Raw genomic sequence first — 454,174 nt, 5'->3', positions numbered from 1 at the left:
CGCCAAAGTCGAGGGCTTCGAACTCGAAACCACCGGGCAGATCATGCCCAACTGGAACATCGCGGCCAGCTACACGCACTTCACCGCCAAGGCCGCCGACGGCAAGCCCATCAACACCAGCCATCCGCGTAGCCTGTTCAAGCTCTACACCACCTATCGCCTGCCCGGCGACCTGAACCGGCTGACGGTCGGCGGCGGCGTGGACTGGCAAAGCCGCATGTACCAGTCCGCCGCCAGCCCGCGCGGCAACGTGGAAGTGGAACAAGGCAGCTACATGCTGGCGAACCTGATGGCGCGCTACGAGTTCAGCAAACAGGTCTCGGCCACTCTCAACGTCAACAACCTGTTCGACAAGAAGTATTACGACCAGATCGGCTTCTTCAGCCAGGGCTGGTGGGGCGCGCCCCGCAACGTGATGCTGACGCTCAGGGCCCAATATTGATCGGAGAAACTGCCGGCACGATGCGTCTTAGTCTTCCTCGTTTCAAGCATGCAATTCTGCGGGCCGGGGCAGCCTGCCTGGCCGCGCTCGCCCTGGCGGCCTGCGACCGCGCCGCCGACGCGCCGGCCGCGCCAACGCCGCCGGTCGCCCAGGCCGATGGTTTTCCGGTCACGATAGACGGCGCCCTGGGACGGGCCGTCATCGCGGCGCCGCCCAAGCGCGTGGTCACGCTGGGCCTGGGCGCCGACGATCTGGCGCTGTCGCTGGGTGTGGTGCCGGTGGGCGTGGGCCGCGCCGACTGGGGCGGCGACGCCGACCACTACTGGCCCTGGGTGCGCGCCGCGATCGAGGCCCGCGGCGCACCGCTGCCGCAGGCCATCGCCATGTTTCCGGAGCTGGACGTCGAAGCCATCGTCGCGCTGCGGCCGGACGTCGTGCTGGCGCCTTTTTCCGGGGTCAGCGCCGAAGCGTATGCACAGCTGTCGCGGCTGGTGCCGGTGGTGGCCTATCCGGAGCAGCCATTCCTGACTCCGGTGGATACCCAGATCGACCTGATCGCCGCCGCGCTGGGCCGGCGCGAACAGGCTGCGGTGCTCAAGGCGCAGATCGGCGGCACACTGGCGCAGGCCGCACAAGACCACCCCGTGCTGGCCGGCAAGACCTTCGCCTATGTGCGGGCCGACCTGGGTTCGGGCAATTTCGCGGCCTATGTGGCGGGGGATCCGCGCGTGGACACGATTGCCGCCATGGGCCTGAAACTGGCGCCGTCCATGCAGGGCCTGCACGCCAGCGCCGGCCATTTCGCCCACTACCTGGGTTTCGAGCATGCCGATGCGCTGGGCGACGTCGACGTGCTCGTGTCCTGGTTCTATACCCCCCAGGAACGCGATCGGACCGCGGCGCTGCCGCTGTACGCCTCCATCCCCGCCGTGAGGCGCGGCGCCTACGTGGCGCTGAGCGACCCGGCGCTGATCATGGCCTCGTCCTCGGGCACGCCGCTGGCCGTGGCCTGGATGCTGGGCAGGCTGGCGCCGGCCTTGGCCGCGGCAGCCGAGCGGGCCGAAGCCGGACCCGGCGCCCAGCATGAATAAGCCGTCCCGTGCCGCCGGCCTGGGCGCGGCCTGTCTGCTGCTCGCCGCCGCCATCCTGGGCAGCCTCTGGCTCGGTTCACGCAACCTGTCGCCCGGCTCGGTCTGGCAAGCCCTGTTCCGGCCCGATGACAGTTACGCCGCCCTGGTGGTCGCCTCGCGCGTGCCGCGCACCTTGCTGGCCGTGCTGACCGGGGCGGCGCTGGCCGTGGCCGGCGCGCTGATCCAGGCCCTGACCCGCAATCCGCTGGCAGAGCCCGGGCTGTTGGGCGTCAACGCCGGCGCCGCCGCCTCCATCGTGACTGCCGCCCTCGCGCTCGGCGGCCTGCCGGCGCATCCGTTCTGGGCGGCCCTGCCCGGCGCACTGGCCGCGGCAGTGGCCGTATACCTGATCGGCGCGGGCGGCCGGGGCCTGCAGCCGGTGCGTTTGATCCTGGCCGGCGCGGCGGTCAACGCGGTGCTGTTCGCCTACGTGCAGGCCGTGGCCCTGCTGCGCGAGGACATTTTCGACGCCTATCGATTCTGGGCCGTGGGCTCGCTGGCGGGACGCTCCATGGCCGAAGCGGCCCGCGCCGCCCCCTACATCGGCGCCGGCCTGCTGCTGGCGCTGGCGCTGGCCCGGCCCCTGAACGTCCTGGCGCTGGGGCAGGCGCTTGCCCGGGCGCTCGGCGTGCGTGCCGGGTGGTACCGCGCGCTGGGCCTGCTCGGCGTGGCCGTCCTGGCCGCCGCCGCCACCGCTGCCGCGGGTCCCATCGCCTTCGTCGGCCTGGCCGTTCCGCATATCGCCCGCCGTATCGGCGGTCCCGACCTGCGCTGGCAACTCGTCTACTGCCTGCTGCTGGGCCCCATCCTGATGCTCGCGGCCGACGTCCTGGCGCGCCTGCTGCGCGCGCCGGCAGAGTTGCTGACCGGCGTGGTGGCCGCGTTCCTCGGCGCGCCGTTCCTGCTGGCGGCCTTGCACCGCCAGCCCGGGAGCCGCCCATGAGCGGCCAGCGGCGCACGTTGCGCGTGGGCACCTGGCTGTCGCTGCCCTACTCGCCACGCGCGCTGGCCTACGCCTTGTTGCTGACGGCGCTGGCCGTTGCGTCGATTGCCGGCGCCCTGTTGGCGGGAGAGCAAGGACCCGCCTGGTCCCGGATGGGGCGCATCCTGGCGGGCGGCGGCACGGCGGTCGAGCACTGGCTGGTCTATACCGTCAGGCTTCCCCGCGCCGTGGCCGCGCTTGGCGCCGGCGCCGCGCTGGCCCTGTCGGGCGCACTGTTCCAAAGCATTACCCGCAACCCGCTGGGCAGCCCCGACATCATCGGCCTCACCGCGGGCGCCTCCGCAGGCGCGGTGGCGGTGACGATGGTCTGGCCGGGGGCGATGCCGCTAGCCTGGGGCGCCGCGGGCGGCGCGCTGCTGGCGACGGCGGGCGTCTGGTTCGGATCCGGCGCCGGGTTCTCCGCGCCCCATCGCATGGTGGTCGCCGGCATTGCGGTGGCCGCCATCGCCTTCGCCTTCGTGCAATACGGCCTTTCCAACCTGCGCCGCGAACAGGCGCATCTGGCCGCAACCTGGCTCAACGGCAATCTGGCCGGCAAAACCTGGAACGATGTCGCTCTGATCGGCGCCGCCTGCGCGGTGTTGCTGCCCTTGGCGCTCGGCCTGGGCGCGCGCCTTCGGCTGCTGGAAATGGGCGACGATGTGGCGCACGCCTTGGGCATCGCACCCGGACCCAGCCGGCTGGCGGCGACGCTGCTGGCCGTGCTGGCCACCGCCGCGGCCGTCAGCGTGGCCGGTCCCATCGCCTTCATCGCGCTGGCGGCCCCGCAGATCGCGCGCCGCTGCGTCCCGGCTAGCGGCCCGCAACCGCTGTTGGCCGCATTGACCGGCGCCGTGCTGTTGGCGGGTGCCGATCTGCTGTCGCGTTCCGCTGGGGCCAACGGCTTGCCGGTAGGCGTTCTTACCGCCGGGATCGGCGGCCTCTATCTCGCATTTCTGCTGCTGCTCGAATGGCACAAGGTCTCGACGTGACTTCCGCAATGCCCACGCCCGTCCTCCAGCTCCGGGACGTCAGCCTGTCCTACGGCGCCCGCCGCGTGCTGGACGGCTTGACGCTGGACATTGCGCCGGCCTCGTTCACCGTGATCCTGGGCCCCAACGGCTGCGGCAAATCCACGCTCTTGCGCGTGTTGGGCGGCGCCCTGCGTCCCGGCCATGGCCATGCCCTGCTCGACGGCGCCGACCTCGCCAGCTTGCGCCGAAAAGCGGTGGCGCGCCGCCTGGCCTACTTGCCGCAGAACCCGGTTGCGCCCGAGATGGTCACCGTGCGCGACCTGGTCGCCCGCGGCCGCTATCCGCATCAGTCCCTGTTGCGGCAATGGTCGACGGCGGACGCCAGCGCCGTCGACGCCGCCCTGGCGGCGACCGATCTGGACGGCCTTGCGGCAGAGCCTGTGCACACGCTTTCCGGCGGCCAGCGCCAACGCGTCTGGCTGGCGTTGGTGCTAGCCCAGGAAGCCGACATCATGCTGCTAGACGAACCCACCACGTTCCTCGACATCCGCCATCAGCTGGACCTGCTGGAGCTGTGCGGCCGGCTGCACCGCACCGGGCGCACCTTGGTGGTGGTGCTGCACGACCTCAACCTGGCCTTGCGCTACGCCGAAAGGATCGTGATGATGCGCGATGGGCGCATCGCGGCGCACGGCGATGCCGCTTCGGTCGTGACCGAGGACATGATGCGCCTAGTCTACGATCTGGATTGCCGCGTCATGCCAGACCCCGAGACTGGCAGCCCCATGGTCGTACCCCGGCGCGCGCGCTAGCTTTTCAGGAGTGTCAATGGAAGTTTCCTTGAGTGGAAAAATGGGCGGCCCCGAGGCCGGCGTGGCCTGGCTCGCGGGAATCGTCCTGCTGCGACCCAGGCTGAAGTCCGCGCTGGCCGACCTGGAGGTCACCGGCCTGCAGACCATCGACATCGAGTTGTGGATCGGCGGCAGCATCACCGACTACGGACCAGAAGGCTTTTCCTCCACCGCCAGGTACTACGCGAAAAAGGAGTCCTTGTTGCTTGCCATCTCCGTACCCAAGACGGTGGCGGCGGCCTCCCCGCAAGAGCGGCCGGAACATACCGTGGAGGACTGGCTGGCCGACGGCTTCCGTTCCGCCCAGCTCCCGCGCAGCGCCCAGAAGCTGCCCTTTGCGCTCATCGCAGAGACGGTCTGCTCTTCCCTGGGCACCTCCCGGCAATGACAAGCACCGCTGAGAAATGAAAAAGCCCGCCTGAGCGGGCCTTGTCCTGCAACGCAGACGCCTCAGAGCATATGCGCCAGGAACTCGCGGCTGCGCGCCTCTTGCGGGGCGCGGAAGAAATCCGCCGAAGGCGCTTCCTCGATGATGCGGCCTTCGTCCATGAAGATGACCCGGTGCGCGACTTCGCGCGCAAAGCCCATTTCATGAGTGACGACCAGCATGGTCATGCGTTCGTCGGCCAGCTGCTTCATGGTGCGCAGCACTTCGCCGGTCAGTTCCGGGTCCAGCGCCGAGGTGGGCTCGTCGAACAACATGATGTCCGGCTCCATGGCCAGCGCGCGGGCGATCGCCACGCGCTGCTTCTGGCCGCCGGACAGGCGCGTCGGATAGTTGTCGCGCTTGTTCAGCAGGCCGACCTTGCGCAGCAGCTCTTCCGCCTTGGGAACGATCTGGGCGCGGCTCATCCCCTTGACGGTGATGGGCGCCTCGATGATGTTCTGCAGCACGGTCATGTGCGGGAACAGGTTGAACGACTGGAACACCATGCCCATCTTGCGGCAGATACGGCGCACGTCGGCGTCGCTGGCGTACTGGCTGCGTGCGCCCGGCACGGCGCGGGCCATGGCCTCGCCTTCGACCTCGATGCTGCCCTCGTCTATGGTTTCCAGGTGGTTCAGGCAGCGCAGGAAGGTGCTCTTGCCGGAACCGGACGGCCCGATCACGGCGACCACCTCGCCCTGGCCCAGGCTGAGCGATACCCGGTCCAGCACGCGGTTGGAGCCGAAGGATTTGATGATCTCGCGGGCCTCGATCATGACGGGACGCGCGGACGGAGAATTACTGGTCATATTTGGCATAGCGCTTTTCCATGTGCTGGAAGAACCACGTCAGGATCAGCGTCATGATGAGATAGAAGGCGGCGGCAACCAGGAACGGCGTGGTCGTGAAGTCGCGCTGCACGATGCCGCGCGCGGTGCGCAGGATGTCGTTGAGCGCCAGCACGTAGATGAGAGAGGTGTCCTTGACCAGCGTGATGGTCTCGTTGCTCATGGGCGGCAGCACCCGCTGCACCATCTGCGGCAGCACGATGCGGCGCAGGGTCTGCAGATAGGTCATGCCCAGGACCTTGCTGCCCTCGTACTGGCCGCGGTCCACCGACTGGATGCCGGCGCGGAAGATCTCGGCGAAATAGGCCGCGTAGTTCAGCGCGAAGGCCACCACGGCGGCGGGAAAGTCCGGCAGACGGATGCCGATCACAGGCACGAACGGCAGCGCGAAGTAGATGAACAGCATCTGCAGCATCAGCGGCGTGCCGCGCATGAGCCAGATGTAACCGTTGACCAGGCTGCTGGCCAGCCGCCATTTGGAAATCCGCACCAGCGCCAGCACCAGGCCCAGCGGGACGGCCAGCGCCAGCGTGATGAAAAACAGCGTCAAGGTGACTTTCGCGCCTTGCGCCAGTGGCCCCAATAGGGAGAGTACGTAGTCCATGCTTGGGTTCGCGCCGTCAGCGTCCGCGGACGCCAGGGCAAGATCGTTTCATGAGTAAGCCCGCCTGGCGCATGGCGCCGCGGCGGGCTGCGAAATACAGGCCGGGACGCCCGGGCCCAATGGCCGCGGACGCCGCCCGCCCCTTACTTGATGATGTTGGCGCCGAACCACTGGGTGGCGATGCGGCCGGCGGTGCCGTCCTGCTTCATCGAGTCCAGGGTCTTGTCCAGCTTGCCCAGCAGCTCGGTGTCGTCCTTGCGCACGCCGACGCCGTAGTCTTCGGTGCCGAAGTTCTCGTCCAGGACGCGGTATTCGCCGGCGCGCTTGCTGATCAGGTAGCGGCCCACCACTTCGTCCACCACGATGGCGTCCAGGCGGCCGGCGGCCAGGTCCATCAGCGCGGTGACGTTGTCGCCGAACTTCTTGACTTCCTTGATCTGGGCGGCGACCGGGTCCTTGGCGATGGCGTCGGTGGCGCTGCTGCCGTCCTGGGCGCCCACGACCTTGCCTGCCAGGTCAGCCTTGAGCTTCACGGGCGAGGCGTTGCCGACGATGATGATCTGGTGGTTGGCCATGTAGGGCGCGGTGAAGCTGATGTTCTTCTTGCGCTCTTCGGTGATGGTCAGGCCGTTCCACAGCACGTCGACGCGCTTGCCGTTGAGTTCGGCTTCCTTGGCGCTCCAGTCGATGGGCTTGAACTCCACTTCCAGGCCCAGGCGCTTGCTGGCTTCCTTGGCCATGTCGATGTCAAAACCGACGATCTGGTTGTTCGAATCGCGGAAACCCATCGGCGGGAAGTTGTCATCCAGGCCAACCACGACCTTCTTGGCGGCGGCAGGCGCCTGCGCGCTGGCGGCGGGCGCATTGTCGCTGGGACCGCAAGCGGTCAGCAGCGCGGTTGCGGAAGCGAGGAGTACAGCTGTCAGTTTTTTCATCGTTATGGATGCGCCGGGCGCAAGAATGAAGAATGCCGGAATGGCCAGTCAAAAAGCCGCGAGCCGGTATTTTAGCCTCCCCCGCGACCGCGGGCGCGGACCCGGGCTGGCGTGCGCTATTGCGCCGGGTGGAAACGCTCCAGCAGGCGCAGGAACAGTTCCACGGCGCGCGAGCCCGGGCGCGACACCTCGGTGATTGCGCAGAGGGTGTTTTCGTAGGTGGGTCCGCCCGGCAGGCGGGTCAGGGCGTGGCGGCGCGAGACCGAATCTGCGTAGTGGGCGGGCAGCAGGCCCACGCAGTGACCGGACGACACCAGCATGGCGATGGCCTCCAGCCCGGTGGCCTCCGGCCCGCGGGCAAAGCCGTAAACGCCCAGCGCGTCGTGCACGAATGGGTGCGAACGGTAGACCAGCGGCAGGTCGCGGGCCTGGCGCACGCTGCCGCGCGCCACGAAGATCTGGTGGCGCTCGATGAACAGCCGCTGATAGTTGAAGCCGCTTTCCCGCCGGTACATGCCGCGGATGGCGACCTGCACCCGCCGCTCGCGCAGCGCCTGGTCCAGCTCGTTGAAGGTCATGACGGTGAGTTCGACCTTGACGTCGGGCGCCTCGACGCGCATGGCCGCCAGGGCTTCCGGGATATGGCAGTCGGCGTCGGTGATGACGTGCTCGACCATGCCGATGGACAGGGTGCCCGACAGCACGCCGCGCACCGCGTCGATTTCGGGACGGATCCGCTCCAGCGATTTCAGGGCATCGCGGGCCAGCTCCAGGGCGACCTTGCCAGCTTGCGTGAGTTCAAAGCCCGAGGGGCCGCGGTCGCACAGCCGCACGCCCAGGGTTTCCTCGACCTCGCGCACGTGCCGGCTGATGGACGCCTTGGACATATGCAGCTGTTTTTCCGCCGCCGCGAAGCCGTTGGCCTGGGCCACGGCGCAGAAGATCCGCAGGGAACGCAGGTCGCGTTCGGTGAACTCGGGACGGGACAAGGCGGCGGCTCTGAAAAGGTATCGGTTTTCGAAACCATACCACTAAAAAAATCATTTTTCACAACCCAACCCGGCAGATACAGTGGGTCCAGCACTGGCGTCCAGGGGCGCAGACCCCGGCACATTCCGCAAGGGATATCCGCCGGCCCAGTGCCGGAACCATGACGACATACAAGGGAAAAATCATGCAGAACCTGTCCAGAAGGCGTTTTGTCGCGACTACGCTCGCAGCCGGGGCCGCGCTGGCCCTGCCCTCGCTGTCCTACGCCGAGGGCGGATCGCTGGCCGACATCAAGAAGCGCGGCAAGCTGACCGTGGGCACAGAAGCCGCCTACGAACCGTTCGAATTCGTCGAGAACGGCAAGGTCGTGGGCTATGGGCACGACGTGCTCCAGCTGATGGCGGCCAAGCTCGGCGTGCAGCTGGAACAGATGAACCTGCCGTTCCAGGGTCTGTTGCCGGGCCTGATGTCGCGCAAGTTCGATTTTGTCGCGACCAGCGTGGGCATCACCCCCGAACGCGCCCGCCGCTTCGCCTTCACCCAGCCCGTGGGCGTGGTGCGTTCGGTGCTGATGGTGCGGGTGGACGATGCGTCCATCAAGCAGGGCATGGATATCGCCGGCAAGATCATCGGGACCCAGATGGGCTCGTCTTCCCAGCCGGTGGCCGAAGAATTCGAAAAGCGGCTGAAGGAAAAGAACGGCAAGGGCTATGCCGACACCAAGCTGTTCCAGGCCTACCCGGACGTCTCCAACGCCTTGGCCAACAAGACCGTGGACGTGGCGCTGATGCCCTCGAACATCGCGGCCGTGCAGATGCGCAAGCAGCCGGGAGCGTTCCGCATCGCCGGCGAGATCGGCCAGGCCAAGCTGCTGGCATGGGTCGCCAACCCCAAGGACCTGGAGATCCGCCAGTTCATCAACGACACCTTCGACGAACTGCGCGCCAGCAACCAACTGCTGGAGCTGCAGAAGAAGTGGTTCGGCGCCCCCATGGACACGCCGCGCGCCAACTACCTGCCTGACGGCGCGATCTAGGCGGACCTCCCATGCTGGATTGGTTGAATCAGAACGGCGCCCTGGCGCCGTTCCTGCACGGCGTCGTCTCGGGCACGGCGATCACCCTGGCGGCATCGGTGGCGGCGTTCGCCATCGGCATCTGCCTGGGGGTCGCGCTGCTGCTGGCGCGCCTGTCCCCCTACGCGCCCTTGCGCGGGCTGGTCATGTTCTGGGTCAGCGCCATACGCGGCACGCCCGCGCTCATCCATATGCTGATCGCCTACTACGTGGTGCCGCCCCTGCTGGGCATCTCCGTGTCGCCGCTGGCGGCCGGGATCGGCGCGCTGGCCTGTAACACCAGCGCCTACATCGTCGAGATCCTGCGCGGGGCGCTGGGCACGCTGTCGCCCGGCCAGGTGGCGGCCGCGCGCGCGCTGGGCATGCGCAGCCGGCAGATCTGGCGCCACGTGCTGCTGCCGCAGGTGTTCTACCGCGCCATCCCGCCCCTGACCAGCGAACTCACCATACTGCTGAAGGCCTCGTCGCTGATGTCCATCATCGCCGTTCCGGAGCTGGCCACCGTGGCGCGCAACGCCACGCTGCAAAGCGACCTGCCGCTGCAGGTGTTCACCGTGACGGCCGCGGTGTACTTCATCATTCTTTTCTGCCTGTCGGCCGCCTCGCGCCTGTGCGAGCGCCGCGTGTCCAGGATGCTGCCCAATGCCCATTGATCTCTCCATCGTCGGGCAGTCCGTCCCGGTCCTGCTCAAGGGCCTGCGGATCACCGCCCTGGTCAGTCTCATCGGAATTCCGCTGGGCATCCTGATCGGCACGATCGCGGCCTATGCCGCGCAGTCGCGCAGCCTGCTGCGGCCAGTGGCCCTGGCCTACGTCGAACTGGTGCGCAACATCCCGTACCTGATCCTCGTGTACCTGTCGTTCTTCGGCCTGCCCAAGCTGGGGGTGCCGGCCTCGGCGATGTCGGTCGCCATCGGCTGCACCGCCTTCTACACCGGCGGCTACTTCTGCGAGGTGCTGCGCGCCGCGTTGAAGAGCGTGCCGCGCGGCCAGACCAGCGCCGCCCTGTCGCTGGGCATGACCTACTGGCAGACGCAGCGCCACATCGTCGTGCCCCAGCTGTTCGGCTTTCTCATCCCGCCCACCACCAGCCTGGTCATCATGATGTTCAAGGACTCGGCGATCTTCTCGGTGATGAGCCTGCCGGAAATGACTTACCAGAGCAATCTGCTCACGGCCAACACCTTCGCCTACCTGGAAGTGCTGGGCACCACCGCCCTCATCTACTGGGTGTGCAGCGTGCTGATGGCCGGCACGGGCCGCCGCCTGGAAACCCTGGTCCGCCGCAAGACGCGCCAGGCCTGATCCTCCCACCATCAAGGAAACGAGAACATGAGCACCTATACGGTCCCTCCCCGCACCGGCCACCCCACCCTGCTGTACTCCACGCTGGCGCTGGACCTGGAAAATCTGCAGGCCGATGTCGCCGTGCTGGGCATGCCCTACGGCTCGCCCTATTCGGCCGCGGACTTCAGCAACGACCAGACCAATGCGCCCACGGCGATCCGCCAGGCGACCGACCGCGTGGTGCGCCGCCCCGGCCACTACGATTTCGACATCGACGGGCCGCTGCTGCAAGGCCGCGACGACATCCGCTTCGTGGATTGCGGCGACATCATCCCCGACCTGTCCAAGCCCCGCGGCGAACACTATGAACGCGCCGAGGCCGCGGTGCGGCGCATCGCCGCCGCGGGCGCCGTGCCCATCGTGCTGGGCGGCGACCACGGCATCACCACGCCCGTCCTGCGCGGCCTGGACCAGCAGGGTCCGATCACGCTGGTGCACATCGACGCCCACCTGGACTGGCGCGACGACGTCAACGGCGTGCGCGACGGGTTGTCCAGCCCTATCCGGCGCGCCTCCGAAATGGCGCACGTGGACCGCATCATCCAGATCGGCCTGCGCGCCCAGGGCAGCGGCCGCCCCGAAGAGCTGGAAGCGGCGCGCGCCTATGGCGCCGAACTGGTCACCGCGTACGAACTGCATGACATCGGCATGGACGCGGTGCTCGAGCGCATTCCGGACGGCGGCAATTACTACCTGACCATCGACGCCGACGGCATGGATCCCGCCACCATGCCGGCGGTCGCCGGCCCGGCCCCGGGCGGCGTCACCTTCGTCCAGGCCCGCAAGCTGATCCACGGCCTGGTGCGCAAGGGCCGCGTGGTGGGCATGGACATCGTCGAAATCCAGCCCGAAAAGGACCTGAACCAGATTTCCTGCATCACGGCCGGCCGGCTGATCCTCAATCTCATCGGCGCGTCCATCCGCGCAGGGCATTACGACAAATGAACGCGCCCGCCCCCATCATCGAAATCCGCGGCGTGGACAAGTTCTACGGCAGCCACCAGGTGCTCAAGCAATGCTCGACGCGCGTGAACCGGGGCGAGATCGTGGTGGTCTGCGGGCCGTCCGGCTCCGGCAAATCCACCCTCATCAAGACCGTCAACGCGCTCGAACCGATCCAGGCAGGCGACATCCTGATCGACGGCGCCTCGGTGACGGGCGCCACCGACCTGCCCAAGCTGCGCACCAAGGTCGGCATGGTGTTCCAGCACTTCGAGCTGTTTCCGCACCTGGACATCATGCGCAACCTGACCCTGGCGCAGCAGATCGTGCTGGGGCGGGATATCGGCTCGGCCCGCGCCAAGGCCGGCGCGCTGCTGGAACGCGTGGGCCTGTCCGCCCATGCCGGCAAGCATCCGGGCCAGCTGTCCGGCGGCCAGCAGCAGCGCGTAGCCATCGCCCGCGCGCTCTCGATGGATCCGATGGCCATGCTGTTTGACGAACCGACCTCCGCGCTGGACCCCGAGATGGTCAATGAAGTGCTGGACGTGATGGTGGAGCTGGCCGAGGAAGGCATGACCATGATGGTCGTCACCCATGAGATGGGCTTTGCGCGCCGCGTAGCCAATCGCGTGGTCTTCATGGAAGACGGCGCCATCATCGAGGACTGCCCCACGGACAGCTTCTTCCGCGACGCGGCCAGCCCCCAGGCGCGCCGTTTTCTTTCCAAGATCCTTCCCCACTGACGGCCGGATAGCCGCCAGATCCATCCGACCGCATCAGGACTCAATATGGCCCACACCCGCATCCGCAAATTCAATACTCGCCAAACCTATCCCGAACAACGCCTGGACAACGACCTGTGCCAAGCCGTGATCGCCGGCAACACCGTGTTCCTGCGCGGCCAGATCGGCCAGGACCTGGACACCCGGGAATCGGTGGGCGTCGGCGACGTGGCCGCCCAGGCCGAAAAAGCCATGGCCAACGTCGCCATGCTGCTGCAGGAATGCGGCAGCGAACTCTCGCACATATGCAAGCTCACCGTCTATCTGGTCGACGTGCGCTACCGCGAAGAGGTCTACAACGTGGTTGGCCGCTGGCTCAAGGGCGTGTTCCCCGTTTCCACCGGTATCGTGGTCTCGGCCCTGGCCCGGCCCGAATGGCTGGTGGAAATCGACGTGACGGCGGTCATTCCGGGCTGAGGCGGCAACGCCATGCCTACCGCTTCCGAGGCGCTGCTGGCGCGCCTGATCGCCTTCGACACGGTGACCCTCACGCCCAACCTGGCGCTGATCGAGGCCGTGCGCGAGCTGCTGGCGGCGCACGGCATTGCCTGCACGCTGGTGCGCAGCGACGACGGCACCCGCGCCAACCTGCACGCGTCCGTCGGCCCCGCCGATGTTCCGGGCGTGCTGCTGTCGGGACATACCGACGTGGTGCCCGCCGCCGGACAGGCCTGGACCGTGCCGCCCTTCGCGCTGACCGAGCGCGACGGGCTGTTGTATGGCCGCGGCGCAGCGGACATGAAGGGCTTCGTGGCCTGTGCCGTCAACGCGATGCTGCTGGCCAGCAAGCGTCCGTTGCGGCGGCCGCTGCAACTGGCGCTGTCCTACGACGAGGAGATCGGCTGCGTCGGCGTGCGCCGGCTGCTGGACGTCATGGAAATGGCGCCCACCCGGCCCGCGCTGTGCATCGTGGGAGAACCGACCTCCATGCAGATCGCCACCGGCCATAAGGGCAAGATGGCCTTGCGCGCCGTCTGCCAGGGACTCGAAGGCCATTCCGCGCTGGCGCCGCGGGCGCTGAACGCCATCCATCTGGCGTGCGACATGGTCGGCGCCATGCGCGCCCTGCAGGACGAGCTGCAAGCCCATGGCGCGCGCGACCCGGCCTATGAGGTGCCCTATGCAACCGTCCACGCGGGCTGCATCCACGGCGGACGCGCCTTGAACATCGTGCCCAACGAATGCGCGGTCGACTTCGAGATCCGGCATCTGGCCCAGGACGATCCCGACGCGCTGCTTGCGCCCTTGCGCCAGGCGGCCGAGGACATCCGCGATCAGGCGCGCCTGCGTGCGCCCGCCGCGGATATCCGGATAGAGCAGATCAACGCCTATCCGGGGCTGGACACGCACCCGGCCAGCGAGGCCGTGCGTTTCGTGGAATCCCTGCTGCCCGCCGGGACCGGCAAGACCAAGGTGGCTTTCGGCACCGAGGGCGGGCTGTTCACCCGGCACCTGGACGTCCCCGTGGTGGTGTGCGGTCCGGGATCCATCACGCAAGCCCACAAGCCCGACGAATTCATCTCGCGCGCGCAACTCGCCGAGTGCGATGCATTCCTGGAACGGCTGTTGGCGGCGCTATAGCGCCGGCCCCGGCGTTTCCACGTCCCGGGACGCCACCCGCGGCGGCGCCGGGACGCGTGCTCAATCCGGCTTGATGCCAGCGGACTTGATCAGGGTTTCATAGCGGCCGGCCTCTTCCTTCATGGCAGCCAGCGTGGCCTGGGGCGTGGAGCCGCGCACCAGCAGGCCACGCGCTTCGTAGGTCTGGCGAAACGCCGGATCCGCCGTGACCGTCGTCACCGCCTGGTTGATCCGCGCCACCAGCTCGTCCGGCGTCTTGCCGGGAGCGAACAGGGTAAAGACCGTGGACGGGATGCTGCCGGCCTTGCCGCCCGCCTCCTGCAGCGTCGGCACGTCGGGCATCATCGCCGCCCGCTGCGAAGCGCCGGCGACCAGCACGCGGATCTTGCCGGCCTTGTACTGTTCCGACACCGCCAGGCCGCCAGCCATGACGCTGTCCACGTCGCCAGCCATGGTCGCGGTCATGGCCGGCGCCACGCCCTTGAACGGCACATAGGTGAACTGCACGCCTTCGGCGCTGGCCAGCATGGCCATGCCCAGATGGTTCACGTGGCCCTGGCCGCCGGTGCCGACGTTGATGCGTTGCGGATTGGCCCGGGCGTAGTCCATGAACTCCTTGTAGGTCTTGGCCGGAAAGGCATTGCTGACCGCCACGTAAAGCTGCACCTGGCCCAGGTCGGTGACGGGCTTGAAATCCTCCTGCCACCGGTACGGCACCTTGGCGTACAGGAAGGGATTGGTCTCGAGCGCCAGGCGGTCGACCATCAGCAGCGTATTGCCGTCACCCGCCGCCTTGGCGACGTAATCGCTGCCGATGATGGCGTTGGCGCCGGGGCGGTTTTCCACCACCACGGTCTTGCCGCTCTCTTTGAAGAGGCGGTTGCCCAGGTCGCGCGCCAGCACGTCGGGTTCGGTGCCGGGCGGATACGGCACCACGATCTTCACGGTGTCCGACGGCCAGGACTGGGCCGCGGCCTGGCCGGCCGGCACTAGCGCCAGCGCGGCCCACAAGACGGGTTGCAAACAACAACGGTACGGCGATCCCATGGTACTTCCCCTTGTATATGTCGTTTCCCGGAATAGTCCGGCGACTGAGTTGCCGCTCCGGGCCAGGACGGACCCGGGCGGCTGGAAATCCAGATCAGGACCGGTCCGCTTCACCAGCGGCCGATCAGAATGCCCATCATCCGTTCGTGCGCATGCGTGCGCTCGCGTACTTCCTCGTCGGTCTCGGTAGCGCGGCGCTTGAGGCCTTCATGCCAGTCCAGCAGCGCCGAGCGCATCCGTGCCGCCACCGGCGCCATGCCCGGATCGGCGCCCAGGTCATGCAGCTCGCCCGGGTCGTCGCGCAGGTCGAACAATTGCGCGGGATAGCCCTGCCAATGCAGGTACTTGTAGCGCTCGTCGCGCACCATCAGGCCGGTGCACTCGCGCTCGCCGCGTCCCAGGAACAGGCGCGCCTCGCGGTAGGCGTAGTCCAGGCTGCCCACCACGTACTCGCGCGCGGACGGCGCAGACTCCGACACGCCGCGGATCCCCGGCAGCAGCGAGCGGCCCTCGATGCGGTGTTCTTGCCCCGGCAGCGCCAGCGCCTCCAGCACCGTCGGGACGACGTCTATGCATTCGACGAATGCGTCGCTGCGGCTGCCGCGGGTCGCGTCGGCGGCCGGCGCCGGGTCATAGACCAGGCAAGGCACGCGCATCGCGCTGTCGTAGAAGTATTCCTTTTCGCCCAGCCAGTGGTCGCCCAGGTGGTCGCCGTGGTCCGAGGTGAAGAGGATCAGCGTGTCCTTGAGCCGGCCGCGGCGCTCCAGGAAGTCCAGCACCCGGCCGATCTGGTCGTCGATCTGCTTGACCAGCCCCATGTAGACCGGCCGTACGCTGCGCCAGACTTCGTCGCGGGCGAAGGACTGCGACTCTTCCAGCCGCTGGTAGGCGCCATGCACAGGATGGGGGCGCTCCCGCTCCGCCTGCGAGCGCAGGGGCGCCGCGCAGTCTTCCACGCCGTACATGGCGTGGTATGGCGCCGGCGCCTTGTACGGCCAGTGCGGCTTGATGTAGGAAAGATGCAGCGCCCAGGGCTTGTCGCCCTGCCCCTGCATGAAGTCCAGTGCGCGGTCCGTGAGATAGGCCGTCTCGGAATCCGCCGCGTCCACGCGGGCGGGCAGCGGCGCGTTGCGCATCAGCCAGCCGCTGGCGATGCTACCGTCGGCCGCCTGGCTGCCCACCACGTAGTCTTCCCAGGGGCGTTCGCTGTCGTAGCCGCGTTCGCGCAGGTAGCGGCGGTATGGGCTGTCCTTGGCCAGTTCGAAATGGCCGTCGTAACGCTCGATCGGCACGAAGCCGCCTTGCAGGAAACGTTGCTCGTCCTCGGCCGCATAGCCTTTGCCCCGCAATCCGGCGCGGTCGGGCACGAAGTGCGTCTTGCCCAGCAGGTGCAGCGGCAGTCCGGCCTGGGCCAGGTATTCGCCCAGGCACCATTCGTCCACCGGATGCGGCACCCGGTTCCAGGTGACGCGGTGCGACAGCGGATAGCGGCCGGTGTAGTAGGACGCGCGCGACGGGCCGCAGACCGCGGACGTCACGTAGGCGCGGTCGTACTGAACGCCCATGCGTGCCAGCCGGTCGATGTGTGGCGTGCGCAGGGCGCCGGCTCCGCCATAACAGGAAAGGTGATCCGCGCGCAGTTGGTCGCACATGATGAACAGCACGTTGCGGACCGGGTTGCCCGCGGGCTGGACCGGTGCGTTCATGGCTGCGCTCCGTTCAGGATAGCGCCGGGCGCGTGCGACGGCTTGCCTGGCAGCTGGGCGGCCATCTGGGTTGCCCCGGGTACGAAGCGGGCGGCGAAGCGACCCAGGGCGTCGGCCGCGTCCGCGCTGCGGCCCAGCGCCGCGACGTAGCGGTCCGGCCGCACCAGCACCCAGTCCGCGCGGGTGCGCTGGAACCAGAAATGCAGCGCGTTCTCCGTGTCCTGCAACACGGGCAAGGCGCCGGCTTGCAGTTCGTCGGGATCGCAGCCGCTGCGCGCGCGCTGCGCCGCCACGTAGCGGCAGCCCAGCTTGTCCAACTGCGCCCGCAGGGCCGACGGCAGCCCTGCGCGCGGATCGCGGCGCCAGCCTATCAGCGCGAAGCCCGCGCCCAGCGCTTCGTCCAGGCGCAGCGTGGCGCCGTTCTCGCATTCCACCAGCGGCTGGATGAACATGCGGCCGATGCACTCGCGCTGCGTCTTGTCGGCGCTGTCGCCCACCACGCCGCGGCTATAGCGCGGCATGGGCTTGAACTTCATTTGCAGCACATAGTCGCGGATCTTCGGAATATTCCGGATCGACAGGAAGAACGTGTCGCGCAGCGCCGCCAGTACCGGGTTGGTCTGCGACAGCATGGCGCCGAACATGTCGGCCAGCGAAATCATGGCGCGGGCATGGCTGTGGCGTTCGTCGTGGTAGCTCTGCAAGGCGGCCGGGTCCAGGCGGCCCTGCACGATCCAGGCCACCTTCCAGGCCAGGTTGAAAGCGTCGCGCAGACCGGCGTTCAGGCCCTGGCCGATCCAGGGCGGGGTCAGGTGCGCGGCGTCGCCCGCCAGACAGACGCGGCCCGAGACGAAAGTACGCGCCACGCGGGAATTGTGGGTATAGACGCGGGCGCGGATGACGTTCAACCTGGCCGGGTCGGCCACGTGGTGGCGCAGCAGTTCCTGCACCTTTTCCGGCTGCAGCATCTGCTCGCCGTCCTCGCCCGGAAACAGCATGAACTCCCAGCGCCGCAGGCCGTAAGGCAGGCGCAGGCAGACATAGGGGCGGCGCGGCTCGCAATGCAGCGCGGTATAAGGGGCGTCCAGCGGGTCCTGGTCGCATTCGATGACCACCCATTTGCGCGGATGCGTATTGCCGTCGAAGGGCAATTGCAGAAGGCGTTCGCGCACTGTGCTGCGCCCGCCGTCGGCGGCCAGCAGGTATTGCGTGCGGATCTCGCGCTCGGCGCCCTCCGCATCGCGCACCCGCACCGTGACGCCGCGCTCGTCCTGCGCCAGCGACAGCAGCTCGCTGCCCAGTTCCAGCGTCACATGGGGAAAGCGCCGCAGACCGGCGCGCAGGGTGCGTTCGCCCAGCGGCTGCGAAAACAGGTTGCGGCGATACCAGCCGAACTCGCGCGTGGCCGGCAGGATCTCGGCAAAGCAGCGCTTGGTCCGCGTGTACATGCGCATGGGCACGTTCTGGATCATGTCGCGCAGCATTTCATCGGCCAGGCCCGCGCTCTGAAAGGTGCGCATGGCTTCGTCGTCCAGGCCCACCGCGCGCGGATAGTCCAGCACGTCCCGGTTGCGTTCCAGCACCAGCGTTTCCACGCCATAACTGCCCAGCAGATTGGCCAGCGTCACGCCGACCGGCCCGGCGCCCACCACCAGCACCGGCACTTCTACGATATGCGCCATCTCGGCTCTCCCTTGGATTCTTGTCTTTTGCCTGGCGGGTTGCGCTCAGACGCCTCAGGCGCGCCGCAGGAACCCGCCGACGGCCTGCTCGAAGGCGGCCGGCTGATCGTCATGGATGTAATGGCCGGCGCCTTCTATCTCGACCCATTCCACGTTCGGATTGCGCGCCGCCATGTCGCGGGCGGTCTGGGCCTGCAGGTAGTCCGAACGCCCGCCGCGCACGACCAGGGTCGGACAGCCCAGCGCCTGGACCTGCGGCCACAGGTCCACCACGCGCGCCGGATCGGGGTCCAGCCGGGTCGCGGCGATGCCCGCATGGTCGTGGCGCCAGATCCAGCCGCCTGCTCCGTCTTCCTTCAGCATGTGGCGCAGCCGTTCCTCGCGGGCGGCTTCGGTCACGCTGGGCCGCAGCGCGCGCAGGTACTCGCGGGCCGCGGCGATGTCGGGAAAGAACTCGGGCGTTTCGCGCAATTCGCGCTGGATGCGCGCCGCGCCCGCGCTGCCTTCGAAAGCGGCGGGTCCGGCATCCTCGACGATCAGGCGCCGCACGCGCTGCGGATGGCGGGCGGCAAAGACGATGGCGGCGATGCCGCCCATCGAATGGCCGAGCAGATCGAAGCGGTCCAGGCCCAGCGCGTCGGCCACGCCCGCCAGGTCATCCACGTAGGCGTCAGTGTAGTAATTGCGCTGCGGATCCCAACTGCTGGCGCCGCGGCCGCGCTGGTCATAGGCCAGGACGCGGAAATCCGGCTGCAACGCCTGCGCGATGCCGGCGAAGGTCTCGGCATAGCCGCGGATGCCGTGCAGCATGAATAGCGGACGCCCCGCCTGGGGGCCCCACTCGGTCAGGTGCAAAGTCATGCCGTTGACGGCGATAGCGGTGTCGCGGCGTTGCATATCGGCTTCCTTTCAGCAGAGTCCGTCTTTGCCCTGGATTTCGCTGGCGGGGATGCCGCCCAGCCGCGCATGCAGGCGCCCGCGCGTGGCGAACGCGAAGGCGATCAGCACTTCGTCGCGGTTGGGCGCGTCGCCGAACAGCGCGGTCACGCTGTCGTAGTGCGAACGGACATAGAGCGCGTCCTTGTGGGCAAGCGGAATGTCGATGACGGTGCCGGGACCGCCGCGCTTGCCGGTGGAAGGCACCCAGGCCTTGCCGCCGCCGAGCGCCGCGCGCACGGGTTCGGCGAAGATGGTGGTCAACAACGCGTTGCCGTGCTCGTATTCGCCGTCCGTGCCCACCACGCAGGCCTTGCCGTAGCTTTCCAGCGGCTGGCCGCCGGCCGCGGCGATGATGCGCCGGCCGAACTCCTCGCCCAGCATGCCCGAGGGTTCGACATAGCCCGACAGGTCGCGTTCGAAGCGCCCGGCATAGGGGTTGTGCAGCGCGGCCGCGATAACGATCTTGCGCAGCGGCTCGCCGTCGGCCGGTTCGCCGGTTTCAGTAGTGAGGGTGTCGTCGATCTGCAAATACCACTTGCGGATGCGGTAGGGACCGAAGTTGGTGCTGCTCATGGATGCTCCAGAAAATGTGGGATCAGGAAGGGGTGCGCCGTGCGGGCGGTCAAAGCGGGTCCAGCGTCATGGGGACGCTGGGCGCGTTGTGGTCGTGCAGGACCTGCTTGCCCTCTTCGTCGCCGTGCACGGTTTCGCAGAAGAACTCGAAGCGGTGGCCGTCGGGGTCGGTGAAGTACAGCCCGTAGCCGACTTTGTGATCGGTGATTTTCACGACGTCCACGCCCTTGGCCAGCAACATGCCGTAGAGGCGGCGCAGCTCGTCCACGTCGCCCTCGATCTCCAGCCCGTAGTGCTGCATGTTGACGGGGCCGCGGGCGGGCTCGCCTTCGGCCGCGCGGATCAGGGCGATGTCGTGGTGCTTGCGCCCAAAGGACAGGAACACCCATTGCTCGCCGCGCGCGGTCTCCTGCATGCCGAGCACGGATTCGTACCAGGGCGCCGACGCGAACGGGTCGCGCACGAACAGGGCCAGGTGGGTGCGCGCGATGCGCGGCCGGCGGTCTGCCGGCGCAAGCGTGGTGTTGGTGGACATGGCGGTCTCGGGCGGGTTGTCAGTTGATGGACTGGGGGTGCGCGGTCACGGGCGCGGCGTACGGCGTCCAGGCCACGGCGGTGATTTCGCTGAAATCGCGCCATTCCTTGAACCAGCTGCGGCCGCCGTCGGTGGAGCGGAACAGATGGCCGTACTTGGTGCCGGCGAACGCCAGCCGCGGGTCGGCGGCGTGCACGCCGAAGGCCCAGAAGGTGGAATTTGGCGGCGTGTGCAGCAGCGCCGGCTGCCAGTTTCGGCCGCGGTCGGACGAACGGTAGATCCTGCTGCGCGTGCCTGGCGTGCCGTCGCCGATGGCCAGCAGCAGCGTGTCGGGATCGTCCGGCAGCGCCTGCACCGTGCGGGTGTAGTACATGCCGTCAAAGCGCGACTTGGAAGCCACGCCATTCCAGCGCCGGGCGTCGTCCTCGCTGAGATAGACGGAGTTCACCGTCAGCACCATGGCGGTCTTGGGCGCGGCGGCCGTGGCCGGCAGGACAGCTACGCAATGGATGTCGGGGTTGGCGATGGCATCGGCATTGCCTTCATCGTCCTCGCGCGACCAGGTATCGCCGCCGTCGCGGCTGCGCCACAAGCCCCCTTCTTCGACGCCGAACCAGACCTCGCGGCCGTCATCCGGATCCACGCAGACCGACAGGATGCGCGGGCGGTTCACGCCGCGGCAGAACTCCGGCAGTTCGGGCGACAGGCGCTGCCAGCTGGCGCCGCCGTCCACCGAACGGAACATCGCTGCGCGCGACGGCGCGCCGGTGCCCGCGTACATGCGCCGCGGATCCGTGGGATCGATGGCCATGGCCCAGACGGTCATGCCGTTCATGGGGCTGTCCACCCGCGTGAAATGCGCGCCGCCGTCGGTGCTGACACACATGCCGGCGTCGGCCCCGGCAAAGACGCGGCGCGGGTCGGCCGGGTCCACGGCCAGGCTGCGCACCGTGCCGTCGAACTCGATGGCTTCCTTCAGCCCCAGGCGGTGCCAGGTGGCGCCATCGTCCACGCTGCGCAGTATTCCTTGGCCGGCGGTGCCGACCAGTATCGTGCCTTGCATATCCAGACTCCCCGAATGAGGTTCAGCGGTTCAAAGAAAGATGCCGCGCGTGATGCCGCCATCCACCCCCAGCGATTCGCCGGTGATGGCCCCTGCCCGCGGCGATGCCAGGAACAGCACCGCGTCGGCGATCTCGGCCGGCTGCAGCACCCGGCGTATGGGCGTGGCCTTGGCATAGTTGGCCTCGACCTGGGCGGGGGTCAGCCCCTGCTTGGCGGCTTCCTTTTCGTACAGTTCATGGATGTGGGGCGTCTCTACCACGCCCGGATGGATCACGTTGACCGTGATGCCATGCGGACCCAGCTGGTCCGACAGGGTCTTGGTCATGTGGCAGATGGCCACGTTGCGCATGCCCGAAAGCTGCTTGCTGCCGCGCCCGGTCAGGCCGCCGATGTTGACGATGCGGCCAAAGCCGCCCTGGCGCATGTGCGGCGCCGCAGCCTTGGCGCAGCGCATGTAGCCCACGACCTTGATGTTGATGTCTTCCAGCAAGCCTTCGGGATCGGCCTCGTCGATCTCGCTGCGCACCAGGCCGCCGGGGTGGGCCGCACCATTGACCAGGATGTCGATGCGGCCAAAGTGTTCGGCCACGCGCTGCATCATCGCGTTGACCTGGGCGGTGTCCGACACGTCGGCCGCCACGCCCAGCACTTCCACGCCCGTGGCCCGGGTGATTTCAGCCGCCACTTCGTCCAGCTGCGCCTGGCGGCGCGCCACGATGGCCACACGCACGCCCTCGGCGGCCAGCGCTTCGGTCACCGCGCGCCCGATGCCCAGGCTGCCGCCCGTGACCACCGCGACTTTCCCCTTGAGTTGCAAGTCCATGCTTTGATGCTCCTTATATATATGGCGGCGCCTACAGCGCCATCTCGATCAGGACCGGGCCCGGCTGGCGCAGCGCCGATTCCAGCTGCGTGGCCAATTCTTCCGAGGTCGCGGCGCGGCTGGCCTGCACCCCGTAGCTGGAGGCCAGCCCCACCCAGTCGATGCGCGGGCGGTCCAGCGCGGTCAGTTCGGCCGCGCGTTCGCCCAGCACGGCGTTGCCGCGGCGCAGCTCGTTGCGCAGGATGGCGTACTGGTGGTTGGCGGCGATCAGCACCGTGACCGGCAGGTTTTCATGCGCCAGCGACCACAATGCCTGGATCGTGTATTGGGTGCTGCCGTCGGACAGCACGGCCACCACGCGGCGCTGCGGGCAGGCGATGGCGGCGCCCATCGCGACTGGCAAGCCCTGGCCGATGGCGCCGCCGGTATTGGTCAGCACGGTGTGCGGCGCGGCGCCGGCGGACGCGGCATACAGCGGATAGCCGCAGGTGCCGCCTTCGACCGAAACGATGGCGTCTTCGGGCAAGGCCCGCGCCACCACTGCGGCAATGGATTGCGGCGTCAAGGCGCCTGGTGCAGGCTCGGGCAGCGGCGCGGCGGCGGATTCGAAGGCCGGCGCGCCCGCCAATTCGGCCAGCGCTTCCAGGCGCGAGGCCGCGTCCTGGCCGGGAGCGGCCAGTTCCAGCAGGCGTTCCGCCGGCACCAACCGGCTGGGGTGACCGGCATAGCCGAAGTAGGTCACGGGCGGCAGCGCCCCCACCAGCACCACCAGGTCGGCAGCGTCCAGGGCAGCGCGAGCGGGTTCCGGGAAATACGGCAGGCGGTCGAAGTCCGGCAAGTCCCGGCCGCGTTCCGATCTGGCGGGAAAGGTCTCGGCGTAAGCCTTGCCGCCCAGGGCGGCGCACAGGCGCGCGGCCGCAATCTGCGCGCGGCGTCCCAGGCCGCTGGCGGGACCGCCCCCGCCCAGCAGGAACAGCGGCTTTTGCGCGCGGCTCAGGCGCTGCCATGCGGCGGCGGCGTCGAAGGTCTCGGGCTGCGCAGCGGCCTCGGCGGCAGCATCCGCGGAATCGGGCGTCACGCTTTCCGCCTGGAAGTCGGCGGGAAAGATCAGCGTCGCACCCTGACCGCCATCGGCCAGGCTGGCCTGCACGGCGGCGCTGGCGGCGCCAGCGGCGTCCTGGGCGGACGCGATGCGCTCCACCCAGCCGGAGACTGGGCGCGCCAGCGACTCGATGTCCGAAGTCAGGGGCGCGTCGCATTCCAGGTGCCAGCTGGCGTGGTCGCCGATGATGTTGACGATGGGGGTGCGGGCGCGCCGCGCATTGTGCAGATTGGCGATGCCGTTGGCGAAGCCCGGCCCCAGATGCAGCAGGGTCGCGGCCGGCTTTCCAGCCAGCCGGCCATAACCGTCGGCCGCGCCGGTGCAGACGTTCTCCTGCAGGCCGACCACGCAGCGCATGCCGCGCACCTCCTCCATCGCACGCACCAGGTCCAGCTCGGTCGTGCCGGGATTGGCGAAACAGACTTCCACGCCCTGCTTGCGCAGAGCCTCCAGCAAGGCACTAGCTCCGGTCATGATTACCGCCTCCTTTTTTCGCTACTTTATCGTAATTTGATAAATGTGCAATTTCTTTTGGCGGATTGATGCTGGATAATTTATTAGAATTATCTATTTGATAGTTCTGCGCGGATCTCCTATACGCGCGTGCACGCTGCGCGCGCGGCAGGACGATTTGCCAATACGCGCCCCTTGGTGCACCCTCGCAGCACGTCAGCCTTACAACACCTCACGCACATGAACAGTCTTCGCCGCATGCTCGATGTCCTGGACCTCTTTCAGCCCGACCGGCCGGTCCTGGACGTCGATGCCATCTGCCAGCTGCGCGGCTACGCGCCCGCCACCGCCTACCGCTACGTGCGCGAACTGTGCGCCTGCGGCCTGCTGGTGCGCCTGCCAGCCGGCTACGCGCTGGGTCCGCGCATCATCGCGCTGGATCTGCAGATGCGGGAGTACGACCCCATGCTGACGGTCAGCCGCGACCTGATCGAGGAACTATCCAGCCAGACCGGCCTGGACGTGCTGCTCAGCGCGCGCTACGACGACAAGGTCATCAACGTGCACCAGCAGGCCGGGCGCAATACCCAGGCCCTGAACTTCGGCCGCGGCCGGCACATGCCGCTTTTGCGCAGCGCGACCGCCCGCGTGATCCTGGCCAATCTGGGGCCGCGCCAGTTGCGCCGCGTCTACGACGAACACGCCGATGTCCCCGACATGCAGCGGCTGGGCCAGGACTGGAAGTCCTTTTCCCGGGCCATGCTGCAAGTGCGCAAGGCCGGCTATTGCATCTCGTCGGGGGAACTGGATTCCGGCAAGACCGGCATCGCCGCGCCGATCTTCGATGAAGAGAACCATGTGCTGGGCAGCATCACGCTCATCGGCATGCAGGACGCCTTCGCGGCCTTCCGCGAGGACTACCTCGCCGGCCTGACCTGCCGCGCCGCCACCGAAATCACCCGCCGCATCGCGCAGGCGCCGGCCAAGCTGCAGCAGGCAGCCTGATCCCCGCCGCGCCAGTTCCAGATTCACGCATGACGCCCGCCATCCGTATCGGTCCCCTCGTCTTTCCCTCGGACCTGCTGGTTCTCATCGTTGCCGCCGCTATCGGACTGCTGGCCGCCAGGCTGCTGACCCGCGGGCAGGAGTCCCGGCCCGACACCAGTACGGTGTTGTGGCGCGCGCTCATCATCGGCCTGGTCGTCGCCCGGCTCGGCTTTGTCTGGCAGTTCCAGGCCCACTTCATCGAGAATCCGCTCCGGATCCTGGACCTGCGCGATGGCGGCTGGGCCGGTATGGCCGGGCTTGCCGCGGCATGGCTCTACACGCTGTACGCGGCCTTGCGCCGCCAGGCGCCGCGGCCTGCGCTGCTGGGCGCGCTGGCGCTGGCCAGCGCGGTCTGGATAGGCGGCGGGCGGTGGCTGGCGCCCGCGCCGCAGGCCCTGCCCGAGCTGTCCGCGCTCGCCTTGCGCCAGCTGGACGGCACGCCCGCGGCGCTCGCGGCCTACCAGGGCAAACCTACCGTCATCAATCTATGGGCAAGCTGGTGCCCGCCTTGCCGCCGCGAAATGCCCGCATTCACCGCGGCGCAAGCGGCGCATCCCGATGTGAATTTCGTCTTCCTGAACCAGGCCGAAGCGCCGCCGGACGTGACGGCGTTCCTGGCGCAGCACGCGCCGTCGCTGCGCAACGTGCTGCTCGATCCCGCAGGCGCGGCCTCGCGCCAGATGAGCAATCGCGGCCTGCCCGCCACGCTGTTCCTGGACGCCCAGGGACGGCTGGTGGACCTGCGCGTGGGCGAGTTGTCCGCGGCTTCGCTGGCCCAGCGCCTGGAGGCGATCCAGGCGCCGGCCAGCGGCGATTGACGCGTTGGCGCTTCAGATCTGCGGTTCGGCCGCGACGCGGGCCCAAGGCAAAGGCTGCCCGTCCGTATCGCGTTCGAATAGCCACAGACGCTGGCCCGCATGGGCGGGCGGTTCTTCCAGCCGCACGACCAGGACCGGTCCCGCGGGCAGCGCCCGGACCGTGGCGATGACTGCGGCAGGCGCACCATTCCGCGAGGGCAATTCGGTCCAGGCCTGCAACTCGGCCTGTTCCACCGCCGCCGCGCGCGCCTGTCCATGGCCGCAAGCCGGGCACCACAGCCGCATGGGATAGACCAGATGGCCGCAGCTGCAACATTGGCTGACGTCGACGCTCATGCTTCCTCCCGCGCCAGCACGGCCGCATTGGCGCACATCCCATAACGCAGCTGCACCATGCCGTAGCCGGTAGCCACGCCGTGACGCGCGCCGCGCACCTGCCGTTCCCCTGCCTGCCTCAGCAATTGGCGCGCCACTTCGACCAGGCCATGCATGCCGCCGGCGGTGCCCGCCTGCCCGGCGGACAGTTGGCCGCCTGCGGTGTTGACCGGCAAGTCCCGGGTGGCCAGGCGGCGCGCGATGAAGCCTGGCAGGTCATCGATGCTGGCGAAGCCCAGATCGCACAGCTGCGCCAGCGCCATGGCGGGATAGTCGTCGTACACGCTGAGCACATCCATGTCTTCCGGTCCCAGGCCAGCGCGCTGCCAGAGCGCTGGCGCGAACACCGCGATGCCGGTCTGCAATCCGTCGCCTTCCTGCTGATCGTCGTTGTAGCGCGCATCGCTGGCCAGCAGCCGCACGCTGATTCCCGCCGGACGCGCGCTCAGCACCAGCGCGCAAGCGCCGCTGACCACCGGCACGCAATCCAGGCGTCCCAGCGGCGGCGCGACCATGGGCGCGGCCAGGTATTGCGCCAGGCTCAATGGATCGCGATACGCGGCGTTGGGGTTGCCTGCTGCCCATAGCCGCTGCGCGACGCATAGCGCGCCATAGTCCTCGCGGGCAAGACCGGCGCGCGCCATCTGCCTTTGCGTGAGCATGGCGAACAGGGGATTCGGCCCCTCGCAGCCCAGGGGACTGAGATAGTCCTGCGCGCTGCGGTTGTAGCCGCGTACCAGCCCTGCGAAATCGGCGCCCGTGAAATGGTCTCCCGCGACCAGCACGATCGTCTCGGCCTGCCCGGCCTGCAACGCGAGCCAGGCCTGGCGCAACAGGTTGATGGCGCTGGCGCCGCCCATTTCGTCCTGCATGCACCAGTTCAGCCGCAGTCCCAGGCACCACGCCAGATCGATCGCGCGGTCGGGGCGCAGCGTGAATGAAGCCACGCCCAGGCCGTCCACATCGCCGGGCTTCAACCCTGCGCCGCGCAGCGCCTGCGCGATCGCCTCGGCCATCAGGCCGGCCGTGCTGGTTCCCGGGCCGGGATGGCGCAGCGAAGGCGTTTCGCCCACGCCGACGATGCCCGGGCCGCGCGCCGCGCTCACGCCGACTCCTGCCGTGGAGGTTCGCGCGTCAGCAGCAAGGTGATCACGGTGACCGCGGCCATGCCCACCAGGAACCACGCCACCGGGGTCGCCGATTCATACTTGCGCAGCAGCGCCATGGCGATCAGCGGCGACAGGCCGCCGGCGAATACAGAAGCCAGTTCATGCCCCAGCGCCAATCCGGTGTAGCGGACCTCTGCGGGAAACAGTTCGGCGAAATACGCCGGCTGGGTGCCGATCATCGCGGCATGGCAGACCGTGTTGCCCAGGAAGAAGGCCAGGAATATCCACACCGGCTCCTTGGTCTGCACCAGCCAGAAGAACGGGAATGCCACCAGCACCAGGCCGGCCGAACCAATCAGGTACACCGTCCGCCGGCCGATGCGATCGGACAGGTGGCCGAACCAGACCAGCGTGCCGAGCTCGATGAACATCGACACCAGCACGCCGCCCAGCATGACGTCGTTGGGTATGCCAAGGAATTTGCCGTAGGCCAGCGCAAACGCCAGGAAGATGTACGACCCGCCGTTCTCGGCCACGCGCAATCCCATCGCGGTAAAGACCTGGCGCGGATAGCGGCGGAACACTTCGACTGCCGGCATGCCGCGCTTGGCGGTCTTGGCGGCCTGCACGAACTCATCGCTTTCCGGGATGTGCTTGCGGATGTAGAGGCCCACGCCGAAGATCAGCACGCTCAAGAGGAACGGCAGGCGCCAGCCCCAGCTCATGAAGGCTTCCTGCGGCAGCTGCTGCGCCAGCATGAAGACGCCCGACGACAGCACGAAGCCCCCCGCCACTCCCAATTGGCTGAAGGACGAGAAGTAGCCGCGGCGCTTGCCCCCGACCGCCTCGCTGATCAGCAGCACGCCCCCGCCCCACTCGCCGCCCGCGGCCGCGCCTTGCAGGATGCGCAACACCACCATGGCAACCGGCGCCCAGAAGCCGACCTGATCATAGGTAGGCAACAGCCCGATCAGGAAGGTGGCGGCGCCCATCAAGCCCAGGGTCCATTCCAGCGCCAGCTTGCGGCCGTAGCGGTCGCCGATATGGCCGAAGATCACGCCGCCCAGCGGCCGCGCCAGGAAGCCGACCGCAAAGCCGGCAAACGCCCCCATGGTGCCCAGCAGCGGGTCGGTGCCCTTGGGAAAGAACAGTTCGCCGAACACCAGCGCCGCCGCCGTGCCGTAGATGAAGAAGTCATACCATTCCATCGCGTTGCCCGCGACGGACGCCATCACCACGCGCCGCGTGCGTTTTCTGCGCGCATCGTCGCCGGCGGCCGCGGCCGCCCCCTTGTATGCCATCGTCATTGCCGCCCCTAGTCTGTTTGAATGGATTGATGACGCTCAGCGCGCCACGCGATAGCCGGCGGCGTCGCGGTCCCAGGCGTCGCCGGTAATGCCCTCATCCCGCAAGCGGAACTTGCGGATCTTGCCGTTCTCGGTGCGCGGCAAATCGTCCAGTACGCGCAGATAGCGCGGTACGGCGAAATACGGCATACGGGGCTGGCAGAAGTCCAACAGCGTCTCGGGCGCGATGGCCTGCCCGGTCTTGTAGACCAGCGCCGCCATGACCTCGTCTTCCGCCAGATCGGAACGCACCGCATAGACCGCCACGGCGGCAACCGCCGGATGCGCCAGCAGCACCTGCTCCACCTCGTACGAGGAAATGTTCTCGCCGCGTCGGCGGATGGCGTCCTTCGTGCGGTCCAGGAAGCGGAAATAGCCGTCCGCATCGCGCACCACCCGGTCGCCCGTGTGGAACCAGAGATTGCGCCAGGCTTCCACCGTCTTGTCGTCCATGCCGAAATAACCGGTGGCGATGGCGTATGGGATGTGCGAGCGCAACAGCAATTCGCCCGGCGTGCCGTCTGGCACCGCCGCGTCGTGCTCGTCAGCCGCCATCGCATCGAATTCGGGCGCGACGCGCCCCATCGCGCCCGGCCGCTGCTCGTCCAGCGTGCCGCCCAGCGCGAAGTTGGTTTCGGTCGAGCCGTAGCCTTCCAGCAGCGCGATGCCCGTGCGTTCGGCGAACGCCGCATGGAAGCGTTCGGGCACCCCGGGCGCCAGCGCAATCCGCGCGCGCTGACGCCGTTCGGCTGCGGCAGGCGGCTGCGCCAGCAGCATGGGCACCATGGCGCCCAGCAGATAGGTCACCGTGGCGCCCGTGGCCTCCAGCCGGTCGAAATAGCGGCTGGCCGAGAAGCGCTCGTCGCAGATGATGGTCGCGCCCGTGACCAGCGCCTGGAAGCAGGCGTTCAGGGCATTGGTATGGAACAGCGGCAGGCTCGTGTAGAGCACGTCGCTCTCGGCGATTTCCAGGTTGCGCGCGGCGATCCTGCCCCACCAATAGAACTGCGCGTGCGGACAGCACACGCCTTTGGACAGGCCTGACGTGCCCGAGGTGTACAGGATGGCCAGCGTATCTCCCGGCCCGAGGTCGGCTGCCGGCGGCAGCGGCGTGTCCGGTGCGGGAGGAGGCGGACACGCTTGCACCGGCAGCGCGTCGGCGTAGCCGTCCAGCAGCCAGATGCGGTTCAAGGCCAGGGGCTGCATGTCCAGTGCAGCCAGCGCCGGACAGGACGCGGCGTCGGCCACCAGCAAGCGGCAACCGCTGTTGGCCAGGATGTGCTGCAACTGCATGCCGCGCGACGCCGTGTTGATGGGCACCACCACCGCCCCCAGCCAGCCGCAGCCCAGCACGATGGACAGGAATTCATGCCGGTTGCCGGCCATCAGCCCGACCCGGTCGCCCCGGGCGACGCCGGCCGAAGCCAGGCGCGCGGCCCAGTCCGCTGCATGCCCGGGAGCATCGCCGTAGCGCAGTGCGCCGCCTGGCGCCTGCACCCATGTGCGCTCGCCCCATCGGGCGCCCTGCTCCAGCAACAACGACGGCAGTGTCAACGCATGCATGGCGGTGCTTCCCCTGTGTTGCGGCCATCGGCAAGCGTTGCCCCAGCCTTATGAAATTAGTCTAGGAATCAACTATTTATATGTCAAATTTATGGATATTATTTATCTTATAAATCAAGCTGATATGAGAGGCATGCGTGGACTTCGATCTGAACCTCATGCGGGTTTTCCTGACCGTGCTGCAGGAACGCAGCGTCACGCGCGCGGCGCAGCGCCTGAACCTGACGCAGCCCGCCGTGAGCTACGCGCTGGCGCGCTTGCGCGAAAAATTCGACGACCCCCTGTTCGCGCGCACGGCGTCCGGCATGCAGCCCACGCCGGTCGCGTTTGCCCTGGCCGACCCCATAGAGCGCGGCATGAACAGCTTTGCGGAAGCGGTCAACCTGCGGCAGCGCTTCGAGCCCGCAAGCAGCACCCGGCGCTTTCGCCTGTCCATGTCCGATATCGGTGAAATGGTGTTCCTGCCGTCATTGATGGAACGCGTGCACGCCCTGGCGCCGCGTCTGCAGGTGGAAGTATTGGAGATCCCGCTGGAACGGCTGCCGCAGGCGCTGAAAGACGGCGAGGTCGATCTCGCCATCGGCAACCTGGCCGGGCTGGGCAGCGAGACCTGCCACGCGGAACTGTTCAGCGAACGCTACACCTGCATGGGCAGGCGCGGCCATCCGGTGTTGTCGGCGGGCCTCACCCGTAGCCAATACAAGCGCCTGGACCACATCCTGGTGGCCTCGCGCGCCAGCGCCCACCGCTTGCTGGACGACGTGCTGAGCGAGGCCGGCCTGCCGCGCAGGCCATATCTGACCTTGCCGCATTTCTCGGCGGCCGCCGAGATCGTGCGGCGCACCGATCTCACCATGACCCTGCCGCTGCGAGCCGCGATCTGGTTCAACCACGACGACGCGTTCCAGATACGCCCGCTGCCCATCGCGCTGCCGCCGCTGTCCGTGACGGTGCATTGGCACGCGCGCTTCGAAAGCGATCCGGGCACCGTCTGGCTGCGCCGCCTGGTGGTGGAGACGCTGGCGGACCCGGCCTGAGCCCGCGCAGGCGCGGCGCTTATCGCATCGCGGCCAGCATCAGGTCCAGGTTCTGCACCGCCGCGCCCGACGCGCCCTTGCCCAGGTTGTCGAACACCGCCGTCAGCAGCACCTGGCCGTGCTGCGCATTGCCGTACACGGCCAGGCGCAGGTCGTTGGTGCCATTGAGCGCCTGCGGATCCAGGTGCGTATGGGCGGCCGCGTCCTGCGGCGCCACGACCTGCACATGGCGCGCGCCCTCGTAATGCTGCTGCAGGCAGGCGTGCAGGCGTTCCATGTCGACGCCCGCCGGCAGCAGGCGCAGCTGCAGCGGCACGGTCAGGACGATGCCCTGGCGATACGCGCCGTAGGCCGGCACGAACACCGGCCGCTGCGTCAGGCCCGCATGCCGCTCGATCTCGGGCGTGTGCTTGTGCGCCAGGCCCAGGCCGTAGAGCTGGAGCGCCGGTCCCGGCGCGCCGTCCGCGGCTTCGTAGGCGTCCACCGCCGCGCGCCCGCCGCCCGAATAGCCTGACACCGCGTGCACCACCACCGGATAGTCGGCCGGCACCAGCCCAGCCCGCACCAGCGGACCCAACAACGCGACCGCGCCCGTGGGATAACAACCCGGGTTGCTGACCCGCAGCGCCTGGGCGATCAGTCCGGCCTGCTCCGCGTTCATTTCCGGAAAGCCATAGACCCAGCCGGGCGTCGTGCGGTGGGCGGAACTGGCGTCTATCACCCGTACCGCGGGATTGACGATGGACGCGGCGGCCTGACGCGCCGGTTCGTCCGGCAGGCAGAGAATGGCGATGTCGCAGCCGTTGATCGCCTGCGCGCGGCGTTGCGGGTCCTTGCGTTCCGCCTCGGGCAGCGTCAGCAGCCGCAGGTCCGTGCGCCCATGCAGGCGTTCATGGATCTGCAAGCCGGTGGTGCCCTGGTCGCCGTCGATGAAAACTAGAGGTTGGGTCATGGCGCTTGCGTCCTGGATCAAAGGCGCGCCGGAAGGGGTTCCGGGCGCAGGACTCCATCATCGGCTGGACTGGCAGATAACAAAAGTCGAATATCATGACTATCCAATTCAGCTTGCCTGAACGACACCGCTATGCGTGAAATCAGCCTGGACCGCCTGCGCACCCTGGTTGCCATTGCCGACCTGGGCTCGTTCGCCGACGCGGCGCGCGCGCTGCATCTGGCCCCGCCCACCGTCAGCCTGCATGTGGCCGACCTGGAGGAACGCATTGGCGCGCCGCTGCTCACGCGCAAGCGCGGCCAGGTCCGCCCCACCGCCATCGGCGAAACCCTGCTGGAACGCGCGCGCCGCCTGCTGGCCGATGCCGACCAGGCGCTGGACGACGTGCAGCGGCAGGTGCAGGGCTTGTCCGGGCGCGTGCGGCTGGGCGCTTCCACCGGCGCCATAGCCCACTTGCTGCCGCAGGCCCTGGAAACGCTGGGGCGCAACCATCCCGGCATTGACGTGCAAGTGGCTGTGCTGACTTCGCAGGAAACGCTCCTGCGCCTGGCCGACGGTTCGCTGGACGTGGGCCTGGTGGCCCTGCCCCAGCCGCCGCTGGAAGGCCTGGTGTTGCGCCCCTGGCGGCGCGACCCGGTCATGGCCTTCCTGCCCGCCAGCTGGAAAGCGCCCGCGCGCCTGACGCCGGCCTGGCTGGCCGAACGGCCGCTGATCCTGAACGACGCCAGCACGCGGCTGTCGCGCCTGACGGGCGAATGGTTCGCCGCCGCCGGCCTGAACCCGCGCGCCCGCATCCAGCTGAATTACAACGACGCCATCAAGAGCCTGGTGGCCGCGGGCTACGGCGCCACGCTGCTGCCGCACGAGGCCACCGCGCCGCAGCCGGATCCGCGCATCGAGATGCGCGCGCTGCGGCCGGCCCTTTGGCGCCCGCTGGGCATCGCGCACCGCGCCGGGCAGGTGGAGCAAGCCACCCGGCACGTACTGGACGTATTGTGGGAGCTGCGCGCCTCACCCGCCCGCTGACGGCGTGCGGCGGAAGTACGCGGTGCGCTGGCTTTCCTCGCGCAGCCGCCGCGCGCGCGAGCGGAACAGGTCCTTGCGCCCCACGATGCCCACCAGCCGGCCGTTGGCCCGGTCCAGGATGGGTATGCGGCCGGCGCCGGTCAGCGCCATGCGGTCGGCGATCTGGCTGGCCAGTTCCTCGGGATGGCCGTACACCAGGTCGCGGCCTTGCAGGGCCTCGGCCAACGTACGCCCGGTCTGCTCGTCGTCGATGGCCCAGGCCAGCGTATCGGCGCGCGTGACTTCGCCTACCACCACGCCTTCGGCATCCAGCACCGGATAGCTGGTATGCACCGGCTGCGCCGTCGTGAAATGCGCGATGGCCTGCGCCACCGTCCAGTCGGCCGGCAGCGTCTGGACCGGCGTGGTCATCACCTGGCTGACCCGGAGCAGGTCGAAGGGATCCACGCGGTATTCGCGGCTGATATGGTGGCCTCGCCGCGCGATCTTCTCGGTCAGGATGGAACGCTTGAGCAGCAGCACTGTCATCCCATACGCGAACACGCAGGCGGCCAATACTGGCAGCAGCGCGCCCATGTCGCCGGTCAGTTCCACCGCGAACAGGGTCGCGGTCAGCGGCGCGCGCATGGTGCCGCCCATCATTGCGGCCATGCCCAGCAGCGCCCAGAAGCCCGGATCGGCCTGCGGCAGCAACGGCGTGGCCAATGCCCCCAACGCGCCGCCGAATATCAGCAGCGGCGCCAGCACCCCGCCCGAGGTCCCCGAACCCAGCGCGACGGACCAGATGATGACCTTGACCGCCAGAAGCAGCAGCACGGCCTGGAACGCCAGATCACCCGCCAACAGATGGCGGATGTTGTCGTAGCCCACGCCCAGCGCCGCTGGCTCGATCAAGCCACCCAGGCCGATCACCAGGCCGCCGAAGGCCGGCCACCACATCCAGTGCAGCGGCAGTTTTTCGAACAGGTCCTCGGCCGCATAGACCATGGAGGTCAGCACGCCCGATCCCAGCCCGGCCAGCACGCCCACGGCGGCGCAGGCCAGCAGATGCGCGGGCGTGAACGCCAGTGAACCCGAATACGCGAATATCGGTCCGCCATCCAGCACGAAGGCGCGCGTGGCCGCCGCCACCAGCGCCGCCATCGCCACCGGCAGGAAGCTGCGCGGCTTCCATTCGAACAGCAGCAGCTCAACCGCCAGCAGCACCGCCGCCAAGGGCGTGGCAAAGATGGCCGTCATGCCCGCGGCCGCGCCGGCCACCAGCAGGGTCTTGCGCTCGCCGTCGTCCAGGTGGATAGTCTGCGCCAGCAGCGAGCCGATGGCGCCGCCCGTCATGATGATCGGGCCTTCGGCCCCGAACGGACCGCCCGTGCCGATGGAGATGGCGGAAGACACGGGCTTCAACACCGCCACCTTGGGCTGGATGCGACTCTTGCCGATCAGGATGGCTTCCATCGCCTCCGGAATCCCGTGGCCGCGGATCTTTTCCGAACCGTAGCGCGCCATGAAGCCGATGATGAGGCAGCCCACCACCGGAATGGCGACTGAAGCCAGGCCCAGGTGGCCTGTCGTGATGGGCTGGTCCTTGAACGAGAACTGCTGGTGGTACGCCAGATTGGTGCACAGCGCGATCAGCCGCAGCAGGGCCCAGGCCGCGGCTACGCTGGCCAGGCCGACCGGGATGGCCAGGCCCATGAGCAGGACCACGCGTTTGTCCGTGGTGAAGTCGCCCAGGCGCAGCGCGGCCCGGGCGGAGGAAGAAGTGGGAGGCATGTTCGAAGACGGGAAGAATTGCGCAGGGATTTGCGAAATGTCATATATATCGTATCACGACATATATTAGAATCGCCCAGGTGAAACCGCCCTCGCCCCCACCCCAGCTGACCGCCACGGACTACGAGCTCCTGGCCGACTTCCGCTATGCGCTGCGCCGCTTTGCCGCCTTCAGCGAAAACGCCGCCGCCGGACTGGACCTGATGCCGCAGCAGCACCAGGCCCTGCTCGCCATCAAGGGCACGCGCAAGAACGTCCCTGGCCGCCGCGGCCTGTACGTGGGCGAAATCGCCGAACGCCTCCTGATCCGGCCCCACACCGCCGCCGAACTGGTGGGCCGGCTGGCGCGCCTGGATCTGGTCAGCCGCGAGGCGGACCCCGAGGACGGCCGCCGCGTAGAGGTCGTGCTGACCGCGAAGGCCGAGCGCATGCTCGAAGACCTCTCGGCCTCGCACCTGGAAGAGCTACGCGCCATGCGCCCGCTGCTGACGCGCCTGCTGACCCGCATCGGCGACGACTCCGGCAACGCCTGATCCACGCCCTGCTGCATAAGCTTATGCAGCGCAGCTTTGCCTCGCGTGATAAATTGTCGCCCCGCGACATATCGATGCGCGAGGAGATCGTTTTGGGTGTAGCAATCAAGCGCTGGCTGGGCTCGTTCGCGCCAGCGCCGGTGGGCGTCAACGGACGCGAGAAGCTCTACGGCGTGCTGGGCGCGCTGCTTGGCCTGTTCTGCACGGAATGGGTGGGCCGCCACGCGCTGGGCGACGCCAGCCCCTGGTTCATCGCCCCCATGGGCGCGTCCGCCGTGCTGCTGTTCGCCGCCCCAGCCAGTCCGCTCGCCCAACCCTGGTCCATCATGGCCGGCAATCTGGTATCGGCCCTGATCGGCGTCTTCTGCGCCCAGTTCATCCCTGTGCCCGGCGTGGCTGCCGCCGTGGCGGTGGCGCTGGCCATCGGCGCCATGTTCTCTTTGCGCTGCCTGCATCCGCCCAGCGGCGCAGTGGCGCTGACCGCCGTGCTGGGCGGCCCCGCGGTCGCCAGCCTGGGCTACGGCTTTGCGCTCTGGCCCGTGGCGCTGAACTCCGCCATCCTGCTGTGCATCGCCGTGGTCTTCAATGGCGCGCTCAAGCGCAATTATCCGCGCCGCCACGCCGACCCGGCCGCTGGCCACAACACCCGCGACCTCGCGCCCAGCGCTCGCCTGGGCTTCAGCCTGGCCGACCTGGACGATGCGCTCACGCAGCGCGGCGAGCTGCTGGACATCAGCAAGGAAGACCTGGAAGAAATCGTCCTGGCCGCGGAAATGCGCGCCAGCGTGCGCCGCTTCGGCGACGTGCATTGCGCCGACATCATGTCGCGCGACGTAGTCACGGTACAGGCCCAGGACCCGCTGGACTACACCGTGCGCCTGTTCGACAAGCATCGCCTGCAGGCATTGCCGGTGCTGGATTCGGCCGGCCGCTACGCCGGCATGGTCAGCCAGGGCGACGTGCTGGCGCGCCGGACCCGGCTGGCTGCCGTCGCCGTCGATGCGGATGCCGCGCCCGACCTGCTGGTGGCCGATTGCATGCGCAGCGAAGTGCCCTTCGCCACCCCGGGCCTGCCCGTCATCGAACTGGCCCGCCCCATGTCGGACAGCCTGCATTGCGTGCCGGTGCTGGACGAAGCGCGCAACCTGGTCGGACTGGTGACGCAATCTGACCTGGTGGCGGCGCTGTACCAGATCGCGCTCGCGGCCAGCTCGCAGTCGCCGGACCCGGACGCCCAGCGACTGGCGGCCTGAACGCCAACCCTCCGTAGCCCTACGGATTCCTGCCCGCGTTGGCCGCAAGGCATAATTTCAGGCGTGAATCCCCTATCGCGCGCTCGCGCCTTCTTCTGCTGGCTGGTCCTGTTCACCTTCGGCGCCCTCTGGATCGGGCGGCAGGACTATGTGGACCAGTACGAACGCTTCACCCAGAGCACCAGCGTGGCGCAGCGCATGCTGAGCCAAAAAACGGTGCAGCATGAAGCCGTGCTGGCGACGCTGGCCGCCCTTTCCCATCCCCCCGCTCCGGAACGCCTCTACCCCAGCCTGCGGCCGGCCATGCCCCAACTGCTGGGGCTGGGCTACCTGCCCGGCGGCGCCTGGAGCGGCAGCGTGGCGGAACCTCCGGGCCTTGCCGCCGCCGTCGACCGCGCGCGCGGCCTGGGCCGGCCGGTGACGCTGCCAGTGGACAGCGCCCGCTACTGGCTGGTGGCGCCCTCGGGCTGGAGCCTGCTGCTGGACGCCAGCCAGCTGATACCCGCGGCCGACTTTCCTCCCGGCCTTGCCAACCTCACCCTGACGGTGGACCAGACCCCGCTGCGGCTGCTGGACAAGCAGCCCGACGCCGGCAGCCTCGGCTGGCCGCTGGCCCTGCAAAAGCCGCTGGGCGCGGCCAGCCAACCCTTCCAGATGCGCAGCACGCGCACGCTGACGCCCGGCGCCTGGCCCTGGGCCACCTGGCTCGCCTGGGGCCTGGCCAGCGCGCTGCTGGTGGCCGGCGCCGCGGCGTGGCAGCGCTCGCGCGCCCAGGCCCGCCGCCACCAGGAACAACTGCGCCTGGGCGCCATGGCGCGCCTGAGCACGCTGGGCGAAATGGCCGCCGGCATCGCCCATGAACTGAACCAGCCGCTGACCGCCATCCTGGCCCAGACCCGCGCCGCCGAGCGGCTGCTGGACGACGAAGAGGAACGCCCCGCCGTGCGCCACGCGCTATTGGCCAGCGCCGAACAGGCCAAGCGCGCGGCCGAAATCATCAGCCGCATGCGCGCCCTGGTGCAGCCCAGCTCGCCCGCCCGGCGCGAGGCGCTGGACCCCGACGCCTTGGTGGCGTCGCTGCGCTTTCTGCGCGAAACGGAACTGGCCCGGCTAGGCATACGGCTGAGCTGGCACAACGCCAGCCCAGGCGTGCGGCCGCTCGGCGACCGCGTGGCCCTGGAGCAGATCCTGCACAATCTGGTGCAGAACGCCGCCGATGCGCTGGCCGACGTTCCCGGACCGCGCCAGATCTTGCTGGAAGGCCGCGCCGATGGCGACGCCTACCTGTTCAGCGTCAGCGACACCGGCCCCGGCATCGCCGCCGACGCGCTGCCGCGCCTGTTCGCTCCCTTCTACACCACGCGGCCGCAAGGCATGGGCCTGGGCCTGGCGCTGTGCGACACGCTGGCCGGCTCCATGGACGGCCGTATCGCCGCGCGCAATCTCAGCCCGGCAGGCGCCTGCTTCACGGTCAGCCTGCCGCGCGCCGCCGCCGCCGCATGATGACGCAGGAATCTCCCATGTTCGAACAATCCCCGCTGGTCTATCTGGTCGATGACGACGACGCCGTGCGCGACGGCCTGGCGCTGCTGCTGCGCAGCGTCGGCCTGCGCAGCGAGGGCCATGGCGACCCGCAGGCCTTCCTGGCCCAGTTGCACCCGCAGGCCATCGGCTGCGTGGTCCTGGACATCCGCATGCCCGGAATCAGCGGCCTGGACGTGCTGAGCCGGCTGGCCGAGCAATCGGACCTGCCCGTGGTCATGCTGACCGGCCACGCCAACGTGGACCTGTGCCGCCGCGCGTTCAAGGGTGGCGCCATGGAATTCCTGCAAAAGCCCGTGGACGACGACGTCTTCCTGGACGCCGTGCAGGCCGCCGTGCGCACCCACATCGCCAGCCGCGAAAAACTCGCCGTGACGCAGGCCGCGCAGGAACGGCTGGACAAGCTTTCCGGCCGCGAACGCGATGTGCTGGAACGCGTCGTGCAAGGCCTGAGCAACAAGGAGATCGCGCGCGAATTCGACCTGTCGCCGCGCACGGTGGAGACCTACCGCGCCAACGTCTTCGCCAAGCTGGAAGCGGACAACCTGGCCGGACTGATCCGCGAATACGCCGGGCTGCTGGCCTGAAGGCTGTCGACGCTGCGGGCAGCCTTGCGCAGCCTCCCTCCGTAGCTCTACGGAGGCCCCAGCGTAGCCGACCGAATACCGCCGATCGGCCGTCATCTTTAATCTGTCTGCTCCTGTCACCGACCCACTAAGGACACAGACATGTCGCCCAAATTCATCGCTTTCGCCGCCCTGTTCGCCTGCGCCGGCGCCGCCAACGCCGCCGTGCTCAACGAGAGCAACCTGTCCATGGCCGACGCGCAGAAGCTGGCGACGGCCACCGTCGCCGCCTGCCAGGCCAAGGGCTACAACGTGAGCGCCTCGGTCGTGGACCGCGCCGGCCTGCTCAAGGCCTTCGCCCGCGCCGATAATGCCGGCCCGCACACCATCGAGGCCAGCCGCGCCAAGGCGTTTACCGCCGTCTCGGCCAAGACGCCGACGCTGACGATGCTGGAAAACGTCCAGAAGAACCCCGCTGCGGCCACCCTGACCGACATTCCGGGCTTCCTGGTGCTGGGCGGCGGCGTACCCGTCAAGGCCGGCTCGGCCGTGATCGGCGCCATCGGCGTGGCGGGCGCCCCCGGCGGCAACCTGGACGCGCAATGCGCGGACACCGCCCTGCAAGAGAACGCCGAACTGTTCAAGTAAGCCGCTGCTGGCCACGACGCGGCGCGTTTGCCGCGCCGGCGGCATCGCGGTAGGCTTGGGGCGCCATGCCCCAGCCGCCCTCCCTCTCCCTGCTCGACGCCATCCTGCGCCGCACCGCCCGGCGCTATCGCGTGCCGGCCATTTCCCGCATCCCCGCCGAAGACGCCGCGCCCGCGACCGCGCTGGCCGTCGCCATCGAACAGGCCCGGCTGTCGCTCGATGACGGCTGCTCGCCGCCCTCATCGGTCAAGCGGGCCTTTCTTGACGCCCTGGCGCGCCTGATACGCGACGCCATGCGCGAATCCGACGGCGATCCCGCATTCCAGGCCCTGCTGCTGCGGCACCGCCTGCCGCTCGTGCGCGAGTACGCCTCCCTGGCCGCGCGCGCAGCGCAGGACCGCCGCGAGATCATCGCCGCCGCCAACGCCATCGCCCATCCTGCCAAGCTTGAACGCATGGCGGCAGGCCCCGCGCGCGACGCCATGGCCGCCTTGCAAGCCGCGGCGGCATCCGAGTCCTGGGCGGCGCTGCCCGACGCCGCGCGCCGGCTTCTCAATTTGTCCGCCGACCCCCAGCCTGCTTCCGCCGCTCTCGATCGCCTGCTCGCCAGCCCCGCGCTGGAACATCTGCAACGCCTGGACATGCTGATCGCCGACAGCGACGTGCGCCGCTACCGCGCCTTGTGGGAACAGCAAGGCCCACGCCCGGGCAGCGCCACCGCGCTGGCCGAAGGCAACGCCTCGCGGTTGCGCGGCGACGCCGTCGAGGCGCAGGCGCTGCACGCGCTCCAGGCCCTGGCGTCCCGTCTCAACGATGCCGATGGCAGCCAGGCCTACCAGGCCGTGTCCTCCATGCGCGTTCCGCCTTCGATGCCCGCCAGCGCTGACCGCGCCAAGACGGAATGGGATGCCGCGCTGCTGCGCCGGGCTGCGAGCGATGGCGCGCCGCAGGCCTGGGACCTGTGCCTGCTGCTCGAAGCCAAGGCCTCGGCCGACGCAGCCGCCACCGACTTCCCGCGCCTGTTGCGCGGGTTGCGCCTCCTGGCGCAAGCCGATCCTGGCACCGACTACGCCTTCAGCACACGCCAGGGCCAGTTCCCCCTGCAGGGCGCCGCGCTGCGCGCCTTGCCCGCCGAAGGCCTGCAGCTCGACTCCACCGTGCTCTATTTCTGCGACGGTCCAGCCGAGGCGATCCCGCGCCTGCTTAGCGCCGCCAGCCGCATGCAACTGCTGTCCGCGCCGCCCAGCCTTGAATACGCCGGCCTTCTGGCGCAGGGGCTGGACGCGGACCCGGAAACCTTGGAACCGGTATGGCAACAGCTGCTGCAATCGGCGCAATGGACCGGCGTGCTGCAGCAGTACCCGACGCTATGCCAGGCACGCGAACTGATGGTGCATCCCGATGACCTGATGGCTGCGATCGAAGGCGCCGCACGGTGAGGCCGGCGCCCGCGAGCCGGTCCAGTCATTCCCGCGTGATCAGCCGGAAGTCCTGGCTGCCCTCGCGCTCCACCTGCGCCACCAGCCCTAGCTCCCAGTCCAGGTAGTCGCGAAAGCCCTGATCCCGCGCGGCCAGGTCCTTGAACAGATAGGGGCTGACGCTCTGGTCGTCGTCGCCGGTCAACACGTCTTGCGCGCCTTGGGCCAGCTCCAGACCTTGCGCCGTCCAGGCGCGGGTGCCGCCCAGCAGGTAGCGCACCGGCCGCTGGCCGCGCCACGCCAATTCGGCCGCCACGACGCTTGCCAGCACGCCGTCGGCAGACGTCAGCACGATGGTCCGGCCGCTGTCCTCGGGCAGAAACTCGGCAACGCGATCGGGCGCAGCAAACCGCGCGCCCGGCACGTGGCCGCGCTCATACGCGACCCGCGCATCGACGTCGAACAGCACAGCCTGGCCGTTTTCCAACGCGGCCCGCAAGGCTTGCGGCCGCAAACCGCCGGCGTCTGGCCGGTGGCGCAGCACGCGCCGTGGCTCCGGCCCGCTCTGCAACGCGGCCGACGCCGGCGGTTGGTACAGATAGACCTCCACCGCGCCTAGCTGGGCCAACCAGGCGCCGGTGGTCAGGGCGCGTACGCCGTCCCAATCCGCCAGCACCACGCGGGCGCGGCGCGTGGCCAGGTACTCGTCCGTGGCCTGCACCAGTTGGCCGCCGGGCGCCCAGCGCCAGCCCTCCAGATGGCCGGTCTCGTACTCCTCGCGGGTACGCACATCGAACTTGTAAAGCGTGCGCACGTCCTGCTCCGCCTCGAATGCCAGCAAGGCGGCGGTATCGATGTGCGCGACGCCTGCTAGACGCGCGACGCCGGCCGCCTGTTGGCGGGCTGCAGTCAAGGTCTGGCCGTCCGGCTCAGGCAGCGCCGCATGCCTGCCATGGGCCAGCTCGCGGCCCGACAGCAGCCACTCCATGGTGCCGTTGCGCAACGACGCGACACGGTTGGGTATGCCGGCGTCGATCAACGTTTGCGCGCCGACGATGCTGCGCGTGCGTCCCGCACAGTTCACCACCACAAAGGTAGCCGGGTCCGGCGCCAGCTCGCGGATTCGATAGACCAGTTCCGCCCCAGGCAGACTGTGCGCGAAGGGCAGCGTGAAGTTATGGAATTCCTCCGGCGTGCGGCTGTCGACCACCACGATGTCGTCACCGCGCGCCACGCGCGCATCGAGTTCGTCGACGTCGATCCAGGGTGTGCGCTTCTCATGCTCGATGACTTCGCCGAACGCCTTGCTGGGCACGTTGGTGCCGGAGAACAACTCCCGCCCCTCCCGCTCCCAGGCGTCCGTCCCGCCCGCCAGCACCGAAATATCGCTCCAGCCCAGGCGCGTCAGCTTGGCCGCGGCCTGGTGTGCCAGCGTCTCGTCATCATCCACCAGCACGATGCGCGCATCGCGGCGCGGCGCCAGCCTGTCGATTAGCAGTTCCAGGCGCCACAAGGGCGCTGGCACGGCGTGCAGCAGATGGCGGCGCGCATGACGGCCCGCCTCGCGCACGTCCAGCAAGGCGATCTCGCCCGCGCCGCGCAGTTCGTCCTGCAGCGCCTGCGTGGAAATACGCGCATGATAGATCGCCGCAGGCGGCGAGAATGTGCGGTAGGTGCCGCCCGCCGTGCTTTCGAACACCACACGGCCATGAAGGCGGTCCAGCGCCAGGCCATAGAAATGCAGGTGCGCGCCAGGCTCGTCACCTACCAGTTCGATGGTGTGTACGTCCGCCGGCCCCAGCACGATGGAGCTGCCCGGCTGCACATCCACGCGCTGGACGTGGGTCAGCACATCGCGCAGCGGATCGGCGCTGCGCTCGCGCGCATAGACCTCATTGCGCTCATTGCCCTGCACGCCGGCGATGATGGCCCAGGTGGTGTGGTCGTGCGGCGGCTGGGCCTTGCCCGGCGCGCCCAGCGACAGGTAAAGGGCATGGCCGCCGTCCAGGTCCTCCGCCAGCCGGTAGATGGCGTTCGGCCTGCCCGGGACCAAGGCGAACTCTTCGGCCGGGAACAGCTCGCGGCGGCGGCCCAGCGCTTCCAGCAGCGTTGCCACTTCGGCCAGTTGTTCGCGCGTGACGCTGGCGGCATCGGGCGCCAGCCGCCGTGCATGGGCGATGAACTCGCGCACGGCCCGTGCGCGTTGGTTGTGGATGCTCGCGGTTGCGGACAGCGGTGCAGATGTACTCATGGGATGGCCCTGAATTCCGTGTGGAAGAAAAGGTCAGCCTACGTGCGCGGCGCCGCGGCGGGAACGAAGCGATGCAACTATGGATATGCGCGGGACGACTGTCCCTGCGCCGCTTGCCTCAGCCTTCGCCCTTGAGCTCGCGTTCGACGATCTCGCGCGTCAAAGTCGGCACGAACATCTCGATAAAGTGAAAAGCGTAACCGCGCAGCCATGCGCCGCGCCGTATCGCCAGCCGCGTCAGGTTGATCTCGAACAGGTGGCGGGCGTCGATGGCGCACAGGCGCGTGTCGCGCTCGGCGTCCCAGGCCACCGAGGCCACGATGCCCAAGCCCAGCCCCAGCTCCACATAGGTCTTGATCACATCCGCGTCCATCGCCGTCATGACGATGTCGGGCGTGATGCCGGCTCGCGCGAAGGCCTCGTCGATATGCGCCCGGCCCGTGTAGCCCCGCCCATAGGTGATGATGGGATGGCGCGACAGCTGCGACAGCGTCACCCCGTCCTGCTGCCGTTCCAGAGGATGGCCGCGAGGCACGATGATGCTGTGGCTCCAACGGTAGCAAGGCAGGTTGACGAGCCCCGGATAATCGGCCACCGCTTCCGTCGCCACGCCGATGTCGGCCTCGCCTTCCAGCAGCATCTCCGACACCTGCTTGGGCGAACCTTGATGCAGATGCAGCACCACTTCGGGATAGCGTTCGCGGAACTCCTTGATGACGGGCGGCAAGGCGTAGCGCGCCTGCGAATGGGTGGCCCCTATGGACAGCACGCCCGTCCGGCTGTCGGCGTACTCGGCGCCGGCATGGCGGATGTTATCGGCGCATTGCAGGATCTGCTCGACCAAGGGCAGGATAAGCTCGCCGGGCGGGGTCAGGCCGATCAGCCGCTTGCCCGAGCGCACGAAGATGTCGACTCCCACCTCTTCCTCGAGTTCGCGGATCTGACGGCTGACGCCGGGCTGCGAGGTGTGCAGGCTTTCGGACACGTCGGTCAGGTTGAAGTCCTGGCGTACGGCCTCGCGCACGGAGCGCAATTGCTGGAAGTTCATCGCGCGCCTCAGCCCAGGAATGCCAGCTGATTGCCGGACGGATCTTTCACGTACATCACGCGCGGCTCGGCGTCTGGCAAGGAGCAGACCGGATGGTGTCCAGCCCGGCGCAGGCGCGCCAGGATGACGTCATAGTCGCCGGTCCTGAGCGCGAGGTAATCGGGCTTCACTTCCCTGCTGATTTCGTCCACGGGAGACAGCGACAAGGTCGCTTCGCCCAGCGCGAACAGCAGCCGCTGGCCGCCGGCCCCGGCCATTTCGTCCAGGCCGATGATGTGACCATAGAACTCGCGTACCGCTGCCTGCCGCTGGACAAGAAACGGAAGCTGCACCGAACCGATGGAAAGAATAGTAGACATGCCCTGCCGCCAATCATGGAACAGGGCAAATTCTAGTGGTCGCGGGTACTGACGGACAAAGAGGTAAACGTTGCTTCTACATAGCCGGAAACCCTAAAGAAAACCGCTCATTTGCATATGCCTCAGGCGCTGCGCCGCAGGGCCTGGCGTGTTGCCGCGAATGCGCGCTCCAGGTCGTCCACCAGGTCCAGCGGGCTTTCCAGCCCGATGTGCAGGCGCACCACGGATTGGGTCTGCGGACCATCCCGCCACTGGCTGTGCTCGGCCAGGCGCTCGGGCGCCGCCTCCAGCGCCAGGCTTTCGTAGCCGCCCCAGGATGCGCCGATGGAGAAATAGCGCAAGGCATCGATGAAGCGCGCGCCGGCAGCGGCATCGGAATGGCGGAACGCGAACGACACCAGGCCGCTGGCGCCGCTGAAATCCCGCCGCCACAACGCATGGCCCGGGTCCTGCGCCAACGCTGGGTAATAGACTCTGGCGACGTCCTCGTGCCGCGCCAGATATTCGGCCACGACCAACGCGTTTTCATGATGCCGCGCCAGCCGCACATCCAACGTGCGCAGGCCGCGCAAGGTCAGATAGGCATCGTCCGCGCCCACCGACAGGCCCAGGGCGTCGTAGGTCGCGCCCAGTTGCCTGGCCAGTTCCGGACTATCGACCGTGACCACGCCCATCATCACGTCGGAGTGTCCCGCCAGGTACTTTGTGGCCGCCTGAATCGAAATGTGCGCGCCCAACGCCAGCGGCTGATAATACAGGCCGCCGCTCCAGGTATTGTCCGCCGCCACCAGCACGCCATGCCGCCGCGCCGTCGCGGCCAGCGCAGGCAGGTCCTGCACTTCGTACAGGAGCGAGCTGGGCGACTCCAGGTATAGCAGGCGGGTGTTCGGACGAATCAGCGCTGCGAGGTCGTCGCGTGCTGCGGAAAAATACTCCACCTCGATCCCATAGCGCTGCAACAGCGCGCGGTCCACCTTGCGCACCGGCGAATAGACACTGTCGGCCACCAAGGCGTGCTCGCCCGGCGCCAGGGTCGCCAGTAGCACCAGCACGATGGCTGACAGCCCGGAGGGTGCCAGCAGCGTGCGGTAGCCGCCTTCCAGCGACGTCACAGCCTCTTCCAGCGCCTGATGGGTGTCCAGACCATGGCGTCCATAGGTCGCCACGCGTTCCCCGGCCGCGCGTTGCCGGCCCAGGGCCGCCTGCGCGGCCGTGTCGGCAAAGCGCACGGTGCTGGTGCGTACCACCGGCACGTTCACCGGGCCGCCGCCCTGCTTCAGGTCGGGCGCGCCGGCATGCACCAGCCGGGTCTGGACGCGAGCGTCTGCAAGGCTCATGCGGTCACCTCGCCACAAATGGGAATCAGGGATATGAAAATCATGCGCAACTCCATCAGGGTTCACACCGCCAGGCGCAGCGGATCGAAATGCAGGTAGCTCTGTATGGGATCGGGAGTCCGCTCGCGCACGGGCGCCGCGCCGACCGCCCGTTGCAGAAAGGCGCGCGTGCGCTCGCTGGCAGGCGCCCCGAACAGGCGCGCCGGCGGCCCGGACTCGACGATCCGGCCGGCCTCGGTGAAATACACAATGTCGCTGATCTCTTCGGCAAAGCGCATCTCATGGGTCACCAGCACGCAAGTCAGGCCGTCCTCCACCAGTTCGCGAATCACGGCCAACACTTCGCCGACCATCTCCGGGTCCAGCGCGGAAGTGACTTCATCGAACAGGATCAGCTCGGGCCGCAATGCCAGCGCGCGCGCGATCGCCACGCGTTGCTGCTGGCCGCCGGACAGTTCGCCGGGATAGGCGTCCTGCTTGTGCTCCATCCGCACCTGGGCCAGTAGCTCGCGCGCGCGCTTCTCGGCCTGCGCGCGCGGTACGCCGCCCACCTTGATGGGAGAGATCGTCAGGTTCTCCAGCACGCTCAGGTGCGGGAACAGGTTGTATTGCTGGAACACGAAGCCCACGCGCTTGCGCAGGCCGATCAGCTCGGCTTCCGTCTTCAAGGCGTCCACGCGCACGCCGCCAACCTCGATGCGGCCGCGCTGTGGGCGCAGCAGTCCGGTAATGCAGCGCAGGATGGTGGACTTGCCCGATCCCGACGGTCCGATGATGGACACCGCCTGCCCCTGCCGCACCTCGACGTCCATGCCCTTGAGCACCTCCGTCTGGCCAAAGGCCAGATGCACGTCCTGCAGGCTGACCAGCGGCGGCGTAGCCGCGCCCCTTGAGGCGGCTGTGCGCGCCTCGAATTCAATAATGCTCATGGCGTTTTTCCAGATACCGCGTCCAGCGCGCGATGGGGTAGCAATAGGCGAAGAAAAGCGCCAATAGCGTGAAGTAGACCAATATCGTGAAGTCGGTGCGCGACACCGTATTGCTGGCCACCGTGGCTGCGTCCACCAGATCGTGCACGCCCACCAGCGAGGCCAGCGACGTGCTCATGGTGATGCTGGCGTACAGGTTCATCCACGACGGCAGCATCCGCCGCAGGCACTGCGGCAATACGATCATGCGGAAGATCTGCGCGCGGCGGAACGCCAGCGATTGCGCGGCCTCCCATTGCGCGCTGGGGATGGACTGGATCGCGCCGCGGAAGATCTCGGCCACGTTGGCGCTGGCCGGCAGGCCCAGGCCGATGACCACCTTGATCCAGTCCGGAAACGGCAGATTCCATCCGCCCAGCCTCAGCTCGAAGGGAAATACGTAGGTGGTGAAGTACACCAACACCAGGATGGGCGCATTGCGGAACAACAGCACGTAGGCGCGTGTCAGGCGGCGCATCAGCCGCGACGGCGACAACGACAGCGCACCCACCACCAGCCCGGCCAGCGTACCCAGCGCCATGGCCAGCACGCTGATCTGGACGTTCATCGCCAAACCGCGTAGCAAGGCTGGCGACCAATACCACAGCGTCCGCACGGCGGCGGGCGCCGAGTTGGTGGCCGCCCACGCCAGGTTCAGCGCCGCCAACGCCAGCAATACGACAAGCCAGGGATCGCGCAAGGCCGGCGGCAGCCGTCGCCCCGCGGCCTGTGCGTTCAGGACCAGGTCATTGGCCATAGCCAGGCATCCTCAAACGTTCTTCCAGCCATCTCCCGCCCAGACCGACCAGCCAGGTCAGCAGGCCGAAGTACAGCAGGATGAGCAGCAAGAGTTCCAACACGTTGTCGCGGTACGACCAGATCATGATGGACTCATAGGTCACGTCGCCCACCGCGATGGCCGACGCAATCGCTGTCATCTTCACCAAGTCCACCAGGTTGTTGACCAGTGCCGGCAAGGCAAAGCGCAACGCCAGCGGCAGTTGCACCTGGGTCAGGATCTGGCGCCGTGAGAACGCCAGCGAACGAGCCGCCTCCATGGCTACGGCGGGCACCGCTTCGATACCCGCGCGCAAAGCCTCGGCATGGAACACCCCCTTGTGCAGCGCCACCACGATCACCACCCAGGCGAACGGCGCTATCGGACTGCCGCCGCCCAGCTTTTGCGTGATCAGCATGTTCAGCACCAGGAAGGCGCAATACAGCTGCACCAGCGTGGGCGTGTTGCGCGTGACTTCCACAAAAGCCTGCAATGGCCTTGCCAGCCAGCCGCGGCCGCTGGTCAGGCCCGCCGCGATCAGGACGCCGAACGCCAGGCTCACTGGTATGGTCCACGCGCATAGTTGCAGCGTGACCAGCAGCCCGCGGCCGAACGCGGACAGTTCACTCGCGTCCAACACGAAGCTGTAGTTCAGGCCTAGGGGCTTGAAAAGGCCGACCCAGGCATGCAGTGCCGATTCGAACATGCGCCGGCCCGCCTCAGCTTCCCTGCTTGTACTTGGCGTGCAGTTCCTGCAATAGCGGCTGCGGCGGTGCGATGCCCAGGCGAGTTTCCGTGGCGATCAGCCAGCCCGTGCGATGCCAGTCCTGCACCACCTTGTCGACGGCGGCGATGGTGTCGGCCTCGCCCTTGCGGGTCCAGACCACCGAGTTGGCCGGCAGCACCTCGCTGGCGATGGGCGCGTGGTAGTCCTTCCATTCCGGGTTGCTGCGCAACAACGGCTGGATCAGAGTCGAATCGTGCACGGCCGCGACGCACTGGCCGCCACGCAGCGCCAGGAGCGAATCCGACGAGCTCTTGTAGCCCTTGACCACCGCGCCGTAATCGGCTGACAAGGGCCGCGCGAAGCTGCTGCCCTGGGACACGCACACCGGCTTGCCGCGCAGGTCCTCCCACTTGGCGATGCCGCTGGTCTTCAGGGTGGCAGCCGTTCCGCCCACGCGGAAGAACGGCGTCGGCGCATAGCCCAGGATCTCGGCGCGCTCCGGGTTCAGCTCCATGGACGCGATCAGCAGGTCGACCTTGCCGGAGATCAGGAACTGCGTACGCGTGGCGGTCTGCACCTGCACCAATTCCGCTTTCACGCCCAGGCCCTTGGCCAGCTCGCGCGCCAGCTCCGGGTTCCAGCCCACCAGCTGCTGCGTCGCGGGGTCCAGCGAACCAAACACGCCGCCATTGGCCAGCACGCCTATGGTGATGGTGCCGCGTTCCTTGATCTTTTCCAGCGTGGCGTCGGCCTGCGCCGCGCCGGCGGCCAGGGCCAGCGCCAGGGAGAATGCGATGCGGGCGCCGCCCGGAGTCTTGCGAGTCGTCATGTCGTTGTAGAGGGATGTGCTTTGAACGGACCACCATGCTGCTTGCGGGTTGGCCCAGGAGCAAAGAAGACTTTCAGATATGAATATGCGGATGCCTCCTGTCCCCTGGCGCGAACAGAAAGCAAATATCCACATGCGAATTCAATCGTTCTGGCCCGCCTGCGCTTCGGCCAGACTGCCCGCTTCCGTCAAGCAAATTCAGGAAACGCGATGTCCATACCCTCAGTCACCGGACTGGACCACTACATCATCCGGGTGCATGACCTGCAGGCCGCAACCGCCCAATACCAGAAGCTGGGCTTTGTCCTGGCGCCGCAAGGCCGCCACCATCGCGGCACGCGCAACCAGACCCTGATCCTGGACGCCAATTACCTGGAGCTGCTGGCATTCCCGCCGGAGCTGCGCGAGCAGTCGCGCTTTGCGGGCTTTGACGACGCCTATGAAGGCCCGGTCTCCGTCGCGCTGCAGACCACCGACAGCAGCGCCGTGCACGCCGAGCTTGCCCGCCTGGGCATAGACGCCGAAGCGCCGCAACGCGGCGGCCGTCCGGTGCACCTGCCCGCCGGCAGCGAGGACGCGGCCTGGAACAACACCCAGTTTCCGGCGGGCCTCTTCGCGGTGCCGGACTTCTTCACCTGCGGCCATCTCACGCGCCATCTGGTCTACCGGCCCGAATGGCAGGGCCATGCCAACGGCGCCCGCCGCATCGAGTCGCTGATCGCCGTGCATCCCGAGCCGCGCGCCCTGCGCGCCGCGTATGAACGCGTGCTGGGCCCCATTGCCATCAGCGAGCTTCCTGACCAGGGCCTGCAAGTGCGGCGCGGCAGCCTGCGCATCGACTTCCTCGCGCCCGCCGCCTTCGAGCAGCGTTTCCCCCATGTGCGCGTGCCAGCTGGCCTGCCCGCCAGCAGCCAGGGCGGCTGGTTCGCGGGATCGGTCATCGGTGTGCGCGATATCGGGCAGACGCGCGCGTGGCTCGACGCCAACAAGGTCCCGTACCGCGCCAACGCGCAGGGCGAACTGGCGGTGGCGCCCGAGCATGCTGCCGGCGCACTGCAAGTCTTCGTGCAGGAGGCATGATGGGCCAGCCCCTGCCCGACTACTGGACCTGCTTTTCCGCCGACTACGCAACAGCGCGCGAGGCCTTCGTGGCCGCCGCCGCGGCGCGGGGCGCCGCGCTCTCGCGCCACGAACATCCCACGGCGCGCGACCCGCAGGGCCGGCCGTTGACCGTAGACGTGGCGGTGCTGGGCCGCCCCGGCGCCGCCCGCACCCATCTGGCCATCAGCGGCACCCACGGCCTCGAAGGCGCGGCCGGCTCGGCGGTGCAGCTCGCGTGGCTGCAGGCGGACGGCGGCCTGCCCTTGCCGGACGGCGTCAACGTGGTGCTGGTACATGCGTTGAATCCCTACGGCTATGCGCACGACACGCGCACCACCGAAAACAATGTCGACCTGAACCGCAATTTCATCGACCACACCCGGGCCGCACCGCCCAACCCGCACTATGCCAGCCTGCATCCGCACCTGATCCCGCAGCACTGGACCGAGGCCGCGCTGGACGCCGGCGCCGAGGCGCTGGAGCGCTTCCGCCAGGAGCACGGCGCGGACGCGCTCTTCAACGTCACGGCCAGCGGCCAGTACACGCACCCGGACGGCCTGGTCTATGGCGGCAACGGCCCCGAATGGTCCAACCGCACGCTGCGCCGCATCGTCGACGAGCACCTGGGCGCGAGCGAACGGGTGGCCTTCATCGACTGGCACACCGGCATCGGCGAATTCGGCGAGCCCTTCTTCCTGTGCTTCAACCCCGACGGCAGCGCCGAGCAGGCGCAAGCCGCGGCCTGGTGGGGCGCGGATCGCGTACTGGGGCAGCGCCCGCACGGCCTGGCCCGTCCCGACTACCAGGGACTGGTGTTCCGTGGCGTACAGCAAGCGTTGGGCCAGCGGCCGCTGGCCGGCGCAGTCGTCGAATTCGGCACGCGCGGCCTGCAGATGCGGCCGGCCCTGAGGCTGGACCAATGGCTGCGCTTCAAGTCCCCGGCCGCGCCCGACGCCGCGCGCGATGCGCAGTTGCGGGCGGATCTGGTCGATGCCTTCGTACCCGTGTCCAGCGTCTGGCGCCGCAATGTCGTGGCCCACGGCCTGCAGATCACGCGCCAGGCCATCGCCGGCCTGGCCGCGTGGTGATTCTTTCCCTACCCATCCATCAAGAGACTCATGAAAGCCATTGTTTTGCGTGAACACGGCGGCACCGACAAGCTGCGCCTGGAAACCGAATTCCCCGATCCCGTTGCCGGTCCCGACGACGTGGTCATCCGCGTCGGGGCCTCGTCCCTGAACTACCACGACGTATTCACTCGCCGCGGCATGCCCGGTATCAAATTGCCCTTTCCCGTCATCATCGGCCTGGACGTGGCCGGCGTGGTGGTGCAGACCGGCGCCAACGTGCGCGACTGGAAGGCGGGCGACCGCGTGCTGGTGGACCCGATAGACCGGGTCGATGGCGGCCTGGTGGGCGAGACGATTCATGGCGGCCTGGCCGAACTGTGCCGCGTACCGGCGCACCAGCTGCTGCGTCTGCCCGACGAGGTCAGCTTCGATCAGGCGGCGGCGCTGCCCGTGGCCTACGGCACCGCCCTGCGCATGATGAACCGCATCGGCCAGGTGCAGCCAGGCGAAAAGGTGCTGATCCTGGGCGCCAGCGGCGGCGTGGGCGTGTGCGCCGTGCAATTGGCCAAGCTGGCTGGCGCCGAAGTCATCGCCTGCGCCGGCAGCCCCGAAAAGGCCGAGACGCTGCGCGCCCTGGGCGCCGACCACATCATTCTGTACACCGAGGAAGACTTCCTCAAGGCGGTCCAGGAGCGCTTCGGCAAGCCGTCGCGCCGCCGCAGCGGCAAGCCGGGCGGCGTGGACGTGGTGGTCAACTTCACGGGCGGCGAAACCTGGGTCAAATCGTTGCGCTGCCTGCGCCTGGGCGGCCGCCTGCTGACCTGCGGCGCGACCGCGGGCTTCGATCCCAAGGAAGACCTGCGCTATATCTGGACCTTCGAGCTGCAGATCCGCGGCTCCAACGGCTGGGAACGCGAGGACCTGCACGAGCTGCTGGCGCTGGTGCGCGACGGCCGGCTGCGCGTCCACGTGGACCGCAAGTGGCCTCTGGAACAAGGCGCCCAGGCGCTGGCCTCGCTGGAAGATCGCAAGATCGTCGGCAAAGTGCTGGTGTCGGCATGAGCGCGAACCCGAAGGCGCTGGCTCCGGCTGCCACCCTTGACGCCGCGGCCATCCAGGCCAGGTTCGACGATTCGCCGTTCATCGCCTGGCTCGGCCTGTCGGTGCGCGACGTGAACCATGAACAGGGAGAACTGACCGTGCTGGCCCCCATGCGCCCGGAATTCGAGCGCGGCGCGGCCAGCGGCCAATGGCATGGCGGCCCGCTGGCCGCGGTGATCGACACCGTCGGCGATTTCGCCGTCGGCATGCTGCTGGGCCGCGGCCTGCCGACCATCAACTTCCGCGTCGACTACCTGCGTCCCGCCGTCAACACCGCGCTGACCGCCGTGGCCCGCGTGCGCCGCAACGGCCGCAGCGTGGGCGTGGCCGACGTGGACCTCTACAACGACCAGGGTGCGCTGGTGGCCATCGGCCGCGCCACCTACGCCACGCTCGCCCAGGGCTGAGCGGGCTCTCATCTTCAAGGACACCATCATGACCACCGCGCAGCGCCCCGGACGGCGCGCCTTCCTTACCCGTACCGCCGCGGGCGGCCTGGCCGCCGGCCTGGGCATCGCGCCCCAGGCGTTGCTGGCCGCGACTGCCCAGCCCGGCGCCGACGCCGGCCCCGCCCGCAAAGGCGGCACCCTGGTCGCCAGCTGGGGCGGCCTGGAGCCCCAGGCCCTGTTCGTGCCCGGCGGCGGCGGGTCCAGCCCGTTCCAGACCGCGACCAAGATCCTCGAACGCCTGCTCAAGCTGGATGCCGACCTGAAGTTCCAGCCCGCGCTGGCCCTGTCCGTGACGCCCGCCGCAGACTTCCGCAGCTACACCATCAAGCTGCGCGAAGGCGTCACCTGGCACGACGGCGCGCCGTTCACGTCCGCCGACGTGGTCTACAACGTGCTGCAGCACTGGAAGCCGATTTCCGCCGGCATCGCGCTGAAGTCGCTGACCGGCGCGACCGCGACCGATCCGCTGACCGTGGTGCTGAACTTCGACGCGCCGGTTCCGGAGTTCTTCCTGAAATCCACTCTGGCCGGTCAGTTCCAGCTCTTGATACCCAAACACCTGTACGACGGGCGCGACATCATCACCAACCCGCTGAACAACACGCCGGTCGGCACCGGCCCCTGGAAGTACGGCAAGTGGGTGCGCGGCAGCCACGTCGAATACCTGCGCAACGACAGCTACTGGAATGCCGGCCAGCCCAACCTGGACCGCCTCATCATCCGCTGGTGGGGCGACCCCGCCACGCGCGGCGCCGCGCTGGAGACCGGCGAGCTGGGCCTGGCCTATTCCAACCCAGTGCCTGCCCGCGACATCGACCGCCTGCTCAAGACCGGCAAGGTGGTGGTGGACACGCGCGGCTACCAGAACTCGGCCTGGACCGTGACCGCCGAATTCAACCAGCGCCGCGACATCGTCAACCGCCGCGAGGTGCGCCAGGCCATCCTGCACGCCATCGACCGCCAGTTCATCGTCGACACCATCTACTACGGCCGCGGCAAGCCCGCCATCGCGCCGGTCTTCAGCAGCAACCCGCTGTTCTACACCGAGGACGTGCCGCGCTATCCGTTCGACCCCAAGAAGGCCGCCGCGCTGCTGGACGCCGCGGGCCTGCCGGTGAAGGACGGCAAGCGCTTCACCGTGAATCTGGTCGCCGCCGCCTGGTTCGAGGAGAACGCCAAGCTCGGCCAGTACCTGAAGCAGGCGCTGCAGGACGTGGGCATCGAGGTCAAGCTGGATTCCGTGGACCGCGCCACGGCGCTCAAGCGCATCTATGGCGACTACGACTACGACATCGCCGTCTCCAACTTCACCTCGCCGCTGGAACTGGTGCCCACTGTCACCCAGTTCTACACCACCGACGGCATCGTCAAGGGCGCCGCCTTCCGCAACGCCACCGGCTACTCCAACCCGGAAATGGACGCGCTGGTCGCCAAGCTGACCCAGGAGACCGCCCCGGACGCGCGCCGAACGCTTGCGCACCAGTTCGCCCGCCTGGCCTCGACCGACGTGCCGCACGTGCCGCTGGTGGAGATCCAGTCGTTCACGCTGGCCGGCAAGAACGTGCGCAACTTCACCACCGGCGCCAACGTCCAGGGCGAAACCCTGGCCGACGTCTGGCTGCAGGCCTGAGGCGCACGCATGCCGATCCGACTGATCTTGCGCCGGCTGGCCCAGGCTGTCCCGCTGCTGCTGGGCGTGGTGGTGCTGAACTTCGCGCTCATCCAATCCGTGCCCGGCACCTTCCTGGACGTGATGACGGCCGAGCAGCAGGTCACCGACCCGGCGCTCATCGAGCGCCTGCGCGTGACCTACGGCATGGACCAGCCGCCCGCCGTGCAGTTGCTGAAGTACATAGGCTCCGTGGCGCGCGGCGATCTGGGCTATTCCTACCGCCACAACCTGCCCGTGCTGGACGTGATCCTGGCGCACCTGCCAGCCACGCTGCTGCTGATGGGCGCAAGCCTCGCCATCGCGGTGCTGGTGGGCATGGCGGCCGGCATCGTGTCGGCCGTCAAGGTCAACACCTGGTGGGACAGCGCGGTGTCGGTGTTCGCCGTGCTGTGCTTTGCCGCGCCCAGCTTCTGGCTGGGCATCATGCTGATCGTGCTGTTCTCGGTCAAGCTAGGCTGGTTTCCGGTGGGCGGCATGGTGACCATCGGCCTGTCCGGCGGCGCCTGGCGCCAGGCGCTGGATGTGCTGCACCACCTGGCATTGCCGGCGCTGGCCCTGGGGCTGTTCTATTCCGCCGCCTATGCCCGCGTGATGCGCGCCTCGATGCTGGAAGTCAGCCGCATGGAGTTCGTGCGCACCGCGTACGCCAAGGGCCTGACGCGCAGCGCCGTGGTCCTGCGCCACGTGCTGCGCAATGCCTTCCTGCCCATCGTGACGCTGCTGGGCCTGCAACTGGGCGCGGTGCTGGGCGGCAGCATCGTCGTCGAGGCGGTGTTCAGCTGGCCCGGCATCGGCGCCGTGCTGTTCGACAGCGTCATGAGCCGCAACTATCCCGTCGTCCTGGGCATCCTGGTGCTCAGCTCTTTCGTGGTGATCATCGCCAACATCGCCGTCGACCTGATCTACACGCGGCTGGACCCGCGCATCAAGGCTGCCTGACATGTCCGCATCCCCTACCCTCGCCCTTCCCACGGCATCCTCCCACCGCCGCGCCTCGTTCGCCGCGCGTTTTGCGCGCAACCGGGGCGCCGTCGCGGGCGCCGCGCTGCTGGCCCTGGTCGCCTTCCTGGCGGTGGGCGCCAGCTGGCTGTATCCGACCGACCCGCTGCGCATCGTCGGCGCTCCCGAGGTCTGGCCGTTCGAATCCTGGCGTCATCCGCTGGGCACCGATTCCATGGGGCGCGACATCGCCGCCATGATCGCCCACGGCGCGCGCGCCACCCTGCTGATCGGCCTGGTGGCCGCGGCCACCGCCACGCTGATCGGCGTGAGCGTGGGCGCGGCCGCGGCCTGGGCCGGCGGCTGGGTCGACGAGGGCCTGATGCGCGTGGCCGAACTGTTCCAGATCATTCCCAACGTCGTGTTCGTGCTGACGGTGGTGTCCATCCTGGGGCCGCGCATCGAACACATCACACTGGCCGTAGGGTTGGTGTCCTGGCCGCCCATCGCGCGCCTGACCCGGGCCGAGTTCCTGTCCTTCAAGGAACGCGAGTTCGTGCAGGCCTGCCGCGCGCTCGGCATGAGTCCGTTGCGCATCGTCGCCGCGGAAATCCTGCCCAACGCCCTGCCTCCCGTCATCGTGATGTCCTCGCTGGTCGTGGCCGGCGCCATCCTCTACGAATCGGTGGTGTCCTTCCTGGGCCTGGGCGACCCCAACATCGCCAGCTGGGGCCGGCTGGTGGGCGAAGGCCGCAGCCTGATCCGCTCTTCCTGGTACATCTGCGCCGTGCCGGGCGTGGCCATCATGCTGGCCGTGCTCTCGTTGAACCTGGTCGGCGACGGCCTGAACGACGCGCTCAACCCCAAGCTGCAAAAGCGCTGAGCCGCATTCTTTCCGGAAAATTCCATGACGCATTCCCTGCTCAATCTGGGCCATCTGGCCGACCCGGAACTGTCTTCCGATCTGCCCGCCATCATCGACCTGCGCCAGTCCGACACGCCGCGGCATTACACCCACGCCCAGGTCCGCCTGCTGGCGGGCGGCGTGGCCGCCTGGCTGTCCGCGCGCGGCCTGGCGCCGGGCAGCCGCGTCGCCATCGCCGCGCTGAACCGGGCCGAGTACCTGATCGCCTATTTCGGCATCATGCGGGCGGGCTACGTGGCCGTTCCCGTCAACATCAAGCAGTCGCAAGAGAACATCGACTATGTACTGCGCGACGCCGGCATCGCGCTCGCACTGGTGGACGGCCCGCGCCGCGCCGCCTTCGAAGCCAAGGTGCCGGTGCTGGACTTCGACGACGCCGGTCCGCAAGGCTTTGCCGCGCAGATCGCGCCCACGGACTTCGGCTTCGTCACGCCGCAGGCCGACGGCATCGCGCAGATGCTGTACACCTCGGGCTCCACCGGCAAGCCCAAGGGCGTGCCGCTCACGCATCGCGGCCAATTGTGGGCGCTGGCTGCCACCTCCGCCGCCGTCGTCGCCCGCGCCGGCGTGCAGGAACGATACCTGCTGGCCCAGCCGCTATTCCACATGAACGGCCTGTTCATGGCCAAGCGCGCCTTCGCCAGCAACAGCCTGCTGGTGATCCAGCCATCATTCGACGTCCCCGCCTATGCCGACGCGCTGGAGCGTTACCGCATCTCTGTCCTGACCGCCGTGCCCACCATGTTCGCGCGACTGGTCAAGGACCCGGCTCTGCTGCAAGGACGCGACCTGTCGGCGCTGAGCCGCGTCATGCTGGGCTCGGCCCCCATGACCGTGGCGCTGCTGGAACGCATCCAGCGCGCCCTGCCCGGCGTGCGCGTGACCCACGGCTACGGCACCACCGAGGCCGGCCCCGCCGTGTTTGGCCCGCATCCCGACGGCCTGCCCACGCCCGCGCTGGCGCTGGGCTACCCGCTCGATCCCACCCAGGTGCGGCTCGCTGACGGTCCTGGCCCGGACCAGGGCGTGCTGCTGATGAAGAACCCCGCAGTGCTCGCCGGCTATCACAACCTCCCGGAAAAGAGCGCACAGGTGCTCAAGGACGGCTGGTACTACAGCGGCGACGTGCTGCGGCGCGACGCCGACGGCTTCTATTACTTCGTGGGCCGCGCCGACGACATGTTTGTCTGCTCGGGCGAGAACATCTATCCCGTCGAGGTCGAGAAACTGCTGGAATCGCACCCCGACGTGCGCCAGAGCTGCGTGGTGCCCTTGGCCGACGAGGAACGCGGCCATATCCCCGTCGCCTTCGTCGTGCGCCGCGACGGCAGCCGACTGCATGCCGATGCGCTCAAGCGCCACGCGCTCGAGCACGGCCCCGCCTACCAGCATCCGCGGCGCATCCGCTTCGTGGATGAACTGCCCTGGGCCGGCACCAACAAGATCGACCGCAACGCGCTGCTGCTTGCCGCGCGCGAACTGGAAGCGCAGCATGCGTGGACCCAACCCGAAACGGAAACGGCATGAGTCAGACTGAATTCCCCGACAGCCTCGTGGGCAAAACCGCGCTCGTGACCGGCGCCAGCCGCGGCATCGGCCGCGCCATCGCGCTGGCCCTGGGCCGGCGCGGCGCGCGCGTCGCCGTGCACTACAACAGCGCTGGCGATGCCGCCGACGAGGTCGTGCGCCAGATCCAGGCAGCTGGCGGCCAAGCCTGGGCCTTGCAGGCCGACCTGGCGCTGGCGGACGCCGCCGCAGCATTGGCGCGGGACTTGCGCGCCTCGCTCAAGGAACGCTACGCCGACGACGGCCTGGACATCCTGGTCAACAACGCCGGCGTGGGCCTGCGCGCCCGCCTGCCGGAAGTCACTCCTGACGCGTTCGACCGGGTGCTGCAGGTCAACCTGAAGACCCCCTTCTTCCTGATCCAGCAGACCCTGCCTTTCCTGCGCGACCATGGCCGCATCGTCAACGTGTCCTCCATGGGCACGCGCGCCGCCTATCCGGAAATGAGCGTCTACGCGCCGGCCAAGGCCGGCCTGGAAGCGCTGACCCTGCTGCTGGCTAGCGAATTGGGCGCACGCGGCATTACCGTGAACGCCGTCCTGCCCGGCGCCACGGCCACGGACCTCAATGCCCGCGCACGCGATCCGGAGCAGAGCAAGGTCATCGCCCAGACGATTGCATTGGGGCGCGTGGGGCAGCCTGAGGACATTGCGGACATCGTCGCCTTTCTGGCGTCGCATGAGGGGCGCTGGATCACGGGGCAGCGCATTGATGCGACGGGCGGGCAGCGGCTGTAGCCTCGGATCCCGGCAATATGGCGTCTTCCTTCGGCAACGGACCGACCGCAATGCAGGCGATTCGTAATAGTGGTTTTCCCTAGTTCCAAGGAATTCACTGCGCCAGCGCGGCGTGCCCTCAGTGCCTCATTATCGAAACCCCTGCTCGGGCCTGCACGCGAATCGACTCGTGCAATTACGCAACTCCCATTTGCACTAGGCAAAAAGTAGTAGTAGGGTTCCATGGCGTTCATGTTGTGTCTGCTCGAAAGACGGCGCATCGATGTTCCTGCGGCGTCCAGATTGACTTCCGGTCACATTTCCTCTGGCAGGAGCTGCTCGTGAAATGCGCAGAACATGAAAATATCTCCCCCGTTGTTCAATCGCCGCACCTTGCCGCTCGCTTCGCCCTCGGGCTCGCCGCGACCTTCAGCGGCACGGCGACGTATGCAGACGTCGTCCCGCAAGGCACCTACACGACCCCCTTTCGGGTTGTTGCCGGCGAGGAAAAGACGTTTGTCGGCGGCACCGTCATTACTCCCATGCCGCCCTACCCGCCACAAATGGGCGGTACGGGTATCCAGGTCCAGGGCGGCCTGGCCATCCTGGATCCCTCGCTCGGCGACGGAACGCCCATCCGCATAAGCGTCAACGGCAGCGCCATCGACGGCCTGTATGTCAGAAGCGGCGGCAAGATGTTGGTCAGGCCGGGAGGCGTCTATGTCTATGCCACCGGCGGAAGCGTGCGGGGCATCTACAACGTCGGCTCAACAGGCCTTCCATCGGAATTCGATGGTTCGAACGTATATGTCACGACGGATTTCATCGAATCCCATGCCCTGCGTACCTATGGCGTCGACGCCACGACCACACTACGGGACTCGACGCTGACCACCCTGCAAAACGGCTCCAAGGGTGCCGAGGTGTGGCAAGGCGCCAAAGCCAACCTGTACAACACCGCCATCCTGACCAAGGGCACGACCGCGTACGGCGCCCACGTCCTTCAGAATGGCAGCGTCCTCACGACCACGAACGGATCGATCACCACAGAGGGCACGACCGCATACGGCATTCTGGTACAGGACTACGGCAAATTCATGGGCACCGGCACGTCGGTGCGCGCGCAAAACGCGATCGGCGTCTATGTCTATACCAACGGCATATTCCAGTCCGATGGGATGACCATCCAGTCCGACCGCACTTACGGCATGTACGTCAACGGCGGCACCGCCACGTTGAAAGACACGCAGGTAAGCACGCTGGCCGCCGGCTCGTTTGCGCTGTTCGTCAACGGCGGGCCCCCCGCGACCGTGGATGGAGGGCAGATCCTGACCTTCGCCGACCGTTCAGTGGCCGTGCGCACCCAGTCCGGCGCCGTGGCGAACATCAACGGCACTCGGATAAGCACGCTGGGACAGACGGCGTACGGCATCCACGTCGAGGGCTGGGGTACGGTCAATCTGGGCCGCAACGACGACACGGGTACCTTGGTCGACACCCAGGGCGCGGACGCCGATGCCGTACGCGTGTCGGTCAATGCCACGCGCTTCAGCGCCACCGGCGCGACGCTGCAAACCGCAGGCGCAAACGCCCAGGGCTTGCACCTGACCGGGACGGCGGGCGCCGCGGCAAAGACCTACACCCTTGTGGATTCCAAGATCGCCTCAGCCCAGGCCGACGGCATACATCTGTCGGAGGGGCCCGCCATCGTGTCTTTGACCGGCTCCTCCGTCACCGGCGGCAATGCCGCCATCAACATCGGCGCCACTGCCGCCGCGACTGCGGATATCAGCGCCAGCGGGACCTTGATCCAAGGGCGCGTGCTGACTCAGCCTGGCAGCACGACCAATCTTTCCATGAGCGATGGCAGCACCTGGCAGGTGACGGGAAACTCCAACCTCACCAACCTGGTCAACACCAACAGCCTCATCGACTTCACGCCCCCGCAGACAGGCAGCAGCTACAAGACCATCACGACGCGCAACTACGGCGGGAACGGCACCATCGCGCTCAATACCTACTTGGGAGATGACAGTTCTCCGTCGGACAAGCTCATCGTCAATGGCGGCAACGCCACTGGCACATCGCAACTGCGCATAAAGAACACTGGCGGCCCCGGCGCGCTGACGACCGCAAGCGGGATTCAGGTGGTCGAGGTGGTCAACGGCGGCGTATCCGGGGCGGGTGCGTTCGCGCTGTCCGGCCGCGCGGTGGCCGGCCCCTACGAATACCGGCTCTACCAGGGAAGCGCCGCAGCGCCGACCGATCAGAGCTGGTACTTGCGGTCGGAAAAGGAAGCGCCACCGCCACCGCCCCCGCCGCCTCCTCCACCGCCGCCGCCTCCCCCGCCGCCGCCGCCGCCTCCGCCACCGCCACCGCCGCCACCACCGCCTCCGCCGCCCGACCCAGAGCCCGAACCCGAGCCCCTATATCGGCCGGAAGTCGCGGCTTACCTCGCCAACCAACGCCTGGTCGGGCAGATGTTCGTGCAGAGCATGCACGACCGTTTGGGTGAACCTCAATTCATCGAATCGCAACCGTTCGCAGTCGATGGCAGCAAGCGCAATTCGATCTGGCTGCGCACCTCCGGAAAATGGGAAGGAAGCCACAGCCGTGACGGCAATTTTGACGTCAGCACCGACCTTTTCCTGTTGCAGGGCGGCGGCGATCTTGCGCAATGGAAGCTCTTTTCAGAGACCGATCGCCTGCACCTCGGAGCCATGCTCGGATACGGCACTGCAGACAGCACTGCCCGCGCCGACGGCAACCCCTACAAGGCAAAGGGCCGCGTCAACGGCTATAGCGCAGGCGTGTACGGCACATGGTTTCAAAACGACGAGACCAAGCTGGGCGCCTACGTGGACACCTGGTTCCAATACGGCTGGTTCAACAACCGGGTGCAAGGCGCCGAACTGCCGCGCGTGGACTACGACTCGCAAGCCTGGGCGATATCGGCGGAGGCCGGCTACGCATTCAAGCTACGGGAAAACTGGACGCTGGAACCACAGGCTCAAATCATCTATGTCGACAGCAACACCGACAGCATCACCGAACAGAACGGCACCCGGGTAGACCGCGCCGATTCGAACGGGACCATTACCCGCCTTGGGGTACGCACCTTCACCACGTTTGACCTTGGCAACAACCGCAAGGCCCAACCCTTCGCAACCGTGAACTGGTGGCACAGCAACGTCGACAGTTCCGTGTCTTTCAATCAATTACCCATCGGAGACCTTTATCCCAAGGACCGGTATGAACTGAAGCTGGGCGTGCATGCCAACTTCACCAAGGGTTGGACAGGATGGGTCAATGCTTCCGGCAGCTGGGGCGCGCAAGACTACCATCAGTACGTGGGCCGTATCGGCGTGAAATACACGTGGTGAGGCCGGAGTGAATGGAAGAGATTGGATGGAATCGGCTGGCTAAACAGTCGGCCGATTCAAGACGCGCTCATACTGAAGAAGGTCTTCCGGAGAAAAGCAGCAGAAAATCACCTCTTGGACGGAAGAATCCCCAGCGAGGCTTTCACGCACGGTCTTGACGGCAATCTCCGCCGCCAATTCAATGGGGTACCCATATATCCCCGTGCTGATGCTGGGGAACGCAATCGACTTGACCGCTCTTTCTTGCGCCAGCTCGATGCATCGGCGATAACAGCTGGCCAGCAGCGCCGGTTCTCCGCCATCCCCGCCCCGCCACACCGGCCCCACCGTATGAATGATGTATTGAGCGGACAGGCGATAGGCCTTGGTCACCTTCGCGTCCCCCGTCTTGCAACCGCCCAGCAATCTGCATTCGTGCACTAGATCCGGGCCCGCCGCGCGATGGATGGCGCCATCGACGCCGCCGCCGCCCAGCAATGAGGAGTTCGCGGCATTCACGATGGCGTCCACCTGGAGCTTCGTGATGTCTGAACGGATTGCGCGCAGGGTTGTGGCCATGATTTTGCTCCTTGAGGTACGAACGCCGTCGCCGCGGCGCATTTGCAGGGCGATCTTCCTGGCAGCAAGTTTGAGGAACTCGTCACGTCTGCTGGCGGCAACGGACCGGGATTATGGTGCCAGTCTACAATTCCGCCCACTTCATGTGCTCAACCTTGCTGGCTGCCGAGCCTTCCCCCATGCAACGACGCCTTCTGAATGCCCTGTTGATTGTCCTCCTCGTCAGCTTCGGCCTACATGGCGGCCCGACGCAAGCCCAGGCTCAGTCGACTCCCAAGATGCAATCTGGCGAGGGTCGCCCATACGAAATCGCCGATAGCGAAGTCTGGGACGTGCCCGATCCCGTGTCGGGCCGCGGCTATCAGGTCTACGTCGCCTTGCCGCCGTCCTATGCGAAGCAGCCGCAACGGCGCTACCCCGTGCTTTATGTTACCGACGCCGACTATGCCTTCCCTATCATCCGGCAGTTGGCGCGCCGCCTGAACGTGGAAGGACCGCGGATCGAGGAGTTCATTCTTGTCGGCCTGTCATATGGCAAAGGCGAGGATGGCGGAGTCAGCCGCCAGCGCGACTACACGCCTACACCGAACGGCCCAAGCACCGCGCCGGCCAATGCGGTCCATGGCCAGGCGCGAGCCTATCAAGCGTATCTGCGCGATCAGGTAAAGCCTTACATCACCGCCCGCTACCGGACCGACCCGGCCAGAGCCCTCTTTCTCGGCCACTCCTATGGGGCGCTGCTGGGGACGCAGATCCTGTTCACCGAGCCCGGCATGTTCAACGGCTATGTCCTCGGCAGCCCGTCCCTCTGGTACGACAAACGGCATGCCTTGAAGCTGGAAGCGGGCTATGCCCAGCAGCATCGGGACCTGACGGCGAATGTCTTTCTTTATGTTGGCGCCTACGAAGCCCTGCGCAAAGGCGACCGGCGCTACAACCAGACGGTGGACATGGTCGCCGACAACCGGGCGCTGGAGGCGGCGCTGCAAAGCCGGAAATATCCAGGTTTGAAACTGAAGTCCGTGGTCCTGAATGACGAGGACCATCTCACCGTGGCGCCGCGTGGCTTTATGCAGGCCTTGAGATATCTGCTGCCGGTGCGTTGATCAAATACAGAGACCCGACTTGCGCCTGCTCTAGACCGCAGGCCCCTTGAGTTCGATCTGATTGCCGTCGGGATCGAAGCAGTAGATCGAAAGCCCCTCGCCTTCCGCGCCATACCGCAACACGGCCTTGTCCGCAGCAATGCCGAAAGCTCGCAGATGCTCGAGGATGGCCGTTTCATCGAATGGATCGACGCGAAGACAGAAGTGGTCCAGGTTGTGCCGGTCTTTCCCTGGCGCTGCCCCGCCCGTGGCGCCCAGAGGCCCCTGCACATCGACCAGATCGATCATTGAACCGCCGGCACTCAGATGGATCATTGCGTACTCATCGTTCTTCTTCTTGATCTCGCAGCCCAGTACTTTCGTATAGAAGTCCACGCTACGCGTCAGGTCCTGAACCCTGAGCACGACATGGTCCAAGTGCTTGATCTGAAATACCGGCATGATGATCCTCCTGGGCCGAGAGTGATACGGGCGGCGTTGGCCAGCTCCGGACGTATCAGTCTAGCGTGCCAGCTAGAACCGATCGAGCTTCAGCCCAGCCGCCAGATAATCAATAAAAGCCCGCACCTTGGCAGGCGGAAGCCTGTGCTCCTGCCAAAGCACGTGTATGGGCACAGGCTTGGACTCGAACGCTTCGAGTATGACTTCCACCTGCCCCGCATCCAGCAGGTGCCTGATCTGCCATAGCGGCGAATAGCCGATGCCGAGTCCGGCGCTGACCGCGGAATAGATCGCCGCCATCGTGTTGGTCCGGAACGGACCCCGCACCCCGACGCTGCGCCGCTTGCCGTCTATCTCAAAGGCCCACTGCCCCGAGCGTTGATCGAGAGTCCTGACAATGCAGGCGTGCTGCCGCAGGTCCGAAGGATGCGCGGGACGGCCATACTGTTCGAAATAGGAAGGCGATCCGAATACGACTCTGCGCAAGGCTCCCAATCGTCTTCCTTGCAAGCCGGAATCCGGCAGGTCTGCGATGCGCACGACCAGATCGAGGCCTGCGGCGGACAGGTCGACAAAGGTATCCGTCAATTGCAGATCGACTTCCATCTGCGGGTATGCGCGCATGTACTGCGCGATGATCGGAACCAGGAAGTCCGGCCCGAACAGTACCGGCGCGCCGACACGCAATATGCCCGACGGCGCGGCTCGGCGGTCTGCAACCTCCAGCCGGGCCTCGCCTATTTCCTCCATCGCCGGTTTGACCCGCCGGAAGAACGCCTCGCCCGCTTCGCTGAGAGAGCAATGCCGCGTAGTGCGATGGACCAGTTGCACGCCGACGTCCTCTTCCAGCGCGGCAAGAGAACGGCTGACGGCCTGTAGCGAGCGGCTGAGATGGCGCGCGGCTTTCGTCAGACTTCCCGTTTCAGCGATGTGGATGAACGCTTCCAAGTCTTCCAGGCGGCTCATTATTTATCTCGTATAACGTGATTCACATTCATATTTCACAAGTATTGTTCCACTAATCGGTAGAAAATACACTGCCTTCGTACCCACATGCATACGAAGGAGAAACCCTGTGAACGGCACTCAGCCCATCGTTTTGGTCGTTGGAGCCACCGGCAAATTCGCCGGCCTGGTCGTTCCTGAATTGCAGCGGCGCAAGGTCGCGGTCCGGGCGCTCGTCCGCGACGAAACACGCGCCGCTCAGGCCCGCTCGCTGGGAGCGACCGAGACCGCCATCGGTGACCTCCGCGACGTCGACAGCCTCGCAGCCGCAACGCAAGGCGTGGACGGCGTCTTTCATATCGGCCCCGCGTTCACCGCAGACGAAGCGCCCATGGGCGTTGCCCTGGTCGACGCGGCCAAGCGCAGCGGCGTGAGGAGGTTCGTCTTTTCATCGGTCATCCAGCCAACGAACGTGCGACTGGCCAATCACGCCAGCAAGATCCCGGTGGAGGACGCGCTCTACTCGTCGGGACTGGAATACACAATCCTGCATCCCGCGAACTTCATGCAGAACATCGGTTTGGCCTGGCCGTCGATCCGCGACCATTCCCGCTTCAGTGAGCCCTTTCCCAAAGACACGAGAATCGCCCGCGTGGACTATCGCGATGTGGCCGAGGTTGCCGCGATCGCCCTGACCGAGGACAGGCTGGCCTACGCGACCTTGGAGCTATGCGCCGGCATGTACAGCTGCATGGACATCGTGACGGCCCTGGCCGAGGAGCTGGGATCTCCGGTCACTGCATTGGAGCCCGGTTTCAACGCGTGGGCGCAAGACGCGCGCCTGCCATATGGCGAACAGCAGTTGCTTCTTCTGTCCAAAGTCTTCGATCACTATCGGGCCTGCGGGCTTGGAGGAAACAGTCTTGTGCTGAAGGCTGCACTCGGACGGGATCCGCGTTCACTGCGCGAGTACGTCAAGGACCTGGTGGCCGAGAAACAAGCGGCGCGCGGCGGCAAGGAGTATTGAGATGGCTGACCATTCATCAAGCCCCACCCTGAAAAAGCTCCCGCGGCACTATGCCCCCGTTCTGATGCCGCTGGTTCTTTCCGTGTTCATGTCGGCCATCGTTTCAGCGGTGGCGACCGCCGCGAGCGTGGGCGTGGGTCCCGACTTTGTCCTCAACTGGCCCAGCGCCTGGGGAGCCTCGTGGATAGTGGCTTTTCCCAGCCTCTTGCTGCTGCTGCCTGTCGTGCGGCGGATCGTCGCCTGGATGGTGGTCCCGCCCTAAGCTGGCCCGCAAGCGCTGCGACGAGCTGCGCCGGCAATGTCAACCGGCCGGCCACGCAAGCATCGCGGCATCAATGATCATGTTGAGCTTTTTCGCGCCCGCGCCATCGCGGGCCTGGATCGACAGGCCTTCAAGCACGGTCGTGTAGAAGGCGGCAAGCTGCCGGACATCGGCGGATGGCGCAAGGTCGCCCTCCGCAATGCCTTGCGCAAGCCGTTCCCTCAGCGTCGATTCTCCTTCCTCCCGATTTGCGGCAAGAAACGCACGCACGCTCTCGTTCTCAGGCGCGCCCAGCAGCGATGACAACACGATCATGCACCCACGCGGGCCCTCGTTGACGGCATAGGCGCGCGCGTTCGATCGCAGCATGGTTTCGACGGCCTCGCGGGCCGTCCGCGCTGCGCTGAGGCTCTGCGACGTCGCTCGCCCTTCGACGCGGTCGTAAAGTTCGACGGCCTGCCGGAAGATTTCCTCCTTGCAGCCAAAGGTCGCATAGAGGCTGGGCTTGTTGACGCCCGTGGCGCTGACCAGATCCTGAATCGAGGTGCCTTCATAACCTTGCGCCCAGAAGGTACGCATGGCCGCCAGCAAGGCCCGGTCCTTGTCGAACGCCTTCGGACGCCCGATTTTCGGCGCGGTGGCCGTTTTAGCTTGATTGCCAGAATTCACGTTTCAATTATCCGCAGGCCCGCCACGCCTATGCCTATCAAGCCCAGGAACAACAGCTTGGCCGATGACATGTGCTCGCCGAGCACCAATGTGCCGAAAACCGCCACGCCGAAAGCGCCTATGCCCACCCAGATGGCGTAAGCGGTGCCCACCGGCAGATGCTTCAGTGCCAAGGCCAGCAGGACAAGACTCAGCATGGCGACGCTTATGCCGATCAGGCTCGGCCAGAACCGCGTCAATCCGTCGGCCTGCTTCAGTGCCAATGCCCAGACGATTTCAAGCATGCCGGCCAGAACCAGGAAACCCCATGCCATCTGAATCCCCATTCCTGTTCGCCTTCCCCGGCCCCTAGGCCGTGAAGCCACCGTCGATGGCGAGCGACGCGCCGGTGATGAATTGGCTCTCGGCCCCCGCAAGATAAGCCACGGCTGCGGCAATTTCCTCGGGTTCGGCGTAGCGTTTGACCGCCATGAGTTCCAACTCGGCGGCTACCGCCGGACCATCGGCGGGATTCATGTCGGTGTCGGTCGATCCCGGATCGACGATGTTGACCGTGATGCCGCGGCCGCCGACCTCCCGAGCCAGGCCCTTGGTGAATCCGATGAGCGCCGACTTGCTCATCGCATAGAGCGTCACGCCCCCATAAGGCACGCGTTGCGCGAAGCAGGAGCCGATGGAAATGATGCGTCCGCCGGTCCCCATATGAGCCAGCGCGGCCTGCGAGGCCACGAATACCGCCTTGGCGTGGATCGCCAGGGTGTCGTCGATTTCCTCGAGCGTGGCGTCCTCGACAGGCCCGTAGGGGAACACGCCGGCGCTATTGACCAGTATGTCCAGCCTGCCCAGTTTCCCGGCAGTCTGCTCCACCGCCGTCCGGACGGCGGCCGGATCGCGGCTGTCCGCCCTGATGGCCAGGACCCTGGCGCCGATTGCGCCAAGTTCCTGGGCGTAGTCTTTCGCGGTCTGATCCGACCTGGCATAGGTGAAGGCGACATCGGCGCCCCGTTCCGCGAACCTGCGAACGATAGCGGCGCCGATGCCACGCGTGCCCCCGGTGACCAGCGCAACCTTGCCTTGGAATTCCATCGCCGAGCTCCTTTTATACCGATCGGTTCAAAAGATGCTACGCGCAGCGGAATTCGTCGTCAAGCATCACTTCCCGCGGATATACCCATCCCGCGTCTGCGGCAGCTTCATCCCAAGCACGGCGGAAGCGACCTGGGTGCGCAGGATCTGCGCGGTGCCGCCCGCGATGGTGAACATGCGCGCATCGCGCACATGGCGTTCCATCGGCAGGTCGCGTCCATAGCCGGACGATCCATGCAGCTGCAAGGCGTCGTTGGTCACGCGCTGCGCCGTTTCGGCCGCGTAGATCTTGGCCTGCGCGGCCAGCGACAGGTCCGGAAAGCCAAAGGTCCGCGCCGTGCCGCTGCTTGCGGCCGCATGCAGCATGTGCCGCGCCGCATTCAACTGGATGGCCATGTCGGCAATCATCCACTGCAAGCCCTGGAACTCCGCTATCGGCCGGCCGAACTGCTGGCGCTGCTTGACGTAGTCGACGGCTTCTTCAAAGGCGCCCTGCGCGATGCCCAACGCCACGGTGCCCGCGCCCACGCGCTGGGCGTTGTAGGCTTGCATCAGCCCGGCAAAGCCGCGCTTCAAGCCCTCCGGCGGAACCACCAGCATGGACTTGTGCACCTTGAGATCCCGGAACGCGATGTAGGTCTCGGGTATGCCCCGCACGCCCATGGCGTAGGAACGCTTGGCGATCTCCAGGCCATCGTCCGCGGCGTCCGATTCGCGCACGTGGATGAAGGCGCCTATGCCCAGATCCGCGCCGTCGTCGAACACGCGCGCAAAGATCAGGTGCAGGCGCGACACCCCGCCCCCGGTGATCCAGTATTTCTCGCCGTTGATGAGGTAGTCATCGCCCTGACGGACTGCGCAAGTGCCCATTTCGCTGGCCGCGCTGCCGGCCTGGGGTTCCGAGATGCAGATGGCGGGCTTGTCGCCAGCCAATACACACTCGGCGGCCAGCGCCTTCTGTTCATGGGTGCCGTACTGCATGATGGCGCCGATCGCGCCCATGTTGGCTTCGACGGTGATGCGCCCCATGGTGGCGCAAGCCTTGGCCATTTCCTCCACGACCAGGACTGTATCCAGATAGCTTAGGCCCCGCCCACCGTACTCGCGCGGGATCGTCATGCCCATGAAGCCGTTTTCGCGCAGTTGACGGACGTTGTCCCAGGGATACTGCTCGGATTGGTCGGTGGCTGCGGCTGTCGGTTTGAATACGGTCTGCGCCAGCTCGCGCGCGCGCTGCTGCAGCGCCAATTGCTCTTGGGAAAGTTCAGTCATGGTTCATCCTTGCTACGTGCAAAACTCCGGCCGGGCCGCCAGGCCCGCCGGCATCAACCCACCTTGATATCCGCGCGCCGCGCCACCTCGGCCCAGCGCTCGACTTCGCTGCGCGTCAGCGCGGCCAGCTCCTGCGGCGTGCCGCCGCCCGCATCCGCGCCCAGTGCGATCCACCGCTGCACGAAAACCGGGTCGGCGAATGCCGCGTTGACCGCCGCATTGAGCACGCGCACCACGTCTGCGGGCGTGGACGGCGGCGCATAGATTCCGTACCAGCTGGTCGCGTCGTAATTGGCCGCGCCGCTCTCCGCCGCCGTGGGCACATCGGGCAAGCTGGGTGAACGGACCTTCGACGTCACCGCGATGGCGCGCACGCTGCCCGCCCGGATGTGCTGGATGGCCGAAGGCATGGTTTCGAACATCATGTGGACGTTCCCGGCAATGATGTCCACGATCGCCGGCGCGGAACCGCGATATGGCACGTGCATCATCTGGGTGCCCGTGACGTTCTTGAAATATTCGGCCATCAGGTGCTGCATGGTGCCCGCGCCCGGCGTGGCATAGCTGTACTTGTCCGGGTTGGCCTTCAGCAGCGCCACCAGCTCCTGCACATTCTGCGCGGGCAGATCCTTGTTGACGATCAGCGCATGGTTGACGCGCCCCAGAAAGCCCACCGCCGTCATCTCGCGGATGTCGTATCCCAGCTTCGGATACACGGACTGGGCGATCGCGTGATGCACCGCCCCGAACAGGATTGCGTAGCCGTCGGGTCGGGCCTTGGCCACGGCGTCAGCGCCCAGCGTGCCGCCGGCGCCGCCGCGGTTTTCCACGATGACCGACTGGGCCAGGCTGGCGCGCATCGGCTCGGCCAGCTGCCGCGACAGGATGTCCACGGTTCCGCCCGGAGCATAGGGCGCGACCAACCTGATGCTCTGCGACGGGTACTTGCCCTGCGCGAATGCGCGGCTCAAGGGTGTCAATGCGGCCAGCGCCAACAACTGTCTCCTATCCATGCCTCTCTCCTCTTGTATCCGCCGTCGTCGCAGCGGTGTTGTCTAAGGTGTGTGATGTCAGCCCGCCGTCCAATCGCGCAGGATCTGCTGCGCATGCTCGTTCAGGCGCGGCGGCGGCCTGCGATACGACACCGGCGTGGCGGAGAGCTTGAGCGGGTTCGCCAACAGGTTGAGCTCGCCGCCTTGCGCCCACGCGCAGGGCATGCGCAACTGCGCGCCGCGGGCCTGGACGTGCGGGTCGTTGAACACATCGCGCAAATCGTTGACGGGGCCGCAAGGCACGCCCACGGCTTCCAGCTGTTCCAGCCAGGTTTTCCTGGAGCGCAGGGCCAGAGCGTCCTGTACCCGTTGGCAAAGTTCGGCGCGGTGGGCGACGCGGGCCGCATTGGAGGCGTAGCGCTCGTCGTCCGCCAGCCCGGCCAGGCCTGCAACCTCGCAGAAACGCCGGAACTGCGCATCGTTGCCGACGGCAAGAATCATGGGACCGTCCGCCGCGTCGAATACCTGGTAAGGCACGATGTTCGGGTGGCCGTTGCCCAGGCGCGCGGGCAACTCCTGCTGTGCCAGGTAGTTGGTTCCAGCGTTCACCAGCCAGGCGATCTGGCTGTCCAGCAGCGAGATGTCGATGTGCTGCCCCTGACCGGTCAGGTCGCGGTGGCGCAGCGCAGCCAGGATGCCGACGGCGGCATACATGCCGGTCATGACGTCGGCGATGCCCACGCCCACCTTCATGGGCGTGCCCTGCGGCTCGCCGGTAAGGCTCATGATGCCGCCCATGCCCTGGATCAAAAAGTCGTAGCCCGCGCGCTTGGCGTACGGACCCGTCTGCCCGAATCCGGTGATGGAGCAATAGACCAGGCGCGGGTATCTGCTCTTGAGTTGTTCATAATCCAGCCCATGCTTGGCCAGGCCGCCGACCTTGTAGTTCTCGACCAGTACGTCGGCATGGTCCAGCAACTGATGCAGCGCGTCCCGGCCGGCCTCGGTGGCGATATCCAGCGCGATCGACCGCTTGTTGCGGTTGGCGCTCAGGTAATAGGCACTTTCGGCGGTCGCGCGGCCGTCCTGGTCGTTGATGTAGGGCGGCCCCCATTTCCGGGTGTCATCGCCTTCCTCCGGCTTTTCCACCTTGACCACGTCCGCGCCCAGGTCGCCCAGCAGCTGCGTCGCGCTCGGGCCCGCCAGGATGCGAGAGAGGTCCACGACACGCACGCCGCTGAGCGCGGAAGCTTCCACTGACTGCATACGCCTTCTCCATCAGAGTCGATCGATGCAGTCTAAAATTCGCAATCCTCACCTTCAATTGAGTTTTTTTTCAATATGAAGGGCAGCCTTCGAGCCAAGCAGGACGGCTGACGCGCGGCTTTACTTGACCGGAAACTTCAGCTTGGGCGCGGCTTCCCTGACCATGGCCCAGAAGGCGTGCGCAGCAGGCGACAGCTTGCGTTCATTGAGGCAGGCCAAGCCGATCCTGCGCTTGGAGGCGGGACTGATCTTGCGGTAGACCAGCCCGTCGTAAGCCTGCGGCAGCACCAGCGACGCCAGCACGGAGATGCCCTGCCCGCGCCTGACGAACTCCAGGATGGACATGATCTGCGAGAGGTCGTGCGCGATGTGCGGCTTGGCGCCGGCTCGCTCGAACATGCGCGTAATGACAGGCTGCGAACCGGCGCGCGTCATGATCAGCGGATAGTCGATCAGGTCCTTCACCGCGATGGTCTTGCGCTCGGCCAGCGGGTGGCCAGCCGGAAGCACCACCATCAGCTCATCGGTAACGAGCGGCAGCGTGTCGAAATCCGGCTTGGGCAAGGCCACCACGCCGATCTCGATGCGGCGTTCGACCAGCGCGCGCTCCAATTCCGGGTCCGGCTTCTCGGTAACGAACACGTCGACGCCCGGATAGCGGGCTTTGAACATCTCAAGCAGCTGCGGCAGGATGTTCAAGGAGGAGCTCGCCCCCAGCGAACCCAGATTCAGCAGGCCCGAGCGCAAGCCCGCGCTGGCGTTCGCCGTCGCGCGCACGATCTGCAGGGACGCGAACACGTCCCTGACATGCGGCAGAATCTGCTGTCCCGCATAGGTGAGGTGCACCCCCGATGCATTGCGGTCGAGCAAGGGCGCTCCCAGCGTGGCCTCCAGCGTGCGCAGGGCGTGGCTGGTGGCCGAGGGCGTCATCCCCAGCCGGGCGCCGGCGCCCGCGATGCTGTCGGCGGAGGCCAGCGCCAGCAGCAGTTCCAATTGCCTGAGGGAGAGGGATTTTGCGGCTTGATCCGGCATGGTCATGTTTCCTCAGGTGCTAACCGGCCAGCGCCTGCGCCAGCCCCAATGCCCGCGCCAGGAACGCCGACGTGTCGTCCTTGCGATAGCTGACGATCACGGGCGACACAAAAGTATCGGCGTCTATCGCCACATGCGCCACGTCCTGCCGCTGCAAGCGCTGCACCGACGCCGGCACCACCGTCACGCCCAGCCCCGCCGCCACCAGGCCAATGGCGGTCTGCAGTTCGTTGGCTTCCTGCACCACCTGCGGCGCGTGCCCCGCCGCGCGGAACAGGCCCAGCACATGGTCGGAGAAATTCGGCCTTGGCCGCGCCGGATACAGCACGAAGGGTTCGCGCGCCAGGCGTTCGACGGATACCCGCCGCAGCCGCGCAATGGGATGGCCCAGCGGCACCGCAGCCATCAGCGCTTCGGTCATCAGCACCCGTCGCTCGATGGCGGGATCGTCGAACAGGATGCGGCCGATGCCCAGATCGATGCGGCCGGCCTTGAGCGCCTCCAGCTGCGGCAAGGTGGTCATTTCCGTGAGCCCCACTTCGACCTGCGGGTCCGCGTTGCGCAGCTGCCGGATCAGCTCCGGCACGAAACCGTAAAGAGAGGACGGCACGAAGCCTATGCCGAACCAGCGCCGCTGGGTCTGCCCCAGCCGCCGCGTGCCTTCCAGCACTTCTTCCAGGCGCGCAGTCAGCAGGCGCGATTGTTCCAGCAGGAAGCGGCCCGCTTCCGTCAGGCGCAGCGCGCGTGTGGTGCGCTCGAACAGCTGCACGCCGAGTTCTTCCTCGAACAGACGGATCTGGCGGCTGAGCGGGGGCTGGGCCATGTGCAGCCGCGCGGCCGCGCGGGTGAAGCTGCCTTCCTCTGCCACGGCCTGGAAATAACGCAGTTGCCTCAATTGCATCGCGTGGTCTTATACATACCATAAAGGTATTAATCGGAACCCATATAGTCTTGGACTCGCAGGGAAAACGCAAGCCATACTGAGCTATCGCACGAACCTGATCATGGAAAGTATGAATCGCGGGAACATCTTCCCGTGATCTGCGGACCGCCGGCGCGCAGCGACACAATAATTCCAGCAATACGGAGACCATCATGCGCTTGCGCTCTGCATTCCAACGACTCGCCCGGGCCTGTATGGGCCTGGCGCTGCTGGGGGGCTCGTCCGCAGCCCTGGCGCAAACCTACCCGGATCACCCGGTCAAATGGATCGTGCCCTTCCCGCCCGGCGGCGCGATGGACAGCATCGCGCGTACCCTGGGCGAATCCATGGGCAAGCAGCTCAACACCACCTTCATCGTGGAAAACCGCGCAGGCGCGGGCGGCAACATCGGCGCGGCCAGCGTGGCCCGCGCCAAGCCGGACGGCTACACCATCCTGATCGTCGCCAACGGCATGGCCGTCAACCCGGCGCTGTACACGGACCTGAACTACGACCCGGTCAAGGACTTCGCCCCGATCTCGCTGCTGGCCGTGGTGCCCAACGTGCTGGTCACCAATCCCGCACGCACCGGCGCCACCAGCGTGCAGGACGTGATCGCCAAGGCCAAGGCGCAACCCAACCATTACACATACGCCTCGGCCGGCGTGGGCACGTCCATCCATCTGGCGGGCGAGCTGTTCCTGTCCATGGCCCAGGTGGACATGCTGCACGTGCCCTACAAGGGCAGCGGCCCTGCCGTCGCCGACCTGCTGGGCGGACAGGTGGATTACATGTTCGACAGCATCACCTCCGCCAAGCCGCACATCGAAGCCGGCAAGCTGCGCGCGCTGGCGGTAACGACCAGCAAGCGTTCGGCCGCCCTGCCCGACGTGCCTACCGTGGCCGAAAGCGGCCTGCCCGGCTATGAACTGATGCCCTGGTTCGCGGCCTTCGCCCCCGCCGGCACGCCGCCCGACGTGGTCGCGAAACTGAACGCCGCCATGCGTGCCTCATTGAACGACGCCAAGGTGCGCGCCACGCTGGACTCCATCGGCGCCGAGCCCATTGGCGGCACGCCGGACGAACTGCGCGACCACCTGGCGCGCGAGACCGCGCAGTGGAAGACGCTTGTGAAGGAACGCAATATCAAGATCAATTGAGGCCGGCGCGGCGGCTCACGCCTTCCGGGCTGCGGCAGGCATGGCCTCCCACGGATACCCATCGAACGTATCCTTCACCAACTCCCGCAGCCAGATGATCGCCGGATCCTGGTGAAAGCGCGGATGCCAATGCTGGCGCAGCGCGAAGGACGGCAGCGGCAGCGGCGGCTCCAGCACCTTGACCACGCCGTAGCCGCCGAACACATTGCCCAACTCCTGCGGCACCGTGGCGATGAGATCCGGGTGCTGGTCCAGCAATAGCGGCACCACCAGGAAGTGCGGCGTGGACAGGAAAATGTTGCGCTTGACGCCCTGCTCCTCCAGTGCGCTGTCATAGGCTTCAGACGAGCGCCCGGCCAGCGTCACCACGATCTGCGGCATGCGCTGGAATTGTTCCAGCGTCAGCTCGTCGCCCACCTCCTGGTTCTTCACGCTCACCAGCGTCACGAAGCGGTGCATGAAGAGCTGCTGCTGAAACAGACCCTGCGGCGCCGCGCGCAGCGATCCCAGCACCAGATCCACCTCGCCGGACGCCAGCAGCGGCTCGACCTGCTGCAGCGGCACCTGGCGCGTGCGCAGGGTGCAATGCGGCGCCAGTTCGCGCAAGCGCTTGATCAGCGGCGGCAGGAACACCAGTTCGCCCATGTCCGTCATGCACAGGGTGAACACGCGCATCGCCGAGGCCGGATCGAACTGCGCTTGCGACAGCACCTGGCCGCGTATGGTCGCCATCAGCGCCAGGATGGTGGGCGCCAGGCTCTCGGACTTGGGCGTGGGCTGCATGCCCTGGCCGGTCTTCACGAACAGCGGATCGTCGAAGAACGCGCGCAAGCGGTTCACGGCGTGGCTCATGGCGCTTTGCGACAGGCCGAGCTGCTCGCCGGCGCGGGTCACGCTGCGCTCGCGCAGCAGGCTGTCGAAGACGGCGAGCAGGTTGAGGTCCAGTTTCTCGTTATGCATAGCGTGCATTTCCAGAATCATGCTCATGACATTGACGCATATTCCGCCGCTATCTATCGTCTTGTCAAACGCCGCGCAGACCGGCGTTTCCACAAGGAGACAACATCTTGAAGCCCCTTCTACACCCCGTGCGCGCGGTGCTGGTTTCGTGCGCCCTGCTGTCCTGTAACGCCGCCTCGGCCGATGTCGGCGTCGGCGTCATCCTGTCGCTCACCGGCCCGGCCGCATCGCTGGGTGGCCCGGCCAAGAACGCGATAGACCTGCTGCCGCGCGAGATCGCGGGCGAGGCGGTGCGCTACATCGTGCTGGACGATGCCTCGGACGCCACCGGCGCCGCCCGCGCCTTCCGCAGGCTGGTCGACGAGCATAACGTGGACGTGGTGCTGGGTACGTCCGTCACCCCCGCCACCCTGACCCTGCTGCCTATCGCCCAGGAGAAGAAAGTGCCGCTGATGAGCCTGGCGGCCGGGGCCAAGCTGGTCGAGCCGATGGACGCGCAGCGCCACTGGGTGTTCAAGGTGGTGCAGAACGAAAACCTGATGGTCGCCAGCACCGTCGCGCACATGCAGGCCGCCGGCGTGAAGACGCTGGGCTACATCGGCTTTGCGGACGCCTACGGCGACAGCTGGTTGGCCGAAGTTTCCGCGCAGGCGCAGCGCGCCGGCATCAAGCTGGTTGCCACCGAGCGCTACGTGAAAACGGACACCAGCGTCACGGCGCAGACCCTGAAGCTGCTGGCCGCCAGGCCGGACGCGGTCATCGTGGCGGCGTCCGGCACGCCCGGGGCGCTGCCGCAGAAGTCCCTGCGCGAGCGCGGCTATGCCGGCCGCATCTACCAGACCTACGGCATCGCCAACCGCGAGTTCCTGCGCATCGCCGGCAAGGACGCCGAGGGCGCCTTGTTCGCCGTGGGCCCGGTCGTGGTCGCCAGCCAGCTGGACCAGGCCAACCCGATACGCGCGGTCGCCATGGACCTGACGCAGCGCTACGAAGCCGCCCACGGCAAGGATTCCATGTCGGTGTTCGCGGCCAACGCCTGGGATGCCGGGATCGTGCTGCAACAGGCGCTGAAGACCACCTTGCCCAAGGCCAGGCCGGGCACGCCGGAATTCAGGGCGGGCCTGCGCGACGCGCTGGAAGCCACGCGCGACGCCGTGACCTCGCAAGGCGTGTCCACCATGTCGCCCACCGACCACGTGGGCTATGACGAGCGCGCCGCTGTCATGGTGCAGATCAAGGACGGCGCCTGGCGCTACGTCAAGTAAACCAAGGAGCTCATCCATGTTCATCAAAAACACCTGGTACGTCGCCGCCTGGGACCAGGAAGTCAGCGCCGACGGCCTGTTCTCTCGTACCATCACCGGCGTGCCCGTGCTGATATACCGCGACGGCGCCGGCCGGCTGGTGGCGCTGGAAGACCGCTGCTGCCATCGCGGCGCGCCCTTGTCGGTGGGACGGCGCGAAGGCGACTGCGTGCGCTGCATGTACCACGGCCTGAAGTTCGATCCCAGCGGCGCCTGTGTCGAGGCCCCGGCGCAGGCGCGCATTCCGCCTCAGGCCCGGGTGCGGACCTTTCCCGTAGTGGAGCGGCACCGCTGGATCTGGATCTGGATGGGCGATCCGGAACGCGCGGATCCAGCCCTCATCCCCGACACCCAATGGCTGGACCATCCCGATTGGCGCAGCCTGGACGGCTATATCCACTATGACGTCAACTATCTGCTGATCGCAGACAACCTGCTGGACTTCTCCCACCTGCCCTTCGTGCACCCGACCACGCTGGGCGGCAGCGAGGACTATGCCTCGGTCTCGCCCAAGGTCGACCGGCTGCCCGACGGCGTGCGCATCACGCGCTGGACGCTCAATACCGAAGCGCCGGCCTTTGCCAAGAAGGTCCGCGAATGGCCAGGCCTGGTGGACCGCTGGAACATCTACAACTTCACCCTGCCCGGCATCCTGCTGATGGACTCGGGCATGGCCCCGGCCGGAGACGGCGCACAAGAAGGAAACCGCGCCGGCGCGATCGAATTCCGCGGCTGCCAGGCCCTGACGCCCGAAACCGAAACCTCGACGCACTACTTCTTCGCGCATCCGCACAACTTCTCGATCGAGCGGCCCGAGGTCACTGCCTCCATCCACCAGAGCGTGGTGGATGCCTTCGACGAAGACCGCGACATCATCACCGCGCAGCAGCGCTCGCTGTCCCTGGCGCCCGACTTCAAGATGGTGCCGCTGTCCATCGACGCCGCGCTGTCCCAGTTCCGCTGGGTGGTGGCGCGCCGCATCGAAGAAGAGCAGCAGGCAGCCGGCGCGTCCGGCGTGCGCCCGGCGCAGGCGGTGGCCTGAAATGCGCCGGCTAGTCATCAGCCGCATCGTGCGCGAGGCGCGCGGCGTGCTCGGCCTGACGCTGCGCAGTCCTGACGGCGCCATGCTGCCGGCCTTCGAGGCCGGCGCGCATGTGGATGTGGCGTTGGGCAATGGCCTGGTCAGGCAGTATTCCCTTTGCGGCGACCCGGCGGAACTGGGCGTGTACCGGCTGGGCATCGGCCTGGCGGCCGAGACGCGCGGCGGTTCGCGCTACATCCATGAACAGCTGCGCGAGGGCGACCTGGTGGATATCGGCGAGCCCAGGCAATTGTTCGGGCTGCATGCGCAGGCCGCCGGCCATGTCTTCATCGCGGGCGGCATAGGCATCACGCCCATCCTCAGCATGATCCATGCAAGCGTCAGGCGCGGCGAGCCCTGGCGGCTGCTGTACTGCGTGCGCGACCGCGACGCGGCAGCCTACCTGTCTGAACTGGCCTTGCACGGCGAACGAGTGACGCTGCATGTCGACAGCGAACAAGGCGGCGCGCGCTGCGACCTCGACGCCTATCTGGGCGCGCTGGGGGAACCAGGCTTGCATGTCTATTGCTGCGGCCCCGGGCCGTTGATGGATGCCGTGGCCACGGCCTGCGAACGCGGCGGAATCGCCGCGGCGCGCGTGCATTTCGAGCGCTTTTCCGCCAGCGCGCCTGCTGCGGCCGAGCCCGGTTCAAGCTTTGCCGTGCGGCTCGCGCGCAGCGGCGGCTGCCACGAAGTGCCCGCGGACAAGTCGGTGCTGGATGTGCTGGAAGCGGCCGGCGTCGCCTGGCCGTACTCCTGCCGGGAAGGCCTGTGCCGCAGCTGCGAAGCCGGCGTGCTGTCCGGCAAGGTCGACCACCGCGACTACGTGCTCAGCGACGAGGAACGCGCCGCCAACCGCAGCATGATGGTCTGCGTATCGCGCGGCTGCGGCACGCTGGAGCTGGACGTCTAGGCAGGTTCCTGCAGCGCCGACGCATCCAGCAGATGGTCGACGATGGCGAGTATCTGCTCGGCGGCTTCGCCGATGTGCCGCTCCAGCGCGGCCTCGGCGTCTTCGGCCCGCCCCTGCCGGGCGAGCGCGATCAGTTCGCTGTGCTCGTCGTGGGCTTGCTGGCGGATCGGCGCGTTGACGATCTGGAAGCGGAAATAGCGTTCGGATTTTTCATGCAGCGCGCGCACCATGGCCAGCGCGGCGGGACGTTGCGCCGAGCGGTACAGCAGTTCATGCAGTTGCCAGTTCAGGCGGCCCCATTGCTCAGGCTCGGCCGTGTCCATCTGCGCCACCACCTGGCTCGCCAGATCCAGATCCTGCGTCTGATGCTGCTGCACTGCCAGGCGCAACAGCCACGGCTCCAGCCGCAGGCGGATGTCGAAGAACTCCTGCACCTCGGCGCGCGACAGCATGGAAACGTAGGCGCCGCGATGCGGGATCATGTCAATCAGTCCTTCGGCGCTGAGCTGGCGGATGGCCTCGCGCACAGGCAGGCGGCTCACCCCCAGTTCCTCGGCGAACAGTTCCTGGCGCAGCGCGGAACCGGGGGGAATCGCGCCGGACAGGATGCGGTCGCGCAGTTCGTCGACCACCAGTTCGACGGCGGTCTTGCGCACGAGGCGGCCGGGGCTGGCGGCCTGGGAACGGGACGGATTGGAAGCGGAAAGCGGCGAATTCTGGGACATGAAACCTGCCTGGTTGCACCGTGCGGCGGGGGCGGCACGGCAGGACTGGGTGGAAAACAGGGCCGCCATGCCCAGGAAAACCCCGAGAGACAGCCGCTACCCGCAGCCCTTTTAATGTGAGTATATTGGATCCATGATCCAGTTCAAGCCTGCGCCCCCAAGGGCGACGGACCGAGGCCCGAGCCTCGTTTTTTTAAGCCCCATATTTTTGGATCCAATATCCAATAACCACTATCCAACCGGATTGCACCGGATGGATCACGCATCAGGAGCCGCAGCATGAGCATTCAATGGCAAGGCGTATTTCCCGCCGTCACCACCAAGCTGAAACCCGATTTTTCGCTGGATCTGGAGGCCATCCGCCAAGGACTGGAACGGCTGATCGAGAACGGCGTGGGCGGCGTCGTGATGATGGGCATGGTGGGCGAAAACGCCCAGCTCTCGCCCGAAGAAAAACTGCAGGTGCTGCGCACCGCCGTCGACACCGTGCGCGGCCGTGTGCCGGTGATTTCCGGCGTGGCGGAAACCGGCACCGCCCGCGCCGCGGCCTTCGCGCGGGAAGCCGAGCGCATCGGCGTGAATGGCCTGATGGTGTTCCCCGGCCTGACCTACAAATCCGACGGCCGCGAGACCGTGGCCTTCTATCGCGAGGTGGCGCGCGCCAGCGCCCTGCCCATCCTGCTCTACAACAATCCGCGCGGCTACGGCGTGGACCTGACGCCGGACCTGGTGGCCGAATTGCTGGAAGAGCCGACCATCGTCGCCATCAAGGAAGAGTCCTACGACACCACCCGCGTGACCGACCTGATCACGCGCTTCGGCGACCGTCTTGCCGTGGTCTGCGGCGTGGATGACCTGATCCTGGAAAGCGCCGCGCTGGGCGTGACGGCCTGGGTGTCGGGTATGGCCAACGCCGTGCCCCGCGCCTCGGTCGACCTGCTGAAACTGGCCGTCGAGGGCGATTTCGTGCGGGCCCGCAAGCTATACGCCGCGTTGACGCCGCTGTTCCACCTGGACACGGTGGTCAAGCTGGTGCAGCACATCAAGCTGGCCGAGCACCTGATCACCGGCAGCGCCGAAACCGTCAAGCCGCCGCGCCTGGACCTGGCCGGGGCCGAACGCGAACGCACCATCGCCATCACCAAACAGACGCTCGCGGATCTTTCCGCCCTGGGCTACTGATACCGGAGCCGCCACCATGCGCCCATACTGCCTGTCCGCGCTGGCCTTCAGCGCCCTGTCCGCAGTTTCCGTCCTGTCCGCCGCGCACGCCGCGGACTACCCCGCCCGCTCGATGGAACTGGTGGTCGCCTACCAGCCCGGCGGCGGCAGCGACAACACCGCGCGCGCCATCGCCGAGGCGGTGCGCCCGCCCATGCTGGCGCAGCCCACGGTGGTGATCAACAAGCCGGGCGCCAGCGGCTCCATCGGCTGGGCCTACGTGGCCAACGCGCAGCCCGACGGCTACCGGCTGGTGCTGATGACGCCTGAAATGCTGGTGGTGCCCCTGATGGGCATAGGCAAGACCACGGTCGGCGACTTCCAGCCCATCGCCCGCTTCACCGACGATCCCTCGTCGGTCACGGTACGCGCCGATGCGCCCTGGAAGACGGTGGAGGAATTCCTGGCGGACGCCAAGAAGAATCCCGAACGCGTCGCCGTGTCCAACGCCGGAATCGGCACGGTGCCGCACATGGCGGCGGCGGCGCTGGGCGAACAGGCTGGCGTGAAGTTCGTGCACGTGCCCTACCAGGGCTCGGCCCCGGCCATCATGGGTCTCCTGGCGGGCGACGTGCAGGCCACCACGGTTGCCTACGCCGAACTGCAGCAGCACGTGGAAACCGGCAAGCTGCGCACCCTGGCGGTCATGGCGCCCAAGCGCCTGGACAACCTGCCCTCCGTCCCGACCATGAAGGAAAAAGGCGCGGACCTGCAATTCAGCGTCTGGCGCGGCATCGGCCTGCCCAAGGCCACGCCCGCGGACGCGGTTGAAAAATGGCGCGCCGCGGCCCGCCAAGTCGCGCAATCGCAGGACTTCCAGGCGCTGATGCGCAAGCAGAACCTGACGCCCTCCTATGCCGACCAGCCGCAATTCACGGCCGACGTGGCGCGCCAGGAAGAGGCGTTCAAGGCGCTGGTGCCGAAGCTGAACTTGAAGCCCTGATAGTGACATCCTGAGCGGCGGCGGGGACGGCGCCGATATGCCGTCCCCCCTTGCCCGATCCGCTTACTCGACCGTCGCGCCCGACTTCTTCACCACTTCCGCCCAGCGCGGGATCTCCGTCGCCATCAGGTCGCGCAGCTGTTCGGGCGTGCTGCCGACCAGTTCCATGCCCATGGTCTTGCCCAGCTTCTCCTGCACGTCCGGCTCTTTCAGGATCACCGCGATTTCCTGCGACAGCTTGTCGAGAATGGGCTTGGGCGTGCCCTTGGGCGCGTACACCGCCTGCCAGGACGCCATCTGGAAGCCCGGCACGCCGGCCTCCTGCATGGTCGGCACCTCCGGCGCCAAGGCGATGCGGTCCTTGGTGGTCACGGCCAGGAGCTTGAGCTTGCCGGTCTGCAGCAGGGGCAAGGCCGCCGTCATCTGGTCGAACATGAAGGTCACCGCGCCCGAGGACACGTCGACCATCGCGGGCGGCGTGCCCTTGTATGGCACGTGCGTGAGCGGCACCCCTATCATGCTGGAGAACAGTTCGCCCGCCAGGTGCGTGGAGGTGCCGGCGCCCGAGGACGCGAAGGTGCGCTTGGAAGGATCGCGTTTCAGGAGCGCGATCAGGTCGGCCACGGAATTCACGCCCAGGTTCGGATCCACCAGCAATACGTTGGGCAGGTAGGCGATCAGCGAAACCGGCTCGAAATCCTTGACCGGGTCGTACTTCAGGTTTTTGTACAGGCTGGCGTTGATGGCGTGCGTGCTGATGGTGCCGCCGAACAGGGTGTAGCCATCCGGCGGCGCCTTGGCCACATAGGTCGCGCCGATGCCGCCCGCGGCGCCGGGCTTGTTCTCAACGATGACGTTCTGATGCAGGCGGTCGCCCAGCTTCTGGGCCAGCACCCGGCCCACCACGTCGGTCGAGCCGCCCACGGTGAACGGCACCACATAGGAAATCGGCTTCTGCGCGGGCCAGTCGGCGGCCTGCGCGGGCGCCGCCAACGTGCCCAGCATGGCGGCGGCCAGCAGCGCGGCCAGCGCGCCGCGTCGTTGCGTGTTCATGGTTGTCTCCTGCCTCTTGTTTGGCTTATGGGGTTGCCGGCTGAGCCGGCGGCAAGGCTCAGCGGCCCTGTTGCTTGCGCCATGCGGCGAACTTGTCCTTGGTGCCGGGATCCGTGGGCGGATACAACCCCAGGATGGATGCGCCCAGCTGCACCTCGCTGGTCACGAAGTCCTCGAAGGCCGTCATCTCCACGGCTTCGATGGCGATCTCGTCGGCCAGGTGGGCGGGGATCACCACCACGCCCTCGCGGTCGCCCACGACGATGTCGCCCGGCCACACCGCCACGTCGCCGCAGCCGATGGGTGCGTTGATATCCAAGGCCTGGTGCAGGGTCAGGTTGGTGGGCGCCGAAGGCCGCTGGTGATAGGCGGCAAAGCCCAGTTCGGCAATCTCGGGCGAATCGCGAAAGCCGCCGTCCGTCACCACGCCAGCCACGCCGCGCTTCATCAGCCGCGTCACCAGGATGGAACCGGCGGAAGCCGCGCGCGCGTCCTTGCGGCTGTCCATGACCAGCACCGCGCCTTCAGGGCAGGTCTCGACTGCAACGCGCTGCGGATGGGCGCGGTCCTCGAACACCTTGATGGTGTTCAGGTCCTCGCGCGCGGGGATGTAGCGCAGGGTGAACGCCGGGCCGACCATATTGGGCAGCGTGGCGTTCAGTGGACGCACGTCCTGGATGAACTGGTTGCGCAGGCCGCGCTTGAACAAGGCCGTGCACAGGGTGGCGGTGCTGACGCCGGCCAGGCGGGCGCGGGTTTCGGGATTCATTTGGGACACGATGGCTCCGTATTCTGAAGACGGTGGGATGGGCGCGGATGACGCTTTAAAAGATCTCGGGTTCGGGCACGGGCGCGCCGAAAGCGGTTTCCAGGAAATCGAAATCGCAGCCGTCGTTGGCTTGCAGGATGTGCTTCGAGTACATCCAGCCGTAGCCGCGCTCGTAGCGCCGGGGCGGCGGCGTCCAGGCGGCGCGGCGCGCGGCCAGTTCTTCGTCGCTGACGTTCAGGTGGATGCTGCGCGCGGGCACGTCGACGGTGATCAGGTCGCCCGTCTTCACCAGGGCCAGCGGGCCCCCGATATAGCTTTCCGGCGCCACGTGCAGGATGCAGGCGCCGTAGCTGGTGCCGCTCATGCGGGCGTCGGACAGGCGCAGCATGTCGCGCACGCCCTGCTTCACCAGCTTGGTCGGGATGGGCAGCATGCCCCACTCCGGCATGCCGGGACCGCCCTGGGGGCCGGCATTGCGCAGGATCATGATGTGGTCGGCCGTGACGTCCAGGTTCTCGTCGTCCACCGCGGCCTTCATGCTGGGGTAGTCGTCGAACACCAGGGCCGGCCCGGTGTGGCGCAGGTACTGCGGCGCGCAGGCGCTGGGCTTGATGACGCAGCCGTCCGGCGCGATATTGCCGCGCAGCACGGCCAGCGCGCCTTCGTCGTAGATGGCCTGGTCCAGCGGGCGGATCACGTCGTCGTTGTAGACCTCGGCGCCGGCGATGTTCTCGCCCAGGGTCTTGCCGGTGACTGTCATGGCGGACGGATCCAGATGGTCCTGCAGCCGCGACATCAGCGCCGGCAGCCCGCCCGCGTAGAAGAAGTCTTCCATCAGATAGGTGTCACCGCTGGGCCGGATGTTGGCGATCACCGGGACCTTGCGGCTGGCGGCGTCGAAGTCGTCCAGGCCCACGGCGCAGCCGGCGCGGCGCGACATGGCGACCAGGTGCACGATGGCATTGGTGGAGCAGCCCATGGCCATCGCCACGTTGATGGCGTTCTTGAAGGAGGCCAGGCTCAGGATGCGCTGCGGCGTCAGGTCCTCCCAGACCATCTCCACCACGCGCCGGCCGCATTCGGCGGACATGCGCATATGGTTGACGTCCGCCGCCGGGATCGAGGAGGCGCCCGGAAGCGTCATGCCTATGGCTTCGGCGATGGCGGTCATGGTGCTGGCCGTGCCCATGGTCATGCAGGTGCCGTAGCTGCGGGCGATGCCACCCTCGACCTCGGTCCATTGCTCCTGCGTGATCTTGCCGGCGCGGCGCTCGTCCCAGAGCTTCCAGGCATCCGACCCGGACCCGAGGATCTTGCCCTTCCAGTTGCCGCGCAGCATGGGGCCGGCGGGCACGTAGACGCAAGGCAGCCCGGCGCTGACCGCGCCCATGATGAGACCCGGCGTGGTCTTGTCGCAGCCGCCCATGAGCACCGCGCCGTCGACCGGATGGCTGCGCAGCAGCTCTTCGGTCTCCATGGCCAGGAAGTTGCGGTACAGCATGGTGGTCGGCTTGACGAAGGATTCCGATACCGAAATCGCGGGCAGCTCCACCGGAAACCCGCCCGCCTGGAACACGCCGCGCTTGACGTCCTCGACGCGCTGCTTGAAGTGGCTGTGGCAGGGATTAAGGTCCGACCAGGTGTTGATGATGGCGATGACCGGGCGGCCCGCCCAGTCGTCGGGGCCATAGCCCATCTGCATCATGCGGGAGCGGTGGCCGAAGGAACGCAGGTCGTCCCGGGCCATCCAGGCGGCGCTGCGCAGGCTTTCGTAGGAGCGTTTCATAGGGGTGAGGCGGTCTTTCGTAATGTTGACCGGGTCATTTAAACACTAATACATTAGTGCGTCAGCTAGGTAAAAACCCGCTAAACTCCGTTACTCTTCAGGCCCAACTCCGCACGCGACCCGATGCAAAGCACCAAGCTCAGACTGGACCGTTCGCGCCACGCCGCGCCCCAGGTCTTCGAACATCTACGCGAACAGATCGTGTCCCTGGAACTGGCTCCGGGCACGCCCCTGTCGCGCATCACGCTGGCGGAAACCTACGGCCTGAGCCAGACCCCGATCCGCGACGCGCTGATGCGGCTGGCCGAGGAAGCGCTGGTCGAGATCTATCCGCAGCACACCACGGTGGTCAGCCGCATCGATGTGGACGCCGCCCGCGAGGCGCATTTCCTGCGCCGCTCGCTGGAGCTCGAGATCGTGCAGATGCTGGCGCAGCGCCCGGATCCGCAGCTCTTCCAGCGCCTGCAGGCCAGCATCGACCTGCAGCGCGCCAGCCACGCCAGCAGCCAGTACCAGCGCTTCATCGACGCCGACCAGGCCTTCCACCGCGACATGCACGAAGCCGCCGGCGTGACCCGGCTGTGGGAACTGGCGCAACGCTACAGCGGCCACCTGGACCGCTTGCGCCGCCTGCACCTGCCCGAGGCCGGCAAGGCCGAGCGCATCCTGGAAGACCACCAGCGCCTGCTGGACGCCATCGTCGCGCAGAACCCGCAGCGCGCCCAGCAGGTGCTGCGGGAACACCTTTCGGGCACCCTCAGCCAAGTAGCCGAGATCTGCAGGCGCTATCCGGAATATGTGTTGACGGCTTAGGCCCCGCCGCCCCTCGGACGTATTCGCTCCGCGCGCACGCGCCCTGCCCGGTATGATCAGGTACACGCCATGGCCACAAGCCTGGCGCCGGCGCGCCGCGCCACCACCGGAAAACACCAATGACCGCAAGGCACGCATTCCTGATCGCCCTGGCCGTGACCGCCTGGGTCCACCCCGCGCAGGCCGCGCCGCCCGGCGACATGCCGTCCGCCGCAGCAGCCTGGCTGCCGTTGGACCCCCAAGCCATGCCTGGCGTGTTCTACGACAGCGCGTCGATCAAGGTGGTATCGGAGCGCCCGGCCGTGATGGCCGTGAACGTAGCCTGGTTCTACGCCCAACCCAAGATTTCCGCCGCCAACGGGCAACCCTACCGCTCCGTGATCCAGCCGGTCACCATGAACTGCACCGCCGGCACCTATACCGTCAGCCAGGTCGTGCACCATGCGGGCGAGAACGCCACCGGCCCCATCGTCGAGTCCCTGCCTCCGCCCGGCATCCGCAACGCGCCAATCGCGCAAGACCCCGTGCAGCGCAAGCTGCGCGAGATTGTCTGCCCGGTCAATGGCAAAGGCATACGGCGATAAGACCCGGCCGTCGCGGCCCCGCCGCGCCGCTATCCACCCGCTTCGGCCGCCAGCCGCGCCTGGCGCTTGGCCAGCTCCGTCTTCAATTGCACCAGGCTGGGCGTGACGATGGGCAGGAATGCCGCTTCCCGCCAGCGCCGCGCAAAGCCTGCGCCAGCCGGCCGCAGATAGGCCGCGCCGCCGCTGGCCTGCAGTTCCAGCTGCACCGCCTGCTGGGCCGCTTCGGCCAAGGCGATGCGGAGCTCGAACAGCCGCCAGGGCTGCGAGACGAAGCTCCCGCTGCGCACCCCATCGATCAAACCCGCCGTCAGCGCGTGCAACTGCGTCTCCAGCGCTTGCAGCGGCTGGCCCAGGATGCCGCGCGAGTCCTGGCCCTGCCCTGCCTGTTGCGCGGCGCGCAAAGCGCCCCGCGCCAGGCCGATGGACAGGCCGCATTGCATGCCCGCAAAGGCCGGCCTGGCCTGGGGCAGATACTCGCGCGCATCAGGATGGATGATCCATTCGGGACCCATGCGCACGCCGCGCAGGTCCAGCGCCGCGGTGTGGGTCGATTGCAGCGCCAACAAAGGCAGGTCCGGGCTGCGGGCAAGTCCCGCGATGCCATGCGGCAGCGCGACCACCGCCGGCGTTCCATCGGGCGCGGCAACAGCGGCGGCCACCAGGAAGCCCTGGGGCCGCAGATTGGTGACCCAGGGCATCCGGCCGTCCAGCACCCACGCGCCGTCCGCCTCGCGCGCGGCGATCTGCAGCGACTCGATGCCGCTCAGGAACTTCATGGCGTTCGACAGCGCGGTCGCACCGGCCTGCTCACCCTTCAGCAGCGGCGCCAGCCAGGCTTCCGCAAGAGCCTTGTTGGGGCTGCGCAGCAGATACTCGATGAAGACTCGCTGGCTCCAGGCCACGAAGGCCCCGGCAACGGAAAGCTCCGCCAATTGCGCGATCATTTCGATCGCGTCGCCGATATCCGTGTCTGGCAAGCCGCCCTGCCCCACGGGCACGCCATGGCGCAACACGTCGGCGGCAGCCAGTTGCGGCAACACTACCGCCGCATCCATGCTGCCGTCGTCCAGCGCATCGGCATGCTGTCGCAGCCAGGCTTGCAGATCCGCGGGCAGCGCGGCGTGGACGGTCGGACGGGCCATGGAGGTCTCCTGCGGGTCGGCATCGGACGCGCGGGCACTGGCGGCCCGGCGCAATCCCGCATGATGCCCGCAAACTGCGATGCCCGGGCGACCGTATCAGCCGCCCATCCTGGCCGTGCCGGCTCAGGCCAGGCCCAGCAGCAGATCCGCCAGCAAGGCCGGATGCGTGATGTGGGCTTCGTGCGGCGCGGCGATGTCGACCCAGTTCCAGCCCGCTTGGGACTGCACCAGCTTGCGCGATTCATCCAGCACGGCCAGCTCGGGCTGGGTGCAATGGATGTAGGTGCGGGCCACGCCATTGCCGATGGGGTGCTTCAGGTTCAGCGGCGTGGTGTAGCTGGCCAGCGGATGGGCGGTCAGGCGGCGCTTGACCCAATCATGGTCCGCGCTGCCCGGCGTGAATCCCCAGGCCGCCGGCAGCGGATCGGGAATCGGCACGGCCAGTCCATCGGTGGCCTTCGAGGCTGCGGCGATGCGCGCGTCGGCATCCGCCTTCGGATACACCGAGAATGCATTCTGGCCGCTTTGCAGCACGATGGCGTCGAAGTACACCAGATGCGCCAGCCGCTGCGGAATCCGGTCGGCCACGCCCGTGATCGGGATGCCGCCGAAGCTATGGCCCACCAGGATCACGTCCTTCAGTTCCTGGGTATCGATGACCTGGACCAGGTCCTCGACAAAGGTGTCGATGGTGATGTTCTTGCTCAGCAGATGGGCGCGGTCGCCCATGCCGGTGTAGCTGGGCGCGTACACGCGGTGGCCGGCCGCCAGCAGGCGGTCCGCCACCGGACGCCAGCACCAGCCGCCATGCCAGGAGCCGTGGGCCAGGACGTAGTTGCGGGCCTTTGCGGTCGGGGCAGCCGGGGCTGCCGCCCCGGCCGCTCCCGCGGCTGCCAGCGCGGGCAAGCCCGCGGCCAGCTTCAACAAGGTTCTGCGGGGAAGCATCGTCATGGCTTACACCTGCGCCAGCGCCTGATCCAGATCCGCCAGCAGGTCGTCGATATGCTCGATGCCGATCGACAGGCGCACGGTTTCCTCGCGCACGCCGGCTTTCTGCAGCTCTTCGGGATTGAGCTGGCGGTGCGTGGTGGATGCGGGGTGCGTGGCCAGCGACTTGGAGTCGCCGATATTGACCAGGCGGGTGAACAGCTGCAGTGCGTCCTGGAAGCGCGCGCCGGCCTCGCGGCCGCCCCTCACGCCGAAGGTGAAGAGCCCGGGCGCCTTGCCGCCCAGGTACTTCTGCGCCAGCGCGTGGTCGGGATGGTCCGGCAGGCCGGCGTAGTTGACCCACTCGACCTTCGGATGTTCGCGCAGGTACTTGGCGATCTTGACGGTGTTCTCGACGATGCGGTCCACGCGCAGCGCCAGGGTCTCGATGCCTTGCAGGATCTGGAACGAGTTGAAGGGCGAGATCGCCGCGCCGGTATTGCGCAGCGGCACCACGCGGGCGCGGCCGATGTAGGCGGCCGGACCGAAGGCTTCGGTGTAGACCACGCCGTGGTAGCTGACGTCCGGCGTATTCAGGCGCTTGAAGCGCTCTTTGTGCTCGGCCCACGGGAACTTGCCCGAGTCGATGATCGCGCCGCCCAGGCTGGTGCCGTGGCCGCCCAGGTACTTGGTCAGCGACTGCACCACGATGTCGGCGCCGTGCTCGATGGGACGCAGCAGGTAAGGCGACGGCACGGTGTTGTCGACGATCAGCGGCAGGCCGTGGCGATGCGCAAGCTCGGCCAGCGCAGCGATGTCGGTGATGTTGCCCAGCGGATTGCCCACGGATTCCGCGAAGATGGCCTTGGTGCGGTCGTCGATCTGGGCCTCGAAGGCGGCCAGGTCGGAAGGATTGGCGAAACGCGTAGTGATGCCGTATTGCGGCAGCGTGTGCGCGAACAGGTTGTAGGTGCCGCCGTACAGTGTGCTGGACGAGACGATGTTGTCGCCGGCTTCGGCGATGGTCAGGATGGCGTAGGTCACCGCGGCCTGGCCCGAGGCCAGCGCCAGCGCGGCGATGCCGCCCTCCAGGGCCGCCACGCGCTGCTCCAGCACGTCGGTGGTCGGGTTCATGATGCGGGTGTAGATATTGCCCGGCACCTTGAGGTCGAACAGGTCGGCGCCGTGCTGCGTGTCGTCGAACGCGTAGGCCACGGTCTGGTAGATGGGCACGGCCACGGCGCGCGTGGTCGGATCGGGGCGGTAGCCGCCATGCACGGCCACGGTTTCAAGCCGCCACTGGGGCTTCTTCGCTTCGGTCATCAGTATCTCCTGAAGTGTTGCTTATCAATGATTCTTCTCAGACGGGAAGCGTCCGCGCTGCGCGCAGTATGCGTTCCACGTCCGCATGATTGTTATAGGCGCCGACGGACAAGCGCACGTAACCATACTCCACTATGCTGGCCACGATCCCGGATTGTGTCAGATGCGCCAGCGCGGCCGCGGGATCCGGCACGCGCAGCGCCGTCGTCGTGCTGCGGAATTCCGGACCGGCCGGTGACACGACCTGCAGGCCCACTCCGCGCAAGCCCGTGCTCAGCGCTTCGGAAAGCTCCAGCACCCAGGGCTCGATACGTTCGGGCCGCGCGCCTTCGATCAGGTCCAGCGCGCCGGCCCAGCCCGCGATGCCCGGATAGTTCAGGTTGCCCGATTCGAGCCTGCGGGCGTCAGTAGCATCGGCGATGCCCACCTGCCATTGCAGTCCGGATTTATCCAGCGTGTTGACGCCGGAAGGTCCGATATACAGCGGATCCAGGGCTTCGAGCAGCCGGGGCGATACATGCAGCAGGCCCACGCCCAGCGGTCCAAGCATGCCCTTATGCGCGCCGCAAGCAAAGGCATCCACGCCCCATTCATCCACGTTGACGCGCAACAGCCCCGCGCCCTGAATCCCGTCGACGACCAGAAAGATGCCGCGTTCGGCGCAGCGCCGGCCCAGTTCGGCGATATCGGTGCGCAGGCCGGTGCCGTACTGCACCCAGGACACTGCAATCAGCCGCGTGCGCGCATCCACATGCTGCCAAAGGTCATCCACCGTGTAGCGATGCGAATTCGCCTGTGCCACGCGCACCTGGACGCCACGGCGCCGCAGGTTCAACCAGGGCAAGGCATTGGTGGGATGCTCCTGGTCGTCCACCACCAGGTTGTCGCCTTCCTGCCAGGCCAGCCCCTGCGCAACGATGTTCAACCCTTCGGTGGTGTTCTTGGTGAAAGCCAGGCGCTTGGCGTCGCCGCCGATCAGGCGGGCCAGCCGCAAGCGCAACGCATCTGCGTCCCGCAGCCACTGGGGCTTGTCGCTGCGTGCGTAGGTTATGCCTTGGAAAAATGCGCCGACCGCCTCGGCCACCTTGGGCGCCAGCGGGCTGGTGTAGGCAATGTTGGCGTAAGCCTGGTCTTGCGTGATCGGAAACAACTGCCTGAATTCGTCCTGCCAGCTCATGCGCCACCGCTCCGTCATTTCAACTTGGTATGCAGCGATTCTAGGTATATGACGCGGATTTGAGTAAGGCTTAGTTTTTATATCCATATGACCATATAGTCGCTCGCCGAACGTCATAGCACCCATAGAATTCCTGCCTTTCCGGACTGCATCAAACAAAGGAATGGCATGCGTTTGACTCAACAACTGAAGATCGCGGGCGTGGCGGCGATGCTGGCGCTGGCCGGCGCGGCTCATGCGGGCACGGTCGAGACCATCAAGAAACGCGGCGAACTGGTCTGCGGCGTGAGCCAGGGATCTGCCGGCTTGTCCATCGCCGACAAGCAAGGCCGTTGGACCGGCCTGGATGCGGACCTCTGCCGCGCGCTGGCCGCCGCCGTGCTCGGCGATCCGGAGAAGACGCGCTTCGTGCCGTTGAGTTCGCAGCAACGTTTTCCTGCGCTCCAGTCGGGCGAGATCGATGTGCTGAACCGCAACACCACGATTACCTCCAGCCGCGACGCCGGCTTGGGCATCGCGTCCGCCGGCATCGTGTTCTATGACGGCCAGGGCTTTCTGGTGCCGCGCAAGCTGGGTGTCAAGAGCGCGACGGAGCTCGAAGGCGCGCAGGTCTGCGTGCAGCCCGGTACGGTCAACGAGCAGAACCTGGTCGACTACTTCAAGAAGCACAAGCTGAGCTATCGTCCGGTCGTCATCGAGAATCTGGTCGAGCTCGAACAAGCCTTTTACGCAGGACGCTGCGACGTCTACCTGTCGGATGCGTCCACCCTGGCCGCCAGCCGCGCGGCGCGAGCCGGCCAGCCGGACGACTTCGTCATCCTGCCTGAACGCATCAACAAATCGCCGCTAGGCCCCTTCGTGCGGCAAGACGACGCCAACTGGGCCGCCATCGTCCGGTGGACCATCAACGCGCTGGTGGCGGCCGAGGAACTCGGCATCACCGCGCAGAACGCCGACAACCAGGCGCAAAGCAGCGATGCCCAGGTACGCCGCCTGCTGGGCGTGGACCCCGGCATAGGCAAGAGCTTCGGGCTGGACGAAGGCTGGGCCCGCAACGCCATCAAGGCCGTGGGCAACTATGGCGAAGTCTGGAACCGCAATCTGGGCGCCGCAACGCCGCTGAGGCTGGAGCGCGGCCTGAACGCGCAATGGAACCAGGGCGGGCTGCTGTACTCGCCGCCGTTCCAGTGATCCTGGCCCCGACTCTTTCTCGACCATGGCAGCGACCGCTCTCCGTTTTCCCTCCACCGGCCCGTGGCGACGCTGGCTGCCAGCGTTGGCGTGGACGCTCGCGCTGGGCGGCATGGCCGCGGTCCTGCTCTGGCACATCGAATCGGTGCAGACTGCACGCGGCATCCAAGGCGGCTTCGGATTCCTGTTCCAGCCCGCAGGCTTCCGCATTTCCGAAAGCCTGCTCGATATCACGCCGGAGGATCCCTACTGGATGTCGATAGCGGCCGGCCTGGTCAACACCTTGACCGTCGCCGCCGTGGCAATCCCGCTGGCGACGGCGCTGGGCCTGGGACTGGGCTTGTTGCGCATGTCGCGCAACCCGTTGGCCGCGCGTTGCGCCGCCGCCATCATCGCGCCCTTGCGCAATACGCCGGTCCTGCTGCAACTCTTCGTCTGGTACGGGCTGCTGCTGCGCCTGCCCGATCTGCGCCAGGCGTGGTCGCCGTTGCCGCACATGCTGCTGTCCAATCGCGGATTGGCTCTGCCAGCCGTGCACGGTTGGCTGCCCTACGCGGCCGTAACGGTGACCGCGCTGGCGCTGGGCGGCCTGGTCCGACGCCGCTGGGGCAATCCTGCGCTGTATGCCGCGCTGGCCGGCGCGCTGCTCGCGTGGGTCCTGTTGCCGCCCATGCGCATCGATATGCCGGTCAGGCGCGGCCTGGGACTGCAGGGCGGCTGGCAGCCCAGCATGGAATTCGCGGCGCTGACGATAGGCTTGGTGGTGTTCCATGCGGCCTACATCGCCGACATCGCACGCGCGGCCGTGCGCGCCGTGCCGGTTGGACTTGTGGAGGCCGGGCAGGCGCTAGGCTTGAAGCCCCGCAGCGTGCTGCGGCTGGTGATAGCACCCTATGCCGCCCGCGTGGCGCTGCCGCCGTATGCCAACCAGTGCCTGGCGCTGGTGAAGAACAGCACCCTGGCCATTGCCATCGGCTATCAGGAATTGATGGCGGTGATCAACACCGCCATCACGCAGACCGGCCTGGCGCTTGAAGGCATCGCGCTGGCCGTCACGGTCTATCTGGGCCTGGCGCTGGCGCTGGGCGGCGGATTGTCGGCATGGAACGCGCGCAATACCCGCCACGGCCCCGGCGACACGCATGGCGCGCGCCTGGGCGAGCGGCCTTCGTGGAACGCTGCGGGCGAACGCCGCAGTTGGCGTGGCGGGCTGTTATCGACCGCGTTGGCCGCTGTCCTGGGCTTGATCCTATGGCGGCTGCTGGAATGGGCCTTGCTCGACGCGGTGTGGCGCGGCGATCCCGCAGCATGCGCGAACGCGGCGGGCGCATGCTGGGCCGCCGTGGGCGAGAACCTGCCAGTGCTGTTCTTCGGCACCATGGCCCAGGCCGACCGGGCGCCCGCGCTGGCCGCCTGCGCAGCCCTGCTCGCCGGAGTTGCGCTGGCGTTGACTGCTCCGCGTGTCCGTCCCGCGACGCGTGCGGCCCTGCTCGCCGTCCTGCTGGGCGCGGCCATCAGCGCGCTGTCCGGCTGGCCCTGGGGCGGCGCCGCCATCGGTCCGCAACGCTGGGGCGGGTTGCTCGTCACATTGGTTCTGGCCATCTCCGCCCTGCTGGCGGCCGTGCCGCTGGCTTTCGCGCTTGCGTTATTGCGCCGTAGCCACAACCGCGCCGCCTCGCTGGCTGCCGCCGGCCTGATCGAGGCCGTCCGCGGCGTGCCGCTGGTGACACAGCTGTTGTTCGCGTCCTTTGTGCTGCCCATGCTGCTGGGCGGCGGCGTGTCCAAGTTCGCCATGGCGCTGGCCGCCCTGACGCTGCACACCGCCTGCCTGCTGGCCGAGGTGCTGCGCGGCGCGCTGCAAGCCATACCGCCCGGCCAGATGATGGCGGCGCGCGCCCTGGGCATGCCTGCGGCCATGGCCTACGGTTCGGTGATCTGGCCGCAGGCCCGCCGCATTGCCGCGCCTGCAGCCCTGGGCGTATTCGTGGGCGCGGTCAAGGACACTTCGCTGGTCAGCATCATCGGCGTGTTCGACGTGCTGGGCGCAGCAAAGGCGGTGGTGGCCGGCACCGATTGGCGGCCCTACCACGTCGAAGTCTACCTGGCCGTGGCCGCCTTGTACTTCGCCGCCAGCCTGGCCCTATCGCGCGTGGCCCGCGCCATGGAAGGCAAGCCCGGCCGCAGTTGAGGCCGGCATGACGCCGTTGGCGCGGTGGACCCGCTTCAGAAGCGCTCGTCCATCAGCGCCGGCATGACGATTTCCCGCACAAATGACGCATCGGACAGATTCAGCAGCGCGCGTGTCATCGTCACCACGTCGTGCACGGGTATCAGGCCGCCCTCTCCCCGCAGGCTGGCCGCGTCGCGCGGCACGTCCAAGCCGTCTTGCGTGTTCAGATAGCCCAATTGCAGGCAGGTCACCGCCAGCCGCCGCGCTCTGAAGCTTTCGCGCAGGGCGTCCGCGATACCCCGCAGCGCGTGCTTGGACGCGCCGAACGTCACCTCGGGACGGCCGCTGCCGGCCAACGCGGAGGTCGAACCAGTGAGAATGACTTGCGGTTTGCGCGCACCGAGGACGCGCGGGATCAAGCGCTGGAGCAACAGGATGGTCGCGGTGACGTTGATGTCCACCATGCGCGCGATCTCCGCGGGCGAGTCCGCCAGGAAGTCGTAGTGTTCGCTGAATGCGTGCTCTTCCCACACGCCCAGGTTGTAGAGGATGGCATCGAGACCGTCCGGGGCCTGCGCCGCGATCTGCTCGACGGCGGCCACTGGCTGCGACAGATCGGCCTCGATCCAGCGCAGTTCGCAGCCGGGCGGGACAGTGATGTCTGGCGGCGCGCGGCGGGCCACGCCCACGATCAGCGTGGCATCCTGGCCCAGTCCTTCCACGAACGCCCTGCCCAGCCCCTTGCTGGCGCCCACCACCATGATCCGCATTGCTGCCTCCATCCAATCACGCCCGGGAAAGCGCCAAGCCCCCCCGCGGCAACGACGCCCGGTATAGCACGATCCCTTGCGGATTCAAGCAATGCCCGCAAGCGACGGCGGGCATTGCGCCGTCAACGCGCCGCGCCCTGCAGCCACGCCGGCCGTGGCGCCGCGTCCAGCCAGTTCTTGACGATCAGCCCCAGCTCCGTATCGCCGGAGATCCGCAGCCGGCGTTGGAAGAACAAGGTATCGGCGTCCGTTTCCGAGCGCATCAGGGCCAGCAGATCGGCCAGCTTCGCGCCCAGTTCCAGTTCGGCGGCAGCGCCGTTCCATACCGGGCGAAAAGCGCCTTGTCGCACGGCGAAACTGCTGCGCAGGCCCAGGTCCTCGACCGTGATGCCGAAGCTGCGGCCCTCCAGTTCGGCCGGCGGTGTGAGCCATTTCAGCCGCCGCGCCAGTTCCAGTCCGGCGGTGAAGTGCAGCGAGACAAACGGCGCAGGCAGACGCCGCCCCAGCCTGGCGAGCACGCCCGGTACTTGAATCGCCGCGCTCATGCCACGGCCTCCAGCAGGTCGATGCCCGGCTTGCCATGGAAGTAGCCGTTGCAGCGGGCCATGCCGGCAGGCGGCCGCGCCTCCATCGGCGCCAGGCCGCGCCGCATCGCATCCAGCGCGGCGATCGCTTCCAGCGTGCCGGCCGATTGAGGACTCACCCGCAGCACCTCCACGCCCAGGGCGGCCAGCGCCGGCGCCTGCGACAGCAGGTCCAGGCAGGCTCCGGACTGCACCTGGATGCCGTTGATCGCCAGGAAATCGCTCGACTCCCGTGTACGCATGTCCAGTCCGTCCGGATGTTCGATGCAGCGAAAGCCGCAGTCGTCCTTCTTCAAACGGAAATGACGCGCCGTGAAACAGCGTGCGGAGAACGCCAGCGCCATGCGGCCCCAGACCATGACTTCCGTCTCCAGACCGGCGGGCTTTTCCGCCATCAGAAGAGCCAGCGTCTTGCTGTCCATTTCCAGCGGTGCGACAAAACGCGCGGCGCCGCGTGCGGCCAGCCATTCCAGGGTGCCGCCGTGATAGGCGTTGACATGGGGCCCCGCCACGAAGGCGCGGCCGTTCAGGTGACGCACCGCGCCCAGCTCGCCGGCTTCGACCATGAAGTCGTCCTGCCCGCAGAGCTTCTTCAGCGCGCTGGCCTCGGCCCCGGTCTCGATCAGCGTGCGGCCCGACAGCACCACCGCCTTGCCCGCGGCGCGCAGGTCGCGCGCCAGCTCCATCCAGTCCTCGGCGCGCAGCTCGTGCCTGCGGCTACAGACGGTTTCGCCCACGTAGATGATGTCGGCGGGGCTGTCGGCCAGCGACGCGTAGAAATCCAGCGTGTGCTGGCGCGGCCAGTAATACTGCAACGGTGCGACCGATATCCGGTACGCGCTAGGTTTCATTTCCATGGACGTTCGAATGCGCCTTGCGTGACTTGGGAACCTTCGGAATGGCGCGCCAGCATGGCGTTCCATTCGGGACGGGGCGAAAAGCGGGAAGCGTCCGCATGCGCGCTGTCCAGCGCGGCGCGCAAGGTCGACACCACCTGGGTGACATAGGCCGGGCTGCGCTGCCGCCCTTCTATCTTGATGGCGGACACGCCCATTTCCGCCAGGCGCGGCAACAGGCCGATGGCGTTCAGGCTGGTGGGTTCCTCCAGCGCGTGGTCGGCCTGGCCGTCGACGTCGAAGCGGCCCTTGCACAAGGTGGGATAGGCAGCGGGTTCGCCCGGCTCGTAACGGTCGATCAGGATGCCGTTCAGGCGCGCGTCCATGCGGCCGTTCTCTTCCGACCAGCGCACCGCATGCGCGGGCGAACAGACGCCCTTGTTATTGGGAGAATCGCCGGTGGCGTAGGACGACAACAGGCAGCGGCCTTCGGCCATGACGCACAGGCTGCCAAAGCCGAACACCTCGACCTCGACGCTGACGTTGGTGCAGATGCGCGCGATCTCCGCCAGCGTCAGCACGCGCGGCAGCACCACGCGGCGGATGCCGAACTGTTCCTTCATCAGTTCGATGGCGTCCGTATGGGTGGCGGAACCCTGCACCGACAGGTGCAGGCGCAAGTCCGGATAGCGGTCACTGGCATAGGCCAGCAGCCCCGCATCGGCCATGATGACCGCATCGGCGCCCAGCCCGTAGGCGGCGTCGACGGCGGCGCGCCATTCGGGCGCCCGTCCGGCCTGCACAAAGGTATTGATGGCGAACAGCACCTGTCGTCCGCGGCTGTGGGCCAGTTCCACGCCCGCACGGATATCGCTTTCGGTGAAATTGAGCCCGGCGAAGTTGCGGGCATTGGTGGCGTTCTTGAGCCCGAGGTAGACGGTGTCGGCGCCGGCATCGATGGCGGCCTTCAGCGCGGCCAGACTGCCGGCGGGGGCCACGAGCTCCAGGGGAGAGGTTCGAGTTTCCATGCCGGCCAGTCTATGGGGCCGTCACGCCCTTGGCCTTGTCGCAGATCAAACGGCCTATGCCGAACGCCGCATGCCGCCCTATTCTTCCGTGTACAGGCCGTGCTCGACCGCGTACACCGCGACCTGCACCCGGCTGGTGAGATTGAGTTTTTTCAAAACGTTCTGCACGTGGATCTTGACCGTGCTTTCGCTGACGTCCAGTTCGCGCGCAATGACCTTGTTGCTGGCGCCGCGCGCCAGCCATTGCACGATCTGGGTCTCGCGCGCGGTGAGGCGATGGCGCTCGGCGCTGCCCCCCGGCTGCGGCGCTTGCGCGGCCAGGCTGGCCTGTCCGCGGAACTGTTCGACCAGCTTGGCGGTCATGCTCTCGGCGATGACCGGCTCGCCGCCCGCCGCGCGGCGGATCGCGGCGGTCAGCGCTTCGGCATCGATGTTCTTGACCAGATAGCCGCGCGCGCCGTCGCGCAACGCCTGCCCCAGTTCGTCTGCCTCTTCCGACACCGTCAGGATGATGACCGCACAAGACGGCAACTCCTGCGTCAGCAGCTGCAGCGTTTCCAGCCCGGACAAGCCGGGCAGGTTGAGGTCCAGCAGCACCACGTCGGGCTTGAGTTCCTTGGCGCGTTTCAGGCCTTCGACGCCGTCGCCGGCCTCGGCCACGACCTCGAAGTCGGGTTGGCGTTGCAGCAGCAGGCGCACGCCCGAGCGGAACAGGGTGTGGTCGTCGACGAGGAGGATACGGATGGGCATGGTGGGAAAGTTCAAGCGGCCTGGCGTTCGCTGCCGGGCAAGGTCAGCGCGACGCGCGTGCCGGCGCCGGGCTGCGATTCAAGTTTTATCACGGCGCGCATGCGCGCGGCGCGTTCGCGCATGATGTGCAGGCCCACATGCGATTCGCCGCGCTCGGCCACCTCCGCGGGGTCATAGCCCTGGCCATCGTCGGCGATGACCAGGCTGAAGTCGCGGTCATTGGAGACGTCGATGCGCACGTGGCTGGCTTCCGAGTGCTTGCGCACGTTGGACAGCGCTTCCTGCAGGATGAAGAGCACCTGCAACTGCTCGTCAGGCGGCAGCGGCGCGCCCTCGCCCCGGCCGAAGCGCAGTTCGGTCTCGATGCCGGTCTGGCGGCGGAAGCGCGCCACCGTGTCTTCGATGCCGGCCTGCAGATCGCCCTGTGACAGCTTGGTGCGGAAGTTGGTCAGCAGTTCGCGCACGTCCTGGTAGCTTTCGTCGACGCCAGTACGCAAGAGCGGCAGGATCTCGTCGATCTCCGCCTGGTCGCCGCGCTTCACGGCAGCGTCCAGCATCTGCAATTGCAGGTTCAGGAAGTTCAGGCCCTGCGCCAGGCTGTCGTGCAGCCCCTGCGCCACCAGCCCGCGTTCGCGCACCACCGCCAGTTGGCGCGCCTGCGCGCTCAGGCGGCGGTTGTCCAGGGCCACGCCCAGATGCTGGCCCAGCGTTTCCAGCAGCTGCGATTCTGCGGGCGACAGGCGGCGTTGCTGGCGGAAATGCAAGGAATACGAGCCCAGCACCTCGTCGCGCGTGACGATGCGGAACACGGCCACGCTGGCAAAGCCGTCGCGCTGGCAGTTCAGTTCCATGGCTGGCGGCGACTCGCGGAAATCCTGGATGACGATGACCCCGGCCTGGCGCGTGGCGACGCCGCAATAGCAGTCGTTAACGCGCATGCAATGCTCGGACTCGACCAGTTCGTCGGACAAGCCCACCGACACCATCAGGTTGAGCTTTTCGTTGTTGGGATCCAGCGCCCGGATGCTGCCGCCCTCGGCGTCGAACTGCAGCATCACGCGCCGCAGGAAGCCGTCGCACAGCGCTTCGATCTCGTTGGGCTGGTTCAGGAAGGCAGCCATGTCGTAAAGCGCGCCGATGTCTCGGTTCTGCGCGGCCAGTTGCGCGGTCTTTTCTTCGACGCGCCGCTCCAGGCCGGTGTACAGGTCCTGCAATTCATCGGCCATGCGGTTGTAGCCGCGCGCCAGCACGCCGAACTCGTCCTGGCTTTCCACCGGCAGCCGGGTGCTGAATTCCCTGGCCGCCATGCGCTGCAGGCCGTCGCGCAGGCGCAGCACCGGCGAGATGATCCAGAGATACAACAGATAGATCATCGCCAGCGTGCCGGCGCTGGCAATGGCCGCCAGCACGCCCTGCGACAGGCGCAGCGAGGTGGTCTTGCCGGCGTTGTCCTGTTCGATCATGCGCACCAGCGTGTCGGCCCGGGCCACGAATTCCGGCAGGGTCTCCAGATAGGTGGCGGCATCCGGCTGCGCCAGGGCGCGCGTGGCGGCCGGCTTCATGACGTCGTACCAGTAGGCGGCCACGTCATGCCATTGCTTGCGGATGGCTTCGTCGTTGGGAATGAACAGCGGGCGCGCAGGATTGCCGCGCGCCAGGCGGGCGATGGTGTCATCCATGAGCTGCACCTGCTCGTTGGTGCGGAACTCGCGCCCGGCCTGCGGCCGCATCAGCTCCACCGCCACCCGGTTGGCCCGCATGCGCAGGCTGCCCGTATCGTTGATGGCCGCGCCCGCGCCTTCCAGCTGCCAGGACAGCCACAGCGTCCAGCTGACCATGGACAGCACCACCACGAGCGCCACCAGGGAGCTGATGACGATGCGCGTGGACAGGCGATGCCAGGGCGAAGGCAGGCCGTCGGCTGGGGCGGCGGTATCGGTGGGCTTCATGGCTTTCAACGCGGTCTTGCTGTAGGAATGCTGCGGCTTCCAGTGTAGCCGCTGCGCCTCCCGTTCCCGAGCCAGGCCCTCAAGCGAGCCCCAGGGTACGGCAAATGAAATCCGCGACTTGCGCCGGCTCGTTGAGCGGCAGGCAGGGCAAACCGGTATCCAGCGGCGCGTCGGTGGCCACCGCCACGAAACTGCTGTCTTCCGCATGCAGCGGCGGCTTGCCCACGGCGGGCCGGTACACCTCGATGCGCGGGATCGCGGCCTGCTTGAAGCCTTCGACCAGCACCAGGTCGGCCGGCGACAGGCGCGCCAGTTGCTCGTCCAGCGTGGGTTCGGGCGCGTCGCGCAGCTCGTGGACGATGGCGTAGCGGAACGGAGAGGCTACCATCACCTCCAGGGCCCCCGCCTGGCGGAAGCGCGCGCTGTCCTTGCCAGGCGGCTCCATCTGGAAATCGTGGTGGCTGTGCTTGATGACGCTGACCCGCAGGCCGCGCGCGGCCAGCAGCGGCAGCATCGCCTCGATCAGGGTGGTCTTGCCGCTGCCGGAACGGCCGGCGATGCCGAAAACTGGGGTCATGCAAGCTCCGTGAACAATGGGCATACGATGGGCAGGAATGCGTCCGCCCGCGCCGAGTATGCCAGCAAAGCGCCTGCCACCAGGTCGAAATACCAGCCGTGCAGCGTCAGGCTGCCCGCCTCCACCGCACGCCGCACAAAGGGCAGGTCCTCCAGGTTGCGCAGCGAAATCAGGATGGAGGCCTGTTCGCAGGCGCGCCGGCGCTCGGCCGCGGTTGCCTGCGGCATCTGTTGCAGCACCTGCCTGCGGGCCGGTTCGGCGATGTCCATCCAGCGTTCCAGGTAGTCGGTCTCGCCGTCGCCCCGGGTGCGTCGGTCCATCAGCGCCCGTATGCCGCCGCAATGGGCGTGGCCCAGCACGATGATGCGGCTGACCTGCAACTGCTCCACCGCGAACTGTATCGCGGCCAGCACGCCTTGCAGGCCGCGGTCGGTGCTGGCCGGGGGCACCAGATTGGCGACGTTGCGCACCGTGAAGATGTCGCCAGGGTCGCAGCCCAGCAGCATGGCCGGATCCACCCGCGAATCGCAGCAGCCGACCAGCAAGGTGCTGGGGTGCTGGCCTTCGCGCAGATTGCGGTAAAGCGATGGCGCGTCCTCGTAGTACTGCTGCTGAAAGCGCTGGAAGCCGTCGACCAGCCGTTCGATATCGCGCATGTCAGCCTCCTGTCTGCGCCATGAAGCGCACGATGCGTTCCGGACGGGCCACGAAATCATGGCGCTCCGGCTTGGCGGCGATACCGGCCCGGATCGCCGCTACCAGTTCGGCGTCGCTGGCGCCCGCGCGCAGCAGGCGACCCAGCGGCACCTGGTCTTCCTGGCCCAGGCAGAGGTACAGGGTGCCGTCCACGCCCAGCCGGACGCGGTTGCAGCTTGCGCAGAAGTGGCGCGACATGGGGGTGATCACACCCAGCACCGGCGTGCCATGGCCCGTGGTCCAGTAGCGCGCCGGTCCCGCGCCCGCCCCGTTCAGCGCGGGAACCAGGCCGGTTTCGGCGGCCAGCCGCGCGCCCATGGCGTTCAGGTCGGTGTGGGCGTAGCCCTGGCCGCAGCTGCCCATGGGCATGGGCTCGATCAGGCGCAGCACGAAGCCCTGTGCCATCGCGTAGTCCAGCAGCCTGCGCACTTCGGCCTCCGGCGTGGCCGCGTGCACCACGCTGTTGAGCTTGATCGGCGCAAAGCCCGCGTCCTTGGCTGCAGCGAGCCCCGCCAGCACCGATTCCAGGCAATCCCGGCCCGTAATCTGGCTGAAGGCGGCAGCATCCAGCGTGTCCAGGCTGATGTTCAGCCGGTCCACGCCGGCGGCGCGCAGTTCCTGGGCATGGCGGACCAATTGGGTGCCGTTGGTGGACACGGACAAGTCCTGCAATCCCGGCATGGCGGCGATGACGCCGGCCAGTCCGGCCACGCCCCGGCGCAGCAGGGGCTCGCCGCCGGTCAGCCGGACCTTCTGCACCCCCAGCCCGACGAACAGCCCCACCAGCCGCGCCATTTCCTCGTGGCGCAGCCAGTTCGCGGGAGTTTCAAAACCTTTGAAATCCTTGGGCAGGCAGTAGCTGCAACGCAGGTCGCAGCGGTCCGTGACAGAGACGCGCAGATAGTCGATGCGGCGTCCGTAGCCATCCGTTAGAGGTCCCGCAGCCGGCTCGTCCATCATGCGGCGCTCCCGCCGTAGACGCGCTCGGGCTCCTCGCCCTGCAAATCTATGCCCTGGATATCGGCGCGCTCCACCAGCAGCTTGGCATACTGGCGCCAGGCAGTATCGCGGCTCATGGACGACAGCGCGGCAGCGATCTGCTTGTCCACATGCTCGTAGGGTTGCATGCGGCCCTCGATACGGCGCGTCACCCGCACGATATGCAGGCCGTGGCGGGTTTCCAGCAGCTGCGGCAGCAGGCCGCCGGCGGGCAGCGCGAATACCGCCCGCTCGAACTCCGGCACCGTGTCGCCCCGGCCCAGTTGTCCCAGGCTGCCGCCCAGCGCGGCGGACGGACAGTTCGATTGCTCGCGCGCTACCTCCGCAAAGCGCGAGGGATCTTCCAGCAGCTCGGCCAACACCACGTTGGCGTGGGCCCGCAGCATGTCCAGATTCACGCCCGGCGTGACCTGGAACAGGATGTGATCCGCCTCGATCAGCTCGCCCACCATGAAGCGCTGCGGATGCATCTGATAGAAGCGGCGGCAGGCGGCCTCGTCGGCTACGGGCGCGGGCGCCTCGCGGGCCAGCAAGGCGCCGATGGCGCCCTCCTCGTCCGCGGCGTCCAGGCCCAGGCGGCCAGCCTCGTCCAGCAGCACGCGGCGCAGCACCAGGGCAGTGATCGCCTCGCGCATGGGGTTGCCGGCCTCTGCATGCAGCGGCAGTTCGCGTTCCAGATCCGCGTCGTTCAGTTCGACGCCATTGACGATGACAGGCATGTTCGGCTCCTGGGACAGGGAATCAGCGCGGGCGGACCAGCTGCCAGGCGCGGCCCAGGTAGCCCACCGACGCGAAGCCGCTCCAGACGTGGACCAGGCGCGTGAACGGAAAGATCACGAACAGCGAGAGGCCCATGAAGAGGTGCGCCTTGAACAGCAGCGGCACGCCGGCAACATGGCTGGCCGCGTCGCCCTGGAAGGTGACGATGTGCTGCGCCCAGGTCATCAGGCTCACCATCATTTCGCCGTCCATGTGGCCTGCAGACAGCGCGATGGTGGACAGGCCCAGCAACAGCGTGACCAGGATCCACAGCAGCAACAGCTTGTCGCCGGGGCGCGTGGTGGCGCGGATGCGCGGGTCGCTCAGGCGGCGATGGATCAGGATCAGAAGGCCGATCAGGCACAGGCCGCCCATGACGCCGCCGGCCACCATGGCCACGGTCTGCTTGAGCGTGTGCGATACGCCCAGCGTGTCCCACACCACCACGGGCGTCAGCAAGCCAGCCAAGTGGCCGAAGAACAGACCCAGGATACCGATGTGGAACAGAATGTTGCCCAACCGCAATTGCCCACGATGCAGCAACTGCGAACTGTCCGTCTTCCAGGTGTATTGCTCGCGCTCGAAGCGCACGAGGCTGCCCAAGAGGAAGATCGTCAGCGCGATGTAGGGATAGATGCCGAAGAAGAACTGATTCAGGGAGTTCATGATGCGTCGTCCTGAAGATTTAATGAGCCGCGGGCGCGCGGGGATAGAAGCGCACGGTCTGCGCGCCATCGCCCGAGAACGGCCGCAGTAGCGGTTCCACGCCGTCCGCGCCTATGCCGAACGTTTCCATCGCCTCGTCCATGTCGCGCACGGGCGCCTCGGTCTGCTCGCGCGGAACCACGCGGGATTGCGCGCGCAACACCGCGAAAATGCAGGCGTAGGGGCTTTCGCCCTTGGCCAGGCGCGCGCCGATGGCGGCCAGCACGTGGATGGCGTCGTCCAGCAGATCCTGAGCCTGGGCCGGGTCGATGACGCCCAGGAACTCCAGGAACAGCGGCACATGGTCCGGCAATTCGGACACCACCGGCTCGAAACCGTGCTCGCGGTAGGTATCCAGCAGGTCCACCATGGCCTGGCCGCGGTCGCGGCTTTCGCCGTGCACATGCTCGAACAGATGCAGCGAATGCGAGCGGTTGCGGTCGAACGTGGCGACGTAGTTCTCCTGCAGCGCGATCAGGTCGCTGGTGGCCAGGTAGCCGACCAGCGGCTGCAGGGTTTCCTCCGCGTCGGGATAGTCGGCCAAGGCGGTTTCGACTTCGCCCAGCGCGTCCAGCAGCTCGGGCTCCGGATAGCACAGCAAGGCGGAAAGCAGACGATACAGACTCATGTTTTTCTCCTTTCCTAGACCGAAGCGGCCTTCTTGCGGGATTTCGGCATCTCGATGAAGATCTCGCTACCCTGGGGCTTGCGTCCGAACAAGGTGCCTTCCGACACCCCGCCCGAGCAGCCGTTGCCGAAGGTGAAGCCGCAGCTGCCCTTCTCGTTGAAGTTGTCCTCGACCACTTCCTTGTGACTGCTGGGTACCACGAAGCGGTCCTCGTAGTCGGCGATGGCCATGATCTTGTACATGTCCTGCACGGTGGCGTCCGTCAGTCCCACCTGCTCCAGCAAGGCGGTGTCGCGCTCGCCGTGCACGGTCTCGGAGCGCTTGTAGGCGCGCATGGCCAGCATGCGTTCCAGCGCGTGGACCACCGGCGCTTCCTTGCCCGCCGTCAGCAGGTTCGCCAGATAGCGCACCGGGATGCGCAGGCTGGACACATCGGGGATCATGGCGCTCTTGCCCACCGTGCGGCTCGGCATCTGGCCGGACTCGGCGGCCGTCTGGATCGGCGACAGCGGCGGGATGTACCAGACCATGGGCAAAGTGCGGTATTCCGGGTGCAGCGGGAAGGCGACGCGCCACTCCACCGCCATCTTGTAGACCGGCGACTTGCGGGCGGCTTCCAGCCACGATTCCGGGATGCCCTGCTCACGCGCGGCGGCAATCACCTCGGGCGAATGCGGATCCAGGAACAGGTCGAGCTGCGACTGGTACAGGTCCTGCTCGTTGGCGGTGGACGCGGCGTGCTCGATCTGGTCGGCGTCGTACAGCATCACGCCCAGGTAGCGGATGCGGCCGACGCAGGTTTCCGAGCACACCGTGGGCTGGCCGGCCTCGATGCGCGGATAGCAGAAGGTGCACTTCTCGGCCTTGCCGCTGCTCCAGTTGTAATAGATCTTCTTGTACGGGCATCCGGAGATGCACATGCGCCAGCCGCGGCACTTGTCCTGGTCGACCAGCACGATGCCGTCGTCTTCGCGCTTGTAGATGGAGCCGGACGGGCAGCTGGCGACACAGGCCGGGTTCAGGCAGTGCTCGCACAGGCGCGGCAGGTACATCATGAAGGTGTTCTCGAAGGTCGAGTACATCTCCTTCTGCACGCCCTCGAACAGCGCGTCGCGGCTGCGTGCGCTGAATTCGCCGCCCAGATCGTCTTCCCAGTTCGGACCCCAATGGATCTTGTCCATCTTCTTGCCGGTCAGCACCGACACCGGACGCGCGGTGGGCGGCGTCTGCGACAGCGGCGCCTTCTGCAGGTGCTCGTAGTCGAAGGTGAACGGCTCGTAGTAGTCGTCGATCTGCGGCAGGTTCGGGTTGGCGAAGAGATTGGCCAGGATGCGCAGCTTGCCGCCCTGGCGCGGTTCCAGCTTGCCGGCGGCGGTACGCTTCCAGCCGCCCTTCCACTTCTCCTGGTTCTCCCATTCCTTGGGATAACCGATGCCGGGCTTGGTTTCCACGTTGTTGAACCAGGCGTACTCGACGCCGTCGCGGCTGGTCCAGACGTTCTTGCAGGTGACCGAGCAAGTGTGGCAGCCGATGCACTTGTCCAGGTTCAGCACCATGCCGATTTGGGCGCGTATCCTCATGATTGCTTCTCTTCTTGTTGCGTTTCAACCAGCGGACCTTCCAGCCAGTCCACCTTCTTCATCTTGCGCAGCACCACGAATTCGTCGCGGTTGGCGCCCACCGTGCCGTAGTAGTTGAAGCCGTAGGCCTGCTGGGCATAGCCGCCGATCATGTGCGTGGGCTTGAGCACCGTGCGCGTGACCGAGTTATGGATGCCGCCGCGCTTGCCGCTGGTTTCGGCGCCCGGCACGTTCACGATCTTTTCCTGTGCGTGGTACATCAGGCACATGCCCACCGGCACGCGCTGGCTCACCACCACCCGCGCCGTCAGGGTGCCGTTCACGTTGAAGACTTCGACCCAGTCGTTGTCGACCAGCCCGGCCTGCTTGGCCTCGGCTTCCGAAATCCACACGTGAGGACCGCCGCGGCTCAGCGTCAGCATGCGCAGGTTGTCCGAGTACGTGCTGTGGATGCCCCACTTCTGGTGCGGCGTCAGCCAGTTCAGGACCAATTCCTTCTCGCCGTTCGGGTAGCGGCCCAGCATGGGCGCGACCGTCTTGGTGTCGATGGCCGGCTTGTACACGCAGGAGCCTTCGCCAAAGTCCAGCATCCAGCGATGGTCCTGGTAGAACTGCTGGCGGCCGGTCAGCGTGCGCCATGGGATCAGCTCGTGCACGTTGGTATAGCCGGCGTTGTAGCTGACCTCTTCGCTTTCCAGGCCGGACCAGGTGGGTGCGGAGATGATCTTGCGCGGTTGCGCCTGGATGTCGCGGAAGCGGATCTTGTCGTGCTCGCGGCCGATGGCCAGGTGTGCGTGGTCACGCCCGGTGATCTTGCCCAGGGCTTCCCAGGCCTTGACCGACACGTGGCCGTTGGTCTCGGGCGCGAAGGTCAGGATCATCTCGGCCGCATCGATGGCGGTGTCGAGCTTGGGCCGGCCCTGGCTCACGCCCGGCTCGGTCACGGCCTCGTTGATGCCGGCCAGCTCATGCACCTCGTGCTCGGTGTTCCAGTTGATGCCCTTGCCGCCGTTGCCCAGCTTGTCCAGCAACGGCCCCACCGACGTGAACTTGCGGTAGATGTCGTTGTAGTCGCGCTCGACCACGGTCATGTTGGGCGCGGTCTTGCCGGGAACCAGGTCGCATTCGCCCAGCTTCCAGTCCTTGGGTTCGAAGGCCTGGCCCAGTTCTCCCGGGGTGTCGTGCATCAGAGGAGTCAGCACTACGTCGCGGCGCTTGCCCAGGTAGGGGCCGCCGATCTCGCTGAACTTCTTGGCCAGCAGCTTGTAGATCTCCCAGTCGGTCTTGCTTTCCCACAAGGGCTGCACGGCTTCGCTCAGCGGATGGATGAACGGGTGCATGTCCGAGGTATTGAGGTCGTCCTTTTCGTACCAGGTGGCCGTGGGCAGCACGATGTCGCCGTACAGGCAGGTGGTGCTCATGCGGAAGTCCAGCACCGTCAGCAGGTCCAGCTTGCCTTCGGCCGCGTCTTCCTGGTAGGTCACCTCGGTGGGCTTGATCGCCTCGGCTTCGTCGCCGAACACCGCGTTCTGCGTGCCCAGCAGGTACTTCAGGAAATACTCATGGCCCTTGCCGCTGGAGCCCAGGATGTTGGAGCGCCACACGAACATGTTGCGCGGGAAGTTGGCCGGATCGTCCGGGTTCTCGCACGACATGCGCAATTCGCCCGACTTGAGCTGCTCTGCGACGAATGCCACCGGATCCTTGCCCTGGCTTTCGGCCTGCGCCACCACGTCCAGCGGATTGGTGCGCAATTGCGGCGCCGACGGCAGCCAGCCCATGCGCTCGGCGCGGGCGTTCAGGTCGATCATGCTGAGGTCGCCGTAGCGGCCCCGGTCTGCCGTCGGACCCAGGATCTCCTGGACGTTCAGCTTTTCATGGCGCCACTGGCTGGTATGCGCATAGAAGAACGAGGTGCCGTTCATCTGGCGCGGCGGACGGACCCAGTCCGCGGCGAAGGCCAGCGGGGCCCAGCCGAACTGCGGACGCAGCTTTTCCTGGCCCACGTAGTGCGCCCAGCCGCCGCCACTCTTGCCCACGCAGCCGCACATCATCAGCATGTTGATGATGCCGCGGTAGATCATGTCCATGTGGTACCAGTGGTTCAGGCCGGCGCCGACGATCACCATGGACTTGCCTTCGGTGTCGTGGGCATTCTGCGCGAATTCGCGCGCCACCTGGATGACCTGCGCGCGCGGCACGCCGGTATGCTTTTCCTGCCAGGCGGGCGTGTAAGGCACGTCATCGTCATAGGAACTGGCGACGTTGCCGCCGCCCAGGCCGCGGTCCAGGCCGTAGTTGGCCATCTGCAGGTCGTACACCGTGGCCACCAGGGCTTCGCTGCCGTCGGCCAGGCGGATGCGGCGCGCCGGCACATTGCGCACCTGCAGCTCGCCATGCTCGCTGCCGAAATACGGGAAGCCCACGCCGACCACGGCGTCGGATTGGTCCAGCAGGCTCAGCGTGGGTTCGATCTCGCGGCCGCTGCCGCCGTCCTTGGACTCCAGGTTCCAGCGGCCGACCTTTTCGCCGCCGTTGACCGCGCCCTCGCCCCAGCGAAAGCCGATGCTGCCGTTGGGCGCGACCAGGTCGCCGCTCTTGGCGTCCAGCACCAGCGTCTTCCAATCGGGGTTGTTCTGTTCGCCCAGCGCGCCGTCCAGGTGCGAGGCGCGCAGGAAGTGGTCCGGCGCGTAGAAGCCGTCGCGCTCCTTCAGCTGCACCAGCATGGGCATGTCGGTGTAGCGGCGCACGTAGTCGCGGAAGTAGTCCGACGCGCCGGAGAGGTGGAATTCCTTCAGGATCACATGGCCCATGGCCATCGCCAGCGCGGCGTCGGTGCCCTGCTTGGGCGCCAGCCAGATATCGCCGAATTTGACCATTTCACCGAAGTCGCTGGACACGGCCACCGTCTTGGTGCCCTTGTAGCGGACTTCGGTGTAGAAGTGCGCGTCCGGCGTGCGGGTCTGGGGCACGTTGGAACCCCACACCATCAGGTAGGTCGAGTTGTACCAATCGGCCGATTCCGGCACGTCGGTCTGTTCGCCCCAGATCTGCGGGCTGGCGGGCGGCAGGTCGCAGTACCAGTCGTAAAAGCTCAGGCAGGCGCCGCCCAGCAGGCTGAGGTAACGCGCGCCAGCGGCGTAGCTGACCATGGACATGGCCGGGATCGGCGAAAAGCCGATCACGCGGTCAGGGCCGAACTTCTTGATCGTCAGCGCGTTGGCGGCGGCCACGATTTCCATCGCCGTATCCCAGTCGGCGCGCACAAAGCCGCCCAGTCCGCGCACGGCCTTGTAGCGCTTGGCGCGCTTGGGATCCTGGCTGATCCACTCCCAGGCCGCGATCGGGTCCATGGTCTTGCGGGCCTCGCGCCACATTTCCATGAGGCGGCCGCGGATCATCGGGTACTTCACGCGCTGCGCCGAATACACGTACCAGCTGTACGAAGCGCCTCGCGGACAGCCGCGGGGCTCATGGTTGGGCAGGTCCGGCCGCGTGCGCGGGTAGTCGGTCTGCTGGGTTTCCCAGGTGATCAGGCCGTTCTTGACGTAGACCTTCCAGGAGCAGGAGCCCGTGCAGTTCACGCCGTGCGTCGAACGCACCACCTTGTCATGCTGCCAGCGCGCGCGGTAGGCGTTTTCCCACTTGCGGTCCTCGTTGACCGTTTCGCCGTGACCGTCCGCGAAGGTGGACTTCACCCGCGACATGAACTTCAAGCGGTCCAGAAAATGGCTCATTCTCTATTCTCCAAGAGCGCCGGTCCGGCCGGCGCGTACTGCGATCAATGCTGTTGAATCCATTGTGGGCGCGGCCCGCCTGCCGGACCATTCGCCGGTGGCACAGGCCGGGCGCGGCAGAATGACTAGTCACTCCGGCCGCGTCCGTTTCGCTCTAGCAAGGCACCGGCGCATTGCGGCGGGCGTAGTACCACCAGGTGATGACCATGCAGGTGGCGTAGAAGCCGATGAAGCAATACAGGGCCGCCTGCACGCTGCCGGTCATCTCGAGCGAGGTGCCGAAGCTGCGCGGGATGAAGAAGCCGCCGTATGCGCCGATCGCGCCCGAGAAGCCCAGCACCGCGGCCGACTCCTTGGCGGCGTCCGCCTGGGCCTGCTTCTGCGCCGCGGCGCCCTTGCCTTCGGCCGCCTGCGTGCGTTCACGCAGGAAGATCACGGGAATCATGCGGAAGGTCGAACCGTTGCCCACGCCGGTCAGCGCGAACAGCACGATGAACATGGCCAGGAAGCCGTTGAAGTTGCCGGGCTGTCCGGCGACCGGCAGGAACATCACCACGCCCAGCACCGCGACGATCATCGCCGCGAAGGTGAACAGCGTGACCCGCGCGCCGCCCAGCTTGTCCGACACCCAGCCGCCGAACGGCCGCGTCAGCGAACCCACCAGCGGGCCGAGGAAGGCATAGGCCATGGGGTCGACCTGCGGGAACAGCGTCTTGGTCAGCATGGCGAAGCCGGCCGAAAAGCCGATGAAGGAACCGAAGGTGCCCACGTACAGCCAGCACATCAGCCAGTTGTGCTTGCGCTTGAAGATGACGGCCTGGTCCGCGAACGAGGCGCGGGCATCCGCGATGTCGTTCATGCCGAACCACGCGGCGATCGAGGCCAGCGCAATGGGGATCACCCAGATGAAGCCGGCGTTCTGCAGCCACAGGTTCTGCTGCGCGCCATTGGCGTTGATGACCTGGGGCTCGCCGCCCGCCACGCCGAATACGCCGATGGAGATCACCACCGGCACCACGAACTGCACCAGGGACACGCCCAGGTTGCCGATACCGGCATTCAGCCCGGTGGCCAGGCCCTTCTTCTCCTTCGGAAAGAAGAAGCTGATGTTGGCCATGCTGGAACTGAAGTTGCCGCCGCCCAGGCCGCACAGCAGCGCCAGGATCAGCAGCGTCGGGAACGAAGTCGTCGGGTCGCGCAGGGCGAAGCCCATGCCCAGCGCCGGAATCAGCAGCGAAGCCGTGGAAATGGCCGTCCACTTGCGCCCGCCGAAGACGGGCACCAGGAAGGAATAGAAGATGCGCAGGGTCGCGCCCGACAGCGCGGGCAGCGCCGTCAGCCAGAACATCTGGTTCTTGGACAGCATGAAGCCGGCGCGGTCCAGATTGACCACCACCACGCTCCACAGCATCCAGATGCTGAACGCCAGCATCAGCGCCGGAATGGAGATCCAGAGATTGCGGTTGGCGACGCGGGCGCCGGTCTGCTTCCAGAAACCGGGATTATCCGGCTCCCAGCGCGCAAGGACTTGAGTGGAAGACATAGGGATACTCTCAGGAGGTGGTGGAGGGAGAGGCGGCGTGTTGCCGGGCAATGGCCGCGCTTTCCGGCCGGAAACTGAAGTGCATGAAGATGAGGGAGACGCAGACGGTGCCGTACAGCAGCATGAAGGCGCTGGAGCGGACGCCCGTCAGGTCGAGCAGGATCCCGAACATGATCGGCAGCACAAAGCCGCCCAGCCCGCCGGCCAGGCCGACGATGCCAGAGACGGCGCCGATGTTTTCGCCAAACTCGTCCGAGATGAACTTGAAGACCGAGGCCTTGCCGATGGCCATGGCGATGCCGACCACGAACAGCAGCACGGTGAAGGTGACCGGCCCGAGCGCGATGCCGAAGCTGCGCGGACCATTGGCCGTCACGATGGTGAATTCCGTCTGCGGGTAGCTCAGCAGGAAGAACGCCACCCAGCACACCCACATCACCCACCAGGTGGTCTTGTAGGCGCCGTAGCGGTCCGAGATCCAGCCGCCGACGGCGCGCAGCACGCCCCCGGGCAGGGAGAAGCAGGCTGCCAGCAGCGCCGCCAGCTTCATGTCGAAGCCGTATTCGCCGATGTAGTACTTGGTCATCCACAGCGCCAGCGCCACGTAGCCGCCGAACACCACCGAGTAGTACTGGCAATAGCGCCAGACGCGCGGGTCCTTCAGCATGGCCATCTGGGCCGACAGGCTGGCGCCGCTCTTGACGCGGTGCGCGGGGTCGGAAGAAGAGAACAGCCAGAACAGGATGGCCGTCACCAGGAGCGCCACGGCATAGACCTGGGGCACGATGACCCAGGCGCCGCCCGCCGCCGCGATCAGGGCGGGGGCCACGAACTTGGTGATGGCCGAGCCCGAGTTGCCGGCGCCGAACACGCCCATCGCCAGGCCCTGCTTGTTGCGCGGGAACCAGCGCGCCACGTAGGGCGTGCCGACCGAGAACGAGCCGCCAGTCAGGCCGACGAACAGCGCCAGCACCAGGAACTGCCAGTACTCGGTGGCATAGGACAGCAGCCAGATCGGCACCACCGCCAGCAGCATCAGGATGAAGAACACCGGCCGGCCGCCGTAGCGGTCCGTCCAGATGCCCAGCGGCACCCGCACCAGCGAACCGGTCAGCACCGGCATGGCGGCCAGCAGGCCGAACTCGGTTTCGGACAGGCCCAGTTGCTGCTTGATGGGAATGCCCAGCACCGCAAAGATCATCCACACCGCGAAACAGATGGTGAAGGCGAATGTGCTTGAAATCAGGACCCGCATCGGCGCGCCGGCGGAAGGTTGACTTGCTGCCATGGTTACTCTCGCTTTACTCACGAAGACATGTGGCTAGCCTAGGCATGGCGGGCCTTGCGGACCATTCGCCAGCCGACCAGAAGCCCCTTGCCGATGTGACTAGTCACCCCTTTCCTGGCGGCCCGGCTTGCGCTGGATCAAGCGGCCGCGCTGGCGGCAACGCGCGGGAGGCATTAATATGCATTTCAAATACACCTTTAAACGCGAAGCCGAAACGGCGCCGCGACTGCCCTCATGAGCACGCTGCTTAGCATCGAAGAACCCGCCGCTGCCCCTCCCCGTCCGCGGCCCCAATGGCGCGCCTTCACGGAAATGGGCTTCCGGCCGCTCTACCTGGCCGGCTGCTTCTGGGCGCTGGCGTCCGTGCTGCTATGGGTGCATGCGCCGGCACGCCTGACGGGCGTGTTGAACGGCATGTTCTGGCACGCGCACGAGATGCTGTGGGGCTTCGTCGCCACGATCGCGGTGGGCTTCCTGCTGACGGCGGGCGCCAATTGGACCGGCAAGAACCCCTTGCGCGGCACGCCCCTGGCCATTTTGTGCGCGGTGTGGATCGTGGCGCGCGCGGGCTATCTCGTACCCGGACGTCCGGCCTTCGTGGTGGCTGCGGCGGCGGACCTGCTGTTCTTCCTGTGGGCCGCGGGCGCGCTGGGCCGCGCCGTCGCCGTCACGCGCAACCAGCGCAACTACGGCATACCCTTCCTGCTGCTGGGCCTGGCCGCCACCAACGCGCTCTACCTCTGGGCCTCGGTCCAGGGCGACTACTTTGCGCTGATGCGCTACTTCAATGCCGGATTGCTGTGCATGGCGGTGCTGACGCTGCTGATCGCGCGCCGGGTCATCCCCTTCTTCGCCAAGCGCGCCGTGGCGGGACTGGACATCCCGCCGCACACCCGCAGCGGCCAATGGCAGCTGGGTACGGGCATCGTCGCCATCGCCTGCCTGCTTGCCGGCCAGCTGCAAGCTGCGGCGCTGGCGCTGGCTGCGACCGGCTTGATCGCCCTTGCGCAATGGATATCCTGGAAGCCCTGGGCGGTGCGCAAGGTGCCGCTGTTGTGGATCCTGTATGCGGGGTATTGCGGCCTGGGCATCGGCCTGCTGGCAGGCGCGGCGCAATTGGCCGGCTATGTGCTGCGGCCCGCCTGGCCCGCCCACGTGATCGGCGTGGCCGGATTCTCGGTGCTGATCCTGGGCATGGTCACGCGCACCGCGCTCGGCCACCTGGGCCGGCCGCTGCAGACCGACCGCAGCATGGTGTTGAGCTATGCGCTGATGATTCTGGCGGCCCTGCTGCGCCTGGCCGCCCTGCTCCCGACCGCCGCCACCATCGGCTTCCTGCATGCCTCGGCGACCGCCTGGGCGCTGGCCTTCGCGCTATACCTTTGGCGCTTCTTCCCCATGATGATCCGGCCGCGGGCCGATGCGGGCAAGACGGCCGCGCCAGTGATGAAGGTGGTGCCGGTCGCTCGGCGTCCGGCCGCCTGAGCCTCAGCCGCGCCCCTCGCGCCGGCGGGTGGCCGCCAGCTGCTGCTTCATGGCCTTGAGCCAGGCCTTGACCTGCTGCATGTCGACGAACTGCGACAGCTCGAATTCGAGTTCGCCTATGTATTCCTCGGCATCGGCGATCTCCGCGTCCAGGTCTTCCATCAGTTCGGAAGGGTCTATGGATTGCGCGGGATCGAAATGGTATTTGGCCTTGAAGCCGTCTTCCGCGGCTGCGATTTCGCCGGCCAGCTTGGCAAGCTGCGCGTCCAGCGCCTGGATGTACTGCGCGTAGCGTTCCTCATCGACGCCAGCCAGACGATCAGGACCGGCAGCGGCCAAGGCTTCGATTTCCGCCAGCGTTTCGGGCGCAGGTGCGGGACTATCGCCCGCCGCCTGGGTCAGCAGCGCTTCGGCATCGTCCTCGTCCTGTCCGTCTTCCACGCCGGCGTCGTAGTCCGAGCCGGCATGCTTGAGATACAAGGCCTTCAGCCGGTCCGTGTCGCACTCGGCCGGCGTGCCATCCAGCACGATGGCGTCCAGCGTTTCCTGTGCCAGCTGCGCAGCGATCTCCGACGCCAGGGCGCGTTCCGCCTTGGTCAGTTCCTTCTGCTTGCAGGCATGGTCGAAGCAGGCCACCAGCTTGGCCTTCAGTTCGACCTCGACCGTCTCCAGCGGCGCCAGCACGTCTTCGTATTTCTTCTGGTATTCCGGCAGCACGGCCTGCCAGCCGCGCAGGCGGGCGCGCTGCGCTTCGAGCGTGCGCACGAGCGACTCGAATCTCTGACGTTGCGGCGTTCCGGATGCCGGCTGCGCGGCGGACGTGTTTTCTTGCATGGAGGGAACCTGGGCAGGCGGCGCCATAGGCGCCTTGAAATGATCGGAGCGCCATTTTAGGTTACCTGTCCGCCGAACCCTCGGCGGCGTTGTCCTTGGACGTCGTGTCGGCGGGCTCGATGTCCTCGTCGGGCACCTCATCGCCTTGAGCGCTGTCGTTGGCGTCATCCGGATTCTGCGCCGGCGGCCGATGGGCAGGGGTCCCGGGCGGCGGCACGGACGCCATCGTTATCGGATGCAAAGCCAACTCGAATTGGATCTGGGGCATCGCAGCACCTATCAGGAAGTGCGGCGAAATCCGCCGCAGTCCGGTATCAGCAAGCGCCATGCCACAACGCCCGCGCAAGAGGCGTCAGAACCGTGGATTCTTGCCGAACGGCACTTCCGTGTCTGTCGGCTTCTCGAACGACGCGGTATCCCCGTTCAAGTCCGCGACGTGGATCTGGGCCAGCCGCGTCGCCTCGTCTATCGCAACCTGGGCCGAGGCGAAGCGCTCCTCGACGGCTATCCGCTCCTGCGGCGCTCCCGCCGCCGGCGGCACCAGCACATAAGCGATGCTCCAGCTGCCCTGATGCTCAACCGGACGCTCGAGCTCGAAATCCCAACTGGCGTGTTCCATAGGGGCCTCCTGTCGAATCCTCCCTTCATGCTACTGCGGTTTACTTCGGCCTGGGATCACGGATGCCCTGATCCAGTCCCTCGAATTCGCCGCGCCGCAGGCGCGGCAGGAAATTGGCCATGGCCTGCGCCACGTTGCGCACTTCCTGCTGCACCGCCTGGTCCTGGTCCAGGTCGTCGTGGCTGGTGGCATACGGGCGGTAATAGCTGATGTAGCGGTCCAGCCGCGACGCCGCGCCCGCGTCCATCAGCCCCATCCAGTCCAGCCAATCGGCCAGCCCCCGCCGCTGCGCCTCGACGCCGGCCACGTCTCCATGCACCACCAGGCCGTAGGCGCGGCCGGCCAGATGCTTGGGGTATGGCCAACCGGCAAGCTCGACCTGTTTGGCTTTGAGCGGATCCTTGCCGCCAGTCAGCGTGGGATCGGGATTGCCGCCGTCGGCGCACACCAGCCTGTCTATCATCAGCTTCAAGGGGCTGGGCGATTGGTACCAGTACGTGGGCGCCACCAGGATCACGCCATGTGCCGCGACCCATTGCTCGTAGATCCCGGCCATGGCGTCGTTGGACTGTCCCAGCGAGTGGTTCGGATAGCAGCTGCATGGCCAATGGCACAGGGGCATCGCGGTCGACACGCAGCCCTTGCAGGGATGGATGCGGTACTCATATTCGGAAACCAGGCGGCTGAGATCCAACAGGTCCGTCTGCACGCCGGCCGTCTGCAGCTCATCCAGGACGAGGCGCGCCAGCCGCCAGCTCTTGGAGACCTCCCCGGGACAGGTGCCGTCATTGCGCGCGGCGCCGACGATCACCAGGACGCGAGACGGGGTGTCCGGATCGCGCTGAACTGCCTCCGCGCGCTCCAGGCGGTCGCGCGTTTCCTTCCACTCCTGGGAAAGATCGTAATCGGGATCGGCGTAGCCCTGGCCGGCTTTCACCGTGACAGGCGCCTTGCGCCCTGCTTCGTAGCCTTCCCAGGCAATCGCTTCCAGGCGCTCCAGCGCGTCGCGCTCGGCCTCGAAGGCCGGATCGTAAAAGCGCCGCATGAAGCGCAGGCGGAATTCTTCCCGCGCTAGCGGGCCGTCGTACTGGCCCTTGCGGACCGTGGGCTTGATTCCGATCATGGCTGCCTCCTTTTGCGGGCGCGGCGGCGGCGTTCCTGCCTGGCGCGAGCGGTACAGGCCGCGGCCAGGGCGAGCAGCTTGTCTTCGTCCAGGCGCTCCGCGTCGACCAGCCCTTCGTCCGCGCCCTCCAGCGCAATAAGCAATTCATCGAGTTTGAGGTGCAACGCCTCGCTGTCCTTGTTCTGGCTTTGTTGAATCAGGAACACCATCAGGAATGTGACTATGGTCGTGCCGGTATTGATCACCAATTGCCACACTTCGGAATAGCCGAACGCAGGACCGGAGGCCCCCCACAGCACAACAGTGATGACCGCCAATCCGAAGGCGATGGGCGACCCCACCCACTTGGTCACATGCGCGGCAAAATGATCAAAGAAGCGCGCTACCGGATGGTCAGCACCGCCCGCGTCGGGTGCAGCCGAACGCTTCGGCGCCGGACGCCGCCTGGGTACGCGAGTGTTGAGCATGCTGGCCCCCTTGCTCCACGGGACATGCTGTTCAGCAAGTTCCGTGCCCGCCCCCGGCCAGGGAAAGAAGACATGCGGCGTGCTAGGCTGACAGGATTGCGGTCGGCGGAGCCCAGATGAAATCCATTCTGCAGTCCGAAAAGCTCCTGTTGCTGGCCTGCGCGCTGGCCGCCGCCGGATACCTGGCCGATTCCGGCGCAAGCGGTTACGGCCGCCTTGCCAGCCTGGTCGAGACTGCCGTTTTGATCACCGCCATCCTGGCCGCTTCGCTGAGCGTCGCCCGCCACGCCGAGCGTGTCGCGCAGAAGCTTGGCGACCCTTACGGCAGCATGATCCTGACGCTATCCGCCGTGCTGGTCGAGGTCATCGTGCTGGCAATCGTGTCCACCAAGGCCCACTCTCCCACCCTGGTGCGCGACAGTATCTATTCGGCCGTCATGCTGGACATCAACGGCATCCTGGGCGTAGCCGCCCTGATCGGCGGTTTCAAGCACGGCGAGCAGGCATACAACGATGATTCCGCCCGAACTTACAGCGTGATGATCCTGACCGCGGTTACGGTCTCGATGATCATTCCCGAGTTCATTCCTCAGTCGCGCTGGCGCGCGTATAGCAGTTTCACGATTGCGGCCATGCTGCTCCTGTACGGCGTGTTCCTGCGCATGCAGACCGGCCCGCACAGCTACTTCTTCAGCTACAGCTATCCGGACAAGAAAACCCGCAGGCCCCTGCCAACCTCAGGCTACCCAACCCGAGGCCAATCGGCGGCGGTCATGGCGATCGGCATCATTGCCGTGGGCGCGCTTGCCGAACTGATGTCCCATTCCCTCGATCGCAGCCTGGAAGGCATCGAAGTGCCTCCTGGCTTGGTGGCACTGATCGTGGCCGGCATTTCCGCCGCGCCGGAAATGCTGACCGCATTGCGCGCGGCGCTCGCGAACCGGATGCAATCGGTGGTCAATATCGCGCTTGGCGCTTCGTTGTCCACGGTGATACTGACCGTGCCGGCGATGGAGGCCCTGGCCTTGATCACAGGTCAGCGCATCGTCATGGCCATGACGCCGGCGCAGACATTGATGATGCTCGTCACCCTGCTGGTGGCGGCAATCAACCTCAATGACGGCCAGACCAACGCGATCGAGGGCATGACCCATTTCATCCTGTTTGGCACCTTCCTCATGCTGCTGGGACTGGGCTTGTAGCGTTCTGACCCGGCTCAGGCGTTCAGATGCGGGCCAGGCGGCCGAATCCGGCGCCGTGAACAGGCGCGCCGCTCCCGAGTCCGGGCATAGGCAATTCTTGGGCCCAACCCGCCGCCAGGGCTTGCGCAACATGCACGGGATCTGCCGTCTTGGCGTGCTCGTTGCGGATGCGGCAGGTCTGCGGGTCCATGGCGAACAGGCCGCGCGCAGATACCCGCGCCTGTTCGATCAACTGCGTGGTCTTGGGAATGCGTATCTGCGCAAATTCACTCAGAGCCGCCGCCAGGCCCGCGTCCGGGCCGTTCAGGCATCGGGCCAGGTGCCAGCCATCCTCCAGCGCCTGGCACGCGCCCTGCCCCGAGGTCGGCAGGGGCGCGTGCGCGGCGTCGCCCACCAACAGCACGTTGCCCCGGCTCCAGCTTGTCAGGGGATCGAGGTCGTGCACGGCGATCAGGCGGATGGTGTGCGCCGGCGTCGCGCGGATGATGCGGGCGACAGGGTCGGGCCATTTTCCGAACAACGCCTCGACCTCCTGGCGCAGGTCCGCCGCAGGCCCGGCCGCGGACAAGGGCCGCGCCTGCGCGCCCGCCCAGTAGACCAGGCCCGGCCGCACCGCCACGGCGCCAAAGCGCTCGCCCGCGCCCCAATAGTCCTGGATGGCGATTTCGTCGACCAGCACACCGTCCGCCTGCGCCACGCCTATCCAATTCACGAAGCCCTGATAAACCGGCGCGTTGTCTCCCGCGACGAATCGGCGCGCCACCGAATCCATGCGGCCATCGGCGCCGATGATCACGGCGCGGGTTCGGGCGCTGCTGGAATTGATGCAGGCGCGGCTGGGTGCGATGGGCCGCCGTTCCTGACGTTTCCCATCGGTAGCCAACGGATAGCGCAACCCGCCCTTATGGGCGCAGACCGAGTACCAACGCGCCAGATGCCAGGCTGGCCACCGCGATCAGCGCCCAAGCACGTTGCGCGCTGCGGGCGCCGAACACGCCTACGCCGATCGCCGTGTATACGACAAAGCTCAAAAGCGTTCCGCCGAGCACGCCGGCAGCCGGCGAGGCGCCGGCCCTGGCAGGCCACGCCAGCGCCAGGACCGACATCGCCAGGGCGGACAACAGGTAGCCGCCCGCTGCCGCAGCCATCACGCGGCTGGCGATTCCCCAGCGATAAGCTGCATCATCGTGGCTGGCAGGAGGCGCTTTGCGCGACGGCGGCGCGGCGACCGCTGGCACGGCCTTCCAGCGCCGCCCCAGCGCATGAGCCATGCAGGCAAGCAGCAGGCCAAGCCCGAACGCAGTGATCTCCACTGCCGCCTGCGGCCATTCTCCGCGGGCTGCATAGGTCCATGCATGCCGGCCCGTCGTCACCCAGTTCAATATCGGCAGCCCCAGGCAGAGCACGGCAGCCGCAGCCAGTTGCTCGGTCCATGCGCTGCGCGGCGCGCGCAACAGCGCATGGACCAGGGTCGCGGCCCACACGGCGAAGAAAATGCGGATCTCCCAGGCGCTGCGTTCCGGCCAGGCGGCGGGGATCAGGCGGTTCCCGTAAAAGTAGGCGATGCTTGCCACGGCGACACCCGCCAGCGCCGCCACGTTCAATGCCTCCACGCAGCGGTAGACCCGCGCCGTGCCCCTCCCGAATTCATGCTCGCTCTTCTTGCGCCGCTTGATGGAGTACAGCAGCGTGCCGATGGCGATCATGGCGGTTCCCATCAGGCCGCTGAAGAAATACAGCCACTTGATGGTCCATCCGCCAAAGTCTGCCTTGTGCAGGGTTTCGATCGTCTCATGGACCTGCTTTGCTTCAAACCCCTCGTGATGAGCGGGCACGACCTGCAAGACCGCTCCGCTCGCGCCATCGAACACGACGCGGCTGGCATCTGTGAGCAGGCGCGGGGCGGCGCCGGCCAGGGGCTTTCGCCCGGACACCAGGACGATGCCGCGCGCATCGCCGGGACGCTCTATCGTGAGGCGCGCCGCTTCCTGCCCGGTCAGTTCGCGCGCGCGCGACAGCAACGGGTATAGATCCGGAACCCCGTCCAAACCCGGCCCCGCGATGCGCGGCACAGGCAGCGCTGGCGCGAGCTCGGCCTGGTAGCGGCGATAGGCGCCGGCGTCTCCGCCATACGCCGCATGCAGCGGCCAGGGCATGTAACTGGTGTAGAAGAACGCCAGGCCCGTGTAGCCGATCATGAAGAGGAACGGCAGCGTCAGCACTGCCGTGGCGTTGTGCGCGTCCAGCCAGCTGCGCAGTCCCTTGCCCGGACGAAAAGTGAAAAAGTCCTTGAAGATGCGCTTGTGCACCACCACGCCGGAGACCAGCGCGACCAGCATGCACATGGATATCCAGCCCACCAGCCAGTAGCCCGGCAAGCCGCCGTGCAAGGTGTAGTGGAAGGACATGAAATGCCGGCCGCCCTCGGTCTCGCGGATCTGGGGCGGCGGCTGCACTGCGCCCGTGCGCGAGTCCAGCCAGATCTCTTGGCGTGCGCCGTCGTCGGTGCGCCAGGAAAGTTGCGCCGGCCAGCCGGGCCGGACCGGCAGGGAGATGTCCCAGGCGGAAGCCGCCGCCGCGCGGGACGACAGCTCCTGCGTGGCGCGCGGCAGCCACTGCCGGGCGTCCACGGCCGCGGCAGCGGGATCGGCCGGCGGCCCTGCTTCCATCCAGCGCGTGATGGGTTCCCGGAACACGCTGAGCGTGCCGGTCAGGAAGATCGCGCACAGTAGCCAGCCGCAGGTCAGGCCGCACCAGGTGTGCAGCCATGACATGCTTTGGCGAAATCCCCCTTTCACAACCGGGTCCGCAGGCCGCCGTGATCATCGGCCGACACGCGGCCGGTCACAGCGTACCCCGCAAGGTCAGCATCACGTTGCGAGGCTCGCCGTAGTGGTTGCCGCGCCGGATCTGGCTGACCATGCCGTAGTAGTCCTTGTCGAACACGTTCGCCACGTTCAGGCTGGCGGACCAGTGCTTGTTGATGCGATAGCCCGCGCGCAGGTCCCACACCGCGCGGCCGGGCGCGCCCATCCGCACCGACATGTCGTCATAGGCCTTGTACGAGTAGCCGCTTTGCGCCGACACGCCGCCGCCGACGCTGAAGGCGTTCCAGCGCCCCGGCAGCTGGTACGTGGTGGACAGGCGGAACAGATGGCGCGGGGTTTCCGCGCTGATCGTCTCGCCTTCGTCGTCGCGGCTGGTGACGTAGGTGTAGCCGGCCATCACTTGCCAACCCGGCGACAGTTCCCCGCTGGCTTCCAGTTCAAAGCCCTTGCTGCGCAGCGTCCCGCCGTTGCGATAGCAATTGGGCGAGGCCAGCGAACCCGGGCAGTTTCCGGGGGCAGACAAGTCCTCCACTGCGATGCCGGACTTCTTCACGGTGAATACCGCTGCGGATAGGTTCAAGCGTCCGTCGTAGAGTTCGCCCTTCACCCCCGCCTCGTAGTTGGCGCCGATGGACGGGTCCAGCGGCTTGCCCGAAGACGTTACGTAGGTGCTCTGCGGCTGGTAGGTGTCCGCATAACTGGTGTAGACCGACCATTGCTGGTCTAGGTCGTAGACCAGTCCGGCATAGGGCGTGAATTCATGCTTCTGCTCATAGTCCCGGGTTCTCGCGCCCGTCAGACCATCGTCGGACCGGTACTTCAGCCAGCTGAACTTGCCTCCCAGCAGCAAATGCAGCGGGTCCGCCAATTGCAGGCGCATGCTGCCGTACAGGCTGGTCTGCTCCAAACGCGACGTTTCCTTGCTGCCCCACGCTGGACGCGTGGGCTCAGGAATGGAGGAATGGTCCGGGTCGTACACGTTGATGGGCGAGTCGCTGTCCAGATTCGCCGACTTCTGGTTGACGCGCTGGCGCGACCAGCTGGTGCCAAGCAGAATCTGGTGCGTGCCGCCCAGCGCCTGGAAACTGCCCGTGGTGTTCAGATCGATGCCATCGCTTTTCACGCTCGCATTGTTGAAATAGATGGTATAGAAGCTGGAACCCACGCCGGTCGCCCGATCCACGCCGCCGACCGGAATGGCCACGCGCTGGTCCAGGTCGACCTCGGTGTGATTGAGCGACAGGCGCACTTTCCAGTCCTTGTCGAGCCGGTGCTCGGCTTCGGCGAACACTTCGTTCACCTGGCCCTTCTGCCGGTTCCAATCCTGGATCAGCGAGGTCGAGCGCGAAACGTCCAGCGCGCCGCCGTCGGTATAGCGCGGCAGGCCGAACAACCAATAGCCGTCCGTATCGGTGGCCTGGTGGCGCGCCCCGAACGTCAGCGTCGTGTCGCGCCCGAGATCGGCGTCGATCACGCCGTAGACCAGGGGCGATTTCGACTTCGTGCCATCGTAGAAGTAATGGCGGTCCTGATAGGCGGTCACCAGGCGGCCGCGCACCGTGCCGGACTCGTTGAGCGGGCCGCCGCCATCGAGTTCCATGCGGTAGTTGTCCCAGGATCCCACCGTGGTGGAGCCCTCGAAATGGCCTTCGCCGCGCGGACGCTTGCGCACCATGTTGATCGCGCCGCTGGGATCCGCCGAGCCCAGCATCAAGCCGGCCGCGCCGCGCAGCACTTCCACACGATCGAAGACAGCGGTGTCGATGGGCAGCCAGCCCACCGGGGCATAGACCACGCCGGCCACGCCGTCGACCAGGTAATTGCTGTCGTCCACCGTGAAGCCGCGGATCGAGAACTTGTGGTTGCCGAAGTTTCTTGCCGTCTTGGTCACGCCGGTGGTCTGCGCCAGCGCCTCGTCCAGCGTGGTCAGGTTCTTGTCGTCCAGCAGCTGGCGCGTGAGCACGCTGACCGATTGCGGCGTCTCCTTGACCGACTGTGTCATCTTGCTGATCGTGATGGCATCGCTCGTGTATGAGCCGGTTCCTTCGGTGGTGGGATTGCCCACGCCGCTGCCGGTGACTGTCACCGACTGCAGCGTGACAGCATCGCCCGAGGCTTGCCCGACCACCGTCAAGGTGTACACATTCGGCCTGGCGCTGTTCACACGCACGTTGCTACCGGACAGCAACTGGTCCAGCGCTTCCCGCGGCGTGTAACGGCCGTTGACCGCTGGCGAGCGTTTGCCCGCCACCACGGCCTCGTCGAACAGCACCTGATGCCGGGACTGCTCCGAAAACATCCTCAAGGCATGCTCCAGCGGCTGAGCCGGAATGCTGAAATCCACCTGCGACGCTTGCGGCTGCGCATGCACCGCAGCGGGCCATGCCAGCGCAGCCAGCGCGCCCGCCACCATTGCCGGCATCGCCCTGAGCTGCATGCCCGTCGTCAACGCGCCGCCAACAAGCGCGCCCTTCAACAATCCCCGTCCCATTCCCGCTCCATCGTTGTTGGCCGCTACCGGCCTTGCGGGAGTAAACGGATTCCGGGGCGGGATTGGGAACCCGCACACCACATGCGAATAAAAATAATTTTCAGGCAGGCGCCTGGACGCTCAGCGATCCAGGATCAGGTAGCCGCCGTCGGGCGCGCGCTTGACCTGCACCGGGAGCAGATCCGGCAAGGCTTCCAGGAATGCGGCGGGCGCATTGGTCGCGGCAAAGCCCGAGACCGGCAGGGACTTCAGGCCCGGGCTGGCCAGCGCCACCGGCTTGCCCAGGTACTGCGCGACTTCCTGGACCACTTCGCCCAGCGGCGTGCGCCGGTACACCAGACGGCCATTGCGCCACCCGCCCACGCCGTCCGGCACCGCTGCCACTGCCTGATAGGTGGCGTTTCGCGCATCCACGGTCACGCCTTGCTCGGCGTTCAGCGACAATTCCGGCGTGGCCTTGTCGCGATCGGGCTGCACACGCACACGGCCGTGCGACACCTTGACGACGACCTGATCCGGGGTGTTGCGCACATTGAAGGCCGTGCCCACCACGGTGATCCGGCTTTGCCGTGCATCGACGGTGAACGGACGGCTGGTATCCGGCGCCACGTCAAAGAACCCTTCGCCCTGGTTCAGCACCAGCTCGCGGCGCCGCGGGTAGTAGCGGACCTCCAGCGTGCTGCCGAAATTCAGCGCGACATGGGAGCCGTCGGGCAGGTCCAGCTGACGCACCTCTCCCGCCGCCGTGCTCACGCTCAACACATAACCGGGCGTGTTGTCCCAGCGATACCAACCGTAGCCGCCGCCCACGACCAGCGCCGCACAGGCGGCGGCGAAGGTCTTCGAAAAGACGGGTTGCCCCAGCAGCGCGCCCCAGAAACGCGGCTGGGTGGAGGCCTTCCGCGAGGCGCGTCGCGGCAAGCGCGGGGATGGACGGCTGGTCGCCTGCGCGTCGCAGGCCAAGACGGGGCGAGGCGCCTGCGACAGGTCATCCCAGGTTCGCGATACCCGCGAATAGGCCTGCCGATGCGCGGGCTGGGCGGCCAGCCAGGCATGCAATTCCTGCTCATCAGCGTCCGACCAGCTGGCGTCCTGGCGACGCACCAGCCATTCAGCCGCCGCTTCGTGCAAGGCGAGCGTGTCCGGCGAGGCAGAGGAAGACGGTTCGGTCATGACGAGGCGGAGTCGCTATTGTTGTTCTTGTCCAGGCCGGCGTCATCGCCAGCGGGCCGATGCAATTGCTGCATCTGGGCAACCGTAGCATAGTGCACGCGGACCTCGCAGTAAGCGATTGCCCGCGCCAGATGCTTGACCACCATGCGCCGCGATATCTGCATGCGGGCGGCGACTTCGTCCTGCGTCAATCCATCGAAACGGCTCAGCACAAAGGCTTCGCGCTGGCGTTCGGGGAGTTCCTGCAAGGCCTCGCCCAGGCGCGCCAACCGTTGCTGATGCGCGGCAGCGCGCATGGGGCATGAAGCATCGCCCGCCGCTAGGGCCCGCACGCCCTCTTCTGCTTCATCGAGCGACACGGTCTGCAGGCGCCGCCCCGCCTTGCGCTCGCGGAATTCGTCCGCCACGCCGTTCAATACCGTCCTGCGCAGGTATGCGCCCTGCTCATCGGAAGAATCCAGCGCGGGATTGGCCGCCACCCATTTGACGACGCCATCGTGCAGCGCGTCCTCGGCGCTGCCGATGCTGCCCTTGAAGCGGGCCAGGCCGCGCATGAGCGGCAAGCGCCAGCGCGCATAGGCTTTGGCGATCGCGCTGGAATTTCCGTTCTGGTCGTCGGCGGATGCGGGCGTCGTGTCGGACGCCAGCAAAGGGTTGCGGCTCATGCGGCGCGGGTCGGTTGAAAGTGGCCGAATTGTACTGAGATTTATTCTCAGTCGCAATGCAGCGCACCCCCAGCCCGTTCACCCGTCAACCCTCGCGCCTCACGGCGCCACTTGATACCCGCGCTGCTGCATGCAATTGCTATATGTGGAGGCCGCTGCCGCATTCTGCTGCGACGCTTCGGCGCGATCCTGGCGGCGGTCCTGGCGTTGCCGCGAACCGCCCACGACCATCCCCGCCGCCGCCGCGTCTTTCGCCTGGTTCTGCCGGTACTGCTGCTTGGCATCATCGCTCATCCGGTCGTAGACCTCCTCGTGCTGATTGCCGCGCGCGCCGGCTACTGCCGCACCCGCAACCGCGCCCGCGGCGGCGCCACGGACCCGTCCACCAGATTTAGGATCGTTCGTGCTGGTGCTGGCGCCGCTGCCTGCCAGGGCCTGGCATGCGCTGATGTCCTGCTGGGTGGTTTGGGGCGACTGCCCTTTGAGCGGGGTTACCGTCTGTGCGGTGGCGCACAGGCAGAACAAGGAAAGAAGCGTCGCGGTACAGGGGTGTATGGACTTTTTCATGAAAAACTCCATTGATGTTGAGAAGCCCTCGACGACTCAGTTTAGCTCCGCATTCCGGGCCGGAATCAACTGCAGGTGCCAGCCTGGAACAAGTATTTTCCCCGCAGGAATCACCCTGACAGCCCGCCGGCGGATTCCAGCGACAGCGCCCTGCCCGGCACCAGTTCATAGCAGCCGCGGCGCAGTTTGCGGATCTGCAAGGGCCCGCCCCAATCCGCCAGGCGGCGCTGCAACAGCAGCAGGCGCACGCCCAGGTTGTCCTGCACATCGGGCAAGCCCAGAGCGCTTCCGGCCAGCCGCAATTCCCGCGTGGAAAAGCCCCAGCGCCCGTGGCGCTGCGCATCGCAGGCCAGCTTCCACAGAATCGCTCCCGCCACGCCCTTGATCAGATATTGCCCGTCGATGAAGACCGTGCCGTCACGTGGAAAGTAGCGCAAGCAGAGAGGTGCGCCCGGGTGCGCCGCGGGCCCGGCCGGCGCCTCGTCCGGCAACTGCGCACCCGCATCCAGCTCGGCGCCTTGCAGCGTAAGCAGCGCCTGCGCCAACTGCGCGCACAACACCGCCAAGGCATCCTCGTCGTCATACCCGAAGAACTGGTCGCTCTCGCTTTCGACCAACAGCGCACCCACGGTGCGCCCCCGCGCGCGCAGCGGGACGGCCAACTGGCTGCAGGGGGTGGCCAAGCCAGGCAGCGCGATGGGCAAGCCGTCGATCGGGCCCAGCCCGCTGGCCATCTCGTGCAGGGTGCGGCCGTACCGGTACATGCGCGCCATATGACCTATGCGCAACGCCACGCCCGCGCGCGCGGCGACGCCCGCCAGGCCGGCCTCGGCCAGCGGCACTTCGGCGCCCACGCCCTGCTGCGCATAGCCCATGCTGGCCAAGGCATACAGAGTCTGGCGTTGCTCATCCAGCAGCCAAAGAATGGCGTGGTTCACGGCCAGGTCGCGGCGCAAGCCGTCCATGGCGACCTGGGGCAACCGACTCAGCTCGTCGCATTCGGCAAGCCGTGCCGACACGGCCCGCGCGCCGGCCGCCAGATCGCAGCGCGGCTGCAGCGTCGGCAGCGGCGCGCCGCCGTGCATAGGCTGGATGTCCAGCACCTCGTAGATGTCGGCGCCGCGCAGCCGGAACACGTGTTCCATGCCGGTATGCGCGGCAATGCCGGCCAGCTTGGCGCGCAGGCGCTCGAACACGGGACCTTCGGTTTCGGTGCGCAGATAACGCAATTGCAGAGCCAGGCTAGCCCCGGTGCAGGGGTCTTCCACCATCAGGCTGGCGCGCCCGGTGGAGAGTATGTTCTCGCGGCTGCGGTTAAAGAACTGGAAGGTCAACGCCACGTGGCCGCCATCCACGTACTCCACGTGCGACAGCAGATTGACATGGGGAACGCCATCGGCCGAGACGCTGCACAAGGTGGGTGGGATGCCGCCATCCAGGACGCGGCGGACCGCCAGCAAGGTCAGCGCGCTCATGGGCCAGGCTCCAGTTCCACTGCCTGCCCGGCATTTGGACCCGGCGTCTGGTTCCAGGCGCCCGCCACAGTAAAGCGCAGCGCCACCAGTTCGTGCACCGCTACGCCGTACCAGTGATCCAGGAAAGGCGCGCCGGCGAATCCGTCGACTTCGGCAAGTTCCTGAGTCATCGTGTTGCGCCGCAATGCCAGCAACGCGGCATGCGCGGGCAAGGCGGCGTCGACGCAGGCGTCGCGGCCTTTTAGGTGCAGCGTGCGGTTCGTGCGGGGCGACGTGGCCAGCATGGCGACCTGGGCGGTTTCGCGGATGGCGGCCACGACTCGAGGCGCGGCATGTTCGGCCAACAGCACCAGCATACGGCCGTCCGGCAGCGTATCGGCGGCCAGGGCCCTGCAGACATGGGGATTGCCGTCTCGATCACAGCTGCCCAGGCGCAGCGAAGGCAGCGTGGGCAGGCACAGGCTCCATTCGGCGGGCAGTATGGGCACGGCAGGAACCCCCTGGGCTGTTGAAGCTCGACGGTGCCAGAAATCATAGCCCCGGATCGCATGCCGTTTAGCGTTTTTTTAGCGCTTGCTTAACAAACTCTTAGCAACGCGGTTCCCGCGGCGTTCCTACACTTTCCTTGCCCGGTTTCCGGACCGAATCCGGCCATTACCGGGCAGCCGGCAAACGCCTCGCCATCCCTCTTTTCAAGGCCTGCACCATGAACCGCAATACCGAAGCCCAGTATTTCCCCACGTCCAGCGCCGGCATGGCGCCGCGCATGGACATTTATGTCGGCATCCACAAAGCCTTGCGCGCCATGATGCTGGATACGCTGCAGGCTGTGGGCCGCGTCGACGTGGACGATCCCGCCGAAACGCGCGCGGTCTGCGAGCGCGTGCAGGAACTGGCCGATATCTGCGCCAGCCATCTGGGGCACGAAAACGATTTTGTGCATGCGGCGATGGAAGCGCGCCGCCCCGGGTCCAGCGGCCGCATCGCCGCGGAGCATGTCGAACATCTCGCGGCGATTGCCCAATTGCGCACCGCGGCGTCCGCCTTGCTCGCCGCCGACTGTGGCGCAACGCAAGCAGAAGCCGCGCTGCTGCTGTACCGGCAACTGGCGCTGTTCGTGGGCGAGAACTTTGCCCATATGCACGTTGAGGAAACGCAGCACAACCAGGTGCTGTGGTCCTGCTACAGCGACGATGAGCTGCGCGCGCTGGAGGGCGCCATCGTGGCATCGCTGCCGCCGGCGGAGAACCTCTGCATCATGCGCTGGATGGTTCCGGCGATGACGCCCGCCGAGCGCGCCGAACTGCTGGCGGGCGTGCAGGCTGCCGCGCCCGCCCCTGTCTACAACGCCGTGCTCGACGCGGTGCGGCCGCATCTGGCCCGCGAAGATTGGGTCAAGCTGACCCGCGCGCTGACACCGGCCGAGGCCGCCGTACGGATCGTGGCCTGAAGGCCCCGATCAATTCGCCTTCTCGTCCTCGCCCTTGTAACCGCTGATATAAGCCCGCCCCGAGCAGCGCACGAAGGCCACGCAGGTCAGGCCGCCGCTCTTGGCGTCGCAGGTGGCGCGCGCTTCGTTGCGCGCGGCCACCGGATCGGGATTCTTCGCGGTAAAGCTGGTGCCGCGGCCCTTGCTGCCCTTGCCCCAGGCCATGCCGACGCAGGTGTCGGTATAGGTGAGCACCGTGCGGCAGCCCACGCAGTCTTCCCACTTGAGCAAGGCGTCGACCGCTTCCTTCTCGCTCGGATAGCCATCGGCATAGGTCAGCTGGCCCGAGTCCTTTTCAGCCACGGAGCCCCAGTAGCCGCGCGAATCCAGCTTGGCCGACAGGGCTTCGAGCTGGGCGGGCGTGGCGGTGTCGGGCGCCTTCAGGTCGGCTTCGCTGTAGCCCGGGCCGACGCACAGGGGCATGACAGCAAGCTTGCACTTGCCGTCGGCGCTGTCGTTGGTGCAGGTGCGGATGGCCTTCTTCGCGGCGACCTCCGACGACACGCTGGCGCCCCAGAACAGGTCGCCGCGCGAATTGCGCGAGAACGCCACGCAGCTGTCGGAGAATGAGGTGACGCTCTTGCAGCCCTTGCCCCCGGCCTTGTTGCACTTGGCCAGCGCGGCGTCCTGCGCTTCCTTGGTGGAGGTTTCGGGCATGACCCAATACAGCTTGGCGTGCGCTTCGTCGGTGGCCACGGCGCCGTACAGCGTGTCGGCGTGCGCCGCTGGGGCAGCCAAGCCCAGCGCCAGCGCGCCTGCGCCGGCCAATGCGGCCACGGTGGAACGGAACTGAACGAGCAATCGCGCGAGCATCATGGGTGTGCAATATCCAGTGGTTGTGGCGCCGTGCGCCTCGCGATCTGCCATCGCCAAGGCGCCCCCGGGGCGCAGAACGCGCGGATCGTAGCACGTTACAGTTTGTCTTCCTCTCCCCGCTTTCTCACGTTTCCAGGTATTACGTAACCAATTTTTCAGCGGGAGAAAGCCGATGCGCCACTATTTTTTCGTTAACATTCTGCCCTCGCAGCGCAGCGTCAGACGACCGCCTGCAGGTGTACGCCGCACTGCCAGCGCTCGGGCGCCGCGATACGACTAGTCACGAAACGAAACTAAAACAAGACAAAATCTTGCGGCCGCTGAATTATGTTCCGGCACGCCGGATCTTTGAGGGAGCTAGGGCTCAGCATGAATAAATCGCGACTCCGTTCGACCTGGTTGCTGGGCCGCGCCCTGCCGGCGGCCCTGGTCCTTGCCGCCTTGGCCGGCTGCGCGCCGATGCCCACGGGCGGCAGTTCCACGCTGCCCTCGCTGACCAACATTTTTTCGTCCGGGCTGTCGTTCTCGCCCAGCGTGAACGTGGCCAAGAACATGAAGGGCCGTCCGGTCGGCGACGCCATCACGGCGCTGGGCGAACCGTCGAAGAAGCGCGGCGTGGGCAACACGATGGAGCTCATCTGGTCGGACTACCAGACCGCGCCCTATACGGAATGGGTCTCGACCGGCACCTCCCAGCAGGTGGTGGGCATGATTCCGGCCACCTCGACCAGCGCCGCGACCCCCGTCTTCCAGAACACCAACCACGGCTATTACAACAACCGCACCAAGGTCTACGAATGCACCGTGGTGATGCGCATGCAGAACAGCGTCATCATCGACAGCCAGGTGGACGGCAATGTCTGCCCCGAATTCATCGCCGCGCTGCGCAAGTGGGCGGGCGAGCGTGAAGCCAACAACTACCGCAGCAATTAAGGCAGCGCCCCCTCTTGTCGAACAAACTCGGAGCCCGCCATTTCCTCGCGGCGACGGCTGACGCCATGCGCCAGCAGGGCCGCGCCATGCTGGCCGCGGCCCCCTTGTCGCTGGCGCTATTCATCCTGTCGCTGCCTTTCGCCTTGCTGATCACCAACCTGTTTCCGTACGGGAATGGGCTGTTCATGGCGCTGGCGCTGATCAACCTGATTGCGTTGGCGCGCATGACCTGCGCCTGGCATCGCGTCGTCCAGCCGGCGGACTTGACGGACGTCGGCGCCACCCGCGGCATCGCGGCGCAGGCCCGTCATCTGGCGTTGCTCTGCGCGCTCGTCATTGCAGGCACTGCGATGGCCCGCACCACCGGGGACCTGCCCTATGTGATCTACATGGTGCTGGCGGGATCGAATGACGCCGTGTTCTGGAGCGTCTTGTGCGCCGCGCTGGCGCTGATCTGGGTGCCCACGCTGTACGCGCTGGCAATGTATGGACTGAGCCTGCCGCGCGCGGCGGTAGCCGGCGAGTACCGTTTCCACGCCGCGCGCGCCGCCATGCCGTACAAGCCGTGGCCGCTGATGCTGGCGCTGCTTATGTTGATCGCGGCGGCCGGCCATGCCGGCTACATCCTGGGCATGCTCGCGTACGGCTACCCGGACGTTGGACTGGCGCGGGCAGCGATGAGCGCACTGCTCTGCGTCCCGCTCGTGTTTGTGGTGGCAACGATGTATGCGGTTGCCTATCGCGATTCCTGCGAACCGGCTGCGCGGACACTCTCCAGCCGTTCTTGAGCCCGAGTGCAGGCCGTCCAACGAGGCGTGAAGCACGTCTTTTGCTCCCATGCCCTAGTCCAGATCCGACGATCGCGGATACTCGATTTGGAGTATTGCCCGGCCACGCCAGAACTGCAAAAGTCGCTGACAGCGGTTCCCGGGCCACCGCGTCGTCGATCATGATGCCGCAGGCCCCTCCCCCAAGTACTTATGAGCACGAGGAATCTGGAGGTGTCGCCATGGACCCCAAGAGTTTTCATTTCCTGCTTCCAGCGGACAAGCGCCCGTCATTCAGCCCGCTGAACGAGGAGGTACACCCCGACTTCCCCTGGCTGACCGCGAATCGCGCTCGGTCGCGCGGAGCGGACGTCTTCGCGGTCATCGACACGATCGTGATCCACGCGACGGCGGGTTATGCCACGCAGCACGCCATTGACAACTGGAAAGTCAGAAAGGCGAGCGCCCACTGGATCGTCCCGGATGAAGACGAGCCGCAGCATGGCCACTTCGTCTGGTCCGTGGTCGCCGAAGCCAAGGCGGCATTCCATGTCGGGGACGTCAACTACGCGCCGCATCTGGGCCAGGGTCCGAACGTCAACAACCGCAGCCTGGGGATCGAGATCGTCAACACCCAGGATGTCCAGAATTACAAGGATCCCTATTCGGCTTGGCAAATCGAAGCGACGGCCCGGATCATTACCTATGCCTGGAGCAAGTATCCGAACCTGAAGCATGTCATTTCGCATGCCAAGCTGGACCCGAATCGCCGGTCGGATCCCGGAATCAACTTTCCCTGGTCCAAGCTGGAGAATCTGGTGTTGTCCCATACTGCGGTAGCGCAACGGAACCCGCTTGTGTTTGCCGCCTATGCCGGCGCGCCGCGAGCCGATTATCCGGGGAACTGCTGCGGGCCCTGATCGCGAAGCCGCTCGAAGCTGACATTTCACTGACTTAAAAACGCGAATAGTTTTTATTCATATAGAATCCGGACTGTCCGTAACCCCATAGCCTGGCAGTCCCGATGTCCCTGCCCCTTTCCACGGGCCCTCATTTCCCACGCAAACGCCTGGTCCTGATCGCCGCCGCGCTGGTCATATTGGCTGCCCTGGCGCTCTGGTACGTCGGGTCCAAGGGCACGCCCGCCGCGCGTCCGCCCGAGTATGGCCAGATCCCTGTCGCCGTCGCGGTCGAGGCTGCCAGCGCCGGTCCGCTGCAGCGCGACCTGCACGCGCTTGGCACCATCACGCCCCTGGCGCAGGTGACCCTGCGCAGCCAGGTCGACGGCGAATTGCTGAAACTGCATTTCACCGAAGGCCAGGCCGTGACGCGCGGCCAGTTGCTGGCGGAGATCGATGCGCGCCCCTACATTGCGGCGCTGGCCTCGGCCGAAGGCGAACTGGCGCGCACCCAGGCGCTGCTCGAGAACGCCGAGGCCGATCTGCAGCGCTACCGCAAGCTGGCGCGCCAGGAAGCGGTGTCGGGTCAGCAATTGGATACCGCCGAAGCCCAGGTGCGCGCCTATGCGGCCCAGCGGCTACGCAACCAGGCCCAGGTGGCCGACGCGCAGCGCCTGCTGGACCACACCCGTATCGTTGCGCCCCACGACGGCCGCATCGGGCTGCGCCGCATCGACGCCGGCAATCACGTGCGCGCGGCCGACGCCGACGGCCTGACCACGCTGGTCCAGACCCGGCCGATCTCGGCGCTCTTCAGCATTTCCGAAACGCGCCTGGACATCCTGCGCCAGGCCCAGGCGCGCGACGCCGCGCTGCGGGTCCAGGCCTGGGACGCGGACGACCGCCGCCTTCTGGCCGAAGGCACTTTGGAGGCGCTGGACAACCGCATCCAGGCCGCCAGCGGCACCGTCCGGCTACGCGCGCGCTTTGCCAACGCCGACGAATCGCTGTTTCCGAACCAGTTCGTGAACATCCGGCTGGCGGTGGTACAGCAGGACAACGTCATTTCCATTCCCACGGCCGCGGTGCAGTACGGCTCCGAGGGCGCCTTCGTGTTCGTGATCGGCGAGGACACGCGCGCCACGCGCCGCGTGCTGGAGCTGGGCCCGGCCAACGCTGGCCGCATCGTGGTGCAGGCCGGCCTGGCCGAAGGCGAACGCGTGGTGGTCGAAGGCGTGGACCGCCTGCACGACGGCCGCGACGTGCAAATTGTCGAATCGCAGAAATCATGAGCCTGTCGCGCCCCTTCATCCTGCGCCCCGTCGCCACGTCCTTCCTGATGATCGCCCTGCTGCTGTCGGGCATCCTGGCGTGGCGCATGTTGCCCGTGGCGGCGCTGCCGCAGGTGGATTACCCCATCATCCAGGTGACCACGCAGTACCCCGGCGCCAGTCCGAACGTGACGGCGCGCACCGTCACCGCGCCGCTGGAACGGCGCTTCGGGCAGATACCGGGCCTGAAGCAGATGTCCTCCACCAGCGGCAGCGGCATCTCTGTGATCACGCTGCAATTCGCGTTGGACGTGTCGCTGGGCGTGGCCGAGCAGGAAGTCCAGGCGGCCATCAGCGCCAGCGGCGCGCTGCTGCCCAATGACCTGCCGACGCCGCCCGTGTACCGCAAGGTCAACCCCGCCGACGTGCCTATCCTGACGCTGGCGGTCACGTCGGATTCCCTGCCCTTGCCCCAGGTCTACGACCTGGTCGACACCCGCATGACGCAGCGCCTGTCGCAGTTGTCCGGCGTGGGCATGGTCAGCCTGGCGGGCGGCCAGCGGCCGGCGGTGCGGGTGCAGGTCAATCCCATGGCGCTGGCCGCGCGCGGCCTGCAGCTGGCCGACGTGCAGGAAGCCATCAGCAAGGCCAATTCGAACCAGCCCAAGGGCAGCTTCGACGGGCCGGTGCGCTCGGTCATCATGGACGCCAACGACCAGCTGCAAAGCGCCGAGGAATACCGCGAACTGATCGTGGCCTGGCGCAACGGCGCGCCGGTGCGGCTGGGCCAGGTCGCCACGGTCGAAGACGGGGCGGAAGACCGCTATCTGGCCGCCTGGGTCGACAAGCAGCCGGCCGTGCTGGTCAACATCCAGCGCCAGCCGGGCGCCAACGTCATCGCCGTGGCCGACCAGGTCAAGGCGCTGCTGCCGCAACTGACGGCCAGCCTGCCCGCCGCCGCGCAGGTCCGCGTGCTGACGGACCGCACCGAGAGCATCCGCGCATCGGTGCGCGGCGTGCAATGGGAACTGGCCTTCGCCGTGGGCCTGGTGGTGTTGGTGACGTTCCTGTTCCTGCGCAACCTGCCCGCCACGCTGATCCCCAGCCTGGCGGTCCCCTTGTCGCTGATCGGCACCTTCGGCTTCATGCATCTGGCGGGCTTCTCCACCAACAACCTGACGCTGATGGCCCTGACGATAGGCGCGGGCTTCGTGGTGGACGACGCCATCGTGATGCTGGAAAACATTGCGCGCTACCGCGAGCAAGGCCACAGCCCCATGTCGGCCGCGCTCAAGGGCGCCGGCCAGATCGGCTTCACGCTGGTGTCCCTGACGCTGTCGCTGATCGCCGTGCTGATTCCGCTGCTGTTCATGGAAGACGTGGTGGGCCGTCTGTTCCGCGAGTTCGCGGTGACGCTGGCGGTCGCCATCCTGATATCGCTGGCGGTGTCGCTGACGCTGACGCCGATGATGTGCGCGCGGCTGCTGCCCGCGCACGAAGCGACGCGCCCGGGGCTGCTGGACCGCATCCAGGCCGGCTACGCCCGTTGGCTGGACCTGACCTTGCGCCATCAACGGCTGACGCTGGCCGTGATGCTGGCGACGGTGGCGCTGACCGGGCTGCTGTACCTGGCCGTACCCAAGGGCTTCTTCCCGACCCAGGACGGCGGCACGCTGCAAGGGGTCACGCAATCGTCCCAGAGCACCTCGTTCGACGCCATGTCGCGGCGCCAGCAGGCGGTGGCCGAGACACTGCTGGCCGACCCCGACGTGGCCAGCCTGTCGTCCTTCATCGGCATCGACGGCATGAACACCACCTTGAATACCGGCCGCTTGCTGATCAACCTGAAACCCTGGTCGGACCGCAGCGCGCCGCTGGCGGACATCATGGCGCGGCTGGATGCGCGCGCGCGCGAGGTCCAGGGCATCTCGCTCTATCTGCAGCCGGTGCAGGAACTCAACATCGAGGACCGCGTGAGCCGCGGCCAGTACCAGTTCACGCTGACCTCCCCCGACAGCGCGCTGTTGGCGCGCTGGACCCATGCCCTGACCGAACGCCTGGCGCAGTCGCCCGCGCTGGCCGACGTTTCCACCGACCTGCAAGGCGACGGCCGCCAGGCCTACCTGCAGGTCTCTCGCGACGCCGCCGCCCGCCTGGGCGTGACGATGGACGACGTGGCGCAGACCCTCTACAACGCCTTTGGGCAGCGCCAGGTGGCCACCCTGTTCACGCAGTCCAACCAGTACCGGGTCGTGCTGGAAGTGGACCGCAAGCTGGCGCTGAACCCGGACGCGCTGGAACGCATCCATCTGCAGACCGAGGACGGCCAGGCGATCCCGCTGTCGGCGCTGGCCACCGTCAGCGAACGCGCGGCGCCGCTGGCCGTGAACCACCTGTCGCAGTTCCCCGCGGTCAATCTGTCCTTCAACCTGCCCGCCGGCGGCTCCCTGGGAGAGGCCATCGCAGCGATCGAATCGGCGCGGCAGGAGATCGGCATGCCGGTCAGCGTGGAGCTGCGCTTGCAGGGGGCTGCCGCGGCCTTCCAGGCCTCGCTGTCGAACACGCTGTGGCTGATGCTGGCCGCGGTGGTCACCATGTACCTGGTGCTGGGCATGCTGTATGAAAGCGCCATCCACCCGGTGACCATCCTGTCCACCCTGCCCTCGGCCGCGGTGGGCGCCTTCCTGGCGCTGCTGCTTACCGGGCGTCCGCTGGACCTGATCGCCGTCATCGGCATCATCCTGCTGATCGGGCTGGTGAAGAAGAACGGCATCATGATGGTGGACTTTGCCCTGGAGGCAGAACGCTCGCGCGGCCTGGCGCCGCAGGCCGCCATCCGCGAAGCCGCGCTGCTGCGCCTGCGTCCCATCCTGATGACGACGCTGGCCGCGCTGTTCGGCGCGCTGCCGTTGATGCTGGCCACGGGCTCGGGCGCGGAACTGCGCCAGCCGCTGGGCTGGGTCATGGTGGGCGGGCTGCTGGTCAGCCAGGTGCTGACCCTGTTCACCACGCCCGTCGTGTACCTGTTCTTCCACCGCCTGGGCCAGCGCCCCAGCGCCGCGGCCGCCAAGCCCGGGGTTGAAGGCCCGGCGCCATGATCCGCGCCTTGCTGCACCGCCCGACCGCCTGCATCTTCCTGGCGATCGCGCTGACCCTGCTGGGCGCGGTCGCGTGGCGGCTGCTGCCCGTGGCGCCGCTGCCCCAGGTCGACTTTCCCACCATCGAGGTGCGCGCCGAACTGCCGGGCGCCAGTCCCGAAAGCATGGCCAGCACCGTGGCCGCGCCGCTGGAGCGCGCGCTGGGCAGCATCGCCGGCGTCAGCGCCATGACGTCCTCCAGCAACCAGGGCGCGACCCGCGTACAGCTGCAGTTCGACCTGGATCGCGACATCAACGAGGCCGCGCGCGACGTGCAGGCGGCCATCAACGCGGCCCGCGCCGAGTTGCCCGCCGGCATGCCCGGCAATCCCAGCTATCGCAAGGTCAACCCGTCCCAGGCGCCGATCATGGCACTGGCGCTCAGTTCGCCCACCCGTCCCGCGGGCGAACTCTACGACCTGGGCTCGACCGTGCTGGCGCAGAAGATATCGCAGATCAACGGCGTGGGCGAAGTAACCATGGGCGGCAGCTCCCTGCCCGCGGTGCGCGTACAGGTCAATTCCAACGCCCTGGCCCACTATGGCGTGGCGCTGGATGAAGTGCGCCAGGCCATCGCCGACGCCGCGCCCATGCGGCCGCAAGGCCAGTTGGATTCCGCCAGCCGGCGCTGGGAAGTCGGTACGCCCGAACAACCCCGCGCCGCGGGGGACTACGAAAGCCTGATCGTGCGCCACCAGGACGGCGCCGTGATCCGGCTGTCGCAGATCGCACGCGTCAGCGATTCCGTCGAAAACCGCTACAGCAGCGGCTTTCACAACCGCAACCCGGCCGTGGTCCTGACAATCAGCCGCCAGCCCGGTTCGAACATCATCGAAACCATAGGCGCCATCAACCAGGCCCTGCCCGGCCTGCGCGCGCTGATGCCGGCCGACGTGGACCTGACCGTGGCGCTGGACCGCTCGCCTGGCATCAACGCCACCTTGCGCGAAGCGCACATCACGCTGGGGCTGGCCACCGCGCTGGTGATCCTGGTGGTGTGGGCGTTCCTGGGCAATGCACGGGCCGCGGCCATTCCCAGCGTGGCGATTCCGGTGTGCCTGATCGCCACTTTCGCCGTCATGTACCTGTGGGGCTTTTCGCTGAACAATCTGTCGCTGATGGCGCTGATCGTCGCGGCCGGCCTGGTGGTGGACGATGCCATCGTGGTGCTGGAGAACATCTCGCGCCATATCGAGCGCGGCCTCTCGCCGCGCAAGGCCGCGCTGCGCGGCGTGCGCGAAGTAGGCTTCACGCTGGTGGCCATGACCGTGGCGCTGAGCGTGGTTTTCGTATCCATCCTGTTCATGGGCGGCCTGGTCGAGCGGCTGTTCCGCGAGTTCTCCATCACCCTGGTCGCCGCCAACGTCATCTCGCTGGTGGTCTCGGTCGCCATCATCCCCAGCCTGTGCGCCCGCTGGCTCAGGCCCGCCGTTCCCGCCGCGCACATGGCGAACGCGCGTCCATCGCGCATGCAGGCGATCTTCGAACGCCTGCATGCCTGGTACGGCAACACCCTGTGGCGGGTGCTGGGCCATGCCCGCCTGACGCTATTGCTGCTGGCCGGCGTGGTGGGGCTGAATGTCTACCTGTACGTGCAGGCGCCCAAGGGCTTCCTGCCGGTGCAGGACACCGGCCAGTTGGTGGGCTTCGTGCGCGGCGACGACGGCTTCTCGTTCCAGGTCATGCAGCCCAAGATCGACCAGTACCGCCAACTGGTGCTCAAGCATCCGGCGGTGCAGGACGTCATCGGCTACAACGGCGGCAGCCTGGGCATCAGCAATTCCCTGTTCCTGATCCGCCTGAAGCCCGCCGCCGAACGCCAGGAATCGTCGACCGAGGTCATCAACTGGCTGCGCACCAATGCGCCGGCAGTGCCGGGCGGCATGTTCTTCCTGAACGTGGACCAGGACCTGCGCATGCCCGGCGGGTTCGGTAATTCGGGCGACCATGAACTGGCCATCATGGCCAGCGACGTGCCGGCGCTGCGGCAATGGTCGCGCAAGATCTCCAAGGCCATGCAGGAGATCCCCGAACTGCGCGACGTCGACGCGGAAGGCGACGGCGCCACCCAGCAGGTCGTGATCGACATAGACCGCGCCGCCGCGCAGCGCCTGGGCGTGGACATGGGCACCATCAGCAGCGTGCTCAGCAACTCGTTCAGCCAGCGCCAGGTCGCCACGCTGTACGACGCCATGAACCAGTACCGCGTGGTGCTGGAGCTGGACCCGCGCTACACCGAGGACCCCGAGGTGCTGGAGCAGGTGCAGGTGGTCGCCGCCGACGGCACGCGCGTGCCGCTGACGGCCTTCGCCACTTATGACTACGGCCTGGTGAACGACCGCGTGTTCCATGACGGCCTGTTCGCCGCCGTGGGCGTGGGCTTTTCACTGGCCGAGGGCGTATCGCTGCAACAGGCCCTGGCCGCCATCGACAAGACCATGGCCGAGCTGATGGTGCCCTCGTACATCCAGACCCGCCTGGGCGGCGATGCGCGCAACTTCCAGCAAAGCCTGCAGGACCAGCCCTGGCTGATCCTGGCGGTGCTGGTCGCGATCTACCTGGTGCTGGGCATCCTGTACGAAAGCCCGCTGCATCCGCTCACCATCCTGTCGACTCTGCCGTCCGCCGGCGTGGGCGCGCTGCTGGCGCTGCGTCTGGCCGGCATCGAATTCACGCTGATCGCGCTCTTGGGACTGTTCCTGCTGGTGGGCATCGTCATGAAGAACGCCATCCTGATGATCGACTTCGCGCTCAGCCTGGAACGGCGCGAAGGGCTCACGCCGGAACAGGCCATCCACCGCGCCGCCATGCTGCGGCTGCGGCCCATCGTCATGACCAACCTGGCGGGGCTGCTGGGCGCCCTGCCCCTGGTGCTGGGTATGGGCGAAGGCTCCGAGCTGCGCCGCCCGCTGGGCATCGCCATCGTCGGCGGGCTGATGATCAGCCAGTTCTTGACGCTGTACACCACGCCGATCGTGTATCTGGCGCTGGAGAGGCTGCGGTTGAAGTGGAAGGCTGGCCGGCTGCGTCCTGGCCCCGAGGCCTGACGCAGGGCCCAGCCTGCAGGGTCAGTCCGGGAGTATTCCCGCCGCCTTGATGACCTGCGCCCATTTGCGCTGCTCAGCCCGCTGGAAGTCCGCCAGTTCGCCCGGCGTGCCGCCTGCCGGAATCGCGCCCAGTTCAGCCAGGCGCTGCTTCACCGCCGCGTCGCCCAGGGCCTGGTTGATGGCCAGGGACAACTTTTGCTGCACCGCCTGCGGCGTGCCTGCCGGCGCATACATCGCAAACCAGGACGAGGCTTCGAAATCCGGCGCGCCCAAGGCCTCGGCCATGGTTGGCACTTCTGGATAGTCCGGCAGCCGCTGCGCTGTCGTGACAGCCAGCATGCGCAGTTTGCCGGCCTTCACGAAAGGCGTGCTGGTCAGCAGCGTATCGAACATGACCTGGACCTGACCCGCCACCAGATCGGTCACTGCCGGGCTTGAGCCCTTGTAGGGAATGTGGGTCATGGAGGTGCCGGTCTTGTACTTGAAATACTCCGGCACCAGATGGGAAGAGCCACCATTCCCCGCCGAGCCGTAGTTCACGCGATCTGGGTGGGCTTTCAGGTAGTCCACGAGCTCGCCCACGGTCTGCGCCGGCATCTGTTGCGGGTTGATCACGACTGCGATGGGCACCGTAAGGACCAGCGCCAGGGGCGTGAAGTCCTTGTTCGCATCGTAGGGAATGTCGGGATAGAGCCCCGGATTGATCGCCATGGTGCCGATGCTGGCCATCATCAGCGTGTATCCGTCCGGCTTGCTGCGGGCGACGTCGCCTGCGCCGATGAAGCCATGCGCGCCGGCCTTGTTCTCGATGACGAAAGGCGTGCCCAAGCGGTCGGAGAGCGCCTTGCCGACCACGCGCGCGGCGATATCGGTCGGACCGCCTGCGGGAAACGGTACGACCAGACGGATGGAACGTTCGGGCCATTGCGACCCGCTACTGCCCAGCGCGGGCTGTGCCACGACAGCGCAGGCAAGCGCGGCAATTCCTAAAAGATGCTTCACGGATTTGTCTCCTGGTATGGTCTGCGGCGCGCGTCAGGCGGCGGTCTGGATGCCGGCTTCGCGTATCAGGCGCGCCCACTTCTTCTGTTCTTCCTGGATGTAGCGCTGCGCGGCCTCCGGAGATCCGCCCATGGCCGTACTGCCCTCAGCGGTGAACATGGCAACTGTGGCCGGATCCGCCAGCACCTTCTCCACTACCGCATTGACGGCCCGGACCACCTCGGGCGGGGTGCCGGCCGGCGCGACCAGCGCCTTCCAGTCCAGCGCCTCGAAGCCCTCGTAGCCGGACTCGGCCACGGTGGGCACATCGGGCAGGATCTCCAGCCGCGCGCGCGAGCTGACGGCCAACGGCCGCAGCACCTTGCCCTTGAGCATTTCCTGCGCGGCCTGCGGCGTGGCGAACATGTAGTCGGTATTGCCGCCCAACAAGTCGTTGAGCGCAGGCGCCGCGCCGCGATAAGGCACGTTAAGCACTTGGAACTTGCCCTGATAGGCGAGCAGTTCGCCCGCCAGATGGCCCACCGTGCCGGAACCCGCCAGCGCCTGCTTGATGGCGCCAGGCTCGGCCCGCGCGTCCTTGATCAAGTCGGCCAAGGTCTGCCAGCGTGCGTTGGCCTTGACCACCAGCACGACCGGCAGCGATGCGATCAGGGAGACCGCCGCGAAGTCCTTTTCCGCGTCGAAGGGAATCTGCGGCATCAGGGCGGGATTGATGGCCAGGTTGGCGGTCTGGCCCAGGCCCAGCATGTAGCCGTCCGGCTTGGCCTTGGCCACGAAATCCATGCCGATGTTTCCGCCCGCGCCGGGTCGGTTCTCCACCACCACCGACCAGCCGGCCAGCGCCGTGACCTTGGCCGCGATGGCGCGCGCCACTGAGTCCGTGCCGCCGCCCGGCGTATAGGGAACGATAAGGCGCACAGGCCGCCCGTTCGGATAGGCGGCTGCGGTCTGGGCGCGCAGCGGCAAGGCCGCAGCGCACATCGCCGCGCCCAGGAAAGCGCGGCGGGATAGCGTGATCATGGTTAGTCTCCTTGTGTGATTTGCCTTGCTTTCAAGGCTGCGATTTCGTCGTCGCGATAGCCGACGCCGCGCAGCAGCGCGTCGGTGTGTTCGCCCACCGCAGGCGGCTGCAGGCGTATTCCGGGCTGGGCGCCGCCCAGCGTGAAGGGCGCGAGCGGCGCCAAGGACTCGCGCCCATCCTCCAGGGTGATGGGCGCGAGGCCGCCGGTAGCCGCCAGATGCGGATCGTCGAACAGTTGCTCAGGCCGCGTGATCGGCGCGAAGGGCAACCCTTCATGCTCGAACACCGCCGCCAACTCGGCCGCGCTGCGGTCCGCCAAGTGCGAGCGCAGCTGCGGCATCAGCCAGTCGCGCGCCTGCACGCGGTCGTTGTTGCTGGCCAGGCGCGGATCGGCCAGCAGCTCGGCCAAGCCGAAGGCGCGACAGAAGATGCCCCATTGCTTGTCGCTGACCACGGCCAGGAAGATCTGTTCGCCGCCCTTGACGGTGAACACGTCATAGATGGCCCAGGCCGAGATGCGGCCGGGCATGGGCGCGGCAGCGCGTCCGGTGACGGCGTACTGCATCATGTGCTGCCCCACCAGGAAGACGTTGTTCTCGAACAGCGAGGCCTGCACTTCCGTGCCCTCTCCCGTCTGCTCGCGCTGCGCCAGGGCCGCCATGGCGCCGATGGCGCCGAACATGCCGCCCATGATGTCGTTGACGCTGGCGCCCGCACGCAGCGGATCGCCGGGACGCCCCGTCATATAGGCCAGACCGCCCATCATCTGCACGACTTCATCCAGCGCCGTCCGGTGTTCGTAGGGTCCGGGCAGGAAGCCCTTGTGGCTCACGTAGATCAGGCGGGGATTGCGTTGCTTGAGCGTGGCGTAGTCCAGGCCCAGCTTCTGCATGACGCCGGCCTTGAAGTTCTCGCTCACGATGTCGGCGGAATCAATCAGGCGCAACGCGGCCTCTATGCCCTCGGGCTGCTTCAGGTCCAGGGCGATGCTCTTCTTGTTGCGGTTGAACATGGGGAAGAAGCCCGCGCCCGACCCGAGCAGGCGGCGCGTGTTGTCGCCGCCTATCGGCTCAACCTTGATGACTTCGGCGCCAAGGTCCGCCAGCAGCATGCCGCAGGTCGGGCCCATGACCATGTGAGTGAATTCGACGACGCGGATGTTTTCGTACGGAAGGCGCGGATGGGCGTGGCTGGACATGGGTGTGGATCTTCTGCAAGTAAGGGCCATTACGGCAAAGGCCGGCCTGGCCGCGTGTATCTAGGTCGTAGGCCTGCGGGAATGGCCGATCAGGCCCGCTGGACGAATCCGTTGGGCAAGCCGGCGTCGGGGGTCATGCCATACAACGGCTCGCCGGGCAGGCCGGCCGCCAGCGGCGCGCGTGCGGCAAGGATTCCATTCAGGTCAATGCCTGTGCGCACGCCCATGGCCTCGAACATGAAGACCAGGTCTTCGGTGACGACGTTGCCGGACGCGCCCGGCGCATAGGGGCAACCGCCCAGGCCGCCCAGCGAACTATCAAAAGTGCGCACGCCTTCCTCCCAGGCAGCGAGGCAGTTGGCCAGGCCCAGGCCACGCGTGTTGTGCATGTGGGCCGCGCCCGCCTGCTCCCCGATTTCTGCGCGCAGGCGACGGAACAGCCGCCGCACTTGCGCGGGATTGGCATAGCCCACGGTGTCCGACAGCCCCGATTCGTCGGCGCCCGCGGCCACGCACAGCGCCGCCAGGCGGATGACCTCGTCTTCGGGCACCACGCCCTGCAAGGTGCAGCCGAAGGCCGTTGAAATGCCGGCCTCCAGCTTCACCGCGGGAGCCAGCTCGTCGCGCAGCCGCGCGATCGCCCGGACCTCCTCCACCATTTCCTCGGGCGTCTTGCGCACATTGGCCAGCGAATGCTCACGGCTGGCGGAGACCGGCATCGTCAGCTTGTGGACGCCGGCCCGCAACGCCGCCTCGGCGCCGCGCAGGTTGGGCACCAGCGCCATGACGGTAAGCGCCGGATGGCGCGCCGCATGCCGCACCACCTCGGCAGCATCCGCCATCTGCGGCAGCAGGCGCGCCGGCACGAAGGAAGCCACTTCGATTTCGCGCACGCCAGCCGCGACCAGCGCGTCGATCCAGCGCAGCTTGTCGGCGGTGGGCATGGTCGCCTTGACGGACTGCAAGCCATCGCGCGGACCGACCTCGCTGATCAGGACGTCGGGTTTGCGGTCGTTGGGCTGGGCCATGTTTGAAATCTCCAATAATTCTATCTTATAGAACGATGTTTCTTTAGATAGAATTATTGAATTCACCGACCGTAGCTGTCAAGCGCCGGGGCGTACAGGAAAACCACGAGCGGGGCATTAGGCAGCGCCTACAATGCCGTCATTCGTTCTAAAGGATGGAATATGGTCCCGCCCCGGAATCAACCCCACGGAGCCGCGCATGCCGCGTAAAGCCGCCACGGAATCACTGGCCGATACCGATGCCGCCCAAGGCGGCGTGGCTGCGGTAGACCGCGCGCTCAGCCTGATGTCGGTTTATGCGGCCGGCGACAAAGCTCTGTCACTGGGCGAACTGGCCGAGCGCACGCGTCTGTACAAGAGCACGGTCCTGCGACTGCTGGCGTCGCTGGAGCATGCCGGATGGATCCAGCGCCTGGACGATGGCCGCTATGCCCTGGGCGGAGAAATCGCCCGTCTGCACGGCATCTACGCAGCCTCGTTTTCATTGGAAGAGGTGGTCATGCCGGTATTGCGCGACCTGGTCGCGGCAACCGGCGAAAGCGCGGCCTATCACGTCCGCCAGGGCGATGCGCGTCTGTGCCTTTACCGCGTGGATTCGCCGCATCCGGTAAGAGACCACATCCGCGCGGGCGATCTGCTGCCGCTGGACCGCGGCAGCGGCGGACGCGTCCTGACGGCCTACGATCCCCTGCTGGGGCGGGCGCCGGGACCGGACCAGGAACTGCATGCGCGCATCCGCGCCGACGGTTATTTCGCAGCCATGGGCGATCGCCTGGCGGAAGTGGCGGGTATTTCCGCGCCCGTCTTTCTGCTCAATGGCGAAATCGCGGCGGCAGTGACGCTGACCGCGCCCGTCCATCGTTACGTTGCCGCCCATCTGGCAGCGGTACAGGAGGCGGCGCGGCGCCTGACGGGGAAAGTCGGTTAGCGGACCCGGAGCCGGGGCCCCACTGAGGAAGGGTTCTTGAGTCGCCGGCGTCCGGACTGCGGGATTCCGATGCTCGGCCCCGGTGGGGCTGCGCTTCGGATCCCTCCGCCCGGCCACCGGCTCACAGTATCTGCCCATGAACGGGGTTCGAAACTACCGCATTAGACGACTACCAGCCGAGGTGGCCCGGAGCCATCCGAAGCGCACCCCCTTGGGGCGAGCATCGGAATGGCGCAGGGCTGCCTCGGCGGCGAAAGAACCCTGACACCCGCAAGCTCGAAGCCCTGTCGCTTCGACTTTGTGAGGCTGGGTTCTTGAGCCACCGGCGTCCGGGCTGCGGGATTCCGATGCTCACCCCGGTGGGGCTGCGCTTCGGATCCCTCCGCCCGGCCACCGGCTCACAGTATCTGCCCATGAACGGGGTTCGAAACCACCGCATTAGGCGACTACCAGCCGAGGTGGCCCGGAGCCATCCGAAGCGCAGCCCCATTGGGGCGAGCATCGGAATGGCGCAGGGCTGCCTCGGCGGCTAGAGAACCCTGATATCCGCAAGCTCGAAGCGGTGAAGTGGAGTTCTTGAGTCGCCGGCGTCCGGGCTGCGGGATTCCGATGCTCGCCCCGGTGGGGCTGCGCTTCGGATCCCTCCGCCCGGCCACCGGCTTACGGCATCTGCCCATGAACGGGATCCAAACCCAACGCATTAGGCGACTGTCAGCCGAGGCGGCCCGGAGCCATCCGAAGCGCAGCCCCACCGGGGCGAGCATCGGAATGGCGCAGGGCTGCCTCGGCGGCTAAAGAACCCTGACATCCGCAAGCTCGAAACCCTGTCGCTTCGACTCTGTGAAACGTGGTTCTTGAGTCGCCGCGGTCCACGACAATCAAGGCTGCTGCCCGCCGGGCAACACCAGCTTCTCCAGATAATCCAGATCCTCGCGCACCAACCGCAAGGACTCGCTCACGTCCGGCGAGCGCGGCCGACGGGCAGCGTCGCGCAACAGCGATTGCACCGCCATGTCGGCCATGATGGCCGCGACTTCGGCACGGCTCAGGCGGCCGTCGGGCTTGTACCACCACGCCGACCAGTTGCACATGCCGATGAGACTGAAGGCGGCGACGTGCGGATCGACCATGCGGAACTGGCCGTCGCGGATGCCGTTTTCGATGACGCGGCTGAAGTTCTCCAGCACGTTGCGGCGCGACGCCTGCACGGCGGCGCGCTGCTTGGGCGTCATGTCGGCCTCGGTACGGTCGGCCACGCGGAACTCGGCGGTGCGCGACAGGATCAGGTCGGCATGCCGCGTGACCAGCGCGCGCAGCGCCTCGACCGGATCCAGGTCCTCGCGGGTGGCGGTCTCGCCGGCCATTTTCTTGGCCGCGCTCAGCACGTCCTCGGTCAGCGAACGCAGGATCTCGTCCTTGCTCTTGAAGTAGTAGTAGACGGCGGTGCGGCTCAGTCCCAGGGATTCGGCAATGTCCTGGATGCTGGTGCCGCCGCTGCCGCGCTTGATGAATAGCGTGGCAGCGGCGTCGAGTATGGCGGTGCGCAGCGCTTCGCCCTTCAGCGCTCCCTTGGTGCTTGCGTCGTTCACGTTGCGATGTTCCTCGAATGGACCGTCCGGGACGGCCCCGTCCCGAAATTATGGCATGCGCGTTTACGTCTCCAAGCCGCGCCGGCCGGCGTTTTCCCGCGACTGAGTCCCCAATTTTTGACGCTACTGTCAGTTTTTTAAATTTAATTGACACCAAAGTCAAATATTCGTCTAATACGTCAAACCGAGGTCCCAGGACCATCGCCACAGGAGACGAATGTGACTACCGCCGCCCCCTCCAGCCAGATCACCGCAGGCTTTCTCAACACCGATTGGAATCCGCGCGACCTGCCCGCCGGCGCCTCGACCCGCAACGTCGTGCTGCGCACCGCCGACGGCGCCGCCACTTCCGGATCGCTGTACCAGCCGGCCGGCCCCCGTCCCGACACCGTGGTCTGCGTGATGCATCCACGCGAGTTCATGGCCTGCCACTACCTGATCCCCGACATCGTCGGCGCCGGTCTTGCGGCGTGGTCGCAAGGGGCGCGCTCGGTCGGCAACGATCTCAGGCTGGAACACGAACAGGCGCTGCAGGACGTGGCCGCCGGCCTGCGCTTCCTGCGCGAACAGGGCTTCAAGAAAATCGTGCTGCTGGGCAATTCCGGCGGCGCCGGCCTGTATGCGTTCTATGCGCAGCAGGCCGGCCTGCCCGCCGGCGAGCGCGTCGCCCGCACGCCGGGCGGCAAGTCCAGCGGGCTGGATGAACTGGACATGCCCGAAGTACACGGCCTGGTGCTGGTGGGCCCGCACCCGGGCCAGGGCTCGCTGCTGCTGAACTGCATCGATCCGTCCGTCGCCGACGAGAACGACGCGCTGTCGGTAACGCCGGACCTGGATCCGCTGGCGCCCGAGAACGGTTATCGGCCCAAGGGCCAGGCGCGCTATGCGCCGGAGTTCGTCGCCCGCTACCGCCAGGCGCAGCGCGACCGCGTGGCGCGCCTGGACGCGCAGGCGCGGCAGATGATCGCCGACCGCCTCGCGGCCCGCGCCGACGTCAAGAGCGGCGCCGACGCCTCGGCCGAACGCCGGCGCCAGGCCGCGCACACGCCGGTGCTGGTGGTCTGGCGCACCGACGCCGACCTGCGTTGCCTGGACCTCAGCCTGGATCCTTCGGACCGCCACCCGGGCTCGCTCTGGGGCAAGGATCCGTACGCGTCGAACTACGGCGCCGTCGGCTTCGCCCGCTTCTGCACGCCCGAGAGCTGGCTGTCAACCTGGTCCGGCCTGTCTTCCAACGCCAGCATGGCGCGCACCGCCGGCGGCATCAGTCAGCCCACCCTGATCGTCGAATACACGGGCGACCAGGCCTGTTTCCCTTCCGACGTGCGCGCCATCCACGACGCCATCCCCGCGCCGGACAAGACCCACCTGCGCATCCGCGGCGATCACCACGGCCGCGCGCTGGTTGAAGGCGAAGAGCCCGGGCGCTACGCGGCCGGCCGCGAACTGGCCGCCTGGCTGCGCCAACGTTTCCTGTAATCCGAATGCCGACGGAGCAAGTCATGACTGCAACTCCCAAGACCCCCGCCCCCCTGCGCCTGCACGGCGTGGACCATACGGCGCGGCCCACCTGGCGCCTGCGCGAAACCGTCGCCTTCTATCGCGACATCCTCGGCCTGCCGCTGGTGCATGTGATCTCGGCGCGCGGCTGGGGTCCCGCCACGCACCCGGACTTCCTGCATTTCTTCTTCGACAGCGGCCAGGGCAGCACCATCGCCTTCTTCTACTACCTGGGTTCCGACGAACCCGAGGCGCTGCGCGGACGCAGCCGCATGCGGCCGCTGCCGGAAGACCACGTGTTCGACGCCACGCATACCGCCTGGCTGGTGGAAAGCGAGGACGAGCTCAAGGCCTGGAAGCAGAAGTTGCAGGATGCCGGGCTGGAAGTCTCGGTCGAAACCCGCCATGAAGTGATCGAATCCATCTACGTGCGCGATCCGAACGGCTATTTCATCGAATTCACGCGCAAGCTGCGGCCGCTGGGCGAAGTCGACTCGATCGACGCCGCCCTGACGCTGCAGGCGGCCATGCAGGCCGAAGCCGATGCGGAATCAACCGGCGGGCGCATCCAGCACATCGACGACGTCTGGGCGCGCAAGGCGGCGCTGCTGGAAGAGCGGCTGGAGCTGGCGGATGGCGGCGTCGAACCGTCCGTGCGGATCTTCGTGCCGCGCGTCGAAGAGTTTTCATCCCTGGTCGAGGACGCCTCGGGTCGCGAAAACTGCACCGTGGTGCCGGGCGAGCATTTCGACTGCATCGTCTCCGACGGCCCGGTGGAATTCCAGCGCAAGGCCCTGGGACTCAAGCCCGCCGTCTGGTATGGCTTGTTCACCGGCGGCGTCAGCGGCACGATCGACGTACTGGACCGGGACCGCGTGCGGATCTCGGCCGCGCGGCACTGAGACACGGGCCTGGAGGAGACCATCATGCGAGATATACGCCACCCCATAGAGGGCGTGATCTACCACCACCCCGAGCGGGCGCGCCAGTACTTCGCCAGCGGCGCCTGGGAACCTTCGACCGTCGGCGCGGCGCTGCACGCCACCGCCCAGCGCTGCCCCGAGCGCACCGCGCTGATCATCGACGAAGGCAGCCTGAGCTTTCGCGAGCTGGACGAACAGACCGACCGGCTGGCCGCCGCGCTGCTGAAGCTGGGCCTCGCGCCCGCGGACCGCGCCATCTTCCAGATGGGCACCACGCTGGAAACGGCGCTGGCCCTGCTTGCCTGCTACAAGGCGGGGATCGTCCCCGTCTGTTCCCTGCCGCAGCACCGCGAACTGGAGATCGGCCAGTTGTCGCGCCAGACCCGCGCCCGCGGCTATTTCGTGCAGGCCGACTTCGGCAAGTTCGATCTGCCCGCCTTCGCCGCCGGCATGCTGGCCGCCAGCGACACGCTGGAGCACCTGGTCGTGGCGCGCGGCGACTCGCCGCATGGCGTGTCCCTGCACGCGCTGCTGGATGCGATGCCGCTGGCCGAGGCCCGCCTCATCCTCGCCGAGCAAGGCCCCGGCTGCGAAGACGTGCTGAGCTTCCAGCTGTCGGGCGGCACGACCGGCATGCCCAAGATCATCCCGCGCTTCCATGCCGAGTACCTGGGCCATTCACTGGCCTGCGCCCGGCGCTACAAGATGCAGGACGACGACCGCATCATCTGGGCCCTGCCCTTGCTGCACAACGCGGCCCAGGTCTATGTGCTGATTCCCGTCATCGCCATGGGCGTTTCCGCGGTGCTGATGCCGCGGGTCGACGTGCCACGCATGCTGGAACTGATCGAGCGCCACCGCGTCACCCGCGCCATGTCCATCGGGCCGATAGCGCCGCAGATCATGGCCTTCGCCGACCTGGCGAACTACGACCTGTCGTCCCTGCGCCTGTTCATCACCATGAGCGCCGCGGACCGGCTTGAAGCGCACCTGAACGTGCCCTGCTCCAACCTGTTCGGCATCACGGAAGGATTGCTGCTGGGCTCGCCCGCCGACGCGTCCGAGTACGAACGGCACCATACGCAAGGCCGCTCGGGCTGTCCCGAGGACGACATCCGCCTGCTCGCGCCCGGCACCGAGGAACCCGTGGCCGAAGGCCAGATGGGCGAACTCTGCTTCCGCGGCCCCGCCACGCTGCCCGGGTTCTTCGACGCTCCCGCGGCCAACGCCTCCGCGTACACCTCGGACGGCTATTACCGTACCGGCGACATGATGACGGCGCGCGTGGTCGATGGCGCAACCTGCTACGCCTTCGAAGGCCGCCTGCGCGACAACATCAACCGCGGCGGCGAGAAGATCGGCTGCGAGGAAGTCGAGGCGCTGGTGGGCGCGCATCCGGCCATTTCCGAAGCGCGCCTGGTGGCCATGCCCGACCCCTTCTATGGCGAAAAAGGCTGCATCTTCATCATCGTCCGGCCCGGCCACACGGCGCCCGGCCTGACGGAGCTGGCGGACTTCCTCACCGGCCAGGGGCTCGCCAAATACAAGTGTCCGGAACGCATCGAGCAGATCGAAGCCTTCCCCGTCACCAAGGTCGGCAAGCTCGACAAGGCGGCCCTGCGCCATAGCGTCGCGGAAATGCTCAACCAGGAAGCCGCCAAGGCCCGGGAGAACGGCAATGACCAGCACTGAATACGTCCTGAGCGAAACGCCTTTCATCGTGCGCCGCCGCGTCAAATGGGGCGACTGCGATCCCGCGGGCGTGGTCTACACCGTCACGTTCGGCGAATACGTGCTATCGGCCGCCGAACTGTTCTACGGCCACCTGTTCAATGGCACGCCGCAGCGCATCAAGGATGAGCACGGCTTCGGCACGCCGACGCGCGCGCTGTCGTTCGACTTCCAGGCCTCGCTGTGGCCGGACGAGGAATTCGACATGTGCGTCAGGGTCGAGGAAATCCGCACCCGCACCTACACCCTGCACGTCGCCGGCAGCGTGCGGGGCCAGCCCGCGTTCGACGCCAGGCTGACCCCGATCTGCGTGGCGCGCGGCGAACGGCGCGCCATCGAAGTACCCGCCGCGCTGCGCGGCGCGCTGCAGTCATATCGGCAAGCCTGCGCGCAGGCCGAAGCAAACAGGAGTGAAGCCAAATGAAGATCGCTGTCATCGGAGCGGGCCCCGCCGGCCTGTACTTTTCGCTGCTTGCCAAGAAGCATGCGCCGCAACATGAAATCACCGTTTACGAACGGAACCCGCGCGGCGCCACCTACGGCTGGGGCGTGGTGTTCTCGGACATCGGCCTGGCCTTCCTGCGCGAAGCGGACCCCGAATTCTTCAAGGCCTTCGTCGCGCACCACGAACGCTGCGACTACATGGAGATCATCCACCAAGGCGCCCGCGTCCAGGTCCAGGGCAACCATTTCTCGCGCACGGCCCGCATCGACATGCTGGAAGTCCTGGAAAAAGCCTGCCTGGAGGCCGGCGTCCAGATCCTGCACGAACAGCAGATCGACGACGTGGAGCGGCTGGCCGCGGAAGTGGACATGGTCGTGGCCGCGGACGGCAGCAACAGCGCCGTGCGCAAGCAGTACGCCGAACACTTCCGGCCCAGCTTCGAACGCCGCCGCAACAAGTTCGCCTGGTACGGCACACGCCAGCGCTTTCATCCGGTATCGCTGATCTTCCGCGAAACGGACCACGGTATCTTCATCGCGCACAGCTACCAGTACAGCAAGGACCTCAGCACCTTCCTGGTGGAAGTGGACCCGGACACCTGGCAGCGCGCCGGCCTGGACACGGCCAGCGAGGACGCAAGCCGCCAATATTGCGCCGAGGTGTTCCGCGCCGACCTGGGCGCCAACGAACTGCTGGGCAACCGTTCCCTCTGGTTCGAGGCCAACATCGTGCGCAACGAACGCTGGTCGCATCGCAACATCGTCCTGCTGGGCGATGCGCTGCGCACCGTGCATTTCTCGCTCGGCTCCGGCACCCGCATGGCGATGCAGGACGCGATCGCGCTGCACCAGGGCCTCACCCAGCATCCGGAAGACACGCAGGCCGCCTTCGCGCACTTCGAGGCGCAGCGCCGTCCGGCATCGGCCAATTTCCAGACTGCCGCCGCGCGCAGCCTGGACTGGTACGAGAACGTGGCCGACAAGATGCACCTGGACCCCGTGTCCTTCGCCTACGACTACATGCGCCGCACGGGCCAGGTCAGCCACGACGACCTGCGCCAGCGCGACCCCGGCTTCGCCGCCGCCTACGAGGCGCTGCACCCGGAGGTGGCAGCGGTGTCCTAAGCCACGCACCCTTTTGCTGTAAGTACCCGGCCACGGCGCATCCGCGCATGCGGCCCCGACGATAAGCGGCGCGGGGAAGCGCCGCAAAAACCATCCATGGAAAGTGGAGGAGACATGAAAAATACTCTCTGGTGCATGGCGCTGACCGGCGCCCTGGCCTGCGCCTCGGCACAGGCCCAATCCGACAAGTACCCCGAACGGCCGGTGCGCATCGTGCTGCCGTATTCGGTGGGCAGCGGCCCCGACGCCGTCGCCCGCATGCTGGGCGAACAGCTCACGGCGGCCTGGAAGCAGCCGCTTATCGTGGAGAACAAGCCCGGCGCCAACGGCTGGCTGGCGATCGGCGAGGTCAAGCGCGCCACGCCCGACGGCTACTCGCTGGCCGTGGTGGACAACACCCACATGACGCTGCAGCCGCAGCTCTACCGCAATCTGCCCTTCGATCCGGTCAAGGATTTCGTCCCTGTGGCGCCGATCTACACCACGCATTTCTTCATGGTGGTGTCGGCCTCGTCCCCCTGGAACAACGTCACCGACCTGATCGCCGCGGCCAAGGCCCAGCCCGGCAAGCTGACCTACGGCACCTGGGGCATGGGCAGCGTGGCGCATGTGGGCACCTCCATGTTCCAGACCGCCACGCAGACCAGCATGACGCACGTGCCTTTCAAGGACCTGGCCCAGCTCTACACGGCGGTGGCCAATGGCGAGGTCGACTGGGCTTTCGGCACGGCCGCCACCGTGCAGAACCTGTACCAGGCCAAGCGGGTCAAGCTGCTGGCGCTGGCGGCGCCGTCCCGCCTCGGTTCCTACGCCGACGTGCCCACGGTCAGCGAGGCCGGCGGCCCCAAGGACTTCGAGTTGAAGACCTGGGTCGCGGCCTTCGCGCCCAAAGGCACGCCGGATGCCGTGGTCAAGCGCATCAACGCCGCCATTGCCCAGGCCGTGGTCACGCCCGCGGTGCGCAAGCGCTTCGAGACCTATGGCTTCGACGCCTGGCCGCAGGATGCCGCCGCGCTGGCCCAGGCCCGCGACGCGGATTCGGCGCGCTTCGCGGCCGTGGTCAAAGAGGCCAATATCTCGCTGGACTGAAGCGCAGTCCCGGGGCCGCCCGCGCGGCCCCGCTACCCTTCCGGCGCCTTGGGCGTGGCCGTCAGCCGCTGCGCCATGAACTCCAGGAACTCGCGCGCCAGCGCCGGCAAGGTCCGCCCCTGCAAGGTCAGGACCTGGATGCTCCGCTGCCGCATTTCGGGATTGCTGAACGGCACCGCGACCAGGCCTTCGCCGTCGCGTTGTCCCAGCACCGTCAGGTAGCCCGACAGCGCCACGATGTCGCTGCCCGGCAGCATGGGCAGGAAGGCCGCGGAATGATTGGACACGTAGGCCGGCTCGATGTGCAGCCCGGCGTTGGCGCAGGCCGCGTCAAACAGCTGCCGCACCGTAGTGCCATGGTCGCCCAGCGACAGCGGCACCTTGGTCAGGTCGCGCACGCCAAGGCTGCGGCGGCTGGCCAGCGGATGGTTGCGGCACATGACCGCATAGACCGGCGCGCGCACCAGCAGTTCGGTCTTGAGCCGGTCGTCCTGCGCGGTGGTGTAGCGCAGCGCCAGCTGCGACAGGCCCTCCAGGATCTGGCGGCTGACCTCCTCGGGGCGCTCCACGTGCAAATGGAAACGGGCCTCGGGCCTGACCCGCTTGAACTCGGCCATGCACATGGGCAGGAAGCGGTGGGCGAAACCCTCGGTGCAGGCCAGGCGTATGGTCACGTCGCCCAGGTGGCCGCGCTGGCGGATCTCGGTGGTGACGCGCTCGGCTTCCAGGGCGGCGGCATTGGCGTAGGCCGCCAATTGGCGGCCGGCTTCGCTCAGTTCCATGCCGCGCGCCTGCCGCTCGAACAGCGCGATGCCCAGCCCGTCCTCCAGCTTGGCGATCTGCCGGCTTACGGCAGAAGCCGCCACGTGCTGTGCCGCCGCGGCGCCCGCGATGGAACCGCAGCGCGCGACCTCCAGAAAATACCTCAAGCCCAGCGAAATCATGGCGGTCCCTCTTATCCATGCCTTTATGGCAATGAAAGAATGCTAATTATCTAATTGTGGCATGTAGTGAAGCGTAATAACTTTGTGCCTCCCTCTGCATCCCATCCCAGGCACCGAAGTGACACGCGAACAAGCCCTGCTCCAAGCCGTTCAAGCCTACGACAACGGCGACCTGCATGCCGCGCTGACCCGCCGCGTCGCCTACGCGACGGAAAGCGAAGTGCCCGACCAGGCGCCGGCCCAGCATGCCTACCTGAACGAAGAACTGGTTCCGCTGCTCCAGCAACTGGGTTTCGCCTGTGAGGTGCACCCCAACCCCTCGGGCGCCGACCTGCCCATCCTGGTGGCGCGCCGCATCGAGCAGGCCGGTCTGCCCACGGTGCTGATGTACGGCCACGGCGACGTGGTGCGCGGCAACGCCGCCAAGTGGGAAGCCGGCCGCGATCCCTGGCGCCTGCAGGTCGAAGGCGACCGCTGGTACGGACGCGGCACCGCCGACAACAAGGGCCAGCACAGCATCAATCTGGAAGCCTTGCGCCAGGTCATCGCCGCGCGCGGCGGCAGGCTCGGTTTCAACACGACCTGGCTGATCGAGACCGGCGAGGAAGCGGGCTCCCCCGGACTGGCCGCCTTCTGCGAGGCACAGCGCGAGGCGCTGGCGGCGGATGTCTTCATTGCCAGCGACGGCCCGCGGCTGAGCGCGCAGCGTCCCACCCTGTTCATGGGCTCGCGCGGCGCGGTGAACTTCGAACTGAAACTGCGCGCGCGCGAACGCGGCTACCACTCGGGCAACTGGGGCGGCCTGCTGGCCAACCCCGCCATCGTGCTGGCGCACGCCATCGCCACGCTGGTCGATGCGCGCGGCCGAATCACGGTGCCCGGCCTGCGCCCGCCCCCCATCCCGGAGGCGGTGGCCGGGGCGCTGGCCGACCTGGAAGTCGGCGGCGGCGAGGACGACCCCGACATCAACGCGTGGTGGGGTGAACCCGGGCTGAGCGCGCCCGAAAAAGTGTTCGGCTGGAACAGCCTGGACGTCCTGACCTTTGGCGCCGGCGATCCGGCCAAGCCGGTCAACGCCATACCGCCCGAGGCCGTGGCCTGGTGCCAGCTGCGTTTCGTGGTCGGCACGGACTGGCGCGCGCTGGAAACGCACGTGCGGGAACACCTGAGCGCGGCGGGCTTCGAGGACGTGCAGGTGCGCATCGGCATGCAGGCCGGCGCCACCCGCCTGTCGCCCGACAATCCCTGGGTGCGCTGGGCCGCGGCCTCGCTGGAACGCAGCACCGGCAAGCGGCCGGCGCTGCTGCCCAACCTGGGCGGCTCGCTGCCCAACGACATCTTCGCCGACCAATTGGGACTGCCCACATTGTGGGTGCCGCATTCCTATCCCGCTTGCGCCCAGCACGCGCCCAACGAACACCTGCTGGGCAGCGTCGCCCGCGAGGGGCTGGCCATCATGGCTGGCCTGTACTGGGACCTGGGCGATCAGGGCAGCGCCCTGCGCCAGGCGGCTGCGCGCCCGTCTTCCAACGCCAACTGACCGGAATCTCCGACATGAACGTCAAACTCCGCGCCGCCCTGGCCGCCGCAAGCCTTGCCGCCGCCGCGCATGCGGGCGGCGTCCAAGCCGCCTATCCTGAACAGGCAATCAAGATCGTCGTACCCTTCACGCCGGGCGGAGCGACCGACGCCGTGGCGCGTCTGCTGGCCAACAAGCTGTCCGGCAAGTTCGGCCAGCCGGTCATCGTGGAGAACCGCCCCGGCGCATCCACCGTGATCGGCGCGGAAGCGGCGGCGCGCGCGCAGCCTGACGGCTACACCCTGATGCTGTCGGGCAGCACCACCTATACCGTGCTGCCGGCGCTCAAGCCCGGGCTGCCCTACGACCCGCAAAAGAGCTATGAACACATCGCCATCGTCGCCATGGCGCCCGTGGTGCTGCTGGCCAAGAACGGCCTTGCGGCCAGCACTGCGCAGGAAGCGGCGGCGCTGGCCCGGCAGCAAAGCGCCAAGGGCGGCCTGATGTACGGCACCTTCGGTCCCGGATCCGCGCCGCACCTGGCGGGCGAGATGTACGCCGAGGCCGCGGGCGCCAAGATGTTGCCGGTGCCCTACAAGGGCAGCGCGCAGCTGGTCACGGCCATGATAGGCGGCGAGGTCGACCTGGGCGTGGACACCGTGTCTTCCGCCGCGCCGCAGGTCCGCGCCGGCAAGATCCGCGCGCTGGCCGTGACGGGCGAACGCCGCATGCCGCAACTGCCCGACGTGCCGACCTTCGCGGAAGCCGGCATGGCGGACGTTTCTTTCGTGGGCTGGTACGCGCTGGTGGCGCCGGCGCGCACGCCGGCCCCTGTGGTGGATACCCTGAGCCGCGCCGTGGCGGAAATCATGGAGGATCCGCAGGTCCGCAAATCGGTGGCGGACCTGGCGCTGGATCCGGTCTATCTGCCCGGGCCGGCATTCAAGGCGCAGATCACGAAGGAACTGCGCACCTTTTCCGAAGTAGCGGCCCGCGCGGGCATCACGCTGGACTAACCGCGGCAGGTTGACGCCTGGCCTCAGTCCGGTTGGGTGCGGGTGATCTTGGACCCTTCCAGGCCCATGCCCGCCATCAGCCCCTGTCCGCCGAATGGCACGGCATAGACATCCTGGCTCAGGGTGGTGGTGGTAATGCTGGCGGCATAGCTGTCATCCACCACGACCAGGCTGGGGCCGGCGCCAAGCGACCAGCCGTCGCTCTGGTCCAGGTACCGCATCGCCGGCTCGTTCATGAAGAACAGCGCATAGCTGAACTCCTGCGCGCCGGCCTGAAGACCGAACGATACGGCCGATATGTTGTAGTAGGCCTGGACCTTGCCGCGACGGATGAGCGCGCCGTCGCCGGTTTCCGCGCCGACCAGCAGGCCGCCCTTCAGAATGCGGGGAAACACCAGCACGCCCACCGCCTTGTTGCCCAGTACACGCGTCTTGGGTTCCTGCTGGTACAGGCGATCCAGCGCACTCTGCGCTTCACGGCTGAGCTCGGCCGCGGACTCCGCCCTGGCCTGCGGCGCCAGGAAGATACAGGCGACCCACAAAAAAAGGCTGGCCCAAAGCCAGCCGCGGATACTCATAGGCAAAACGGACGCGCGACGCATACAGCCCCCTGATCTCGAAAGGAAAAGGACGGCAAGCGCCCGACGCGCTCGCCCCGACTTGCCGGATCAGTATTGGCAGGCGCCGATGCCTTGTCAAGATACACATGCACCTGGCCGCAGCGGCGACATCAAACCCTGGGCGGCGTGGTCTCCCTTTCCGGATGGCGATGCCGGCCCAGGGCTTCGATGAAGGCGGTCACGCTCTTGGCGGCGGCCGCCGCGTCCATCCTTAGCAGTCCGCCATCCGCCGTATCGGCGGACAGGCCCGCCGCGGCAAGCAGCTGCACGCCCTCGCCCATGCCCATCAAAGTCTTCCCGTGGCGATAGGCGTCGCGCAGGAACTCCAGCGCGCGTCCGTCCGATTCCAGGCGGGCCACCGCAGCCTCGCCGCCCGCCGCAACCACGCCATCGAACAGCGCCGAAGGATGGTTGTCCAGGGAAGCATCGGCATCCAGCGTGCCGCCCCCGGCAGCCGGGACGGGCCCGATGCGCTGCCCGACGAGCCGCACGATGGCGCCCGCCGCGATCAGCCCCTGGGCTACGGCGGACACGCTCTTGCCATCCGCGCCCTCCGCCACCAGGATTGCGACCTTGCGCGTGGCGATGCCGCCATCCCCAGGGCGCGCGGCCAATGACAATGCCGGCGACACCTCGACTTCCGGCTTGGGCGGACGCTCGATCGCCCGCGGCAAGGGCGCGGGCAAGGCCATGCCCAACTGGTCGGCCACGCCCTGCGCCAGTTCTTCGGACACGTTGCGCAGCGACGCGACCATGCGCTGGCGCACCGCCGGCACCGTGACCTTGCTCAATTCAAAGGCATAGGCGTCGGCGATGTGGCGTTTTTCCCAGTCTGCCTGACTGTCGTAGAACAGCGTCGCCTGGTTGTAATGCTCGGCGAATTTTTCAGGATGCCCTCGCAGTTCGTCGCCCGTCTCCGGCTCCGGAAACGACACGAAGCCATCCATGCCGGCCTGGAACGGACAGCCGCCGGCAAGCGAGTTGGGCTCGTAGGCCACGCGGCCGCGATGGATGGCCTGGCGATGCATGCCGTCGCGCTGGTTGTTGTGCACGGGCGCAAGCGGCGCATTGATCGGGATTTCATGGAAGTTGGGGCCGCCCAGCCGCGAAATCTGCGTGTCCACGTAGGAATGGATGCGCCCGGCCAATAGCGGGTCATTGGTGAAGTCCAGGCCCGGCACGATGTGGGCAGCGCAAAAAGCGACCTGCTCGGTCTCGGCGAAGAAGTTGTCGGGATTGCGGTCCAGCACCATCCGCCCCACCGGCACCACGGGCACCAGTTCCTCCGGCACGATCTTGGTGGCGTCCAGCACGTCGAAGCTGAAGCCTTCGGCCTGCTCCTCGGTGAATACCTGCACGCCCAGCTCCCACTGCGGGCCATTGCCGGCGTCGATCGCCTCCCAAAGATCGCGGCGGTGGAAGTCAGGATCCGCGCCGGATACCTTCACGGCTTCATTCCAGACCTGCGAATGCGTGCCAAGTAGCGGATTCCAATGGAATTTCACCAACCGCGACTCGCCCGCGGCGTTGACGAAGCGGAAGGTGTGCACGCCAAAGCCCTGCATCATCCGGTAGCTGCGCGGGATGGCACGGTCCGACATCAGCCACATCAGCATGTGGGTGGATTCCGGCATCAGCGACACGAAGTCCCAGAAGGTGTCGTGCGCGGACGCGGCCTGGGGCATGCCATGATGCGGCTCGGGCTTGACGGCGTGCACCAGGTCCGGGAACTTCATCGCGTCCTGGATGAAGAAGACCGGCATGTTGTTGCCGACCAGATCCCAGTTGCCCTCGTCGGTATAGAACTTCACGGCGAAACCGCGCACGTCCCGCGCCGTGTCCTTGGAGCCGCGCTCGCCTGCCACCGTCGAAAAACGCACGAACACCGGCGTGCGCTTGCCGGCTTCGGCGAACAAAGAGGCCGCGGTCAGGTCGGTCAGCGGCTTGTAGCATTCGAAGTAGCCGTGGGCCGCCGAACCGCGCGCATGCACGATGCGCTCGGGAATCCGCTCGTGGTCGAAATGCGTGATCTTCTCGCGCAGGATGAAGTCCTTGAGCAGCGCCGGCCCGCGCAAACCCGCCTTCAGCGAGTGCTGGTTGTCGCTGACGCGCACGCCCTGGTTGGTGGTCAGCATCTGTCCGCTTGAATCCGCGCGCACGCGTTCCAGCCTGCCGTCGGCCGCGTTGATGCCGGCCGCGGCCGCGCCCCCGGTCTTGGCCGAGGTCTCGGCTTCGGACAGCGAACTGGCCGTCGCGGAAGGATCCGCTGCCGCGACGTGCGCGCCGGCATAGGGGCACCGCGCCCCTGCTTCACCGTACTCCGCCACCTTGCCGGCATTGTGGGGAATCGCGGCGGCCGTATCACCCACGGCCGCGGCGCGCTTGAGCGCCGGATGGCTGGGCTTGCCAGCGGGTCCGGACGCGGGGCCGCTGTCCGTATTCAGGTAGGCCGTGTCCACGGCCGCGCCTGCGCCGCCCTTGCCTGCTGCTTTCTTGGCTGGCATCGCAATCTCCTAGTGGCTCAACATCTTGCCGCGCGCCTGTTCGGCCCGCGATGCGCCGATGGCGGTCTCCACCTGCTTGACCTCTTCGGGCGGCGGCAGCACCGCCGGCAAGCCCAGCGACTGGATCCACAGTTCGCGCGACCAGCCCTGCGTGTGATAAAGGTGGTGGTCCTCGTCGGTGGCCACGGCGTCATACGCCTGCTTCAATACCTTGGCCTCGTCGCCGCTGTGCTGCTCGGCAATCACGCCGATCAGGGACCAGTTCGCGTGGTCCTTGGTCTCGGCCAGCACCACGCATTCGGTGGCGACCAGTTGGGCCGCGTCCGGATCGCCCGCGCTGATCGCCATCTTCATGGCCTTGACCAATGCCTCGCCGATATGGCGCACGACCTGGCGGCCCGGCGGCTGCGCCTGCGGATCCAGCCGCAGTTGCTCGAATACGGTCAATAGCACCCGGCGATGCGTGCGGGTTTCTTCCAGGTAGCCGAGCCATTCCTTTTTCAGGTCCTCGTTCACCGCGCAGGACACGGCGGTTTCATACACGGCCAGGCCGCCTATTTCGGTTTCCAGGGCCTGGTACAGCAATTCCTCGATCTGCGAGGCGTTTGCAGCTTTGCGTTTCATGTGGCGCTCCTCTTTCATGTCTTGCGGGCATCCGCGCATGCCCGCGGCGGATATGCGGATGGAGCGCCTACCCAGCAATCGCCGTGCCCGGCCCGCGCGATGGCAATTGCCTGCGGCAGCTCGGAGCGGATGCCGCTTGCGCGGCAAAAAATACAAGGCCGACGGCAGGGACAACCTCGTCCCCATTTAGACTAGAATTGGAACCATTCTCAATAAAATCAGACCGCCCGGCTCGCGGCGGCGCCAACAAGAAAGAGGCTCGTCCTGAAATCCGGTTTCCGCCTATCCATGGCCTGGCTCCATACCTGGGTCGGCCTGTGGTTTTCCTGGCTGCTGTTCGCCATCTTCCTGACGGGATCGCTGGCCGTCTTCTCCGAACCCATCACGCACTGGATGACGCCCGAGCACCAGGAGGCGGAAGCGCAGGCTGCGCAAAAGGAAAGCGTTCCGGTGGACCGCGCGCGCCGGCTGGAACTGGCGGTGGACTATATGGCGCGCAACCATGCGGGCGCCGGCATGTGGGAAATCTGGCCGGTGGACCGCTTTCACGACAACGGCCTGACGGCCTATTGGTTCGACCAGAACGGCCAGTACGCGGATGCCGAACTCGATCCCGACACGGGCGCCGAACTGGCGGACCACCACGACGCCGAAGGCCGCGCGACGATGGGCGGCACGCATTTCGTGGACTTCCACTACACGCTGCACGACGCCGGCCTGGGGCTGTGGATCGTTGCCTTCGCCAGCATGGCGATGCTGGTCGCGCTGATTTCCGGCGTGGTCACGCACAAGCGCATCTTCAAGGACTTCTTCACCTTCCGCGCCAGGAAGGGCCAACGGTCCTGGCTGGATGCGCACAACGCCGTGGCGGTGCTGACCCTGCCTTTCCAATTCATGATCGCCTACACGGGCATCGTGATTTCGAGCGCGATACTGATGCCCGCCCCCGTCACGGCCACCTACGGCCCGGGTCCCCAGGCCAGCCGCCTTTATCTGGCCGAACTGTCCGGCGAGGAGCGTCCCTCGCGCACGGGTGTGGCGCTGGCCATGCCGGCGCTCGAACCCATCGTGGCCCGCGGCGAACAACTGATCGGGCAGACGGCGCGCGCCATCGTCATCAACAATCCCGAAGATAGCTCCATGCGCATCGGCGTCTACGGCTGGAACGAAGACGCCGACACCTTCCGCAATATCAGCGCCACCACGGGCATGGCGGAGTTCTCCGCCAGCGGCGAACTGCTGCGCCTGCGGCCCGCGGGCGGCGTGCATGGCGGCGCGCCGGCCCTGGCGTTCCAGGTCATGAGCGACCTGCACATGTCCAAGTTCGGCGGACTGGCCGTCAGCTGGCTGTACTTCATCTGCGGCCTGGCGGGCGCGGCCATGATGGGTACGGGCGCGCTGCTGTTCATGGTCAAGCGCCGCGCCAAGCACGGCGACGAATTCGGCAGCGCGACGGCGCGCATGTACCGGCTGATAGAAGGCTTGAACGTGGCCGCGCTGGCCGGGCTGGCGATCGCCTGCATCGGCTACCTCTGGGCCAACCGCCTGCTGCCCGTGGCGCTGGAAAACCGCGCGCTATGGGAGTTGCGCTGCTTCTTCCTGGTGTGGGCGCTGACCCTGGCGCATGCCTGGCTGTGCAGCCCGCGCCGCGCCTGGATCTCGCAACTGGTCCTGCTGTCGGCGCTGTGCCTGCTGCTGCCGGCGCTATCGTTCGTCACATTGGGCGACCATCCGGCAGCGCAGATCGCACGCGGCGATTGGGAGAGCGCGGGCGTCGAACTGACGTCCGCAGCATTCGGCGTACTATCGGGCTGGGCGGCCCTGCTGTTGTGGCGACGGCCCGCATCCGCGCCCGTCCGGCGCAATCCCCGCAGTGACGCAGAGGCGGCCGCATGAACACCAACGACCTGTACGCGATTTCCATGGCGCTGCTGCTGACCTATTCAGGCATGGCCTGCCTGAGCCTGGCCATGCCGCGCCATTACGACCAGGTCTGGGGACGCGATCCCTCCGCCGGCCATACCCGCGTGCTGCGCGGCGCCGGCGTGCTGCTGCTGGCGCTGGCACTACTGCCCTGCGTGGGACTCTGGGGCAACACCGTAGGCGTGGTGGCCTGGCTGGGCTGGCTGTCGGCCGGCGCGCTGCTCTGGGTCGGCATGCTGTCGTGGGCGCCGCGTCCGGCAGCCCGCACCGCGGCGCTGGCCGTGGCGATATCCCTGGCCGGGGTCGGCATCGGCTTCTGAAGCGCAGGTTTGACGCGCATCAAGCAAGCCTGATATCCAGGCGGTGCCGGGCGGCGCCCGCACCATATGTGGTGGTAGAGTTTTCACACCCTACTACATATGGTGTCAGTCATGCATATCCAGCACATCCTCAAGCGCGACGGCCGGGTCGCGGAGTTCGACCGCGACAAGATCGCCCAAGCCATGGCGGCGGCCGGCAACAGCACGGGAGAACTGGACCTGGCGGGCGCACAGGCCTTGACCGACACCGTCATCGCCGCACTGGAAGGCAACCCCTGCCCGGGCGTCGAGACCATCCAGAACCGCGTGGAAGAAGCCCTGGTGCAGGCCGGCCATTGGCGCACTGCGCGCGCCTACATCGTGCACCGCGAACAGCACGCCCGGCTGCGCGCGCTGCGCCACACGCTGGTGGACGTGGAAAGCGCGATGGAGGAATACCTGGACCAGCGCGACTGGCGCGTGAACGCCAACGCCAACCAGGGCTACAGCCTGGGCGGCCTGATCCTGAACGTGGCCGGCAAGGTCACCGCCAACTACTGGCTGTCCAACGTATTCGCGCCCGAGGCCGGCCGCGCCCATCGCGAAGGCGACATCCACATCCATGACCTGGACATGCTGAGCGGCTATTGCGCCGGCTGGTCGCTGCGCCAACTGTTGACCGAAGGCTTCAACGGCATCCCCGGCAAGGTCGAAGCCACGCCGCCACGCCACATGTCCGCGGCCATCGGCCAGATCGTCAACTTCCTGGGTACGTTGCAAAACGAATGGGCCGGCGCGCAGGCCTTCAGCTCCTTCGACACCTACATGGCGCCCTTCATCCGCCGCGACGCCATGACGTACGCGGACGTGAAGCAGTCCATGCAGGAACTCATCTACAACCTGAACGTGCCCAGCCGCTGGGGCACGCAGACGCCCTTCACCAACCTCACGTTCGACTGGACCTGCCCGCCGGACCTGAAGGACCAGATCCCGTATATCGGCGGCGAGGAAATGCCCTTCTCCTACGGCGACCTGCAGACCGAGATGGACATGATCAACCGCGCCTACATCGAAGTCATGATGGCCGGCGACGCCAAGGGCCGCGTGTTCACTTTCCCCATCCCGACCTACAACATCACGCCCGACTTCGACTGGGACCACCCCAACACCGAGCGCCTGTTCGAGATGACAGCGCGCTACGGCCTGCCCTATTTCCAGAACTTCCTGAACTCGGACCTGGAGCCGCACATGGTGCGCTCGATGTGCTGCCGCCTCCAGCTGGACCTGCGCGAACTGCTCAAGCGCGGCAACGGCCTGTTCGGATCGGCCGAGCAGACGGGGTCGGTCGGCGTGGTGACGGTCAATTGCGCGCGCCTGGGCTACACCTGCCGCGGCGACGAAGCACGGCTGATGCAGCGGCTGGACCACCTGCTGGAACTGGGCCGCGACGTGCTGGAAACCAAGCGCAAGGTGGTGCAGCGCTACATCGATCAAGGCCTCTACCCCTATACCCGCCGCTACCTGGGCACCTTGCGCAATCACTTCAGCACGCTGGGCGTGAATGGCATCAACGAGATGGTCCGCAACTTCACGGCCGACGCCGAGGACATCACCACCGCCGCGGGCCATGCCCTGGCCGTGCGCTTGCTGGACCGCGTGCGCGACCGCATGACCGAGTTCCAGGAAGAAACCGGCCACCTGTACAACCTGGAAGCCACGCCCGCCGAAGGCACCACCTACCGCTTCGCCCGCGAAGACAGGAAGCGCTATCCCGCCATCCTGCAGGCGGGCAGCGAGACGCAGCCCTACTACACCAATTCCAGCCAGCTGCCGGTCGGCCACACCGACGATCCTTTCCATGCGCTGGAACTGCAGGAAACGCTGCAGGGCAAGTACACCGGCGGCACCGTGCTGCATCTGTACATGAACGAAGCGGTTTCTTCTTCCGCCGCGTGCAAGCAGCTGGTGCGCCGCGCGCTGTCGAACTTCCGGCTGCCCTACATCACGGTCACGCCGACCTTCTCCATCTGCCCCAACCATGGCTATCTGGCGGGGCACCACGAGTTCTGCCCGAAATGCGATGCCGAACTGCTGGCCAAGCAAGCGGCATGCTGCACCCCGGCCTAGGACCTGTAAACGACAGGCCCCGGACCGGACCGCCGGGCAACCGCCCGGCATCCACTCCATAAGGAACCGCCATGCAAACCTTGATCGCTCCCGAAGTCACCACCGCTCCCGCCGCGCAATTGGACGACAGCCAGCGCGTGCGCTGCGAGATCTGGACCCGCGTCATGGGCTACCACCGCCCCGTCACTTCCTTCAACACCGGCAAACAGGGCGAATTCAATGAACGCCGCTTCTTCGTCGAACGCCGCGCCTGAGGGCGCCACGCGAGCCGCCGCGTCAGCCACGGGCTGCGGCCCGGGCACGCGGCGGCTGACGGCGCGCCCGGCCTACCCGGCCGCGCCGCAACCGGTGGCCCAGCCCTTGCCCCGGCATTCGCATGCCGTCGGCGGGCTGGTGCCGTTTTCCACCGTGGACTGGCCCGGGCAACTGGCGGCGGTCGTATTCATTTCGGGCTGCCCCTGGCGCTGCCACTATTGCCATAACGTCGAGCTCCAGACCCGCGCCGCCCGCTACGACTGGCGCGAGGTCCGCGCCTTCCTGGAGACGCGCAAGGGCCTGCTCGACGCCATTGTTTTCTCCGGCGGCGAGCCTTTGAGCGAACCGCGCCTGCCGCAGATGATCCGCGACGTCAGGCGCATGGGCTACCGCGTCGGCATGCATACCGCCGGCATCTATCCGCTACGCCTGGCCGACGTGCTGCGCCATCTGGACTGGATCGGCCTGGACATCAAGGCCGACGCCCAGGGCTATGACGACATCACCGGCCGCCGCGATTCCCAGCGCCCCGCGCTGGCCTGCCTGACGCAACTGCTGGCGGCCGACATCGACTTCGAGTGCCGCATCACCTGGCACCCGGACTGGCTGGACGAGACCCGGCTGCTGACCCTGGCCCGCGAGCTGGCGCGTCGCGGCGTGCGCCGCTTTGCCGTGCAAGGCGCGCGCCGCTCGCCCGATGCGCCGCCGGTACGCGCGCTAAGCTCGCCGGCCCTGGCGCTGCTGATGCAATGGTTCGAGGAGTTCGCCTATCGCTGAGCCAGGTGCTGCCGCATGGTGGCCAGAAAACGAGGCGATCCCACCGCGCCCACGTTGCAGCGGGACCACGGCGACACCGCCGTGGGATCCACGCTGAACACGCGTCCCGGCGCCATGGTGACCTTCTCGGGTATCAAATCGGCCGCCAGCTTGAGGGAGTCCTCTACACCCGGAAAGGTCGACCACAGGTACAGCGAACTGGTCGGCCGGGTGTATACCCCGGCGCCGAGCGCGTCCAGCACCTGCAAGGCATGGCCGGTCGCCGCCTCCAGCCGCTGGCGCAGCCTGACCAGATGCCGTTCGTAGTGCCCTTCGCGCAGCATCACGTCCACCATGCGTTCGCAATACTCTGAGCTGCTGACATGCACCAGCGCCTTCAGGTCGGCCAGATCGCTGGCCAGGGCCGCGTTGCATGCGATAAAGCCCACCCGCAGCGCAGCCGAAAAGGACTTTGAAAAACTGCCTATGTAGATCGTGCGTTCCAGCTGATCCAGCGCCGACAGGCGCACGGCCGAGGTGGGCTTGAAATCGGCCAGCGGATCGTTCTCTACCACCGTCAGGTTGTAGCGTTCGGATAGTTGCAGGACCCTGTAGGCCTTGGCGAGCGAGATGTCCGAGCCAGTGGGGTTGTGCGCCAGCGACTGGGTGAAGAACAGGCGCGGCTTTTCGCGTTGCAACAGCGCTTCCAGTGCAGCCACGTCGGGACCGTCCGCCAGGCGCGGCACGCCCAGCATGCGCGCGCCGGCCAGCTTCAGTTTGCCGAACAGAGGGTAGTAGCCGGGGTTGTCCACCAGCACGGCGGCGCCCGGCGGCACGAAATAGCGGATCACCAGATCCATGGCTTCGTTCGCCCCCTGTGTCAGCACCAATTGCGGCGGCGCCGCGTTGATGCCCACGTCGCCCAGTTTGCGCACCAGGCTCTCGCGTAGCGGCGCATAGCCGAAGCGGCTGCCGTATCGGAACAAGGCGCCCAACCCGGTGCGCACCACCTTCTGGTGATAGCGGTCCATGCGCATGTCCGCCAGCCATTCCACGGGCGGAAAGCCGTCCCCCACGGCCACGGCGTCGGGCTGGGTCTTGAGCTGTTCGCGCATCAGCCACACGATGTCCATGGCGCGGCTCAACTGCCCCGGCTCTTCTTCCGCAGCCTGGCGCGCGAACTTCGTCTCCAGCACGAAAAAGCCCGAGCCCCGCCGCGGTTCCACCAAGCCTTGCGCCACCAGCATTTCAAACGCCACCACCACCGTGTTCTTCGCATAGCGATGCAACTGCGCCAGTTCGCGCAGGGACGGCAGCTTGTCGCCCGGCCGGTAGAGGCCATCGGCAATCTGCTGGCCGATCAACTTGGCCAGGCTTTCGGCGATGGGCGCGGCGCGCTGGGGCCTGCCGCCGGTGTGTGCTGCTTCCACGCGCGTATTCCTGTTGGCTGGACTATCAGAATTGGTGCAGTGCAATGGTACTGTTTGCCAAAACTGTACCTCTCAATAGCGGTACAGTTTACCTAGAATCAGGCCACTTGATTCTTATACGGAGACACCTCATCGTGGCCGATTCACGCCTGCCCAACTTCCGCGCCCTGACCCCCGCGCAACGCCTGACAGCCATCGCCGACGCCGCCGCGCTCACGCCCGCGGAGCGCGCGCTGCTTGCCCAACCGGGCGCGCTTGGTCTGGACCGCGCCGACGGCATGATCGAGAACGTCATCGGTTCGTTCGAGCTGCCGCTGGGCGTAGCCGGCAATTTCCAGGTCAATGGCCGCGACGTGCTGGTGCCCATGGCGGTCGAAGAGCCCTCGGTGGTGGCGGCCGCATCCTACATGGCCAAGCTGGCGCGCGAATGCGGCGGCTTCGAAACCTCCAGTACCCGCCCGCTGATGCGCGCGCAGGTGCAGGTGCTGGGACTGGGCGACCCGCAAGGGGCGCGCCTGGCGTTGCTGCGCGAGCGCGAACGCATCGTCACGCTGGCCAACAGCCGCGACAAGGTGCTGATCGAGCTGGGCGGCGGCTGCCAGGACATCGAGGTCCATGTATTCCCCGACACGCCGCGCGGTCCCATGATCGTGATGCATCTGATCGTGGATGTGCGCGACGCCATGGGCGCCAATACGGTCAATACCATGGCCGAGGCCGTGGCGCCGCTGGTCGAACAAATCACCGGCGGCTCGGTGCGGCTGCGCATCCTGTCCAACCTGGCGGACCTGCGCCTGGCCCGCGCCCGCGTGCGTCTCACGCCGCAAGTCCTGGACACCAAAGAGCGCAGCGGCGCTGAGATCATCGAGGGCGTGCTGGACGCCTACACCTTCGCCGCCGTCGATCCCTACCGCGCCGCCACGCACAACAAGGGCATCATGAACGGCATCGACCCCGTCATCGTTGCCACCGGCAACGATTGGCGCGCGGTCGAAGCCGGCGCCCACGCCTATGCCAGCCGCTCGGGACGCTACACCTCGCTGACGCAATGGGAGAAAGACAATTCGGGCGCGCTGGTCGGCACGATAGAAATGCCGATGCCGGTGGGCCTGGTGGGCGGCGCGACCAGGACGCATCCGCTGGCGCAGGTGGCGCTGAAGATCATGGACCTGCGCTCCGCCCAGGAATTGGGCGAAATCGCCGTGGCTGTGGGCCTGGCGCAGAACCTGGGTGCGCTGCGCGCACTGGCCACCGAAGGCATACAGCGCGGCCATATGGCCTTGCACGCCCGCAATATCGCGCTGGTGGCTGGCGCGACGGGCGCGGAGATCGACGCGGTCGCCAAGCGCATGGCGGCGGAAAAAGACGTCCGCACCGACCGCGCGCTGGCCTTGCTGGAGGAACTGCGCAACCCGCGATGAGTTTGTCCCGCAAGGTCAGGCGGCTTTGCATGCAGCGACAGGCGCCCCTCGCGGGCCCTGGACAACGACAGAGGCGGCGCACGGACTCCCCGGATGCCGCCCGACCACAGAGGAGAGAGACATGAAACCAAGCACCCCGGCGCCCTCCTGGCGCCTGGCGGAAGTCTGGAGCGACACGGTGGACCTGCGCCAGTTGGCCTGGGCCATCGGCCTCGGCATCGTCATCAGCGTGGCGGGCTTCTACGCCGCCAGCCGCTGGCTGCGCGGCATCGTGGCATCGCCCGAACTTGCGCACGCCTACGCCATGCTGGCCGGCCTGGCCGGCTGCGTGCTGGCGGGCGTGATCTGCGCCCGGCTGTTTCCGCCCAAGCGCGAAGTCATCGAACACAGCGCCGCCCATGATCCTGCCTGGCGCGCCGAAGTCCTGGCTGAACTGGCCGAGCAACCGGGCGGCCTGGGCTCCCTGGCGGACCTGCCTGAACCCACCAAGCGCGAACTGAAGGAACTGGGTCTGTACGAACTGTTCGCCGAAGCCGCCGCCCAACCCGCGCAACCGCAACCCGCCGCGGCAGCGCAGGCCGGCCCAAGCAAGGAGGCGCTGGCATGAGCGACCCCATCCTGCTTGAACAAATCATGGTGGCCGCCGCGATGGGGCTTTTGGGCGCGGTGGTGTTCGCGGCCATCGGCCTGGTGTCCGGCACCGACGAAACCACCACGCTGGCGCCGCTGACCCTGCTGGTGGTACTGCTGGGCGTGCCGCCCGCTGGCGTATTCACTTTCTTCCTGGCCGGCGCGGTCGCCAAACACATGACGCACGCAGTGCCCACGGCCCTGCTCGGCATCCCGGGCGATACGCTGGCCACGCCGCTGCTGCAGGACGCGAACATGCTGCGCAAGCTGGGCGTGCCGCACATCGCTCTGCGCAAGATGGTGTCCGGCGCCATCGTCGCGGCCTTCGTGGCCGTGCCCCTGGCCGTGCTGTTCGCGGTGCTGCTGGCTCCGTTCGGCGCCGCCATCACCAAGTCCGCGCCCTGGATCTTCCTGGCCGCCGCGGTGCTGATCGCCTATTTCTCGGCCGGACGCTGGGCCGCCGTGGCGCTGCTGGTGCCCTTCGTGGTGGTCATCATCGCGCTGCAAAGCCTCACGGCCAAGTACGGCGTCAAGCTGAGCATCAGTTACTTCCTGGGCATCGCCATCGGCCCGTTGATCGCGGATCTGTTCACGGTGATCTCGCCCCAGGGCCGCTCGCGCATGATGCGCGACAAGGTGCGCACGTTCTCGCTGGCGCCCGACGTCAAGGGCTGGTCGGGCTATTTTCCCAACCCGCTGAAGGTCATGGACCGCACGCAGACGCGCTGGACCCTGGCCACGGCCGCGATCTCCAGCGCCACTTTCGTGTTCAGCCCCGTGGCCATGACCGTGGTGCTGGGGGAACTGGTCGGATCGCGCATCAAGCATGCCTACCACCGCCTGACGACGGTGCTGAGCGCGCGCAACGGCGTGACCGAGGCGACCTACATCGCCGAGGCGCTGATCCCGCTGATCGCCTTCGGCCTGCCGCTAAGCCCGGTTGCCGCCGGCCCGGCCGCGCCGCTCTTCAACGCGCCGCCGCGCTTCACGGTGGATGCCGCCTCGGGCCAGACCCACAACCTGCACAATCTGCTCAACCACTGGGAATTCCTGGGTTACGGCATGCTGGCGGTGCTGCTGGCCGCGGTCGTCTCCTATCCGTTCGCGATGAATTTCGCACGCCGCGCCGCGCTCTTCGTGTCGCGCAAGGTCAGCCATGAAGCCATCATCGCCACCTTCGTCGGCCTGATCATCGTCATCAGCATCTGGGAAGGCCAGTTCCTCGGCCTGCTGGTGATCCTGACCATGGGCTTGATCGGCGGCCTGCTGTCGCGCCTGTTCGGCTTCAATACGGGCGTGCAGTTCATGGGCTATTACACCGCCGTGCTGTCGGTGCCGGCAATCGTCAAGCTGCTAGGCTAATGGCCCCCACGCCGCGCCCCTGCGGGGCTAGCTGCCCCCCGAGGGGGCTGGCCCACCTTGGGGCGGCCCAGCGGTGGGCCTGCGCCTAAGCCGGGCCCTCCATTGTTCGCCGCTTGATCCTGCGCAAGGCGACGCGAACTCCCTTGCTCTAGCCTCTTTCCACTTGAAAAGAGGAAAGACTCATCATGACGTGGTTCAAATCACTCACCCTCGCCGGACGCGAATTGCTGCCCATTGTCCAGGGCGGCATGGGCGTCGGCGTATCCGCCCATCGCCTGGCCGGCGCGGTCGCCAGCCAGAACGCCATGGGCACCATCGCCAGTGTGGATTTGCGCCACCACCATCCCGACCTGCTGGAAAAAACCGAACGCTGCCATGATCGCGACGTCATCGACAGCGCCAACCAGGTCGCGCTGGACCGCGAGGTACGCGCCGCGCTGGACACCGCGCAAGGCCGCGGCCTGGTGGCCGTGAACGTCATGAAGGCGGTGCGCGACCATCCCGCCCTGGTGCGCCAGGCCTGCGAAAGCGGCGCCCACGCCATCGTGATGGGCGCGGGCCTGCCGCTGGACCTGCCCGAGATGACGGCCGACTACCCGAAGGTAGCGCTGGTGCCCATTCTGTCCGAGGCGCGCGGCGTGGCGGTGGTGCTGAAGAAATGGATGAAAAAGGGCCGCATGGCCGATGCCGTGGTGATCGAACACCCTGGCTACGCCGGCGGCCATCTGGGCGCGGCCCGGCTGGATGACGTGCACAGCGAGCGCTTCGACTTCCAGCATGTGCTGGCCGATTGCCACAAGCTGTTCCAGGAACTGGCGCTGGGTTCGGATGCGCCCCGCCTGATCGTGGCGGGCGGCGTGGGCAGCCACGAGCAGGTGCGCCATTGGCTGGCCAACGGCGCCGACGGCGTGCAGGTCGGCACGGCCTTTGCCGTCACCAGCGAAGGCGACGCGCATGAGAACTTCAAGCGGGTGCTGATTGACGCCGATCCGGACAAGCTGGCCGAATTCACCAGCGTGGCCGGCCTGCCCGCCCGCGCCGTGGAAACGCCCTGGCTGACGCGCTATCTGCGGCAGGAAAAGACCCTGCAAGCCAACACCCGCTGCGATGCGCGCCGCTGCAGCCAGCGCATGGACTGCCTGACGCAATGCGGATTGCGCGACGGCCTGGCGCGCTTCGGACAATTCTGCATCGACCTGAAGCTGGCGGCCGCCATGCGCGGCGAGGTCAGCCGCGGCCTGTTCTTCCGCGGCGCGTCCAAGCTGCCGTTCGGCAGCGCCATGCGTTCGGTGCGTGAATTGATGGACTATCTGCTGCACGGCGAGATGCCCGCCTCCGCCTGAGCCAGGTCGCCCCAGACGCGGGGGCTTCCCAAAATAATTGAACGACGTACAATATTATTCGTCGTTCAATTATTTCCGCCCATGGATACCTCCGCCCTATCCCCATCAGAATCCGCCGCACCCGAAGCCGGGCGCCGCGAACGCAAGCGCTTGCAGACCCTGGACCACCTGGCGCAAACCGCCTGGCGCCTGTTCGAGACCCTGGGCTATGACGTGGTCACCATGGAACAGATCGCCGCGCAGGCGGATGTTTCCAAGGGCACGCTGTACAACCATTTTCCCGTCAAGGAAGCCCTGCTTGCGCACCGCTTCCATGGCGAACTGGCGGCAAGCCAGCGGGAACTGCAGCCCGCGCTGCGCGCCCTGCCCACCCTCGCACAGCGCCTGACGCGGATACTGCATGCTTCGGCACATTGGTCCGAATCGCATCGGACCTATCTGGGGCCGTACTTGCGCTACCGGCTATCCACGCTGCAGCCCGGCGCGCGCGACGACGGCCGCTACCCACGCAGCGGCATGCAGGCGCTGTACACCGCGCTGATCGAAGAGGCGCAGGCGGCAGGCCAGGCGCGGACCGATCTGGATGCCGGACAACTGGCCCATCAGCTGCAATTTCTGTACCTGGGCGCGATGCTGCGCTGGCTGGACCAGCCCCGCAGCAGCCTGAAGGCAGAGTTCGATGCCGCCATCAGCCTCTTCGTGCGCGGCGTGACGCCCGAGGCGGCGGCATGAGCGCCGCCGCGCTGGACTGGGCCGCCGCCGCCCTGGCCGGCCCGCAGGCGGCCGGCGGCAAGGGCTGGCAGCTGGGCCGCATGTCGCAACTGGGCGTGCCGGTGCCCGACGGCTTCGTGCTGCCGGCAGCGTTGAGCCTGGCTCGCGAACCGGGCCAGGCATTGCCGCACGCTGTCGCCCAGGCGCTGCGCGATGAACTGGCCGCGCGCGGCTGGCTCGAACGGCCGCTGGCCTTGCGCTCGTCCGCGCCACAGGAAGATTCCGCGGGCGCCTCGTTCGCGGGGATCCATCTTTCCTGCCTGAACGTGCGCGGCGCGGATGCGGCGATCGACGCGGTCCGGCAGGTCTGGGATTCGCAATGGACGCCGCAGGCCTGCGCCTACCGGCAGAAGCTCGGCTTGAACCCGGCCGGAATGGCCGTGGTCGTCATGCCGCTGATCGACGCGGTCGCCTCGGGCATCGCTTTCACCCTCGATCCCGTGTCGGGGCGGCATGACGAGATGGTCATCCACGCCAACTGGGGCTTGGGCGAGTCGCTGGTCGACGGCGCGGCGCAAGGCGACGAGTACCGCCTGCGCGAGGACTATCTGCGCCAGGCTTGGCCGCTGGCCGGCCGGCGCATCGGCGCCAAGCGCCACGCCAGCCAGGCCGCGGAAGGCGCCGGCACCTTGCTTGCTCCGACGCCGGCCGCGCGCGCTGCCCAGGCCGTGCTGAGCGACGCGCAGGCCGAAACCCTGGGCGATATCGTGCGCGACGCGGCGCGCGCGCTGGACTATGCCGGCGGCGGCTACGACATCGAATGGGTCTGGGATGGGCGGCGCTTCTGGATCGTGCAGGCCCGTCCCATCACCGCGGCGGCGCGCCACACCTATCCGGCGCTGCGCGCGCAGCCAGCCTATTGGTCGCGCGGCAACACCCGCGAAGTGCTGCCGCTGGCCATGTCGGCGCTGGAATGGGATACGGGGCGCGTCATGGCGCAGCGCATGCTGACCACGGGCTTTGAACTGAGCGGCTATTCCACCCTGCCGGGCGTGCGGCTGGCGGCGCTGTTCCAGGGCCGGGTCTATCTGGACGCCTCGGTCATCCAATGGCTGGGTTACGACGCGCTGGGCGTGCCGCCGAAAGCCATGAACGCGCTGCTGGGCGGTCCCCAGCCCGAAATCGCAGTGACGCCCCTGACGCTGGCGCAACGCCTGCGGCATGGCGCGCGCATCCTGCGCTACCTGCGCCGCGCAGCCCCCTTGCGCAAGCAGGCGGAACAGGACCTGCCGCGCCTGTTCGCCCGCGCCCAGGCCTGGCTGGACGAGCCCGCGCCCGCGTCCAACGCCGCGCTGGGCGCGCGCCTGCGGGAACAGTTCCACACGGTGCTGGCGGCGGATCAATTGTTCTTCCTGCAGGGCTCGGGCGGCGGCGCGCTGCACAAGCTGCTGGAACTGGTGGAGAAAGCCTGCCCGGGCGAAGGCCATGCGCTCACGGCCGCGTTGATGGCTGGCGGCGAACCCAGCGTGACCGCGGCGCAAAGCTATGCCCTCATGGCGTTGGCCAAACTGGCCGCCGGCGACGCAAGCGTGATGGAGTGGCTGCGCGATCCCCAGCGCGACAGCGCCGGCTGGCAGCGCGCCTTGCCGGATGGAGCTCCCTTCAAGCAAGCCTTCGCGGACTTCCTGCGCCAATACGGCCATCGCGCCGTTTATGAAACCTATCTGCGCAACCCGCGCTGGCGCGAGGACCCCGGCTATCTGCTGGACAGCGTGCTGCAGTTGACCGACGCCGACCCTGCGGCGCTGCGCGCCCGGCAGGACAGCGCCGCAAGCCAGGCCCGGTTGCGCCTGCGCGCGGCGCTACCTTTCTGGCAGCGCCCGCTGATCGCCCGTCTGCTGGCCGCTGCCCGCATCGAGGGCAGGCAGCGCGAGGCCGCGCGCAGCGTACTGGTGGCCTATCTTGCCGCCGCGCGCCAGAACGCCTTGGCGCTGGGGCGTCGCTACGTCCACGCCGACGGCCTGGCCGCCGCGGACGACATCTTCCACCTGAATGCGGCCGAACTCTTCGCCCTGGCCGACGCCAGGCTGACGCCCGCCGCCGCGGGCCGCCGCGCCGCCCTGCGCCGCGCTCAATTGGAGTCCTGGGCCGCGACCCCCGATCAGGACGTCATCGCCGAAGATGCCGCAGGCGCCGCCACGGACATGCCGCCCCCTGCGCCTGCCGATGCCGGCGCCGCCGGATCCTGGCGCGGCACGCCTGCCGCGGGCGGCCATGCGCGGGCCGGCGCTTTCGTCGCCCGCTCGCCCTCCGAAGGACTGGCCATGCCGGCCGGCGGCATCCTGGTCGCCGCGTCCACCGACCCGGCCTGGACGCCGCTGTTCCTGCGGGCCGGGGCCCTGGTCATGGAGGCGGGTGGCTACCTGTCGCACGGCGCCATCGTGGCGCGCGAGTTCGGCATACCGGCTATCGTCAATGTGCAAGGCATCATGCGGCAGGTCGCCACCGGCGACGTCCTGGAAGTGGACGCGTCGCGCGGCACGGTGCGGCGGCTGGCAGCCGCTTCCAGCCTGGGCGCATCCGACTCGTAGAAGCCCGCTAGCGCGCCGCGGCCAGGTCGAACTGGAACACCGCGCCCGATCCGGCGCGGTCCACAAGCCTGATCTCGCTGTGGTGCAGCTGCAGGATGCGCTGCACGATCACCAGCCCCAGCCCGCCGCCGTCGCCAGGGCCTCGATTCAAGGCGCTGGCCCGCGTGAAAAGTCCCGCGCGCAGCGCCTGCGGAATGCCCTCGCCCGTGTCGCTGACCTGCACCTGCACCAGGTCATGCGCGCTGCCCAGCCGCAGTTCGATCAGGCCGCCGGGCGGGCTGTGGCGGATGGCGTTGTCCAGCAGGTTGGTCAGCACGCGTTCGATCAGCCCAAGGTCCGCGCGCACCGGCGGCAGTTCGCGCGGGATGTCGGTGGTCAGGCGTTGCTGGCGCGCCTCGGCCGCCAGCTCGAACTTCTGGATCACGTCCTGCACCAATTCCGGCAACGAAAAGGTCTCGGGTTCCAGCCGCACCAGCCCGGACTCCAACCGCGCCAGTTCGAAGAGTTCCTGCGCCAGGCGGCCGACCTTGCGGCTCTGGGCCAGCGCAATGTCCAGGTAGCGGCGGCGCTCGTCCGGGTCCAGCGTCTGGTCCTTCAACCTCAGGGTTTCCAGATAGCCGTGCAGCGAGGTCAGCGGCGTGCGCAGATCGTGCGAGATGTTGGCGACCAGGTCGCGCCGCTGCTGGTCCTGCCGGGTGAGTTCGCGCCATTGGTCGGATATGCGCTTGCCCATCTGCACGAAGCTGCGCCGCAGCACCGCGATCTCGTCGCCATTGCGCTCCGAGGCGTCGCCCGGACGCTCCAGCGCGGCCAGGGCCTGCCCGTCGTCGCCGTCGAAGGCGCGCACCGCCCGCGTCAGCCCGCGCAGCGGCCGCGTGATCAAGGCGAACGCCGCCAGGCCAGCCACCAGGCCCAGCAGCGCGACCAGCGCGATCGACCACAAGGTCGTGCGCAGCACGGAGCTGCGCGACACGGCCATCGCCAGCGCGTCGTGCGCCTGCCCCTGCAACACCACGTAGACGTAGCCCTTGTCCTGCCCGCCCACGCGCACCGGCGCGGCGCTGAAGACTTTCTGCGCGTCCAGGCTGCGCGGGTCGTCGCCGGTGATGGGCAGCATCTCGCCGGCCAACAGGCGCTTGACCGGCCCCAGGTCGACACGCTCGCGCTTGATCTGGCCGGCGGGCGCGGCATCGCCCACGATGTGGCCGTCGTTGGACAGCAAGTAGACCTCGACCGCCGGATTCACCGCCATCAGCATGTCGAACAGCGAGCGCACCGCAGCGGGCTTCCAGCCGTTGGTGTCCATCAATTCGTTGGCGCCGGCGATATGCTGCGCCAGTCCGCTGGACAGGCGCTGGACCACCTCCTGCTCGTAGCGGGAATTGGCCGCGATCTGCAGCCAGGCCGAGGCGCCGCAGCTGGCGAGCAACAGCAACGCAAACACGGCGGACAGCCGTTGGGTGAGCGTGAACCGCTTCATGATGCGCCTCCCGCGCCGCCCGGCCCCGCGGCGAATTTATAGCCCTTGCCCCAGACCGTCAGAATGCGCTGCGGATCCGACGGGTCCGCTTCGATCTTCACCCGCAGCCGGTTGATGTGGGTATTGACCGTGTGTTCATAGCCTTCGTGCTGGTAGCCCCATACCTGGTTCAGCAGATCCATGCGCGAAAAAACCTTGTCCGGGTGCCGCGCGAAGAAATGCAGCAGATCGAACTCGCGCGGGGTCAGGTCCAGCCGGCGGCCGTCGACCTCGGCCGTGCGCGCCACCGGGTCGATGGCCACGCCGTGCAGGGCCAGGCTGCCGGCGTCGATGCGCGCGTTGCGCTCAAGCGCGTCGCTGCGGCGCAGGAGCGCCCGCACCCGCGCCACCAGTTCCAGCATCGAGAACGGCTTGGCCAGGTAGTCGTCCGCGCCCAGTTCCAGGCCCAGGATGCGGTGCACTTCGCTGGAGCGCGCGCTGGTGATGATGATGGGCGTATAGCGCGCCATGGCGCGGGCGCGCTTGCAGATTTCAAGGCCATCGATGCCGGGCAACATCAGGTCCAGCACCAGGGCGTCCCAGCCGCCTTCCTCCAGCCTGCGCATGCCTTCGTTGCCGTCGGCGGCATGCTCGACCGCGTAGCCTTCGTCCCGCAGATGCAGGCGCAGCAGTTCGGCGATGTGGGCGTCGTCTTCGACGATGAGTACGCGTCGGGGCGTGTCCATGGGCAGCAAACTCTAAAGGGGCTATGCGCCTATTGTCGCCAATCCGCGCCGCCGAGTTATCACAATTAATTTAAGTTTGCGTGAGGACTTCGGTATCGGCCCCGGGGAAGAATGGCTCCAACGACAACAAGCCCCCCCGGAGTCCCGCCATGCTGGCCCCTCCCGCAAGCCACGACGTTCCGGCCCCGCCGGCCAATGTACCCATCCATCCCGGCTGGCTGCGCGCCATGCACTGGCTCAACGCCCTGGCCGTGGTGGTCATGGTAATGAGCGGCTGGCGCATCTACAACGCCTCGCCCTTGTTCGACTTCGTGTTTCCACGGGAGATCACGCTGGGCGGCTGGCTGGGCGGCGCCCTGCAATGGCATTTCGCCGGCATGTGGCTGCTGTTCTTCAACGGCATCCTGTACCTGGCCATGAATCTGGCCACCGGCCGCCTCTGGCGCAAGTTCTTCCCCTTGAGCATCCGCGGCATTGCCGCCGACCTGGGCGCGGCGCTGCGCGGCAAGCTCGCCCACGCCGATCCGCGCCGCTACAACCAGGTGCAGCGGCTGGCTTATCTGTTCGTGATGCTCGACATCGCGGTGCTGGTGCTGTCCGGGCTGGTGCTGTGGAAGTCGGTGCAGTTCGAACTGCTGCGCGAACTGATGGGCGGATACGAGACCGCGCGCCGCGTGCACTTCATTGCCATGGCCTTGCTGACGGCGTTCGTGGCGGTCCACCTGGTGATGGTTGCATTGGTGCCGCGCAGCCTGATCGCCATGATCCGCGGCAAATAAGGAGCCATCCGTGAACAAGCACAAGCGCCCCTCCCTGCCCGGCCTGGACGGCCCGGCCATCCTCAAGGAAGCCGGCAGGATCCTGGAAAAGCGGGTCGAACAGCCCTCGCGCCGCGCCTTCCTGCGCAGCAGCCTGACCCTGGGCGGACTGGCCATGCTGTCGGGCTGCTCGCTGTCGGACGACGAAAGCGTAGAGAAAGCGCTGACCGCGGTTTCGCGCTTCAACGACCGGGTGCAGGGCTGGATCTTCGACCCCGACCAGTTGGCGCCGACCTATCCCGAATCGATGATCACGCGGCCCTTCCCCTTCAATGCCTACTACGGCATTGACGAGGTGCGGCATGTGGACGAGGAATCGTTCCGCCTGGAAGTCAGCGGACTGGTCGCAGACAAGCGCCGCTGGCGGCTGGAGGAACTGCGCGCCATGGCGCAGATCGACCAGGTGACGCGGCACATCTGCGTCGAAGGCTGGAGCGCCATCGGCAAATGGGGCGGTGTGCCGTTCTCCGCCTTCCTCAAGCGCGTGGGCGCGGACCTAAGCGCCAGGTACGTGGGCTTCAAGTGCGCCGACGACTACTACACCAGCATCGACATGCCCACCGCATTGCACCCCCAGACCATCCTGGCGCTGACCTATGACGGCCAGACGCTGCCACCAGAGTACGGCTTCCCCATGAAGCTGCGCATGCCTACCAAGCTTGGCTACAAGAACCCCAAGCACATACAGGCAATTTTCGTCACCAACACCTACCCGGGCGGTTACTGGGAGGACCAGGGCTACAACTGGTTCGGCGGCAGCTAGGTGGAATCTTTCACGCTTTCACTCTCCATAAAGGAACGCATCATGAAGAAAATCGCTACCACCGCCGCGCTGTCCCTGTGCCTGGCTTTCGGCGCCGCGGCAGTCCATGCCGCCGACAGCATGAGCAAGGACGCCATGGGCGGCGGCTCGATGGCCAAGGATGGAATGGCCAAGAGCGGGATGTCCAAGGATTCCATGTCCAAGGACGGCATGTCGAAGGAAGGCATGTCCAAGGATTCGATGTCCAAGAACAGCATGTCGAAGGACTCGATGTCCAAGGATGGCATGTCAAAGGATGGCATGTCCAAGGATTCGATGTCCAAGGACGGCATGTCGAAAGGCGGCATGTCCAAGGATGGCATGAAGCAATAGCGCCCACCCGGCCCGCCCCTGATCCGGAGCATGTCATGAAACTAGACCGCAGGCATTTCCTGGGCCTGGGCAGCGCGGCGGCCATCGCCGCCGGCCTGGCCCCGGTCCTGGCGGCGCGCGGCGGCCCGGCCGCCGCCGCCCAGGCCTTCCCCTACACGCTAAGCGACGCGCAATGGCGCGAACGGCTCACGCGCGAACAATACGAAGTGCTGCGCCGCGAAGGCACCGAGCGTCCCTACTCCAGCCCGCTGGACAAGGAGTATCGCAAAGGCGCCTACGCCTGCGCCGGCTGCGCCCATCCGCTGTTCTCTTCTTCCACCAAGTTCGACAGCGGCACCGGCTGGCCCAGCTTCTGGCAGCCGCTGGACGGCGCCGTGGGCGAAACCAAGGACCGCAGCTTCGGCATGACGCGCGTCGCCGTGCATTGCGTCAATTGCGGCGGCCATCTGGGTCACGTCTTCGACGACGGCCCGCGTCCGACCGGGCTACGCTACTGCATGAATGGCGTGGCCCTGGCGTTCACCCCGCAGGCCTGAACTCCGGCCGCCCCATCCATCAGGAGACATCATGTCCGCCATCCACCTGCCCCGCAAACTTTGCGCCGCGCTGGCCGTCGCCTGCGGCCTGCTGGGCGCCGCCTCGGCCAGCGCCGCGGAAACCGCCTTCATCATTCCGCCCCCGGCCATGGACCAGCCCGCGGCCGCCGCACCGCAAAAAGCCGTCATCGCCGGCGGCTGCTTCTGGGGCGTGCAAGCCGTGTTCCAGCACGTCAAGGGGGTCAGCTCCGCCGTCTCCGGCTACGCCGGCGGCCAGGCGTCCACCGCCAATTACGACACCGTCAGCGGCGGGCGCAGCGGCCACGCCGAAGCGGTCGAGATCACCTACGACCCCGCCCAGGTCAGCTACGGCCAGCTGCTGCAGATCTATTTCTCGGTGGCCCACGATCCCACCCAGCTCAACCGCCAGGGTCCGGACAGCGGTACCCAATACCGTTCAACGGTCTTTCCTGCGGACGACGGCCAGCGCAAAGTGGCCGAAGCCTACATCGCGCAGCTGAACAAGACAGGTGTGTACCCCAAGGCGCTTGCCACGACGATAGAACCGCTGAAAGCCTTCTATCCTGCCGAGGACTACCACCAGGACTATCTCGTGCGCCATCCGTACAGCATGTACATCATGGTCAACGACGTGCCCAAGGTCGAAAACCTGGCCAAGACGTTTCCGCAGCAGTATCGGGACAAGCCTGTGCTGGTGAACTGAAGACGATAAATGGAGCCGGCCGCGCTGAATAAAGTCGGCCGCGCTCTAAACCCTTGCGTAGCAACGAAGGCTCGCTTACGGAGCCTTTATCTCCTTCTTTTCCGCTTTCTCCTTTTTTTCTCCATCGTAATGGGACTTGATGGCGAGAAACATGCCCGTGCCCAACACCAGAAGCTTGAACGTACCGAAGACTACAGGGACCCAAAAATTCATCATTTCCTCAAAACGCTGCTTCAGCAGCTTCATTTACGACTCGCGGGCCAGGCAACGACAAACGACCTCAGCGCCGCCGAGCGCTATCAGCAGGTACCGCAAATAGGAACCGGAGATTTTTCCCCATGCCTTCCTCTGACGCTTGCTTAAAAATGGCAACGCAAAAAGAGGTTGGAAATGGGCAGAGCGAGCGCCATACGCCCTGCAAACAATCGGAGTTTACCGTCGAACTTCATGCAATTTGCTGCACCGGAAACTGCTACGTATCCGCGACCGTATCAGTTCGGCCACGGCGGCTCATGCCTGTCCCGTACATCGCCATGCGCAGTAGCGGCATGTAGTTTTCCCAGCAGATCACGGCACCCAATTTTCCGCGGGGTGTATCGAACACGGGCATGGTGGAGCCGTCGCCATAGCCCCAGATCAACCGTTCCACGAAGGTCGGCATCAATTTGCGTTGCTTGCTGCGCCAGCCGAGCCCAGCACCAGCGCATGCGGTTCGATGCCTTCGGGGTGTCATGCCTGCCCGTTGCCTGAACTGGCCAAGGGCGCCCGCTATGCCTGAACCGCCCGTCTTGGACCGGAAGTACACTCGGCAGCAGACAGCCACCTGCACACAGGCCCACCCGGCACAACCGCGTACCCACATGTTCCAACTACGACAGCTGAAGATCTTCGTCGCGGCGATGGAAACGTTGAGCTTCACGAAAGCCGCCAAACAGGTGCATCTGTCGCAACCCAGCGTTACGGAACAGATACGGGCGCTGGAAGAGAGCGTCGGCCAGGCGCTCTTCATCCGCCAGAACAATCGCCTGCAACCCACCCCGGCCGCAGAGAGACTGGCCATTCGAGCACGCGAATTGCTTGCCCGGGCCGATGACGCCTTCCGGGAAGTTCGCGACAACGTCGACGATTCAGGAGGCACGATCCGGGTCGCCGCGCCGCAGACCTTGTGCACCAGTGTGCTGGTTCCGCAACTGTTGCGCTTTGCCGGCATGCACCCCGGAACGCAGGTTGCAGTTCAAGAAAGAAACTCCCTGGCGACGGCTCAGGCGGTGCTCGATGGGACGGCCGACCTCGGTCTGGTGCACGGATGGCCGGCAAGCGACGCCAAGCTCCGGGCGCAAGCCATTGCGCGGGACATGCCGGTGGTCGTAATGCCCCCTGGGCATCCGCTATCCGAGGCTGTAGACATCAAGGCCGACGCGCTTGCCGCATTCCCGCTGGTCGTCACGATGGACGGCTGCCGATACCGGGAATACCTGGAGGCCGTGTTGCAGGAAGCCCCGGTGCAGCCGCGTATCCGCGGTGTCGCCGACAGCGTACCGGCCTTGATACAGATGGTGTCCGCGGGCCTCGGGGTATCGATCCTGCCGCGGATGGCCATGGATCCCGCAGCGACAACGGCTTGCGTCCGGTGGCGGCCGTTGTCGACCGCGGGAGCAGGTCTTCCCATCTGCCTGCTCACCCTGCACCGGACGCCTACGCGCCAGGTGGCCGCCTTCATCGAGATGATCCGCCTCGCGGCGACTGGCTCAGACCAGCCGATGGCCGCCATCGACATGAAGCACGGTGCCGGTGGTGTAGCCATTGCCGATCAGGAAGCCGATGGCATCGGCGATATCGCTGCCGGCGCCGACCCGGCCCACCGGTAGCCGCTCGGCCATCGATGCCAAAAGCGGTCCGCTGTCGGCGCCGGCTACGTCATTCCAGATGGGCGTATCCACCCAGCCCGGCGATACGGCATTGATCCGCAGCGGCGCAAGCTCGACCGCCATGGCGCGCACGACACCCTCCAACGCGGCATTGATCGCCGCCACGGCGATGCCCTTCGGCCGGGGCCGGTAGGCGGCAATGCCCGACGTCAGGGTGATGGAACCGTGCGCCGGCATGCGCGGGGCGCCATGTTTGGCCAGCAGGATGGGCGCGACGACCTTGGAGCGGATGGCTCGGTCCAGCGCGTCCAGCGAGAGTTGCGGCAGTAGCTCGTAGGCGCCGCGTATGTCGGCAGCCGTGCAGACCAGATGATCCACCGGGCCTGATTCTTCAAACAGCCGCTGCACTTGCGCTTCACTCGTCACATCCGCCTGGTGCAGGCGAGGCGCGCCAAACGCGCGCAACTGCTCGCGCGCCGCGTCGAGCTTGTCGCGGGACCTGCCCACGATCAGTACCTCGCAGTGCATGCCCAGCAATCGCTCGCTGACGGCCAACCCCATGCCCGAGCTACCGCCGACCACCACCACCCGTTGTCCTGCAAGACCATTGTCCATGCTCATTTCCTTGAAACACGTGTTTGGAGCAGGCGATGGTGGCGCTACGAAGTGCCGGGCGCCAGCAGGAATGTCCGATCGGGGTATCGGCTTGCCCGATGCGGGCGTGTCCAGGTTCCGGCGCTTTGCGTGAATGACGAAAACGGAAAAGCAATGCTGCATCTGCGCCATCGGCCGCGGCGCGACGCTGGGCGGTATCATGCTGGCCAAGACCGGCGTTGCCGGCACCCTATTGTCGGCAGGCGGAATTGCCGCCATCGCGATGGCGTTCGCGCTGCGGCAACGGTTTCCGGCAACAGCCGGAAGCTGCGATGCCCGCCAATCGCGGGCCTGCCGGCAAACGAGTCCAGGAGAAGTACAGCAGTGAACGATACCCACATACCGGAAACGGAAACCCCCGAAGACCGCAAAGAACAGCTGCCCACGCTGTGGCGCGACGATGGCTGGACCGCCAGGATCATCAAGAACGAGGAAGACGACGGCTGGGCCGTGGAAATGACCATGGACGGCGAGGCCGAGCCGGCCCTGGTCGGTCCATGGACCATGGGCCGCGACAAGAAAAACCCCAAGCCGCTCGACTCCCCGGCCTTCATCACTCTGGTCAAGACCGCCCGGGAAGTCCTGCGCCGCCACGAGCAGCAACTGCACGCGACGCTACACAAAAGCGTGAAGATCGACGCCGCCGCCGGCCGCCTGACCGTCAAGCTGGACATCGTTCCCGACGAAGACGAGCCGTATGCCGTGTTGAGCGCCTACGACGAATCCGGCGAACAACTGGCCCAGACCCATGTCGCGCCGACCTACAAGCTGAGCGTGCAGCGCGCCTCGGAGTGGGCCAGCGGCGGCTTCGGCAAGCACGGCTGACCTGAAACCCCGGCCTCGGCCGCGCCTTAGCGCCGCGCGCGGACCTGCCCCGGCGGCACGCCGAAGCGGCGCCGGAATGCGGTGGCGAAGTTGGCTGCGCTGCCGTAGCCGGCGATGCAAGCCGCTTGCGCGACGCTGATGCCATCGCGCTCCAGCGCCAACCGCGCGCGCGACAGCCTGCCCTCGCGCAGGTATTGCGCCACCGTGGTGCCCCACATGGCGCGAAAGTGCCGCTGCAGCGTGTTCACGCTGACGCACGCCCGCGCGGCAATTTCCGCCAGCGGCAAGGCATCGGCGCCGCCCTGATCTATCCATTCCCGCAACGCGGCCATGCGGCGGCGGTCGCGCGGGCTGAGCGGCGCGGCCTCCTCGGCGGCCGTGCCGTGCGCATGCGCCAGCGCCTCGACCACGATGTCGAGCGCGCGCGACTTCTGGTACAGGCGCCACAAAGGCGGCGGCAGCACGGGCGGACGCAACATCTGCTGCGCGGCGGCCACGGCCTGGTCCGATGCCTTCCAGGTCTGCAACGCCAGATGGCGCTGCGCGAACGCGCGCAGCGCCAGTCCCTCTTCGCCGGGAAGATGCCGATCCAGCCATTGCGGCTGCAAGGTCAGCATCACCGTGCGCTCGATATGGCCACGGCATGACTCGCGCAGGAAGGCGTCCGGCCGCAGCGCGGAAAGCATCACCCCTTGCACGCTACCATCGGCGCCGGGCCCCAGGGTGAGCCTGTGTTCCCCCAGCGTCACGTTCACGCGGCCGCCGACCACCAGGGCCAGGTGCAGGCCTGGCCGCACCGCCGCACGCATGCGCGCACCTTGCAGATCGCGCGCGTCCAGCCGCCACAACACCATGCCCGGGTCCAGTTCGGCCAGGTCAGACCAGCCTTCCATGACGGTCTGCGCGCGCGCAGGGACCACAGGCGCCATCCCGTAATGGACGACCCGATGTGCTGATTCCGCAACGGCTACGGGCCGAAGCTCGTCCATGCCGGATTCCGGAGGATTGGCGATGCCGCAAAGCATTGTGGTGCCGGCGCAAAACCCGGCGTGCACTCCCGCTGACATAATTCTGAACGCTTCAAATAGAAATCGTTCTCAATTAAATCATGCACATCCGGCTTTGGGTTGAGCATCTGCGGCGGGCGTTGTGAAAACCCCACCCTGCCCGCCCGGTCCGCATGCTGCGTTGCCTGTGGAGTAGAACTTCGTGCTGTCCCTGTCCAACCAACGCCTGAACTACGCCGCAGCGGCGCTGTTCTGCGCGCTTCATACCGCCGGCGCCGCCGCGCAGACGACCTCGACGCAGGATGATCACATCCAGCAGTTCCCCACCGTGCAGGTGCTCGGCACCGCCGAAGAGGAAGTGAAGGAAGCGCTGGGCGTCTCGGTGATCACGGCCGAGGAAATCGCCCACCGTCCTCCCACCAACGACCTGTCCGACATCATCCGGCGCGAACCTGGGGTCAACCTGACCGGCAACAGCGCCAGCGGCTCACGCGGCAATAGCCGGCAGGTCGACATCCGCGGCATGGGGCCGGAAAACACCTTGATCTTGATCGACGGCAAGCCCGCCACCTCCCGCAACGCCATCCGCTATGGCTGGAGCGGAGACCGCGACACCCGCGGCGACACCAACTGGGTGCCCGCCGAGGAAGTCGAGCGCATCGAAGTATTGCGCGGCCCCGCCGCCGCGCGCTATGGCTCGGGCGCGATGGGCGGGGTGGTGAACATCATCACCAAGCGGCCCACGGACAAGCTCAGCGGTTCGCTGACCTACTATCTGAACCAGCCCGAGAACAGCGACGAAGGCAATACCAACCGGGTCGGCATTCGACTGAGCGGCCCCATCAGCGACACCCTCAGCTTCCGGCTCTATGGCAACTACAACAAGACCAACCCCGACGCCCGCAACATCAACGCCGGCCGCTCGCTGCTCAACGGCGACGGCCAGGCGGAATCGGCCGGCCGCGAAGGCGTGATCAACCAGGACCTGAACACGGTCTTCTCCTGGCGTCCCGACAACCGTAACACGCTGGACCTGGAAGCCGCCTTCAGCCGCCAGGGCAACCTCTATGCCGGCGACACGATGCTGAACTCCACCACCAAGTTCACCGACAGCCTGTACGGCAAAGAAACCAACGTGCTCTACCGCGAGAGCCTGAGCCTGACGCATCGCGGCACCTGGGACTGGGGTACCTCGCGCGCCTCGATAGGCTATGACTACACCCGCAACGCGCGCCAGAACGAAGGCCTGGCCGGCAGCGGCGAAGGCAGCCCGATGGACCTGGGCTGGTCCACCTCGCGCTTGAAGAACCTGCGCGCGGCGGGCGAGGTCAACGTCCCGTTCAAGCTCGGCTTCGAGCAGGTCGCGACGGTAGGCGTGGAATGGCTGCGCGAATCCCTGGACGATCCCGCCAGCCTGCGCCAGACCTACACGGGCGGCGTCATCGGCGGCGTGGCGCCTGGCAACCGCGATCCCAAGACCACGCAGAACAGCTACGCGCTGTTCGTCGAGGACAATATCGAGGCCGGGGAACGCACCACCCTGACGCCGGGCGTACGCCTGGACCACAACGAGAAGTTCGGCAACAACTGGAGCCCCAGCCTGAATGCCGCCTACAAGGTCACAGAGGCCTTCAGGCTCAAGGGCGGCATCGCGCGGGCATACAAGGCGCCGAACCTGTACCAGTCGAATCCGAACTACCTGATGTACAGCCGCGGCTTCGGCTGCCTGGCCTCGCAGGCCAATCAGAACGGCTGCTACCTGGTGGGCAATGAAAACCTGTCGCCCGAAACCAGCGTCAACAAGGAAATCGGCTTCGAGTACGACCCCGGCAGCTGGCGCATGAGCGCGGCCTACTTCCGCAACGACTACAAGAACAAGATCGTGGCCGGCACGGACATCGCCTATCGCCTGGCCAACGGCGCGCGCGTGCTGCAATGGAGCAACTCGGGCAAGGCCGTGGTCGAGGGGCTGGAAGGCAATCTCTTCATTCCGCTGGCGCCCAGCCTGGACTGGAACACCAACTTCACCTACATGATCCAGAGCGAAAGCAAGGACAATGGCCAGCCGCTGAGCATCATCCCGAAGTACACGATCAATTCCACGCTGGATTGGTTCGCCACGGAAAAGCTGTCGTTCCAGGCCAACCTGACCTACTACGGCAAGCAGGAAGCCCCGACGTTGAACCCGCGCCGCGGCGAAACCATCACGGGCCAGGGGTTGCAAAGCGTCAGCCCCTACGCCCTGGTCGGGTTGAGCACGGGCTACGAGCTCAACAAGAACCTGCGCTTGCGCGTCGGCGTCAGCAACCTGCTGGACAAGAAGCTCTACCGCGAAGGCAACGCGGGCGAAGCGGGCGCCGCCACCTACAACGAACCGGGCCGCGCCTACTACGCGACGGTCACCGCGTCGTTCTAAGGCGGGCAAGCCAGCCGCGCGGCCCGGTGGACAGGGCGCGCGGGGCTCGCCTGCGGCCTCAATGGCCGGTCGAATCCCCTTCCCGGCTGGCTTCGAACAGGAACCAGGTGCGCCGTTCGGTCTCGTCGATCCAGTTCTCGATCAGGCTGGAGCTGGCGATGTCGCGGTGCTCGTCGGTGATGTTGTGCGCTTCGCGCAGCGCCGCGGCCAGGACCTTGTTGTCCTCGCGCAGCTCGGCCAGCATATCCAGCGGCTGCACGTAGTCCGCGTCGTTATCCGAAATGCGCTGCGAACGCGCGATGTGGCCGATGGAACGCAGCGTCGTGCCGCCGATCTTGCGGATGCGTTCGGCGATGGGATCCGTCATGGCGAACAGCTGGTCGCCCTGCTCGTCCAGCAGCAGGTGGTAGTCGCGGAAATGGGGGCCGCTGACGTGCCAATGAAAATTCTTGGTCTTGAGATACAGCGCGAACACGTCGGCGAGTATCTGGTTCAGCGCGGCGGAAATATCCCTGGTGGCCGCCGACGCCAGGTCGGTCGGCGTCGCCAGCGGGCGCTTGCGCCGCTCTTTCAGGGCTTTGGTGGTCTTCTCATCCAGTTTCTTGGCCATGGGTCGCAACTCCTAGGAATGATGGTGAAAACACACGCGCGGCGCGAGGCTTGCTTGCGCCGCGACTTCGCTAGCGTAAATCCGCACGCGTTCTTTTGCCAATGTCCGGGATCAAGGCGCCCTCCCTTCTGAAATCCGGTCCGGCTAGGAGTATGCTACGGCGCGTCAATTCAGCCGGATCCCTCCATCGCTATGCGCGGCAACCCCGACCCCAGGCAAGGCGCCATCGCCCTGCACGGGTTTTACTTCCTGTATTACGGCCTGCAGGGAGTCAGCATCCCCTTTCTGCCCCTGTGGTTCGCCAGCCGCGGACTGGATCCCGCCGTCATCGGCCTGATCGTCGCCACGTCCTTCCTGCCCAAGATCCTGTCCACGCCCGTGGTCGCCCACGTCGCCGACCAGACCGGCCGCGCCCATGCGCTGATTGCGGCGGCGCTGGCGGCGTCGCTGGCGCTGTTCGTCTGCTATCCGTTCAGCAGCGCGCCCGGCTGGCTGTTGGCCATCACGCTGTTGCTCAATGCCGTGTTCCCGGCGGTGCTGCCGCTGATGGACCGCATGGCCATCGCCAGCGGCCGGGGCCAGGGGAGTTCCTACACCGTCATGCGCGCCTGCGGCTCGCTGGGTTTTGCCGTGGTCACCCTGGCGGGCGGCTACCTGATCAAGACGTTCGACGCCGACTGGGTGATGTGGCTGTCCATCGTCCTCATCATCGCCTGCCTGGCCTGCGTGCGGCTGCTGCCTCGGGCGGCGCGCCCCGCTGCGGGCGAAGCGCTCGCGCCGGCGGTCCGCCTGCCCATGCTCGAAGTCCTGCGCGACCGCCCGCTGCTGATGTGCATCGCTGCGGCCTCGCTGGTCCAGGCCAGCAACGGCTTCCTCTATTCCTATTCCACGCTGTACTGGACCGCCAGCGGCCTGTCGACCGCGTTGATTTCCATGCTGTGGGTGGTAGGCGTTGCCAGCGAGGTCCTGTTCTTTTTCCTGGCGCCCCGCATCCTGGCCCGCACGGGCGCGCAATGGCTGATCCTGGCGTCCGCCGTCATGACCGCGATCCGCTGGGCCGGTCTGTCCGCCACCACCGATCCGGCGCTGATCGCGGGCCTGCAACTGCTGCAGTGCTTCACGCTGGCGGGCAATAACGCAGCGATCATGTGGTACATCACGCGCCACGTGCCCGCCGCCATCAAGACCTCGGCCATCGCGCTCTACGCGCTGCTGTCGGGAGGGGTCTTCATGTTCGCCAGCATCCAGCTGGGCGGCGCGTTGTACCGCAGCTATGCGCCGGGGGGATTTCTGGTGATGTCGCTGTGCGCGATCGGGGCGGTGCCTTTGGTGGTCTACGCCGAAAGGGTACGCAGAAAGTCGGTATAACCCGTCGCCGCCTGCGCCCAACGAAAAAAAGGCCTCGCAAGCGAGGCCTTTCCTGTCAGCAGCAACCGATCCGCTTCTTCCCGCCATAACGCGCGTCCTGGCGCTCGCGGAAGAATGCTTCGTAAGTCATCGGCTCCTGGTCAGGGTGCGTGCGCCGCATGTGCGCCACATACGTCTCGTAGTCCGGCACGCCGACCATCAGCCGGAGCGTCTGCCCCAGGTAGCGGCCGGCGGCGCCGGCCGCGGAACTCATGTTGGTGAACAGCATGCGTCGTCTCCCTGTTGCGCTCAGTCCGCGCCGGCGGCGGCCGGCAGCGTTTCGTACGGCATTTCGCGGGCGGTGGGCTTGTTCTCGTTACGCGCGCGCTGCACCGAACGCAGGCCGAACACCACGATGCTCACCACCACGAAGATGAAGATCGCGCACAGGCCGGCGTTGATGTAGTCGTTGAAGACCACGCGCGACATTTCGCCCAGGGACTTGGCCGGAGCCAGGACCTTGCCTTCGGCGATGGCCGCGTTGTACTTGTCGGCATGGGCCAGGAAGCTCACGCGCGGGTCGGCGTGGAACAGCTTCTGCCAGCCGGCGGTCAGCGTGCATGCCAGCAGCCACAGGGTCGGCAGCACCGTGACCCAGGCGTAGCGGTCACGCTTCATCTTGAACAGCACCACGGTGCCCAGCGTCAGCGCAATCGCGGCCAGCATCTGGTTGGCGATGCCGAACAGCGGCCACAGCGTGTTGATGCCGCCCAGCGGATCGACCACGCCCTGATACAGGAAGTAGCCCCAGGCCGCCACGCACAGGCCGGTGGCAATCAGGTTGGCAGGCAGCGAGTCAGTGCGCTTGAGCGACGGGGCGAAGGTGCCCAGCAGGTCTTGCAGCATGAAACGGCCCGCACGGGTGCCGGCGTCGACAGCAGTCAGGATGAAGAGCGCTTCGAACAGGATGGCGAAGTGGTACCAGAAGGCCATCATGCCCGGGCCGCCGATGGCCTGGTGCAGGATGTGCGCCATGCCCACGGCCAGCGTCGGAGCGCCGCCGGCGCGCGAGATGATGGTGCTTTCGCCCACGTCCTTGGCGGTCTGGATCAGGTCCGCGGGCGTCACCACGAAGCCCCAGCTGGAGACCACCTGGGCCACCTGGTCGGGCGTGGTGCCGATCACGGCCGCCGGGCTGTTCATGGCGTAGTAAATGCCCGGCTCGATCACGCAAGCCGCCACCAGCGCCATGATGGCCACGAAGGATTCCATCAGCATGCCGCCGTAACCGATGTAGCGGGCCTGGGTTTCGTTCTCGATCAGCTTGGGCGTGGTGCCCGAGGAGATCAGGGCGTGGAAGCCCGACACCGCGCCGCAGGCGATGGTGATGAAGAGGAACGGGAACAGGTTGCCCGACCACACCGGACCGGTGCCGTCGACAAACTGGGTCAGCGCGGGCATCTTCAGCTCGGGCGCGACCACGACGATGCCGATGGCCAGGCCGACGATGGTGCCGATCTTCAGGAAGGTCGACAGGTAGTCGCGCGGGGCCAGCAGCAGCCACACCGGCAGCACCGAAGCGATGAAGCCGTAGATGATCAGGATCCAGGTCAGGCCCTTGCCGTCGAAGTCGAACATGGGGCCGATCACCGGGTGCGCGGCCACGTCCTGGCCGAAGGTGATGGCGGCCATCAGGCCGACGAAACCGATGATGGACACTTCGCCGATCTTGCCCGGGCGGATGTAGCGCAGGTACACGCCCATGAACAGCGCGATGGGAATGGTCGCGGCCACCGTGAAGGTGCCCCAGGGCGAATGCGTCAGCGCCTTGACCACGATCAGCGCCAGCACGGCCAGGATGATGACCATGATCATGAAGGCGCCGAACAGCGCGATCACGCCCGGGATCTTGCCCAGCTCGGACTTGACCAGGTCACCCAGCGAACGGCCGTCGCGGCGGGTCGAGATGAAGAGGATCGTGAAGTCCTGCACGGCGCCGGCGAACACCACGCCGGCCAGGATCCACAGCATGCCCGGCAGGTAGCCCATCTGCGCGGCCAGCACCGGGCCCACCAGGGGGCCAGCGCCAGCGATGGCGGCGAAGTGGTGGCCGAACAGCACGTGCTTGTTGGTGGGCACGTAGTCCAGGCCGTCGTTGTGCTTCCAGGCCGGCGTCATGCGCGTCGGATCCAGCTGGAACACGTTCTTGGCGATGAAGCGGCTGTAATAACGGTATGCGATCAAATACACGCATACGGCGGCGATCACCACCCATAGCGCATTGATGGTCTCCCCTCTGGCCAGCGCCACGGTGCCCAGCGCGAACGCGCCCAGTACCGCAACCGCCAGCCAGACCAGGTGCTGACCCAGTCCCTTACTGCTGGTTTGCATAAGTGCTCCTCTAGCCTCCCGCCATGCTTTTGGCGTGAAACGCTTTTATCGTCCCGCGGAAGGCAGACTCATTGTTGTGGGGTGGCGGACGCGCGCGCGTCCACGCAGCGCCGTGTCGACGCGGACGCTAGTATTTCGTTTTGACTACGCAGCAACAAGCGCGAAACTACGCAATTCCGCTACGTGTTACTACGCAATGCGCCGCAGCATGATTTGGCGAAAACCGTAAAATCACGACTGAAATTTCCCGATCCTGACTGCGGCAAGCAAAATGCTGCGCCGCAATATTCGCGTTCGCGCTGATACAAATCCTTCATGAAGCTGCGCCTGAAAATCCTGCTGCTCGCCGCGGTGCCCTTGCTGGTGGCCGTCGCCGCCATCACGGTGGCCGTCTACGTGCAGGGCCTGCAGCTGGCGCAGCGCGAAAAGCAGGTCGTGGAAAACGCCTGGCTGGCCAGCAAGGAAGGCGAGCTGCGCCACTACGTCAACCTGGCCTACAGCGCCATCGCCCCCCTGCAGGCGGCGGCCGACGATGACGCCACCCGCCAGCGCGCGCTGGACCTGCTGGCGCAGATGGAATTCGGCCACGACGGCTACTTTTTCGTCTACGACCTGAAGGGCAGGAACCTGATGCACCCGCGCCAGCCGGAGCTGGTTGGGCAGGACCTTTGGGAACTGCGCGACACCAAGGGCCAGCCCGTCATCCAGAATCTGCTGACCGCCGCCCGGCGCGGCGGCCAGGACGGCGAAGCGGTGCACTACCTTTGGGAAAAGCCGTCCACCCACCAGACCGAGGAAAAGCTGGGCTACGTGGTGGTGCTGGAGCGCTGGGGCTGGATGCTGGGCACCGGCATCTACCTGGACGACGTGCAGCAGGCGCTGGAGCGCATCGACGCCGCCGCCCAGGCCAATATCCGCAGCATGTTCGCCTGGGTGGCCGGGATTGCCGCCGTGTCCATCCTGGGCGTGGCGGCCTGCGGCCTGGCCTTGAACATCAGCGACCACCGCCAGTCCGACGCCAAGCTGCGGCTGATGGCGCGCCAGCTGGTGCGTTCGCAGGAAGACGAGCGCGCACGGCTCTCGCGCGAGCTGCATGACGGCATCAGCCAGGTGCTGGTGTCGATCAAGCTGTCGCTGGAAGCGGCGCGGGAACGGCTGCGGCAGACGCTGCCGGACGAGCCACGCGTCCTCGCTCATATCGACACCCCCTTGGGCGGCGCGCTGGACCGATTGAATACCGCCGTGGGCGAAGTCCGCCGCATTTCGCACAACCTGCGGCCGACGCTGCTGGACGACCTGGGCCTGCCGGCCGCACTCGAACATCTGGGCCGGGAATTCGCCATTCCCAGCCAGGATGGCGCCCCGCCTCTGGCCGTGCGCCTGCACACCGCCGGGCAGCCGGTGAAGCTGCCCGAGGCCTATGCCACCGCCCTGTTCCGGGTCACCCAGGAAGCCCTGACCAACGTCATCCGCCACGCCGGCGCCACCCGCGCCGACATGACGCTGGCTTATTCGCCGCGCGACCTGCGCCTGACCATCGCCGACGACGGCCGCGGCTTCGACTATGCCGAGGTGCAACAGGATCCGCGCCGCGGCATCGGCCTGCGCAATATGCGCGAACGCATGAACGCGCTGTCCGGCACGCTGACTTTCCGCTCGACTTCCCACGGCACGGTGCTGCAGGCCTGGCTGCCGCTGCCCGCCGCCCCTCTCCCCGCGAGTTCCGACGCATGAACCACAAGCCCGACGCCATCCGGCTGCTGCTGATCGACGACCACCCGCTGGTGCGGGACGGGCTGCGGCTGCGCCTGGAAACCGTGCCGCAACTGCGGGTGGTGGGCGAAGCCGGCAACGCCGCCGCCGCCCAGGCCTTCCTGGCCGCCTGCCTGGCCGAGGACCCGCAAGGAGGCACCTTGCCGCACTTGGCGCTGATGGACCTGAACATGCCCGGCGTGGGCGGGCTGGAACTGACCGCCCTGCTGCACGAGCGCTACCCGCAGATCGCGGTGCTGGTGCTGTCCATGCACGACAACCCCGAATACATGGTGCAGGCGGTCAAGGCCGGTGCGCGCGGCTATCTGCTGAAGGACGAACCGGCGCATGAGATCGTCACCGCCATCGACGCGGTCATGGCAGGCCGCAGCTATTTCAGCGCTGCGGTCGCGGTGCGCCTGTCGCAGGCCACGGCGCCAGCCACCATGCTGACGCAGCGCGAACGCGACGTGCTGCGCCACATCGCCAGCGGCGAGGCCAACAAGCAGATCGCGCAGGCGCTGGGATTGTCGGTGCGCACGGTGGAGACCCATCGCCTGAACATCAAGCGCAAGCTGGGCATAGACGGCCAGGCCGAGCTGATCAAGTACGCGGTCGAGAACCGAGGGATGTAGCCCCCACGCCGCGCACGCTACGCGCGCTTGCTGCCCCCCGAGGGGGCTGTTTCCCCTTGGGCCGGCCCGGCGGGGAAACCCTTCTTGTGGCCTGAGGTAGACTTGCAGCACTACGCTACACAGTAAAGCGCCGCAACCAGCGCCGCCCCCAGGAGTCCCCGATGTCATTGGAAAAGAACTACACCGCCATTCTTCAAGAACTAGGGGAAGATCCGTCCCGCGAAGGGCTGGCCGATACGCCCGCCCGCGCCGCCAAGGCCATGCGCCACCTGTGCCGCGGCTACGGCCAGAACCTGGACGAAATCGTCAATGGCGCGCTGTTCACCTCCGACACGCGCGAGATCGTGCTGGTCAAGAACATCGAGCTGTACTCGCTCTGTGAACACCACATGCTGCCCTTCATCGGCAAGGCGCACGTGGCCTACCTGCCCAACGGCAAGGTGCTGGGTCTGTCCAAGGTCGCCCGCATCGTCGAAATGTACGCGCGCCGCCTGCAGATCCAGGAAAACCTCAGCCGCCAGGTGGCCGAGGCCGTGCAGTCGGTGACCGGCGCGGCCGGCGTGGCCGTGGTGATCGAGGCCCAGCACATGTGCATGATGATGCGCGGCGTGGAAAAGCAGAACTCGTCCATGGTCACCTCGGTCATGCTGGGCGAATTCCACGACAATCCGTCGACCCGGGCCGAGTTCCTGAGCCTCATCCGCTAGGCCGATCCCCCTCTCCCCCTTTTGGCGCATATCGCGGGCCCGCCCGCCGCGCCGGCCGCGCCAGTCCTGGCGTTGCCGGCGCGGCGGGCGGGCCCGGACCTTTTTGGCTCCTACTGATTAGGGCATCTGGCCCTAGCGTTCTGGCTCCATCCGGGCAAACTGGCTCCAGCATGCCGGTCGCGCCGGAGCGCGGCCGTTCCCTCCCGGAGATCTCCATGAACGCGATATTCCGCCTCATCCGCCGCTGCACCCTGGCCGGCCTGGCCGCCGCGCTGTTGGCCGCTCCCGCCTATGCCCAGACCAAGCTGGTGGTCGGCTACCAGCTGATCGTGGGGCCATTCCTGACAGCGATCGCCGACGGCAGTTTCGACAAGGCCTTGAAGGACGCCGGCTACCAAGTGGACTGGCGCCAGTTCACCTCCGGCGGCGACATCTCCACCGCGCTGGCCTCCGGCAATGTGCCGGTCGGCGTGCTGGGCTCCACCGGCATCACCGCGGCCGCCACCCGCGGCGTCGACATGGAGCTGTTCTGGATCCTGGACAACATCGGCAAATCCGAGGCGCTGGTGGCGCGCAACGGTTCCGGCATCAACAGCACGGCCGACCTGAAGGGCAAGCGCGTCGCCACGCCCTTCGTGTCCACCTCGCACTTCCATCTGCTGGTCGGGCTGGAACAGGTCTGGAAGATCAATCCGCGCGACGTGCGCATCCTGAACATGCAGCCGCCGCAGATCGTGGCCGCCTGGCAGCGCGGCGACATCGACGCGGCCTACGTCTGGCCGCCCGCCCTGACCGAGATCGCCAAGAGCGGCAAGATCATTGCCGACTCGGAACAGATCGGCAAAGCCAGCGTGCCAACCTTCGACGGCATCGTGGTCGATCGCGCCTGGGCCGCCAAGAATCCGAAGTTCATGGCCGCCTTCACCAGCGTTTTGGCCAAGTCCTATGCGGACTACCGCGCCAACAGCGCCAAGTGGACCGCCGATTCTCCGCAGGTCAAGAGCATCGTCAAGCTGATCGGCGGCAAGCCCGGGGACATGGTCGAAGCGCTCCAGCTGCTGGTCTTCCCGACCGTGCAGGAACAGGCCTCCAATGTCTGGCTGGGCGGCGGCAAGGAATCGGGCGCCGCGCGCGCCTTCGCGGCCAGCGCCCAATTCCTGAAGGACCAGAAGCAGATCGACCGCGCCCTGGCCGACTACAGCCCGCACGTCACCGACAAGTACGCCAAGGCGGCCGAGAAGTAAGGAGCGCTTGCGGCCAAGGCGGCCCGTCCGGCGCCGCCTGCCCAGCGCCACGCAGGGCTGCGCGCAGCCCGTCGCAACCAGGGGAGCCGGCATGACCATGCAGTCCTCGTCCGCCACGCATAACCTGTGCGCGGAAAAAGTAAGCGTCACCTACCCCGGCCTGCACGAAAGCGGTCCGGTCATCGCGTTGCAGAACGTCAACCTGACCATCCAGCCTGGCGAGTTCGTCGTGGCGCTGGGCGCCTCGGGCTGCGGCAAGACCACCTTGCTCAGCCTGCTGGCCGGCTTCCTGTCGCCCACCGAGGGCGAGATCACGCTGGGCGGCCGGCCTATCGTGGGTCCCGGCGCCGACCGCGGCGTGGTGTTCCAGAAGCATGCCCTGCTGCCCTGGCTGAACGTGCTGGAGAACACCGAGTTCGGCCTGAAGCTGCAAGGCGTGGACAAGGAAACGCGCCGCGCCCGCGCCCGCCGCAATCTGGAGCTGGTGGGCCTGCAGGACTTCCACCGCCACATGATCTACCAGCTGTCCGGCGGCATGCAGCAGCGCGTGGGCATTGCGCGCGCGCTGACCTGCAACCCCGCCATGCTGCTGATGGACGAGCCCATGGCGGCGCTGGACGCGCTGACCCGCGAAACCATCCAGGAGCTGCTGCTGGACATCTGGCGGCAGACCAACAAGATGTTCTTCTTCATCACGCACAGCGTCGAAGAAGCGCTGTTTCTGGGTTCGCGGCTGATCGTCATGTCGCCCCGCCCGGGCCGCATCACGCATACCTTCACGCCGGACTTCAACCGGCGCTACCTGGAGACCCGCGATGGCCGCAGCATCAAATCCAGTCCCGACTTCATCGCCATGCGCGAACAAGTCCTCGGCATCATCTATGGCGACGAGCGAGCCTCCTCCCCCCAAGGCTTCCATGGCTAGCAGCCGCCCGGGACACAAGCCCGCCGCGCCGGGCAAGGTCTACGGCGCGCCGGGCGCGGGCTACAGCGGCCACATCAGCCTGATCACCAGCCTGGCGCTCATCGGGCTGTGGTTCCTGGTGACCAGCGCCGGCTGGGTGCGGCCATTGTTCCTGCCCTCGCCCCTGGCGGTGTACGACAAGTTCGTCTCGGCCATGACCGACGGCGTGGCCAACTCCACGCTGACCGAACATGCGCTGGCCAGCCTGTCGCGGGTGTTCGGGGCCTTCTTCCTGGCCTGCGTGACCGCCATTCCCGTCGGCATCCTGATGGGCGTGAACCGGTACGCGCGCGGCATCTTCGATCCGCCCATCGAGTTCTACCGCCCGCTGCCGCCGCTGGCCTACCTGCCGCTCATCATCATCTGGTTCGGCATCGGCGAGTTCCCCAAGGTCCTGCTGATCTACCTGGCGATCTTCGCGCCCATGGCGATCGCGGCGCGCGCCGGCGTGCGCTCGGTGTCGATCGAACAGATCCACGCGGCCTACGCCATGGGCGGCACGCCTGCGCAGGTGGTCTGGCACGTGATCCTGAAGGCCGCCATGCCGGAGATCTTCACGGGCATGCGCATCGGCATCGGCGTGGGCTGGACCACGCTGGTGGCCGCCGAAATGGTGGCCGCCGACCGCGGCCTGGGCTTCATGGTGCTTAACGCCGCCCAGTTCCTGGCCAGCGACACCGTCATCATGGGCATCATCGTGATCGGCGTGTTCGCCTTCGCCTTCGACCTGCTGGTCCGTTATCTGGAGAAGTTCGCCATTCCGTGGAAGGGACGGGTCTGAAACGCGCCCGGGCAATCCCTCATTTCGTCCCCCATCCGGCTCCTCTATCCTCAAGAGCGGCGCCTGCGCAGCGGCTACCGGCTGCGCGGCCTAGACAAGGAGCCGTCATGTCCAGCCAGGCCTCGATGCTCAAGCCTGTGTTGTGGGAGCGCCTGTTCGAACGCGAAAGCGCGCCCAACCTCAGCCTGCAGGGCTGCGTGCGCCAGATGCTGGTGTCCGCCATCCTCAGCGGCCACCTGCCGCCGGGCACGCCGGTGCCGTCCAGCCGGCATCTGGCCGACCAGCTGCGCATCGCGCGCAACACCGTCGTGTTCGCCTACCAGCAACTGGTGAGCGAGGGTTATCTGGTGTCGCGCGAACGCAGCGGCCACTTCGTCAGCGACACGGTCATGCGCGGCCATTCCGGTCCGGCTGCCGACGCCCCGCCCGCCGACGGCGGCGAGCCGGACGTGCGCTGGGACGAAAGGCTGCGCTTCCGCCCGTCCCGGCAACGCAACATCACCAAGCCGCGCGACTGGCAGAAGCAGCCCTATCCCTTTGTCTACGCCCAGTTCGACCAGGACCTGTTCCCCACCGCGGAATGGCGCGAATGCTGCATCAAGGCGCTGTCGGTGCTGGACATCCGCAGCTGGGCGCCGGACCTGATCACCCACGACGACCCCGCGCTGATCGAGCAGATCCGCACCCAGGTGCTGCCCCGGCGCGGCGTCTGGGCCGACGCCGAGGAAATCGTCATCACCGTGGGTGCGCAGCATGCGCTTTACCTGCTGGCCGACCTGCTGGTCAACGAGGACACGGTGGTCGGCATGGAAGACCCCGGCTACCCTGACGCCCGCAACATCTTCGCCAGCCACACGCGCAATCTGCTGCCCCTGCCGGTGGACGAACAAGGGCTGTGCACCGGCACCCATCTGCTGGGCTGCGACTACCTCTTCGTCACGCCGGGCCACCAGTGCCCCACCACGGTCACGCTATCTCCGGAGCGCCGCCAGAACCTGCTGACGCTGGCGCGCCAGGCCGACAGCCTGATCATCGAGGACGACTTCGAAAGCGAAAGCCGCTGGGGCGAAGGCGCGATTCCCGCCTTGAAGAGCCTGGACCGCGACGGCCGCGTGATCTACGTGGGCAGCCTGGCCAAGTCCTTCGCGCCCGGCCTGCGCATCGGCTACATCGTGGCGCCGCGCGAGCTCACCGCGGAACTGCGCGCCCTGCGCCGGCTCATGCTGCGCCACCCTTCAGCCTACATCCAGCGGGCGTTTTCGCTGTTCATTTCGCTGGGGCACCACCATTCGCTGCTGCGCAGGCAATCGCAGGCCTACCAGGAGCGCGGCACCGAACTGGCCCGCGCGCTGGCGCGGCACCTGCCCGATTTCAAGGTCATACCCATTACCGGATCCTCGTCCTGCTGGCTGCAAGGCCCGCCCTGGCTCAACGCCTGCGAGCTATCCGAGGCCGCGCTGGCCGAGGGCGTGGTGGTGGAACCCGGCGACGTCTTCTTCATGAACGGAGCCGACGCGCCGCGCAACTTCCTGCGGGTCGGCTTCACATCGATCCGGCCGGAACACATCGAGCCGGGGATTGCCCGGCTGGCCAAGGTGGTCGACCGCTACCGCGGCCGCGCCGCGGACGGCAAGCAGGCCCCGCAGGGCCCGGACTTGCACGCGCTAGAGCACTTCGTCTCTTAGGTAGTACCAGCGGTACAGCAGGCCCTGGCCCAGCCTGCGGAACGGCGCGAACATATGCCCCGGCAAGGGCGAGTCGTAGATCGGCAGGTCCCAGGCCACGCCGTCCTTGCCCATCATGCGTTGCGCCAGGCGCTTGCCCGCGTGGGCCGAGAACGCCACGCCATTGCCCCCGTAGCCGAAGGCGTAATAGACCGGCTGCGCCGGGTCGGGCTGGGTCACGCGCGGCATCATGTCGTGGCTCACGTCCACCCAGCCCCACCAGGAATAGTCCACGTCCACGCCCGCCAGCGTGGGGAACTTGCGCGCCAGCCCTTCGCGCAGCAGAGCCAGATGGCGCGGATGCTGCGCGTCGGCGCCGCGCAGCGCGCTGCGGCTGCCGATCTGCATGCGGCCGTCGGGCAGCAGGCGGTAATAGAAGCGCAGGGTTCGCGTGTCGGTGATGAACACCGTGCTTTTGAGGCCCGCTGCATCGCGTTCCGCCGGCGTCAGCACACGCGTCACCAGCGAGTTCGACAGCACCGGCATGATGCGGTTGTCCAGCAAACGGTTGACGCCCTGCGCGGTATAGCCGCCAGTGGCGAACGCCACGCGCCGCGCGCGCACATAGCCGTTGGGAGTCTGCAGCCGCACACCGCCATTCTCGGCGCGCCAGCCCAGCACCGGGCTGCCCGGATGGATGCGCACGCCCAGGGCCCGCGCCTGCCGCATATAGCCATAGGCGAGCTTCAACGGATGCACGCCCACGCCATCCGGCTCGTGCATCGCGCCCACCGCCTCGCGGTCGTACACGTAGCGTTCGCGCAATTCCTCCCGGTTCAACATCCGGGCGTCATAGCCGAACACCTCGCGCATCACGCGGGCTTCGTTTTCCAGGAACGCCATCTTCTTCTGGCGGTGCGCCGTGTACAGATGGCCGCCAGGTTGCGCGTCGCAATCCACCTGGGCCACCAGGCTCTTCCAATATTCGAATCCTTCGCGGATCTCCGCGTCCAGGCGCTTGGCGGTCGCCAGGCCCCAGCGCGCTATCCATTGCGAACGGTACAGGCGTCCGGACGCATTCTGTCCCTGTCCGCCGTTGCGGCTGGTGCAGCCCCACACCGCGCGATTGGCCTCGAGCACCACGGCCTTCACGCCAAAGTCGCGCGCCAGCGTCAACGCCGCCGACAGCCCGGTAAAGCCCGAGCCCACGATCACCACGTCGGCGTCGATATCGCCGTTGACGGGGCCGTCATCCTCGGGCGGTTCGCCGGCGGTCGCGACCCAGTAGGTGGGCGCGTAGTCCTGCCCGCGGCCGGGCGGGGACACCAGCGGATCGTAGGCCGGGTTGTAGGCGCTGATCGCCGTCCGGCCAGCGGGGGCCGGACCTACAGGTTGGAAGGACATTTGAGTATCCATGCTGCGTTCCGGTTGCTGGATGCGGGTGCGTGTTCAACCGCGGGCCGGCAATACCGGGCGCTGCTTGCGGTAGGCGTTCTTCACGCGGATCTTGCCGTCCTGGAAGGTGAAGACGTCCACCATGTCCGCCTCCACGCGGGAGCCGTCGGCGGCGGTGCCGGTAAAGGTCGATTGGGACACGCCGCGGTCGCCTGCGACCCAATGCGTGCCGTTCCGCCACTGCGCATCGGGGAAATTCGCCCAGGCCGCCGCGAAGGCCGCCCGCACCGCCTCGCGGCCTTCGTGCCGCGCGCCCCATCGCTCGGGGCCGGCCACGGTCTCGAACACGCAGTCGTCGCTCATGAAGGACATCAAGGCGTCGATATCGTGGCGGTTCCAGGCCGCCGCGAATTCGGCCAGCATGTCCGCGGTGACGGTCTTCTGCATTGCATACCTCCGGTAGACGCGGGCGCAACACGCGCCAGCATTCAGGACCAAAGGTAAGTGAGCCCCCAGGCAGGGTCTAGAACCAGAAACGGGAAATCGCTTGCACCAGAAGCGACATCGGGTGGCAGGCCGCGCAATGCGCAACCGGCCGCCCGGTTGGGCGTCCAGACGTGTTGCGGACGGCGCCGGCTACAGCGTCATCCCGCCATCGGCAGTCAGGCTGGCCCCCGTCATGTATCCCGATTCGGCGCCGGCAAGCCATGCCACCAGCGACGCGATTTCATCGGCGCTGCCGACGCGCTGCAACGGGATCAGCGGAACGACCGCATCAAGATGGTTGACCGTCATATCGGTCTGGATCGGCCCGGGCTGCACGTTGTTGATGGTGATGCCGCGGGGTGCAAGATCGATCGCGATGCCTTTGACCATCGTCGCCACCGCCGCCTTCGTCATCGCATACACGCTCACGGTCGGCCCGCCGATGCGCGCGGCCAAATTGCTGCCGATGGTAACGATGCGGCCGCCGCGCGCAAGGTGCGCAGCGCCGGCCTGGATCGCCAGGAACACGCCGCGCACATTGACGGCCAGCATCTGGTCGAGATCCGCCACGCTCACGTCGGCCACCCCGCCCAACTTCAGGATGCCGGCGTTGACCACCACGATGTCGAGCCGTCCGAAATGCTCGGCCGCGCGCGCGGCGGCCAGGCGAATCGCCTCCGAGTTCGCGCTGTCGGCATGAATGGCCAGCGCCCTCGCCCCGCCCGCTTCGATCGCGGCCGCGGTCTCGCGCGCGCGCTCGGGCGCGGAAACATAGGTGAACGCCACGTCCGCGCCGTCGGCCGCCAGCCGCCGGACAATGGCGGCGCCGATGCCGCGCGAGCCGCCGAATACGATTGCGGCCTTGCGCAAGCCCCCGGAAATGCCTGTCATGATTCGCTCCTTGTAAGCCGATAGGTCAGTAAGCAGCCGGGAGAAGGGCCGGCTATCGAACCGGCGAATTCTCCCGCTTGCCTCGAATCGGTCAACAAGGAAAAAATTGACAAGCAATCCAATAAATCTATACCTATCTACGCCCGCCCCTCACGCCGCCGCCGGCGCCAGCCAGGCGTCGACGTCCGCGGGATCAACGGCGCCGCGCATGCCGATCAGCACCAGCGACGGCTCGTCCAGATCCTCGGGCGGCCTGGCCTGCGTGTCGTAGCGCACGCGCCGGCCCGCCAGTTGCACCAGCACCAGGCCGTGGCGATCGGTGCGCACCCAGCCCTTTGCCCGCAGCAGCTGCCTGGGCGCGTCGCGCAACCGGCTGGCGAGCCGGTCGGCGTCCAGCAGCGCGGGCGCGTGCCACAGCCAGCTCTGGAATGGATGGTCGGGGTCGTCGGGCATCGCGGCGTGGACGTGTCCCGCATGGCCGCAAGCGCCGCTTGCGCATTCATGCGCAACGCTGCAAGACCCGCCTTCGCCCAGCAGATGGCGCAGGTCCACGCGCCCTTCGCGCGTCTCGACCATCGCGGCCCCGCGTGTCGCCGCTTGCAGCCATGAACGCAACGACGCCAGTTCGGCGGCGGACGCCAGATCGGTCTTGTTCAACACCAGCAGATCCGCAGCCTTGAGCTGGCGTTCCACGGTATCGGCCAGCAAGGGATCCGCCGCCAGCGTGCGCACGTTCGCGGCATCTGCCAGCACCACCACGCCCTCAAGCTGCAGCATGGGATCCGACATGCCGACCTGCGCGATGCGGCCCGGATCCGACACCCCGCTGGCCTCGATCACGATCCATTCCGGCAAGGGGTCCAGCGCCAGCACGCGCGCCAGGGCATCGTCCAGGCCGCCCGCCATGGAACAGCAGACGCAGCCGTTGGCCAGCCTGATCACCTGGTCGCTGCGCTGCGCGATCAGCCCGGCATCGATATCGACCGGGCCGAAGTCATTGACCAGGACCGCCGCGCGGCGCTGGCTGCGGGACAACACATGATTGAGCAAGCTGGTCTTGCCCGCGCCCAGGAATCCGCCCACCACGGTCAGCGCAATTCGCGGTGCGCCATGGGCCGCCATCTCAGGCTTCCCGCAGTGGCAAGGGCCTGCCGCCGATCACGGTGCCCAGTACGCGCACGTCCTTCAGTTTCTCGGGCGCCACCTCCAGCGGATCGTCCTGCAGCACGCAGAAGTCCGCATGCTTGCCGACCTCGATGGAGCCGACCAGGTGATCCAGGTGCAAGGTGTAGGCCGCGCCCAGCGTGACGGCATGCAAGGCCTGCTCCACACCGATGCGTTCGGACTCCCCCAGCACCTTGCCCGACGAAGTCTGGCGGTTCACGGCGCACCAGGCCGTGAACAGCGGTCCCAGCGGCGTGATGGGCGCATCCGAATGGATGGAGAACGGCACGCCGGCGCGCGCCGCCGAGGCGCAGGCGTCCATGCGCCTGGCGCGGTCCGGCCCCATGGTCAGCGCGTGATGGGCGTCGCCCCAGTAGAAGATGTGGTTGGCAAAGAGATTGGCGCACATGCCCAGGCTGGCCATGCGCCGGAACTGGGCCGCGTCGGCCATCTGGCAATGCTGCAAGGTATGGCGGTGATCGCGCCGCGGGCTGCGGCGCAAGGCGCGATCCACCGCGTCGATCGCAAGCTCGGTGGCTTCGTCGCCATTGGTGTGTATGTGCAGTTGCACGCCGGCGTCGTGGTAGGTCTGGACCATTGCGTCCAGCTCGGCCGGCGCGATCACCCAGATGCCGTTGGGCGCGCCGTTGTAGTAGCCGGGCCAGCGCAACCGGGCGGTAAAGCCCTGGATCGAACCGTCCACCACCAGCTTGACCATGCCCAGATGCAGCTTGTCGTTGTTCAGGCGCCGGGCCTCGGCCAGCTTGGCCAGGCAGCGCTGCGGATCGCCCGCGTAGGTCAGCGCGGACGCGGCCGGCACGATGCGCACGGGATAGTCCGGTTCGGCGGTGATGCGGGCCAGCGTCGCCAGGCCCTCGTCGCCCAGTTCATTGACCAGGTCCGTGGCCGTGGTGACGCCCGCCCACTGCGCCACCTTGCCGAACATGCGCAGGCCCTCTTCCGATACGCCCACGGTGCGGAATGGACTGCCAATCAGGCGCATGACGGGGAACATCGCGGCGAATTCGCAGAGTTCGCCGCTGGGCCGTCCGTCTTCCATGCGCGTCACGCCCTCGATGTCGGTATCGCGGTCTATGCCGGCGCGCGCCAGCATGGGCGTGTTCACGTTCATCAGGTGCATGCTGGCATGCATGACCACCACGGGCCGCTCGGCGGACACCGCGTCCAGGTCCTGCACGCGCATGCGCGCGCCTTCGAAGAAGATCGGGTCGAAGCCCCAGCCTATCAGCGTCTCGCCGGCCGCCAGGACGCGTTCGGCCTCGCGCAGCCGCGCGGCCACCGCATCGAAACTCTTCAAGCCTTCCCACAGCCTGCCATCGGGTCCGCGCCGGTCGTAGAAGCCCACGTACACGAACTTCCACATGCCGCCTTCCGGCAGATGGCAATGCCCTTCGACCAGGCCTGGCATGAGCACCCTGTCCGCATAGCGCTCGTCGAGGTCGGCCGGCCCCCAGCCCGCCAGTTCCTCGCGGCTGCCCACGCCCAGGATGCGGCCCTCGCGCACCGCCACGTGCGTGGCGCGGGGCTGCATCGGGTTCATGGTCAGGATGCTGCGCGCGGCATAGATCGTGGTTCGGGCGCGGGTGTCGGTCATCTGTCTGTCCTTCTATCGGAGGGTGGGCTCATCCCTGCAGCGGCGACGCCAGGACGCCATCGCGGGATTCGACGAAATGGCAGGCCACGCGGTGGCCCGGCGCGACTTCGCGCAAGCCGGGTTCGCGTGTGGTACAGAGCGGCTGCGCGGCCGGGCAGCGTCCGGCAAAACGGCAGCCCGGCGGCGGATCGACCGGACTGGGCGGATCGCCCGCCAGCCGCACGCGGCGCGCGGCCAGCTCGCGCCCGCCCTTCACGGTCGGCACCGCCGACATCAGGGCGACGCTGTAGGGATGCAGCGGCCGCGTGAAAAAGGCGTTGCGGGTGGCCTGCTCGATGATCTTGCCCAGGTACATGACGGCGATGTCGTCGCAGATGTGCTCCACCACCGCCATGTCGTGCGAGATGAACAGGAACGACTGGCCCTGCTCGCGTTGAATGCGCCGCAGCAGGTTCAGGATCTGCGCGCGGATTGCGATATCCAGGGCCGACACCGGCTCGTCGCAGACGATCAGGTCCGGCGCACTGGCCAGCGCCCGCGCCACGTTCAGCCGCTGCCGCTGGCCGCCGGAAAACTGGTGCGGAAACAGTTGCCGCTGCTCCGGGCGCAGGCCCACCAGTTCGAACATGCGGGCCACGCGCGCCTCGCGTCCGCCGGGCGGATCGATGCCCATCAGGTCCAGCGGCGCACGCACGATGTCGCCCGCCCGCTGGCGCGGATTGAGCGAGGAATACGGATCCTGGAACACCAACTGCACGCGGCGGCGCATGCGGCGCAGGGCGGAGCCGTTCAGCGCCGTCATGTCCGTACCGTCGAAGTGGATGGAGCCCGCGGTCGGGTCCGCCAGCCGCAGCACGGACAAGGCCGTGGTGGTCTTGCCCGAACCGGACTCGCCCACGATCGCCAGCGTGCGGCCGCGCTGCAGCTCGAAGGACACGCCGTCCACGGCCTTCACGACCACCGGCTTGCCGTCGCGGCCACGCCCGCCGATGGGAAAATGCACGGCAAGATCGCGCACGGACAGCAAGGCGGAAGATTGCGGTGACGTCATTGCGCGGTCTCCGGATACAGCCAACAGGCGACTTCCTGCCCCTCGCCTACACGGGTCAGGGGCGGAAACGCGTCGCGGCAGCGCGCCATGGCCTGCCCGCAACGTTCCATGAAGGGGCAGCCCGCGCCGCGCTCCCAGATCGAGGGCACCACGCCGGGAATCTCCGGCAGGTCCGGGCGCACGTCGTCGGGCTCGCGGTCCAGCTCCGGCAGACAGGCGATCAGCCCCTGGGTGTAGGGATGGCGGGGCTGCGCCAGGATCTCGCGCACGCCGCCCTGCTCCACCACCCGTCCGCCGTACATGACCACGACCCGGTCGGCCATCTCCGACACCGCGCCCATGTCATGCGTGATCAGCAGCACCGCGGTGCCGCGCCGCGCCTGCTGTTCGCGCAGCAGGTCGAAGATCTGCGCCTGAACCGTCACGTCCAGCGCCGTGGTCGGCTCGTCGGCGATCAGCACATCCGGATCGCAGGCCAGCGCGATGGCGATCATCACGCGCTGCCGCATGCCGCCGGACATCTGGTGCGGATAATCGTCCACGCGCCGCTCCGGCAAGGGGATGCCCACCGACTTCAGCATTTCGATGGCACGCTCGCGCGCCTGGCTCTTGCTCAGGCCCTGATGCAGCCGCAGGGGCTCCGCGATCTGGTCGCCGACCGTATACACGGGATTCAGCGCCGTCATGGGTTCCTGGAAGATCATGGATATCTTGTTGCCCCGCACCTGGCGCATGGCCTCCTCGTCGCGGCCGGCCAGGTCGTCGCCGCGCAGGCGCACGCAGCCCCCGCCGATGCGCCCCGGCGCTGGTATCAGCCGCATGATGGCCAGCGCCGTCATGCTCTTGCCGCAGCCGGACTCGCCCACCAGGCACAGGGTTTCGCCGGGGTTCAAGTCGAAGCTCACCGCGCTCAGCACCTCGGCGACACGGCCGCGCGACTGGAACTCGAGGCTCAGGCTGTCGACCTCCAGCACGGGCGCCTGCAGCGCGGCGTTCATGCCCGCCCCCGCGAGTTCGGGTTGAGCGCGTCGTTCAACCCGTCGCCGATCAGGCTGACGGCCAGCACGGTCAGGAAGATGGCGGCGCCCGGCAGGGTCACCGCCCACCACGCGGTCAGGATGTAGGGGCGATTGCTGCCTATCATCAAGCCCCAGCTCATGATGTTGGGGTCGCCCAGCCCCAGGAACGACAGGCCGGCCTCGAACAGGATCGCCGTGCCTATCGCCAGCGTCGCCGACACGATCAGCGGCGCCAGCGCGTTGGGCAGGATCACGCGCCAGATGATGCGCGCGTCGCCCGCGCCTATCACCCTCTCGGCCAGCACGTACTCGCGGCGCTTGAGGCGCAGGAACTCGCCCCGCGCCAGCCGCGCCGTGCCCGGCCAGCTGACCACGCCGATGGCGATGGCGATGGTCGCCAGCGACGGCGAAAACAGCGTCACCAGCACCATGGCGAACAGCAGGGTCGGCAGCACCTGGAAGAATTCAGTGATGCGCATCAGGGTTTCGTCGATCCAGCCGCCGTAGTAGCCCGCCAGCGCGCCGACCGTCAGCCCGATGGCCATGGACAGCACGGCCGCCACCACGCCGACCAGCAAGGTGGCTCGGCCTCCATAGACCATGCCGGTCAATACGTCCCGTCCAAGGTAGTCGGTGCCCAGCAGCGCGTCCGCGCCCGGCGGCGTCATGGGAGCGCCGGCGATCTCGAAGGGATCCGCCTCCATGATCATGGGCCCAAAGAGCGTCACGGCCAGAATGGCGGCCAGCAGCAGCACGCCAGCCAGCGCCGCGGGATTGCGCGCGAATACCCGCAAGGCCTCGTACGACGGACGGGCCGGCGGCCGCGCCGCCTGGCCTTGCATGGCGGCGATGGATACGGCGGGAGGAGTCTGGCTCATGAGGTCTTGATCCTGGGATCGATCAGGCGATAGGCCAGATCGGTAAGCTGATTCATCACGACCACCAGCAGCGAGGCGAACAGCAGGATGCCCAGCAGCGTGGGATAGTCGCGCCTGAGCACGGAGTCGAACGCCAGCCGGCCCAGCCCGGGCCAGTTGAAGACCGTCTCGACCAGGATCGCGCCGGCCAGCACGTTGCCGAACTGCAGGCCCAGCATGGTCACCACCGGCAGCACGCCGTTGCGCAGCGCGTGCTTGTAGAGCACGGAGCGTTCCGGCAAGCCCTTGGCGCGCGCGGTGCGGATGTAGTCGGCCGACAGCGCCTCCATGACGCTGGCGCGCGCCAGCCGGCTGTACTGCGCGAGGTAGACGAAGGCCAGGGTGAAGGCCGGCAGCACCAGGTGATGCAGCACGTCCAGCACACCCGCCCAGCCGTCCTGCGGCCCGCCGGCGGAACGCATGTCCGACACCGGGAAGATCGGCAGCGCCGAGGCGAACAGGATGATAAGGATGATGCCCGTCCAGAACACCGGCGCGGAGTAGCCCACCACCGACAACAGCGTGATGCCTTGCGACAGCGGCCCATTGGGCTTGCGCGCGGCCAGCGTGCCCAGCAGCGTGCCGGCCAGGAACGCGCTCAGCACCGAGGTCACCACCAGCAGCAGCGTGGCAGGCACGCGGTCCCAGATCAGCTGCGCCACCGGCACGTTGAAGAAATAGGAATAGCCCAGGTCGCCCCGCAGCACCTGCATCAGGTAGATGCCCAGTTGCGTCAGGAAGGGCTTATCCAGCCCGTACTGCGCGCGCAGCTGCGCACGCAGTTCTTCGCTGATGCCGCCCATGGAGCCCGCGATGGTCTCGACCGGATCGCCCGGAGAGATGTGGATCAGCAGGAAATTCAGCGTCACCACGGCCAGCAGCAGCACCAGCGCATAGGCAAGGCGGCGCAAGAGATAGCGCGTCATGGCGGCTCCACCCTACTGCAGGTAGGTGTCGTCCATGGGCGATATGACGCCCCAGATGCCGTCCGGCAGGCCGTGCACCTTCTTCAGCGACAGGGTGTGGTACGGAATGACCGTGAGGAAGTCGATGGGCACGTCGGCCGTGACCAGGCGCTGGAATTCGGCGTACAGCGCGCGGCGCTTGTCCGCGTCGGTTTCGGTGCCGGCCTGTTCCAGCAGTTCGTCCACCTTGGGGTTGGAATAGGACTGCGTGTTGGTCCAGATAATGTCGCGGATATTGCTGGACAGGTAGGTGCGGTGCACGCCGATCACCGGATCGCCCCAGTTGAAGACGATGTCCGTGGTCATGTCGAAATCCTTGCCGGCGATGCGCTTGGCCCAGGTCGGGAAATCAGGCGAGGCGCGAACCTGCACCGCGATGCCGACCTTCTTCAACTGGCTGCGCAGGTATTCCGCCACGTTCTTGCCCTGCACGTCGGAACCCGGCATGTAGTCCACCGTCAGCGACAGGCGTTCGCCCTTGGCGTCCTTCTTGTAGCCTGCCTCTTCCAGCAGTTGCTCGGATTTCTTCAGGTCCAGCGGATACTTCGCCACGTCCTGCGTGGCAAACGGGCTGGTGCCGATGATAGGCCCGTCGGCGGGCTTGGCGAAGCCCGCGTTCAGCGCCTTGGTGATGAAGCCCTTGTCGGTGGCATAGGCGATGGCCTGCCGCACCCGCACGTCGTTCAAGGGCTTGCGCGCCGTATTGAAAGCCAGCCAGCTCAGGGCGCCTATGCCCTCATAGCCCTTGCTGGTCATGACGATGGCGGAATTTTCCTTGGCGCGCCGCAGGATGGTGGGCTCGGTCATGAAGGGCAACACGCCGATGTCGCCGCGCTCCAACCCGATCAGCAGATTGGTGGCGTCGGGATTGATCTTCACCACGATCCGGTCCAGGTAGGGCTTGCCGGGCAGGAAGAACTTGTCGAACTTCTCCAGCACGATTTCCTGGCCCGGCTTGAATTCCTTGAACTTGAACGGACCCGATCCGACCACGTCGGCCGAGTTGCGCGGATGGCTCTTGAGGTCCTGTCCATCGTCGTAGATGTGCTTGGGCAGCACCGGCATCAGGGCCGGCGACAGCGCCAGCAGGATGGCCGGATGGGGCTTGCTCATACGCAGCACCACGGTGTAGGGATCCGGCGTGTCCACGGCCTCGACAGGCGCGAACATGGTCTGGAACGGATGGTTCTTCTTGACCGCCATGACCGAGAACGCCACGTCGGCCGAAGTCACTGGCTTGCCGTCATGGAATACCGCATCTTTGCGCAGATGCAGGGTCAGCGACTTGCCGTCCGGCGCCAGTTCCCAGGACTGCGCCAGATAGGGATGCGGCTTCCATTCGGCGTCGTAGCGCAGCAGGCTGGCGAACAGCTGCGTGCTGGGCAAGGCGGTTGCGATGCCCGACTGCACCGCGCCGTTCAGGTGCCGCGGCACCTGCGTCGACCCTATCACCAACGTACCGCCGGACTTGGGCGCGTCCGCAGCCATGGCCCCGCCCGCAAGGGCCAACGCCGTCAGTATCGTGGTCAGGCATTTTTTTGCGCTGCGCATGTTCTACCCCTTGATGTCCAGTGTCACGAGCCATTCATCGGATGGCCTTGGGGCTAGCGTATCCAGCCTGCTGGTCCAGGCTTAGTACCAAACCGCCGGACTTTTTGGAGCCAGCCCCGCGGACGGTCAGGATTCAGGCTGCCAGCGCCCGCGCGTACAGCGAAGCGACTGCGCAACTGTTGACGCGGGCCTGCATGGAATCGGAGCGGCTGGTCAGCAGCACAGGCACGCGCGTACCCAGCACCAGTCCGGCGGTACCTGCGCCGGCCAGCCAGGTCAGCTCTTTGTAGAGCATGTTGCCGGCCTCGATATCGGGCACCAGCAGGATGTCGGCATCGCCCGCCACGCGCGAGACGATGCCCTTCTGATCGGCTGCCTCGCGCGAGATGGCGTTGTCGAAGGCCAAGGGGCCGTCGATCTCGCCGCCGCGGATCTGCTGGCGGTCCGCCATCTTCGACAGGGCCGCCGCGTCCAGCGTGGCGGGCATGGAAGGATTGACGGACTCCGTAGCGCACAGCACCGCGAGCTTGGGGCGGTCCACGCCCAGCGCGCGCGCCAGGTCGATGGCGTTCTGCGCGATGTCGGCTTTCTCCTGCAATGTGGGCGCAATGTTGACGGCCGCGTCGGTCAGGATGAAAAGCTTGGGGTACGCCGCCACCGCCATCACGAAGGCGTGGCTGATGCGCCGATCGGTGCGCAGGCCGGCGTCGCGCGCCACCACGGCCGACATGAAGTGGTCCGTGTGCAGGCTGCCCTTCATCAGCATGCGCACCGCGCCGTCCCGGGCCAGCGCCGCCGCCGCGCGCGCGGCCTGGCACTCGTCATCCGGCGTGTCGACCACTTCCACTTCGTTGTCGCGCAGCCCCAGTTCCGCCATCAGGACGCGCAGCCTGGCGGCCGGGCCGACCAGCACCGGTTCGATGTAGCCGGCGTCGCGCGCCTGCACGGCCGCGCCCAGGCTGGTCGGGCACAGCGGATACGCTACCGCGGTGCGCAAGCGGCCGGCCGACAGCGCGGCATTGCGCAGCGGCTCGAACAAGCGATCGCTTTCCATTTCTGTCTGCTCCTGCCGCGGAGATCCGCGGCGCCTGGCGGAAGAAATCCGGCGCGGCCGCCGCCGCGCCGGACGCACGCTACGCGATCAGCGCTTGGCCGGATCGATCGACAGCGGCACCTCGCCCGGATGGAAAGGCTGGTTCACGTACTGCTTGTACTTGTCCAGGAAGCGTACCGGCTGCTTGAGCGCGTCGCGGCGGAACGGATCGCCCAGTTCCTGGCTGACCATCATCTCCAGCACGGTGGTCTTGCCTTCAGACTGCGCCTTGCATGCGGCCTGCAAGGCGGCGCCCACCTGGTCGGCATGCTCCACCCTGATGCCTTCCGCGCCCATGGCCCGCGCCAACTCCGAAAAGTTCGGGTTCTTCAGGTTGCTGCCGACGAAGCGGCGGCCGTAGAAGTCCACCTGGTTCTTCTTTTCCGCGCCCCATTGGCCGTTGTGGAACACCACGGCCGTCACCGGTATCTTCTCGCGCACGCAGGTCAGCAATTCCTGGAAGCTCATGCACCAGGCGCCGTCGCCCACGTAGGCCACGGCGGGACGGTCGGGCCGGCCGAGCTTCGCGCCGATCAGCGCCGGCAAGGCGTAGCCGCAATTGCCGAAGCTCATGGCGGCCAGCATGGAGTTCGGCTCGTCGAAGCGCAGATAGCTGTTGGACACCGAGCAGATGTTGCCGATGTCGGTGGACACCATGACATGCTTGGGCATGGCGCGCTCCAGCTCGCGCAGCATGCGGCGCGGATGCATGCGGCCGCCGCCGTGCTCGATGATGTCCAGGCTCCAGTCGTCTCGTTCGTGCGACCAGCTGTCCAGTTCCTTTTCCCATTCGGCCTTCTGCGCCGCGATCTGTTCGGCGCGGCCACCTTTGGTGGCGGCGCAAGCGATCTCGCGTCCCCGCAATTTGCCCGCCAGCGCCGCAGCCGCCGGCTTGGCATCGCCGCAGATGCCCACCGACACCGGACGCACCAGGCCCAGCATGCGGTGGTCGGCGTCCACCTGGATGATGCGCGCACCCTGCGGCCAGTAGTCCAGCCCGTGCTGCGGCAAGGTTCCGAAGGGTCCCAGGCGCGTTCCCAGCGCCAGCACCACGTCGGCCTGCGACAGCAGCTTCATGCCGGCCTTGGCGCCCTGGTACCCCAAGGGGCCGCACCACAGCGGGTGGCTGGCCGGGAATGCGTCGTTGTGCAGGTAGCTGGTGACCACCGGCGCGCCCAGCAGTTCGGCCAGAGCCACGCATTCCGCCTGCCCTTCCGAGAACAGCACGCCGCCACCCGCCACGATGACGGGGAACTTGGCCTGCGCCAGCATTTGCGCAGCCGCCTCCAGGTCCTCTTCCGAGCCCGGACCGCGGCGGATGCGGCGCGGTTCCGGAATGGCCACGTCGATCTCGCCGTAGAAATAGTCGCGCGGGATGTTCAACTGCGTCGGACCGCGCTCGGCCAGCGCATTGTCGAAGGCCTTGGCGGTGAATTCCGCCATGCGGTCGGGCCGGTTCACATGGGCCTGGTACTTGGTGATGCGCGAGAAGATCGGCAACTGCTCGGTTTCCTGGAAGCCGCCCAGCCCCATGCCCGCGGTGCCGGTCTCGGGCGTGATGGCCACGACCGGGCTATGCGCCCAGTACGCCGCTGCCACGCCGGTCACGAAATTGGTGATGCCGGGGCCGTTTTGCGCGATGCAGACGCCGTGGCGGCCGGTCACGCGCGAGTAGCCGTCGGCCATGTGCGCGGCGCCCTGCTCGTGCACCGTCGGCACGAAGCGGATGCCGGCCGCCGGGAACAGGTCCAGCGCGTCCATGAAGGCCGAGCCGACGATGCCGAATACGTCCTTGACGCCCTGCGCGACCAGCGTTTCCACAAACGCTTCGCTGGGGGTCATGTGTTGCTTGCTGCTCATGGTCTCTCTCCTGGCAGGCCGGCGGTGTCGGATTGCATCTGGGCCGGCATGATCCGATACTGCAGCAGAAACCTGCCCGTTCCCAGCCCATGGCGTTTCATTTTCTGCAAAATCCGTGCGACGATGCGCAGCAAGCCGCCGAATCTTCAATTATTGAAAGATGAAAGACGAATCCTCCGCAGCGCTGCGCGCGCTGACCCTGCTGGAACAGGTCGCCCGCTCGGGGCAGCCGGTATCGCTGGCCGCGCTGACGGACGCCACCGGCCTGCCCAAGCCCTCCGTGCTGCGCATCCTGTCGCGGCTGGTCGACGCCGGCATGCTGCTGCGCGAGCCCGCCGGCAAAAGTTACGTCAGCGGCCCGCGCCTGAGCGCGCTGGCACGTGAAACCCTGCTGAATTCGCCCTTGCGCGGCGAACGCCACCGCATCCTGGACAGCCTGGTCGACGAAATCGGCGAAACCTGCAACTGCACCATGCTGGACGGCGACGAGGTCATCTACCTGGACCGCGTCGAAACCGCCTGGCCGCTGCGGGTGAACCTGCAATCGGGCTCGCGCGTGCCGCTGCATTGCTCGGCCAGCGGCAAACTGTTCCTGGCCCACATGCGGCGCGAGGCGCGCCAGCGGCTGCTGGCCGCGGCGCCCTTGCCGCGCTACACGCCCAACACGCTGTGCGACGTGGCCGCGCTGGAACAGGAACTGCGCACCATCAAGAAGGAAGGCGCGAGCTTCGACCGCGAGGAATTCCTGCTGGGCATCGTCTGCATGGCGGTACCCATTCTGCATGGCACGCGCGCCATCGCCGCGGTCGCCTTGCACGCACCGGTGGCCCGGCTGTCCATCGAAGGCGCGCGCGCCTGGTTGCCGCGCATGCAAGAGGCCGCCCGGGCGCTGGCGGGCACCTACGGGCCTGACGCCTAGCGGCCGGCGGCTCCCGCCCGCCCAGGGGCGCGTCTGGAACGCTATGTTCCGCCTTTGTTGCAAGGGCCATCGGCCGCAGGCATTACACTCTTGGGCGTACGCGCGCCTGCCTCATGACGCAGCCGCCCCTTCCTTTTGCCGCCAGGCCGATGCCGGGCAGAAAGCGACACTCTTCTATCGTGACCGACACTTCCTTTACCTCCCTGCCCCTGCTGCCCGCCCTGCTCGACAACCTGAAGAGCCTGGGCTTCGAGCAGATGACACCCATCCAGGCCCAGAGCCTGCCGCTCATCCTGGAAGGCCGCGACCTCATTGCGCAAGCCAAGACCGGCAGCGGCAAGACCGCGGCCTTCGGCCTGGGCGTGCTGCAGAAGCTCGATCCCGCGCGCTTGACGCCCCAGGCGCTGCTGGTCTGCCCCACGCGCGAACTGGCGGACCAGGTCGCACAGGAGTTGCGCCGGCTGGCCCGCCAGATCGCCAACGTCAAGATCCTGACCCTGTGCGGCGGCGCCGCCGCCCGTCCCCAAGCCGAATCGCTGGCGCGCGGCGCGCACCTGGTGGTGGGTACGCCCGGCCGGATCCAGGATCACCTGGAGCGCGGCAGCCTGGACCTGTCGGGCCTGAACACCCTGGTGCTGGACGAGGCCGACCGCATGGTCGACATGGGCTTTTATGACGATATCGTGGCCATCGCCTCGCATTGCCCGACCAAGCGCCAGACGCTGCTGTTCTCGGCAACGTATCCCGACAACATCCGCAAGCTCAGCGCCCGCTTCCTGCGCAATCCCGCCGAGGTCAAGGTCGAGGCGCAGCATGACGCCAGCCGCATCGAGCAGATCTTCTACGAAATCGACGAAAAGGACCGGCTCGACGCAGTGACGCGCCTGCTGGCGCACTTCCGCCCCGAATCCACGCTGGCCTTCTGCAACACCAAGATCCGCAGCCACGACCTGGTGGAACGGCTGCAGGCCGAAGGCATCAGCGCCCAGGCCCTGAACGGCGACCTGGAACAGCGCGAGCGCGATGAAATCCTGATCCAGTTCGCCAACCGCAGCTGCGCCGTGCTGGTGGCCACCGACGTGGCGGCGCGCGGCCTGGACATCCAGAACCTGGGCGCCGTGATCAACGTCGACGTGACCAAGGACACCGAGGTCCACGTGCACCGCATCGGCCGCAGCGGCCGCGGCGAACAAAAGGGCCTGGCGCTGAGCTTGTGCTCGCCCGAGGAGATGCGCTGGGCCAACCTGATCGAGCAGTATCAGGGCGCGCCGCTGGTGTGGGGCGACATCAAGGCCTTGCGGCCCAAGGCGGATCGTCCCTTGCGCGCGCCCATGATCACGCTGTGCATCCAGGGCGGCAAGAAGGACAAGCTGCGCCCCGGCGACCTGCTGGGCGCGCTGACCGGCGACGGTGGCCTGACGTTCGAGCAGGTTGGCAAGATCAACATCACCGAATTCAACTCCTACGTGGCGCTGGACCGGCAGATCGCCAAGCAGGCGTTCTCGCGTCTGTCCAACAGCAATATCAAGGGCCGGCGCTTCCGCATGCGCTATCTGGAAGAGTTCTGAGTGTCGGCGGGCGACAAAAACTTGATGGTTTTGCTCGGGTTTTGCAATAATGGCGCGGCCTGCCCCGGCGGCCGCCCTGCCCGCGATCACCGGGGCGCGGAACCAAAGGCTCGCGCCCTGTTCCAACGGCCGCGGTCCCCTTTCAACCAATAGATGAGAAACTCACCATGATCAAATCCGACGACACCGGCAAGCTGATCCTGCGCCTGACCCTCGGTATTCTGATTCTGCTGCATGGCCTGTTCAAACTGACCGGCGGCGGCGTCGGCGGCATCAGCGGCATGCTGTCCTCGCACGGCCTGCCCGGCTTCCTCGCCTATGGCGCCTACGTCGGCGAAATCCTCGCCCCCGTGCTGCTCATCGTCGGCATCTACACCCGCCTGGGCGGTTTGCTGATCGCCATCAACATGGTCGTCGCCATCCTGCTGGCCCACTCCGGCCAGATCAGCAGCATGACCAACAACGGTGGCTGGGCGCTGGAACTGCAAGGCATGTTCCTGTTCACCGGCCTGGCCATCGCCTTCATGGGCGCGGGCCGCTTCAGCCTCGCCGGTAACGGCGGCCGCTGGAACTGACAGCCGTAACACGGCGCTACGCGCTATGAGGGGGTCGCCGAGGCGGCCCCTTTTCTTTTGCGCGGACATTGATACGAACGACATCGACGGTCACGCAGGCGCAAATATCCGTCACCGGAAAGCTGTTTCGGAACGATTACAGTGCAGAACCGTGGAGACCGGCCTGTGGCCTAATCCTGACGAGCGCAAAAAAGGCGTGAACCACGCCAGGCGCTCGGCAGGAGTCGCAAAATGAAGAAAAGCCTATTGCTGATGCTGGCCGTGACCAGCGCCTTGACCGGTTGCGTGGTCGTACCCGCCAGGCCCGCGCACTATCGTCCCGCGCCGGTCTACTACACGCCGCATTATTACTACCCGGCGTATCCAGCCCCCCATTACTACTATCGTGGCTATTGATCCGCGCGCCCGTTGCGCCAAGGAAAAACCATGAATACCTGTTCCCGGATCCTGCGCCCCCGCCCTCTGGCCGCGGCTGTCCTGATGGCTGCCTGTGCCAGCGTGGCGGCGCAGACCTATGAGCCGCCGCCGGCGCCCGCCGCGCCCGTCTATGACGACGGCGATCCCGCCAACGCCAACCTGGCGCTGGTGGACCGCAGCCCCCAGCCGCCGCCCCCCTTACCCGTCTATGTCCAGCCGCCAGCGCCCGCCGACGGCTATATGTGGGTGCCGGGCTACTGGAGCCTGAACCGCTACGGGTTTTTCTGGGTACCCGGCGCATGGGTGCTCGCGCCCTATGCCGGCGCGCTCTGGACACCCGGTTATTGGGGCTTCAGCAATGGCATCTACCTCTGGACCCCCGGCTATTGGGGTCCACACGTGGGCTTCTATGGCGGAATCAACTACGGCTTTGGCTACAACGGCCTGGGCTATGTGGGCGGTTACTGGAAGCGCGACCGCTTCTACTACAACCGTTCCGTCACGAACGTGAACGTCACGCGCGTGACCAATGTCTATAACCACACCGTGGTCGTGAACAACGTGGACAACCGCCGCGTCAGCTACCACGGCGGCCCATCCGGCATCCGGCGCAACGCGGACCCGCGCGAACTTGCCGCGCGCAAGGACCGCCATTCTCCGCAGACCGACATACAGCGCGGCTACGCGCGCGACGCCGGCAATAACCGGGCTCAGTTCTACGACCACAACAAGGGCCGGCCGCCCCAGGCCTACGTGGACCATCAATCCAATGGCCGGCCGCATGAAGGCCAGCGTCCGGACAATGGACGCGACGGACGCGACCGCGGCCAGGACAACAACGGGCGCGATAACCGCGGCGGCGCTGACCGGAACAACGCGGACCACGGCGACATGCAACGCGGACGCGATATGTCTGCCGGGCAGACAGGCCGCCCCCAGCAGCCGCAGGGGCAACAGGCGCGAGAGCAACAGCAGCGCGATCAGCAGGCGCGTCAGCAACAGCAACGTGACCAACAGGCCCAGCAGCAGGAACGCCAGCAACAGCAACGCGACCAGCAGGCCCAGCAACAGGCGCGTCAGCAACAGCAACGTGACCAACAGGCCCAGCAACAGGAACGCCAGCAACAACAACGCGACCAGCAGGCCCAGCAACAGGCCCGCCAGCAACAACAACGCGACCAGCAGGCCCAGCAACAGGCCCGCCAGCAACAGCAGCGCGACCAGCAGGCCCAGCAGCAGGCGCGTCAACAACAGCAGCGCGACCAGCAGGCCCAGCAGCAGGCGCGTCAGCAACAGCAGCGCGACCAGCAGGCCCAGCAGCAGGCGCGTCAACAACAGCAGCGCGACCAGCAGGCCCAGCAGCAGGCGCGTCAACAACAGCAGCGCGACCAACAGGCCCAGCAGCAGGCGCGTCAACAACAGCAGCGCGACCAACAGGCCCAGCAGCAGGCGCGTCAACAACAGCAGCGCGACCAACCGCGCGGAGACGGCAATGGCAACGGGAATGGCCGCGGCGGCTCCGGACGCGACTAGGACGGGCGACGCCGCCGCGCCGCTTACTGGACCCTCGCCTTCTGCACGGCTACAGTAGACCCGTTGCCGCGCGGCCCCTGAAATTCCTGGAGATTCCGATGAAGCGCATTGCCCCCTGGTTACTCCTCTGCGGCCTGCTGGCCGGTCCCTCGGCCCAGGCCGCGCTGGACGTGGGCGCGCCCGCCCCGGACTTCAGCACCCAAGCATCGCTGGGCGGCAAGGTCTACACGTTCTCGCTGAGCGAGGCGCTCAAGCAAGGTCCGGTGGTCTTGTATTTCTTCCCCGCCGCGTTCACCCAGGGCTGCACGATAGAGGCGCACAACTTCGCCGAAGCCACCGATGATTACAAGTCCCTGGGCGCTACCGTCATCGGTGTGTCGACCGACAATATCGACACCTTGAACAAGTTCTCGGTCAGCGAATGCCGCGGCAAGTTCGCGGTAGCGGCCGACGGCGATGGCAAGATCATGAAGGCCTACGACGCGGTCCACGACAAGCGTCCCGAGTACGCGCAGCGCATCTCCTACGTGATCTCGCCGCAAGGCAAGATCCTGTATGAATACACCGACATGAATCCGGACTCCCACGTGGCCAACACCATGCGCGCACTGCGCGACTGGAAGGCCAAGCAGTAGGCGGCGCTGGCGGGCATGCGCCGCTACTGTTCGGCCGCAAGTCCGTTCATGACGGCAGTCCCGCATTTATCCGCGCACATGCCTGCTCATTGCCATGGCCGCGGCGGGATCGTACTCGACGATATGAACTCCACGCGCACGGTCTTGCCCCCGTCCGCCGCGATTGCCCTCGCGGTAAGCACGGCGATACCTGGAGCGCCTGGCGCGCGCAGTTCCATCGTGGCAACGCCATTGCTATCCGTACTGCTGGTTGCCGAGGCCAGCGTGCCGAGGTTGGTCCGCCAGTTGACCGTGACGCCCGCGACCTCCAGATTGCCGTTGGCATCCTTCACCGTCGCCTTAAGGATCAGCTTTTCCTGACCGTCAGCCCGGGCAGAGGTCTTGCTGCTGGCCAGGGAAGCGACGCGGGCGGTTATCGGATCAGCGGTCAATGCCACGCGGAAGGCACGGCCCGAATCGTCTGCGCCCGTCTTGGCAGTCACCGTGGCCTGCCCCGCGAGCTTTCCCGCCGTCAGCACAACCGTGGCCTCGCCCTTGGCGTTGGTCCTGGTGGATGACGCCTCCAGCGTGCCGAGATCGGTGCTCCAGTTGACCACGTGGCCTGCGCCTCCTGAATTGCCGTTGCCGTCCAGCACTACCGCCGTGAAGATCACGGTATCGCGGGCATTGGCCACGATGCTGGTCTTGCTGGCCGAAGCGCTGCCGACGCGGGTGCGGGGCGTGGCGGCCGCAAAGGTCACGCTGGCTGTCCGGCCCGCATCCCGCCCAGGGGCCATGGCGGTGACATTCACGCTGCCGGCAACCTTCGGCGCGGTCAATACCATTGTGGCCTTGCCGGTCTCATCGGTGCTGCTGGCAGTTGCGGCCAGCCTGCCGCCGGAAGTGGTCCAATTGACCGGAATGTCGAGCGGCCTCGGCGTGCCGTTGACGTCCCACCTCATCATCGCATTGCCGTGTGCGTCCTGTACCGTGGCCGTAAATCTCACCGTATCTGCGCCATCGGCGACGCCATTGGTCTTGTTTTGCGTAAGCACGACCACGCGGGCGGTGGCGGGATCGGCCACGAAGGGACCCACGCGCAAGATCTTGCCCGGATCCGCCGCCCCTGCCTTGGCCGTGGCGACAACTTCACCGGCGGTGGTGGACACCAGCTTGACAAGAGCCTCGCCAGTGACGTCGCTAACGCTTGTCGCGCTAGCAAGGCTGCCCAGGCTGGTGGTCCAGTCGACCGTCGCCCCGGCCACGCGATTGCCCATGGCGTCTTTCACGTGGGCCCTGAGGATAATGGCGTCTACGCCATTGGCCCGTACCGGCGAGCTATTGCTACTGAACGCCCAACTAACCACTCGGGCGCTGGAAGCGTCGGCCGTAAAGGCTATCGTGGCAGTCTGGCCCGCGTCGCCGCCCGCGGCCCGGGCGTTGACGGTCGACGTGCCCACCGCAGTCGGCGCGGTCAATATAGCCGAGGCCTGGCTGTTGGCGTCGGTCTTGCTGACCGTCGCAGCCAGCGTGCCCAGACTGGCGCCCCAGTTGACCGGGACGCCCGCGCCCACCGGATTGCCCTTGGCGTCCGCAACCGTGGCCGTGAAGGTCACGGTATCCGTGCCATCGGCCAAGCCGCTCGTCTTGCTCGCCGCGACTGTCGCCACACGGGCGGTCGACGCGTCGGCCATGAAGGTGATAGACACCACCTGCCCCGCATCGCCGCCCGCAGCCTTGGCGGTAACCGTCGCGACGCCCGTGGAAGTCGGCGCGATCAGGACGGCCGAGGTTTCGCTCTTGCTATCGGTCGTGGTGGCCGCCGGGAGCTGGCCCAGACTTGTACTCCAGTTGACGGTAACACCTGCGCCCACCCGATTGCCTTGCTTGTCGACGACGACGGCCCGGAGGGTCACGGTATCGGCGCCGTTAGCCACCGCGTCGGTCTTGCTCGCGGCCAGCTCGATGACGTGGGCGCTGGAGGCGTCAGCGATGAAATCGACGGCGGCGGTCTTGCCGGGATCTCCGCCGGCGCTCTTCGCCTGGCGGGCCGGCGCGCACTTGGCGGTAACAGTCGCCGCTCCGGTCGCGGTAGGCGCGGTCAGGACGACGGTGGCCTGGCTGCTGGCATTGGTGATACTGGAAGCGCCTATCGAGCCCCGATCGGCGCTCCAGTTGACGACGATGCCCGCCCCCAACGGATTGCCTCTGCCATCATCGATCGTGGCCGTGAGTGTGACGGTGTCAGTGCCGTTGGCCAGGCCGGTGGTCTTGCTTGGGCTTAGCGCGGCCACGCGGGCCCTCAGTTCGTCTGCCGCGAAGACGGCTGACGCGGTCTTGCCGGCATCGCCATCCGCCGCCCGGGCCGTGACGGTTGCCGTGCCGGGAACGATCGGCGCGATCAGCAAGGCGGAAGCCTGGCCGCTGGCGTTGGTGACGCTGGTAGCGGCGAGCGTCCCAAGACTGGCGCTCCAGTTGACGGTGACGCCCGCCCCCACCGGATTGCCGCGGCCGTCTTCAACCATGGCGGTGAAAACCACGGCATCCGCGCCATTGGCCGTGCCCCTGGCCTGGCTGGGCGTGAGCTGGACGACGCGCGCGTTAGCGACATCCGCGACGAACGCGACCGCGGCGGTCTTGCCCGGGTCGCCGCTTGCGGCCCTGGCGGTGACGGTCGCCGCGCCAGCCGCGGTCGGCGCGGTCAGTACGACCGTGGCCTGGCTGCTCGCGTCCGTGTTGCTGGAAGCGGCGCCCAGCGTGCCCAGGCTGGCGCCCCAGTTGACGGCGACGCCCGCTCCCACCGGATTGCCTCGGCCATCCGCGACGGTGGCGGTGAAGGTCACCGTGTCCAGGCCATCGGCCAGGGCGGTGGTCTTGCTTGGCGTGAGCCGCAGCACCTGGGCATCGGATGCATCGAGCAGGAATGCGACGGATCCCGTCTTGCCCGGATCCTCGGCTCCGGCCCTGGCGGTGATGGCCGCAAGGCCTGGAACAGTGGCGGACAGCAGTTCCGCCACGGCAATGCCGCTCGCGTCGGTATTGCTGCTGTTGCTGGAAAGCCGCCCGCCGGTGGCGGTCCAGTTCACCGCAACGCCCGCGCCCACTGCGTTGCCCTTGCCGTCCTTGACTGTCGCCTTCAATACGGTCTTGTCCCTGCCGTTTGCAAGAATGGACGCGGGCTGCGCAACGAGCAGCGCCACGCTGGCCGTGCCCGGCGCTTCGAGGAACTCTGCCTCGCTCCTGCCCTTGAACCCTTGCGCCTCCATTGCCTCGACCCCGATCGTGCCCGAGACAGTGCTGCTGACCAGGGCGTACGCTACGCCATCGGCATCGGTGCGGTCCGAAGACTCCCGGATCGTGCCGGCCCCCTGCAGCACCCATGTGACGGTGCGCCCCCCCATGGGTTCGGCCTGGACGCCGCGAACCTGGGCCGTGAATCTGACGTTGTCCACGCCGTCCGCCATGGCGGCGGCCTTGGAACGCGCGACGCTGACGCTGAGCGGGTTGACGCTCACGGTCATGACGTTGGACCTGATCTTGCGGCCGTGCACATCCGTAGCGGACGCCATCAGCTGATAGCTGTTGATGCCGCCGCTGCGGTAGTCGGGCAGCATCAGCGATGCGGACGCGCCGCCGCTGTATGGCATCGCAAACGGCGCCGCGGAACCGGACCATTCGATCCGGGGCGCGGCATCCGCGCCCGTCAGCGTTACCGGAAAGCTGAGGGCCGTCCGAGGATATCCGGAAGCAGCCGCCGGCAGCTGTATCGTCATGGGATCGTTCTTCTTGTATTCCAGGACGATTTCGTTGTTGCGTTCGACCAGATCCATGCGCATGCCGGCCAGCTTGCGGCTGCGCGCGACTTCACCCGGCTGCAACTGCTTGGCCAAAGGCACGCCAAGCGCGTACTTCAGGCCCAGCTTGAAGCTGGTGTCGGACTGCCCGCCCTGCCCCATGCGATGGTCCAGGCCCAGCGTGACCAGCGGCGCCGGCGTATAGGAAACACCCAGGGTCCAGGCGCTGGGATTTCTTTGCCGGTTGCTGGCGCCAAACAGCCCGACCTCGTCGCCGTAGTACTTCTCGAACATCAGCTTGCCGCCCAGCTGCGGATACTGCGGCAGATAGCCTTCGGTCCGGATGTCCCAGCCGCTGGCCGGGCGTTCCTGATAGTCCCGCGCATCGGGCGAACGCTTCCAGTCGCTCAGCCGGAAATAGCCGTTCATGCTGAGCTTCAGATAATCCGCCCACCATTCGCCGCCCAGACCCAGGCGCCGATGGCCGCGCGACACGTCCTGGTCCAGGAATGCGTTGACGCCAGCCATGTAGCCATCGCCGAAATGGCGGTAGCCCAGCCCGAGGTTGACCGTGGTCCGATATGACTCTTGCAGCAGGTTGGTCCGGCGCGCGCCGAATTGGGAAAAAATCAGACTCGTCCCGGAATCGCGCAGCGGGAACAACATATCCAGAGCGCCGCCATGGAAGCTGCCCAGCAGGTCCAGCCTGGCCGTGCCGAACTGGCGCAGCCAGCTTTCCGCCGCTTGCTGGGCTGCACCGATGGCCTTGCCGCTGGCCGTCGACCTGGCGTCCGCGCTCGCCATTTGGTTGGGATTGGCGGGCAAGGGGCGTCCCTCCAGATCGGGCGCGGGATCCATGCCGCCGGGGATAGGCGCGCTGGCCGCGGCCGCGCTTGGATCCATCGCCCGCGCCCGGTCCTGAACGGCAATGCTGGCGGATGCGGCGCGGCCTTCGGTGTCGGGGAGCGGCTTGCGGTGTTCGCCGGCTAGCGGCGCGGCGCAGCCCTGGAACAGGAGCAAACTGGAAAGCGCCACGCACAGCGCCTTTCTGACTTGGCGCGCAGCCGCTATGCACCAAGCGTGTGCCTTGGATGGCTTCAGCATCGTCATGACCTTGTCTGAAAGGAATCCCGCGGGCGGGAGATGCGTCGGCCAGGCAAAGTCGCCAAGCTACTGAACTGCGGCGTCGGCGGATCCGTTCTGAGCCACATCCAGGACGAAGTCCTGCGCGCACTCCCAGCGACTACACCCGGGGATTCTGGTTGTTACTTAACAATGACAAAATATGACGACATGCTATTTATATGACTGTTGATATCAATATGTAATTTATTGATTCCATAACAGAAAACCCGATAGCTGCGCATGGCGGTATCGGGCGGACTTGCGTGGGAAGAGATGGAAGCGCCTCAGCCATGGCTGGACGCAAGAAGTGCAGGCAGAGCGCCGGCCACAGGCTCCGGGGCCGTGCTGAGGCGCTTACATGAAAATCAGACAGAACCGCAGATGAAACCGCGGCCCTTGCTTGGAGACGCGCTGCTTCCAGCCAGACGCCGGCGGCGCGCAGGCTTGAGCGGGTGTTCCTAGTTGAATGGCCAGACCGGCGGATGCGTGCCGGGCGGGCTGGACGGACGCGTCCAGCGGGCCGGCGTATCGGAGAACTGCGCGGCGTGGCGCAGAGCCACCAGTTCGCCAAAGCCGGAGGGCTCGGTTTCCAGCAGGCCGTCGAAACCCGGCATCGGACAGGCCAGGCCGCCCTCGACACGGCCCAGGCCGCGCAGCCAATGCGCGGTCTGCGCCAGCGACACGCGCACATGCCAGCTGCCGCCTTCGGTCATTTGGCGCGCCAGCGCGGCTTGCGCGCCAAACGCCATCAGGTAGCCCGAGGCATGGTCCAGGATCTGCATGGGCATGGGCTTGGGCGTGTCCTGGCCCGCGGCCTGCGCCTCGGCGTGGTTGAAGCCCGTAGCGGTCTGCACCAGGGAATCGAAGCCGCGGCGGCCGGCCCAGGGACCTTTGTCGCCATAGGCGGTCAAGGACACGTAGACAATGCCCGGACGGATGCGCGCCGCGTCCTGCGGGCCGAAGCCCAGCGCGGCCAGGCCGCCGGGGCGGTAGCCCTGCACGAACACGTGCGCGCTGCGCAGCAGGTTGCCCAGCGCGATGCGGCCGTCGGCCGTATCCAGATCGGCCAGCACCGACAGCTTGCCGCGGCTGGTATCGATGATGTTGTCGATGTTGGGCAGATGCGGGGAATTGAGCAGCATCACATCGGCGCCGTACGCCGCCAGCGCCCGTCCGCAGACCGGGCCGGCGATGATGCGGGTCAGGTCCAGCACGCGGATGTCCTTGAGCGGCCGGGCGCCATTGCCGTACTTGGGCAAGGGACGCGGATCGGCTTCGCCGATGCGCTCGATGGTCAGCAGGGGCTGCGCGGCCACCGCCAGGGCTTGGGGGTGGCGGTCCCATTCGTCGAAGCTGCGCATGGCGGCCACGGGCAGGCCCGCGTCGGCGGCCACCTGTTCGAAGTCCAGGGCCTTCCAGCGGCTCAAGGCGCGCTCGACCATCGCGCGGGTAGTGTCTTCGCCGGCCGGACAGCCCAGCAGCGCCAGCGCGCCATCGCGGTGATGAGCGAAATTGGCATGGATGCGGACCCAGCCGCCGTCGCCGCAGCGGTACAGCCCGGTGATGGGGTCCCAGGGATTGGGCGTGATGCCGTTGATGGTGTAGTGGCTGCGGCATTCCTGCGCGGCGTGCAGCATGTCGACGCCGACCTGCTGCCTGGCGCCGCCGCGCAGATTCCAGATCTCCGCGGCGGCCAGCGCGGCCGCGGCCATGCTGGTCTGCGCCGCCATGCCGACAGCGAAGGACGATGGGAGTACCGGATCGGCGCCAGTCAACACCACATGGTCCAGCGATTCGCCGGGCAGATCCACCGAGCGCCAGAGTTTTTGCAAGACGTCGCGGGACGCGTTGCCTGCGGGTGTGCGGCCCCTCAGAAAAGACGGGCGTAGGTCCATCAGATTTCCCATAGCGTTCATCTTGCTCTAGTCGTTTATTTGAATTACAGGGCGGGGACCAGGCGGCGTCAATATCCGCGGCGCGCCAGCGTGTTTCATGGTTTGACCGCAAAGCGGCGCAATCCGGCCGCGCCGGGCGCTTTCCCCCGCGAGGCCCGCGGCGCCAGCCGGCGCAAGCCAGGACACATCTACTCGTAGTTTTTACATCGTCTTCCAAGGCCGGTCTGCCGGCGCGTCCGCGCGGCGGGCGCAATATAGAATGCCAGCCTCGCCGCCCCTGCCCTGGACCACCCATGAACACGCTGCTTTGGCTGCGCACCGACCTGCGCGCGCATGACAACCCTGCCCTGGCCGCGGCCGCCGAAGCCGGCACGGTCACCGCCCTGTTCCTGGCCGCGCCCGGCCAATGGCGGCAGCACGGCGACGCGCCGGCCAAGGTGGATTTCTGGCTGCGCAATCTGCGCGAACTGTCTCGCGAACTCGGCCGCCTGGGCATTCCGTTGCGGCTGCTGACGGTGCATGACTGGAGCGAGGCGCCGGACGCGCTGGCCGCTTTCTGCCGCGACCACGCCATCGGCCAGGTCCACGCCAACGCCGAATGGGCCGTCAACGAACGCCGCCGCGATGCCGCGGTCGCCGCCAGCCTGCGAGCCCTGGGCGTGGACTGGACCCTGCATCATGGCGCTTCGCTGCTGCGGCCCGGCACGGTGCTGACCGGCAAGGGCGAGTGCTACCGCGTCTATACCCCATACGCGCGGGCCTGCCGCGAACGGCTGCGCACGGCGCCGCTGCGCGCCCTGCCCGCCCCGCGCGCGCAGACCCCGCCGCCCTGGCCGGCGGATCCGCTGCCCGCGGCCTTCGAGGGTTTCGCTGCGCCCGCCGAGCCTGTGCGCGCGCTCTGGCCCGCTGGCGAGGACGCGGCCAGCGAACGCCTCGAAGCCTTTGCCGACGGCGTCATCGACGCCTACCAGGAAGAACGCGATTTTCCCTCGCTGCCCGCCACCAGCTGCCTGTCGCCCTATCTGGCGGCGGGGGTGCTGTCGCCGGGCCAGGCCTTGCGCGCGGCGCAGGCCGCAAACCACGGGGAAATAGAGGGCGGGAAGCGCGGCGCCGCCACCTGGATCAACGAATTGCTGTGGCGCGAGTTCTATCAGCATCTATTGGCCGCCTACCCGGCGCTGTCCATGCACCAGCCCATGAAGCCGGAGACCGCCGCGGTGCCGTGGCGCGACGCGCCTGAGGACCTGCATGCCTGGCAGCAGGGCCAGACCGGCATTCCCATCGTCGACGCGGCCATGCGGCAGTTGCTGGCGCTGGGCTGGATGCACAACCGCCTGCGCATGGTGACGGCCATGTTCCTGTCCAAGAACCTGCTGATCGATTGGCGGCTGGGCGAAGCCTGGTTCATGGCGCAGCTGGTGGACGGCGATCTCGCCGCCAACAACGGCGGCTGGCAATGGAGCGCGTCCACGGGCGCGGACGCCGTGCCCTACTTCCGCATCTTCAATCCGCTGTCGCAGTCGCGCAAGTTCGATCCGGACGGCGTGTTCCTGCGCGAATGGCTGCCGGAACTGGCGCATCTGGACGGCCGCGCCATCCATGATCCCAGCCCGATGGAGCGCGCCGCCGCCGGCTATCCGCTGCCCATTGTCGACCTGGCCCAGAGCCGGTTGCGCGCGCTGGAGGCGTTCAGCGGGCTGCCGCCGGCCTGAGACGCTGGCCGCGAGCGGGAACGACGTCGGCCCCGCTTGACCTAGGTCAACGCCGCTTCCGTCCGCGTCCCGGATGATCGGTCTACGACATTCCGCCAACGCCGATCGCAGGACGACACAGCCATGCGCGACCATCCGCAGGTCCACGACCAGGAATACACGCTGCACGACGAGCAGTGCCTCATCACCCGCACCGACGCCCGCGGCCGCATCATCTACGCCAATCCGGCGTTCCTGGAGGTCAGCGGCTACACGCAGGCGGATCTGATGGGCAAGGGCCATGACACCATGCGCCATCCCGACATGCCGTTGGCCGCCTACGACGACTTGTGGCGCACGATACAGCGGGGCCAGTCATGGACGGGCGTGATCAAGAACCGGCGCAAGCATGGCGGCCACTATTGGTCGCTGGCCAGCATCACCCCGGTGGTGGAGCGCGGCGTCACCGTCTGCTATGCCTGCGTGCGCGTCAAACCAACGCGCGCCCAGATCGACACCGCGGACAGCGCCTACCGGCGCCTGCGCACCGGCATTACCGGCGGCTTGCGGTTGCGCGCGGGGCGGATCCTGCCGGGAGGCCCGCTGGCGCGTCTGCGCGACTGGCGGGCGTCGGGCATACGCGCGCGCATGCTGGCCTGGGCGGGACTTTCGTCCGCGCTGTTCCTGGCCGCCGGCGGCTTCGCGCTGCATGGCATGGCGGCCAATCTGAATATCGAGCAACTGGCCTTGGCCACGGCAGTGCTGGCCGCTGGCGTCTGCCTGATCTTCGCATCGGGTTGGGCCTATGGCCGCTCCCTGTCCGGCCTGTTGGCCACGGCCACCGACTTCACGCGGCAGATCGCGGCCGGCAATCTGGGCACGCCGCTGGCGCCGGGCAATCCGGACGATGAGATCGGCGCATTAAGATTTTCGCTGGAGGCCACGCGCAGGAATCTGGTCGGCCTGGCCCGCGACGTGCACACCGGCATAGCGGATGCGCCTGGGACGGTTGCGCAGCGGGCCGAAACCGAGGAGCTGCGCCACGCCATCGAGGTATTCCGGCTCACGCGTGCCCAGCCGCAGCCTCCTTGTCCAAGCGCTTGATGAACACCTGCAACTCCTTCACCACCTGCTGATCGCCGCGCGCCTGCGCGGCCTGCAGGCCCGATTCCCAGGCGGCGCGCGCGCCGCTCTTGTCGCCCTGTCCCAGGCAAGCCTTGCCCAGCCATTTCCAGGCCACCGAATAGGCGGGATCGAATGCCAGCGCCGCGCGCAGATGGGGCTCGGCATCGGCGAAGCAATCCTGCTCCGCGTAGGCCTTTCCCAGCGAAAAACGCAGCAGCATGTTGTCCGTGCCCTTGGCCAGCATCGCCTCCAGGCGTTCAATCATTCCTTCCATTGCCGATTTCTCCTACAGCGCGCGCATTTGGATCTGATGGACATGATAGGACGGCTGTGGCGAAACCCGCCCAATGGCCCCGCGCCGCGCAAGCCCTTGGCGGCGCCGCGGCCGGTCCGGAACAAAGGCCCGCGCCGCGTCAATTTAAGGGTATACCCTTATTCAGAATAGGGCTTTCCCCCGACGCTTGCGCGGCGCTGCCCTAGAATTCCGCCCTTGCCTTCTCTTTGCGCCGGGGCCTTCCTTTCGTCCCGGCCCTGTCCCATGCCCCTGCACCTTATCGCGCTGGCCGCCGCCGCTTTCGGCATCGGCACCAGCGAGTTCGTCATCATGGGCCTGCTGCCCAACGTCGCCGCCGATCTGCAAGTCAGCATTGACGTCGCAGGCCTGCTGATCACCGGTTACGCCATGGGCGTGGTGATCGGCGCGCCCATCATGGCCATCCTCACCGCCAGGCTGCCGCGCAAGGCCACGCTGATCGGCCTGGCCAGCACCTTCGTGGTGGGCAACCTGCTGTGCGCGCTGGCGCCGAACTACGCGCTGCTGATGGCGGCGCGCGTGTTCACCGCCTTCTGCCATGGCGCTTTCTTCGGCCTGGGCGCCGTGGTGGCCGCGGACCTGGTGCCGCGCAACCAGCGCGCCAGCGCCATTGCGCTGATGTTCACCGGCCTGACGCTGGCCAACGTGCTGGGCGTGCCGCTGGGCACGGCGCTGGGCCAGGTGGCCGGATGGCGCTCGACTTTCTGGGTGGTCAGCGGCATCGGTTTGCTGGCCGTGGCCGCGCTGGCCGCCTGGCTGCCGGCCCGCATCCCCATGCAGCCCGGCAACATCCTGCGCGAATTCAAGGTGCTGCGCGACGTGCGCGTGGTCTGGCCGCTGGCCGCCAGCGTGCTGGCCTCCGCGGCGCTGTTCTGTGTGCTGACGTACATCGCGCCGCTCTTGCGCGAAGTGACCGGCGTGTCCGAACGCGGCGTCACCGGCGTGCTGCTGCTCTTCGGCGTGGCGCTGACCGTGGGCAGCACCCTGGGCGGCAAGCTGGGCGACCGCAACCTGGAAGTGTCGCTGCGCCGCATTTTCATCGGCCTGCTGCTGGTCTTCCTGGCGCTCAGCCAGGCCATCCACGCGCTGGCGCCCATGCTGGTCATGACCTTCATCTGGGGCGTGCTGGGCTTTGCCGTCGTGCCTTTGCTGCAGACGCTGATCGTGGACCAGGCGGCCGACGCGCCCAACCTGGCGTCGACCCTCAATCAGGGCGCCTTCAACCTGGGCAATGCGGGCGGCGCCTGGCTGGGCAGCGTGGCGCTGGGCCACGGCCTGCCGCTGACAGACCTGCCCTGGATGTCGGCCGGCATCACCGCCGCCGTCCTGCTGCTGACCTTGTGGGGTACGCGCTACTACGGCCGCGATGCCGGGGCTACACTCGCTGGACAACAAGCCGGCGCGCTGACGCCCTCGCGTTCGGACGCCTAAGGAGCCCGCATGAGCACCCTCTACGATTTTTCCGCCCGCGCCATCGACGGCACGGAACAGTCCCTGGACACGTACCGCGGCCGCGTGCTGCTGGTGGTGAACGTGGCCTCCAAATGCGGCTTCACGCCGCAGTACGCCGGCCTGGAAGAACTCTACCGCTCGTTCCACGACGATGGTTTCGCGGTGCTGGGCTTTCCTTGCGACCAGTTCGGCCACCAGGAACCCGGCGACGAAGCCGAAATCCGCAATTTCTGCAGCACGCAGTACGACATCACCTTTCCGCTCTACGCCAAGATCAACGTCAACGGCGAGGACGCCCACCCGCTCTACCGCTGGCTCAAGGGCGAGAAGCCCGGCGTCTTCGGCACCGAGGGCATCAAGTGGAACTTCACCAAGTTCCTGGTGGGCCGCGACGGCCAGGTCATCAAGCGCTACGCGCCCACCGATACCCCGGCCGGCATCAAGGACGACATCGAAAAGGCGCTGTCCGCGCCGGTCTGAGCCGCGCGTCAGCGCAGCGGCGGCAGCCGGCGGCGCACCGTGTGGGACTTGACGATGGCGGTATTGGTTTCCGCAAATTCGGTCACGCGCTCCAGGATGCCGTCCAGATGCGAGATCGAGCGCAGCACCACGCGGGCGATGAAGCAATCGTCGCCCGTCACCTTGTCGCATTCCACGAATTCCGGAATCTGCTGGATCAGGCCTTCCACGTGGCGCAGTTGCCCGGGCAAGGGGCGGATGCGGACGATGGCCTCCAGCGCGTAGCCCAACGCGACCGGGTCCACGTCCAGGGTGTAGGCCCGGATCACGCCCGATTCTTCCAGCCGCCGCAGGCGGTCCGCGACGCTGGGCGCGGACATCCCGACCTGGCGCGCCAGGTCGGCCGTGGTGGTGCGCGCATTGGTGGTCAGCATCTCCACCAGGCGGCGGTCGATACCGTCCAGGACCGGGTTTTCACTTTTTAGGTCGTTTTGCATAAATTCCACCTAAACAAAGGTTTCGGAATCGATTCACCACATCAACATCATATAACCAGCTTGATCCGCCTGGGATAATTTCTCCATCGAATATCGTGGCCGCAAGGCCCTGGAGAACCCTCATGAAACCCTCATCAGAACGCGTGGGCCTGGCCCAGATGGCCGCGGCGATGACCCTGTCCGGCACCCTGGGCGTGTTTGTGCTGGAGTCGGGGCAAAGCGCCTGGAACGTGGTCTTCTTCCGCTGCGTGTTCGGCGCCCTCTCCCTGTTTGTGTATTGCTGGGCGCGCGGCCTGCTCAAGCCGGGCCTGTTCACCGCCCGCACGCTGATGCTGGCCCTGGCCGCGGGCGCCGCGCTGGTGCTGAACTGGGTGCTGCTGTTTTCCGCCTATCGGCTGGCGTCCATTTCGCTGGCCACCGCGGTCTACAACGTGCAGCCCTTCTTCCTGATCGGCCTGGGCGTGCTGTTCCTGGGCGAGCGGCCCACGCGCGGCAAGCTGGCCTGGTCGGTGCTGGCCTTCGCCGGCCTGATGCTGGTGCTGCGCCTGTCCGAAGCTGGCGGCGCGGACGGCCGCGCCTATCTGTCGGGGCTGATGCTGGGGCTGGGCGCGGCGGCGCTCTATGGCGTCACCGCCATCATCGTCAAGCGGCTCAAGCACATTCCGCCGCAGGTGCTGGCGCTGGTGCAGGTGACGCTGGGCGCGGTGATGCTGCTGCCCATGGCGGACTTCAACGCCCTGCCCGCCGCGCCCCTGCAATGGGGCTACCTGGTGGCCCTGGGGCTGATCCACACCTGCCTGATGTACATCCTGATGTATTCGGCCATCCAGAAGCTGCCTACCACGTCCACCGCCGCATTGAGCTTCATCTATCCTGCCGTCGCGATCCTGCTGGACTTCATGGTCTACGGCCACCGCATGGACGCCACGCAGATCGCGGGCGTGGCCATGATCTTCCTGGCGGCGGCGGGCGTGAGCCTGAACTGGAGCTGGCGCCTGCCGGGGCGGCCGCGCGCGGGCACGGCCTGAACGCGGGCCGCTGCCAGGGCAAGCCCCCGGGGCAAACCCGTACCCGCCCCCCGGTTATTGGGGCCGGCGCGAAGCCGGCCCCGCTATCATGGCCTTTCCCTGCGCCGGCCGCCGCCGGCGCGACGCACAGGACATCCCATGATCGATCTCTACTACTGGACCACCCCCAACGGCCACAAGATCACGCTGTTCCTCGAAGAAACCGGCCTGCCCTACAAGATCCATCCGGTGAACATCAGCCGCGGCGATCAGTTCAAGCCCGAGTTCCTGGCCATTGCCCCGAACAACCGCATTCCCGCCATCGTCGACCAGGCCCCGGCCGGCGGCGGCGCGCCGATCTCGCTGTTCGAGTCGGGCGCCATCCTGCTGTATCTGGCCGAGAAAACCGGCCGATTCCTGCCCGCCGACGTGCGCGGCCGCGCTGAAGTGTCGCAATGGCTCTTCTGGCAGATGGGCGGCCTGGGTCCCATGGCCGGCCAGAACCACCACTTTTCCGGCTACGCGCAAGAGCGCATCCCTTACGCCATCGACCGCTACGTCAAGGAAACGAACCGCCTCTACGGCGTGCTGAACAAGCGCCTGGCGGACCGCGAGTTCGTCGCCGGCGACTATTCCATCGCCGACATGGCGGCCTATCCCTGGATCGTGCCGCACGCCAAGCAGGGGCAGGACCTGAACGAGTTCCCGCACCTCAAGCGCTGGTTCGACGCCATCGCGGCCCGCCCCGCCACGCAGCGCGCCTATGCCCTGGCCGACACCATCAACACGGCGCCGTCCATCAGCGACGAGGAATCGCGCCGCATCCTGTTCGGCCAGACCGCCCAGAACACCACCCGCTGAAGGAGCCGCCATGCCCGACCCGCAACTGGTTTTCCGCCGCGCGCGCCTGGGGGATCTGCCGGCCATCGTCGCCCTGCTGGCCGACGATGAACTCGGCGCCACGCGCGAGAATCCCGTGCTGCCGCTGGACCCGCGCTATGCTGCCGCCTTTGCCGCAATCGGCCAGGACCCCAATCAATTCCTGGCCGTGGTCGAGCAGGACTCGAACCTGGTCGGCTGTTTGCAGTTATCGTTCATACCCGGCCTGTCGCGGCTGGGCCAATGGCGCGGACAGATCGAGAGCGTGCGCATCGCCTCGTCGTCGCGCGGCGCGGGCCTCGGACGCAAGATGTTCGAATGGGCGATCGAGCAATGCCGCATCCAGGGCTGCAGCCTGGTGCAGCTGACCACGGACCGCGCCCGGCCCGACGCGCGCAGGTTCTATGAAAGCCTGGGCTTCAAAGCCAGCCATGACGGCATGAAGCTCAGCCTGTAGTTTTTGGTACTGATACAGCAAGGAGCGCCCATGCATGGCGAATACAAAGTCCCCGGCGGCAAACTGGTCGTCGCGGATCTGGAAGTGCGCGACGGCCGCCTGGCCGACGTGCGCATCAGCGGCGACTTTTTTCTTGAGCCGCCCGAGGCGCTGGACGCCATCAATAGCGGCCTGAACGGCCTGCCGGCCGACGCCGGCGAACTGGAACTGGCGCTGGCCGTGCAATCGGCCCTGCCCGCCGATGCCGAAATGTTCGGCTTCTCGGCCGAGGCCGTTGCCGTGGTGCTGCGGAGGGCGCTGGCATGACGCGCACCGACTGGAACGACTACGACTGGCAGCTGATCCATGAAGGGCCGCAGGACCCGGTGCTGCACATGGCGCTGGACGCCGTCATCACCGACGAGGTCGGCGCCGGCCTGCGTCCGCCCACGCTGCGCATCTGGGAATGGGCCGCACCCGCGGTCGTGATCGGCCGCTTCCAATCCTTGAAGAACGAAGTCGACCCCGAAGGCGCGCGCCGCCATGGCATCCAGGTCGTGCGGCGCGTGAGCGGCGGCGGCGCGATGTTCATGGAACCCGGCAACTCCATCACCTATTCGCTCAGCGCCCCCCAGGCGCTGGTGCATGGCATGAGCTTCCAGGAGTCCTACGCCTTCCTGGACGCCTGGGTGCTGACCGCCCTGCAGGGCCTGGGCATCAAGGCCTGGTACCAGCCGCTCAACGACATCGCCTCGGACATCGGCAAGATCGGCGGCGCGGCGCAGGCCCGCCGCGGCGGCGCAGTGCTGCACCACGTCACCATGTCCTACGACATCGACGCGGATAAAATGGTCGAGGTCCTGCGCATCGGCCGCGAAAAACTGTCCGACAAAGGCACCACCAGCGCCAAGAAGCGCGTCGATCCCCTGCGCACCCAGACCGGGCTGGCGCGGGAAGTGATCATCGACCGCATGGTGGAAACTTTTGCCGGCCTGCACCGTCTGACCCCCGGGCAGATAGGCAGCGACACGCTGGCTCGCGCGCAGGCGCAGGCGGCCGAGAAGTTCGCCACGCCCGAGTGGACCGGCGTGGTGCCCTGAACGGCCGCGCCCCGATTTTCTGGAGGTAGTTTCAATGCGTCGCACATTCACGCCGCAAGGCGCGATAAGCGGTCTCATCCTGGGCGCGGCCCTGCTGGCTTTGGCGGGCTGCGGCAGTACGCCGCCCGCGGACATCACCCTGGCCACGCAGGCTCCGGCCTCGGCGTCCACGCCGGAAAAAGTCGGCGACCTGTCCACCGAGCGCATCAAGTGGGCGTCCAGCAAGCCAGGCTGCGAGGGCGATTGCCCCCGCATCGAAATCGACAGCGTCGCGTTTCCCGGCATCCCCAAGCTGACCGCGCTGGTAGACCACGTGCTGGCCTACATGACCGGCACCGATGCCAACCGCCGCGGGCCCTATGACACGCTGTCCGAATACACGCAGTATTTCTGGTCGGTCGCTCGCGCGCGGGACGCCACCTATTTCAAGGCCAGCGTGAAGGACACGGTAGGCGACATCGTGGCCGTCGAACTGCACACCGAGCAATTCCTCACTGGCGCGGCGCACGGCATTCCGGCCACCCAGTACCTGAACTGGGAGCGCAGCCACGGCCGCGTGATGAGCCTGGAAGAAGCCTTGATACCGGGCCGCCATCCGCAGTACGTGGCGGCGCTGCGCCAGGCGCATGCCAAGTGGCTGGCCGGCAATCCGGATGCGCGCCGCGATCCGACGGCTTACAACAAGATGTGGCCGTTCCAGGAAAGCGATAACTATGCGCTGACGCGCGAGGGCATCGTGGTCAAGTACGACGCCTATTCCATCGCGCCGTACTCGCATGGCGAACCCGAGCTGAACATTCCGTATTCGGAACTGCGCGGGATCCTGAAGCCTGAGCTGCTGCCGGCTTCATAAGCCGCCCCTGGAAACGCCCGCGGCCTGCGCGGGCGCTCCCTGCGGCAGCAAGCCGGGGTTCGGTTGAGCGGACTGAGGATGGAGCTAGGGAGGTGGCCGCTTTTTTCGCGTCTGTGGCCGGGTAAGACGCCCAGTCCGCTCAGTGCAACCGCGGCGGCAGGGCGGCGCCCAAGCGCCGCCCATGCGCGCCTCTCGTCTTAGAAGCGGTGACGCACGCCCACCATGGCCACGGTGCTCTTCACGCCGTCGGTGAACGCGAAGTTGGTGGCATACGAACCCAAGGCGTACAGGTTGGTGCGCTTGGACAGGTTGTAGGTGTAGCCCAGGCTGTAGATGTTCATGGTGGCGTCGTCGCCGGTCAGCTTGGTGCTGTCGGTGTCGGCGCGCTGCCATGAAGCCAGGATGTTGCTGGCGCCGCCGATCGGCACGCTCAGGCCCACCAGGTAGGAATTGGCCTTGAAGCCCGACACTGCCACGTTGGTGCCAAAGCCCTTGGCCGTGGGGCTGCCGCTGCCGAAGGCATTGGCGCCCTGGCCGGTGAACCAGCCGTCACGCGTCTGGCCGTAGGCCAGCGCCAGCTTCAGCACTTCGAAGTCGTACGAACCGCCGATCATCCACGACTTGGGCGTGGCGTCGGTGTTCAACTGGTTCGCGGGGTTCAGCTGGTCATACGTCAGCGCCACGTTCACCGGGCCGCTGACATAGCGCAGGCCGGTCGTGATGGCGCGGGTGTTGTCGGCGGTCTTGAAGCCGGTCTGCGCGGTGGTCGTGTCGGAGGCATTGAACGAGTAGCCGATGCCGAACTGCAGGCCGCTGAACGACGGCGTCGAGTACTGCACCATGTTGTCGTAGCGGACCGTGTTGGCGGCGCTGAAGGCCACGCCGACGTTGGCCTGGCCGTAGCTGCCGCCGAACGGATCGATCGCGGCGAAGTACTTCGAGGCGATGTTGGTCTGACGACCCAGTTCCAGAAGGCCCCACGAGGTGCTCTTCAGGCCGATGGTGGCTTGGCGGCCGAACAGGCGGCTGTTCTGGCCCGACGTGCCGTTGGCCGAGTTGAAGCCGCTTTCCAGCGTGAACACGGCGCTCAGGCCGTCGCCCAGGTCCTCGGCGCCGCGCAGGCCCCAACGCGAACCGCTGGACACGCCATTGACCATGCCAACCTTGGACTCATGGTAACCATCGCCCTTGATGCGCTGGTAGCCGATACCCGTATCGATCAGGCCATAGAGCGTCACCGAGGTTTCCGCTTGCGCCGTTGCGCCGAACGCGGCCAGCATGGCGGTGACGAACAAAGTCTTTTTCATTGCAAATTCCCATTGATTGAACAGACATGCGCATCCGGGCTGGCACGCATCGCGTGCGGCGCGCTCGGCGCATGGCAGGAACGAATTCTAGGGACGCAATGTGTCAGTTCTTGTAACGCAAGCTGGGAAATTCCCTAGGCCGCAAAAAAGTGAGGGGGATGTGGCGTCCTGCCGACAGCCCCCACGTAGGGCGCGGCGCCCGCAGGCCTGCAATGTCGGTGTGCTATCCATGCGCGCAACGTGATGCGCTTGCAGCCACGCAAATGGAAATCGCCCCTTGCGGGGCGATTTCCGTTTTTGTCTCCTGCCCTCCTCGGCGTGACGTCCGGGGACGCCCCGCCGTATCGGGTATCAGGGGTACAGGCCGCGCACCTGGCGCGCTTGCAGGATGCGCGTGCATGCGACGATGAACGCCGCCGTGCGCAGGGTGACCTTGTGTTCCTTGGCCACTTGCGACACCGACGCGTAGGCTTCGCGCATCAGGCGCTCCAGGCGCTGGTTGATCTCGTCCTCGCTCCAGAAGAAGCTGGAGAAGTCCTGCACCCATTCGAAGTAGCTGACCGTCACGCCGCCGGCATTGGCCAGCACGTCCGGCACCACGTAGACGCCATGTTCGGCCAGGATGTCGTCGGCTTCCGGCGTGGTCGGGCCGTTGGCGCCTTCCACGACGATCTTCGCACGCACCTTGGCGGCGTTGTCGACGGTGATCTGGCTTTCCAGGGCGGCCGGGATCAGGAATTCGGTTTCCAGCGTCCAGAACTCGTTCTTGTCCATCGCCTGGCCGCCGGAGAAGCCGCCCACGCCGCCATGTTGCGACACGTAGGACAGCAGCTTGTGCACGTCCAGGCCCGCGGGATTGTGGACGGTGCCGGTGTGGTCCTGCGCGGCGATGACCTTGGCGCCGGCTTCATGGAACAGGCGGGCGGCGGTGCCGCCCACGTTGCCGAAGCCCTGCACCACCACGCGCGCCTTGGACACGTCGATGTTGAGATCGCGCGCGGCTTCGCAGCCCACCACGAACACGCCGCGGCCGGTGGCTTCCACGCGGCCCAGGCTGCCGCCCAGCGCGATCGGCTTGCCGGTGACCACGCCGGTGGCGGTGGCGCCTTCGTTCATGGAGTACGTGTCCATCATCCAGGCCATGGTCTGGGCGTTGGTGTTCACGTCAGGCGCCGGGATGTCCTTGGACGGTCCGATGATGACGCCGATTTCCGAGGTGTAGCGGCGCGTCATGCGCTCGAGTTCGGAGGCCGACAGCTTGCGCGGATCGACGCGCACGCCGCCCTTGGCGCCGCCGTAAGGCAGGTTCACCGCAGCGTTCTTGATCGACATCCAGGCTGCCAGCGCCATCACTTCGGAGAGCGTGACGTCCTGGTGGAAACGCACGCCGCCCTTGCCGGGGCCGCGCGAGGTGTTGTGCTGGACGCGGTAGCCCTCGAAGTGGGCAATGCTGCCGTTGTCGAGTTCGATCGGCACATCGACGATCAGGGAACGCTTCGGGCGCTTCAGGGTCTCGACCCAACGCGCCAGCGAACCAAGATACGGGGTGACCCGGTCGACTTGTTGCAGATAGTTGCCCCAGGGGCCGAGGTCCTCGGCGTTCAGATAAGACGGCAATGCGTGGGTGGGAGTTTGAGACATGAGCTGGCTCTCCTGACAAAGTTGCGCCATTTTATCCACGAAAGTTATAGCGTCCCCATTTAAAACGAAAATATTTTAATTGGGGACACATAACTGTTGCGGCGGTTGAACGGGCCGCAAACCCAAGCCTGATGCTGCCCTTATCCTAAGCCGCCAAATCGGCAGCGTCCAGCCTGCCAGCCATAAGCTGCAAGCCCTGCCGCCCGCCATAAGGAGGACGAAAAACGGGGCGGTTTCCTCCCAGGAAACCGCCCCGTATGGTCCTGCCCCCATCCGAAGGATGAGACGCCGGTCCGCTCAATCGTTCAACAACTGCCAGGCCAGGCGGGCAGCCGCCCGCGCGCCGTGGCCGTCCACGTCAAACCGCGGGTTGAACTCCGCCATGTCCGCCAGGCGCAGCTTGCCGCTGGCCTTGACCCGCAGCACGATTTCCTCGATCACTGCCAGCGGCACCCCATAGGGCGCCGGCGCCGACACCCCGGGCATGACCGCCGCGGGCAGCACGTCCAGGTCTATGGTCAGGTAGACGTGCCGGGCCCGGGCCAGCAAGGCGTCGACGTTGGCCAGGCGCGCGGCCAGATGGCGCTCCTGCATGTCGCGGTCCTCGACCCAGACCGCGCCGACTTCGGCGGCGCGTGCGTACAGCGCCGGCGTATTGGCCAGCCGCGATACGCCCAGGCAGGCGTATTGCAGGGCCCGGCCGCGTTCCTCGCAATAGCGCGAGATCTGGTCGAAGGGCGTGCCGGAACTGCCGGGCCGCCCGGTACGCAGGTCGAAGTGCGCGTCCAGGTTCAGCACCAGCACGGGTTCCGTGTCGCCGCGGGCGTCCAGCCAGCGCGCCAGGCCCTGGAAGCTGCCCCAGGCGATCTCATGGCCGCCGCCCAGCACCAGCGGGCGTGCGCCCTGCTCCATCAGTTCCGCCACGCGCAGGCCCAGTTGCTCCTGCGCGTCCTCCAGCCGGTCGCCCTCGCAGGCCACGTCGCCCGCGTCCAGCAAACGCGTGAGGCCGTGGGCCGGCAGGCCCGCCAGGAACTTGCGGATGGCCGACGGGCCTTCGGCCGCGCCGATGCGGCCCTGGTTGCGGGCCACGCCGGCGTCGCAGGCAAAGCCCAGCAGCACCGCCTCGCCCTTGCGGGCTTGGCCACTGGCCGCTTCGACGATATGCGCCAGGCGGCGCGTGTCGCCTTGTTCGGCGCTGTCGTCGCGGGCCTTCCAGAGACTTGGGTCGAATTGCGCCACGCTCATGCCGCCCCCTGCCCCGCGTTCAGCACCGCCTGCAGGAACTCGCGGGTGCGCGGCTCGCGCGGCTGCGTGAAGATCACGTCGGGCGAACCGGATTCCAGGATCACGCCGCCGTCCATCACCGCCACCACGTCGGCCACGTCACGGGCGAAGCCCATTTCGTGCGTGACCACCATCATGGTCATGCCTTCCTTGGCCAGCAGCTTCATGACCTGCAGCACTTCGCCCACCAGCTCCGGATCCAGCGCCGAGGTCGGCTCGTCGAACAGCATGACCTTGGGCTGCATGGCCAGCGCGCGGGCGATGGCCACGCGCTGCTTCTGCCCGCCGGACAGGCTGGCCGGCATGGCCGACATCTTCTGGCCCAGGCCGACCTTGTCCAGCAGGTCCGCCGCCAGCGCATGCGCTTCTTCGCGGCCCATGCCGCGCAGCTTGCGCGGACCGACCGTCACGTTGTCCAGCACCGACAGGTGCGGGAACAGGTTGAAGCCCTGGAACACCATGCCCACCTGCATGCGCAGCTGGTTCAGCTCGGCCTCGGGCAACAGCTCGCCGTGGTCCAGCAGGGTCTGGCCGCAGATGTCGATGGTGCCGGTCTGCGCCACTTCCAGGCCGTTGCAGCAGCGCAGCAAGGTGCTCTTGCCCGAGCCGCTGGGCCCGATCACCACCACCACCTGGGACGGCAGCACGTCGAAGTCGATGCCGCGCAAGACCTCGTGGTCGCCGTAGGACTTGCGCAGGCCGCGGATGCGGATCATTTCTTGCGGATCCGCGGCCCGGGTCGTAGCGGAGTTCATTGCGGAGTTCATTGCACCATCCCTCCCGCGCGCAGGCGGTGTTCAACCTTGCGCAGCACCAGCATGGTGGCCGTGGTCAGGATCAGATAAATCAGCGCCACCACCAGATAGGTTTCCAGCGAGCGATAGGACACGCTGATGATCTTCTGGCCTTCATGCATCAGGTCATGGATCGTCAAGAGCGACACCAGGGCCGAGTTCTTGATCAGCGCGATGAATTCATTGCCCAGCGGCGGGATCATGCGCACCACGGCCTGCGGCAGCACGATGATGCGCATGGCCTGGCCGGACGACATGCCCAGCGAGCGCGCCGCTTCGGTCTGGCCGCGGTCCACCGACTGGATCGCGCCGCGCACGATTTCGGACACGTAGGCGCCCGAGTACATGCCCAGGCCCAGCACGCCGCAGGCGAACGCCGGCAGGGTGATGCCGAAATGCGGCAGGCCGAAGAACCAGATGAACAGCTGCACCAGCAAGGGCGTGCCGCGGAACAGCAGCAAGTAAACGCTGCACAGGTTGTAGATGACGTAGCGCTTGGGGTTCAGGCGTCCCACGCCCACCAGCAGGCCGATGACGCAGGCCAGCAGCAAGGCGCCCGCGGTCACCTCGACGGTGACCACGGCGCCATTGATCAGCGCGCCGAAGTCGGCAAAGACGGGAGAAAAATCCAGGTTCATTTCGCGGGGGCCTCGAACCACTTGTTGACGATGGCCTGGTAGCTGCCGTCGGCCTTGAGCTTCTGCAGCGCGGCGTTCAGCTCACGGGTCAGCTCCGGCTTGTTCTTGGGCACGGCGATGCCGTAGTCCTCGGTGGTGATCTGGTCGTTCAGCACCGTCAGGTCCGGCGTGCTCTGGGCGAACAGCTTGGCGGCGGGCTTGCCGGTCACGGCGGCTTCGGCGCGGCCGATCTGCACCAGGTTGAACATCTCCTGGTTCTTCTCGACTTCCACGCGCTGCACCGCCGGGTAGTGTTCTTTCAGGTAGTTGACCGACTTGGTGCCCACCTGCACCGACACCTTGCGGCCGTCCAGGTCCTTCAGGGTCTTGACCGGGCCGTCCTTCTTGGTCATCACGACCAGGCCGCCCGCGTAGTACGGATCGGTGAAGTCCACCACCTTGGCGCGTTCGGGCGTGATGTAGATGGCGGACACGGCAATGTCGGCGCGGCCGGCCTGCAGCGCGGGAATCAGGCCCTTGAAGTCGATGTCGATCCATTCGACCTTCTTGCCCATGGCGCCGGCCAGGGCTTCCACCAGTTCGATGTCGAAGCCGGTGCGCTTGCCGTCCTTGACGAACTCCATCGGCGGGAAGGTCGCGTCGGTGACGGCGCGGATGGTGTCCTGGGCAAACGCCGGGGCGGCGCTCCAGGCGAGGCCCAGCGTCAGGGCGGCGGTCAGCAGTGTGCGGCGAGTGGTCATGGTGGGTCCTCTATGGAATATGGATACGGCAGTCGGGTGTCTACGGGTACGGCGTGGAATGGAAGAAGGCGGTCTTAATGAGCTTGCAGCTTCGCCGAGATGCGCCGGGCCGCGGCCACGGTCATTTCGGTCAATGCCTCGGGCCGCTGGGCGGCCCGGGTCGACGGCGCCATCAGCGTGATCGAGGCCACGGCCTGGTTGGCGCGTTGAAAAATGGGGACGCTGACGCCCCAGACGCCGGCATCGACTTCGCTGTCGGTGACGGCATAGCCCTGGGTGCGGATGGCTTCCAGTTCGTGGCCCAGCCGGCCGGCGTCCACATCGGCCTCGGCCGCCAGATACGCCAACGCGGCCTGCTGTCGGGCAAGCGGCATGAAAGCCAGCAGCGACTTGGCCGAGGCGCCGCGCGCCAGCGGCAGGCCGCGCCCCTTGGTGAAGGAACAGCGCAGCGGATGCTGGCTCTCGATCATGTCCAGGCACACGGCCTGATCCTTGACCGCCACCAGCAAGCCTATGGTTTCGCCAGAAGCGGCGGCCAGCGCGGCCATGTCGGGCTGCGCTTCATGGATCAGGAACGAGGATTGGTCAAAGCCCCAGGCCAGTTGCACGCACAGCGGGCCGGGACCGTACTCGCCATCGTGCTCGGCGACGAAGCCCCAGCGCTTGAGCAGCGCCACCTGGCGGTAGAGGGTGCTTTGCGCCAGGCCAGTCTGCTCGGCCAGCGCGGCGATGCTGAGGGGGCCGTCGTGCCTGGCCAGGGTGGCCAGCACATACAGCACGCGATCCGCGCCTGCCCCGACTGATAGATCCGCTTTCAACATTTGGCTCCAAGCTAACGGAGCGCAGATTATCAATTTATGGCTCTTACCCTGCTTTTTATTCCCGAATACTGAGAATGAATAGGGAAAACCCCAGAACCCAGACGCAAAAAAAGCGCCCGAAGGCGCCAAAGCATCCGCCGCGCCCCGGCGGCGCACGGCGGCGCAAGCCGCGGCCAGAGGCCGGTCAGGGCTGGTGCGCGGTCGACCCCAGGATGCGCTCGGCGCAACGCGCCCAGTACAGCAGCCGCGCGTCCTCCTTCACGAAGCCGACCATCTGGAAGCCCAGCGGCAGGCCATTGGGGCCGCGCGCCACCGGCAAGGTGATGGACGGGTTGTGCAGCAGCGACCAGATGCGGATGAAGGCGGAGCTGCCGGTGGAGCTGGCCGGCGGCGCCTCGCCCAGCGTGGACGGCATGGCCACTGCGTCGACTTCGCGCGCAACGTCGTAGAACGCCCGGCGGCATGCGTCGGCGGCATCCAGCGCCCCCGCGTACTCGGCCGCGGACAGGCCCTCGCCCATCGTCAGGTACTCGATCAGCCCGGGATCGCACAGCGCCGCATGATCGCGCTTGATGGCGGCATACTCGCGCGCCAGGTCGTAGGCCATGATCACGTCCTGCGCCTCGCCCATGGTGTCGAAGGCCGCGGGCATGGCCAGTTCCGTGACCTTGACGCCTGCGGCCGACAAGGCGCGCAGATTGGCCTCGAAGCTTTCGCGCATGCAGGGTTCGGTGTCGGCCCAGTCCTTCGGCCGCCAAACGCCCAGGCGGAAATCGCTGCGCAATGCGGAGGCCGGATCGAACCGGGGATCGCCGGTAAACGCCCGCATGAACAAGGCCGCGTCGTCGACAGAACGCGAGATCGGCCCGATCACGTCCAGCACCCGCGAATAGCGCCGGATCGCCACGTAGGGAATGGCGTCCAGCGTGGGCTTGAAGCCCACCGCGCCGCAGAACGCCGAGGGCCGCAGGATGGAACCCGCCGTCTGCGTGCCGATGGACAGCGGCGCCATGAAATCGGCAACGGCCGCCGCCGAACCGGCCGAGGACGCGGCCGGCGTACGGGTCAGGTCATGCGGATTACGCGCAGGCCCCGGCAGCATGATGGCGTGGCGCGACACGGTGTTCTTGCCCAGCACGTTGAACCCCAGCTCATGCGCCTGCGTCACCACGGGCGCGTCGGCCTCGGGCTGGCGGCCGGGGAAGATCTCGGGGTCGCCCAATTCGGTGGGCATGGCCGCCGTGTCGATGGTGTCCTTGATGCCCAGCGGCACGCCGTCCAGCGCGCGCCGCCGGCCGTGGCGGTCCCATTCACGGGCGCGGGCCAGCGCGCCCTCGGCGTCCACCCGGACCCAGGCCTTGACGCCGCCGTTGCGCTCTTCGATGCGGTCCAGGCAGGCGCGCGCCCAGGCTTCGCAGGTCAGCGTGCCCTGCTCCAGCGCGGCCAGGCCCTGGGTGGCGGTCAAGGCGGCGACGGCGTCGGGCGCCGGGCGGCGCGCAACGGACGCCGGGGAAACCATGGTTTCGGAAGTAGGCAAGATATGGCTCCTGCAAAGAGATATGGAAATATGGATTTGCCATCCGCGACGGCGGCTGCCGGCGGGATGGCTCTGGCGGTTTCAAGCGGGGATGCTGCCGCCGGGCGGACGGTCCGCGCCCGCGTGGCCGCCCCGTCCTATGTACAGATCGCTCATATGCTGGTTGGCCAGCAGCGCCTGCCCCGTGTCGGTCAGCACGATGCGGCCGGAATCCAGGATGTAGCCGCGGTCGCTGAACGCCAGCGCCTGGCGCGCGCGCTGCTCCACCATCAGCACGCCCACGCCGATCTGCGGCAGCCGCCGCACTTCGGCGAACACCTGCTCGGTCAACGCCGGCGACAAGGCGGCGGACGGTTCGTCCAGCACCATCAGGCGCGGCGAGGACATCAGCGCCCGGGCGAAGGCCAGTTGCTGGCGTTCGCCGCCGGACAGGTTCTCGGCGTGGGTCTTGCGCCGCCCGGCCAGCGCCGGGAACAGCTCGAACATGTCGCGGATGCGCTTTTCACGCGCCTGCACGTGTTCCACCACCTGCAGGTTCTCCAGCACGGTCAGCGCGCCGAACACATTGCGCACCTGCGGCACATAGGAGATACCGATGCGCACGCGCTCCTCGACCGGCAGCGTGAGCAGGTCGCGGCCGTCAAAGGCCATGGTGCCGGCGACGCGCGGCAACAGGCCCATCACCGCCTTGACCAGCGTGGACTTGCCCGCGCCGTTGGTGCCGGCGATGGTAACGATCTCGCGCGGCGCCACGTGCATGTCGATGCCGGACACGATATCGACCTCGCCGTAGCCGCCGGACAGGCCTTGCATGACGAGCTGGCTCATATCACTCCCCCCATGTACGCCTCGCGCACCTGTTCATTGGCCAGGACGCTGTCGGGCGTGCCTTCGGCGATGACGCGGCCGCGGTCCATGACGTACATGCGCGGCACGATGCGCGACAGCTCTTCCAGGTTGTGTTCGATGATGGCGACGGTCAGGCCGCGCTGGTTCAGTTCCACGATGCGCGCCGACAGCTCCTCGATCAGCACCGGGTTGACGCCGGCGAACGGCTCGTCCAGCAGGATGCAGCGCGGCTCCAGCATCAAGAGCCGTCCCAGCTCCAGCAGCTTCTTCTGGCCGCCCGACAGTTTCCCGGCGGGCTCGTCCGCGACCCGCGACAGGTTCAGGAAGGCCAGCAGTTCATGCACGCGCTCGGCGTTGCGCGCCTCTTCGCGGGCCACCTCACGGCGGGCGAACACCAGCGCCGCCAGCTTTTCGCCGCGCTGGTCCGGCGCCGCCGCCATCATGTTGTCGAAGACCGTCAGCTGGCTGAACTCGCGCGGCACCTGGAAGGTGCGGGCCAGGCCCCGGCGCACGCGCTGGTGCACGGCCACGCCCGTGATGTCCTCGTCCGCGAAGCGCACGGACCCGGAACTGGGCGGAATGTAGCCCGTGACCACCGAGAACAGCGTGCTCTTGCCCGCGCCGTTGGTGCCTATCACCCCCACCATTTCACCCTTGCGCACTTCCAGCGACACGTCGTCCAGCGCCTTGAAGCCGCCGAAGCTGGCGCTCAGCCCTTTGATGCAAAGCAGCGTCATGCCTTTCTCCTGCGGGTAGCGGCAGCATTGCCGAAAATGCCCTGGGGCCGGTAAAGCACCACGCAGATGAGCGCCAGGCCGATGACGCCGATGCGCACGCTGGCCATCTGCACCTCCGAGATGCCGCCGACGAAGTCCCGCACGAAGCGCGAACCTTCCAGGAATCCGACCAGCAGCACCGTGCCGGCCACCACGCCGCTCAAGCGCCCCACTCCGCCCAGGATGATGGCGATCCAGATGTAGAAGGTGATCAGCGGCACGAACTGCTCGGGGCTGATGAAGGTCAGGTAGTGCGCCTGGAAGGCGCCCGCCAGGCCGGCCAGGCCCGCGCCCAGCATCAGCGAACGGGTCTTGAAGCGGGCCGGGTCCTTGCCCAGCGCCCGCACCGCGACTTCGTTGTCCCGCACCGCCTCGATCACGCGGCCAAACGGGCTGCGTATCACCAGATGGATGAGGAACAACGCGCCGGCGTTGACCGCCAGAAGCAGCAGCATGATCCACAGGTCCACCGTCTGCGGCGAGGCCCAGCCCGCGAACAGCCGCGGGATGCCTGGCAGGCCGTGCATCCCGCGCGTCAGCCATTCCTCGGTCTGCAGCATCATGCGCACCGACTCCGAGAAGCCCAGCGTCACGATGGCAAGGTAGTCGCTGCCCAGCCGCAAGGCGATCATGCCCAGCGGCCACGCGGCCAGCGCCGCGAAGGCCGCGGCCGCCGCCATGGAGATTGGGATGGGCACGCCCTTGAGCGACAGCAGGGCCGAGGTATAGGCGCCGATGGCGAAGAAGCCGACGTGGCCGAAGTTGATCAGTCCGGTGAACCCGTAATGCAGCGACAGGCCGAAGGCCAGCAGCATGTAGATCAGGATCCCGATGGCGATAGCAATCAGATAGGCTTCCATGATTTCACCTCGCCGCCATCGGACGGCCGAAGATGCCCTGGGGACGCAGCAGCAGCACGCACAGCAGCACCGCGAAGGCGAACACGATCTTGTAGGCAGGTCCCACCACCAGGCTGGCGATTTCCTGCGCAATGCTGAACACCATGATCCCGACGATGGCGCCCACCGGATTGCCGATGCCGCCCAGGATCACGGCCGCGAACATGGGCATCAACAGTTCCCAGCCCAGTTCGGGGATCACCACTGCCTTGATGCCCAGCAGCACGCCGCCCAGCCCGCAATAGGCGCCCGCGATGCTCCACAGCGTGATCATCACGCGCCGTCCGCGTATGCCGCTGGCCGCGGCCAGCTCCGGGTTGTCGGCCACCGCCCGCATGCGCCGCCCGGTGGGCGTCATGTGCATCAGCGCGAACACCAGCGCCAGCGCCGCCACCGCCGTGCCGACGATGTAGAGATCGGTAGGCAAAATGCGCACGCCGCCGAAATTCCAGGCGCGCGTAAGCGGCAGGTCGAAGGTGTACTGGTCCTGCCCGGCGAAGAAGGTGATCGTGCTGCGCAGCGCGAACGCCACGCCGATGGACGCGATCAGGCGCGACACGTTGGAGCGCGACTCCAGCGGCCGGAACACCCAGGCATAGAAGAACAGGCTGACCAGGGTGGTGCCGGCGACGGCGGCCAGGCCGCCCGCCAGCATCGAGCCGCCGGCCAGCGCCTGCGTGAAGACGGCGGCGTAGGCGCCCAACGTCATGTAGTCGCCGCTGGCGGCATTGGGAAAGCGGGCGATGCCGAACACCAGCGTGATCGCCAGTGCCGGCAAGGCCAGCAGCATCCCGATCACAACGCCGTTGATCCCGGCGTTGATGACGGTGATTGCATCCATACTTGTGTTCCCCTAGTGTTTTTATCGTCAGACTTTGCCGGCGATGACTTCATTGAGCACCAGCTTGCCGTCGCGGATGTCGAAGACGCCAAAGTCCGGCACGGTCTCGCCCTGCTTGCCGAAGTCCAGGCGCGAGGATGCGCCGTCGTAGTCCACCGGCTTGCCTGCGCGCAGCAACGCCTGGCCTTGCGCAAAGCCGCTGACCTTTTCACCGCCGCCCTGCGCGGTCACGGCGCGGATCTTGCCGTTGATGGCGGCCACGTCCGCGGTGGCCCCCGCCGCCTCGATCGCCAGCGCCAGCGTGATCACCATGTCGTAGGACTGCGAAGCAAAGATGTCCGGCTCGCGCTTGGTGCGCTTGCGGAATTCGGCGGCGAAGGTCTTGTACGCCTGGTGCTCGTGGGCCGCGACGTTGGAGATCGAGATGATGCCCTCGGTGGCTTCCTTGCCCAGCGCCTTCACCAGGTCTTCGTTGGCGGTCCAGCCGGGCATGATGAACTTGCAGTCCTGGCCGGTCTGGAACCACTCCTTCAGGATGATGGTGGCGTCGGGCCGGTAGGCGCTCAGCGAGATCACGTCGGGCTTGGAGGCCAGCACCTTGGTCAGCTCGGTGCGGTAGGTGGTCTGGTTGGGTTCGTAGATGGTGAAGGCGCTGACCTTGCCGCCCTTCTCCTGCCAGGCATCACGAAAGTAGTTTGCCTGCCCCACGAAGGTGGAGTTATTGAAAGCCATGACCGCCGGCCGCTTGAAGCCGCGCTGGCGCGCCACTTCCGCAAAGGCGCGGCCGAACACGGCGTTGGACGCCTGGAACATCCAGGCCAGCCCCTGCTTGTTCTCGGTCAGCATTTCCGGCGCGCCGCAGGTGTTCATGGTGATGAGGCCCGCGGCATTGGTGATGGGCATGGCGGCCAGGCCCACCGACGACGGCCAGATGCCCACCACCGCCTCGACCTTGTTGATCTCGATCAGCTTCTTCACGGCCAGCACGGCGGCGTCGGGCTTGGTCTGGTCGTCTTCGGCGTAGAGCTGGATCTTGCGGCCGGCAGCGCCGCCGGCGGCGTTGACCTCGTCGATGGCGATCTTGATGGCTTCCAGCATGGCCGGCCCGTAGGGGCCGCCGACGCCGGTGATGGAATTGAGCGCCCCCAGGTGGAACGGCTGGGCCGACTGCGCCCGGACCAGGGAGGGCGCGGCGGCGCAGGCGGCCAGCGCGGCGCTGGCCGCGATAAAGCCGCGGCGGGAGAGATGGATGGGCTGTGTCATGAAGGTTCCTTGCGGCGTGAACATCTTTGTTCAACTTCGAATAGCCGCCGGCGTCAGCAACGCCGGCGTCCCCTTGTAGCTTGGATGCGACTTCGATACTGCCTGCTGCGGTTTGCCTGCTACGCGATGACTCCTCGGGCGCGCATGCCTGCAATTCTGTCTTCCGCCACGCCAAAGCGGCGCAGCACCTCATCGGTGTGCTGGCCCATCAGCGGCGCCGCCGTGCGCAAGGCGCCTGGCGTTTTGGAAAACTTGGTCGGAATGCCGATGGTCTTCATCTTGCCCAGCGCGGGATGGTCCAGTTCCTGCACCATGCCGCGCGCCAGGTAATGCGGGTCCTGCATGGCCTGGCCGAAATCGTTGATCGGACCGCAGGGCACGGACGCCCGTTCGCAGCGCTCGATCCATTCGGCCGCGTCGGCGCGCGCAAACTCCGCTTCCAATATGGGTTCCAGCTCGGCAATGTGGGTCAGCCGGTCGGAGTTGGTGATGAAGCGCGGATCGGTGATCAGTTCAGGCCGTTCCAGCACGTCCGCGCACAGGCGTTCCCAGGTGCGCTGGTTGGCCGCGCCTATCATGATGTAGCCCTGGCGCGTGTTGAACGCCTGATATGGCGCCGACACGCGGTGCCGGCTGCCGGTGCCTTCGGGCACCGTGCCGTCGGCAAAATAGGCGGCGGCTTCCCAGACGAACCAGGGCAGTCCGCACTCGGCCAGCGCGATGTCGATGTGCTGGCCCTCGCCCGTCTTCATCTGGTGGATGCAGGCGGCCAGGATGGCGTAGACCGCGGTCAGTCCCGCCCCCACGTCATAGATGGCGATGCCCGACTTCAGGGGCCGCCCGCCGGGTTCGCCCGTCATGCTCATGATGCCGCTCATGCCCTGGGCCACCAGGTCGAAGCCGCCCTTGCCCGCGTAGGGTCCGGAATGGCCGTAGCCGGAGATGGAGCAATACACCAGGCGCGGATTGATGCGCGACAGCGTTTCGTAGTCCACGCCCAGCGACTTGGTCACGCCCACGCGGTAGTTCTCCACCACCACGTCGGCCCAGCGCGCCAGCTCGTACAGCACCTCGCGCGCCTCGGGGTCCTTCAGGTTCAGCGCCACGCCTTGCTTGTTGCGGTTGATCTGGGCGAAACAGGTGGATTCGCCGTTCACATAGGGGCCCATTTCACGGGAGTCGTCGCCGGCGCCGGTCTTCTCGACCTTGATGACCTCGGCGCCCAGGTCGGCCAGCACCATGGTGCAATACGGCCCGGCCATGATCTGCGAAAGATCCAGGATCTTGATGCCGGCAAGGGGGGATGCAGCTTGAGTCATATGCGGTCCGTCTTGGGTCGGTGGCCGGATCAGCGGCCGATGAATTCAGGAATGCGCTTGGCGGCGAAGGCTTCGCGGCCGCGCCGGTAGTCCTCGGTGCCGAAGCATTCGTAGGCTTCGCTGCGTTCGTCCGGAGTCAATGCGCGTCCTTCGCGCAGCTGGCTCACGAAGCGCTTGTGCCAGCGGTTGACCAGCGGCGCCGCCGCGGCGATGCGGCGGGCGGTCGCGTAGGTCTGTTCCGTCACGCGCTCGTCATCCACCACGCGGGTCAGCAGCCCCTTGGACATGGCTTCTTCGGCGCCGAAGATGTTTCCTTCCAGCAGGATTTCCAGCACGCGCGCAGCGCCCACCACGCGGATCAGGTCGGCCAGTTCCTGGTGGTCCACGGTCAGGCCGATACGATTCACCGGGATGCCGTAGCGGCTGTTGCGCCCGCCGATGCGGATGTCGCACAGGGCGGCCAGCTCCAGCCCGCCGCCCACGCACACGCCTTCGATGCAGGCCACGGTGGGGTGGCGCAGGTGCTTGAGCGTGTCGGTCATGGACAGGGTGAAGAGCGCGTACTCGGCCGCCTGCGCGGCGCCGTCGCGGTCTTCCTCGAAGCCGCCGATGTCGCTGCCGGCGCAGAAAGCGCCGCCCGCGCCGCGCAGCACCACGCAGCGCACGGCGTCGTCGGCGTCGAGCTCGCGCATGACCCGGCCGAATTCCCGGTACATGTCCAGCGTGAACGCGTTGCGCTTTTCCGGGCGGTTCATCAGCACGGTGGCCACGCCGTCGGCGTCGCGGCTCAGGTCTATGCTCATGCCGCGTCCTCCAGGCGCAGCTCGGTGCCCTTGAGCACCACCCTGCCGTCCAGTTCCAGCGTGGCGTCGGTGACGATGGTGTCGTAGTGCGCCGCCGCCTTGACGGTGCCGCCGATATAAGCGCTGGTGCCCAGCGCCAGCTGGATCGAGCCGTAGACCGATTCGTCGGACAGCATGGTGCCGTCCAGTTGGCAACGCGGATTCATGCCCACGCCCAGTTCGCCCAGGTTGTAGACCAGCGGATCGTTGAAGCTGGCCAGCAGATCGCGGAACTGGCGCGCCACCGCGCCGCCCTCGATCGCCACCGCCATGCCCTTTTCCATATGGATGCGCACGGGTTCGTCGCGGATCAGCGAGACGCCGGGGATGCTGGCGTTGACCACGATCACGCCTTCGGCCGTGCCTTCCACGGGCGCCAGGCTGGACTCCAGGCAATAGCCCGCCGAAATGTCGGTGGTGTTGGCAAAGCCGTGCAGCGCGCGGCCGCGGCGGCCGGCGATGCTCATGGTCACGTCGGTGCCGAGTTCGCTGGTGACGCGGGCGGTGTCGGCGCGGGTCAGCGCGTCGGCCAGCCCCTGGATCTGCGGGCGCAACGCATCGAAATCGCAGTCCCAGCCTTCGGCCAGAAAGAAATCGGGCAGGTGTGATTCGGGCAGCACGATCACGCCGACCCCGGCGCGCGTGGCCTGCTGGCGCGCATCGGTGTGCGCGGCATTGGCGCGGGTCAGCGCGATGACCAGGTCGGCCGCCTGCATGGCCTGGGCCACCACCGGCGACAACTGCCGGCCGTGGCGCGCGGAGCCGGCGATCTGCAGCAGATGCAGGCCGGCGCCCGCCTCGTCCACAGCAATGGCCAGGGGCTCCACGTTATGGTGGGTATGCAGGTCATACAGCACCAGCACTTCCATGCCCGGCTTGGCCGCGCCCAGCTGGCTGACCACCTTGCGCGCGTTCTTCAGTTTCAACAATGTATGCATGGCGCGCTCCTCAAGCCGCTTGCGACGCGCGGGCGTCGGCGATGCGCTGGGCGTCGGCCACCGCGCGTCCGAGGATGTCCAGGCCGCGGGCCAGTTCCTCGTCGGTAATGGAAAGCGGCGCCAGGAAGCGGATCACGTTGCCGTAAAAGCCCGCCTTCACCAGCACCAGCCCGCCCTGGTAGGCGGCCTGCACGATGTGGGCCGCCAGGTCGCCAGCGGGACTGTCGTCGCCCGCGCCGCGCACGACCTCGAACGCCACCATGGCGCCCAGGCCACGCACGTCGCCGACGATGCCGTACTGGCCGGCCCAGTCCGCAAAGCGTGTGCGCACCTGGCCGCCCAGGTCGCTGGCTCGCGCCGCGTAGTCTTCGCGCCGCATGACGGCAATGGTGGCGAGCGCCGCGGCGCACGCCAGCGGGTTGCCGCCATAGGTGCCGCCCAGGCCTCCCACGGCGGGCGCGTCCATCAGGTCGGCGCGCCCCACCAGCGCCGCTATCGGCAGCCCCCCGCCCATGGACTTGGCCAGGGTGTAAAGGTCGGCCTCGATGCCGGCATGCTGGGTGGCGAACCATTCGCCGGTACGGCAGAAACCTGACTGGATCTCGTCGGCGATCAGCACGATGCCGTGTTGGGTGCAGTAGGCGCGCAGCGCCTGCAGGAAGGCGGGCGGCGCGGCATGGAAGCCGCCCTCGCCCTGCACCGGCTCGATGATCACCGCGGCGACCTGCTCCGGCGTGACCTCGGTTTCGATCAGGCGGCGGAATTCGTTGAAGGCGGCCTCGGCGCATTCGGCTTCGGTCAGCCCCGAGCGGTAGCGCACCGGGAACGGCGCGCGATAGACCTCGGATGCGAAGGGACCGAAGCCGGTCTTGTAGGCGGGCGCCTTGGCGGTCAGGGACAGCGCCATGTAGGTGCGGCCATGGAAGGCGTTCTCGAAGGCCACCACCGCCTGCCGGCCGGTGGCGCGGCGCGCCACCTTGATGGCGTTTTCGACGGCCTCGGCGCCAGTCGTCTGCAGCATGGCCTTCTTGGGCCAGGATCCCGGGACCAGGCCGACCAGCGTCTCGGCCAGCTCGATGTATTCCGGATACATGACGATGTTGAAGCAGGTGTGCAGGTAGCGCGCCGCCTGCGCCTGGACGGCGGCCACCACCTCGGGGTGCGCATGTCCCACGTTCAGGGTGCCGATGCCGCCGGCGAAGTCGATGTACGCGTTGCCGTCCAGGTCGGTCAGCGTAGCGCCGCGGGCAGCGGCCGCGAACACCGGAGGGCCATTGGCCACGCCCAGCGCGACCGCGGCATTGCGCCGGGCCAGATACGCCTGGCACTGCGGGCCGGGAAGTTGAGGGGACTGCGCGGCGTCTTTCATTGCCCAGGGCTCCTTGGATGAGTGGGTACGGCGACGAAGTGAAGCCACTATATTCTTGTGCGTTTTATTGTGTCAATGCTGATTTACAACTACGCATTCTAAATTGTGCACAATATTGCGTTCAAATTGTGATATGCTTTGCCCCACTCAACCCAGGTGCCTACATGCCCACTAAACGCGCGACTGCCTCTGCTGACGCCGCCGCCCCCGAAACACGCAAGGCGGCCTCCACCCACGAAGTCATACTGGATATGCGGGAACGCATTGCGTCGCAGGCCTTGCTGCCCGGCACCCGCGTGCCGGAAGAAGACCTGGCGCAGGCCTATGACATCCCGCGCGCCAAGGCGCGCGAAGTGCTGGCGACGCTGGAAGACCGCGCGCTGGTGGAACGGGTGCCCAACAAGGGCGCCGTGGTGGCCCTGGTCGACATGGAAACCACTTATCGCCTGTATCAGGTGCGCGAAGCCCTGGACGGACTGGCGGTGCGGCTGGCCATGGCCAACGCCACGCCCGCCGACTGGGAAGCGATGCAGGCCCTGCTGGGCGAGCCCTTCGAACAAAGCCTGAAAAGCGGCGACATCGAGGCGCACGTGGCCACGATCGAGCAGTTCCGCAACCACATCAAGGAACTGGCGCGCAATCCGGTGCTGAGCGACATGATCGAGCGCATCTACGACCGCACCCGCGTGTCGATGCGCCGCGTGGCCCTGCTGCCGGGCCGCTCAGAGATGGGGATCAAGCAATACCGCGCCCTGCTGGACGCCATGGTGCGCGGCGACGGCGACGAGGCCGAACGCTGCGTGCGCGAATTGAACGGCAGCGCCCGCGACTACATCGAGCGCTACAAGAACTACGTGATCTGAATCGGGCCGGCCCCTTGCGGGCCGGCCTTGGGCAAGCCCGCGCCTCAGGGCGCGGCGGGCTCGTCGTAGTTGTTGAGCTTCACGCCCGAAACGCCCTGGACCGCGGAAGACGCGGCCGGGGCTTTCTTTTCTGCGGCGGGAGCCTGCGCGGCTGCCGCGCCCTGCTCCGCACTGGCCGGCGCGCCCGCTGCCGCGCCCGTTGTCGTCCCCGCCGCCTCGGCGCCTTCTTCGGCCGGCCGCGCCGCCCGCAGCTTGCGGCGGGTTTCTTCTTGTTGCGCGATCAGCTTGTCCAGTTCCGCCGCCACTGCCGTGGACTTGCCCGTCCTGGCCCAATCGGCCGGGGTCTGGCCCTTGGTATCGCGCGACCCCACGTCCGCCCCCGCCTTGAGCAGCAGGTCCACCATGGGCTTGCGGCCCGACAGCGCCGCCATCATCAGCGGCGTTTCGCCATTGGGCGCGGGCGCGTTGACCATGGCCTTGTGCGCCAGCAGCAGGCGCGCCATTTCCAGCTGGCCCTTCGAGGCCGCGTAATGCAGCGGCGTCCAGCCCAGGCGGTTGACCTGGGCGCCGCGCGCGATCAGCTTCTTGGCGCGTTCGGTCTGGCCGGCGATGGCCAGGTACATCAGCGGCGTCTCGCCCGCCGGGTTCTCGGCGTTGACGTCGGTGCGCTTGTCGGCGGCGATTACGTCGAACACCTTCCAGGCGCCGTCCACCACCGCGCGCATCAGCGCGGGCTGGCCATTCTTGTAGCGCACGTTGGGATCTTCGCCGCGCGCCAGCAGTTCCTTGATGTCGTCCGGGTAGTCATTGGCGACGTAGACCCACCAATCGCCGGGATTGGCGGCCTGCGCCGCAGCGGGAACCGCCATGCCCACGGCCAGCGCCAGCAGCGCTCCACGGCAACACGACAAGAAGGCGTTCTGGACGGAAGCGTTGTGGGCAGCCATGGATTTCCTATAAATCACTTTAAATAAATTAGATTAGGTTATTTCTTTATCTTATTGAAAAGAAGGAAGAAATTTTCGGTTGATGCACGCGCCACTTCGGCCACGGGTATGCCCCTGAGATCCGCGATCTTCTCGGCCACGTGGATCACCTTGGACGGATCGTTCAGCTTGCCGCGGTACGGCACCGGCGCCAGATACGGCGAATCGGTTTCGATCAGCAAACGGTCCAGCGGCACCTTGGCGGCCACTTCATGCACGATCTGCGCATTCTTGAAGGTCACGATGCCGGACAGGGAAATATAGAAGTTCTGGTCCAGCGCAGCCTGTGCCACTTCCCAATTTTCGGTAAAGCAATGCATCACGCCGCCGACCTCGGCCGCGCGCTCTTCCCGCAGCATGCGCACGGTGTCCTCGGCGGACGAGCGCGTGTGCACGATCAGGGGCAGGCCCGTGTCGCGGGCGGCGCGGATGTGGCGGCGAAAACGCTCGCGCTGCCAGTCCAGCGGTTCGGACAGGCGGTAGTAGTCCAGCCCGGTCTCGCCGATGGCCACCACCTTGGGATGCTCGGACAGGCGCGCCAGCTCTTCGGGCGTGGGATCCGGAGTGTCTTCGTAATCGGGATGCACGCCGACCGAGGCCCACAGATTGGCCTGCGGTTCGACCAGCGACATCAGGCCCGGCCATTCCGGCATGTTGACGCTGACGACCAGCGCGTGGGTGACCTGGTTGGCGGCCATCCGGTCAAGAATGGCCGGCAGGTCGGCCGCCAGTTCCGGGAAGTTCAAATGGCAGTGGGAATCGACGTACATGATGAGTCTGGATACAAGTGCCGCGGCGCTGCGCCCTTTGCCGGACGAAGCGCCGCCGGATCAAGGGCTTACGCCAGGCAGGATAGCACCACGCGCTGCAGGGTCGCGTGGGCGAAGAGCTTGGCGTTCAAAGGATGGGTGGCCAGCGCGCGCTGGCGCGTCAGCCAGCGCGCGGCCTCGGCGACCTTGGCCGGATTCATGCGCGCGGCAACCTGCGCGACCGCGCTGCCCAGGGCCGGGAAGTAGCGCGACGGCGCCCCCGCGCTGGCCAGCATCAGGTCGGTGTACAGGCGCTGCAAGGCGTCGATCCACTCAGTGGCCGCCACCTTTTCCAGGGCCTCGGCCAGCGTGCCCACGTCGGGCGACTGGCCCTTGGACAGCGGCCCGACCAGCTGGGTCAGCCAGGGCGGACAAGCGGCCTCGTTAGACTGGGCAAGCCTCAACGCCGCCAGCGGCGCGCCGCCGGCGGCCGCCAGCCATTCGCGGGCCGGTTCCACGTTTTGCTCGCGCAGCCATTGCAGCGCGGTGTCCGGGTCGGGCGCCGGCAGCGGCAGGCGGCGACAGCGCGACACCAGCGTGGGCAAAAGGCGGTCCGGCGCGTCCGCGACCAGCAGGAACACCGTGTGCGGCGGCGGTTCTTCCAGCACCTTGAGCAAGGCGTTGGACGACACCACGTTCAGCGCATGGGCCGGGTACAGCAGCGCCACGCGCCAGCCGCCGCGGTGCGTTGCGGTGTTGAACCAGGACTCCAGGGAGCGGATCTGGTCTATGCGTATTTCCTTGGACGGCGCGCGCTTGGCTGCGCCCGTGGCAGGTTCGGCATCCTCAGAGGGCTCGGCGGCGTCCGCCCCCTCTTCCACCGCCACGGCTTCGGGCCGGATGCGGCGCAAGTCGGGATGATTGCCGCTGGCGAACCAGGCACAGGCGGCGCAACGGCCGCAGGCCAGGCCGTTGTCCGGGGTTTCGCACAGCAGGCTGGCCGCCGCGGCGACCGCGAAGTCCAGCTTGCCGATGCCGGCCAACCCATGGATCAGCCAGGCGTGGGCGAAGCGGTCGCGGTTGCCCAGCCAGTTGCGCGCCGTCTCGGCCTGCCAGGGCAGGAACTGCGGCGCGTTGGAAGCCGTGGCGTCCTCATCTTTGGCGGCGCGGGTCGCGTTCATGCCGCCTGCCCCAGCAATTCACGCAGTCCCGCCTCCAGGCCGGTGCGGATCTGGGCAATGGATTGGGTGGAATCGACAATGCGGATGCGCTTCGGATCAGCCTCGGCGCGGGCGTGGTAGGCCTCGCGGGTGCGTTCGAAAAAGGCCGCGCCCTCGCGCTCGAAGCGGTCCGGCTCGCGCGCGTCGGCCAACCGGGCGCGCGCCACTTCCAGCGGCACGTCGAAGAGCCAGGTGCGGTCGGGCTGGCCCGCCTGCATCCAGGCTTCCAGCGCGGCCACGCGCGCCGCGCCCAGGCCGCGCCCGCCGCCCTGGTAGGCATAGGTGGCATCGGTGTAGCGGTCGCAGACCACCCAGGCGCCGCGCGCCAGCGCGGGTTCGATGACCTGGTGCAGATGTTCGCAGCGTGCGGCGAACATCAGGAGCGTCTCGGTGTCCAGCCCCATGGGGTCGGTCAGCAGCAAGGCGCGCAACTTCTCGCCCAAGGGCGTGCCGCCGGGTTCGCGGGTGGACACCACGTCCAGCCCCTGCGCGCGCAGGAAATCGGCGATCCAGACGGTGTGCGTGCTCTTGCCCGCGCCGTCCACGCCTTCCAGCGTGATAAAGCGTCCGCGCGTGGTCATTGGTCTTGTCCTTGTACTTGTGCCTGTCCCTGATCCGGCTCGGGCGCGGCGTCCGGCGCCGGGCTGGCGCTGGGCGCGGCTGCGGGCGTGCCGTTGGCCTGGTTGCCATTCGCTGCGCCGCGGCTCGAAGCCGGGCCGGGCGCGGCATTCTGGCTTTGGCCCTGGCCCAGGATATAGCGGGAAACGTTGCGGTTGTGCTCGTTCAGGTTGACCGAGAACTCGCTGGTGCCGTTGCCGCGGGAAACGAAAAAGAGGAACTTGTGCTGCTCCGGCTGCACCGCGGCCAACAGCGCCGCGCGGCCAGGCGCCGCGATCGGCGTGGGCGGCAGGCCCGGACGCGTATAGGTGTTCCAGGGCGTGTCGGTCTGCAGGTCGCGCTTGCGGATGCGCCCCTGGTAGGCGTCGCCCATGCCGTAGATCACGGTGGGATCGGTCTGCAGCAGCATGCCGATCTTGAGCCGGTTGGTGAATACGCCGGCCACGCGGCGGCGATCCGGCCCATGGCCGGTTTCCTTTTCAACGATCGATGCGAGCACCAGGGCCTCGTAGGGCGTGGTCACCGGCAGGTCCGGCTGGCGCTTGGCCCAGGTGTCCTGCAAGATGCGCTGGCCTTCCTGGTAGGCGCGGCGCAGCAGGTCGTAATCGGTGCTGCCGGGCGTGAAGATATAGGTGTCCGGGAAGAACAGCCCTTCCGGCTGCTTGATTTCCGAGCCCAGGCGTTCCATCAGTTCTTCATCGGTGGTTTCGCCCAGCGTCTGCTTGACGTCGGGATTCGCGCGCAGCGCCTGGCGGATCTGGCGGTAGGTCCAGCCCTCCAGGAAGGTGATCTGCCGCTGCGTCATGTCGCCGCGCGCCAGGCGTTCCAGCAACTTCCAGGGCGAGTCGCCGTTGATGGCCTGGTAGCCGCCCGCCTTCATCTGCTTGTCGAGCTCGGACAAGCGCGCCATCCAGATGAAGCCAGGCTCCCAGACCGGCACGCCGGCATCGTTGAGCACCCGCGCCACCGTGCGCGGGCTGCTGCCCGGATCCACCACGAAATCTATCCTGTCGGCCTTCAGCTGCATGGGCTTGTGCGCCCAATACCAGGCGCCGCCCACGGCTGCGGCGGCAGCCAGCGCGATCAACAGGAAAAACCACAGGACGAAAAAAAAGAGTCGCTTCTTCATAAGTGTCGGAAGTTTAATTGATCGCGCGGACCTGTTGCGGCTAAAGAGGGGCGGAACGTAGCGCGCGGCCCTGCGCGCCGCGGGGACATGGCCCAGCCCGGAGGGGAACACGGCTATCATCAGCACTTTGATGACGCGATAACACCGCCTCCATGCACGCTTTCCATTCTTCGATTCCCGTCCGCGCGGAAGGTTGCGCGCAAATTGCGCCGCTGGACGACTTCCTGGTCTTTTCCGCATCCGGCGCGGACGCCCTCGGCTTCCTGCACGGCCAGCTCACGCAGGACGTCACCGGCCTGCCCCGGGACGCCGCCCGCCTGGCCGGCTACTGCACCGCCAAGGGCCGCCTGCTGGCCACCCTGGTGATGTGGCGCGCCGCCCCCGGCGCGGACGACGCGCCCCAGCTCTATGGCCTGGTGCGCCAGGATCTGGCGCAGGCGCTGCTCAAGCGCCTGTCGATGTTCGTGCTGCGCGCCAAGGCCAAGCTCGCCGCCACGCCGCTGCATGTGGCGGGCGTGACGGCTTCGGCCACGGACGTGGCCGCGCTGGAAGCCGCCGCCGGCGCGCTGCCGCGCGAACCCTGGCAGCGCGCCGACCTGCCGTCCGGCACCTGGATCGCCGCGCCGTCCGCCGACGCGCGCCTGCGCTGGTGGTGGATCGCGTCCGACGAACAACTGGAACAGTCCGCCGCGCTGGCAGGCGCGCTGGGCCTGGCGCCGGCCGCGCAATGGCACGCCGCCGACCTGGCCGCAGGCATCCCGTGGATCACTGCGGCCACGCAGGACGTCTTCATCCCGCAAACGGTCAACCTGGACCTGATCCAGGGCGTCAGTTTCACCAAAGGCTGTTATCCGGGCCAGGAAGTGGTGGCGCGCAGCCACTACCGCGGCACGGTCAAGCGGCGCATGGCATACGGCACCATTGCCGACGCCGCAATCCAAGGCCAGGCGCTGGCCGGCATGGATGTCTATGACGCCAGCCAGCCCGGCGAACCCACCGGACGGATCGTGGACGCGGCCGCCGCGCAAGGCGCCGTTTCGGTGCTGTTCGAAACCACGCTGGCGGCGCTGCCGGAAGGCGACCTGCGGCTGGGCGCCGTGGACGGTCCGCGCATTGCGGCCGCTGCGCTGCCCTACTCCATCACGCCGTAAACCAAAGGCCGCCGCGCCTGAGCCGGCGCGGTTGCGCCGGGCCGGACGCTCCCAAGCCGGCCCTTACACCGCCACGCCGAACAGCGCGCCCACCCCCGCCGTCACCGCCATCGCCAGGCCGCCCAGGATCGTCACCCGCAACGCGGCCGGCCCCTTGGGCGCGCCGCCTGCGCCCGCAGCCAGAGCGCCCAGGCCGGCCAGACAGGCGACCGATGCGCCGATGACCCACACAATCAATTGCGGCAAAGGCGCTGTCGCCGCCACGGCCAGCGGCAAGGCCGCGCCGCCCGCAAACGAGGCCGCGGACGCCACCGCGGCCTGCACCGGACGGGCGCGGTTATGGATGGAGATACCCAGCTCGTCGCGGGCATGCGCGTCCAGCGCATCGTGGCTGGTCAATTGCCGTGCCACCTGCTCGGCCAGGTCGCGGGTCAGGCCGCGCGCCACGTAGATGTCGATCAGTTCGGCCAGTTCCTCGCCGGAATTGCGCTTGAGCGAGCGCTGCTCCATGCGCAGGTCGGCGGCCTCGGTATCGGCCTGCGACCGCACCGACACGTATTCGCCCGCCGCCATCGACAGCGCCCCCGCCACCAGTCCGGCCACGCCCGAGGTCAGGATGGCGTCATGCGTGACCTGGGCCGCCGCCACGCCGGTAATAAGGCTGGCGGTGGACACGATACCGTCGTTGGCGCCCAGGACGGCCGCGCGCAGCCAGTTGCTGCGGAAAATCCGATGATGTTCTTTTGAAGGCATTGCCAGAAACCCATGCGCCGCGCGATGAACGCGTGGCGGGTCCGGCTTGCGCAGGACCCGCCACGCGCGGGATTCAGCGCGGCGTCACGCGCACCGCGGTAAGCAAGCCTATCACGCAAAGCGTGGCTTGCTCGCCGTCGTACGCATGCACCTCGACCTGGCAGACGGACAGGCGCTTGCCCGGCTTGACCACGCGGCCGCTGGCCACGTAGCGGCTACCCTTGGCGGGCGCCAGGAAGTTCATCTTGAACTCCGAGGTCAGCACGTCCTCGCCAGGCCCAAACAGCGTGTAGGCGGCATAGCCGCCGGCGCTGTCGGCGATGGTCGTGGAAATGCCGGCGTGCAGAAAGCCGTTCTGCTGGCACAGGTCGGCTCGGTAAGGCAGCACGATGTCCACCCTGCCCGGCTCGACCACGTCCAGTTGCGCACCCAGCAATGTCATGATGCTTTGCCGGGCGAAGCTCTCCTGGACCCTGGCGGCCGGGTCCAGCGGCGCTTGCGATGACGCCATGTCAGTCCTGCTCGCGCTTGACCAGGTTGACGATGCTGGAGAAGTCCAGCTTGCCCGAACCGCCGGAGCTATGCAGCGAATACAGGTTGCGCGCCAGCTCCCCCAGCGGGATCGAGGCGCGCGCCCACAGGGCGGCCTCGGCCGCCAGGCCCAGGTCCTTGAGCATCAGGTCCACGCCGAAGCCGCCGGCGTAGCCCTTGGAGGCCGGCGCGTGCTCCATCACGCCGGGCCAGGGGTTGTAGAGTTCCGTGGCCCAGTTGCGCCCGGAGCTCTTGGCGATGATGTCCGACAGCACCTTGGGATCCAGCCCGTTGGCCACGCCCAGGGCCAGGGCTTCGGAGGTGCCCGCCATCAGGATGCCCAACAGCATGTTGTTGCAGATCTTGGCCACCTGGCCGGCGCCGGCCGGGCCTGCGTGGAAAATGTTCTTGCCCATTTTTTCCAGCACCGGACGGGCGCGCTCCAGCGCCGCGGCCTGGCCGCCGACGATGAAGGTCAGCGTGCCGGCTGCTGCGCCACCCGTGCCGCCGGACACCGGCGCGTCGATCATGGCGATGCCGCGCACCTCGGCCGCCTGCGCCACTTTGCGCGCCGAGTCCGGCGCGATGGTGCTGCATTCGATGACCAGCGCGCTGGACGGGATCTTGCCCAGCAGGTCCTCGCCCAGGTACAGCCCTTCGACGTGCTTGCTGGCGGGCAGCATCGAAACCACCACCTCGGCGCCCTTGACGGCTTCCGAAGCGGACGCGGCGGCGCGGGCACCGGCGTCCGTCAGGGTCTTCACCGCTGCCGGCACCAGATCGAAAACCGTCACGCTATGTCCGGCCTTGACCAGATTCAATGCCATGGGCGCGCCCATATTGCCCAAACCGATAAACGCGATGCTGCTCATGATGTCTTGTCTCCTGTTGCTATTGCTATAGGTGTGAAACCATCGTGGTACTAGCGTTGCCGCGCCGGCGGACGGCGGCCGGTCCGCCGCCGCGTCGCGCCTAGCGGCCTTCCTGGCCCAGGTCCGCCAACGGGTGGGGCTCGCCCTCGGGCCAGGGTTCGTCAAAGAATTTCTGCACCCAGGCGTCGGTCGCCATGTCGATGACGGCGGGATTCCAGCGCGGCTTCTTGTCCTTGTCGATCAGCAAGGCGCGGATGCCCTCGGCGAAATCGCCATGGGCGGTGCAGGCCAGCGCCGCGATGTACTCGGCACGGAAAACGTCGTCCAGCGAGCGCAGGCGCAGCCGCTGCTGCAGCGCGAACGACAGGCGCACCGATCCGGGCGAGCCGGCCAGCATCGTCTGCGCCGCGCGCGCCAGCCACGGATCCTCGTGGTCCTTCAGCGCAGCCAGTTCTTCGTAGATGTCGTCCAGGCGATTGCCGCTGCACAGGCTGTTGATCAGGAACGAGTGCTGCCGCAAGTTGCCCGGCGCCAGCGGCGTCTTGGGCTCCAGCGCCGTCAGGGCGCGGCGCAGCAGGCCGTCGTTGATCGCGCGCGGAGGAATGGCGTCCTCCGCCGCGCCGGCCGCCTGGCCGGCCCAGGGCTGCTCTTCCAGCGAAGCCAGCAGCTTGGGCCAATCCGCGTGATCCAGGCGAAAGTCCGCCAGGCCCGCGAAGAAAGCGTCCGACGTACCCAGCTGCGCGCCGGTCAAGGCCAGGAACAGTCCGATCCTGCCTGACATGCGGTTCAGCAGCCAGCTGCCGCCCACGTCCGGGAACAGGCCGATCGTGACCTCCGGCATCGCCAGGCGCGAGGTCTCGCTGACCACGCGGTGGCTGGCGCCCATCATCAGGCCGATGCCGCCGCCCATGACGATGCCATGGCCCCAGCACAGCACCGGCTTGGGATAGGTGTGGATGCGGTAGTCCAGCCGGTACTCGTGCTCGAAGAAGCGGCGCGCGTAGGCGTTGTTCCAGCCCGGCTTGCCGGCGTTTTCCGTCATGCTGCGGTACAGGCCATGCAGGTCTCCGCCCGCGCAGAAGGCCTTGTCGCCCGCACCCTGCAGGACCACCAGGGCCACGCCGGGATCGCGGGCCCAGGCGTCCAGCCGTTCGGCCAGCAGGTCCACCATTTCCAGCGACAGGCCGTTCAGGGTCTGCGGCGAGTTCAGCGTCGCGATCCCGAACCGTACTCCATTGGCAGCGGTTTTTTCTTCGAACAGCACCGGTGCATTCATCTTATGTCGGCTCCTTTTTCCAACAATTGGCGGGCGATGATCACGCGCATGATCTCGTTGGTCCCCTCCAGAATCTGATGAACGCGAGTATCGCGCACCAGACGCTCCAAGGGATAGTCCCGCAGGTATCCGTAGCCGCCGTGGATCTGTTGCGCGTCCAGGCAGATCTGGAAACCCATGTCGGTGGCGAAGCGCTTGGCCATGGCGCAGTAGGTCGCCGCGTCCGGCGCCCCCGCATCCAGCTTGCAGGCCGCCAGGCGCACCATCTGGCGCGCCGCCACCAGGTGCGTCGCCATGTCGGCCAGCTTGAATTGCAGCGCCTGGAACTCGGCCAGGCGGCGGTTGAACTGCCGCCGTTCGTCCATGTAGCGCCGGGCGGCATCGAGCGCGCCTTGGGCCGCGCCGACCGAGCAGGTGCCGATGTTGATGCGTCCGCCGTCCAGGCCCTTCATGGCGATCTTGAAGCCCTCGCCCTCCTGGCCCAGCATGTTGGCCGCCGGCACGCGCACGTTCTCGAAGGTGATGGGGCGCGTGGACTGGCTGTTCCAGCCCATCTTCTCTTCCTTGCGGCCATAGCCTATGCCCTCGCTGTCGGCCGGAATGGCGAACGCGCTGATGCCGCCCGCGCCCTCGCCGCCGGTGCGCGCCATGACCACCAGCAGGTCTGTGTCGCCGCCGCCCGAAATGAAGGCCTTGGCGCCGTTGACGATGTAGTCATCGCCCTGGCGCTGCGCCCGGGTCGACAGCGATGCGGCGTCCGAACCGGCGCCCGGCTCGGTCAGGCAATAGGACGCCAACTTCTGGCCGCTGGCCAGCAACGGCCCCCAGGCTTCGCGCAGCGCGGGCTGGCCCCACTTGCCGACCATCCAGGTGGCCATGTTGTGGATCGTGAGAAAGGCCGTGGTCGACGGGTCGACCGCCGCCATTTCCTCGAACACCAGGGTGGCATCCAGGCGCGGCAGGCCCAGTCCGCCGATGTCCTCGCTGGCATAGATGGCGCAAAAACCCATTTCGCCCGCACGGGCGAAGGCCTCGCGCGGGAAGATGCCTTCGGCGTCCCAGCGCGCCGCGTTGGGCGCCAGTTCGCCCTCGGCGTAGTCGCGCGCCGCCTGCGCAAAAGCGCGTTGCTCGTCGGTCAGTTCCAAGTCCACAGCCTGTCTCCTGTTGTACTGAGTATTGTCTGTTGGCGTTGCTGCCGTCTCGTGAACGCCAGCTCGTCAATTTTGACATGACGTTGACGTAAACGTAAATGTGTGACGGTGCCTATGTTACGCCGGAAGCGGCAAAGGAATTTGTCCTATTTGCGACATTGTGCGGGGCGGCGCGCCCCCCCTCGGAGCGCTTCCCTACAGCAGCCCGGCCGGGCGCACCCTGCCGTTCTTGGCCGTCTTGGCGCGGCGGTGTTCGGCGCGGCGGCGCCGCGATTCCTTTGGATCGAAACTCAGGCCGCGGTAGATTTCCACCCGGTCGCCATCGGCCAGCCTGGCCTGCGGCTCGGTGGCGCGTCCGAAAATACCCACGCCCCGGCTCCAGGGCTGCACCACCGGAAAAGCCTGGGCAAAGCCGCTGGCCGCGAGCGCGTCGGCCACCGTGGCGCCGTCGGGCAGGCGCAATTCACGCAGCCAGACATGGCCCGGCAGGGCATAACAGACGCTGACGCCGATCTGCGCCGCGGACGGCTCATTCGCCATACTTGGCCTGCGCGCGCTTGGTGAAGGAATCGATGAAGCTGGTGGCGATGCGGTTGAACACCGGGCCCACCACCATTTCCAGCGCGCGGTTGGAAAACGCGTACTCCATGGTGAACAGGACCTTGCAGGCGTCCTCGGCCAGCGGCTGGAACTCCCAGTGCCCGACCAGGCTGGAGAACGGGCCGTCGACCAGTTCCAGGTCGATCCGGTCGGGATAGGCATGGGTGTTGCGGGTGGTGAAGCGCTGCTTCATGCCCGCGAAGCTGATCAGGATGGAGGCCTGCATGCCGTGCTCGTCGCGGGTCTGCACCTCGGCGCCGCCGCACCAGGGCATGAACTCGGGGTACTTCTCCACGTCGGCGACCAGATCGAACATCTGGGCGGCGCTGTAAGGCACCAGGACGGATCGTTGTACTTTGTGCATCGACTATCGCAAATGGCTAGAATGGCACGATTTTACCGGCACAACACGACCTGGGGCCAAAATACGCCTAGCGCGGGCCCGCGGCACCCAGGCACAAGGGCTTTATGAGCATTATCGACAATCGCAAGGCCACGCACGACTATTTCATCGAAGACCGCTACGAGGCCGGCCTGGTGCTGCAAGGCTGGGAAGTCAAGGCGATCCGCGATGGCCGCGTGCAGCTCAAGGAAAGCTACGTCATCGTGCGCGACGGCGAGCTCTACCTGCTGGGCATGCACGTCAGCCCCCTGCCCACGGCCTCCACCCATATCCACCCCGACGCCATGCGCACGCGCAAGCTGCTGCTCAAGGCCGAGGAAATCAGCAAGCTCATCGGCAAGGTCGAGCAACGCGGCTACACGCTGGTGCCGCTCAACCTGCACTACAAGAACGGGCGCATCAAGCTGGACTTCGCGCTGGGCCGCGGCAAGAAGCTGTTCGACAAGCGCGATACCGCGCGCGAGAAAGACTGGCAGCGCGAGAAAGAGCGCATGATGAAGCACGACACCCGCGCCCCTCGCAAGGGCAAGGACGACTGATCAGGCGGCCTCGGGCAGCGTCTGGCGCTCGGCCTCCTGCCCCGGTCCCGTGATGCGGTTGCGCCCGGCCGACTTGGACGCATACAGCTTGCGGTCGGCCCGCTCGAAAAACGCCTGCAGGCTCTCTCCGGGCATCCAGTCCGCGACTCCGGCGCTGAACGTATAGGAAATGGTGCTGCCTCCGTGCGCACAGGGCGTGCGCCGCACCGAATCCAGCAGCCGCTCCGCCACATCCATCACTGCATCGCTGCGCATGTCCGGAAACAGCACCGCGAACTCCTCGCCGCCGACGCGCCCGACGTGGTCGCCAGTGCGCAGCGTGGCGGTCGCCAGCAGGCCGAAATGGCGCAGCACCGCATCCCCGGCCGCGTGGCCATGGGTATCGTTGATGCGCTTGAAATAGTCGATATCCAGCAACAGCAGCGTCAGCGGCCGCCGCGTGCGCAGCGCCTGGGCGCAATAGCGCTCGGCCTGCAGCCACCACGCCTTGCGCGACATCAGGCCCGTCAGGAAGTCGGTGCTGGCCTCCTGTTCGCGGTCGGCCAGCATGCGGTCGTGGATGATCATGATGGTGCCCAGGGTCAGGCATGGCATCGTCAGCACGCCCAGCGTCATGAACGCGACGTTCCATGCCGTGGGCAGCAGCAGGGCCTGCGCGATGGCGATGTCGAACATGTAGACGACGGCCCGCGTTGCGCACACCAGCGCGGAGATCAGGGCCACCACGCGCACGAAATGGTAGCTGTAGCGCGACCGGTTCATCGGCATGCCGCGCTTGACCGTCATGGCAATGGCCACCATGAACCCGAACATCAGCCAGGACATGACCACCATGCGCGGCCCGACCTGGGGATCGATATAGGTGTAGTACGCCAGCGCCAGCAGCGCCGTACAGGAAGCCAGCGCCATGAGACGCTTGGGCACGGTCAGGCCGACCAGCCGGCGCAATCCCGTGTAGTAGGCGCAAAGCGCCAGGGCCACGGCGGTGTTCGCCGCCATCACCGACACCCACTGCGGCGCCTCGGTAACCTGGAAGGCGTAAAGCCCGAAAGCCGCCAGCGTCAGCAGGTTGGCGCGTATCGCCTCCTTGATGCCCGCCATGCCGCTGCGGGCCAGCGACCCCAGCACGCACAGCGCAAGCACTCCCGCCAATGCTGCTATCAAAAGCAAGTTAACGGGAGCGATCATCGTCAGGCGCCGCCAGGCGCGGTTATCAGCTGTTGCGGGTGGACTTCACGATGGTCATGGCGGAGGCGATCATGCCGCCCACATCCGCCAGGTTCGCCGGCAGGATCAAGGTGTTGCCTTCCTTGGCGACATTGCCGAAGGCCTCGACGTAGCGCTCGGCCACCTTCAGGTTCACCGCTTCCATGCCGCCCGGCTGGCGCACGGAGTCCGCCACCTGGGTGATGGCCTTGGCGGTGGCCTCGGCGATCGCCAGCACCGCGGCGGCCTCGCCCTGGGCCTGGTTGATCTGGGCCTGCTTCTCGCCTTCGGAACGGGCGATGGCGGCTTCGCGCTCGCCGGTGGCGATATTGATCTGTTCCTGGCGGCGGCCTTCCGAGGCCGCGATCAGCGCGCGCTTTTCACGTTCGGCGGTGATCTGCGCCTGCATCGCGCGCAGGATCTCGTTGGGCGGCGTCAAGTCCTTGATCTCGTAGCGCAGCACCTTCACGCCCCAGTTCAGCGCCGCCTCGTCCAGCGAAGAGACGATGTTGCTGTTGATGGAGTCGCGCTCTTCGAAGGTGCGGTCCAGTTCCATCTTGCCGATGACCGAACGCAGGGTCGTCTGCGCCAGCTGGGTGATGGCCGAGATGTAGTTCGACGAGCCATACGACGCGCGCATCGGATCGGTCACCTGGAAGTACAGCACGCCGTCGACCTGCAGTTGCGTGTTGTCGCGCGTGATGCAGACCTGGCTGGGCACGTCCAGCGGGATTTCCTTGAGCGAGTGCTTGTACGACACGCGCTCGATGAACGGAATGACGAAGCCCGCGCCGGGCGACAGGACCCGGTCGAACTTGCCCAGGCGCTCGACCACCCAGGCGTGCTGCTGAGGCACGATGGCGATCGCCTTGATGACTATCAGTATCGCCAGCGCGACGATGACGAGCAGGACGATGGTGGATGTATCGATCATCATGATTCGGAGCCTCTCCTTCTGGTAAATACATATGCGGGAAACGTCCGGACCTTGCGGACGCCCGCAGCCGGTCCCGCCCGCGGCGGGATGGCCTTCGTCAGACCGAACCCGGCACGCCCCTGGGGGCCAGCACCAGGATCGAGCCGCGCATTTCGATGATGGTTTGTTCTCCGGCCACGGGCGGCTGGCCCTGGGCCAGCTCTGCCTGCCAGTGCGCGCCGCGGTACCAGACGCGCGCGGTGCCCTGGTCGGACCAGGCTTCTACCGACACCGTCTGGCCGATGTCCAGGTTGACGTCGGCGTTGCGGGCGGAATCGACCTCGCGCTTTTTCAGCACGCGGGTCTTGCGCAGCACCAGCAAACCCAGCAGCAGCACGATGCCGCAGCCTACCAGTTGCCATTCCAGGCCTGCGCCGAACCATGCGGCCACGCCCCCGGCTGCCAGCCCCAGGGCCACCAGCAGCAGATAGAAAGTGCCGGTCGCCAATTCCCCGATCAGGGCCAGCGCAGCCAATCCCAGCCAAATCCACATAGTCTTCGTTCGCCCGAAAGGATGAGTCTCTGAGCGGAATTGTACGTATTTCCGGGACGGAACGGAAAAGCGCCTTTCATCACGGATCGGAGGGCTGGATTATGATGTGCGCTGGCGGTGGATCTCCCCCTGGAACCCGGCGCCCGCATCCTTTACGCACAAGCCCCCAATGACCGCTGCAATACCCACCGCTCTCCCCGTCCTGATCCTGCACACCGGCGACCCGGACGATACGCTCAAAAGCCAGTTCGGCGGCTATGCCGAACAACTCGCGCAGGCCGCCGGCCTGACCGCCGAGGCCATGGAAATCGTGCCCGTCCATGAAGGCAAGCGGCCGCAGGCTCCCGCCCGTTATCGCGCCGCGCTGATCACGGGTTCGCCCGCCATGGTGACCGACAAGGAACCCTGGAGCGAGGACACCGCCGCCTGGCTGCGCGAAGCCGCCGCAGCCGGCCTGCCCATGTTCGGCGTCTGCTACGGCCATCAGTTGCTGGCCTACGCGCTGGGCGGCAAGGTCGGCTACAACCCCGCCGGGCGCGAAGTCGGCACCCAGACCGTGGAACTGCTGCCGCCCGCCGCCGGCGACAAGCTGCTGGCCGGACTGCCGTCCACCTTCCCCGCCCAGATGCTGCATGCGCAGACCGTACTGCAGCCGCCGCCTGGCGCCGCCGTGCTGGCGCGCTCGGACCTGGACGAACACCAGATGATCCGCATCGGCCGCAACGTGTTCTCGACCCAGTTCCATCCCGAATTCGGCCCTGACTTCATCCGCGCCCATCTGGAACGCTTCGGCCGCCGCTATGCGGCTGAAAATCTCGACGTCCCGGGGCTGTCCGCCAATGTCCGCGCCACGCCCGTCGCGGGCGGCCTCCTGCGGCGCTTTCTGGACGCCTACGCACCCGCGTAGCGCCCTGCGCGGCCACCGCGCAATATACGGAGTGCGGCGGCGGAAGGCTTTTGAGACGATGGGTCCAAGCGCGCGAATCCACGCGCAACAGGAGCTTTTTCATGAACCAAGCCGCCGCCCTGAGCAAACAGCACGCCGCCGCCATCGAGCGCGCCTGCCGCGCCCTGGAAGCCGAACAGCCGCCGGATCTGTCCACCCTGGCCGAACAGGCCGGCATGAGCCGCTTCCATTTCCACCGCGTCTTCAAGGCGGCCACCGGCATCACCCCCAAGGCCTACGCCGACGCCCTGCGCGCCAGCCGCGCCCGCCAGCATCTGAAGCAGAGCGCCAGCGTCACGGACGCCATGTACGACGCCGGCTTCAATTCCAGCGGCCGCTTCTACGAAGCCGCTCCCGCCATCCTGGGCATGACGCCCACCGCCTTTCGCAAGAGTGGCGAGGGCGTGGATATCCGCTTCGCGGTGGCGCAATGCTCCCTGGGCGCGCTGCTGGTGGCGGCAAGCGATACCGGCATCTGTGAAATCGCGCTGCACGAAGACCCGGAACAATTGGTGCGCAACCTGCAGGACCGCTTCAAGGCCGCCCGCCTGATCGGCGCGGACGCGCAATTCGAAGGCTGGGTGGCGGCCGTGGTGGGCTTCGTCGAAGACCCCTCTCGCGGCCTGGACCTGCCCCTGGATGTGCGCGGCACGGCCTTCCAGCGCCAGGTATGGCAAGCCCTGCGCGAGATCCCCGTGGGTGAAACCGCCACCTATACCGACATCGCCGAACGCATCGGCTCCCCACGCGCCGTGCGCGCCGTGGCCCGCGCCTGCGCCACCAACAACATCGCGCTGGCCATTCCCTGCCACCGGGTGGTGCGCACGGATGGCTCGCTGGCTGGCTACCGCTGGGGCATAGACCGCAAGCGCGAACTGATTGCGCGCGAAGCGCTGGCGGCGTAGCCCTTTCCCGCCTGCACGCATAAAAAAACCCCGCGCCCTTGCAGGCGCGGGGTTTTCACATCGGCAAACCGATCAGCTCTTGGCCAGGCGCTGCCAGGTATCGACAACGGTGTCCGGGTTGAGCGACATCGACAGGATGCCCTCTTCCTTCAGCCATTGCGCGAAGTCCGGGTGATCGCTGGGGCCTTGGCCGCAGATGCCCACGTACTTGTTGGCGGCCAGGCAAGCCTTGATCGCGCGGCGCAGCATGAACTTCACGGCCTCGTCGCGTTCGTCGAAGTCGGCGGCCAGCAGCTCCATGCCCGAATCGCGATCCAGGCCCAGCGTCAGTTGGGTCATGTCGTTCGAACCGATCGAGAAGCCGTCGAAGTACTGCAGGAATTCGTCGGCCAGGATGGCGTTGGACGGCACTTCGCACATCATGATGAGCTTCAGGCCGTTTTCGCCGCGCGCCAGGCCGTGCTTGGCCAGCAGGTCCACGACCTTGGCCGCCTGGCCCAGGGTGCGGACGAAGGGCACCATGATCTCGACGTTGGTCAGGCCCATTTCATCGCGCACCTTCTTGAGCGCTTCGCATTCCATGCGGAAGCACTCGGCGAAGTCCTCGGCGATGTAGCGCGACGCGCCGCGGAAGCCCAGCATGGGGTTTTCTTCCTCGGGCTCGTAGCGCGAACCGCCGACCAGCTTGCGGTACTCGTTGGACTTGAAGTCCGACATGCGCACGATGACAGGCTTGGGGTAGAAGGCGGCGGCGATGGTCGCCACGCCTTCGGCCATCTTCTCGACGAAGAAGGCGCGCGGGCTGGCATGGCCGCGGGCGGCCGATTCCACGGCCTTCTTCAGTTCGCCATCAACGTTCGGGTAGTCCAGCACCGCCTTGGGGTGGATGCCGATGTTGTTGTTGATGATGAATTCCAGGCGGGCCAGGCCCACGCCGCCGTTGGGGATCTGCGCGAAGTCGAAAGCCAGCTGCGGGTTGCCCACGTTCATCATGATCTTCAGATCGATGGGGGGCATATCGCCGCGACGCACTTCTTCCACTTCGGTTTCGATCAGGCCGTCATAGATGCGGCCTTCGTCGCCCTCGGCGCAAGACACGGTCACGGCCTGGCCTTCCTTGAGCAGGTCGGTCGCGTTGCCGCAGCCCACGACTGCCGGAATGCCCAGCTCGCGCGCGATGATCGCCGCGTGGCAGGTGCGGCCGCCGCGGTTGGTGACGATGGCCGAGGCGCGCTTCATCACGGGCTCCCAGTTGGGATCCGTCATGTCGGTGACCAAAACGTCGCCGGGCTGGACCTTGTCCATGTCGGAGATGTCGCCGACCACGCGCACCGGACCCGCGCCGATCTTCTGGCCGATCGCGCGGCCGGTGATCAGGACCTGGCCGGTGGCCTTCAGGCGGTAGCGCTGCTGCACGTCGTTGGCGCCCTGCTGCGACTTCACCGTTTCCGGACGCGCCTGCAGGATGTAGATCTTGCCGTCGATGCCGTCGCGGCCCCACTCGATGTCCATCGGGCGGCCGTAGTGCTTTTCAATGATGACGGCGTAGCGAGCCAGCTCGTTGACCTCGTCGTCGGTCAGCGAATAGCGGTTGCGCTCGGACACCGGCACGTCGACCGTGCGCACGGCGCGGCCTTCGGGACGCTCGGGATCGAACTCCATCTTGATCAGCTTGGAGCCGATGCGACGGCCCACGATCGGGTAGTGGCCCTGGGCCAGCGTCGGCTTGAAGACGTAGAACTCGTCGGGGTTGACCGCGCCCTGCACCACGGTTTCGCCCAGGCCGTAGGACGAGGTGATGAAGACCACGTCCTGGAAACCCGATTCCGTGTCGATGGTGAACATGACGCCGGCGCTGCCCTTGTCGGAACGCACCATGCGCTGGATGCCGGCCGACAGCGCGACGTCGGCGTGGGCGTAGCCCTTGTGCACGCGATAGGAAATGGCGCGGTCGTTGTACAGCGACGCGAACACGTGGCGGATCTTGTCCAGCACGTCGTCGATGCCGACGACGTTCAGGAAGGTTTCCTGCTGGCCGGCGAACGAAGCGTCGGGCAGGTCTTCGGCGGTGGCGGAGGAGCGCACGGCGAACGAGCCCTTGCCATCAGCGTCGAGCTTGGCAAAGGCGGTACGGATCTGCGATTCGAACTCGGGCGAGAACGGCGCGTCGATGATCCATTGACGGATCTGCGAGCCGGCGTTGGCCAGTTCGCGCACGTCTTCGGGGTTCAGCGTGGTCAGGCGTTCGGCGATGCGCTTGTCCAGGCCGGAGGCCTTGAGGAAGTCGCGGAAAGCATCAGCGGTCGTGGCAAAGCCGCCCGGCACGCGGACACCCGCGCCAGACAGCTGGCTGATCATTTCACCTAGTGATGCGTTCTTGCCTCCTACCGAGTCCACGTCCGTCATGCGGAGCTGCTCGAACAAAACAACGTACGACATTGAAGTCACCTTTTACAATGGAATGAAAGCGAGTTTGGTCAATGCGTCGGAAAGCTGGATCACAGCCCCGATTTACGCGCTGACCAAACTGGCCTTGGACCGCCCTTGGGGTGACTTATAGGGGCCTGATTGTACTCGGTGGAGTGCGTCCGGCCATCTGCCTGGTTGGAATTTTTTACACATGACATCTACCCCGATCGTACGCACGGTATACATCGTTTCCGACAGTACCGGCATCACCGCAGAAACCTTCAGCCAGTCAGTGCTTTCGCAGTTTGAAGAGGTCAATTTCAAGCCTGTCCGCCTGCCCTTTGTCGACACGCTGGAAAAGGCCGCAGAAGTGGCCATGCGCATCGATCGCAGCGCCCAGGAGGCCGGAGTTCCCCCGATCGTGTTCAGCACCCTGGTCAATCCGGATATCCTGGCGCGCGTTCGCCAGGCGAACGGCGTTTTCCTGGACCTGTTTGGCACTTTCGTCAGCCACATCGAGCAGGCGCTGGGCCTGAAGTCCAGCCATTCCATCGGCCGCTCGCACATGCAGGCCAATTCGGAAAAATACCGCAACCGCATCGACGCCATCAACTTCAGCCTGGCGCATGACGACGGCCAGTTCGTCAACCAGCTGGATCAGGCGGACGTGATCCTGGTTGGCGTATCGCGCTGCGGCAAGACGCCCACCAGCCTGTACCTGGCCATGCAATACGCCATCAAGGCCGCCAACTTCCCGCTGACGCCGGATGATTTCGAGCGCGGCACCCTGCCCTCGACCATCGCCCCGCACCGCGGCAAGCTGTTCGGCCTGTCGATCCAGCCCGAGCGCCTGGCCGAAGTCCGCAACGAGCGCCGCCCCAACAGCCGCTACGCGCAGCTGGAGCAATGCCGCTACGAAGTGGCCGAGGCCGAACGCATGATGCGCCGCGAGGGCATTTCCTGGCTGTCCAGCACCACCAAATCGATCGAGGAGATCGCCACGACGGTGCTGCAGGAGGTCGGCCTGGACCGGGGCTGAAAACGACAAGGGCGCGCCCATGGCGCGCCCTCTCCTGCAACGTGCTCCGGATCAGGGACGCAGCTTGACGCGTTCGCGCGAGCCCGCGCCCCAGTACTTCAGCGGTCCCATTTCCTGCTGGGCGGTCGCCTCCGAGTCTTCCAGGCGCATGTCCTGGCGACCCACATTGGACGAATTGCCGCTCACGCCTTCGATGCTCAAGCGCACGTAACGGGTCTGGCCCGGGGCCAGCGTGAATGACAGTTGTTCGTCGTCGCGCAAGGTGTCGACCACGTACTGGCCGGCAGGCCGGTTCACGTAAAAGAAGCTGCCCGGCTTGGAACGGCCGACCTTGACGCCGTTCACGCGCAGGTATGGCTGGGCCGACACCACGCCAACCGGCGCCGGCGGCTGGTAGAAGTAGATCCGCCCCGTTTCCGGCACCATCATGGGGATGGTGCTGGCGACGTCCTTGTACCGGGGTCCGCCGCAACCTGCCAACAAGGCCGCGCCCAGCACGGCGGCAGCCACCATCTTGAACCTGCGCTTCATTCCGTCTTCTCCGATTTGCCGATCCCGCTGGCCACCCAACATGATTGGTCCAGGCGCGAAAGTATGTAAATGAATTTAAACACTACATATTGTAATTTTACTCATAGCGCAGCGGCTCGCGCTCGCGGCGTCCCGCACCCCAATAGCGCAGGTCCGACATCGCCTGCACGGCTACGTCAGCGGAGCCCTCCAACCTCAGGACCTGCCTGCCGCCCGCAATATCGACGCGCACGTATTGGGTCTGCCCGGCGGCCAGCGGAACCTTGAGCGCGTCCTTGCGCTCCTTGCGGTCTGTGGCGGTGATCACTTCCACCTCGCCGGGCGCGCGGTCCACGAAGAAGAAACGACCGGATTTGGAGCGACCGACCTTGCGGCCGTCGACCAGGATCGCGGGCTGCGCGACCTTGTCGCCGTTGGACGTCACGGGCTGGTAGAAGTAAATCCGGCCTTCCGCAGCCTCCAGCGCCGGGATGCGGTCCGCCACATCGCCGTACCGGGGACCGGCGCACGCAGAAAGCAACACCGCCGCGCCCAGCGCGGCAAGACTCGATTTGATCCAGCTTTTCATGTCCCGTCCTTGATCGGATCCCGGCCGCCAGACGCGGCTCAGGACCGCTCCGGCTCGGGCAAACGGGGCAGTATAAACAGGGGACGGTGCCCGCAATCCGCGGAAAAGCGGCGAAACGAAGGGCAGATCGGCGTTCAGTCCGGCTTGCCGCGCAAAGCCTGGCGCCGCTGCTCGAAAAGGCAGATCGCGGCTGCGGCGCCCACATTGAGCGATTCCATCGCCACCATGTCGTGCGGAATACGCACCTTGAGGCTGGCGGCGGCAATCAGCTCCGCTGCCACGCCCTGGCCTTCGTGGCCGAACACCCAGGCGCAACGTTCCGGCAACAAGCCTTCGTACAGATCGCGCGCGCCGTCCAGCGCGGTCGCCACCAGCGGCACCTTCAGCCGCGGCAGCAAGGCAGCCAGATCCACGTGTTCGTGGATGGCCAAGGCGAAATGGGCGCCCTGGCCGCTGCGCAGCACCTTGGGAGACCAGGCCGCGGCCGTGCCCGTGGCCAGGAAGACGCGCTTCACGCCCGCTGCGGCGCAGGTGCGCAACAACGTGCCGACATTGCCGGGATCCTGGATGCGGTCGAACAGCACGCAGTTCTCGTCCACAGCATCGGGCAAGTCCAGAACCGGCGGCGTCACCTGAAAGGCCACGCCCTGCCCGCTTTCCACGGCTGCCAGGGACTGCATCAAGCGCGCGTCCAGGGCCAGGCAGTCGCGGTCCGGCACAGCGGCCGCAAGCGCCGCTATGTCGGGCTGGGACAAGCGCTCCACATCGAAGATGGCCTGATCGGGCGCGCCGTGATGCTGCAGCCAGGCCTGGCACAGGTGGACGCCATCCAGCAGCACCGGCGCGCCGCGCTTGCCCGCCGTGCCGGCCAGCTTGGCCAGCGCCTTGACTGCGGGATTGTCGCGAGAACTGATGTGCTTCATGAAGTCAGGCCGAAGGCCTTGATGGGGGCGAAGCTGCGCCGATGTTCGGCGCAGGGGCCGTGCTCGCGCAGCATCTCCAGATGCAGCGGGGTGCCATAACCCTTGTGCTGATCGAAGGCATATTGGGGATAGAGGGCATGCAGGCGCAGCAGGTCTGCATCGCGCGCGGTCTTGGCAAGAATGGAAGCCGCGGAAATCGCGGGCACCAGGGCGTCGCCCTTGATGACGGTCTGCACGGTGCAGCCGAGCTTGGGAGCCTGGTTGCCATCCACCAGCGCCAGCTGCGGCAAGGTGGACAAGCCCTGCACCGCGCGCTGCATCGCCAGCATCGTGGCGCGCAGGATGTTCATGCTGTCGATCTCGGCCACGCTGGCGCTGGCGATGCACCAGGCCACGGCAAATTCCTGGATCTCGAGCGCCAGCGCCTCGCGCGTGGCGGCCTTGAGCACCTTGGAATCCGCCAGGCCCGCGATGGGCCGGGCCGGATCCAGAATGACCGCCGCCGCGTACACGGCGCCCGCCAGCGGGCCGCGGCCCGCCTCGTCCACGCCTGCCGTGATCATGACGGGCTGTTCAGGAGCCGCGAACAGGTCAGGCTGCTCCACCGGCCACCTCCAGGATCGCCTGCGCAGCCAGCGCGGGCGTGTCGCGCAGCAGCTCCTGATGCAGGGCGGTAAAGCGGGCTTCGATGCGCGCCCTGCCCGCGTCGTCGGTCAGGGACGTCCAGGTCGCCTCCGCGAGTTTCTCGGGCGTGGCGTCGTCCTGCAGCAGCTCCGGCACGGCAAAATCGCGCAGCAGTACGTTCGGCAACCCCACCCAGGGCAGGTAGGGACGCTGCTGGCCGGACTTCCAGGCCATGATGCGGCGCATCCAGGGCGACAGCACGTAGGAAATCACCATGGGCCGCTTGTACAGCGCCGTTTCCAGGGTGGCGGTGCCGCTGGCCACCAGCACTGCCGTGGCCGCTTCCATGACGGACCAGGCCACGGGCGCCTGGCGCTCTCCGCCCTCACCGTGCAGATCGTTCGCGGTGACGCAGCGCAGTCCAGGCACGGGGTATTGGGCCAGGATGGCCTGGAACTCCGCGCGCCGCTGGTCGTTGACCATGGGGACGACGCATTGCAGGGCCGGATCCTTCTTCTGCAGGATCTGCGCGGCTTGCAGGAAGCGCGGCGCCAGCAGACGGATCTCCGACGAGCGGCTACCCGGCAGGATCGCCAGCACGCGCGCATTCTGGTCGATGCCCAGGCGCTCGCGCGCCGCGGCGCGGTCGGGCTGCATGGGCACGGCGCCAGCCAGCGGATGGCCCACATAGGTGACCGGAATGCCTTCCTTGCGGTAGATCTCTTCCTCGAACGGGAACAGCACCAGCATGTGCGACACCGACTCGCGGATCTTATGGATCCGCTCATAGCGCCAGGCCCAGATCGACGGTCCGACGAAATGCACGGTGGGCGTGCCCGCCTGGCGCAACTGGTGTTCCAGCCGCAGATTGAAGTCCGGCGCATCGATACCGACGAACACGGCGGGCGGCTGCGCCAACCAGCGCCGCTTGACGTCGCGATAGGTGCCAAGCAGGCTGGGCAGGCGCTTGAGCGCGTCGACATAGCCGAACACGGTCAAGGCATGCATGGGGTGCCAGGTATCGAAGCCGCGGGCCTGCATTTGCGGCCCGCCGATACCCTCGCAGCGCACGCCGGCGTCGCGCGCTTGCAGACCGGCAATGATGCGACCGGCCAGCAGGTCGCCCGAAGGCTCGCCGGCCACCATGCCGATCCGAGCGTTCATGGACGGATGATGCCGCGGCTCGCGACGTCCAGGAAGTCGAGCATGGTCTGCAGGTGCGGGGCGACCTCGGGCTCCGCCTGCTGGCGGGCGCGCAGTTCGGCCCGCGCCGCGTCCAGGGACAGGCCCCGGCGGTAGATGATCTTGTAGGCGTCGCGCAGCGCCGCAATATCGGCGGCCGTAAAGCCGCGGCGCTTCAGTCCTTCAACGTTGACGCCCACCGGACGGCACGGATTGCCCGCAGCCAGCACGAACGGCGGCGTGTCCTGCATCAGGGAGCTGTTGCCGCCCGTCATGCTGTGCGCGCCGATGCGCGAAAACTGGTGCACGCCGGTCAGGCCGCCCACGATGGCCCAATCGCCTACGTGGACGTGGCCGCCCAGCTGCACCGAATTGGCCAGGATGGTGTTGCTGCCGATGTGGCAATCGTGTGCAACGTGCACGTACGCCATGACCCAGTTGTCGTCGGCAATCGTCGTAACGCCGCCGTCCTGCACGGTGCCCGTGTTGAGCGTGACGAATTCCCGGAACGTATTGCGGTCGCCGATTTCCAGGCGGGTAGGCTCGCCCTGGTACTTCTTGTCCTGCGGCATGCCGCCAATCGAGCAGTACCGGTAGAAACGGTTGTCGCGCCCGATGGTCGTCACCCCGTCCACCATGCAGTACGGGCCGATCTCGGTGCCCGCGCCTATGGTCACGTTGGGACCGATGGTCGCGAACGGACCGACCACGACGGTCGGGTCGAGCTTTGCCGCCGGATCAACGACGGCGGTGGGGTGAATGTTTCCTGCCATTTACTCTTCCAGGCTGCGAATCGCGCACATCAGCTTGGCCGAAGCGACTTCCTGGCCATCCACCGTCGCGCGCGCTTGATACTTACAGATGCTGCGGCTCAGGCGTTCGGCTTCGACCTCGATGCGCAACTGGTCGCCCGGCACCACGGGGCGGCGGAAACGCGCGCCGTCGATGCCAACCAGGTAATACGCGGTCTTGGAACCTTCGCACTTCAGGCCGCCATTCTCGTCGGTGAACGAGAACAGGGCGGAGGCCTGAGCCATGGCTTCCACGATGAGCACGCCCGGCATCACCGGGTGGTGCGGGAAATGGCCGTTGAAAAACGGTTCATTGATCGAGACGTTCTTGATGGCCACGATGGACTTGCCAGGCACCATTTCGACGACGCGGTCAATCAGCAGCATCGGATAACGATGCGGCAGCCTCTCCATGATCCCCTTGATGTCGAGTTCCATTTTTCTATGCTTTCCTGCGAAGTAAAGTAATTGTGCGGCGCGGACGCGCCAGGGGCGGCGATGCGCCGCCCTAGTCTTTTTCCAGCGTCCGCACGCGCCGGCGCAATTGCGCCAACTGTTGTATCACGGCGGCGTTGCGCTGCCATTCGCCATGTTCCGCGTACGGGAAGACCCCGGTGTAGCGGCCAGGCTTCGAGATGCTGGACGTCACCGCGGTGCCGCCGGAGACATGCACATCGTCGCCCAGCGTGAGGTGCCCGGACAGCATGGCCGCTCCGCCTATGGTGCAGCGCTCGCCGATGGTGGTCGAGCCAGCCACGCCCACGCAGGCCGCAATCGCGGTATGCGCGCCGATCCGGCAGTTGTGGGCCACCATGATCTGGTTGTCCAGCTTGACGCCATCGGCCAGGACGGTGTCTTCCAGCGCGCCCCGGTCGACGGTGGTGTTAGCGCCGATTTCGACGTCGTCACCGACCGTCACGCCGCCGAGCTGGGGAATCTTGCCCCAAGCGCCCTTGCCCAGCGTGGGATCCGGCGCGAAACCGAAACCATCCGCGCCCAGCACAGCGCCGCTATGAATGATGGCGCGTGCGCCCACCTTGACGCCGTCGTACAGCGTGACGTGGGCGTACAGCCGGCTGCCAGGGCCGACGGACGAGCCTGCGCCAATGACGCAGCCAGGTCCGAGCACGGTATCGCGGCCGATGCGGGCGCCGGATTCGACGACGCAATTCGGGCCGATGCGCACGCCTTCTTCGATGATGGCGTCAGCGGCGACCACCGCGGAAGGATGCGTGGACGCGGGCAACTCGGGCCGTCTCGCGGCATCGAACCATTGCGCCACGCGGGCGTAAAGCAGATAGGGATGCTGACAGACGACCAGCGCGAACGGCGGCCGGGCGTTGCCCTCGGCCTCCAGAGCCTGCGCCACGTCCGGCGAGACGATGACGGCGCCAGCCTGCGTGGCGCCTAGCTGGCTCTGGTAGCGGGGGTTGGCCAGGAAAGCGATTTCCTGCCGACCCGCCGATGACAGGGTTCCGATGCCGCAGACCCGCATGGGGTCCGCGCCGGGAACCGCGCTGATGCGCCAGTCCATCCCCTGGGTGTTGGCGGCGCTCAACAGTGTTTCCAGCGTTGGCGCGCGGGCAAGATCCAGTAGAACCGGCATAACGTGACGGGTGCTGCTTACTTGCCCAGGCTCTGGATCACCTTGTCGGTGATGTCGATGCGCGGGTTGACGGTCACTGCGTCCTGGATGATCAGGTCGTAGTTTTCCTGCTCGGCGATGCGCTTGATGGCGTCGTTGGCCTTCGTCACGATGCCCGAGAATTCTTCGTTGCGGCGGCGGTTGAAGTCTTCCTGGAACTCGCGGCGCTTGCGCTGCAGGTCGGTATCCAGGTTGGACAGTTCACGCTGGCGCTTGACGCGATCGGACTCCGACAGGACGGGCGCGTCCTTGTCGAACTTCTCGGCTTGCGAACGCAGGCTGTTGTTCAGGCGCTGAAGCTCGTCGTCGCGCTTCTTGAATTCAGCTTCGATCTTGCTTTGCGCTGCCTTGGCCGGACCCGACTCGCGCAGGATCCGCTCGGTATTGACGAAACCGATCTTCGTGCCTTGGGCCTGCGCGGGAATCGCAGCAGCCGAACCGAGAATGAGCGCACCTACCAGGGCAATGGAGCCGCCCAGTTTGCCGCGGCGCGTGGTGCGCAGCGATTTCGAGGTTTTAAGTGCGGAATCAGACATCATGAAAATCTCACCTTCCAGTAAGGCAAAGCCAAAGTGTGTATTGTGCCACTAAACAGCAAGGGAGCCGGCCGTGCGCCCTTCTCCCTTGTTTTCAAGCGTAACGGCGCGCTTAGAAACCAGTCCCGATCTGGAACTGGAAGCTCTGCTTGTCGTCGCCCGACTTCGAATTGAGCGGACGGGCATAGGACAGCTGCAGCGGTCCCATCGGCGACTGCCACGACAGACCGATACCGGCCGAGAAGCGCCAGCCGCACGGATCCTCGACCTCGCTGCCAGGCTTGCCGCCGGTGCAGCTCTGGCCGCTGCCGGCCGAAACCTGGCCCGCGTCCGAGAAAATGAACCAGCGCAGGGTGCGGTCCTTCGACGCGCCCGGGAACGGCAGATAGAGCTGCGCGTTCGCGATGACGCGCCGCGTGCCGCCCAGGTAGTCGCCCGTCTTGGTATCGCGCGGGCCCAGCGACGAGCCCTCGTAGCCGCGTACCGTGCCAATACCGCCGGCATAGACGTTCTTGATGATCGGGTAATCCTTGCTGCCGTAGCCCTGCCCCCAGTCGACCATGCCGTTCAAGGCCAGGGTGTAGGAGCCGCCCAGCGGCACGAAATACTGCTGCTGGGCCGTCAGCATCGTGTACTGCAGATCGATGGTCGACAGGTCGGCCTTCAGGCGGGTGTACCCGCCCTTGGTCGGCGCCAGGCCGCTGTCGCGGGTGTCCTTGGTCCAGCCGGTGGTGAAGATCACCGAGTTGGTCGCGTCGCCATAGTCCTTGACGAACTTCTCGTAGGCCGCCGGCGAGTTGGTGAACAGGTCGATCTGGTTACGTTCGACGTTCGCGCCCAGCATGATCCGGTCGTATTCCGAGATCGGCACGCCGAAGTTCATGCCCAGGCCCATGGCCTTGACGCGGTAGTCGCCGTCGTTGTTGTTCCAGGGCTCGGTCACGCGATAGTAGGCGGACGTGGTGCGGCTGATGCCGTCCTTGGTCCAGTACGGATCGGTATGCGACAGCACGATGGCGCGGTTGGTCTTGCTGGTGTTCAGTTGCAGGGTCAGGTTGGTACCGCTGCCAAAGACGTTGTCTTCGCTGATACCGGCAGACAGAATGGCCTTTTCGGACGAGCCGTAACCCACGCCCAGGTTGATCATGCCGGTGGGCTTTTCCTTGACGTCGACGTTGACGTCGACCTGGTCGGGCGAACCCGGAACCGGATCGGTCTTGACGTTGACGTCGCTGAAATAGCCCAGGCGGTCGACACGGTCGCGCGAGGTCTTGATGTCCTTGGCGTCGTACCAGGCGGCTTCCTGCTGGCGCATTTCGCGGCGCACGACTTCGTCGCGCGTGCGGGTATTGCCGCCGATCTGGATGCGGCGCACGTACACGCGGCGGCTCGGATCGACGTAGAACGTCAGGTCGGCCTCATGCTTGGCGCGGTCCAGTTGCGGGTTCGGGTTGACGTTGGCAAACGCGTAGCCCAGTTCGCCCAGGTAGTCGGTGATGGCCTTGGCCGAACCGTTGGCCTTGGCGGCCGAGAACGTTTCGTCCGGCTTGATTTCCACCAGCGCGTTGATTTCCTTGTCCAGGCCCAGCAGGTTGCCGGCCAGCTTCACGCTGCGCACCTTGTAGGGCTCGCCTTCGTGCACGGTAATCGTGATCCGGATGTCCTTGCGGTCGGGCGAAATCGTGACCTGGGGCGGCTCGACCGAGAATTCGAGGTAGCCCTGGTCCAGGTAGAAGGAGCGCAGGCGCTCCAGGTCGCCCTCGAGCTTTTCGCGCGAGTACTTGTCGGTATCGGTATACCAGGTCAACCAGCCCGGCGTGGTCAGCTTGAATTCGTCGAGCAGGTCGCTCTCCGAGAAAGCCTTGTTGCCCACGAAGCGGATTTCCTGGATGCGCGCGACCGAGCCTTCGAACACGTCGAAGCTCACGCCCACGCGGTTGCGCGGCAGCGGGGTCACGGTGGAGGTCACTTCGATGCCGTACTTGCCCTTGGACAGGTACTGCTGCTTCAGTTCGTATTCGGCGCGCTCGAGCATGGAGCGGTCGAAGATGCGGCCTTCGGCGAAGCCCACTTGGGCCAGCGACGTGGTGATGGCCTTGGAGTCGAACTCGCGCATGCCGTTGAAGTTCACCGACGCGATCGTGGGGCGTTCCTGCACGACCACCACGACGACGTTGTTGTCCGTCTGGATCTGTACGTCGGTGAAGAAGCCGGTGCCGTACAAGCGGCGGATGGCTTCAGTGGCTTCTTCTTCGGTGAACTTTTCGCCCACTTTGACGGGGAGATAGCCGAAGACGGTGCCGGCGTCAGTTCTTTGAATACCCTCTACGCGGATATCCCGCACGACAAAAGGGTCGAAGGCGTGGGCGATGGCCGGAACCAGCAGTGCGGCGATCAAACCCGGCAGTACACCCTTTTTGTGATGAAACATCCGGCGAAAAGACATCCTTGAGTATCCTCGGTCGTGCAAATGGCGGGGGATTTTATGCTAAATCGCGTTCAAGTGAACAAACGCGTGAAATCATTGAACAGCGCAAGCCCCATCAGGCTTGCCAATAAACCTATGCCGGCGCGCTGTCCGATATCGATCCACCTTGCTGGCGGCGGGCTACCCCGCACAATTTCGACGAGATAGTACAGCAGATGGCCACCGTCCAGCATGGGAATAGGCAGCAAATTTAGTACGCCCAGGCTGATGCTGATCAAGGCGATATAAGCGATATACGCAACAATTCCGATTCTGGCGGTCTGGCCGGCGTAGTCCGCGATGGTCACGGGGCCGCTGACATTGCGCCAGGAAACGTCGCCCGTGATCATGCGCCCCATCATGCGCAGCGAGAACCAGGCGGTATCCCAGGTGCGCACGGCGCCCTTCCACAGGCTTTCGAACACGCCATAGCGCACGGTCACCATGGGAACGTCGCCACCCAGCTGGACGCCCAGGCGGCCAATCACCTGGCCGTTGACGGTCTCGGCGCGGGGCGTGGCGTTCAGGGAGATATTGGCGCCGTCGCGCGCCAGCGTAAGCGCCAGGGTCTTGCCGGCGCTTTCTTGAATCTGCCGCACCAGCGCGCCGGTATCCGGGGTGGGAACGCCGTTCACGGCCAGGATGAGGTCGCCCGTCCGCAGGCCGGCCGCCTGCCCTTCGCCGCCATCATTGACGACACGCACTGCGGGCTTGGGCTGAGCCAGGCGCACGCCGGCCGCGGCCAGCGGGTCGCCGCCGGCCGGATCCATGGTGTTGGACGGCAGGACCAGTTCACGCTGCTGGACGGCGCCCGCAGGGGTCTTGACCTCGATCCTGGCGCTGCCGCCAGTAGCCATGACGTCCATCAGGCGCCAGCGCGCGTCGGACCAGGAAGCGACCTCTTCGCCGTCGATGGCCAGGATGCGGTCGCCAGAGAGCAGGCCGGCGCGCGCGGCAGGCGTGTCCGCCGCGGGCTGGGCGATGACAGCCACGGGCTCCTCGGTGCCGGCCATGTTCAGGCCGGCATAGAGGAAGACCGCGAGTATCAGGTTGAAAATGGGGCCGGCGGCAACGATGGCGATACGCTGGCCGACGGGCTTGCTATTGAAGGCCCCTGCCACTTCCGCCGGGCTCGCGCCGGCGGGGGGATCGTCCTGCATCTTGACGTAGCCGCCCAGCGGCAGCGCCGAGACCGCCCATTCCGTGCCGTGGCGGTCGGTGCGCCGCAGGATGACCTTGCCGAACCCCACCGAGAAGCGCAGCACTTTCACGCCACACAGGCGGGCCACCCAATAGTGCCCCAGTTCATGGAAGATGATCAGGGTGCCAAGCGCAACCGCAAAGGCCAGCAGGGTGAAAAGCATCGGAATCGAAGAAATCTAGGAAATCAGAGGCCGGCGGACGGGCGACCGAGCCCGCATCAGGCCAGGCCCAGGTTGCCAGCGAAGACGCGCGCGTCAGAATCCAGCGCGAGCACGTCGTCAAGACTGTTGAGCGTAACAGATGCTTGCCGTGCCTGCCACTCCAGGGAAGCCTCGATTACCCGCGGAATCCAGGTATAGGGCAGCCGGCCGCTCAGGAAGGCCTCCACGGCGATCTCGTTGGCGGCATTCAATGCCACGCAGGCCCCCTGCCCGGCTCGCAGCGCCGCAAACGACAAGGCCAGGCACGGAAAACGCGCCAGATCGGGCTTCTCGAAGTCCAGACGCCCCAGCCGCGTCAGATCCAGCGGGCCGACGCCGCTGTCCAGGCGTTCGGGAAAGCCCAGGCCATAGGCAATGGGCGTGCGCATGTCGGGCTGGCCGAGCTGCGCCAGCACGGAGCCGTCGTCGTACTCGACCATGGAGTGCACCACGCTCTGGGGGTGCACCACCACCTCGATGCGATCAGCAGGCATGGCGAACAGCCAATGCGCCTCGATCACCTCGAGCCCCTTGTTGAGCATGGTGGCGGAATCGACCGAAATCTTGCGGCCCATGCTCCAGTTCGGGTGGGCGCAAGCCTGGGCCGGCGTCACGTCGTGCAGGTCTTCCAGGTCGCGCCCGCGGAACGGACCGCCGGAAGCGGTCAACAGCAGCCGGCGCACGCCGGGTGCGGGGCTATCCGGCGCGACGGCTCGTCCGCCGTGAGGCAGACATTGGAAAATGGCGTTATGTTCGCTGTCGATAGGCAGCAGTTCGGCGCCGTTGTCGCGTATGGCCTGCATGAAAAGCGAGCCGGCCGCAACCAGCGCTTCCTTGTTGGCCAGCAAGACGCGCTTGCCGCTGCGGGCAGCCGCCAGGGCGGCGGGCAGGCCCGCGGCCCCCACGATGGCCGCCATGACGGAGTCGCATTGGGGATCGGCGGCGGTATCGGCCAGCGCCTGGGCGCCGACGCGGATTTCCGGCATGGACTGGCCGCCAGCCCATGCGGCAATGAATTTCTCGCGCGCCGCAGAGTCGGGCACCACCACGACCGCGGCGCGGCTGGCCTGTGCCTGCTCCGCCAGGCGCGCCATCTGGCTGTACGCCGATAGCGCATAAACCGCCAGGCGCTCGGGGTGGCGGGCGATCACATCCAGCGTGCTTTCACCGATCGAACCGGTCGATCCCAGCACGACGACGCGTTGAAAAGCCGTCAAAACAACACTCCAGACAAAAGTAGCGCAAACGGCGCGACCGGGAGAATCGCGTCGATGCGGTCATAGACCCCGCCGTGGCCAGGCAGCAGCGTGCTGGAATCCTTGCGTCCGGCGCGCCGCTTGAGCAGCGATTCGAACAGGTCGCCCACAATCGACAGCACGCCAAGCACGGCGGCAATGGGCAGCGCCAGCCAGAAGGTCCAGCGCTCGACCAGCGCGTGGCCGTAAGTGCCTTCCCACAGGCTGGAAAGACCGATCCAGACCACCGCCCCCAGGACGCCAGCGACCGCGCCTGCGATCGTTTTGCCCGGGCTGACCCGCGGGGCCAGTTTACGCTTGCCGAAGGCTCTGCCGGCAAAATAAGCGGCGATATCGGCGACCCAGACCAGCGCCAGCAGCGACACTACGAAACCGGCTCCATGCGCCACGAACATCTGCGCCAGCACGGCCCAGGCGGCAAACGCCGCGGGCACGGAGAAAATCGACCAGCCCACACTGGCGGGAGGCGCATCGGAACGCCCGCGCACCACCGCCGTCAGGCCGCCGAACAGCCAGACCGCGGCCACCGCCGGCACTACGTAGCGCAGCACCCAGACGGGATCTGTGATTCCGGCATTCTGTCCCGCGAGCCATGCGGAGGCCAACGCCAGCATGCCCGCGAACAGCAGGACGGCAACGCCGACGGCAATGAGAGGGGAAGGCGGTTGCGGCAAGGTCAGGCGGAGCCACTCCCAATTGGCGCAGGCGGCCGCCAGAGCCAGAAGCGCAACGAACCACCAGGGGTTCGCGCTGATCATCGCGGCAGCCAGAACGGCCAACAGAACGACTGCGGTAACGATACGCTGGCCCAACATATGACGGTCTCCTCGTGTACAGCCCTGGAAAGACGCGCTAGTCGCCGTCCGTTTTATTTCGCGCCGTTTTCGCTGAGTTGCGCGCTGGTACGGCCGAAACGGCGTTCGCGCGTGCGGTACCAGTCAAAGGCGGCCGCGAGCTCGGCGGCGCCGAAATCCGGCCAGTAGCGGTCCGTGAAGTAGAACTCCGCGTAAGCCATCTGCCAGATCAGAAAATTGGAAATGCGCTGTTCGCCGCCGGTGCGGATGAACAGGTCGGGTTCTGGCGCCCAGGCCATGGACAGATGGCGCGCCAGGCGCTCCTCGTCCACCAACTGGGGCTGCGTGGCCAGTGCGGGCTCGGCGGCCAGCATGGCGCGGGTGGCCTGCAGGATGTCCCAGCGTCCGCCATAGTTGGCGGCAACCGTCAGGTGCAGGCGGTCGTTGTGGGCCGTGCGCTCCTGCGCCGCGAAGATCAGCTCTTGCAAACGGGGCTCGAAGGCCGACAGGTCGCCGATGACGTGCAGACGCACGCCCTGCTCTTCCAGCTTGCCGATCTCGCGCTCCAGCGCCTGCACGAACAGGCGCATGAGCAGCGACACTTCCTCGGCCGGGCGGCGCCAGTTCTCGGAACTGAAGGCGAACAGCGTCAGATAGCGCACGCCGGCGCGCCCGCACGCCTCGACCACGCGCCGCACCGCCTGCACGCCCTTGGCATGGCCCGCAGTGCGCGGAAGCAGCCGCCTCGTCGCCCACCGGCCATTGCCATCCATGATGATGGCGACGTGCTCGGGAATGTCGCGGGTAGCGGGAACCGCCTGGGTCGAACTGGTTGCCATTGGTCTGGGGTTGCGCGCGGTGAAACGGCGAAAACGGAACTACGTAAAGAAAAGCCTGCGCCGTCGTTCCACCGCTAAGCAGCAATGCTGCGAACCAATGGACAGGACGGCGCTCAGGCAGGATATCCTGGTCGCCAGGAGGATACGGACTAGCCTATCACCCTGACGGCATCCAGGAATTATACGGTCATGATTTCCGCTTCTTTCTGCGTAACCATCTTGTCGATTTCGGCCACGCTGCGATCGGTCAGTTTCTGGACGTCGTCCTGCGAACGGCGTTCGTCGTCCTCGGAGATTTCCTTGTCCTTGACCAGCTTCTTCAGCGCTTCGTTGGCTTCGCGGCGCAGGTTGCGCACGGCCACCTTGGCGTCCTCGCCTTCGCTGCGGACAACCTTGGTCAGGTCGCGGCGGCGCTCTTCGGTCAGCGCGGGCATCGGCACGCGGATGGTGTCGCCCATCGACATGGGGTTCAGGCCCAGGTCCGATTCGCGGATCGCCTTTTCGATCGCGGAGGCCATGCTCTTCTCGTAGGGCTGCACGCTGATGGTGCGGGCGTCCACGAGGTTCACGTTGCCAACCTGGCTGATCGGCACGGGCGAGCCGTAGTACTCGACCTGCACGTGGTCCAGGATGCCGGTATGGGCGCGGCCCGTGCGGATCTTGGCCAGGTTGGTCTTGAGCGTGTCAAGCGACTTGGCCATCCTGGCTTCGGCGGATTTGCGGATTTCTGCGACGCTCATGGAATTTCCTTTTCTTTAGACGTGTACCAAGGTGCCTTCGTCTTCGCCGCTGACGACCCGCTTGAGGGCGCCGGACTTATTGATCGAAAACACTTTGATCGGCAGCTTCTGGTCACGGCACAGCGCAAAGGCGGTGGCGTCCATGACTTCCAGCCGGCGGACGATCGCTTCGTCGAAGCTGATGCGCGAGTAACGCGTGGCGGTGGGATCCTTGTTGGGATCCGCGCTGTAGATGCCGTCGACCTTGGTGGCCTTCAGCACGATCTCCGCCCCGATCTCGGCGCCGCGCAACGCAGCGGCCGTGTCCGTGGTGAAGAAGGGGTTGCCGGTACCTGCCGCGAAGATGACGACCTTGCCCTCTTCGAGGTAGCGCAGCGCCTTCGGGCGGATGTACGGCTCGACGACCTGATCGATGTTCAAGGCCGATTGCACGCGGGTGTCGACACCCTTGTGCTTGAGCGCGTCTTGCAGCGCAAGCGCGTTCATGATGGTGGCCATCATGCCCATGTAGTCGGCGGTTGCGCGGTCCATGCCCTGCGCGCCCGGGGCGACGCCACGGAAAATATTGCCCCCGCCGATGACGATGGCCAGCTCGACGCCCGTGGCGGCGACTTCAGCGACCTCATCGGTCATGCGGACGATGGTGGAGCGGTTGATGCCGAATGCATCGTCGCCCATCAGCGCCTCGCCGGAAAGTTTGAGAAGAACCCGTTTGTATGCTCTGCTGCTCATAGGTGATATCCCGAAGAACAATCCGACGAAAGTGTAAGACAAGAAATAGGCCGGACTAGAATTTAATCTAGCGCCGGCCCTTAAGCACTACCCTGGGTCAGGCGCGGCCGGCGGCGGCAGCGGCGACCTCAGCGGCGAAATCGCTGGTCTTCTTCTCGATACCTTCGCCGACAACGAACAGCACGAATTTGCTGATCGAAGCGCCCTTTTCCTTGAGCATCTGCTCAACGCTGTGCTTGTCGCTCTTGACGAACGGCTGCGACAGCAGGGTGACTTCCTTCAGGAACTTGGCGACCGAGCCTTCGACCATCTTGGCGACGATGTCAGCCGGCTTGCCCGATTCGGCAGCCTTCTGTTCGGCGACCGAGCGTTCGGCGGCGATGTCGGCGGGGTTCACGCCGTCGGCGTTCAGGGCCTTGGGCTTGGTGGCGGCGATGTGCATCGCCAGGTCCTTGCCCACTTCTTCCGCGCCGGTGTATTCGACCAGCACGCCGATCTTGCCGCCGTGCACGTAGCTGGCCAGCGAGTTCGGGGTCTCGATGCGCTCGAAGCGGCGGATCGAGATGTTTTCGCCGATCTTGCCGATCAGGGCGGTACGGGTGCTTTCGACCGTGCCGTCGCCGTAGGGCAGCGCCGACAGGGCTTCCACGGTGGCGGGGTTCTGCGTGGCGACCAGCTCGGCCAGCTTGTTCACGAAGCCGACGAAGTCGTCGTTCTTGGCGACGAAGTCGGTTTCGCAGTTGATTTCGATGACGGCGCCCTTCTTGGCGTCGGCGGAGATGAACAGACCGATCAGGCCTTCAGCGGTGACGCGGGCGGCAGCCTTGCTGGCCTTGTTGCCCAGCTTGACGCGCAGGATTTCCTCGGCGCGGGCCAGGTCACCCTCGGCTTCCGTCAAGGCCTTCTTGCACTCCATCATGGGCGCGTCGGTCTTTTCGCGCAGTTCCTTGACCAGGGCAGCGGTAATTTCAGCCATGTTTGCTCCAATTTGCTAGAACATGCCCCGGGAAACCGGGACAGTGGTTTGATTCGATGGGACATCCGCGACTAGCGGATCAGGAAGATGGGAGCCCACCTTCGCATTGCCGGCGAGGCGGGAGCGGACCGATTTCGGCACCGCTCCCAGACGCTAACCGCCGGACATGACAACAGGCTTAGGCCTGGTTGTCCTGCACTTCGACGAACTCTTCCTGGCCTTCGCCCAGTTCTTCGACCAGACCGTTCAGGTTCTGTTCGCGGCCTTCCAGCACGGCGTCGGCGATGCCCTTGGCGTACAGCGCGATGGCCTTGGCCGAGTCGTCGTTGCCGGGGATGACGTAGTCGATGCCTTCGGGCGAGTGGTTGGTGTCAACCACGGCGACCACGGGGATACCCAGGGTCTTGGCTTCGGCGATGGCGATCTTGTGGTAGCCGACGTCGATCACGAAAATGGCGTCAGGCAGACCGTTCATGTCCTTGATGCCGCCGATCGACTTGTTCAGCTTTTCCAGTTCGCGCTGGAACAGCAGGCCTTCCTTCTTGATCATGCGCTCGGCGCCGCCTTCGGCGACCACGGCTTCCATGTCCTTCAGGCGCTTGACCGAGGTCTTGACCGTCTTGAAGTTGGTCAGCATGCCGCCGAGCCAGCGGGCGTCGACGAAGGGCATGCCGCAACGGGAGGCTTCAGCGGCGACCAGCTCGCGAGCAGCGCGCTTGGTGCCGACGAACAGGATGTTGCCGCCGCGAGCAGCCAGCTGCTTCACGAACTTGGTGGCTTCCTGGTACTTATCAACCGTCTTTTCCAGGTTGATGATGTGAATCTTGTTGCGATGGCCGAAGATGAAGGGGGCCATCTTGGGGTTCCAGTAGCGGGTCTGGTGACCAAAGTGGACACCCGCTTCCAGCATTTCGCGCATCAAAGACATAACTTTCTCCAAGGGTTGATTTCTTGCGCCGCACCTGCATCAGCCTCTGGCTGACACCCTGGGTGGTGTTGCGCGCGATTTCCCGCAAATGCGGGATGACAAAATTTTAACCGGGCCGACCGATCACTGCCGCAATAACTGCGACGCCCTGGGGCGCCTTCTACTACGCTGCCGCGATAAACCCAGACGGCCGCCACGACCAAGAGCCTTGCACCGCATGCTTGCAGGCGCTTTTCCAGACCCACCAGGAATTTCCTGGAAGTTTCCGGCGGTTTCCCGAAAGCGCACCCGGACCTGTTTTGTTGGCGGCGAAATCCAGCTCTGGAAAATCCAGCTCTTCGCGTTCAAGCGCGGGGTTGTCACACCCTGGCTTCAGTTCGACCGCGCATCAGACCATCGGGTCATTTCTTAAGAAAACGCGAACGTTTTCAAGAACTTAAGCCGACATCCATACCGAGTCCAAACCCTGAGCCTGCATCGCCGCTCTAAAACATGACCGGGCTTACAAGCACGCCGCGTCCCCAGCCTGGCGCCTGCATCGGATTTGCCGCCGCTCCGCCCGCCCGACTGGTTTCCTGCCTGCGTGCCCACCCACGGAACCAACGACCTGCCCGATTTCGCTCCACAACCTTCGCTTGCGGTGAAACTTCAGGGCGCGCCGCCGATCACTATGAAAGGACCTGCTGCCAGACTACCTGCCGGGTTTGCGTGACATCGGTTCCGCTGCCTGCACCCGCCGGGTTCGGCCTTTGCCGTAACCCGATTGCTCCCCAAAATTTTAGGGAAGCCTATAATTCTACTATTCTTTCAAGCAGACATTCAAGCGAGACATCGCCAAGCTATTCCATGGGCACTATCACCAATCAAGCCGACCTGGCCAAGATGCGCGCCGCCTGCCAGGATGCGGCCAAAGTCCTCGATTTCATTACGCCGCACGTCAAGCCTGGGGTCACCACCGGAGAGCTGGACCGCCTCTGCCTGGAGTACCTGACCGATGAGCTGGGCGTGAAATCGGCCACGGTGGGCTATGCGCCCCCGGGCTACCCTCCCTTCCCCGGCGCCATCTGTACCTCGGTCAACCACCAGGTCTGCCATGGCATCCCGGGCGACAAGGTGTTGAAAAACGGCGATTCGCTGAATATCGACGTCACCATCATCAAGGATGGCTGGTTCGGCGACACCAGCCGCATGTACGCAGTGGGCGAACAATCCATATTGTCGCGCCGCCTGACCGAGATCACCTTCGAATGCATGTGGAAGGGCATCCAGCAGGTGAAAAACGGGGCCACGTTGGGCGACATCGGCAACGCGATCCAGAAGCACGCCGAGGCCAACGGCTTTTCAGTGGTGCGCGAGTTCTGCGGCCACGGCATCGGCCAGCGCTTCCACGAAGACCCGCAGGTGCTGCACTATGGCAAGCCGGGTACGGGCGTGAAGCTGACGACGGGCATGCTGTTCACCATTGAACCGATGATCAATGCGGGCCGCCGCGAGATCCGCCAGCTGTCCGACGGCTGGACGGTCGTCACCCGCGACCACAGCCTGTCGGCCCAATGGGAGCATGCTGTCTGTGTCACCGAGACCGGCTACGAAGTGTTGACCCTGTCGCCGGGGATGCCCAAGCCGCCCGCCTTCGTCACCGAACCCCTGGTCATCCCAGCCGTCTGACACACAACCTTAGCCGCCATGACCGCCGCCATTCTCAGCGCCCTGCGCGAACGCATCCAGGAAGCCCGGCGGACCGCGGTGGCGCAATTCCGCACGCACCTGCGGCCAGACACCCTCCTGTCCGAGCTGCGCCGCATCGTCGACGCCGCGCTGCGCGACCTGATCAAGCATTGCCCCCTGCCCGCCGGCGCCACGCTGGCGGCCGTGGGCGGCTATGGCCGGGGCGAGCTTTACCCGCACTCCGACGTGGACCTGCTGATCCTGCTGCCGCACGCTCCCACGCCCGAGGACGAGTCGGCCATCGAAAAGCTGGTGGCCTCGCTGTGGGACCTGGGCCTGGAGCCGGGCCATAGCGTGCGCACCATCGAGGACTGCGAACGCGAGGCGGACGCCGATATCACGGTGGAAACGGCTTTGCTGGAATCCCGCTGGCTGGCGGGCAGCCGCACGCTGATGAAGGCCTTCGAAGCCGCGACCAAGTCGCGCCTGGACCCGCGCGCGTTCTTTCGCGCCAAGCGCGTCGAAATGCAGCAGCGCCACGCGCGCTACCAGGACACGCCCTATGCGCTGGAGCCGAACTGCAAGGAGTCGCCGGGCGGACTGCGCGACCTGCAGGTCATCCTGTGGATGGCCCGGGCAGCCGGCTTTGGCAACAGTTGGCGCTCCGTGGCGCAAGCCGGCCTGCTGACCTCGTCCGAGGCGCGCGACCTGCGCAAAGCAGAACAAGCCTTCAAGCGCCTGCGCATCGAATTGCACCTGCTGGCGAACCGGCGCGAAGACCGCGTGCTGTTCGACCTGCAGCCCGCCCTGGCCGAAGTCTATGGAATCCATGCCACCGCCACCCGCCGCGGCAGCGAGCTGCTGATGCAGCGCTACTACTGGGCGGCGCGGCTGGTGACCCAGCTGAACGGCATCCTGGTGCAGAACATCGAGGAACGGCTGTTCCCGCGTCCGGACAGCGACGCGCGCGACATCGACGACGACTTCCGCAATCTGCGCGACCGCCTGGACATCATTCGCGACGACGGTTTCGAGCGCAATCCCACCCTGCTGCTGCGGGCCTTCCTGGTGATGCAACAGCATCCGGAACTGACCGGGATGTCGGCGCGCACGCTGCGCGCCATCTGGCATTCGCGCCACCGCATCGACGCGCAATTCCGCCGCAACCCGGTCAACCGCAAGCTGTTCCTGCAGATCCTGCAGCAGCCGCGCGGCATCGTGCATGAGCTGCGGCGCATGACCATGCTGAACATCCTGCCGCGCTATCTGCCGGTATTCCGCCGCATCGTCGGCCAGATGCAGCATGACCTGTTCCACGCCTATACGGTGGATCAACACACGCTGGCGGTGGTGCGCAACCTGCGCCGCTTCACCATGCCGGAACATGCCCAGGAGTATCCGCTGGCCAGCCAGCTGATCGCCGGCCTGGACCGGCACTGGCTGCTGTATGTGGCCGCGCTGTTCCACGACATTGCCAAAGGCCGCGGCGGCGACCATTCCGAACTGGGCGCGCGCGAAGTGCGCAAGTTCGCCCAAGACCACGGCATGGAGCCCGAGGACGCCAAGCTGGTCGAATTCCTGGTCCGCCAGCACCTGCTGATGTCGGCCGTGGCGCAGAAGCGCGACCTGTCCGATCCGGCCGTGGTGCAGGACTTCGCCGCCACCGTGAAGGACGAACGCCACCTGACCGCCCTGTACCTGCTGACGGTCGCCGATATCCGCGGCACCAGCCCCAAGGTCTGGAATGCCTGGAAAGGCAAGTTGCTGGAAGACCTGTACAAGCTGACGCTGGCCGCCCTGGGCGGCGCCCACGCCGACGCCCACACCGTCCTGACCGAGCGCAAGGAAGAAGCCGCCCGCCTGACCCGCCTGGCGGGCCTGCGCGACGATGCCCGGGAAGCCTTCTGGAACCAGCTCGACGTGGCGTATTTCCTGCGCCACGACGCCTCGGACATCGCCTGGCACACGCGCCATCTTTATCATCAGGTCGCGCCAGCGCAGGCGGTGGTCAAGGCCCGCCCCACCGAACATGGCGAAGGCCTGCAGATCATGGTGTACACCCGCGATGCGCCCGACCTGTTCGTGGCGATCTGCGGCTATTTCGACGCCAAATCGCTTTCCATTCAGGATGCGCGCATCCACACCACGCGCCACGGCTGGGCGCTGGACAGCTTCATCGTGCTGTTGCCGGAAGGCGCCAGCGACCTGCGCGCCCAGGCCACCCTGGTCGAACACGAGCTGGCCGAACGCCTCAAGGACCCGCACGCCGCCGCCTTGCAACAGCCCGCGCGCGGCGGCTACTACGGCCGCGGCCGGCAGTCCCGCGTGTCACGGGTGTTCCCGGTCATGCCGCAGGCCGAACTGCAGCCCGACGAGCGCAGCACCTCCTGGCGCCTGTCGGTAACCGCGACCGACCGCCCCGGCCTGCTGCACGCGCTGGCGCGCGTCTTCGCCGGGCACGAAGTGAACCTGCTGATGGCCAAGATCATGACGCTGGGGGACCGGGTCGAGGACGTCTTCATCGTCGACGGTTCGGCGCTGACGCGCCCGCGCAGCCAGATGCAGTTCGAACGCGACGTCCTGGACGCCCTGGCGGGCGAGGAAGCCCAGCAGCGCGCCGCCTGATCACGGGTGCCTGGCATCGCCAGCGCCGCCGGGACCGCATACAATCCCGGTTTTCGGCCAGGCGATACCCTCCCCATGGAGCTAAACGATTATCTGCGCGTTTTCGGCACCAGCTTCTTTTTCGCGCTGGCCACCCTGCTGCCCTTTCTGAACCCGCCCGCGATCGCGCCGATCTTCCTGTCGCTGACCGAGGGCGCGTCATCATCCACCCGCATGGTGCTGGCCAAGCGCGTGGCCATCAATGTCTGCCTCATGTTGATCGTCGCCATGGTCGCGGGCAACGTGCTGCTTAGTTTCTTCGGCATTTCGCTGTCCATCGTGCGGGTCGGCGGCGGCATGCTCGTGATCGCCAGCGCCTGGCGGCTGGTGAATTCGCCCGACGCCGATACCGAGCGCGTGGCGCGCATGGCCGAGTCCTTCACCCCGGAGATGGCCAAGGCCCGCGCGTTCTATCCGCTGACCTTCCCCATCAGTTGCGGTCCCGGATCCATCGCCGCGGCCATCACCGTGGGGGTGTCGCTGCGCGATCAGAACCACGTGCTGAGCCTGGTGCGGCTGGGTGGATCCATTCCGGGCATCATCGTCGTATCGGTCACGCTCTACATCTGCCTGCGCTTTGCCGCGCAAATGCTGCACCGCCTGGGCGACAATGGCACCGCTGTGTTCATGCGCCTCTCGGCCTTCATCATGCTGTGCCTCGGCGTACAGATCTTCTGGGAAGGCTCGCGCGAACTGCTGCTGGGCGTGTTGCAGCAAGTGATGCAACCAATTCCGATTCCCAAGGCCTAAGCCTGGCTCGGGGCCGCTTCCGGCCCCTTTTCCAACCCTTGCAAAGCAACAATGACCTCTCGCTCAGAACGCCTGCTCCGCCTGATCGCCCTCTTCTGCTTCGGCGCCGTCGGCCTTGCCCTCGTTTCCCAGCACGTCTTCGACATGCCGCCCTGCGCCTGGTGCGTCATGCAGCGCCTGATCTACCTGGTGATCGGCGTGATCGCGCTGGTGGGCGGATTCGGCGGTGGACGCGCCCTGACGCGCCTGTGCGGCGCGCTCACCGCGCTATTGTCCCTGGGCGGTATCGCCGCGGCCTGGTATCAGTACAGCGTAGCGGCCAACATGCTGTCCTGCGACCAGACCTTCGCCGACCGCTTCATGACCGGCATCGGCCTGGAAAGCGCCGTGCCGTGGCTGTTCGGCATCTATGCCACTTGCATGGACGCCAAAGTGCCAGTGCTGGGCATCGAATATGCACTGTGGAGCCTGGCGCTCTTCGTCATCATTTTCTTCATGGCGCTGCCGGTCGTGTTCCGGCGCGGCGGATCGCAGTAACAGCCCTTCCTGACGCCGCCCGCAGCATCGCGGGCGGCGGCCAAACGCGGGGAAGCCTGGTCTCGCTCCGGCGCCGTCCCCGCCTTGATCATGTCCAATCTGAAATACCTGACCGGATACCCGGAATCCCTGCTCACCCAGGCCCAAAAGCTGCTCGACCAAGGCAAGCTGGGCGCGGCGCTGCTGGCGCGCTACCCTGCCGGCCCCCACGACGTGCGCACCGACCGGGCGCTCTACCAATACGTAACGGACCTGAAGAACAGCTACATGCGCAACGGCGACCAGATCAACAAGGTCGCCTTCGACAGCAAGATCCATGTGATCCAGCACGCGCTGGGACAACACACTTATATCTCGCGCGTGCAGGGCGGCAAGCTGAAGGCCAAGCACGAAATCCGGGTGGCCACATTGTTCAAGACCGTGCCGGCGGAATTCCTGAAGATGATCACGGTGCATGAACTGGCCCACCTGAAGGAAAAGGACCATAACAAGGCCTTCTACAACCTGTGCCTGCGCATGGAACCGCAGTACCACCAGTATGAGTTCGACTTGCGGCTGTATCTGACGCACCTGGACGCGACACGCGAAACCTTGTGGAAGGCCGCGGCCTGATATCGCAGTGCAGGCGCCCAGTACCCCGCAATAAAAAATGCCGTCCCGAAGGACGGCATTTTTCTTGCCACCAGGCAAACGCGTCAGGCGTCGCTGGCGGCGTAGCCCATGTTGAACTGCAGGCCGCTGGCCCCGCCTTCCTCGCCCGGTTCGCCACGGGACTGGCCCAGGCGAGCCAAGTATTCAGGGGTGATGTCGCCCGTGACGTACTGGCCGTCAAAGCACGAAGCCTCGAAGCGCGACAGCTTGGGGTTGATGTCCCGCACTGCCTGCTGCATGTCGTGCAGGTCCTGGTAGACCAGCGAGTCGGCGCCGATGGCGCGGGCGATTTCCTCGTCGCTGCGGCCGGTGGCGATGAGTTCGCTCTGCGTAGGCATGTCGATGCCGTAGACGTTCGGGAAACGCACCGGGGGAGCAGCCGAGGCGAAGTAGACCTTGTTGGCGCCTGCGGCGCGAGCCATGTCCACGATCTCGCGGCTGGTCGTGCCGCGCACGATGGAGTCGTCCACCAGCAGCACGTTCTTGCCCTTGAATTCCATGCCGATGGCATTGAGTTTCTGGCGCACGGACTTACGGCGCACGGCCTGGCCCGGCATGATGAAGGTGCGGCCCACGTAGCGGTTCTTGATCAGGCCTTCGCGGTAGTCCAGGTTCAGGCGGGCGGCCAACTGCATAGCTGCGGGACGCGAGGAGTCCGGAATCGGCATGACCACGTCGATATCGCCCAGGCGCATGTTGCGCGCGACCTTGTCGGCCAGGTACTCGCCCATGCGCAGACGGGCGTCATACACCGACACGCCGTCGATCAGGGAGTCCGGACGCGCGAAGTACACGTACTCGAAAATGCAGGGCACCAGTTGCGGATTGTCGGCGCACTGGCGGCTGACGAAGCGGCCGTCCAGGTCGATGAACACGGCTTCGCCGGGCTCGACGTCGCGCACGAAGGCAAAGCCGCTGCCTTCCAGCGCCACCGATTCCGACGCGACCATCCACTCCACGCCCTCTTCGGTTTCCTGGCGACCGATGCACAGCGGACGGATGCCGTTGGGATCACGGAAGGCCAGCAGGCCGTAACCAGAAATCTGCGCCACCACGGCATAGGCGCCGCGCACGCGCTTGTGCAGGGCCGATACGGCGCGGAAGATGGCGTCGTCGTCCAGCGACACGCCGCTGGCCGCCGATTGCAGCTCGTGCGCCAGCACGTTCAGCAGGACTTCGGAATCGGAGTTGGTGTTGATGTGGCGGCGGTCAACGCGGTAGAGCGATTCGCGCAGTTCGCGCCAGTTGGTCAGGTTGCCGTTGTGGGACAACATGATGCCGAACGGCGCGTTGACGTAGAACGGCTGGGCCTCTTCCTCGCTGGCGCTGGAGCCCGCGGTGGGATAGCGGACCTGCCCGACGCCCGACGTACCCGGCAGCGCGCGCATGTTGCGCGTGCGGAAGACGTCGCGCACCAGGCCGTGAGCCTTGTACATATTGAATTGGTTACCTTGCGATGTCGCGATGCCCGCGGCGTCCTGCCCGCGATGCTGCAACAGCAGCAAGCTGTCATAGAGCAGCTGGTTGACCGGCCCGCGCCCGATGACCCCTACGATTCCACACATGGTGAGATTTCCTGGTTGATTTAAAGCTAATCAATACGGCAGCCACGTCGCCAGGGACGGCGGCAGCCACGTCTTGATATGTTTGATGGCCTCGATGGCCGAATGCGAAAACATGGCGTCCTTCCACCACGGCTCCTGCGGCAGCGGCGTGTAGCCTGCGGCGGCGACCAGCGCCAGCACGATCAACAGGCCACGGGCCAGCCCGAACATCCCGCCCAGGCCGTGGTCGGCGGGACTCAGTCCGGTGCTGCGGATCAGGGCGGCAAGCGTCATGTTGACCAAGCCCACGCCGAGCAGCACGATGATGAACACCGCGGCGTACGAGACTCCCATGCGCAGCAGCGTCGTTTCAATATAGGGCTCCAACCAGGCATAGACCGTGGGCCCCCACCATATCGCCGCCACGAAGGCCAGCAGATAGGCGACCAGCGACAGCACCTCTTTGAGCAGGCCGCGCACCAGGCCCAGCACACCCGAAACCACCAGGATGGCCAGCACGACGAAGTCGAAGCCGGTCACTATTGGGCGGCGATGAAACCATTGTCATAGCCCAGGGTGCGCAACCGCGCCTGGGCCGCCTGCGCCGCCTCGCGCGAGGGGAACGGCCCCACCCGCAGACGGTACTGCTGTTTGCCATTGATGGTGGCTTGTTCCACGAATGCGTTGGTGACGCCGGCCTGGTGCAGCTTGCCGCGCCGCGACTGGGCGTCCTCGGAGGTCGTATAGGCGGCGATCTGCAACACGAAATTGCCCTTGGCGGCGGGCTTGGGCGCGGGCGCCGAAGCCGCAGGCGCCGAACGCCCTTCCAGCAAGGCCAGCGCGCGCGCGCCGTCATCCGATCGGTTATCGGGCTTGGCCGGCGTCGCGGGCTTGGGGTCCGGCTTGGGCGGCGTAGCCGGCTTGGGCTCGGGCTTGGGCGGCGTGACGGCCGCCGTCGCGGGCGGCGTCGCAGGTTGCGCGGCCGGAGGCGTCGTCGTCGCCGGCGGCTGCACGGACGTCACGGGAGGCGGCGTCGGGATGGCCGAAGGATCCGTCGGCGCAGCACTGCCCGGCGCGGGCGTCTGCGGCGCGGCGACTTGCGGTTCGGTCACTTGCGGCTGGAACGGCGTATTGCGCTCCGGCACCCTGATGGGAATGTTGTCGTCCACAGGCGTGGGCTGCGAATCGAGCACCATGGGAAGGATGATGACGGCTGCCAGCACCAGCGCGACAGCGCCTGCCAGCCTGCGCCGCGCGCGACCGCGCAGCTCCGCAGCCTGCACCTCGCTGGGCACAGCCGCCCGCTTGGAGGACGGCGCCTGGTCGGCAGGATCTTTGCGTTTGAAAAAACCCATGGAGGAGAATTCCTTGCGGCGATATGGCGGCGGGCCGCCGGACGCGACTGACCCGCTGCTGCCTATGCCTTGCGACCCAGAGCCTGCAAAACCGAGGCTACGGTGAGAAACGAGCCGAACACCACGATTCTATCATTCTCCCCTGCCCGTTCGCGCGCTGCCGCAAAGGCCTGGGCGGGATCCGGGTAAGCGGAGATACCTGGTTTTTCGCCATCCGCCGGCGCGGGCGGCAGCGCGGCGGCGACCTGCTCCGCCAGCGCGTCTCCAGAGGTGCCGCGCGGCCCCGGCAAGCCGGCGCAGTACCAGTTGTCGATGCGCGTGCCGAGCTTGGCGATGACGCCGGCCAGATCCTTGTCGTTGAGCATGCCGAACACCGCGTGGGTGTAGGGATGAAAGCCCATGTTGTCCAGGTTCTGCGCCAGCACCGCCGCGGCATGCGGATTGTGCGCCACGTCCAGGATGACCGCGGGCTGGCCCGGCAGGATCTGGAAACGGCCCGGCAGCGACGCCTGCAGCAAGCCCAGGCGCACGGCCTGTTGCGGCACCGGCAGGCGGTCGCGCACCGATTCCAGCGCAGCCAGCGCGGCCGACGCGTTCAGCAGCTGGTTGGCGCCACGCAGCGCCGGATAGGCCAGCGAGTTGCGCCGCTGTTCGCGGCCGCCATAGGCCCATTGCTGGCGGTCGCCGGAATAGTTGAAGTCGCGTCCGAACAGCCACAGGTCCGCGCCGATTTCCTGGACGTGGTCCAGCAGCGATTGCGGCGGCATGGGATCGCTGCAGATCGCCGGCCGGCCGCTGCGGTAGATGTGGGCTTTCTCGAAGCCGATCTTCTCGCGCGTATCGCCCAGCCAGTCGGTGTGGTCCAGGTCCACGCTGGTGACGACGGAGCAATCCGCATCGACGATATTGACGGCGTCCAGCCGTCCGCCCAGGCCGACTTCCAGCACCACGGCGTCCAGTTTCGACTGCGAGAACAGTCGCAGGATTGCCAGCGTGGTGAACTCGAAGTACGTCAGCGACACGTCGCCGCGCGCGGCTTCGACCGCCTGGAACTGGGCAATCAAGGCCTCGTCCGTGGCGATCTGGCCATTGATGCGGGCGCGTTCGTTGAAATTGATCAGGTGCGGGGACGTGTACAGCCCGACCTTGTAGCCGGCCGCAAGCAGGATTGCCTCCAGCATGGCACAGGTGGAACCCTTGCCGTTGGTGCCGCCGACGACGAACTTCACGCCGGACAGCTCCAGCCCCAGGTGCCCCGCCACCTCGCGCACCCGGTCCAGACCCATGTCGATGGCGGTGGCGTGGATCGATTCCAGGTACTGCAGCCAATCGGACAGGGTGGCGGAAACGTCGGGCGTGCGGGCAGAAGACATGACAAAGCCGGTAGTGAGATCAGCCTTCGATTTTAGCAGTCCGCGCCCGGTGTTTTCCCTAATCCCCCAGGGAGCGGCAAGGTATCCGCAGCGAAAAACTGCTTGCCACTATTTTTCTCATACATAAAAATAATTTCACGTATGAAAATTTAAACGGATCAACCATGACGCAAAGCAAGACTCCCGCCTGGCTGGTGCGCGAGGCCAACGTGCCCGGCTACCACCCCGCCAATCACACCGGCACCCTGAACCGGCGCCTGATCGGCCCGGACACCGTCGGCTCCCGGGGCGTGGAAGTGCTGCTGGGCGTGATCGACAAGGGCAAGGGCGCCCTGCCGCACGCCCACCCCGGCATCGAGCAGGTCTGCTATCTGCTGTCCGGCACGGCGCGCGCGCAGGTGCAGGACGAATGGGCCGACATGGGACCCGGCGACTGCTGCTATTTCCCCCCGGACATTCCGCACGTCTTCACCGTCACCAGCGACGAGCCCGCCCGCCTGCTGGTGATCTATACGCCCCCTTATGAAGAATCCCCAGACCGCGTGATACGCGGCTTTCCGGCGCCATCCCCAGCCGCTTGACGCGGCGCAGCCCCGGGCAGCGGACGCAGAAACCGCGCCTGGACCCGAAGCACACAGGAGACAAACCATGAGACCCCTAAGCCTGCTGGGCGCCGCCCTCATCGGCGGCGCAGCGCTATTCGCCGGCCCCGCCGCCCACGCCGCCGACTATCCCGCGAAACCCATCACCCTGATCGTCCCCTTTCCCGCCGGATCCGGCACCGACGCCGTGGGCCGCATCTTCGGCGCCGAGCTGGGCAACATCCTCGGCCAACAGGTCGTGGTGGAGAACAAGCCCGGAGCCAACGCCACCATCGCCGCCAACTACGTGGCGCGCGCCAAGCCTGACGGCTACACGCTCTTCGTCACCACCAACACCTCGCATTCGGCCGCGCCCTGGCTGATGAAGAACGTGCCCTACGATCCGGTCAAGGACTTCACCCCCATCGCCCGCGGCGGCAACCTGCCCTTCATCCTGGTCGTGAACCCGAAACGCCCGTGGAAGACCGTGGGCGAACTGGTGGCCGACGCGCGCCAGCGTCCCGGCCGCATCACCTACGCCAGCGGCAACAGCACGGGCATCGTCGCCGGCGCCACGCTGGCCAACCGCGCCAAGATCGACATCCTGCACGTACCTTATAAAGGCACGCCGCAAGGGCTGACCGATGTGGTCGGCGGGCAGGTCGATTTCATGTTCACCGACCTGGCTTCCGGCCTGCCCTTCGTGCAATCGGGCCAGCTGCGCGCGCTGGCCGTGTCGACCGCCGAACGCAGCGCCATCGTCCCGGACCTGCCGTCCATGGCCGAATCCGGCGTGCAGGACTTCGACCTGAACTCCTGGAACGGCTACTTCGGCCCGGCGGGCATGCCCCCGGAGATCGTGGCCAAGCTGAATGCCGCGATCAATCAGGTGGTCGCCAAGCCTGACGTGCAAAAGCGCTTGGCCGGCCTGGGTTTCGACGCCTTTTCCAGCACGCCCGAGGCCTTTTCCCAGTTCGTCGGCTCGCAGCTGGACCTGTGGGGCAAACTGATCCGCGACGCGGGAATCGAGCAGCAATGAGCGACCGGCCGCAATCCGAAATTCCCGGCGGCCCGCTGGCGGGCGTACGCATCCTGGACCTGAGCACCGTCGTGATGGGGCCCTATGCCACCCAGGTCCTGGCCGACCTGGGTGCGGACGTCATCAAGGTCGAGCCGCCGGCAGGCGACAACATGCGGGCCGTCGGCCCCATGCGCAACCCCGGCATGGGCCATATCTATCTGCACCTGAACCGCAACAAGCGATCGGTGGTGCTGGACCTGAAGACGCCGGAGGGGCTTGAGGCCTGCCTGAAACTGGCCGAAAGCTGCGACGCCCTGCTCTACAACATCCGCCCGCAGGCGATGGCCCGGCTGGGCTTGTCCTACGAAACGGTCGCGGCGCGCAATCCGCGCATCGTCTACCTGGGCGCCTACGGCTATGGCGAGGCCGGCCCGTACGCCGGACGTCCCGCCTATGACGACCTGATCCAGGGCCAGACCGGCATCGCCGCCCTCTCCGCCCAGCAGAGCGGAGATGTGCCGCGCTACGCGCCGCTGACCCTGGCCGACCGCGCGGTCGGACTGCACGTCGGCATCGCGCTCGTCTCCGCGGTGCTGCACGCCCGCAGCACGGGACAAGGCCAGCAGGTGGAAATCCCCATGTTCGAGGGCATGGCCCACCTCGTGCTGGGGGACCATCTCGGCGGCGCCACCTTCGATCCCCCGCTCGGCCCCACGGGTTACGCGCGCCTGTTGGCGCCGCATCGCCGCCCTTACGCCACGGCCGACGGCTATATCAGCCTGCTGATCTATAACGACAAACACTGGCGCAACTTCTTCGACCTGATCGGCCGCCCGGAATTGTCGCGGGATCCGCGCTTCAGCACCCACGGCGCGCGCGCCGCCCATATCGGCGAGGTCTACGCCTTTGTCGCCGACGTCATCGCCACCCGGGGCAGCCAGGACTGGCTGGAAGGCTTGGCGCGGGCGGACATTCCCGCCTCGCCGCTCTATTCCGTGGACGATCTGCTGCAGGACGAGCACCTGGCCGCGACCGGCTTCATCCGGCCCATGGACCACCCCAGCGAAGGCCGGATCCGCACGACCGCGCCGTTGGGCAGATACGAAAACACCCCCACCTCGATACGCCGCCCCGCCCCCAGGCTGGGCCAGCACAGCCGCGAGGTGCTGGCCGAAGCCGGCTATGACCCTGCCCGGATCGACGCCATGACGGCCCGCGGCATCACCCTGGATGGAAACGACTGATGGACTTTGAATTCACCCCCGACCAGTTGGCCCTGCGGGACGCCGTGTCCCGCATCTGCGAACGCTATCCGGACGAATATTGGCTGGAACGCGACCGCGAAGGCGGCTTTCCGGAACCCCTGCATGCCGATCTGGCGCGCGACGGCTGGCTGGGCATCGCCATGCCGCAGGAATATGGCGGCGCGGGTCTGGGCATGACCGAAGCGGCGCTGATGATGCAGACCATCGCGGCTTCCGGCGCGGGCTTCACCGGCGCCTCGGCGGTCCACATGAATATCTTCGGCCTGAACCCGGTAGTGGTCTTCGGCAGCGACGAGCAGCGCCAGCGCTGGCTTGCACCCCTGATCGCGGGCCGCGAAAAGGCCTGCTTCGCCGTCACCGAACCCGACGCCGGACTGGACACCACCAAGCTCAGCACCCGCGCGGTGCGCCAGGGCGACGAGTACGTGGTGCATGGCCGCAAGATCTGGATCTCGACCGCCCAGGTCGCCCACAAGATGCTGCTGCTGGCCCGCACCACCCCGCTGTCAGACGTCGAAAAGCCCACGCAGGGCCTGTCGCTCTTCTATACAGACCTGGACCGCAGCAAGATAGAAGTGCGCGAAATCGAGAAAATGGGCCGCAAGGCGGTGGACTCGAACATGCTGTTCATCGACGGCCTGCGCATCCCCGTGGCCGACCGCATCGGCGAGGAAGGCCGGGGGTTCGAGTACATCCTGCACGGCCTGAACCCCGAGCGCATCCTGATCGCGGCCGAGGCGGTGGGCATCGGCCGAGCCGCCCTGGACCGGGCGGTGAAATACGCTGGAGAACGCACCGTATTCGGACGTCCCATCGGCCAGAACCAAGGCATCCAGCACCCCCTGGCCCAGGCCTGGATGCAGCTCGAAGCCGCCGACCTTATGGTATTCAAGGCCGCCAGCCTGTATGACGCGGGCAAGCCCTGCGGCCCCTACGCCAACTCGGCCAAATACCTGGCGGCCGAGGCCGGCTATAACGCCTGCCAGACCGCGGTCATGACCCTGGGCGGCATGGGGTACGCCAAGGAATACCATGTGGAGCGCCTGCTGCGCGAAAGCTTCATTCCGCGCATCGCTCCGGTCAGTCCGCAGCTGATCATGTGCTTCATCGCGGAGAAAGTGCTGGGACTGCCCAAGTCCTACTGAGCGACGGCGTTCGATAGGCGCCCAGGCCTGCCCGTCAGGCCTGCTGCTCCAGCGCGGTGCAGGCCGAGCGCAGGATGCGCGCGTAGGCCTCCTGCTGCGGCTCGATCCGGTAGATCGGCCCGCCCACCGAAATCGCGTAGTGTTCGCCGGACAGCGTAACGGGCCAGGCGATGGCGCCCACGTCCGCAATGGACTCGCCGCTGTTCATGAACCAGCCGCGCTGGCGCGACAGCTCCAGGTCCGCCAGCAGCGCCTCGCGCGTCACCAGGGTGCGCTCGTTGTGGCGGGTCATGGTCATATCCGCGAGCATGGCGTCGCGGGCCGGTGTGTCCAACAGGGACAGCAGCGCCTTTCCGAGCGAATTTGCGTGAACGTCCTTGAATTCACCCGCAACCGGCGCGTATCTGATCGTATGCGGGGAATCCAGCACATCCAGGTAGACCACCCGGCCGTCCTGGCTCAGCTTGGCGAAAACAATCGTTTCGCGGGTGGCGTCCCTTAATTCGGTAAGGCTGGGATAGACCCGGTCCAGCACCGGATCGGCGCGGGCGATGCGCTGCGCCATGGCCAATAGCCTGCCGGTCGGGTAGTAGCCCTGGCGCCGGCCGGTTTCATACAGATAACCGAGGCCGGTCAGGGTGCGGATCAGGGCCAGGCAGCTGGACACCGGCACATCCAGCAACCGGGCCAGTTCCGATAGCGGCAGCGCGCGCTTTTCGCGGGCATAGGTTTCGATGATTTCGATAACTCGCAGCGCCGTCTTGACACTCATTACCTGGTCCGAACTGTTTAGCACGTGAAACATCTGGCTCGCCGGCGGCTAAAGTTCCCTGCGGGCCTGCCGTAATGGTAGCTGAGAATTCCCTGAAAACAGCGCGTTCCTCCGAGACGCCCACATCGCCGTTGGAGTGATCATGGCCGTAACCCCCCTAGCCCCCGCATCGTTTGCACCAGCGCCGGTCGCGGCCGCGCCGGTTGCGCCGGACCCATCCGTGAGTGTGGCGCCCGCAGCTGCCGCAACGAACAGCGGAGCTTCAGACAGCGCGACATCGGATCAGTCCGATTCGCAAAAGCTTCCCCTGGACAAGGCTTTGGACGAAATCAACGACCAGATGAAGGCCTGGTCCACGCAGCTCCAGTTCGAAATCGACCCCAATGTGCATCAGGTAGTGGTATCGGTGATCGACGCGGAATCAGGCGACGTCATACGCACGATCCCCAGCGAAACCCTGCTGAAAATCGCCAAAATGATCGTGAACATGCAAGGAAACGGCATCAAGACCACAGCCTGATTCGACCCTGATTCCATGCGCCGTCCGCCGCCATCGAGCGTACCCGCCATGGAAGCGTCGAATTAGGCCCGCCTAATGCCCTTACCCGGCCAATCGCCGCCACCGTATTTTTGACAGAATCGCATCGCTAGGAAGGAATTTCACATGGCCTCTATCACCAACCTCGGCTCGACCACCGGCTTGCCCCTCGAAAAGATCCTGACCGATCTCCAGGCGGCCGAGGAAAAGAAGCTCGTCCCCTATCAGAATCGCCAAGCCAGCTACCAAGCTCGCGTCAGCGCCTACGGTCAGATTCAGAGTGCAGTCGAAGCACTGCAGAAAGCCGCCGCAGCGCTGGGCAAGTCGTCCACGCTGGACGCGGTGAAGCCCACCGTGGTCGGCGACGGAGTGACCGCTACCATCGGCGAAGACGGCGCCACGATGGGTGAATACGCCATAAATGTAAAGAGTCTGGCCACGGCGCAGACCCTGCAATCCGGCCTTGTCCTCGATCGCAAAGGCTCCAATGGCGCTTCCGGGTCTTTCGAAATCGAACTCACCAACGGCGAGAAGCGCACGATCGACCTGAAGGACGACACGTCCCTGAATGGCATCGCAAAAGCCATCAATAGCGATGACAAGGCCGGCGTTCGGGCGACGATCATCACAAATGACACAGGCAGCTACCTGATGCTCAGCGCCAAGGACACAGGCGTCCAGGCATCGGTGAAGTCCATCACCGTAACGGGCAGTCCTGCGCTGGAGAATATCCTCAGCTACAACTCGGGCTCCGGAACCCAACTGACGCAACGCACTGCAGCTACCGACGCGGAAGTCGAGATCAATGGCATTACCGTCAAGAGCGGCAGCAACACCATTTCGGACGCAATTGACGGCGTCAAGCTGAACCTCACCGCCACAACACCAGCCGGTAAACCGGTCACCCTGAAGCTCGAAGGTGACACCAGTGTAGCCAGCAAAGCTGTCCAAGAATTCGTCAGCGCGTACAACGCGCTGCAAAGCACGATCACAAAGCTGACAGCTTTCGACGTCACGGCACAAACAAACCAGGCCCTAACCGGGGATAGCACGACGCGCGGCATCCAGTCGGCCATGTCCAGCGCCCTGCAAGTCATCACGGACGAAGGTTCGCTACGCTCGCTGGCCGACCTCGGTATCTCCCTGGATGCCAAGACCGGCCTCCTGAAGCTGGACCAGACGGAACTGGACAAGGCATTGACATCCAACCCGGCGGACGTCAAGCGCATCATGACCTCATCCGACGGTCTCGCCGCTAAGTTTGAAGCCGCCTCCAAGGGCATCCTCGGCACCAATGGCTCCATCAAGATCAGCCAGGATGGCTTAACCGAGTCCATCAACGACGTAAAAGAGCAAATCGACCGCGCCAAGGCGGCCAGCGCGGCTTCGATGGCAGCACTGCGCGCCCAATTCGTCGCTTTGGACAAGTTCGTGTCGCAACAGACAGTCACGGCCAACTATCTGACCCAGCAATTCGCGGCCATGAGCAAGTCCAAGTAACTTATAGAAGACGTATTAATGACTTACGCCGCCCGACGTCCGACCGGATCTCACTCCGTACGTTCCTACACCGATATCGGTCTGGAAACCCAAATCCTGGGGGCCAGCCCCGAGCGGCTGATTTCCCTGTTGTATATGGGAGCCCGGGCGGCGATCGGGCAAGCACGACTACACCTTCAGGAAGGCAGAACCACGGAACGAGGAGCTGCCCTCTCGAAGGCCATCAAGATCGTAGACGAAGGCCTGAAGACCGGGCTGAACATGGAGGCCGGCGGCGAAATCGCCGCGAACCTCGCACGTCTGTACGACTACATCATCCGCACGCTACTGATGGCAAACCTCAAAGCAGACGCGGAAGCGCTCGAAACGGCGGATCGCCTCCTAGCCGATCTGGCCGAGGCTTGGCAAACATCCATTGATCGCCCAATCGGGGGCAACCTTGACGGCATCGCATAAGCCCCAGCCAGCCATCGAATGCCCGAGATTTCCATGACGTCCACGACCCAGTACACCTCCCCTATCCTGGAACACTACCAGGAGATCGCTCTCATCACGGGAGAAATGCTAACAGCCGCGCAGGCGGGCGACTGGGACGGAGCGATGGTCCATGGACAGCAATACTGCGAACTTGTGGAGCGCCTACGACAGAACGAGAAAATGGCCCCACTGGACGAAGCCGGCCGCGCCATGAAATACGACCTGCTCGTGCGCATCCTGGAAAACGACGCGCTCACCCGGGACCTGGCGCTGCCGCAGCTGGCCCGTCTGGGCGACCTTCTGGGACGCATGAAGCGCCAGCAGACCCTGCTGTCCGCCTACGGTTACCAGCAGGCGCCTGAAGAATGAGCGTAGGTCCCGCCGCACTCGGCAATGTCCTGGTGCAGCGGCTGGACGCCGTGCTGGGCACGACGATGTCCGCCGCCAGCGCCAATCAGGTATCCGGCGCCCGCCCCGACGCAGTCAGCCAGCCCGGCAGCCTGGAAAAGCCCGGCGCCTCGGATGGATCAACACGCGACCCGCGGCAAGGCATACAGCCCGGCGGCGCCCGCGGCGACCGTCCGAATACTGTCGTCGACCCCAAAACCGCTGCAGCGCTGGCGCTGGCCGCCCGCGGCCTGGTGACCAGCAGCGACACCACCGCCTCGGCCCCGACCACGCTGGGCACGACGGCGCGTACGATTCTTGCCTTGCTCGCCCAATTCCCAGAGGCCGCACCTGCGGTCCAGGGCCGTGCGCCCTTATGGACCGCGCATGCGCAGCCGGGCCAATCCGGCGGTGGCGCTAGCGCCGGCCCCATGCCGGCAGCGCAAGCAGGCCAACAAACGGCACAGGCCACTGCGCAAGCATCCCAGCCATTGCCTGGCCAAACGCCGGCGCCGGCCCTTCCCCAGCAAGCCGGCGCGCTCGCGGCTTCGGCCGCGGCGGCGCTTGACGGCGACACTCCGGCAACCGGTGCAACACAGGACCGGCCGGCCGGACCGGGCGTCAATCCCAGTGCCGCCAAAGGACCCGACGCTGCCGCGCATGTCGCCCTGGCGGCTGGCGGACCTTCGGCGCGCGCGCTGGGACAGGCTCTGCGTCAGGCGCTCCAAGGCAGCGGCCTGTTTTACGAGTCCCATCTGACGGACATGGTCTTCGGCCGCGCCAACCCCGAGCAATTGCGCAACGAGCCGCAGGCGGTGCTCGGCAAGAATCCGCCCGCGCAGGATGCCGCGCCTTCGCGGCCGCGGGCGGGCGCAGCCCCCAACGGCCGCACTGGCGTCGACGCCACACCCGGCGGCGCAGGCTCCGCCAGCTCGCCCGCCTCCGGCACGCCTGCTCCCGGCACGCCCATCACCGGCATACACCAGGACCTGACCGTACTCGTTCGCCAACAACTGGACGTGCTGGCCAACCAGACGCTGACCTGGCAAGGTGAAGCCTGGCCCGGCACGCCCATGGAATGGGAAGTCGAGCGCGACCCATACGGCGGCGACCCGGACTCCGCAGTTTCCACCTGGGCCACGCGCCTGAAGCTGGACCTGCCCCGCCTGGGCCTGGTCGATGCCCGACTGAATCTGGCCGGCGATCAGATCGTCCTGCAACTCATTGCGCCGCACAGCGCGGCCGAGATCAATGACTCCTCGGACACGCTGCGTTCGCGCCTGCTGGCCGCGGGCCTGACCTTGAGCAATCTGACGGTGAGCGTGGTCGAACCGCGCGCCGATATTCCCGCCGATATCTGATGAGCCGCCTGCCCCCCCATCCGGAATCGGATCCGAACGCCGGCCGCAACGCGGCGGTAGCCATTTCGTACGAAGAAAAGGACGGCGCTCCGCGCGTCGTCGCCAAGGGCTACGGCCAGTTGGCGGACACCATCGTCCGGGCCGCGCAGGAAAACGGCCTCTACGTCCACGAGTCGCGAGAACTGGTCGGCCTGCTGATGCAGGTGGACCTGGACGCACATATTCCTCCCCAACTCTATGTAGCGGTGGCAGAATTGCTGGCCTGGCTCTACCGCCTGGAATCGCGCGAGTTCCCCGAACCCGCTACGCCCGCCTGACCCTATTACCTGAGGAAGACCAAAGTGTTGGATGCCAGCGATCCGGAGTTCCTGCTGACCCGGCCTGACGAGATGCGTTCGGCCCTGTTCGAGCTGACGCACCCTGACAGCCACATCCTGGTGCGCGACGCCGCGGACCGGGAGATGGCCGTGCTGATCCTCGGCGTGGACAAGCAGGCGGGCGAGTTCTTCTGGAGGCCCCGCGATTACGCCGGGGCAGACTTCGAGCAGTCCGACTCCATGGGCTTGCTGAGCGGCACCACCTTCCACTTCCATGCCACCGCCTACGGCGGCGTGCAGATCCGCTTTCGTGTGCAGCGCCCCCAGATCATTCATTTCGACGACGGCAGCGCCGCGCTGGTATCGCCGTTTCCAGAACGCCTGGCCCGTATCCAGCGCCGCAAGATGTTCCGCGCGTCCCTGATCGCGGCCGCCAATGTATGCCGCGCCAGTTGGCAAGCCACCCTCAACGACAAGCCCTATTCGTTCACGATACGCGACATCTCGGTGGACGGCGTAGGCCTGCGTGCCGGGCTGGCGGTTCCCGCCCTGCCGGAGCGCGGTACCGTGATGGAAAACGTGCAACTGGATTTTGGCGACCATGGCAAGCTCAACGCCAGCCTGGAAGTGCGCAATGTATATCCCGTCTCGGGGCAACCCATGGTTTCGTCCGCCAATCCGGACGAACCGCCGGCCAAGCACGTTTCGCTGACTGGCGAGCCGCCGGTCAGCCATCTGGGGGCCATCTTCCTGAATCTCGATGCGCGCCAGGAAAACTGGCTGCAGCAGGTGGTCTGGCGCCTGGAAAGAGGCGCCCAGCGCAATTGATGGATAGACGCGGGGCCATGCGCTGCAAGCGCCTCGCCTGATGCCTGCTGCGCTTGCGGTGTATATGCAAGCGCAGTTCCCGCGATGGGACTCAGACCGCCATCGAAGAAATTTCCTTGTAAGCCGCAACCAGCTTGTTGCGCACCTGCACCGCCGTCTGGAAGCCAATACTGGCCTTCTGCATGTCGATCATGACGTCGTTGAGGGAAATATCGGGAGCCCCCAGCTCGAACGCCTTGGCCTGGGCCGTGGCGGCGTTCTGGGCGGAAGTGACGCGACGGATGGAACGTTGCAGTTCCGCGGCGAAGCCATCCGGCTGACCGACCATTTCACCCGCGCTGAGGTTACCGGTCTCCGCCTTGCTCACTACCGCGCGCATCTGCTGGAGCATGCTTTCGATGCCGGACAAGCCTGATACAGCCATTACCTGATTTCCTTGCTGTTTGGGATTACACCAATAGTGCGCCCAGCGTAACGCCAACCCCGCCGGTTCATAGCTGACAAGAACCGCCAAAAAACCCGACATTTCCACGAATGCAGCCGCTTGCAGCCGGGGCGGCGGCGGCTCGGTTCGCCTTGTCGGGGACATAGGAGATAAGTAACGCCAAAAACCGGCTGTTTTCAACGATTGGGATGGACGTCTCAGGGGCAATAATCCACGCTCTCCCCAGACCAGAAGCACGTTGCATGTGTAATCTGCCCTACCCAGACATGAAGTCCCAATTCCAGCTCCGCGTGGCCAGCGGGGGCCGCCAATGAACCAGCAGGCCACCCTGAGTTCGTCGCTGTTGACGAAGTTCCCCGTGCTGGAGAAGGTGCGCGCACTGCCCAAGCCTGTCCTGCTGGGCGCGGCGGCGGCTCTCGTCGCGGTCATCGTCGCCGTGGCGATGTGGAGCAGCGAACCCAAATACAAGGTGCTCTTCTCGAACCTGGACGACCGCGACGGCGGCGCCATCGTGGCAGCGCTCGGGACCATGAACGTGCCCTACCGCTATAACGAAACCGGCACCGCCGTGCTGGTTCCGGCCGACCGCGTGTACGACGCGCGTCTGCAATTGGCGTCCCAGGGATTGCCGCGCGGCGGCTCCGTCGGTTTCGAACTGATGGACAACGCCCGCTTCGGCGCCAGCCAGTTCACGGAACAGATCAACTACCAGCGCGGCCTGGAAGGCGAGCTGGCGCGTTCGATCGAAGCCATGCACACCGTGCAGCACGCCCGCGTGCACCTGGCCATGCCGCGCCAGTCTCTCTTCGTGCGCGAACGCCAGGCGCCCACCGCCTCGGTGCTGCTGAACATGCATCCGGGACGCAGCCTGAGCGACGCCCAGGTCTCCGCGATTTCCTGGCTGGTGGCCTCGAGCGTCCCCGAACTCACCGCCGAGAACGTATCCATCGTGGACCAGAACGGCCGCCTGCTGTCGGCGCCGATGGGCGAAGGCCGCGGCATGGACGCCGACCAAATGCGCTTCGTGCGCGAAATGGAACAGCGCACGGTCGAACGCATCCTCACCATCCTCAATCCGCTGGTTGGTCCCGGCAACGTGCACGCCCAGGCCAGCGCCGACGTCGACTTCGCCCGCCGCGAAGAAACGTCCGAGGTCTACCGCCCGAACCAGGAGCCCGGCCAGGCCGCCGTGCGCAGCCAGCAAACCAGCGACTCGACCCAGCGCGGCATCAACCCCGCGCAAGGCGTGCCCGGCGCGCTGTCGAACCAGGCGCCGGCCAACCCCCAGGCCCCCATCGCCAACCCGCCGCAACCCCAGCCGCCCCGCCCCGGCCAGCCGCAGCAACCGGCCAACGCCCAGCAGCAGACCAGCACGCAAGCGGCCACCGGCAACCTCAACGAACGCCGCGACGCCACCACCAACTACGAAGTGGATCGCACGATCAGCCACATCAAGCAGCCGGTAGGCAACCTCAAGCGCCTGTCGGTGGCCGTGGTGGTCAACTACATGCGCGACAAAGACGGCGAACTGCAGCCCCTGCCGGCCGAAGAGCTGAACAAGCTGACCAACCTCGTGCGCGAAGCCATGGGCTACTCCGAGACCCGTGGCGACTCGCTCAACCTGGTCAACAGTCAGTTCAACGATGGCCCGCCGCCGGTGCCGATGTGGCGCGATCCGGAAATGATCTCGCTGTTCAAGACAATCCTGGCCTGGCTGGTCGGTGGCGTGCTGGCACTGTGGCTGTATCGCCTGCTGCGCCGCACGGTGGGCGACTACCTCTACCCGCCGGTCGATCCGGAACAGGCTGAAGCCGAACGCATCGAAGCTGCACGCGAGGCCCAGGACGCGGCCCGCGCCAAGGAAGTGGACCGCTACCAAGACAACCTGGAACGCGCCCGCACGATGGCCAACAAGGATCCGCGCGCCGTCGCGATGGTTCTGCGCACCTGGATGAATAAAGATGAAAAATGATTCCACCCCGCTGGACGGCATGACGCGCAGCGCCGTACTGATGATGTCGCTGGGCGAAGATGCGGCGGCCGAGGTCTTCAAATACCTCGGCGCCCGTGAAGTCCAGCAGGTCGGCGCCGCCATGGCCAGCCTGAAACAGGTCACGCGCAGCGACGTTGCAGTGGTACTGGAAGAGTTCCGCCAGGAGGCCGACCAATTCATGGCCGTCACGCTGGGCTCGGACGACTACATCCGCACCGTGTTGACCAAGGCACTGGGCAGCGACCGCGCAGCCGGCCTGATCGAAGACATCCTGGAAGCCGGCGAAGGCGGCAGCGGCATCGATGCGCTGAACTGGCTGGATCCGAACACCGTGGCCGAACTTATCGGCGACGAACACCCGCAGATCATCGCGACCATCCTGGTGCACCTGGAGCGCGACCGCGCCGCCGGCGTACTGGCGCTCCTGACGGACCGCCTGCGCAACGACGTGATGCTGCGTATCGCCACGTTCGGCGGCGTGCAGCCCGCAGCGCTGTCCGAGCTCACGGAAGTCCTGAATTCGGTCCTGGCCGGCCAGGGCGCAAAGCGCAGCAAGATGGGCGGCGTGCGCACCGCGGCCGAGATCCTGAACATGATGAACTCGACCCAGGAAGAAACCGTGGTCGCCAGCCTGCGCGAGCGCGACAACGATCTGGCACAGAAGATCATCGACGAGATGTTTGTCTTCGACAACCTGCTCGACGTCGAGGATCGCGCCATCCAGCTCATCCTCAAGGAAATCGACAACGACACGCTCATGGTTGCGCTCAAGGGCGCGCCGGAAGAGCTGCGCGCCAAGTTCCTGCGCAATATGTCCAGCCGCGCGGCCGAAATGCTGCGCGAAGACCTGGACGCGCAAGGTCCGATCCGCATGTCCAAGGTCGAGACCGAGCAGAAGAAGATCCTGCAGATCGCGCGTCGCCTGGCCGAAAGCGGCCAGATCGTCCTGGGAAACCAGGGAGACGACACCTATGTCTGAGGTGGACAGCGGCGCCACGACGCTCATCTCGCGCAGCGCCGCCTGGCGGCGCTGGCAGATGCTGTCGTTCGACGAGCCCGCGGTCGTCGAGGCGGAGCCGGAACCCGAACCCGACCCGGGACCGGATCCCGAAGTGGTGATGGCCCAGCTGCGCGCCCAGGCGCTTGTCGAAGGCCGCGAGGAAGGCCACGCGCAGGGCCATGCCGCCGGCCTGGAAGTTGGCCAACAGGCTGGCTACGAAGCCGGCCTGGCCGCCGGCCGCGAACAAGGCTACGCAGAAGGTCTCGTCCAGGCGCGTGAACAGGGCGCCGCGGAAGCACAGCGCCTGCATGCGCTGGTCGAAGCCTGCGCCGCTTCCCTCGGCTCGCTCGAAGAAAAAATGGGCCAGGGCCTGCTGACCCTCGCCCTGGACATCGCCCAGCAGGTAGTGCGCACCACGCTCGCAGACCAGCCGGAAACCGTTATCAACGCGGTGCGGGAAGTGCTGCACATCAACCCCACCGCCGGTGGCCAGATGCGCCTGTGGGCCAACCCCGAAGACATCGAACTGATCCGCCTGCATCTGGCGGATGAGCTCAAGGAAGGCCACTGGCGCGTCCTGGCCGACGAGTCCATCTCGCGCGGAGGCTGCCGCGCCGAAACGCCCTTTGGTGACATCGACGCCACCTTGCAGACGCGCTGGCGCCGGGTCGCGGCCTCCTTGGGCCGCAACGTATCCTGGGAGGAACCGGTGTGAGCGCCAATCCGGCCTCCCTCCAGCCAGGCCAACCGGCCGCGCCCGCTACTACGGTTCCGGTCATCGACCGCTGGCAGACCCAACTGCAAATCGGCTCCATCCGCGCGGGCTCGACCGATCCGTGGCTCGTCAGCGGCAAGATCACGCGCGCCACAGGTCTGGTGCTGCACGCGACCGGCCTGCGTCTGCCCGTCGGAGCAGCCGCCCGCATCGAAATCGCTCGCGGCCACGACCACTGGGCGGATGCCGAAGTCGTGGGTTTCGACGGCCACACGCTCTACCTGATGCCGCAGGCCGATATCTCGGGCCTGCCGCCCGGCGCGCGCGTCGTCCCTGGCGAGCCCCCCGTGCAACGCCAGATCCCCCTGCCGCGCAAGGCCGAACTGAACGGCAACGCCAAGCCGCAGCTGGGCCGCCACCTGCCGGTGGGCAACGCCTTGCTGGGCCGGGTACTGGACGGCGCCGGCCGCCCGCTGGACGGACTGGGCCCGCTCACGGGCGCCGAACTGGCCCCCCTGTCCGCCCAACCGATCAACCCGCTATCCCGCGCCCCCATCGATACGGTGCTCGACACCGGCGTGCGCGCCATCAATGGCCTGCTCACCGTCGGCCGCGGACAGCGCATGGGCCTGTTCGCAGGGTCTGGCGTCGGCAAGAGCGTACTGCTCGGCATGATGGCCCGTTACACCAAGGCCGACGTCATCGTCGTCGGCCTTATCGGCGAACGTGGCCGCGAAGTCAAGGAATTCATCGAACACAACCTGGGCCCGGAGGGCCTGGCGCGCTCCGTCGTGGTGGCCGCGCCGGCGGACGTGTCGGCGTTGCTGCGCCTGCAAGGCGCCGCCTACGCCACGCGTCTGGCCGAACACTTCCGCGATCAGGGCCTGGACGTGCTCCTGATCATGGATTCGCTGACCCGCTACGCCATGGCGCAGCGCGAGATTGCGCTGGCCATCGGCGAGCCGCCGGCAACCAAGGGCTATCCACCCTCGGTCTTCGCCAAGCTGCCGACGCTGGTCGAGCGCGCCGGCATGGGCGCGCCTGGACCATCCGGCAAGGCCGGCTCGATCACCGCCTTCTACACCGTGCTGGCCGAAGGCGACGACCAGCAGGATCCGATCGCCGATTCGGCTCGCGCCATCCTGGATGGCCACGTCGTGCTGTCGCGCCACCTGGCCGAAGCAGGCCATTACCCGGCCATCGACATCGAAGCGTCGATCTCGCGCGCCATGACTTCGCTGATCACGCCCGAGCAGTTCGCCGTGGTGCGCCGCTTCAAGCAAAGCCTGTCGCGCTACCAGCGCAACCGCGATCTGATCGCGGTGGGCGCCTACGCTGCCGGCAACGATCCGCAGCTGGACGAGGCCATCGCCCGCTATCCACGCCTGGAAGCCTTCCTGCAACAAGACATCGGCGAAAACGTCGGCTATGAAGCCGCCGTCAGCCAATTGCGCGCCAGTTTCGAATTGAGGGACGCTTATGCCTAGCCAATTGCCTTTGGACATGCTGATCAACCTGGCCAAAGAGAGCACGGACGAAGCCGCCCGCCTCCTCGGCAGGCTCAGCGCCGAACGCACCAACGCCGAACGCCAGCTGTCCATGCTGCACGACTACCGTCAGGACTACCTGGAACGGTTGCAACAGGCAATGACCAGCGGAATGTCCGCCAGCGACTGCCATAACTACCAGCGCTTCATCAGCACGCTGGACGACGCCATCAGCCAACAACAAGGCGTGTTGCGCCAAGCCGACGACAACCTCGCCAAGGGCCGGCTCTACTGGCAACAGGAAAAGCGCAAGCTCAACTCCTACGACGCCCTGGCGCAGCGCGAACTGCGCGCCCAGGCCGTGGTGGAATCCCGCCGCGAACAGCGCGCCAACGATGAATATTCCGCCCGTCTGGTCCAGCGCCAGACCGGCATGCATTAAGCAATACCTAACAGGAAGCCCCAGATGAACGCTCCCCTGCCCCTGCCCTCCATCGCGCCCGCCGCACCCTCGTCGATCGCCGACGCGCTCGGCGCCAAGAGCGCGCCTGTAAACAACAAGAAGGGCCCCAGCTTCTCCGACGTGCTGGCCCAGCAGCGTCCCGCGCAACAACGCCCCAACCAGGCCGCCGACTCGCGCCCCGCGAACAACGGCTCCAAGACGCCGGCTGATGGCAAGACATCCAGCGACCCAGCCGCCCGCGCCGAAGGCGCCGCCGCCGGCGCCATCGACGAGGCGGTGCAAGCCGCCGCGCAGGCCGAGGCAGGCGCACTCGCCGTTGCGGCCGCGCAACCCGCGGTCATACTCCCGCAGCAAGCCCTCGAAATCGCGGCCCAGGCCGCAGAACAAGTGCAGCTCGCGCGCGGCAACGCCACCGCTGCCGCCGCAGCGATGAGCAGCGGCGCCGCCGTTCTGACCGCCGCATTGAATGCCGCCGACGCGGCACCCGCGACGCAGGCGCAGGCCGCTGCCATCGCAGCCTCTGGCGCTGTCGGCCTGACCGCTCCGCAGGCAGAGGCTGCCGCCGCGTTGGCCGCCCGCGAGGCAGAAATCGCCGTACCGGTCGTCACCGCGGCAGCCAAGCCCGGCACTGACGCCGCGGCCGTCGCGCAAACGCCGGTCCGCACCCCGGCCGCTACCGCGCCCGTCAAGGCCGAAACGCCGCGACTCGCTGCGGAGGTCGCGCTGCCCCGTCCCGCGCGCGACGCACGCCCCGCCGCGGACCATGGCACCATGCCAGAACAGACCGACGAGACCCCTGCCCTGGCCAGCGCGCAACAGCAATTCCAGGCACCCCAGCATGGCGCCTCGGCCCAGGACCATCTGGCCCAGGCGCTTGCCGCAGCCGCGCAGCGTCCTGCCACCGCTCCCATTGCAAACCCTGCAGCGGTCGCCGCTCCGGTCGTGCCGGTCGTGCTGCAAGTCGCCACTCCCGTCGGCGGCACCCACTGGGGCACGGAGCTCGGCCAACAGGTCGTCATGATGAGCCACAACGCGCGCCAAGGCATGCAAACTGCCGAACTGCGCCTCGATCCGCCCGATCTCGGCCCGCTGCGCGTCAGCCTGAACCTGTCGGACGGCGTCGCCAGCGCTTCGTTCGTGTCGGCCCACGCCTCGGTACGCCAGGCGATCGAAACCGCCATCCCGCAACTGCAGCAGGCGCTGGCCCAGGCCGGCATCTCGCTGGGCCAGACCAGCGTGGGTGAACAAGCCGCCCAACAGGAGTTCGCGCAACAAGGCGGCAACAGCTCGCAACGCCATGCCGGAGGCGCCCAGACTGGCGCCGAAGCCGTGGCTGAAGCACCGGCTGCGGTAACGGCCCCGCGCAACGCCAACGCGCTGGTGGACACCTTCGCCTGACAAAGCAACGCATCGCTCCCGGCCACGGCTGCGGGCGGTGCAGCAATAGCTTGAGATACGCGGCTTTCGCCCTGTTTTTCGCCTCCAAGCGGAAGCGGCATTTGGGGCAGAATGCTTTCATCCACTAAGAACCCGTTTTCATCAGCGGCAAAACACGCATCGACACCGAGATGGCGACTTCCAAACCTTCACCCATGCCTGCGCGCGGCGCGCCTTCTTCCCGCTCCGGCGGCATGGGCCGTATTCTTCGCCCCTTGCTGGCAATCCTGGTCCTGCTCATCGTTGCCGCGGCCAGCGCCGGCGCAACCTGGTTCATCACCCAACGCATGCAGCCGCAGAACAGCGCAACCGTGCAGCTCGGCGTCGGTCAGGTGCCGGCAGGGCAACCTGGCCAACCCGGTCAGCCCGGCCAACCCGAACAAGGCCCGCAAGCAGCCCCGACCACCTTTGTCGCGCCGCCGGCCAACCCGGTCGCCGTGCCCGCGCCGATCTTCGTGCCGATCGAACCCTTCACCGTCACGCTGCAGAATCCTGATACGGAACGCATCATGCACGTGGGCCTGACGTTGCGCGTCAGCGACGAACAAACCCGCACGCGCCTCGAAAAGTACATGCCTGAAGTGCGCAGCCGCATCCTGATGGTGCTGTCGTCGCAATCGCCCACCGGCGTACAGACTCAGCAAGGCAAGACCGACATGGCCAACGCCATCAAGCAGGCCGTGAATCGCCCCTTCTCGCCCCTGCCGGACGGCCAGTACGTCACCGACGTACTGTACACGGCGTTCGTGGTGCAATAAGCATGGCCTACGAGGCATTTCTTTCGCAGGACGAGGTTGATGCGCTGTTGGCGGGCGTCACCGGCGAAAGCGACAGCAAAGCTAGCGCCACGGACCCGAACGCCGGCGCCCGCGCCTACGACCTGAGTTCGCCCGAGCGCGTCGTACGCCGCCGCATGCAGACGCTGGAGCTCATCAACGAGCGTTTCGCCCGGCAGATGCGCCACGTGCTGCTGAACTTCATGCGCCGCAGCGCGGACATAACCGTAGGTTCGATCAAGATCCAGAAGTACGCGGATTTCGAACGCAACCTGCCCGTGCCGAGCAATCTGAACATGATTCAGATGAAGCCCCTGCGCGGCACGGCCCTCTTCACCTATGACCCGAACCTGGTGTTCCTGGTCATCGACAGCCTGTTCGGCGGCGATGGCCGCTACCACACGCGCGTCGAAGGCCGCGACTTCACCACGACTGAACAGCGCATCATCCGGCGCCTGCTCAACCTGACCCTGGAAAGCTACGGCAAGTCCTGGGATCCCGTCTATCCGATCGAATTCGAGTACGTGCGTTCGGAGATGCACACCAAGTTCGCCAGCATCACCGGCAACAATGAAGTGGTGGTCGTCACCTCGTTCCACATCGAATTCGGCGCGACCGGCGGCGACCTGAACATCTGCCTGCCCTATTCCATGATCGAACCGGTGCGCGATCTGCTGACGCGCCCGCTGCAGGAAACCACGCTCGAAGAAGTGGACCAGCGCTGGGCGCAGCAGCTCTCGCGCCAGGTACGTAGCGCCGACATCGACGTGGTAGCGGAATTTGCCCGCATCCCCTCGTCGATCCGCGAACTGATGAGCCTGAAGGTCGGTGACGTCCTCCCCGTGACCGTACCCGAAACCATAGTCGCCAGCGTCGACGGCGTGCCGCTGATGGAATGCGGCTACGGCGTCTTCAACGGCCAGTACGCCCTGCGCGTACAAAACATGTTTACCCACGATACAGAATCCAACGAGGCCTCTGACCATGACTGACAAGAACGAGCCCGGTACCGGCTCGTCCCCGGCCGACGACTGGGCCGACGCGCTCGCCGAACAATCCCGCGCCAATCCGCCCACCCAGGCCGACGGCCTGAAGCCGCAGGACGACTGGGCCGCCGCCATGGCCGAGCAAACCAGCGCGGCCGCTCCCGCGGCCGCGCCGACCCCTGCCGCGGCGGCACCTGCAGCTCCTGCCGCAGCCGCCCAATCTGCCGCCCAATCCGTATTCAAACCCCTGGCCGGCGCCACCGGCGGCGCGGGCGCGGATATCGACCTGATCATGGACGTACCCGTCCAGCTGACGGTCGAGCTGGGTCGCACCCGCCTGACCATCAAGAACCTGCTCCAGCTGGGTCAGGGCTCCGTGGTCGAGCTGGACGGCCTGGCAGGCGAGCCGATGGACATCTTCGTCAACGGCTACCTGATCGCCCAGGGCGAAGTCGTGGTCGTGGAAGACAAGTACGGCATCCGCCTGACCGACATCATTACGCCGTCCGAGCGGATCAACCGCTTGAACAACCGCCGCTGATCCTGGCGTCATGGACGATACTGCCCTCCTGCGCGTCGTTGCCGGCCTGATCCTGGTCGTGGCCGCCATCCTGGCCTCGGCCTGGCTGGCGCGCCGCGCCGGGCTGACACAACGCGGCGGCGGCAACCTGCTGCGGCAGGTCGCAAACCTGCCCGTCGGTCCGCGCCAGAGCATCGTGGTGGTGGAAGTCGAGAATACCTGGCTGGTGGTGGGCGTCGGCCCGAACCAGCTCAATACCCTGCATACCCTGCCCGCCGGCCAGTTGCCGGAGGCTTCGACCTTGCCCGCGGCCGCCTTCGCGGCCAAGCTGGGCCAGGCGCTCAAGCGCCGCTAGCGCTGCAGCGCCCTCCAAGCGACACCCATGAGTTTGCCCACAAGCACGACACTCGTCCGCGCCCGGCCCGGCGCACTGCACCTGCTCGGCGCCGCCGCCCTGCTGGGCCTCACCCTGTTTCCCGCGGGTGTCGTCGCGCAGGCAACCTTGCCCGCGCTGACCGCCACGCCGGGTCCGAACGGTTCCGAAACCTATTCGCTCAGCATGCAGACCCTGCTGCTGATGACGTCGCTGTCGTTCCTGCCCGCCGCGCTGCTGATGATGACTGGCTTCACCCGCATCATCATCGTGCTGGGCCTGCTGCGCAGCGCCATGGGCACGGCCATGTCGCCGCCCAACCACGTGCTGATCGGCCTGGCGCTGTTTCTGACCTTCTATACGATGTCGCCGGTGTTCGACAAGATCTACACCGACGCCTACAAGCCGCTGTCCGAAGGCTCGATCCAGTTCGAGGCGGCCGTCGAGCGCGCCGCCGCGCCGCTGCGCACCTTCATGCTGCACCAGACGCGCGAGAACGATCTGTCGCTGTTCGCCAACCTGGCCAAGCAGCCGGCGCTGGAAGACCCTACTCAGGTGCCCCTGCGCATCCTGGTGCCTGCGTTCATCACCAGCGAACTCAAGACCGCCTTCCAGATCGGCTTCACCATCTTCATCCCCTTCCTCATCATCGACCTCGTCGTCGCCAGTGTGCTGATGGCGCTGGGCATGATGATGGTTCCTCCGGTGACGGTGGCCCTGCCCTTCAAGCTGATGCTTTTCGTGCTGGCCGACGGCTGGAACCTGCTCATGGGCTCCCTGGCCCAGAGCTTCTACCAATAACGCCTGGAGGAGAATCGCCATGACCGCCGAAACCGTCATGACCATGACCTACCAGGCGATGAAAATTGTGCTGGCGATGGCCGGGCCCTTGCTGCTCGTGACACTGGTGGTCGGTCTGGTCATCAGCATCTTCCAGGCCGCCACGCAGATCAACGAAATGACGCTGTCGTTCATTCCGAAGCTGTTGGCCATGTGCGGCGTGCTGGTGCTGCTGGGCCCCTGGCTTATTGGCGTCATGGTCGACTACATACGGCAGCTGATCGGCCAGATCCCCATGCTGGTGTCCTGAGCGGCACCCGCCGCCGGACACCGGACATTCCCCCATGATCGCCTTCACGCTCGAGCAGCTCAACGGCTGGATCGGCCAGTTTCTCTGGCCGTTCGTGCGCATCCTGGCGCTCGTGGGCACCGCCCCGCTGTTCTCCGAATCGCTGATTCCCATCAAGGTCAAGGTAGGACTGTCCTTCGTGCTGGCCGTCGCGATCAGTCCGGCGCTCGATCCCGTGCCGCCCATCGCGCCCGGCTCGTTTGCCGGACTGTGGATGGTGATGCAGCAAGTGCTGATCGGCATCGCACTGGGATTCACCATGCGCCTGGTATTCGCCGCCGTACAGACCGCCGGCGAATTCGTCGGTCTGCAGATGGGCCTGTCGTTCGCGTCGTTCTTCGATCCGAGCTCCGGCGCCAATACCGCGGTGCTGTCGCGCCTGTTCAACATCATTGCGATGCTGACTTTTCTGGCCTTGGACGGCCATCTGCTGGTCCTGGCCGCGCTGGTTCGCTCTTTCGACACCTTGCCCGTCGCCATGATCCAGTTGCATCAGAACGGCTTTGGCGTGGTGGTGGAATGGGGCAAGACCATATTCGTATCGGGCCTGTTGCTGGCCCTGCCCCTGATCTGCGCGCTGCTGACCATCAACCTGGCCATGGGCATCCTGAATCGCGCGGCGCAGCAGCTGTCAGTGTTCTCTATCGGCTTTCCCGTAACGCTCATCATCGGCGTCACCATTCTGACGGTCGTGCTGCCGCACGCCGGGCCCTTCCTGGAATCGCTGTTCGAATCTGGGCTCACGGCGATGAGCCGGGTCGCCGACGCTCTGGCGGGCAAATAGGACTGGACTGGTAGTGGTGGATGCCGGGCGGTGCGTGACACCGCCCGTTTCCGTTTACTGCTGCCCGGTAAGGCGGAACACCCGGATCGTCTCGCGCAGCGCGCCGGATTGGTTGCCCAGCTGCATCACGGCGCCACCCAGATCCTGAACCAGCGCGGTGTTCTGCACCGTCATCACGTCCATCTGCGACACCGCCGTATCCACCTGCTCGATGCCGCTGGACTGTTCCTGCGAAGCCTGCGAGATCTCGCCGATGATGTCGGTGACACGATGCACGGCGGCCACGATGTCCTGCATCGTCGCTCCCGCCTGCTCGGCCTGCTGGGAGCCCTCGGTCACACGTTCCACCGAGTCTTCGATCAGGCCCTTGATCTCTTTGGCTGCCTGCGCGCTCTTCTGCGCCAGGCTGCGGACCTCGCCTGCCACCACCGCGAAGCCCTTGCCGGACTCCCCGGCGCGGGCCGCTTCCACAGCGGCGTTCAGGGCCAGGATGTTGGTCTGGAACGCGATGCCTTCGATGATGCTGACGATATCGGCGATCTTGCGGGAGCTGTCCGAAATGCCGTGCATCGTGCTGACCACCTGCCCGACCGCCACGCCGCCCTTGCGCGCCACTTCCATGCTGCTGGCCGCAAGCTGGTTGGCCTGGCGCGCGTTGTCGGCGTTCTGCCGCACCGTGGAGGTCAGCTGTTCCATGCTGGCCGCGGTCTGCTGCAAGGACGCCGCCTGGCCTTCGGTACGGCCCGCGAGCTCCTGGTTGCCGCGCGCGATATGCGCTGCGGCATGGGTCGTGCCTTCAATGCCGCGATACACGTCCTGTGCAATCCCGATCAGGCTCTTGCGCATCACTTCCAGCGAGAACTTCAAACTTCCGACTTCATCGTCGGAATCCGCCACGATCTGCGTGGTCAGATTGCCCGCGGCCACCTGACGCGCCATATTGGCGGCATCCACCATCGGATCCAGCAGCGAGCGCGACAGGCGCCAGCCCATGCCAAAGATGGCGATGACGCCCAGCGCAATGGCCGCGCAGCCAACGCTCGCGCCCAAGGTGCCCAGTTCCGCCCAATTGGCCCGCAGGCCGTAAATGCCCGCGCCAGCCATGATTGCGGATGACAGCAGCGCGTGGCGCAGCATGCGGCTGCGGACATTGCGCCGGAATGGAAATGCCAGCACGTCCACGCCGCGCCGCCAGCCCGCCCGCACGGGACGCCCGCGCAGGATGCGCACGCCCTTGGCCGTGCCCTCGCGAATTCGGGCATACAAATCCTCAGCCATTTCGATCTGTTCTTCGGAGGGGCGCACCCGTACCGAGGAATACGCCACGACCTCGCCGTTTTCGACGATGGGCGTTGCATTGGCCAGCACCCAGTAGTAACCGCCGTCCTTGCGCCGATTCTTCACCAGGCCCAGCCACGACTCTCCGGCCTGCAGCGTTTCCCACAGGTCTTCGTAGGCTTCAGGCGGCATGTCGGGATGGCGCACGATGTTGTGCGGTTTGCCGATGAGTTCTTCGCGGGAGAAACCGCTGACTTCGACAAAAGCCGGGTTCGCATAGACGATCCGGCCCTTGGTATCAGTACGCGAGATCAGGTATTGATCCTCGCGCAGCTTGGTTTCTACATTGTGGACGGGTAGGTTGACGCGCACAGCTTGCCTCCGGATACATCATGTCGAGCAGCGAATGGATATCGGCGAGCAAACCGGATCTGACGCCCCGCATAGACGTGTTCCCCCGCCAGGTTCGTCAGGCTCCGGGACGGCATGGCCCCGCATTTTCGAACACTGTTCACCGCCCTTTTCAGGCGTTATTGTTGTTAACGACCAAATTTTCGAAAACTTAACGTGCGCATGAATTTGCGCACGCCAAGGCGCAAAGCATATGGACCGCGGCCGCGCATCAGCGCGGCCGCGGTCCTGTTACTGACGTCAGACGACGGGCATCAAGCCTGCGTCAGCGTCGGCGCGGCGTAACCGCCTGACAACTGGTGCGCAGGAACTTCGATCACTTCGCCCGTGTTGATCTTGAACACGGCCACTGCTTCGGCCAGGCGCTGGGCCTGCTCCTGCAGCGAACCTGCGGCCGCGGCCGCCTCTTCCACCAGCGCCGCGTTCTGCTGCGTCACCTCGTCCATCTGCGACACGGCACGGTTCACCTGGTCGATGCCGCTGGACTGCTCTTCGGAAGCGGCCGAGATCTCGCCCATGATGTCCGTCACGCGCTTCACCGAGGCCACGATCTCCTGCATCGTGGCACCCGCACGCTCTACCTGCTGCGAGCCCGCGCCGACCTTGCTCACCGAATCCTCGATCAGGCCCTTGATTTCCTTGGCCGCCTGGGCGCTGCGCTGCGCCAGCGAGCGCACTTCGCCCGCCACCACCGCAAAGCCCTTGCCCTGCTCACCCGCGCGCGCTGCTTCCACCGCCGCATTCAGCGCCAGGATGTTGGTCTGGAAGGCAATGCCATCGATCACCGACACGATCTCGGAGATCTTGCGCGAGCTTGCCGAAATGCCTTGCATCGTGCTGACCACCTCCGACACCGCCGAACCGCCGCGCTCGGCCACATCGGACGCGCTGGCCGCCAGCTGATTGGCCTGGCGCGCATTATCCGCATTCTGCTTCACGGTCGACGCAAGTTCTTCCATCGACGCCGCGGTTTCCTCCAGCGAAGCCGCCTGCTCTTCCGTGCGGCTGGACAGATCCGTGTTGCCCGCCGAGATTTCGCGCGAACCCACCGTGATTTCGTCCACGCCGCTGCGCACCGCGGATACGGTACGGGTCAGGCTTTCCTGCATGCGCTTGAGCGCGGCGAACAACTGGCCGATCTCATTGTGCGAACGCACTTCCACGCGGCTGGTCAGGTCTCCAGCGGCGATCTTGTCGAAATGCTGGCCGGCTTCCACCAAGGGGCGCACCACCAGGCGGCCGAACACCAGACGCGCCAGAATCATCAGCAGCACAGCCAGGCCGACCGCGACACCCACCGCCACCATGGCGAGGTTGAAATTGGCTTCGGCCTTTTCGATCGTGGCTTGCTGCTGGTCACCGATGTACTTGCCAAACTCGCTGAGCGCCTCGATGAAGGCTGCGCTGCGCGGCGTGCCGTACTCGTTGTTCACCATATAGAAGGTGGAATAGTCTTCGCTGCGCAGGGCTTCGACCATGGTATCCACGCCGTCGTCGATGTAGGAACGATAACGACGGACCAGGTTCATGGACAGCTGGCGGCCCGTATCGTCCTGCAGCATGTTCTTCTGGAAATCGGCGAAACGGCTGCGCACGCCGGTCAGCAGGTCCGTCGCGCCCTTCAAGGCCGCCGCGGCATCGCGGGCCGAGTTCTCGCCGCTGCCCCAGCCGGATTCCTGCAGGTGGCGCGCGGCGACCATCAAGGCAACCCGCGCGCGCAACATGTCGCTGTTGATCACTTCGACCTGCTTCGAACGTTCGGTCAGTGCATTGACCTCGCGAATCGACTCATAGTTGTTCTGCAGGAAATACGCGGCCAGACCGCCCACCGCCGCGATCAACACGGCGAAGAACGCCATGACCCACAGCAACATGGTGCCGACGCGGGCATCGCGCAACCGCAGCTTGCGCTTCACCTTGGGTGCGCGCGCGGCCTTCTTCTTGCCGACCTTTCCGGACTTCGTACCGGACTCGAGACTCGCTTCCATATTATTTCCCCATCCCTCAGGAACTACTCTGACCAAATAAAAAACCACCCGATGGACATGCCTTGTTACACGGGACATGCACTCCGGGCGACGTACATCGCGGCTCGCGCCGCGATGCTCCCCGCTGGACTACAGGGCGCTATTTGCCCTGAGGCTGCAATCCGGCCGGTTCACCCGGACCCGGTATGTAGATGGTCTGCACCTCGGGGGCCGCGGCGGGCGGCGCCATGTCCTGACGCAGGTCAGGCATAGGCGCGGGTCCCAGCAGCTTCTGGCGTTCCCAGGGTTCCAGCAAGATATTGGTGCTGTCGACGAGGCGCAGCAGTCGGCCGTCCGGACCGAATTGCAGCAGCGCTTCCTTGCGGCTGTACAAGCCGTCCGCGACGAAGGTGATTTTGAAGGCCCAGAGCGCGAGCAGCGTACCGTCGGTCTGCTTGTAGAGTTTGTCGGGCGGGGCGGTCAGTGCACGTGAAGCCTCTTCCAGCGTCGTTTGCCCAGGGGTCAAGGTCGACAGCTTGTCCGGGTCGAAATTGTGCCCGGACGCCGCGCAGCCGACCAGAAGAACCGCCACCACGGCCGTCGCCAGAAGATGTATATAGCCTCGCATACCCTACCCATTTACCGGCAACGCCGGTGTCAGAAAGATTCCCAGTCGTCATCCGCAGGCGCTGATCGGCGGCCAGCCGTCGCGGCGGGCTTGGCCGCCGGTGCAGCAGCCGGACGTACCGTGGGACGGCGCAGCGGCCGCGCCGCTGTCGCCCCTTCAGCCGCAGCCGGCTTGGTCCGGGTGGAATGCGTCAAGCGCACGGCCGGCACTGCCTTGGCCTCCGCCGCGGGCGCGTCCGCCTGCACTGCGGCCGCGACCGGGGCAGCCACGCGCGCCGCCGGACGTTGACCCGCCAACTGATGCGCGGGGACTTCGATCACTTCGCCCGCATTGACCTTGAACACAGCCACTGCTTCGGCCAGGCGTTCCGCCTGTTCCTGCAGCGAACCCGCGGCCGCGGCAGCCTCTTCCACCAGCGCCGCGTTCTGCTGCGTCACCTCGTCCATCTGCGACACGGCACGGTTGACCTGGTCGATGCCGCTGGACTGTTCCTCGGAAGCGGCCGAGATCTCGCCCATGATGTCCGTCACACGCTTCACCGAGGCCACGATCTCCTGCATCGTCGAGCCGGCGCGCTCCACCTGCTCCGAACCCGCGCCGACCTTGGACACGGAATCCTCGATCAGGCCCTTGATTTCCTTGGCCGCCTGCGCGCTGCGCTGCGCCAGCGAGCGCACTTCGCCCGCCACCACGGCAAAACCCTTGCCCTGCTCACCCGCGCGGGCCGCTTCTACCGCCGCATTCAGCGCCAGGATGTTGGTCTGGAAGGCAATGCCATCGATCACCGACACGATCTCGGAGATCTTGCGCGAACTGGCCGAGATTTCCTGCATGGTATTGACCACTTCCGACACCGCCGAACCGCCGCGCTCGGCCACGTCGGACGCGCTGGCCGCCAGCTGGTTGGCCTGGCGCGCGTTATCCGCATTCTGCTTCACGGTCGATGCCAGTTGCTCCATCGAAGCCGCGGTTTCCTCAAGCGAAGCGGCCTGTTCTTCCGTGCGGCTGGACAGGTCCGTATTGCCGGCGGAAATCTCGCGCGAGCCCACGTTGATCTCGTCCACGCCACGGCGCACCGCAGATACGGTACGAGTCAGGCTTTCCTGCATGCGCTTGACCGCAGCCATCAACGTGCCGATCTCGTTGGTCGAGGTCACGTCTACGCGGACGGTCAGATCACCGCCAGCGATCTTGTCGAAGCTGTCGCTGACAGCGCGCAAAGGCCGCAGAACGACACGATTCATGAACAGGAAGGCCCCCAGCCACACCGCCACGATCAGCACCGCCAACGCGGCGTACACAATGGCCATCGTCGCCGCCTGCGAGCGCGAGGACGACACCATCTCTTCGCTGTAGGAGGTAATGTCTTTGGCGAATTCGCCCAGTTGTTTCGAGAACGCCCCGCTCGCGGCGCCGGCCCTGGTGTTTTTCAAATCCAGGTAAGCCGCCGAATCGCCCTTGTCCAACGCCGACATCATGGCTTGCAATGCGTCTGCGAAGCCGTTGAACGAGGAAAGAAGGTCACCCTCGGCGCTCTTGCCTACCGCCGTGGTCTTCGGGATGGCCTTGAAGGTCTCCATCTTCTTCTTGGCGTCGGCGACCAGCTGTTGCACCGTACGGGTGTTCTCGCTGGCGCCATTGGCGTCGCCCGTGGCCCGCTGCGCGGCAGCGATGTCGGCGCGTATGGTCGCGCGCAGCATCTGCGTGTAAGCGTCCTTGATCAGATTCGCCTGCTGTACGCTCAAGCTATCCAGTGCATTGATCGCCTCGGAGTTGGAACGCATGCTGTTCCAGCCCAGGACGATGGAAACCAGCGCGGCCAGCGCTACGGCCAACTGGGCAAGCATCAAGCCCGTACGCACCTTCAGATTGCTAAACATTTCCGTATATTCCGGTAGTCGTCCCGGCGGCACTCTTGCCGCCAGGCCGTAAATAGGGGGGTAGCTTTACTGCCTGTGCTGCGCTGACGGATCCCTCCGTCAGAAAGACTCCCAATCGTCATCCGCCGCAGGCGTTGGGCGCCGGCTGGAGGCTGGCGCCGCAGGCGCGGCATCCTTGGCGCTCGCCGGGCGACTGGCTGGCCGGCGTAGCGGACGAACGGTGGTGGCCGCTTCCGGCGCTGGCTTGGGCCGGGCGACCTGAGTCAGGCGTGGCGCAGGCGCCGCCTTGGGTGCAGGTTCCGCCGGCTGAGGCGCTTCAGCGTTAGCGGGTTCGGCGGGCACCTTGCCTGCCGCAGCCTGCGGCTGTGTGGGCGGCGCCGGCATGCGGGGCGCGCTGCGTTGCGATGCCAATTGCTGCGCGGGGACTTCGATCACTTCGCCCGCATTGATCTTGAACACGGCCACTGCTTCGGCCAGGCGCTGCGCCTGTTCCTGCAGCGAACCCGCGGCCGCGGCCGCCTCTTCCACCAGCGCCGCGTTCTGCTGCGTCACCTCGTCCATCTGCGACACCGCGCGGTTCACCTGGTCGATGCCGCTGGACTGTTCTTCGGACGCCGCCGAGATCTCGCCCATGATGTCGGTCACCCGCTTCACCGAGGCCACGATCTCCTGCATCGTCGACCCTGCGCGCTCCACCTGCTGCGAGCCCGCGCTGACCTTGCTCACGGAATCCTCGATCAGGCCCTTGATTTCCTTGGCCGCCTGGGCGCTACGCTGCGCCAGCGAGCGAACCTCGCCCGCCACCACCGCAAAGCCCTTGCCCTGCTCACCCGCGCGCGCCGCTTCCACCGCCGCATTCAGCGCCAGGATGTTGGTCTGGAAGGCAATGCCGTCGATCACCGACACGATCTCGGAGATCTTGCGCGAGCTGGCCGAAATGCCTTGCATCGTGCTGACCACTTCCGACACCGCCGAACCGCCGCGCTCGGCCACGTCGGACGCGCTGGCCGCCAGCTGATTGGCCTGGCGCGCATTGTCCGCGTTCTGCTTCACGGTCGACGCAAGTTCTTCCATCGACGCCGCGGTTTCCTCCAGCGAGGCCGCCTGCTGCTCGGTGCGGCTGGACAAGTCCGTGTTGCCGGCGGAAATCTCGCGCGAGCCCACGTTGATCTCGTCCACGCCACGGCGCACCAGCGCCACGGTGCGGGTCAGGCTTTCCTGCATACGCTTGATAGCGCCAAACAATTGGCCGATCTCGTTGGTGCTGCGCACGTCGATGCGACCGGTGAAATCGCCGCCCGAGATCTTTTCAAAATGGTCGCCCGCTTCCCGCAACGGGCGCAGCACGGTCCGGCTGATGAACAGCCAGCAGCCCAATGCCAAGGCCAGGGAGATCGCCAGCATGACTATCGTGACCGTGCGCGAAACGCCGTGGGACGCTTCGGCCTGCACCACGAGCTCATCGGTGCTGGAGTCGATATGCGCCAGCACGCCGCCGACGGCCTCTCTCAGAGCCGTGTTCGCCGCGCTCCCCGCGTCGTTCAGATCCAGGTAGTCCTGCACGGCCATGGTCGACAACGCGGCCGCCTGACGCCTGACCACGTCGCTGAATTGCTTGTAGGCGTCTTCCAGCTTTTGATTCAACGCCTCCGAGCCTTCCAGGCGGGGTGCCTTGCGGTATGCGTCCAGCGCCTGGGCGCCTTCCTGCATCAAACCTTCGGCGCGCTTGGCCTGCGAAGTCGCCTGTTCGGTCTTTCCTTGCTGCAGATCCATCAGCGACGTCGCCAACAGCAAGCGGCCGCGCAGGAACAGGATGTAGGCCCGGTTCAGCTGCGAGGCCTGCGTGGAATAGGCGTCGTTGACCCGCTCCAGCTTCTCATTGCTCGAGTTCAGCCCCATCCACGCCACGCCATTTGAGATGAACATGGCGCCCGTGAAGAGCAGCAACACCAGAACGAGACAGGTGCGGACTTTCAAGTTGACAAGCATGGAATATCCGAGCGTTAAGCAATGTGAAACGACTATTTCCTACTCTGCACGCACACACGGACGCCCCGGCCCCTGGCCAGTAGCGTCCGCAAAGGCGCAACCCTACGCACCCGATGGCGCGTTTTTGTACCTACCGCAGTACTACTTGCGGCTGAACAGACTTGATCCCTGAATGGTCATGAATGCTGCCGACGCCGCTTGCAGGGCGACCTGGCGCAACGCGAGCTGGCTGGCGCCTTGGTAGTAGTCCAGTTCTTCCAGATCAGACAGAGACTTCGAGTAAGACAGGCCTTTCTGCGTACCCGTGGAGTTCAGTGCGTCCAGTTCGTTCATCCTGGCGCCGACCGAAGCCTGCACCGTGAGAACGTTGTCGTAGGTGTTCGCCAGCTTCTTGTTGGCCGTCGCTAGTGCATTGTTCAGTTTGGCGGTCGCGACGGGGTCGCCAGCGCTGGGTGCGTCCAGCGCAGCAATCACGTCGTCCAAGGTAGCGAACACGTCCATATCGGAGGACTGGACGCTTTCGACATTTATCACGTCACCAGCCTGCGGGGCGCCTTTAATCGATACGGATACGCCACTGCCCAAATCGACCGTAGCTCCATCAGCGTATGCGGTTGCAGGAGCTCCTGCGGCCGGCACGGTCGCGCTGGAACCGTCTGGATTCGTCGTCGTAACGCGATAGCCGATCGCTCCGGTGACTGCGTCGGTCTCAAACTGCACGGCAAACTTCTTGCCCGCGTTTGCCGAACCCGGCACCACGGATGCCGGACCAAACTCGGCAGTGCCGGTATTGGAATCGGGCGTCGAAGCCACAAAGGCTTGCGAACCTGGGTTTGCGCGCCCAAAGATGTCCTTCCCCAGATCGCTGGAGGACAATTGGCGGCTTTGGTCAACCTGAATGGTCCGCTCACCCACAGAATTGCTATAAGCGATCTTGCCGGTCGCGTCCTTGGAGTACGGCATCACACTGCCATCATTGCCCGAGAACAGATATTGACCATTGCCGTCCGTCGTGTTCGCAAGCCCCAGCAAGGCATCGCGGGTGCTTTTGAGTGCCGTGGACAAGGTTTGGCGGTCGCTATCCGACAGCACGCCGCCGGCCTGGATGATACGCGTGCGCGCCTCCTGCAAGGCATTCGTCACAGCGGTCAGCGTATTGCTTTCCTGCCCCAGATTCGTGCTGGCGGTCTGGCGGTTCATGCCATACGTATTGTTCATGCTCTGCGTCTGAGCCACACTAATGGCCAACGCAGCGGCCAGGGGATCATCCGCCGGAGTCAGGTTCTTGCGTCCGCTACCGACCTGTTCAACCAGGCGGTTCATATCGGATTCCTGAGAGAGAACGCCCTTAAGGCCGTTCGAGTACATCATCGAGGTGCTCAGGCGCATGGTGAAGCTCCGAAATTTTCTTTATTGGTCACGATTCAACGATTCGATCAGCCGCGCAGACCCAGCAGCGTATCGAACATGGTGCTGGCCACGTCAATGATGCGAGCACTGGCTTGATATTGTTCCTGGTACAGCGACAGGCTGACGTATTCTTCGTTCAGGTTGACGCCCGAGACAGCCTGCTGCGCCGCAGTCTTCTGCGTGATCAGGTTTGCCTGCGCGGTCGCCGCGGACTTGAGTTGAGCGGTTTGCACCCCAACCGTATTCACCACCTGGCCGAACATATCGTTCACGCTCATCGTGCCATTACCAAGCACCTTGCTGTTCTGCAGCTGAGCCAGTTTCAGCGCGTTCTTGCCGTTGGCGTCACCGCCTTCTAAGTCGGCCGCCGCGATCTTGTAAGGATCGGAGATCAGAACGGTAAGATCGCGTGCCGCATCGCGCGTGGGTGCCAGCGACCATTTGTCGCCAGCCTGGGGCGGCGCGCTGATGGTCAGGGTCACACCCATCTCGCTGTCGAGATTTAGCGTGCCCGGCGTCCCGGTGGCCGGACCGTTGTAGACCTGCGAACCTTCCGGCATGCGCAGCACGCGGTAGTTCGTGCCGTCGAAGGAAATCTCGTATTCCTTGGCGTTGATGTTATTCAGGTTCGTGAACTGACCCGAAAGCGACGCGTTGCTCTTGTTCTGCGCATTCGGTACGCCCTGCGGCGAACCGATGCCAAAGAAGTCCGTGCCGGGATTGCCGTTCTGGTCCAGGCCCTGCTTGTGCTGCTCGTTGAAGGACAGCGCCAGGCCGACGGCCATCTGACCTAGCTGGCTTTGCATGACATCCAGCGAAGTCGCGCGGAACTGCAGCAGGCCGCCCAGCGACCCGCCGGTCACTTCCGCATCGTCCAGCTCCACGGCGACCGTCTTACCAGAGCCGGCCGGCAGCGTGTAGGCAATGGCGGTACGCCCCGTATCCTTGGAGGCAGCCACCGCTTGCAACGGATAGATGGTGTTGCCGGATAGCAGCGCCTGGCCACCGTTGGCCAACGTAATGTTGATCTTGTCGCCTTGTTCGTAGGTGGTGATGCCTACCAGCTGATTCAGTTCCATGACGGCCTGATCACGCTGATCCAGGAGATCGTTCGGAGGACTGCCGCCCGCCTTGCCCGTAGCCAGCGAGATTTGCTGGTTCAGATCGTCGATACGCGTCAGATAACTGTTGACCTGCTCGACCGTCGTGGTGATCTGCGTGTTCAGGCCGATGCGCTGGTTTTGCATCTCGGTGTAGGCCGAACGGATCTGGGTGGCCAGGCTATTGGCCTTGCCCAGCAAATCCTGGCGTGCGGCAGGGTCGGCAGGCTTGCTGGCCACCGCATTCATGCTGGTGAAGAAATTGGTCAGGCCCGGCGCGATGCCGACGGTGCGGTCGGCGAACAGGTTGTTGATTGCCGAAACCTGGTTGTATTGCGTCTGCAACTGGGCGCCACTGCCCTGAGCGCCGACCAGTTGCTTGTACAGGAAACTGTCGTAGCTGCGCACGACCGTGTCGACCTGCACGCCTCGGCCTATGTAGCCGTTGCTGGTCGCCTGGGCACCGGCAGTCGAAACCATGACGCGCTGGCGGTTGTAACCGACCGTGGTGGCATTGTTGATATTGTGGCTGGTGGTGGCCAGCCCTGCCTGAGCGGCGTTCAGCCCGCCCAGCGCCAATTTATACATATTCATGCTGACAATGCCCCGTATTTAACCGCTGATATACCTGGATATCCAATTAACGGCAGGAGGTGATCCGAATTTAGAGTCCTTCCAACATCTGGCGAGAAATTTCCACCTTGGATGCCGCGCCCCGCAGCTGGCTCATCACGCCGATCAACTTTTGCGCATACTGGGGATCCGTCGCATAACCCGCGTCCTGGATCCGGCGCGCCGCCTCGATCTCGTTGCGGGCCTGCGTGACGCCCTCGTAGCGCGGGCTGTTGCCGATCAGACGGGCGTAATCCGCGAACGATTCCTCGTAGGACGCGTAGGCGCGGAAAGGTTGCGTCACCTTTTTCGCCACGCCATCTTCGTATTCAGTAGTCAGTACGTTGACAACCTGCCCCTTCCAGCTGGATCCCGCCTTGATGCCGAACAGGTTGTAGCTGGTGCTGCCGTCCTGGTGCTTGATCTCGCGCTTGCCCCAGCCCGACTCCAGCGCCGCCTGGCCCATGATGAGGCGGGCCGGCACGCCGCTTTGCTGGGAAGCGAGATTGGCTGCGCGCGACATCTTTGATACGAAGGCGACCACGTGGTCGGGCGCGCCTTCCGCTGCGGCCAGCGCCCGGTTCTGCGCGCTGTTGTTGCGCATCACGTTCAGCAATGCCGACACTTCGCGCGAGCCAGCGGCGCGGAAGTCGAGGTCCGCGCCCTCTCCCAGGCGCTTGACCGCATCCGCGCCCAACTCGCCGGGCTTGCCCTGCTGCATCTGCGCCAGAATGGCGCCGGAAAGGCCGATACCAGGCGACGCCAGATGCAGGGCGAGCTGCTCGTCCGCCATGGACTGCAGCATCTGCGTCTGCTGCGAGTCGAACAGCCCTTCCTTAGGCGTTGCCTCGCGCATGCGCTTGACCATCATCTGCAGGAACAGGGCCTCGAACTGCTTGGCAACCTGTTTCTGCTGCTCGGTCCCCTCAGGATCCTTTTTGACATCGCGCTTCAGGTCAGACAGGCGGCCCATGTCGAAAACCGAATCCTGCCGGCTGGCGCCGCGCGCCGCATCATTGGTGTACGCCATGGCCGTCAGATGATTTCCAGTTCGGCGCGCAAGGCGCCGGCGGTCTTCATGGCCTGCAGAATCGCCAGCAGGTCCTGCGGCGTGGCGCCCAGGGCGTTCAAGCCCTTGACCACATCCGCTAGACTGGCGCTGGTGCTCACGCGTTGCAGGGAACCGTTCTCCTGGCGCACCTCGATCTGCGTATTGGGTACCACCACCGTCTGCCCTTCCGTGAAAGGCGTGTCAGGCTGCGATACCTGGTTCTGGCGATTGATGATGACCGACAGATTGCCGTGGGCCACGGCGGCTTCTTCGATCATGACGGTGCGGTTCATGACGACCGAACCCGTGCGCGCATTGATGATGACCTTGGCCACCGTGGGCGCGCGCGCCACCTGCAAGTCTTCGAGCTGCGACAGGAAGCGCGCCTGCGAAGCCTGATCCATCGGTGTGCGCACCTGCACCACGCGTCCGTCCAGCGCAGTGGCGGTGCCTTGGCCGAACTTGCGGTTCAACGCCATGGCCACATTCTGCGCCGTGCCGAAATCGGTATTGTTCAGTTCCACATAAACGTAGCCGTCACGCGCGAACGTGGTGGGCACGCCGCGCTCTACGATGGCGCCCGCGCTAATGCGCCCGCCATTCAACTGGTTGATCTGCACGCTGGAGCCACCGGCGGAGGCGCCCGCGCCGCCCACCAGGATGTTGCCCTGGGCGATCGCGTAGACCTGGCTATCGGCCCCCTTGAGCGGGGTCATCAGCAATGTGCCTCCGCGCAGGCTCTTGGCGTTGCCCATGGACGAAACCACCACGTCCAGCGTCTGGCCCGGCCGGGCGAATGCCGGCAGCGTGGTCGTGACCATGACCGCGGCCACGTTCTTCAATTGCATATTGCTGCCGGGCGGAACGGTGATACCGAGCTGCGACAACATATTGGTCAGACTTTGCTGCGTGAACGGCGTCTGCCGCACCTGGTCGCCGCTGCCATCCAGACCCACGACCAGGCCATAGCCGATCAGCTGGTTGCCCCGCACGCCCTGGATCGACGCCAGGTCCTTGAGCCGTTCGGCGTGCGCCGCACCCGCGCCGGCCATCAGCCCGACCGAAATGCAGACGCGCGCCAACAAGGACACCAAGGCGGATATCGGATTCGGTTGTTTCATGTTCAGAACGGCGAAGCGATCAGGAAGAAGCGTTGCAGCCAGCCCATGGTCTGGACTTCGTCCATGACGCCCTTGCTGCGGTACTCGATGCGGGCGTCGGCCACCTGCGTGGACGACACGGTGTTGGTGCCGGTAATGGAGCGCGGATCGACTACGCCGGAGAAGCGCACAAATTCGCTGCCCCGGTTGATGGCGATCTGCTTTTCGCCCGCGACCTGCAGGTTGCCGTTGGACATCACCCCCACCACCGTGGTCGTGATGGTGCCGGTAAAGGCATTGTTCGCCGTGCTGTCGCCCTTGCCCTGCGACACATTGCCGCCCTTGGCGTCGGTGTTCAGGTTGGCATTGGCCCAACTATCCATGAAGGACGGCGCGGCGGCGATGCCCAGGGAAGCGCTGCCGCTGCGGTTGGTGTTGGTGGCGACGTTCTTGGAAGCGTTGGTCTTTTCGTTCAGGACGATGGTGACGATATCGCCCACGTTGCGCGGCCGGCGGTCCTCGAACAAGGGATAGTTGCCGTAGGTCGTCGGCTGATAGATCGAGCCCGTGGGCTGCGCCATGGGCGTGGGCGGCGGCGGCGGCGCCGCCGTCGTCGGCCCGGTCACGATAGGCTCGGGCGGGATCATGGCGCAACCGGCCACCAGCATAGCCAGGGCCGCACTCGATACCAGGCGCAGGACAGACATGGGCATCACAGTTGGGTCAGGCGGGCCAGCATTTCGTCCGAGGTCTTGACGGCCTTGCTGTTCATTTCGTAGGCGCGCTGGGTGGTGATCATGTTGACCAGCTCTTCAGCGACGTTGACGTTGGAGGTTTCAACGTACTTCTGCATGATCGAACCGGCGCCGTCCACGCCAGGCTGCAACAGGTTGGCGGGTCCCGAAGCGTCGGTCTCCAGGTACAGGTTCTCGCCGACGCTCTGCAAGCCGGTGGGGTTGATGAACGTGGCGATCTGCAGCTGGCCGATCTGCACGTTGATGCCAGCGGCGCCGGGCTGCGTCACCGAAACGATGCCGTCGTTACCAATGGAGATCGACAGCGCATTGTCGGGGATGTTCATCGGCGGCTGGATCACGTAGCCGCTGACGGTCGTCAACTGGCCGTTCTGGTCGCGTTGCAGGGCGCCGTCGCGGGTGTAGGCCTGGGTGCCGTCAGGCAGTTCGACCTGCAGGAAACCACGGCCATTGATGGCGATATCCATCTCGCTGCCGGTGTTGTTCAGATTTCCGGCGGTGTCGATGCGCTCGGTCGCGGCCACGCGCGCACCGGTACCCAGTTGCAGGCCCGACGGCAGCTGGGTAGCGTCGCCGACTTGGGCGCCAGGCTGACGCAGCGTCTGGTACATCAGGTCCTGGAACACGGCGCGACCACGCTTGAAGCCATTGGTCGAAACGTTGGCCAAGTTGTTCGAAATCACGTCCATGGAGGTCTGCTGACCTTCCAGACCCGTCTTGGCGATCCACAACGAACGCATCATGATGAAGTACTCCTGGTGCCGCGGCCCGGCCGCGCGCAAAAAATGTTTCTAGTTCAGTCGCCGTATCACGCGCTTACCGACAGGATGCCGTTGGCGCGCTCGGCGTTGCGGTCCGACTGCTGGATCACCTGCATCTGCTGCTCGAAGCGGCGGGCGTTGGCGATCATGCCGACCATCGCCGCCATCGGATTGGTGTTGCTGCCTTCCAGCACGCCCGACAACAGCCGCAGGCTGGGGTCGGCAGGCACCGGAGGCGCGGGTTGGCCATTGACGGGCGCCATGCGGAAGACGCCATCGTCGCCGTGCACCAGCTGCTCGTTCTGCGGGCTGGCCAGTTTGATCCGGCCCAGGTTCAGGATGTTGTTCGGCGCGTCGCCTGCGCCGATGGCGGTAATGGTGCCGTCCGCGGTGATGGTCAGCGCGGCCTGGTCGGGCACGTCGATGGGGCCGCCCTGGTCCGACAACACGGGTTGGCCCAACGAGGTCTGCAACAAGCCATTGATGCCGACCTGCAGGCTGCCGGCGCGGGTGTACGCCTCGCCCTGCGGCGTCTGCACGGCGATCCAGCCACGCTCGCTGGACAGCGCCACGTCCAGGTCCCGGCCCGTGGTCTGCATATTGCCCATCTGGAAGCTGTTGCGCGGCGTGGACGCCACCGTCGAAACACGCGTGGGCAGACTCGTCCCATCCGTGACCGGCACGGAGCGGTACAGCGCGATCTGCTCGCGGAAACCCGCCGTGTTCACGTTGGCCATGTTGTTGGAAAGCGCGGCCTGATGCTCGGTGATGCGCGCCGCGCCATTCATGGCGGTGTAGATGATACGGTCCATTGCCTATTCCGTCGGTGTCGTCTCGTGCCTGCCCGGCTTACTTCAGATTCATCAGGACTTGCATGATTTCGTCCTGGGTCTTGATGGTCTGCGAGTTGGCCTGGTAGGTGCGCTGGGCAATGATCATGTTGACCAGTTCCTTGCTCATGTCGACGTTGGACGACTCCGTGGCCTGGCCCACGACCTTGGAGAGGCCGTTGGTGCCGGGCTGGCCCAGGATGGGCTGGCCGGAGGCGGAGGTTTCCGTCCAGGCGTTGTTGCCCACGGGCTGCAGCCCCTGCAGGTTGGAGAAGTCAGCCAGCACGATAGTGCCGACGACCTGGGTCTCGCCGTTTGTGTAGCTCGCCACTATGCTGCCGTCACCACTGATGTTGATGCCGCTGAACTCGCCGGAAGCGTATCCGTCCGGCTTGGCTACCAGCTTGTAGGCGCTGCCGAACTGTGTGGTGCCGGCGTAGTTCATCGCAATGTTGATCGGATCTGCGGGCGTGGTGCCGCCACCCGGGTTGGCGAAGGACAGATTGACGACAGGTGCGCTGGTCATCACGCCGGCCTTGTTAAAGGTGAACTTCTGCGGGTTGCCCCAGACTCCGCCCGCTTCAGTGGTCGGCGCCATGGCCTGCCCGTCGATCGTGTAGTAAACGTCGTACGTGCTGGTATCCGCAGTAGCTGCGGGGCGCTTCACGAAGTACTGCATGACCTGATGGGAATTGCCCAGCGAGTCGAACACCGTCATCGGCGAGGCGTTGGTATAGGAGTTGGACAGCTTCGGGTCGAACGGCTTGCCAGTTTCGACGACAGCCGCCGTGTACTCAGTAAACGCCCCCATCTTCGACAGATCACCACCCGTAATCACGCCGCCCGCGCCCACGGTTACCGTTTCCGTACCGACGGTGAAGGTGGAGCCCGGGGCCGGCAGTCCGAGACCGGCCGGCACGGTATCCTCCAGCGTTGCCGTTCCCGTAGCATCACGGCTGAAGGTGTACACAGTGGCGGGCGCCGTGCCCAACGTGACCCTTCCAAGGACGGGTGCCTTGGTTTGCGTATCCGTTTCGTAGATGACTTTCGCGTTGGCATCCAGGTTGGCCACGGTGGTGCCAGTGGAAGTCGCCTTCGGTGCCACGTTGGCAGTAGGCAACTGCAATTCCACCGGATTCGCACCCACGGAGCCCGGCGGATAACCCGTCAGACGATAGCCCTGTGCGTTGATGATGAAATTGTTCTTGTCGACCAGGAATTCGCCGTTGCGGGTGTACATCACCGCACCGCTCTGGTCGGTTACGCGGAACATGCCCTTGGCGCCGTCAATGGCGATGTCGTATTCGCCGCCGCCGCCGTTCACCGTACCCACGGTAAAGCGCTGGTTGATGGCCGCAACCTTCACGCCCAGGCCGACGCGCGAACTGGCGTAAACGTCGGCGAACGACGCGGTGGCGGACTTGAAGCCGACCGTGCCGGAGTTGGCGATGTTGTTGCCGATGACGTCCAGGTTCTGCGCTGCGGCGTTCAAGCCGCTCAATCCTTGTCCGAAACCCATGTTTGTTCTCGCTAATCTTTAACTAGGGGAAGCCGCCGCCCTTGCGCCGGCACCGATACATTGCGCCCGCTTCAGGCGCCGATCACCTTGCGCACGTCCAGCATGCTGGTCTGGCCTTCCAGGCCCAGATCCAGCCTCAGGCCTTCAGTGGAGTACGCCACGCTCTTGACCTGGCCGTAGCTCAGGACTTCCGCATTCACCTTCTTGCCATCGGCATCCGTAGCCAGGACGGACACGGTGTACGCGCCCGGTTCCAGCACAATGCCGTTATCGTTCTTGCCATCCCAGGACAGCGTGTACACGCCGGGCTTCTGGTCTGTCGTTTCGATCGTGCGCACGACCGCGCCATTGGCGTCGGAAATGCGGATCTGCACTTTCTGGGCATCGCCCTGCAGGTCCAGACCGTAAGGCGTGACGACGCGGGCCTCGGGATTTGCCGCATCCACGCCAGACTTGATCTTGGAGCCGGGAATCAGCACGCCCTTGCCTATCATGGCCACGGCATTCATCGACTGCGACACGTCGATCTGGCCGCTGATGGCGAGCATGGTGTTCTTCAGGTTGGTGATGCCTTCCACCGTGGAGATCTGCGCCAGCTGGGAGGTCAGCTCGGCATTCTGCATCGGGTTCAGGGGATCCTGGTTCTGCAGCTGCGTGACCAGCAGTTTCAGGAACTGGTCCTGCAGGCCTTGCGCCGTGCTGCTGCTATTGGCGCCCGTTTGAGCCAGGCCCAAGCCGGTCTTGCTCGTCGATTGGTCGATAGTGGTCATGGATTAACTGGTTCCGGAAATTAGGACTGGCCGATGGTCAGGGTCTTCTGCATCAGGGCCTTGGCGGTGTTGAGCACTTCCACGTTTGCCTGGTAAGAGCGCGAGGCTGCGATCATGTTCACGGTTTCGGCCACCGGGTCGACATTGGGCATGCTGACGTAACCCTGCGCGTCGGCCATGGGGTGCTGCGGGTCATAGACCTGCTTCAAGGGGGACTGGTCTTCGACCACGCCAGCCACGCGCACGCCGCCGATTTCCTGGCCCAGCGCCTGGCCGGCCGGGGGATTCACCTGGAACACGACCTGACGGGCGCGGTAGGGTTTGCCGTCGGGGCCAACCACGCTGTCGGCGTTGGCCATGTTGCTGGCCGCCACGTTCATGCGCTGCGATTGCGCGCTGAGCGCCGAACCGGCGATATCGAAAATGCTCAACAAGGACATTGCCTGCCGCTCCCTTTAAAGAATCATTCCTGAATTGCGGCCATCATGGTCCGGATACGGCCAGACAGCATCTGCATCGTGCTTTGGTAATGCAGGGTGTTATCCGCGAACTGCACGCGTTCGATGTCCATATCCACCGTGTTGCCATCCATGCTCGGCTGGTACGGCAGGCGGTACAGGAGTTCCGTCGGACCTTGCGATACGGCCTTGGCCGGGATATGGCGAGCGGCAGTCAGCGTGAGCGCGGTGTCGGGCAGGCGTTTCGTGCCTTCCATGGCGTTGGCCATGGCCGTCTTGAAGTCGAAATCGCGCGCCTTGTAGTTGGGCGTATCGGCATTGGCGATGTTCGACGACAGCACTTCCTGGCGTTGCGCGCGCAGTCCCAGGGACTGCTGGAAGAACCGAAAATCTTCATTAAGCCTGTCTAGCATCGGGGCGCCTTGGTGCGTTGCAATTCAGATAAAGCCAGGGACGCCGGACAGACCGTTATCCCATTGGATGACGGCATCATAGGGGCCGGGGGCTCAACACAATCAGCCAAATAACCCGTCATTTCTCATCCAATTCACGTATTGCCGAATGCCGCGGACTTCTACAATTCCTCCATCATGAAAATATCCGCACTCCGACTCCGCGCGCGCGCAGGCTGCCTGGCAGCCCTGCTGCTGCCCCTGGCCGCCGCGCAGGGGCAGGAAGCCGCCGTCCAGGCACCCGAGGCGATCGCTCTTGCCGCACAAACCTATCTGCTGGATCAACTGGCCGGCCTTCCAGGGCAGCCCTCGATCGCGATAGACCCGCCGCGCGCGGAACGCCTGGCGCCTTGCGACGCCATGTCCCCGTTTATGCCCTCGGGTATGAAACTGCGTTCACGCATGACGGTCGGGGTGCGCTGCAACGCGCCCAAGCCCTGGACGGCGTATGTCCAGGCGACGGTGAGCGTGCCGGGCCACTACTACGTCGCCGCCCGCATGATTGCTGCGGGGCAGGCCCTGACGCCGGACGACCTCGCTCCAAGAGACGGCGATTTGGTCTCCCTGCCCCCTGGCGCGATTACAGATCCGCAAACCGTGGTGGGCATGTCGGCCGTGCACCGGATCAATGCGGGGCAAGCGGTGCGGGGTTCCGGATTGCGCAACGCACAATCGGTGGTGCGCGGCGCCAACGTCCGCATCAACGCGCGCGGGAAGGGCTTCGTCGTCAGCAGCGAAGGCCAGGCGCTCGACAACGCCGCACCTGGCGCAACCGTGCAGGTCCGCACCGCAGGCGGCCAAGTGGTCAGCGGCGTGGTGCGCAACGCCGGCCTGGTGGAAATACAACTGTAATTGTTGTTACATGTCGCATTGCACCAACACGCCGCCTGCCCCTAAAGTTCCGTCCGGCCCTGCCGTTACTGAGGCATAAGTAGGCGAAACCGTCGCACAACCGACCCAGGACGCCCTGCGGAGAAAATCTTGAAGATCAATTCGACCACCAACCGCCCCCTATCGGCTGACGCCGTCGCGCCCCGCGCCGACTCGGCGGTTGCCCAGGCCTATGGCGCCAGTAGCGCCAGCGGCTCCAGCAGCTCGCAGGTGGCGCTGAGCTCGGCGTCGCGCAAACTGTTGGCGCTGCAGGACGGCTCCAATGACATCAACGTTGAACGCGTCGCCGCCATCCGTGCGGCAATCGCATCGGGTCAGTTGAAGATCGACACCGGCCGCATCGCGGACAGTCTGATTGCCAGCGCCCGCGATTTGCTGAAGTAACCCCGAATCTCCCGAGTCCAACAGCATGACCATGAGCACCGTCGAATCCCTGCAATCCTGCATGCGCCAGGAAGATGCCCTGATCACCGAGTTCTCCGCCATTCTGGAAGAAGAGACCGAGGTGCTGGTGGGCTTGGGAAGCGTCGGCACGCTGCAGGAAATCACCGAGCGCAAGGGCGACGTCGCCCGCAAGCTTGTGGACCTGAGCCAGGTCCGGGACTCCCTGCTCGCGGAAATTGGTCTGCCCGCCGGGCACACCGGCACCGAGCAGGCGGCTGTTCTGCACCCGCAACTGTCCGGCGTCTGGCAGGCTTTGCTCAGTAAATCGGCATCCGCCAACGAAATCAACCTGCGCAACGGCGCGCTCATCGACGTGCACCTGCGCTACACGCAGCAGTCGCTGGACGCCCTGCGCGGCTTGGGCGCGGCGGGTGGCACCGTGTCCACTTACGACGCCCGCGGGCGTGGCGCACGCAGCGGCCCGGGCCGCAAGCCCATCGTGGCTGGTTGAACCTGGCAGGATGGGTAAAGCGCGCCAGTTCGCGCGCAAGATCCCACCTCGCTATCGCGCGCAACCCATCACATATTTGCGCAAAGCCACTGCAACAACGGCCGTCGTCACCCCGCCGTCATTTCCAACATCGCATACATCTTCAGCAAAGCCACAGGCAACATGCGCCCGGACAGCTTGCGATCCGTTCCCATGATGCCCGACAGGGGGCCGCGCAGCACTTCCGCTGCCGGCGTATGCGCCAGCTGCCAACATGCCGCGCCCATCTGGCCGGCCATTAGCGATTGGCGCGCCAAGGCATGAGCGCCGTCCACCGCCGGCAAAGCCTGCCACGCATTCGCCATATAGCGGAACCCCGCCTTGGCCTCATCCTGCAGCACCAGCCAGCGCGCCACGGTGGCGGCATCCGCTTGGGACGCGGGCAGATTGGTCATGCCGAACAACTGTCCGGCCACCTCGCCACTGACCGTGTCGATCAGCCGGGCGCAGACCAGCCGGACGGGCTCGCCACCGTTGCGGCCCGGCAGGATCACTTCCGTACCTGAGGCCCACAACGCCAGGGGCACGCGCTTGCTGCCCTGGACGCTGTGCAGCCCCGGCATGTCGCCAGGTTGGCCGACGGGCAGATAGCCCACGCTCTTGCCCACGGCATTCAAATTGGTCGGGCAGTCATCCTGGATGACGCGCTGCCCGCCAGCGCTGCGCGCAACCCAGGCAACGCCCTGCTCGTTCAAAGCTGGCCACAAGGCGGAAGTACCGGTTTCCAGCATGTGTACGACCGGGACGCGCGCCAGTTTCTCGGCCAGCCAGGCCACTCGCGCCTGTAGCGCCAGGGCCGCGTCCGGCTGCGCCGGCGCCGCTGGCGCAAAGGAGGACAACAGGCCGTGCGGCAGCACCAATTGCTGCGCCGGTGCCGCCAAAGCCGTGCCGCGATCACTCATCAGCAGCGTGCCCAGCAAGGCCCCGCCCGGGAGGCCCTCCCCCTTCATGGCGGCTTTGCCATGCATGGCAAGCAGGTGCCGTCCGCAAACCGCGGAAAACTCTCGACGCACCATCGCCAAGGGGTCATCGCCCAAGGCGGCTACGCTCGCGCCCGAACTGTCGCCGACATAGCCGCGCCAGGATGCGCGAGCCTGTACGCAGGCGGGATCGCTTTCCAGCCAGGTGATCGCGTCGTCCAGGTTCTGCGCGGCCTCGATGGACCCCGCGCCGCCTTGTGGACGCAGGATGGCGGACGCCAGCAATTGCCGCTTGCGCGCTGGATCCACGCTTTCCGGCTCCCGCGACGCGGACACCAGCGTAGCGAGGTCTGCCTCGCTAGGGGTGTACAGCGCGCGGGCGCGCTCGACCATCGAGAAGACGCGGTCGATCAGCACGTCGGCGCGGGCCAGCTCCATGTGTTCCGGCACTTTCTGCCCGACCGACATGTAATGGATGGGCAAGCGATGACGGATGGCCGTATCCAGCGCCGCGCCCAGGCGCGTAGCCTCGTCCAGCTTGGTAATGATGCAACCGGCGACGTCCTCGCCCACGCCATTGCGATATGCATGCGCCACTTCATCCAGCGTGTCGCCTTGACTGGCCGCGTTGAGCACCAGTAGCCGGCGCACGGGTTTGCCCGCGTTGCACAGCATGGCTGCCTGTTCCGCCACCTGGCGATCGCGCTGGCTGATGCCGGTGGTATCGATCAGCACGATCTTGCGGCTGCCCAATTCAGCCAGGATGCGGCGCAACTCGCCCGCGTCGCGCACGGAGTGGGCGGGCACGCCCATCAGGCGTCCGTAGATCTGCAGCTGTTCCAGCGCGCCGATCCGGAAATTGTCGGTGGTCAGCATCGCGACCTGCTCGCGCCCCTCGCGCGCCACGCAACGTGCGGCCAGCTTGGCCAGCGTGGTCGTCTTGCCCACACCGGTCGGACCGACCAGGGCATATACGCCGCCAGCCAGGAACTCATCCTCGGAACGCAGCACGGGCAGGTGGGTCACCAGTTCGTTGCGGGCCCAGCTCAGCGCCGCTTCCGGCGTCATTCCTTCCGGCAGGCGCTCCACCAGCGTGCGCACCAGCTTGGTGCTGAACCCAGCATCCAGCAGGCTGCGGAACAGAGCCGCGCCCGCGGGTTCCCGACCTGGCCCTTGGCGGCCGCCCCAGAGCAGGCCATCCATGCGGCTTTCCAAAGCGCCGCGCAGCGCGCTGATGGCGTCCTGCAGTCCGGCTGCGGCGTCGGCCGGCATCGCCGCAGGCGGCAAAACCGGCGGCTGACGCAACGGCGCGTCCGGCATGCGGGCCATGGCAGGCGCGGGTGCCGGTTGGGGCGTGGACGGCGTATAGGCCGCAGGCGCTGGAGCCGCGCTTGCCGGCTGGCCCGCATAGGCTACAGGCGCCGCCGGGACCAACCCTGCCGGCGCGGCAGCATATGCGGATGCGGCGGCAGGAGCGCCAGGCGCGGCAGCGGATGCAGCGGACTGATCTGTGGGGACCTGGCGCAACGGCGGCAGCGATGGCAATTCAACCCGCACGGGCGCCACCGGCTGGGGCGCTATCGGAGCAACCTGGGGCGTCTCATCTTCAGGCTGTGTCGAAGAAGCGTAAGCGGTCTGGTATGCGGCGATCGAACGCGACGGCGCCGCATATCCGCCCGGCGGCATCACAGGCGTGGACGCGCGCCCTGCCTGCTCAGGCAGATCGAAGCGCATGCCCGCAGGCGGCGGCGCTTCGGGCGGCCGGACGGGCGCGGCGTCCTGGCGCGGCGCGGCCTCATGGGCGGCATCGTCAAAAGCGCCTTCGACGGTGGCCAGCACCTCCACGCCGCCATCGACGCTGCGGTTCGACACGATCAGCGCGTCCGGGCCCAGCACCTGCCGGACCTGGCGCATCACATCGCGGCTATTCGCCCCAAAAAATCGGCTTATCTTCATGCCCCATTACCTCCGCCGATCAGCGCGGTAACACGCACCATGCGCTCATCGGGTATTTCCGTATTCGACAACACGCCCAGCTGCGGCAGATGGTGCCGCAGGAAGCGCGACAAAGGCGCCCGCAAGACCGGAGACACCAGCAGCACCGGCGCGTTGCCCTGCGATTCCTGGCGTTCGACCGCAGCCTGCGCTTCGCGCAGCAAGGTATCTGCCAGCCCGGGTTCCAGGCCGCCGCTGGTCGTCATCGCCTGCGAAAGCACACGCTCAAGCTTCACGTCCAGGCCAATCACCCGCAGCTCGCCCTCTCCAGGGAACCATTGCTGGGTGATGGCGCGGCCCAGCGAACGACGCGTCAGCGCGATCAGTTCGTTGATGTCGGGCTGGCTGCCCGTACCCGCGGCCAGCGCCGCCAGGCGCGGACCGTGCTCGGACAAGGTGTCGATGATGGTGCGCATATCGCGGATCGGCACCTCTTCCGACAGCAGGCCCTGCAATACCTTCTGCAATGCCGTGAGCGACAGGGTCTTGGGCACCAGATCTTCGACCAGCTTGGGCGCATCGCGTCCAATGCGGTCCAACAATTGCTGCACTTCCTGGCGGCCCAGCAGATTGGAACCGTGACGATGCATCAGGTGATTCAGATGGGTAGCGACCACGGTACCTGCATCGACCACCGTATAGCCCGCCACCTGCGCCTGATCGCGCAAACTGCCGTCGATCCACAGCGCCGGCAAGCCGAAGGCGGGATCGGTCGTGGGCGTGCCCTTGATCTGCACGGTCACGCCGCCCGGGTCGATGGCCAGCCACTGGCCAGGCATGGCGACGCCGTGACCGACCTCCACGCCGGACAGCAGGATGCGGTAATCGTTGGGCTTGAGCTCCAGGTTGTCGCGGATATGCACGACCGGGGGCAAAAAGCCTACGTCCTGCGCGAATTTCTTGCGCAGGCTGCGGATGCGGTGCAGCAGTTCACCATTCTGGGCGTGGTCCACCAGCGGGATCAGGCGGTAGCCGACCTCAAGGCCTAGCTGGTCCACCATGGACACGTCGTCCCAACTGGCCTCGGCCGCCGCGGCCTGTGCCTGCGTAATCGCCTGTGGCGGCACCTCGGCCGCCGCGGCCGCTGCCGCGGTTTGTCGCTTGTACAGCATCCAGCCGCCCCAGGCCAGCGCGCCGGCCAGGGTCAGGAATGCAACGTGCGGCATATTGGGGATCAGGCCCATGATGCCGACGATACCGGCGGTCAGGAACAGCACGCTGGGGTTGGAGAACAGCTGGCTGAGAATCTGCTGGCCGATGTCCTGGTCGGTCGAAACGCGCGACACCACCACGCCCGCCGCGGTCGAAATCACCAGCGCCGGGATCTGGGCCACCAGGCCGTCGCCGATGGTCAGCAGCGTGTAGACGCGCGCCGAATCACCCATCGACATGTCATGCTGGGCGACGCCCACGATCAAACCGCCGATGATGTTGATCGCCATGATCAGCAGGCCGGCGATGGCGTCGCCGCGCACAAACTTGCTGGCGCCGTCCATCGAGCCGAAGAAGTCGGATTCCTGGGAGACTTCCGCGCGGCGCTTGCGCGCCTCGTCTTCGCCGATCAGGCCCGCGTTCAGGTCCGCGTCGATCGCCATCTGCTTGCCCGGCATCGCGTCCAGGGTGAAGCGCGCGCCCACTTCGGCGATACGGCCCGCGCCCTTGGTGATGACGATGAAGTTGATGATGGTCAGGATCACGAAGACGATGATCCCCACGGCGAAGTTGCCGCCGACCAGGAAGTGGCCGAAGGCCTCGATGACCTTGCCAGCGGCGTCGGGCCCGGTGTGGCCATGAAGCAGCACCACGCGGGTGGAAGCGACGTTCAACGACAGGCGCAGCAGCGTGGCGAACAGCAGCACGGCCGGAAATGCCGCGAAATCCAGCGGCTTGCGCGTAAACATGGCCACCAGCAGGATCATCACGGACAACGCGATGTTGAAGGTGAACAGCAGGTCGAGCAGGAACGTGGGCAGGGGCAAAACCATCATGCCCAGCACCATCACGATCAGGATGGGCCCTGCCAGCAGCCGCGCATGCGTGGCCCCGTTACTTTTCAACATGGTGAGCAAAGCGCTCATTCCTTAAGCTCCTTGTGCTGCGGTTTTGGCTTGCGGGTCCAGCTCGACCGGCACGGGCAACCGGGTCGGGGCCGTCGGCTCGGCGCCCCAACCGGCCCGCCAGGAGCGCAGCTGGAAGACCCACGCCAGCACTTCTGCCACCGCGGTGTAGAGTTCGGACGGGATTTCCTGCCCAAGCTCCACGTGTTGATGCAATGCGCGCGCCAAGGGCGGCGCTTCCAATGTGGGGATGCGGTTCTCGGCGGCAAGCTCGCGGATCTTGGCTGCGATCAGGCCCGTACCCTTGGCCAGCACCCGCGGTGCGCCGCTCTTTTCCTCGTCGTACTTCAGGGCCACGGCGTAGTGCGTGGGGTTGGTGACCACCACGTCCGCCTTCGGCACCTCTGCCATCATGCGGCGGCGCGCCGCCTGGCGCTGCTGCTGCCGGATGCGCGCCTTCACGTGAGGGTCGCCTTCGCTTTCCTTGTGTTCCTGGCGCACGTCTTCCTTGGACATGCGCAGCTTCTTCAGGTGGCTCCAGATCTGCCACGGCACGTCCAGCATGACGATGATCATCAGCGACGCCACGATGAAGGCGCAGCACATCGCCACCAGCGTCAGCGCCTTGATCAGCGCCGCCGACGGCGCCACGTGCATCAGGCTGAGCATGTCGTCGTGGTAGCGCCAGATGACCCAGACCGCCACGCCGCCGACCAGCGCGGCCTTGGCCAGCGCCTTGATGAGCTCCACCACCGTCTGTGACGAGAACATCCGCTTCACCCCGGAAATGGGGCTGAGCTTGGAGAAATTGAACTGCAGGGGCTTGCCCGAGATGACGATGCCGCCCAAAAGCACGCTGGACAACACGGCGATGACAGCCAACAGCCCGAAAATCGGCAACAGCACCAGCAGGGCCTGGCCGAAACCCTCCACCGCACGCTCGACCATCACGCCGGGATCGAGAACGATGCGCTGATCGAACGCCAGGCCGTTGCGCAACACGCCACTCAGGGTCCGGTAGAGCGAGCTGCCGCCCACCCAGATGGCGCCCACGCCCGCCGCCAGCATCATGAACGTTCCCAACTCGCGGGAACGCGCAATCTGCCCCTCCTCGCGCGCCTTTTCCAGGCGCCTGGGAGAGGCGGCTTCGGTTTTTTCGAGGTCGCTTTCTTCGGCCATGCTCTGCGGTGTCGTTGCGGCTCGCGGATTCTGGAATTACGAGCTGCCCGCCGAGATTCTAGGAGGCCCCGGGGTCTGGCGATAAGCCAAGAAACGGGGGGAAAGCGGCGCTATTCCCGGATGCGTTTCAGGCGGCGCGCTCCAGGCCCGCCCGGAACGCCCCCAGGCCCGGGCAGGCCAGCCACGTCAGTGGCCTGTGGCGACCGCCAGCCGGTCTGCCTCGCCCTCTCCGGCCGCCGCTTGGAAGCGGTTGAAGTCCAGGCCGATCCGCACCGCGCCCCAATGTTCCGACCCCAGATAGACCGGGATGGAAATGTCATTGACGATTTCGCCCGTATCGCGGGAATAGGTCTGCAGCAGCATCCCGCCGGTATTGGTCGCCAGGCGCAAGCCCACCGGATCATCGAAGATGCGCTTGTTGCGCACTCGCAGGATGTCCTGCTTCGGATCCCCGGTAGGCGCTTGCGAAAAGCGGCGATTGTGGGCCGGCGCGTATCCCCGGCCGTCCACCAGGATCGTGTAGATCCCGCCCGGCACGCCATCCAGCACGCTATCAAGCAACTGCGTCACGGTCTCATCGATCTGCCGGTCGTAACTGGTGTGGTAGCGCGCAGGTTCGCTGCCGGGAATGCGCCGGTAGTGGCGGTCGAACACATCGGCACCACGGCTTCTGGCGTCTTCCAGAAGGTTGACAGCGGCGTCGCGGAAGGCTTCGACAGCCTGGGACAGGCCGTCAAAGGCGGTATTGCCGGTGCGCATGTCGGCCAGCACCTCCTGCACGCTCTCCGTCTGGCGACGGATGCGGTCGATTTCGCTGGACATGTTGCCGACGCGATTCAGCACGTCGGCGCTCAACGCCGCTATCCGCCCCACCTCCTCGCTCATACCGTGGTTGGTGGAGTCCACCTCGCCTATGGCCTGGACAACGTCGCCGACCTGGCGGTTCATGCTGTCGAAATCCCGCACGAAACGCTCAAAGCCGGAGCATGTCCGATCCAGCACTGCGCCGGACGCGTTGACGTCCTCGCGCAATGTGCCGGTCTGATGCTGGGTCGTCTCCACCAGCTCCAACATCTCGGCGGTATGCCGGCCGATATCGCTGGTAGCCGAGTTCACACGCTCGGCCAGCCGCCCGACCTCGCTGGCGACCACGGCGAATCCCCGCCCCGCATCCCCCGCCCGCGCCGCCTCGACCCCGGCGTTCAAGGCCAGGAGTTGAGTCTGCAAGGCGATCTCCTTGATCAGCTTGCTGATGTCCCCAACGGAGTGGGCGCGGTCTGTCAGTTGACCGACCACCTCGGTGAATGAAGCCATCTCCCGCGTCATGCGCTCCACCCGCGCCTTGACGTCGGACAGTTCGGCCAGCGCCTGCTGCGCCGCGTGCAGATTTTGCCCTGACACCTCGGCAATCTCGCGCGCATGGGTGGAGGTTGACGTCGACAACGCGGCGATTTGCGCGCCGCTGGCCGCGAGCGCTTCCGCGGCCCGCGCCTGCTCCTGTGCCAGGATCGAACAATGGCCCGCCTGGAACTGCGTGCGGGCGGCGTTCAGCGCGATTTCGATGCTGGATTGGCGTACGGTCATGATGCGGCTGCGTATGCGCGCCATGAAACCGTACAGCGGCCAAACGGCCGGGCTGATGGATAGCGTACGTTCCGACAGGGTCGCGTCGCCGCGATTGAGCCGCCGCAACAACCGCCACATGCCGCCCAGGCGGAATACGGATCTGGCCATGATCAATCTCCTTGTGCCGGCCCGGATCGCCTTCTATGGGCATCCGTTGCCTGGCGCGCATTGCGCGCCATGATTCACGCTGCACGGCCCCTGATTATTGTTTTGGAGGGGAGTCTATCCACGAGGCGAGCTTTGCGCCCTTAGGGACTACCTTCATGCGCGGGCGGCACCACCCGGAAAATGCACCGCCGGAGTCCCTGTCCGGCGGCGCGGCTCCCGGCTAGAAGCCCAGGCTGGCCAGCAGGTCGTCGACCTGGTCCTGGCTGGTCACTACGTCGGTCTTGCCTTGCGGACTGATCTGCGGCCCGTTGAGCAGGCTGTTGGCTTCGTCGCGGCGTTCTTGCGGGACGTTGTCCAGCAGCACCTGCAGCAGTTCACGCTCGATCGCGCCGACCACGTCCATCATGCGCATGATGACCTGGCCCGTGAGGTCCTGGAAATCCTGCGCCATGATGATTTCCATCAGCTGGGATTGCGTCTGCTGCGCCTGCTTCGGCACATCCTGCAGGTAGGCGCGCGTGTCCTTCACAAGCTCGCGCGCCTCGGGCAATTCCAGGGGCTGGTCGTACCACTGCTGCCAGCGCGCATCCAGCGCCTGCGCCGAGCGCGACAGGCCATCCTGGATGGGGCCGGCCTGCTCGGTGGCGTTCAGGACGCGGTTGGCGGCCTGCTCCGTCATCTGCGCCACGTAGCGCAGACGGTCGCGGGCATCGGGAATGGCGTTGGCTGCGTCCTTGATGGCCTGATCCAGCCCCAGTTCGCGCATGCTGTCGCGCAGCATGCGCGTCAGCGACGCGATGCGGTGGATCAGGTCGGGGGAATCGCCCGGGCTCTCATGTTCCGTCGTGCTCATGGCTCACCTCAACCGGCGATTTTCTCGAAGATCTTGTTGAGCTTCTCTTCCAGCGTCGCCGCCGTGAAAGGCTTGACCACATAACCGTTGGCGCCAGCCTGGGCCGCGGCAACGATGTTTTCCTTCTTGGCCTCGGCCGTCACCATCAGCACGGGCAGCGAGGCCAGCGCCGCGTCGGCGCGGATCTGCTTGAGCATCTCCAGGCCGTCGAGATTGGGCATGTTCCAGTCCGACACCACGAACTGGAAACCGCCATTGCGCAGCTTTTCCAGGCCGATGGCGCCGTCTTCGGCCTCATCCACGTTCTCGAAACCCAGCTCTTTGAGCAGGTTGCGGATGATCCGCCGCATGGTGGGGAAGTCATCCACCACCAGAATCTTCAGGCCCTTGTCTACCATCTTCTACTCCAGAAAAAATTTAGCTTGGACCGATCGGGGAGCCTTGCGCGTCAGACGCGGTGCCCGCGATCGCCCAGGCGAGTCAGAATGCGTTCGCTTATCGCCGACAACGAAACCACTTCATCCGCGGCGCCCAAGGCGATAGCTTCGCGGGGCATACCGAAGACGACGCAGCTGGCCTCGTCCTGCGCAATCGTGTGGGCGCCCGCGCGGTGCATGGCCAGCATGCCGGCCGCGCCGTCCTTGCCCATGCCGGTCAGGATGACGCCGATGGCGTTCTTGCCCGCGGCTACGGCCGCCGAGTTGAACAGCACGTCCACCGACGGGCGATGGCGGTTGACGGGTTCGCTGGCTTCAAGCTCGATCACGTAGTTGGCACCGCTGCGGCCCAGACGCATGTGCATGTCACCGCCCGGCGCCAGATAAACGTGCCCGGGCAACACGCGGTCGCCGTGCACGGCTTCACGGACCGTCACCGCACACAGGGCATCCAGGCGTTGCGCAAAGGAGCGCGTGAAGCCCGCCGGCATGTGTTGGGTGATCAGGATGGCCGGGCTGTCGGGCGGCAACGGCTGCAGCACCTCGCGGATCGCTTCCGTGCCGCCCGTGGACGCGCCGACGATGACCAGCTTTTCCGAGCTGGACAGCGGACGGCGCAACATGGGCGCGGGTGCGGCGGGCGCGGCGTGCGCTGCTGGCGCGCGCAGCTTGGCGCGCGAGGCGGCGCGTATCTTGTCGGCGATGATCTCGGTGTATTCGAGCAGGCCGTCGCGGATGCCCAGCTTGGGTTTGGTGACGAAGTCGATGGCGCCCAGTTCCAGGGCCCGCAACGTGATTTCGCCGCCGCGCTCGGTCAGCGACGACACCATCACCACCGGCATGGGCCGCAGGCGCATCAGTTTTTCCAGGAAATCCAGCCCGTCCATGCGGGGCATTTCCACGTCCAGCGTCAGCACGTCGGGGTTATGGCGCTTGATGAGTTCGCGTGCCACCAGCGGATCGGGCGCGGTTGCGACCACCTCCATGTCCGGCTGGCTGTTGATGATCTCGGTCATCAGGCCACGCACCAATGCCGAATCGTCCACACACAAAACGCTAATTTTCTTCATTTTTGCTGCCTCGGCCCGCTCAGGACCTGCCCGCGCATTCATAGACAGTCTGCCCGCGCAGACGAAAGTCCCGGCTGATATAGGTGAAGTTCTCGGAATGGCCAGCAAACAGCAAGCCACCCGGCTTGAGCAGCGGCACAAACCGTTCCAGGATCCTGGCCTGGGTAGGTTTGTCGAAATAAATCATGACGTTGCGACAGAAGATCACATCAAACTGTTCGTTGATCTGCCACGTCGGCGCCAACAGGTTCAGCGTCTCGTATCGGACCATGTCGGCGATCTCGGGACGCACCCGGACCTGCCCTTCGTTGGCGCCCCGGCCTTTCAAGAAGAAGCGCCGCAGACGCTCGCTATCCATTTTGTCCACGCGCTCGGCCGGGTAGACCCCCGCGCGCGCACGGGTGAGCACATTGGTGTCGATATCGGTGGCCAGCACCGAACTTGCACTGGCCCGAGGGCCCAGCGCTTCCACCAGCGTCATGGCGATGGAATACGGTTCTTCCCCGGTGGAGGCCGCACAGCACCATACCGACACCGGGCCGCCGCGCCGTTTGGCAAAGTCAGCCAAGATGGGGAAGTGATGCGATTCGCGGAAGAAGGCGGTCAGGTTGGTCGTCAATGCGTTGACGAAATCTTCCCACTCAGCCGCATTCGGTTCGTTTTCAAGCTGGTCCAGATAGCTGCCGAAATCCTGCATGCCCAGCGCGCGCAGGCGCCGGGCAAGTCGGCTGTAGACCATTTCGCGCTTGTGCGTGCCCAACGAAATTCCCGCATAGGCGTGAATCATCTTGCGCACGCGCGAAAAGTCCGCGTCGCGAAAATCGAATTGGCGTTCCACCGAAATGGACGGCGCCTGGGTTGCCGCTGCTGTAGCCACTGCGATCCTCAGTGCCCAAGCGCAAGCGCGTCAGGCGCCTGCAAGCGGGTGTCGTCACCGGCGGAACGCGCCGACGACAGGCGCTGGGCCGGAACCTCGATGACCTCGCCCACGTTGATTTTGAACACGGACACCGCTTCGGCCAGACGCTGCGCCTGCTCCTGCAGAGAACCCGCAGCTGCTGCAGCCTCTTCCACCAGCGCCGCATTCTGCTGCGTCACCTCGTCCATCTGCGACACGGCACGGTTGACCTGCTCGATGCCGCTGGACTGCTCTTCGGACGCCGCCGAGATCTCGCCCATGATGTCCGTCACGCGCTTCACCGAGGCCACGATCTCCTGCATCGTCGAGCCGGCGCGCTCCACCTGCTGCGAGCCCGCGCCAACCTTGGTCACGGAATCCTCGATCAGGCCCTTGATTTCCTTGGCCGCCTGGGCGCTGCGTTGCGCCAACGAGCGCACTTCGCCTGCCACCACGGCAAAGCCTTTGCCCTGCTCACCCGCTCGGGCAGCTTCCACCGCCGCATTCAGCGCCAGGATGTTGGTCTGGAAGGCAATGCCGTCGATCACCGACACAATCTCGGAAATCTTGCGCGAACTTGCCGAAATTTCCTGCATGGTGTGGACCACTTCCGACACCGCCGAACCGCCGCGCTCTGCCACGTCCGAGGCGCTGGCCGCCAGCTGGTTGGCCTGGCGCGCATTGTCGGCGTTCTGCTTGACGGTAGAGGCCAGCTCTTCCATCGAAGCCGCGGTTTCTTCCAGCGAGGCCGCTTGCTGCTCGGTGCGGCTGGACAGGTCCGTATTACCCGCCGCGATCTCGTGCGAACCGACGTTGATCTCATCCACGCCGCGGCGCACTGACGCCACGGTGCGGGTCAGGCTTTCCTGCATGCGCTTCAAGGCGGCGAACAGCTGGCCGATTTCGTTGGTATTGCGCGCGTCCACGCGGGCGGTGAGGTCGCCACCGGCGATGCGGTCGAAGTGATGACCGGCTTCCTTCAGCGGCAGCAGCACGCGGCGACGCAGGAACACATAGGTGGCGAACACCAGCAGCGCGGCGATCACGCCGCCGGCGGCGACTGCCATCAGGACGAACTGGTAGCGCACCTGTGCCACTTCGTGCGCATCCAGCGTCTTGCTGGCGCGCCAGAAATCAAAGCCTTCGATGGCGCGCGCGTACCGGCCCTCGAGAGCGTCCTGTACCGTCTGGACTTGCTTCTGGTAGGCAGGCATGTCCGCCTTTTCCAAGGCGGCCACCAGCGGCGTCAGCCCTTGCCGGACCAGCGCGTCATAGGATTCGTCGATTTCTTTCAGGGCGTCGGCCGCTTCGGCGGGCCGAGCCAGGCTCTTGTAATACTCGTACTCGGCCTGCCCCTTGTTCATGGAGGCCTTGGCCCGCTCCAGCAGGCCCGCCGCCTCGGAGGACAAGCCCTGGGTCAGCAAGGTGGGCTGCCCCACGCTCTTCACGATGTCCGCATAGTTGGCGGCGGCCGCGCGGCCCAGGCCAGTCATGGTGTCCTTGTAGCTGGAGACCACGCGGCCGACCGCGTCATCCAGCTCTTGCGATTGCTTGATCTGCGCCAGGGTGCCATTGCTGATGCGCAGGGACAGCACGCCCAACGCGGCCCCTATCACCAACATGAATGAGAAAAACGCCAGCACCCACAACAGGCTGCTGCGTATCGTCATGTTTGCGAAGAACTTGCGCATCACAAGAACCACTCCCAGATTGAAGTCGTTAAAGGAAAGCGCCACATTGGGTTCAATATGGCGCTTTTACCTCCCAGCAGGCCGTTCCGATCAGGACGCGACCTTCTCCACCAGCGCCATTTCGTCGCTGGTCATCATTTTTTCAATATCCACCAGGATCAGCATGCGTTCGTCCACCGTGCCCAGGCCCGTCAGGTACTCGGTGGACAAAGTGGCGCCGAATTCCGGCGCCGGGCGGATCTGGCCCGAATTGAGCATCAGCACATCGGACACGCCATCCACCACGATACCGACGACGCGGCGGTCGAGGTTCAGGATGATGACCACGGTCTGCTCGTTGTAGTCGACGCGGCCCAGATTGAACTTGATGCGCAGGTCGACGATCGGCACGATGATGCCGCGCAGGTTCGTCACGCCCTTGATGAACGGCGGAACATTCGCGATGCGGGTGACCGTGTCGGCGTCGTAGCCGCGAATCTCCTGCACCTTCAGGATGTCGATGCCGTACTCTTCGTCGCCCAGCGTGAACACCAGGAACTCGCTGCCGACATCTTCATTGCGCGCGGCTTGCGCTTGCGGTTTGGCTGCCATGAGGTTTATTTCTCCATCAATTCAGAATGGCTTCGGGCTGCGACCAACGCTCGCGGTTGGCGCGCGCAAGCGCAAATACGTCGACGATCAGGGCCACGCTGCCATCGCCCAGGATGGTCGCGGCGGAAATGCCCGGCACCTTGCGGTAATTCGATTCCAGATTCTTCACCACCACCTGGTGCTGGCCGATCAGGTGATCCACCAGCAACGCAAACCGGCGGTCCTCGGCTTGCATGATGACCGCGATGGCCTGCGTGGGATCGGTCTGGGCGTCGCTGACCGAGAACACCCGGTGCATTTCGACCAGCGGCAGGTACTCGCCGCGCACGTGCATCACGCGCTCGTTGCCCGCCACCGAGTAGATCTGGTCATTGGTGGGCTGCAGCGATTCGGTTACATGGTTCAGCGGCAGGATGAAGGTTTCCTCGCCGACGCGCACCGACATGCCGTCCAGAATGGCCAGCGTCAGCGGCAGGACGATGCGCGTCGTGGTGCCGTTGCCCGGCTCGCACGACAGCTGCACGTGGCCGCCCATGTCCTGGATGTTCCGACGCACCACGTCCATGCCCACGCCTCGGCCGGAGATGTCCGTCACCTTTTCGGCGGTGGAAAAGCCCGGCGCAAAGATCAGCTGCCAGATTTCGTCGTCCGGCGAATTCTCGTTGACGGGCAGGCCCTGGGCGATCGCCTTCTTCAGGATCTTGTCGCGGTTCAGCCCGCCGCCGTCGTCGCTGACTTCAATGACGATGTTGCCGCCGTTGTGCTGGGCCGACAGCACCAGCTGTCCGACGGGGTCCTTCCCAGCGGCGACGCGCTTTTCGGGCGTCTCGATGCCGTGGTCCAGGCTGTTGCGCACCAGGTGGGTCAGCGGATCGATGATGCGTTCGATCAGGCTCTTGTCCAGTTCCGTTGCGCGGCCGTGGGTTTGCAGTTCGATCTGCTTGCCCATCTTGCTGGCGATGTCGCGCACCAGGCGTGGGAAGCGGCTGAACACGTAATCCATCGGCATCATGCGGATGGACATGACCGCTTCCTGCAGGTCGCGGGCATTGCGCTCAAGCTGTTCCATGCCATTGAGCAGGCGGTCGTGCAGCACCGGATCCAGCGTGGATGCGGTCTGGGCCAGCATGGCTTGGGTAATGACCAGTTCGCCCACCAGGTTGATGACCTGGTCGACCTTTTCGACGCCGACGCGGATCGAGGTGGATTCCTTGTCCGCGTGCGCCGGAGCTACCGCAGCGGGCCGGGCCGCGCGGGTGGACTGTGTGATGGCCTCGGCGGCCGCAGCCGACTCGGCGACGGCCGGCGCTTCGGGCGCCGTCTGTGCGGGAGCCGGCGCGGGCGTCGCAGCCGCAATTGGAGCAGCAGTCTGCATTACGCCCGCCGGAGCAGCTTCGCGGCTGATTTCCAGCTGGTCGCCGTCGACGATGAAGCAGCATACTGCCTCGATATCGTCCGGCGTGCAGGTGCTGTCCATCCAGACGGTCAGGGCGCCGTCGGCGCGTTCGCTGGCCTTGACGTTGCCGAGATTGCCCATTTCCTCGAGGAGGGAGGCGGCGTCCTTGTCCGAAACCTTGGTGATCCGCACACGCAGAGGCAAGCTGCCGGCTTCCGCTGCCGGCGCTTGCGCGGCGGGCTCGGGGGCAGGCGCCGGGGCGATCACGGGAGCCGGGGCCGGAACCGGCGCTGCCACGGGTGCAGGGGCCTCGGCCGGCGCGGCTGCCGCGGCGGGATCCTTATGCTCCAGCGCAAGCTGCCTCAGTACGGCGCAGATACGCTCAAACACGGCTTCATCGGGCTCTTCGGAGGCCCGATAGGCATCCAGTTGGCTTTTGAGCACGTCTTTCGTTTCCAAGAAAATATCGATCATGTCCGTACGCAGCGCCATTTCGCCGCGACGGATCGCATCCAGGAGGTTTTCCAGCAAATGGGTCGTGCCCGCCAGCTGCGTGAAGCAGCCGAAGGTGGCCGCCCCACCCTTGATCGAGTGGGCGGCGCGGAAGATCGCGTTGAGCTGTTCGATGTCGGGCGCGCCCACATCCAGCTCGAGCAGCAGCTGCTCCATCTGCGCGAGCAGCTCGTCCGCCTCGTCGAAAAAGGTCTCGTAAAACTGACTGAGGTCCAAACCAGAACTCATGACCCGTACGCCTTCAAAAATGAACTTGCTTACGCGCCGGCCTGCTCGTCGAGCAGTTCAGACGCCAATTCCACCAGCACATCCGGGTCGACCGGCTTGGAAAGCCAGCCACAGACCCCCAGATCCCGGGCGGCCATCTTGCTGTCCACGTCGTCCTCGGTGGTCAACACCAAGACCGGCACGTCCAGGTACTCGTCCTCTTGGCGCAGTCCCTGGATCAGCTCCAGACCGCCCATGACCGGCATGTTCCAGTCGCTGACCACCAGGTCCACCGGGTGGCTCTTGGCCAATTCCAGCGCTTCCTGGCCATTGCCGGCCGTCAGGACTTTCCATCCCGCGCCCGTCAACGTCGCCTGGACGATCATGCGCATCGTCGCCGAGTCGTCCGCCACAAGAATCGTTGCAGCCATTGCTATCGAACCCCTTCCGCGGGCGGGTTGCTCTCCGCCTCGCCTGGTTTGGTTGCCGTCGTGGCCTGGGCCGCGGCTTGCGCCGCTTCCACCGCCGTTCCTACCTCGCGGGCATCCTTGGCGCTGACGTCCGCAGCCGCGGCGTTCTCGCTTTCGATGCGCCGCTGGGTGCTCTGGTTGAGCACCACAAGGCTGATACGTCTATTAACGGCCGCATACGGGTCATCTTTAACCAGGCTCATGCTGGACGACAGCCCCTGGATGCGCAGGACCTTGCTTTCGTTCATTCCGCCCGCCACCAGCTCCTGGCGCGACGCATTGGCGCGGTCGGCCGACAGCTCCCAATTGCTATAGGCGCGCTCTCCGCGAGCGTATTGCGAGGCGTCGGTGTGGCCGGAGATGCTGACCTTGTTGGGCAATTCATTCAGGACCGGCCCCAGTTCCCTGAGGATGTCGCGCATGTAAGGCTGCACTTCCGCGCGGCCGGTGGCGAACATCGGACGGTTCTGGTTGTCGATGATCTGGATGCGCAGACCCTCCGTAGTCAGGTCGATCAGCAGTTGCGGCCTGAAGCTTTTCAGCACCGGACTGGTCTCGATGACGTTTTCGAGCCGCTTTTTCAGATTTTCCAGGCGATGCTGTTCGCGGCGTTCGGCGTCGCCCATGGGCTGGGCCTCGACGCGGTTGCCCTGCGCGCGGCGTACATCGCCCTCGCTGCGCAAGGGATCCCTGCCGCCTCCTGGAACCGCGCTGGTCTCGGCCGAACTGCTGGGCCCGCCCGTAATGGCGACGCGCAATGGCATGCGGAAGTACTCCGCAATGCCCTTGAGCTCTTCGCGCGGGACCACGCTGATCAGCCACATCACCAGGAAGAACGCCATCATCGCCGTGATGAAGTCTGCGTACGCGATCTTCCAGCTGCCGCCGTGGTGCCCGCCGCCGTGGACCTTCTTGCGGCGGATCACCACACGGTGGTTGTTTACCGTGCTCATGGCCCGCTCCGTCAGGCCTTGCCGGTGGCGGTGGACTTGGCTTGCCGGACGTGCTCTTCCAGCTCACCAAAGGTCGGACGCACTGCAGAGAACAGCACCTTGCGGCCGAACTCCACGGCCAGCTGGGGCGGATAGCCGTTCATGCTGGCCAGCAGCGTGGTCTTGATGCATTCCAGCACCTTGGTGGCCTCATCGCTGCGGCGCTCGATGCGCGACGCCAGCGGCCCCACGAAGCCGTAGGCCAGCAAAATACCCAGGAACGTGCCCACCATGGCCTTGGAAATCAGGTCGCCCAGGATCGCCGGAGGCTGGTCCACGGCGGCCAGCGCCTTGATCACGCCCAGCACGGCGGCCACGATACCGAAGGCCGGCAGGCCATCGGCCATTTGCTGCAGTGCGCGCACAGGAACTTCGCGCTCATGGCGGTAGGTTTCGATTTCCTCGTCCATGAGCGTCTCGATTTCGAACGAGCTCATGTTGCCGCTGATCATGATGCGCAGGTAGTCCGTGATGAACTCCATCAGCTTGGCGTCTTTGGCGATGCGGGGGTACTCGCTGAAGATCGGACTGGATTCCGGGTCTTCGATATGCGATTCGATAGCCATGAGGCCCTCGCGGCGTGCCTTGTTCAGCAGCACGTACAAGAGCGCCATCAGCTCCATGTACACGTCCTTGCCGTAGCGCGAGCTTTTCAAGGCGTCGGGCAAGGCGGACTTGACCAGCATCAACGACTTCTTGCTGTTGCTGGCGAGGAAGGCACCAAAAGCCGCCCCGAAAATCAGCGTGAGCTCGAACGGCTGGTATAGCGCGCCCAAATGGCCGCCCAGCGCTATGAAGCTGCCGACGACCGACACGGCCACCACGAGAAAACCGATAACAATCAACACATCAGGCCCCTGCCAACGAAGTCTAAAACTGGCGTCAATGATCCCCTGTTCCCCCCGACCCAAAAAGGCGGGTTACGGGGGGTTTTCCAGGGCTTTTGATGTATTTGAATACCGCCGGTCAGAGCCGGGCGGCATTCGCAACGGGTGCGGGGCGGGTGCCGGAGCGCGCCTTGGCCGCAGCGCGCGTCTTGCCGGCGCGGGGTGGCGGCCGGCAGATCGCGCACACGAAATCCGACTGGGGATCATGGGCATGGGCGATGAAATGCCCCCCGCATTGGCGGCAGGCGGACATTTGCAGCATGCCGCTATCAAAAAAGCGCACCAGCATCCAGGCGCGCGTGAAGCTCAGGACGGGCTCTGCACCTTCGGCGGCATCGGTGCCGGCGTTTTCGAGATAGAGGCGATAGGCGTCGATGGTGGCGCGTATGCCCTTGCTGCTGGTGCGCGTATTCAGGAACGAATACACGTTGTAGAAGAGCGAGGAATGGATGTTCGGCAGCCAGGTCATGAACCAGTCAACCGAAAAGGGCAGCATGCCCTTGGGTGGCGAGCAGCCGCGGATTTCGCGGTACAGGCGCGCCAGGCGGTCATGGCTGAGGCTGGTTTCAGCCTCCAGCACCTGCAGCCGGGCTCCCAAAGTGATCATGGAGCTGGCTAGCAGAATGTCATCCGCTTCCTGCGAAACGCTCTTGGTGGCCATTACACGTGCTTCCGGATGGAATGATCAGGCCGTCAGGCCAATTCTTCGACAGGCTGCTTGGCCAGCAGGATGGTTGCGTGCGCTTGCTGCAGCGCACCGCCCAGAACGTCATGGGTCAGCGCGGACAACAGGCTGTAGTCATCGAAGCGGAAGCGGCACAGCAACGAGCTGGAGCTTGCGAGCTTGACCAATTGCGCCGGCGAAAGGCGCATGAGGATGTCAGCAACTTCATTGCTGAATCCCAGGCGGAACATCGACGCCGCGTAGTCGTCGCGCAGCATGCGCTGTGCCAGTAACAAATAGGACAGATTCACTTCGCGAATGTCTGTCAGCAATGAATTTTCGACTTGTTGCACGCCCAACTCCCTATTCCCTATCCCGCCGATGGGGGCTTGTGTAAGCAAAAGCACCGGAATTCCGTTGCCATTACGTTCGATACATCCCGCTTTGATGCGAAATGTATCATTTGTTCGCAATTTAAGTAAAATTTACCACAGCTGATGTCATTTTCTATGACTTATATGACAAAACTTTGTTGATGTTGCGCAACTTACCGTTTCCGATACACCTTGACATATAAATTTCAGACGAATTTACGTCAATTTGGCAAATAAGCATTCAAAACATTGCGTACTTTGAGGAATGAAACGGTGTTGTTTGCCGACAATGGCAGCTTGCAGATCACTAAATCCACCTAGCTTTAGCGCCGCCGCGCGTTTGTCGACAATGTCGCAAATTGACAACAACAGACCACGCGCCACGATGGACACCGCCCGACACTCCCGCAATGCCTCACGCAGATGACAGCCTGGTCGAATATGCCCCGCTAGTGCGGAAGCTGGCCCTGCAATTGCTCGCCCGGCTACCCGCCAGCGTAGAGCTCGACGACCTGATCCAGGCCGGCATGATCGGCCTGCTCGATGCCGTGCGCCGCTACCAGGAAACGGCCGACGCCCAATTCGAGACCTACGCCACCACCCGCATCCGCGGCGCGATGCTGGACGAATTGCGCGGACAGGATTGGCTGCCTCGCAGCGTGCGCGCCAAGGCGCGCAAGATCGAGCAGGCCATCCAGCAACTCGAACAGCGTTTGATGCGCGCGCCAACCGAAGCAGAAATCGCGCAACAGCTCGACATGCCCCTGGGTGACTATCAAACACTGTTGCACGACGCCCAGGGCGTGCAGATCGTGCACTACGAAGACTTCACCACCGAGCCCGACTCGGCTGGCGGCCAATCCGACTGGGCGGCCACCCTGAACCATGGCGCGGCCGGCGGCAATCCGCTGGATTCCCTGCTGGCCGGGGACTTCCGCCAGGCGCTGATCCACGCGATCGACGCCCTGCCCGAGCGTGAAAAGTTGCTGTTGTCACTTTGCTACGAGCAAGGACTGAACCTGAAGGAAATCGGCGCGATCCTGAATGTGACCGAGGCACGGGTGTGCCAACTGAGGTCGCAGGCGACGGCGCGGATACGGGCGAAGCTGAAGGAACAGGCTTGGCAGGAATTGCCCCAGGATGGACAGATTGCGCAGGTGATATAGAAGGACGCCGGGCGGCGAGACACCCTTGCCGTACGCCCCTGGCCACGAAAGCCCCTAGACATGACGGACGCGCCTCGCGTCCGTTTCTTATTGCGCGACGCCTAGAGAGATTACAGATAGGGAACCGAGGGCATGCATGGTCGGCAAGCTTCCAAAGCCCAACGCCTTTATATCTTGTAGGCGCCGCAGCAGCGGTCGTTGCCGCACTTGGGTTGCATGCCCTCCCCCGTCCGACCGATAGAAGAAAAATGTCGACTTTCGCGAAATAGCGCTAAAGATTGATTTAGGCCTGCCGTAATCCTGGCAACGGAGAGATTCCTAGACAAGAAGTCGACGAACTTTCCCGTTAACACCAGTGGGCGGCCTTGCTGCCCAGTTTGAAGAAGCCTTTCTCTCTTGGGAGCCTGAACATGGCTGCAGTCATCAATACCAACTACCTGTCGCTGGTTGCTCAGAACAACCTGACCAAATCCCAATCGACCCTGGGCAGCGCCATCGAGCGCCTGTCGTCGGGCCTGCGCATCAACAGCGCCAAGGACGACGCTGCCGGTCAGGCCATCGCCAACCGCTTCACCGCGAACGTCAAGGGCCTGACCCAAGCCGCTCGCAACGCCAACGACGGCATCTCGATCGCTCAAACGACCGAAGGCGCGCTGAACGAAATCAACAACAATCTGCAGCGCGTGCGCCAACTGACGGTTCAGGCCACCAGCGGCACGAACTCCCCCACCGACCTGCAGTCCATCCAGTCTGAAATCAAGCTGCGCCTGGACGAAATCGACCGCGTTTCGGCCCAAACGCAATTCAACGGCGTCAAGGTTCTGGCCAGCGACCAAGGTCTGAGCATCCAGGTCGGCGCCAACGACAACGAAACCATCACGATCGATCTCAAGGAAATCACGAGCTCGACCCTGGGTCTCGGTGGCTTCTCGGTTGCCAACTCCGCTCCGTCTATCAGCAAGAAGGTAACGGAACTGGGTGACGGCACTGGCGCTCCGGTTGCCGTGGATCTGACGGCAGTTGCCACGAGCCTTAGCGCCTCCACGGGCAAGACCGTCAATGCAAGCGACTTGAGCCTGCACAACATCTTGGACGCCAACGGCAACGCCACTGCAAAATATGGCGTCAAGCTCGGCGACGACGTCTACGCTGTTGATATTTCGGCGGCTGGCGCTGTGACGGCAGTCACCAGCGATTTGACCGTGACGCAAGGCAGCCTGACGGGCACGGTTGCCGCCGCAGCCGTCAAGCTCGCCGCTGATGGTACGTCGGGATATGTGACGTACGGTGGCAAAAACTACGCGACTACGGCCACCACGGGCACGGCCACCGGCACCACCATCAATACCGCTACGACCCCCGAGTTCGCCGGCGCTACTACCGCCAATCCGCTGGCCAAGCTGGATGCCGCTTTGGCAAACGTGGACACCCTGCGCAGCAACCTGGGTGCTATTCAAAACCGCTTCGAATCCACCGTCGCCAACCTGAACAACACGGTGAACAACCTGTCCGCCGCCCGTTCGCGCATCGAAGACGCCGACTACGCCACGGAAGTGTCGAACATGACCAAGGCCCAGATCCTGCAACAGGCTGGCACCTCGGTTCTGGCGCAAGCCAACCAAGTTCCGCAAACCGTTCTGTCGCTGCTGCGTTAATCACGCCGCAACGCTTGACGGTCGGGTAGATGCAGGGCCTTGCCCTGCCCTCCCGGCACCGACCGAGGGCCCTCACGCTCTGGTCGAGACCAACAAGCCGGCATCCGCCGGCTTGTTTCTTTTTGGCCCAACCTGTCGCTAGCGCTCCATGCCGGCGCAATTTGTTCACCGCATCCATGAGATTGGATCAGCCCGGCAACGATACGGACCTGACGCCGAACCGGCATACACCCCAGTCCCAATCAAGCCCCATTTTTTCGGACTGTTCCCCTTTTTCACTTCCTCCGATTGCCTCATACTCCCGGCTGCACGCTTTGTATCAATAATTTTCACAACATGACCGCGACGCCTCCCGATCCACTCGCTACGCAGCACAGCAGCATTCCGGATCCCGATGCCCAGGCGCCGATGGATGAGCAGACCCTGCGTCTGCGCGAAGAGAACCGCGCCTTGCGCGAATTGCTGGTGGCGCAGGCGCAGGCCGCGCCCGCTCCGCAGGAACCCGGTCCGCTACGGCGGATGTTCTGGTGGTTGATATCGGCGCCTGGCGCTGCACTGGTCCGCTGGCGTGCCCTGGTAGGACGCGAAGACGCGCGGCCGATCACGGGTAAACGCGTGGGATATGCCACATTGACCGTGCTGTATACGCTGGCAATCTATGGCGCGCTGGTTTTGCTGGTGGTGTCATGGAGCTCGCCGAATACGACCGTTTCGGGCTCCGCGGCTGCCGGCCCGGTACGGATACCTCTGACACCGGCGCCACCTGCGAACGCGGAACCCGTATTCGGCCACCCGGAAATGACGTCGTTGGCGGTGCCAGCACCCGTTCCAGATTCGGACTCCGATTCCGGTTCGGGCCCAGGTTCGGCAGAACCGCAACCTGAGCCCACGGCACAGCCCGCCCCTGCTGAACAGCAACCCACCTCGCAGGCGCAGCCCGAGCACGATGCGGCGTCGCGCGCGGCAGCGAGCACGGCGGTGGACACGGTGAACACTGCTCCCAGGTCTACCCTGCGCGTGACCGAAATCCCCGCAGCAGACCCCATGGCCTGGGTGGAAGAGCTGAAAGGTGAGTTGGCACGTTGCGCAACGCTGGGGTTCTTTGATCGCCCCGACTGCGCCTGGGCCGCACGCCGGCAGTTCTGTGAACCCAATAGCGCGTGGGGCACCATCAAGGAATGCCCGAATCGACCGTGAGGACCGCCACGAATCCCGTGCATCCGGGTGCGGTCCACGCGATAATCCAATACCGGCTTAAGCCCCCTACCAAACACTAGGACACCCCAAGCATGGACGCATCGATTAGCAACACCGTCAATACCGCCCTGGCCCTGCAGGACGCGAATGTCATGCAGGAAGTACAGGCCCGCGTACTGAAGAAGGCGCTCAATGCGCAAGCGGACACGGCCTTGACGCTGATGCAGTCGCTGCCGGTGCTGGCGGTGGACGCCACGCTGGGTTCGCGCATCGACACGCACGCCTGAACGCCGCGCCGCAGGCGCACAAAAAAAAGCGCCGGTCCCTGTCCAGGGCCGGCGCTTTTGCATTGCGCGGGCGGCATGACCGCCCTCCTGCGCATTACTTCTTCTTCATCGGCGGCAAGTCGGTGCAAACACCTTCTGCAACTTCGGCAGCCATGCCCACCGACTCACCCAGGGTCGGGTGCGGGTGGATGGTCTTGGCGATATCGACGACGTCGGCGCCCATTTCCACGGCCAGGGCCAGTTCGCTGATCAGGTCACCGGCATGGGTGCCGACGATGCTGCCGCCCAGGATGCGATGCGTTTCAGCGTCGAAGATGAGCTTGGTGAAGCCTTCGTCGCGGCCATTGGCGATGGCACGACCGGAGGCGGCCCAGGGGAACACGCCCTTCTCGATCTTGATGCCCTGCTTCTTGGCTTCGTCTTCCGTCAGGCCGACCCAGGCCACTTCCGGATCGGTGTAGGCCACCGACGGAATGACGCGGGCGTCGAAGAAGGACTTCTGGCCTGCGGCGGCTTCGGCGGCGACGTGGCCTTCATGCACGGCCTTGTGCGCCAGCATGGGCTGGCCGACGATGTCGCCGATAGCGTAGATGTGCGGCACGTTGGTGCGCATCTGGCGATCGACCTCGATGAAGCCGCGGTCGGTCACGGCGATGCCAGCCTTGTCAGCGCCGATCTTCTTGCCGTTGGGGCTGCGGCCCACGGCTTGCAGCACCAGGTCGTAGCGTTGCGGCTCCTTGGGCGCGCCCTCGCCTTCGAAGCTGACGTAGATGCCGTCCTTCTTGGCTTCCCCGCCCACGGTCTTGGTCTTCAACATGATGTTGTCGAAGCGGTAGGCGTTCTTCTTCTGCCATACCTTGACCAGGTCGCGGTCGGCGCCCTGCATCAGGCCATCCAGCATTTCCACCACGTCCAGGCGCGCGCCCAGCGTGGAGTACACCGTGCCCATTTCCAGGCCGATGATGCCGCCGCCGATGATCAGCATCTTCTTGGGGACTTCACGCAGCAACAAGGCGCCGGTGGAGTCAACGATGCGGTCGTCCTGGGGCAGGAACGGCAGCTTCACCGACTGGCTGCCGGCGGCGATGATGGCCTGCTTGAAGCGCAGGGTCTGGGTCTTGCCGTCGGCGGCCTTGACGGTCAGGTGGTTGGGGTCGGCGAACTCGCCCACGCCATGCACCACGGTGACCTTGCGGGCCTTGGCCATGCCGGCCAGGCCGCCGGTCAGCTTGGCGACCACGCTGTCCTTGTAGCCGCGCAGCTTGTCCAGGTCGATCTTGGGCTCGCCGAAGCTGATGCCGTGGGCGGCCAGCTCGCGAGCTTCGTCGATGATGGCGGCGTTGTGCAGCAGCGCCTTGGACGGAATGCAGCCCACGTTCAGGCAGACGCCGCCCAGGGTGTCGTAGCGTTCGACCAGGACCACGGACAGGCCCAGGTCGGCGGCGCGGAAGGCGGCGGAGTAGCCGCCGGGGCCGGCGCCCAGCACCAGCATGTCGTATTCGCCGTCGGCCGAGCCCTTGAAGCTGGCCGCGGCGGGCGCGGCGGCGGGAGCCGGAGCTGCCTGCTTGGGCGCCTCGGCGGCCTTGGGGGCTTCCTTGGCGGCGGGCGCGGATGCGGCGGCACCCGCCGCTGCTTCCACTTCCAGCACGACCGTGCCTTCGGCGACCTTGTCGCCGACCTTCACGTTGATGGACTTCACCACGCCGCCCTGCGACGCGGGGATTTCCATCGAGGCCTTGTCGGACTCGACAGTGATCAGGCTTTGTTCAGCCTTGATCGTGTCGCCCACCGCCACCAGCACTTCGATGACTTCCACTTCCTTGAAGTCGCCGATGTCCGGCACTTTGATTTGAACGGTATTGCTCATGGGGCTCCCCGTTTACAGCGCGATGCGGCGGAAGTCGGCCAGCAAGGCGCCCAGATAGGCGTTGAAGCGCGCGGCCGCGGCGCCGTCGATGACGCGGTGGTCGTACGACAGCGACAGCGGCACGATCAGGCGCGGCACGAACTGCTTGCCGTCCCACACGGGCTTGTGCGAGGAGCGCGACACTCCAAGGATCGCCACTTCAGGGGCGTTGATGATGGGCGTGAACGAGGTGCCGCCGATGCCGCCCAGGGACGAGATCGAGAAGCAGCCGCCCTGCATTTCGGCGGGCGAGATCTTGCCGTCACGCGCCTTCTTGGACAGGTCGGTCATTTCCTGGGCGATCTGCAGGATGCCCTTCTTGTCGGCATCGCGGATCACCGGCACCACCAGCCCGTTGGGCGTGTCGGCGGCGAAGCCGATGTGGTAGTACTGCTTGAGCACCAGGTTGTCGCCGTCCAGCGAGGCGTTGAACTCGGGGAACTTCTTCAGGGCCGCGACCACGGCCTTGATCAGGAAGGCCAGCATCGTGACTTTGATGCCCGACTTCTCGTTTTCCTTGTTCAGCGTGACGCGCAGCGCTTCCAGGTCGGTGATGTCCGCTTCGTCGTTGTTGGTGACGTGCGGGATCATGACCCAATTGCGGTGCAGGTTCGCGCCGGAGATCTTCTTGATGCGCGACAGCGGCTTGGCTTCGATCGGGCCGAACTTGGTGAAGTCGACCTTCGGCCACGGCAACAGGCCCAGCGCGGCGCCATCGGCCGAACCGCCGGCAGCGGCCGCCGGACCAGCGGCGAGCGCCTGCTTGACGAAGCCGCGCACGTCGTCGGCGGTGATGCGGTCCTTGGGACCGGAGCCCTTGACCTTGCTCAGGTTGACGCCCAGTTCGCGCGCGAACTTGCGCACCGAGGGGGACGCGTGCGGCAGCTGGCCGGGCTTGAGGTTGGCGTCTTCGAGCGCGGCGGCCGGAGCCGGACGCTGCGCGGCAGGCGCAGGCGCTTCGGCCTTGGCGGCGGGCGCGGCAGCGGCCTCTGCCTTGGCGGCCGGAGCCGGGGCTGCGGCGGCAGCGGCGGCGGGCGCGGCGCCCTCCACCACGACCACGACCGAGCCCTTGGCAACCTTGTCGCCGACCTTGACCTTCACTTCCTTGACCACGCCGCCTTGCGAGGCGGGGATTTCCATCGAGGCCTTGTCGGACTCGACGGTGATCAAGCTTTGCTCGGCCTTGATGGTGTCGCCCACCGCGACCATGACTTCGATGACTTCGACTTCCTTGAAGTCGCCGATGTCGGGCACTTCGATGTTCACCGGACCGCTGGAGGTGGCCGGTGCGGCGGCAGCGGCAGCAGCGGCCGGCTGCGCGGCAGCCTGGGCTTCGGCCTTGGGAGCCTCTTCCTTGGCCGGCGCAGCCGCGGGGGCCGCAGCCTCGCCCGCGCCCGACGCTTCCACTTCCAGCACGACCGTGCCTTCGGCAACCTTGTCGCCCACCTTCACGCTGATCGACTTCACCACGCCGCCTTGCGACGCGGGGATCTCCATCGAGGCCTTGTCGGACTCGACGGTGATCAGGCTTTGTTCAGCCTTGATCGTGTCGCCCACCGCCACCAGCACTTCGATGACTTCCACTTCCTTGAAGTCGCCGATGTCGGGAACCTTGATTTGCACGATGTTGCTCATGTCTCTTTACCCTCAGGCGTATTGCGGGTTGGCTTTGTTCGGATTGATGCCGTACTTCTTGATGGCTTCGGCCACCTTGGCGACCGGCACCTTGCCTTCGTCGGCCAGCGCGCGCAGCGCGGCGACGACGACGAAGTGGCGATCCACTTCGAAGTGCTCACGCAGCTTCGAGCGGAAATCCGAGCGGCCGAAACCGTCGGTGCCCAGCACCTTGTACTCGCGGCCCTTGGGCACGAACGGACGGATCTGGTCGGCGAAGAGCTTCATGTAGTCGGTCGACGCGATGATCGGGCCTTCCGTCTTGGCCAGCTGTTCCGTGACGTAAGCCACCTGCGGCTTCTTCTCGTCGGGGTGCAGCATGTTGTGGCGCTCGGCGTCCAGGCCGTTGCGGCGCAGTTCCGTGAAGCTGGTGACGCTCCACAGGTCCGAAGCCACGCCCCAGTCGGCTTCCAGCAGTTCTTGCGCGGCCATGACTTCGCGCAGGATGGTGCCCGAGCCCATCAGCTGCACGCGGTTCTTGCCCTTGCCGTGCGACTTGAGCTTGTACATGCCCTTGATGATGCCTTCCTCGTCGCCCTGGGTCAGACCGGGCTGCGGGTAGTTTTCGTTCATCACCGTCAGGTAGTAGTAGACGTTTTCCTGGTCTTCCACCATGCGCTTCAGGCCATGCTGGATGATCACGGCCAGTTCGTGGCCGAAGGTCGGGTCGTACGAGACGCAGTTCGGGATGGTCGACGCCAGGATGTGGCTGTGGCCGTCTTCGTGCTGCAGGCCTTCCCCGTTGAGCGTGGTGCGCCCGGCGGTGCCGCCCAGGAGGAAGCCGCGCGCCTGCATGTCGCCGGCCGCCCAGGCCAGGTCGCCGATGCGCTGGAACCCGAACATCGAGTAGTAGATGAAGAACGGGATCATGATGCGGTTGTTCGAGGAGTACGACGTGGCCGCCGCAATCCAGGAGCTCATCGCGCCCGCTTCGTTGATGCCTTCCTGCAGGAGCTGGCCGTCGGCCGCTTCCTTGTAGTACATGACCTGGTCCTTGTCGACCGGGGTGTACTTCTGGCCTTCCGGCGCATAGATGCCGATCTGGCGGAACAGGCCTTCCATGCCGAAGGTGCGCGATTCGTCGGCCAGGATCGGCACGACGCGCGGACCCAGTTCCTTGTCGCGCAGCACCTGGTTCAGGATGCGCACGAAGGCTTGGGTGGTCGAGATTTCACGGCCTTCGGCGGTGGGCTCCAGCACGGCCTTGAAGGCGTCCAGCGCCGGGGCCTTGAGATGTTCGTCGGCCTTGGCGCGGCGGCGCGGCAGGTAGCCGCCCAGCGCGGCACGGCGCTCGTGCAGGTACTTCATTTCGGGCGAGTCTTCGGCCGGCTTGAAGTACGGCAGGTCGGCCAGTTGGTCGTCCGGAATCGGGATGCCGAAACGGTCGCGGAATTCGCGGATCGAGTCCAGCTCCAGCTTCTTCTGCTGGTGGGTGGGGTTCTTGGCCTGGCCGACGTGGCCCATGCCGTAGCCCTTGATGGTCTTGGCCAGGATGACGGTGGGCTGGCCCTCGTGGGTGGCGGCGGCGTTGAACGCGGCGTACACCTTGTGGGGGTCATGGCCGCCGCGGTTCAGGCGCCAGATGTCTTCGTCGCTCATGCGCGACACGGCTTCCAGCAGCTTCGGATGCTTTCCGAAGAAGTGTTCGCGCACGAACTTGCCGTCGTTGGCCTTGTACGCCTGGTACTCGCCGTCGACGGTGTCTTCCATGATCTTGCGCAGGATGCCTTCCTTGTCGTGCGCCAGCAGCGGATCCCAGTAGCCACCCCAGATCAGCTTGATCACGTTCCAGCCCGAACCGCGGAAGTCGCCTTCGAGTTCCTGGATGATCTTGCCGTTGCCGCGGACCGGGCCGTCCAGGCGCTGCAGGTTGCAGTTGATGACGAAGATCAGGTTGTCCAGCTTTTCGCGGGCGGCCAGGGCGATGGCGCCCAGCGATTCGGGTTCGTCCATTTCGCCGTCGCCGCAGAACACCCAGACCTTGCGCTTGCTGGTGTCGGCGATGCCGCGGGCGTGCAGGTACTTCAGGAAGCGGGCCTGGTAGATGGCCATCAGCGGGCCCAGGCCCATCGACACCGTCGGGAACTGCCAGAAGTCCGGCATCAGCTTGGGATGCGGGTACGAGGACAGGCCCTTGCCGTCCACTTCCTGGCGGAAGTGGTTCAGCTGGTCTTCGGTCAGGCGGCCTTCGAGGTAGGCGCGGCCGTACATGCCGGGGGAGGTGTGGCCCTGGAAGTAGACCAGGTCGCCGCCGTGGTTTTCGTCTTCGGCGTGCCAGAAATGGTTCTGGCCGCAGCCGATCATGGTGGCCAGCGAGGCGAAGGAGGCGATGTGGCCGCCCAGGTCGCCGCCGTCCGGCGGATTGTGCTTGTTGGCCTTGACCACCATGGCCATGGCGTTCCAGCGCACGTACGAACGGATGCGCGATTCCAGCTCCAGGTTGCCCGGGTGCGCCGGCTCCAGGCCGGGGGGAATCGTGTTGACGTAGGCGGTGTTGGGCGAGAACGGGATATGCGCGCCGGAACGGCGGGCTTCGTCGATCAGGCGTTCGAGCAGATAGTGGGCGCGCTGCGGTCCTTCACGATCAAGGACAGCCGCCAGGGCTTCGAGCCACTCCTGGGTTTCAAGGGTGTCTTCGTCGTTGGCAGCCTGTACGGCGCCAGCCTGGGCGTAAGAGGACATCGTGTGTCTCCTGTTGGATTGTTCGTGACCGCACCCGCTTACTTATATCTACTCGCGGACATTGCATGGTAGCCGGGATCATCCGGGCTACCATGCAAGGCATGGGGTCGGGTTGTTCTAGAGACCTGCTACTGGGTCGGTTCCCTATCAGCCGGCATTCTAAGAAAGAAGATTAACCGGTCGCAAGAAAAATTTCATGTTGCGGTACGGCATTTCATAATGCGGAAAATTTAAAGCCAGCTGAACGCTTTGGCGTCATACTTTTACTTAGGTACTCCAAAAGGACGAGTCGATTCCCGGCAAATCCCTGCCAACACGCACTAAAATGCGCGGTCTATCCGGCCCGAATTCCATGTCCAGCGCGCCCAAGTCCAATATTCCTACGCCGTTCCACGATCACGCCCGCACTCGCCGACGCGGGGTGTACTGGGTCACGCCAGCAATGGTGCTGATCCTCTATATCTGTGTGATGGCGGTGTTTTTCTGGCTGCAGCGCATCCATGACGACAGTGTCATGTTTGTCACCATCGACCAGGAAATGCGCCAGCAGCGCCTGATCTGGGTAGTGCTGGCCCTGTCCTGTGTGATCGTCATCAGCCTGCTGATGCTGTGGCGCTATACCCGTTTCCGTTCGGCGGCCGAAGCCGCCCTGATCGCCGAAACCGGATTCCGCCGCGCCATGGAGAACTCCATGTCCACCGGCATGCGCGTGCTGGACATGGAAGGCCGCATCGCCTACGTGAATCCGGCCTTCTGCCGCATGATCGGCTGGAACGAGGCCGACCTGATCGGCCGCAGCCCGCCCTTCCCTTATTGGGTGCCGGGCCGCCATGAACAGCACCAGCACACCCTGGACGTGCTGATGTCCGGCAAGACGCCCAGCAGCGGCCTGGAGGTCGAGGCGCAGCGCCGCGACGGCTCGCGCTTCACGGCGCGCATGTACGTGTCCCCACTGCTGGACCCCAACGGCAACCAGATCGGCTGGATGACCTCCATGACCGACATTACTGAGCCCAAGCGCATCCGCGAGGCCCTGACCGCCGCGCACGAGCGCTTCATGACGGTGCTGGAAGGCCTGGACGACGCCATCTCGGTCACCGCCGACACCCACGACGGCCTGGAACTGCTGTTCGCCAACCGTACCTACCGCCGCGTGTTCGGCGCCCAGACCGGCGGCCACGACGAGCTGCTGGCCGGCCGCCGCGGCCGCTTCACCGACGAATCCGTGGAAGTCTTCGCGCCCTCGGTGCAGCGCTGGTTCGAAGTGCACCACCGCATGCTGGCCTGGACCGACGGCCGCCGCGTGCGCATGCAGGTGGCGCGCGACATCACCGAGCGCCGCGTGCACGAGGAAGCCTCGCGTGTGCAACAGGAAAAGATCCAGCTCACCAGCCGCCTGACCACCATGGGCGAAATGGCGTCTTCGCTGGCGCATGAACTGAACCAGCCGCTGACCGCCATCGCCAACTACAGCATGGGCGCCGTCGCCCTGGTCAAGGCCGGCCACACCAGCCCCAACATGCTGCTGCCGGCCCTGGAAAAGGCCGCCTCGCAAGCCGAGCGCGCCGGCAAGATCATCAGCCGCATCCGCGAATTCGTGAAGCGCAGCGAGCCCCGCCGCCAGCGCGTGGCCATCAGCCGGATCGTGGACAATGCCATCGGTTTCGCCGAGATCGACGCCCGCAAGCGCCGTATCCGCATCGACCGCTTCGTGCCGTCCAACGCGCCGGACGTGCTGGCCGACCCCATCCTGATCGAGCAGGTGCTGTTGAACCTGCTGAAGAACGGGCTGGAGGCCATGGAAAAAAGCGAATCCGACGAACTCAAGGTCGCCGTGATCCTGCATGAACAGCACATCGAGGTCGCGGTGGTCGATCGCGGCCACGGCCTGGCCGAACCCGAACGCCTGTTCGAACCCTTCTTCAGCACCAAGACCCAGGGCCTGGGCATGGGGCTGAACATCTGCCGTACCATTATTGAATCGCACCACGGCCGCTTGTGGGCGGATCCCAATCCCGCCGGTGGCACCATTTTCCGCTTTACCCTGCCCTGCGCTGCACCCCAGTCGCAGGCCCAGAACGATCAGTCCGAGGAGTTGCACGCATGAACACGCCCCACCTGTCGAGCACGGTTTTCATTGTTGACGACGACGAAGCGGTCCGCGATTCGCTGCGCTGGCTATTGGAGGCCAATGGCTATCGCGTTCGCGCCTACGCCAGCGGCGAGTCCTTCCTGGAAGACTACGACGCCAGCCAGATCGGCGTGCTGATCGCCGACGTGCGCATGCCCGGCATGAGCGGCCTGGAACTGCAGGAGCAGTTGATCGCCCGCAATGCGCCGCTGCCCATCGTGTTCATCACCGGCCACGGCGACGTGCCGATGGCCGTGTCCACCATGAAGAAAGGCGCGGTCGACTTCCTGGAAAAGCCGTTCAATGAATCCGATTTGCGCGAGATCGTGGCGCGCATGCTGGAGCAGGCCACGCAGCGCGTGAGCAAGCACCAGGCCCAGAAAGACCACGAAGCCATGCTGGCGCGCCTGACCGCGCGCGAGCAGCAGGTGCTGGAGCGCATCGTCGCCGGCCGCTTGAACAAGCAGATTGCCGACGACCTGGGCATCAGCATCAAGACCGTAGAGGCGCACCGCGCCAACATCATGGAAAAACTTGAAGTGACCACCGTAGCTGATTTGATGAAAGTGGCCTTGGCCAAACCCGAGGCGACGGCATGACGGCAAGGATTATCGACGGCGCGGCCCTGTCGGCGCGCATTCGCGAAGAAGCTGCCCAACGCGTTGCGGCCCTGGCCGCCAAGGGCACGCGCCCCGGCCTGGCCGTGGTGCTGGTGGGTGAAGACCCCGCTTCCCAGGTGTACGTCCGCAACAAGGTAGCAGCCTGCGAAAAGGCCGGCCTGCATTCCGTCAAGGAGCAGTACCCCGCGGACATGACCGAGGCCGAACTGCTGGCCCGCATCGCCATCCTGAACCAGGACCCGACCATCCACGGCATCCTGGTGCAGTTGCCGCTGCCCAAGCACATGGACTCGCACAAGGTCATCGAGGCCATCGCGGCCGAGAAGGACGTGGACGGCTTCCATATCAGCAACGCCGGCCTGCTCATGACCGGCCAGCCGCTGTTCCGCCCCTGCACGCCCTATGGCGTGATGAAGATGCTGGAATCGGAAGGCGTGACGCTGCGCGGCGCCGAGGCCGTGATCGTGGGCGCCAGCAACATCGTCGGCAAGCCCATGGCGATGCTGCTGCTGCAGGCCGGCGCCACCATCACCATCTGCAATTCCAAGACGCGCGACCTGGCGGCCCAGACCCGCCGCGCCGACGTGCTGGTGGTCGCCACCGGCAAGCCCGGCATGATCGACGGTTCGATGATCAAGCCCGGCGCGGTCGTCATCGACGTGGGCATCAACCGCGGCGCCGACGGCAAGCTGTGCGGCGACGTGGACTTCGCCTCGGCCAAGGAAGTGGCCGGCGCCATCACGCCCGTTCCGGGCGGCGTGGGCCCCATGACCATCGCCATGCTGCTGGTCAACACCATCGAAGCGGCCGAACGCGCCGCAGCCTGACGGCCGGCGTACCCGCGGCCGGCCAGGCCGCGGGACGGGGATTGCGATCTGCCCTTGCGTTCGGGCAGATCGCCCTCACCTGATTCTCATGCCCTTGCCGGCGCCTCGTGGCGCTGCTCACCTCTTCCCAGCCTGTAACACCATGACCCAGAACCCCCTGCTCGCCCCTGTCTCCGACCTCGTCGACTACGCGGCCGTCAAGCCCGGACACATCGTGCCGGCGGTCGAGGAACTGCTGGGCATCGCCCGCCAGGCCGTGGACCGCGCCGCCGATCCCGCGCTGGCGCCCACCTGGGAAGCCGTGGTTGAACCGCTGGACACGGCCTCGGAGCGCCTGTGGCGCGCCTGGTCGGTCGCCGGCCACCTGAACGCCGTGGTCAACACCCCGGAACTGCGCGAAGCCTACAACGCCGCGCTGCCCCTGGTGACCGAATTCTCCACCTGGGTCGGCCTGCACGAAGGCCTGTACAAGCAGTACCAGCGCCTGGCCGCCGCCCCCGATTTCGCGTCCTGGACGCCAGTGCGCCGCCGCATCGTGGAAATGGCCCTGCGCGACTTCCGCCTGAGCGGCGTGGAGCTGCAAGGCGCAGACCGCGAACGCTACGCCGCCATTTCCGACCGCGAGGCCCAGGCCTCGCAGAAGTTCTCTGAAAACGTGCTGGACTCGATCGACGCCTGGGCGCTGCTGGTCGAGGACGAAGCCCGCCTGGCCGGCATTCCGGCCGACGTACAGGCCGCGGCCCGCGCCGCGGCCGAGGAAGACGGCAAGCCGGGCTGGAAGCTCACGCTGAAGATGCCGTGCTACCTGCCGGTGATGCAGTACGCCCAGGACCGTACGCTGCGCGAGGCGCTGTACCGCGGCTACGGCACCGTGGCGTCGGAACACGGCGAAGGCAAGTTCGACAACTCCCCGCTCATCGAAGAGCTGCTGGCCCTGCGCGCCGAGGAAGCCGGCCTGCTCGGCCTGGGCACCTTCGCCGCGCTGCGCCTGCAGACCCGCATGGCCCGCGACGCGCAGGAAGTCACCGTGTTCCTGCGCGACCTGGCCGCGCGCGCCAAGCCCTACGCCCAGCGCGACCTGGCTGAACTGAAAGCCTACGCCACCGGCGAACTGGGCCTGGACGACCTGCAGCCCTGGGACGTGGCCTACGCTTCCGAGCGCCTGCGCGAATCGCGCTACGCCTACTCCGAAGACGAGGTGAAGCAGTATTTCACCGAGCCGCGCGTGCTGTCGGGCCTGTTCGAGGTCATCGAGACCCTGTTCGATGTGCGCCTGGCTGAAACGCCCGTCTCGTCCTGGCATGGCGACGTGCGCGGCGTGCGCGTGGAAAGCCCCAAGGGCGAACTCATCGGTTATCTGTATCTGGACCTGTACGCCCGCGCCGGCAAGCAAAGCGGCGCCTGGGTCGACAGCGAACGCACGCGCCGCGTCGTGGCTGGCAAGGTGCAGACGCCCATCGCCTACCTGACCTGCAATTTCTCGCGCCCCAACGGCGACAAGCCCGCCGTCCTGACGCACGACGACGTCATCACGCTGTTCCATGAAACCGGCCATGCGCTGCATGCCCTGCTGTCCGAAGTGGACGAGCCCGGCGCGGCGGCCTTCGCCAGCGTGGAATGGGACGCCATCGAGCTGCCCTCGCAGTTCATGGAGAACTTCTGCTGGGAATGGGCGGTGGTGCAGAAGCTGTCCGCCCATGTGGACACGGGCGAGCCCCTGCCGCGCGCGCTCTACGACCGCCTGGTCGCCGCCCGCAACTACCAGAGCGGCATGCAGACCGTGCGCCAGATCGAGTTCGCGCTGTTCGACATGCTGATGCATGACCGCGCCCAGGGCGCGTCGATTGCCGAAGTGCTGGCACTGCTGCAGGAAGTGCGCCAGGAAGTGGCCGTGCTGTTCCCGCCCGCCTGGCACCGTCTGCCGCATGCCTTCTCGCACCTGTTCGCGGGCGGCTACGGCGCGGGCTATTACAGCTACAAGTGGGCAGAGGTGCTGTCGGCCGACGCCTATGAGGCCTTCGAAGAGGCGGCGGCCCGCCAGGCCGGCAACGCGCTGGGCACGCTGGATCCCGAAACGGGCGCACGCTTCCGGCGCGAAGTGCTGGCAGTAGGCGGTTCGCGCCCGGCGGCCGAGTCCTTCGCCGCCTTCCGCGGACGTGCGCCTCGCATCGACGCCCTGCTGCGCCATAGCGGCATGACGCCTGCCTGAGCGTCCGCTTCCCGGTCGCTACCCGACGGCCCGCCCTGGCGGGCCGTTTGCTATGTTGCGGCGGCGTCGTCGACTGGCCGGCGCGCCGACATCACCAGCCAGCGTCCATGCACGGACTGGTCGGAGCCGGCCTGCTTCCAATAGCGGCGGCTTTCCTCGTCCTGCGCCTGTTTGAGCCGGCGGCCGTAATACAGGCGCGACGGCACGGCCAGCACATGCTCGACCATGCGCTTGGGCTTGATCTCGTCCACATCGTGCAAGCTGATGTCCCTGAAACCGTAGTGCTGGAACAGCAGGTGCAGCTGCGGAAAGCTCCAGGGGAAGTACGTGACGTAATCCTCGCCGCGCTGCCGTCCCACCATGGGCCGGAACCCCGAATGGAAGCCGCGCAGCAGGAACTGCAGGCGCGAACGGAAATACCAGGTGTTGGGCGTGGTGACGATCAGGGTGCCGCCCGGGCGCAGCGCGCGGTAAAGGCTCTGCATCAGCACGCCGGGGTTGGTCAGCAGATGGATCGCCTCGCAGCAGACCACGGCGTCATAGGGTTCGGCAACCGTCAACGGCGTTTCCAGGTCGTGCTCCGTCACGCGGCGGTAGCCGCCGGCCTGCGGAAACTCCCACAGGCCCACGCCGTCGATATCGACCTCCCGGCCGCTGGCGGCGGGCAGCATGTCGCCCAGCCAGCCCGTGCCGCAGGGCGCGTCCAGCACCGAATCCGCCAGGCGGCTGCGCAGGATTTCGAGCACGACGGGGTAGTAGGGATAGTAGGGGTAGCCCAGGGAATTCCTGACCGGCATGTCCATATGTGGCGCCTCTGGATTCTGAAATCTGACACGGTCCTGAATGTAGCGGCAGCCATGGCATCCGGTCTGGCGAATTCGCCACTTCCAAACAATAACCAGACAAAGCTTTACAAGTCGGACGGCCGGTCCCGGCCCCGCGGCTTGCGCCAGGACAAGCCGGCCCCAGGTCCGCCCGCCCCCGCACCCTGCCCTGCCCGCGCCTTGCGGGTAGAATCAAAAGGTTTACCCTCTACCGGCCCTTGGACTCATGCGACACCTCATTTCCGGCCGCGCCCTGCGCAGCCTGCTGCTGACCCTGTGCGTGTTTCTCGCTGCCTGCGGCGACAGGAACGTCGATTGGACCCTGTACAACGTGAAGGGACACCTGCCCGACCTGAAGTTCTCGCTGCCCGGCGCAGGCGGCAAGATGGTCAACAGCGACGACCTGAAGGGCAAGACGGTGCTGCTGTTCTTCGGCTATGCCAGCTGCCCGGACATCTGTCCCACCACCATGGCGCAGTTGACGGCGGTGCTGCAGAACCTGGGCGACAAGGCCCGCGATGTGCGCATCCTGTTCGTCAGCGTGGACCCGCACCGCGACACGCCGGACATCCTGCAGGCCTACGTCAACGCCTTCAACAACAATGCCATCGGCGTGACCGGCGATGAAAAGCAGATCGCCGACCTGGCGCGCCGCTACCGTGTGGCCTACCAGATCGAGAAGCCCCGCCCGGGCGACGACGCGGATATGTACGAAGTCACGCACAGCCGCGGCGTGTATATATTCGACAAGGACGGCAAGGCCCGCTTGCTGGCATCGGACACGGACAGCATCGAGGCCATGACCAAGGACGTGCGCCAGTTGATCGACCTGACTTCCTGAGCGCCGGCGGGGCGCAATGTTGCCCGTGCGCCCCATACACCAGTTGTTACAGCCGCTACGCGCGGGGCGTGAGTATCATCTAGCCACACTGCCCCCTTTTACTTCCAGCAAGGAGTACGCGCATGAGCATAATCATCATGATCATCGTCGGGTTCGTCGTGGGCCTGATCGCCCGCGCCATCATGCCCGGAGACCAGAACATGGGGATCATCATGACCACCATCCTGGGTATCGTCGGTTCGGTCGTCGCCGGATTCCTGGGCCAATCGCTGGGCTGGTACGCGCCGGGCGAACCCGCCGGGTGGATCGGATCGGTCGTCGGCGCGATCGTCGTGCTGTTCGTGGTGGGCCTGATCGCCAAGAAACGCGCCTGACGTTCTGCTGGACCTGAAATGAAAACGGGCCGATCTTTCGATCGGCCCGTTTTTTTCCGTCTGCCCTTATTGCTGCTGGGCCTGCGCGGTCACCGTGCGTTCGGTCCAGCCGCCGCCCAGCACCTTGTACAGCGTAACCAGGTTGGACAGCCTGGCCCGGCGCGTGTCCACCAGGGCCTGCTGCGCGCTGTACAGGGAGCGCTGCGAATCCAGCACGCTCAGGTAGTCGTCGATGCCTTGGCGGAAACGCTGATCCGAGGCGTCGTAGGCGCGCTGGTTGGCGGCCACCAGGAGCCGCTGCGCCTGGATCTGCTCGTCCAGGGTGCCGCGCCCGGCCAGGGCGTCCGCCACTTCGCGGAAACCCGTCTGGATCGACTTCTCGTACTGCGCGACCTGGATGTTCTTCTGCACCTTGGCCAGATCCAGGCCGGCAAGCAGCGAGCCGCCCGCGAAGATCGGCACGGTGATCTGGGGCACGAAGCTCCAGGCGCCCGAGCCGCCTTCGAACAGCCCGCCCAGGCTGGCGCTGGCGGTACCGGCCGAGCCCGTCAGGCTGATGGTCGGGAAGAAGGCGGCGCGCGCCGCGCCGATATTGGCGTTGGCGCCCTTCAATTGGTGCTCGGCCGCGCGGATGTCCGGGCGGCGGGCCAGCAGGTCCGACGGCAGACCGGCGGGCAAGGTGGTCGGCAGCATGGCATCGTCTAGCTTGACCGCGTTATCCAGCGCCGCCGTCAGCTCGGGCGACAGCGGCTGGCCCACCAGCAGGACCAGCGCATTGCGGTCCTGCGCGGCCTGGCGCGTGTATTGCGACAGGTTGCGCTCGGCGGTGCGCAGCGACACTTCCGCCTGGCTCAGGTCCAGCGCCGTGGACAAGCCCTGGTCGTAGCTCTGCTGCGTGAGCTTGAAGGAATCCTGCTGGCTCTTGAGCGTGTCGCGCGTCAGGCCGACGAGTTCCTGGTCGGCGCGCAGGGTCAGGTAGGCGTTGGCCACTTCGGCGATCAGCGTCAGCTGGGTCGCCGTGCGGGTTTCGTCCAGCGCCAGATAGGATTCCAGCGCTTTGTCGCTCAGGCTGCGGATGCGGCCGAACAGATCCAGCTCCCAGGCCGACATGGCGGCGCCGACCTGGTAGCTGTGGCTGGTGGTGGCGCGGCCGCTGGGCGACAGATCGGCCGGCGAACGCTGGGCCGTTTCCTGGCCGGCGATGCCGATGCTGGGCATCAGGTCGGCGCGCTGGATGCGGTACTGGGCGCGCGCCGCCTCGACGTTCAGGGCCGCCACGCGCAGGTCGCGGTTGTTGGCCAGCGACTGCTCGATCAGCTGTTGCAGCAGCGGGTCCGAGCCGAAGAAATCGCGCCAGCCGATGTCGGCCGTCATCAGGCCGCCCGCGTCGGCCGGCTGGGCCGCCTGGTAGGACGGACCCGTGGGATAGGCCGCGTCGACCGGCGCGTCCGGCCGTTCGTAGGTGGGGGCCAGCGAGCAGCCCGCCAGGGCCGCCGCCAGGGAAACAGACAGCAAGGTTCTCATCGGGAATGTCATTGCGGTTGGCCCTCCGTCGAGACGCCCTGCGTGCCATTGGCGCTGGTGTCGTGCTCGTCGACGTTTTCGCTCATGCGCTTGACCTTGAAGACGCGCAGCATGATCACGAAGAAGGCCGGAACAAAGAAGATGGCCAGGAAGGTGCCGGTCAGCATGCCGCCGATCACGCCCGTGCCGATGGCGTTCTGGCTGCCCGAACCCGCCCCCGACGAGATCGCCAGCGGCGTCACGCCCAGGATGAACGCCAGCGACGTCATCAGGATGGGACGCAGGCGCTGCCGCGCGGCGTGGATGGCCGATTCCGTCAGGCTGGCGCCCTGCTCGTAGTGCTCTTTGGCGAACTCGACGATCAGGATCGCGTTCTTGGCCGCCAGGCCGATGGTTGTGAGCAGGCCCACCTGGAAGTACACGTCGTTGGACAGGCCCCGCAGCATGGTGGCGAGCAAGGCCCCGATGATGCCCAACGGCACCACCAGCATCACCGCCGACGGGATGGTCCAGCTTTCGTACAGCGCCGCCAGGCACAGGAACACCACGATCAACGAAATCGCGTATAGCGCGGGCGCCTGGGCGCCGGACAGGCGTTCTTCGAACGACAGGCCGGTCCATTCAAAGCCCACGCCCACCGGCAGCTTGCCCGCCAGGCGTTCCATTTCTTCCATCGCCGCGCCCGAGCTGTAGCCCGGCGCCGCCTGGCCCTGGATGTTGTACGACGGCACGCCGTTGTAGCGGTTCAGCTTTTGCGGACCGTAGCTCCAGGTGGCCTTGGCGAACGCCGAGAACGGCACCATGTCGCCCGCCTTGTTGCGCACGTACCATTTGTCCAGGTCTTCCGGCAGCATGCGCGACGACGCCTCGCCCTGCGCGAACACCTTCTTCACGCGGCCGCGGTCGATGAAGTCGTTGACGTACGACGAACCCCAGGCCGTGGCCAGCGTGCTGTTGATGTCCGAGACCGCCACGCCCAGGGCGCGCGCCTTCTCGCGGTCGATGTCCAGCTGGTACTGCGGCGCGTCTTCGATGCCGTTGGGGCGCACGCCCTGCAGGACCGGACTCTTGGCGGCTTCGCCCAGCAACTGGTTGCGCGCGGCAAGCAGCTTCTCGTGGCCCACGCCTGCGCGGTCCATCAACTGGAAGTCGAAACCGGTGACGTTGCCCAGTTCCATCACGGACGGCGGCGGCACCACGAACAATTGCCCGCGGCGCTCGGTCTTGCGGAAGTGCGCGTTGGCCCGTGCCGCCACGGCGCCGGCCTTCAGGCGGGCGTCGCCGCGTTCTTCCCAGTCGCGCAGCTTGATGAACAGGATGGACGCGTTCTGGCCGCGGCCGCCGAAGTTGAAGCCATTGACCGCGAACACCGAGGTGACGGCGTCCTTTTCCTCGTTCAGCAAGTACTTGGTGGCGTCGTCGATGACGGCCTTGGTGGCTTCCGCCGTGGCGCCAGCAGGCGTCTGGATCTGGGCGAACAGAATGCCCTGGTCCTCATCCGGCAGGAACGCGGTCGGAATGCGCGTGAACATCCAGCCCATGGCGAGGACCAGCGCCAGGTAGATCACCATCAGACGCTTGCTGCGGTTCAAGCCGCGCGCGACGGTATTGGCGTAGCCGTTGCTGCTGCGCTCGAACGTGCGGTTGAACCAGCCGAAAAAGCCCTTCTTCGAGCCATGATGGCCCTTGGGGATGGGCTTGAGCAAGGTTGCGCACAAGGCCGGCGTGAACACGATGGCCACGATCACCGACAGCACCATGGAGGACACGATGGTGATGGAGAACTGGCGGTAGATCACGCCCGTGGACCCGCCGAAGAAGGCCATGGGAATGAACACGGCCGCCAGCACCATGGCGATGCCGATCAGGGCGCCGGTGATCTGCGACATGGACTTGCGGGTGGCCTGCTTGGGCGACAAGCCCTCTTCGGCCATCACGCGCTCGACGTTTTCCACCACCACGATGGCATCGTCCACCAAGAGGCCGATGGCCAGCACCATGCCGAACATGGTCAGCGTGTTGATGGAGTAGCCGAACGCCGCCAGCACGCCGAACGTGCCCAGCAGCACCACCGGCACTGCCAGCGTCGGGATGATGGTGGCGCGGAAGTTCTGCAGGAACAGGTACATCACCAGGAAGACCAGGATGATGGCCTCGATCAGCGTCTTGAACACCTCATGGATCGACAGGCTGACGAACGGCGTGGTGTCGTACGGATAGACGACGTCCATGCCCGGCGGGAAGTAAGGCTTCAGGTTGTTGATGGTGTCGCGCACCGCCTGGGCCGTATCCAGCGCGTTGGCGCCCGGCGCCAGCTTGACCGCCAGGCCCGAGGCCGGCTTGCCGTTGTAGAAGCTGTCGATGGCGTAGGTCTGGCCGCCCAGCTCGATGCTGGACACGTCGCCCAGGCGCACTTGCGAACCGTCGGCGTTGACCTTGAGCAGGATGCGGCCGAAGTCTTCCGCCTTTTCCAGGCGCGAAGGCCCGATGATGGTCGCGTTCAGTTGCTGGCCGCGCACGGATGGCAAGCCGCCCAGCTGGCCGGACGACACCTGCACGTTCTGTTCCTTGATCGCCGCCACGACGTCGACCGTGGTCAAGCCGTAGTTGACGAGCTTGGCGGGATCCAGCCAGATGCGCATCGCGTACTGCGAGCCGAACAGCTGGAAGTCGCCCACGCCCTGCGTGCGGCTGATGGGATCCTGGACATACGAGGCGACGTAGTCGGCCAGGTCGTCCTTGGTCATCGAGCCGTCGGTGGACACGAAGCCCGCCACGATCAGGAAGTTCTTGGTGGCCTTGGTGACGCGGATGCCCTGCTGCTGCACTTCCTGCGGCAGGAGCGGCTGCGCCAACGACAGCTTGTTCTGCACCTGGACCTGCGCGGTATCAGGGTTGGTGCCCTGCGTGAAGGTCAGGGTGATGGACATGCTGCCGTCGGAGTTGCTTTCCGAGGAGATGTACTGCAGGCCGTCCAGGCCGTTCATCTGCTGCTCGATCACCTGCACCACGGTGTCCTGCACGGTCTGCGCGGACGCGCCCGGGTAGGTCACCGCGATGCCGATGGCTGGCGGCGCGATGTTGGGGTATTGGGAAACCGGCAGTTTCAGGATGGACAGCGCGCCGGCCATCATCAGCACGATCGCGATCACCCATGCGAAGACCGGTCTATCGATAAAAAACTTTGCCATGCAAGGCTCCTGACTACTACTGCTTGGCCGCCGCGGCGGCTGCTTGCGGCTGCTGCGCCGGTTGCGCGGCGCTGGCTTCGGTGGCGACGACTTCAGCCCCCGGACGCACCATCTGCAGACCTTCCACGATGACCTTGTCGCCGGCGGCCAGGCCGTCGGTGACCAGCCACTTGTCGCCGATAGCGCGGTCGGTCTTCAGTTCGCGCAATTCGACCTGGTTCTTGGCGTTGACCACCAGCGCCGTCGGGATGCCGCGCTGGTTGCGCGTCACGCCGCGCTGCGGCACCAGCAGGCCGTCGGCGGCGACGCCGTCGGCCAGGCGGGCGCGCACGAACATGCCCGGCAACAGGCGGCGTTCCGGATTGGGGAACACCGCGCGCAAGGTGACCGAACCGGTGCCCTGGTCCACCGTGACTTCGGAGAACTGCAGCTTGCCCGGCTGGCTGTACTGCGAGCCGTCTTCCAGGGTCAGCGTCACCAGCGCGGCCTGCTCGCCATCGGCCTTTTTCAGCAGGCCGCTGGCCAGCGCGTTCTGCAGGCGCAGCAGCTGGACGCTGGATTGGGTCACGTCGACGTAGATGGGATCGATCTGCTGCACCGCGGCCAGGGCCGTGGTCTGGTTGGCCGTGACCAGCGCGCCTTCGGTCACCGCCGAACGGCCGATGATGCCGTCGATAGGCGACAGCACCTTGGTGTAGACCAGGTTGATGCGGGCCGTGTCCAGCGCCGCCTTGGCCGACAGCACGTCGGCGGCGGCCTGATCGCGCGAGGCGACGGCGTTGTCGTAGGTCTGCTGGCTGACGGCGCGAGTGGCGACCAGCGGCTTGTAACGTTCGGCCAGCAACGCGGCCGTCTTCTGCTGCGCCTGGGCGCGCGCCAAGGCGGCCTTCTGGCTGTCCAGGCTGGCCTGGTAGAGGGCGGGATCGATCTGGTAGAGCTGCTGGCCCGCCTTGACCTCGCCGCCTTCGGTAAAGAGGCGCTTCTGGACGATGCCATTGACCTGGGGACGCACTTCGGCCACGCGGAACGGCGAGGTGCGGCCAGGCAGTTCGGTGGTCAGCGAAACCGGCTGCGTGGCAAGCGTCACGACCGTTACCTGCGGCTTGCCCGCCTGGGGAGCGTCTTGCTTCTTGCCGCAAGCGGCCAGCGTGAGGGCCGATGCCGTCAGCGTGACGACTGCCGCGCTGCGCCACATAGCGCTTTTCTTATCCATAGATTGCATTCCCGATTTCAACAAAAAAAAAGCCCGCCCCGGATCGCGTAATGAGCGTTCCGTGCGCATCGATTGGGTGGATTTGCCTCGAACACGCAGGCTGGGCTTTGTCGCATTGCTGCATTGCAGAACTCGCATTCTGCGTTATCCCGCCCCAGAAACAAAGAGGCATGTTGAGAAAACATCATTCCATTTATGGGACAATGGCTTTACCGTTGAATATGACAAAATTCCGCCATGAAACGCTTGCAAGGCATGGAACTATTCGTCGAAGTCGCCAAAACACGCAGCTTCAGCCGCGCGGCGGCGATGCTCGGCGTGCCGAAATCGACACTGTCCCGCCAGGTGGCCGAGCTGGAGCGCTCCGTCGGCTTGCGGCTGCTCAGCCGCACCACGCGCAAGGTCGAACTGACCGACGCGGGCCGGCTGTACTTCGACCGCTGCCAGCGCATCGTGGCCGAGGCGCAGATCGCCCATGAGGAACTGCAGAAGCTGGTCGATACGCCGGCCGGGCCGCTGCGGGTGAACATGCCCGCGGATTTCGGCACGGACTTCCTGGCTGAATCGTTCATGGAATTTTCCCGCCGCTACCCCGACGTCACGTTTTTCCTGGACCTGGCCAACCCGGACCACGCGCAGCGCGTGTTCCAGACCTGCGATGTTTCGATCGAAATCGGCGAACTGCCCGATTCGTCACAGATTGCGAGGCTCTTGGGCATGCTGCCGGCCCAGTTGTACGCCTCGCGCGAATACCTGGAGAAGCACGGCGAACCGCGGCATCCCAGCGACTTGACCCGCCACGAGTGCATAGAGTTCCGCGCCAAGGGCGCCGGGCAGGTGACCCGCTGGCCCCTGACCGACGGCCAGCAGCACATCGAATTCACGCCCGGCAACCGCTTTTCCGTCAACGGCGTCGCCATGGCCCGGCGCCTGGCCCTGCTGGGCGCGGGCATCGTGGTGCTGTTGGGCGACCAGTTGGCCGAACAGCAGTCCGGCCAATTGCAGCGAGTGCTGCCCGACTGGCAACTGGGTCCGTTCCCGGTCTACGCGGTGACGGAGACACGGCTGCTGCCCGCCAAGACCCGGATCTTCATCGAATTCCTGATGGAGCGCCTGGGCGACGTCGGGCAAGCGAAGAATACTCCCGCTTTCATGAAATAAACGGAAGCCGGAAACAGACTGAAAAATTTAGGACTGGCCGACAACACCTGTCGGTCAATTCGACCAATCAGAAGCGCTCGTCTTCACGCAGGTAGCGCCATTGGCCCAGCGGCAGGTCGCCTAGCGACACGCGTCCGATGCGCACGCGTTTCAGGCCGATTACCTTCAGGCCGACCAGTTCGCACATGCGCCGGATCTGCCGTTTTTTGCCTTCCCGCAGCACGAAACGCAGCTGGTCGCTGTTCTGCCAACGCACCTGCGCCGGCTTGAGCGCCTTGCCGTCCAGGGACAGACCATGGTTCAGCAGCGCCAGCCCGTTGTCGGACAGGTTGCCCTGCACCCGCACCAGGTATTCCTTGTCCACGCTGGAATCTTCGCCGATCAGGTGCTTGGCGATGCGGCCGTCCTGGGTCAGCACCAGCAGGCCTTGGGAATCGATGTCCAGGCGGCCGGCAACGGCCAGCCCGTCCAGGTGCGAACGCTCGAAACGCTGCGGCGCGCGGTCGCCCGCAAAGCGGGAGCGGGAGTCGATCAGGGCCACGGCGGGCGTGTAGCCCTTTTCCGCCTGGCCCGAGACGTAGCCCACGGGTTTGTTGATCAGGATGGTGACGCGCGAGGTCTGGCGCGCCTGCGCGGCGCGTTCCAGGGTGATGACCTGGTCAGGGTAGGCCCGCGCGCCCAGTTCGGACACGACGGCGCCGTCCACGCGGACCCAGCCGCGCTCGATATAGGTGTCGGCCTCGCGGCGCGAACACAGCCCACGCTCGGACATGAGCTTGGAGATACGTACTTTTTCCATGGCCGGTATTGTATGCGGACGCCATGCGCCACACTCTTCATGCCGCGGGGTCGTAGTCCGACGGCGCCATCGGATCCAGCGGATGGAGCGGCCGGCTGCGCCGCTGATAGGGAAACAGCGCGAAGTCCGAGCTCGTGACGCCCGCGCTGGCGCATTCCACCAGCGCCTGGGAGATAGGTTCGAACACAGGGCGGCAATACATGCGCGACTTCACCAGCACGAAGCGCGCCCGGCGGGGGTCCAGCCCCATGCTCTCGAACACGCCCAGGTCCCAGGGCTCGTGCGTTCTCTCGGTGATCACCAATTGCGCAGCGCCTATGTCCAGCACCGCGCTGCGGCCCATGCATGCCGTCTGCCCCGTGTACGTCGGACCGGTAATGACATATTCGCCGCCGGTCACGGCGCGGACCACCCCGCGCAGCAACACGGGCGCCGCCGGGCGGCCGATGGCCGGAATCGGCCGTTTGTTGCCCACCGCCAGCTCCACCTGCGCGCCCTCGCCCGCCGCGATCAGCGCGGCGACGGCCTCGGGGTCACAGTACAGGCCCGCAATGATGCCCGTCAGGCCGGCGTCGACCGCGGCTGTCAGCACCTCCATGGTGTCGCAGGTGCCGCCGGACATGCAGTTGTCGCCATGATCCAGCAGAAGCACGGGCTTGTCCGCGCCATGGGCCAGTTGCGCCGCGCGGGCCAGCGACTCGCCCAGGGGTTCGCTGTCGTAGAAGTAACCGTCGCGCTCGGCCCAGATGGCCTGCGCCATTTCGCTTGCGACCCGTTCCGCCTGCTCCTGCGGCCCGGAGCCCACCACGACCACGCTCAGGCATGGGTTGGGGATGTCAGCCAGGGCGAAGCCCGCCAGCACGGAGACGCCCAGCATGCCGTCCGCTTCCGCGCGCCGAGCCGCCTGCACCGCACGGAGCATGGCGCCCTGGGCCGTGGCGCTGCGCAGGGTGTGCGTCATCAGCGGCAGGCGGCGCCAAGCCATGACCGGGCGCGGACCGCCGTTGAGCCAGTCATACAGGATACGGCCCGCGTGCTCCCCGGTCTCGTACATGTCCACATGCGGGTAGGTCTTGAAGCTGACGACCACGTCGGCGTTGGCCATCATCTTGGGCGTGACATTGCCGTGCAGATCCAGCGCCACGGCGATGGGCACGTCCGGCGTGCGCCGCCGCAGGCGCTCCAACAAGTCGCCCTCGCCATCGTCGGTGGTCTCGGCCACCATCGCGCCATGCAGATCGAGCAGGATGGCGCCACAGCCCTGCGCGCCGGCCACGATCGCGTCGCACAGTCGGCTGTAGGCATCCGCCGACACCGGGCCGCTGGGGTAGGCAGTCGCGGAAACCGGCGTGACCACGGTCGCGCCGTTGGCCTCGGCAATATCGATGAAGGCCGACATGGCCGTGCGCTTGCCCTTGTTCTCGGCATAAGCCTGGGCGCCGAAGGCGGGACCGTCATTGCCGAACGCGGACAGCGGCGTGGGCACCGGCGAGAACGTGTTGGTCTCGTGGTTCAGGCGGGCGATCATGACCTTCATTGTCCGGCTCCTCTGCATACGCATTCCGTGTGTTCAGTTGTTCTGGGACGGCCCCGGGCGCAAGGCCCCCAGGCCAAGCTTTTCCATGGCCTCGCTGGCCTCGACGATCATCGCGGCCACTTCCGCGACGCTTACGCGCAGGCCCGTCGCCCGGGTACGCATGTGCTCATAGGCGGCGCGCTCGTCCAGGCGCTGGTGGTCCATCAGCACGCGGATGGCCTTCTCGATGACGCGTCGCGCCTTGATCGTGCTTTCCAGCTTGTTGATCTTGGACTGCTGGCGGCTCTGGAACTGCTTGGCCGAACGCGCCAGCACCAGCGTGCTGAGCACGCCCGCCGAGCGGAACGGCCGCGTCAGCACGCCGTGCGCATTGGTCTTTAGCAATTGCTTCAGCGTGGTCGGGGTTTCGTACTCGGACAAGGCGATCAGGGTGGCCTCGACCTCGCTGGCCGTCCAGGCGGCGCTGTTGCGGCCGCATTGCGATACCTGGAAGAAGATGACGTCCACCCCTGCGGGCGGGCCATCCGGAAACGGCCAGTGCAGATGGATGCGGCAACCGATGCGCTTGAGCTGTTCGACCAGCAGGTCGCGGTCCTCGCCGGGCGGATACACCACGGCGACGGCCACGCTGCGCAGGTCCTCGTAGAGGCGGCGTAGGCTATGGTCCATGGCTATTTCAACCAGAACTCGTCCAGGCCGAACGCGGTGAGGTACGGGTCCGGCTTCACGGGTTCGTCGCTTTCCCAGACGATGTCGAAGCGACCGTCCTCGCGGCACACGCCTATGCGCGGCGTCAGCACGCTATGGTTGTTTTCCGCCAGCACGGACATCTGCCCGTCCGGCGCGTCGAACTGCACCTGATGCACCGCCTGCACCAGTTTGCGGGTGTCCATGCTGCCCACGCGCTGCAAGGCACGTGCGAACAGGTGCATCTGGCTATAGCAGGTCTCGGCATAGACGCTGGCGGGATGGTCGCCGAAGCGGGCGCGCCAGCGTTCCAGGAAATGCGCGTTGGCGGGCGTATCCACCGTATTGAAATAGGTCGCAGCGGTGATGTGGCCCACGCAGCGCCGCGGTCCGATCTCCGCCACCTCCGACTCCGCCATGGTCAGGCTGGCGATGGGGATGTGCGCGGTGGCTGCGCCCTCGGCCTGGCAAGCCTCGTGGTAGCGCTGGTAGAAGCGCTGCGCATCGGAGCCGATCAAGGTGGAAAACACCACGTCGGGCTGGATGCGGCGGATGTCCGCCACCACGTCGTTGATCTCGCTGTCGTCGCAGCCCAGCGGCAGATAGGTTTCATCCAGGATCTCGCCGCCATGCTCCTCGACCGTCTCGCGCATGATGCGGTTGGTCTCGCGCGGGTAGATATAGTCCGCGCCCACCAGGAAGATGCGCGAACCGCAGTTCTGGATCAGGTATGCAGCCAGCTGCATGCTGCCCTGGTTCGGCGCCGCGCCGGTATAGATGACGTTGGGCGAATACTCGAAGCCTTCGTAGACCGAGCCGTACCACAGCAGGGAATTGCTGCGCTCCACCACCGGCAGCATGGCCTTGCGGCAGTGCGAGGTGCAGCCGCCAAAGATGACGCTGACCTCGTCGTCCAGCAGCAGCCTGGCCGCCAGCCGGCGGTACTCTTCGGCGTCGCTGCGCGGGTCGTACACCACCGGCGCCAGCGGCCGCCCCAGAACGCCGCCCAGTTCGTTGATCTCTTCCACCGCCAGTACCGTGCCGAAGAAGTGCTGCGATTCCGTGGTTCCGGTGACGCCGCTGCGCGAATAAAGCACGCCGATGCGCCAGCCCGGCCGCTCTGCGTGCTTGTCCTGGGGCGTACTCATGAGGGAATCCTTGAACGGGTAGTGCGCGTGTGCGTCATGGCGAATCCGGGCCGCGTGGCCTTCATACTTTCAGATGAGCAATGATATTGCCCGCCGCCTCTGGCGCGCCAGCCTCGCCTTCATCGACGATGCTGCCCTGCTTGAGCACCAGGTAGCGATCGGCCACGTCCAGCGCGAACGCCACGTTCTGCTCCACGATGAACATCGTCGTGCCATGCTGCTCGCGTTCCCAGTTCAGCGCGCGGCCCAGGCGCTCGATCACCGAGGGCTGCAGCCCTTCCGTAATCTCGTCCAACAGCAGCAGCGCGGGCCGCTGCATCAGGCCGCGCGCCACCAGCAGCATTTTCTGCTCTCCGCCCGACAGGGTGCCGGCGTGCTGGCGCAGGCGGCTCGTGAACACCGGAAACAGCTCCGCGATCTCGGCGAAGCGTTCGTCGAAGAGTTGGTCGCGCGGCAGCCCCAGGCGCAGGTTGTCGCGGATGCTCAGGTCGGGAAACAGCGGCTGTTCCTGGGCGGCGTAGGCCACGCCGCAACGCGCCACTTCGTGCGGCCGCAGCCGGGTGGCGTCGACTCCGCCCACGCTGACCCGCCCGCGCTGCTTGGGCAGATAGCCCATGACGGTCTTGAGCAAGGTGCTCTTACCCATGCCATTCTTGCCCAGCAGCGCGACGCAGGCGCCGCGCTCGACCGTGAGCGACACGTCATGCAGCACCATGGCCCTCTTGTAGCCGCTGGATACCGCTTCCATGTGCAACGCCGGCGCTGCGATGCTCGTCATTGCCCTGCTCCTTGCGCGGCCGGCGCGCTGCCGGCGTAAATGGTGCGCACCAGTTCGGATTCCACGACCTCGCGGAATCCTCCGTCCATGACGATGCGGCCCTGGTGCAGGACCACGATGCGCGTTGCGATCTCTTTGACGAAATCCAGGTCATGTTCCACCAGCAGGCAGCACAGGCCATAACGGTGCGCCAGGGACGACAGCACGTGGCCGATCTGCAGGCGTTCGGCCTTGCTCAGCCCGGCCGTCGGCTCGTCCAGCAGCACGATGCCCGGTTCCAGCGCCAGCACCATCGCCAGTTCCAGCGCCTGCTGCTGTCCGTGCGACAGGTCGCGCGCCACACGGTCCAGGCACTGGTCCAGGCCGGTCACGCGCAACGTTTCAAGCGCATAGGGCGGCAGATCCAGCGTGGAAGATCGGCGCCACCAAGACGGCCGTTCGCGCAGCGTGGTCGCGATGCGCAGGCTTTCGGCCACCGTCAGCGTGTCGAACACGTTGGCGTTCTGGAACTTGCGGCCCAGTCCGTGGCGCACGCATTGTTCAGGACCATCGCGCCGCAGCACTTCGTGGCCATAGAGTTCCAGCCTGCCCTGGGAACGTTCGGCGCCGTCCGCGATACAGCGCATCAGCGTAGTCTTGCCGGCGCCGTTGGGGCCGATCAGCCCCAGCAGTTCGCCGCCGCGGGCTTGCAGGTCTATGCCTTCCAGCACCTTCAGGCTCCCGAAGTGCTTGGACACGCCCGCCAGGCTCAAGGCCTGGGCCGCGCCGCCGGCCTGCCGCACAGGGACGACGCGCTCGCCCAGCGCGGGCATGGCCGCGCGCCCTGCCCTTGCGCGCCATGGCGCGGTCAGCAGGGGAAGCAGCCCGCGCGGCAGCAGCAGGATCACCAGCACAAAGGTCACGCCCAGCAGCAGTTGCCAGACGAACGGCATGTTGCCGCTGAGATAGGAGCCCGCGACGTTGATGAGGATGGCTCCCAGCACCGGCCCCCAGATGGTGCCGCGCCCACCCAGCGCGACCCAGATGATCAGTTCCGTGCCGAAGACGAAGCCCGTCAGCTCCGGCGCCACCACGCCGCTGAACGCGCCATAGCCGAAGCCCGCCAGGCCTGCCACCGCGCCGCAGGCCACCAGCAACGCGATGCGCCAATGGGCGGTGTTCAACCCGAGGTAGCTGCACCGCGCCTCGTTGTCGCGCAGCGCCACCAGGACGCGGCCGCCGTCGCTGCGCACCACCACCCAGGCCAGCAGCGCCACCGCCGACAGGCCGCCTGCCGCGATCACGTACCAGGCCTCCAGCGACAGGTCGAAGGTTTCGTAGCCCGTCAGGCCGGATGAAGAGCCGGTGTAGGTGCCGCCGGACAGCACCAGCTGCATCAGCACGATGGGCAGCACCAGCGAAATCACCGTGGCGAAGAATGGCGAGGCCCCACGGTAGAACGACAGCCAGCCCGTCACCAGCGCCAGCAGCGCCGCGGCGCCCACCGCGGCCAAGGCAGCCAGCGCGGCGATCGCGGGCGAGAATCCGTAGTGCGTGAAGGCCAGGCCCGCGGCGTACGCGCCCACCCCGAAAAAGGCGGACTGGCCGAAAGTCAGGTAGCCGGTGTAGCCCCACAGCACGTCCACGGTGACCGCCGCCACGGCGAAGAACAGCGCCTTGATCAGCACGTTCAGCAAATAGGTGTCGAACAGCCAGGGACCCGCCGCGGTCAGGACCAGGCAAAGCCCGGCCAGGCCCAGCAGGCTGCGGCTGCGCGCGGTCTTTTGCGCCGAGGCGTCGTCAGCGGCGCCAGCCAGCGTTTGAGGGATCAATGCGCGGTCAATCATGGGCGAATCCTTGAGGACGCAGACGCAGCGTCAGCGCGGCCAGGACGGCGATGGTGACGCCGCCCAGGATCGGGCTGACGTAGACGCTCACCAGCACCTGGCAGGCGCCATAGAGCAGGCAGGTCAGCAGCAGCGCGGTGATCGAATGGCCCGACACCATGACCAGCATGAAGGCGCTGACCAGCCACGGCAGCCCCATGTTCGGGTCGACGCTGGACAGGGGCGTGATCAGCGCGCCGGCCAGCGCGCCCAGCCCCGCGCCCAGGCCGAATGTGGTGAAGCGGATGCGCTCGGCGTTGATGCCCAGGCCGCGCGCCAGATCCTCGTTCATGATGACCGCCCGGGTCCGCACGCCAAAGCGCGTGCCGCTGAGCAGCAGGGTCATCGCGGCATACATCAGCAATGCCGCCGGCACCAGGAACAGGCGGTATGCCGAATACTCCGTCCCAAGAAAGGACACGGCGCCGTGGATGGGCGAATCGGCGAACTTCACTTCGCGCCCGAAGGCCATGGTGATGAGCTGGCCGATCACGATGCCCAGTCCCCAGGTGGCCAGGATGGCGTCCAGCGGCCGCTTGTACAGCGGCTGCACGATCAGCCGTTCCACGCCCATGCCCACCAGCACGCCGACCGCCAACGCGAACGGCAGCGCCAGCCAGGGATTCAGCCCCAGTTGCGTCACCACCAGGCTGGCGTAGCTGCCCAGCGTAAGAATCGCGCCGTGCGCGAAGTTGACGATCTTCATCACGCCGAAGATGATCATCAGCCCGGCCGTCACGATGAACAGCATGGCGGCCGTGCTCAGGATGTCCAGCAGCAAACCCATATCGCTCTCCGGCGCCGCCGGCAGGACCGGCGGCGCTTGTCATGGCATGGCCGTCACTTCAGGTCCGGACACTGCGCGCCCGGGTCGACCTTGTCGAAGGTTTGCAGGATCTTGATGGAACCGTCCTGCTGCACCTGCCCCAGGCGCATGGTCAGCGCCGCGTGGCGCTGGCGGTCCATGGTCACCGGGCCGCGCGGGCCATCGAACGTGACCGCGCTCAACGCCTGCACCACCTTGGGCGCATCGGTGCCGCCAGCCTTTTCGACGGCCGCCTTGTACAGGTAGAAGGCTTCATACTGCGGCGCGGAGAATTCGTTGGCGGTCTTGGCGTCGTTGCCGAACTTCGCCTTCAGGGCGTCCAGGAATTTGCGGTTCTGCGGCGTGTCGATGCTGGTCAGGTACGAGGCCGACATGTACATGCCCACTGCCGTGTCGCCCATGGTCTTGGCCGTGCCTTCGTCGATCGCCAGATTGCCGTAGGGCATGGCCAGGCCAGCAGCCTTGACCTGCTTGGCCAGGCTGACGTTGGGCCCGCCGCCCGCCGTCGAGCTGATCAGCGCGTCCGGGTTGGCCGAGCGTATCTTGGAGACCACCGGCGTCCAGTCGGAACCGTCGATCGGCAGGTACTCTTCTCCCACCACGCGTCCGCCCTGCTTTTCGATGTATTCCCGCGTGAACTTGAGCATGCCGCGGCCGAAGGCGTAGTCGCTGCCCACCAGGAAGAAGGTCTTGGCCTTGCGGTCCTGCATGAAGTGGTCCACCACCGGCGCGACCTGCTGTTCCGGCACCCAGCCGTTCACGTGCAGCCAGCGGTTGCACGACCGCCCTTCATAGAATGACGTGTAGATATAGGGCACCTTGCCGCGCGACACGATGGGCAGCGCGGCGTTGCGCGCCGCGCTGGTTTCCATGGCGATGATGGCATCGACCTTCTTCTGGAACACCAGGGTGTCGTAGGCCTTCTGCGCCCCGACCGCGCCCGAGGCATCGTCGGCGATCTCCAGCACGATCTGGCGGCCGAGGATGCCGCCGGCCGCATTGATCTCGTCGGCCGCCAGTTGCGAGGCCTGCACCACGCCCGGCGCGACCACGCTGTTGGCGCCGGACAGGCCGACGGGCACGCCGATGCGCAGCGGTTCGGCCGCGTGCGCGCTGGCGGCGCCAGCCAGCAGTGCGACAAACGACAGTCGGATCCGGCAGCTATTCAATAGGCTCTTCATGGGTTTTCTCCTTGGGGGGGTACGGCCGTGGACCGTCGTTCAGCGTTGCCGCGGGCCTGCGGCGGCGCCCAACTGCTCGTCATAGATGTCGCGGCGCCTGTCGCGCAGCACATGGTTGAAATCGTTCAACTGGCGCGCACGGCGCGACGCCTTCAGGTCTATGGGCGCCAGCAGCACCTCCTCCTGGTCGATGCTGGCGGGTCCCGCCGCCGTCCAGCCCTGGGACCCCACGATCAGGCTGCGGCCCACGAAGGGCTGGCCGCGCTCGGTGCCGACGCGGTCCGCGCACACCACTGTCAAGCCGTTGCTGTGGGCGCCGCTCATGGTCAGCGCATGGGCCATGACCGGTCCGTCGCGGGTCTGCCCCGGCATCGGCACCCAATTGGTCGGCACCGCCACGATGTCCGCGCCGCGCACCGCCAGCAGCCGGTAGACTTCGGGAAACCAGCCGTCGTAGCAGATGGCCACGCCGATGCGGCCCAGCTCGGTATCGAACACCGGCAATCCCAGGTCGCCCGCCTCGAAATACAGGTTCTCGTCGCCCCACAGATGCAGCTTGCGATAGGTCCCCAGATAGCCATCCGGACCCGCGACCAGTGCGGAGTTGTAGAGACGCCCTCCGGCGCGCTCCGCGATGCCCGCCACCAGATAGATGCCCAGGCGCTGCGCCAACGCGATCCACGCCTGCGAGCTCGGGCCTTCCGGCACTGGTTCAGCCAGGGCGTAGGCCTCCTCGCGGCTCTCGAACATATATCCCGTGTTGGCCAGTTCAGGCAGCACCACCAGCCGCGCGCCCTGGGCCGCGGCCTGCTCCACCAGTTCGATGGAACGCGCGATGTTGGCGGCGGTTTCGCCGATCGCGGGCTCCATCTGCACGCTGGCCACCCAGGTCACGGCGGCGGGAGAACGTTGCGGTTCCGACGCTTGCATGCGAGCTCCATATTCAGAAATTGAAAACGAAAAAGCCCCCGACCACGCATTGCGTGCAAGTCGGGGGCTTCTATAGCCAAGACTGTATGTTCAGGCAGCAATCATTGCTGCGGGGTACTGCAAGCCATTCAGGTCAATGTTGACCGTGTGCGAATGATAGGGAGACGCGGGTTCCTGGGACAATAAGTGCTTTCCCGGACGATATTCCGGCGGGAGTCCGGCACTGCGTCATTGCGACGCATTGGGTCGTCCCGCCCGGCTTGGCATAATACGCAGCCATGAGCAAACCCGCAGCACACCACCCTCCCCTTGCCGCAGGCTGGCTGGCCAGCGCGCCTCCCATCCTGCCTCCTGCCCCGCGCCACTGGCTGTTCCGCCCCGGCGCGCTGACCGCCGGTTTGCGCCAGGTTGGCCAGGTGCGCCTGCGCGTGCTGGCCGAATACGCGGATGGCGCGCCGCCGGACGAAGCCCGGGCGATGGGTCTCGCGCCCGGCACGCCGGTGTGGATTCGCGAGGTGCTGATGTCGGTCAATGGCGTGGACAGCGTGCCTGCCCGCAGCCTGACGCCGCTGCGCGCCTCTCACGGCGCCTGGCAAGGCATGCGCCGCCTCCTGACCCGGCCATTGGCGGACATGCTTTACCACGACAGCACGGTCGAGCGTTCGCCGTTTGCCTGCCGCCGGCTGGCCTCGCCGGTGCCGTTCCATGCCACCGCGCTGGGCGTATTGCCGGCCGGCCAGCGCGACCGCGATGGCGGACGCATCTGGGCGCGCCGCTCGGTGTTCTGGCGCCAGGGCCAGCCGCTGCTGGTGGCCGAGTGCTTCCTGCCGGCGTTCTGGGAGCTGGTCGCCGATCAGCCGGTGCCGCCGCTGGTGCCGCATCAGCGCACGCCGCGCTGACACCCCGGCCTCAGCCTTCGTAGCGGCGCCCGCGCTCCAGCAGTTCGGGCGTGCCGATCACAGCGTTCAAGCCGTCGAAATCCAGCATGCCCTCACGCCAGGGCGCGGTCGTGCCATGCTGGCGCAGGCTGGCGTAGTATCCCTGCAGCGTGTGCGCCACCGCGCGCGCCGTGCCCCCCGGGAAGATGACGATGCGGAATCCCAGCGCGGTCAGCGCATCGGCGCTTTGAACCGGGGTCTTGCCGCCTTCGACCATGTTGGCCAGCAGCGGCACGCGGTGCGCAAAGCGGCTGCACGCCGCCTGCATCTGCTCCGGCGTGCGCAATGCCTCGATGAACAGCGCGTCCGCGCCCGCTTCCAGATACGATTCCGCGCGGTCCATAGCCGCTTCCAGTCCCTCCACTGCCAGCGCGTCGGTACGCGCCAGGATCAGGGTGGACGCATGCGCGCGGGCATCCACCGCGGCCCGCAGCTTGCCGCGCATCTCGGCGGCCGGGATCACGGCCTTGCCGTCCAGATGGCCGCAGCGCTTGGGAAAGGTCTGGTCTTCCAGCTGGATCATGGCGGCGCCGGCGCGCTCCAGGCCGCGCACGGTGCGCTGCGTGTTCAGGGCATTGCCGAAGCCGGTGTCGGCGTCGACGATAACGGGCGTGGCCACCCGCTCGGTGATGCGGGCCAGCGTGTCCTCGACCTCGCTGTACGTGGTAAGGCCGATATCCGAGCGGCCCAGCCGCGTGTATGCGATGGACGCGCCCGACAGGTATAGCGCGCCGAAGCCCGCCTGTTCGGCGATCAGCGCGGACAAGGCATCGTAGACGCCGGGAGCCAGCACGGCGCCGCCGGCCAGCTGTGCTTGCAGATTCTGTATTTGCATGGTCTGGAAAATCCTAGGAAAGCTCGCGGCCCAGCAGGGATGCGGCGGTCGCCGCGGCGATATGGCCGCCCGCCACTGCGCTGAGCAGGCCATTGCCGGACAGGTAGCCGGACACGTCGTTGCCCGACACGCCGCGCGCCGCGCCGCCTGCGGCCAGCAGATTGGGCAAGGCATGGCCCATCTGGTCCAGCACGCGGCAATCCGCGTCGATGTCCAGGCCACCTTGCGTATGGAACAGCGCGCCTGTCACCTTGACGGCGTGATACGGCGCCTGCAGCGTCCGCTCGAAGCGCCGGCCGTACGGATCGGCGGCGTCGGGGGCCACGCTTGCGAGCGTCGCGCGCAGCGTCGCTTCGTCGCAGCCGATCACCCCCGCCAGCGCAGCAACGTCGGCGCAGGTCTTCAGCGCCTGACCCGCCTCTGCCTGGACGAAGTCCGGAAAGCCGCGCGCCAGCGCCAGCGTGCGGTCGTCGAATACGTTCCAGGCCACGCCGCCCGGTTGCTCCAGCACATGCACCGCGGCCTCGGAATAGCCGTGCGTCTCGTCATGAAAGCGCCGCCCCGCGCCATTGATCTGCACGCCGCCGTCCATCATCACCGCCCAGGAGATCAGTGCGCCCTGCGGCGTGGCCCAGGAGCCATGCCCCTGGTAGCCGCCCAGGTCGGCCAGGCGCGCGCCCAGCTGCACTCCCCATTCGATCGCGCTGCCGTCGTTGCCGACGTGGCCGCCGTAGACGGCCTCGCGCATGGCCGGCAGATGCTTGCCCACCATCGCCGCGTTGCCGCCAAAGCCGTTGCAGGCCAGGATCAGCACGTCGCAACCGATCACGTCGATGGAGCCGTCCGGCCGCTCGCAGCCCACCGCCGTGATGCGGCCGGCTTCGTCCGTCCAGATCTGCCGCGCCAGGGCGCGGGTCAGCAGATAGGCTCCGGCTGCGGTGGCGGCGCGCTCCAGCGCGGCCACCAGGGCCGCGCCCGTGCGCTCGGGCAAGGTGTGCATGCGGCGGGCGCTGTGGCCCGGATACAGGAAGCCGTCCAGCACCTGGAAATCCAGGCCGTGGCGCGCAAGGTTGTCGATCGCGGCAGCTGCCGCGCCCGTGTAGGCATCGACCAGCTGCGGCGCGGCCGTGCCGCCGGTCTTGGCCTGGATATCCGCGGCAAAGCGCTGCGCGTCGTCCTCGATGCCGGCGGCCCGCTGCGCCGCCGATCCCGCTGCCGGGATGAAGCCCGACGACAAGGCGGTGGAGCCGCTGGGCGCGGCGTCGCGCTCGATCAGCACGGTCTCGATGCCGGCATCGGCCAGGCGCAGCGCGGCGGTCAGGCCGCAAGCGCCCGCGCCGATGATGGCCACCGGCACGTGCATCGCGTCCGCGCCAGGCGCTGCACCCCGCAGGACTTGCGGCGCGCTCACGAGGCCAGCCTGTCCAGGAATTCCTGGCAGGACAGCACATCGGCCACGGTGCGCAAATCCGCCAGCGCGGCATCATGCATGGCCGGCGTGGGCGCGGCGCAGCCATCGGCCAGCACCGCCACGTGATAATCCCGCATGTGGGCGTCGCGCGCGGTGCTGGCCACGCCGCCATTGGTGACGATGCCGGCGATCACCACGTTCGAGATGCCCGCGCGCCGCAGCACCCAGTCCAGCTGGGTATTGAAGAAGGCGGAATACGCCACCTTCCAGACCGACACGTCCACCAGTCCGTCCAGTTCGGCGACGTTGGCCTGCCCCTTGGAGCCGGCGACGAAATCGCCCTTGCGCAGGAACGGGCGCAACTGCCGCAGATGCGGCGAGATCATGGGTTCGCCGTGCGCGTCCGGCCATAGCGTGAACTGGCTGGCCGCCACAAAGCCGCCTCGCTCCTTGAGCTTGCGGGCCACGGGCGCGACCCGGGCGGGCAAGGCCCGCGCCTGCGGACTGACAGCGCCGCCGCGGTCGTAGGCGCCGCCGGGCGCGAGGAAATCGTTCTGCAGATCGATGACGACCAGCGCTGTGCTGCGGGGATCGAAGGCTGACATGGGCTCTGCTCCTAGGAAGCCTGGCGGGCGATCAGCAGATTGCCCAGGGAATCGACCTGGCCGGCAAAGCCGGGCTCGATCCAGATCGTGGTGTCGGGCTGCTCCAGGATGGCGGGTCCCGCCACCTCTGCGCCCACCGGCAGGTCCAGCCGCGCATAGCGCACGGCGTCATGCCATTGCCCGCCATGGAAGACGGGCTGCGTGCCCAGCGCGTCCGGCATCGCGGTGCTGGTCGGCGCCAGCAGCGCCAGATCGAACTTGGGGCGCTGGCCGATGCGCGCATAGCGCAGGTTCAGGATGCGCACCGCGATGCCGTCCAGGCTGCGGCCGAAGGCAGCGCGGTAAGCGCGCTCGAAGGCGGCGCCGATGCCGGCGCGGTTCAGTTCATCCCGGCCGACTTCCACTCGCACCGTATGGCTCTGACCCACGTACAGCATGTCCAGTTCGATGCTCTCGCGTATGCCCTGAAAGCCCACGCCGGCGGAATCGAGCCGCTCCTGGCAGGCCAAGGCCAGGCCGTCGATGCGGGCCAGCAGGTCGTCGGCGTCCAGGGCGGCGAGCGCCACGTTCAGGGTCTGCACGCCGTCATGCCGCATGTCGGCCATGACGCAGCCCAGGGCCGAGGTCACGCCGGGGTAGCGCGGCACGATGCCGCGTGCCGCGTCCACTTCGTTCATCATGGCGCAGACGTGCAGCGCGCCGCCGCCGCCAAACGGCATGTAGGCGAACTTGCGCGGGTCGTGGCCGCGCTCGATGGACACCACGCGGATCGCGCCCGCCATCTTGGCATTGGCCACGGTCAGGATGGCCTCGGCCGCGGCATGCACGTCCAGGCCAAGCGGCTTGGCCACGTGTTCCTCGATGGCGGCGCGCGCCAGCGCCACGTCCATGGTGGCAAGCAGGCCACCGCCCAGCGGGCGCTCGGCCGCGATGCGGCCCAGCAGCACGTTGGCGTCGGTCACGGTGGGACGGGTGTTGCCCCGGCCATAGCAGGCCGGCCCCGGCACGCTGCCGGCGGATTCGGGACCCACCTGCAGCAGGCCGCCCGCGTCCACGCTGGCAATCGAGCCGCCGCCCGCGCCTATGGTTTCGATCTGGATCATGGGCGCGCGCACCACCATGCCGAAGTCGATGGCGGTCTGCGCCGACAGCGAGGCCTCGCCGTCCGCCACCAGCGACACGTCGAAGGAAGTGCCGCCCATGTCGCCGCTGACCACGTTGGGAAAGCCTGCGGCGCGCGCGATCGCAGCGCAGGCGATGACACCCGCGGCCGGGCCCGACAGCGCGGTGCGCACCGGCACGTCGCAAGCGGTCTGGCGCGACATCACGCCGCCGTTGCTCTGCACCACCAACAGTTCGCCGCCGAAGCCGTTGTCCTTCAGATCCGCTTCCAGCCGGGTCAGATAGCCGCCGACCACCGGCTGCAGCGAGGCGTTGAGCACGGCCGTGGAACAGCGCTCGAATTCGCGGATCTCGGGCAGCACCTCGGTCGCGGCGGTGACGTTGCCGTTGGGCCAGAGCGCGCGCACGCAGGCCGCGGCCTGCGCCTCATTGGCCGGATTGGCATAGGCATTGACGAAGAAGAGGCAGACCGCCTCGCAGCCTTGCTCCAGCAGTTGGCGGGCCGCGGCCTCGACCTGGGCCAGGTTTACCGGCGTGTCGATGGTGCCGTCGGCCAGCACGCGCTCCTCGACTTCCAGGCGCAGGTCGCGCGGAACCACCGGCTCATAGTTGCCGCGCAGGCCCCAGGTCTGGGGCCGGTCGCGACGGCGCATTTCCAGCACGTCGCGAAAACCTGCCGTGGTGATGATGCCGGTGCGCGCCACCTTGCGCTCCAGCAGCGCGTTGGTGCCTACCGTGGTGCCGTGCACGATGGTGGCGATGGCGTCCGCGCCATCGGCCACGCGGGCAATGCCGTTCATGAAGCCGCGCGCTTCCTCGCCGCGGGTGGAAGGCACCTTCACCACGCGGGCGCTGCCGCCCGCCTCGTCCAGCACGAATATATCGGTGAACGTGCCGCCCACGTCCACGCCTACGACCAAGCCTTGTGCCGCGCTCATGCCGACTGCTCCTTCAGATTTCCACTTACATAGCCCATCTTGCGGTCATGCTCGCGCGCCGCCTGCGTACGCGCGGCAGGCTCGCCATAGCCGCCTCCCCCGGGCGTTTCCAGCCGAACCCGGTCGCCGCGCTGGAGCTGGATGCCCAGCATCTTCGAACGCATGGGCGGGGTCTGCCAGCCACCGTCCTGCTGATAGCGGAAAACGTTCAGCGCCGCTTCCCTGCCGCCTGCGATGCCCTTGGGCGCGCTCTTGCCGCGCTCGCCGAAGATGAAGGCTTCGGCGCTGTCTTCCAGCAGTTCGATTTCATAGATGGCGCCCAGCCCGCCGCGGTGCTGGCCGTCGCCCGCCGAATCGGGCCGCAGCGCCCATTGCGTGAAACGCACGGGATAGGCCGCCTCCAGGATCTCCAGCGGCGGAATGGTGGCCGTGGAGATGGGCGCATTGCCGTGGCTGAGCCCGTCGCCGTCTGAATGGCCGCCGTGGCCGCCGCCGAAGAAGCTGAACATCACCCAGCGCTGGCCGCGCCGGGCGGGGTCGCTGCGGTAGCCGGCGATCGACAAGGCATTGATGGTGCCGTAGGCCTGCGCCAGCGCGCGCGCCGGCTCGGCCTGGGCCATGGCGCAGAAGATCACGTCGATCATGCGCAGGATGGTTTCGGTATAGCCGCCGACCGGACGCGGGCGGTCCGCCGAGATCACCAGGCCGTCCGGCAGCACCACGTCCACCGCGTCCAGCACTCCGGCGTTGGCCGGCACGTCCGGGAACAGGTGCTTCAGGGCCACGTAGCAGGCCGCGATCGCCGTGGCGCGGGAGATGTTCACCGGCCCGGCGCAGGCCGGCGAGGTACCGGTGAAATCCAGCGTCAGACGCTCGCCCTGGACTATGAGATTGAGCGCGATGCGCAACGGCTGGTCGCGCACGCCGTCGTTGTCCAGCATGTCTTCGAAGGCGTACTCGCCGTCGGGCAGGCGCGAGATATGGTCGCGCATCAGGCGGCGCGCCCGTTCGCGCAGCGTGTCCAGCGATTCCAGCACGGTGGCGTCGCCGTATTCGTCGAGCAGGCCATCCAGCCGGCCCGCGCCCAGTTCCAGCGCCGCCAACTGACCGTTCAGGTCGCCCCACAGGCTGTCCGGCAGGCGCGTATTGGCCTTCAGGATGGCCAGCACGTCCAGGTCGAGCACGCCCGCGCGCACGATGCGCACCGGCGGAATCTGCACGGCTTCCTGCCAGCATTCAGTGGCGGCGGGGTTGTAGTTGCCCGGCACCGCGCCGCCGACGTCATGCCAGTGGGCCGCCGAGGCCAGGAAGCAGAACAGCTTGCCGCCGCGGAACACCGGACGCACCAGCTTGAAGTCGTTGGCGTGGGTGCCGCCTTCGTAGGGATCGTTGAACAGCCAGACGTCGCCGTCGACCATGCCGCCCCGCTCGGCGGCCGCCTTGGCCGCGGCCTTGACGGCGAATGCCATCGCGCCCACGAATACCGGCAGGCCGGACTTGCCCTGCACCAGCGTGGCGCCGGTGGCGGCGTCGTACATGCCGTGGCAGGCGTCGTGGGCCTCGGCGATGATGGGGTTGAACGCGCTGCGGTACAGCGTGGCGTCCATCTCGTCGGCGATCTGTTCCAGGCGGCCTTTCAGGACCGCGAGTGTGACGGGGTCAAGCATGATGTGGTTCCTAATGAGTCTTGCGCTGTTTCAGCAAATTCAGCAGTCCACCGGCCTGCACCATTTCCAGCAGGAAGGCGGGCACGGTGTCGCAATGCAGTTCCGCAGGTTCTCCCGCGGCGCGGCGGATGCGGCCGGCGGCGGGATCCAGGGCGATGCGCTCGCCCTCTTGCAGGGTTTCGGCCTGTGGGCAGGTCAACAGCAGCAGGCCCACGTTGAAGGCGTTGCGGAAATACAGGCCGTTGAAGGACGGCGCGACCACCGCGGCGATGCCCAGGCGCACCAGCGCCGCGGCAGCCTGTTCGCGCGACGAGCCGATGCCGAAGTTGGGACCGGCCACCAGCACGTCGCCCGGCCGCGCGCCGGCGGCGAACTCGGGCCGAACGCGCTGCAGGCAGTGGCGCGCGATCTCGTCGATGCCGAATTTCATATACGCGCCAGGCGCCAGCGCGTCGGTGTCGATATCTGCGCCCACGCGCCAGACGCGGTGCGTCACGGACTGCTCGGTCATGCCATGAACTCCCGCGGATCGGCGATGCGGCCGGCTATCGCCGATGCCGCCACCGTATAGGGTGAAGCCAGATAGACCTGGGCCGTCTCCGAGCCCATCCGCCCCTTGAAATTGCGCGCCGTGGTGGCGATGACGCTGGCGCCGTCGGGGATGGACCCGCCGTAGCCCGCGCAGGCGCCGCAGGATGTGGCCAGCACGTCCGCGCCGGCATCGCGCAGCGCCTGCATCACCCCTTCCGCCTCGGCCTGGCACTGGTCCTGCCGGCTGGCCGGCGCCACCATCAGGCGCATGCCGGCGGCCAGCCGGTGGCCGCGCAACACGCTGGCCGCGGCGCGCAGGTCCTCCAGCTTGGCGCCGGTGCAGGCGCCGATATAGGCCACTTGCAGCGGCACGTCGCCATACTGGTCCACGTCGCGCGCATTGGCCGGGCTGTGCGGCGCGGCGACCTGCGGCGCCAGCGCCGCGGCATCGAAATCGTGCCATTCGGCCTGCGCCCCTTCGTCGCTGCGCCAGCGCGCCAGATCGATCTCGTCCGTGACGCCTGCCTCGCGCAGGTAGGCAACGGTGGTGGCATCCGGCGCAATCAGGCCGACCTGCGAGCCCAGCTCCGCGCTCATGTTGGACAGGGTCATGCGTTCCTGCATCGACAAGGCGCGCACCGCTTCGCCGCAGAATTCCACCGCCTGGTAGCGGCCGCCGTTCATGCCGTAGCGGCCTATCATGTGCAGCATCATGTCCTTGGCGGTCACGCCCGGCGCCAGCCGGCCGCTCCAGCGCATCATCAGGGTTTGCGGCACCTTCACCCAGATCTGCCCGGTGACGGCCACGCCCAGCATCTCGGTGCTGCCGATGCCGAACATGTAGGCGCCGAATGCCCCGCCGGTAGGCGAATGCGAGTCCCCGCCCACGCAGAACATGCCGGGGCGGATATGCCCATGCTGCGGCACCACCACGTGGCAGATGCCGAGCGAGTCATAGACGTTGGGCAAGCGCTGTTCGGCCGCCCAATCGCGCGCGATGCGCACGATGCGGCGCGACTCGTCATCGGATTCGGGCACGTAGTGGTCTATGACCAGCACGATCCTGGATGGATCCCACAGCGTGGCGCCCAGTTCCTGCAACATAGGCTGCAGGCGGCGCGGACCGCTGGAATCATGGAACATGGCCAGGTCGACCGCACAGGTGACGATTTCGCCCTCGGCAACGGAAGCACGGCCGCAGGCCGCCGCGATCAGCTTCTGCGCCAGCGTTTGAGGCTCGGCCATGGCTACATCCCGAGATAGGCCCGGCGCACGTCGTCGCTGGCCATCAGTTCCGGACAGGCGCCGCTATAGCGCACCGCCCCGTTTTCCAGCACGTAGGCGCGCTGTCCCGTCTCCAGGGACTGCCCCACGTTCTGCTCCACCAGCAGGATCGCCAGTCCCTCGCCATGGAGACGCGCGATCAGGCCGAACAGCTCTTCGACCATCAGCGGCGACAGGCCCAGCGACGGCTCGTCCAGGATCAGAAGGCGCGGCTCGGCCATCAGGCCGCGGCCGATGGCCAGCATCTGCTGTTCACCGCCGGACATGGTGCCAGCCAGTTGCGCCAGGCGTTCGCGCAGGCGCGGGAAGATGTGCAGCACCTTCTCCAGATTGGCGGCGCGGCGCTCGCGCGCCCGGGTGAATGACCCGAGTTCAAGGTTTTCGCGGACGCTCAGGTTGGGGAACACGCGCCGGCCTTCCGGCACCTGGATCAGCCCGGCCTTGACCACGTCGCGGTAATGGCGGCCGGTCAGGTCCTGGCCCTCGAAGCGGACCGTGCCGCCCCAGGGCCGGCACAGACCGCAGACCGTGTTGTTCAGCGTGGACTTGCCCGCGCCGTTGCTGCCCAGCAGCACCACGATCTCGCCCTGGTCGACCCGCAGGTCGACGCCGCGCAGTACTTCCATGCGGCCGTAGCCGGCGCGCAATCCCTGGACTTCCAGCAGCGCGCTCATGCCGGCGCTCCCTGCGCGGCCAGCCTGGCCGCCGCGCCCTGGCCCAGATAGGCCTCGACCACCGCCGGATCGCGCGTGACCTCGCCCGGCGTGCCCGAGGCGATAAGGCGGCCCTGCGCCAGCACCCATACATGTTCGGCCAGGCTCATCACCGCGCGCATCACGTGTTCGATCATCAGCACGGTCACGCCGTCTTCGGCCAGCTTCTTCACCACCGGTATCATCTCGTCGATCTCGCTGGGGTTGAGCCCCGCCAACACTTCGTCCAGCAGCAGCAGGCGCGGCCGCGTGGCCAGCGCGCGCGCCAGCTCCAGGCGCTTGCGGCCGGCCACCGTCAGATCCGCCGCCGGCCGGTCCAGCAGGGCCGCCAGATTGACCCGCGCCGCAACCTCTTCGGCCGCTTGCAGCGCCTCGCGGCGATTGCCCAGGCGCAAGTGCGCGCCCACGGCGATGTTCTGGCGCACCGTCTGCGCGCCGAAGGGCTGCACGATCTGGAAGGTGCGGGTCAGCCCGAGCCGCGCCGATTCGTGCGGCGGACGGCCGGTGATGTCGGCGCCGGCGAAATGCACCGAGCCGGAACCGGGTTTGAGGAAACCTGACAGCAGGCCGAACAGCGTGGTCTTGCCCGCGCCGTTGGGACCGACCAGGGCCGTCAGCGAACCCTGGCGCACGTCCAGGCTCACATCCTGGACCGCCTTCAGGCCGCCGAAAGTGATGGAAAGATTGCGCGCTTGCAGCAGGATCTCAGACACGGGCGCGCTCCTTGGCACTGAACAGCCGGCCCAAAGCCTGGCCGCTGCCGGTGATGCCGCGGGGCAGGAACATCACGATCACGATGAGCACCGCCCCGTAGATGACCATGCTGATGCCCGGCAGTTCGCCAAACAGGTTGCGCGTCAGGTCGCTCAGCGCATGCAGCGTGACCGCTCCCAGCACCGGCCCCCACAAGGTGCCCAGGCCGCCGACGATGGCGCCGACCAGGGCCTCCACCGACACGGCCGAGCCGAAGGCGATGCCCGGATCGATGTACTGGAACACCTGCACGTAGAAGGCGCCCGCGGCGCTCATGAAGGCCGCAGACAGCGCGATGCCGCCGAGCTTGACCCGCAGCGGATTCACGCCGATGGCGCGCGCCGCGTCCTCGTTGTCGCGCACGGCTTGCAGGTAGGCGCCGAAGCGCGAATGGCGCAGCCATGCCGTGACCACCAGCGCCAGCAGCACGAAGCCCAGCAGCAGGTAGATGTAGCCGCGGCGCGAACCGAACTGCATGTTCGCCACGCCCTCCTGCAACGGCACCATCAGGCCCACGCCGCCCCCGGTGAACGACACCGACAACGCCAGGATGCGGAACACTTCCGCAAACGCCAGCGTCACCAGCGCGAAGTAAGAGCCCTTCAGGCCATAGCGGAACGTCAGCCCGCCCACCGCCAGCCCGACCAGCGCGCCCAGCGCGATGGCCATCGGCAGCGCCAGCCAGGGATTGATGCCCAGGTTCAGCTGCCCCAGCGCCTGGGCATAGGCGCCCACCCCGAAGAACAGCGCATGGCCGAACGACAGCTGGCCGCCATAGCCGCCCAGGATGTTCCAGGCCTGCGACAGCAGGGCCGCGTACAGCGACATCATGACGAACGTCAGCGCCACGCCCGATTCGGTCAGCGCGGCGGCGGCCGCCAGCGCCGCGCCGAACAGCGCGATAGTCAAAAGATCCTTGCCCATGCTCAGCCCCTCGCCCCGAACAGCCCCTGCGGGCGAAACAGCAGCACCGCGATGAAGATCGCGAATATGCCCATCTGGCCCAGCGAGTCGCCCAGGAATAGGCCCCCGATGGACTCCACCACCCCGATCAGCAGGCCGCCGACCAGCGCGCCCACGAAGCTGCCCATGCCGCCCAGCACCACGATGGTGAAGGCCACCAGCACGAAGCCGCCGCCGACCTGCGGATTGACGTAGTAGGCCGGCAGCAGGAAGCAGGCCGCCGCGCCCAGGCAGGCCATGCCGATGCCGAACGACAATGCATAGACCTTTTCCACGTCTATGCCCATGAGCTTGGCGCCCTGCTTTTCCTTGGCCACCGCGCGGATCGCCCGGCCCAGGTCGGTGCTGCGGATGATCCAGAACAGCACCGCCGCCACCGCCAGCGCGCCACAGAAGGCGATGACCTTGGGCAAGGCGATCATGGCCGGCCCGATCTCGACCGTAGACAGCGTGTAGGCCGTGTCGATGGTGCGCGTATCCGACTTGAACCACACCAGCGCCAGGTTCTCCAGCACGATGGCCAGGCCCAGCGTCACCAGCAGGATGTTCTCGTCCTTGCCGTGGCTGGCGCGGTTGATCACGTAACGCTGCAAGGCGTAGCCCAGCGCGAACATGCCCGCCACCACCAGCGGCAAGGCGGCGTACGGGTCGATGCCCAGGCGGTCCTTCAGCAGATACACCGCGTACAGCGCCACCATCAGCGCCGCGCCATGGGCGAAGTTGATGATGTGCAGCACGCCGTAGATCAAGGTCAGGCCCAAGGCGATCAGCGCGTACACCGCGCCCGTGGTCAGGCCGTTGAGCACCGACGAAAAGAGGATGGCGGGATCGAGCACGCTCAGGCCTTCAGCGGAAAGATGGCGTCGGCCTGGCGGTAGTCGGCCGGGATGACGACCTTGATGTCGCCGCCGATGACCTGCGTCAGCAGGGGCTGCGCGCCGGTGTTCTGGCCGTTCACGAACTTGGTCGGGCCGTAGGGCATGATGTGGTCCGAGAAGGTGCTGGAAGCCAGCGCGTCGATGATGGCGGCGCGGTCGGCCGACTTGGCGCGTTCCAGCGCGTCGGCCAGCAGCAGCACCGAGGTGTAGGTCATGAAGACCTCGTAGCTGAAGTAGGCGCCCTTCTCTTCGACGCGCGCCTTCAACGGGGCCACGCGCGCATCCTTGGGGTTGAACCAGTGGTTGCAGTCGAGGATGCCATTGGCGATGTCGGGGAATTCCTTCAGGAACTTGTAGCTGGAGGCCGCGCCGCCCAGCACCGAGTAGATCGCCTTGGGCTGCACCTTCTGCTGCTTCATGGCGCGCAGCAGCAAGGCATATTCGTTGTAGTAGTTGGCCGGGATCACGATGTCCGGATTGAGGGACTTCATGCGCAGCACGATGTTGTTGAAGTCGCGGGTGGGGTTCGGGTGCTTGACCACGTCCTTGACCTCGAAGCCATGCTGCGGCAGCGCCTTGGACAGCAGCGCCGCGGTGCCGGTGCCGAACAGCGAATCCTCGTGCACGATCATCACGGTCTTGGCGGGCTTGCCTGCCGCGTCGTTGAGCGCGGCCAGGTCGGTGATGGCGCGTTCGCTACAGGCGCGATAGCCCGGGCCGAAACGGAAAGTGTTCTTCAGGCCGCGCTCGACGATCTGGTCGGCCACGCCCACGTCCACCACGTGCGGCAGGTTGTACTTGGCGGCGGTCTGCGTGGTGGCCAGGCAGATCGCCGACGCATAGGCCCCGACAATGGCCGACACGCCCGCCTCGTTCATTTTCTCGACCTCGGCCGACCCCGCCTCGGGGCGCGACTGCGCGTCGCCCAGCATGGCTTCCAGCGGCGCGCCGCCCAGCGACTTGATGCCGCCGGCCTTGTTGATGTCCTCGATCGCCAGCAGCGCGCCCAGGCGGCATTGCTGGCCCGAATAGGCCAGCGCCCCCGTCACCGGATGCAGGATGCCGACCTTGACGGGTTTGGCGCCCTGGGCGCGTACCACCCATGGCGCCGACACCAGGGCAGCTGCGGCGGCGGATTGATAGAGGAAAGTGCGGCGCGAGTTCATGGGCGATCTCCGAGAGTTCAATGGAATTGGGCGGACAGCTCTTCGCTGACCCATACCTTGGCGTCGATGCTGCCGACGCGTGACAGCTGCAACTGGTACTGATAGCGATCGGGGCGATACAGGCCTTGCAGCAGCTGCACGGGCCGCTCGTTCACGTCGCGCACGATGCGCGTCACGGCCAGCAGCGCGGAGCCCACGGCCACGTCCAGATGGCGCGCCACCTGCGCATCGGCCAGCCGCGCCGAAATGGTCTGGGTAGCGCCGCCGAACTCCACGCCGGCCGCTTCCAGCAACATCAGCAGGGGCTCGCGCTCCAGGTCTTCGCGCGTGAAATCGGCCACGGCCTGCGGCACGTAGGTCGTGATGTGGGACAGCGGCCCGGCTTCGGTGCTGCGCACCCGCAGGCTCTTGTGCACGGGCGCGCCGGGCGCGAGGTCCAACGCTTCGGCCACCACGGGCGGCGCCGACACCAGGGCGCTGTCCAGCACCTGCACCGAGGTGCGCAGGCCCATGTTGACGATGTTTTCCAGCAGGCCGGTCAGATGGGCCTTCTGCGGCGGATTGGCCTTGGGCGCGCTGGCCGGAGTCGCCGGCGCGCGCAGCGGCCAGGTGCCCAGGCCGGGCCGGCGCGACACCAGCCCGTCGGCCACCAGCATCTCCATGGCCTTGCGGATGGTGATGCGGGCCACGTCGAACTGGTCGGCCAGCGCGTGCTCGCCTGGCACGCCGTCCTGATCGAAGCGCCCTTCCTGCACCTGTTCGCGCAGGACGAGGTAGATCTGGTGGTACTTCGGCAGAGGTAATGAGGTTCCCATGACGGGAACTCTAGGAGTGTCCTAATGTACCGTCAATGGAACAAATGGCTTTGAGGGTTGTTCTATCGGGAAAACACTGAGGGCGCGGATTCGATCCGGTTACGCCCGCGCTGCTTGGCGTAATACAGGGCGCGGTCGCTGCGGCTGAGCGCCAGTTCGGCGTCCGCGTCCATGGTGTGCATGGTCGAGATGCCGATGCTGACCGTCAGCGGAATATGACGGTCGTCGCCCAGCGAAAACGGCGCCGCCGCGATGCGCTGCTGCACCCGCGTGGCGAAGGCGTGCGCGCGCTCGATGTCGGTATCCGGCAGCACCACGGCGAATTCCTCGCCGCCGATGCGCCCCACCAGGTCGACCGCCCGCAGCTGGGCCCGCAGCGTGTTGGCGAAGTGCTGCAGCACGCCGTCGCCAATGGCGTGACCCCAGGTGTCGTTGATGCGCTTGAAATGGTCCAGGTCACACATCAGCACGGCGGCGCAATCGCTGCCCTGGCGCTTGATCCGGGCCAGTTCCGCGGCGATGCGCGACATGAAGTGGCGGCGGTTCGGCAGCGTGGTCAGGGCGTCGGTGGCGGCGAGTTCACGCAGTTCGAAATCAGCGCGCTTGCGGTCGGTGATGTCGGTCACGAAGCCGTGCCAGACCACGGTGCCGTCGGCCGCCTTGCGCGGACTGGCGTCGCCCTGCCGCCAGCGCAGGCCCTGCTGCGGCAGGCACACCCGGAACTCCAGGTGCCAGGGCGTCTGCGCCGCGGCCGCGGCCTGCAGCGAGGCGTGGTAGGTCGCCAGGTCCTCGGGATGGACGCGCTGCTCGATCGCCGCGGGGCTGGTGCGCACCTCGTAAGGCGTGAGTTCGAACATGTCCCAGATGCCCGCGCTGACGTACAGGAAGCGCGACCCGCCTCCGGGCCGCTGGCCGCACTGGAATACCATGCCCGGCACGGCGTCGGTCAGGTTGACCAGCAGGTCCGCCGTGCGCCGCAGGCGCTCCGACATCGCGCGCATGGCGCTGATGTCAGTGGTGGTGCCCATCATGCGCAAGGCCCGCCCCTGCGCGTCGCGGCTGACGACCTTGCCGCGGCTGCAGATCCACTTGTAGCTGCCGTCCTTGCAGAGGATGCGGTGCTCGACCTCGTAGCTCTCGGTCTTGCCCTCGAAATGCGCCTGCATGGCGGCGCGCACATAGTCGGCATCGTCTGGGTGCAGGCGCTTGTAGGAGTCTTCGATGCGGTTGGTGACTTCGGATTCGGCGTAGCCCAGCAGGGCCTTCCAGCCCGGCGAATAGGTGATTTCGCCGGTTACGACGTTGCGATCCCAGATCCCCGTGCCACTGCCTGCGATGGCCATGGAGAGGTTGCGCGCCTCGGTGCGCCAGCCGTCTTCCGCCGCCCGCTCCGCCGCCAGGGCCTCGCGCTTCTCGACGGCCGCGACGGCCAGCTCGGCGAAATCGTGCAAGGCATCCAGGTCTTCGTCGCCGAAATCCCGCGGCTGGGCATGCAGCAGCCGGAACGTGCCCAGCCGGCGGCCATCGCTGGCGCGCAGCGGGCAATCCACGGAGAAAGGGAGCGTACCGGCCGCGGTTGCGGGCAAGGCGCCCGCCTGGGCCTGCCAGACGCCATCGGCGTCGCTGCAGGCGACCAGCGCCATGTCCACGCCGAACTGCCGCCTGGCCAAGCGGACGAGCCGGTCCAGGGGGCCGTCGAGGCCGGCTTGCACATTTTCCGCGCCGCCGGCCGGCGCGCTTGCAGGAGGAACGTCACCTGTTGCTGGCATGTCTGGACCTGACTCAACACGAGATTCATAAACATGGCCATGCCGGTGGCCATGTCTGACATTTTGTCACGCTCTGCACCAAAATAGCATCATTTTGAACGATATGATCACCGGCCTATGGAACACCCTACCCGCGTGCTGCAACGCGCCTGGCTACTGCTGCTGGCCTTGCTGATCACCCTTCACGGCGGCCTGGCCCACGCCCAGGCGTTCGACCGCCAGGCGGAGAACGCCCGTTACCGGCAATGGCTGGAAGACTTCCGCGCCGACCTGCAGCGTCTGCGGCAATCGCCCGATCCGGCCAAGGCCGACATCGACAGCCTGTTCGCGAAGACCATCGTGCCGGGTTCCCGCGGCACCCAGCTGGTCAGGACGCTGGCGCAGGCGCCGGGCGACTCCACCAGCGGCGAGATCCACTACGCAGGCTTGCAACGTGTCTTCCTGGCCGCCCTGGCCGACGCCGTGGTGGCGGGCGACGGCGGAGACTACCCGGAAACGCAGGCCAAGTATCAGAAACAAGTATTGCGCGTGCGTTACATGCACGTGGATGGCGGCGGCCGTCTGGAATCCTTTTTCAACGACCCCGAGCACTTCAAACCCTACCGCCTGCCCGCGCCCGGCACCCTGGAGCGCGACGCCTACCCCTTCCTGCTGTTCGAGGAACATGACGGCAAGCTGCGGCTGGGCGGCGTGTCCAAGGAATTCTGGGAGCTGGTGAGGTTCATGGATACGCTGCAATATGCCTAGGCGACTGGTCCTGCTGCTGGCGGCCATCGCGCACGCCGGCCCGGCCCTCGCGGCCTGCGGCCCGGCCGCCGTCGATTTCACCGCGCCCGTGCCGCTGAAGGCGGTTCCCGTCTCGGTCGGCCTGGGCGGCGACCGTGTCCTGCTGGGCCGACAGGGCGAACGCATTGCCGCCCGCAACCAACCGGTATGGGTCGACGAAACCGGCGATCCACTGCCCCGGACCTGGATGGACAAGGTCGACTGGTCCGCTTACCGGCTGGACAACGTGTCTCGGGCGCCCGCCAGACTGTATTTCGACGGCGATGGCCGGCTGTGCCGCGCGGAATCCTATGAACTTCCCCGGCGCGGCGACGGCCCACCCTTTCTGTCGGGCGGTTACACCCTGGAGTACGACGGCGCCGGCGCCCTGACGCGGGTGGTCGAGTACGAACAGACCGCGGTCCGCCGGCCCGCCACCTACGAGGCAAGCGGCCAGGCCTGCCTGAAACGCGATGCCCGGGGCGCGCTGACCGCCTTCACCAATGAGGCTTGCGAAGACAAGCAACGGCCGGCCGCCGGCCGGTTCTACGCGCGCGACGCCGCGGGCCGCCTGCTGCGCGCCATCGATATCGCCGCGCAAGGCGGCGCGTTCCAGGTCCAGACCTATGATGCCCAGGGCAAGCCGGACCAACGTTATGTGCGCCGCCATTCCCCCGGGGATGGCGCCAGATCCTACGCCCATGTCGCGCACGCCTCCCCTGACTCCCGCCCTTATCCGGTGCACCGGGAAGAGTTGAACCAGCTGTCCACCGAGGTGCCGGGCAATGACTGGCGCATCGTCAGCATCGCCGACGACGTGCCGCTGGACGACACGGACATGCAGTCCTGGAATCCGGACACGCAGACCATCCTGGCCCAGGGCGTGACCGATGCGCAAGGCCGCGCGCTGCTTGCGGCGGACGCGCAGGCGCGCGTCTGGCAGGCCATGCGCGACAAGCCTGGCAGGATCTTCTGGTACTCGGACTTGATGAGCCGGGTGCTGCTGCTGCCTGCGATGGACGAGGCCCGCTGGCGCGCCTGCGCCGATCCCGCGAACCAGGCCGCCGACGCCTGCGACTGAGGCGGCCGGGAGCCTAGCGCCAGGCTTCCGGTTCGACGCTGACCTCGCCCTTGTCGGCCGAAAAATACACCACGCCGTCCGAAATATTGGCATTCAGGCGCATGGTGCGCTCGGCCAGCTGGGCCAGCGCACGGGTCTGTTCCAAGGGCAGGTTCACGATCTTGAGGTTGCGCGTGCGTTCCAGCTTGTTCTTCACGCCGTCCCACCAGATCTTGCTGGCGGAACCTCCGTAGCAATAGACGATGACTTCGTCGGCGCGGCCACAGGCGCGCAGGATGCGGCGTTCTTCGGGCTGACCGACTTCGATCCAGAGCTTGACCGCGCCGGTCAGGTCCTTGACCCACAGGTCGGGTTCGTCGGTGTCGCTCAGGCCTTTGGTGAAGGCCAGCTCTTCCTGAGCGTGCAGGGCGTAGGCGACCAGCCGCACCATCATGCGCTCGTCGGTTTCCGAGGGATGGCGGGCGACCGTCAGCGCGTGGCTGCCGTAGTAGTGGCGGTCGGTGTCGGCGACGTTGAGCTCGGCCTTGTAGATGGTGGCGCGCAGGGCCATGGCGTAAATCCGGTGAATGTAGCGAATTGCTGAAGGCCGCCATGATAACGCCTGCGGCGCTGCGGCACGTCCACAGACGGCTGCAGGCGCCGGCCCGGCGGCGCTACACTGAGCGGCTCCGCTTCGCCGCGCCCGCCACCGGATCCCGCCCATGACCGCCACCGCAGCCCTGCTCGCCTTTACCCTGGCCGCCGCCATCCTGACTGTCACGCCCGGCATGGATACCGCCCTGGTGCTGCGCACCGCCGCCGTCGAGGGGGGCCGCCGCGCGCTCATGGCTGGCCTGGGTATCGCCGCCGGATGCCTGGCCTGGGGCGTGGTGGCGGCATTCGGCCTGGGATCGCTGCTGCTGGTATCGACCCTGGCCTACGACACGCTGCGCATCTGCGCGGCGCTGTATCTGTTTTATCTGGGCGTGAAACTGCTGTGGGGCGCCCGGCCAGGCAAGCAGGCCGCACCCGATTCCGCGCCGCCCGCCCCCGCCGCGGCAGCCAGCGCTGGCGGCTGGTTCATGCGCGGCTGCCTGACCAATGCCCTCAATCCCAAGATCGGGATCTTCTACATCACCTTCCTGCCGCAGTTCATTCCCGCGGGCGCGGACGTGCTGCGCTTCAGCCTGCTGCTGGCAAGCATCCACGCGATGCTGGGGATACTGTGGTTTGGCGTGCTGGTGGCAGCGACGCGCCCGCTGGCGCGCTGGCTGTCGCGGCCGGCCGTGATGCGCGGCCTGGACCGCATGACGGGCGCGGTCTTCATCGCCTTCGGGCTGAAGCTGGCGCTGGAAAAGCGCTAGTTTCGGCCCCCCCCGCGCGCAGCGGGGGGGATGCAAGCGGCCACCGGCTGCCAGCGGGCGGCCACCTGCCTCAATAGACCCCGATCGAATGGCGGGCCACGAAATGGCCCTCGCCCACGGCGACCAGCGGCTCGACCAGCGGATCGTCGCCCAGCTTGCGCATCGGGCTGGGGATCTCGTCGACCAGCAGCGAGCGCTCGCGGTGGCGGCGCTGCGGGTCGGCGATGGGCACCGCCGCCATCAACTTCTTGGTGTAGGGATGCTGCGGGTTCTCGAAGATGGCCCGGCGCGGGCCGATCTCGACGATCTGGCCCAGGTACATCACCGCCACCCGGTGGCTGACGCGCTCGACCACGGCCATGTCGTGCGAGATGAACAGGAACGACACGCCCAGCTCGCGCTGCAGGTCCAGCAACAAGTTGACGATCTGCGCCTGGATCGACACGTCCAGCGCCGACACCGATTCGTCGGCGATCACCACCTTGGGGTTCAACGCCAGCGCGCGCGCGATGCAGATGCGCTGGCGTTGGCCCCCCGAGAACTCGTGCGGATAGCGGTCGATCATTTCCGGCAGCAGGCCGCACTTGTCCATCAGCCAGCGCACCCGGTCCTGGGCCGCCTTGCCGCGCGCCACGCCGTGGATCAGCAGCGGTTCCATGATGGAATAGCCCACCGTCATGCGCGGATCCAGCGAGGCGAACGGATCCTGGAAGATGAACTGGATGTGCTGACGCAGGGTCTGCATGGCGCTGCCGCGCAGCGCGCCGATGTTCTTGCCGTCGAATTCGATGCTGCCGGCCTTGCTTTTGACCAGCTGCAGCAGCGAACGGCCGGTGGTGGTCTTGCCGCAGCCGGACTCGCCAACCAGCGACAGCGTCTCGCCCGGATACAGGTCGAAGCTGACCTTCTCCACGGCGTGCACGCGCTTTTGCACCCGGCCCAGGATGCCGCCGGTGATATCGAAGCTGGTGGTCAGGTCGCGCACCTTCAGCACCGGGCCGTTCTCGCGGCGCACGGTGGACGCAGCCGCGACGGGCGCGGCGGCGGCTTGCGGTCGCGCCGTGGGGTCGTCCACGCGCAGCAGCGGGAACGGCGCGGGTTCGTCCGTGCCCTGCATGGCGCCCAGCCGCGGCACCGCCGACAGCAGCGCGCGCGTATAGGCGTGCTGCGGGCGGGCGAAGACCTCGTCCGAGCTGCCCTCTTCGACCTTGTCGCCGCGGTACATGACCAGCACGCGGTCGGCGACTTCCGCCACCACGCCCATGTCGTGCGTGATGAAGATCACGCCCATGTCCATTTCTTCCTGCAACTGGCGGATCAGCTGCAGGATCTGGGCCTGGATGGTCACGTCCAGGGCCGTGGTCGGTTCGTCGGCGATCAGCAACTGGGGCTTGCACGACAGGGCCATGGCGATCATGACGCGCTGGCGCATGCCGCCCGACAACTGGTGCGGATAGCGGTCCAGGATGGCGCGGGCTTCGGGGATGCGCACCCGCTCCAGCATGCGCAGCGTTTCGGCGCGGGCCGCGGCGGCGTCCAGTCCCTGGTGCAGCTGCAGGGCTTCGGCAATCTGGTTGCCGGCCGTGAAACTGGGGTTCAGGGACGTCATGGGCTCCTGGAAGATCATCGCCACGTCCGCGCCGCGCACGCGCTGCAGCGTGCTGTCGGGCGCGTTGAGCAGATCCAGCACTTCGCCGCTGCGCCGGCGCAGCAACATGCCGCCATTGACGATCCGGCCGCCGCCATACTCGACCAGGCGCATCAGCGCCAGCGAGGTCACCGACTTGCCCGAGCCGGATTCGCCCACGATTGCCAGGGTTTCGCCGCGGTCGACGTGGAAGGAGACTTTGCGCACCGCTTCGACGGTGCGCTCGGGGGTCTTGAAGCGCACGGTCAGGTCGTTGACCTGGACGACGCGCTTGGGGTCCATTGTTGTTGCCATGGTAATTACTTTTCCTGACGCGGATCGAGCGCGTCGCGCAGGCCGTCGCCCAGCAGATTGAAGCCCAGCACCACCAGGAAAATGGCCGATCCGGGGAAGATGGACATCCAGGGCGCCTGGGTCATGAAGTTCTTGGCGGTGTTCAGCATCGAGCCCCAGGACGGGTTCGGCGGCTGCAAGCCCAGGCCCAGGAACGACAGGCTGGCCTCGGCGATGATGGCCGTGGCGATGGTGATGGTGGCCTGCACGATCAGCGGCGGCATCACGTTGGGGAACACGTGCCGGCCGATGATGCGCAGGTCGGACGCGCCCAGGGCGCGCGCGCTCTGCACGTAATCCTCGTTCTTGACTGCGAGCACCTGTCCGCGCGTGAGGCGGATGAACTTGGGCGCGGCCGAGACGCCGATTGCGATCATGGCGTTGGTCAGGCTGGGGCCGAGAAAGGCGGCCAGCGCGATGGCCAGGATCAGGAAGGGAATGGCCAGCAGCGCCTCGGTGGCGCGGGAAATGATGCTGTCGGTCCAGCCGCCGAAATAGCCGGCGGCAAGACCGAAGGGCACGCCCACCGCCAGCGCGATCAGGACCGACACCAGGCCCGCCATCAGCGAGGCGCGGGCGCCATAGACCATGCGGCTGAAGATGTCGCGGCCCAATTCATCCGTGCCCAGCCAGTAGGACGCCGAAGGCGCCTTGCGGATGGTGGTGAAGCTGGTCTGGAAGGGATCGTGGCTGGCGATCAGCGGCGCCAAGATGGCGATCACGACAAAGAACAGCACGATCCCCAGGCCCAGCATGGCGATGTGGTTGCGCTTGAATTTGCCCCAGGCGCGGTTGCGGCTGCGGGGCGGCGTGACGGCTGCGGCCGTTGCAGGAATTGCGCTCATGAGTGCCTCAGGCGGGGATTGACCAGGATGTACAGGATGTCGGCCAGCAGGTTCATGATGATGAAACCCACCGCCACGCAGAGCACCACGCCCTGCACCACCGCGTAGTCGCGCGTGAAGACCGCGTCGACCACCAGCTTGCCGAAGCCCGGGATCGTGAAGACCTGCTCGGTCAGCACGGCGCCCGCCAACAGTTCCCCGAACAGCAGCGTCACCAGCGTGACAATAGGCATCAGCGCATTGCGCAAGGCATGGCGCAGCACCACGCTGCGCGGAGATACGCCCTTGGCGCGGGCCGTACGCACATAATCGGCCGACAAGGCTTCCAGCATGGCCGAACGGGTATGGCGCATCAGATACGCGGCGATGGCCGTGGACAGCACCAGGGACGGCATCAGCATGGTCTTGATCGACAGCCAGAAGTCCTCGGACGGCGACACATAGCCCGAGGCCGGCAGCAGCTTCCATTGCACCGACACCACCATGATGAGAATGATGCCAAGCCAGAAATTGGGTATGGACATGCCGGACAGCGCGGCGATGTTGGCGCCCATTTCGATGGGCTTGCCCTTGCGCACCGCGGCGACGATCCCCATGGGGATGCCTATCAGCAGCGCGAAGAACATGGCCATGGCGGCCAATTGCAGCGTGACCGGCAGCTTCTGGCCGATCAGCGTGGTGACGGGGACGTCAGTGCGCAGCGACTTGCCCAGGTCGCCTTGCACGACCTGCGCGGCCCAGGCGGCGTACTGCACGGGCAGCGGATCGTTGAGGCGGTACTTGTCCCGCAGGTAGTCCAGGACGGCGGGATCGCGCTCTTCGCCGGCCAGTGTCAGCACCGGGTCGCCGGGCAGGATTTTCTGCAGCATGAAGACGATCATCGACACCAGTATCAGTGTCGGTATCGCGACGAGCACGCGGCGCAAGATGAGTTTAAGCATATGAGAAACCGTAAGACAGGAACGGCGGACGGGACGCGCAGGATAAACCGCGCCCTGCCGCCGCAAACGACAACCGGACGCGCAAGGCGCGTCCGGCTGGCGCGGCGCTTGACTGCCGCGCCGCGATCACTTCTGCGCGTAGGTCACGCCTTTCAGGCGGATCATGCCGTCAGGATAAGGCGTGAAGCCCTTGACCTTCTTGGCCATGGCGAAGGGCCAGGGCTGGTAGTAGTTATACACCCCGGGCAATTCGTCCTGGATGATGGTCTGGGCCTGGTCGTAGATAGCGCGGCGCTTGGCCTCGTCGGGCACGGTGCGGGCCTCGTTCAGCAGCTTGTCCACTTCCGGGTTGCAGTAGTGGCCATCGTTCAGCGCGCCCTTGCAGGTGACGAAGGCGTGGATGTTGCCGTCCGGATCGACCCGGCCCGACCAGCCCAGCATCACGACCTGGAAGTTGCCGCCGGCCGATTCCTTTTGCAGTGCGGCGTACTCGGTCGGGCGCAGCGACAGGTCGAAGCCCGCCTCGGACGCCATGGCCTGCACGATCTCGGCGATCGAGGACGTGGTGGTGTTGTTGCCGAACATGACCTCGGCCTTCACGCGGTCAAAGCCCGCCTGCTTGAGCAGCGCCTTGGCCTTGGCGACGTCGCGCTTGGTCGGCGGGAACTTGTCGCTGTGGTAGGGGCTGGCGGGCGGGAACGGCTGCTGCGCCGGATCGAAGATGCCGCCGCCGGCCACTTCGCTGATGGCGTTGCGGTCGATGGCGTACTGGAACGCCTGGCGCACCAGCTTGTTCTTGAACGGATTGTCCTCGGCGCGCTTGCCGTTGGCGACGTTGAACATGAACTGCTGGAAGCCCAGGCCGGCCACCGGCGCGAAGGTCAGGCTGGCGTCGCTCTTGACCTGCGGCACGTCGGAGGGATTCAGGCGCTCCAGCATGTCCAGGTCGCCCGCGCGCAGGTTGGACAGGCGCACGGTGGTGTCCGGGATCGGCAGGAAGGTCACGCGCTTGAAGGCGAAATCCTTGGCGTCGTAGTACTGGTCGAATTTCTCCAGCACGATGCGGTCGTTCTGGATGCGTTCGACGAACTTGTAGGGACCGGAACACACGGGCTTGCGGCCCACGGCGGCCACGTCGTCGCTGAAGGTCTTGGGCGACAGCATCATGCCGGCGCGGTCGGACAGCTGCGCCAGCAGGGTGGCGTCGGGCTTTTTCAGCGTCAGCACGAGCGTCGTGGCATCAGGCGCGTCGACCTTTTCGACCGAGGCCAGTTCGCCCTTGCGCAGGCTGTCCGGCAGGGACATGGCGCGTTCCAGGTTGGCCTTGGCCGCGGCGGCATCGAACTTGGAGCCGTCATGGAACAGCGCGTCCTCGCGCAGCTTGAAGGTCAGCACCTTGTTGTCGGGGCTGAACGACCACGAGGTGGCCAGTTGCGGCACGAAGTGCAGCTTGGGATCGATGTCGATCAGCTTGTCGCACAGCGAGGTGAAGACGATGCGGCCCACGTACGTGCGCGCCCGGTGCGGGTCCAGCACGTCCGGATCTTCCTGCAGGCCGATCCGGATGTTCTGGGCGGAAGCCGCGCCCGCGGCCAGCGCCAGCAGGCTGGCGCCGAAGGTCAAGGTCAAGCGTTTCATTATTTAGATTCCCCTTGTGGCTGCGCTATTGCGTATTAGAAGCCGACCGCCTGACCGTCGCGCCGGCTGTCGCTGGCGGCGACGTAGCCAAGCTCGTTGTCGTTTTCGGACATGCGCCAGATGAACTGGCCCGCGCCGAAATCCATGTACGGATCGTCGACCGACTTCAAAGCATGCCCGAGGTCTTTCAGGCCCGCAATGGTGGAAGCCTTCATATTGGTCTCGATGTCCAGCGTGAAATCGCGGTTGACCTTCCAGCGCGGCGCGCAGCAGGCGGCCTGCGGATTCTGGTGATAGTCCAGCATGCGCACCACGGTCTGCATGTGGCCTTGCGGCTGCATGTCGCCGCCCATCACGCCAAAGCTCATGACCGGCTTGCCGCCGCGGGTCAGGAAGCCCGGGATGATGGTGTGGAACGGACGCTTGCCGCCTTCGACCACGTTGGCCGACTTCGGATCCATCGAGAAGCCCACGCCGCGGTTCTGCATGCTGATGCCGGTGCCCGGCACCACCACGCCCGAGCCAAAGCCCATGTAGTTGGACTGGATGAACGAGATCATCATGCCGTTTTCATCGGCAGCGGTCAGGTAGATGGTGCCGCCGGCGTGCGGACGGCCCGCCTCGAAATGGGTGGCGCGGTCCAGGCGGATGAGCTTGGCGCGGCTGTCCAGGTAGGCGTCGGACAGCATCTGTTCCGGCGTCACCTGCATGGAACGCGGGTCCGCCACGTACTTGTACAGGTCCGCGAAAGCCAGCTTCATGGCTTCGATCTGGATGTGCTGCGACTGTACCGAGTCCACCGGAATGTCGGCCATGTCGAAGCGCTCGACGATGCCCAGCGCGATCAGCGCGGCGATGCCCTGCCCGTTCGGCGGGATCTCGTGCAGCTCGTAGCCGCGGTAGGACTTGGAAATGGGCTTGACCCATTCCGGGCGGTAGTTGCGCAGGTCTTCCAGGGTCATGGCGCCGCCGCATTCCTGGCTGAAGGCGGCGATGCGCTCGGCCAGTTCGCCTTCGTAGAAGTCGCGGCCCTTGGAAGCGGCGATGCGGCGCAGCGTGTTGGCGGCGTCCGGGAAGCGGAAGTGTTCGCCGACCTTGGGCGCGCGGCCCTCGGGCAGGAAGGCCTGGGCATAGCCCGGTTGCGATTTGAGCTCTTCGGCGGCTGCGGCCCACTTGTGCGCCACCACCGGCGGCACGGCGTAGCCGCGCTCGGCGATCTCGATGGCGGGTTCGAACAATTGCTCGAACGGCAGCTTGCCCAGTTTTTCATGCAGCGCGGCCCAGCCGGCCACCACGCCCGGCACCGTCACGGCGTCCCAGCCGCGCTTGGGCTGGATCGCCAGGCCGTCGGCGCCCACGCCGTGCTTGCGCTTGAAGTATTCGGTGCTCCAGGCCGCTGGGGCCACGCCCGAGGAGTTCAGGCCGTGCAATTCCTTGCCGTCCCAGACGATGGCGAAACAGTCGCCGCCCAGGCCGCAGGACACGGGTTCGACCAGGACGATGGTGGCGGCCGCAGCGATGGCGGCGTCCACGGCATTGCCGCCCTTGAGCAGCATGCGCAACCCTGCCTGCGCCGCCAGCGGATGCGACGTGGACACCACGTTGCGGGCGAACAGCGGAATGCGGACGGAAGGATACGGGTTGCCCCAGTCGAAGGATTTCATGTGGCTAGTCTCATAACGGGTAAGCGGCCGAAGTTACTCCCGTGGTTTAATTAAATCAATTTGAAATTTTGTTCCGTCATAAAAGAGATTTTTGTGAGTACCATCCGTTTTCTGCGCACTTTCCTGGCGGTCGCGCACCACGGTTCCTTCTCCGAAGCGGCCGAACAGGTGGCGCTGACCCAGGCCGCGGTCAGCTTCCAGATGCGCTCCCTGGAAACGGAACTGGGCCGCGAACTCTTCGACCGCAGCGGACGGCTCGCCATCCTGAATGCCGCCGGCCGGGAATTACTGCCGGAAATCAAGCACTTGCTGGATCTTTACGACCGCATGCGGCTGCCGCGCACCGTGCCCGGCGAGCTGGCCGGGTCGGTCGCCGTGGGCAGCATCGTGTCGTGCATGGGGACCCTGTCCAAGGTCGTGTCGGGCATGAAGAAGCAGCACCCCAAGCTGGACGTGCGCATCCTGTCGGGCAAGGCCAGCGAGCTGGCGGGCAAGGTCGAGGACGGCGAGCTGGACGCGGCCTTCCTGGTGGAGGCCGGGCGCAAGATGGCCAGCACCCGCTGGACCGCACTATATGAAGAGCAGCTGGTCGTCATCGCGCCGCGCTCGGCGCCGGGCGAAGACGCGCGCCAGGTACTGGCGCAGAACCCCTTCCTGCGCTTTGACCGCACCCAGCGCACCGGCCTGCAAATAGACCGGCTGCTGCGCCGCCTGGCGGTGCCGCTGAACGAATACCTGGAACTCAACGCCATCGAGACCCTGGTCGAGCTGGTGCGCCAGGAGGTCGGCGTGACGCTGCTGCCGCTGATCAACGGCTCCAACTGGCAGCACAGCCCGGAACTGCGGATTCTCACCCTGCCGCAGGACCTGGGGCCGATGGCGCGCGCCATCGGCATGCTGGAGCGGCGCGAGCATGCGCGCCAGGGCATCACGGCGGCGATCTGCGAGGCCTGCGCCCAGGCGTTCCAGGCGCGCGAACCGCAGACCGCCGCCTGAGGCTTACAGCCCCATCGCCGGGTCCGTCACCGACGGGCGGCCGGTTTCCACGCGGCCGGCAAAGCGGCGCAGATAGGCAGGATCTTCGGCCAGGCGCACAGTGAAGTCGTACCAGCCCTGGCTGCCTTCCAGCGCCCAGTGCTGTTCGACCTGGCCGCCCGCGGGCACCGTGAACTTCCAGCGCTCGTGGTTGGCGTAGTAGGCGTTGGGCGCAACTTCGAAGGTGCAGGGATTCTTGCCGCCGTTAATGAAGCTGACGTAGACGTCGCCCTTGGCGATTTCGTAGCAGACGCGGATCTCCGGCGCCAGCGCCGACGTGCGGGCCAGGGCCAGGTCGCCCGCGAAATGGCGGTGGTAGCCGTTGGGGCCCAGCACCCACAGGTCGTACTTGCCGCCGTCGGCCGCCGTGTCCCAGTTGCCTTCCAGCTGCTTGTCCGGCTCCACCGTGTAGCGGCGCGGCAGGCGGTCCAGGTGCAGGCGGTCATAGACGTGGAACACCGCCGCCTGCTTGCCCGTGTTGGAAAACACCAGGCGCATGGCGCCCGTGTCCGGCTGGGCACGTGCGCTGGTGTGCAGTTCGTAGGGCAAGGCGCGGGAATAGCGCACGCCCTGCTCCTGCACCGGCTTGGCCTGGGTGCTGGGATCGGGCAGCGGCACGGCCTTCAGCGCTTCCTGCGCGCTGCGCTCGCTGTCCGAACCCGCGCGGGTCAGCAGGTTCAGGTCGGGCAGCTTTTCGTTGTTGGGCGTGGCGAAGTTGAAGGCCGAAGTCAGGTCGCCCAGCACCGCGCGGCGCCAGGGGCTGATGTTGTCCTCGGCCACGCCGAAGCGGGCTTCCAGGAAGCGCAGCACCGAAGTGTGGTCGAATGCCTGCGAGTTGACCCAGCCGCCGCGGCTCCACGGCGACACCACGTACATGGGGACGCGCGGGCCCGGGCCGTAGACGCGGTCGTCGGCGGCGTCCTGGGCGGAGGCATGGGTATGGCGCTCCAGGTCGGTGTTGACGGTGGAGGCGCCGGCCATCGAGCCGTCCGGGTTCAGCGAGGGCGCGGCGGGCGGCGGCAGGTGGTCGAAATAGCCGTCGTTCTCGTCGAAGTTGATGAGCAGCACGGTCTTGCTCCAGACCTCGGGGTTGGCCGTCAGCGCGTCCAGCGTTTCCTGGATGTACCAGGCGCCCTGGATCGGGCTGGACGGGCCGGGGTGCTCGGAATACGTGGCGGGCGCCACGATCCACGACACCTGCGGCAGCGTGCCATTGACGGCGTCCTCGCGCAGCGCCTTCAGGAAGCCGCCGTCGGGCATGGTGTTGGCCGTGCCCTTGTACAGCGGGTTGGCGGCGTCCATGGACGGCGTCCAGGCCGGATAGGGCGCGCCGTTGGCGCTGTTGCCGGCCAGCTCGTTGGCGCGGCGGTATTGCTTGAAGCCGGCCAGCGGGTTGTCGCCGAAGTTTTCGGGCAGGTTCTGGTAGACCTTCCAGCTGACGCCGGCTTCCTGCAGGCGCTCGGGATAGGTCTTCCAGGTCCAGCCGGTCGACGAGGCGCCCAGGCTGTCCCACTGGTTGCGGGTCGAGGGGCCGTTGCCCAGGGCCAGCGGATCGTTGGTGCCGGTCCAGTGGAACAGGCGGTTGGTGTTGGTGCCGCCGTGGGTAGAACAGTGATAGGCGTCGCACAGCGTGAAGGCTTCGGCCAGCGCGAACTGGAACTCCACCTCTTTCTTCTTGTAGTAGCCCATGGACTGGTTCTGCTTGTAGCGCGGCCAGTGGTCCATGCGGCCGCCGTCCCAGGCCATTTGCGCGTCCACGTAGTCGTGCGGCGTGCCGGCCACGCGCTGGGCGTTGCCCTGGCTGCTGTCCAGGTGATACGGCATCACCACGCGGGTGCCGTTGCTCTGCTCCCAGACCGAACGCTTTTCAGGCAGCGGAATGGTGATGCGGTCGCCGAAGCCGCGCACGCCCTTGAAGGTGCCGAAGTACATATCGAAGGAGCGGTTTTCCTGCATCAGGATGACCACGTGCTCGACGTCATTGATGGTGCCGGTGCGGTTGTTGGCGGGGATGGCCAGCGCGCGGCGGATCGCCGGCGGGAACATCGACAGCGCGGTCAGGCCTGCGGTCGAGGCGGCGGCGTTGCGCAGGAAGCGGCGCTTGCCGGCGTGGACCTGGTCTTTATCGAACGTCACGGATTCTATTCCTATGGATCTGGAGGGAGCGCCGCTCAAGGCGCGCAACGCAATTCGGGTTTGACGGGCTCGGGCTTCGGCGTTTCGGGCTGGCCGGTGCCGGGGTCCTTGCCACCGTCGTCGTCGCCGTCATCGCCGCCGCAGGCAGCCAGCGTGGCGCTCAGCATCAGCACCGCGCCCAGGCGCAGGAAACCGCGCAAGATCATGGACATGCTCATTTTTTTATCCTCGGTACATCAGGGAAACAGTTCGGAAACGGACTTGCCGGACAGGGCGAGCGACTTCACTTCAGCTTCGGTGAGCGCGCGCGACCAGTACGCCAGGTCGTCGAAATACATCGTGTAGGGACCCTTGGTGCCGGCGCAGCAGACGCCATAGGTGCCGCGTCCGTCTTCGTTCAGGCCCAGGTGCGGCCCGTAGACGCCAGCGATCTTGGTCAGGTCGACCGAGCCCGTGCCGATGGTGCGCTGCGAGAAGCCCAGTTCGCTGTCGTAGACGGAGGCCGTCAGGGTCTTGGCCGTCTTGTTCACGGTCATCGCAACGTAGACCGGCTTGTTCGGGGTGAACTTGACGTTGTTGATGTCGACACGCGAGCCGCCGCCAGCCAGGTTGAAATACAGCACCGGACCTGCCCACTGCGCGATGGTGATGCCAGGGTTGCCGCCGGAGTTGTAGTCCTTGTTGCCCAGGATGGACCGGTCGTTGGCGGTGCCGTCGGACTGGTACCAGAAGCCGATGGTGAAGGCCTGGGCCGCGTCCAGCATGCCTGCCGGATAGTCCAGCTTGAAGCCGCCCAGGGCCGCCGCGCTGCGGTCGTTCTTGAACATCTTGCCGAACACGCCCGTGTCGGCATAGGCCGGCGCCTGCGTGCCGTCGAACGGCGTGATGGCTCCGCCGCCCGCGGCGATGTCGGTCATATTGCCTTCGAACGGGAACAGCATCGTCAGGCCAGTGCGCAGCGAAGCCAGCAACGGCAGCGGCTTGGTGTAGGCCACGGTGGTGCGCGCGGCGCTGACCGCGTTGCCGACCGCCACGCTGTAGTTCAAGGTGTGCACGCCCTCGGTGTCGAACTTGAAGCCCTTGTCCACATACTCGGCCACCGTGCCGGCCACGCGTGCGATCTCCACGCCGTCGCGGCTGACCACGATGTCGCCGGCCGGCTCGCCCACGCGCACCCAGCTCAGCGTCACGCTCTTGTTGTCGGTCGAGGTGCGGGCCGCGGTGTGGCGCAGTGCCAGCTTGCCGGCAAGCGAGGTGCCCGCCATGTCGTACTTGGCGGCGGGCGGCAGGACCTTCAGGTGGTCCAGCACCGTCGGCGCCACATCGGCCGCGCTGGGCAGCGCGTACCAGTTGTTGTCCCACAGGCCGTCGAACGACGCGTCGTCGGCGCTGCCGCCCAGCAGCGCAGGCTGGTTGGCGGCCAACAGGATGGTCTTGTTCGAGGACATGGGACGGCCGTCGCTGGCGCCGGTCTTGCCCAGGCCGTGGCTGGAAGCCACGATCACCAGCCACTTCTCGCCGGGGTGCTCCGCCTTGCGGTCGGCGATCTGCTTGGTCAGCGCGCCGATGGCGGCGTCGGCCTGCCGGATCGCGCTGTCATAGGCCGAGCCGAAGCCGTTCTCCGAGGCAATCCGTTCCGGCGCGCCGAACTGCGCCACCACCACGTCATAGCCTTCGGTGATGCGGTCGCGCGCCTGGGCGGCGACGCAATCGTCCGCGCCGGCGCAGTCGGTCAGCGACTGCAGATAGCCCGCGTCGCGCTGGCCGGCGATAAGGCCGGCCACCACGGTCGAATTGAAGGCGGCGGCGGTGCGCGCTTCGGGGCGCGCCTGCTTGATGCGCTGGAACAGGGTCGGCGATTGCAGCGTTTCGCCCTGCACGCTGTAGCGCACGCCGTGCTGGTCGGCCCATTGCCCGGTCAGCAGCGTCGCCCAGCCCGGCGCCAGCAACGTGGGCTGCTGCGTGGGCGCGTCCGTCACGCCGCCGGTCCAGGCGCGCGTGGCGTTGAGCTGCGCGAGGTTCGGCAAGGCCTTGTCGGCCACGCCGCGGCGCATCGCGTCATAGGTCAGGCCGTCGACGCCGATGAACAGCACCTTGTCGGCGGGCGTCGGGTCCGGCTGGGTCACAGGCGGCTGGGTCGGCGGCGCTTCGGTGTCGTCGTCATCGTCGCTGCCGCCGCAGCCCGCCAGGGCACTGGTCGCCAGCAGGGCCGCGCACCATCTTCTCCAATTCAATGCTTGCATGCTTCTCTTCTCTAGTCATGAACAGGGTTTTATGCAGGGCCACATGATGGCCAGCCAAGGTGAAAGCCCCGTGAAGCAAAGAAGAGAAACCTTGATCGACGGATCAGGATTCTTTTGCGCGCAACCATGGCGCAGGCGCCGCGCATCGCGGGCTTGTCATGTGCGGCGGCTATAGTCGGCGCGGTCTCAACCCGCCACGCACGTTCAATCCATGCCCCTGTTCCTGCGCCCGACCCTGCCCGCCGCATTCCGCATACTCGCCGTGCTGGCCCTGGCCGCCGGCCTGGGCGTATGGGCGTCGATCCTGCTTGCGCCCAAGGCTGGCGCCCTGCCTCCGGCGGTGTCGGCGCAAGCGCCGCGCGCTGCCGACAACACGCCCGTGGCGTTGTGGTTCGGCAAGGACGAGGCCATGCGCACACAGATCTCCGTGCTGGGCGTGATCGCCGCAGGCGCCGATGGCGCCGCCGTGCTCAGCATCGACGGCGGTCCGCCGCTGGCCTGGCGCGCGGGCGGCGAAGTGGCCCCCGGCATCGTGCTGCGCGAAGTCGCCGCGGACGCGGTGACGGTGGAACAGGCTGGGCGCGCCAGCCGCCTGCCGGCCCCGGCCGCCCTGCCCGCTCCCGCCGGCATATCGCGCGAAAAGTGAGCCGCACCGCAGGCGCTGCGACGCGCGCCCCGGGCGCAGACCGGACCTGCCCGCATTTGGCCGCGCCGTCACTATTGCTGTCATATTTCATGTCCACAATCCTCCGCTCCTACTGAAAGACCGGAGTCATCAAGTGCGTCAGTTACCGCGCGGGCTTGCCCGCCAGCAAGGTTTCACCCTCATCGAGATCATGGTGGTGATTGTGATCATGGGGATACTTGCGGCGCTGATCGTCCCCCGCGTGCTGGATCGTCCCGACCAGGCCCGCCAGGTCGCCGCGCGCCAGGACATCGCCGGCATCATGCAGGCGTTGAAGCTGTACCGCCTGGACAATGGCCGCTACCCCAGCACTGCGCAGGGCTTGCGCGCGCTGGTGCAGAAGCCCGAAGGCGTGAACAACTGGCGCGGGTACCTGGACAAGCTGCCCAACGATCCCTGGGGCCATCCCTACCAATACCTGAGCCCTGGCGTCAAAGGCGATATCGACGTGTTCTCGTTCGGCGCCGACAACAAGCCCGGCGGAGAGAGCGGCGATGCCGACATCGGCTCCTGGGAACTCTGAACGCGGCTTCACGCTGGTCGAAGTCCTGGTAGTGCTGGTGATCGTGGCGATCGCGGCCAGCATGGTGAGCCTGTCCGTGGGCCGCGGCGAGAACCGCTTGCGCGGCGACGCCCTGCGCCTGGCCGACGCCTTCACCGTGGCCCAGAGCGAGGCCCGCAGCGACGGCCGTCCCATCCGCTGGCTCGCCAACGGCCAGGGCTGGTCGTTCGAACGCCAGGGCCGGCTGCCAGGCCCGAACGCCGAGGAAGACAGGCCGCTGCCGCCGGACCGGCTGGAGCGCGACGAGGTGCTGCGCCCGCAATCCTGGTCGGCGGCGCCGGTGGCGCTACGGCTCGATCCGGACCGACCGCTGGTGTTCAACACGGAATGGGTCGCCGCGCCGGTCACGCTGACGCTGAGCGCGGGCGATGCCCGCGTCACCTTGCAGCGCGACGCCGCGGGCCGCTATGAAATTCAATGAACCGCCCCGCCCGCCCGATCGGCAGCGCGGGTTCACGCTGATCGAAGTGCTGGTAGCCCTGGCCATCATCGCCGTCGCCATGGGCGCCGCCCTGCGCGCGACCGGCGTCATGGCGGAAAACAACCGCGCCCTGCAGGACAAGACGCTGGCGCTGCTGGCTGCGCAGAACGCGCTGGCCCAGTTGCGGCTGGAACAAGCGCTGCCGCGTGCAGGCACGCGCAGCGCGCCCTGTGCTCAGGGCGGCCGGGCTTTGCAGTGCGAAATGGAGTTTACGAATTCGATGAACCGCAGCTTCCGCCAGGTGTCGATCAGGGTGCGCGACGCCAGCGCCGCGCAGGCGGACGCCGTACTGCTGCAGCTGGATGGCCTCTTGTCCAGCCTGAGATAGCCATGCGCCGCCCTCCCCAATCCCAAGCCGGCTTCACGCTGATCGAAGTGCTGGTGGCCCTGGCGCTGATGGCGCTGGTCAGCCTGATGGCCTGGCGCGGCCTGGCCAGCGTGTCCGGCGCGCGCGAGCGGATCGAGGAACAGGCCGAGGACATCGACGCCATCGTCCGCACACTGGGCCAGATGGCGCGCGATGTGGAACTGTCCTACACCGGACCCGGCTTCGAGCCGGCGGGTCTGGACGCGCAGGCCTACACCAGCGGCCTGCGCCTGCTGCGCCGTGCAGGCGGCGGGCCCGTGTTCGAGATCCTGCGCCCCGACCCTGACGGCAACGGCCTGTGGCAGCGCGTGCAATGGCAGGTGCGCAAGGACGGCCTGTGGCGCGCCAGCGGGCCATCGGCGGCGCGCAGTCCGCTGCCCGCGGCGGACAACGGCATCCTCCTGCTGCCCGGCACGCGAGCCTTGACGCTGCGCGCCTGGGTGCCGGGTACCGGTTGGGTGAATGGCGAAGGCAATCAGGCCGCCGCCCCGACCGGCCTGGAGATCGTGCTGGAACGCGGCGCCCCGGGATCCCCCGAGCGCTATACCCGCGTGCTGGAGCTGCCATGAGACGCCCGAGTAACGCAGAACGCGGCGCAGCGGTCATCAGCGCGCTCATCATCGTCGCCATCGTCGCGGCCTTGACCACCGGCCTGTTCCAGCGCCAGACCGCCAGCACGCGGCGCGTGGAAAACGAGATGGCGCGGGTGCAGGCGCGCGCCATGCTGGCGGGCGGCATAGACTGGGCCCGCTTGATCGTGCGCGACCACAGCAAGCGCGAATCCATCACCCGCGGCGACCAGATCTGGGCCACCCCGGTGCTGGACACGCGCATCGAACGCCCCGGCGACGAACGCGTCGCGGTGTTCTCCGGCCGCGTGCAGGACGAACAAGGCAAGTACAACCTCTATAACCTGGCGAACAATGGCGTGCCGCAACCCGAGCAGGAACGGGTACTGCGCCGGCTGCTGAACACGCTGCAACTGCCCGACACCTTGGCCGCGCGCATGGTGGACATCATGTCGGCCGCGCAGCCCGTGGCGCCGCCGGCGGATGCGCCGGCGGCGCCGCCAGGACGGCCCGCGCCCGACGCCCGCGCCCCTTTGCCGCGCGGCGTGGACGAAGTGGCGGCCCTGCTGGCGCTGGAGCCGTCGGCTCGCAACGAGCTGCGCCGCACGATGACGGTGCTGCCCGTTTCCACCAGCGTCAACGTCAACACCGCGCCCGCGGAGGTGCTTGCGGCACTGGTGCCCGGCCTGTCGCTCAGCCAGGCGCGTTCCATGGCGGGCGAGCGCGACCGCGGCAACTGGTTCAACAATTCCGGCGATTTCGCCAATCGTCTGGCGGGCGCGGGGGTCAAAGCGCCTGCGCCCGCCGTCGCCACCACCAGCGGCTGGTTCCTGGCCAGCGGCACCGTGGCCTATGAGCGGGCGCGCATCTCCATGCAGGCGCTGCTGCGCAGTTCACCGCCCGCCGCCCCAGACACCTTATGGACCAGAGAAATACCTTGAAGAACATCCTGCGCATCGCGCTGCCGCCGCTGGACGAGTTCGGCGCCGGCTCTCTCCTGCCCTATGCCTGGTTCGACCGGCGCGGCCGCTGCGCCCGCCAGGGCGAGCTCGCGCTTGAGGCGCTGGGCCATGCCTATCCCCACGCCGCCTGCGAAGCCGTGCTGCATCCCGCCGACGTGATCGCCGCCAGCGTGCAGATCCCCGCGGTGGCGCGCGCCCGATTTGCCGCCGCGGTGCACAGCGCCCTGGAGCCGCTGGTGCTCAGCGACCTGGACGCGCTGGCCATCGGCCACGGCCCGCGCTCGACCGACGGCACGGTGCCGCTGGCCTGGGCCGCGCGCGAACCCGTGCGCCGCGGCTGGAGCCTGCTGAATGCGCAGGGCTTGCGCACGCAGGCGCTCATCGCGCCGCAAGCGCTGGCGGCCGAAACCACGGCGCCATTGCGCGACCCTGCCGATCCCCGCTGGCAGGCGCCCTCGCCTTCGTGGTCGCTGGCCATGCCCCAGCTGGCGCCGGCCCGCGTCTCGGCCTGGCGCCCCGCCTGGCGCTGGGGCGCGGCCGCGGCAGTGGTCTGGATAGGCGGGCTGAACCTGTACGCCTCGCAACTGCAAGCCGAAGCCGACGCGTTGCGCAACGGCATGCACGCGCAGGTCCTGGCCGCGTTCCCCGACCTGCCGGTGGTCCTGGATCCGCCGCGCCAGGCGCAGCAAGGCCTGGATGCGCTGCAGGCGAACCGCGGCGCGGCCAATGCCGCCGACCTCCTGCCCCTGGCGCGCGCCGCGGCCCAGGCCCTGCCCTTCGCCGCCGACAAGGTAGCCCGCCTGGGCTACGCCGAACAGGCGCTGACGCTGCAACTGGCGGATGCCGGCGAGCAGTCGCAACGCGTGGCTGAGACGCCCGCGCTGATCCAGCAAGCCGCGGCCCTGGGCCTGAAGCTCGAACGCGGCGACAACGACACCACCTGGCGCATCGTGCGCGCGCAACCATGAAACTCCCGCAAGCCCTGCATGCGGCCAGACAGTCGCTGGCCAAGACCCTGACTCCCGCGCTGGCGCGCGCCGGACTACGCTACCAGGCGCTGGCGCCGCGCGAGCGCCGGCTGGTGACCGCGGCTGCCCTGCTGCTGGGCGGCGCGCTGGTCTTCGTGACCCTGATCGAACCGCCCCTGAACACGCTGCGCAAACTGCAAGCGGAATTGCCCGCGCTGCGCGGCCAGGCGGCCACGGTCGCGGACCTGACCGCCCAAGCCACGGCGTTGCGGCGCAAATCCGCGGCGCCCGCCGGCGCCTTGCCCAGCGCCGCGGAAATCGGCGCCTCGCTGGAGCGCGCCGGACTCGCCGCGGAACAGTGGGCGCTGGGCGAGCCCGAACACGGCCCGGGCGTACTGCTGACGCTGAAGCAGGCGCCCTCTTCGGCCTTGCTGCGCTGGCTCGACGGAGCAGCGCGCGATTGGGGCCTGGCGGTCAAGGAAGTGCAGCTCACCCGTGCCGCCAATGTCAACGGGCGGCCGCTGCCCGGCCTGGTCAATGGCAAGGTGAGCCTGATGGCGCCGCAAGCTTCGGAGCGTGGCTGAGATGTCCGGCTTCCCGTTTTCCAAACGTTCCGCCGCCCTGCTCCTGGCCGGCGCCGTCTGCGCCGCCGCGGCCGCCGTCACCGTGCTGCCCGCGCGCTGGCTGCTGGCCCTGCTGCCGGACAAGGCGCCGGTCACGTTGGCCGACGCCAGCGGCACCTTGTGGCGCGGCAGCGCCTGGATCGCGCTGGGCCCGCCTGGCGCGCGCCGCATGCTGCCGCAACCGGTGCAATGGCAATGGCGCTGGGACGTGCTCGCTCTGGATATCTCCCACCCCTGGCTGCAAGGTCCCTTGCGCGCCACGCCCGGCTGGAACGGCGTGTCCGTGCCGGCCCAGTCGCTGCGCGCGCCCGCCTCCATCCTGTCCGCGCTGGGCGCGCCGTGGAACACCATTGCCCCCCAGGGCACGCTGGAAGTCCGCTGGCAGCCGCTGCGGCTGGGCGCGCCCCTGCCCGCCGGCCCCGTGGCCGAACTGCGCTGGCGCAACGCCAGCACCGCGCTGACGCCGGTGGCGCCCGTGGGCTCGTATCTGCTGCGGGTACAAGGCGGCAAGTCTGGCGCCACGCTGGCGTTGAGCACGGAAAGCGGCCTGCTGGACGTCAGCGGCCAGGGCAGCGCGGGCGGGCGCGGCGGCCTGAAGTTCCAGGGCCAGGCAACCTACGCCGGCGCCGCGCGCGAGGCGGATCGGGCGGCGCTGGACGGATTGCTATCGGCGCTGGGACGGCGTTCGGGGGATGTCGCGACCTTCGGGACATGAATCGGGGACGGTGGGCTCGCGCGCTGAAAATGTACGTTATCATGTACAAATATCCAGCCTAGGGAGCCTGCCATGAGCATCTCGTCCGCCGATGTGATTCCGTTGTCTCAAGCCAGGGCCAATTTGTCCGAGCTGGCCGATCAGGTCAAATCGGGGGCTGAGAAAATCATCACCAAGAATGGCGAAAGCTACGTTGCGCTGATCGACGCCGAGCGGCTGGACTACTACCACCGGCTCGAACAGGAACGCATCCACCTGCTGTTGATCGACGACGCAAGCCGAGGTTTGGCCGATGTTGCGTCCGGCAAAGTCAAGGACGCGCTAGGCGCGGTGTCGGCTCTCAAGCGCCGCCGCGCGGCCAAGACTCCCCGCTGACCGGCATCGTGACCGCGAAACCTGGCGTCAAGCTCACCACCCACTTCGAGCGCCAGCTTGAAGAGATCGAAGCCTTCCTCGCGGAGGCGGGAATGCCGCGCGCTTTCGACGCCTTGCTGGACGACTTGGCCGAGGTGATCATCCCGAACCTGGCGACCTTTCCCGACATGGGACGCTTGTTCCTGGAAAGGCCCCTGCGCTCGGTGGAAGCCGCCAATGGCGCCAGGCGCCTGGCCAAACAGATCCAAGCGCTCGCCAAGGATACGGAGCTGCGCGAATACGTGTCCGCGCACTACCTGATGCTGTACGCCCGGATCAAGAATCAGGTCTACCTGCTCTCGATCCGCCATCACCGCCAGCTTTCCTTCGATTTTCCGGACCGCTGGCGGGCGTAGGCGTCAGGCGTCCCGCGTCACCCGCAGGATTTCCTCCGGCGAGGTCTGCCCGCTGTCGACCCAGCGCTGCCCGTCCTCACGCATGGTGCGCATGCCTGACGCGGCCGCCGCGCGGCGCAGTTCGCGTTCGTCACGCCCTTCGTGGATCAGCCGGCGCGCCTCGTCGTCCACCGTGAAGAGTTCGTGGATGCCGGAACGCCCGCTGTAGCCGGTATGGTTGCAGGCGTCGCAGCCTACCGGATGGAACACACGCGCGCCGTCCTGCGTGGCGGGTTTCTTGCAGGCCGGGCAGAGCTTGCGCACCAGGCGCTGCGCCAGCACGCCCAAAAGCGATGACGCCAGCAGGAAAGGTTCCACGCCCATGTCCGTGAGCCGGGTCACGGCGGACACCGAGTCGTTGGTGTGCAGCGTAGCCAGCACCAGGTGACCGGTGAGCGAGGCCTGCACCGCGATCTGCGCGGTCTCCAGGTCGCGGATTTCGCCGATCATGATGACGTCGGGGTCCTGCCGCAGAATCGCGCGCAGGGCCAGCGCGAAGCTCATGTCGATCTTGGCGTTGACCTGCGTCTGGCTGATGCCGGCCAGGTCGTATTCGATCGGGTCCTCGACCGTCAGGATGTTGCTGGTGGACGCGTCCAGGCGGCTCAACGCCGCGTACAGCGTGGTGGTCTTGCCGCTGCCGGTGGGCCCCGTCACCAGCACAATGCCGTGCGGCTGGCGGATCAACCGGTCCAGCTGGCCCAGCACGCCCGCGTCCATGCCCAGCTTCTCCAGCTGCAGGCGCCCCGCTTCCTTGTCCAGCAAGCGCAGCACCGCGCGTTCGCCGTGCCCGGTGGGCAAGGTGGACACGCGCACGTCTATGGGTCGTCCGCCCACGCGCAGCGCGATGCGGCCGTCCTGCGGCAAGCGCTTTTCGGCGATGTCCAGGTGCGCCATGATCTTGATGCGCGAGATCAGCGCGGCGTGCAGCGCCTTGCGCGGCGACACCACGTCGCGCAGGGTGCCGTCGACCCGGTAGCGCACCACCGAGTGGGTCTCGAAGGGTTCGATGTGGATGTCGCTGGCGCCGTCGCGCGCCGCCTGGGCGAACAGCGCGTTGATCATGCGAATCACGGGCGCGTCGTCCTGGGCCTCCAGCAGGTCCGCCACCTCGGGCATGTCCTGCATCAGGCGGTCCAGGTCGATCTCGTTCTCGGCCACGCCCATCACCGAGGCCGCATCCTCCGAATGGCTGTAGGCCGCGGTCAGCAAGGTTTCCAGCGCCTGGTCCTCGACCTGCGCCAACTCGATGTCGCCGTGGCAGCGGCGGATCTCGCGCACCGCCCATTCCGGCGTGCGCGGGCTGACGGTCAGCCGGGCCTGGCCGCCGCGCAGCGACAGCAGCGCGCGCTGCGCCCGCGCCCAGGCATAAGGCAAGGGGTGCGCGCTCATAGCAGCGTATCGGGGTCCACGGCCACGCTGTGCATCAGCGTGCGCGACACGCGGATCGCGCCCGAGGCGTCGCGCGCGGGTTCCATGCCGGCATACTGGCGCACGGCGAAGGACTGAGCCGTGACCGGCGCCGGCCGGCGCAGCGTTTCAGCCTGATGTTCCGGACGTAGGTCATAGGCGTTGTTGGACACCGAGGGCGCGGAGCCCGGCGGCGGCAGCATCGGCGCCTGCATGTCGGGCAGCGCCCAGTGCTGGCCCGGCTGCACCGCCGCCTGCGCGCGGCGCATGTAGTCGTAGCGGTCCATGGTGACGCCCGCCGTGCGGTTGGCGTCGCGCACCACGTAGGGGCGCAGGAACACCATCAGGTTGGTCTTGGTGCGCTTGCGCGTGTCGTAGCGGAACAGCGAGCCGATCACCGGCAAGGATCCCAGCAGTGGCACGCTGTTGGTGGAGAGCGTGACGTTGTCTTCCAGCAGGCCGCCCAGCACGATGATCTGGCCGTCGTCGATCAGCACGCTGGTGTCGATGGCCCGCTTGTTGGTCACGATGCCGGTAGTGGAGTTGGAGCGGCTTTCGTCGATGCTGCTGACTTCCTGGTAGATGTCCAGCTTTACCGCGCCGCCCTCGGAAATCTGCGGCCGGATGTTCAGCTTCAGGCCCACGTCCTCACGTTCGATGGTCTGGAATGGATTGGTGCTGCCGTTGCTGCCCGAGGTCACGTACTGCCCGGTCACGAACGGCACGGTCTTGCCCACCAGGATGCTGGCCGACTGGTTGTCCAGGGTCAGCAGGTTGGGCGTGGACAGGATGTTGGCTTCGCCAGTGTTCTCCATGGCACGGGCCAGCACGCCCAGGTTGATCACCTTGTTGCCCAGCACGTCGACCGTGCCCTTGACCACCCCCAGGCTCAGGCCGCTGCCGATGCCGTCGATGGTGGTCGGCCCCTTGCCGGTGATGCCGCTGCCGCCCAGGTTGGTGCCGCCGATGAAGCTGGTGCCGTCGCTGTTGATGTTGCCGGCGCCCGTCATCCACTGGATGCCGAACTCCGCCGCCTTGGCCTCGCTGACTTCGACGATCAGGCTTTCCACCAGCACCTGCGCGCGGCGCTGGTCGAGCTGGTCGATGACTTCGCGCAGGCTGCGGTACAGCGGCTCGGGCGCGGAAATGATGAGCGAGTTGGTAGCCGGATCGGCCTGGATGGTGGCGCCGCCGGCCGAATACGACACGGCCTGCGTGCTGTTGTCTTCGCGCGAGATGCGTTCCTGTTCGCCCGACAATCCGCCCGTGTTCGAACCGGACATGCCGGCCATGCCCGCTGTCGCCTGGGCCGGCATGCCAGCCGCGGCGTTCTGCGTGCGCGCTCCGCCCTGCGCGCCCGTGCCGCCGCTGGCGCCGCCCGTGGCGCCGGGCGCGGAATTCGCCTGCCCCGTCAGCACCCCGCCCAGGACCTCGGCGATGCGCGTGGCCTGCGCGTTGCGCATGTAGACCACGTGCAGGTTGCCGGCGCGGTTCTGCTGCGCGTCCAGCTTCATAATGAGATCGCGCGCCAGCCGCGTGCGCGCCGGGCTGCCGGAACGCACCAGCACGCTGTTGCTGCGCGGATCGGCCACCACGGCGATGCGCTGGGTCGGGTCGCTGCTTTGCGTATCCAGCAGTTGCGAGGCCAGGATGGCGAGGTCGGTGGCCACGGCCGAACGCACCGGCACCACGTCGGTGTCGATCGAACTGGGCACGTCGATGCGCGCGATGACCTGCGCGATCCGCTCCAGGTTGTCGGCGTAGTCCGTGACCACCAGCGTGTTGTTGCCGGGATAGGCGTTGATCGGGTTGTTGGGCGGCACCATGGGGCGCAGCACCGGCACCAGGTTGGCGGCGTTTTCGTACTTCAGCGGGAAGACGCGGGTCAGCATTTCGCCGCTGCTGCCCTTGGCAAACGCGGACACTGGCACCGGACCGCGGCCCGCGCCGCCCACGGCTTGCGCGGGACGCGCGCTGCCCGCGACCACGCTGCCTTGCAGCTTGCCGTCGGCCTCGGGCACCACGCGCGTCACGCCGTCGACCTCGACGATGGCAAAACCCTGCATGCGCAGCGCGCCCGTCAGCATCGACAACGCCTGCGCGCTGTCCACGGGACGGTCCGACACCAGCGTCAGCTTGCCCTTGACGCGCGGATCCACCAGGAAGTTGCGCTGCGTGAACAACGACAGCGCGCGCAGCACGGCGGGGATGTCGGTGTCGACGAAATTCAGACTGACGCGATTGTCGGTCTGTTGAGCGTGAGCCCTGCTGGCTGCGGGTCCGAGCTGGCTTGCGGCGAGCAGTACCGCAAGGCTGAATTGCGCAATATGACGCATGACGGGATAGGTGCCTGAAACGTGAAATCGTGTGAAAAAACGTGAAAGCGCGTCGGAGTATACGTGGTGACAGTGCAACACTACGGTCATAATCCGCAGGCATCGTAGCGGCCTTGAAACCCTTTAAATTCGGGGCTTTGCGCGCTTTTTGAATGCGCGCTGGCCATGCTTTCCAGATGCCTTCCTTCCGTTACGAAGCCACCGACGCACTAGGGAAGATCGTGCGCGGCACGATCGACGCCGACAGCGAACGCGGCGCCCGCAACCAGCTGCGCGGCCGCGGCCTGCTGCCGCTGTCCACGTCCCTCGCGGCGCGCGCCGAAGGGTTCGGCGCATCGCTGCGCACGCGCCTGTCGGATGCGGATCTCGCCTGGCTGACGCGCCAGCTCGCCAGCCTGCTGGCCGCGAGCCTGCCGCTGGACGCGGCCCTGAGCGCCACGCTGGAGCAGGCCGAGAAAAAACATATCGCCGCCACCCTGGGCGGCGTGCGCGACGACGTGCGCGCGGGCCACAAGCTGTCGACCGCCCTGGCCGCACGGCCGCGCGACTTTCCGGAGATCTATCGCGCGCTTATCGGCGCTGGCGAGGAATCGGGCGATCTCGCGCAAGTGATGGAGAAGCTGGCGGACTACATCGAGGAGCGCAACGCGCTACGCAGCAAGGTGCTGACCGCGTTCATCTATCCGGCGGTGGTGGCCTGCGTGTCGGTGATCATCGTGATCTTCCTGCTGGGCTATGTGGTGCCGCAGGTGGTGTCGGCGTTCAGCCAGGCCAAGCAGGAACTGCCGCTCTTGACGCGCATCATGCTGGCGTTGTCGGACTATGTGCGCGAATGGGGCGTGGCGACGGGCGCGGCGTTGGCGGCGGCCGTCGCGCTGTGGCGGTATGCGTTGCGCGCGCCCGCTGCGCGGCGGGCTTGGCATGCGCGCGTGCTGAAGCTGCCCTTGGCGGGACGCTTCGTGCTGGGTGTGAATGCCGCGCGCTTTGCTTCCACGCTGGCGATACTCTCAGGTAGCGGCGTGGCATTGCTGACGGCGCTGGAGGCGGCGCGCCGCACCCTGGGCAACGATGTGCTGCGCCAGGCGGTGGACGAAGCCTCTGCGCGCGTGCGCGAAGGCGCGTCGCTGTCGGCCTCGCTGGGCGCGCAAAAGGTATTTCCGTCGCTGCTGGTGCATCTGATCGCCAGCGGCGAGAAGACCGGCCGCCTGCCCGAACTGCTGGACCGCGGCGCGCAGAACCTGTCGCGCGATCTGGAGCGGCGCGCCATGGCCATGACGGCCTTGCTGGAGCCGGCGCTGATACTGCTGATGGGGGGATTCGTGCTGCTGATCGTGCTGGCGGTGATGAGCCCGATCCTGGAGATGAATCAGCTCATCCGCTAGGCTGGAAAATGCGTTGCGGGCTTGGTGCGGCAGCTTCCCCGCCGCGCCAAGCCCGCAATATCCTGCTGCGGTCTCGCGGCTGCCGGCGGATCCGGCCAGCCGCAAGTCCCCAGGAACTTACAGCGCCTCTTCGTCGCTTTCGCCCGTGCGGATGCGGATGGCCTGTTCGACCGGCGTGACGAAGATCTTGCCGTCGCCGATCTTGCCGGTGCGGGCAGCCTTGACCACGGCTTCGATGGCGGCTTCGACCTGGCTGTCGGGCAGCACCACTTCAACGCGGATCTTGGGTAGGAAGTCCACCACGTACTCGGCGCCGCGGTAGAGCTCGGTATGGCCTTTCTGGCGGCCGAAACCCTTGACTTCGGTAACGGTCAGGCCGCTGACGCCGACTTCGGCCAGCGCTTCGCGGACTTCGTCGAGCTTGAAGGGTTTGATGATGGCGGTGACTTGTTTCACGTTGGTCGTCCTGGGTTTTTGATCTGTTGCGTCGCCCTGACACGGCATGGCTGCAGGGCGCATCGGATAAGAGAATACCACCCGCGGGGGCCCGGACGCCGGGTCCCCCTTGGGCGGGAAATCCCGGTCAGGCCTCGTCGGGAATACGTTCGGCGTCGCGCATCCACACCGCTGACTCGGAGTCGCTGGGCGCGCGCCAGTCGCCGCGCGGCGACAGCGAACCGCCGGAGCCGACCTTGGGCGCGTTCGGCACGCAGGTACGCTTGAACTGGCTGAGGCGGAAGAAACGGTCCAGGAAGATCTTCAGGTTGCGCTTGATGGCCGCCAGATCGTACTGGTTGCGGGCCACGTGGCCGCCCTCGGGCCAGGCGCCGGCCTCGCGGTCGCGCCAGGCCGCCAGCGCCAGGAACGCCACCTTGGTCGGCGCAAAGCCGTAGCGCAGCGTGTAGTACAGGTTGAAGTCCTGTAGTTCATAGGGACCGATGGAGTCTTCGCTCTTCTGCACCGGCTTGTCGTCCGCGCCGCCCGGCACCAGTTCGGGGCTGACGTCGGTGCCCAGCACGTCCAGCAGCACCTGCGCGCCTTCGTCGCCCAGGCGGCCGGATTCCGCGACCCAGCGCACCAGGTGGGTGATGAGCGTCTTGGGCACGCTGGCATTGACGCTGTAGTGCGACATGTGGTCGCCCACGCCGTACGTGCACCAGCCCAGGGCCAGCTCGCTCAGGTCGCCGGTGCCGATGACGATGGCGTTGTTGAAATTCGCGATGCGGAACAGGTGGTTGGTGCGTTCGCCGGCCTGCACGTTCTCGAAGGTGATGTCATAGACCGGCTTGCCGTCGGCATAGGGATGGCCCAGGTCCTTGAGCATCTGCAGGCAGCTGGGCCGGATGTCGATCTCGGAAGCCGTGCACCCCACCACCTCCATCAGCTTGCGCGCCTGCTGCAGCGTGCGCGAACTGGTGGCGAAGCCCGGCATGGTGACGGCCAGGATGTTGGAGCGCGGCAGGTCCAGCGCGTCCATGGCCTTGGCGCAGACCAGCAGCGCATGGGTGGAATCCAGCCCGCCGGAAATGCCGATGACGACCTTGGACATGCGGCTGGCCGACAGGCGCTGGACCAGGGCCTGGACCTGGATGCTGTAAACCTCCTTGCAGCGGGCGTCGCGGCGCTGCGGGTCGGCCGGCACATAGGGAAAGCGCGCCACGCGCCGCTCCAGCGGCAGCTCGGCGTCTTCCAGCGGCGGATTCACGGGGACCGCCACGCTGCGAAATTTGCGGACTTCGTCCTGGTGGCGACGCACGGACTGGCCGAATGTGGTCTGGCGCATGCGTTCGCGCGACAGGCGTTCGAGGTCCACGTCCGCAAACAGCAGGTGGGAATGGCCGAGGAAGCGTTCGGATTCGCCCAGCAGTTCGCCGTTTTCGTAGATGAGCGCCTGGCCGTCCCAGGCCATGTCGGTGGACGACTCGCCCCGCCCGGCGGAGGTGTACATGTAAGCCGACAGGCAGCGCGCCGACTGCTGCGCCACCAGTTGGTGGCGGTACTCCGACTTGCCGACCACGATGTTGGAGGCCGACAGGTTCACCAACACGGTGGCTCCCGCCAGCGCGGCGTAGGAAGACGGCGGGATCGGCACCCAGACGTCTTCGCAGATTTCGACGTGGAACTGGAACAGCGGCAGCTTTTCCATCTGGAAGACCAGCTCGGACCCGAACGGCACGGTCTGCCCCAGCAGGCGGATCTCGGATGCGGTGGCGCAATCGCCGGCGCTGAACTGGCGCGCTTCGTAGAATTCGCCGTAGTTGGGCAGGTAGCTCTTGGGCACCACGCCCAGCACGCGGCCGCCGGCGGCGACCACGGCGCAATTGAACAGCTGATGGGCCACGCGCAACGGCGCGCCGACCACGACGGCGATGTCCATTTCAGCGGTTGCCGCCACCACCTGGGCCAGCGCGGCTTCGCATTCGTCCAGCAGGGCCTTCTGGTGGAACAGGTCGTCGCAGGTATAGGCGGACAGGCCCAGCTCGGGAAACGCCGCCAGCACCGCGCCGCCCTGGGCGGCCTGCTGCGCCAGCGCGATGGTCTGGGCGGCATTGAAGGCGGGGTCCGCGACCTTGCATTCGGGCACGCCGACGGCCACCCGGGCAAAGCCGTGGGAATACAGGTTGAAGAACGGGTTCGACATCGGGTCTATCGCCAGGGATTTCAACGCCTGGATTATCTCACGGGGCCACCCGCCGGCCCCGCCCCGGCGCCTTGCCGCGCCTGCTGTCCGCTAGCGCGGCATCTTCTCGTCGGTCAGGCCGCGTTCCGACGGCGCGGCCAGGCCCGGACGGCCGCCTTCGCCCGCCAGCGCGGCCTGCAAGGCGCCTTCGCGCAGGTGGACGCCCATTGCGCCGATATCGGCGCCGGACGGCTGCTGGTACAGGCGCAGGCCCAGTTCGGGCAGGATGGCCAGCAGATGGTCGAAGATGTCGCCCTGGATGCGCTCGTACTCGACCCAGGCGGTGACGGCGGTAAAGCAATAGACCTCGACCGGGATGCCTTCGGAGGTGGGCTCCATCATGCGCACCATCATCGCCATGTCCTGGCGGACCTCGGGATTCTGTTTCAGATAGGCCAACGCATAGGCCCGCAAGGTGCCGATATTGGTCAGGCGGCGGCGGTTGGCGGGCACGCTGGCCAGTTCGCCCATGGTCTGGTTGGCCTGGGCGATATCGTGGGTCTTGGCCTGCAGGTAGTCATGCAAGAGGCGAAAACGCATCAGCCGCTGCGCCTCGTCGTCGGTCAGGAAGCGCACGCTGGCCGAGTCGATGCGCACGGTGCGCTTGATGCGCCGTCCACCCGATTCGAACATGTGGCGGTAGTTGCGGTAGCTTTCCGAAAACAGCTTGTAGGTGGGCACCGTGGTGACGGTGTTGTCCCAGTTCTGCACCTTGACCGTGTGCAGCGCGATGTCCTTGACGAAGCCGTCGGCGTTCGATTGCGGCATCTCGATCCAGTCGCCGATGCGCAGCATGTCGTTGCTGGTCAGCTGGGTGCTGGCCACCAGCGACAGCAGCGTGTCCTTGAACACCAGCAGCAACACGGCGGACAGCGCGCCCAGGCCGGAAATCATCCAGAGCGGCGAGCGGTCGATCAGGATGGAAAGCACCAAAACGGTGCATACCGCCATCAGGATCAGCTTGCCGATCTGGATATACCCCTTGATGGAGCGGGTCTGCGCCCGGGTGGTGGCGGAATAGGTATCCTGCCAGGCGCTCAGCACCCCGGAAAACGCCACGAACACGCAGATCCAGGCGCCGGCATGCGCCAGCCGGCCGACGATGGTCACCGCCCGCTCGACGTGCGGCACCAGGCCTATGCCCAGCGACACCACGGCGAACGGCACCGCGTACCAGAGGTTCTGGTATGCCCGGCGGCGTTGCAGGGCCTTGTCCCAGTCGCCCCGGCCGCTCAGCACCAGCACGCGATGGGCCAGCAACAGCACGACCCGGGCCACGACCCACTGGACGAACAGCGCCGTCAGGATCAGCGCGGCGATTCCGATCAGCGTCTGCGCCCAGGCTTCGCGCGGCAGATGGGTATCCAATTGGGTGACCAGCTCTTCCCATTCCAGGGGCATAGACTCTCTTCCTGCTCTAAGGTCTTGAAACTAATCCAGGATTATCCGACAAAGGCCGGGCCGGAGGGTTCGCCCCCGCGGAACCCGCGCCCGGCGGCGCGGCCTTGCGCGCCAGGCCCTATAATTCCGCCCATCATGGCAAACACTCCCTCCCCCGATCAAAACCAGTTCGCCAACAAGGCGCAGGCCTGGTCCGCCCGGTTCTCGGAACCGGTTTCCGAACTCGTCAAGCGCTATACGGCGTCCGTGGATTTCGACAAGCGCCTGGCGCGCTACGACATTCAGGGTTCGCTCGCGCACGCGGACATGCTGGCCGCCCAGGGCATCATCGGCGCCCAGGACCTGGCCGACATCCAGCGCGGCATGACACAGATCCTGTCCGAAATCGACGCCGGCAGTTTCCAATGGCTGCTCGACCTCGAAGACGTCCACCTGAACATTGAAAAGCGCCTGGTGGAACTGGTGGGCGACGCGGGCAAGCGCCTGCACACCGGCCGTTCGCGCAACGACCAGGTCGCCACCGACATCCGCCTGTGGCTGCGCGCCGAAATCGACAACCTGCTGGACCTGCTGCGCCAGCTGCGCCACGCCCTGGCCACGGTGGCCCTGGACAACGCCGGCACCATCATGCCCGGCTTCACGCACCTGCAAGTCGCCCAGCCCGTCACCTTCGGCCATCACCTGCTGGCCTACGCCGAAATGTTCGGCCGCGACGCCGAGCGCCTGGCCGACTGCCGCCGCCGCGTGAACCGCCTGCCGCTGGGCGCCGCCGCCCTGGCCGGCACGTCCTACCCGATCGACCGCGAGCGCGTCGCCAAGACCCTGGGCTTTGACGGCGTGTGCCGCAATTCGCTGGACGCCGTGTCCGACCGCGACTTCGCCATCGAATTCTGCGCCGCCGGCGCGCTGATCATGACGCACGTCTCGCGCCTGTCCGAAGAGCTGGTGCTCTGGATGAGCCCGCGCGTGGGCTTCATCGACCTGGCCGACCGCTTCTGCACCGGCAGCTCGATCATGCCGCAGAAAAAGAACCCCGACGTGCCCGAGCTGGCCCGCGGCAAGACCGGCCGCGTCAACGGCCACCTGGTCGCCCTGCTGACCCTGATGAAAGGCCAGCCCCTGGCCTACAACAAGGACAACCAGGAAGACAAGGAAGGCCTGTTCGACACCGTCGACACCGTGCGCGACACGCTGACGATCTTCGCGGACATGGCCGGCGGCATCAAGGTCAAGGCCGACAACATGCGCGCCGCCGCCCTCCAAGGCTTCGCCACCGCCACCGACCTGGCCGACTACCTGGTCAAGCGCGGCGTGCCGTTCCGCGACGCCCACGAAGTCGTGGCCCACGCCGTGCGCGACTGCGAACAGCGCGGCTGCGACCTGGCCGACCTGTCGCTGGACGAACTCAAGGCCTACCACGCCAGCATCGGCGACGACGTGCACCAGGTCCTGACCCTGGAAGGCTCGGTCGCGGCCCGCAAGCACGTGGGCGGCACCGCCCCCGAGCGCGTGGCCGAGGAAGCCCGGCGCGTGCTGCAGGAAACTGCGGAGTAAGCCTGGTTTTCCGATGCAAGATGATCGGCCCCGTTAGCGGGGCCGATTTTCATTGACATGCGGGACTTGCAGGCTTGCCAGCCTCAGGCAATCGACACGTCCAGGCGGCGCCCAAGCTGCCCGAGAGCGGATTCGACTTGCTCGATCCGGGATGCGTGTCGCACGTTGAGCAACCGGTCCACTTGCGGCATGTGAACCCCCATGCGCCTCGCCAACTCGGCCTTGCGCACCCCCTGAAGAATCATCTCGTTCGACAGAAAAACCTTGCTGGTGACCAAGGCGGGCAAGGTTACTGACGCCTGGCCCTTGGCAGGTTTGGAGGGCATGGGAATGGGGCGACGCGCCTCGAAGTAGATCTCCAGCGCAGCTTCGAGCGCCTCTTCGGCGTTGATTGCCGCCTCATCGACGTCCTGCCCTACGGCTAGCGCTTCTGGAATATCGCGAAACCGGACTAGCCACGTATCGTTGGAGTCGCGAGTCAGGGTATAGGGATAGGTCAGCATTTGGGCTTCCGTTTGATGAATGTGCCAGGCAAGGGTGTCCACGTGACGCACGGCGTCATTTCAAACCGAGCTGTTTCTTGATTTCGCTTTCCAGATGCTTGCCCATTTCCTTGGACCCATGATGTGGAAAGATAGTGGTCACGCCGCTCAAGGTAACCCGGTAATGGCTGCTGCCTGACTTATGCGGCACAAACACTGCCCCTTGTCGTTCCAGCCATCTCTTGAATTCGCTGTATTTCATGACCGATGGTCACGGCCTGATTGAGCATAAACAAAAATGTTGAATAAATAAACAGAACTGTTTACTTGAGCCGTCCTCCTCCCACCATGAGCGTAGAAGACATAGGAACAGCGCGGCGCAGGGCCGTCACTTTCTCAGACCAAACGATATTGCGGCCGCCCGCTACACGATGCTGAGTGACTCCCCCAGCATTTCCACCACCGCATCCACCTTGGGCAGCAACTGCTTGCCCAGCGGCCACGCCAGGTACAGCGGCAGGCCTTCGGTGGCCAATTGCGGCAGCACCTCGACCACCCGACCGTCGCGCAAGGCGTCGGCCGCCAGCCAGGTCGCCAGTTGCGCGATGCCGAAGCCGGCGGCGACGGCGTCGACCTGGGCCGCGGGCAAGCGCTACCCGACGCCCGCGAGCCGGCGCCGAAACCCGGCAGCAGCAGCCCCGACGCTCAGCGCCCGCCCGCCTCCGGCATACAGGCCGGCACGGCGCGCGCGGCCGGCGCCTTGATCAGGAACTCCTTCAGGCTGGCCACGTTGTTCTTCTTGAAGATGCGGTTCTTGTAGGTGACCACGGTGGTGGGCGACAGGCCCAGTTCGCGCCCCACTTCCTTCGCCGTATGGCCCTGGCGCAGCAAGTCCGCCACCTGGATCTCGCGCAACGACAGTCCGCTGCACCAGGACGGCGCGCGCGGCGCGTCCGTTTCCGCGCGGCACAACTGGTGATGACGCCGCGCCAACGCGATCAGCAGGGGCGCTCGCCCGCGCATCAGTTCGGCTACGTCCGGCGAATGGGCGTGCGAGAAATACAGGTTCAGGTAGCTGATGCCCTCATCGCGGCAGCCGATGAGCGAAATCTTGCTGGCAAAGCCCGGGCGCTCGAACAATACGCGGCGGTACTCGTCATCCGCGATGCGTTCGGGCGACGCGGTCTGGACGACCAGGTCGGGATGGTGGCCGGGCCGGCACGCCATGTCGCGCAGCAGTCCGTAATTGGGGTCGCGCCGGTAGAACTCGTTGTCCACGAACACATTCGTGGTCCATTCGATCAGGGACTGGTTGAGCAGGCTGGCGGCCGACGAATACTGCACCGAGCCCTCGTGGCCGTAGAACACGTGCGACACGTGGTCGGCGGCCACGGTTTCGCGCAACGCCAGCAACAGCGCGGCATGGAACATCGGACCGCCCAGGTCCATGACGGCGGACTCGGCCCAACGGTCCGGCCCCCCGCCCGCGGGCATAGGGTTGTTTGTCTCTTCCATGGTGTCGTTTTCCCCCGCTTGCGCGTGTTTTCCCGATTCTAAGGTCATCCCCCGCCGCCGCGATGTCCTCTTCCGTGAGGACATGACGGACCCGCGCGGCGCTCCTAGAGTGGGGCCTGCAACAAACCACATCGAACTAGGGAAAACGATGAAAGAGCTTCCCATCTATCCATACGTCAGGCCCGAGGAAATGGACCGCCCGCGCCGCGATCCGCATCCGGTGGCGGTCGTGGGGGCCGGATTGACCGGGTTGACGCTGGCGCTGGATCTGGTGCGGCGCGGCATCCCCGTGGTCGTGCTGGACGACGACAACACCGTCGGCGTGCGTGGCCTGGCCTCGCGCGGCATGGTCTGGGCGCAGCGCACGCTGGACATCTTCGACCGGCTCGGCATGGCCGGCGACGTGGTCGGCAAGGGCGTGCGCTGGAACGTGGGCCGCGTGCTGTGCCGCGACATGGCGGTGGCCTCATTCACGCTGCAAGACCAGCCCGACATGCGCCACAACGGCTTCGTCAACCTGCAGCAGTACTACCTGGAAGCCTTCCTGGTGGACGCGCTGATGCGCGAGCCGCTGGCCGAGCTGCGCTGGCTGAACCGCGTCGCCGGCATCGAACCGCAAGCGGACGGCCCGGCGACGCTGCAGGTGGAGACGCCCGACGGCGTCTATCGGTGCCGCGCGCAATGGGTCGTCGCCTGCGACGGCGCGAAGAGCGCGGTGCGCGGCATGCTGGGCCTGAGTCCGCGGGTTTACGACCAGACCGAGGACCGCTGGATCATCATCGACATCGTGCTGCGCGACACCACCTGGCCGGAGGAACGCTGGACCTGGCTGGACGCGCGCAGCAACCATGGCCGCGCGGTCTGGCGCCACAAGATGGCCGATGACACCTGGCGGCTGGATTTCCAACTGCGCGCGGACGAAGACCCGGCCGAGGCGGCAACGGACGCGGCGATGCGCCAGCGCGTGTGGGACCTGCTGGGCGAACGCGTGGAATTCGACATCGCCTGGCACGGCGTCTGGGCCTACCGCCATGAATGTCTGGACAGCCTGCGCCACGACCGCGTGCTGTTCGCAGGCGACTCTGCCCACCTGGTCGCGCCCTTCGGCGCGCGCGGCGGCAACGGCGGCATCCAGGACGCCGACAACCTGGGCTGGAAGCTGGCCCTGCTGCTGCAAGGCCGCGCGGGCGACTCCCTGCTGGACACCTACAGCGTGGAGCGCAAGCACGCCGCGATGGAGAACATCCGCCAGGCGCGCCGCTCCTCGCGCTTCGTCTACCCGGGCGCGGCCCGCTCGGCCGCGCTGTGGCGCGACGCCATCATCGACCTAGCGCCGAGCCACGCCGTCGCCGCCCGCATGATCAACACCGGCCGCCTGTGCATGCCGGCCATCTATCCCGAATCTGCGCTGGCTTGCGGCCCGCACATCCTGGCCGGGCGCGCGCTGCCCAACGTGGTGCTGCGGCAAAGCGACGGCCTGACGCTGCACGGGTTGCTTGGCCCCTGGTTCACCGTCCTGGTGTTCGGCGATGCCCTGCCGGCCGGCGTAGAGGACGACGACGGCCTGCTGCGCTGGGCCGCCGTCGGACCGCTGTGCGATGAACGCGGACGCGCGGCGCTGGCGCACCAGCTCGGCCAGACGCTGGATGGCCAGGCCTGGCTGCTGCGCCCCGACCAGCACGTCATGGCCGCCGCCACGCCCGAGACGCGCGATCCCCAGACCGTGCAGGCCTGGATCAGCGCGGCGCTGGATGCGCCCGGCGCCTGTCCCGAATCCCTGCCCGAGGCCCGCGGCCTCTACCGCTCAACCGGAGGCGCCAGCCATGCCGCTATCCCAGCAACAGCTTGACGACCTGCTCGAGCGCCTCATTGCACTGACCAACGTGCCCGACCCCGCGGCCCAGCGCGACAGCCTGGCCCGGCTGTCGCTCCTGCTCATCGAAGCCGTGGACGACGCGGCACGTGTGCAGGCGGCGGTCGACGAGATGCTGGCGAGCCAGCCCGGTTCGCCCGCCTTGAACATTCCATGAACCACGGAGACGGCGCCATGACGCTGCAACACCCCCCTGCCTGCCCCGCCATCCAGGGCCTGCATCACTTCGCCTGGCGTTGCCGCGACGCGGAAGAAACCCGGCATTTCTACGAAGACATCCTGGGCCTGCCGCTGGTGCACGTGGTCAAGGAAGAACGCGTGCCCTCCACGGGCGAGCACTGCCCCTTCGTGCACCTGTTCTTCGAATTCGCCGATGGCTCCCACATCGCCTTCTTCGATCTGGGCGACAACGGACTCAGCCAGCCCGATCCCGCCACGCCGCGCTGGGTCAACCACTTCGCCATGGAAATCCGCGGTGAGGCCGAGTTGGAAGGGATGCGCCAGCGACTGCTGTCCCACGGCGTCGACGTGGTGGGGCCGA

General features: G+C 66.7%; 424 protein-coding genes and 3 pseudogenes (2 of these 427 cut by a window edge). 178 read left to right on the top strand and 249 right to left on the bottom strand.

Annotation, left to right across the window (positions count from 1 at the left end):
* The 6 genes in view from IB268_RS11615 to IB268_RS11590 are tightly spaced (at most 20 nt apart) and all read left to right on the top strand, a layout consistent with a single transcriptional unit that may run on beyond the window.
* Positions 1-442: the final stretch of a TonB-dependent siderophore receptor gene (locus IB268_RS11615; RefSeq protein WP_082401008.1), read on the top strand. It extends 1,775 nt beyond the left edge of the window; only the last 442 of its 2,217 coding nucleotides appear in the window; its start codon lies beyond the left edge, outside the window; its stop codon occupies positions 440-442.
* Positions 443-462: 20 nt separating this feature from the next.
* Positions 463-1,533, top strand: a complete 1,071-nt coding sequence (locus IB268_RS11610) for an ABC transporter substrate-binding protein (RefSeq protein ID WP_175180904.1) — start codon at positions 463-465, stop codon at positions 1,531-1,533.
* A complete protein-coding gene (locus IB268_RS11605) occupies positions 1,526-2,515 on the top strand; it encodes an iron ABC transporter permease (RefSeq protein WP_054454533.1) in 990 nt (329 codons plus the stop codon). The genes IB268_RS11610 and IB268_RS11605 overlap by 8 nt, the downstream gene beginning before the upstream one ends.
* Complete coding sequence (locus tag IB268_RS11600; protein WP_175180903.1) at positions 2,512-3,546, top strand: iron chelate uptake ABC transporter family permease subunit; 1,035 nt, start codon at positions 2,512-2,514, stop codon at positions 3,544-3,546. Before IB268_RS11605 ends, IB268_RS11600 begins: the two co-directional genes overlap by 4 nt.
* 8 nt (positions 3,547-3,554) lie before the next feature.
* The gene (locus IB268_RS11595; protein ID WP_225591358.1) at positions 3,555-4,340 is read left to right on the top strand and encodes an ABC transporter ATP-binding protein; all 786 of its coding nucleotides are present in this window, start codon (positions 3,555-3,557) and stop codon (positions 4,338-4,340) included.
* A 16-nt stretch (positions 4,341-4,356) separates the two neighbouring features.
* The gene (locus IB268_RS11590; RefSeq protein WP_192354269.1) at positions 4,357-4,767 is read left to right on the top strand and encodes a hypothetical protein; all 411 of its coding nucleotides are present in this window, start codon (positions 4,357-4,359) and stop codon (positions 4,765-4,767) included.
* A 62-nt stretch (positions 4,768-4,829) separates the two neighbouring features.
* Here IB268_RS11590 and IB268_RS11585 read toward each other — a convergent pair whose 3' ends face one another.
* The 4 genes from IB268_RS11585 to IB268_RS11570 form a co-directional block, all read right to left on the bottom strand.
* Complete coding sequence (locus IB268_RS11585) at positions 4,830-5,582, bottom strand: amino acid ABC transporter ATP-binding protein (protein ID WP_192354463.1); 753 nt, start codon at positions 5,580-5,582, stop codon at positions 4,830-4,832.
* 22 nt (positions 5,583-5,604) lie between these two features.
* Entirely contained in the window at positions 5,605-6,258 is a 654-nt protein-coding gene (locus IB268_RS11580) for an amino acid ABC transporter permease (protein ID WP_054454544.1), read from the bottom strand.
* A 143-nt stretch (positions 6,259-6,401) separates the two neighbouring features.
* A complete protein-coding gene (locus IB268_RS11575) occupies positions 6,402-7,193 on the bottom strand; it encodes an amino acid ABC transporter substrate-binding protein (protein ID WP_054454547.1) in 792 nt (263 codons plus the stop codon).
* Positions 7,194-7,309: 116 nt separating this feature from the next.
* Entirely contained in the window at positions 7,310-8,182 is an 873-nt protein-coding gene (locus tag IB268_RS11570; RefSeq protein ID WP_054454549.1) for a LysR family transcriptional regulator, read from the bottom strand.
* Between the two features lie 185 nt (positions 8,183-8,367).
* On the opposite strand from IB268_RS11570, the gene IB268_RS11565 reads away from it, so the two are divergent.
* From IB268_RS11565 to argE, 7 genes are read left to right on the top strand one after another with little or no spacing between them, the layout of a single operon-like run.
* Positions 8,368-9,219 (top strand): transporter substrate-binding domain-containing protein, encoded by an 852-nt coding sequence (locus tag IB268_RS11565; protein WP_192354268.1) that lies wholly within the window; start codon positions 8,368-8,370, stop codon positions 9,217-9,219.
* 11 nt (positions 9,220-9,230) lie between these two features.
* Positions 9,231-9,911 carry an amino acid ABC transporter permease gene (locus tag IB268_RS11560; RefSeq protein WP_054454554.1) on the top strand — a complete coding sequence of 227 codons (681 nt, stop codon included), beginning with the start codon at positions 9,231-9,233 and terminating at the stop codon, positions 9,909-9,911.
* A complete protein-coding gene (locus IB268_RS11555) occupies positions 9,901-10,563 on the top strand; it encodes an amino acid ABC transporter permease (protein WP_088140317.1) in 663 nt (220 codons plus the stop codon). Before IB268_RS11560 ends, IB268_RS11555 begins: the two co-directional genes overlap by 11 nt.
* A gap of 27 nt (positions 10,564-10,590) precedes the next feature.
* Positions 10,591-11,550, top strand: coding sequence for an agmatinase (locus tag IB268_RS11550; protein WP_054454560.1), 960 nt, complete (start codon positions 10,591-10,593; stop codon positions 11,548-11,550).
* 14 nt (positions 11,551-11,564) lie between these two features.
* Positions 11,565-12,290: an amino acid ABC transporter ATP-binding protein gene (locus IB268_RS11545; protein WP_054454887.1), complete on the top strand. Its 726-nt coding sequence runs from the start codon at positions 11,565-11,567 to the stop codon at positions 12,288-12,290.
* A gap of 45 nt (positions 12,291-12,335) precedes the next feature.
* Complete coding sequence (locus IB268_RS11540) at positions 12,336-12,746, top strand: RidA family protein (protein WP_119451512.1); 411 nt, start codon at positions 12,336-12,338, stop codon at positions 12,744-12,746.
* A gap of 12 nt (positions 12,747-12,758) precedes the next feature.
* The gene (argE, locus tag IB268_RS11535; RefSeq protein ID WP_175213331.1) at positions 12,759-13,910 is read left to right on the top strand and encodes an acetylornithine deacetylase; all 1,152 of its coding nucleotides are present in this window, start codon (positions 12,759-12,761) and stop codon (positions 13,908-13,910) included.
* A gap of 60 nt (positions 13,911-13,970) precedes the next feature.
* Here argE and IB268_RS11530 read toward each other — a convergent pair whose 3' ends face one another.
* From IB268_RS11530 to IB268_RS11490, 9 genes are all read right to left on the bottom strand, one after another.
* Positions 13,971-14,933 (bottom strand): tripartite tricarboxylate transporter substrate binding protein, encoded by a 963-nt coding sequence (locus tag IB268_RS11530; RefSeq protein WP_225591357.1) that lies wholly within the window; start codon positions 14,931-14,933, stop codon positions 13,971-13,973.
* A gap of 134 nt (positions 14,934-15,067) precedes the next feature.
* On the bottom strand, positions 15,068-16,663 hold the full coding sequence (locus tag IB268_RS11525; protein WP_192354266.1) for a sulfatase-like hydrolase/transferase: 1,596 nt from the start codon (positions 16,661-16,663) through the stop codon (positions 15,068-15,070).
* Positions 16,660-18,345: a bifunctional 3-(3-hydroxy-phenyl)propionate/3-hydroxycinnamic acid hydroxylase gene (locus IB268_RS11520; protein ID WP_192354265.1), complete on the bottom strand. Its 1,686-nt coding sequence runs from the start codon at positions 18,343-18,345 to the stop codon at positions 16,660-16,662. Before IB268_RS11520 ends, IB268_RS11525 begins: the two co-directional genes overlap by 4 nt.
* 54 nt (positions 18,346-18,399) lie before the next feature.
* Positions 18,400-19,242, bottom strand: coding sequence for an alpha/beta fold hydrolase (locus IB268_RS11515; protein ID WP_192354264.1), 843 nt, complete (start codon positions 19,240-19,242; stop codon positions 18,400-18,402).
* A 12-nt stretch (positions 19,243-19,254) separates the two neighbouring features.
* Complete coding sequence (locus IB268_RS11510; RefSeq protein ID WP_119451517.1) at positions 19,255-19,857, bottom strand: amino acid synthesis family protein; 603 nt, start codon at positions 19,855-19,857, stop codon at positions 19,255-19,257.
* 49 nt (positions 19,858-19,906) lie between these two features.
* Entirely contained in the window at positions 19,907-20,392 is a 486-nt protein-coding gene (locus tag IB268_RS11505) for a VOC family protein (protein ID WP_054454578.1), read from the bottom strand.
* A gap of 19 nt (positions 20,393-20,411) precedes the next feature.
* The gene (locus IB268_RS11500; RefSeq protein ID WP_054454580.1) at positions 20,412-21,455 is read right to left on the bottom strand and encodes a glycosyl hydrolase; all 1,044 of its coding nucleotides are present in this window, start codon (positions 21,453-21,455) and stop codon (positions 20,412-20,414) included.
* Between the two features lie 30 nt (positions 21,456-21,485).
* Positions 21,486-22,280, bottom strand: a complete 795-nt coding sequence (locus tag IB268_RS11495) for an SDR family NAD(P)-dependent oxidoreductase (protein ID WP_054454582.1) — start codon at positions 22,278-22,280, stop codon at positions 21,486-21,488.
* A 31-nt stretch (positions 22,281-22,311) separates the two neighbouring features.
* Entirely contained in the window at positions 22,312-23,856 is a 1,545-nt protein-coding gene (locus IB268_RS11490; RefSeq protein WP_192354263.1) for an acetolactate synthase large subunit, read from the bottom strand.
* 219 nt (positions 23,857-24,075) lie between these two features.
* On the opposite strand from IB268_RS11490, the gene IB268_RS11485 reads away from it, so the two are divergent.
* Both IB268_RS11485 and IB268_RS11480 read left to right on the top strand, forming a co-directional pair.
* Positions 24,076-24,840, top strand: a complete 765-nt coding sequence (locus IB268_RS11485) for an IclR family transcriptional regulator (protein ID WP_225591356.1) — start codon at positions 24,076-24,078, stop codon at positions 24,838-24,840.
* A gap of 29 nt (positions 24,841-24,869) precedes the next feature.
* Positions 24,870-25,700: a prolipoprotein diacylglyceryl transferase family protein gene (locus tag IB268_RS11480; RefSeq protein ID WP_192354262.1), complete on the top strand. Its 831-nt coding sequence runs from the start codon at positions 24,870-24,872 to the stop codon at positions 25,698-25,700.
* 12 nt (positions 25,701-25,712) lie between these two features.
* Here the strand turns inward: IB268_RS11480 and IB268_RS11475 are convergent, their stop codons facing one another.
* The 4 genes and pseudogenes from IB268_RS11475 to IB268_RS11460 form a co-directional block, all read right to left on the bottom strand.
* Complete coding sequence (locus tag IB268_RS11475) at positions 25,713-26,036, bottom strand: hypothetical protein (protein WP_054454590.1); 324 nt, start codon at positions 26,034-26,036, stop codon at positions 25,713-25,715.
* Entirely contained in the window at positions 26,033-27,181 is a 1,149-nt protein-coding gene (locus IB268_RS11470) for a thiolase family protein (protein ID WP_192354261.1), read from the bottom strand. Before IB268_RS11470 ends, IB268_RS11475 begins: the two co-directional genes overlap by 4 nt.
* Positions 27,178-28,491 carry an MFS transporter gene (locus IB268_RS11465; protein WP_054454595.1) on the bottom strand — a complete coding sequence of 438 codons (1,314 nt, stop codon included), beginning with the start codon at positions 28,489-28,491 and terminating at the stop codon, positions 27,178-27,180. Before IB268_RS11465 ends, IB268_RS11470 begins: the two co-directional genes overlap by 4 nt.
* A gap of 36 nt (positions 28,492-28,527) precedes the next feature.
* Positions 28,528-30,108: pseudogene (locus IB268_RS11460) on the bottom strand (ATP-dependent acyl-CoA ligase); the annotation flags it as partial.
* A 122-nt stretch (positions 30,109-30,230) separates the two neighbouring features.
* On the opposite strand from IB268_RS11460, the gene IB268_RS11455 reads away from it, so the two are divergent.
* Complete coding sequence (locus tag IB268_RS11455) at positions 30,231-31,130, top strand: LysR family transcriptional regulator (RefSeq protein WP_233564613.1); 900 nt, start codon at positions 30,231-30,233, stop codon at positions 31,128-31,130.
* Positions 31,131-31,149: 19 nt separating this feature from the next.
* Here the strand turns inward: IB268_RS11455 and argC are convergent, their stop codons facing one another.
* Positions 31,150-32,082 carry an N-acetyl-gamma-glutamyl-phosphate reductase gene (gene argC, locus IB268_RS11450; RefSeq protein WP_192354259.1) on the bottom strand — a complete coding sequence of 311 codons (933 nt, stop codon included), beginning with the start codon at positions 32,080-32,082 and terminating at the stop codon, positions 31,150-31,152.
* Between the two features lie 132 nt (positions 32,083-32,214).
* On the opposite strand from argC, the gene IB268_RS11445 reads away from it, so the two are divergent.
* Complete coding sequence (locus tag IB268_RS11445) at positions 32,215-33,108, top strand: LysR family transcriptional regulator (RefSeq protein WP_119451524.1); 894 nt, start codon at positions 32,215-32,217, stop codon at positions 33,106-33,108.
* Here the strand turns inward: IB268_RS11445 and IB268_RS11440 are convergent.
* Positions 33,094-34,881, bottom strand: coding sequence for a chloride channel protein (locus IB268_RS11440; protein WP_175160733.1), 1,788 nt, complete (start codon positions 34,879-34,881; stop codon positions 33,094-33,096). The genes IB268_RS11445 and IB268_RS11440 overlap by 15 nt on opposite strands.
* 80 nt (positions 34,882-34,961) lie before the next feature.
* Here IB268_RS11440 and IB268_RS11435 point away from each other — a divergent pair, with 80 nt between their 5' ends.
* The 6 genes from IB268_RS11435 (at position 34,962) to IB268_RS11410 (ending at position 40,862) form a co-directional block, all read left to right on the top strand.
* The gene (locus tag IB268_RS11435; RefSeq protein ID WP_054454602.1) at positions 34,962-35,414 is read left to right on the top strand and encodes a MarR family winged helix-turn-helix transcriptional regulator; all 453 of its coding nucleotides are present in this window, start codon (positions 34,962-34,964) and stop codon (positions 35,412-35,414) included.
* A 92-nt stretch (positions 35,415-35,506) separates the two neighbouring features.
* Positions 35,507-36,667, top strand: coding sequence for an HPP family protein (locus IB268_RS11430; RefSeq protein WP_370539803.1), 1,161 nt, complete (start codon positions 35,507-35,509; stop codon positions 36,665-36,667).
* 63 nt (positions 36,668-36,730) lie between these two features.
* Complete coding sequence (locus IB268_RS11425; RefSeq protein ID WP_192352070.1) at positions 36,731-38,170, top strand: ATP-binding protein; 1,440 nt, start codon at positions 36,731-36,733, stop codon at positions 38,168-38,170.
* 17 nt (positions 38,171-38,187) lie between these two features.
* Positions 38,188-38,796 (top strand): response regulator transcription factor, encoded by a 609-nt coding sequence (locus tag IB268_RS11420; RefSeq protein ID WP_370540012.1) that lies wholly within the window; start codon positions 38,188-38,190, stop codon positions 38,794-38,796.
* A gap of 141 nt (positions 38,797-38,937) precedes the next feature.
* Positions 38,938-39,423, top strand: coding sequence for a heme-binding protein (locus IB268_RS11415; RefSeq protein WP_192354258.1), 486 nt, complete (start codon positions 38,938-38,940; stop codon positions 39,421-39,423).
* 65 nt (positions 39,424-39,488) lie between these two features.
* Entirely contained in the window at positions 39,489-40,862 is a 1,374-nt protein-coding gene (locus IB268_RS11410; protein WP_192354257.1) for a 3-deoxy-D-arabino-heptulosonate 7-phosphate synthase, read from the top strand.
* A 25-nt stretch (positions 40,863-40,887) separates the two neighbouring features.
* Here the strand turns inward: IB268_RS11410 and IB268_RS11405 are convergent, their stop codons facing one another.
* The 8 genes from IB268_RS11405 to IB268_RS11370 all read right to left on the bottom strand — a co-directional run bounded on the left by IB268_RS11405 (position 40,888) and on the right by IB268_RS11370 (position 49,138).
* Positions 40,888-43,092 carry a rhodanese-like domain-containing protein gene (locus IB268_RS11405; RefSeq protein WP_192354256.1) on the bottom strand — a complete coding sequence of 735 codons (2,205 nt, stop codon included), beginning with the start codon at positions 43,090-43,092 and terminating at the stop codon, positions 40,888-40,890.
* Between the two features lie 118 nt (positions 43,093-43,210).
* Complete coding sequence (locus tag IB268_RS11400) at positions 43,211-44,140, bottom strand: CysB family HTH-type transcriptional regulator (protein ID WP_175160726.1); 930 nt, start codon at positions 44,138-44,140, stop codon at positions 43,211-43,213.
* Between the two features lie 8 nt (positions 44,141-44,148).
* Positions 44,149-44,499: a glyoxalase/bleomycin resistance/dioxygenase family protein gene (locus IB268_RS11395; protein ID WP_054454611.1), complete on the bottom strand. Its 351-nt coding sequence runs from the start codon at positions 44,497-44,499 to the stop codon at positions 44,149-44,151.
* A gap of 122 nt (positions 44,500-44,621) precedes the next feature.
* A complete protein-coding gene (metC, locus tag IB268_RS11390) occupies positions 44,622-45,836 on the bottom strand; it encodes a cystathionine beta-lyase (protein WP_175160724.1) in 1,215 nt (404 codons plus the stop codon).
* A gap of 62 nt (positions 45,837-45,898) precedes the next feature.
* The gene (locus IB268_RS11385; protein WP_175213314.1) at positions 45,899-46,765 is read right to left on the bottom strand and encodes an amino acid ABC transporter ATP-binding protein; all 867 of its coding nucleotides are present in this window, start codon (positions 46,763-46,765) and stop codon (positions 45,899-45,901) included.
* A complete protein-coding gene (locus tag IB268_RS11380) occupies positions 46,752-47,561 on the bottom strand; it encodes an amino acid ABC transporter permease (protein WP_175160722.1) in 810 nt (269 codons plus the stop codon). The genes IB268_RS11385 and IB268_RS11380 overlap by 14 nt, the downstream gene beginning before the upstream one ends.
* The gene (locus IB268_RS11375) at positions 47,551-48,288 is read right to left on the bottom strand and encodes an amino acid ABC transporter permease (RefSeq protein WP_192354255.1); all 738 of its coding nucleotides are present in this window, start codon (positions 48,286-48,288) and stop codon (positions 47,551-47,553) included. The genes IB268_RS11380 and IB268_RS11375 overlap by 11 nt, the downstream gene beginning before the upstream one ends.
* A gap of 13 nt (positions 48,289-48,301) precedes the next feature.
* Positions 48,302-49,138 (bottom strand): transporter substrate-binding domain-containing protein, encoded by an 837-nt coding sequence (locus IB268_RS11370; RefSeq protein ID WP_175160718.1) that lies wholly within the window; start codon positions 49,136-49,138, stop codon positions 48,302-48,304.
* 210 nt (positions 49,139-49,348) lie between these two features.
* On the opposite strand from IB268_RS11370, the gene IB268_RS11365 reads away from it, so the two are divergent.
* The 10 genes from IB268_RS11365 (at position 49,349) to IB268_RS31315 (ending at position 62,060) form a co-directional block, all read left to right on the top strand.
* Positions 49,349-50,218 (top strand): VOC family protein, encoded by an 870-nt coding sequence (locus IB268_RS11365; protein WP_192354254.1) that lies wholly within the window; start codon positions 49,349-49,351, stop codon positions 50,216-50,218.
* The gene (locus IB268_RS11360) at positions 50,218-51,327 is read left to right on the top strand and encodes a DUF2817 domain-containing protein (protein ID WP_192354460.1); all 1,110 of its coding nucleotides are present in this window, start codon (positions 50,218-50,220) and stop codon (positions 51,325-51,327) included. The genes IB268_RS11365 and IB268_RS11360 overlap by 1 nt, the downstream gene beginning before the upstream one ends.
* A 30-nt stretch (positions 51,328-51,357) precedes the next feature.
* Complete coding sequence (locus tag IB268_RS11355; RefSeq protein WP_192354253.1) at positions 51,358-52,371, top strand: zinc-binding dehydrogenase; 1,014 nt, start codon at positions 51,358-51,360, stop codon at positions 52,369-52,371.
* Positions 52,368-52,817, top strand: coding sequence for a PaaI family thioesterase (locus IB268_RS11350; RefSeq protein ID WP_054454625.1), 450 nt, complete (start codon positions 52,368-52,370; stop codon positions 52,815-52,817). Before IB268_RS11355 ends, IB268_RS11350 begins: the two co-directional genes overlap by 4 nt.
* A gap of 28 nt (positions 52,818-52,845) precedes the next feature.
* On the top strand, positions 52,846-54,489 hold the full coding sequence (locus IB268_RS11345) for an ABC transporter substrate-binding protein (RefSeq protein WP_175213310.1): 1,644 nt from the start codon (positions 52,846-52,848) through the stop codon (positions 54,487-54,489).
* Between the two features lie 9 nt (positions 54,490-54,498).
* Positions 54,499-55,470, top strand: coding sequence for an ABC transporter permease (locus tag IB268_RS11340; RefSeq protein WP_192352063.1), 972 nt, complete (start codon positions 54,499-54,501; stop codon positions 55,468-55,470).
* A gap of 1 nt (position 55,471) precedes the next feature.
* Complete coding sequence (locus tag IB268_RS11335; protein WP_192354252.1) at positions 55,472-56,353, top strand: ABC transporter permease; 882 nt, start codon at positions 55,472-55,474, stop codon at positions 56,351-56,353.
* 24 nt (positions 56,354-56,377) lie between these two features.
* On the top strand, positions 56,378-57,922 hold the full coding sequence (locus tag IB268_RS11330; protein ID WP_192354251.1) for a class I adenylate-forming enzyme family protein: 1,545 nt from the start codon (positions 56,378-56,380) through the stop codon (positions 57,920-57,922).
* Complete coding sequence (locus IB268_RS11325) at positions 57,919-58,698, top strand: SDR family oxidoreductase (RefSeq protein WP_175160704.1); 780 nt, start codon at positions 57,919-57,921, stop codon at positions 58,696-58,698. The genes IB268_RS11330 and IB268_RS11325 overlap by 4 nt, the downstream gene beginning before the upstream one ends.
* 320 nt (positions 58,699-59,018) lie before the next feature.
* The gene (locus tag IB268_RS31315; protein ID WP_192354250.1) at positions 59,019-62,060 is read left to right on the top strand and encodes an autotransporter outer membrane beta-barrel domain-containing protein; all 3,042 of its coding nucleotides are present in this window, start codon (positions 59,019-59,021) and stop codon (positions 62,058-62,060) included.
* 39 nt (positions 62,061-62,099) lie between these two features.
* Here the strand turns inward: IB268_RS31315 and IB268_RS11315 are convergent, their stop codons facing one another.
* Entirely contained in the window at positions 62,100-62,618 is a 519-nt protein-coding gene (locus IB268_RS11315) for an O-acetyl-ADP-ribose deacetylase (protein ID WP_192354249.1), read from the bottom strand.
* A gap of 179 nt (positions 62,619-62,797) precedes the next feature.
* Between IB268_RS11315 and IB268_RS11310 the strand changes: the two genes are divergently transcribed.
* Positions 62,798-63,724, top strand: coding sequence for an alpha/beta hydrolase (locus IB268_RS11310; protein WP_192354248.1), 927 nt, complete (start codon positions 62,798-62,800; stop codon positions 63,722-63,724).
* 30 nt (positions 63,725-63,754) lie between these two features.
* Here the strand turns inward: IB268_RS11310 and IB268_RS11305 are convergent, their stop codons facing one another.
* Entirely contained in the window at positions 63,755-64,165 is a 411-nt protein-coding gene (locus tag IB268_RS11305; protein ID WP_192354247.1) for a VOC family protein, read from the bottom strand.
* A gap of 72 nt (positions 64,166-64,237) precedes the next feature.
* Positions 64,238-65,131, bottom strand: coding sequence for a LysR family transcriptional regulator (locus IB268_RS11300; RefSeq protein ID WP_175180877.1), 894 nt, complete (start codon positions 65,129-65,131; stop codon positions 64,238-64,240).
* A gap of 109 nt (positions 65,132-65,240) precedes the next feature.
* Here IB268_RS11300 and IB268_RS11295 point away from each other — a divergent pair, with 109 nt between their 5' ends.
* Positions 65,241-66,137: an NmrA/HSCARG family protein gene (locus IB268_RS11295; RefSeq protein ID WP_192354246.1), complete on the top strand. Its 897-nt coding sequence runs from the start codon at positions 65,241-65,243 to the stop codon at positions 66,135-66,137.
* Position 66,138: 1 nt separating this feature from the next.
* On the top strand, positions 66,139-66,399 hold the full coding sequence (locus IB268_RS11290; RefSeq protein WP_054454647.1) for a DUF2798 domain-containing protein: 261 nt from the start codon (positions 66,139-66,141) through the stop codon (positions 66,397-66,399).
* A gap of 39 nt (positions 66,400-66,438) precedes the next feature.
* Here IB268_RS11290 and IB268_RS11285 read toward each other — a convergent pair whose 3' ends face one another.
* The 8 genes from IB268_RS11285 to IB268_RS11250 form a co-directional block, all read right to left on the bottom strand.
* Entirely contained in the window at positions 66,439-67,068 is a 630-nt protein-coding gene (locus IB268_RS11285; protein ID WP_192354245.1) for a TetR/AcrR family transcriptional regulator, read from the bottom strand.
* On the bottom strand, positions 67,065-67,382 hold the full coding sequence (locus IB268_RS11280) for a multidrug efflux SMR transporter (protein ID WP_054454653.1): 318 nt from the start codon (positions 67,380-67,382) through the stop codon (positions 67,065-67,067). Before IB268_RS11280 ends, IB268_RS11285 begins: the two co-directional genes overlap by 4 nt.
* A gap of 34 nt (positions 67,383-67,416) precedes the next feature.
* Positions 67,417-68,154 carry an SDR family oxidoreductase gene (locus IB268_RS11275; protein WP_192354244.1) on the bottom strand — a complete coding sequence of 246 codons (738 nt, stop codon included), beginning with the start codon at positions 68,152-68,154 and terminating at the stop codon, positions 67,417-67,419.
* Positions 68,155-68,220: 66 nt separating this feature from the next.
* Positions 68,221-69,426 (bottom strand): 3-sulfinopropanoyl-CoA desulfinase, encoded by a 1,206-nt coding sequence (acdA, locus tag IB268_RS11270; protein ID WP_192354243.1) that lies wholly within the window; start codon positions 69,424-69,426, stop codon positions 68,221-68,223.
* Positions 69,427-69,479: 53 nt separating this feature from the next.
* Entirely contained in the window at positions 69,480-70,439 is a 960-nt protein-coding gene (locus IB268_RS11265; RefSeq protein ID WP_192354242.1) for a tripartite tricarboxylate transporter substrate binding protein, read from the bottom strand.
* A 57-nt stretch (positions 70,440-70,496) separates the two neighbouring features.
* On the bottom strand, positions 70,497-71,684 hold the full coding sequence (locus IB268_RS11260) for a CaiB/BaiF CoA-transferase family protein (RefSeq protein WP_119451178.1): 1,188 nt from the start codon (positions 71,682-71,684) through the stop codon (positions 70,497-70,499).
* A gap of 120 nt (positions 71,685-71,804) precedes the next feature.
* On the bottom strand, positions 71,805-72,716 hold the full coding sequence (locus IB268_RS11255) for a LysR family transcriptional regulator (protein WP_175160773.1): 912 nt from the start codon (positions 72,714-72,716) through the stop codon (positions 71,805-71,807).
* A 19-nt stretch (positions 72,717-72,735) separates the two neighbouring features.
* Positions 72,736-73,617, bottom strand: coding sequence for a LysR family transcriptional regulator (locus IB268_RS11250; RefSeq protein ID WP_059379704.1), 882 nt, complete (start codon positions 73,615-73,617; stop codon positions 72,736-72,738).
* A gap of 194 nt (positions 73,618-73,811) precedes the next feature.
* On the opposite strand from IB268_RS11250, the gene IB268_RS11245 reads away from it, so the two are divergent.
* Entirely contained in the window at positions 73,812-74,798 is a 987-nt protein-coding gene (locus IB268_RS11245) for a tripartite tricarboxylate transporter substrate binding protein (protein WP_192354241.1), read from the top strand.
* Positions 74,799-74,813: 15 nt separating this feature from the next.
* On the opposite strand, the gene IB268_RS11240 is transcribed toward IB268_RS11245, so the two are convergent.
* The gene (locus tag IB268_RS11240) at positions 74,814-75,758 is read right to left on the bottom strand and encodes a LysR family transcriptional regulator (RefSeq protein ID WP_225591355.1); all 945 of its coding nucleotides are present in this window, start codon (positions 75,756-75,758) and stop codon (positions 74,814-74,816) included.
* A 107-nt stretch (positions 75,759-75,865) separates the two neighbouring features.
* On the opposite strand from IB268_RS11240, the gene IB268_RS11235 reads away from it, so the two are divergent.
* From IB268_RS11235 to IB268_RS11225, 3 genes are read left to right on the top strand one after another with little or no spacing between them, the layout of a single operon-like run.
* Entirely contained in the window at positions 75,866-77,023 is a 1,158-nt protein-coding gene (locus IB268_RS11235) for an ABC transporter substrate-binding protein (protein ID WP_225591354.1), read from the top strand.
* A 16-nt stretch (positions 77,024-77,039) separates the two neighbouring features.
* The gene (locus tag IB268_RS11230; RefSeq protein ID WP_192354240.1) at positions 77,040-78,104 is read left to right on the top strand and encodes an aromatic ring-hydroxylating dioxygenase subunit alpha; all 1,065 of its coding nucleotides are present in this window, start codon (positions 77,040-77,042) and stop codon (positions 78,102-78,104) included.
* 1 nt (position 78,105) lies between these two features.
* Complete coding sequence (locus tag IB268_RS11225; RefSeq protein WP_054454679.1) at positions 78,106-79,056, top strand: PDR/VanB family oxidoreductase; 951 nt, start codon at positions 78,106-78,108, stop codon at positions 79,054-79,056.
* Here IB268_RS11225 and IB268_RS11220 read toward each other — a convergent pair.
* Positions 79,053-79,781: a GntR family transcriptional regulator gene (locus IB268_RS11220; protein ID WP_225590242.1), complete on the bottom strand. Its 729-nt coding sequence runs from the start codon at positions 79,779-79,781 to the stop codon at positions 79,053-79,055. The genes IB268_RS11225 and IB268_RS11220 overlap by 4 nt on opposite strands.
* Before the next feature lie 279 nt (positions 79,782-80,060).
* On the opposite strand from IB268_RS11220, the gene IB268_RS11215 reads away from it, so the two are divergent.
* Both IB268_RS11215 and IB268_RS11210 read left to right on the top strand, forming a co-directional pair.
* The gene (locus IB268_RS11215) at positions 80,061-80,963 is read left to right on the top strand and encodes a dihydrodipicolinate synthase family protein (protein ID WP_192354239.1); all 903 of its coding nucleotides are present in this window, start codon (positions 80,061-80,063) and stop codon (positions 80,961-80,963) included.
* Between the two features lie 16 nt (positions 80,964-80,979).
* Positions 80,980-81,945: a tripartite tricarboxylate transporter substrate binding protein gene (locus IB268_RS11210; RefSeq protein WP_192354238.1), complete on the top strand. Its 966-nt coding sequence runs from the start codon at positions 80,980-80,982 to the stop codon at positions 81,943-81,945.
* 63 nt (positions 81,946-82,008) lie between these two features.
* On the opposite strand, the gene IB268_RS11205 is transcribed toward IB268_RS11210, so the two are convergent.
* The 3 genes from IB268_RS11205 to araD are packed head-to-tail and all read right to left on the bottom strand — an operon-like array spanning position 82,009 to position 85,553.
* Positions 82,009-82,998 carry a tripartite tricarboxylate transporter substrate binding protein gene (locus IB268_RS11205; RefSeq protein WP_054454691.1) on the bottom strand — a complete coding sequence of 330 codons (990 nt, stop codon included), beginning with the start codon at positions 82,996-82,998 and terminating at the stop codon, positions 82,009-82,011.
* A 58-nt stretch (positions 82,999-83,056) separates the two neighbouring features.
* Positions 83,057-83,767 (bottom strand): ribonuclease activity regulator RraA, encoded by a 711-nt coding sequence (locus IB268_RS11200; protein ID WP_054454693.1) that lies wholly within the window; start codon positions 83,765-83,767, stop codon positions 83,057-83,059.
* 55 nt (positions 83,768-83,822) lie between these two features.
* The gene (gene araD, locus IB268_RS11195) at positions 83,823-85,553 is read right to left on the bottom strand and encodes an L-arabinonate dehydratase (protein ID WP_175160679.1); all 1,731 of its coding nucleotides are present in this window, start codon (positions 85,551-85,553) and stop codon (positions 83,823-83,825) included.
* 123 nt (positions 85,554-85,676) lie between these two features.
* On the opposite strand from araD, the gene IB268_RS11190 reads away from it, so the two are divergent.
* Positions 85,677-86,366, top strand: coding sequence for a GntR family transcriptional regulator (locus IB268_RS11190; protein ID WP_192354237.1), 690 nt, complete (start codon positions 85,677-85,679; stop codon positions 86,364-86,366).
* Between the two features lie 119 nt (positions 86,367-86,485).
* Positions 86,486-86,950: a surface-adhesin E family protein gene (locus tag IB268_RS11185; protein ID WP_054454705.1), complete on the top strand. Its 465-nt coding sequence runs from the start codon at positions 86,486-86,488 to the stop codon at positions 86,948-86,950.
* A gap of 29 nt (positions 86,951-86,979) precedes the next feature.
* Here the strand turns inward: IB268_RS11185 and IB268_RS11180 are convergent, their stop codons facing one another.
* The 4 genes from IB268_RS11180 to IB268_RS11165 form a co-directional block, all read right to left on the bottom strand.
* Complete coding sequence (locus IB268_RS11180; protein ID WP_119451165.1) at positions 86,980-88,092, bottom strand: acyl-CoA dehydrogenase family protein; 1,113 nt, start codon at positions 88,090-88,092, stop codon at positions 86,980-86,982.
* A gap of 123 nt (positions 88,093-88,215) precedes the next feature.
* The gene (locus IB268_RS11175) at positions 88,216-89,043 is read right to left on the bottom strand and encodes an alpha/beta fold hydrolase (protein WP_225588721.1); all 828 of its coding nucleotides are present in this window, start codon (positions 89,041-89,043) and stop codon (positions 88,216-88,218) included.
* A gap of 3 nt (positions 89,044-89,046) precedes the next feature.
* Positions 89,047-90,342 carry an O-acetylhomoserine aminocarboxypropyltransferase/cysteine synthase family protein gene (locus IB268_RS11170; protein ID WP_054454711.1) on the bottom strand — a complete coding sequence of 432 codons (1,296 nt, stop codon included), beginning with the start codon at positions 90,340-90,342 and terminating at the stop codon, positions 89,047-89,049.
* 37 nt (positions 90,343-90,379) lie between these two features.
* Entirely contained in the window at positions 90,380-91,519 is a 1,140-nt protein-coding gene (locus tag IB268_RS11165) for an aminotransferase class V-fold PLP-dependent enzyme (protein ID WP_054454713.1), read from the bottom strand.
* 168 nt (positions 91,520-91,687) lie between these two features.
* Here IB268_RS11165 and IB268_RS11160 point away from each other — a divergent pair, with 168 nt between their 5' ends.
* Both IB268_RS11160 and IB268_RS11155 read left to right on the top strand, forming a co-directional pair.
* Positions 91,688-92,710 (top strand): amino acid ABC transporter substrate-binding protein, encoded by a 1,023-nt coding sequence (locus IB268_RS11160; protein WP_082401032.1) that lies wholly within the window; start codon positions 91,688-91,690, stop codon positions 92,708-92,710.
* A gap of 25 nt (positions 92,711-92,735) precedes the next feature.
* Positions 92,736-94,898, top strand: a complete 2,163-nt coding sequence (locus IB268_RS11155; RefSeq protein ID WP_192354236.1) for an ABC transporter permease subunit — start codon at positions 92,736-92,738, stop codon at positions 94,896-94,898.
* A gap of 35 nt (positions 94,899-94,933) precedes the next feature.
* Here the strand turns inward: IB268_RS11155 and IB268_RS11150 are convergent, their stop codons facing one another.
* The 16 genes from IB268_RS11150 to IB268_RS11075 all read right to left on the bottom strand — a co-directional run bounded on the left by IB268_RS11150 (position 94,934) and on the right by IB268_RS11075 (position 113,309).
* Complete coding sequence (locus IB268_RS11150; RefSeq protein WP_192352049.1) at positions 94,934-95,650, bottom strand: SDR family oxidoreductase; 717 nt, start codon at positions 95,648-95,650, stop codon at positions 94,934-94,936.
* A 122-nt stretch (positions 95,651-95,772) separates the two neighbouring features.
* Complete coding sequence (locus tag IB268_RS11145) at positions 95,773-96,195, bottom strand: SCP2 domain-containing protein (protein ID WP_054454721.1); 423 nt, start codon at positions 96,193-96,195, stop codon at positions 95,773-95,775.
* The gene (locus IB268_RS11140) at positions 96,192-97,085 is read right to left on the bottom strand and encodes a U32 family peptidase (protein WP_175181062.1); all 894 of its coding nucleotides are present in this window, start codon (positions 97,083-97,085) and stop codon (positions 96,192-96,194) included. The genes IB268_RS11145 and IB268_RS11140 overlap by 4 nt, the downstream gene beginning before the upstream one ends.
* The gene (locus IB268_RS11135; protein ID WP_175160669.1) at positions 97,082-98,098 is read right to left on the bottom strand and encodes a peptidase U32 family protein; all 1,017 of its coding nucleotides are present in this window, start codon (positions 98,096-98,098) and stop codon (positions 97,082-97,084) included. The genes IB268_RS11140 and IB268_RS11135 overlap by 4 nt, the downstream gene beginning before the upstream one ends.
* 78 nt (positions 98,099-98,176) lie before the next feature.
* Positions 98,177-98,848 carry a response regulator transcription factor gene (locus IB268_RS11130; protein WP_054454724.1) on the bottom strand — a complete coding sequence of 224 codons (672 nt, stop codon included), beginning with the start codon at positions 98,846-98,848 and terminating at the stop codon, positions 98,177-98,179.
* 11 nt (positions 98,849-98,859) lie between these two features.
* Positions 98,860-100,797 carry a type IV pili methyl-accepting chemotaxis transducer N-terminal domain-containing protein gene (locus tag IB268_RS11125; RefSeq protein ID WP_054454726.1) on the bottom strand — a complete coding sequence of 646 codons (1,938 nt, stop codon included), beginning with the start codon at positions 100,795-100,797 and terminating at the stop codon, positions 98,860-98,862.
* Between the two features lie 79 nt (positions 100,798-100,876).
* Positions 100,877-101,374 carry a molybdopterin-guanine dinucleotide biosynthesis protein B gene (mobB, locus tag IB268_RS11120; protein ID WP_082401034.1) on the bottom strand — a complete coding sequence of 166 codons (498 nt, stop codon included), beginning with the start codon at positions 101,372-101,374 and terminating at the stop codon, positions 100,877-100,879.
* Positions 101,371-102,030: a carbonic anhydrase gene (locus IB268_RS11115; protein ID WP_054454736.1), complete on the bottom strand. Its 660-nt coding sequence runs from the start codon at positions 102,028-102,030 to the stop codon at positions 101,371-101,373. The genes mobB and IB268_RS11115 overlap by 4 nt, the downstream gene beginning before the upstream one ends.
* 1 nt (position 102,031) lies before the next feature.
* Entirely contained in the window at positions 102,032-103,030 is a 999-nt protein-coding gene (moaA, locus tag IB268_RS11110; RefSeq protein ID WP_119451156.1) for a GTP 3',8-cyclase MoaA, read from the bottom strand.
* Entirely contained in the window at positions 103,027-103,788 is a 762-nt protein-coding gene (locus IB268_RS11105) for a peptidylprolyl isomerase (RefSeq protein ID WP_054454740.1), read from the bottom strand. The genes moaA and IB268_RS11105 overlap by 4 nt, the downstream gene beginning before the upstream one ends.
* 22 nt (positions 103,789-103,810) lie before the next feature.
* On the bottom strand, positions 103,811-104,494 hold the full coding sequence (narI, locus tag IB268_RS11100) for a respiratory nitrate reductase subunit gamma (RefSeq protein ID WP_192354235.1): 684 nt from the start codon (positions 104,492-104,494) through the stop codon (positions 103,811-103,813).
* Positions 104,495-104,513: 19 nt separating this feature from the next.
* Positions 104,514-105,161, bottom strand: coding sequence for a nitrate reductase molybdenum cofactor assembly chaperone (gene narJ / locus IB268_RS11095; RefSeq protein WP_192327623.1), 648 nt, complete (start codon positions 105,159-105,161; stop codon positions 104,514-104,516).
* 14 nt (positions 105,162-105,175) lie between these two features.
* A complete protein-coding gene (gene narH, locus IB268_RS11090) occupies positions 105,176-106,741 on the bottom strand; it encodes a nitrate reductase subunit beta (RefSeq protein WP_192354234.1) in 1,566 nt (521 codons plus the stop codon).
* The gene (locus tag IB268_RS11085) at positions 106,738-110,478 is read right to left on the bottom strand and encodes a nitrate reductase subunit alpha (protein WP_175213289.1); all 3,741 of its coding nucleotides are present in this window, start codon (positions 110,476-110,478) and stop codon (positions 106,738-106,740) included. The genes narH and IB268_RS11085 overlap by 4 nt, the downstream gene beginning before the upstream one ends.
* Before the next feature lie 154 nt (positions 110,479-110,632).
* Positions 110,633-112,021, bottom strand: coding sequence for a NarK family nitrate/nitrite MFS transporter (locus IB268_RS11080; RefSeq protein WP_054454746.1), 1,389 nt, complete (start codon positions 112,019-112,021; stop codon positions 110,633-110,635).
* 10 nt (positions 112,022-112,031) lie between these two features.
* Positions 112,032-113,309 carry a nitrate/nitrite transporter gene (locus tag IB268_RS11075; protein WP_054454748.1) on the bottom strand — a complete coding sequence of 426 codons (1,278 nt, stop codon included), beginning with the start codon at positions 113,307-113,309 and terminating at the stop codon, positions 112,032-112,034.
* Positions 113,310-113,543: 234 nt separating this feature from the next.
* On the opposite strand from IB268_RS11075, the gene IB268_RS11070 reads away from it, so the two are divergent.
* Complete coding sequence (locus tag IB268_RS11070; protein ID WP_192354233.1) at positions 113,544-114,794, top strand: NnrS family protein; 1,251 nt, start codon at positions 113,544-113,546, stop codon at positions 114,792-114,794.
* Between the two features lie 3 nt (positions 114,795-114,797).
* On the opposite strand, the gene IB268_RS11065 is transcribed toward IB268_RS11070, so the two are convergent.
* The 5 genes from IB268_RS11065 to IB268_RS11045 form a co-directional block, all read right to left on the bottom strand.
* Positions 114,798-115,628 carry a hypothetical protein gene (locus IB268_RS11065; protein WP_192354232.1) on the bottom strand — a complete coding sequence of 277 codons (831 nt, stop codon included), beginning with the start codon at positions 115,626-115,628 and terminating at the stop codon, positions 114,798-114,800.
* A 61-nt stretch (positions 115,629-115,689) separates the two neighbouring features.
* Entirely contained in the window at positions 115,690-115,896 is a 207-nt protein-coding gene (locus IB268_RS11060) for a hypothetical protein (protein ID WP_125470364.1), read from the bottom strand.
* A gap of 84 nt (positions 115,897-115,980) precedes the next feature.
* A complete protein-coding gene (locus IB268_RS11055; protein WP_119451151.1) occupies positions 115,981-116,247 on the bottom strand; it encodes a hypothetical protein in 267 nt (88 codons plus the stop codon).
* 40 nt (positions 116,248-116,287) lie between these two features.
* Positions 116,288-117,370, bottom strand: a complete 1,083-nt coding sequence (locus tag IB268_RS11050; RefSeq protein ID WP_054454755.1) for a flavodoxin family protein — start codon at positions 117,368-117,370, stop codon at positions 116,288-116,290.
* Positions 117,367-117,837 (bottom strand): low affinity iron permease family protein, encoded by a 471-nt coding sequence (locus tag IB268_RS11045; RefSeq protein ID WP_082401036.1) that lies wholly within the window; start codon positions 117,835-117,837, stop codon positions 117,367-117,369. The genes IB268_RS11050 and IB268_RS11045 overlap by 4 nt, the downstream gene beginning before the upstream one ends.
* Positions 117,838-117,953: 116 nt before the next feature.
* On the opposite strand from IB268_RS11045, the gene IB268_RS11040 reads away from it, so the two are divergent.
* The gene (locus IB268_RS11040; RefSeq protein ID WP_054454757.1) at positions 117,954-119,039 is read left to right on the top strand and encodes a calcium:proton antiporter; all 1,086 of its coding nucleotides are present in this window, start codon (positions 117,954-117,956) and stop codon (positions 119,037-119,039) included.
* A gap of 22 nt (positions 119,040-119,061) precedes the next feature.
* Here IB268_RS11040 and IB268_RS11035 read toward each other — a convergent pair.
* From IB268_RS11035 to IB268_RS11000, 8 genes and pseudogenes are all read right to left on the bottom strand, one after another.
* A pseudogene (locus IB268_RS11035) lies at positions 119,062-119,835 on the bottom strand (FAD-dependent monooxygenase); the annotation flags it as partial.
* 106 nt (positions 119,836-119,941) lie between these two features.
* Positions 119,942-121,813 carry a PepSY domain-containing protein gene (locus IB268_RS11030; protein ID WP_192354231.1) on the bottom strand — a complete coding sequence of 624 codons (1,872 nt, stop codon included), beginning with the start codon at positions 121,811-121,813 and terminating at the stop codon, positions 119,942-119,944.
* Between the two features lie 70 nt (positions 121,814-121,883).
* The gene (locus IB268_RS11025; protein WP_192327593.1) at positions 121,884-124,358 is read right to left on the bottom strand and encodes a TonB-dependent siderophore receptor; all 2,475 of its coding nucleotides are present in this window, start codon (positions 124,356-124,358) and stop codon (positions 121,884-121,886) included.
* Between the two features lie 120 nt (positions 124,359-124,478).
* Positions 124,479-125,531: a FecR family protein gene (locus IB268_RS11020; RefSeq protein ID WP_192354230.1), complete on the bottom strand. Its 1,053-nt coding sequence runs from the start codon at positions 125,529-125,531 to the stop codon at positions 124,479-124,481.
* Positions 125,528-126,196: an RNA polymerase sigma factor gene (locus tag IB268_RS11015; protein ID WP_054454765.1), complete on the bottom strand. Its 669-nt coding sequence runs from the start codon at positions 126,194-126,196 to the stop codon at positions 125,528-125,530. The genes IB268_RS11020 and IB268_RS11015 overlap by 4 nt, the downstream gene beginning before the upstream one ends.
* A gap of 99 nt (positions 126,197-126,295) precedes the next feature.
* Complete coding sequence (locus IB268_RS11010) at positions 126,296-126,763, bottom strand: YMGG-like glycine zipper-containing protein (RefSeq protein WP_192354229.1); 468 nt, start codon at positions 126,761-126,763, stop codon at positions 126,296-126,298.
* Positions 126,764-126,873: 110 nt separating this feature from the next.
* Entirely contained in the window at positions 126,874-128,238 is a 1,365-nt protein-coding gene (locus tag IB268_RS11005) for a GAF domain-containing protein (protein ID WP_192354228.1), read from the bottom strand.
* Positions 128,235-128,726 carry a pyridoxamine 5'-phosphate oxidase family protein gene (locus IB268_RS11000; protein ID WP_192354227.1) on the bottom strand — a complete coding sequence of 164 codons (492 nt, stop codon included), beginning with the start codon at positions 128,724-128,726 and terminating at the stop codon, positions 128,235-128,237. The genes IB268_RS11005 and IB268_RS11000 overlap by 4 nt, the downstream gene beginning before the upstream one ends.
* A gap of 218 nt (positions 128,727-128,944) precedes the next feature.
* Between IB268_RS11000 and IB268_RS10995 the strand changes: the two genes are divergently transcribed.
* Positions 128,945-129,688: a hemerythrin domain-containing protein gene (locus IB268_RS10995; protein WP_125470354.1), complete on the top strand. Its 744-nt coding sequence runs from the start codon at positions 128,945-128,947 to the stop codon at positions 129,686-129,688.
* Positions 129,689-129,697: 9 nt separating this feature from the next.
* Here IB268_RS10995 and IB268_RS10990 read toward each other — a convergent pair whose 3' ends face one another.
* Positions 129,698-130,543: a DUF4189 domain-containing protein gene (locus tag IB268_RS10990; RefSeq protein ID WP_054454772.1), complete on the bottom strand. Its 846-nt coding sequence runs from the start codon at positions 130,541-130,543 to the stop codon at positions 129,698-129,700.
* Between the two features lie 369 nt (positions 130,544-130,912).
* On the opposite strand from IB268_RS10990, the gene IB268_RS10985 reads away from it, so the two are divergent.
* The 6 genes from IB268_RS10985 (at position 130,913) to IB268_RS10960 (ending at position 140,597) form a co-directional block, all read left to right on the top strand.
* Positions 130,913-131,476, top strand: a complete 564-nt coding sequence (locus IB268_RS10985) for a hypothetical protein (RefSeq protein WP_054454773.1) — start codon at positions 130,913-130,915, stop codon at positions 131,474-131,476.
* 14 nt (positions 131,477-131,490) lie between these two features.
* A complete protein-coding gene (locus IB268_RS10980) occupies positions 131,491-132,264 on the top strand; it encodes a hypothetical protein (RefSeq protein ID WP_192354226.1) in 774 nt (257 codons plus the stop codon).
* A 221-nt stretch (positions 132,265-132,485) separates the two neighbouring features.
* On the top strand, positions 132,486-133,163 hold the full coding sequence (locus IB268_RS10975) for an N-acetylmuramoyl-L-alanine amidase (protein ID WP_054454776.1): 678 nt from the start codon (positions 132,486-132,488) through the stop codon (positions 133,161-133,163).
* Positions 133,164-133,267: 104 nt separating this feature from the next.
* Positions 133,268-134,434: an efflux RND transporter periplasmic adaptor subunit gene (locus IB268_RS10970; protein ID WP_054454777.1), complete on the top strand. Its 1,167-nt coding sequence runs from the start codon at positions 133,268-133,270 to the stop codon at positions 134,432-134,434.
* Positions 134,431-137,511 carry a multidrug efflux RND transporter permease subunit gene (locus tag IB268_RS10965; protein ID WP_192354225.1) on the top strand — a complete coding sequence of 1,027 codons (3,081 nt, stop codon included), beginning with the start codon at positions 134,431-134,433 and terminating at the stop codon, positions 137,509-137,511. The genes IB268_RS10970 and IB268_RS10965 overlap by 4 nt, the downstream gene beginning before the upstream one ends.
* Positions 137,508-140,597: an efflux RND transporter permease subunit gene (locus tag IB268_RS10960; protein WP_192354224.1), complete on the top strand. Its 3,090-nt coding sequence runs from the start codon at positions 137,508-137,510 to the stop codon at positions 140,595-140,597. Before IB268_RS10965 ends, IB268_RS10960 begins: the two co-directional genes overlap by 4 nt.
* A 21-nt stretch (positions 140,598-140,618) precedes the next feature.
* Here the strand turns inward: IB268_RS10960 and IB268_RS10955 are convergent, their stop codons facing one another.
* The 4 genes from IB268_RS10955 to IB268_RS10940 form a co-directional block, all read right to left on the bottom strand.
* Complete coding sequence (locus IB268_RS10955) at positions 140,619-141,599, bottom strand: tripartite tricarboxylate transporter substrate binding protein (protein ID WP_244300399.1); 981 nt, start codon at positions 141,597-141,599, stop codon at positions 140,619-140,621.
* A 33-nt stretch (positions 141,600-141,632) separates the two neighbouring features.
* Positions 141,633-142,619: a tripartite tricarboxylate transporter substrate binding protein gene (locus IB268_RS10950; RefSeq protein WP_054454785.1), complete on the bottom strand. Its 987-nt coding sequence runs from the start codon at positions 142,617-142,619 to the stop codon at positions 141,633-141,635.
* 2 nt (positions 142,620-142,621) lie between these two features.
* On the bottom strand, positions 142,622-143,818 hold the full coding sequence (locus IB268_RS10945; protein WP_192354223.1) for a CaiB/BaiF CoA-transferase family protein: 1,197 nt from the start codon (positions 143,816-143,818) through the stop codon (positions 142,622-142,624).
* 89 nt (positions 143,819-143,907) lie between these two features.
* A complete protein-coding gene (locus IB268_RS10940; protein WP_192354222.1) occupies positions 143,908-144,846 on the bottom strand; it encodes a hydroxymethylglutaryl-CoA lyase in 939 nt (312 codons plus the stop codon).
* Between the two features lie 199 nt (positions 144,847-145,045).
* On the opposite strand from IB268_RS10940, the gene IB268_RS10935 reads away from it, so the two are divergent.
* A complete protein-coding gene (locus IB268_RS10935; RefSeq protein ID WP_119451136.1) occupies positions 145,046-145,774 on the top strand; it encodes an IclR family transcriptional regulator in 729 nt (242 codons plus the stop codon).
* An 878-nt stretch (positions 145,775-146,652) separates the two neighbouring features.
* On the opposite strand, the gene IB268_RS10930 is transcribed toward IB268_RS10935, so the two are convergent.
* Positions 146,653-147,363 (bottom strand): TetR/AcrR family transcriptional regulator, encoded by a 711-nt coding sequence (locus tag IB268_RS10930; RefSeq protein ID WP_175180844.1) that lies wholly within the window; start codon positions 147,361-147,363, stop codon positions 146,653-146,655.
* A gap of 219 nt (positions 147,364-147,582) precedes the next feature.
* On the opposite strand from IB268_RS10930, the gene IB268_RS10925 reads away from it, so the two are divergent.
* The 6 genes from IB268_RS10925 (at position 147,583) to IB268_RS10900 (ending at position 154,175) form a co-directional block, all read left to right on the top strand.
* Positions 147,583-148,842 carry an alpha/beta hydrolase gene (locus tag IB268_RS10925; protein ID WP_192327563.1) on the top strand — a complete coding sequence of 420 codons (1,260 nt, stop codon included), beginning with the start codon at positions 147,583-147,585 and terminating at the stop codon, positions 148,840-148,842.
* 23 nt (positions 148,843-148,865) lie between these two features.
* Entirely contained in the window at positions 148,866-149,765 is a 900-nt protein-coding gene (locus tag IB268_RS10920) for a VOC family protein (RefSeq protein ID WP_192354221.1), read from the top strand.
* Positions 149,766-149,789: 24 nt separating this feature from the next.
* Positions 149,790-151,478, top strand: coding sequence for an AMP-binding protein (locus tag IB268_RS10915; RefSeq protein ID WP_054456831.1), 1,689 nt, complete (start codon positions 149,790-149,792; stop codon positions 151,476-151,478).
* A complete protein-coding gene (locus IB268_RS10910) occupies positions 151,465-151,941 on the top strand; it encodes a thioesterase family protein (protein ID WP_054456830.1) in 477 nt (158 codons plus the stop codon). Before IB268_RS10915 ends, IB268_RS10910 begins: the two co-directional genes overlap by 14 nt.
* Positions 151,938-153,086 carry an FAD-dependent monooxygenase gene (locus IB268_RS10905; protein ID WP_192354220.1) on the top strand — a complete coding sequence of 383 codons (1,149 nt, stop codon included), beginning with the start codon at positions 151,938-151,940 and terminating at the stop codon, positions 153,084-153,086. The genes IB268_RS10910 and IB268_RS10905 overlap by 4 nt, the downstream gene beginning before the upstream one ends.
* Positions 153,087-153,200: 114 nt before the next feature.
* A complete protein-coding gene (locus tag IB268_RS10900; protein WP_119451131.1) occupies positions 153,201-154,175 on the top strand; it encodes a tripartite tricarboxylate transporter substrate binding protein in 975 nt (324 codons plus the stop codon).
* Positions 154,176-154,207: 32 nt separating this feature from the next.
* Here the strand turns inward: IB268_RS10900 and IB268_RS10895 are convergent, their stop codons facing one another.
* Positions 154,208-155,119, bottom strand: a complete 912-nt coding sequence (locus IB268_RS10895; RefSeq protein WP_054456827.1) for a LysR family transcriptional regulator — start codon at positions 155,117-155,119, stop codon at positions 154,208-154,210.
* 118 nt (positions 155,120-155,237) lie between these two features.
* Here IB268_RS10895 and IB268_RS10890 point away from each other — a divergent pair, with 118 nt between their 5' ends.
* The gene (locus tag IB268_RS10890) at positions 155,238-156,659 is read left to right on the top strand and encodes a M20 family metallopeptidase (RefSeq protein ID WP_192354219.1); all 1,422 of its coding nucleotides are present in this window, start codon (positions 155,238-155,240) and stop codon (positions 156,657-156,659) included.
* A 14-nt stretch (positions 156,660-156,673) separates the two neighbouring features.
* Positions 156,674-157,654: a tripartite tricarboxylate transporter substrate binding protein gene (locus IB268_RS10885; RefSeq protein ID WP_175213273.1), complete on the top strand. Its 981-nt coding sequence runs from the start codon at positions 156,674-156,676 to the stop codon at positions 157,652-157,654.
* Between the two features lie 23 nt (positions 157,655-157,677).
* Here IB268_RS10885 and IB268_RS10880 read toward each other — a convergent pair whose 3' ends face one another.
* The 3 genes from IB268_RS10880 to IB268_RS10870 form a co-directional block, all read right to left on the bottom strand.
* On the bottom strand, positions 157,678-158,232 hold the full coding sequence (locus IB268_RS10880; RefSeq protein ID WP_225588717.1) for a lipid-binding SYLF domain-containing protein: 555 nt from the start codon (positions 158,230-158,232) through the stop codon (positions 157,678-157,680).
* Between the two features lie 152 nt (positions 158,233-158,384).
* Positions 158,385-160,778 carry a catalase gene (locus tag IB268_RS10875; protein ID WP_192354218.1) on the bottom strand — a complete coding sequence of 798 codons (2,394 nt, stop codon included), beginning with the start codon at positions 160,776-160,778 and terminating at the stop codon, positions 158,385-158,387.
* Positions 160,779-160,787: 9 nt separating this feature from the next.
* Positions 160,788-161,402, bottom strand: a complete 615-nt coding sequence (locus tag IB268_RS10870; protein ID WP_054456822.1) for a hypothetical protein — start codon at positions 161,400-161,402, stop codon at positions 160,788-160,790.
* A 288-nt stretch (positions 161,403-161,690) separates the two neighbouring features.
* Between IB268_RS10870 and IB268_RS10865 the strand changes: the two genes are divergently transcribed.
* The 5 genes from IB268_RS10865 (at position 161,691) to IB268_RS10845 (ending at position 166,783) form a co-directional block, all read left to right on the top strand.
* Positions 161,691-163,298: a PepSY domain-containing protein gene (locus IB268_RS10865; RefSeq protein ID WP_192354217.1), complete on the top strand. Its 1,608-nt coding sequence runs from the start codon at positions 161,691-161,693 to the stop codon at positions 163,296-163,298.
* Positions 163,295-163,645 carry a DUF3325 domain-containing protein gene (locus tag IB268_RS10860; protein ID WP_042793406.1) on the top strand — a complete coding sequence of 117 codons (351 nt, stop codon included), beginning with the start codon at positions 163,295-163,297 and terminating at the stop codon, positions 163,643-163,645. Before IB268_RS10865 ends, IB268_RS10860 begins: the two co-directional genes overlap by 4 nt.
* A gap of 111 nt (positions 163,646-163,756) precedes the next feature.
* The gene (locus tag IB268_RS10855; protein ID WP_054456883.1) at positions 163,757-165,751 is read left to right on the top strand and encodes a ribonucleoside triphosphate reductase; all 1,995 of its coding nucleotides are present in this window, start codon (positions 163,757-163,759) and stop codon (positions 165,749-165,751) included.
* Positions 165,752-165,822: 71 nt separating this feature from the next.
* Positions 165,823-166,005, top strand: coding sequence for an anaerobic ribonucleoside-triphosphate reductase (nrdD, locus tag IB268_RS10850; protein WP_054456820.1), 183 nt, complete (start codon positions 165,823-165,825; stop codon positions 166,003-166,005).
* On the top strand, positions 165,971-166,783 hold the full coding sequence (locus tag IB268_RS10845) for an anaerobic ribonucleoside-triphosphate reductase activating protein (protein ID WP_175180837.1): 813 nt from the start codon (positions 165,971-165,973) through the stop codon (positions 166,781-166,783). Before nrdD ends, IB268_RS10845 begins: the two co-directional genes overlap by 35 nt.
* Here IB268_RS10845 and IB268_RS10840 read toward each other — a convergent pair.
* Positions 166,774-168,192 (bottom strand): PLP-dependent aminotransferase family protein, encoded by a 1,419-nt coding sequence (locus IB268_RS10840; protein ID WP_192327545.1) that lies wholly within the window; start codon positions 168,190-168,192, stop codon positions 166,774-166,776. The two genes, IB268_RS10845 and IB268_RS10840, sit on opposite strands and share 10 nt — an antisense overlap.
* 131 nt (positions 168,193-168,323) lie before the next feature.
* Between IB268_RS10840 and IB268_RS10835 the strand changes: the two genes are divergently transcribed.
* The 6 genes from IB268_RS10835 (at position 168,324) to IB268_RS10810 (ending at position 176,250) form a co-directional block, all read left to right on the top strand.
* A complete protein-coding gene (locus tag IB268_RS10835) occupies positions 168,324-169,613 on the top strand; it encodes a hydroxymethylglutaryl-CoA reductase, degradative (protein ID WP_192354459.1) in 1,290 nt (429 codons plus the stop codon).
* A gap of 121 nt (positions 169,614-169,734) precedes the next feature.
* Positions 169,735-170,220 carry a hypothetical protein gene (locus tag IB268_RS10830; protein ID WP_054456818.1) on the top strand — a complete coding sequence of 162 codons (486 nt, stop codon included), beginning with the start codon at positions 169,735-169,737 and terminating at the stop codon, positions 170,218-170,220.
* A complete protein-coding gene (locus IB268_RS10825; protein ID WP_119451124.1) occupies positions 170,217-171,605 on the top strand; it encodes a tripartite tricarboxylate transporter permease in 1,389 nt (462 codons plus the stop codon). The genes IB268_RS10830 and IB268_RS10825 overlap by 4 nt, the downstream gene beginning before the upstream one ends.
* Before the next feature lie 185 nt (positions 171,606-171,790).
* Entirely contained in the window at positions 171,791-172,948 is a 1,158-nt protein-coding gene (locus tag IB268_RS10820; RefSeq protein WP_054456816.1) for a nitronate monooxygenase family protein, read from the top strand.
* 81 nt (positions 172,949-173,029) lie between these two features.
* Positions 173,030-173,680 carry a TetR/AcrR family transcriptional regulator gene (locus IB268_RS10815; RefSeq protein ID WP_192354216.1) on the top strand — a complete coding sequence of 217 codons (651 nt, stop codon included), beginning with the start codon at positions 173,030-173,032 and terminating at the stop codon, positions 173,678-173,680.
* The gene (locus tag IB268_RS10810; protein ID WP_192354215.1) at positions 173,677-176,250 is read left to right on the top strand and encodes a PEP/pyruvate-binding domain-containing protein; all 2,574 of its coding nucleotides are present in this window, start codon (positions 173,677-173,679) and stop codon (positions 176,248-176,250) included. The genes IB268_RS10815 and IB268_RS10810 overlap by 4 nt, the downstream gene beginning before the upstream one ends.
* Positions 176,251-176,257: 7 nt before the next feature.
* Here IB268_RS10810 and IB268_RS10805 read toward each other — a convergent pair whose 3' ends face one another.
* Positions 176,258-177,730 (bottom strand): HAMP domain-containing sensor histidine kinase, encoded by a 1,473-nt coding sequence (locus IB268_RS10805; protein ID WP_119451121.1) that lies wholly within the window; start codon positions 177,728-177,730, stop codon positions 176,258-176,260.
* The gene (locus tag IB268_RS10800; RefSeq protein WP_054456812.1) at positions 177,727-178,455 is read right to left on the bottom strand and encodes a response regulator transcription factor; all 729 of its coding nucleotides are present in this window, start codon (positions 178,453-178,455) and stop codon (positions 177,727-177,729) included. Before IB268_RS10800 ends, IB268_RS10805 begins: the two co-directional genes overlap by 4 nt.
* A 149-nt stretch (positions 178,456-178,604) precedes the next feature.
* Between IB268_RS10800 and IB268_RS10795 the strand changes: the two genes are divergently transcribed.
* From IB268_RS10795 to msrA, 5 genes are read left to right on the top strand one after another with little or no spacing between them, the layout of a single operon-like run.
* A complete protein-coding gene (locus IB268_RS10795) occupies positions 178,605-179,234 on the top strand; it encodes a cytochrome b/b6 domain-containing protein (protein WP_175164558.1) in 630 nt (209 codons plus the stop codon).
* 10 nt (positions 179,235-179,244) lie between these two features.
* Entirely contained in the window at positions 179,245-180,036 is a 792-nt protein-coding gene (locus IB268_RS10790; RefSeq protein ID WP_119451119.1) for a molybdopterin-binding protein, read from the top strand.
* A 42-nt stretch (positions 180,037-180,078) separates the two neighbouring features.
* Positions 180,079-180,408, top strand: a complete 330-nt coding sequence (locus tag IB268_RS10785) for a pentapeptide MXKDX repeat protein (RefSeq protein ID WP_119451118.1) — start codon at positions 180,079-180,081, stop codon at positions 180,406-180,408.
* Between the two features lie 35 nt (positions 180,409-180,443).
* Positions 180,444-180,944: a peptide-methionine (R)-S-oxide reductase MsrB gene (gene msrB, locus IB268_RS10780; protein ID WP_192354214.1), complete on the top strand. Its 501-nt coding sequence runs from the start codon at positions 180,444-180,446 to the stop codon at positions 180,942-180,944.
* A gap of 31 nt (positions 180,945-180,975) precedes the next feature.
* Positions 180,976-181,668 carry a peptide-methionine (S)-S-oxide reductase MsrA gene (msrA, locus tag IB268_RS10775; protein WP_175163738.1) on the top strand — a complete coding sequence of 231 codons (693 nt, stop codon included), beginning with the start codon at positions 180,976-180,978 and terminating at the stop codon, positions 181,666-181,668.
* A gap of 75 nt (positions 181,669-181,743) precedes the next feature.
* Here the strand turns inward: msrA and IB268_RS10770 are convergent, their stop codons facing one another.
* Together IB268_RS10770 and IB268_RS10765 are read right to left on the bottom strand one after the other, a co-directional pair.
* Complete coding sequence (locus IB268_RS10770) at positions 181,744-181,914, bottom strand: hypothetical protein (protein WP_175163740.1); 171 nt, start codon at positions 181,912-181,914, stop codon at positions 181,744-181,746.
* Between the two features lie 274 nt (positions 181,915-182,188).
* Positions 182,189-182,344 (bottom strand): annotated as a pseudogene (locus IB268_RS10765) (nitrilase-related carbon-nitrogen hydrolase); the annotation flags it as partial.
* A 184-nt stretch (positions 182,345-182,528) separates the two neighbouring features.
* Between IB268_RS10765 and IB268_RS10760 the strand changes: the two are divergent.
* The gene (locus IB268_RS10760; protein WP_175180831.1) at positions 182,529-183,536 is read left to right on the top strand and encodes a LysR family transcriptional regulator; all 1,008 of its coding nucleotides are present in this window, start codon (positions 182,529-182,531) and stop codon (positions 183,534-183,536) included.
* Here the strand turns inward: IB268_RS10760 and IB268_RS10755 are convergent.
* Entirely contained in the window at positions 183,417-184,151 is a 735-nt protein-coding gene (locus IB268_RS10755; RefSeq protein WP_175163744.1) for an SDR family oxidoreductase, read from the bottom strand. The two genes, IB268_RS10760 and IB268_RS10755, sit on opposite strands and share 120 nt — an antisense overlap.
* A gap of 133 nt (positions 184,152-184,284) precedes the next feature.
* Here IB268_RS10755 and IB268_RS10750 point away from each other — a divergent pair, with 133 nt between their 5' ends.
* Together IB268_RS10750 and IB268_RS10745 are read left to right on the top strand one after the other, a co-directional pair.
* Complete coding sequence (locus tag IB268_RS10750; protein ID WP_192354213.1) at positions 184,285-184,518, top strand: hypothetical protein; 234 nt, start codon at positions 184,285-184,287, stop codon at positions 184,516-184,518.
* On the top strand, positions 184,515-185,015 hold the full coding sequence (locus IB268_RS10745) for a hypothetical protein (RefSeq protein ID WP_054456804.1): 501 nt from the start codon (positions 184,515-184,517) through the stop codon (positions 185,013-185,015). Before IB268_RS10750 ends, IB268_RS10745 begins: the two co-directional genes overlap by 4 nt.
* A 26-nt stretch (positions 185,016-185,041) precedes the next feature.
* On the opposite strand, the gene IB268_RS10740 is transcribed toward IB268_RS10745, so the two are convergent.
* Complete coding sequence (locus tag IB268_RS10740) at positions 185,042-185,908, bottom strand: AraC family transcriptional regulator (RefSeq protein ID WP_119451188.1); 867 nt, start codon at positions 185,906-185,908, stop codon at positions 185,042-185,044.
* 325 nt (positions 185,909-186,233) lie between these two features.
* Here IB268_RS10740 and IB268_RS10735 point away from each other — a divergent pair, with 325 nt between their 5' ends.
* Complete coding sequence (locus tag IB268_RS10735) at positions 186,234-188,438, top strand: TonB-dependent siderophore receptor (RefSeq protein WP_370540021.1); 2,205 nt, start codon at positions 186,234-186,236, stop codon at positions 188,436-188,438.
* A 58-nt stretch (positions 188,439-188,496) separates the two neighbouring features.
* On the opposite strand, the gene IB268_RS10730 is transcribed toward IB268_RS10735, so the two are convergent.
* The gene (locus tag IB268_RS10730) at positions 188,497-189,048 is read right to left on the bottom strand and encodes a Dps family protein (protein WP_013393536.1); all 552 of its coding nucleotides are present in this window, start codon (positions 189,046-189,048) and stop codon (positions 188,497-188,499) included.
* A gap of 192 nt (positions 189,049-189,240) precedes the next feature.
* Here IB268_RS10730 and IB268_RS10725 point away from each other — a divergent pair, with 192 nt between their 5' ends.
* The gene (locus IB268_RS10725) at positions 189,241-190,416 is read left to right on the top strand and encodes an MFS transporter (RefSeq protein ID WP_054456803.1); all 1,176 of its coding nucleotides are present in this window, start codon (positions 189,241-189,243) and stop codon (positions 190,414-190,416) included.
* Between the two features lie 55 nt (positions 190,417-190,471).
* Here the strand turns inward: IB268_RS10725 and IB268_RS10720 are convergent, their stop codons facing one another.
* Together IB268_RS10720 and IB268_RS10715 are read right to left on the bottom strand one after the other, a co-directional pair.
* A complete protein-coding gene (locus IB268_RS10720) occupies positions 190,472-190,684 on the bottom strand; it encodes a YbdD/YjiX family protein (protein WP_013393534.1) in 213 nt (70 codons plus the stop codon).
* A gap of 20 nt (positions 190,685-190,704) precedes the next feature.
* A complete protein-coding gene (locus tag IB268_RS10715; protein ID WP_054456802.1) occupies positions 190,705-192,786 on the bottom strand; it encodes a carbon starvation CstA family protein in 2,082 nt (693 codons plus the stop codon).
* A gap of 315 nt (positions 192,787-193,101) precedes the next feature.
* On the opposite strand from IB268_RS10715, the gene IB268_RS10710 reads away from it, so the two are divergent.
* The 7 genes from IB268_RS10710 to IB268_RS10680 all read left to right on the top strand — a co-directional run bounded on the left by IB268_RS10710 (position 193,102) and on the right by IB268_RS10680 (position 200,554).
* Positions 193,102-194,520, top strand: a complete 1,419-nt coding sequence (locus IB268_RS10710; RefSeq protein ID WP_054456801.1) for a cache domain-containing protein — start codon at positions 193,102-193,104, stop codon at positions 194,518-194,520.
* Complete coding sequence (locus IB268_RS10705; RefSeq protein ID WP_125470788.1) at positions 194,517-195,173, top strand: response regulator transcription factor; 657 nt, start codon at positions 194,517-194,519, stop codon at positions 195,171-195,173. The genes IB268_RS10710 and IB268_RS10705 overlap by 4 nt, the downstream gene beginning before the upstream one ends.
* A gap of 161 nt (positions 195,174-195,334) precedes the next feature.
* Complete coding sequence (gene folE / locus IB268_RS10700) at positions 195,335-195,880, top strand: GTP cyclohydrolase I FolE (RefSeq protein ID WP_119451110.1); 546 nt, start codon at positions 195,335-195,337, stop codon at positions 195,878-195,880.
* Between the two features lie 215 nt (positions 195,881-196,095).
* On the top strand, positions 196,096-197,124 hold the full coding sequence (gene tauA, locus IB268_RS10695) for a taurine ABC transporter substrate-binding protein (protein WP_192354212.1): 1,029 nt from the start codon (positions 196,096-196,098) through the stop codon (positions 197,122-197,124).
* A gap of 91 nt (positions 197,125-197,215) precedes the next feature.
* A complete protein-coding gene (locus IB268_RS10690) occupies positions 197,216-198,049 on the top strand; it encodes a taurine ABC transporter ATP-binding protein (protein ID WP_192354211.1) in 834 nt (277 codons plus the stop codon).
* A complete protein-coding gene (locus IB268_RS10685) occupies positions 198,042-198,869 on the top strand; it encodes an ABC transporter permease subunit (protein WP_054456796.1) in 828 nt (275 codons plus the stop codon). Before IB268_RS10690 ends, IB268_RS10685 begins: the two co-directional genes overlap by 8 nt.
* A 107-nt stretch (positions 198,870-198,976) precedes the next feature.
* Positions 198,977-200,554, top strand: coding sequence for a PLP-dependent aminotransferase family protein (locus IB268_RS10680; RefSeq protein ID WP_119451108.1), 1,578 nt, complete (start codon positions 198,977-198,979; stop codon positions 200,552-200,554).
* Here the strand turns inward: IB268_RS10680 and IB268_RS10675 are convergent.
* The 12 genes from IB268_RS10675 to xsc all read right to left on the bottom strand — a co-directional run bounded on the left by IB268_RS10675 (position 200,534) and on the right by xsc (position 214,540).
* Entirely contained in the window at positions 200,534-201,949 is a 1,416-nt protein-coding gene (locus IB268_RS10675; protein WP_192354210.1) for an FAD-dependent oxidoreductase, read from the bottom strand. The genes IB268_RS10680 and IB268_RS10675 overlap by 21 nt on opposite strands.
* Positions 201,950-201,982: 33 nt before the next feature.
* A complete protein-coding gene (locus IB268_RS10670) occupies positions 201,983-202,375 on the bottom strand; it encodes a nuclear transport factor 2 family protein (RefSeq protein WP_192352025.1) in 393 nt (130 codons plus the stop codon).
* 189 nt (positions 202,376-202,564) lie between these two features.
* A complete protein-coding gene (locus IB268_RS10665; RefSeq protein WP_192354209.1) occupies positions 202,565-203,305 on the bottom strand; it encodes an SDR family oxidoreductase in 741 nt (246 codons plus the stop codon).
* Between the two features lie 150 nt (positions 203,306-203,455).
* Positions 203,456-204,427 (bottom strand): GTP-binding protein, encoded by a 972-nt coding sequence (locus IB268_RS10660; RefSeq protein WP_175213263.1) that lies wholly within the window; start codon positions 204,425-204,427, stop codon positions 203,456-203,458.
* 1 nt (position 204,428) lies between these two features.
* Positions 204,429-206,084 (bottom strand): amidohydrolase, encoded by a 1,656-nt coding sequence (locus IB268_RS10655; RefSeq protein WP_192354208.1) that lies wholly within the window; start codon positions 206,082-206,084, stop codon positions 204,429-204,431.
* A 28-nt stretch (positions 206,085-206,112) separates the two neighbouring features.
* A complete protein-coding gene (locus tag IB268_RS10650) occupies positions 206,113-207,135 on the bottom strand; it encodes an ABC transporter ATP-binding protein (RefSeq protein WP_054456790.1) in 1,023 nt (340 codons plus the stop codon).
* A complete protein-coding gene (locus tag IB268_RS10645) occupies positions 207,132-208,133 on the bottom strand; it encodes an ABC transporter ATP-binding protein (protein ID WP_054456789.1) in 1,002 nt (333 codons plus the stop codon). Before IB268_RS10645 ends, IB268_RS10650 begins: the two co-directional genes overlap by 4 nt.
* Complete coding sequence (locus IB268_RS10640; RefSeq protein WP_125470795.1) at positions 208,130-209,032, bottom strand: ABC transporter permease; 903 nt, start codon at positions 209,030-209,032, stop codon at positions 208,130-208,132. Before IB268_RS10640 ends, IB268_RS10645 begins: the two co-directional genes overlap by 4 nt.
* Positions 209,029-209,997, bottom strand: a complete 969-nt coding sequence (locus IB268_RS10635; RefSeq protein ID WP_054456787.1) for an ABC transporter permease — start codon at positions 209,995-209,997, stop codon at positions 209,029-209,031. Before IB268_RS10635 ends, IB268_RS10640 begins: the two co-directional genes overlap by 4 nt.
* Before the next feature lie 12 nt (positions 209,998-210,009).
* Positions 210,010-211,587, bottom strand: coding sequence for an ABC transporter substrate-binding protein (locus IB268_RS10630; RefSeq protein WP_054456786.1), 1,578 nt, complete (start codon positions 211,585-211,587; stop codon positions 210,010-210,012).
* A gap of 133 nt (positions 211,588-211,720) precedes the next feature.
* Positions 211,721-212,641, bottom strand: coding sequence for a bifunctional enoyl-CoA hydratase/phosphate acetyltransferase (locus tag IB268_RS10625; RefSeq protein ID WP_175180824.1), 921 nt, complete (start codon positions 212,639-212,641; stop codon positions 211,721-211,723).
* Positions 212,642-212,728: 87 nt separating this feature from the next.
* On the bottom strand, positions 212,729-214,540 hold the full coding sequence (xsc, locus tag IB268_RS10620; RefSeq protein ID WP_054456784.1) for a sulfoacetaldehyde acetyltransferase: 1,812 nt from the start codon (positions 214,538-214,540) through the stop codon (positions 212,729-212,731).
* 160 nt (positions 214,541-214,700) lie between these two features.
* Between xsc and IB268_RS10615 the strand changes: the two genes are divergently transcribed.
* The 6 genes from IB268_RS10615 to IB268_RS10590 all read left to right on the top strand — a co-directional run bounded on the left by IB268_RS10615 (position 214,701) and on the right by IB268_RS10590 (position 220,187).
* Entirely contained in the window at positions 214,701-215,459 is a 759-nt protein-coding gene (locus IB268_RS10615) for an IclR family transcriptional regulator (protein WP_054456783.1), read from the top strand.
* Positions 215,460-215,638: 179 nt separating this feature from the next.
* The gene (dbpA, locus tag IB268_RS10610; protein WP_119451102.1) at positions 215,639-217,027 is read left to right on the top strand and encodes an ATP-dependent RNA helicase DbpA; all 1,389 of its coding nucleotides are present in this window, start codon (positions 215,639-215,641) and stop codon (positions 217,025-217,027) included.
* A 167-nt stretch (positions 217,028-217,194) separates the two neighbouring features.
* Entirely contained in the window at positions 217,195-217,602 is a 408-nt protein-coding gene (locus tag IB268_RS10605; RefSeq protein ID WP_054456781.1) for a DoxX family protein, read from the top strand.
* Between the two features lie 231 nt (positions 217,603-217,833).
* Positions 217,834-217,998, top strand: a complete 165-nt coding sequence (locus IB268_RS10600) for a hypothetical protein (protein WP_175180823.1) — start codon at positions 217,834-217,836, stop codon at positions 217,996-217,998.
* Between the two features lie 30 nt (positions 217,999-218,028).
* Positions 218,029-219,552: an adenylate cyclase gene (locus IB268_RS10595; RefSeq protein WP_192354207.1), complete on the top strand. Its 1,524-nt coding sequence runs from the start codon at positions 218,029-218,031 to the stop codon at positions 219,550-219,552.
* A 98-nt stretch (positions 219,553-219,650) separates the two neighbouring features.
* Complete coding sequence (locus IB268_RS10590; protein WP_119451100.1) at positions 219,651-220,187, top strand: peroxiredoxin; 537 nt, start codon at positions 219,651-219,653, stop codon at positions 220,185-220,187.
* A gap of 86 nt (positions 220,188-220,273) precedes the next feature.
* On the opposite strand, the gene IB268_RS10585 is transcribed toward IB268_RS10590, so the two are convergent.
* Together IB268_RS10585 and IB268_RS10580 are read right to left on the bottom strand one after the other, a co-directional pair.
* Positions 220,274-224,995 (bottom strand): Ig-like domain-containing protein, encoded by a 4,722-nt coding sequence (locus IB268_RS10585; RefSeq protein ID WP_192354206.1) that lies wholly within the window; start codon positions 224,993-224,995, stop codon positions 220,274-220,276.
* 548 nt (positions 224,996-225,543) lie between these two features.
* The gene (locus IB268_RS10580; RefSeq protein WP_175163773.1) at positions 225,544-226,992 is read right to left on the bottom strand and encodes a CoA transferase; all 1,449 of its coding nucleotides are present in this window, start codon (positions 226,990-226,992) and stop codon (positions 225,544-225,546) included.
* A 281-nt stretch (positions 226,993-227,273) separates the two neighbouring features.
* Between IB268_RS10580 and phrB the strand changes: the two genes are divergently transcribed.
* Together phrB and IB268_RS10570 are read left to right on the top strand one after the other, a co-directional pair.
* Entirely contained in the window at positions 227,274-228,692 is a 1,419-nt protein-coding gene (gene phrB / locus IB268_RS10575) for a deoxyribodipyrimidine photo-lyase (RefSeq protein ID WP_119451097.1), read from the top strand.
* Positions 228,693-228,815: 123 nt separating this feature from the next.
* Positions 228,816-229,775: a PAS domain-containing protein gene (locus tag IB268_RS10570; RefSeq protein ID WP_119451096.1), complete on the top strand. Its 960-nt coding sequence runs from the start codon at positions 228,816-228,818 to the stop codon at positions 229,773-229,775.
* Here the strand turns inward: IB268_RS10570 and IB268_RS10565 are convergent.
* Positions 229,735-230,070, bottom strand: a complete 336-nt coding sequence (locus IB268_RS10565; protein WP_082401201.1) for a tetratricopeptide repeat protein — start codon at positions 230,068-230,070, stop codon at positions 229,735-229,737. The two genes, IB268_RS10570 and IB268_RS10565, sit on opposite strands and share 41 nt — an antisense overlap.
* A gap of 264 nt (positions 230,071-230,334) precedes the next feature.
* Here IB268_RS10565 and IB268_RS10560 point away from each other — a divergent pair, with 264 nt between their 5' ends.
* Complete coding sequence (locus IB268_RS10560) at positions 230,335-231,540, top strand: MFS transporter (RefSeq protein ID WP_054456775.1); 1,206 nt, start codon at positions 230,335-230,337, stop codon at positions 231,538-231,540.
* Between the two features lie 9 nt (positions 231,541-231,549).
* On the top strand, positions 231,550-232,041 hold the full coding sequence (locus tag IB268_RS10555) for a glutathione peroxidase (protein WP_059380299.1): 492 nt from the start codon (positions 231,550-231,552) through the stop codon (positions 232,039-232,041).
* A gap of 8 nt (positions 232,042-232,049) precedes the next feature.
* Here IB268_RS10555 and IB268_RS10550 read toward each other — a convergent pair whose 3' ends face one another.
* Entirely contained in the window at positions 232,050-232,517 is a 468-nt protein-coding gene (locus IB268_RS10550; protein WP_054456773.1) for an Lrp/AsnC family transcriptional regulator, read from the bottom strand.
* 122 nt (positions 232,518-232,639) lie between these two features.
* On the opposite strand from IB268_RS10550, the gene IB268_RS10545 reads away from it, so the two are divergent.
* The 6 genes from IB268_RS10545 to IB268_RS10520 all read left to right on the top strand — a co-directional run bounded on the left by IB268_RS10545 (position 232,640) and on the right by IB268_RS10520 (position 236,792).
* Complete coding sequence (locus tag IB268_RS10545; RefSeq protein ID WP_192354205.1) at positions 232,640-233,545, top strand: DMT family transporter; 906 nt, start codon at positions 232,640-232,642, stop codon at positions 233,543-233,545.
* A gap of 138 nt (positions 233,546-233,683) precedes the next feature.
* Positions 233,684-234,385, top strand: coding sequence for a glutathione binding-like protein (locus IB268_RS10540; protein WP_119451095.1), 702 nt, complete (start codon positions 233,684-233,686; stop codon positions 234,383-234,385).
* Positions 234,386-234,395: 10 nt separating this feature from the next.
* Entirely contained in the window at positions 234,396-234,860 is a 465-nt protein-coding gene (locus tag IB268_RS10535; RefSeq protein ID WP_192354204.1) for a GNAT family N-acetyltransferase, read from the top strand.
* Positions 234,861-234,890: 30 nt separating this feature from the next.
* Positions 234,891-235,166 carry a lipoate protein ligase C-terminal domain-containing protein gene (locus IB268_RS10530; RefSeq protein ID WP_013393496.1) on the top strand — a complete coding sequence of 92 codons (276 nt, stop codon included), beginning with the start codon at positions 234,891-234,893 and terminating at the stop codon, positions 235,164-235,166.
* Positions 235,163-235,939 carry a biotin/lipoate A/B protein ligase family protein gene (locus tag IB268_RS10525; protein ID WP_054456769.1) on the top strand — a complete coding sequence of 259 codons (777 nt, stop codon included), beginning with the start codon at positions 235,163-235,165 and terminating at the stop codon, positions 235,937-235,939. The genes IB268_RS10530 and IB268_RS10525 overlap by 4 nt, the downstream gene beginning before the upstream one ends.
* Before the next feature lie 34 nt (positions 235,940-235,973).
* Positions 235,974-236,792, top strand: coding sequence for an RsiV family protein (locus IB268_RS10520; RefSeq protein WP_054456768.1), 819 nt, complete (start codon positions 235,974-235,976; stop codon positions 236,790-236,792).
* 197 nt (positions 236,793-236,989) lie between these two features.
* Here IB268_RS10520 and IB268_RS10515 read toward each other — a convergent pair whose 3' ends face one another.
* From IB268_RS10515 to gabT, 17 genes are all read right to left on the bottom strand, one after another.
* Complete coding sequence (locus IB268_RS10515) at positions 236,990-238,099, bottom strand: porin (protein ID WP_054456767.1); 1,110 nt, start codon at positions 238,097-238,099, stop codon at positions 236,990-236,992.
* A gap of 351 nt (positions 238,100-238,450) precedes the next feature.
* The gene (locus IB268_RS10510) at positions 238,451-239,740 is read right to left on the bottom strand and encodes a Glu/Leu/Phe/Val dehydrogenase (protein WP_054456766.1); all 1,290 of its coding nucleotides are present in this window, start codon (positions 239,738-239,740) and stop codon (positions 238,451-238,453) included.
* A gap of 297 nt (positions 239,741-240,037) precedes the next feature.
* On the bottom strand, positions 240,038-240,985 hold the full coding sequence (gene hutG, locus IB268_RS10505) for a formimidoylglutamase (RefSeq protein ID WP_054456765.1): 948 nt from the start codon (positions 240,983-240,985) through the stop codon (positions 240,038-240,040).
* A complete protein-coding gene (locus IB268_RS10500; protein ID WP_175162966.1) occupies positions 240,982-241,740 on the bottom strand; it encodes an amino acid ABC transporter ATP-binding protein in 759 nt (252 codons plus the stop codon). Before IB268_RS10500 ends, hutG begins: the two co-directional genes overlap by 4 nt.
* A 47-nt stretch (positions 241,741-241,787) precedes the next feature.
* Positions 241,788-242,456, bottom strand: a complete 669-nt coding sequence (locus IB268_RS10495) for an amino acid ABC transporter permease (RefSeq protein ID WP_013393489.1) — start codon at positions 242,454-242,456, stop codon at positions 241,788-241,790.
* The gene (locus IB268_RS10490) at positions 242,453-243,196 is read right to left on the bottom strand and encodes a transporter substrate-binding domain-containing protein (protein ID WP_119451092.1); all 744 of its coding nucleotides are present in this window, start codon (positions 243,194-243,196) and stop codon (positions 242,453-242,455) included. The genes IB268_RS10495 and IB268_RS10490 overlap by 4 nt, the downstream gene beginning before the upstream one ends.
* A 74-nt stretch (positions 243,197-243,270) precedes the next feature.
* Entirely contained in the window at positions 243,271-244,017 is a 747-nt protein-coding gene (locus IB268_RS10485) for an IclR family transcriptional regulator (RefSeq protein WP_054456762.1), read from the bottom strand.
* Positions 244,018-244,201: 184 nt separating this feature from the next.
* A complete protein-coding gene (locus tag IB268_RS10480; protein ID WP_192354203.1) occupies positions 244,202-245,554 on the bottom strand; it encodes an amidase in 1,353 nt (450 codons plus the stop codon).
* Positions 245,555-245,635: 81 nt separating this feature from the next.
* Entirely contained in the window at positions 245,636-246,382 is a 747-nt protein-coding gene (locus IB268_RS10475; RefSeq protein WP_192354202.1) for an ABC transporter ATP-binding protein, read from the bottom strand.
* On the bottom strand, positions 246,379-247,140 hold the full coding sequence (locus tag IB268_RS10470; protein WP_054456759.1) for an ABC transporter ATP-binding protein: 762 nt from the start codon (positions 247,138-247,140) through the stop codon (positions 246,379-246,381). The genes IB268_RS10475 and IB268_RS10470 overlap by 4 nt, the downstream gene beginning before the upstream one ends.
* Positions 247,137-248,039: a branched-chain amino acid ABC transporter permease gene (locus IB268_RS10465; RefSeq protein ID WP_088140207.1), complete on the bottom strand. Its 903-nt coding sequence runs from the start codon at positions 248,037-248,039 to the stop codon at positions 247,137-247,139. The genes IB268_RS10470 and IB268_RS10465 overlap by 4 nt, the downstream gene beginning before the upstream one ends.
* 4 nt (positions 248,040-248,043) lie before the next feature.
* A complete protein-coding gene (locus IB268_RS10460; RefSeq protein WP_054456757.1) occupies positions 248,044-248,919 on the bottom strand; it encodes a branched-chain amino acid ABC transporter permease in 876 nt (291 codons plus the stop codon).
* Positions 248,920-248,946: 27 nt separating this feature from the next.
* Positions 248,947-250,182: an ABC transporter substrate-binding protein gene (locus tag IB268_RS10455; RefSeq protein ID WP_225591349.1), complete on the bottom strand. Its 1,236-nt coding sequence runs from the start codon at positions 250,180-250,182 to the stop codon at positions 248,947-248,949.
* Between the two features lie 119 nt (positions 250,183-250,301).
* Positions 250,302-251,501 carry a CaiB/BaiF CoA-transferase family protein gene (locus tag IB268_RS10450; protein WP_054456755.1) on the bottom strand — a complete coding sequence of 400 codons (1,200 nt, stop codon included), beginning with the start codon at positions 251,499-251,501 and terminating at the stop codon, positions 250,302-250,304.
* A gap of 29 nt (positions 251,502-251,530) precedes the next feature.
* Complete coding sequence (locus IB268_RS10445; RefSeq protein ID WP_192354200.1) at positions 251,531-252,304, bottom strand: enoyl-CoA hydratase/isomerase family protein; 774 nt, start codon at positions 252,302-252,304, stop codon at positions 251,531-251,533.
* A complete protein-coding gene (locus IB268_RS10440; RefSeq protein WP_054456753.1) occupies positions 252,301-253,281 on the bottom strand; it encodes an aminopeptidase in 981 nt (326 codons plus the stop codon). Before IB268_RS10440 ends, IB268_RS10445 begins: the two co-directional genes overlap by 4 nt.
* Positions 253,282-253,291: 10 nt before the next feature.
* Positions 253,292-254,650 carry a 4-aminobutyrate--2-oxoglutarate transaminase gene (gene gabT / locus IB268_RS10435; protein ID WP_192354199.1) on the bottom strand — a complete coding sequence of 453 codons (1,359 nt, stop codon included), beginning with the start codon at positions 254,648-254,650 and terminating at the stop codon, positions 253,292-253,294.
* 164 nt (positions 254,651-254,814) lie between these two features.
* Here gabT and IB268_RS10430 point away from each other — a divergent pair, with 164 nt between their 5' ends.
* A complete protein-coding gene (locus tag IB268_RS10430; RefSeq protein ID WP_054456751.1) occupies positions 254,815-255,513 on the top strand; it encodes a GntR family transcriptional regulator in 699 nt (232 codons plus the stop codon).
* 44 nt (positions 255,514-255,557) lie between these two features.
* Here IB268_RS10430 and IB268_RS10425 read toward each other — a convergent pair whose 3' ends face one another.
* From IB268_RS10425 to mltG, 5 genes are all read right to left on the bottom strand, one after another.
* The gene (locus tag IB268_RS10425; RefSeq protein WP_192354198.1) at positions 255,558-256,460 is read right to left on the bottom strand and encodes an ankyrin repeat domain-containing protein; all 903 of its coding nucleotides are present in this window, start codon (positions 256,458-256,460) and stop codon (positions 255,558-255,560) included.
* Between the two features lie 38 nt (positions 256,461-256,498).
* On the bottom strand, positions 256,499-257,269 hold the full coding sequence (locus IB268_RS10420) for a TatD family hydrolase (RefSeq protein ID WP_192354197.1): 771 nt from the start codon (positions 257,267-257,269) through the stop codon (positions 256,499-256,501).
* 68 nt (positions 257,270-257,337) lie between these two features.
* Entirely contained in the window at positions 257,338-258,429 is a 1,092-nt protein-coding gene (holB, locus tag IB268_RS10415; RefSeq protein WP_054456748.1) for a DNA polymerase III subunit delta', read from the bottom strand.
* The gene (gene tmk / locus IB268_RS10410) at positions 258,426-259,049 is read right to left on the bottom strand and encodes a dTMP kinase (RefSeq protein ID WP_054456747.1); all 624 of its coding nucleotides are present in this window, start codon (positions 259,047-259,049) and stop codon (positions 258,426-258,428) included. The genes holB and tmk overlap by 4 nt, the downstream gene beginning before the upstream one ends.
* A complete protein-coding gene (gene mltG / locus IB268_RS10405; protein ID WP_192354196.1) occupies positions 259,046-260,215 on the bottom strand; it encodes an endolytic transglycosylase MltG in 1,170 nt (389 codons plus the stop codon). Before mltG ends, tmk begins: the two co-directional genes overlap by 4 nt.
* A gap of 152 nt (positions 260,216-260,367) precedes the next feature.
* Here mltG and IB268_RS10400 point away from each other — a divergent pair, with 152 nt between their 5' ends.
* Complete coding sequence (locus IB268_RS10400) at positions 260,368-261,366, top strand: folate-binding protein YgfZ (RefSeq protein ID WP_175162952.1); 999 nt, start codon at positions 260,368-260,370, stop codon at positions 261,364-261,366.
* A gap of 63 nt (positions 261,367-261,429) precedes the next feature.
* Here IB268_RS10400 and IB268_RS10395 read toward each other — a convergent pair whose 3' ends face one another.
* The 7 genes from IB268_RS10395 to IB268_RS10365 form a co-directional block, all read right to left on the bottom strand.
* Positions 261,430-262,119, bottom strand: a complete 690-nt coding sequence (locus IB268_RS10395; protein ID WP_054456744.1) for a VIT family protein — start codon at positions 262,117-262,119, stop codon at positions 261,430-261,432.
* 73 nt (positions 262,120-262,192) lie between these two features.
* Positions 262,193-262,630, bottom strand: a complete 438-nt coding sequence (locus IB268_RS10390) for a PaaI family thioesterase (protein WP_054456743.1) — start codon at positions 262,628-262,630, stop codon at positions 262,193-262,195.
* Position 262,631: 1 nt separating this feature from the next.
* On the bottom strand, positions 262,632-263,522 hold the full coding sequence (gene mmsB, locus IB268_RS10385; RefSeq protein WP_192354195.1) for a 3-hydroxyisobutyrate dehydrogenase: 891 nt from the start codon (positions 263,520-263,522) through the stop codon (positions 262,632-262,634).
* Between the two features lie 100 nt (positions 263,523-263,622).
* On the bottom strand, positions 263,623-264,798 hold the full coding sequence (locus tag IB268_RS10380) for an enoyl-CoA hydratase/isomerase family protein (protein ID WP_054456741.1): 1,176 nt from the start codon (positions 264,796-264,798) through the stop codon (positions 263,623-263,625).
* Positions 264,795-265,949 carry an acyl-CoA dehydrogenase family protein gene (locus tag IB268_RS10375; protein ID WP_054456740.1) on the bottom strand — a complete coding sequence of 385 codons (1,155 nt, stop codon included), beginning with the start codon at positions 265,947-265,949 and terminating at the stop codon, positions 264,795-264,797. Before IB268_RS10375 ends, IB268_RS10380 begins: the two co-directional genes overlap by 4 nt.
* Positions 265,950-266,144: 195 nt before the next feature.
* The gene (locus IB268_RS10370) at positions 266,145-266,489 is read right to left on the bottom strand and encodes an RnfH family protein (RefSeq protein WP_054456739.1); all 345 of its coding nucleotides are present in this window, start codon (positions 266,487-266,489) and stop codon (positions 266,145-266,147) included.
* The gene (locus tag IB268_RS10365; RefSeq protein WP_042793335.1) at positions 266,479-266,913 is read right to left on the bottom strand and encodes a type II toxin-antitoxin system RatA family toxin; all 435 of its coding nucleotides are present in this window, start codon (positions 266,911-266,913) and stop codon (positions 266,479-266,481) included. The genes IB268_RS10370 and IB268_RS10365 overlap by 11 nt, the downstream gene beginning before the upstream one ends.
* 104 nt (positions 266,914-267,017) lie before the next feature.
* Here IB268_RS10365 and smpB point away from each other — a divergent pair, with 104 nt between their 5' ends.
* Positions 267,018-267,491 carry an SsrA-binding protein SmpB gene (gene smpB, locus IB268_RS10360; protein ID WP_054456738.1) on the top strand — a complete coding sequence of 158 codons (474 nt, stop codon included), beginning with the start codon at positions 267,018-267,020 and terminating at the stop codon, positions 267,489-267,491.
* On the opposite strand, the gene IB268_RS10355 is transcribed toward smpB, so the two are convergent.
* From IB268_RS10355 to IB268_RS10345, 3 genes are all read right to left on the bottom strand, one after another.
* Entirely contained in the window at positions 267,492-268,679 is a 1,188-nt protein-coding gene (locus IB268_RS10355; protein WP_192354194.1) for a GGDEF domain-containing protein, read from the bottom strand. It lies immediately after the preceding gene.
* Between the two features lie 25 nt (positions 268,680-268,704).
* Positions 268,705-269,631, bottom strand: coding sequence for an SPFH domain-containing protein (locus IB268_RS10350; protein WP_054456873.1), 927 nt, complete (start codon positions 269,629-269,631; stop codon positions 268,705-268,707).
* A gap of 100 nt (positions 269,632-269,731) precedes the next feature.
* Positions 269,732-270,166 carry an NfeD family protein gene (locus IB268_RS10345; protein ID WP_054456736.1) on the bottom strand — a complete coding sequence of 145 codons (435 nt, stop codon included), beginning with the start codon at positions 270,164-270,166 and terminating at the stop codon, positions 269,732-269,734.
* Between the two features lie 169 nt (positions 270,167-270,335).
* Between IB268_RS10345 and IB268_RS10340 the strand changes: the two genes are divergently transcribed.
* Together IB268_RS10340 and IB268_RS10335 are read left to right on the top strand one after the other, a co-directional pair.
* The gene (locus IB268_RS10340) at positions 270,336-271,073 is read left to right on the top strand and encodes a glutamine amidotransferase (protein ID WP_054456735.1); all 738 of its coding nucleotides are present in this window, start codon (positions 270,336-270,338) and stop codon (positions 271,071-271,073) included.
* Between the two features lie 101 nt (positions 271,074-271,174).
* Positions 271,175-272,017 (top strand): bifunctional transcriptional activator/DNA repair enzyme AdaA, encoded by an 843-nt coding sequence (locus IB268_RS10335; protein WP_054456734.1) that lies wholly within the window; start codon positions 271,175-271,177, stop codon positions 272,015-272,017.
* Between the two features lie 72 nt (positions 272,018-272,089).
* On the opposite strand, the gene ppsA is transcribed toward IB268_RS10335, so the two are convergent.
* On the bottom strand, positions 272,090-274,456 hold the full coding sequence (ppsA, locus tag IB268_RS10330) for a phosphoenolpyruvate synthase (RefSeq protein ID WP_054456733.1): 2,367 nt from the start codon (positions 274,454-274,456) through the stop codon (positions 272,090-272,092).
* A 181-nt stretch (positions 274,457-274,637) separates the two neighbouring features.
* Here ppsA and IB268_RS10325 point away from each other — a divergent pair, with 181 nt between their 5' ends.
* Positions 274,638-275,465, top strand: a complete 828-nt coding sequence (locus tag IB268_RS10325; protein WP_042793329.1) for a pyruvate, water dikinase regulatory protein — start codon at positions 274,638-274,640, stop codon at positions 275,463-275,465.
* Positions 275,466-275,516: 51 nt separating this feature from the next.
* Here IB268_RS10325 and IB268_RS10320 read toward each other — a convergent pair whose 3' ends face one another.
* From IB268_RS10320 to rpsB, 18 genes are all read right to left on the bottom strand, one after another.
* Positions 275,517-275,996: a DUF2846 domain-containing protein gene (locus IB268_RS10320; RefSeq protein WP_125470832.1), complete on the bottom strand. Its 480-nt coding sequence runs from the start codon at positions 275,994-275,996 to the stop codon at positions 275,517-275,519.
* A gap of 97 nt (positions 275,997-276,093) precedes the next feature.
* Entirely contained in the window at positions 276,094-276,564 is a 471-nt protein-coding gene (locus IB268_RS10315; RefSeq protein WP_054456731.1) for a DUF2846 domain-containing protein, read from the bottom strand.
* A gap of 134 nt (positions 276,565-276,698) precedes the next feature.
* Positions 276,699-277,487 carry an RNA methyltransferase gene (locus IB268_RS10310; protein WP_192354193.1) on the bottom strand — a complete coding sequence of 263 codons (789 nt, stop codon included), beginning with the start codon at positions 277,485-277,487 and terminating at the stop codon, positions 276,699-276,701.
* Positions 277,484-278,092 carry a ribonuclease HII gene (gene rnhB / locus IB268_RS10305; RefSeq protein ID WP_370127902.1) on the bottom strand — a complete coding sequence of 203 codons (609 nt, stop codon included), beginning with the start codon at positions 278,090-278,092 and terminating at the stop codon, positions 277,484-277,486. The genes IB268_RS10310 and rnhB overlap by 4 nt, the downstream gene beginning before the upstream one ends.
* Positions 278,079-279,275 carry a lipid-A-disaccharide synthase gene (lpxB, locus tag IB268_RS10300; protein WP_125470834.1) on the bottom strand — a complete coding sequence of 399 codons (1,197 nt, stop codon included), beginning with the start codon at positions 279,273-279,275 and terminating at the stop codon, positions 278,079-278,081. The genes rnhB and lpxB overlap by 14 nt, the downstream gene beginning before the upstream one ends.
* Positions 279,272-280,066, bottom strand: a complete 795-nt coding sequence (gene lpxA, locus IB268_RS10295; RefSeq protein WP_125470835.1) for an acyl-ACP--UDP-N-acetylglucosamine O-acyltransferase — start codon at positions 280,064-280,066, stop codon at positions 279,272-279,274. Before lpxA ends, lpxB begins: the two co-directional genes overlap by 4 nt.
* Positions 280,067-280,522 (bottom strand): 3-hydroxyacyl-ACP dehydratase FabZ, encoded by a 456-nt coding sequence (gene fabZ, locus IB268_RS10290; RefSeq protein WP_008167730.1) that lies wholly within the window; start codon positions 280,520-280,522, stop codon positions 280,067-280,069.
* A 70-nt stretch (positions 280,523-280,592) separates the two neighbouring features.
* A complete protein-coding gene (lpxD, locus tag IB268_RS10285; protein ID WP_118933669.1) occupies positions 280,593-281,690 on the bottom strand; it encodes a UDP-3-O-(3-hydroxymyristoyl)glucosamine N-acyltransferase in 1,098 nt (365 codons plus the stop codon).
* Between the two features lie 17 nt (positions 281,691-281,707).
* Positions 281,708-282,268 (bottom strand): OmpH family outer membrane protein, encoded by a 561-nt coding sequence (locus IB268_RS10280; RefSeq protein WP_054456725.1) that lies wholly within the window; start codon positions 282,266-282,268, stop codon positions 281,708-281,710.
* 109 nt (positions 282,269-282,377) lie between these two features.
* Positions 282,378-284,711, bottom strand: coding sequence for an outer membrane protein assembly factor BamA (bamA, locus tag IB268_RS10275; protein ID WP_192354192.1), 2,334 nt, complete (start codon positions 284,709-284,711; stop codon positions 282,378-282,380).
* Positions 284,712-284,764: 53 nt separating this feature from the next.
* The gene (rseP, locus tag IB268_RS10270) at positions 284,765-286,096 is read right to left on the bottom strand and encodes an RIP metalloprotease RseP (RefSeq protein ID WP_054456723.1); all 1,332 of its coding nucleotides are present in this window, start codon (positions 286,094-286,096) and stop codon (positions 284,765-284,767) included.
* A gap of 56 nt (positions 286,097-286,152) precedes the next feature.
* Positions 286,153-287,352, bottom strand: a complete 1,200-nt coding sequence (locus IB268_RS10265) for a 1-deoxy-D-xylulose-5-phosphate reductoisomerase (protein ID WP_175162960.1) — start codon at positions 287,350-287,352, stop codon at positions 286,153-286,155.
* Complete coding sequence (locus IB268_RS10260; protein WP_125470839.1) at positions 287,349-288,206, bottom strand: phosphatidate cytidylyltransferase; 858 nt, start codon at positions 288,204-288,206, stop codon at positions 287,349-287,351. Before IB268_RS10260 ends, IB268_RS10265 begins: the two co-directional genes overlap by 4 nt.
* A gap of 53 nt (positions 288,207-288,259) precedes the next feature.
* Positions 288,260-289,024, bottom strand: a complete 765-nt coding sequence (gene uppS / locus IB268_RS10255) for a polyprenyl diphosphate synthase (RefSeq protein WP_054456720.1) — start codon at positions 289,022-289,024, stop codon at positions 288,260-288,262.
* Positions 289,025-289,203: 179 nt separating this feature from the next.
* Positions 289,204-289,764, bottom strand: a complete 561-nt coding sequence (frr, locus tag IB268_RS10250; RefSeq protein ID WP_054456719.1) for a ribosome recycling factor — start codon at positions 289,762-289,764, stop codon at positions 289,204-289,206.
* 15 nt (positions 289,765-289,779) lie between these two features.
* Positions 289,780-290,496, bottom strand: a complete 717-nt coding sequence (pyrH, locus tag IB268_RS10245) for a UMP kinase (protein ID WP_013393440.1) — start codon at positions 290,494-290,496, stop codon at positions 289,780-289,782.
* A 97-nt stretch (positions 290,497-290,593) separates the two neighbouring features.
* Positions 290,594-291,472, bottom strand: coding sequence for a translation elongation factor Ts (tsf, locus tag IB268_RS10240; RefSeq protein WP_119451963.1), 879 nt, complete (start codon positions 291,470-291,472; stop codon positions 290,594-290,596).
* 178 nt (positions 291,473-291,650) lie between these two features.
* A complete protein-coding gene (rpsB, locus tag IB268_RS10235) occupies positions 291,651-292,400 on the bottom strand; it encodes a 30S ribosomal protein S2 (protein WP_054456717.1) in 750 nt (249 codons plus the stop codon).
* A gap of 846 nt (positions 292,401-293,246) precedes the next feature.
* Here rpsB and map point away from each other — a divergent pair.
* The 5 genes from map to IB268_RS10210 all read left to right on the top strand — a co-directional run bounded on the left by map (position 293,247) and on the right by IB268_RS10210 (position 298,631).
* On the top strand, positions 293,247-294,068 hold the full coding sequence (map, locus tag IB268_RS10230) for a type I methionyl aminopeptidase (RefSeq protein ID WP_119451964.1): 822 nt from the start codon (positions 293,247-293,249) through the stop codon (positions 294,066-294,068).
* Between the two features lie 18 nt (positions 294,069-294,086).
* The gene (locus IB268_RS10225) at positions 294,087-296,693 is read left to right on the top strand and encodes a [protein-PII] uridylyltransferase (RefSeq protein WP_054456715.1); all 2,607 of its coding nucleotides are present in this window, start codon (positions 294,087-294,089) and stop codon (positions 296,691-296,693) included.
* A 75-nt stretch (positions 296,694-296,768) separates the two neighbouring features.
* The gene (locus IB268_RS10220; protein ID WP_013393435.1) at positions 296,769-297,482 is read left to right on the top strand and encodes a MarC family protein; all 714 of its coding nucleotides are present in this window, start codon (positions 296,769-296,771) and stop codon (positions 297,480-297,482) included.
* A gap of 51 nt (positions 297,483-297,533) precedes the next feature.
* A complete protein-coding gene (locus IB268_RS10215; RefSeq protein ID WP_054456714.1) occupies positions 297,534-298,019 on the top strand; it encodes a disulfide bond formation protein B in 486 nt (161 codons plus the stop codon).
* A 90-nt stretch (positions 298,020-298,109) separates the two neighbouring features.
* Complete coding sequence (locus IB268_RS10210) at positions 298,110-298,631, top strand: M48 family metallopeptidase (protein ID WP_192354191.1); 522 nt, start codon at positions 298,110-298,112, stop codon at positions 298,629-298,631.
* A gap of 83 nt (positions 298,632-298,714) precedes the next feature.
* Here IB268_RS10210 and purF read toward each other — a convergent pair whose 3' ends face one another.
* From purF to folC, 4 genes are all read right to left on the bottom strand, one after another.
* The gene (gene purF / locus IB268_RS10205) at positions 298,715-300,235 is read right to left on the bottom strand and encodes an amidophosphoribosyltransferase (protein WP_054456711.1); all 1,521 of its coding nucleotides are present in this window, start codon (positions 300,233-300,235) and stop codon (positions 298,715-298,717) included.
* 30 nt (positions 300,236-300,265) lie between these two features.
* The gene (locus tag IB268_RS10200) at positions 300,266-300,754 is read right to left on the bottom strand and encodes a CvpA family protein (RefSeq protein ID WP_054456710.1); all 489 of its coding nucleotides are present in this window, start codon (positions 300,752-300,754) and stop codon (positions 300,266-300,268) included.
* Positions 300,754-301,569, bottom strand: a complete 816-nt coding sequence (locus tag IB268_RS10195; RefSeq protein ID WP_054456709.1) for an SPOR domain-containing protein — start codon at positions 301,567-301,569, stop codon at positions 300,754-300,756. The genes IB268_RS10200 and IB268_RS10195 overlap by 1 nt, the downstream gene beginning before the upstream one ends.
* Positions 301,570-301,631: 62 nt before the next feature.
* A complete protein-coding gene (gene folC / locus IB268_RS10190; protein ID WP_192354190.1) occupies positions 301,632-302,942 on the bottom strand; it encodes a bifunctional tetrahydrofolate synthase/dihydrofolate synthase in 1,311 nt (436 codons plus the stop codon).
* A 164-nt stretch (positions 302,943-303,106) separates the two neighbouring features.
* Here folC and IB268_RS10185 point away from each other — a divergent pair, with 164 nt between their 5' ends.
* The 4 genes from IB268_RS10185 to IB268_RS10170 all read left to right on the top strand — a co-directional run bounded on the left by IB268_RS10185 (position 303,107) and on the right by IB268_RS10170 (position 306,954).
* Complete coding sequence (locus tag IB268_RS10185; protein ID WP_175180803.1) at positions 303,107-303,523, top strand: cupin domain-containing protein; 417 nt, start codon at positions 303,107-303,109, stop codon at positions 303,521-303,523.
* Between the two features lie 67 nt (positions 303,524-303,590).
* Positions 303,591-304,562: a tripartite tricarboxylate transporter substrate binding protein gene (locus IB268_RS10180; protein WP_175164531.1), complete on the top strand. Its 972-nt coding sequence runs from the start codon at positions 303,591-303,593 to the stop codon at positions 304,560-304,562.
* The gene (locus IB268_RS10175; protein WP_192354189.1) at positions 304,559-305,788 is read left to right on the top strand and encodes a CaiB/BaiF CoA-transferase family protein; all 1,230 of its coding nucleotides are present in this window, start codon (positions 304,559-304,561) and stop codon (positions 305,786-305,788) included. The genes IB268_RS10180 and IB268_RS10175 overlap by 4 nt, the downstream gene beginning before the upstream one ends.
* On the top strand, positions 305,788-306,954 hold the full coding sequence (locus IB268_RS10170; RefSeq protein ID WP_054456705.1) for an acyl-CoA dehydrogenase family protein: 1,167 nt from the start codon (positions 305,788-305,790) through the stop codon (positions 306,952-306,954). Before IB268_RS10175 ends, IB268_RS10170 begins: the two co-directional genes overlap by 1 nt.
* A 34-nt stretch (positions 306,955-306,988) precedes the next feature.
* Here the strand turns inward: IB268_RS10170 and IB268_RS10165 are convergent, their stop codons facing one another.
* Positions 306,989-307,726, bottom strand: a complete 738-nt coding sequence (locus IB268_RS10165) for an IclR family transcriptional regulator (protein ID WP_054456704.1) — start codon at positions 307,724-307,726, stop codon at positions 306,989-306,991.
* Between the two features lie 142 nt (positions 307,727-307,868).
* On the opposite strand from IB268_RS10165, the gene IB268_RS10160 reads away from it, so the two are divergent.
* The 7 genes from IB268_RS10160 (at position 307,869) to IB268_RS10130 (ending at position 313,134) form a co-directional block, all read left to right on the top strand.
* Positions 307,869-308,246: a flagellar protein FlaG gene (locus IB268_RS10160; RefSeq protein WP_054456703.1), complete on the top strand. Its 378-nt coding sequence runs from the start codon at positions 307,869-307,871 to the stop codon at positions 308,244-308,246.
* Between the two features lie 144 nt (positions 308,247-308,390).
* Positions 308,391-309,764, top strand: a complete 1,374-nt coding sequence (gene fliD, locus IB268_RS10155; protein ID WP_192354188.1) for a flagellar filament capping protein FliD — start codon at positions 308,391-308,393, stop codon at positions 309,762-309,764.
* An 18-nt stretch (positions 309,765-309,782) separates the two neighbouring features.
* Positions 309,783-310,220 (top strand): flagellar export chaperone FliS, encoded by a 438-nt coding sequence (gene fliS, locus IB268_RS10150; RefSeq protein ID WP_192354187.1) that lies wholly within the window; start codon positions 309,783-309,785, stop codon positions 310,218-310,220.
* 33 nt (positions 310,221-310,253) lie between these two features.
* On the top strand, positions 310,254-310,610 hold the full coding sequence (locus IB268_RS10145; protein ID WP_192354186.1) for a flagellar protein FliT: 357 nt from the start codon (positions 310,254-310,256) through the stop codon (positions 310,608-310,610).
* A complete protein-coding gene (locus IB268_RS10140) occupies positions 310,607-311,989 on the top strand; it encodes a flagellar hook-length control protein FliK (protein ID WP_192354185.1) in 1,383 nt (460 codons plus the stop codon). The genes IB268_RS10145 and IB268_RS10140 overlap by 4 nt, the downstream gene beginning before the upstream one ends.
* Positions 311,989-312,306, top strand: coding sequence for an EscU/YscU/HrcU family type III secretion system export apparatus switch protein (locus IB268_RS10135; RefSeq protein ID WP_054456698.1), 318 nt, complete (start codon positions 311,989-311,991; stop codon positions 312,304-312,306). Before IB268_RS10140 ends, IB268_RS10135 begins: the two co-directional genes overlap by 1 nt.
* A 24-nt stretch (positions 312,307-312,330) precedes the next feature.
* Positions 312,331-313,134 carry a flagellar brake protein gene (locus tag IB268_RS10130; protein ID WP_054456697.1) on the top strand — a complete coding sequence of 268 codons (804 nt, stop codon included), beginning with the start codon at positions 312,331-312,333 and terminating at the stop codon, positions 313,132-313,134.
* 91 nt (positions 313,135-313,225) lie between these two features.
* Here the strand turns inward: IB268_RS10130 and fliE are convergent, their stop codons facing one another.
* Positions 313,226-313,558 carry a flagellar hook-basal body complex protein FliE gene (gene fliE, locus IB268_RS10125; protein ID WP_054456696.1) on the bottom strand — a complete coding sequence of 111 codons (333 nt, stop codon included), beginning with the start codon at positions 313,556-313,558 and terminating at the stop codon, positions 313,226-313,228.
* A gap of 331 nt (positions 313,559-313,889) precedes the next feature.
* Between fliE and fliF the strand changes: the two genes are divergently transcribed.
* From fliF to fliR, 13 genes are all read left to right on the top strand, one after another.
* Positions 313,890-315,551, top strand: a complete 1,662-nt coding sequence (gene fliF, locus IB268_RS10120; protein WP_125470854.1) for a flagellar basal-body MS-ring/collar protein FliF — start codon at positions 313,890-313,892, stop codon at positions 315,549-315,551.
* Positions 315,541-316,551, top strand: coding sequence for a flagellar motor switch protein FliG (fliG, locus tag IB268_RS10115; RefSeq protein ID WP_054456694.1), 1,011 nt, complete (start codon positions 315,541-315,543; stop codon positions 316,549-316,551). The genes fliF and fliG overlap by 11 nt, the downstream gene beginning before the upstream one ends.
* Positions 316,544-317,287, top strand: coding sequence for a flagellar assembly protein FliH (gene fliH / locus IB268_RS10110; RefSeq protein ID WP_054456693.1), 744 nt, complete (start codon positions 316,544-316,546; stop codon positions 317,285-317,287). Before fliG ends, fliH begins: the two co-directional genes overlap by 8 nt.
* Positions 317,284-318,774, top strand: a complete 1,491-nt coding sequence (gene fliI / locus IB268_RS10105; RefSeq protein WP_175163448.1) for a flagellar protein export ATPase FliI — start codon at positions 317,284-317,286, stop codon at positions 318,772-318,774. The genes fliH and fliI overlap by 4 nt, the downstream gene beginning before the upstream one ends.
* Positions 318,767-319,216, top strand: a complete 450-nt coding sequence (gene fliJ / locus IB268_RS10100; RefSeq protein WP_054456691.1) for a flagellar export protein FliJ — start codon at positions 318,767-318,769, stop codon at positions 319,214-319,216. Before fliI ends, fliJ begins: the two co-directional genes overlap by 8 nt.
* Positions 319,217-319,240: 24 nt before the next feature.
* Positions 319,241-320,635 (top strand): flagellar hook-length control protein FliK, encoded by a 1,395-nt coding sequence (locus IB268_RS10095; protein ID WP_119452078.1) that lies wholly within the window; start codon positions 319,241-319,243, stop codon positions 320,633-320,635.
* A 170-nt stretch (positions 320,636-320,805) separates the two neighbouring features.
* Positions 320,806-321,432 (top strand): flagellar basal body-associated protein FliL, encoded by a 627-nt coding sequence (fliL, locus tag IB268_RS10090; RefSeq protein ID WP_054456689.1) that lies wholly within the window; start codon positions 320,806-320,808, stop codon positions 321,430-321,432.
* Positions 321,433-321,434: 2 nt separating this feature from the next.
* On the top strand, positions 321,435-322,442 hold the full coding sequence (gene fliM / locus IB268_RS10085; RefSeq protein ID WP_119452079.1) for a flagellar motor switch protein FliM: 1,008 nt from the start codon (positions 321,435-321,437) through the stop codon (positions 322,440-322,442).
* Positions 322,435-322,977: a flagellar motor switch protein FliN gene (gene fliN / locus IB268_RS10080; RefSeq protein ID WP_192354184.1), complete on the top strand. Its 543-nt coding sequence runs from the start codon at positions 322,435-322,437 to the stop codon at positions 322,975-322,977. The genes fliM and fliN overlap by 8 nt, the downstream gene beginning before the upstream one ends.
* 10 nt (positions 322,978-322,987) lie before the next feature.
* On the top strand, positions 322,988-323,311 hold the full coding sequence (gene fliO / locus IB268_RS10075; RefSeq protein ID WP_192354183.1) for a flagellar biosynthetic protein FliO: 324 nt from the start codon (positions 322,988-322,990) through the stop codon (positions 323,309-323,311).
* A gap of 27 nt (positions 323,312-323,338) precedes the next feature.
* A complete protein-coding gene (gene fliP / locus IB268_RS10070) occupies positions 323,339-324,130 on the top strand; it encodes a flagellar type III secretion system pore protein FliP (RefSeq protein ID WP_166738293.1) in 792 nt (263 codons plus the stop codon).
* Between the two features lie 19 nt (positions 324,131-324,149).
* Complete coding sequence (gene fliQ, locus IB268_RS10065; protein ID WP_008163193.1) at positions 324,150-324,419, top strand: flagellar biosynthesis protein FliQ; 270 nt, start codon at positions 324,150-324,152, stop codon at positions 324,417-324,419.
* 34 nt (positions 324,420-324,453) lie between these two features.
* The gene (fliR, locus tag IB268_RS10060) at positions 324,454-325,242 is read left to right on the top strand and encodes a flagellar biosynthetic protein FliR (RefSeq protein ID WP_119452082.1); all 789 of its coding nucleotides are present in this window, start codon (positions 324,454-324,456) and stop codon (positions 325,240-325,242) included.
* A gap of 54 nt (positions 325,243-325,296) precedes the next feature.
* Here fliR and IB268_RS10055 read toward each other — a convergent pair whose 3' ends face one another.
* From IB268_RS10055 to flgB, 16 genes are all read right to left on the bottom strand, one after another.
* Positions 325,297-326,892 (bottom strand): PAS domain-containing methyl-accepting chemotaxis protein, encoded by a 1,596-nt coding sequence (locus tag IB268_RS10055; RefSeq protein WP_054456683.1) that lies wholly within the window; start codon positions 326,890-326,892, stop codon positions 325,297-325,299.
* Positions 326,893-327,185: 293 nt separating this feature from the next.
* Positions 327,186-328,919, bottom strand: coding sequence for a methyl-accepting chemotaxis protein (locus IB268_RS10050; protein WP_054456682.1), 1,734 nt, complete (start codon positions 328,917-328,919; stop codon positions 327,186-327,188).
* Between the two features lie 139 nt (positions 328,920-329,058).
* Positions 329,059-329,526: a hypothetical protein gene (locus IB268_RS10045; protein ID WP_054456681.1), complete on the bottom strand. Its 468-nt coding sequence runs from the start codon at positions 329,524-329,526 to the stop codon at positions 329,059-329,061.
* 29 nt (positions 329,527-329,555) lie between these two features.
* Positions 329,556-331,406, bottom strand: coding sequence for a methyl-accepting chemotaxis protein (locus tag IB268_RS10040; protein ID WP_192354182.1), 1,851 nt, complete (start codon positions 331,404-331,406; stop codon positions 329,556-329,558).
* 99 nt (positions 331,407-331,505) lie between these two features.
* Positions 331,506-333,395, bottom strand: a complete 1,890-nt coding sequence (locus tag IB268_RS10035; protein ID WP_192354181.1) for a methyl-accepting chemotaxis protein — start codon at positions 333,393-333,395, stop codon at positions 331,506-331,508.
* Positions 333,396-333,536: 141 nt separating this feature from the next.
* Positions 333,537-334,784, bottom strand: coding sequence for a flagellar hook-associated protein FlgL (gene flgL / locus IB268_RS10030; RefSeq protein WP_175163434.1), 1,248 nt, complete (start codon positions 334,782-334,784; stop codon positions 333,537-333,539).
* Positions 334,785-334,831: 47 nt separating this feature from the next.
* Positions 334,832-336,499, bottom strand: a complete 1,668-nt coding sequence (gene flgK / locus IB268_RS10025; RefSeq protein WP_119452087.1) for a flagellar hook-associated protein FlgK — start codon at positions 336,497-336,499, stop codon at positions 334,832-334,834.
* A gap of 70 nt (positions 336,500-336,569) precedes the next feature.
* Entirely contained in the window at positions 336,570-337,547 is a 978-nt protein-coding gene (gene flgJ / locus IB268_RS10020; RefSeq protein WP_175180788.1) for a flagellar assembly peptidoglycan hydrolase FlgJ, read from the bottom strand.
* 5 nt (positions 337,548-337,552) lie between these two features.
* Positions 337,553-338,689, bottom strand: coding sequence for a flagellar basal body P-ring protein FlgI (locus IB268_RS10015; protein ID WP_192354180.1), 1,137 nt, complete (start codon positions 338,687-338,689; stop codon positions 337,553-337,555).
* A 2-nt stretch (positions 338,690-338,691) separates the two neighbouring features.
* Positions 338,692-339,381: a flagellar basal body L-ring protein FlgH gene (locus tag IB268_RS10010; RefSeq protein ID WP_119452089.1), complete on the bottom strand. Its 690-nt coding sequence runs from the start codon at positions 339,379-339,381 to the stop codon at positions 338,692-338,694.
* Positions 339,381-340,166, bottom strand: a complete 786-nt coding sequence (gene flgG, locus IB268_RS10005) for a flagellar basal-body rod protein FlgG (protein WP_192354179.1) — start codon at positions 340,164-340,166, stop codon at positions 339,381-339,383. Before flgG ends, IB268_RS10010 begins: the two co-directional genes overlap by 1 nt.
* Before the next feature lie 65 nt (positions 340,167-340,231).
* Positions 340,232-340,996, bottom strand: a complete 765-nt coding sequence (locus IB268_RS10000) for a flagellar basal body rod protein FlgF (protein ID WP_054456672.1) — start codon at positions 340,994-340,996, stop codon at positions 340,232-340,234.
* A 37-nt stretch (positions 340,997-341,033) separates the two neighbouring features.
* Positions 341,034-342,533, bottom strand: a complete 1,500-nt coding sequence (locus IB268_RS09995; protein WP_054456671.1) for a flagellar hook-basal body complex protein — start codon at positions 342,531-342,533, stop codon at positions 341,034-341,036.
* 71 nt (positions 342,534-342,604) lie between these two features.
* Positions 342,605-343,303 carry a flagellar hook capping FlgD N-terminal domain-containing protein gene (locus IB268_RS09990; protein ID WP_054456670.1) on the bottom strand — a complete coding sequence of 233 codons (699 nt, stop codon included), beginning with the start codon at positions 343,301-343,303 and terminating at the stop codon, positions 342,605-342,607.
* 20 nt (positions 343,304-343,323) lie between these two features.
* Entirely contained in the window at positions 343,324-343,743 is a 420-nt protein-coding gene (gene flgC / locus IB268_RS09985; protein WP_054456669.1) for a flagellar basal body rod protein FlgC, read from the bottom strand.
* Between the two features lie 23 nt (positions 343,744-343,766).
* Positions 343,767-344,174 (bottom strand): flagellar basal body rod protein FlgB, encoded by a 408-nt coding sequence (gene flgB, locus IB268_RS09980; RefSeq protein ID WP_054456668.1) that lies wholly within the window; start codon positions 344,172-344,174, stop codon positions 343,767-343,769.
* Positions 344,175-344,351: 177 nt separating this feature from the next.
* Here flgB and flgA point away from each other — a divergent pair, with 177 nt between their 5' ends.
* The 3 genes from flgA to IB268_RS09965 all read left to right on the top strand — a co-directional run bounded on the left by flgA (position 344,352) and on the right by IB268_RS09965 (position 345,999).
* Positions 344,352-345,065, top strand: a complete 714-nt coding sequence (gene flgA / locus IB268_RS09975) for a flagellar basal body P-ring formation chaperone FlgA (protein ID WP_125473406.1) — start codon at positions 344,352-344,354, stop codon at positions 345,063-345,065.
* Between the two features lie 129 nt (positions 345,066-345,194).
* Positions 345,195-345,488: a flagellar biosynthesis anti-sigma factor FlgM gene (flgM, locus tag IB268_RS09970; RefSeq protein ID WP_054456667.1), complete on the top strand. Its 294-nt coding sequence runs from the start codon at positions 345,195-345,197 to the stop codon at positions 345,486-345,488.
* A 31-nt stretch (positions 345,489-345,519) separates the two neighbouring features.
* On the top strand, positions 345,520-345,999 hold the full coding sequence (locus tag IB268_RS09965; RefSeq protein ID WP_054456868.1) for a flagella synthesis protein FlgN: 480 nt from the start codon (positions 345,520-345,522) through the stop codon (positions 345,997-345,999).
* A gap of 107 nt (positions 346,000-346,106) precedes the next feature.
* On the opposite strand, the gene flhF is transcribed toward IB268_RS09965, so the two are convergent.
* From flhF to flhD, 16 genes are all read right to left on the bottom strand, one after another.
* Positions 346,107-348,914, bottom strand: a complete 2,808-nt coding sequence (flhF, locus tag IB268_RS09960) for a flagellar biosynthesis protein FlhF (protein WP_192354178.1) — start codon at positions 348,912-348,914, stop codon at positions 346,107-346,109.
* A complete protein-coding gene (gene flhA / locus IB268_RS09955; RefSeq protein WP_119452092.1) occupies positions 348,911-351,031 on the bottom strand; it encodes a flagellar biosynthesis protein FlhA in 2,121 nt (706 codons plus the stop codon). The genes flhF and flhA overlap by 4 nt, the downstream gene beginning before the upstream one ends.
* 3 nt (positions 351,032-351,034) lie before the next feature.
* The gene (gene flhB / locus IB268_RS09950; RefSeq protein ID WP_054456664.1) at positions 351,035-352,189 is read right to left on the bottom strand and encodes a flagellar biosynthesis protein FlhB; all 1,155 of its coding nucleotides are present in this window, start codon (positions 352,187-352,189) and stop codon (positions 351,035-351,037) included.
* 186 nt (positions 352,190-352,375) lie between these two features.
* Entirely contained in the window at positions 352,376-353,923 is a 1,548-nt protein-coding gene (locus IB268_RS09945) for a methyl-accepting chemotaxis protein (RefSeq protein ID WP_225591348.1), read from the bottom strand.
* A 220-nt stretch (positions 353,924-354,143) separates the two neighbouring features.
* On the bottom strand, positions 354,144-354,776 hold the full coding sequence (cheZ, locus tag IB268_RS09940; protein WP_042793272.1) for a protein phosphatase CheZ: 633 nt from the start codon (positions 354,774-354,776) through the stop codon (positions 354,144-354,146).
* Positions 354,777-354,784: 8 nt separating this feature from the next.
* Positions 354,785-355,174, bottom strand: a complete 390-nt coding sequence (cheY, locus tag IB268_RS09935; protein ID WP_013393379.1) for a chemotaxis response regulator CheY — start codon at positions 355,172-355,174, stop codon at positions 354,785-354,787.
* A gap of 50 nt (positions 355,175-355,224) precedes the next feature.
* Positions 355,225-356,283: a chemotaxis response regulator protein-glutamate methylesterase gene (locus IB268_RS09930; RefSeq protein ID WP_013393378.1), complete on the bottom strand. Its 1,059-nt coding sequence runs from the start codon at positions 356,281-356,283 to the stop codon at positions 355,225-355,227.
* Positions 356,284-356,302: 19 nt separating this feature from the next.
* Positions 356,303-357,160 carry a CheR family methyltransferase gene (locus tag IB268_RS09925; protein WP_054456662.1) on the bottom strand — a complete coding sequence of 286 codons (858 nt, stop codon included), beginning with the start codon at positions 357,158-357,160 and terminating at the stop codon, positions 356,303-356,305.
* 8 nt (positions 357,161-357,168) lie between these two features.
* Positions 357,169-358,872 carry a methyl-accepting chemotaxis protein gene (locus IB268_RS09920; protein ID WP_119451937.1) on the bottom strand — a complete coding sequence of 568 codons (1,704 nt, stop codon included), beginning with the start codon at positions 358,870-358,872 and terminating at the stop codon, positions 357,169-357,171.
* A 90-nt stretch (positions 358,873-358,962) separates the two neighbouring features.
* Entirely contained in the window at positions 358,963-359,463 is a 501-nt protein-coding gene (cheW, locus tag IB268_RS09915; RefSeq protein WP_054456661.1) for a chemotaxis protein CheW, read from the bottom strand.
* 16 nt (positions 359,464-359,479) lie between these two features.
* Positions 359,480-361,600 (bottom strand): chemotaxis protein CheA, encoded by a 2,121-nt coding sequence (gene cheA / locus IB268_RS09910; RefSeq protein ID WP_192351999.1) that lies wholly within the window; start codon positions 361,598-361,600, stop codon positions 359,480-359,482.
* Positions 361,601-361,629: 29 nt separating this feature from the next.
* Positions 361,630-362,010 carry a response regulator gene (locus IB268_RS09905; protein WP_054456659.1) on the bottom strand — a complete coding sequence of 127 codons (381 nt, stop codon included), beginning with the start codon at positions 362,008-362,010 and terminating at the stop codon, positions 361,630-361,632.
* Between the two features lie 2 nt (positions 362,011-362,012).
* Positions 362,013-363,002 carry a flagellar motor protein MotB gene (gene motB / locus IB268_RS09900; protein ID WP_054456658.1) on the bottom strand — a complete coding sequence of 330 codons (990 nt, stop codon included), beginning with the start codon at positions 363,000-363,002 and terminating at the stop codon, positions 362,013-362,015.
* A gap of 11 nt (positions 363,003-363,013) precedes the next feature.
* A complete protein-coding gene (gene motA / locus IB268_RS09895; RefSeq protein ID WP_054456657.1) occupies positions 363,014-363,889 on the bottom strand; it encodes a flagellar motor stator protein MotA in 876 nt (291 codons plus the stop codon).
* 118 nt (positions 363,890-364,007) lie between these two features.
* Complete coding sequence (flhC, locus tag IB268_RS09890; protein ID WP_118934083.1) at positions 364,008-364,589, bottom strand: flagellar transcriptional regulator FlhC; 582 nt, start codon at positions 364,587-364,589, stop codon at positions 364,008-364,010.
* A 32-nt stretch (positions 364,590-364,621) separates the two neighbouring features.
* Entirely contained in the window at positions 364,622-364,945 is a 324-nt protein-coding gene (gene flhD, locus IB268_RS09885; protein WP_013393369.1) for a flagellar transcriptional regulator FlhD, read from the bottom strand.
* A 431-nt stretch (positions 364,946-365,376) separates the two neighbouring features.
* On the opposite strand from flhD, the gene IB268_RS09880 reads away from it, so the two are divergent.
* The 4 genes from IB268_RS09880 (at position 365,377) to IB268_RS09865 (ending at position 369,271) form a co-directional block, all read left to right on the top strand.
* Positions 365,377-366,132 (top strand): RNA polymerase sigma factor FliA, encoded by a 756-nt coding sequence (locus IB268_RS09880; RefSeq protein ID WP_054456655.1) that lies wholly within the window; start codon positions 365,377-365,379, stop codon positions 366,130-366,132.
* A gap of 410 nt (positions 366,133-366,542) precedes the next feature.
* Positions 366,543-367,787, top strand: a complete 1,245-nt coding sequence (locus tag IB268_RS09875) for a FliC/FljB family flagellin (RefSeq protein ID WP_192354177.1) — start codon at positions 366,543-366,545, stop codon at positions 367,785-367,787.
* Positions 367,788-368,123: 336 nt separating this feature from the next.
* Positions 368,124-368,984 (top strand): hypothetical protein, encoded by an 861-nt coding sequence (locus tag IB268_RS09870; RefSeq protein WP_192354176.1) that lies wholly within the window; start codon positions 368,124-368,126, stop codon positions 368,982-368,984.
* Between the two features lie 92 nt (positions 368,985-369,076).
* Positions 369,077-369,271, top strand: a complete 195-nt coding sequence (locus IB268_RS09865; RefSeq protein ID WP_192354175.1) for a YjfB family protein — start codon at positions 369,077-369,079, stop codon at positions 369,269-369,271.
* 94 nt (positions 369,272-369,365) lie between these two features.
* Here the strand turns inward: IB268_RS09865 and lpdA are convergent, their stop codons facing one another.
* From lpdA to aceE, 3 genes are read right to left on the bottom strand one after another with little or no spacing between them, the layout of a single operon-like run.
* Positions 369,366-371,138: a dihydrolipoyl dehydrogenase gene (gene lpdA, locus IB268_RS09860; protein WP_192354174.1), complete on the bottom strand. Its 1,773-nt coding sequence runs from the start codon at positions 371,136-371,138 to the stop codon at positions 369,366-369,368.
* 12 nt (positions 371,139-371,150) lie between these two features.
* Positions 371,151-372,812: a dihydrolipoyllysine-residue acetyltransferase gene (gene aceF, locus IB268_RS09855; protein WP_192354173.1), complete on the bottom strand. Its 1,662-nt coding sequence runs from the start codon at positions 372,810-372,812 to the stop codon at positions 371,151-371,153.
* A gap of 12 nt (positions 372,813-372,824) precedes the next feature.
* Positions 372,825-375,533, bottom strand: coding sequence for a pyruvate dehydrogenase (acetyl-transferring), homodimeric type (aceE, locus tag IB268_RS09850; protein ID WP_059374398.1), 2,709 nt, complete (start codon positions 375,531-375,533; stop codon positions 372,825-372,827).
* Positions 375,534-375,885: 352 nt separating this feature from the next.
* On the opposite strand from aceE, the gene IB268_RS09845 reads away from it, so the two are divergent.
* From IB268_RS09845 to IB268_RS09830, 4 genes are all read left to right on the top strand, one after another.
* Positions 375,886-377,640, top strand: coding sequence for a PAS domain S-box protein (locus IB268_RS09845; RefSeq protein WP_013393358.1), 1,755 nt, complete (start codon positions 375,886-375,888; stop codon positions 377,638-377,640).
* Positions 377,637-378,263, top strand: coding sequence for a response regulator transcription factor (locus IB268_RS09840; protein WP_054456641.1), 627 nt, complete (start codon positions 377,637-377,639; stop codon positions 378,261-378,263). Before IB268_RS09845 ends, IB268_RS09840 begins: the two co-directional genes overlap by 4 nt.
* Complete coding sequence (folD, locus tag IB268_RS09835; protein ID WP_042793255.1) at positions 378,260-379,111, top strand: bifunctional methylenetetrahydrofolate dehydrogenase/methenyltetrahydrofolate cyclohydrolase FolD; 852 nt, start codon at positions 378,260-378,262, stop codon at positions 379,109-379,111. Before IB268_RS09840 ends, folD begins: the two co-directional genes overlap by 4 nt.
* Before the next feature lie 142 nt (positions 379,112-379,253).
* The gene (locus IB268_RS09830) at positions 379,254-381,320 is read left to right on the top strand and encodes a M3 family metallopeptidase (RefSeq protein WP_192354172.1); all 2,067 of its coding nucleotides are present in this window, start codon (positions 379,254-379,256) and stop codon (positions 381,318-381,320) included.
* A gap of 50 nt (positions 381,321-381,370) precedes the next feature.
* On the opposite strand, the gene IB268_RS09825 is transcribed toward IB268_RS09830, so the two are convergent.
* Positions 381,371-382,123, bottom strand: coding sequence for a bifunctional 2-polyprenyl-6-hydroxyphenol methylase/3-demethylubiquinol 3-O-methyltransferase UbiG (locus tag IB268_RS09825; RefSeq protein WP_192354171.1), 753 nt, complete (start codon positions 382,121-382,123; stop codon positions 381,371-381,373).
* A gap of 247 nt (positions 382,124-382,370) precedes the next feature.
* On the opposite strand from IB268_RS09825, the gene IB268_RS09820 reads away from it, so the two are divergent.
* Together IB268_RS09820 and IB268_RS09815 are read left to right on the top strand one after the other, a co-directional pair.
* Positions 382,371-382,985: an SCO family protein gene (locus IB268_RS09820; RefSeq protein WP_054456639.1), complete on the top strand. Its 615-nt coding sequence runs from the start codon at positions 382,371-382,373 to the stop codon at positions 382,983-382,985.
* Between the two features lie 122 nt (positions 382,986-383,107).
* Positions 383,108-383,359 (top strand): GlsB/YeaQ/YmgE family stress response membrane protein, encoded by a 252-nt coding sequence (locus tag IB268_RS09815; RefSeq protein WP_013393352.1) that lies wholly within the window; start codon positions 383,108-383,110, stop codon positions 383,357-383,359.
* Between the two features lie 66 nt (positions 383,360-383,425).
* Here the strand turns inward: IB268_RS09815 and adeC are convergent, their stop codons facing one another.
* Genes adeC through IB268_RS09800 form a run of 3 tightly spaced genes read right to left on the bottom strand, consistent with a single transcriptional unit; the run spans position 383,426 to position 389,287 of the window.
* Positions 383,426-384,895 (bottom strand): AdeC/AdeK/OprM family multidrug efflux complex outer membrane factor, encoded by a 1,470-nt coding sequence (gene adeC, locus IB268_RS09810; protein ID WP_054456638.1) that lies wholly within the window; start codon positions 384,893-384,895, stop codon positions 383,426-383,428.
* Positions 384,892-388,074: an efflux RND transporter permease subunit gene (locus tag IB268_RS09805; RefSeq protein WP_054456637.1), complete on the bottom strand. Its 3,183-nt coding sequence runs from the start codon at positions 388,072-388,074 to the stop codon at positions 384,892-384,894. The genes adeC and IB268_RS09805 overlap by 4 nt, the downstream gene beginning before the upstream one ends.
* Before the next feature lie 16 nt (positions 388,075-388,090).
* Entirely contained in the window at positions 388,091-389,287 is a 1,197-nt protein-coding gene (locus IB268_RS09800) for an efflux RND transporter periplasmic adaptor subunit (protein ID WP_054456636.1), read from the bottom strand.
* Between the two features lie 255 nt (positions 389,288-389,542).
* Between IB268_RS09800 and IB268_RS09795 the strand changes: the two genes are divergently transcribed.
* Entirely contained in the window at positions 389,543-390,448 is a 906-nt protein-coding gene (locus IB268_RS09795) for a LysR family transcriptional regulator (RefSeq protein ID WP_054456859.1), read from the top strand.
* 67 nt (positions 390,449-390,515) lie between these two features.
* Here the strand turns inward: IB268_RS09795 and IB268_RS09790 are convergent, their stop codons facing one another.
* From IB268_RS09790 to IB268_RS09750, 9 genes are all read right to left on the bottom strand, one after another.
* Positions 390,516-391,247: a pseudouridine synthase gene (locus tag IB268_RS09790; RefSeq protein ID WP_054456635.1), complete on the bottom strand. Its 732-nt coding sequence runs from the start codon at positions 391,245-391,247 to the stop codon at positions 390,516-390,518.
* 37 nt (positions 391,248-391,284) lie between these two features.
* Positions 391,285-392,784, bottom strand: coding sequence for a M81 family metallopeptidase (locus IB268_RS09785; protein ID WP_192354170.1), 1,500 nt, complete (start codon positions 392,782-392,784; stop codon positions 391,285-391,287).
* Positions 392,785-392,817: 33 nt separating this feature from the next.
* Positions 392,818-393,453 carry an ANTAR domain-containing response regulator gene (locus IB268_RS09780; protein ID WP_054456633.1) on the bottom strand — a complete coding sequence of 212 codons (636 nt, stop codon included), beginning with the start codon at positions 393,451-393,453 and terminating at the stop codon, positions 392,818-392,820.
* A 2-nt stretch (positions 393,454-393,455) separates the two neighbouring features.
* Positions 393,456-394,619, bottom strand: coding sequence for a transporter substrate-binding domain-containing protein (locus tag IB268_RS09775; protein ID WP_054456632.1), 1,164 nt, complete (start codon positions 394,617-394,619; stop codon positions 393,456-393,458).
* Positions 394,620-394,680: 61 nt separating this feature from the next.
* Complete coding sequence (locus IB268_RS09770) at positions 394,681-395,397, bottom strand: ABC transporter ATP-binding protein (protein ID WP_192354169.1); 717 nt, start codon at positions 395,395-395,397, stop codon at positions 394,681-394,683.
* The gene (locus IB268_RS09765; protein ID WP_192354168.1) at positions 395,394-397,223 is read right to left on the bottom strand and encodes an ATP-binding cassette domain-containing protein; all 1,830 of its coding nucleotides are present in this window, start codon (positions 397,221-397,223) and stop codon (positions 395,394-395,396) included. Before IB268_RS09765 ends, IB268_RS09770 begins: the two co-directional genes overlap by 4 nt.
* Entirely contained in the window at positions 397,216-398,049 is an 834-nt protein-coding gene (locus IB268_RS09760) for a branched-chain amino acid ABC transporter permease (protein ID WP_054456630.1), read from the bottom strand. The genes IB268_RS09765 and IB268_RS09760 overlap by 8 nt, the downstream gene beginning before the upstream one ends.
* Positions 398,050-398,102: 53 nt before the next feature.
* Complete coding sequence (locus IB268_RS09755) at positions 398,103-399,269, bottom strand: substrate-binding protein (RefSeq protein WP_054456629.1); 1,167 nt, start codon at positions 399,267-399,269, stop codon at positions 398,103-398,105.
* A gap of 39 nt (positions 399,270-399,308) precedes the next feature.
* Positions 399,309-400,199, bottom strand: coding sequence for a nitrilase family protein (locus IB268_RS09750; RefSeq protein WP_054456628.1), 891 nt, complete (start codon positions 400,197-400,199; stop codon positions 399,309-399,311).
* Between the two features lie 278 nt (positions 400,200-400,477).
* Here IB268_RS09750 and IB268_RS09745 point away from each other — a divergent pair, with 278 nt between their 5' ends.
* Positions 400,478-401,098, top strand: coding sequence for a chorismate lyase (locus IB268_RS09745; protein WP_119449517.1), 621 nt, complete (start codon positions 400,478-400,480; stop codon positions 401,096-401,098).
* Between the two features lie 10 nt (positions 401,099-401,108).
* Here the strand turns inward: IB268_RS09745 and IB268_RS09740 are convergent, their stop codons facing one another.
* The 14 genes from IB268_RS09740 to IB268_RS09675 all read right to left on the bottom strand — a co-directional run bounded on the left by IB268_RS09740 (position 401,109) and on the right by IB268_RS09675 (position 416,587).
* The gene (locus IB268_RS09740; protein WP_192354167.1) at positions 401,109-401,972 is read right to left on the bottom strand and encodes an oxaloacetate decarboxylase; all 864 of its coding nucleotides are present in this window, start codon (positions 401,970-401,972) and stop codon (positions 401,109-401,111) included.
* Between the two features lie 13 nt (positions 401,973-401,985).
* Entirely contained in the window at positions 401,986-403,383 is a 1,398-nt protein-coding gene (locus IB268_RS09735) for an FAD-dependent oxidoreductase (protein ID WP_119449515.1), read from the bottom strand.
* Positions 403,380-403,988: a cysteine hydrolase family protein gene (locus IB268_RS09730; protein ID WP_054456624.1), complete on the bottom strand. Its 609-nt coding sequence runs from the start codon at positions 403,986-403,988 to the stop codon at positions 403,380-403,382. Before IB268_RS09730 ends, IB268_RS09735 begins: the two co-directional genes overlap by 4 nt.
* 11 nt (positions 403,989-403,999) lie before the next feature.
* The gene (locus tag IB268_RS09725; protein ID WP_192354166.1) at positions 404,000-406,048 is read right to left on the bottom strand and encodes a hydantoinase/oxoprolinase family protein; all 2,049 of its coding nucleotides are present in this window, start codon (positions 406,046-406,048) and stop codon (positions 404,000-404,002) included.
* Entirely contained in the window at positions 406,045-407,715 is a 1,671-nt protein-coding gene (locus IB268_RS09720) for a hydantoinase B/oxoprolinase family protein (RefSeq protein WP_054456622.1), read from the bottom strand. Before IB268_RS09720 ends, IB268_RS09725 begins: the two co-directional genes overlap by 4 nt.
* 10 nt (positions 407,716-407,725) lie before the next feature.
* Positions 407,726-408,226, bottom strand: a complete 501-nt coding sequence (locus tag IB268_RS09715) for a 3-isopropylmalate dehydratase (RefSeq protein ID WP_054456621.1) — start codon at positions 408,224-408,226, stop codon at positions 407,726-407,728.
* The gene (locus IB268_RS09710; RefSeq protein ID WP_192354165.1) at positions 408,223-409,491 is read right to left on the bottom strand and encodes a 3-isopropylmalate dehydratase large subunit; all 1,269 of its coding nucleotides are present in this window, start codon (positions 409,489-409,491) and stop codon (positions 408,223-408,225) included. The genes IB268_RS09715 and IB268_RS09710 overlap by 4 nt, the downstream gene beginning before the upstream one ends.
* A gap of 2 nt (positions 409,492-409,493) precedes the next feature.
* Positions 409,494-410,204: an ABC transporter ATP-binding protein gene (locus IB268_RS09705; RefSeq protein ID WP_119449513.1), complete on the bottom strand. Its 711-nt coding sequence runs from the start codon at positions 410,202-410,204 to the stop codon at positions 409,494-409,496.
* Positions 410,201-410,956, bottom strand: coding sequence for an ABC transporter ATP-binding protein (locus tag IB268_RS09700; protein WP_054456618.1), 756 nt, complete (start codon positions 410,954-410,956; stop codon positions 410,201-410,203). The genes IB268_RS09705 and IB268_RS09700 overlap by 4 nt, the downstream gene beginning before the upstream one ends.
* On the bottom strand, positions 410,949-411,920 hold the full coding sequence (locus IB268_RS09695; protein ID WP_192354164.1) for a branched-chain amino acid ABC transporter permease: 972 nt from the start codon (positions 411,918-411,920) through the stop codon (positions 410,949-410,951). The genes IB268_RS09700 and IB268_RS09695 overlap by 8 nt, the downstream gene beginning before the upstream one ends.
* A 2-nt stretch (positions 411,921-411,922) precedes the next feature.
* On the bottom strand, positions 411,923-412,795 hold the full coding sequence (locus IB268_RS09690; RefSeq protein WP_013393327.1) for a branched-chain amino acid ABC transporter permease: 873 nt from the start codon (positions 412,793-412,795) through the stop codon (positions 411,923-411,925).
* 2 nt (positions 412,796-412,797) lie between these two features.
* Positions 412,798-414,003, bottom strand: coding sequence for an ABC transporter substrate-binding protein (locus IB268_RS09685; protein WP_119449510.1), 1,206 nt, complete (start codon positions 414,001-414,003; stop codon positions 412,798-412,800).
* A 17-nt stretch (positions 414,004-414,020) separates the two neighbouring features.
* Positions 414,021-414,818 carry a GntR family transcriptional regulator gene (locus IB268_RS09680; protein WP_054456615.1) on the bottom strand — a complete coding sequence of 266 codons (798 nt, stop codon included), beginning with the start codon at positions 414,816-414,818 and terminating at the stop codon, positions 414,021-414,023.
* A gap of 62 nt (positions 414,819-414,880) precedes the next feature.
* The gene (locus IB268_RS09675) at positions 414,881-416,587 is read right to left on the bottom strand and encodes a sensor domain-containing diguanylate cyclase (RefSeq protein WP_054456614.1); all 1,707 of its coding nucleotides are present in this window, start codon (positions 416,585-416,587) and stop codon (positions 414,881-414,883) included.
* A gap of 117 nt (positions 416,588-416,704) precedes the next feature.
* Between IB268_RS09675 and IB268_RS09670 the strand changes: the two genes are divergently transcribed.
* On the top strand, positions 416,705-417,334 hold the full coding sequence (locus IB268_RS09670) for a hypothetical protein (RefSeq protein WP_175163263.1): 630 nt from the start codon (positions 416,705-416,707) through the stop codon (positions 417,332-417,334).
* Positions 417,327-418,433, top strand: a complete 1,107-nt coding sequence (locus IB268_RS09665) for a hypothetical protein (protein ID WP_192354163.1) — start codon at positions 417,327-417,329, stop codon at positions 418,431-418,433. The genes IB268_RS09670 and IB268_RS09665 overlap by 8 nt, the downstream gene beginning before the upstream one ends.
* Positions 418,434-418,446: 13 nt before the next feature.
* Here the strand turns inward: IB268_RS09665 and IB268_RS09660 are convergent, their stop codons facing one another.
* The gene (locus tag IB268_RS09660) at positions 418,447-418,983 is read right to left on the bottom strand and encodes a YaeQ family protein (protein ID WP_192354162.1); all 537 of its coding nucleotides are present in this window, start codon (positions 418,981-418,983) and stop codon (positions 418,447-418,449) included.
* 151 nt (positions 418,984-419,134) lie between these two features.
* On the opposite strand from IB268_RS09660, the gene IB268_RS09655 reads away from it, so the two are divergent.
* On the top strand, positions 419,135-419,776 hold the full coding sequence (locus IB268_RS09655; protein ID WP_192354161.1) for a LysE family translocator: 642 nt from the start codon (positions 419,135-419,137) through the stop codon (positions 419,774-419,776).
* A gap of 70 nt (positions 419,777-419,846) precedes the next feature.
* On the opposite strand, the gene IB268_RS09650 is transcribed toward IB268_RS09655, so the two are convergent.
* From IB268_RS09650 to ggt, 5 genes are all read right to left on the bottom strand, one after another.
* Positions 419,847-421,706: a dipeptide ABC transporter ATP-binding protein gene (locus tag IB268_RS09650; protein ID WP_119449505.1), complete on the bottom strand. Its 1,860-nt coding sequence runs from the start codon at positions 421,704-421,706 to the stop codon at positions 419,847-419,849.
* A gap of 17 nt (positions 421,707-421,723) precedes the next feature.
* A complete protein-coding gene (locus IB268_RS09645; RefSeq protein WP_054456608.1) occupies positions 421,724-422,602 on the bottom strand; it encodes an ABC transporter permease in 879 nt (292 codons plus the stop codon).
* Positions 422,599-423,543, bottom strand: coding sequence for an ABC transporter permease (locus IB268_RS09640; protein ID WP_054456607.1), 945 nt, complete (start codon positions 423,541-423,543; stop codon positions 422,599-422,601). Before IB268_RS09640 ends, IB268_RS09645 begins: the two co-directional genes overlap by 4 nt.
* Before the next feature lie 126 nt (positions 423,544-423,669).
* Positions 423,670-425,181, bottom strand: a complete 1,512-nt coding sequence (locus tag IB268_RS09635) for an ABC transporter substrate-binding protein (protein WP_175182115.1) — start codon at positions 425,179-425,181, stop codon at positions 423,670-423,672.
* A gap of 35 nt (positions 425,182-425,216) precedes the next feature.
* Positions 425,217-426,845 (bottom strand): gamma-glutamyltransferase, encoded by a 1,629-nt coding sequence (gene ggt / locus IB268_RS09630; RefSeq protein ID WP_054456605.1) that lies wholly within the window; start codon positions 426,843-426,845, stop codon positions 425,217-425,219.
* Positions 426,846-426,938: 93 nt separating this feature from the next.
* Here ggt and IB268_RS09625 point away from each other — a divergent pair, with 93 nt between their 5' ends.
* On the top strand, positions 426,939-427,841 hold the full coding sequence (locus tag IB268_RS09625) for a LysR family transcriptional regulator (RefSeq protein ID WP_054456604.1): 903 nt from the start codon (positions 426,939-426,941) through the stop codon (positions 427,839-427,841).
* A gap of 3 nt (positions 427,842-427,844) precedes the next feature.
* Here the strand turns inward: IB268_RS09625 and IB268_RS09620 are convergent, their stop codons facing one another.
* Genes IB268_RS09620 through IB268_RS09610 form a run of 3 tightly spaced genes read right to left on the bottom strand, consistent with a single transcriptional unit; the run spans position 427,845 to position 432,259 of the window.
* A complete protein-coding gene (locus IB268_RS09620; protein ID WP_192354160.1) occupies positions 427,845-430,016 on the bottom strand; it encodes a phosphocholine-specific phospholipase C in 2,172 nt (723 codons plus the stop codon).
* Between the two features lie 35 nt (positions 430,017-430,051).
* Positions 430,052-430,234 (bottom strand): hypothetical protein, encoded by a 183-nt coding sequence (locus tag IB268_RS09615; protein ID WP_054456602.1) that lies wholly within the window; start codon positions 430,232-430,234, stop codon positions 430,052-430,054.
* Positions 430,235-430,252: 18 nt separating this feature from the next.
* Positions 430,253-432,259, bottom strand: coding sequence for an alkaline phosphatase family protein (locus tag IB268_RS09610; protein ID WP_192351978.1), 2,007 nt, complete (start codon positions 432,257-432,259; stop codon positions 430,253-430,255).
* 211 nt (positions 432,260-432,470) lie between these two features.
* Here IB268_RS09610 and IB268_RS09605 point away from each other — a divergent pair, with 211 nt between their 5' ends.
* The 11 genes from IB268_RS09605 to IB268_RS09555 all read left to right on the top strand — a co-directional run bounded on the left by IB268_RS09605 (position 432,471) and on the right by IB268_RS09555 (position 438,961).
* Entirely contained in the window at positions 432,471-432,905 is a 435-nt protein-coding gene (locus IB268_RS09605; protein ID WP_054456601.1) for a general secretion pathway protein GspC, read from the top strand.
* Between the two features lie 133 nt (positions 432,906-433,038).
* Complete coding sequence (gene gspG, locus IB268_RS09600; RefSeq protein WP_054456600.1) at positions 433,039-433,467, top strand: type II secretion system major pseudopilin GspG; 429 nt, start codon at positions 433,039-433,041, stop codon at positions 433,465-433,467.
* Positions 433,439-433,927 carry a type II secretion system minor pseudopilin GspH gene (gspH, locus tag IB268_RS09595; protein WP_175213208.1) on the top strand — a complete coding sequence of 163 codons (489 nt, stop codon included), beginning with the start codon at positions 433,439-433,441 and terminating at the stop codon, positions 433,925-433,927. Before gspG ends, gspH begins: the two co-directional genes overlap by 29 nt.
* On the top strand, positions 433,914-434,315 hold the full coding sequence (gene gspI, locus IB268_RS09590; RefSeq protein ID WP_192354159.1) for a type II secretion system minor pseudopilin GspI: 402 nt from the start codon (positions 433,914-433,916) through the stop codon (positions 434,313-434,315). The genes gspH and gspI overlap by 14 nt, the downstream gene beginning before the upstream one ends.
* Before the next feature lie 2 nt (positions 434,316-434,317).
* Entirely contained in the window at positions 434,318-434,923 is a 606-nt protein-coding gene (locus tag IB268_RS09585) for a type II secretion system protein J (protein WP_192354158.1), read from the top strand.
* Complete coding sequence (gene gspK, locus IB268_RS09580; RefSeq protein WP_175182102.1) at positions 434,920-435,864, top strand: type II secretion system minor pseudopilin GspK; 945 nt, start codon at positions 434,920-434,922, stop codon at positions 435,862-435,864. The genes IB268_RS09585 and gspK overlap by 4 nt, the downstream gene beginning before the upstream one ends.
* On the top strand, positions 435,843-436,853 hold the full coding sequence (locus tag IB268_RS09575; protein WP_225591347.1) for a GspL/Epsl periplasmic domain-containing protein: 1,011 nt from the start codon (positions 435,843-435,845) through the stop codon (positions 436,851-436,853). Before gspK ends, IB268_RS09575 begins: the two co-directional genes overlap by 22 nt.
* Complete coding sequence (gene gspM / locus IB268_RS09570; RefSeq protein WP_192327341.1) at positions 436,850-437,437, top strand: type II secretion system protein GspM; 588 nt, start codon at positions 436,850-436,852, stop codon at positions 437,435-437,437. Before IB268_RS09575 ends, gspM begins: the two co-directional genes overlap by 4 nt.
* A gap of 1 nt (position 437,438) precedes the next feature.
* Entirely contained in the window at positions 437,439-438,191 is a 753-nt protein-coding gene (gene gspN, locus IB268_RS09565) for a type II secretion system protein N (RefSeq protein WP_192354157.1), read from the top strand.
* Positions 438,192-438,263: 72 nt separating this feature from the next.
* Positions 438,264-438,566, top strand: coding sequence for a type II toxin-antitoxin system Phd/YefM family antitoxin (locus IB268_RS09560; RefSeq protein ID WP_192354156.1), 303 nt, complete (start codon positions 438,264-438,266; stop codon positions 438,564-438,566).
* A gap of 8 nt (positions 438,567-438,574) precedes the next feature.
* Positions 438,575-438,961, top strand: a complete 387-nt coding sequence (locus IB268_RS09555; protein ID WP_192354155.1) for a type II toxin-antitoxin system RelE/ParE family toxin — start codon at positions 438,575-438,577, stop codon at positions 438,959-438,961.
* A gap of 3 nt (positions 438,962-438,964) precedes the next feature.
* Here IB268_RS09555 and gspE read toward each other — a convergent pair whose 3' ends face one another.
* Positions 438,965-440,392 carry a type II secretion system ATPase GspE gene (gene gspE, locus IB268_RS09550; protein ID WP_175163913.1) on the bottom strand — a complete coding sequence of 476 codons (1,428 nt, stop codon included), beginning with the start codon at positions 440,390-440,392 and terminating at the stop codon, positions 438,965-438,967.
* Complete coding sequence (gene gspD / locus IB268_RS09545; RefSeq protein WP_192354154.1) at positions 440,389-442,746, bottom strand: type II secretion system secretin GspD; 2,358 nt, start codon at positions 442,744-442,746, stop codon at positions 440,389-440,391. Before gspD ends, gspE begins: the two co-directional genes overlap by 4 nt.
* A 176-nt stretch (positions 442,747-442,922) precedes the next feature.
* Between gspD and gspF the strand changes: the two genes are divergently transcribed.
* The gene (gene gspF, locus IB268_RS09540) at positions 442,923-444,128 is read left to right on the top strand and encodes a type II secretion system inner membrane protein GspF (RefSeq protein WP_059374497.1); all 1,206 of its coding nucleotides are present in this window, start codon (positions 442,923-442,925) and stop codon (positions 444,126-444,128) included.
* Positions 444,129-444,245: 117 nt separating this feature from the next.
* Here gspF and IB268_RS09535 read toward each other — a convergent pair whose 3' ends face one another.
* The 3 genes from IB268_RS09535 to IB268_RS09525 all read right to left on the bottom strand — a co-directional run bounded on the left by IB268_RS09535 (position 444,246) and on the right by IB268_RS09525 (position 448,209).
* Positions 444,246-444,584 (bottom strand): P-II family nitrogen regulator, encoded by a 339-nt coding sequence (locus IB268_RS09535; protein WP_013393295.1) that lies wholly within the window; start codon positions 444,582-444,584, stop codon positions 444,246-444,248.
* A 127-nt stretch (positions 444,585-444,711) separates the two neighbouring features.
* Positions 444,712-446,769: an NAD(+) synthase gene (locus tag IB268_RS09530; RefSeq protein ID WP_054456590.1), complete on the bottom strand. Its 2,058-nt coding sequence runs from the start codon at positions 446,767-446,769 to the stop codon at positions 444,712-444,714.
* A 90-nt stretch (positions 446,770-446,859) separates the two neighbouring features.
* Complete coding sequence (locus IB268_RS09525; protein ID WP_119449493.1) at positions 446,860-448,209, bottom strand: mechanosensitive ion channel family protein; 1,350 nt, start codon at positions 448,207-448,209, stop codon at positions 446,860-446,862.
* 135 nt (positions 448,210-448,344) lie between these two features.
* Here IB268_RS09525 and argH point away from each other — a divergent pair, with 135 nt between their 5' ends.
* Positions 448,345-449,763: an argininosuccinate lyase gene (argH, locus tag IB268_RS09520; protein ID WP_054456589.1), complete on the top strand. Its 1,419-nt coding sequence runs from the start codon at positions 448,345-448,347 to the stop codon at positions 449,761-449,763.
* 83 nt (positions 449,764-449,846) lie between these two features.
* On the opposite strand, the gene IB268_RS09515 is transcribed toward argH, so the two are convergent.
* From IB268_RS09515 to IB268_RS09500, 4 genes are all read right to left on the bottom strand, one after another.
* Entirely contained in the window at positions 449,847-450,266 is a 420-nt protein-coding gene (locus tag IB268_RS09515; RefSeq protein ID WP_054456849.1) for a type II toxin-antitoxin system HicB family antitoxin, read from the bottom strand.
* 55 nt (positions 450,267-450,321) lie between these two features.
* On the bottom strand, positions 450,322-450,507 hold the full coding sequence (locus IB268_RS09510; RefSeq protein WP_082401192.1) for a type II toxin-antitoxin system HicA family toxin: 186 nt from the start codon (positions 450,505-450,507) through the stop codon (positions 450,322-450,324).
* 162 nt (positions 450,508-450,669) lie between these two features.
* A complete protein-coding gene (locus tag IB268_RS09505; RefSeq protein ID WP_225588708.1) occupies positions 450,670-450,894 on the bottom strand; it encodes a LysR substrate-binding domain-containing protein in 225 nt (74 codons plus the stop codon).
* Positions 450,895-450,950: 56 nt separating this feature from the next.
* The gene (locus IB268_RS09500; RefSeq protein ID WP_119449488.1) at positions 450,951-451,760 is read right to left on the bottom strand and encodes a helix-turn-helix transcriptional regulator; all 810 of its coding nucleotides are present in this window, start codon (positions 451,758-451,760) and stop codon (positions 450,951-450,953) included.
* Between the two features lie 148 nt (positions 451,761-451,908).
* On the opposite strand from IB268_RS09500, the gene IB268_RS09495 reads away from it, so the two are divergent.
* The 3 genes in view from IB268_RS09495 to IB268_RS09485 are tightly spaced (each overlapping or abutting the next) and all read left to right on the top strand, a layout consistent with a single transcriptional unit that may run on beyond the window.
* Positions 451,909-453,609, top strand: coding sequence for an FAD-dependent oxidoreductase (locus tag IB268_RS09495; RefSeq protein WP_192354153.1), 1,701 nt, complete (start codon positions 451,909-451,911; stop codon positions 453,607-453,609).
* Positions 453,584-453,790, top strand: coding sequence for a hypothetical protein (locus IB268_RS09490; protein ID WP_054456585.1), 207 nt, complete (start codon positions 453,584-453,586; stop codon positions 453,788-453,790). Before IB268_RS09495 ends, IB268_RS09490 begins: the two co-directional genes overlap by 26 nt.
* Positions 453,787-454,174, top strand: partial view of a VOC family protein gene (locus tag IB268_RS09485; protein ID WP_225591346.1) — the 5' portion only. 215 nt of this gene lie beyond the right edge of the window; only the first 388 of its 603 coding nucleotides appear in the window; it begins with the start codon at positions 453,787-453,789; its stop codon lies beyond the right edge, outside the window. Before IB268_RS09490 ends, IB268_RS09485 begins: the two co-directional genes overlap by 4 nt.

Source organism: Achromobacter sp. ACM01, from assembly GCF_014851745.1.
Classification (GTDB): Bacteria; Pseudomonadota; Gammaproteobacteria; order Burkholderiales; family Burkholderiaceae_B; genus Achromobacter; species Achromobacter aegrifaciens.
This window is presented reverse-complemented; position numbering and strand designations above follow the sequence as displayed.

Bases quoted from the DNA above. Each gene is read 5' to 3' on its own strand.
- IB268_RS10725 (WP_054456803.1), top strand. From the start codon at position 189,241: ATGCGCGGCAACCCCGACCCCAGGCAAGGCGCCATCGCCCTGCACGGG.
- IB268_RS11265 (WP_192354242.1), bottom strand. From the start codon at position 70,439: ATGGATAGGAGACAGTTGTTGGCGCTGGCCGCATTGACACCCTTGAGC.
- IB268_RS10380 (WP_054456741.1), bottom strand. From the start codon at position 264,798: ATGAATGCACCGGTGCTGTTCGAAGAAAAAACCGCTGCCAATGGAGTA.
- IB268_RS10830 (WP_054456818.1), top strand. From the start codon at position 169,735: ATGAAACCAAGCACCCCGGCGCCCTCCTGGCGCCTGGCGGAAGTCTGG.
- IB268_RS11600 (WP_175180903.1), top strand. From the start codon at position 2,512: ATGAGCGGCCAGCGGCGCACGTTGCGCGTGGGCACCTGGCTGTCGCTG.
- IB268_RS09775 (WP_054456632.1), bottom strand. From the start codon at position 394,619: ATGAGTACGCCCCAGGACAAGCACGCAGAGCGGCCGGGCTGGCGCATC.
- IB268_RS10900 (WP_119451131.1), top strand. From the start codon at position 153,201: ATGAAAAATACTCTCTGGTGCATGGCGCTGACCGGCGCCCTGGCCTGC.
- nrdD (WP_054456820.1), top strand. From the start codon at position 165,823: ATGCAAACCTTGATCGCTCCCGAAGTCACCACCGCTCCCGCCGCGCAA.
- IB268_RS11040 (WP_054454757.1), top strand. From the start codon at position 117,954: ATGAAATCCATTCTGCAGTCCGAAAAGCTCCTGTTGCTGGCCTGCGCG.
- tauA (WP_192354212.1), top strand. From the start codon at position 196,096: ATGAACGCGATATTCCGCCTCATCCGCCGCTGCACCCTGGCCGGCCTG.
- IB268_RS11610 (WP_175180904.1), top strand. From the start codon at position 463: ATGCGTCTTAGTCTTCCTCGTTTCAAGCATGCAATTCTGCGGGCCGGG.
- flhC (WP_118934083.1), bottom strand. From the start codon at position 364,589: ATGGCCACCAAGAGCGTTTCGCAGGAAGCGGATGACATTCTGCTAGCC.
- narI (WP_192354235.1), bottom strand. From the start codon at position 104,494: ATGAACTCCCTGAATCAGTTCTTCTTCGGCATCTATCCCTACATCGCG.
- IB268_RS10820 (WP_054456816.1), top strand. From the start codon at position 171,791: ATGACGTGGTTCAAATCACTCACCCTCGCCGGACGCGAATTGCTGCCC.
- ggt (WP_054456605.1), bottom strand. From the start codon at position 426,845: ATGAAATCCTTCGACTGGGGCAACCCGTATCCTTCCGTCCGCATTCCG.
- IB268_RS09905 (WP_054456659.1), bottom strand. From the start codon at position 362,010: ATGGCTGCAACGATTCTTGTGGCGGACGACTCGGCGACGATGCGCATG.
- IB268_RS09650 (WP_119449505.1), bottom strand. From the start codon at position 421,706: ATGGACCCCAAGCGCGTCGTCCAGGTCAACGACCTGACCGTGCGCTTC.
- IB268_RS09840 (WP_054456641.1), top strand. From the start codon at position 377,637: ATGAACACGCCCCACCTGTCGAGCACGGTTTTCATTGTTGACGACGAC.
- IB268_RS11370 (WP_175160718.1), bottom strand. From the start codon at position 49,138: ATGACGACTCGCAAGACTCCGGGCGGCGCCCGCATCGCATTCTCCCTG.
- IB268_RS11230 (WP_192354240.1), top strand. From the start codon at position 77,040: ATGTTCATCAAAAACACCTGGTACGTCGCCGCCTGGGACCAGGAAGTC.
- IB268_RS10995 (WP_125470354.1), top strand. From the start codon at position 128,945: ATGAACCGCAATACCGAAGCCCAGTATTTCCCCACGTCCAGCGCCGGC.
- IB268_RS10800 (WP_054456812.1), bottom strand. From the start codon at position 178,455: ATGGACACGCCCCGACGCGTACTCATCGTCGAAGACGACGCCCACATC.
- metC (WP_175160724.1), bottom strand. From the start codon at position 45,836: ATGAGCCTTGCAGACGCTCGCGTCCAGACCCGGCTGGTGCATGCCGGC.
- flhF (WP_192354178.1), bottom strand. From the start codon at position 348,914: ATGAAGATAAGCCGATTTTTTGGGGCGAATAGCCGCGATGTGATGCGC.
- IB268_RS10010 (WP_119452089.1), bottom strand. From the start codon at position 339,381: ATGCCCATGTCTGTCCTGCGCCTGGTATCGAGTGCGGCCCTGGCTATG.
- IB268_RS11125 (WP_054454726.1), bottom strand. From the start codon at position 100,797: ATGAAGCCCACCGATACCGCCGCCCCAGCCGACGGCCTGCCTTCGCCC.
- IB268_RS11495 (WP_054454582.1), bottom strand. From the start codon at position 22,280: ATGGACTTGCAACTCAAGGGGAAAGTCGCGGTGGTCACGGGCGGCAGC.
- IB268_RS11145 (WP_054454721.1), bottom strand. From the start codon at position 96,195: ATGAGCGCGGCGATTCAAGTACCGGGCGTGCTCGCCAGGCTGGGGCGG.
- IB268_RS09510 (WP_082401192.1), bottom strand. From the start codon at position 450,507: ATGAAATACAGCGAATTCAAGAGATGGCTGGAACGACAAGGGGCAGTG.
- IB268_RS10580 (WP_175163773.1), bottom strand. From the start codon at position 226,992: ATGGGAAATCTGATGGACCTACGCCCGTCTTTTCTGAGGGGCCGCACA.
- IB268_RS10810 (WP_192354215.1), top strand. From the start codon at position 173,677: ATGAGCGCCGCCGCGCTGGACTGGGCCGCCGCCGCCCTGGCCGGCCCG.
- gspM (WP_192327341.1), top strand. From the start codon at position 436,850: ATGAAACTCCCGCAAGCCCTGCATGCGGCCAGACAGTCGCTGGCCAAG.
- IB268_RS09745 (WP_119449517.1), top strand. From the start codon at position 400,478: ATGAGCAAACCCGCAGCACACCACCCTCCCCTTGCCGCAGGCTGGCTG.
- IB268_RS10760 (WP_175180831.1), top strand. From the start codon at position 182,529: ATGTTCCAACTACGACAGCTGAAGATCTTCGTCGCGGCGATGGAAACG.
- IB268_RS09715 (WP_054456621.1), bottom strand. From the start codon at position 408,226: ATGACCGAGCAGTCCGTGACGCACCGCGTCTGGCGCGTGGGCGCAGAT.
- fliE (WP_054456696.1), bottom strand. From the start codon at position 313,558: ATGGCTGTATCAGGCTTGTCCGGCATCGAAAGCATGCTCCAGCAGATG.
- IB268_RS10045 (WP_054456681.1), bottom strand. From the start codon at position 329,526: ATGCGAGGCTATATACATCTTCTGGCGACGGCCGTGGTGGCGGTTCTT.
- IB268_RS10625 (WP_175180824.1), bottom strand. From the start codon at position 212,641: ATGGAAAGCGATCGCTTGTTCGAGCCGCTGCGCAATGCCGCGCTGTCG.
- IB268_RS11595 (WP_225591358.1), top strand. From the start codon at position 3,555: ATGCCCACGCCCGTCCTCCAGCTCCGGGACGTCAGCCTGTCCTACGGC.
- IB268_RS10310 (WP_192354193.1), bottom strand. From the start codon at position 277,487: ATGAAGCACATCAGTTCTCGCGACAATCCCGCAGTCAAGGCGCTGGCC.
- IB268_RS09655 (WP_192354161.1), top strand. From the start codon at position 419,135: ATGACCGCCACCGCAGCCCTGCTCGCCTTTACCCTGGCCGCCGCCATC.
- fliS (WP_192354187.1), top strand. From the start codon at position 309,783: ATGACTTACGCCGCCCGACGTCCGACCGGATCTCACTCCGTACGTTCC.
- IB268_RS10555 (WP_059380299.1), top strand. From the start codon at position 231,550: ATGAGCACCCTCTACGATTTTTCCGCCCGCGCCATCGACGGCACGGAA.
- IB268_RS09805 (WP_054456637.1), bottom strand. From the start codon at position 388,074: ATGGCAAAGTTTTTTATCGATAGACCGGTCTTCGCATGGGTGATCGCG.
- IB268_RS11225 (WP_054454679.1), top strand. From the start codon at position 78,106: ATGCGCCGGCTAGTCATCAGCCGCATCGTGCGCGAGGCGCGCGGCGTG.
- IB268_RS11060 (WP_125470364.1), bottom strand. From the start codon at position 115,896: ATGCCCCAGATCCAATTCGAGTTGGCTTTGCATCCGATAACGATGGCG.
- IB268_RS11280 (WP_054454653.1), bottom strand. From the start codon at position 67,382: ATGGCATGGGGTTTCCTGGTTCTGGCCGGCATGCTTGAAATCGTCTGG.
- IB268_RS10475 (WP_192354202.1), bottom strand. From the start codon at position 246,382: ATGAGCCAGCTCGTCATGCAAGGCCTGTCCGGCGGCTACGGCGAGGTC.
- lpxB (WP_125470834.1), bottom strand. From the start codon at position 279,275: ATGAACGCTCGGATCGGCATGGTGGCCGGCGAGCCTTCGGGCGACCTG.
- IB268_RS11330 (WP_192354251.1), top strand. From the start codon at position 56,378: ATGACGCATTCCCTGCTCAATCTGGGCCATCTGGCCGACCCGGAACTG.
- bamA (WP_192354192.1), bottom strand. From the start codon at position 284,711: ATGTCTTTTCGCCGGATGTTTCATCACAAAAAGGGTGTACTGCCGGGT.
- IB268_RS11115 (WP_054454736.1), bottom strand. From the start codon at position 102,030: ATGCGCGATATCGAACGGCTGGTCGACGGCTTCCAGCGCTTTCAGCAG.
- IB268_RS10680 (WP_119451108.1), top strand. From the start codon at position 198,977: ATGTCCAGCCAGGCCTCGATGCTCAAGCCTGTGTTGTGGGAGCGCCTG.
- IB268_RS11150 (WP_192352049.1), bottom strand. From the start codon at position 95,650: ATGCGGATCATGGTGGTGGGCGCCAGCAAGGGGCTGGGCAGGGCGTTC.
- IB268_RS10015 (WP_192354180.1), bottom strand. From the start codon at position 338,689: ATGAAACAACCGAATCCGATATCCGCCTTGGTGTCCTTGTTGGCGCGC.
- fliN (WP_192354184.1), top strand. From the start codon at position 322,435: ATGACTGACAAGAACGAGCCCGGTACCGGCTCGTCCCCGGCCGACGAC.
- IB268_RS11075 (WP_054454748.1), bottom strand. From the start codon at position 113,309: ATGGCAGCAAGTCAACCTTCCGCCGGCGCGCCGATGCGGGTCCTGATT.
- IB268_RS10470 (WP_054456759.1), bottom strand. From the start codon at position 247,140: ATGACGCTGCTTTGCATCAAAGGGCTGAGCGCCAGCTTCGGCGGCTTC.
- argH (WP_054456589.1), top strand. From the start codon at position 448,345: ATGGCAAACACTCCCTCCCCCGATCAAAACCAGTTCGCCAACAAGGCG.
- IB268_RS10325 (WP_042793329.1), top strand. From the start codon at position 274,638: ATGACATCTACCCCGATCGTACGCACGGTATACATCGTTTCCGACAGT.
- IB268_RS11010 (WP_192354229.1), bottom strand. From the start codon at position 126,763: ATGAAAAAGTCCATACACCCCTGTACCGCGACGCTTCTTTCCTTGTTC.
- IB268_RS09965 (WP_054456868.1), top strand. From the start codon at position 345,520: ATGAGCACCGTCGAATCCCTGCAATCCTGCATGCGCCAGGAAGATGCC.
- IB268_RS09615 (WP_054456602.1), bottom strand. From the start codon at position 430,234: ATGAGCATGTCCATGATCTTGCGCGGTTTCCTGCGCCTGGGCGCGGTG.
- IB268_RS11205 (WP_054454691.1), bottom strand. From the start codon at position 82,998: ATGAACACGCAACGACGCGGCGCGCTGGCCGCGCTGCTGGCCGCCGCC.
- IB268_RS11015 (WP_054454765.1), bottom strand. From the start codon at position 126,196: ATGAGCCGCAACCCTTTGCTGGCGTCCGACACGACGCCCGCATCCGCC.
- IB268_RS11500 (WP_054454580.1), bottom strand. From the start codon at position 21,455: ATGCAAGGCACGATACTGGTCGGCACCGCCGGCCAAGGAATACTGCGC.
- IB268_RS10425 (WP_192354198.1), bottom strand. From the start codon at position 256,460: ATGGCTGCCCACAACGCTTCCGTCCAGAACGCCTTCTTGTCGTGTTGC.
- IB268_RS10705 (WP_125470788.1), top strand. From the start codon at position 194,517: ATGAACCACAAGCCCGACGCCATCCGGCTGCTGCTGATCGACGACCAC.
- gspF (WP_059374497.1), top strand. From the start codon at position 442,923: ATGCCTTCCTTCCGTTACGAAGCCACCGACGCACTAGGGAAGATCGTG.
- IB268_RS10740 (WP_119451188.1), bottom strand. From the start codon at position 185,908: ATGGAAGGCTGGTCTGACCTGGCCGAACTGGACCCGGGCATGGTGTTG.
- aceE (WP_059374398.1), bottom strand. From the start codon at position 375,533: ATGTCCTCTTACGCCCAGGCTGGCGCCGTACAGGCTGCCAACGACGAA.
- IB268_RS11045 (WP_082401036.1), bottom strand. From the start codon at position 117,837: ATGCTCAACACTCGCGTACCCAGGCGGCGTCCGGCGCCGAAGCGTTCG.
- IB268_RS10685 (WP_054456796.1), top strand. From the start codon at position 198,042: ATGGCTAGCAGCCGCCCGGGACACAAGCCCGCCGCGCCGGGCAAGGTC.
- IB268_RS11240 (WP_225591355.1), bottom strand. From the start codon at position 75,758: ATGCATAACGAGAAACTGGACCTCAACCTGCTCGCCGTCTTCGACAGC.
- IB268_RS09865 (WP_192354175.1), top strand. From the start codon at position 369,077: ATGGACGCATCGATTAGCAACACCGTCAATACCGCCCTGGCCCTGCAG.
- IB268_RS10140 (WP_192354185.1), top strand. From the start codon at position 310,607: ATGAGCGTAGGTCCCGCCGCACTCGGCAATGTCCTGGTGCAGCGGCTG.
- IB268_RS09720 (WP_054456622.1), bottom strand. From the start codon at position 407,715: ATGCTTGACCCCGTCACACTCGCGGTCCTGAAAGGCCGCCTGGAACAG.
- rpsB (WP_054456717.1), bottom strand. From the start codon at position 292,400: ATGTCTTTGATGCGCGAAATGCTGGAAGCGGGTGTCCACTTTGGTCAC.
- IB268_RS09610 (WP_192351978.1), bottom strand. From the start codon at position 432,259: ATGCAAGCATTGAATTGGAGAAGATGGTGCGCGGCCCTGCTGGCGACC.
- IB268_RS11510 (WP_119451517.1), bottom strand. From the start codon at position 19,857: ATGAGCAGCACCAACTTCGGTCCCTACCGCATCCGCAAGTGGTATTTG.
- frr (WP_054456719.1), bottom strand. From the start codon at position 289,764: ATGAGCGTCGCAGAAATCCGCAAATCCGCCGAAGCCAGGATGGCCAAG.
- IB268_RS11185 (WP_054454705.1), top strand. From the start codon at position 86,486: ATGACCGCAAGGCACGCATTCCTGATCGCCCTGGCCGTGACCGCCTGG.
- IB268_RS10225 (WP_054456715.1), top strand. From the start codon at position 294,087: ATGACCGCCGCCATTCTCAGCGCCCTGCGCGAACGCATCCAGGAAGCC.
- IB268_RS10400 (WP_175162952.1), top strand. From the start codon at position 260,368: ATGCACGCTTTCCATTCTTCGATTCCCGTCCGCGCGGAAGGTTGCGCG.
- IB268_RS10535 (WP_192354204.1), top strand. From the start codon at position 234,396: ATGCCCGACCCGCAACTGGTTTTCCGCCGCGCGCGCCTGGGGGATCTG.
- IB268_RS10455 (WP_225591349.1), bottom strand. From the start codon at position 250,182: ATGACACAGCCCATCCATCTCTCCCGCCGCGGCTTTATCGCGGCCAGC.
- fliF (WP_125470854.1), top strand. From the start codon at position 313,890: ATGAACCAGCAGGCCACCCTGAGTTCGTCGCTGTTGACGAAGTTCCCC.
- IB268_RS09660 (WP_192354162.1), bottom strand. From the start codon at position 418,983: ATGGCCCTGCGCGCCACCATCTACAAGGCCGAGCTCAACGTCGCCGAC.
- IB268_RS10520 (WP_054456768.1), top strand. From the start codon at position 235,974: ATGCGTCGCACATTCACGCCGCAAGGCGCGATAAGCGGTCTCATCCTG.
- IB268_RS10210 (WP_192354191.1), top strand. From the start codon at position 298,110: ATGTCCAATCTGAAATACCTGACCGGATACCCGGAATCCCTGCTCACC.
- IB268_RS11605 (WP_054454533.1), top strand. From the start codon at position 1,526: ATGAATAAGCCGTCCCGTGCCGCCGGCCTGGGCGCGGCCTGTCTGCTG.
- IB268_RS10945 (WP_192354223.1), bottom strand. From the start codon at position 143,818: ATGTCCAGCCACGCCCATCCGCGCCTTCCGTACGAAAACATCCGCGTC.
- IB268_RS10175 (WP_192354189.1), top strand. From the start codon at position 304,559: ATGAGCGACCGGCCGCAATCCGAAATTCCCGGCGGCCCGCTGGCGGGC.
- ppsA (WP_054456733.1), bottom strand. From the start codon at position 274,456: ATGTCGTACGTTGTTTTGTTCGAGCAGCTCCGCATGACGGACGTGGAC.
- gspE (WP_175163913.1), bottom strand. From the start codon at position 440,392: ATGAGCGCGCACCCCTTGCCTTATGCCTGGGCGCGGGCGCAGCGCGCG.
- IB268_RS10715 (WP_054456802.1), bottom strand. From the start codon at position 192,786: ATGCAAACCAGCAGTAAGGGACTGGGTCAGCACCTGGTCTGGCTGGCG.
- IB268_RS09880 (WP_054456655.1), top strand. From the start codon at position 365,377: ATGCCTCACGCAGATGACAGCCTGGTCGAATATGCCCCGCTAGTGCGG.
- IB268_RS10635 (WP_054456787.1), bottom strand. From the start codon at position 209,997: ATGACGCGCTATCTCTTGCGCCGCCTTGCCTATGCGCTGGTGCTGCTG.
- IB268_RS11480 (WP_192354262.1), top strand. From the start codon at position 24,870: ATGACGCCCGCCATCCGTATCGGTCCCCTCGTCTTTCCCTCGGACCTG.
- IB268_RS11175 (WP_225588721.1), bottom strand. From the start codon at position 89,043: ATGACGATGCTTCCCCGCAGAACCTTGTTGAAGCTGGCCGCGGGCTTG.
- lpxD (WP_118933669.1), bottom strand. From the start codon at position 281,690: ATGCCGGTTCTACTGGATCTTGCCCGCGCGCCAACGCTGGAAACACTG.
- IB268_RS10420 (WP_192354197.1), bottom strand. From the start codon at position 257,269: ATGTACGTCGATTCCCACTGCCATTTGAACTTCCCGGAACTGGCGGCC.
- IB268_RS09765 (WP_192354168.1), bottom strand. From the start codon at position 397,223: ATGATTGACCGCGCATTGATCCCTCAAACGCTGGCTGGCGCCGCTGAC.
- IB268_RS11405 (WP_192354256.1), bottom strand. From the start codon at position 43,092: ATGAGTACATCTGCACCGCTGTCCGCAACCGCGAGCATCCACAACCAA.
- IB268_RS10915 (WP_054456831.1), top strand. From the start codon at position 149,790: ATGCGAGATATACGCCACCCCATAGAGGGCGTGATCTACCACCACCCC.
- IB268_RS11055 (WP_119451151.1), bottom strand. From the start codon at position 116,247: ATGGAACACGCCAGTTGGGATTTCGAGCTCGAGCGTCCGGTTGAGCAT.
- pyrH (WP_013393440.1), bottom strand. From the start codon at position 290,496: ATGAGCAGCAGAGCATACAAACGGGTTCTTCTCAAACTTTCCGGCGAG.
- mltG (WP_192354196.1), bottom strand. From the start codon at position 260,215: ATGAAGAAGCGACTCTTTTTTTTCGTCCTGTGGTTTTTCCTGTTGATC.
- IB268_RS10515 (WP_054456767.1), bottom strand. From the start codon at position 238,099: ATGAAAAAGACTTTGTTCGTCACCGCCATGCTGGCCGCGTTCGGCGCA.
- IB268_RS11445 (WP_119451524.1), top strand. From the start codon at position 32,215: ATGCGTGAAATCAGCCTGGACCGCCTGCGCACCCTGGTTGCCATTGCC.
- IB268_RS10495 (WP_013393489.1), bottom strand. From the start codon at position 242,456: ATGAACCTGGATTTTTCTCCCGTCTTTGCCGACTTCGGCGCGCTGATC.
- IB268_RS11365 (WP_192354254.1), top strand. From the start codon at position 49,349: ATGTCCATACCCTCAGTCACCGGACTGGACCACTACATCATCCGGGTG.
- IB268_RS10605 (WP_054456781.1), top strand. From the start codon at position 217,195: ATGATCAAATCCGACGACACCGGCAAGCTGATCCTGCGCCTGACCCTC.
- IB268_RS11385 (WP_175213314.1), bottom strand. From the start codon at position 46,765: ATGAGCATTATTGAATTCGAGGCGCGCACAGCCGCCTCAAGGGGCGCG.
- map (WP_119451964.1), top strand. From the start codon at position 293,247: ATGGGCACTATCACCAATCAAGCCGACCTGGCCAAGATGCGCGCCGCC.
- IB268_RS09875 (WP_192354177.1), top strand. From the start codon at position 366,543: ATGGCTGCAGTCATCAATACCAACTACCTGTCGCTGGTTGCTCAGAAC.
- IB268_RS10280 (WP_054456725.1), bottom strand. From the start codon at position 282,268: ATGATGTCTGATTCCGCACTTAAAACCTCGAAATCGCTGCGCACCACG.
- IB268_RS11170 (WP_054454711.1), bottom strand. From the start codon at position 90,342: ATGACCGAAGCGAAGAAGCCCCAGTGGCGGCTTGAAACCGTGGCCGTG.
- IB268_RS10870 (WP_054456822.1), bottom strand. From the start codon at position 161,402: ATGAAACGCAAAGCTGCAAACGCCTCGCAGATCGAGGAATTGCTGTAC.
- IB268_RS09705 (WP_119449513.1), bottom strand. From the start codon at position 410,204: ATGAGCGCGCTGCTGGAAGTCCAGGGATTGCGCGCCGGCTACGGCCGC.
- IB268_RS09585 (WP_192354158.1), top strand. From the start codon at position 434,318: ATGCGCCGCCCTCCCCAATCCCAAGCCGGCTTCACGCTGATCGAAGTG.
- fliQ (WP_008163193.1), top strand. From the start codon at position 324,150: ATGACCGCCGAAACCGTCATGACCATGACCTACCAGGCGATGAAAATT.
- IB268_RS11520 (WP_192354265.1), bottom strand. From the start codon at position 18,345: ATGGCGCATATCGTAGAAGTGCCGGTGCTGGTGGTGGGCGCCGGGCCG.
- flgA (WP_125473406.1), top strand. From the start codon at position 344,352: ATGAAAATATCCGCACTCCGACTCCGCGCGCGCGCAGGCTGCCTGGCA.
- moaA (WP_119451156.1), bottom strand. From the start codon at position 103,030: ATGATGGACGAGCCGGCTGCGGGACCTCTAACGGATGGCTACGGACGC.
- fliR (WP_119452082.1), top strand. From the start codon at position 324,454: ATGATCGCCTTCACGCTCGAGCAGCTCAACGGCTGGATCGGCCAGTTT.
- IB268_RS11310 (WP_192354248.1), top strand. From the start codon at position 62,798: ATGCAACGACGCCTTCTGAATGCCCTGTTGATTGTCCTCCTCGTCAGC.
- IB268_RS09800 (WP_054456636.1), bottom strand. From the start codon at position 389,287: ATGGATAAGAAAAGCGCTATGTGGCGCAGCGCGGCAGTCGTCACGCTG.
- IB268_RS10650 (WP_054456790.1), bottom strand. From the start codon at position 207,135: ATGACGTCACCGCAATCTTCCGCCTTGCTGTCCGTGCGCGATCTTGCC.
- IB268_RS09945 (WP_225591348.1), bottom strand. From the start codon at position 353,923: ATGGCCAGATCCGTATTCCGCCTGGGCGGCATGTGGCGGTTGTTGCGG.
- IB268_RS10965 (WP_192354225.1), top strand. From the start codon at position 134,431: ATGAGCCTGTCGCGCCCCTTCATCCTGCGCCCCGTCGCCACGTCCTTC.
- gspN (WP_192354157.1), top strand. From the start codon at position 437,439: ATGTCCGGCTTCCCGTTTTCCAAACGTTCCGCCGCCCTGCTCCTGGCC.
- IB268_RS11350 (WP_054454625.1), top strand. From the start codon at position 52,368: ATGAGCGCGAACCCGAAGGCGCTGGCTCCGGCTGCCACCCTTGACGCC.
- IB268_RS10940 (WP_192354222.1), bottom strand. From the start codon at position 144,846: ATGGCCCAGCCCAACGACCGCAAACCCGACGTCCTGATCAGCGAGGTC.
- IB268_RS10895 (WP_054456827.1), bottom strand. From the start codon at position 155,119: ATGATTTCGCTGGGCTTGAGGTATTTTCTGGAGGTCGCGCGCTGCGGT.
- IB268_RS11050 (WP_054454755.1), bottom strand. From the start codon at position 117,370: ATGATCGGAATCAAGCCCACGGTCCGCAAGGGCCAGTACGACGGCCCG.
- flhA (WP_119452092.1), bottom strand. From the start codon at position 351,031: ATGAGCGCTTTGCTCACCATGTTGAAAAGTAACGGGGCCACGCATGCG.
- mmsB (WP_192354195.1), bottom strand. From the start codon at position 263,522: ATGAGCAGCATCGCGTTTATCGGTTTGGGCAATATGGGCGCGCCCATG.
- fliJ (WP_054456691.1), top strand. From the start codon at position 318,767: ATGCCTAGCCAATTGCCTTTGGACATGCTGATCAACCTGGCCAAAGAG.
- IB268_RS10350 (WP_054456873.1), bottom strand. From the start codon at position 269,631: ATGATCGATACATCCACCATCGTCCTGCTCGTCATCGTCGCGCTGGCG.
- IB268_RS11345 (WP_175213310.1), top strand. From the start codon at position 52,846: ATGACCACCGCGCAGCGCCCCGGACGGCGCGCCTTCCTTACCCGTACC.
- IB268_RS11025 (WP_192327593.1), bottom strand. From the start codon at position 124,358: ATGGGACGGGGATTGTTGAAGGGCGCGCTTGTTGGCGGCGCGTTGACG.
- IB268_RS10975 (WP_054454776.1), top strand. From the start codon at position 132,486: ATGGACCCCAAGAGTTTTCATTTCCTGCTTCCAGCGGACAAGCGCCCG.
- IB268_RS11360 (WP_192354460.1), top strand. From the start codon at position 50,218: ATGGGCCAGCCCCTGCCCGACTACTGGACCTGCTTTTCCGCCGACTAC.
- IB268_RS10600 (WP_175180823.1), top strand. From the start codon at position 217,834: ATGAAGAAAAGCCTATTGCTGATGCTGGCCGTGACCAGCGCCTTGACC.
- IB268_RS11550 (WP_054454560.1), top strand. From the start codon at position 10,591: ATGAGCACCTATACGGTCCCTCCCCGCACCGGCCACCCCACCCTGCTG.
- IB268_RS09640 (WP_054456607.1), bottom strand. From the start codon at position 423,543: ATGCTTAAACTCATCTTGCGCCGCGTGCTCGTCGCGATACCGACACTG.
- IB268_RS10655 (WP_192354208.1), bottom strand. From the start codon at position 206,084: ATGACCGACACCCGCGCCCGAACCACGATCTATGCCGCGCGCAGCATC.
- IB268_RS11485 (WP_225591356.1), top strand. From the start codon at position 24,076: ATGAACAGTCTTCGCCGCATGCTCGATGTCCTGGACCTCTTTCAGCCC.
- IB268_RS09530 (WP_054456590.1), bottom strand. From the start codon at position 446,769: ATGTCGAACCCGTTCTTCAACCTGTATTCCCACGGCTTTGCCCGGGTG.
- IB268_RS10145 (WP_192354186.1), top strand. From the start codon at position 310,254: ATGACGTCCACGACCCAGTACACCTCCCCTATCCTGGAACACTACCAG.
- IB268_RS09490 (WP_054456585.1), top strand. From the start codon at position 453,584: ATGCCGCTATCCCAGCAACAGCTTGACGACCTGCTCGAGCGCCTCATT.
- fliP (WP_166738293.1), top strand. From the start codon at position 323,339: ATGAGTTTGCCCACAAGCACGACACTCGTCCGCGCCCGGCCCGGCGCA.
- IB268_RS11070 (WP_192354233.1), top strand. From the start codon at position 113,544: ATGAGCACGCTGCTTAGCATCGAAGAACCCGCCGCTGCCCCTCCCCGT.
- IB268_RS09635 (WP_175182115.1), bottom strand. From the start codon at position 425,181: ATGAAACGCTTGACCTTGACCTTCGGCGCCAGCCTGCTGGCGCTGGCC.
- IB268_RS10365 (WP_042793335.1), bottom strand. From the start codon at position 266,913: ATGCACAAAGTACAACGATCCGTCCTGGTGCCTTACAGCGCCGCCCAG.
- acdA (WP_192354243.1), bottom strand. From the start codon at position 69,426: ATGACTGAACTTTCCCAAGAGCAATTGGCGCTGCAGCAGCGCGCGCGC.
- folC (WP_192354190.1), bottom strand. From the start codon at position 302,942: ATGTCTTCTGCCCGCACGCCCGACGTTTCCGCCACCCTGTCCGATTGG.
- folD (WP_042793255.1), top strand. From the start codon at position 378,260: ATGACGGCAAGGATTATCGACGGCGCGGCCCTGTCGGCGCGCATTCGC.
- IB268_RS10430 (WP_054456751.1), top strand. From the start codon at position 254,815: ATGCCCACTAAACGCGCGACTGCCTCTGCTGACGCCGCCGCCCCCGAA.
- IB268_RS10865 (WP_192354217.1), top strand. From the start codon at position 161,691: ATGGCCTGGCTCCATACCTGGGTCGGCCTGTGGTTTTCCTGGCTGCTG.
- IB268_RS10180 (WP_175164531.1), top strand. From the start codon at position 303,591: ATGAGACCCCTAAGCCTGCTGGGCGCCGCCCTCATCGGCGGCGCAGCG.
- IB268_RS09740 (WP_192354167.1), bottom strand. From the start codon at position 401,972: ATGCAAATACAGAATCTGCAAGCACAGCTGGCCGGCGGCGCCGTGCTG.
- IB268_RS10260 (WP_125470839.1), bottom strand. From the start codon at position 288,206: ATGTTGGGCCAGCGTATCGTTACCGCAGTCGTTCTGTTGGCCGTTCTG.
- purF (WP_054456711.1), bottom strand. From the start codon at position 300,235: ATGTGTGGAATCGTAGGGGTCATCGGGCGCGGGCCGGTCAACCAGCTG.
- IB268_RS10935 (WP_119451136.1), top strand. From the start codon at position 145,046: ATGCCGCGTAAAGCCGCCACGGAATCACTGGCCGATACCGATGCCGCC.
- gspI (WP_192354159.1), top strand. From the start codon at position 433,914: ATGAAATTCAATGAACCGCCCCGCCCGCCCGATCGGCAGCGCGGGTTC.
- aceF (WP_192354173.1), bottom strand. From the start codon at position 372,812: ATGAGCAACATCGTGCAAATCAAGGTTCCCGACATCGGCGACTTCAAG.
- IB268_RS11590 (WP_192354269.1), top strand. From the start codon at position 4,357: ATGGAAGTTTCCTTGAGTGGAAAAATGGGCGGCCCCGAGGCCGGCGTG.
- IB268_RS11250 (WP_059379704.1), bottom strand. From the start codon at position 73,617: ATGCAATTGAGGCAACTGCGTTATTTCCAGGCCGTGGCAGAGGAAGGC.
- IB268_RS11130 (WP_054454724.1), bottom strand. From the start codon at position 98,848: ATGCCCATCCGTATCCTCCTCGTCGACGACCACACCCTGTTCCGCTCG.
- IB268_RS10875 (WP_192354218.1), bottom strand. From the start codon at position 160,778: ATGCCAGCCAAGAAAGCAGCAGGCAAGGGCGGCGCAGGCGCGGCCGTG.
- IB268_RS10595 (WP_192354207.1), top strand. From the start codon at position 218,029: ATGAATACCTGTTCCCGGATCCTGCGCCCCCGCCCTCTGGCCGCGGCT.
- IB268_RS10445 (WP_192354200.1), bottom strand. From the start codon at position 252,304: ATGAGCATAGACCTGAGCCGCGACGCCGACGGCGTGGCCACCGTGCTG.
- IB268_RS11210 (WP_192354238.1), top strand. From the start codon at position 80,980: ATGCGCCCATACTGCCTGTCCGCGCTGGCCTTCAGCGCCCTGTCCGCA.
- IB268_RS09760 (WP_054456630.1), bottom strand. From the start codon at position 398,049: ATGGGTTTGCTGCTGGACATCCTGAGCACGGCCGCCATGCTGTTCATC.
- IB268_RS09675 (WP_054456614.1), bottom strand. From the start codon at position 416,587: ATGCCAGCAACAGGTGACGTTCCTCCTGCAAGCGCGCCGGCCGGCGGC.
- IB268_RS10815 (WP_192354216.1), top strand. From the start codon at position 173,030: ATGGATACCTCCGCCCTATCCCCATCAGAATCCGCCGCACCCGAAGCC.
- IB268_RS11420 (WP_370540012.1), top strand. From the start codon at position 38,188: ATGTTCGAACAATCCCCGCTGGTCTATCTGGTCGATGACGACGACGCC.
- flgJ (WP_175180788.1), bottom strand. From the start codon at position 337,547: ATGGCGTACACCAATGATGCGGCGCGCGGCGCCAGCCGGCAGGATTCG.
- IB268_RS11140 (WP_175181062.1), bottom strand. From the start codon at position 97,085: ATGAAACCTAGCGCGTACCGGATATCGGTCGCACCGTTGCAGTATTAC.
- cheW (WP_054456661.1), bottom strand. From the start codon at position 359,463: ATGGCAGCCAAACCGCAAGCGCAAGCCGCGCGCAATGAAGATGTCGGC.
- IB268_RS10970 (WP_054454777.1), top strand. From the start codon at position 133,268: ATGTCCCTGCCCCTTTCCACGGGCCCTCATTTCCCACGCAAACGCCTG.
- IB268_RS11465 (WP_054454595.1), bottom strand. From the start codon at position 28,491: ATGACGATGGCATACAAGGGGGCGGCCGCGGCCGCCGGCGACGATGCG.
- IB268_RS10985 (WP_054454773.1), top strand. From the start codon at position 130,913: ATGAATAAATCGCGACTCCGTTCGACCTGGTTGCTGGGCCGCGCCCTG.
- IB268_RS10095 (WP_119452078.1), top strand. From the start codon at position 319,241: ATGAACGCTCCCCTGCCCCTGCCCTCCATCGCGCCCGCCGCACCCTCG.
- IB268_RS10730 (WP_013393536.1), bottom strand. From the start codon at position 189,048: ATGGCCAAGAAACTGGATGAGAAGACCACCAAAGCCCTGAAAGAGCGG.
- IB268_RS10785 (WP_119451118.1), top strand. From the start codon at position 180,079: ATGAAGAAAATCGCTACCACCGCCGCGCTGTCCCTGTGCCTGGCTTTC.
- IB268_RS11085 (WP_175213289.1), bottom strand. From the start codon at position 110,478: ATGAGCCATTTTCTGGACCGCTTGAAGTTCATGTCGCGGGTGAAGTCC.
- IB268_RS10845 (WP_175180837.1), top strand. From the start codon at position 165,971: ATGAACGCCGCTTCTTCGTCGAACGCCGCGCCTGAGGGCGCCACGCGA.
- IB268_RS10170 (WP_054456705.1), top strand. From the start codon at position 305,788: ATGGACTTTGAATTCACCCCCGACCAGTTGGCCCTGCGGGACGCCGTG.
- IB268_RS11020 (WP_192354230.1), bottom strand. From the start codon at position 125,531: ATGACCGAACCGTCTTCCTCTGCCTCGCCGGACACGCTCGCCTTGCAC.
- IB268_RS09495 (WP_192354153.1), top strand. From the start codon at position 451,909: ATGAAAGAGCTTCCCATCTATCCATACGTCAGGCCCGAGGAAATGGAC.
- mobB (WP_082401034.1), bottom strand. From the start codon at position 101,374: ATGACCCCAGTTTTCGGCATCGCCGGCCGTTCCGGCAGCGGCAAGACC.
- IB268_RS11215 (WP_192354239.1), top strand. From the start codon at position 80,061: ATGAGCATTCAATGGCAAGGCGTATTTCCCGCCGTCACCACCAAGCTG.
- IB268_RS09670 (WP_175163263.1), top strand. From the start codon at position 416,705: ATGGAACACCCTACCCGCGTGCTGCAACGCGCCTGGCTACTGCTGCTG.
- IB268_RS10640 (WP_125470795.1), bottom strand. From the start codon at position 209,032: ATGAGCCAGACTCCTCCCGCCGTATCCATCGCCGCCATGCAAGGCCAG.
- IB268_RS09560 (WP_192354156.1), top strand. From the start codon at position 438,264: ATGAGCATCTCGTCCGCCGATGTGATTCCGTTGTCTCAAGCCAGGGCC.
- IB268_RS10645 (WP_054456789.1), bottom strand. From the start codon at position 208,133: ATGAACGCCGCGCTGCAGGCGCCCGTGCTGGAGGTCGACAGCCTGAGC.
- IB268_RS09815 (WP_013393352.1), top strand. From the start codon at position 383,108: ATGAGCATAATCATCATGATCATCGTCGGGTTCGTCGTGGGCCTGATC.
- IB268_RS10675 (WP_192354210.1), bottom strand. From the start codon at position 201,949: ATGGATACTCAAATGTCCTTCCAACCTGTAGGTCCGGCCCCCGCTGGC.
- IB268_RS09575 (WP_225591347.1), top strand. From the start codon at position 435,843: ATGGACCAGAGAAATACCTTGAAGAACATCCTGCGCATCGCGCTGCCG.
- IB268_RS10665 (WP_192354209.1), bottom strand. From the start codon at position 203,305: ATGACAGGCATTTCCGGGGGCTTGCGCAAGGCCGCAATCGTATTCGGC.
- cheA (WP_192351999.1), bottom strand. From the start codon at position 361,600: ATGAGTTCTGGTTTGGACCTCAGTCAGTTTTACGAGACCTTTTTCGAC.
- IB268_RS10160 (WP_054456703.1), top strand. From the start codon at position 307,869: ATGGCCGTAACCCCCCTAGCCCCCGCATCGTTTGCACCAGCGCCGGTC.
- fliD (WP_192354188.1), top strand. From the start codon at position 308,391: ATGGCCTCTATCACCAACCTCGGCTCGACCACCGGCTTGCCCCTCGAA.
- IB268_RS09990 (WP_054456670.1), bottom strand. From the start codon at position 343,303: ATGACCACTATCGACCAATCGACGAGCAAGACCGGCTTGGGCCTGGCT.
- IB268_RS09695 (WP_192354164.1), bottom strand. From the start codon at position 411,920: ATGGGCAAGGATCTTTTGACTATCGCGCTGTTCGGCGCGGCGCTGGCG.
- fliL (WP_054456689.1), top strand. From the start codon at position 320,806: ATGGCGACTTCCAAACCTTCACCCATGCCTGCGCGCGGCGCGCCTTCT.
- IB268_RS10390 (WP_054456743.1), bottom strand. From the start codon at position 262,630: ATGGCGTCATCGCAAGCGCCGCTGGACCCGGCCGCCAGGGTCCAGGAG.
- IB268_RS10825 (WP_119451124.1), top strand. From the start codon at position 170,217: ATGAGCGACCCCATCCTGCTTGAACAAATCATGGTGGCCGCCGCGATG.
- IB268_RS11030 (WP_192354231.1), bottom strand. From the start codon at position 121,813: ATGTCATGGCTGCACACCTGGTGCGGCCTGACCTGCGGCTGGCTACTG.
- IB268_RS10345 (WP_054456736.1), bottom strand. From the start codon at position 270,166: ATGTGGATTTGGCTGGGATTGGCTGCGCTGGCCCTGATCGGGGAATTG.
- IB268_RS11245 (WP_192354241.1), top strand. From the start codon at position 73,812: ATGCGCTTGCGCTCTGCATTCCAACGACTCGCCCGGGCCTGTATGGGC.
- tsf (WP_119451963.1), bottom strand. From the start codon at position 291,472: ATGGCTGAAATTACCGCTGCCCTGGTCAAGGAACTGCGCGAAAAGACC.
- IB268_RS11340 (WP_192352063.1), top strand. From the start codon at position 54,499: ATGCCGATCCGACTGATCTTGCGCCGGCTGGCCCAGGCTGTCCCGCTG.
- IB268_RS10460 (WP_054456757.1), bottom strand. From the start codon at position 248,919: ATGGATGCAATCACCGTCATCAACGCCGGGATCAACGGCGTTGTGATC.
- IB268_RS11395 (WP_054454611.1), bottom strand. From the start codon at position 44,499: ATGTCTACTATTCTTTCCATCGGTTCGGTGCAGCTTCCGTTTCTTGTC.
- fliM (WP_119452079.1), top strand. From the start codon at position 321,435: ATGGCCTACGAGGCATTTCTTTCGCAGGACGAGGTTGATGCGCTGTTG.
- IB268_RS11135 (WP_175160669.1), bottom strand. From the start codon at position 98,098: ATGGAAACTCGAACCTCTCCCCTGGAGCTCGTGGCCCCCGCCGGCAGT.
- IB268_RS09725 (WP_192354166.1), bottom strand. From the start codon at position 406,048: ATGAGCGCGGCACAAGGCTTGGTCGTAGGCGTGGACGTGGGCGGCACG.
- IB268_RS11380 (WP_175160722.1), bottom strand. From the start codon at position 47,561: ATGGCCAATGACCTGGTCCTGAACGCACAGGCCGCGGGGCGACGGCTG.
- IB268_RS11305 (WP_192354247.1), bottom strand. From the start codon at position 64,165: ATGCCGGTATTTCAGATCAAGCACTTGGACCATGTCGTGCTCAGGGTT.
- flgC (WP_054456669.1), bottom strand. From the start codon at position 343,743: ATGTCCTTGTTGAGCATTTTCGATATCGCCGGTTCGGCGCTCAGCGCG.
- IB268_RS10750 (WP_192354213.1), top strand. From the start codon at position 184,285: ATGACGAAAACGGAAAAGCAATGCTGCATCTGCGCCATCGGCCGCGGC.
- cheZ (WP_042793272.1), bottom strand. From the start codon at position 354,776: ATGAGCACGACGGAACATGAGAGCCCGGGCGATTCCCCCGACCTGATC.
- IB268_RS11005 (WP_192354228.1), bottom strand. From the start codon at position 128,238: ATGAGCGCGCTGACCTTGCTGGCGGTCCGCCGCGTCCTGGATGGCGGC.
- IB268_RS10185 (WP_175180803.1), top strand. From the start codon at position 303,107: ATGACGCAAAGCAAGACTCCCGCCTGGCTGGTGCGCGAGGCCAACGTG.
- IB268_RS10855 (WP_054456883.1), top strand. From the start codon at position 163,757: ATGCATATCCAGCACATCCTCAAGCGCGACGGCCGGGTCGCGGAGTTC.
- IB268_RS11375 (WP_192354255.1), bottom strand. From the start codon at position 48,288: ATGTTCGAATCGGCACTGCATGCCTGGGTCGGCCTTTTCAAGCCCCTA.
- IB268_RS10795 (WP_175164558.1), top strand. From the start codon at position 178,605: ATGCTGGCCCCTCCCGCAAGCCACGACGTTCCGGCCCCGCCGGCCAAT.
- IB268_RS10040 (WP_192354182.1), bottom strand. From the start codon at position 331,406: ATGTTTAGCAATCTGAAGGTGCGTACGGGCTTGATGCTTGCCCAGTTG.
- IB268_RS10395 (WP_054456744.1), bottom strand. From the start codon at position 262,119: ATGCCTTCAAAAGAACATCATCGGATTTTCCGCAGCAACTGGCTGCGC.
- IB268_RS10755 (WP_175163744.1), bottom strand. From the start codon at position 184,151: ATGGACAATGGTCTTGCAGGACAACGGGTGGTGGTGGTCGGCGGTAGC.
- IB268_RS11410 (WP_192354257.1), top strand. From the start codon at position 39,489: ATGCCCCAGCCGCCCTCCCTCTCCCTGCTCGACGCCATCCTGCGCCGC.
- IB268_RS10660 (WP_175213263.1), bottom strand. From the start codon at position 204,427: ATGGCGGCCCATGGCGCACCGCGAATTGCGCTGACCGTGGTGGGCGGA.
- IB268_RS10315 (WP_054456731.1), bottom strand. From the start codon at position 276,564: ATGAAAAGCTGGATCAAATCGAGTCTTGCCGCGCTGGGCGCGGCGGTG.
- IB268_RS10690 (WP_192354211.1), top strand. From the start codon at position 197,216: ATGACCATGCAGTCCTCGTCCGCCACGCATAACCTGTGCGCGGAAAAA.
- fliH (WP_054456693.1), top strand. From the start codon at position 316,544: ATGTCTGAGGTGGACAGCGGCGCCACGACGCTCATCTCGCGCAGCGCC.
- argE (WP_175213331.1), top strand. From the start codon at position 12,759: ATGCCTACCGCTTCCGAGGCGCTGCTGGCGCGCCTGATCGCCTTCGAC.
- IB268_RS11200 (WP_054454693.1), bottom strand. From the start codon at position 83,767: ATGAATCCCGAAACCCGCGCCCGCCTGGCCGGCGTCAGCACCGCCACC.
- IB268_RS11335 (WP_192354252.1), top strand. From the start codon at position 55,472: ATGTCCGCATCCCCTACCCTCGCCCTTCCCACGGCATCCTCCCACCGC.
- gabT (WP_192354199.1), bottom strand. From the start codon at position 254,650: ATGAAAGACGCCGCGCAGTCCCCTCAACTTCCCGGCCCGCAGTGCCAG.
- IB268_RS10195 (WP_054456709.1), bottom strand. From the start codon at position 301,569: ATGGGTTTTTTCAAACGCAAAGATCCTGCCGACCAGGCGCCGTCCTCC.
- gspD (WP_192354154.1), bottom strand. From the start codon at position 442,746: ATGCGTCATATTGCGCAATTCAGCCTTGCGGTACTGCTCGCCGCAAGC.
- IB268_RS10990 (WP_054454772.1), bottom strand. From the start codon at position 130,543: ATGATGCTCGCGCGATTGCTCGTTCAGTTCCGTTCCACCGTGGCCGCA.
- flgK (WP_119452087.1), bottom strand. From the start codon at position 336,499: ATGAATATGTATAAATTGGCGCTGGGCGGGCTGAACGCCGCTCAGGCA.
- IB268_RS09500 (WP_119449488.1), bottom strand. From the start codon at position 451,760: ATGGAAGAGACAAACAACCCTATGCCCGCGGGCGGGGGGCCGGACCGT.
- IB268_RS10450 (WP_054456755.1), bottom strand. From the start codon at position 251,501: ATGACTCAAGCTGCATCCCCCCTTGCCGGCATCAAGATCCTGGATCTT.
- smpB (WP_054456738.1), top strand. From the start codon at position 267,018: ATGAGCATTATCGACAATCGCAAGGCCACGCACGACTATTTCATCGAA.
- IB268_RS10530 (WP_013393496.1), top strand. From the start codon at position 234,891: ATGCATGGCGAATACAAAGTCCCCGGCGGCAAACTGGTCGTCGCGGAT.
- IB268_RS10050 (WP_054456682.1), bottom strand. From the start codon at position 328,919: ATGGAAGCGAGTCTCGAGTCCGGTACGAAGTCCGGAAAGGTCGGCAAG.
- IB268_RS10000 (WP_054456672.1), bottom strand. From the start codon at position 340,996: ATGGACCGTATCATCTACACCGCCATGAATGGCGCGGCGCGCATCACC.
- narJ (WP_192327623.1), bottom strand. From the start codon at position 105,161: ATGAGTCTGTATCGTCTGCTTTCCGCCTTGCTGTGCTATCCGGAGCCC.
- IB268_RS11560 (WP_054454554.1), top strand. From the start codon at position 9,231: ATGCTGGATTGGTTGAATCAGAACGGCGCCCTGGCGCCGTTCCTGCAC.
- IB268_RS10910 (WP_054456830.1), top strand. From the start codon at position 151,465: ATGACCAGCACTGAATACGTCCTGAGCGAAACGCCTTTCATCGTGCGC.
- IB268_RS10135 (WP_054456698.1), top strand. From the start codon at position 311,989: ATGAGCCGCCTGCCCCCCCATCCGGAATCGGATCCGAACGCCGGCCGC.
- cheY (WP_013393379.1), bottom strand. From the start codon at position 355,174: ATGGTAGACAAGGGCCTGAAGATTCTGGTGGTGGATGACTTCCCCACC.
- IB268_RS10590 (WP_119451100.1), top strand. From the start codon at position 219,651: ATGAAGCGCATTGCCCCCTGGTTACTCCTCTGCGGCCTGCTGGCCGGT.
- IB268_RS11165 (WP_054454713.1), bottom strand. From the start codon at position 91,519: ATGAGCTGGCAGGACGAATTCAGGCAGTTGTTTCCGATCACGCAAGAC.
- IB268_RS11160 (WP_082401032.1), top strand. From the start codon at position 91,688: ATGCGTTTGACTCAACAACTGAAGATCGCGGGCGTGGCGGCGATGCTG.
- IB268_RS11525 (WP_192354266.1), bottom strand. From the start codon at position 16,663: ATGAACGCACCGGTCCAGCCCGCGGGCAACCCGGTCCGCAACGTGCTG.
- IB268_RS10545 (WP_192354205.1), top strand. From the start codon at position 232,640: ATGAAACCCTCATCAGAACGCGTGGGCCTGGCCCAGATGGCCGCGGCG.
- IB268_RS09730 (WP_054456624.1), bottom strand. From the start codon at position 403,988: ATGTCAGCCTTCGATCCCCGCAGCACAGCGCTGGTCGTCATCGATCTG.
- IB268_RS11260 (WP_119451178.1), bottom strand. From the start codon at position 71,684: ATGCAGTCAGTGGAAGCTTCCGCGCTCAGCGGCGTGCGTGTCGTGGAC.
- IB268_RS10355 (WP_192354194.1), bottom strand. From the start codon at position 268,679: ATGATCGCTCCCGTTAACTTGCTTTTGATAGCAGCATTGGCGGGAGTG.
- IB268_RS11290 (WP_054454647.1), top strand. From the start codon at position 66,139: ATGGCTGACCATTCATCAAGCCCCACCCTGAAAAAGCTCCCGCGGCAC.
- IB268_RS10220 (WP_013393435.1), top strand. From the start codon at position 296,769: ATGGAGCTAAACGATTATCTGCGCGTTTTCGGCACCAGCTTCTTTTTC.
- IB268_RS09795 (WP_054456859.1), top strand. From the start codon at position 389,543: ATGGAACTATTCGTCGAAGTCGCCAAAACACGCAGCTTCAGCCGCGCG.
- IB268_RS11475 (WP_054454590.1), bottom strand. From the start codon at position 26,036: ATGAGCGTCGACGTCAGCCAATGTTGCAGCTGCGGCCATCTGGTCTAT.
- uppS (WP_054456720.1), bottom strand. From the start codon at position 289,024: ATGGCAACCAGTTCGACCCAGGCGGTTCCCGCTACCCGCGACATTCCC.
- IB268_RS09770 (WP_192354169.1), bottom strand. From the start codon at position 395,397: ATGACGAGCATCGCAGCGCCGGCGTTGCACATGGAAGCGGTATCCAGC.
- IB268_RS10905 (WP_192354220.1), top strand. From the start codon at position 151,938: ATGAAGATCGCTGTCATCGGAGCGGGCCCCGCCGGCCTGTACTTTTCG.
- IB268_RS11440 (WP_175160733.1), bottom strand. From the start codon at position 34,881: ATGCCTCCCACTTCTTCCTCCGCCCGGGCCGCGCTGCGCCTGGGCGAC.
- IB268_RS09790 (WP_054456635.1), bottom strand. From the start codon at position 391,247: ATGGAAAAAGTACGTATCTCCAAGCTCATGTCCGAGCGTGGGCTGTGT.
- IB268_RS09680 (WP_054456615.1), bottom strand. From the start codon at position 414,818: ATGGGAACCTCATTACCTCTGCCGAAGTACCACCAGATCTACCTCGTC.
- IB268_RS09515 (WP_054456849.1), bottom strand. From the start codon at position 450,266: ATGCTGACCTATCCCTATACCCTGACTCGCGACTCCAACGATACGTGG.
- IB268_RS09785 (WP_192354170.1), bottom strand. From the start codon at position 392,784: ATGAAGGTCATGATCGCCCGCCTGAACCACGAGACCAACACGTTCTCG.
- IB268_RS09755 (WP_054456629.1), bottom strand. From the start codon at position 399,269: ATGAAGAGCCTATTGAATAGCTGCCGGATCCGACTGTCGTTTGTCGCA.
- IB268_RS10880 (WP_225588717.1), bottom strand. From the start codon at position 158,232: ATGAGTATCCGCGGCTGGCTTTGGGCCAGCCTTTTTTTGTGGGTCGCC.
- IB268_RS11275 (WP_192354244.1), bottom strand. From the start codon at position 68,154: ATGGAATTCCAAGGCAAGGTTGCGCTGGTCACCGGGGGCACGCGTGGC.
- rseP (WP_054456723.1), bottom strand. From the start codon at position 286,096: ATGCTTTTCACCCTGCTGGCCTTTGCGGTTGCGCTTGGCACCCTGATC.
- flgL (WP_175163434.1), bottom strand. From the start codon at position 334,784: ATGCGCCTGAGCACCTCGATGATGTACTCGAACGGCCTTAAGGGCGTT.
- IB268_RS11505 (WP_054454578.1), bottom strand. From the start codon at position 20,392: ATGTCCACCAACACCACGCTTGCGCCGGCAGACCGCCGGCCGCGCATC.
- IB268_RS09870 (WP_192354176.1), top strand. From the start codon at position 368,124: ATGACCGCGACGCCTCCCGATCCACTCGCTACGCAGCACAGCAGCATT.
- folE (WP_119451110.1), top strand. From the start codon at position 195,335: ATGTCATTGGAAAAGAACTACACCGCCATTCTTCAAGAACTAGGGGAA.
- IB268_RS11490 (WP_192354263.1), bottom strand. From the start codon at position 23,856: ATGACCGGAGCTAGTGCCTTGCTGGAGGCTCTGCGCAAGCAGGGCGTG.
- IB268_RS10525 (WP_054456769.1), top strand. From the start codon at position 235,163: ATGACGCGCACCGACTGGAACGACTACGACTGGCAGCTGATCCATGAA.
- flhB (WP_054456664.1), bottom strand. From the start codon at position 352,189: ATGGCCGAAGAAAGCGACCTCGAAAAAACCGAAGCCGCCTCTCCCAGG.
- IB268_RS10860 (WP_042793406.1), top strand. From the start codon at position 163,295: ATGAACACCAACGACCTGTACGCGATTTCCATGGCGCTGCTGCTGACC.
- IB268_RS09825 (WP_192354171.1), bottom strand. From the start codon at position 382,123: ATGGACATGCCGGTCAGGAATTCCCTGGGCTACCCCTACTATCCCTAC.
- flgG (WP_192354179.1), bottom strand. From the start codon at position 340,166: ATGATGCGTTCGTTGTGGATCGCCAAGACGGGTCTGGAAGGTCAGCAG.
- IB268_RS11080 (WP_054454746.1), bottom strand. From the start codon at position 112,021: ATGTCTTCCACTCAAGTCCTTGCGCGCTGGGAGCCGGATAATCCCGGT.
- IB268_RS10805 (WP_119451121.1), bottom strand. From the start codon at position 177,730: ATGAAGCGGTTCACGCTCACCCAACGGCTGTCCGCCGTGTTTGCGTTG.
- IB268_RS09605 (WP_054456601.1), top strand. From the start codon at position 432,471: ATGCCCCTGTTCCTGCGCCCGACCCTGCCCGCCGCATTCCGCATACTC.
- IB268_RS09995 (WP_054456671.1), bottom strand. From the start codon at position 342,533: ATGGGTTTCGGACAAGGATTGAGCGGCTTGAACGCCGCAGCGCAGAAC.
- flgB (WP_054456668.1), bottom strand. From the start codon at position 344,174: ATGCTAGACAGGCTTAATGAAGATTTTCGGTTCTTCCAGCAGTCCCTG.
- IB268_RS11415 (WP_192354258.1), top strand. From the start codon at position 38,938: ATGTCGCCCAAATTCATCGCTTTCGCCGCCCTGTTCGCCTGCGCCGGC.
- IB268_RS09780 (WP_054456633.1), bottom strand. From the start codon at position 393,453: ATGGACCATAGCCTACGCCGCCTCTACGAGGACCTGCGCAGCGTGGCC.
- adeC (WP_054456638.1), bottom strand. From the start codon at position 384,895: ATGACATTCCCGATGAGAACCTTGCTGTCTGTTTCCCTGGCGGCGGCC.
- fabZ (WP_008167730.1), bottom strand. From the start codon at position 280,522: ATGGAACTCGACATCAAGGGGATCATGGAGAGGCTGCCGCATCGTTAT.
- IB268_RS11515 (WP_192354264.1), bottom strand. From the start codon at position 19,242: ATGCAACGCCGCGACACCGCTATCGCCGTCAACGGCATGACTTTGCAC.
- IB268_RS09525 (WP_119449493.1), bottom strand. From the start codon at position 448,209: ATGCCCCTGGAATGGGAAGAGCTGGTCACCCAATTGGATACCCATCTG.
- IB268_RS10960 (WP_192354224.1), top strand. From the start codon at position 137,508: ATGATCCGCGCCTTGCTGCACCGCCCGACCGCCTGCATCTTCCTGGCG.
- IB268_RS11255 (WP_175160773.1), bottom strand. From the start codon at position 72,716: ATGCCGGATCAAGCCGCAAAATCCCTCTCCCTCAGGCAATTGGAACTG.
- IB268_RS11190 (WP_192354237.1), top strand. From the start codon at position 85,677: ATGCAAAGCACCAAGCTCAGACTGGACCGTTCGCGCCACGCCGCGCCC.
- lpdA (WP_192354174.1), bottom strand. From the start codon at position 371,138: ATGAGCAATACCGTTCAAATCAAAGTGCCGGACATCGGCGACTTCAAG.
- fliG (WP_054456694.1), top strand. From the start codon at position 315,541: ATGAAAAATGATTCCACCCCGCTGGACGGCATGACGCGCAGCGCCGTA.
- IB268_RS09920 (WP_119451937.1), bottom strand. From the start codon at position 358,872: ATGCGCAAGTTCTTCGCAAACATGACGATACGCAGCAGCCTGTTGTGG.
- hutG (WP_054456765.1), bottom strand. From the start codon at position 240,985: ATGAGCGTGGCGCAATTCGACCCAAGTCTCTGGAAGGCCCGCGACGAC.
- msrA (WP_175163738.1), top strand. From the start codon at position 180,976: ATGTCCGCCATCCACCTGCCCCGCAAACTTTGCGCCGCGCTGGCCGTC.
- phrB (WP_119451097.1), top strand. From the start codon at position 227,274: ATGAACACGCTGCTTTGGCTGCGCACCGACCTGCGCGCGCATGACAAC.
- IB268_RS11540 (WP_119451512.1), top strand. From the start codon at position 12,336: ATGGCCCACACCCGCATCCGCAAATTCAATACTCGCCAAACCTATCCC.
- IB268_RS11565 (WP_192354268.1), top strand. From the start codon at position 8,368: ATGCAGAACCTGTCCAGAAGGCGTTTTGTCGCGACTACGCTCGCAGCC.
- holB (WP_054456748.1), bottom strand. From the start codon at position 258,429: ATGAACGCGACCCGCGCCGCCAAAGATGAGGACGCCACGGCTTCCAAC.
- IB268_RS09830 (WP_192354172.1), top strand. From the start codon at position 379,254: ATGACCCAGAACCCCCTGCTCGCCCCTGTCTCCGACCTCGTCGACTAC.
- fliO (WP_192354183.1), top strand. From the start codon at position 322,988: ATGGACGATACTGCCCTCCTGCGCGTCGTTGCCGGCCTGATCCTGGTC.
- IB268_RS11105 (WP_054454740.1), bottom strand. From the start codon at position 103,788: ATGCCTGTCATCGTCAATGGCGTCGAACTGAACGACGCGGATCTGGAA.
- IB268_RS10710 (WP_054456801.1), top strand. From the start codon at position 193,102: ATGAAGCTGCGCCTGAAAATCCTGCTGCTCGCCGCGGTGCCCTTGCTG.
- narH (WP_192354234.1), bottom strand. From the start codon at position 106,741: ATGAGGATACGCGCCCAAATCGGCATGGTGCTGAACCTGGACAAGTGC.
- IB268_RS09845 (WP_013393358.1), top strand. From the start codon at position 375,886: ATGTCCAGCGCGCCCAAGTCCAATATTCCTACGCCGTTCCACGATCAC.
- IB268_RS10335 (WP_054456734.1), top strand. From the start codon at position 271,175: ATGAACCAAGCCGCCGCCCTGAGCAAACAGCACGCCGCCGCCATCGAG.
- IB268_RS10885 (WP_175213273.1), top strand. From the start codon at position 156,674: ATGAACGTCAAACTCCGCGCCGCCCTGGCCGCCGCAAGCCTTGCCGCC.
- tmk (WP_054456747.1), bottom strand. From the start codon at position 259,049: ATGACCACGCGCGGACGCTTTATCACGCTGGAAGGCGTGGACGGCGCG.
- IB268_RS10615 (WP_054456783.1), top strand. From the start codon at position 214,701: ATGAAAGACGAATCCTCCGCAGCGCTGCGCGCGCTGACCCTGCTGGAA.
- IB268_RS11585 (WP_192354463.1), bottom strand. From the start codon at position 5,582: ATGATCGAGGCCCGCGAGATCATCAAATCCTTCGGCTCCAACCGCGTG.
- IB268_RS10440 (WP_054456753.1), bottom strand. From the start codon at position 253,281: ATGCATACATTGTTGAAACTGAAGAACGCGCGCAAGGTGGTCAGCCAG.
- IB268_RS09645 (WP_054456608.1), bottom strand. From the start codon at position 422,602: ATGAGCGCAATTCCTGCAACGGCCGCAGCCGTCACGCCGCCCCGCAGC.
- IB268_RS10560 (WP_054456775.1), top strand. From the start codon at position 230,335: ATGCCCCTGCACCTTATCGCGCTGGCCGCCGCCGCTTTCGGCATCGGC.
- IB268_RS10490 (WP_119451092.1), bottom strand. From the start codon at position 243,196: ATGACCACTCGCCGCACACTGCTGACCGCCGCCCTGACGCTGGGCCTC.
- IB268_RS11325 (WP_175160704.1), top strand. From the start codon at position 57,919: ATGAGTCAGACTGAATTCCCCGACAGCCTCGTGGGCAAAACCGCGCTC.
- IB268_RS10720 (WP_013393534.1), bottom strand. From the start codon at position 190,684: ATGCTGTTCACCAACATGAGTTCCGCGGCCGGCGCCGCCGGCCGCTAC.
- IB268_RS11355 (WP_192354253.1), top strand. From the start codon at position 51,358: ATGAAAGCCATTGTTTTGCGTGAACACGGCGGCACCGACAAGCTGCGC.
- IB268_RS09665 (WP_192354163.1), top strand. From the start codon at position 417,327: ATGCCTAGGCGACTGGTCCTGCTGCTGGCGGCCATCGCGCACGCCGGC.
- IB268_RS11575 (WP_054454547.1), bottom strand. From the start codon at position 7,193: ATGAAAAAACTGACAGCTGTACTCCTCGCTTCCGCAACCGCGCTGCTG.
- IB268_RS09710 (WP_192354165.1), bottom strand. From the start codon at position 409,491: ATGGCCGAGCCTCAAACGCTGGCGCAGAAGCTGATCGCGGCGGCCTGC.
- IB268_RS10920 (WP_192354221.1), top strand. From the start codon at position 148,866: ATGACTGCAACTCCCAAGACCCCCGCCCCCCTGCGCCTGCACGGCGTG.
- IB268_RS09820 (WP_054456639.1), top strand. From the start codon at position 382,371: ATGCGACACCTCATTTCCGGCCGCGCCCTGCGCAGCCTGCTGCTGACC.
- IB268_RS10630 (WP_054456786.1), bottom strand. From the start codon at position 211,587: ATGCGCAGCGCAAAAAAATGCCTGACCACGATACTGACGGCGTTGGCC.
- IB268_RS09685 (WP_119449510.1), bottom strand. From the start codon at position 414,003: ATGAACTCGCGCCGCACTTTCCTCTATCAATCCGCCGCCGCAGCTGCC.
- msrB (WP_192354214.1), top strand. From the start codon at position 180,444: ATGAAACTAGACCGCAGGCATTTCCTGGGCCTGGGCAGCGCGGCGGCC.
- IB268_RS10465 (WP_088140207.1), bottom strand. From the start codon at position 248,039: ATGGAAGCCTATCTGATTGCTATCGCCATCGGGATCCTGATCTACATG.
- IB268_RS10370 (WP_054456739.1), bottom strand. From the start codon at position 266,489: ATGGCGAATGAGCCGTCCGCGGCGCAGATCGGCGTCAGCGTCTGTTAT.
- IB268_RS11155 (WP_192354236.1), top strand. From the start codon at position 92,736: ATGGCAGCGACCGCTCTCCGTTTTCCCTCCACCGGCCCGTGGCGACGC.
- IB268_RS10550 (WP_054456773.1), bottom strand. From the start codon at position 232,517: ATGCAAAACGACCTAAAAAGTGAAAACCCGGTCCTGGACGGTATCGAC.
- xsc (WP_054456784.1), bottom strand. From the start codon at position 214,540: ATGAGCAGCAAGCAACACATGACCCCCAGCGAAGCGTTTGTGGAAACG.
- IB268_RS10950 (WP_054454785.1), bottom strand. From the start codon at position 142,619: ATGATCACGCTATCCCGCCGCGCTTTCCTGGGCGCGGCGATGTGCGCT.
- IB268_RS11300 (WP_175180877.1), bottom strand. From the start codon at position 65,131: ATGAGCCGCCTGGAAGACTTGGAAGCGTTCATCCACATCGCTGAAACG.
- IB268_RS10510 (WP_054456766.1), bottom strand. From the start codon at position 239,740: ATGTCTCAAACTCCCACCCACGCATTGCCGTCTTATCTGAACGCCGAG.
- IB268_RS10165 (WP_054456704.1), bottom strand. From the start codon at position 307,726: ATGAGTGTCAAGACGGCGCTGCGAGTTATCGAAATCATCGAAACCTAT.
- motB (WP_054456658.1), bottom strand. From the start codon at position 363,002: ATGAGCACGGTAAACAACCACCGTGTGGTGATCCGCCGCAAGAAGGTC.
- araD (WP_175160679.1), bottom strand. From the start codon at position 85,553: ATGAAACGCTCCTACGAAAGCCTGCGCAGCGCCGCCTGGATGGCCCGG.
- IB268_RS11220 (WP_225590242.1), bottom strand. From the start codon at position 79,781: ATGTCCCAGAATTCGCCGCTTTCCGCTTCCAATCCGTCCCGTTCCCAG.
- IB268_RS10340 (WP_054456735.1), top strand. From the start codon at position 270,336: ATGACCGCTGCAATACCCACCGCTCTCCCCGTCCTGATCCTGCACACC.
- IB268_RS11400 (WP_175160726.1), bottom strand. From the start codon at position 44,140: ATGAACTTCCAGCAATTGCGCTCCGTGCGCGAGGCCGTACGCCAGGAC.
- IB268_RS11180 (WP_119451165.1), bottom strand. From the start codon at position 88,092: ATGGCCCGTCCGACCGTCCACGCCGCGCTGCCCGCGGATCTGCAAGCC.
- IB268_RS11580 (WP_054454544.1), bottom strand. From the start codon at position 6,258: ATGGACTACGTACTCTCCCTATTGGGGCCACTGGCGCAAGGCGCGAAA.
- IB268_RS10485 (WP_054456762.1), bottom strand. From the start codon at position 244,017: ATGTTGAAAGCGGATCTATCAGTCGGGGCAGGCGCGGATCGCGTGCTG.
- IB268_RS11555 (WP_088140317.1), top strand. From the start codon at position 9,901: ATGCCCATTGATCTCTCCATCGTCGGGCAGTCCGTCCCGGTCCTGCTC.
- IB268_RS10770 (WP_175163740.1), bottom strand. From the start codon at position 181,914: ATGAAGCTGCTGAAGCAGCGTTTTGAGGAAATGATGAATTTTTGGGTC.
- IB268_RS10570 (WP_119451096.1), top strand. From the start codon at position 228,816: ATGCGCGACCATCCGCAGGTCCACGACCAGGAATACACGCTGCACGAC.
- IB268_RS10320 (WP_125470832.1), bottom strand. From the start codon at position 275,996: ATGAAGCGCAGGTTCAAGATGGTGGCTGCCGCCGTGCTGGGCGCGGCC.
- gspK (WP_175182102.1), top strand. From the start codon at position 434,920: ATGAGACGCCCGAGTAACGCAGAACGCGGCGCAGCGGTCATCAGCGCG.
- IB268_RS11315 (WP_192354249.1), bottom strand. From the start codon at position 62,618: ATGGCCACAACCCTGCGCGCAATCCGTTCAGACATCACGAAGCTCCAG.
- IB268_RS09750 (WP_054456628.1), bottom strand. From the start codon at position 400,199: ATGCAAGCGTCGGAACCGCAACGTTCTCCCGCCGCCGTGACCTGGGTG.
- IB268_RS10670 (WP_192352025.1), bottom strand. From the start codon at position 202,375: ATGCAGAAGACCGTCACCGCGGACATGCTGGCCGAATTCGCGGCGGCC.
- IB268_RS10215 (WP_054456714.1), top strand. From the start codon at position 297,534: ATGACCTCTCGCTCAGAACGCCTGCTCCGCCTGATCGCCCTCTTCTGC.
- IB268_RS10035 (WP_192354181.1), bottom strand. From the start codon at position 333,395: ATGCTTGTCAACTTGAAAGTCCGCACCTGTCTCGTTCTGGTGTTGCTG.
- IB268_RS10565 (WP_082401201.1), bottom strand. From the start codon at position 230,070: ATGGAAGGAATGATTGAACGCCTGGAGGCGATGCTGGCCAAGGGCACG.
- gspH (WP_175213208.1), top strand. From the start codon at position 433,439: ATGCCGACATCGGCTCCTGGGAACTCTGAACGCGGCTTCACGCTGGTC.
- lpxA (WP_125470835.1), bottom strand. From the start codon at position 280,066: ATGGCAGGAAACATTCACCCCACCGCCGTCGTTGATCCGGCGGCAAAG.
- IB268_RS10500 (WP_175162966.1), bottom strand. From the start codon at position 241,740: ATGATCCGCATCCGCGGCCTGCGCAAGTCCTACGGCGACCACGAGGTC.
- IB268_RS11065 (WP_192354232.1), bottom strand. From the start codon at position 115,628: ATGCAAGAAAACACGTCCGCCGCGCAGCCGGCATCCGGAACGCCGCAA.
- IB268_RS10540 (WP_119451095.1), top strand. From the start codon at position 233,684: ATGATCGATCTCTACTACTGGACCACCCCCAACGGCCACAAGATCACG.
- IB268_RS09930 (WP_013393378.1), bottom strand. From the start codon at position 356,283: ATGAAGAAAATTAGCGTTTTGTGTGTGGACGATTCGGCATTGGTGCGT.
- argC (WP_192354259.1), bottom strand. From the start codon at position 32,082: ATGACCCAACCTCTAGTTTTCATCGACGGCGACCAGGGCACCACCGGC.